Origin of the sequence: Acuticoccus kalidii (assembly GCF_021556395.1) — a bacterium.
Lineage (GTDB): Bacteria > Pseudomonadota > Alphaproteobacteria > Rhizobiales > Amorphaceae > Acuticoccus > Acuticoccus kalidii.
Window position 1 is genome coordinate 566,839 of sequence record NZ_JAKGCS010000036.1, and the last position, 449,237, is coordinate 1,016,075.

General features: G+C 66.6%; 374 protein-coding genes, 6 tRNA genes, 1 other RNA gene and 1 pseudogene (1 of these 382 running past the window's edge). 236 read left to right on the plus strand and 146 right to left on the minus strand.

The features are described from left to right. Positions 1–190: the beginning of an acetate--CoA ligase gene (acs, locus tag L1787_RS23650; protein ID WP_235711567.1), read on the minus strand. 1,763 nt of this gene lie to the left of the window's left edge; 190 of the gene's 1,953 nt are visible here — the first part of the coding sequence; its start codon is at positions 188–190; the stop codon falls past the left edge of the window. Positions 191–482: 292 nt separating this feature from the next. Between acs and L1787_RS23655 the strand changes: the two genes are divergently transcribed. The 4 genes from L1787_RS23655 to L1787_RS23670 all read left to right on the plus strand — a co-directional run bounded on the left by L1787_RS23655 (position 483) and on the right by L1787_RS23670 (position 5,898). Beyond that, the gene (locus tag L1787_RS23655; RefSeq protein ID WP_235711568.1) at positions 483–1,487 is read left to right on the plus strand and encodes a TAXI family TRAP transporter solute-binding subunit; all 1,005 of its coding nucleotides are present in this window, start codon (positions 483–485) and stop codon (positions 1,485–1,487) included. Between the two features lie 181 nt (positions 1,488–1,668). Then, positions 1,669–3,954, plus strand: coding sequence for a TRAP transporter permease (locus tag L1787_RS23660; RefSeq protein WP_235711569.1), 2,286 nt, complete (start codon positions 1,669–1,671; stop codon positions 3,952–3,954). 139 nt (positions 3,955–4,093) lie between these two features. Further along, positions 4,094–5,269, plus strand: coding sequence for a M20 aminoacylase family protein (locus L1787_RS23665; protein WP_235711570.1), 1,176 nt, complete (start codon positions 4,094–4,096; stop codon positions 5,267–5,269). After that, entirely contained in the window at positions 5,266–5,898 is a 633-nt protein-coding gene (locus L1787_RS23670; protein WP_235711571.1) for an HD domain-containing protein, read from the plus strand. The genes L1787_RS23665 and L1787_RS23670 overlap by 4 nt, the downstream gene beginning before the upstream one ends. A 124-nt stretch (positions 5,899–6,022) precedes the next feature. On the opposite strand, the gene L1787_RS23675 is transcribed toward L1787_RS23670, so the two are convergent. Together L1787_RS23675 and L1787_RS23680 are read right to left on the minus strand one after the other, a co-directional pair. Continuing rightward, on the minus strand, positions 6,023–6,505 hold the full coding sequence (locus L1787_RS23675) for a universal stress protein (protein ID WP_235711572.1): 483 nt from the start codon (positions 6,503–6,505) through the stop codon (positions 6,023–6,025). 4 nt (positions 6,506–6,509) lie between these two features. Then, entirely contained in the window at positions 6,510–7,130 is a 621-nt protein-coding gene (locus L1787_RS23680) for an outer-membrane lipoprotein carrier protein LolA (RefSeq protein ID WP_235711573.1), read from the minus strand. Positions 7,131–7,632: 502 nt separating this feature from the next. On the opposite strand from L1787_RS23680, the gene L1787_RS23685 reads away from it, so the two are divergent. From L1787_RS23685 to L1787_RS23695, 3 genes are all read left to right on the plus strand, one after another. After that, positions 7,633–8,364, plus strand: a complete 732-nt coding sequence (locus tag L1787_RS23685; protein WP_235711574.1) for a hypothetical protein — start codon at positions 7,633–7,635, stop codon at positions 8,362–8,364. A 113-nt stretch (positions 8,365–8,477) separates the two neighbouring features. Then, the gene (locus tag L1787_RS23690) at positions 8,478–9,401 is read left to right on the plus strand and encodes a hypothetical protein (RefSeq protein WP_235711575.1); all 924 of its coding nucleotides are present in this window, start codon (positions 8,478–8,480) and stop codon (positions 9,399–9,401) included. Then, positions 9,398–10,555: a hypothetical protein gene (locus L1787_RS23695; protein WP_235711576.1), complete on the plus strand. Its 1,158-nt coding sequence runs from the start codon at positions 9,398–9,400 to the stop codon at positions 10,553–10,555. Before L1787_RS23690 ends, L1787_RS23695 begins: the two co-directional genes overlap by 4 nt. A gap of 3 nt (positions 10,556–10,558) precedes the next feature. Here L1787_RS23695 and L1787_RS23700 read toward each other — a convergent pair whose 3' ends face one another. The 5 genes from L1787_RS23700 to L1787_RS23720 all read right to left on the minus strand — a co-directional run bounded on the left by L1787_RS23700 (position 10,559) and on the right by L1787_RS23720 (position 17,462). Further along, complete coding sequence (locus L1787_RS23700; RefSeq protein ID WP_235711577.1) at positions 10,559–11,224, minus strand: hypothetical protein; 666 nt, start codon at positions 11,222–11,224, stop codon at positions 10,559–10,561. A gap of 256 nt (positions 11,225–11,480) precedes the next feature. After that, on the minus strand, positions 11,481–12,086 hold the full coding sequence (locus L1787_RS23705; RefSeq protein WP_235711578.1) for a LysE family translocator: 606 nt from the start codon (positions 12,084–12,086) through the stop codon (positions 11,481–11,483). 166 nt (positions 12,087–12,252) lie between these two features. Then, positions 12,253–15,336: a DNA translocase FtsK 4TM domain-containing protein gene (locus L1787_RS23710; RefSeq protein WP_255720780.1), complete on the minus strand. Its 3,084-nt coding sequence runs from the start codon at positions 15,334–15,336 to the stop codon at positions 12,253–12,255. A gap of 314 nt (positions 15,337–15,650) precedes the next feature. Further along, a complete protein-coding gene (locus L1787_RS23715; protein WP_235711580.1) occupies positions 15,651–16,832 on the minus strand; it encodes an aminotransferase class I/II-fold pyridoxal phosphate-dependent enzyme in 1,182 nt (393 codons plus the stop codon). A 24-nt stretch (positions 16,833–16,856) separates the two neighbouring features. After that, a complete protein-coding gene (locus L1787_RS23720; protein WP_235711581.1) occupies positions 16,857–17,462 on the minus strand; it encodes a LysE family translocator in 606 nt (201 codons plus the stop codon). 336 nt (positions 17,463–17,798) lie between these two features. Here L1787_RS23720 and L1787_RS23725 point away from each other — a divergent pair, with 336 nt between their 5' ends. Continuing rightward, positions 17,799–18,446, plus strand: coding sequence for a LysE family translocator (locus L1787_RS23725; RefSeq protein WP_235711582.1), 648 nt, complete (start codon positions 17,799–17,801; stop codon positions 18,444–18,446). Positions 18,447–18,479: 33 nt separating this feature from the next. Here the strand turns inward: L1787_RS23725 and htpG are convergent, their stop codons facing one another. After that, the gene (gene htpG / locus L1787_RS23730) at positions 18,480–20,429 is read right to left on the minus strand and encodes a molecular chaperone HtpG (RefSeq protein ID WP_235711583.1); all 1,950 of its coding nucleotides are present in this window, start codon (positions 20,427–20,429) and stop codon (positions 18,480–18,482) included. 128 nt (positions 20,430–20,557) lie between these two features. Here htpG and L1787_RS23735 point away from each other — a divergent pair, with 128 nt between their 5' ends. Beyond that, positions 20,558–20,962: a DUF2794 domain-containing protein gene (locus tag L1787_RS23735; RefSeq protein ID WP_235711584.1), complete on the plus strand. Its 405-nt coding sequence runs from the start codon at positions 20,558–20,560 to the stop codon at positions 20,960–20,962. A 26-nt stretch (positions 20,963–20,988) separates the two neighbouring features. Next, positions 20,989–22,098 carry an endonuclease/exonuclease/phosphatase family protein gene (locus L1787_RS23740; RefSeq protein WP_235711585.1) on the plus strand — a complete coding sequence of 370 codons (1,110 nt, stop codon included), beginning with the start codon at positions 20,989–20,991 and terminating at the stop codon, positions 22,096–22,098. 30 nt (positions 22,099–22,128) lie between these two features. Here L1787_RS23740 and L1787_RS23745 read toward each other — a convergent pair whose 3' ends face one another. Beyond that, positions 22,129–22,497, minus strand: a complete 369-nt coding sequence (locus L1787_RS23745) for a DUF427 domain-containing protein (RefSeq protein ID WP_235711586.1) — start codon at positions 22,495–22,497, stop codon at positions 22,129–22,131. A gap of 161 nt (positions 22,498–22,658) precedes the next feature. On the opposite strand from L1787_RS23745, the gene L1787_RS23750 reads away from it, so the two are divergent. From L1787_RS23750 to L1787_RS23805, 12 genes are all read left to right on the plus strand, one after another. Then, positions 22,659–23,225, plus strand: a complete 567-nt coding sequence (locus L1787_RS23750) for a NifU family protein (RefSeq protein WP_235711587.1) — start codon at positions 22,659–22,661, stop codon at positions 23,223–23,225. Further along, a complete protein-coding gene (gene tsaB / locus L1787_RS23755; protein ID WP_235711588.1) occupies positions 23,225–23,884 on the plus strand; it encodes a tRNA (adenosine(37)-N6)-threonylcarbamoyltransferase complex dimerization subunit type 1 TsaB in 660 nt (219 codons plus the stop codon). Before L1787_RS23750 ends, tsaB begins: the two co-directional genes overlap by 1 nt. A 44-nt stretch (positions 23,885–23,928) precedes the next feature. Continuing rightward, positions 23,929–24,438, plus strand: a complete 510-nt coding sequence (locus L1787_RS23760; protein ID WP_235711589.1) for a GNAT family N-acetyltransferase — start codon at positions 23,929–23,931, stop codon at positions 24,436–24,438. A gap of 61 nt (positions 24,439–24,499) precedes the next feature. Beyond that, the gene (gene olsA / locus L1787_RS23765) at positions 24,500–25,327 is read left to right on the plus strand and encodes a lyso-ornithine lipid O-acyltransferase (RefSeq protein ID WP_235711590.1); all 828 of its coding nucleotides are present in this window, start codon (positions 24,500–24,502) and stop codon (positions 25,325–25,327) included. 11 nt (positions 25,328–25,338) lie between these two features. Further along, positions 25,339–26,706 carry a tRNA (N6-isopentenyl adenosine(37)-C2)-methylthiotransferase MiaB gene (miaB, locus tag L1787_RS23770; RefSeq protein WP_235711591.1) on the plus strand — a complete coding sequence of 456 codons (1,368 nt, stop codon included), beginning with the start codon at positions 25,339–25,341 and terminating at the stop codon, positions 26,704–26,706. Continuing rightward, complete coding sequence (locus L1787_RS23775) at positions 26,703–27,701, plus strand: PhoH family protein (RefSeq protein WP_235711592.1); 999 nt, start codon at positions 26,703–26,705, stop codon at positions 27,699–27,701. Before miaB ends, L1787_RS23775 begins: the two co-directional genes overlap by 4 nt. Then, positions 27,698–28,207 carry an rRNA maturation RNase YbeY gene (ybeY, locus tag L1787_RS23780; RefSeq protein WP_235711593.1) on the plus strand — a complete coding sequence of 170 codons (510 nt, stop codon included), beginning with the start codon at positions 27,698–27,700 and terminating at the stop codon, positions 28,205–28,207. Before L1787_RS23775 ends, ybeY begins: the two co-directional genes overlap by 4 nt. 35 nt (positions 28,208–28,242) lie before the next feature. Next, positions 28,243–29,229, plus strand: a complete 987-nt coding sequence (locus L1787_RS23785) for a hemolysin family protein (RefSeq protein ID WP_235711594.1) — start codon at positions 28,243–28,245, stop codon at positions 29,227–29,229. Positions 29,230–29,239: 10 nt separating this feature from the next. Then, positions 29,240–30,994 (plus strand): apolipoprotein N-acyltransferase, encoded by a 1,755-nt coding sequence (lnt, locus tag L1787_RS23790; RefSeq protein WP_235711595.1) that lies wholly within the window; start codon positions 29,240–29,242, stop codon positions 30,992–30,994. A 194-nt stretch (positions 30,995–31,188) separates the two neighbouring features. Then, positions 31,189–31,629 carry a helix-turn-helix domain-containing protein gene (locus L1787_RS23795; RefSeq protein ID WP_235711596.1) on the plus strand — a complete coding sequence of 147 codons (441 nt, stop codon included), beginning with the start codon at positions 31,189–31,191 and terminating at the stop codon, positions 31,627–31,629. A 376-nt stretch (positions 31,630–32,005) separates the two neighbouring features. After that, complete coding sequence (gene metK / locus L1787_RS23800) at positions 32,006–33,175, plus strand: methionine adenosyltransferase (RefSeq protein WP_235711597.1); 1,170 nt, start codon at positions 32,006–32,008, stop codon at positions 33,173–33,175. Between the two features lie 55 nt (positions 33,176–33,230). Then, the gene (locus tag L1787_RS23805; protein WP_235711598.1) at positions 33,231–34,292 is read left to right on the plus strand and encodes a GNAT family N-acetyltransferase; all 1,062 of its coding nucleotides are present in this window, start codon (positions 33,231–33,233) and stop codon (positions 34,290–34,292) included. A gap of 337 nt (positions 34,293–34,629) precedes the next feature. Here L1787_RS23805 and L1787_RS23810 read toward each other — a convergent pair whose 3' ends face one another. After that, complete coding sequence (locus tag L1787_RS23810; protein WP_235711599.1) at positions 34,630–36,906, minus strand: NADP-dependent malic enzyme; 2,277 nt, start codon at positions 36,904–36,906, stop codon at positions 34,630–34,632. Between the two features lie 246 nt (positions 36,907–37,152). Here L1787_RS23810 and mutS point away from each other — a divergent pair, with 246 nt between their 5' ends. From mutS to dapB, 3 genes are read left to right on the plus strand one after another with little or no spacing between them, the layout of a single operon-like run. Then, complete coding sequence (gene mutS, locus L1787_RS23815) at positions 37,153–39,813, plus strand: DNA mismatch repair protein MutS (protein ID WP_235711600.1); 2,661 nt, start codon at positions 37,153–37,155, stop codon at positions 39,811–39,813. Beyond that, on the plus strand, positions 39,813–40,121 hold the full coding sequence (locus L1787_RS23820; protein ID WP_235711601.1) for a DUF1330 domain-containing protein: 309 nt from the start codon (positions 39,813–39,815) through the stop codon (positions 40,119–40,121). The genes mutS and L1787_RS23820 overlap by 1 nt, the downstream gene beginning before the upstream one ends. Continuing rightward, positions 40,121–40,921 carry a 4-hydroxy-tetrahydrodipicolinate reductase gene (dapB, locus tag L1787_RS23825; RefSeq protein ID WP_235711602.1) on the plus strand — a complete coding sequence of 267 codons (801 nt, stop codon included), beginning with the start codon at positions 40,121–40,123 and terminating at the stop codon, positions 40,919–40,921. Before L1787_RS23820 ends, dapB begins: the two co-directional genes overlap by 1 nt. Before the next feature lie 81 nt (positions 40,922–41,002). On the opposite strand, the gene L1787_RS23830 is transcribed toward dapB, so the two are convergent. After that, a complete protein-coding gene (locus L1787_RS23830) occupies positions 41,003–41,653 on the minus strand; it encodes a 2,3-bisphosphoglycerate-dependent phosphoglycerate mutase (RefSeq protein ID WP_235711603.1) in 651 nt (216 codons plus the stop codon). A 199-nt stretch (positions 41,654–41,852) separates the two neighbouring features. Here L1787_RS23830 and L1787_RS23835 point away from each other — a divergent pair, with 199 nt between their 5' ends. Further along, on the plus strand, positions 41,853–42,239 hold the full coding sequence (locus tag L1787_RS23835) for a hypothetical protein (RefSeq protein ID WP_235711604.1): 387 nt from the start codon (positions 41,853–41,855) through the stop codon (positions 42,237–42,239). A gap of 57 nt (positions 42,240–42,296) precedes the next feature. Continuing rightward, entirely contained in the window at positions 42,297–43,439 is a 1,143-nt protein-coding gene (locus tag L1787_RS23840; protein WP_235711605.1) for a glycerate kinase, read from the plus strand. Positions 43,440–43,485: 46 nt separating this feature from the next. Here the strand turns inward: L1787_RS23840 and L1787_RS23845 are convergent, their stop codons facing one another. From L1787_RS23845 to L1787_RS23855, 3 genes are all read right to left on the minus strand, one after another. Next, a complete protein-coding gene (locus tag L1787_RS23845; RefSeq protein WP_235711606.1) occupies positions 43,486–44,229 on the minus strand; it encodes a TIGR02186 family protein in 744 nt (247 codons plus the stop codon). Further along, positions 44,226–45,161, minus strand: a complete 936-nt coding sequence (locus L1787_RS23850) for a sulfite exporter TauE/SafE family protein (RefSeq protein ID WP_235711607.1) — start codon at positions 45,159–45,161, stop codon at positions 44,226–44,228. Before L1787_RS23850 ends, L1787_RS23845 begins: the two co-directional genes overlap by 4 nt. A 111-nt stretch (positions 45,162–45,272) precedes the next feature. Continuing rightward, positions 45,273–46,427 carry a hypothetical protein gene (locus L1787_RS23855; RefSeq protein WP_235711608.1) on the minus strand — a complete coding sequence of 385 codons (1,155 nt, stop codon included), beginning with the start codon at positions 46,425–46,427 and terminating at the stop codon, positions 45,273–45,275. 220 nt (positions 46,428–46,647) lie between these two features. On the opposite strand from L1787_RS23855, the gene L1787_RS23860 reads away from it, so the two are divergent. The 22 genes from L1787_RS23860 (at position 46,648) to ligA (ending at position 73,247) form a co-directional block, all read left to right on the plus strand. Beyond that, positions 46,648–47,826 carry a pyridoxal phosphate-dependent aminotransferase gene (locus tag L1787_RS23860; RefSeq protein ID WP_235711609.1) on the plus strand — a complete coding sequence of 393 codons (1,179 nt, stop codon included), beginning with the start codon at positions 46,648–46,650 and terminating at the stop codon, positions 47,824–47,826. Positions 47,827–48,122: 296 nt separating this feature from the next. Further along, an RNA gene (rnpB, locus tag L1787_RS23865) (RNase P RNA component class A) lies at positions 48,123–48,501 on the plus strand. Between the two features lie 744 nt (positions 48,502–49,245). Further along, positions 49,246–49,713, plus strand: coding sequence for a division/cell wall cluster transcriptional repressor MraZ (locus tag L1787_RS23870; RefSeq protein WP_235711944.1), 468 nt, complete (start codon positions 49,246–49,248; stop codon positions 49,711–49,713). Beyond that, positions 49,710–50,696, plus strand: coding sequence for a 16S rRNA (cytosine(1402)-N(4))-methyltransferase RsmH (gene rsmH, locus L1787_RS23875; RefSeq protein WP_369415133.1), 987 nt, complete (start codon positions 49,710–49,712; stop codon positions 50,694–50,696). The genes L1787_RS23870 and rsmH overlap by 4 nt, the downstream gene beginning before the upstream one ends. After that, entirely contained in the window at positions 50,690–51,025 is a 336-nt protein-coding gene (gene ftsL / locus L1787_RS23880; protein ID WP_235711610.1) for a cell division protein FtsL, read from the plus strand. Before rsmH ends, ftsL begins: the two co-directional genes overlap by 7 nt. After that, complete coding sequence (locus L1787_RS23885; protein WP_235711611.1) at positions 51,022–52,698, plus strand: peptidoglycan D,D-transpeptidase FtsI family protein; 1,677 nt, start codon at positions 51,022–51,024, stop codon at positions 52,696–52,698. The genes ftsL and L1787_RS23885 overlap by 4 nt, the downstream gene beginning before the upstream one ends. 6 nt (positions 52,699–52,704) lie before the next feature. Next, positions 52,705–54,120 (plus strand): UDP-N-acetylmuramoyl-L-alanyl-D-glutamate--2,6-diaminopimelate ligase, encoded by a 1,416-nt coding sequence (locus tag L1787_RS23890; RefSeq protein ID WP_235711612.1) that lies wholly within the window; start codon positions 52,705–52,707, stop codon positions 54,118–54,120. Continuing rightward, positions 54,117–55,499: a UDP-N-acetylmuramoyl-tripeptide--D-alanyl-D-alanine ligase gene (murF, locus tag L1787_RS23895; RefSeq protein WP_235711613.1), complete on the plus strand. Its 1,383-nt coding sequence runs from the start codon at positions 54,117–54,119 to the stop codon at positions 55,497–55,499. Before L1787_RS23890 ends, murF begins: the two co-directional genes overlap by 4 nt. After that, positions 55,492–56,577, plus strand: coding sequence for a phospho-N-acetylmuramoyl-pentapeptide-transferase (gene mraY / locus L1787_RS23900; protein ID WP_235711614.1), 1,086 nt, complete (start codon positions 55,492–55,494; stop codon positions 56,575–56,577). Before murF ends, mraY begins: the two co-directional genes overlap by 8 nt. Continuing rightward, positions 56,574–57,971 carry a UDP-N-acetylmuramoyl-L-alanine--D-glutamate ligase gene (murD, locus tag L1787_RS23905; protein ID WP_235711615.1) on the plus strand — a complete coding sequence of 466 codons (1,398 nt, stop codon included), beginning with the start codon at positions 56,574–56,576 and terminating at the stop codon, positions 57,969–57,971. Before mraY ends, murD begins: the two co-directional genes overlap by 4 nt. Beyond that, complete coding sequence (locus tag L1787_RS23910) at positions 57,971–59,119, plus strand: FtsW/RodA/SpoVE family cell cycle protein (RefSeq protein WP_235711616.1); 1,149 nt, start codon at positions 57,971–57,973, stop codon at positions 59,117–59,119. Before murD ends, L1787_RS23910 begins: the two co-directional genes overlap by 1 nt. Further along, a complete protein-coding gene (gene murG / locus L1787_RS23915) occupies positions 59,116–60,201 on the plus strand; it encodes an undecaprenyldiphospho-muramoylpentapeptide beta-N-acetylglucosaminyltransferase (protein ID WP_235711617.1) in 1,086 nt (361 codons plus the stop codon). The genes L1787_RS23910 and murG overlap by 4 nt, the downstream gene beginning before the upstream one ends. Next, positions 60,198–61,604 (plus strand): UDP-N-acetylmuramate--L-alanine ligase, encoded by a 1,407-nt coding sequence (gene murC, locus L1787_RS23920; RefSeq protein WP_235711618.1) that lies wholly within the window; start codon positions 60,198–60,200, stop codon positions 61,602–61,604. The genes murG and murC overlap by 4 nt, the downstream gene beginning before the upstream one ends. Next, positions 61,601–62,551, plus strand: coding sequence for a UDP-N-acetylmuramate dehydrogenase (gene murB, locus L1787_RS23925; protein ID WP_235711619.1), 951 nt, complete (start codon positions 61,601–61,603; stop codon positions 62,549–62,551). The genes murC and murB overlap by 4 nt, the downstream gene beginning before the upstream one ends. Then, a complete protein-coding gene (locus L1787_RS23930; protein WP_235711620.1) occupies positions 62,548–63,459 on the plus strand; it encodes a D-alanine--D-alanine ligase in 912 nt (303 codons plus the stop codon). The genes murB and L1787_RS23930 overlap by 4 nt, the downstream gene beginning before the upstream one ends. Beyond that, positions 63,456–64,313: a cell division protein FtsQ/DivIB gene (locus L1787_RS23935; protein WP_235711946.1), complete on the plus strand. Its 858-nt coding sequence runs from the start codon at positions 63,456–63,458 to the stop codon at positions 64,311–64,313. Before L1787_RS23930 ends, L1787_RS23935 begins: the two co-directional genes overlap by 4 nt. After that, positions 64,310–65,620: a cell division protein FtsA gene (gene ftsA / locus L1787_RS23940; protein WP_235711621.1), complete on the plus strand. Its 1,311-nt coding sequence runs from the start codon at positions 64,310–64,312 to the stop codon at positions 65,618–65,620. The genes L1787_RS23935 and ftsA overlap by 4 nt, the downstream gene beginning before the upstream one ends. Before the next feature lie 77 nt (positions 65,621–65,697). Continuing rightward, the gene (gene ftsZ, locus L1787_RS23945; RefSeq protein ID WP_235711622.1) at positions 65,698–67,356 is read left to right on the plus strand and encodes a cell division protein FtsZ; all 1,659 of its coding nucleotides are present in this window, start codon (positions 65,698–65,700) and stop codon (positions 67,354–67,356) included. Next, entirely contained in the window at positions 67,356–68,186 is an 831-nt protein-coding gene (gene lpxC / locus L1787_RS23950; protein ID WP_369415137.1) for a UDP-3-O-acyl-N-acetylglucosamine deacetylase, read from the plus strand. Before ftsZ ends, lpxC begins: the two co-directional genes overlap by 1 nt. Before the next feature lie 113 nt (positions 68,187–68,299). Continuing rightward, complete coding sequence (locus tag L1787_RS23955) at positions 68,300–69,118, plus strand: outer membrane protein assembly factor BamD (RefSeq protein WP_235711623.1); 819 nt, start codon at positions 68,300–68,302, stop codon at positions 69,116–69,118. Positions 69,119–69,233: 115 nt separating this feature from the next. After that, positions 69,234–70,889, plus strand: a complete 1,656-nt coding sequence (gene recN / locus L1787_RS23960; protein WP_235711624.1) for a DNA repair protein RecN — start codon at positions 69,234–69,236, stop codon at positions 70,887–70,889. A gap of 189 nt (positions 70,890–71,078) precedes the next feature. Then, positions 71,079–73,247, plus strand: a complete 2,169-nt coding sequence (gene ligA / locus L1787_RS23965; protein WP_235711625.1) for an NAD-dependent DNA ligase LigA — start codon at positions 71,079–71,081, stop codon at positions 73,245–73,247. A gap of 48 nt (positions 73,248–73,295) precedes the next feature. Here the strand turns inward: ligA and L1787_RS23970 are convergent, their stop codons facing one another. After that, on the minus strand, positions 73,296–73,973 hold the full coding sequence (locus L1787_RS23970) for a hypothetical protein (protein WP_235711626.1): 678 nt from the start codon (positions 73,971–73,973) through the stop codon (positions 73,296–73,298). A 376-nt stretch (positions 73,974–74,349) separates the two neighbouring features. Here L1787_RS23970 and L1787_RS23975 point away from each other — a divergent pair. The 4 genes from L1787_RS23975 to L1787_RS23990 all read left to right on the plus strand — a co-directional run bounded on the left by L1787_RS23975 (position 74,350) and on the right by L1787_RS23990 (position 78,083). Further along, positions 74,350–74,425: transfer RNA gene (locus L1787_RS23975), tRNA-Ala, on the plus strand. 71 nt (positions 74,426–74,496) lie between these two features. After that, on the plus strand, positions 74,497–75,441 hold the full coding sequence (gene fcl, locus L1787_RS23980) for a GDP-L-fucose synthase (RefSeq protein ID WP_369415138.1): 945 nt from the start codon (positions 74,497–74,499) through the stop codon (positions 75,439–75,441). A gap of 22 nt (positions 75,442–75,463) precedes the next feature. After that, positions 75,464–77,002 (plus strand): glycosyltransferase, encoded by a 1,539-nt coding sequence (locus L1787_RS23985; RefSeq protein ID WP_235711628.1) that lies wholly within the window; start codon positions 75,464–75,466, stop codon positions 77,000–77,002. A gap of 37 nt (positions 77,003–77,039) precedes the next feature. Continuing rightward, positions 77,040–78,083 carry a glycosyltransferase gene (locus tag L1787_RS23990; protein WP_235711629.1) on the plus strand — a complete coding sequence of 348 codons (1,044 nt, stop codon included), beginning with the start codon at positions 77,040–77,042 and terminating at the stop codon, positions 78,081–78,083. A 36-nt stretch (positions 78,084–78,119) separates the two neighbouring features. Here the strand turns inward: L1787_RS23990 and L1787_RS23995 are convergent, their stop codons facing one another. Continuing rightward, entirely contained in the window at positions 78,120–79,271 is a 1,152-nt protein-coding gene (locus tag L1787_RS23995) for a hypothetical protein (RefSeq protein WP_235711630.1), read from the minus strand. A gap of 226 nt (positions 79,272–79,497) precedes the next feature. Further along, positions 79,498–80,712, minus strand: coding sequence for an NADP-dependent isocitrate dehydrogenase (locus L1787_RS24000; protein ID WP_235711631.1), 1,215 nt, complete (start codon positions 80,710–80,712; stop codon positions 79,498–79,500). A gap of 93 nt (positions 80,713–80,805) precedes the next feature. On the opposite strand from L1787_RS24000, the gene L1787_RS24005 reads away from it, so the two are divergent. Then, positions 80,806–81,573: an RNA methyltransferase gene (locus L1787_RS24005; protein ID WP_235711632.1), complete on the plus strand. Its 768-nt coding sequence runs from the start codon at positions 80,806–80,808 to the stop codon at positions 81,571–81,573. 221 nt (positions 81,574–81,794) lie between these two features. Here L1787_RS24005 and L1787_RS24010 read toward each other — a convergent pair whose 3' ends face one another. Further along, the gene (locus L1787_RS24010) at positions 81,795–82,529 is read right to left on the minus strand and encodes a hypothetical protein (RefSeq protein WP_235711633.1); all 735 of its coding nucleotides are present in this window, start codon (positions 82,527–82,529) and stop codon (positions 81,795–81,797) included. A 29-nt stretch (positions 82,530–82,558) separates the two neighbouring features. Here L1787_RS24010 and L1787_RS24015 point away from each other — a divergent pair, with 29 nt between their 5' ends. Further along, positions 82,559–82,966: a DUF6915 family protein gene (locus tag L1787_RS24015; RefSeq protein WP_235711634.1), complete on the plus strand. Its 408-nt coding sequence runs from the start codon at positions 82,559–82,561 to the stop codon at positions 82,964–82,966. Here the strand turns inward: L1787_RS24015 and L1787_RS24020 are convergent. From L1787_RS24020 to L1787_RS24050, 7 genes are all read right to left on the minus strand, one after another. Beyond that, complete coding sequence (locus tag L1787_RS24020; RefSeq protein WP_235711635.1) at positions 82,963–83,484, minus strand: redoxin domain-containing protein; 522 nt, start codon at positions 83,482–83,484, stop codon at positions 82,963–82,965. The genes L1787_RS24015 and L1787_RS24020 overlap by 4 nt on opposite strands. Then, positions 83,481–84,239, minus strand: a complete 759-nt coding sequence (locus L1787_RS24025) for a 2-keto-4-pentenoate hydratase (protein WP_235711636.1) — start codon at positions 84,237–84,239, stop codon at positions 83,481–83,483. The genes L1787_RS24020 and L1787_RS24025 overlap by 4 nt, the downstream gene beginning before the upstream one ends. A gap of 5 nt (positions 84,240–84,244) precedes the next feature. Continuing rightward, positions 84,245–85,684, minus strand: coding sequence for an aldehyde dehydrogenase family protein (locus L1787_RS24030; RefSeq protein ID WP_235711637.1), 1,440 nt, complete (start codon positions 85,682–85,684; stop codon positions 84,245–84,247). A 230-nt stretch (positions 85,685–85,914) separates the two neighbouring features. After that, positions 85,915–86,886, minus strand: coding sequence for an aldose epimerase family protein (locus L1787_RS24035; protein ID WP_235711638.1), 972 nt, complete (start codon positions 86,884–86,886; stop codon positions 85,915–85,917). 19 nt (positions 86,887–86,905) lie between these two features. After that, a complete protein-coding gene (locus tag L1787_RS24040) occupies positions 86,906–87,526 on the minus strand; it encodes a LysE family translocator (protein ID WP_235711639.1) in 621 nt (206 codons plus the stop codon). Between the two features lie 28 nt (positions 87,527–87,554). Beyond that, positions 87,555–88,388, minus strand: coding sequence for an NAD-dependent epimerase/dehydratase family protein (locus L1787_RS24045; protein ID WP_235711640.1), 834 nt, complete (start codon positions 88,386–88,388; stop codon positions 87,555–87,557). Between the two features lie 173 nt (positions 88,389–88,561). Continuing rightward, positions 88,562–88,636 (minus strand) — tRNA-Glu (locus tag L1787_RS24050). Positions 88,637–88,777: 141 nt separating this feature from the next. Here L1787_RS24050 and L1787_RS24055 point away from each other — a divergent pair. Both L1787_RS24055 and L1787_RS24060 read left to right on the plus strand, forming a co-directional pair. Further along, a complete protein-coding gene (locus L1787_RS24055; RefSeq protein WP_235711641.1) occupies positions 88,778–89,149 on the plus strand; it encodes a DUF6152 family protein in 372 nt (123 codons plus the stop codon). Positions 89,150–89,155: 6 nt separating this feature from the next. Beyond that, entirely contained in the window at positions 89,156–89,620 is a 465-nt protein-coding gene (locus L1787_RS24060) for a DUF2214 domain-containing protein (RefSeq protein ID WP_235711642.1), read from the plus strand. A gap of 14 nt (positions 89,621–89,634) precedes the next feature. Here L1787_RS24060 and L1787_RS24065 read toward each other — a convergent pair whose 3' ends face one another. The 3 genes from L1787_RS24065 to L1787_RS24075 form a co-directional block, all read right to left on the minus strand. Then, positions 89,635–91,116, minus strand: coding sequence for a lipopolysaccharide biosynthesis protein (locus L1787_RS24065; protein WP_235711643.1), 1,482 nt, complete (start codon positions 91,114–91,116; stop codon positions 89,635–89,637). Between the two features lie 6 nt (positions 91,117–91,122). Continuing rightward, a complete protein-coding gene (locus tag L1787_RS24070) occupies positions 91,123–92,403 on the minus strand; it encodes a polysaccharide pyruvyl transferase family protein (protein ID WP_235711644.1) in 1,281 nt (426 codons plus the stop codon). Positions 92,404–92,677: 274 nt separating this feature from the next. Continuing rightward, a tRNA-Glu gene (locus tag L1787_RS24075) sits at positions 92,678–92,752 on the minus strand. Between the two features lie 226 nt (positions 92,753–92,978). Between L1787_RS24075 and L1787_RS24080 the strand changes: the two genes are divergently transcribed. Continuing rightward, positions 92,979–94,067, plus strand: a complete 1,089-nt coding sequence (locus tag L1787_RS24080) for an ABC transporter ATP-binding protein (RefSeq protein WP_235711645.1) — start codon at positions 92,979–92,981, stop codon at positions 94,065–94,067. 46 nt (positions 94,068–94,113) lie between these two features. On the opposite strand, the gene L1787_RS24085 is transcribed toward L1787_RS24080, so the two are convergent. After that, the gene (locus L1787_RS24085) at positions 94,114–95,736 is read right to left on the minus strand and encodes an ABC transporter permease (protein WP_235711646.1); all 1,623 of its coding nucleotides are present in this window, start codon (positions 95,734–95,736) and stop codon (positions 94,114–94,116) included. 85 nt (positions 95,737–95,821) lie between these two features. Then, complete coding sequence (locus L1787_RS24090; RefSeq protein ID WP_235711647.1) at positions 95,822–96,796, minus strand: ABC transporter substrate-binding protein; 975 nt, start codon at positions 96,794–96,796, stop codon at positions 95,822–95,824. A 508-nt stretch (positions 96,797–97,304) separates the two neighbouring features. Between L1787_RS24090 and rpsD the strand changes: the two genes are divergently transcribed. After that, positions 97,305–97,922 (plus strand): 30S ribosomal protein S4, encoded by a 618-nt coding sequence (gene rpsD / locus L1787_RS24095; RefSeq protein ID WP_235711648.1) that lies wholly within the window; start codon positions 97,305–97,307, stop codon positions 97,920–97,922. 118 nt (positions 97,923–98,040) lie between these two features. Here rpsD and L1787_RS24100 read toward each other — a convergent pair whose 3' ends face one another. Beyond that, a complete protein-coding gene (locus L1787_RS24100) occupies positions 98,041–98,607 on the minus strand; it encodes a hypothetical protein (protein ID WP_235711649.1) in 567 nt (188 codons plus the stop codon). Positions 98,608–98,897: 290 nt separating this feature from the next. Between L1787_RS24100 and gatB the strand changes: the two genes are divergently transcribed. Further along, positions 98,898–100,385, plus strand: a complete 1,488-nt coding sequence (gene gatB, locus L1787_RS24105; RefSeq protein WP_235711650.1) for an Asp-tRNA(Asn)/Glu-tRNA(Gln) amidotransferase subunit GatB — start codon at positions 98,898–98,900, stop codon at positions 100,383–100,385. A gap of 80 nt (positions 100,386–100,465) precedes the next feature. Here gatB and L1787_RS24110 read toward each other — a convergent pair whose 3' ends face one another. Continuing rightward, positions 100,466–101,248, minus strand: coding sequence for a hypothetical protein (locus L1787_RS24110; protein ID WP_235711651.1), 783 nt, complete (start codon positions 101,246–101,248; stop codon positions 100,466–100,468). Between the two features lie 185 nt (positions 101,249–101,433). Then, complete coding sequence (locus tag L1787_RS24115) at positions 101,434–102,492, minus strand: GSCFA domain-containing protein (protein WP_235711652.1); 1,059 nt, start codon at positions 102,490–102,492, stop codon at positions 101,434–101,436. Between the two features lie 330 nt (positions 102,493–102,822). On the opposite strand from L1787_RS24115, the gene L1787_RS24120 reads away from it, so the two are divergent. Together L1787_RS24120 and L1787_RS24125 are read left to right on the plus strand one after the other, a co-directional pair. After that, positions 102,823–103,992, plus strand: a complete 1,170-nt coding sequence (locus tag L1787_RS24120) for an isovaleryl-CoA dehydrogenase (RefSeq protein WP_235711653.1) — start codon at positions 102,823–102,825, stop codon at positions 103,990–103,992. 7 nt (positions 103,993–103,999) lie between these two features. Then, positions 104,000–104,524 carry an AAA family ATPase gene (locus L1787_RS24125; protein ID WP_235711654.1) on the plus strand — a complete coding sequence of 175 codons (525 nt, stop codon included), beginning with the start codon at positions 104,000–104,002 and terminating at the stop codon, positions 104,522–104,524. Here L1787_RS24125 and L1787_RS24130 read toward each other — a convergent pair. Next, on the minus strand, positions 104,502–105,461 hold the full coding sequence (locus L1787_RS24130; RefSeq protein WP_235711655.1) for a glycosyltransferase family protein: 960 nt from the start codon (positions 105,459–105,461) through the stop codon (positions 104,502–104,504). The genes L1787_RS24125 and L1787_RS24130 overlap by 23 nt on opposite strands. Next, positions 105,440–106,417 (minus strand): LysR family transcriptional regulator, encoded by a 978-nt coding sequence (locus L1787_RS24135; RefSeq protein WP_235711656.1) that lies wholly within the window; start codon positions 106,415–106,417, stop codon positions 105,440–105,442. Before L1787_RS24135 ends, L1787_RS24130 begins: the two co-directional genes overlap by 22 nt. A 465-nt stretch (positions 106,418–106,882) precedes the next feature. On the opposite strand from L1787_RS24135, the gene L1787_RS24140 reads away from it, so the two are divergent. Beyond that, positions 106,883–107,266 (plus strand): VOC family protein, encoded by a 384-nt coding sequence (locus tag L1787_RS24140; RefSeq protein ID WP_235711657.1) that lies wholly within the window; start codon positions 106,883–106,885, stop codon positions 107,264–107,266. 24 nt (positions 107,267–107,290) lie between these two features. Here the strand turns inward: L1787_RS24140 and mgtE are convergent, their stop codons facing one another. Next, complete coding sequence (gene mgtE / locus L1787_RS24145) at positions 107,291–108,661, minus strand: magnesium transporter (protein ID WP_235711658.1); 1,371 nt, start codon at positions 108,659–108,661, stop codon at positions 107,291–107,293. A gap of 264 nt (positions 108,662–108,925) precedes the next feature. Further along, a tRNA-Leu gene (locus tag L1787_RS24150) sits at positions 108,926–109,010 on the minus strand. Between the two features lie 60 nt (positions 109,011–109,070). On the opposite strand from L1787_RS24150, the gene lipB reads away from it, so the two are divergent. After that, a complete protein-coding gene (gene lipB, locus L1787_RS24155) occupies positions 109,071–109,826 on the plus strand; it encodes a lipoyl(octanoyl) transferase LipB (RefSeq protein WP_369415134.1) in 756 nt (251 codons plus the stop codon). An 80-nt stretch (positions 109,827–109,906) separates the two neighbouring features. Here lipB and L1787_RS24160 read toward each other — a convergent pair whose 3' ends face one another. Continuing rightward, positions 109,907–110,182, minus strand: a complete 276-nt coding sequence (locus tag L1787_RS24160) for an acylphosphatase (protein ID WP_235711660.1) — start codon at positions 110,180–110,182, stop codon at positions 109,907–109,909. Then, positions 110,179–112,161: an acetyl-CoA carboxylase biotin carboxylase subunit gene (locus L1787_RS24165; protein WP_235711661.1), complete on the minus strand. Its 1,983-nt coding sequence runs from the start codon at positions 112,159–112,161 to the stop codon at positions 110,179–110,181. Before L1787_RS24165 ends, L1787_RS24160 begins: the two co-directional genes overlap by 4 nt. Before the next feature lie 78 nt (positions 112,162–112,239). On the opposite strand from L1787_RS24165, the gene L1787_RS24170 reads away from it, so the two are divergent. Beyond that, the gene (locus L1787_RS24170) at positions 112,240–112,572 is read left to right on the plus strand and encodes a CidA/LrgA family protein (RefSeq protein WP_235711662.1); all 333 of its coding nucleotides are present in this window, start codon (positions 112,240–112,242) and stop codon (positions 112,570–112,572) included. A 3-nt stretch (positions 112,573–112,575) separates the two neighbouring features. Then, complete coding sequence (locus L1787_RS24175) at positions 112,576–113,292, plus strand: LrgB family protein (protein ID WP_235711663.1); 717 nt, start codon at positions 112,576–112,578, stop codon at positions 113,290–113,292. A gap of 3 nt (positions 113,293–113,295) precedes the next feature. On the opposite strand, the gene L1787_RS24180 is transcribed toward L1787_RS24175, so the two are convergent. Next, positions 113,296–114,375, minus strand: coding sequence for a hypothetical protein (locus tag L1787_RS24180; protein ID WP_235711664.1), 1,080 nt, complete (start codon positions 114,373–114,375; stop codon positions 113,296–113,298). Between the two features lie 166 nt (positions 114,376–114,541). Between L1787_RS24180 and L1787_RS24185 the strand changes: the two genes are divergently transcribed. The 7 genes from L1787_RS24185 (at position 114,542) to L1787_RS24215 (ending at position 119,026) form a co-directional block, all read left to right on the plus strand. Continuing rightward, on the plus strand, positions 114,542–115,507 hold the full coding sequence (locus L1787_RS24185; protein WP_235711665.1) for a YihY/virulence factor BrkB family protein: 966 nt from the start codon (positions 114,542–114,544) through the stop codon (positions 115,505–115,507). Between the two features lie 130 nt (positions 115,508–115,637). Beyond that, complete coding sequence (locus L1787_RS24190; protein ID WP_235711666.1) at positions 115,638–115,901, plus strand: usg protein; 264 nt, start codon at positions 115,638–115,640, stop codon at positions 115,899–115,901. 192 nt (positions 115,902–116,093) lie between these two features. Continuing rightward, a complete protein-coding gene (locus L1787_RS24195) occupies positions 116,094–116,468 on the plus strand; it encodes a PH domain-containing protein (protein ID WP_235711667.1) in 375 nt (124 codons plus the stop codon). 31 nt (positions 116,469–116,499) lie between these two features. Beyond that, positions 116,500–116,880 (plus strand): PH domain-containing protein, encoded by a 381-nt coding sequence (locus L1787_RS24200; protein WP_235711668.1) that lies wholly within the window; start codon positions 116,500–116,502, stop codon positions 116,878–116,880. An 8-nt stretch (positions 116,881–116,888) separates the two neighbouring features. Beyond that, complete coding sequence (locus L1787_RS24205) at positions 116,889–117,407, plus strand: class I SAM-dependent methyltransferase (RefSeq protein WP_235711669.1); 519 nt, start codon at positions 116,889–116,891, stop codon at positions 117,405–117,407. A gap of 31 nt (positions 117,408–117,438) precedes the next feature. Next, the gene (locus L1787_RS24210) at positions 117,439–117,930 is read left to right on the plus strand and encodes a class I SAM-dependent methyltransferase (RefSeq protein ID WP_235711670.1); all 492 of its coding nucleotides are present in this window, start codon (positions 117,439–117,441) and stop codon (positions 117,928–117,930) included. Positions 117,931–118,171: 241 nt separating this feature from the next. Continuing rightward, entirely contained in the window at positions 118,172–119,026 is an 855-nt protein-coding gene (locus L1787_RS24215) for a hypothetical protein (RefSeq protein WP_235711671.1), read from the plus strand. Positions 119,027–119,129: 103 nt separating this feature from the next. Here the strand turns inward: L1787_RS24215 and L1787_RS24220 are convergent, their stop codons facing one another. Together L1787_RS24220 and L1787_RS24225 are read right to left on the minus strand one after the other, a co-directional pair. Then, the gene (locus tag L1787_RS24220; protein WP_235711672.1) at positions 119,130–120,389 is read right to left on the minus strand and encodes a hypothetical protein; all 1,260 of its coding nucleotides are present in this window, start codon (positions 120,387–120,389) and stop codon (positions 119,130–119,132) included. 168 nt (positions 120,390–120,557) lie between these two features. Then, positions 120,558–121,499 carry a 2-hydroxyacid dehydrogenase gene (locus L1787_RS24225; RefSeq protein ID WP_235711673.1) on the minus strand — a complete coding sequence of 314 codons (942 nt, stop codon included), beginning with the start codon at positions 121,497–121,499 and terminating at the stop codon, positions 120,558–120,560. Positions 121,500–121,694: 195 nt separating this feature from the next. Between L1787_RS24225 and def the strand changes: the two genes are divergently transcribed. The 5 genes from def to L1787_RS24250 all read left to right on the plus strand — a co-directional run bounded on the left by def (position 121,695) and on the right by L1787_RS24250 (position 125,471). Then, positions 121,695–122,213, plus strand: coding sequence for a peptide deformylase (gene def / locus L1787_RS24230; RefSeq protein WP_235711674.1), 519 nt, complete (start codon positions 121,695–121,697; stop codon positions 122,211–122,213). 160 nt (positions 122,214–122,373) lie between these two features. Next, positions 122,374–123,306 (plus strand): methionyl-tRNA formyltransferase, encoded by a 933-nt coding sequence (gene fmt / locus L1787_RS24235; RefSeq protein WP_235711948.1) that lies wholly within the window; start codon positions 122,374–122,376, stop codon positions 123,304–123,306. Next, entirely contained in the window at positions 123,307–124,050 is a 744-nt protein-coding gene (gene truA, locus L1787_RS24240) for a tRNA pseudouridine(38-40) synthase TruA (protein WP_235711675.1), read from the plus strand. Next, entirely contained in the window at positions 124,050–124,922 is an 873-nt protein-coding gene (locus L1787_RS24245; protein ID WP_235711676.1) for an S-methyl-5'-thioadenosine phosphorylase, read from the plus strand. Before truA ends, L1787_RS24245 begins: the two co-directional genes overlap by 1 nt. A gap of 3 nt (positions 124,923–124,925) precedes the next feature. Continuing rightward, entirely contained in the window at positions 124,926–125,471 is a 546-nt protein-coding gene (locus tag L1787_RS24250) for an adenine phosphoribosyltransferase (protein WP_235711677.1), read from the plus strand. Positions 125,472–125,477: 6 nt separating this feature from the next. On the opposite strand, the gene L1787_RS24255 is transcribed toward L1787_RS24250, so the two are convergent. The 3 genes from L1787_RS24255 to L1787_RS24265 are packed head-to-tail and all read right to left on the minus strand — an operon-like array spanning position 125,478 to position 128,457. After that, on the minus strand, positions 125,478–125,846 hold the full coding sequence (locus tag L1787_RS24255) for an SH3 domain-containing protein (protein ID WP_235711678.1): 369 nt from the start codon (positions 125,844–125,846) through the stop codon (positions 125,478–125,480). Next, on the minus strand, positions 125,843–126,649 hold the full coding sequence (locus L1787_RS26175) for a TrmH family RNA methyltransferase (protein ID WP_235711679.1): 807 nt from the start codon (positions 126,647–126,649) through the stop codon (positions 125,843–125,845). The genes L1787_RS24255 and L1787_RS26175 overlap by 4 nt, the downstream gene beginning before the upstream one ends. Then, positions 126,646–128,457 carry an ATP-binding cassette domain-containing protein gene (locus tag L1787_RS24265; protein WP_235711680.1) on the minus strand — a complete coding sequence of 604 codons (1,812 nt, stop codon included), beginning with the start codon at positions 128,455–128,457 and terminating at the stop codon, positions 126,646–126,648. Before L1787_RS24265 ends, L1787_RS26175 begins: the two co-directional genes overlap by 4 nt. 221 nt (positions 128,458–128,678) lie before the next feature. Here L1787_RS24265 and L1787_RS24270 point away from each other — a divergent pair, with 221 nt between their 5' ends. Continuing rightward, positions 128,679–129,014, plus strand: a complete 336-nt coding sequence (locus tag L1787_RS24270) for a hypothetical protein (RefSeq protein ID WP_235711681.1) — start codon at positions 128,679–128,681, stop codon at positions 129,012–129,014. Between the two features lie 8 nt (positions 129,015–129,022). On the opposite strand, the gene L1787_RS24275 is transcribed toward L1787_RS24270, so the two are convergent. The 4 genes from L1787_RS24275 to L1787_RS24290 form a co-directional block, all read right to left on the minus strand. After that, positions 129,023–129,835 (minus strand): EAL domain-containing protein, encoded by an 813-nt coding sequence (locus L1787_RS24275; RefSeq protein WP_235711682.1) that lies wholly within the window; start codon positions 129,833–129,835, stop codon positions 129,023–129,025. Between the two features lie 151 nt (positions 129,836–129,986). Next, positions 129,987–130,958 carry an ABC transporter permease gene (locus L1787_RS24280; protein ID WP_235711683.1) on the minus strand — a complete coding sequence of 324 codons (972 nt, stop codon included), beginning with the start codon at positions 130,956–130,958 and terminating at the stop codon, positions 129,987–129,989. Beyond that, on the minus strand, positions 130,955–133,423 hold the full coding sequence (locus tag L1787_RS24285; RefSeq protein WP_235711684.1) for an ATP-binding cassette domain-containing protein: 2,469 nt from the start codon (positions 133,421–133,423) through the stop codon (positions 130,955–130,957). Before L1787_RS24285 ends, L1787_RS24280 begins: the two co-directional genes overlap by 4 nt. A gap of 22 nt (positions 133,424–133,445) precedes the next feature. After that, a complete protein-coding gene (locus L1787_RS24290; protein WP_235711685.1) occupies positions 133,446–134,483 on the minus strand; it encodes an ABC transporter substrate-binding protein in 1,038 nt (345 codons plus the stop codon). A 156-nt stretch (positions 134,484–134,639) separates the two neighbouring features. Here L1787_RS24290 and nanR point away from each other — a divergent pair, with 156 nt between their 5' ends. From nanR to L1787_RS24345, 11 genes are all read left to right on the plus strand, one after another. Then, positions 134,640–135,359, plus strand: a complete 720-nt coding sequence (nanR, locus tag L1787_RS24295; protein WP_235711686.1) for a transcriptional regulator NanR — start codon at positions 134,640–134,642, stop codon at positions 135,357–135,359. A 95-nt stretch (positions 135,360–135,454) separates the two neighbouring features. Then, a complete protein-coding gene (locus L1787_RS24300) occupies positions 135,455–137,338 on the plus strand; it encodes a D-apionate lactonase family protein (protein ID WP_235711687.1) in 1,884 nt (627 codons plus the stop codon). After that, positions 137,335–138,384, plus strand: a complete 1,050-nt coding sequence (locus L1787_RS24305; RefSeq protein WP_369415135.1) for a Gfo/Idh/MocA family protein — start codon at positions 137,335–137,337, stop codon at positions 138,382–138,384. The genes L1787_RS24300 and L1787_RS24305 overlap by 4 nt, the downstream gene beginning before the upstream one ends. Further along, positions 138,381–139,628, plus strand: a complete 1,248-nt coding sequence (locus L1787_RS24310; RefSeq protein WP_235711688.1) for a ribulose-bisphosphate carboxylase large subunit family protein — start codon at positions 138,381–138,383, stop codon at positions 139,626–139,628. Before L1787_RS24305 ends, L1787_RS24310 begins: the two co-directional genes overlap by 4 nt. After that, on the plus strand, positions 139,625–140,992 hold the full coding sequence (locus L1787_RS24315; RefSeq protein ID WP_235711689.1) for a four-carbon acid sugar kinase family protein: 1,368 nt from the start codon (positions 139,625–139,627) through the stop codon (positions 140,990–140,992). The genes L1787_RS24310 and L1787_RS24315 overlap by 4 nt, the downstream gene beginning before the upstream one ends. Further along, complete coding sequence (locus L1787_RS24320) at positions 140,989–141,837, plus strand: phosphogluconate dehydrogenase C-terminal domain-containing protein (RefSeq protein WP_235711690.1); 849 nt, start codon at positions 140,989–140,991, stop codon at positions 141,835–141,837. The genes L1787_RS24315 and L1787_RS24320 overlap by 4 nt, the downstream gene beginning before the upstream one ends. Before the next feature lie 38 nt (positions 141,838–141,875). Then, entirely contained in the window at positions 141,876–142,883 is a 1,008-nt protein-coding gene (locus tag L1787_RS24325; RefSeq protein ID WP_235711691.1) for a sugar ABC transporter substrate-binding protein, read from the plus strand. Next, complete coding sequence (locus L1787_RS24330; RefSeq protein WP_235711692.1) at positions 142,880–144,130, plus strand: ABC transporter permease; 1,251 nt, start codon at positions 142,880–142,882, stop codon at positions 144,128–144,130. Before L1787_RS24325 ends, L1787_RS24330 begins: the two co-directional genes overlap by 4 nt. Next, on the plus strand, positions 144,127–145,623 hold the full coding sequence (locus tag L1787_RS24335) for a sugar ABC transporter ATP-binding protein (RefSeq protein WP_235711693.1): 1,497 nt from the start codon (positions 144,127–144,129) through the stop codon (positions 145,621–145,623). The genes L1787_RS24330 and L1787_RS24335 overlap by 4 nt, the downstream gene beginning before the upstream one ends. Before the next feature lie 8 nt (positions 145,624–145,631). Continuing rightward, positions 145,632–146,609 (plus strand): ABC transporter permease, encoded by a 978-nt coding sequence (locus L1787_RS24340; RefSeq protein WP_235711694.1) that lies wholly within the window; start codon positions 145,632–145,634, stop codon positions 146,607–146,609. Between the two features lie 121 nt (positions 146,610–146,730). Next, positions 146,731–147,525, plus strand: coding sequence for an SDR family NAD(P)-dependent oxidoreductase (locus tag L1787_RS24345; RefSeq protein WP_439648325.1), 795 nt, complete (start codon positions 146,731–146,733; stop codon positions 147,523–147,525). 75 nt (positions 147,526–147,600) lie between these two features. Here L1787_RS24345 and L1787_RS24350 read toward each other — a convergent pair whose 3' ends face one another. From L1787_RS24350 to L1787_RS24360, 3 genes are all read right to left on the minus strand, one after another. Continuing rightward, a complete protein-coding gene (locus L1787_RS24350) occupies positions 147,601–148,905 on the minus strand; it encodes a TRAP transporter large permease (RefSeq protein ID WP_235711696.1) in 1,305 nt (434 codons plus the stop codon). After that, a complete protein-coding gene (locus L1787_RS24355) occupies positions 148,892–149,386 on the minus strand; it encodes a TRAP transporter small permease (RefSeq protein WP_235711697.1) in 495 nt (164 codons plus the stop codon). The genes L1787_RS24350 and L1787_RS24355 overlap by 14 nt, the downstream gene beginning before the upstream one ends. An 87-nt stretch (positions 149,387–149,473) precedes the next feature. Continuing rightward, entirely contained in the window at positions 149,474–150,466 is a 993-nt protein-coding gene (locus tag L1787_RS24360) for a TRAP transporter substrate-binding protein (protein ID WP_235711698.1), read from the minus strand. Positions 150,467–150,950: 484 nt separating this feature from the next. On the opposite strand from L1787_RS24360, the gene L1787_RS24365 reads away from it, so the two are divergent. Then, positions 150,951–151,865: an SMP-30/gluconolactonase/LRE family protein gene (locus L1787_RS24365; protein ID WP_235711699.1), complete on the plus strand. Its 915-nt coding sequence runs from the start codon at positions 150,951–150,953 to the stop codon at positions 151,863–151,865. 78 nt (positions 151,866–151,943) lie between these two features. Here L1787_RS24365 and purQ read toward each other — a convergent pair whose 3' ends face one another. The 3 genes from purQ to purC are packed head-to-tail and all read right to left on the minus strand — an operon-like array spanning position 151,944 to position 153,654. Further along, positions 151,944–152,603 (minus strand): phosphoribosylformylglycinamidine synthase subunit PurQ, encoded by a 660-nt coding sequence (purQ, locus tag L1787_RS24370; protein ID WP_235711700.1) that lies wholly within the window; start codon positions 152,601–152,603, stop codon positions 151,944–151,946. Further along, complete coding sequence (purS, locus tag L1787_RS24375) at positions 152,603–152,845, minus strand: phosphoribosylformylglycinamidine synthase subunit PurS (RefSeq protein ID WP_235711701.1); 243 nt, start codon at positions 152,843–152,845, stop codon at positions 152,603–152,605. Before purS ends, purQ begins: the two co-directional genes overlap by 1 nt. Next, on the minus strand, positions 152,842–153,654 hold the full coding sequence (purC, locus tag L1787_RS24380) for a phosphoribosylaminoimidazolesuccinocarboxamide synthase (RefSeq protein ID WP_304523992.1): 813 nt from the start codon (positions 153,652–153,654) through the stop codon (positions 152,842–152,844). The genes purS and purC overlap by 4 nt, the downstream gene beginning before the upstream one ends. A 201-nt stretch (positions 153,655–153,855) precedes the next feature. Here purC and L1787_RS24385 point away from each other — a divergent pair, with 201 nt between their 5' ends. Continuing rightward, positions 153,856–154,179, plus strand: a complete 324-nt coding sequence (locus L1787_RS24385; protein WP_235711703.1) for a DUF1476 domain-containing protein — start codon at positions 153,856–153,858, stop codon at positions 154,177–154,179. Positions 154,180–154,262: 83 nt separating this feature from the next. Here the strand turns inward: L1787_RS24385 and L1787_RS24390 are convergent, their stop codons facing one another. Then, entirely contained in the window at positions 154,263–154,736 is a 474-nt protein-coding gene (locus L1787_RS24390) for a hypothetical protein (protein ID WP_235711704.1), read from the minus strand. Positions 154,737–154,967: 231 nt separating this feature from the next. Between L1787_RS24390 and L1787_RS24395 the strand changes: the two genes are divergently transcribed. Next, entirely contained in the window at positions 154,968–155,756 is a 789-nt protein-coding gene (locus tag L1787_RS24395) for a MipA/OmpV family protein (protein WP_235711705.1), read from the plus strand. An 81-nt stretch (positions 155,757–155,837) separates the two neighbouring features. On the opposite strand, the gene L1787_RS24400 is transcribed toward L1787_RS24395, so the two are convergent. After that, positions 155,838–156,998, minus strand: coding sequence for an NAD-dependent epimerase/dehydratase family protein (locus tag L1787_RS24400; RefSeq protein WP_235711706.1), 1,161 nt, complete (start codon positions 156,996–156,998; stop codon positions 155,838–155,840). A 353-nt stretch (positions 156,999–157,351) separates the two neighbouring features. Here L1787_RS24400 and L1787_RS24405 point away from each other — a divergent pair, with 353 nt between their 5' ends. After that, entirely contained in the window at positions 157,352–158,764 is a 1,413-nt protein-coding gene (locus tag L1787_RS24405) for a mannose-1-phosphate guanylyltransferase/mannose-6-phosphate isomerase (protein ID WP_235711707.1), read from the plus strand. A gap of 27 nt (positions 158,765–158,791) precedes the next feature. Here the strand turns inward: L1787_RS24405 and L1787_RS24410 are convergent, their stop codons facing one another. Beyond that, positions 158,792–160,135, minus strand: a complete 1,344-nt coding sequence (locus L1787_RS24410; RefSeq protein ID WP_235711708.1) for a glycosyltransferase family protein — start codon at positions 160,133–160,135, stop codon at positions 158,792–158,794. A 268-nt stretch (positions 160,136–160,403) separates the two neighbouring features. On the opposite strand from L1787_RS24410, the gene L1787_RS24415 reads away from it, so the two are divergent. Continuing rightward, a complete protein-coding gene (locus tag L1787_RS24415; RefSeq protein WP_235711709.1) occupies positions 160,404–164,456 on the plus strand; it encodes a hypothetical protein in 4,053 nt (1,350 codons plus the stop codon). A 34-nt stretch (positions 164,457–164,490) separates the two neighbouring features. On the opposite strand, the gene L1787_RS24420 is transcribed toward L1787_RS24415, so the two are convergent. After that, a complete protein-coding gene (locus tag L1787_RS24420; RefSeq protein ID WP_235711710.1) occupies positions 164,491–165,213 on the minus strand; it encodes a metallophosphoesterase family protein in 723 nt (240 codons plus the stop codon). Between the two features lie 168 nt (positions 165,214–165,381). Between L1787_RS24420 and L1787_RS24425 the strand changes: the two genes are divergently transcribed. Together L1787_RS24425 and L1787_RS24430 are read left to right on the plus strand one after the other, a co-directional pair. Beyond that, complete coding sequence (locus L1787_RS24425; RefSeq protein ID WP_235711711.1) at positions 165,382–166,191, plus strand: sulfite exporter TauE/SafE family protein; 810 nt, start codon at positions 165,382–165,384, stop codon at positions 166,189–166,191. A 120-nt stretch (positions 166,192–166,311) separates the two neighbouring features. Further along, a complete protein-coding gene (locus tag L1787_RS24430; RefSeq protein ID WP_235711712.1) occupies positions 166,312–168,144 on the plus strand; it encodes an ABC transporter permease in 1,833 nt (610 codons plus the stop codon). Between the two features lie 176 nt (positions 168,145–168,320). On the opposite strand, the gene L1787_RS24435 is transcribed toward L1787_RS24430, so the two are convergent. The 4 genes from L1787_RS24435 to L1787_RS24450 all read right to left on the minus strand — a co-directional run bounded on the left by L1787_RS24435 (position 168,321) and on the right by L1787_RS24450 (position 172,936). Further along, positions 168,321–169,070 (minus strand): amino acid ABC transporter ATP-binding protein, encoded by a 750-nt coding sequence (locus L1787_RS24435; protein ID WP_235711950.1) that lies wholly within the window; start codon positions 169,068–169,070, stop codon positions 168,321–168,323. 60 nt (positions 169,071–169,130) lie between these two features. Continuing rightward, the gene (locus L1787_RS24440; RefSeq protein WP_235711713.1) at positions 169,131–170,441 is read right to left on the minus strand and encodes an amino acid ABC transporter permease; all 1,311 of its coding nucleotides are present in this window, start codon (positions 170,439–170,441) and stop codon (positions 169,131–169,133) included. 1 nt (position 170,442) lies between these two features. After that, a complete protein-coding gene (locus tag L1787_RS24445) occupies positions 170,443–171,834 on the minus strand; it encodes an amino acid ABC transporter permease (protein ID WP_235711714.1) in 1,392 nt (463 codons plus the stop codon). 79 nt (positions 171,835–171,913) lie between these two features. Further along, entirely contained in the window at positions 171,914–172,936 is a 1,023-nt protein-coding gene (locus L1787_RS24450) for an amino acid ABC transporter substrate-binding protein (protein ID WP_235711715.1), read from the minus strand. A gap of 165 nt (positions 172,937–173,101) precedes the next feature. On the opposite strand from L1787_RS24450, the gene metC reads away from it, so the two are divergent. Next, positions 173,102–174,277, plus strand: coding sequence for a cystathionine beta-lyase (metC, locus tag L1787_RS24455; protein WP_235711716.1), 1,176 nt, complete (start codon positions 173,102–173,104; stop codon positions 174,275–174,277). A 4-nt stretch (positions 174,278–174,281) separates the two neighbouring features. On the opposite strand, the gene L1787_RS24460 is transcribed toward metC, so the two are convergent. From L1787_RS24460 to L1787_RS24470, 3 genes are all read right to left on the minus strand, one after another. After that, positions 174,282–174,614 carry a lipid-A-disaccharide synthase N-terminal domain-containing protein gene (locus L1787_RS24460; protein WP_235711717.1) on the minus strand — a complete coding sequence of 111 codons (333 nt, stop codon included), beginning with the start codon at positions 174,612–174,614 and terminating at the stop codon, positions 174,282–174,284. Next, positions 174,607–175,356 carry a glycosyltransferase family 2 protein gene (locus tag L1787_RS24465; protein ID WP_235711718.1) on the minus strand — a complete coding sequence of 250 codons (750 nt, stop codon included), beginning with the start codon at positions 175,354–175,356 and terminating at the stop codon, positions 174,607–174,609. Before L1787_RS24465 ends, L1787_RS24460 begins: the two co-directional genes overlap by 8 nt. A 140-nt stretch (positions 175,357–175,496) precedes the next feature. Next, positions 175,497–177,164, minus strand: coding sequence for an ArnT family glycosyltransferase (locus tag L1787_RS24470; RefSeq protein ID WP_235711719.1), 1,668 nt, complete (start codon positions 177,162–177,164; stop codon positions 175,497–175,499). Between the two features lie 55 nt (positions 177,165–177,219). On the opposite strand from L1787_RS24470, the gene L1787_RS24475 reads away from it, so the two are divergent. Both L1787_RS24475 and L1787_RS24480 read left to right on the plus strand, forming a co-directional pair. Further along, positions 177,220–178,107, plus strand: coding sequence for a phosphodiesterase (locus L1787_RS24475; protein ID WP_235711720.1), 888 nt, complete (start codon positions 177,220–177,222; stop codon positions 178,105–178,107). Next, a complete protein-coding gene (locus L1787_RS24480) occupies positions 178,104–179,114 on the plus strand; it encodes a threonine ammonia-lyase (protein ID WP_235711721.1) in 1,011 nt (336 codons plus the stop codon). Before L1787_RS24475 ends, L1787_RS24480 begins: the two co-directional genes overlap by 4 nt. Before the next feature lie 81 nt (positions 179,115–179,195). On the opposite strand, the gene L1787_RS24485 is transcribed toward L1787_RS24480, so the two are convergent. Both L1787_RS24485 and L1787_RS24490 read right to left on the minus strand, forming a co-directional pair. Next, complete coding sequence (locus tag L1787_RS24485; protein ID WP_439648314.1) at positions 179,196–180,311, minus strand: site-specific DNA-methyltransferase; 1,116 nt, start codon at positions 180,309–180,311, stop codon at positions 179,196–179,198. Between the two features lie 119 nt (positions 180,312–180,430). Beyond that, entirely contained in the window at positions 180,431–185,281 is a 4,851-nt protein-coding gene (locus L1787_RS24490; protein WP_235711723.1) for an NAD-glutamate dehydrogenase, read from the minus strand. A gap of 85 nt (positions 185,282–185,366) precedes the next feature. Here L1787_RS24490 and L1787_RS24495 point away from each other — a divergent pair, with 85 nt between their 5' ends. From L1787_RS24495 to leuD, 3 genes are all read left to right on the plus strand, one after another. Continuing rightward, on the plus strand, positions 185,367–185,942 hold the full coding sequence (locus tag L1787_RS24495; protein WP_235711724.1) for a peroxidase-related enzyme: 576 nt from the start codon (positions 185,367–185,369) through the stop codon (positions 185,940–185,942). 132 nt (positions 185,943–186,074) lie between these two features. Next, complete coding sequence (locus tag L1787_RS24500) at positions 186,075–186,575, plus strand: hypothetical protein (protein ID WP_235711725.1); 501 nt, start codon at positions 186,075–186,077, stop codon at positions 186,573–186,575. A gap of 13 nt (positions 186,576–186,588) precedes the next feature. Further along, positions 186,589–187,194 (plus strand): 3-isopropylmalate dehydratase small subunit, encoded by a 606-nt coding sequence (gene leuD / locus L1787_RS24505; RefSeq protein ID WP_235711726.1) that lies wholly within the window; start codon positions 186,589–186,591, stop codon positions 187,192–187,194. Positions 187,195–187,284: 90 nt separating this feature from the next. Here the strand turns inward: leuD and tkt are convergent, their stop codons facing one another. Next, the gene (gene tkt / locus L1787_RS24510) at positions 187,285–189,297 is read right to left on the minus strand and encodes a transketolase (protein ID WP_235711727.1); all 2,013 of its coding nucleotides are present in this window, start codon (positions 189,295–189,297) and stop codon (positions 187,285–187,287) included. A gap of 97 nt (positions 189,298–189,394) precedes the next feature. Between tkt and L1787_RS24515 the strand changes: the two genes are divergently transcribed. Both L1787_RS24515 and L1787_RS24520 read left to right on the plus strand, forming a co-directional pair. Continuing rightward, positions 189,395–189,694, plus strand: coding sequence for a DUF4164 family protein (locus tag L1787_RS24515; RefSeq protein ID WP_369415139.1), 300 nt, complete (start codon positions 189,395–189,397; stop codon positions 189,692–189,694). 17 nt (positions 189,695–189,711) lie between these two features. Continuing rightward, on the plus strand, positions 189,712–190,392 hold the full coding sequence (locus L1787_RS24520; RefSeq protein ID WP_369415140.1) for a cell division protein ZapA: 681 nt from the start codon (positions 189,712–189,714) through the stop codon (positions 190,390–190,392). Between the two features lie 123 nt (positions 190,393–190,515). On the opposite strand, the gene ettA is transcribed toward L1787_RS24520, so the two are convergent. The 4 genes from ettA to L1787_RS24540 form a co-directional block, all read right to left on the minus strand. Beyond that, on the minus strand, positions 190,516–192,168 hold the full coding sequence (ettA, locus tag L1787_RS24525) for an energy-dependent translational throttle protein EttA (protein ID WP_235711729.1): 1,653 nt from the start codon (positions 192,166–192,168) through the stop codon (positions 190,516–190,518). Positions 192,169–192,490: 322 nt separating this feature from the next. After that, positions 192,491–192,964 (minus strand): transcription elongation factor GreA, encoded by a 474-nt coding sequence (gene greA / locus L1787_RS24530; protein WP_235711730.1) that lies wholly within the window; start codon positions 192,962–192,964, stop codon positions 192,491–192,493. Between the two features lie 82 nt (positions 192,965–193,046). Next, positions 193,047–196,373, minus strand: a complete 3,327-nt coding sequence (gene carB, locus L1787_RS24535) for a carbamoyl-phosphate synthase large subunit (protein WP_235711731.1) — start codon at positions 196,371–196,373, stop codon at positions 193,047–193,049. 95 nt (positions 196,374–196,468) lie between these two features. Further along, entirely contained in the window at positions 196,469–196,735 is a 267-nt protein-coding gene (locus tag L1787_RS24540; protein ID WP_235711732.1) for a helix-turn-helix domain-containing protein, read from the minus strand. 388 nt (positions 196,736–197,123) lie between these two features. Between L1787_RS24540 and ypfJ the strand changes: the two genes are divergently transcribed. Next, entirely contained in the window at positions 197,124–198,044 is a 921-nt protein-coding gene (gene ypfJ / locus L1787_RS24545; protein ID WP_235711733.1) for a KPN_02809 family neutral zinc metallopeptidase, read from the plus strand. Positions 198,045–198,115: 71 nt separating this feature from the next. Here ypfJ and L1787_RS24550 read toward each other — a convergent pair whose 3' ends face one another. Together L1787_RS24550 and carA are read right to left on the minus strand one after the other, a co-directional pair. Next, positions 198,116–198,652 carry a GNAT family N-acetyltransferase gene (locus L1787_RS24550; protein ID WP_235711734.1) on the minus strand — a complete coding sequence of 179 codons (537 nt, stop codon included), beginning with the start codon at positions 198,650–198,652 and terminating at the stop codon, positions 198,116–198,118. Next, on the minus strand, positions 198,649–199,839 hold the full coding sequence (gene carA / locus L1787_RS24555) for a glutamine-hydrolyzing carbamoyl-phosphate synthase small subunit (RefSeq protein WP_235711735.1): 1,191 nt from the start codon (positions 199,837–199,839) through the stop codon (positions 198,649–198,651). The genes L1787_RS24550 and carA overlap by 4 nt, the downstream gene beginning before the upstream one ends. 317 nt (positions 199,840–200,156) lie before the next feature. On the opposite strand from carA, the gene L1787_RS24560 reads away from it, so the two are divergent. The 4 genes from L1787_RS24560 to L1787_RS26180 all read left to right on the plus strand — a co-directional run bounded on the left by L1787_RS24560 (position 200,157) and on the right by L1787_RS26180 (position 206,581). Continuing rightward, the gene (locus L1787_RS24560) at positions 200,157–200,612 is read left to right on the plus strand and encodes a GatB/YqeY domain-containing protein (RefSeq protein ID WP_235711736.1); all 456 of its coding nucleotides are present in this window, start codon (positions 200,157–200,159) and stop codon (positions 200,610–200,612) included. Positions 200,613–200,710: 98 nt separating this feature from the next. Further along, positions 200,711–202,606: a DNA primase gene (gene dnaG / locus L1787_RS24565; protein WP_235711737.1), complete on the plus strand. Its 1,896-nt coding sequence runs from the start codon at positions 200,711–200,713 to the stop codon at positions 202,604–202,606. Between the two features lie 195 nt (positions 202,607–202,801). Next, positions 202,802–204,865: an RNA polymerase sigma factor RpoD gene (gene rpoD / locus L1787_RS24570; RefSeq protein ID WP_235711738.1), complete on the plus strand. Its 2,064-nt coding sequence runs from the start codon at positions 202,802–202,804 to the stop codon at positions 204,863–204,865. Positions 204,866–205,297: 432 nt separating this feature from the next. Then, a complete protein-coding gene (locus L1787_RS26180; RefSeq protein WP_235711739.1) occupies positions 205,298–206,581 on the plus strand; it encodes an adenylate/guanylate cyclase domain-containing protein in 1,284 nt (427 codons plus the stop codon). A gap of 5 nt (positions 206,582–206,586) precedes the next feature. On the opposite strand, the gene L1787_RS24580 is transcribed toward L1787_RS26180, so the two are convergent. Continuing rightward, the gene (locus L1787_RS24580) at positions 206,587–208,260 is read right to left on the minus strand and encodes a M10 family metallopeptidase (RefSeq protein ID WP_235711740.1); all 1,674 of its coding nucleotides are present in this window, start codon (positions 208,258–208,260) and stop codon (positions 206,587–206,589) included. Between the two features lie 432 nt (positions 208,261–208,692). On the opposite strand from L1787_RS24580, the gene L1787_RS24585 reads away from it, so the two are divergent. Then, on the plus strand, positions 208,693–208,983 hold the full coding sequence (locus L1787_RS24585) for a cupin domain-containing protein (RefSeq protein WP_235711741.1): 291 nt from the start codon (positions 208,693–208,695) through the stop codon (positions 208,981–208,983). A gap of 16 nt (positions 208,984–208,999) precedes the next feature. Here the strand turns inward: L1787_RS24585 and L1787_RS24590 are convergent, their stop codons facing one another. Next, positions 209,000–209,809, minus strand: a complete 810-nt coding sequence (locus L1787_RS24590; RefSeq protein WP_235711742.1) for a glucose 1-dehydrogenase — start codon at positions 209,807–209,809, stop codon at positions 209,000–209,002. Between the two features lie 163 nt (positions 209,810–209,972). Here L1787_RS24590 and L1787_RS24595 point away from each other — a divergent pair, with 163 nt between their 5' ends. The 13 genes from L1787_RS24595 to nikE all read left to right on the plus strand — a co-directional run bounded on the left by L1787_RS24595 (position 209,973) and on the right by nikE (position 233,467). Beyond that, positions 209,973–210,464 (plus strand): hypothetical protein, encoded by a 492-nt coding sequence (locus L1787_RS24595; RefSeq protein WP_235711743.1) that lies wholly within the window; start codon positions 209,973–209,975, stop codon positions 210,462–210,464. 247 nt (positions 210,465–210,711) lie between these two features. After that, on the plus strand, positions 210,712–212,769 hold the full coding sequence (locus tag L1787_RS24600) for an alpha-1,4-glucan--maltose-1-phosphate maltosyltransferase (RefSeq protein ID WP_235711744.1): 2,058 nt from the start codon (positions 210,712–210,714) through the stop codon (positions 212,767–212,769). Beyond that, positions 212,769–216,158 carry a maltose alpha-D-glucosyltransferase gene (treS, locus tag L1787_RS24605; protein WP_235711745.1) on the plus strand — a complete coding sequence of 1,130 codons (3,390 nt, stop codon included), beginning with the start codon at positions 212,769–212,771 and terminating at the stop codon, positions 216,156–216,158. Before L1787_RS24600 ends, treS begins: the two co-directional genes overlap by 1 nt. After that, on the plus strand, positions 216,158–218,356 hold the full coding sequence (gene glgB, locus L1787_RS24610; RefSeq protein WP_235711746.1) for a 1,4-alpha-glucan branching protein GlgB: 2,199 nt from the start codon (positions 216,158–216,160) through the stop codon (positions 218,354–218,356). The genes treS and glgB overlap by 1 nt, the downstream gene beginning before the upstream one ends. A 7-nt stretch (positions 218,357–218,363) precedes the next feature. Then, the gene (gene glgX / locus L1787_RS24615) at positions 218,364–220,442 is read left to right on the plus strand and encodes a glycogen debranching protein GlgX (RefSeq protein WP_235711747.1); all 2,079 of its coding nucleotides are present in this window, start codon (positions 218,364–218,366) and stop codon (positions 220,440–220,442) included. A gap of 350 nt (positions 220,443–220,792) precedes the next feature. After that, positions 220,793–222,589 (plus strand): malto-oligosyltrehalose trehalohydrolase, encoded by a 1,797-nt coding sequence (treZ, locus tag L1787_RS24620; RefSeq protein WP_235711748.1) that lies wholly within the window; start codon positions 220,793–220,795, stop codon positions 222,587–222,589. Beyond that, positions 222,586–224,358, plus strand: a complete 1,773-nt coding sequence (gene malQ / locus L1787_RS24625; RefSeq protein WP_235711749.1) for a 4-alpha-glucanotransferase — start codon at positions 222,586–222,588, stop codon at positions 224,356–224,358. The genes treZ and malQ overlap by 4 nt, the downstream gene beginning before the upstream one ends. Beyond that, on the plus strand, positions 224,355–226,739 hold the full coding sequence (treY, locus tag L1787_RS24630; RefSeq protein WP_235711750.1) for a malto-oligosyltrehalose synthase: 2,385 nt from the start codon (positions 224,355–224,357) through the stop codon (positions 226,737–226,739). Before malQ ends, treY begins: the two co-directional genes overlap by 4 nt. A gap of 430 nt (positions 226,740–227,169) precedes the next feature. Beyond that, positions 227,170–228,351, plus strand: coding sequence for a porin (locus tag L1787_RS24635; protein ID WP_235711751.1), 1,182 nt, complete (start codon positions 227,170–227,172; stop codon positions 228,349–228,351). Positions 228,352–228,709: 358 nt separating this feature from the next. Further along, positions 228,710–230,188, plus strand: coding sequence for an ABC transporter substrate-binding protein (locus tag L1787_RS24640; RefSeq protein WP_439648315.1), 1,479 nt, complete (start codon positions 228,710–228,712; stop codon positions 230,186–230,188). After that, positions 230,185–231,132 (plus strand): ABC transporter permease, encoded by a 948-nt coding sequence (locus L1787_RS24645; RefSeq protein ID WP_235711753.1) that lies wholly within the window; start codon positions 230,185–230,187, stop codon positions 231,130–231,132. Before L1787_RS24640 ends, L1787_RS24645 begins: the two co-directional genes overlap by 4 nt. Beyond that, complete coding sequence (locus L1787_RS24650; protein WP_235711754.1) at positions 231,129–231,938, plus strand: ABC transporter permease; 810 nt, start codon at positions 231,129–231,131, stop codon at positions 231,936–231,938. Before L1787_RS24645 ends, L1787_RS24650 begins: the two co-directional genes overlap by 4 nt. Next, the gene (gene nikE / locus L1787_RS24655) at positions 231,938–233,467 is read left to right on the plus strand and encodes a nickel ABC transporter ATP-binding protein NikE (protein ID WP_235711755.1); all 1,530 of its coding nucleotides are present in this window, start codon (positions 231,938–231,940) and stop codon (positions 233,465–233,467) included. Before L1787_RS24650 ends, nikE begins: the two co-directional genes overlap by 1 nt. A gap of 33 nt (positions 233,468–233,500) precedes the next feature. Here the strand turns inward: nikE and L1787_RS24660 are convergent, their stop codons facing one another. Beyond that, entirely contained in the window at positions 233,501–234,808 is a 1,308-nt protein-coding gene (locus tag L1787_RS24660; protein ID WP_235711756.1) for a TAXI family TRAP transporter solute-binding subunit, read from the minus strand. A 184-nt stretch (positions 234,809–234,992) separates the two neighbouring features. On the opposite strand from L1787_RS24660, the gene L1787_RS24665 reads away from it, so the two are divergent. Both L1787_RS24665 and L1787_RS24670 read left to right on the plus strand, forming a co-directional pair. Beyond that, positions 234,993–235,316 carry a DUF2853 family protein gene (locus L1787_RS24665; RefSeq protein WP_235711757.1) on the plus strand — a complete coding sequence of 108 codons (324 nt, stop codon included), beginning with the start codon at positions 234,993–234,995 and terminating at the stop codon, positions 235,314–235,316. A gap of 15 nt (positions 235,317–235,331) precedes the next feature. Further along, positions 235,332–236,261: a carbohydrate kinase family protein gene (locus L1787_RS24670; protein WP_235711758.1), complete on the plus strand. Its 930-nt coding sequence runs from the start codon at positions 235,332–235,334 to the stop codon at positions 236,259–236,261. Positions 236,262–236,306: 45 nt separating this feature from the next. On the opposite strand, the gene L1787_RS24675 is transcribed toward L1787_RS24670, so the two are convergent. Then, positions 236,307–237,110, minus strand: coding sequence for an alpha/beta fold hydrolase (locus tag L1787_RS24675; protein WP_235711759.1), 804 nt, complete (start codon positions 237,108–237,110; stop codon positions 236,307–236,309). Between the two features lie 98 nt (positions 237,111–237,208). On the opposite strand from L1787_RS24675, the gene L1787_RS24680 reads away from it, so the two are divergent. After that, positions 237,209–237,283 (plus strand) — tRNA-Gln (locus L1787_RS24680). A gap of 363 nt (positions 237,284–237,646) precedes the next feature. Here L1787_RS24680 and L1787_RS24685 read toward each other — a convergent pair. The 3 genes from L1787_RS24685 to L1787_RS24695 form a co-directional block, all read right to left on the minus strand. Beyond that, on the minus strand, positions 237,647–244,312 hold the full coding sequence (locus tag L1787_RS24685; RefSeq protein WP_235711760.1) for an autotransporter outer membrane beta-barrel domain-containing protein: 6,666 nt from the start codon (positions 244,310–244,312) through the stop codon (positions 237,647–237,649). A gap of 354 nt (positions 244,313–244,666) precedes the next feature. After that, entirely contained in the window at positions 244,667–245,095 is a 429-nt protein-coding gene (locus tag L1787_RS24690; protein WP_235711761.1) for a MerR family transcriptional regulator, read from the minus strand. Positions 245,096–245,118: 23 nt separating this feature from the next. Then, on the minus strand, positions 245,119–247,509 hold the full coding sequence (locus L1787_RS24695) for a heavy metal translocating P-type ATPase (RefSeq protein WP_235711762.1): 2,391 nt from the start codon (positions 247,507–247,509) through the stop codon (positions 245,119–245,121). 253 nt (positions 247,510–247,762) lie between these two features. Between L1787_RS24695 and poxB the strand changes: the two are divergent. The 8 genes and pseudogenes from poxB (at position 247,763) to L1787_RS24735 (ending at position 259,590) form a co-directional block, all read left to right on the plus strand. Continuing rightward, positions 247,763–249,495 (plus strand): annotated as a pseudogene (poxB, locus tag L1787_RS24700) (ubiquinone-dependent pyruvate dehydrogenase). 60 nt (positions 249,496–249,555) lie between these two features. Further along, positions 249,556–250,572, plus strand: coding sequence for a formylglycine-generating enzyme family protein (locus tag L1787_RS24705; RefSeq protein WP_235711763.1), 1,017 nt, complete (start codon positions 249,556–249,558; stop codon positions 250,570–250,572). Then, entirely contained in the window at positions 250,573–251,043 is a 471-nt protein-coding gene (locus L1787_RS24710; RefSeq protein ID WP_235711764.1) for a pyridoxamine 5'-phosphate oxidase family protein, read from the plus strand. Between the two features lie 133 nt (positions 251,044–251,176). Further along, positions 251,177–254,521 carry a transglutaminase family protein gene (locus L1787_RS24715; RefSeq protein ID WP_235711765.1) on the plus strand — a complete coding sequence of 1,115 codons (3,345 nt, stop codon included), beginning with the start codon at positions 251,177–251,179 and terminating at the stop codon, positions 254,519–254,521. A 93-nt stretch (positions 254,522–254,614) separates the two neighbouring features. After that, positions 254,615–257,032 (plus strand): circularly permuted type 2 ATP-grasp protein, encoded by a 2,418-nt coding sequence (locus L1787_RS24720; protein WP_235711766.1) that lies wholly within the window; start codon positions 254,615–254,617, stop codon positions 257,030–257,032. Then, positions 257,032–257,928 (plus strand): transglutaminase family protein, encoded by an 897-nt coding sequence (locus tag L1787_RS24725; protein WP_235711767.1) that lies wholly within the window; start codon positions 257,032–257,034, stop codon positions 257,926–257,928. Before L1787_RS24720 ends, L1787_RS24725 begins: the two co-directional genes overlap by 1 nt. A 52-nt stretch (positions 257,929–257,980) precedes the next feature. Further along, positions 257,981–259,096, plus strand: coding sequence for a serine hydrolase domain-containing protein (locus L1787_RS24730; RefSeq protein ID WP_235711768.1), 1,116 nt, complete (start codon positions 257,981–257,983; stop codon positions 259,094–259,096). A gap of 131 nt (positions 259,097–259,227) precedes the next feature. After that, complete coding sequence (locus L1787_RS24735; protein WP_369415136.1) at positions 259,228–259,590, plus strand: DMT family protein; 363 nt, start codon at positions 259,228–259,230, stop codon at positions 259,588–259,590. Between the two features lie 76 nt (positions 259,591–259,666). Here the strand turns inward: L1787_RS24735 and L1787_RS24740 are convergent, their stop codons facing one another. Continuing rightward, positions 259,667–261,016, minus strand: coding sequence for an MFS transporter (locus L1787_RS24740; RefSeq protein WP_439648316.1), 1,350 nt, complete (start codon positions 261,014–261,016; stop codon positions 259,667–259,669). Between the two features lie 392 nt (positions 261,017–261,408). On the opposite strand from L1787_RS24740, the gene cyoA reads away from it, so the two are divergent. From cyoA to L1787_RS24775, 7 genes are read left to right on the plus strand one after another with little or no spacing between them, the layout of a single operon-like run. After that, a complete protein-coding gene (gene cyoA, locus L1787_RS24745; RefSeq protein WP_235711769.1) occupies positions 261,409–262,515 on the plus strand; it encodes a ubiquinol oxidase subunit II in 1,107 nt (368 codons plus the stop codon). Positions 262,516–262,527: 12 nt separating this feature from the next. After that, on the plus strand, positions 262,528–264,525 hold the full coding sequence (cyoB, locus tag L1787_RS24750) for a cytochrome o ubiquinol oxidase subunit I (RefSeq protein ID WP_235711770.1): 1,998 nt from the start codon (positions 262,528–262,530) through the stop codon (positions 264,523–264,525). A gap of 2 nt (positions 264,526–264,527) precedes the next feature. Further along, positions 264,528–265,172: a cytochrome o ubiquinol oxidase subunit III gene (gene cyoC / locus L1787_RS24755; protein WP_235711771.1), complete on the plus strand. Its 645-nt coding sequence runs from the start codon at positions 264,528–264,530 to the stop codon at positions 265,170–265,172. Continuing rightward, positions 265,172–265,546, plus strand: a complete 375-nt coding sequence (gene cyoD, locus L1787_RS24760) for a cytochrome o ubiquinol oxidase subunit IV (protein ID WP_235711772.1) — start codon at positions 265,172–265,174, stop codon at positions 265,544–265,546. Before cyoC ends, cyoD begins: the two co-directional genes overlap by 1 nt. Positions 265,547–265,558: 12 nt before the next feature. Further along, complete coding sequence (locus L1787_RS24765; protein ID WP_235711773.1) at positions 265,559–266,323, plus strand: SURF1 family protein; 765 nt, start codon at positions 265,559–265,561, stop codon at positions 266,321–266,323. Further along, positions 266,320–267,672 (plus strand): ATP-binding protein, encoded by a 1,353-nt coding sequence (locus L1787_RS24770; protein WP_235711774.1) that lies wholly within the window; start codon positions 266,320–266,322, stop codon positions 267,670–267,672. Before L1787_RS24765 ends, L1787_RS24770 begins: the two co-directional genes overlap by 4 nt. Next, positions 267,665–268,195, plus strand: a complete 531-nt coding sequence (locus tag L1787_RS24775) for a response regulator transcription factor (RefSeq protein ID WP_235711775.1) — start codon at positions 267,665–267,667, stop codon at positions 268,193–268,195. The genes L1787_RS24770 and L1787_RS24775 overlap by 8 nt, the downstream gene beginning before the upstream one ends. Positions 268,196–268,207: 12 nt before the next feature. On the opposite strand, the gene argE is transcribed toward L1787_RS24775, so the two are convergent. Further along, a complete protein-coding gene (argE, locus tag L1787_RS24780) occupies positions 268,208–269,374 on the minus strand; it encodes an acetylornithine deacetylase (protein ID WP_235711776.1) in 1,167 nt (388 codons plus the stop codon). A 25-nt stretch (positions 269,375–269,399) separates the two neighbouring features. Further along, on the minus strand, positions 269,400–270,347 hold the full coding sequence (locus L1787_RS24785; RefSeq protein ID WP_235711777.1) for a LysR substrate-binding domain-containing protein: 948 nt from the start codon (positions 270,345–270,347) through the stop codon (positions 269,400–269,402). Positions 270,348–270,514: 167 nt separating this feature from the next. On the opposite strand from L1787_RS24785, the gene L1787_RS24790 reads away from it, so the two are divergent. From L1787_RS24790 to L1787_RS24820, 7 genes are all read left to right on the plus strand, one after another. Then, complete coding sequence (locus L1787_RS24790) at positions 270,515–272,125, plus strand: ABC transporter substrate-binding protein (protein ID WP_235711778.1); 1,611 nt, start codon at positions 270,515–270,517, stop codon at positions 272,123–272,125. 166 nt (positions 272,126–272,291) lie between these two features. Beyond that, on the plus strand, positions 272,292–273,269 hold the full coding sequence (locus L1787_RS24795; protein ID WP_235711779.1) for an ABC transporter permease: 978 nt from the start codon (positions 272,292–272,294) through the stop codon (positions 273,267–273,269). Beyond that, a complete protein-coding gene (locus L1787_RS24800; RefSeq protein ID WP_235711780.1) occupies positions 273,266–274,201 on the plus strand; it encodes an ABC transporter permease in 936 nt (311 codons plus the stop codon). Before L1787_RS24795 ends, L1787_RS24800 begins: the two co-directional genes overlap by 4 nt. Further along, positions 274,198–275,184, plus strand: coding sequence for an ABC transporter ATP-binding protein (locus tag L1787_RS24805; protein WP_235711781.1), 987 nt, complete (start codon positions 274,198–274,200; stop codon positions 275,182–275,184). Before L1787_RS24800 ends, L1787_RS24805 begins: the two co-directional genes overlap by 4 nt. After that, on the plus strand, positions 275,181–276,194 hold the full coding sequence (locus L1787_RS24810) for an ABC transporter ATP-binding protein (RefSeq protein ID WP_439648317.1): 1,014 nt from the start codon (positions 275,181–275,183) through the stop codon (positions 276,192–276,194). Before L1787_RS24805 ends, L1787_RS24810 begins: the two co-directional genes overlap by 4 nt. A gap of 24 nt (positions 276,195–276,218) precedes the next feature. Continuing rightward, entirely contained in the window at positions 276,219–277,646 is a 1,428-nt protein-coding gene (locus L1787_RS24815) for a M20 family metallopeptidase (protein ID WP_235711782.1), read from the plus strand. A gap of 7 nt (positions 277,647–277,653) precedes the next feature. Beyond that, on the plus strand, positions 277,654–278,865 hold the full coding sequence (locus tag L1787_RS24820) for a M20/M25/M40 family metallo-hydrolase (RefSeq protein WP_235711783.1): 1,212 nt from the start codon (positions 277,654–277,656) through the stop codon (positions 278,863–278,865). A gap of 108 nt (positions 278,866–278,973) precedes the next feature. Here L1787_RS24820 and L1787_RS24825 read toward each other — a convergent pair whose 3' ends face one another. Genes L1787_RS24825 through phnG form a run of 7 tightly spaced genes read right to left on the minus strand, consistent with a single transcriptional unit; the run spans position 278,974 to position 284,753 of the window. After that, complete coding sequence (locus L1787_RS24825; protein ID WP_235711784.1) at positions 278,974–280,161, minus strand: alpha-D-ribose 1-methylphosphonate 5-triphosphate diphosphatase; 1,188 nt, start codon at positions 280,159–280,161, stop codon at positions 278,974–278,976. Beyond that, on the minus strand, positions 280,148–280,915 hold the full coding sequence (locus L1787_RS24830) for a phosphonate C-P lyase system protein PhnL (RefSeq protein ID WP_235711785.1): 768 nt from the start codon (positions 280,913–280,915) through the stop codon (positions 280,148–280,150). The genes L1787_RS24825 and L1787_RS24830 overlap by 14 nt, the downstream gene beginning before the upstream one ends. Then, positions 280,912–281,715, minus strand: coding sequence for an ATP-binding cassette domain-containing protein (locus L1787_RS24835; protein ID WP_235711786.1), 804 nt, complete (start codon positions 281,713–281,715; stop codon positions 280,912–280,914). Before L1787_RS24835 ends, L1787_RS24830 begins: the two co-directional genes overlap by 4 nt. Before the next feature lie 11 nt (positions 281,716–281,726). Continuing rightward, the gene (locus L1787_RS24840; RefSeq protein WP_235711787.1) at positions 281,727–282,641 is read right to left on the minus strand and encodes an alpha-D-ribose 1-methylphosphonate 5-phosphate C-P-lyase PhnJ; all 915 of its coding nucleotides are present in this window, start codon (positions 282,639–282,641) and stop codon (positions 281,727–281,729) included. Continuing rightward, complete coding sequence (locus L1787_RS24845; protein ID WP_235711788.1) at positions 282,638–283,741, minus strand: carbon-phosphorus lyase complex subunit PhnI; 1,104 nt, start codon at positions 283,739–283,741, stop codon at positions 282,638–282,640. Before L1787_RS24845 ends, L1787_RS24840 begins: the two co-directional genes overlap by 4 nt. Further along, positions 283,741–284,280 (minus strand): phosphonate C-P lyase system protein PhnH, encoded by a 540-nt coding sequence (gene phnH, locus L1787_RS24850; RefSeq protein WP_235711789.1) that lies wholly within the window; start codon positions 284,278–284,280, stop codon positions 283,741–283,743. The genes L1787_RS24845 and phnH overlap by 1 nt, the downstream gene beginning before the upstream one ends. Continuing rightward, positions 284,280–284,753: a phosphonate C-P lyase system protein PhnG gene (gene phnG / locus L1787_RS24855; protein ID WP_235711790.1), complete on the minus strand. Its 474-nt coding sequence runs from the start codon at positions 284,751–284,753 to the stop codon at positions 284,280–284,282. Before phnG ends, phnH begins: the two co-directional genes overlap by 1 nt. A gap of 196 nt (positions 284,754–284,949) precedes the next feature. Between phnG and L1787_RS24860 the strand changes: the two genes are divergently transcribed. Then, a complete protein-coding gene (locus L1787_RS24860) occupies positions 284,950–285,477 on the plus strand; it encodes a hypothetical protein (RefSeq protein WP_235711791.1) in 528 nt (175 codons plus the stop codon). 38 nt (positions 285,478–285,515) lie between these two features. Here the strand turns inward: L1787_RS24860 and dapA are convergent, their stop codons facing one another. Beyond that, on the minus strand, positions 285,516–286,394 hold the full coding sequence (gene dapA, locus L1787_RS24865; RefSeq protein WP_235711792.1) for a 4-hydroxy-tetrahydrodipicolinate synthase: 879 nt from the start codon (positions 286,392–286,394) through the stop codon (positions 285,516–285,518). A 173-nt stretch (positions 286,395–286,567) separates the two neighbouring features. Between dapA and L1787_RS24870 the strand changes: the two genes are divergently transcribed. The 4 genes from L1787_RS24870 to L1787_RS24885 all read left to right on the plus strand — a co-directional run bounded on the left by L1787_RS24870 (position 286,568) and on the right by L1787_RS24885 (position 292,643). Next, complete coding sequence (locus tag L1787_RS24870) at positions 286,568–288,922, plus strand: lytic transglycosylase domain-containing protein (RefSeq protein WP_235711793.1); 2,355 nt, start codon at positions 286,568–286,570, stop codon at positions 288,920–288,922. Between the two features lie 2 nt (positions 288,923–288,924). Further along, positions 288,925–289,779, plus strand: a complete 855-nt coding sequence (locus L1787_RS24875; protein WP_235711794.1) for an alpha/beta fold hydrolase — start codon at positions 288,925–288,927, stop codon at positions 289,777–289,779. Further along, entirely contained in the window at positions 289,776–290,606 is an 831-nt protein-coding gene (locus L1787_RS24880) for an SAM-dependent methyltransferase (protein ID WP_235711795.1), read from the plus strand. The genes L1787_RS24875 and L1787_RS24880 overlap by 4 nt, the downstream gene beginning before the upstream one ends. Before the next feature lie 303 nt (positions 290,607–290,909). Then, positions 290,910–292,643 carry a DUF4153 domain-containing protein gene (locus L1787_RS24885; protein WP_235711796.1) on the plus strand — a complete coding sequence of 578 codons (1,734 nt, stop codon included), beginning with the start codon at positions 290,910–290,912 and terminating at the stop codon, positions 292,641–292,643. A 106-nt stretch (positions 292,644–292,749) separates the two neighbouring features. On the opposite strand, the gene L1787_RS24890 is transcribed toward L1787_RS24885, so the two are convergent. Both L1787_RS24890 and trmFO read right to left on the minus strand, forming a co-directional pair. Next, positions 292,750–293,970: a sensor histidine kinase gene (locus tag L1787_RS24890; RefSeq protein WP_235711797.1), complete on the minus strand. Its 1,221-nt coding sequence runs from the start codon at positions 293,968–293,970 to the stop codon at positions 292,750–292,752. Positions 293,971–294,144: 174 nt separating this feature from the next. Next, positions 294,145–295,542, minus strand: coding sequence for a methylenetetrahydrofolate--tRNA-(uracil(54)-C(5))-methyltransferase (FADH(2)-oxidizing) TrmFO (gene trmFO, locus L1787_RS24895; RefSeq protein ID WP_235711955.1), 1,398 nt, complete (start codon positions 295,540–295,542; stop codon positions 294,145–294,147). Between the two features lie 310 nt (positions 295,543–295,852). On the opposite strand from trmFO, the gene L1787_RS24900 reads away from it, so the two are divergent. Next, the gene (locus L1787_RS24900; RefSeq protein WP_235711798.1) at positions 295,853–296,266 is read left to right on the plus strand and encodes a hypothetical protein; all 414 of its coding nucleotides are present in this window, start codon (positions 295,853–295,855) and stop codon (positions 296,264–296,266) included. Positions 296,267–296,533: 267 nt separating this feature from the next. Here L1787_RS24900 and L1787_RS24905 read toward each other — a convergent pair whose 3' ends face one another. Next, positions 296,534–296,686 (minus strand): DUF1127 domain-containing protein, encoded by a 153-nt coding sequence (locus tag L1787_RS24905; RefSeq protein WP_235711799.1) that lies wholly within the window; start codon positions 296,684–296,686, stop codon positions 296,534–296,536. Positions 296,687–296,837: 151 nt separating this feature from the next. After that, positions 296,838–299,717 (minus strand): excinuclease ABC subunit UvrA, encoded by a 2,880-nt coding sequence (gene uvrA / locus L1787_RS24910; protein WP_235711800.1) that lies wholly within the window; start codon positions 299,715–299,717, stop codon positions 296,838–296,840. Positions 299,718–299,840: 123 nt separating this feature from the next. Between uvrA and L1787_RS24915 the strand changes: the two genes are divergently transcribed. The 4 genes from L1787_RS24915 to gyrA all read left to right on the plus strand — a co-directional run bounded on the left by L1787_RS24915 (position 299,841) and on the right by gyrA (position 305,495). Further along, complete coding sequence (locus L1787_RS24915; protein ID WP_235711801.1) at positions 299,841–300,983, plus strand: hypothetical protein; 1,143 nt, start codon at positions 299,841–299,843, stop codon at positions 300,981–300,983. A 180-nt stretch (positions 300,984–301,163) separates the two neighbouring features. Continuing rightward, positions 301,164–301,670, plus strand: a complete 507-nt coding sequence (locus L1787_RS24920) for a single-stranded DNA-binding protein (RefSeq protein WP_235711802.1) — start codon at positions 301,164–301,166, stop codon at positions 301,668–301,670. Between the two features lie 144 nt (positions 301,671–301,814). Further along, positions 301,815–302,486, plus strand: coding sequence for a YceI family protein (locus L1787_RS24925; RefSeq protein ID WP_235711803.1), 672 nt, complete (start codon positions 301,815–301,817; stop codon positions 302,484–302,486). A 273-nt stretch (positions 302,487–302,759) separates the two neighbouring features. Next, positions 302,760–305,495, plus strand: coding sequence for a DNA gyrase subunit A (gene gyrA, locus L1787_RS24930; RefSeq protein ID WP_235711956.1), 2,736 nt, complete (start codon positions 302,760–302,762; stop codon positions 305,493–305,495). A 194-nt stretch (positions 305,496–305,689) separates the two neighbouring features. Here gyrA and L1787_RS24935 read toward each other — a convergent pair whose 3' ends face one another. Then, a complete protein-coding gene (locus tag L1787_RS24935) occupies positions 305,690–305,950 on the minus strand; it encodes a hypothetical protein (RefSeq protein ID WP_235711804.1) in 261 nt (86 codons plus the stop codon). Between the two features lie 117 nt (positions 305,951–306,067). After that, positions 306,068–306,376 carry a hypothetical protein gene (locus L1787_RS24940; RefSeq protein WP_235711805.1) on the minus strand — a complete coding sequence of 103 codons (309 nt, stop codon included), beginning with the start codon at positions 306,374–306,376 and terminating at the stop codon, positions 306,068–306,070. Positions 306,377–306,724: 348 nt separating this feature from the next. On the opposite strand from L1787_RS24940, the gene coaD reads away from it, so the two are divergent. From coaD to tgt, 4 genes are all read left to right on the plus strand, one after another. After that, positions 306,725–307,219 carry a pantetheine-phosphate adenylyltransferase gene (gene coaD / locus L1787_RS24945; protein WP_235711806.1) on the plus strand — a complete coding sequence of 165 codons (495 nt, stop codon included), beginning with the start codon at positions 306,725–306,727 and terminating at the stop codon, positions 307,217–307,219. Between the two features lie 76 nt (positions 307,220–307,295). Beyond that, a complete protein-coding gene (locus L1787_RS24950; RefSeq protein ID WP_235711807.1) occupies positions 307,296–307,844 on the plus strand; it encodes a peptidylprolyl isomerase in 549 nt (182 codons plus the stop codon). Further along, entirely contained in the window at positions 307,844–308,911 is a 1,068-nt protein-coding gene (gene queA / locus L1787_RS24955) for a tRNA preQ1(34) S-adenosylmethionine ribosyltransferase-isomerase QueA (protein ID WP_235711957.1), read from the plus strand. The genes L1787_RS24950 and queA overlap by 1 nt, the downstream gene beginning before the upstream one ends. Then, positions 308,908–310,011 (plus strand): tRNA guanosine(34) transglycosylase Tgt, encoded by a 1,104-nt coding sequence (gene tgt / locus L1787_RS24960; RefSeq protein ID WP_235711808.1) that lies wholly within the window; start codon positions 308,908–308,910, stop codon positions 310,009–310,011. Before queA ends, tgt begins: the two co-directional genes overlap by 4 nt. Before the next feature lie 21 nt (positions 310,012–310,032). Here the strand turns inward: tgt and L1787_RS24965 are convergent, their stop codons facing one another. The 3 genes from L1787_RS24965 to L1787_RS26185 form a co-directional block, all read right to left on the minus strand. Further along, a complete protein-coding gene (locus L1787_RS24965) occupies positions 310,033–312,258 on the minus strand; it encodes a calcium-binding protein (protein WP_235711809.1) in 2,226 nt (741 codons plus the stop codon). 106 nt (positions 312,259–312,364) lie between these two features. Further along, on the minus strand, positions 312,365–313,636 hold the full coding sequence (eno, locus tag L1787_RS24970) for a phosphopyruvate hydratase (RefSeq protein WP_235711810.1): 1,272 nt from the start codon (positions 313,634–313,636) through the stop codon (positions 312,365–312,367). 133 nt (positions 313,637–313,769) lie between these two features. Next, positions 313,770–315,083: a glycosyltransferase family 4 protein gene (locus L1787_RS26185; RefSeq protein ID WP_235711811.1), complete on the minus strand. Its 1,314-nt coding sequence runs from the start codon at positions 315,081–315,083 to the stop codon at positions 313,770–313,772. Positions 315,084–315,295: 212 nt separating this feature from the next. Between L1787_RS26185 and rfbC the strand changes: the two genes are divergently transcribed. The 6 genes from rfbC to L1787_RS25005 all read left to right on the plus strand — a co-directional run bounded on the left by rfbC (position 315,296) and on the right by L1787_RS25005 (position 320,241). Then, the gene (gene rfbC / locus L1787_RS24980) at positions 315,296–315,847 is read left to right on the plus strand and encodes a dTDP-4-dehydrorhamnose 3,5-epimerase (RefSeq protein WP_235711812.1); all 552 of its coding nucleotides are present in this window, start codon (positions 315,296–315,298) and stop codon (positions 315,845–315,847) included. Continuing rightward, a complete protein-coding gene (locus L1787_RS24985) occupies positions 315,831–317,645 on the plus strand; it encodes a glycosyltransferase family 2 protein (RefSeq protein WP_235711813.1) in 1,815 nt (604 codons plus the stop codon). Before rfbC ends, L1787_RS24985 begins: the two co-directional genes overlap by 17 nt. Before the next feature lie 86 nt (positions 317,646–317,731). Further along, on the plus strand, positions 317,732–318,523 hold the full coding sequence (locus L1787_RS24990; protein WP_235711814.1) for an ABC transporter permease: 792 nt from the start codon (positions 317,732–317,734) through the stop codon (positions 318,521–318,523). A 45-nt stretch (positions 318,524–318,568) separates the two neighbouring features. Further along, positions 318,569–319,435, plus strand: coding sequence for a UTP--glucose-1-phosphate uridylyltransferase GalU (galU, locus tag L1787_RS24995; protein WP_235711815.1), 867 nt, complete (start codon positions 318,569–318,571; stop codon positions 319,433–319,435). 247 nt (positions 319,436–319,682) lie between these two features. Then, positions 319,683–320,096, plus strand: a complete 414-nt coding sequence (locus L1787_RS25000) for a DUF4864 domain-containing protein (RefSeq protein ID WP_235711816.1) — start codon at positions 319,683–319,685, stop codon at positions 320,094–320,096. A 69-nt stretch (positions 320,097–320,165) separates the two neighbouring features. After that, a tRNA-Lys gene (locus L1787_RS25005) sits at positions 320,166–320,241 on the plus strand. Positions 320,242–321,844: 1,603 nt separating this feature from the next. On the opposite strand, the gene L1787_RS25010 is transcribed toward L1787_RS25005, so the two are convergent. Further along, positions 321,845–322,756, minus strand: coding sequence for a LysR family transcriptional regulator (locus L1787_RS25010; RefSeq protein ID WP_235711817.1), 912 nt, complete (start codon positions 322,754–322,756; stop codon positions 321,845–321,847). 99 nt (positions 322,757–322,855) lie between these two features. Between L1787_RS25010 and L1787_RS25015 the strand changes: the two genes are divergently transcribed. Then, positions 322,856–323,626, plus strand: a complete 771-nt coding sequence (locus L1787_RS25015) for an alpha/beta fold hydrolase (RefSeq protein WP_235711818.1) — start codon at positions 322,856–322,858, stop codon at positions 323,624–323,626. A 440-nt stretch (positions 323,627–324,066) separates the two neighbouring features. Here the strand turns inward: L1787_RS25015 and L1787_RS25020 are convergent, their stop codons facing one another. The 3 genes from L1787_RS25020 to L1787_RS25030 form a co-directional block, all read right to left on the minus strand. After that, positions 324,067–325,338 carry a glycosyltransferase gene (locus L1787_RS25020; protein ID WP_235711819.1) on the minus strand — a complete coding sequence of 424 codons (1,272 nt, stop codon included), beginning with the start codon at positions 325,336–325,338 and terminating at the stop codon, positions 324,067–324,069. Further along, positions 325,338–325,751 (minus strand): LbetaH domain-containing protein, encoded by a 414-nt coding sequence (locus tag L1787_RS25025; protein ID WP_235711820.1) that lies wholly within the window; start codon positions 325,749–325,751, stop codon positions 325,338–325,340. The genes L1787_RS25020 and L1787_RS25025 overlap by 1 nt, the downstream gene beginning before the upstream one ends. 422 nt (positions 325,752–326,173) lie before the next feature. Beyond that, positions 326,174–327,634, minus strand: coding sequence for a sialate O-acetylesterase (locus tag L1787_RS25030; RefSeq protein WP_235711821.1), 1,461 nt, complete (start codon positions 327,632–327,634; stop codon positions 326,174–326,176). A gap of 520 nt (positions 327,635–328,154) precedes the next feature. On the opposite strand from L1787_RS25030, the gene L1787_RS25035 reads away from it, so the two are divergent. The 4 genes from L1787_RS25035 to L1787_RS25055 all read left to right on the plus strand — a co-directional run bounded on the left by L1787_RS25035 (position 328,155) and on the right by L1787_RS25055 (position 334,405). Continuing rightward, positions 328,155–329,099: a glycosyltransferase gene (locus tag L1787_RS25035; RefSeq protein ID WP_235711822.1), complete on the plus strand. Its 945-nt coding sequence runs from the start codon at positions 328,155–328,157 to the stop codon at positions 329,097–329,099. 167 nt (positions 329,100–329,266) lie between these two features. Beyond that, positions 329,267–330,244, plus strand: a complete 978-nt coding sequence (locus L1787_RS25040; RefSeq protein WP_235711823.1) for a glycosyltransferase family 4 protein — start codon at positions 329,267–329,269, stop codon at positions 330,242–330,244. Beyond that, positions 330,241–333,093: a glycosyltransferase family protein gene (locus L1787_RS26245; RefSeq protein WP_439648318.1), complete on the plus strand. Its 2,853-nt coding sequence runs from the start codon at positions 330,241–330,243 to the stop codon at positions 333,091–333,093. The genes L1787_RS25040 and L1787_RS26245 overlap by 4 nt, the downstream gene beginning before the upstream one ends. A 73-nt stretch (positions 333,094–333,166) precedes the next feature. Beyond that, positions 333,167–334,405 (plus strand): oligosaccharide flippase family protein, encoded by a 1,239-nt coding sequence (locus L1787_RS25055; RefSeq protein ID WP_235711824.1) that lies wholly within the window; start codon positions 333,167–333,169, stop codon positions 334,403–334,405. 31 nt (positions 334,406–334,436) lie between these two features. Here L1787_RS25055 and L1787_RS25060 read toward each other — a convergent pair whose 3' ends face one another. Next, positions 334,437–335,291 carry a glycosyltransferase family 2 protein gene (locus tag L1787_RS25060; RefSeq protein ID WP_235711825.1) on the minus strand — a complete coding sequence of 285 codons (855 nt, stop codon included), beginning with the start codon at positions 335,289–335,291 and terminating at the stop codon, positions 334,437–334,439. Beyond that, positions 335,288–336,370 (minus strand): DUF8712 domain-containing protein, encoded by a 1,083-nt coding sequence (locus tag L1787_RS25065; protein WP_235711826.1) that lies wholly within the window; start codon positions 336,368–336,370, stop codon positions 335,288–335,290. The genes L1787_RS25060 and L1787_RS25065 overlap by 4 nt, the downstream gene beginning before the upstream one ends. A gap of 488 nt (positions 336,371–336,858) precedes the next feature. On the opposite strand from L1787_RS25065, the gene L1787_RS25070 reads away from it, so the two are divergent. The 3 genes from L1787_RS25070 to L1787_RS25080 all read left to right on the plus strand — a co-directional run bounded on the left by L1787_RS25070 (position 336,859) and on the right by L1787_RS25080 (position 340,279). Then, positions 336,859–337,665 carry a sulfotransferase domain-containing protein gene (locus tag L1787_RS25070; RefSeq protein WP_235711959.1) on the plus strand — a complete coding sequence of 269 codons (807 nt, stop codon included), beginning with the start codon at positions 336,859–336,861 and terminating at the stop codon, positions 337,663–337,665. A gap of 448 nt (positions 337,666–338,113) precedes the next feature. After that, complete coding sequence (locus L1787_RS25075) at positions 338,114–339,289, plus strand: glycosyltransferase (RefSeq protein ID WP_235711827.1); 1,176 nt, start codon at positions 338,114–338,116, stop codon at positions 339,287–339,289. A gap of 381 nt (positions 339,290–339,670) precedes the next feature. After that, positions 339,671–340,279: an acyltransferase gene (locus tag L1787_RS25080; protein WP_235711828.1), complete on the plus strand. Its 609-nt coding sequence runs from the start codon at positions 339,671–339,673 to the stop codon at positions 340,277–340,279. Between the two features lie 515 nt (positions 340,280–340,794). On the opposite strand, the gene L1787_RS25085 is transcribed toward L1787_RS25080, so the two are convergent. Next, positions 340,795–341,181 (minus strand): DUF4168 domain-containing protein, encoded by a 387-nt coding sequence (locus tag L1787_RS25085; RefSeq protein ID WP_235711829.1) that lies wholly within the window; start codon positions 341,179–341,181, stop codon positions 340,795–340,797. 247 nt (positions 341,182–341,428) lie between these two features. Here L1787_RS25085 and L1787_RS25090 point away from each other — a divergent pair, with 247 nt between their 5' ends. Both L1787_RS25090 and L1787_RS25095 read left to right on the plus strand, forming a co-directional pair. Then, complete coding sequence (locus L1787_RS25090; RefSeq protein WP_235711830.1) at positions 341,429–341,944, plus strand: sigma-70 family RNA polymerase sigma factor; 516 nt, start codon at positions 341,429–341,431, stop codon at positions 341,942–341,944. Continuing rightward, positions 341,941–342,831 (plus strand): anti-sigma factor family protein, encoded by an 891-nt coding sequence (locus L1787_RS25095; RefSeq protein ID WP_235711831.1) that lies wholly within the window; start codon positions 341,941–341,943, stop codon positions 342,829–342,831. Before L1787_RS25090 ends, L1787_RS25095 begins: the two co-directional genes overlap by 4 nt. Positions 342,832–342,834: 3 nt before the next feature. Here the strand turns inward: L1787_RS25095 and L1787_RS25100 are convergent, their stop codons facing one another. The 5 genes from L1787_RS25100 to L1787_RS25120 all read right to left on the minus strand — a co-directional run bounded on the left by L1787_RS25100 (position 342,835) and on the right by L1787_RS25120 (position 350,024). Beyond that, positions 342,835–344,334 carry a TolC family protein gene (locus L1787_RS25100; RefSeq protein WP_235711832.1) on the minus strand — a complete coding sequence of 500 codons (1,500 nt, stop codon included), beginning with the start codon at positions 344,332–344,334 and terminating at the stop codon, positions 342,835–342,837. 471 nt (positions 344,335–344,805) lie between these two features. Then, the gene (locus L1787_RS25105; RefSeq protein WP_235711833.1) at positions 344,806–346,011 is read right to left on the minus strand and encodes an enolase C-terminal domain-like protein; all 1,206 of its coding nucleotides are present in this window, start codon (positions 346,009–346,011) and stop codon (positions 344,806–344,808) included. Beyond that, a complete protein-coding gene (locus L1787_RS25110) occupies positions 346,008–347,162 on the minus strand; it encodes a mandelate racemase/muconate lactonizing enzyme family protein (protein WP_235711834.1) in 1,155 nt (384 codons plus the stop codon). The genes L1787_RS25105 and L1787_RS25110 overlap by 4 nt, the downstream gene beginning before the upstream one ends. 1 nt (position 347,163) lies before the next feature. After that, complete coding sequence (locus L1787_RS25115) at positions 347,164–348,549, minus strand: hypothetical protein (protein ID WP_235711835.1); 1,386 nt, start codon at positions 348,547–348,549, stop codon at positions 347,164–347,166. Continuing rightward, a complete protein-coding gene (locus tag L1787_RS25120) occupies positions 348,549–350,024 on the minus strand; it encodes a sulfatase-like hydrolase/transferase (RefSeq protein ID WP_235711836.1) in 1,476 nt (491 codons plus the stop codon). Before L1787_RS25120 ends, L1787_RS25115 begins: the two co-directional genes overlap by 1 nt. A 701-nt stretch (positions 350,025–350,725) precedes the next feature. Between L1787_RS25120 and L1787_RS25125 the strand changes: the two genes are divergently transcribed. Genes L1787_RS25125 through L1787_RS25150 form a run of 6 tightly spaced genes read left to right on the plus strand, consistent with a single transcriptional unit; the run spans position 350,726 to position 356,664 of the window. Further along, positions 350,726–351,706, plus strand: coding sequence for a Bug family tripartite tricarboxylate transporter substrate binding protein (locus tag L1787_RS25125; RefSeq protein WP_235711837.1), 981 nt, complete (start codon positions 350,726–350,728; stop codon positions 351,704–351,706). 45 nt (positions 351,707–351,751) lie between these two features. Next, on the plus strand, positions 351,752–352,219 hold the full coding sequence (locus L1787_RS25130) for a tripartite tricarboxylate transporter TctB family protein (protein WP_235711838.1): 468 nt from the start codon (positions 351,752–351,754) through the stop codon (positions 352,217–352,219). Between the two features lie 24 nt (positions 352,220–352,243). Continuing rightward, positions 352,244–353,767: a tripartite tricarboxylate transporter permease gene (locus L1787_RS25135; RefSeq protein WP_235711839.1), complete on the plus strand. Its 1,524-nt coding sequence runs from the start codon at positions 352,244–352,246 to the stop codon at positions 353,765–353,767. After that, complete coding sequence (locus L1787_RS25140) at positions 353,764–354,918, plus strand: UxaA family hydrolase (RefSeq protein WP_235711840.1); 1,155 nt, start codon at positions 353,764–353,766, stop codon at positions 354,916–354,918. Before L1787_RS25135 ends, L1787_RS25140 begins: the two co-directional genes overlap by 4 nt. Next, on the plus strand, positions 354,915–355,217 hold the full coding sequence (locus L1787_RS25145; protein WP_235711841.1) for a UxaA family hydrolase: 303 nt from the start codon (positions 354,915–354,917) through the stop codon (positions 355,215–355,217). The genes L1787_RS25140 and L1787_RS25145 overlap by 4 nt, the downstream gene beginning before the upstream one ends. Continuing rightward, positions 355,210–356,664: a sulfatase-like hydrolase/transferase gene (locus L1787_RS25150; protein WP_235711842.1), complete on the plus strand. Its 1,455-nt coding sequence runs from the start codon at positions 355,210–355,212 to the stop codon at positions 356,662–356,664. The genes L1787_RS25145 and L1787_RS25150 overlap by 8 nt, the downstream gene beginning before the upstream one ends. Before the next feature lie 12 nt (positions 356,665–356,676). On the opposite strand, the gene L1787_RS25155 is transcribed toward L1787_RS25150, so the two are convergent. Continuing rightward, a complete protein-coding gene (locus L1787_RS25155; RefSeq protein WP_235711843.1) occupies positions 356,677–357,606 on the minus strand; it encodes a LysR family transcriptional regulator in 930 nt (309 codons plus the stop codon). A 104-nt stretch (positions 357,607–357,710) separates the two neighbouring features. On the opposite strand from L1787_RS25155, the gene L1787_RS25160 reads away from it, so the two are divergent. The 4 genes from L1787_RS25160 to L1787_RS25175 are packed head-to-tail and all read left to right on the plus strand — an operon-like array spanning position 357,711 to position 362,154. Next, a complete protein-coding gene (locus L1787_RS25160; RefSeq protein WP_235711844.1) occupies positions 357,711–358,670 on the plus strand; it encodes a tripartite tricarboxylate transporter substrate binding protein in 960 nt (319 codons plus the stop codon). A 35-nt stretch (positions 358,671–358,705) separates the two neighbouring features. Further along, the gene (locus tag L1787_RS25165) at positions 358,706–359,191 is read left to right on the plus strand and encodes a tripartite tricarboxylate transporter TctB family protein (protein WP_235711845.1); all 486 of its coding nucleotides are present in this window, start codon (positions 358,706–358,708) and stop codon (positions 359,189–359,191) included. 6 nt (positions 359,192–359,197) lie between these two features. Beyond that, positions 359,198–360,706: a tripartite tricarboxylate transporter permease gene (locus L1787_RS25170; RefSeq protein WP_235711846.1), complete on the plus strand. Its 1,509-nt coding sequence runs from the start codon at positions 359,198–359,200 to the stop codon at positions 360,704–360,706. Next, positions 360,703–362,154, plus strand: a complete 1,452-nt coding sequence (locus tag L1787_RS25175; RefSeq protein WP_235711847.1) for a sulfatase family protein — start codon at positions 360,703–360,705, stop codon at positions 362,152–362,154. The genes L1787_RS25170 and L1787_RS25175 overlap by 4 nt, the downstream gene beginning before the upstream one ends. A gap of 57 nt (positions 362,155–362,211) precedes the next feature. On the opposite strand, the gene L1787_RS25180 is transcribed toward L1787_RS25175, so the two are convergent. The 4 genes from L1787_RS25180 to L1787_RS25195 form a co-directional block, all read right to left on the minus strand. Next, a complete protein-coding gene (locus L1787_RS25180; protein WP_235711848.1) occupies positions 362,212–363,345 on the minus strand; it encodes a glycosyltransferase in 1,134 nt (377 codons plus the stop codon). Positions 363,346–363,684: 339 nt separating this feature from the next. After that, positions 363,685–365,019, minus strand: a complete 1,335-nt coding sequence (locus L1787_RS25185; protein WP_235711849.1) for a TRAP transporter large permease — start codon at positions 365,017–365,019, stop codon at positions 363,685–363,687. Then, entirely contained in the window at positions 365,012–365,494 is a 483-nt protein-coding gene (locus L1787_RS25190; RefSeq protein ID WP_235711850.1) for a TRAP transporter small permease, read from the minus strand. Before L1787_RS25190 ends, L1787_RS25185 begins: the two co-directional genes overlap by 8 nt. 66 nt (positions 365,495–365,560) lie before the next feature. Next, positions 365,561–366,565: a DctP family TRAP transporter solute-binding subunit gene (locus tag L1787_RS25195; protein WP_235711851.1), complete on the minus strand. Its 1,005-nt coding sequence runs from the start codon at positions 366,563–366,565 to the stop codon at positions 365,561–365,563. Between the two features lie 195 nt (positions 366,566–366,760). Here L1787_RS25195 and L1787_RS25200 point away from each other — a divergent pair, with 195 nt between their 5' ends. Genes L1787_RS25200 through L1787_RS25210 form a run of 3 tightly spaced genes read left to right on the plus strand, consistent with a single transcriptional unit; the run spans position 366,761 to position 369,639 of the window. After that, positions 366,761–367,216 carry a hypothetical protein gene (locus L1787_RS25200; protein ID WP_235711852.1) on the plus strand — a complete coding sequence of 152 codons (456 nt, stop codon included), beginning with the start codon at positions 366,761–366,763 and terminating at the stop codon, positions 367,214–367,216. Positions 367,217–367,253: 37 nt separating this feature from the next. Then, complete coding sequence (locus L1787_RS25205; protein WP_235711853.1) at positions 367,254–368,864, plus strand: acyl-CoA synthetase; 1,611 nt, start codon at positions 367,254–367,256, stop codon at positions 368,862–368,864. A gap of 10 nt (positions 368,865–368,874) precedes the next feature. Beyond that, positions 368,875–369,639 carry an SDR family NAD(P)-dependent oxidoreductase gene (locus tag L1787_RS25210; protein WP_235711960.1) on the plus strand — a complete coding sequence of 255 codons (765 nt, stop codon included), beginning with the start codon at positions 368,875–368,877 and terminating at the stop codon, positions 369,637–369,639. A 74-nt stretch (positions 369,640–369,713) separates the two neighbouring features. Here the strand turns inward: L1787_RS25210 and L1787_RS25215 are convergent, their stop codons facing one another. Then, positions 369,714–370,151 (minus strand): PPC domain-containing DNA-binding protein, encoded by a 438-nt coding sequence (locus L1787_RS25215; RefSeq protein WP_235711854.1) that lies wholly within the window; start codon positions 370,149–370,151, stop codon positions 369,714–369,716. Between the two features lie 64 nt (positions 370,152–370,215). On the opposite strand from L1787_RS25215, the gene L1787_RS25220 reads away from it, so the two are divergent. From L1787_RS25220 to L1787_RS25235, 4 genes are all read left to right on the plus strand, one after another. Continuing rightward, a complete protein-coding gene (locus L1787_RS25220; RefSeq protein ID WP_235711855.1) occupies positions 370,216–370,440 on the plus strand; it encodes a hypothetical protein in 225 nt (74 codons plus the stop codon). Positions 370,441–370,479: 39 nt separating this feature from the next. Beyond that, complete coding sequence (locus L1787_RS25225; protein ID WP_235711856.1) at positions 370,480–371,475, plus strand: amidoligase family protein; 996 nt, start codon at positions 370,480–370,482, stop codon at positions 371,473–371,475. A 14-nt stretch (positions 371,476–371,489) separates the two neighbouring features. After that, complete coding sequence (locus tag L1787_RS25230; RefSeq protein ID WP_235711857.1) at positions 371,490–372,794, plus strand: NAD(P)/FAD-dependent oxidoreductase; 1,305 nt, start codon at positions 371,490–371,492, stop codon at positions 372,792–372,794. Positions 372,795–372,901: 107 nt separating this feature from the next. Beyond that, the gene (locus L1787_RS25235) at positions 372,902–373,600 is read left to right on the plus strand and encodes a CBS domain-containing protein (RefSeq protein WP_235711858.1); all 699 of its coding nucleotides are present in this window, start codon (positions 372,902–372,904) and stop codon (positions 373,598–373,600) included. A gap of 3 nt (positions 373,601–373,603) precedes the next feature. Here the strand turns inward: L1787_RS25235 and L1787_RS25240 are convergent, their stop codons facing one another. Next, a complete protein-coding gene (locus L1787_RS25240; RefSeq protein WP_235711859.1) occupies positions 373,604–374,083 on the minus strand; it encodes an Lrp/AsnC family transcriptional regulator in 480 nt (159 codons plus the stop codon). Positions 374,084–374,243: 160 nt separating this feature from the next. Here L1787_RS25240 and L1787_RS25245 point away from each other — a divergent pair, with 160 nt between their 5' ends. The 8 genes from L1787_RS25245 (at position 374,244) to L1787_RS25280 (ending at position 381,788) form a co-directional block, all read left to right on the plus strand. Further along, the gene (locus L1787_RS25245) at positions 374,244–374,975 is read left to right on the plus strand and encodes an aspartate/glutamate racemase family protein (protein WP_235711860.1); all 732 of its coding nucleotides are present in this window, start codon (positions 374,244–374,246) and stop codon (positions 374,973–374,975) included. Between the two features lie 241 nt (positions 374,976–375,216). Further along, entirely contained in the window at positions 375,217–376,563 is a 1,347-nt protein-coding gene (locus L1787_RS25250) for an NAD(P)/FAD-dependent oxidoreductase (protein ID WP_235711861.1), read from the plus strand. Positions 376,564–376,705: 142 nt separating this feature from the next. Then, entirely contained in the window at positions 376,706–377,815 is a 1,110-nt protein-coding gene (locus L1787_RS25255; protein ID WP_235711862.1) for an ABC transporter substrate-binding protein, read from the plus strand. 12 nt (positions 377,816–377,827) lie between these two features. Continuing rightward, positions 377,828–378,793: a branched-chain amino acid ABC transporter permease gene (locus tag L1787_RS25260; protein WP_235711863.1), complete on the plus strand. Its 966-nt coding sequence runs from the start codon at positions 377,828–377,830 to the stop codon at positions 378,791–378,793. Then, complete coding sequence (locus L1787_RS25265) at positions 378,786–379,826, plus strand: branched-chain amino acid ABC transporter permease (protein WP_235711864.1); 1,041 nt, start codon at positions 378,786–378,788, stop codon at positions 379,824–379,826. The genes L1787_RS25260 and L1787_RS25265 overlap by 8 nt, the downstream gene beginning before the upstream one ends. Then, the gene (locus tag L1787_RS25270; protein WP_235711865.1) at positions 379,823–380,578 is read left to right on the plus strand and encodes an ABC transporter ATP-binding protein; all 756 of its coding nucleotides are present in this window, start codon (positions 379,823–379,825) and stop codon (positions 380,576–380,578) included. Before L1787_RS25265 ends, L1787_RS25270 begins: the two co-directional genes overlap by 4 nt. Continuing rightward, on the plus strand, positions 380,575–381,279 hold the full coding sequence (locus L1787_RS25275) for an ABC transporter ATP-binding protein (RefSeq protein WP_235711866.1): 705 nt from the start codon (positions 380,575–380,577) through the stop codon (positions 381,277–381,279). The genes L1787_RS25270 and L1787_RS25275 overlap by 4 nt, the downstream gene beginning before the upstream one ends. Continuing rightward, entirely contained in the window at positions 381,276–381,788 is a 513-nt protein-coding gene (locus L1787_RS25280; protein ID WP_235711867.1) for an L-2-amino-thiazoline-4-carboxylic acid hydrolase, read from the plus strand. The genes L1787_RS25275 and L1787_RS25280 overlap by 4 nt, the downstream gene beginning before the upstream one ends. Positions 381,789–381,881: 93 nt before the next feature. Here L1787_RS25280 and L1787_RS25285 read toward each other — a convergent pair whose 3' ends face one another. Further along, positions 381,882–384,623 carry a cellulase family glycosylhydrolase gene (locus L1787_RS25285; protein ID WP_235711868.1) on the minus strand — a complete coding sequence of 914 codons (2,742 nt, stop codon included), beginning with the start codon at positions 384,621–384,623 and terminating at the stop codon, positions 381,882–381,884. Between the two features lie 722 nt (positions 384,624–385,345). On the opposite strand from L1787_RS25285, the gene L1787_RS25290 reads away from it, so the two are divergent. Continuing rightward, on the plus strand, positions 385,346–386,539 hold the full coding sequence (locus L1787_RS25290; protein WP_235711869.1) for a glycosyltransferase family 4 protein: 1,194 nt from the start codon (positions 385,346–385,348) through the stop codon (positions 386,537–386,539). Positions 386,540–388,503: 1,964 nt separating this feature from the next. On the opposite strand, the gene L1787_RS25295 is transcribed toward L1787_RS25290, so the two are convergent. After that, positions 388,504–389,433, minus strand: a complete 930-nt coding sequence (locus L1787_RS25295; RefSeq protein WP_235711870.1) for a LysR family transcriptional regulator — start codon at positions 389,431–389,433, stop codon at positions 388,504–388,506. Between the two features lie 98 nt (positions 389,434–389,531). Here L1787_RS25295 and L1787_RS25300 point away from each other — a divergent pair, with 98 nt between their 5' ends. From L1787_RS25300 to L1787_RS25335, 8 genes are all read left to right on the plus strand, one after another. After that, positions 389,532–391,748 carry a xanthine dehydrogenase family protein molybdopterin-binding subunit gene (locus L1787_RS25300; RefSeq protein WP_235711871.1) on the plus strand — a complete coding sequence of 739 codons (2,217 nt, stop codon included), beginning with the start codon at positions 389,532–389,534 and terminating at the stop codon, positions 391,746–391,748. A 67-nt stretch (positions 391,749–391,815) separates the two neighbouring features. Continuing rightward, complete coding sequence (locus L1787_RS25305) at positions 391,816–392,364, plus strand: 3-hydroxyanthranilate 3,4-dioxygenase (RefSeq protein WP_235711872.1); 549 nt, start codon at positions 391,816–391,818, stop codon at positions 392,362–392,364. 112 nt (positions 392,365–392,476) lie between these two features. Next, on the plus strand, positions 392,477–393,649 hold the full coding sequence (locus L1787_RS25310) for an ABC transporter substrate-binding protein (RefSeq protein WP_235711873.1): 1,173 nt from the start codon (positions 392,477–392,479) through the stop codon (positions 393,647–393,649). 139 nt (positions 393,650–393,788) lie between these two features. Further along, positions 393,789–394,703 (plus strand): branched-chain amino acid ABC transporter permease, encoded by a 915-nt coding sequence (locus L1787_RS25315; RefSeq protein WP_235711874.1) that lies wholly within the window; start codon positions 393,789–393,791, stop codon positions 394,701–394,703. Between the two features lie 2 nt (positions 394,704–394,705). After that, positions 394,706–395,692: a branched-chain amino acid ABC transporter permease gene (locus tag L1787_RS25320; RefSeq protein ID WP_235711875.1), complete on the plus strand. Its 987-nt coding sequence runs from the start codon at positions 394,706–394,708 to the stop codon at positions 395,690–395,692. Then, positions 395,689–396,441: an ABC transporter ATP-binding protein gene (locus L1787_RS25325; protein ID WP_235711876.1), complete on the plus strand. Its 753-nt coding sequence runs from the start codon at positions 395,689–395,691 to the stop codon at positions 396,439–396,441. The genes L1787_RS25320 and L1787_RS25325 overlap by 4 nt, the downstream gene beginning before the upstream one ends. Next, complete coding sequence (locus L1787_RS25330) at positions 396,441–397,142, plus strand: ABC transporter ATP-binding protein (RefSeq protein ID WP_235711877.1); 702 nt, start codon at positions 396,441–396,443, stop codon at positions 397,140–397,142. The genes L1787_RS25325 and L1787_RS25330 overlap by 1 nt, the downstream gene beginning before the upstream one ends. A 362-nt stretch (positions 397,143–397,504) precedes the next feature. Beyond that, a complete protein-coding gene (locus L1787_RS25335) occupies positions 397,505–398,329 on the plus strand; it encodes a hypothetical protein (protein WP_235711878.1) in 825 nt (274 codons plus the stop codon). Between the two features lie 168 nt (positions 398,330–398,497). Here the strand turns inward: L1787_RS25335 and L1787_RS25340 are convergent, their stop codons facing one another. Continuing rightward, on the minus strand, positions 398,498–399,856 hold the full coding sequence (locus L1787_RS25340; RefSeq protein WP_235711879.1) for an AmpG family muropeptide MFS transporter: 1,359 nt from the start codon (positions 399,854–399,856) through the stop codon (positions 398,498–398,500). Positions 399,857–400,344: 488 nt separating this feature from the next. Here L1787_RS25340 and L1787_RS25345 point away from each other — a divergent pair, with 488 nt between their 5' ends. Genes L1787_RS25345 through fabI form a run of 4 tightly spaced genes read left to right on the plus strand, consistent with a single transcriptional unit; the run spans position 400,345 to position 405,499 of the window. After that, the gene (locus L1787_RS25345) at positions 400,345–402,138 is read left to right on the plus strand and encodes a PHA/PHB synthase family protein (RefSeq protein WP_439648319.1); all 1,794 of its coding nucleotides are present in this window, start codon (positions 400,345–400,347) and stop codon (positions 402,136–402,138) included. A gap of 7 nt (positions 402,139–402,145) precedes the next feature. Then, complete coding sequence (locus tag L1787_RS25350; RefSeq protein ID WP_235711880.1) at positions 402,146–403,540, plus strand: bifunctional enoyl-CoA hydratase/phosphate acetyltransferase; 1,395 nt, start codon at positions 402,146–402,148, stop codon at positions 403,538–403,540. 2 nt (positions 403,541–403,542) lie between these two features. Next, positions 403,543–404,721 (plus strand): acetate/propionate family kinase, encoded by a 1,179-nt coding sequence (locus L1787_RS25355; RefSeq protein ID WP_235711881.1) that lies wholly within the window; start codon positions 403,543–403,545, stop codon positions 404,719–404,721. Between the two features lie 4 nt (positions 404,722–404,725). Next, positions 404,726–405,499, plus strand: a complete 774-nt coding sequence (gene fabI, locus L1787_RS25360) for an enoyl-ACP reductase FabI (protein WP_235711882.1) — start codon at positions 404,726–404,728, stop codon at positions 405,497–405,499. 40 nt (positions 405,500–405,539) lie between these two features. Here the strand turns inward: fabI and L1787_RS25365 are convergent, their stop codons facing one another. After that, complete coding sequence (locus L1787_RS25365) at positions 405,540–406,100, minus strand: DUF4334 domain-containing protein (RefSeq protein WP_235711883.1); 561 nt, start codon at positions 406,098–406,100, stop codon at positions 405,540–405,542. 146 nt (positions 406,101–406,246) lie between these two features. Between L1787_RS25365 and L1787_RS25370 the strand changes: the two genes are divergently transcribed. After that, a complete protein-coding gene (locus L1787_RS25370) occupies positions 406,247–407,464 on the plus strand; it encodes an MFS transporter (RefSeq protein ID WP_235711884.1) in 1,218 nt (405 codons plus the stop codon). A gap of 261 nt (positions 407,465–407,725) precedes the next feature. Next, on the plus strand, positions 407,726–408,835 hold the full coding sequence (locus L1787_RS25375) for an isocitrate/isopropylmalate dehydrogenase family protein (RefSeq protein WP_235711885.1): 1,110 nt from the start codon (positions 407,726–407,728) through the stop codon (positions 408,833–408,835). Positions 408,836–408,945: 110 nt separating this feature from the next. Here L1787_RS25375 and L1787_RS25380 read toward each other — a convergent pair whose 3' ends face one another. The 4 genes from L1787_RS25380 to L1787_RS25395 all read right to left on the minus strand — a co-directional run bounded on the left by L1787_RS25380 (position 408,946) and on the right by L1787_RS25395 (position 412,931). Next, positions 408,946–409,986, minus strand: a complete 1,041-nt coding sequence (locus L1787_RS25380) for a LacI family DNA-binding transcriptional regulator (protein WP_235711886.1) — start codon at positions 409,984–409,986, stop codon at positions 408,946–408,948. Between the two features lie 137 nt (positions 409,987–410,123). Then, on the minus strand, positions 410,124–410,855 hold the full coding sequence (locus L1787_RS25385; RefSeq protein WP_235711887.1) for a GntR family transcriptional regulator: 732 nt from the start codon (positions 410,853–410,855) through the stop codon (positions 410,124–410,126). Continuing rightward, a complete protein-coding gene (locus L1787_RS25390; protein WP_235711888.1) occupies positions 410,848–411,897 on the minus strand; it encodes a Gfo/Idh/MocA family protein in 1,050 nt (349 codons plus the stop codon). Before L1787_RS25390 ends, L1787_RS25385 begins: the two co-directional genes overlap by 8 nt. An 8-nt stretch (positions 411,898–411,905) precedes the next feature. Next, on the minus strand, positions 411,906–412,931 hold the full coding sequence (locus tag L1787_RS25395) for an SMP-30/gluconolactonase/LRE family protein (protein ID WP_235711889.1): 1,026 nt from the start codon (positions 412,929–412,931) through the stop codon (positions 411,906–411,908). A gap of 151 nt (positions 412,932–413,082) precedes the next feature. Between L1787_RS25395 and L1787_RS25400 the strand changes: the two genes are divergently transcribed. From L1787_RS25400 to L1787_RS25410, 3 genes are all read left to right on the plus strand, one after another. Next, positions 413,083–414,102, plus strand: coding sequence for a tripartite tricarboxylate transporter substrate binding protein (locus L1787_RS25400; protein WP_235711890.1), 1,020 nt, complete (start codon positions 413,083–413,085; stop codon positions 414,100–414,102). Positions 414,103–414,204: 102 nt separating this feature from the next. Beyond that, positions 414,205–415,008, plus strand: coding sequence for a tripartite tricarboxylate transporter TctB family protein (locus tag L1787_RS25405; protein ID WP_235711891.1), 804 nt, complete (start codon positions 414,205–414,207; stop codon positions 415,006–415,008). A gap of 1 nt (position 415,009) precedes the next feature. Beyond that, positions 415,010–416,536 carry a tripartite tricarboxylate transporter permease gene (locus tag L1787_RS25410; protein WP_235711892.1) on the plus strand — a complete coding sequence of 509 codons (1,527 nt, stop codon included), beginning with the start codon at positions 415,010–415,012 and terminating at the stop codon, positions 416,534–416,536. A 54-nt stretch (positions 416,537–416,590) separates the two neighbouring features. Here L1787_RS25410 and L1787_RS25415 read toward each other — a convergent pair whose 3' ends face one another. Beyond that, entirely contained in the window at positions 416,591–417,670 is a 1,080-nt protein-coding gene (locus tag L1787_RS25415; RefSeq protein ID WP_235711893.1) for a LacI family DNA-binding transcriptional regulator, read from the minus strand. Between the two features lie 662 nt (positions 417,671–418,332). Between L1787_RS25415 and L1787_RS25420 the strand changes: the two genes are divergently transcribed. From L1787_RS25420 to L1787_RS25460, 9 genes are all read left to right on the plus strand, one after another. Continuing rightward, positions 418,333–419,376 carry a sugar ABC transporter substrate-binding protein gene (locus L1787_RS25420; RefSeq protein WP_235711894.1) on the plus strand — a complete coding sequence of 348 codons (1,044 nt, stop codon included), beginning with the start codon at positions 418,333–418,335 and terminating at the stop codon, positions 419,374–419,376. Between the two features lie 92 nt (positions 419,377–419,468). After that, the gene (locus L1787_RS25425) at positions 419,469–420,530 is read left to right on the plus strand and encodes an ABC transporter permease (protein WP_235711895.1); all 1,062 of its coding nucleotides are present in this window, start codon (positions 419,469–419,471) and stop codon (positions 420,528–420,530) included. Beyond that, on the plus strand, positions 420,506–421,372 hold the full coding sequence (locus L1787_RS25430; protein ID WP_439648320.1) for an ATP-binding cassette domain-containing protein: 867 nt from the start codon (positions 420,506–420,508) through the stop codon (positions 421,370–421,372). The genes L1787_RS25425 and L1787_RS25430 overlap by 25 nt, the downstream gene beginning before the upstream one ends. Then, positions 421,369–422,400: a carbohydrate kinase family protein gene (locus tag L1787_RS25435; RefSeq protein WP_235711897.1), complete on the plus strand. Its 1,032-nt coding sequence runs from the start codon at positions 421,369–421,371 to the stop codon at positions 422,398–422,400. The genes L1787_RS25430 and L1787_RS25435 overlap by 4 nt, the downstream gene beginning before the upstream one ends. A 47-nt stretch (positions 422,401–422,447) precedes the next feature. Beyond that, complete coding sequence (locus L1787_RS25440) at positions 422,448–423,434, plus strand: hypothetical protein (protein WP_235711898.1); 987 nt, start codon at positions 422,448–422,450, stop codon at positions 423,432–423,434. A gap of 170 nt (positions 423,435–423,604) precedes the next feature. Beyond that, positions 423,605–424,645 (plus strand): polyamine ABC transporter substrate-binding protein, encoded by a 1,041-nt coding sequence (locus L1787_RS25445; RefSeq protein WP_235711962.1) that lies wholly within the window; start codon positions 423,605–423,607, stop codon positions 424,643–424,645. 93 nt (positions 424,646–424,738) lie between these two features. Next, entirely contained in the window at positions 424,739–425,902 is a 1,164-nt protein-coding gene (locus tag L1787_RS25450; protein WP_439648321.1) for an ABC transporter ATP-binding protein, read from the plus strand. After that, positions 425,880–426,815 carry an ABC transporter permease subunit gene (locus L1787_RS25455; RefSeq protein ID WP_235711899.1) on the plus strand — a complete coding sequence of 312 codons (936 nt, stop codon included), beginning with the start codon at positions 425,880–425,882 and terminating at the stop codon, positions 426,813–426,815. The genes L1787_RS25450 and L1787_RS25455 overlap by 23 nt, the downstream gene beginning before the upstream one ends. After that, a complete protein-coding gene (locus tag L1787_RS25460) occupies positions 426,812–427,609 on the plus strand; it encodes an ABC transporter permease (protein ID WP_235711900.1) in 798 nt (265 codons plus the stop codon). The genes L1787_RS25455 and L1787_RS25460 overlap by 4 nt, the downstream gene beginning before the upstream one ends. On the opposite strand, the gene L1787_RS25465 is transcribed toward L1787_RS25460, so the two are convergent. Next, positions 427,603–428,913: a type I glutamate--ammonia ligase gene (locus tag L1787_RS25465; protein WP_235711901.1), complete on the minus strand. Its 1,311-nt coding sequence runs from the start codon at positions 428,911–428,913 to the stop codon at positions 427,603–427,605. The genes L1787_RS25460 and L1787_RS25465 overlap by 7 nt on opposite strands. A 95-nt stretch (positions 428,914–429,008) precedes the next feature. Here L1787_RS25465 and L1787_RS25470 point away from each other — a divergent pair, with 95 nt between their 5' ends. Then, entirely contained in the window at positions 429,009–429,665 is a 657-nt protein-coding gene (locus L1787_RS25470) for a cysteine hydrolase family protein (protein WP_235711902.1), read from the plus strand. A 12-nt stretch (positions 429,666–429,677) separates the two neighbouring features. Here L1787_RS25470 and L1787_RS25475 read toward each other — a convergent pair whose 3' ends face one another. After that, positions 429,678–430,175 carry a GNAT family N-acetyltransferase gene (locus L1787_RS25475; protein WP_235711903.1) on the minus strand — a complete coding sequence of 166 codons (498 nt, stop codon included), beginning with the start codon at positions 430,173–430,175 and terminating at the stop codon, positions 429,678–429,680. Positions 430,176–430,300: 125 nt separating this feature from the next. Between L1787_RS25475 and L1787_RS25480 the strand changes: the two genes are divergently transcribed. Further along, positions 430,301–431,311 (plus strand): LLM class flavin-dependent oxidoreductase, encoded by a 1,011-nt coding sequence (locus L1787_RS25480; protein ID WP_235711904.1) that lies wholly within the window; start codon positions 430,301–430,303, stop codon positions 431,309–431,311. A 3-nt stretch (positions 431,312–431,314) separates the two neighbouring features. Here the strand turns inward: L1787_RS25480 and L1787_RS25485 are convergent, their stop codons facing one another. The 13 genes from L1787_RS25485 to L1787_RS25545 form a co-directional block, all read right to left on the minus strand. Beyond that, positions 431,315–432,946, minus strand: coding sequence for an ABC transporter ATP-binding protein (locus L1787_RS25485; protein ID WP_235711905.1), 1,632 nt, complete (start codon positions 432,944–432,946; stop codon positions 431,315–431,317). Further along, the gene (locus tag L1787_RS25490; RefSeq protein ID WP_235711906.1) at positions 432,943–434,067 is read right to left on the minus strand and encodes an ABC transporter permease; all 1,125 of its coding nucleotides are present in this window, start codon (positions 434,065–434,067) and stop codon (positions 432,943–432,945) included. Before L1787_RS25490 ends, L1787_RS25485 begins: the two co-directional genes overlap by 4 nt. After that, positions 434,060–434,983, minus strand: a complete 924-nt coding sequence (gene oppB, locus L1787_RS25495) for an oligopeptide ABC transporter permease OppB (protein WP_235711907.1) — start codon at positions 434,981–434,983, stop codon at positions 434,060–434,062. The genes L1787_RS25490 and oppB overlap by 8 nt, the downstream gene beginning before the upstream one ends. 43 nt (positions 434,984–435,026) lie before the next feature. Continuing rightward, positions 435,027–436,616 (minus strand): peptide ABC transporter substrate-binding protein, encoded by a 1,590-nt coding sequence (locus L1787_RS25500; protein ID WP_439648326.1) that lies wholly within the window; start codon positions 436,614–436,616, stop codon positions 435,027–435,029. A 237-nt stretch (positions 436,617–436,853) separates the two neighbouring features. After that, positions 436,854–438,353: an EAL domain-containing protein gene (locus tag L1787_RS25505; protein ID WP_235711909.1), complete on the minus strand. Its 1,500-nt coding sequence runs from the start codon at positions 438,351–438,353 to the stop codon at positions 436,854–436,856. A gap of 432 nt (positions 438,354–438,785) precedes the next feature. Then, the gene (folD, locus tag L1787_RS25510) at positions 438,786–439,688 is read right to left on the minus strand and encodes a bifunctional methylenetetrahydrofolate dehydrogenase/methenyltetrahydrofolate cyclohydrolase FolD (RefSeq protein ID WP_439648327.1); all 903 of its coding nucleotides are present in this window, start codon (positions 439,686–439,688) and stop codon (positions 438,786–438,788) included. Beyond that, positions 439,666–440,514, minus strand: coding sequence for a formyltetrahydrofolate deformylase (gene purU / locus L1787_RS25515; RefSeq protein WP_235711910.1), 849 nt, complete (start codon positions 440,512–440,514; stop codon positions 439,666–439,668). Before purU ends, folD begins: the two co-directional genes overlap by 23 nt. Before the next feature lie 142 nt (positions 440,515–440,656). After that, a complete protein-coding gene (locus L1787_RS25520; protein ID WP_235711911.1) occupies positions 440,657–441,502 on the minus strand; it encodes an ABC transporter permease in 846 nt (281 codons plus the stop codon). Beyond that, positions 441,492–442,262 carry an ABC transporter ATP-binding protein gene (locus tag L1787_RS25525; protein WP_235711912.1) on the minus strand — a complete coding sequence of 257 codons (771 nt, stop codon included), beginning with the start codon at positions 442,260–442,262 and terminating at the stop codon, positions 441,492–441,494. The genes L1787_RS25520 and L1787_RS25525 overlap by 11 nt, the downstream gene beginning before the upstream one ends. A 4-nt stretch (positions 442,263–442,266) precedes the next feature. Next, complete coding sequence (locus L1787_RS25530) at positions 442,267–443,301, minus strand: ABC transporter substrate-binding protein (protein ID WP_235711913.1); 1,035 nt, start codon at positions 443,299–443,301, stop codon at positions 442,267–442,269. Positions 443,302–443,554: 253 nt separating this feature from the next. Next, entirely contained in the window at positions 443,555–444,589 is a 1,035-nt protein-coding gene (locus L1787_RS25535) for a trans-3-hydroxy-L-proline dehydratase (protein ID WP_235711914.1), read from the minus strand. A gap of 90 nt (positions 444,590–444,679) precedes the next feature. Beyond that, the gene (locus tag L1787_RS25540) at positions 444,680–445,150 is read right to left on the minus strand and encodes a GNAT family N-acetyltransferase (RefSeq protein ID WP_235711915.1); all 471 of its coding nucleotides are present in this window, start codon (positions 445,148–445,150) and stop codon (positions 444,680–444,682) included. Positions 445,151–445,269: 119 nt separating this feature from the next. Continuing rightward, positions 445,270–446,184 (minus strand): aminotransferase class IV, encoded by a 915-nt coding sequence (locus L1787_RS25545; protein ID WP_235711916.1) that lies wholly within the window; start codon positions 446,182–446,184, stop codon positions 445,270–445,272. 189 nt (positions 446,185–446,373) lie between these two features. Here L1787_RS25545 and L1787_RS25550 point away from each other — a divergent pair, with 189 nt between their 5' ends. The 3 genes from L1787_RS25550 (at position 446,374) to L1787_RS25560 (ending at position 449,221) form a co-directional block, all read left to right on the plus strand. Then, positions 446,374–447,624, plus strand: a complete 1,251-nt coding sequence (locus L1787_RS25550) for an NAD(P)/FAD-dependent oxidoreductase (RefSeq protein WP_235711917.1) — start codon at positions 446,374–446,376, stop codon at positions 447,622–447,624. A gap of 3 nt (positions 447,625–447,627) precedes the next feature. Continuing rightward, a complete protein-coding gene (locus L1787_RS25555) occupies positions 447,628–448,203 on the plus strand; it encodes a DUF1697 domain-containing protein (protein WP_235711918.1) in 576 nt (191 codons plus the stop codon). Positions 448,204–448,277: 74 nt separating this feature from the next. Next, positions 448,278–449,221, plus strand: a protein-coding gene (locus L1787_RS25560) for an IS630 family transposase (protein ID WP_235708155.1) whose coding sequence is annotated in 2 segments (ribosomal slippage) — positions 448,278–448,620 and positions 448,620–449,221 — 945 coding nt in all. Because the reading frame shifts where the segments join, the coding sequence is not laid out codon by codon here. The last annotated feature ends 16 nt before the right edge of the window (positions 449,222–449,237 follow it).

The following is a 449,237-nucleotide window of genomic DNA, read 5'->3' on the forward strand; positions in this document are numbered from 1 at the left end:
CGACGTTCGGATAATCGAACGACGTGTTCTTCACCCTCGTATAGGGCTTGATCCAATCGATCCGCTTGCCTTCCTCACCCCAGAACGCGTCGGGATCCGCTACGGAGGCGGCATATTTCCGCTCGTAGGTCTCCGCGTTGATGTGAGCGGCCGATGCGATGTTCGAGGGGACCGCGAATATGTCGGTCATAGCGTGTCCTCGCCGTTTCGTCGTGGTTCGCCTTATCAAACTCTTGCCGCCCGAGGCGGCCGGGACGTGCGGCTGACGGTGTCCACGACCATGTTTTCGCCACGCCGTTCCGTGGAGGCCGCTCGCACGGCCGTCCTTGCAAATAGCGATATCGGGTCATGGCAGGCGCGTCCATAAGTCCGCGCGTCGCCGAAGAATTGCGTCAATCGCTTCTCAGGGACGTTAGATTGCGGTTAAAGATTAACGACGAAAGGTCGGATTCAACGACCGAACAGAACATGAGGGAGATCGCATGAAGCTCTTCACATCAGTCTGCGCATTGGCGCTCGGCGCCGCCGTTCTCGCGGCGCCCTCCGACGTCCGCGCGGAGGACTATCTCCTCGCGACCGCGTCGACCGGCGGCACCTATTATCCGGTCGGCGTCGCCATCGCGACCGTGGTCAAGGTGAAGCTCCAGCCAAGCGACAACATCAACATGAGCGCGATCAACTCGGCCGGGTCGGGCGAGAATGTCGCGCTGATCCGCAACGGCGAAGCGCAATTCGGCATTCTCCAGGGGCTTTACGGCGCCTATGCCGCCACCGGCACCGGGCCGTATGAGAGCCAGGGGCCGCAGGAAAATCTGCGCTCGGTGACGATGCTCTGGCCCAATGTCGAGCATTTCGTCGTCCGCTCCAATTTCGTCGACACCGGCTCGATCGCCGACATGGCGAATCTGAAGGGCAAGACCGTGTCGATGGGCGCGCAGAATTCGGGAACGCTCGGCTCGAACCGGACGATCCTGAACAATCTCGGCATGAACATGGATGAGGATTTCGACCTCGCTTATATGGGCTACGGCCCGTCCGCCGACGCGCTCCAGAACGGCCAGATCGACGGCATGTCGACGCCCGCCGGCGCGCCCGTCTCCGCCGTCTCCTCCGCCTTCGCCAACATGGGCGACCAGATCACGCTCCTCGCCTTCGACGACGAGCAGATTCAAAAGGCGAACGGCGAGTTCGACGAGCTGTGGACCGCCTACACCGTCCCGGCCGGCATGTATCCGAGCCTCGACAAGGACGTCGTGACGATCGCGCAGCCGAACTTCCTTGCGGTCGACGCCTCCGTCTCCGAGGACGACGTCTACAAGATCACGAAGACGATGTTCGAGAACCTGCCCTTCCTGCAGTCGATCCATCCGGCGACGAAGGCGATGAGCCTCGAGACGGCGATCGCGGGTCTGCCGCTCAAGCTGCATCCCGGCGCGCTGCGCTATTTCGAGGAAGCCGGCGTCAACATTCCCGATCGGCTGAAGTAAGCGCGAACCCCGCGCACGATGGAGGCGGGCCGCCTTCACCGGCACGCATCGGCCGAATGGCCGGGCATTATGGGCGCGATGACCTTTCGGCGTTTCCCAAGGGGACGCCGGGGCCTCGCGCCCATTTCTCATTTCCCGATAACGACGAGATCCATGAGGCGCCGATGATCGGAGCGAAGCTGTGACGGATGCGAACCGCGAGGCGGAAGAACGAGCCGCCGACATCTCCGGCGAGGGCGTCGATCCGCCCGGCGTCAGGCGTTTCACACCCGGCGGCGGGCTCGATTGGGCGTTCTATGCCTTCGCGGTCCTCGTCTCGCTCTTCCACATCCTCGCCAATGCGCTCGGCACACCCTTGGAACGCGGCCTCGTCGCCGTCGGCGAGGATCTGCCGGTTCTCGGCGACAGCCTCATCGCGCTCGGACGCTGGTTCGGCGATCTCGCGACGCTGTCGACGTTGACCCTGTGCTCCGTCCACTTCGCGGGCTTCGCCGTTCTCTGTGCGCTCCGCTTTCCCTTCATTCAGACGAAGACGGCGCGCGGGGCAAAGTTCGTCCTCGTCGGCGATATCGTGTTTGGCCTTCTCGTCGCCGCCTCGGCGCTGGCGCTCGTTGCGAGCGAGAACGCGATCTATGATCGCGGCGTCACGCTCGCTCTGCACGAATGGGTGATGGCCGGCCTCGTCATCATCGGCGCGCTCGAACTGACGCGGCGCACGACCGGCTGGATCATCCCGATCCTCATCGTCATCGCGCTCAGCTATCCGACGTTTTGGGGCAGCGAGATTCCCGGCGTCTTCCGCTTCGCCGGCCTCTCGGTCGAGACGGTGACGTTCCGGTCGATCTTCTCCGACGAGGGCATGTTCGGCACGATCGGTCAGATCTCGGCGACTTATGTCTTCATGTTCATTCTCTTCGGCGCCTTCCTCCTGCGCTCGGGGGCCGGGGACTTCATCGTCGATCTCGCGCGCGCGGCGGCCGGCCGCTTCACCGGCGGGCCGGGCTTCGTCGCCGTCCTCGCCTCGGGCCTCACGGGGACGATCTCCGGCTCGGCGATCGCCAACACCGTGTCGACCGGCGTCATCACCATCCCCTTGATGAAGCGCTCCGGCTTTCCGCCGAAATTCGCCGCCGGCGTGGAGGCGGCCGCCTCGACCGGCGGGCAGCTGATGCCGCCGATCATGGGGGCGGGCGCCTTCGTGATGGCGAGCTACACGCAGATCTCCTATCTCGACATCGTTGCCGTCGCGCTCCTTCCGGCCATCGTCTATTTCGCCTCGGTGGCGATGTTCGTGCGCATCGAGGCGAAGCGCTCCGGCGTCGTCGGCGGGACCGAGAGCGAACGCGTCTGGGAGGTGATGAAGCGGGGCGGGCCGTCCTTCCTCATCCCGATCGTCGTCCTCGTCGGCCTTCTGGTCTATGGATTCACGCCCACTTATGCGGCGGGCTACGCGATTCTCGCGGTGATCGTCTCATCATGGATCACGCCGAACCGGATGGGGCTGCGCGGCATCTTCGAGGCCATGGTGCTCGGCGCCTCGAACATGATCACGACGGCGGTGCTCCTCATCACCGTCGGCCTCATCGTCAACGTGATCGCGATGACCGGGATCGGCAACACCTTCTCGCTGATGATCTCGGAGTGGGCCGGGGGCAATCTCCTGATCGCCGTCGTCCTCATCGCGCTCGCCTCGCTGGTGCTCGGCATGGGGCTTCCGGTGACGGCGGCCTATATCGTCCTCGCGACGCTGTCGGCCCCGGCGCTCCAGCAGCTCATCCTGGCGAACGCGATGCCCGCCGCGGCGATCGACGCGGCGACCATCGCCTCGATGGTGGCCGGTACGGTCGACGAGGCGATCCGGCCGTTCTTCCTGCTCGCCGATCCATCGTCTCTGATGGCGCTCTCCGCGCCGATGAGCGAACCCGACGCGGCGACCCTCTACGCCAAGTTGCCGCCCGAGATCCTCGACCAGATCTATCAAGCGGCCCGGGGCGAGCTCGATCCGGCGCTGATCACCGGCGCGCTCCTGTCGGCGCACATGATCATCTTCTGGCTCAGTCAGGACAGCAACGTGACGCCGCCGGTCTGTCTCACCGCCTTCGCGGCGGCGGCGATCGCGAAGACGCCGCCAATGTCGACCGGCCTCGTCGCCTGGCGTCTGTCGAAGGGGCTCTATCTGATGCCGGTGATGTTCGCCTACACGCCGTTCCTCACCGGGACGCCGTTGGAGGTCGGTCTGCTCTTCATCGTCGCACTTCTCGGGGTCGCGGCGCTCGGCACGGCGATCGACGGGGCGTTCGAGGCGCCGTTGCCGATCTACGCCCGCGCCGGCCTCGCGGCGGGCGGTGTCGCGCTGATCTATCCGGGCGCGTGGCTGCTCAACCTGGCGGCGGCGCTGTTCGTCGTCGCCATTCTCGCGCTCAACGCGATCTGGTCGCGGCGGGCCGAACCGGCCGTCACGACATGAGGGGAGTGTTGCGCTAGATCGTCAGTTTTTTCGACGTCTTCCAAGTAGGATCTGAGGATTGAACCGGCTGGACCAGAAAAGTGGTCTAGCCGGGACCACAATCTTATGATTGAACAATCCCAGTCCTTTGGAGACAGCGATGCCGATCGTTAACCGCTTTCACGATCTCGCCGAGGAAATCACCTCCTGGCGGCGTGATCTGCACGAGAACCCGGAGCTTCTCTACGACGTCAATCGCACGGCGGGTGTCGTCGCCGACAAGCTCACCGGCTTCGGTCTCGACGAGGTCGTGACCGGGCTCGGCAAGACCGGCGTCGTCGGCGTCATCAAGGGGCGCGACACCGGGTCGGGCAAGGTCATCGCGCTGCGGGCCGACATGGACGCGCTACCGATCCTCGAGAAGACCGGCAAGCCCTGGGCCTCCAAGGCACCCGGCAAGATGCACGCCTGCGGCCATGACGGCCATACGGCGATGCTCCTCGGCGCGAGCCAGTATCTCGCCGAGACCCGCAATTTCGACGGCACGGTGATCGTCGTCTTCCAACCGGCCGAAGAGGGCGGGGCGGGCGCCAAGGCGATGATCGATGACGGGCTTCTCACCCGGTTCGGCATTCAGCGGGTCTTTGGGATGCACAACATGCCGGGCCTTCCGGTCGGCATGTTCGCGCTCCGGCCGGGCTCGCTGATGGCGGCGGCGGACCGCTTCACCGTTTCGATCGAGGGGCTCGGCGGTCACGCCGCGCGCCCGCACGTCTCGCACGATCCGATCGTCGCGGGCTCGGCGATCGTTGCGGCAGCGCAGACCGTCGTCTCCCGCAATGCCGACCCGCTCGAAGCCGCCGTCCTCTCGGTGACGATGTTCCATGCCGGCACCGCCGACAACATCATCCCCGAGACGGCGGAGCTGCGCGGCACGGTGCGCACCTTGTCGGACGAGATGCGCGATCTCGTCGAGGAGCGGTTCTCGGCCATCGTATCGCAGGTGGGCGCCGCCTATGGCGTCAAGGCGAGCCTGAAATATAGCCGCGACTATCCGGTGACCGCCAACGACGAGGCCGAGGCGGCGTTCGCCGGCGACATCGCCGCCAAGGTGGTGGGCGAGGCCAATGTCGACAGGGACGTCGTGCCGACGATGGGCGGCGAGGATTTCTCGTTCATGCTGAACGAACGGCCCGGCGCGTTCATTTTCGCGGGTGTCGGTGAGGATGTCGCGAACCTCCACAACGACGCCTATGATTTCAACGACGAGCTGATCCCGGTGGGATGCTCCTATTGGACAACGCTGGTCGAGACCGCGTTGCCGCGAACAACATGAGTGATATCGTCAAGTTCACGCGTATGGTCGATGGCGACCGCGACGACTACATGATCCTCGAACAGCACGAGCGCGATGTCGCCCGTGCTGTCGGCTCCCGCCTTCTCGACGCGCTGCACGCGCTCGATACGGTGGATTCGGCCTACAAGGTCTCCCGCTACGAGCACTCGGTCCAATCGGCGACGCGCGCTTGGCGGGACGGGGCGGATCTCGATTGGGTGGTCGCCGCGCTCCTCCACGATGTCGGCGACCTCTATGCGCCCTATAATCACGACGAGTTCGCCGCAGCGATCCTGCGGCCTTATCTGCGCGATCAATGCACCTGGGTGGTGGCCAATCACGGCCTCTTTCAGCGCTATTATTATGCGCACCATTTCGGCGGCAATCGCGAGGTGCATCGCCGTCACGAAGGCCATCCCTTCTTCGACGACGCGGTCCAGTTCTGCGAGCGCTGGGACCAGGCGAGTTTCGACCCCGACTATCAGAGCCTGCCGGTCGACTTCTTTCGCCCGATGGTCGACGAGGTGTTCAGTCGCGAGCCCTATCAGCAGCAGGTGATCGCGCTCGGCGTGCGCCGGCCGCTGCTCGACCGCTCCGTCGCCGAACGCCGCGCGAGCGAGCCGGCATAACATTGCCGCGTTCTGGGCGGCGCGGCGACCTTCGCGCCGTGACGTCGCCGGACCGCGCCGGCGCCCGCCCCATTCGGGACGGGGCGCAAGACGCGCGCCGAACGCGGACGGGCCGTCGGGGCCGTTAGGAGATCGCGTCGATCTCTTCGTCGGTGAGTTCGCCGGGAACGATGGTGATCGGGATCGGGTAGGCGCCCGCCTGACCGCCGGCGATGGCGCTGACCAGCGGGCCGGGCCCTTCGGTCCCCGAGGCGGCGGCGAGGACCAGGATCACGATGGACGGGTCGTCCGCGATCACCTGACGGATCCCGTCGACGCGGTTGCCGATCACGATGCGCCGTTCCGGCTCGCACGGAAGCTGGTTGGCGAGCCTGCCGAGGGCGCGATCGAGCATCTCCTCGGCCTCCTGCTCGGCCTCTTCGCGCATCAGATTTTCCACCCCGAGCCAGTGCTGGAACTCGCTCGTCGCCGCGACGCAGAGCGCCACGACGCCCGCGCCGGTGTTCGTCGCGCGTTTGGCGGCGTAGAGGAGCGCGCGCTCACACTCCGGCGTGTCGTCGACGACGACGAGGAATTTGCGCTGGGTCGGGCGAATGTCTCGGATCACGTCGCTACTCGAGGATGCGGGTGTAGTCGATGTCGAACAGATCCTGATCGACGGACACGCCGGTCGCGACATTGTAGATCGAAACGCTCGTCTCCTGTCCCTTTCCGTCGACCACATTCCACTGCTTCAACTCCTTGCTGCCGGCGTCGAAGAGGAGGGTGAGGGAGCCGTCGCCGAACGCAGTCGATTCTTCGATGGTGATCGAGATGATGTCCGGCTGCACGTCGACATTCGTCACCTTCGCGTCGGAGGTGAGGTCGATCGTGTTGTCGAGGAGGAAGCGCAGCGGCGTGCGCTGAAGGGGCCAGATGTCCTGTGTGGCGAGCTTGCGATCGCGCACGGCGACGGACTTGCCGTCGGCGATGATGTCGAGCGTCGACGGGGCGTCGTAGAAGAAGCGGACTTTGCCGGGACGCGAGATCGCGAAACGGCCTTGGGTGCGCTGTCCGTCGGGCCCGAACTGGACGAACTCGCCCCGCATCGTCTTGATCGAGTTGAAATACTGGTTGATTTCCGCAAGCGCCGTATCGGTGGCCGCAATGGCGGGGGTCGTCGTCGTCGCGATCCAGGTCACGGGGGCGGCTGCGATGGCCACCGCGAGCATGGTACGGGCGAAAAGGGTCATGGCTGTCCTCCAGGTTGGGTCGGGCGACCCTTTGAGGGGTTTGGCCTGTCTGCCTCATGAATGATCATAGTCGGCATGGCGGAAGCAACCAATTCTTCCGCGCCTTGGCCGCTTGTCACCCGCCCCAGGGCTGCATCGGAACACTTGGTCCCTCGCGCGCGCCTGCCAAGAGGATGCGGCGTTTATAGCGGGCGAGGACGCGATCGCGCGGCCATCTCGGCGGCGTCATCCCCATGCTCGGACAAGATTTCGCAATGGACCGTCGACCATCGGAGGCGCCGCCGGCTGGCCCAACGCCAAGCGAGCGGGGCGAAGGTGGTGCCGCGGCGCCGCCGGTGCGCCTCTCGAAAGGTGCCTCGACGAACGCGCACACGAGGCTGGGCCGTGGAGGGTGATCGGCACCTCTCACGATGCGGCCCGGCGGCATGTCGACGAGGCGACAGTGCTGGGATCTGAGCGAAAGCGTGTTATATTCGGACATTCCACGGTCGGAGATATTGCGATGCGGTGGGTTATTTTGTTTCTTGGATTGCTGAGCGCTTCGCCTCTGGCGGCGCAGACGGTGGTGATCGCCGAGGCGACACGCGTCGGAAATTTGGTGGAGAGCTATGATCCGGCCGCTGATGTGGCCGCGGGTTCTCCCCTCGTCGGCCTCCGTCTGGGGGGCGCCGCGGGCACGCTGCAGCTCGATCATGTCTTGCTCATCCGCCCGCCTTCGTTCGACGAATGGATCTGCCTGGAAACGACCACACAGGATGGCCGCTATAACGGCCACGCCCGGTACGAGGTGACGGGGAGCAACCCCGATGCCGCGCTCGTTCAGGTGCGGCCGATCACCGAGCTACAGGGAACGATGCGGCAGCAGCTGGAGCAATATGATCCAGCCACCTATGCCGTGCGCGCGTTTGCCACCCGAGACGAGACGTGCTCGCCGAGCGGGGCGGTCCACCTGCCTTCGGTCGCTGAGCCCGGCGCGGTGGGCGGCAATCTGGTCGTCACCGTCAACGGGCGCGCGATGTCGGGATCAGCCGAGCTGCGCGGGATCGCTGGCGGCGAACCGATTGCCAGCGCCGAATGCGACCGCGCCGGCGGCGGGTCGCTGATCGCCTTCGATCTCACGTGCGAGTTGCCGCTGGACGGCGCGCCGGACGGTCTCGGCGCAGCCGACCTTGCTTTGATTTTCGACGATGGGTTTGGCGAAACGACGTACACTTACAAGGTTTTTTTGCCCTGACACCGCGCTTCGATGGCAGCGGGAACAGCTGAGATCCGGCAATGAGACAGTGGTCACGTTTCTGGCTCGCGTGCACTCTTTCGCTCATCAGTATCGCCCTGATGATCGCAGGCATGATCTGGGTTCAGACGCGGGGCATCAAAGCACTGGTCGTGCTCGACGTGACCGCGCATCTGGTGAAACAGGCCGTTGTCCGCAATGGGGCCGCGGCGATCCCGCTCAATGCCGCCCGGATGCGGGGCAACGGCGCATGCGGCGAGGCGGCGAGGGATGGGGACCGCATCACCGGCGTCCTCGATGTCCCGACCGGCTCGATCCTCGTTTATCGATGGAGGTCGGACCGGATTTCGGTCACCGTCGAGCCGAAGCCGGCCGCGGGACCGACGGGCGAAGCGAGTGGAACTGGCGAAGTGCGCCTGATCTGGTTCGATGCTGAGAGGAACGAACACACCTGCGTTCTGCCCGCGCGGAGCGCCTTCGAGATGGAGCGTTCCAGTCTGTCCGTGGCGCAGCCGCTTCCGATTGCAGGGCCGACCGAGGTCGGCCTCGAGATCGGCGTTCCGATCGCGCAAAGTGCAGACGGGGCGCCGCAAGCGTCGCTCCTTCTGCGCGGCGAGGTATCGGTCTTCGGACGGGCGACGCTCAGCAGCAGCGCGATTTTTCCCATCACGGGCGAGCCGATCATGATCCCGAGCGGCAGCCGGATCACCTCGACCGTCGACGGGAGCCTCGAGGGCGGGGCGCCTTGGTATGGCGTCGTCTTCGTCGAAGATGACGGGTTCAGGATCTCCGCGACGACCGACACGTCGGACCTTTACATCTTCCGGCCCGGGCAGAGTGAGCGGCAGTATGAGCACCTCGAAATCGGGCTGTTCCGATGGCTGTTCAGCGACCCGAGCCTCGCCTGGATCTCCACCGGGCTTCTGATCATGGTGCTCACGATCCAGACCGTGGGCACTGGACTGGCGTTGTTGCCGACGGACGAAGACCGCAAACGCAATGGATGCAGGCCCGGCCCGAAGAGGGGACCGTCATGAGGTTTGTTCTCGTCCTTCTCATCCTCGTCGGCACGCTCGGGCGCGCAGCCGCAGAACCCGTGTTCGTGAGGGCGGGGGAGGCGGTTGGGCACGGGTGGCTGTTCGGCTCGCCGCGCGCCGGAGGTCAGTGCTGGATTGCGTTGCCGGAACACGTTGCCGGTTCAGAAAAGAGCTTCGTGTACTTTGCCGACGGGATCGGCGGCGAAGCCGGGCCGGCGATTGCCGTCGAGGACGTTCCCGGTGCTGTGGCGGCAGCCGGCGGCACCAGCGATCTCGCCTTCGCTCCGGTGGCCGGTGAAGGGCGGTCGGGGACCGGTCGGTGTCTGTCCCGCCTCGGTCCGCCTTCTTCTGCCTGGGGGGCGATGATGCGCTCGGCCAGGGACGACCTCGTCGTGAATTCGTTTGTCGAGACCCACTTCCGCCCCATCCAGCTTCGCATCGAGGGGGCCGGAATCCAGCGGCCGATTGAAATCGAGAATATCGCGGCCGTCGATGGGGCATCCACCACGCGAGTGAAGGCAAAGGGATTGGTGAATTTGAGCGCAGCCGATCCCGAGGACGCCGAACGCTATTTCTTAAAAGGGTTGAGTGGCTCGGTGGTGCAAGTGAAAGCGTCGATCGGCAGCGGGCCGGCCAGCCTTGAGCCATTCGCGATGGTGCTCCAGGTGCCGAAGGTCAAAAGCTACGTGATTGCGCTGCGATTCGACTTCATCCGCAGCGCGTTCGAGTTGGTCGAAGCGTACGAGATCACCCATGCGGCACGACCGGTGGCGTTTCAAGTCGCAGGCTTCGACGGCATGGTCCTCGCCCCGGTGGTCGGGCCGAGCTCGCTCGATGACCCCGACACGTGCTGGCGACTGGCGCCGCGGGGCGGTGAGCGGTCGGTGTCGCTCTACCTCGCGCTCGAAGCGGGGAACGCGGCTCGGGATCTCACCGTAGAGCAAGCGCCAGGTTGCGGGGAGGCTCCGTTGCCGTTCGTCGTTGAGCAGAGGGCCCGGCCGAGCGACAATTGGTCGGTGCATCGGGATTGTGAGACCGTGGCGACGCTGCCCGAACAGGCCGGCTGCGCCCTCGACCTCAGAGGACCACGGCAGATTCGTGTTCGCATCAGCGGGCGCAGCGTGATCGGGTTGAGCCGGCTCAGACTGCGTTGAACCTCAAAGGAGCTGGGCGGTGACGGGGAACGGCTCGGCGGTGCCGCACTTGATCGTTCCCGTGAGCTGCGCATCGCCCTCGGCGATCCTAAGGGGCATGATACATGCGCCGATCGAGTAGACGTCGCCCACCCAGGTAATGTTATCGCCGACGATCGTGGCTTCCCCCTTGATGCCGGCATGGGGCTCGGTGAGGCCGACGAGCGGGAACCAAGTCGAGGTGCCACGGGTCACGTCCGCCTGATCCACGACGAAGACGATCCCTTTCTCGAAGGCGTTCCACATCTTCATTTCTGGGGTTCGCGTGACATCCTTCAAGGCATCGCGCTCGCGCTCGGACCGCGCCAACGGATCTTTCAGTTTCGCGCTCGGCTCCACGATAAAGAGCAGACGATCGACGGCCGTGAGACTAGCCCGCAGGCCGAGGTTACGGATATCGGCGTCCGTGCTCTCCAGAGAACTGCGGATGCAGATTCGGGCAATCGCAACGTCATTTGTCGCGAGCGCCTCCTCGATGTAGGCCTGACGCAGATCACCGTCGGAATCGCTGCATTGCTCGCGCCAGATCTTTAATTCTTCGGCCCGGCTTCGGATATCCTGCGCCATAACCGGGCTGACCAGCACGAGAAGGGCGATGGCCGCCTGATATAATTTCTTTTGCAATATCACGGCGTGTAATTCCCCGTGTCATGAAAATATGTGGCGTGAATATACGAAAATTTGTTCGTCGTGTGAAGTAATCGCTGCGGAAGACTGTCGTGGAATGCCAACGGTTCGAGTTGCCCCGCGGCGATGGGCCAATCGGCCCGGCACGCGATCGGGGCGCGAATAAAATCAATGCGGTAGACGATGCCGAGAGCAAAAGCCGGCGGGCGGAGGCCGCGATTTACGGCGAGGGGAGGGCGCCCGCCCGAGAGTGCGCCTGTTAGCGCGCGCTCTCTCCGGCGAGCTTCAGCCCCAGCCCGGCAAACGATGCGGCGAACAGGCGACGCAGCCACCGCATCATGGTCTCGCTCGCGAGGAGGCGCTGACGCCCGGTCGCGGCGAGGGCGGCATAGCCCACGAAGACGAGGAAGGTCGTCGCCGTGAAGGCGAGGCCGAGCTCGGCGAGCCTTGCCGCTCCACTGCCGGCGGGGGTGAATTGCGGGATGAACGCCACGAAGAAGAGGGGCAGCTTGGGGTTCAGGATGTTGAGGAGTATGCCGCGGCGAATGAGACGCGGCGCGGGTTCCGGCTCGCGCGCCTTCGCAAAGAGACCGCCGCGATCCTTGAGGACCGCCCAGGCCATCCACACGAGATAGGCGACGCCGGCGAATTTGATCGCCTGGAAGAGGACGGCGCTCGTGTGGAGGATCGCCGCCAGCCCGGCGAGGGCGACGAGCATGTGCAGGAAGGTTGCGATCGTACAGCCGGTGGCGGCCCAGAAGCCGGCGCGAAAACCGCCCCCCATCGTCGCGGAGAGGGTGTAGACGACGCCAATTCCGGGCGCGAGGCAGACGATCAGCGCCGTCAGCAGATAGTCGAGGCTCATGCGGGTATCCTGTCTCGGCCGCTCTCGTCCGAAGCGGTCGGCACAGCATGGCCTCGAACGCGCCGCTTGTCATGGCCGTCCGTCCTTCCGGGAGCCGATCGGCCCAAAAGAAAAGGGGAGACCGGACGGTCCCCCCTTCGCGCTTGCGGCCTCTGGTGCGGGACGGTCAGGCGACCTCGTCCTCGGCCGGCACCAGGATGTCGCGCTTGCCGGCATGGTTTGCCGGGCTCACCACGCCTTCATTCTCCATCCGCTCGATGAGCGTCGCGGCGCGGTTGTAGCCGATCGACAGGCGGCGCTGGATGTAACTTGTCGAGGCCTTGCGGTCGCGCAGGACGAGCGCGACGGCGCGGTCATAAAGGTCGTCACTCTCGGAGAGGGCGTCGATGCCGGAGGACGAGCCGCCGCCCTGCTCCTCTTCATCGTCGTCCTCGAGGACGGCGCCGAGATATTCCGGCACGCCCTGGAGCTTGAGGTGGGAGACGACGTCCTCGACCTCCTCGTCGGCCACGAACGGGCCGTGGACGCGCTGAATGCGGCCGCCGCCGGCCATGTAGAGCATGTCGCCCATGCCGAGGAGCTGCTCGGCACCCATCTCGCCGAGGATCGTGCGGGAGTCGATCTTTGAGGTGACGGCGAAGGAGATGCGCGTCGGGAAGTTCGCCTTGATCGTACCGGTGATGACGTCGACCGACGGACGCTGCGTCGCGAGAATGACGTGAATGCCGGCGGCGCGCGCCATCTGGGCGAGACGCTGGATCGCGCCTTCGATGTCCTTGCCGGCGACCATCATGAGATCGGCCATCTCGTCGACGATGACGACGATATAAGGCATCGGCTCCAGATCGAGGACCTCCTCCTCGAAGATCGCCTCGCCGGTGGACTTGTCGAAGCCGGTCTGGACGATGCGCATCAAGGGCTCGCCATTGCGGTTCGCTTCCTTGAGGCGGCTGTTATAGCCGTCAATATTGCGCACGCCGAGCTTGGCCATCTTGCGATAGCGGTCTTCCATCTCCCGGACCGCCCAACGCAGCGCCGTCACCGCCTTCTTCGGATCGGTCACGACCGGGGTCAGGAGGTGGGGAATGCCGTCATAGACGGACAGCTCGAGCATTTTCGGGTCGATCAGAATGATCCGGCATTGCTCCGGCTTGTGCCAATAAAGGAGCGACAGGATCATCGTGTTGATCGACACCGACTTGCCCGAGCCGGTGGTGCCGGCGACAAGCAGATGCGGCATCCGCGCAAGGTCGGCGATCACGGCCTCGCCGCCGATCGTCTTGCCGAGGCACATCGGCAATTTCGCCTTGGTGCGCTCAAACTCCTGGCTCGCGAGGAGCTCGCGCAGGAACACCGTGACGCGGCTGTTGTTCGGCAATTCGATACCGATGGCGTTCTTGCCGGGGATGACGGCGACGCGGGCCGAGATCGCGCTCATCGAGCGGGCGATATCGTCGGCGAGGCCGATGACGCGGGACGACTTGATACCGGGCGCCGGCTCCAGCTCGTAGAGCGTCACGACGGGGCCGGGCCGAACGTGGATGATCGAGCCCTTGACGCCGAAATCCTCGAGGACGCCTTCGAGAACGCGGGCGTTCGCTTCGAGCGCGTCGGGCGTCAACTCGGTCTCGCTGCGGTCCGCCGGCGGGGCGGAGAGGAGGGCGAGCGGGGGGAACTCGTAGTCGCTCTGATTGAGGAAGTTCGGCTGCGCCTCCTTCACGACGCGCCGGCCGGGCTTCATCGTTCCGGCTGCGGGCACGACGCGGGTGGCGGGCTCGGCCGGCCGCTGCGGCACGCGGGGCTTTTGCGGCGGCGCGGCGCGAGGGGCCTCGCGCGGCGGCGCACCTCGGGTCGGCGTCGCATGGCGGGCGGCTTCGGCGGCGTAGGGGTCGTCCTCGTAATCGTCGTAGCCGTCATCGTCGTCATAGCCGTCGTCATAGGCATAGCGGTCGTCCGCGGCGCCGGCACTGGCGGCGGCTTCGTCGGCATAGGTGCCCTCGTCGGCCTCGTCTTCCCATTGGCCGCCATCATAGTCGGCGCTCTCGTCGTAGATCTCGGCCTCGTCGATCGGTTCGAGCTCGTCGGCCTCGAAGATCTCGCCGGTTTCCTTGTTGACGAAGCTCTGCCGGCTGAGCCGTGCGGCGGGGCCGCGGGAGGGAAGCTGGAAGGAGATGGCGGACCGTTCCACCTCTTCCGCGCTCTGACGCTGCGCGCGGGCGCGGGGGCGCGGGGCGTCCATTTCCTCCGGCTCGGGGCGGACGGGCGCAGCTTGCCGCTCGCGGCGGCGCGGCGCCTCGTAGACGACGGCCTCGTCCTCGAAGTCGTCGTCATAGTCGGCGACGTCGTCCTCATAGGGCTGGGGCGGCTCGATCGGGGCGTAAGGATCCTCGGCAAGGGGCGGCTCGCCGCGGCGGCGCGAGCGGTAGACGTCATGGCCGTTGTCGATCGGCGCGCCGGTTTCGGCGAGGGCGGTCCGCAGCGACGGCGTTTCGGCGGGACGGCGCTTGCGGCGAGGTTCGCCCGAGCGCAGCTTCGCCCGTGCCGTCAGCGCCATATGGGCGAGCGCGCCCCTGAAGGCGGCGAAGCGGGTCGTCTCGCTCTCATAGGTGTCGGTCTCGTCGAGGCCGTATTCGTCTTCGACGGGGGCAGCCTGGCGACGGATCTGGAAGCCGAGATCGGTGAGCTGCTGGCGGCGGCGCGGCGCGGCGACGGCGTGGAGCAGGCAGGCGATCGCCGCGATCCCGAGAAGACCGCCGATGAAGCCGCGGACGATGCCCGATGTCAGGCCGAAAATATCCACGAACACATAGTCGTAGACACTGCCGACGACGCCGCCGAGGCCGAGCGGAAGGGGCCATGCATCGGTGACGGGAAAGACGTTCAGGAAGCCGGGTGCCAGGAAGAGGGCGCCGAGCCCCGCCGCGAGCTTGCTCGGCTGCAGGCCGAGCGGACGGCCCGCGATCAGGCGGACACCCCAGAGCGGCAACGGCACGATGAGGAGCGGTGCGGCGAGGCCGAAGATCTGCATGATCGGATCGGACCAGCTCGCCCCGGTCGTCCCCATCCAGTTCTGCACCGTGGCGGACGTCGCGTGCGTGAAGCTCGGATCGGAGACGTTCCAGGTGGCAAGCGCGACGCCCAGACAGGCGGCGAGCGCGATGAGCAGAATCCCAGCCAACGTGGATGTCGCCCGACGGGCGAACATCACCGACGGGTCGTCGAAGAGCTGCTCCAACGCTCTCATACGCATGACACTCACGGTAAACCTCTCGATCGTTCACGGACTGACGCGGCGGTGCGTCTCCCGTGTCACGGCGGCGTCCGCGACGAGCGCGAGACGAAGAGGCCCCGTCGCCTTCGGTTTGGCGCGAATGGCGTTAAAGCGAGGTAACTTTTGCCGAAGGGATCGGCACCAATTTTATCGGTCGCCCCACATTCCGGGGCGATCGGCGCACGAGGACGCGAGCGCTAAGCCTTTAGTGTGGCAAGGATATCGCGCTTTTGCCCGTTATGGGTGCGTGATTTTGGTTTTTGCAATCTGAGGGGGAGCGCGCCGCGGCGCCGTCAGGCGGCCGGAGCGCGCGCGAACATTTCGGCGATCCGCGCGAGGGCGGTCCGCGTCACCGCCGCGTCGGCGACGAGGGCGAGGCGAAGCCGGCCCTTGCCGGGATTGACGCCACCCTTCGGCGTCGCCGCGAGATAGGAGCCCGGCACGCATCGCACGCCCGCCTCGCGCCACAGCCGGAGGGCGGCCGCCTCGTCGTCTTCCTCGACGTCGAGCCAGAGGAAGAAGCCGCCCTGCGGGGTGACCGAGCCGAACCGCGGGGCGAGCAGCCGCTCGGCGTCGGCGAATTTCTCGTCATAAAGGGCGCGGTTGGCGACGACATGGTCCTCGTCGTCATAGACCGCGGCGGCGACCTCCTGCAGCGGCGTCGGAACCTGCGGGCCGGCCTGATTGCGGAACTCACGGATGGCGGCCACCGTCGCCGTCGCCCCGGCGAGATAGCCGACCCGCATGCCGGCAAGGTTCGAGCGCTTGGACAACGAGTTGAAGACGACGATGCGGGGGAGGGTCTCCGGCCGCTCGCGTGCCGCTTCGAGGACGCCGGTGGGGGCCGGGCGGTCCGCGCGATAGATCTCCGAATAGCATTCGTCCGCGAAGATCAGAAAGTCATGCCGCTCGGCCCGGTCGAACACGGCGTGCCAGTCCTCCCGTGTCGCGGCGTGGCCTTCGGGGTTCGAGGGCGAGCCGAAATAATAGGCGATCGCCCGGTCGAGCGCGCCGGCTGGCACGCTGTCCCAATCGGGAAGAATGCCGCCGGACGTCGCCATCGGCACCGGCTCGGCCCCGATCCCGTGCGCGCCGGCGATATAGGTCTGATAAAATGGGTTGGCGAACAGGATCGTCGGGGCGGTTTTTTGCAGGAGATCCCGCGCCGATACGGCGGCGAGGAACAGCCCCTCGCGGCTGCCGTTCAGCGGGACGAGGGCCCCGGTCTCACGGAACCAACCGTCGAGCCGATAGCGGCGGTCGATGAAATCGTGCACGGCGCGCTGGAAATTCGCCGTTCCCCCGATCGGCGGATAGGGGCCGAACCCGGCGATATTGCGGGCGATAACCTCACCCACGAAGGCGGGTTGCGGATGCTGAGGATTGCCGACGGCGAGGTCGGCCGGTTTGGCGCCGGGCGCCACGTCCGCAAGGAGTGCGCGCAGGCGCTCGAAAGGGGATTGGGCGAAGAACATGGGGTCCAGTCGTGATGCCGTCGATCAGCCGCCTATCACAAGCCACAGAGCGGATAGCGCAAGCAAGAGGGCCATCGTCGCGTTAAACGCGACGAGACGCCAGCCCCGCCCGAGAAGCGCCGCGAGACTGGCGCCCGCGGCGGCCCAAGTCGTCGTCGAGGTGAGGCCGACCAGCAGGAAGATCACGGCGATCGTCGCCGCGTCCATCGTCGGATGCTGGCCGGAGACGTAGGTCGCGGCGGCGGCGGTCGTCATCACCCAGGCTTTCGGGTTGACCCACTGGAAGGCCGCGGCGCTCCAAAAGGAGAGCGGTCGCGCGGCGGCTTTGGCCGGACGGGCCGACTGGGTGCCGATGCGGTAGGCGAGGTAGAGCATCACCGCAAAGCCGGTCCAGGAGATCACGATGCGCAGCGCCGGTTCGTTGCGAAACACTTCGCCGAGGCCGAGCGCGATCGCGAACACCATCAGGGAAAAGCCGATCGTGACGCCGAAAATGTGAGGCCACGTTCGGGAAAGGCCGAAGGTCGCGCCGGAGGAGGCGAGCATCACGTTGTTCGGACCGGGCGTCCAGGACGCGGCCGCGGCGAAGATGATGATCGCGCCCAGCGTCTCGAAGGATGGCATCGGCATCAAGTCCTCCCGTCCGCATCCCGTGCGCCGAGCGGCCGGCGATCCGGTGGCGGCCCGCCGCGTCGCCTCCGGGATCGCGGCGGCATGGCGGGACGTGAACGGCCTTAGCCGAGACTTGCGAAATGCTCAATTGACCCGTGGGCCGGGCCTGCTATGCAGCGGTAAGAGCTGGTTCGGCTTGACCTGTCGTAAAATAGGGTTAGTCGCCGTTTCGCCGACTTGAATTGATTAAATTTTCTTGGCCGATGCGAAAATTTTGTCGAAGCGGTCAAGTAAACGCGCAGCGACACCGGGCGCCGCCCGGTCCGCTTGGTCCGCTCTGAAAGGGGATCGTCGATGGACGCCTATCTGCCCGCGCTGCCGGTGCTCCTCACCTACGCCGCCGCCGTCGTCGCGCTGACGCTGACGCCGGGGCCGGACATGACGCTCTATCTGTCGAAGACGATCAGCCACTCCCGCCTCGCGGGCTTCGCCGCGTTCGCGGGCGCGTCGACCGGCGGGCTGATCCATTCGATGCTGGTCGCGATCGGCCTTTCGGCCCTCCTCGTCGCCTCGGCGACGGCGTTCATGGTGCTCAAGGTGGTCGGCGCGCTCTATCTCATGTGGCTCGCGATCGACGCGATCCGCAACGGCTCGTCCTTCCAGCTCGCGCCGGGCGAGAAGGGGCGGCGCGAAACGATCCGCTCGGTCTATCTGAAGGGCATTCTGATCAACCTTTTGAACCCGAAGGTGATCGTCTTCTTCCTGACCTTCCTGCCGCAATTCGTGTCGCCGAGCGATCCCGAGGCGGGGACGAAGCTCTTCATTCTCGGCCTGCTCTTCATCGCGATTTCGGTGCCGATCAACGCCCTCTTCATCCTGTCGGCCGGGCATATCGCCCGCTTCCTGAAGACCTCGAAGCGGGCGACGCGGGCGGTCGACTATCTCTTCGCGACCGTTCTCGGCGGCTTTGCGGTGAAGCTCCTCGTCGCGCGCGGGACGTGAGGCGGCGCGCCGCGAGGGCGCGCCGCGCGAACGTCAGCCGTCGGCGTCGCCGCCGGCGCTGTCGCCGACGGACATGTGGTCGGCATGGTCGCTCGGGCCGGGGACGGCGAACATCGTCCCCATCACCGAGATGAGGCGCTGATTGAAGGCGGCGGGATCGGACGGCGTCTCACCGTCGAGGATCTCGGCCGAGCCGAGCAGCAGCCAGGCGGCATCGGCGATCCGGTCGGACGCTCCGCCCTCGGAGGCGCGCGACGACAGGGTGCGGATCAGCGGGTGCGAGGGGTTGAGCTCCAGGATGGGCTTGGCGCCGAACCCACCTTGGCCGTGGCGCGAGACGATCTTCTCCATCTGCCGATCGTAACCACCCTCGGGCGCGACGAGGCACGCCGCGCTGGTCGCGAGGCGGGCTGAGGCGCGCACGTCGGACACCCGTTCGCCCAGCGTTTGCTTGACGAGGGCGGCGAGGGTCGCGACGTCGGAGGCCTTCGCCTCCTCGGGGACGTGGTGATCGTCGTGCTTGGCTTTGGCGATCGCGTCGAGGTCGGCCGATCCCTGCGTCACCGACTTGAAGGGCTTGCCCTCGAAGCCGAGCGCGGTGCGCACCCAGAAGGCGTCCACCGGGTCGGAGAGGAGCAGCACCTCGACATCGCGCGCGGCGAAGCCTTCGAGATGCGGAGAGGCGGCGACCCGCTCCGGGTTCTCGCCGACGGCATAGAAGATCGCCGTCTGGTTCTCTTTCATCGCGGCGACATAGTCGGCGAGGGTGCGGCCGCCCTCCCGGTGCTTGGTCGTCGCGAAGCGGGTGAGGGCGAAGAGCTCGTCGCGCCGTTCGGCGTCTTCGTAGAGGCCTTCCTTCAGAACCGGGCCGAAGCTGTCCCAGACCTTTTGATAGGTCTCGGGTTTGTTGTCGGCGAGCTTCTTCAATTCGGTGAGCAGCCGCTTCGTCGTCGCCGTGCGGATCTGCGCGAGCATCGGGTTCGTCTGCAGCATCTCGCGCGAGAGGTTGAGCGGCAGATCCTCTGAATCGACGAGGCCGCGCACGAAGCGCAGATAGCCGGGCAGGATCGGCGCATCATCGGTGATGAAGATGCGGCGCACATAAAGCTTCACCCGACCCTTGCGCTCCGGGTCGAAGAGATCGAACGGCGCCATCTCCGGCACGAAGAGCAGCGTCGTATATTCCTGCCGCCCTTCCGCACGGGTGTGGAGGGTGAGGGCGGGGGTGTCGAACGCGCCGGCGGTGAAGCGGTAGAACTCGGTATATTCTTCCTCGGTGATCTCCGACTTGGGCTTGGCCCAGAGCGCCGTGCCGTCGACGAGCTCGCGATCGTCGCTCTCGCCCGCCTTCCGAATCAGAATCGGGACGGGAACGTGCGCCGAGTGGTGGCGGATGAGGCGCTCGATCGTCGCCTCTTCGGCATAGTCCTTGTGGTCCTCACGCAGGAGGAGGGTGACGCGGGTGCCGCGCGCGGGGGCGTCCTCGGCCGGCTCGATCTGAAATTCGCCGGAGCCGTCCGAGCGCCAGCGCCAGGCGCTCTCATGGTCGGCGGCGTGGCTGTCGACGATCACCTCGTTCGCCACCATGAAGGCGGAATAAAAGCCGACGCCGAATTGGCCGATCAGCGCCTTGCCGGCGTCCTTCTCCTCGAGCGCCTGGCGGAACTTCTCCGTGCCGGAGCGCGCCATCGTCCCCAGATTTTCGATCAGCTCCTCGCGCGACATGCCGATGCCGTTGTCCTCGATGACGAGGCGCTGGGCGTCGGGATCGACGGTGATGGTGATCTTCAGCGTGGGATCGTCGGCGAGAAGGGCAGGCTCGACGAGGGCCGACTGGCGCAGTTTCTCGCACGCATCGGCCGCATTCGAGACCAATTCGCGCAAGAAGACGTCGGGGGTGGAATAGACCGAGTGCACCATCAAATGGAGAAGGCGGGCAACGTCGGCTTCGAAGGCGCGGGTTTCTGCGTGTTCGGTGGTCATCGTCCGTCAGGTTTGTTGCGGTTCCAATGTGCGTCAGATGCGCAGGTCAGCCGCTCCGATCAAGAGAGCATTGCACCTCGCCGCCGATCGCGTCAGGGTTCGCAGGTGAACAAGAGAAGGGGCGGCTGATGGCCGATGGTGAGGAAATAAGTCGTGTGGTTCCGCTTCACCCTCGCTCTGGCGGAACCGCGACGCAACCCGTATCGACGGCGAACAAGCCTGCACCGCCGATCGTGGCGTTTCACCGAACCGAACTCTCCCAAATCCTGAGGGTCTATGGCCGCATGGTCGCGGCCGGCGAATGGCGAGACTATGCGCTCGACCATGGCCGCGAGCAGGCGGTCTTCTCGATCTATCGCCGCATGGGCGAAGTCCCGATGTTCAGGGTGACGAAAACGCCGAAGCTCGCCCGCCGCCAGGGCGCCTATGCGGTGGTCTCCGCCCAAGGGCTGATCCTGAAGCGCGGGCACGACCTCGAAACGGTGCTGCGTGTCTTCGACAAGAAGCGGCATTTGTCGGTGGTGGGCGACTGAGGCGGTCCATCGATGGAGCGTGATCGATGCGGATCATCCGGGCGATCGCGCTTCTCGCGGCGATGAGCATCGCGGCCGGCGTGCGGGCCGATCCCGTCGATCGGGCCGGCGTGCCCGATCCTGCCAAGGCGCCGGGCGCGATTCGCTTTGCGACCTTCAACACCGCGCTCAGCGACGATGTGCCGGGCGGCCTTGTCGCGCGCCTGTCGACGCCGGACGATCCGCAGGCCCGGCTGGTCGCCGAGACCATTCAGAACGTGCGGCCCGACGTCCTCGTCCTCCAGGAAATCGACCGCGATCGGGAGGGGGCGACGCTCGACCTCTTCGCGCGCCATTATCTCGCGATCGGGCAGCGCGGCGCGGCGCCGATCGATTATCCGCACCGGCTGTTTCCGCCCACCAATAGCGGCGTCCTCTCCGGCGTCGATCTCGACGGGGACGGGCGCGTGGAACGGCCCGGCGACGCCAAAGGGTTCGGCCGCCATGACGGCCATTATGGTTTCGCGATCCTCTCGCGCCATCCGTTCGGGCCGGCGCGGACCTATGCCGATTTCCTCTGGTCGGATCTGCCGGGCGGCCTCTTCCCGGCGGCTGCCTATCCCGCGGGAGCCGCAGAGGCGCTGCCGCTCTCCTCAAAGACGCATATCGTCGTCCCGGTGTCGGCGGGCGGGCGGACGATCCACCTCCTCGCCGCCCATCCGACCCCTCCGGTGTTCGACGAGCCGACCGTCGACCGCAACGGACGGCGCAATTTCGACGAGATCCGCCTCCTCGCCGACCTTCTCGACGACGCCGCTCATCTCGTTGACGATGACGGTGTGGCCGGCGGCGTGCCGCCCAAGGCGGACGTGGTGGTGGCCGGCGACTTCAACGCCGATCCGGCGCGCGGCGAGGCGCGGCCCGGCGCGATCGCGCAGCTCCTCACCCACCCGAGGCTCCGCCTGATCGCGCCGCGCTCGGCAATGGGCGAGGCGACGGCGGATTTCGGCGGCGGGCTGCGCGTCGATTATGTGCTGCCGGGCACCTCGCTCACCGTGACGGGGGCGGGGGTGTTCTGGCCCTTGACCGGCCCGGCGGCGCGGTTGGTGGCGGCGTCGGACCATCGGTTGGTGTTCGTGGATGTTACGGGCGACTGACGCCGGACCCCGGCAAGCGTAATGCGCTGATCACCCCACCGCGATCTCGAACCGGTCGTCGAACGCCACGCAGCCGCGGATGCCTTCCATCTCGTCGAATGGTGCGTCGTAGCTCCAGGCGGCGTTTTCGAGGACACGGTCGCCCACCGTTACCGAATAATAGGTCGTGTCGCCTTTGAAGGGGCAGTGGGTGGTCTTCGCCGTCGGGGTGAGGCCGGCCATGATGTCGGCGGGCGGGATGTAGGCGCGCGCGGGGTAGCCGTCTTCGCGCAGGACCACGGCCATCGTCGTCGCCGCCACGAGGGTGCCGTCCAGCGTGATCGTCACCGGGTCGGGGCCCGTGTCGATGAGGATCTTGTGGTTCGGGTGGCTCTTGAAGCCGGGTGCGGGGTTGGCCATCGAAGCCTCCTCGTTGATCGTCAAGGCTGATTTCGTGTCTCGCGCGCGATCGTCCAGTCACAAATGCGCGCAGCGAGCCGAGTTGCTGGCGCGCGGATCATCGCCTATTTGGAAAGGATCAAACCTTCGCGGCGGCTTTGAACCGCCTGGGGAGAATTGGAATGTTCATCCAGACCGAAGCGACGCCCAACCCCGAAACCCTGAAGTTCCTGCCGGGACAGACGGTGATGGAAAGCGGTGTCGCAGACTATCGTTCGGCCGACGAGGCCGACAATTCGCCGCTCGCGCGGCGCCTGTTCGCCGTCGACGGTGTGACCGGCGTGTTCCTCGGCAACGACTTCGTGTCGGTGTCCAAGGATGCAACGCCCTGGCCGCATCTGAAGCCTGCCATTCTCGGCGCCATCATGGAGCATTACCTCTCCGGTGAGGCGGTGATCGAGGGTGAGGGCGGCGACGAAGCGGAAATGACCGCCGAGGAGAGCTTCGCCGAAGAGGACGCGGCGACCGTCGCGATGATCAAGGAGCTGCTCGACGAGCGCGTGCGCCCTGCCGTCGCCGGCGATGGCGGCGATATCATCTTCCGTGCTTACAAAGACGGTGTGGTCCACCTCTCGATGCGCGGCGCGTGCGCCGGCTGCCCGTCCTCCACGATGACGCTGCAAATGGGGATCCAGAATCTCCTCAGGCACTTCATTCCGGAGGTGCGGGAGGTCCGTCCCGTCACCTGATGCGCGTTCTCGCGCTCGACACGGCGCTCGACCACGTCCAGGCCGCCTTGATCTCGCTTCCCGATGTGGACACCGCGGACGCGGCGATCCTCGGCGTTTCGCGCGCTGCGGCGAAGGGGGATGCCGAGGCGATCGTCGACCATGCGAACGCCGCACTCGCGATGGCGGGCGCCGCCTATGGCGACATCGATCACATTGCGGTGACGGTGGGTCCGGGCTCCTTCACCGGCGTTCGCGTCGGGATCGCGTTCGCGAAGGGGATCGCCTTCGCGCGCGCCGTTCCGGCGTCCGGCGTGCCGACGCTCGAGGTGCTGGCGCGTGAGGCGCGCGCCGCGGGGCCGGGCTCGGTGCTGGCGGTGGTCGACGCCCGTCATGATGCCGTCTTCGCCGCACTTTATGTGGAGGGATCGGACGAAGCTTCGCTGATGGCGCGCATTCCGGTCGCCGAGGCGCGGGTGACGGCCCATGCGGCGCGGGCCCGGATCGTCGGCCCCGCGAGCGGGGTCGCCGCGATGGGGGAGGGGGAAGTCATCGACGCGCTCGATCTCGTCGCGCTTGCCGAGGCCGGCGTTGCACGCAAGGCACGCCCCGTCTCGGCACTCTATTTGGCTCCCGTCGACGCGGCGCCCCAGCGGCACAAATCGCTGGCGCGCGCATGACGGTTGTGGCCAACTACGGGGACGATGCAAACGATGGAGACCGCGTGATCGGTTGGCTCTCTCCCCTGCGAACCGTGGATGCCGTCCAACCGGCCGACTACGACACATTGGAGGAGATTCACGCCGCCTCGTTCGACGCCCCCTGGTCGGCGGATGAGCAGGCTGCGCTGAACGACAAGCCCAATGTGGCGACCTTCGTGGCGCGGCGCGGCAGCGCCACGTCGAGCCGGCGGCCGATCGGGTTCATCACCGTCCGCCACGCGGCGGACGAGGGCGAGGTGTTGACGATGGCGGTGCATCCGCGCCAACGGCGCGCGGGTGTCGGCCGTCTGCTTCTCAACGCCGCCCTCCGCCATCTCTATGCCGAGCGCGTGAACGAGGTGTTTCTGGAGGTCGACCCGCAGAACGAGCCCGCTTTGAACCTTTATAAGCGCACAGGCTTCGTTCCCGTCGGCGAGCGGCCGGATTATTATCGGGACGCGAACGGAGCCCACAAAGCGTTGACGATGCGGCTTGAAATGAACCAGCCCGAGATGCTGGCGCGGTGCGGATGACGACAATGGACGAGCGCGCGGCCGGGGCCTGTCGCGGGCGCACGGGCGCGGAGTGTTGCGCGTGACGACGCTGAGGGCGATCGTCGTGATCCTAATGCTCGCGGCGATTTCGGTGGTGCTGATCCCGCTCCAGCTCATCGCGATGGGGCTGAAGCTGAGGGGCGCGCAACGGCGTCTGCCGTTCCTGTGGCACAAGTTGGCAACGCGCGCGCTCGGGATCCGCGTCCACATCCATGGCGTTGCGGCAAAGGACCGGCCGCTCCTCCTCGTCTCCAATCATGTCTCGTGGCTCGACATCACGGTGCTCGGCTCGGTGATGGAGCTGTCCTTCATCTCGAAGTCGGAGGTGGCGGATTGGCCGATCTTCGGCCTCTTCGCGAAGCTGCAGCGCTCGGTCTTCGTCGAGCGGGAGCGGCGCAGCAAGACGAGCGCCGTCGCGACCGAGATCGCGACGCGGCTGAAGGATGGCGACGTCCTCGTCCTGTTCGCGGAGGGAACGTCGTCCAACGGGATCCATGTCCTGCCGTTCCGCACGGCTCTCGTCGGCGGGGCGGTGCGGGCGGCCGAGGCGGCGGGCGATCAGGTGACCATCCAGCCGCTCGCGATCAACTACACCCAGCTCCATGGTCTGCCGATTGGCAGGTTCCATAAGCCCCGTGTCGCGTGGTACGGCGACATGGATATGGCACCACATCTGTGGTGGGTCTTGAAACACGGTGAGATCGACGTGGACGTCGCGTTCGGCGACCCGATGCCGCTCGGCGAAGGGACGAACCGCAAAGACGCCGCGCGGGACGCCGAAGCGGTCGTGCGCCACCTGGTGGGCGAGGCGACCGCCGGACGGCTGACACGCGGTGCGTCGATCGCGACCGAGACGCGCGTCGCGTAGGAAAGGGCGAAATGGAAAAGCGGGCCTTCATCAAGAGCTACGGCTGCCAGATGAACGTCTACGACGCGACGCGGATGGCCGACCAGCTTCGTGCGGAAGGCTATACGATCGTCGACGAGGCGGATGGGGCCGATCTCGTCCTCCTCAACACCTGCCACATCCGCGAGAAGGCGGCCGAAAAGGTCTATTCCGAGCTCGGGCGGCTGAAGAATGCGCGCGGCGCCTCGGGCGAGCCGACGGTGATCGGCGTCGCGGGCTGCGTCGCGCAGGCGGAGGGCGAAGAGATCATTCGCCGCCAACCGCGCGTCGATTTCGTGGTCGGGCCGCAGTCCTATCATCGGTTGCCGGCGCTCCTCGCGGGCGCCTCGCGCGGCGAGAAGCCCGTCGACACGGACTTTCCGGCCGAGGACAAGTTCCACCATCTCGCGCAGCCGACGCGCCGGGCGATCACCGCGCGCGGCGTGACCTCCTTCCTGACGGTGCAGGAAGGGTGCGACAAGTTCTGCGCCTTCTGCGTGGTTCCCTATACGCGCGGGGCGGAGGTTTCGCGGCCGGTCGCCGAGATCGTCGACGAGGCGCAGCGCCTTGCCGAGGCGGGCGTGCGCGAGGTGACGCTGCTCGGCCAGAACGTGAATGCTTATCATGGCGCGAACGGGCGCGGCGGGCACGCGAGCCTTGCCGATCTCATCGGCCGCCTCGCCGAGATCGACGGTCTCGCCCGGCTTCGCTTCACGACGAGCCATCCGAACGACATGGGCGAAGATCTCATCGCCGCGCACCGCGACGAGGCGAAGTTGATGCCCTATCTGCACCTTCCTGTTCAGGCGGGGTCGGATACGGTGCTGAAGGCGATGAACCGCAAACACACGGCGGCGGACTATGTCGCGCTGATCGAGCGGATCCGTGCCGCCCGGCCCGATCTCGCACTGTCGGGCGACTTCATCGTCGGCTTCCCCGGTGAGAGCGACGCCGATTTCGAGGCGACGATGGAGATCGTCGAAGCGGTCGGCTACGCGGCGGCCTATTCGTTCAAATATAGCACGCGGCCGGGCACGCCCGCAGCCGGGCGGACCGATCAGATCGACGAGGCGGTGAAGTCGGAACGCCTGCAACGGCTGCAAGCGTTGTTGGCAGATCAACAGAGGGCCTTCAACAGGGCTTGCGTTGGACGCCGACTCTCGGTTCTCATCGAAAAGAAGGGACGGCGCGAAGGCCAATGGGTCGGCCGATCGCCCTACCTGCAACCGGTTCACATTCCAGCCGATGCGGGTGCCATCGGCGATCTCGTGGAGGTCGATATAACCGCGGCAGAAGGCAATAGCCTTTTCGGCAGAGCGACGGGCGCTTCGGCGAACCCGTCTCGGAGCGAGGCGGCTTGAGCGTCTCGTCGGCGGAGGGCGAGACGGTCGCGCTCGCGTTCGACGACAACCGGCTGGCGAGCGAGCTCTTCGGCCAATTCGATCAACACCTCGCCATTTTGGAATCGAAGCTCGACGTGCAGGCGAGCGCGCGCGGCAACGAGGTGACGATCCGCGGGAGCGAGGAAGCGTGCGCACAGGCGCGCCTCGCCCTTCATCACCTCTATCAACGTCTCAAGAAGGGCCACCGGATCGAGCGGGCGGACGTCGACGGCGCGGTCCGCATGGCCCGCCTCAAGGATCGCCAGCTATCGCTGCCGACGATCGAGCGGCCCCAATCGGTCGCCCAGATCGCGACGCGCAAGCGCCAGGTCGAGGCCCGTTCGCCGATGCAGAACGCCTATATCCGGGCGCTCGAGGCGAACGAGATGGTGTTCGGCGTCGGTCCGGCGGGCACCGGCAAGACCTTCCTCGCCGTCGCCTTCGCCGCGCAATGCCTTGAACGCGGCATCGTCGAACGCATCATCCTGTCGCGTCCCGCGGTGGAGGCGGGCGAGCGGCTCGGCTTCCTCCCCGGCGACATGAAAGAGAAGGTCGACCCCTATCTCAGGCCGCTCTACGACGCGCTCTATGAGATGATGCCGGCGGACAAGGTCGATCGGGGCCTGCAGACCGGCGTGATCGAGGTCGCGCCGCTCGCCTTCATGCGCGGGCGCACGCTGAACAACGCCGTCGCGATCCTCGATGAGGCGCAGAACACGACGGCGATGCAGATGAAGATGTTTCTGACCCGTCTCGGCGAGAATGCGCGCATGGTCGTGACCGGCGATCCGTCACAGATCGATCTTCCGAACGGCGTGCCGTCGGGCCTCAAGGAGGCGCTTCGGATTCTGCGGGGCGTGGAGGGGATCGCGCAGATCCGTTTCCGCGGCGAAGATGTCGTGCGGCACGAGCTTGTGGCGCGGATCGTCGCCGCTTATGATGAAGATGCGAAGAAGCAGGAAGATGGGGAATGACCCCGACCCTCGATGAGGATGTGACGGCCGGGCCAGCATCGCTGCCGGCGTCCGTTCGCGTGGACGACGAGCGATGGTCGACGTCCGATCCGATCGGGCTGGCCGATGTCGTCCTGACCGCGCTCTCCGCTTCGTCCGTCGCGCCGGCTTTTCCGGCGTCGGCCGATATTCTCTTCACCAGCAATGACGTGATGGCGGATCTCAACGCCCGTTATCGCGGCAAAGACGGGCCGACCAACGTGTTGGCCTTCCCCTCGGGCGAGGCGCCGATGGCCGGTGTTCCGCTGTCATTGGGGGGCATCGCCCTCGGTTTTGAAAGGGCGGAGCAGGAAGCGCGTGAGCGGGCCATTCCATTGACCCACCATGCGACCCATTTGACGCTGCACGGTATGCTGCATCTGCTCGGGTTCGACCATGAGGACGAGGCCGAGAGAGTCGAGATGGAGCGTGTCGAAATCAACATTTTAGGGGGGCTCGGAATCCCGAACCCTTACGAAGGGAGCTGAAAGAGCGCCCGTAACTGGAGCGCTTGAAAGGACAGATGGCCGACGCAGATAGTCCCCGCGCGGCTGTCCCTAACGGGACGGCCGCCGCAAATAAGCCCGATGGTGAGGAAGGTTGGTTCGACCGCGTCCTGACCGTCTTCGGCCTTCGACCGACCGAAGGCCTGCGCGAGAATCTCGCCCAAGCGCTCGCCGACGACGCGGGAGAAGATTCGATCTTCTCCACCGAAGAGCGACGCCTTCTTCAGAACATCCTATCGTTGCGAGACGTGCGGATTCTCGATGTCATGGTCCCGCGGGCCGACATCGACGCCGTCACGGAGGCGATCTCGCTCGCCGATCTGATGAAGATGTTTCGCGAGGCGGGCCATTCGCGCCTGCCGGTCTATCGCGAGACGCTCGACGATCCGGTCGGCTTCGTCCACGCGAAGGACGTGATGATCCACGTCGCCGAGGAGGCGATGGCGGAAGAGGGCCTCAATTTCGGTGCCGTCGACCTCTCGCGTCCGCTGGTCGACCTCGATATCATTCGCCCGGTTTTGTTCGTGCCCCCCTCGATGCCGGCGATGGACCTTATGGTTCGGATGCAGGCGAACCGCACCCAGCTCGCCCTCGTCGTCGACGAATATGGCGGGACGGACGGTCTCGTCTCGCTCGAAGACCTCATCGAAGAGGTCGTCGGCGACATCGAGGATGAGTATGACTGGCCGGACGAGCCGACCATGACGGCGGTCGACGAGAGGGTCTGGTATGCGGACGCGCGGGTCGCAGTGGACGATTTCGCCGAGGAGGCCGGTATCGCCTTCCCGGACAAAGAGCTGCTCGAGGAGGTCGATACGCTCGGTGGCATCGTCTTCGCCATTCTCGGCCGCGTTCCCGTCCGCGGAGAGCTCGTCTCGTCGCCTGACCTTCCGGGCTTCGAGTTCGAGGTGCTCGACGCCGACCCGCGTCGCATCAAGCGCGTCAAGGTAACGTGCCCTGACGATGCGGTTCTTCCCAAGGAGCAATACGACAGCGGCAAGTGACGCAGACGCGATGACCGCCTCCGCACGCACGCCGGGCGCGATGTGGTCCGATGATCGGCGCCCGGGCACTGCGGTGCCCGCGGCGGCGCTCGGGGCCTCGACATCGGACTCCGCCACCGGCGGGGTCGGCGCCACATCGGCGGCCGAGACCGGCGCCGAGGTCAATGCGCGCGTGCGCGCCGACGCCACGTCGGGCGGCGAGTCGATCGCCGGAGATCTCGGTCGATATCTGCGCCGTCGGCGGATACGGCTCCTGTTGGCATTCCTCGCGGGCGTTCTCCTCGCCTTCGGGCTGCCGCCTTACGATATTCTGCCGGCGATCTTCGCCTATAGCCTCTTCATCCCCGTTCTCGTGATCGGGGACGCGTGGGCGAAGCGCCCGCTACTGGAACGCGCCCTTCTCGGGGCGGCGTTCGGCTTCGGCTATCATCTCATGGGACTATGGTGGGTCGGCGCGGCCTTCCTGGTGGACGCCGATACGTTCGGGGTGTTGCTGCCGTTCGGCGTCATTGGGCTGCCGCTGCTGCTGTGTCCCTTCTACGCGCTCGCGGCGGCTCTCACGGGTCTGGCGCCGCCCTCGATCGCGTGGCGCACCGTGGCGTTCGCGATCGCGCTCTCCTTCACGGACTATCTGCGCGGCATCCTCTTCACGGGCTTTCCCTGGAACACGGCGGGGTTCGGGCTGTCGAACGCGACGATTCTCGCCCAGAGCGCAGCGGTGGTCGGCGTCAACGGCCTCGCGATCGCGGCCGTCCTGTTCGGCGCGACGCCGGCGATCCTTCTCTTCAAGACGAGCCGCTGGCTGCTCGTCCCGACGGCGGCGATCTTCGGGGTCATGCTCCTGTTCGGTCTCGACCGGCTCAGCAACGCGCCGGTGGCGGCGGCGGATACGCAGCGGGTGAGGGTGGTCCAGCCATCGATCCCGCAGGACCAGAAGTGGCAGACCGGGCGCCGTGACGAGATCTGGCAGACGCTCCTCGACCTTTCAAAGTCCGATGGCGGCAGGCCGCCCGACGTCGTCGTCTGGCCGGAAACGTCGATCCCCTTCCTCTATCGTTCGCCGAGCCTGGAAGCGACGGAGGTCGCAGAGGCGCTGCAATGGACCGCGACTCTCGTCACCGGCGCTGTCGAGCTTGCCGAGGGAAGCGACCGGCAAAAGGTGACGAACAGCATCCTCGTGGTGGGCCCCGACGGCGAGGTGAAGCAGCGCTATGACAAGGTGCACCTCGTTCCGTTCGGCGAATATGTGCCGTTCGCCGGACTTCTCGAGCAGGTGGGGTTTCGCGGCTTCGTCGAGCAGGCGGGCGACTTCGAGGCGGGGGAGCAGCGCGAGTCGCTGATCGTGCCGGGCCTTCCGAAGGCGCTGCCCTTGATCTGCTATGAGGTGATCTTTCCCAGCCTTCGGCCCGGACGCGATGTCGCGTGGATCGTGAACGTCACCAACGACGCCTGGTTCGGCGACACGCCCGGCCCGCGCCAGCATCTGCGTCAGGCGCAGCTGCGCGCGATCGAAGAGGGGCTTCCGGTGGTCCGCGCCGCCAATAACGGCATTTCGGCGGTGATCGACACCGAAGGGCGCACCGTCGCCGAGTTGCCGCTCAACGCACGCGCTGCGATCGATGCGCAGCTTCCGCGCGTGCGCAGTGCACTTTATCCTGCGCTGGGCGACCGTCCACTTTTCGTGGTATGGTTGCTCGCAATCGTGGCAGCGGGCGCATGGCGCCTCCGGCGAGGCGCGCAGCGCGAGAAAAAGTCCGCATCCTGAGCGGTTGTCTCAACCTTCGCGTTTTTGCGTATAAAACACTTTTTACTTGTTCGTCTGCAACCGAATGGGGTATAAGCCCATTTGTCTCGCGCAATCCGAATGGAGCTGCACCAGCGGTCAACGGCCTTCCGGCGACCCCGCAGCGTCCGCACCCTTTTGTTGAGTGAGGCATGGCGATGGAACAGTGTGTGGCGATGGCGCCCAGGAAACAGCCCAACCCGATCGACATCCATGTCGGGAGCCGTCTGAAGTTGCGGCGCACCCTGATGGGGATGACGCAGGAAAAGCTCGGCGACCAGCTCGGCGTGACCTTCCAGCAGGTCCAGAAATACGAGAAGGGCGCGAACCGTATCGGGGCGAGCCGCCTGCAGGAAATTTCGCAGATCCTGGAAGTCCCGGTCTCCTTCTTCTTCGAGGACGCCTCACACGTCACGGGTGAAGCCGCGGCGCCGAACCGGGTGGCCGAATTCGGTTTCGCCGAGGACCACGCCACCCCGTTCGAGATCTCCCGTGGCAGCACGAGCGAGGCTCATGCGCTCGCCCGCGCCTTCAGCCAGATCCAGGACGCGCGAATCCGCCGCCGCATCATCGACCTCGTCGAGACGCTCGCCGACTCGCATTCTCACCGGATCTGAGCCACCGCGGCGGGTGCGGGAATCAGGCCGGCCTCCATTCGGATCCTGCACCCGTAAATCGCGTGGCGCCGATTATTCCATCTACACGTGTCGTCTCGCGCCGCGTCGCCGCGAAGTATCGCGAAGCGTGGCGCTCCGCCTAAATCGCGCGGAACACGGACGAATCGGCCGCCAGGCGTGGCCGTTTCGGAGCGCCGCCGGGGCGCACTCGTCCGAGCCGTTGTTGACCAACACGGGCGCATTTGGTTGAACAGGGCTCGCCCGGTGCCGTTCATTGTTGCGGTGCCGGGCGATTTTCGTCTCAGGGCTGCGGTCAGCCCGTCCACTTACCCTCCGGTGGCGACGACCGGTCCGCCCCGGCAAGAAAGTTATCAATTTGGCCCGGAAATCCTATCTGTTCTCCAGCGAGTCGGTCTCCGAAGGCCATCCGGACAAGGTCTGTGACCGAATTTCCGACGCGGTCGTCGACGCATTTCTGGCCGAGATGCCGGAAGCGCGCGTGGCGTGCGAGACCCTCGCCACCACCAACCGTGTCGTGATCGCGGGTGAAACGCGCGGTCCCGATTCCATCACCGCCGACCGTATCGAGCAGCTTGCGCGCGACGCCATTCGCGACATCGGCTACGAGCAGGACGGCTTCCACTGGAAGACGGCCGACGTCGCCGTTCATCTGCACGCGCAGTCCGCCCACATCGCTCAGGGCGTCGACGCAGCGGGCAATAAAGACGAAGGCGCCGGCGATCAGGGCATCATGTTCGGGTATGCCTGCACCGAGACGCCGGTCCTCATGCCGGCTCCAATCCACTACAGCCACGCGATCCTGAAGCGCATGGCCGAGGCCCGCAAGTCCGGCGAAGCGCCGAAGCTCGGCCCGGACGCCAAGAGCCAGGTGACGCTGCGCTACGAGAACCGCGTTCCGGTCGCCTGCACGTCGGTCGTCGTGTCGACCCAGCACACCGACGAATCCATGACGTCCGACGACGTGCGCGCCGTCGTGGAGCCCTATGTGCGTGAAGTGATGCCCGCCGAATGGCTCACCAACGAGACGGTCTGGTACGTGAACCCGACCGGCAAGTTCGTGATCGGCGGTCCGGACGGCGATTGCGGCCTCACCGGGCGCAAGATCATCGTGGACACCTATGGCGGTGCAGCCCCGCATGGCGGCGGCGCGTTCTCCGGCAAGGATCCCACGAAGGTTGACCGTTCCGCGGCATACGCGGCGCGCTATCTCGCGAAGAATGTCGTCGCGGCCGGCCTCGCCGACCGTTGCTGCATCCAGCTCGCTTACGCCATCGGCGTCTCCCAGCCTTTGTCGGTCTATGTCGACACCTACGGGACGGGGAAAGTCGAGGAAGAGGCGATCGAGGCGGCCATTCAGCGCTCGATGGATCTCTCCCCGCGTGGTATCCGCACCGCGTTGCAGCTCAACCGCCCGATCTATGAGCGTTCCGCGGCATACGGCCATTTCGGCCGCGAGCCGGAAGCCGATGGCGGTTTTTCGTGGGAGAAGACGGATCTCGCCGACACACTCGCGCGCGGAGTCTGATCGTCTGAGATTCCGCGAGGCGTCGCAGGACGACCTCGCGGATCTCGCCGACATCGTGGAGGCGGCCTTCGGCGTCTATGTCGAGGTGATCGGACGCCGCCCCCAACCCATGGACAAGGACTTCGCCGCCGCTCTCGCGACGCAGTCCATCCTCGTCTGCGAAATGGCGGGTGAGGATCGTCCATGCGGCTGCATCCTGTTCGAGCGGCTCGACGACGGAAACGGCTTCATCGACACCGTCGCCGTTCGCCCGGATGCGCAAGGGAAAGGGATCGGTCCCGCCCTGATCGCCGCCGCCGAAGACCATGTCCGCCGGCAAGGCGCGACGATGATGACCCTCTACACCAACGCCAAGATGGCGCGGAATCTGACCCTTTATCCGAGCCTCGGCTATCGCGAGGTCGGCCGGGGGTGGGATCGCGGCTATGAGCGCGTGCGATACGAAAAGCCGCTCGCGCCCCCGATCGCGGTGAAACGCACCGTCGAAGGCCTGCACGGCCGCCGCCGCGTTCACGGCCACAAGGCCGATCCGACCTATGACCGCTTCGCCATCGACCCCGAAACGCCGTTCGACGCGGCGGCTCTTTTCGCGCGTCCGATGTCGGCGCTGCGGATGGAGATCGGCTTCGGCGGGGGCGAGCACCTCCTCCACCATGCGAGCATCGCGCCCGATATCGGCCTCATCGGGATCGAACCCTTCGAGAGCGGGATGATGAAGGCGATCCGCGCGATCGACCGAGAGGGGGCCGACAATGTCCGCCTTTATATGGGCGACGCGCGCCGCATCCTCGAATGGCTGCCGCAGGCCGCCCTCGACCGGGTAGATATCCTCTATCCGGACCCCTGGCCGAAGCGTAAGCACTGGAAGCGGCGGTTCATCTCGATCGACGGGCTCGACCGTCTCGCCCGCGCCGTTCGCCCCGGCGGCACGGTCCGCTTCGCCTCCGACATTCCGTCTTATGTGACGTGGACGCGCGCCCATGTCGCCGCCCATCCCGATTTCGACCTCGAGCGCGACAGCGTTGACGCGTACCCGGATTGGCCGGGGACGCGCTACGAGGCAAAGGCCTTCCGGGAAGGGCGGACGCCGCGATATTTGGTGCTTGCGCGGCGCTGAGGCCGGGCGCGTCGATGGGGCGCCGGGTGTGGCGCCGCCGCGGGGCTCCGACTCCACCCAGAAACAGGTCCGACGCCTGTTCCTCGAAGCCAGCCATCGCTGAATGAAGCCCTGAGCCGGATGGCGCGGCAGGGCAAGGGACGCTGCGCTCTTCGCCCTTGCCCTGCCACGCCATCCGGCTCTTAACGGGCTTCAGCGATGGCTGGCTCCGAGGAACAGGCTAGGGGAGGCCCGTCCGTTTTCTTCTCTTTTGCGCCGCCGTGCCGGATGAGGCCTCGCGACGAAAAAAGCCGGCGCGGGAGGGCGCCGGCTTTTGGGATCCTGAGGCGAGGGCGGGTCAGTTGACGCCGAAGCTCGCGATCGCCGCCATGTTGACGAGGTCGGCATCGCGGGCGCCGAACGGGACGATCTGCACCGGCTTGTCGAGGCCGACGAGGATCGGTCCGAGAACCATCGAGCCGCCGAGCTCCTGCACGAGCTTGGTCGAGATCGCCGCCGAATCGAGGCCGGGCATCAACAGGACATTGGCCGGGCCGGACAGGCGGCAGAACGGATAGGCGCTCATCAGGTTGGAGTTGAGCGCGACGTCGGCCCCCATCTCACCGTCGAACTCGAAATCGACGCGGCGCTTGTTGAGGATCCGCACCGCCTCCTGGACGCGGCTCGCCCGTTCGCCCGGCGGGTTGCCGAAATTGGCGTAGGCGAGCATCGCGATGCGCGGCTCGTAGCCGAGCCGGCGGGCGACGCGCGCCGCCTCCTCGGCGGTGTCGGCGAGATCCTCCGCAGACGGGTCGTCGTTCACCGCCGTGTCGGCGACGAGGACGGCACGGCCGCGGGTGTGGACCAGCGAGACGCCGATGATCTTGTGGCCGGGTTTGGTGGAGATCACCTGCCGCACGACGTCGAGCGCGACGGCATAGTTGCGGGTGACGCCGGTCACGAGTGCGTCCGCGTCGCCGAGCGCGACCATCGTAGCGCCGAAATAATTTCGGTCCTGATTGATCATGCGCTGGCAGTCACGGAAGAGGTGGCCACGCCGCTGGAGCTTGGAATAGAGGAACTGGGCGTAGTCCATCGTGCGGGCGGAAAGCCGCGCATTGGCGATCTCGAGGCCGGGGCGGATCTCGATGCCGGCCTGGAAGGCGTTCTCGCGAACCACCTCCTCGCGGCCGATGAGGATCGCGGTGCCGAGCTCCTGGTTGACGAAGGACGCGGCCGCGCGGATCACCGCCTCCTCCTCGCCCTCGGCGAAGACGACGCGCTTGGGGGCCTGGCGAACCTTCGTAAAGATGCGCGACAGGGAGCCCGCGACCGGGTCGCGCCGGGCGGAGAGCTCCTCGACATAGCGGCCCATGTCGGCGATCGGCCGGCGGGCGACGCCGGTCTGCATCGCGGCCTTGGCGACGGCGGGCGGCACGGTCGAGATGAGGCGCGGGTCGAACGGCACGGGAATGATATATTCCTTGCCGAAACGGGGGCGCTGGCCCTGATAGGCGGCGGCGACTTCGTCCGGCACGTCCTCGCGGGCGAGGGCGGCGAGGGCTTCGGCCGCGGCGACCTTCATGTCCTCGTTGATCGCGGTCGCCCGCACGTCGAGCGCGCCGCGGAAGATATAGGGAAAGCCGAGGACGTTGTTGACCTGGTTCGGATAATCCGACCGGCCGGTCGCGACGATGGCGTCGTCGCGGATTTCGGCGACCTCTTCGGGGGTGACCTCCGGATCGGGGTTCGCCATCGCGAAGATGATCGGGTTCGGCGCCATCGAGCGGACCATGTCGGGCGTCATCGCGCCCTTCACCGAGACGCCGAAAAAGACATCCGCGCCGTCGAGCGCTTCGGCGAGGGAGCGGGCGTCGGTGTCGGTCGCATGGGCCGACTTCCACTGGTTCATCCCCTCTTCGCGGCCGCGATAGATCGGCCCCTTGGTGTCGCACAGGACGACATTGTTGTGCGGCACGCCCATCGCCTTGACGAGCTCGACGCAGGCGATGCCCGCCGCGCCCGCCCCGTTGCAGACGATCTTGGTGTTGGTGAGATCGCGGCCGGTGAGGTGGAGGGAGTTGATGAGGCCCGCCGCCGCGATGATCGCGGTGCCGTGCTGGTCGTCGTGGAAGACGGGAATGTCCATCATCTCGCGCAGCGCGCTCTCGATGAGGAAGCAGTCCGGGGCCTTGATGTCTTCGAGGTTGATGCCGCCGAAGGAGGGGCCGAGATAACGCACCGAGTTGATGAAGGCCTCGACGTCCTGGGTGTCGACCTCGATGTCGATCCCGTCGATGTCGGCGAAGCGCTTGAAGAGGACGGCTTTGCCCTCCATCACCGGCTTGGAGGCGAGGGCGCCGAGATTGCCGAGCCCCAGAATGGCCGAGCCGTTCGAGATGACGGCGACCACATTGCCGCGCGTCGTATAGTCGAAGGCCCGGTCGGGGTCTTCGGCGATGGCACGCACCGGCACCGCGACGCCGGGCGAATAGGCGAGCGACAGGTCGCGCTGCGTCGCCATGGGTTTGGTCGGCGTGACCTCCAGCTTGCCCGGACGGCCACGCTGGTGGAATTCGAGGGCCTCGCCGTCGGTGATGGCGGCTCGCCCGCGCCGGGTGGTCTCCGCGTCCAAAGCGTCTCTCCCTTCAACTCTTTGAATTAAGAGGTAAGCGGTTTCGCGCCTCGGCGTCCATACGAAGATTATGCCTTTTCCTGGCGATAATGCGGCAAATCAACTTGGGGGCGGTGTGATGGGGGGCGCTCCGGTTGTGGAAGGCGGCATTTGCCCTGTGAAGTGTCGGCCCGCGCCGCTTGCGCCGGCATGACCGCCTCGGCAGGCTTGCGCCGTCAGAGGAGGGGCGGCGACCATATGGAGGCGATGAGCGAGCGGATCGAGGATCGCGCCGGCGAGGCGACGAGCGCCGAGATCGCCCAGGCCACGCCGATGATGGCGCAATATCTTTCCATCAAGACGGCGAACCCCGATGGGCTTCTCTTCTATCGGATGGGCGATTTTTACGAGCTCTTCTTCGAAGATGCCGAGATCGCCGCGAAGGCTCTGTCGATCCATTGCACCACCCGCGGCACCCATATGGGCGAGCCGATCAAGATGGCGGGCGTGCCGGTCCATGCCGCGGAGGAGTATCTCGCGCGTTTGATCGCGCAGAATTTCCGCGTGGTGATCGCCGAGCAGATCGAGGATCCGGCCGAGGCGAAGAAGCGCGGGGCGAAGTCGGTCGTGGCGCGCGCCGTCGTGCGGATCGTGACGCCCGGCACGCTGACCGAGGAACGGCTGCTCGATCCGGGCCGCGCCTCGCGGCTCGTCGCGGTGGCGTGCCGGAAGGGGCGCTATGGGATCGCGGCGGCGGATGTCGCCTCGGGGCGCTTTCATCTGTCGGAGACGGGCGAGGAGGGGCTTCTTGGCGAGCTCGCGCGGATCGATCCGGTCGAGGTGATCGCGCCTGAGGGGCTCGAGCTGCCGCATCTGCCGAAGCGGGTGACGGTGGGGCGGCGCGCGCCGTCCGAGTTCCGTTCGCCCGATGCCGGCACGCGCCTCGCCCAGGCGTTCGGTGTCGCCGATCTCGCGGCCTTCGGCGCCTTTACGGACATCGAGGCGGCGGCCGGTCTCGCGCTCGTCAATTATCTCGCCGAGACCCAGTTCGACAATGCGCCGCCGCTCGATCCGCCCGCCAAGGATGCGCCGGGCGACGTGATGGCGATCGATGCGGCGACCCGCGCGAGCCTCGAGATCACCCGCCCCTCGCGCCCGGACGGGCCGACTTTGTTGTCGGCGATCGACCGGACGGTGTCGGGCATCGGCACGCAACGGCTCGGCGAGCGGCTCGCGAGCCCGTCCACCCGGCGCGAGATCATTCTCGATTGGCAGGCCGCGGTGGCGACCTTCGCCGACGACCCTGCGGCGCGGGCCGCGGTGCGCACGGCGTTGCGCGGTGTGCCGGATCTCATGCGGGCGGTCGGGCGGCTCGCGGCAGGGCGCGGCCAGCCGCGCGATGCGCTCGCCGTCGGGCGGGCGCTGGCGGCGGCGGGGGCGGCCTTCGAAGGGCTTCCGGCCGAGCGGGACGGGATCATCGCGGCGATTGGGGACGTGCTCGGCGGGGCGCCGGGCGCGCTCGGCGAGCGGATCGTCGCGACGCTGGAGCCGCGCGCGGCGGCGGCCAACCAATCCGACGGTTATGTCGCCCACGGCCTCGACACGGCGCTCGACGAGGCGCGCACGCTGCGCGATGAGAGCCGCCGGTTCGTCGCCGCGCTTCAGGCCGATTATCAGTCGAACACGGGCGTCAAGTCGCTCAAGATCAAGCACAATGCGGTGCTCGGCTGGTTCATCGAGGTGCCGGCGGGGCATGCCGATACGCTGCGGGCCGATCCCGTCTTCTCGCATCGCCAGAGCCTTGCGAGCCAAGTCCGCTTCACGACCGAGCCGCTGCGCGATCTCGAAAGCCGCATCCTCGCCGCGTCGGACGATGCGCGGGCGCGCGAGCAGGCGATCTTTGCCGACCTCGTCGCCGCGATCGTCGCCGAGCGGCCCTTCCTCGCCCGCGTTGCGGACGAGATGGCGGAGCTCGATGTCGCCGCCTCGCTCGCCGAGATCGCGTTGGAGCGGCGCTGGGTTCGGCCGCATGTCGAGGACGGGCTCGCCTTCGAGGTAAGCGACGGCCGGCATCCGGTGGTGGAGGACGCGTTGTCCGATGCCTCGCGTTTCGTGCCGAATGGCTGCGATCTGACGCCGTCCGAGGGGGAGGCGAAGGCGCGCGCCATCATCCTCACCGGCCCCAATATGGGCGGTAAATCCACCTATCTGCGCCAGAATGCGCTGATCGCGATCCTCGCCCAGATCGGCGCCTATGTGCCGGCGAGCGCGGCGCGGATCGGGATCGTCGACCGTCTCTTCAGCCGCATCGGCGCGTCGGACGATCTCGCCGCCGGGCGCTCGACCTTCATGGTCGAGATGGTCGAGCTCGCGGCGATCCTCAATCAGGCGGGGCCGGGCGCGCTCGTCATTTTGGACGAGATCGGGCGCGGCACGGCGACGTTCGACGGGCTTTCGATCGCTTGGGCGGCGCTCGAGCGGCTCAACGAAATCGGCTGCCGGACGCTGTTCGCGACGCACTATCACGAGCTGACGGCGTTGTCGGAGAGGCGGCCGCGGATCTCGAACGCCACGATGCGGGTCAAGGAGTGGCGCGGCGACATCGTTTTCCTCCATCAGGTGGAGCCGGGCGCGGCGGACCGCTCCTATGGCGTGCAGGTCGCACGGCTCGCGGGCCTGCCGGCGCCGGTGGTGCGGCGGGCGCGCGATGTTCTCGGCCGGCTCGAAGAGACCGATCGCGGCGCGGCGCGCGTCGCGCTGATGGCCGATCTTCCGCTGTTCGCGGCGATGGAAACGCCGGCGAGCGCCACGTCGAAGACGCTCGAAATGCTGGACGGCATCGATCCAGACGCACTATCCCCGAGGGAAGCGCTCGATCTGCTCTATGAGCTGAAAGCCGCGCGCCACACCGAAGAGGGAGGGGAATGATGCCCAAAGGCTATTGGATCGCTCACATGGATGTCGCCGACGAGGAGGGTTACAAGGAATATATCGCCCTCAACGCCGAGCCGATCGCCGCCCATGGCGGCCGGTTTCTGGTGCGTGGCGGTACGTTTCAGTCCGTCGAGGGTACCAAACGGCAGCGCAATGTCGTGATCGAGTTTCCGTCCTATCAGGCGGCGCTCGACTGCTGGAATTCGGACGGCTACCAGGCCGCGGTCGCGGTGCGGCGTAAATATTCACAGGGCGACTTCATCGTGATCGAGGGTTACGACGGGCCGCAGCCGGGGGAATGATGAAGATCGGAGTCGTTGGGGCCGCGGGCCGCATGGGTCGCGCGCTGATCCGCGCGGTCGACGAGGACGAGCGCACGACGCTCGCCGCGGCGGTCGAGCGGCCGGGCGCGGCGGAGATCGGCCTCGATGCCGGCACGCTCGCCGGATGCGGCACGCTCGGCGTCGCGGTGGGTGACGATATCGCCGGCTTCGAGGGCTGCGAGGCGGTTCTCGACTTCACCGTGCCGGCGGTGAGCACGGCGCTCGCCGCCCGTCTCGCGGCGATGGGCGTCAACCACGTCATCGGGACGACGGGCTGCTCGCCGGAGGAGGACGCGGCGATCGCGGCCTCGGCGGGATCGGTCGTCATCGTGAAGTCGGGCAACATGTCGCTCGGCGTCAATCTTCTCGCCGCGCTGGTGCGGCGGGCGGCGCGGGCGCTGCCGCAGGCCGACCTCGAAGTTCTCGAAATGCACCATCGCCACAAGGTCGACGCGCCGTCCGGCACGGCGCTTCTGCTCGGCGAGGCGGCAGCCGAGGGGCGCGGGGTCGATCTGCGGGAGAAGGCGGTTTACGCCCGCGAGGGCCATACCGGGCCGCGCGAGGCGGGCACCATCGGCTTTGCGACCCTGCGCGGTGGGACCGTGATCGGCGAGCACGAGGTGATCCTCGCGCTCAACAGCGAGCGGGTCTATCTCGGCCATATCGCGGAGGAGCGGAGCGTCTTTGCGAACGGCGCCGTCGCCGCCGCGCTCTGGACCAAGGGGCAGGCGCCGGGCTTTTACGGGATGGACGACGTTCTCGGCCTCACCGGCGAATAAAGCGAACCGGGTCCGACAAAACGAAAAAGCCTGCCGCATCGGAATGCGGCAGGCTTTTTCTTTGGGCGTTCGTCCGACCGATCAGGCGAATTCGGCGATCGACGGGGTCGCGCTCTCATAGTCGATGCGCTTGATGGGGCTGCCGTCCTCGGCCAGCTCGTAGACCATCGGAACGCCGGTCGCGAGCTCGCGCTTGATGATCTCGTCCGGGCCGAGCCCTTCGAGCTGCATGATCAATGCGCGCAGCGAGTTGCCATGCGCGGAGACGAGGACGCGCTCGCCCTTCAGGACGCGCGGCTCGATGCTGCTGCGATAATAAGGAAGGACGCGTTCGGCCGTCATTTTGAGGCTTTCGCCGCCGGGCGGGGCGACGTCGAACGAGCGGCGCCAGATATGGACCTGCTCCTCGCCCCATTTGGCGCGCGCGTCGTCCTTGTTGAGGCCGGACAGGTCGCCATAATCGCGCTCGTTGAGCGCCTGGTCGGCGATCGTCTCGAGGCCGGTCTGGTGCAGCTCCTTCAGCATCAGTTCGAGAGTGTGTTGTGCACGCCGCAAAACTGATGTGAACGCGATATCGAATTGGTAACCAGCCTCAGCCAGCATCGTCCCAGCGCGAATCGCTTCCTCGATCCCTTTCCGGGTCAGGTCGGGGTCGCGCCACCCTGTAAATAAGTTCTTGTCATTCCACTCACTTTGGCCATGGCGAACAAGTGCGAGAATGCGGCTGGGCATCGGCGTCTTCCTGTCGGTCGGTGCGTAGAGCGATGGTCTCAAGACCATATCGCAAGGCAGAAGCAAAGTTCTCCACAGCCTGTGTATAGCTTGGACAAGATAAGAGGGAACTTGTTCCGCGTTCGTTCGGACTTTCACCTTGCGGTAAGGTCAACGGTGTCAAGTACGCTTATCGCGTGAGTTGGCAATGGGAGGCTCCATGCTCATCAACGATCACACATCGGCGGACGCCGGCAATACGCCGGACTTTGTGCCGCTCTTCTGGTGGCAGGGATGGAGCACCCGCTGGTATCTCACGTCTGTATTCAATCTCAAAGGATTTTCATGCCGCGAAGCTGGCCTTTTTGTGGTGGTGCGGCGTGAAGGCGACGGGCAGTGCACGCCGCTAATGGTCGGTATGGCTGACAGTGTTAGCGACGATCTTTATGGCCAATTTGGGGACGCCCTTCTCCGCGCGATCAAGGCGGGCGCCACCGAAGTTCATGTCCATCTCGCCGAGGCCGACACGATGAAGCGCGAGGCCGCAATGGAAGACATTGCCGCCGGGTGGCAAATGCCGATGATGCGCCCGGTCGTCTACGCCTGACCGCCTCCTCAGACATACGCGAACGGATCCTCCTTTTCCGTTCGCCGGACTTTCCCAGTGCACATTCTCATCGCTTGCGACAAGTTCAGAGGCAGCCTCACCGCCGCTGAAGCCAATGCCGCCATCGCCGAAGGCCTCGAGGCGAGCCATCTGCGCGCCACGACGAAGCTGATCGCCATCGGCGACGGTGGTGAAGGCACGCTCGACGCGCTTTCCGGCGGCGCCGCCAAACGGCGGACCACGCAAATCAAAAGCCCCTATGGCGAACCCTATGAAGGGGCGTGGCTCTACGATCCCGTGAGCCGCCGCGCCGTGATCGAGCTCGCCCTCGTGGCAGGGCACGCGGCGGCGGCCGATCGGGGCTATGACCCCGACCGGGCGAGCAGTTTCGGCGTCGGCGAGCTGATCCGCGCCGCGCTCGACGAAGGGGCGCAATGCGTCGTCGTCGCGCTCGGCGGCAGCATCACCGTCGACGGCGGGGCGGGGGCGCTCGAAGCGCTCGGCGCCCGCTATCGGGACGCCGCCGGCCGGCCGATCGAGCGCCCGGCGGGCCGCACGCTCGCCCAGATCGCCGAGGTGGATCTTTCGGGCCTTGATCCGCGCGTCGCCGGTCTTCGGATCGTGCTCGCGGCCGATGTCGACAATCCGCTCGTCGGCGAGAACGGCGCGGCACACGTGTTCGGCCCGCAAAAAGGCGTCGCCGCCAACGATATCGGCGCGTTCGACGCCGCGCTCGGCCATTTCGATAAGGTCGTGGCCGCCGCCGGGGGCGAGCGGCTCGCCGACACGCCGTTCGCCGGGGCGGCCGGCGGCATGATGGTCGGCCTGTCCGCCATCGCGCCGACGAGCGCGCGCGACGGCTTTGCGATCGTCGCCGAGCATCACGGCCTCGAGCGGGCGGTCGCTGCCGCGCAGCTCGTGGTGACGGGCGAGGGGTCACTCGACAAGCAGTCCCTCGGCGGCAAGGGCCCAGTCGCCATCGCGCGCATGGCGGAGGCGGCCGGCGTGCCGGCGATCGCCTTCGCCGGCCGTCTCGCCGTCGACCCGGCGACGCTCGGGCGGCACGGCATCCGCGCCGCCTTCTCGATCAGCGCCGGTCCGGCAAAGCTCGAAGAGGCGCTCGCCGGTGGCCGCGACGCGCTGACGGCGACGGCGACGCACGCCTTCAACCTGATCGCCGTCGGCGAGGGGCTGCGCTGACGCGCGCCGCTTCGGCAAGCCGGCGCGATCGGCGCCGGTCCGGCCCTCAGTTTCGCCGGAACACGACGCCGCCGACATAACCCGTCACGAGGGCGAGCGTGACGGCGACGAGGCCATAAATGAGCGGCTGATGACGGGAGAGGTCGAAGAGGCTCTGCTCGTAACCCGTCTTTGCGATGAAGAACGACAATTCTTCGGTGTCGAGCACCACGCCGTCGGCGAAAAGGCGGATCGTGACGGTATAGGTGCCGTCCGAGACGACGCTCGGCAGTGGGATCGAGGTGCGGAAGAAGTTCGGCGTCAGCATCCTCACCGCGTCGAGTTCCTCGACATAAAGGCCGAGGCGGGCGCGCTGGCTCGCCAACGCGGCACGTAGCTCCTCGCGCGTGCCGTCGTCGGCGCCGAGCTTGGCGAGCGACAGACCGCGCGCCGGGCCGTCCTCCTCCTCGACGAGATGGCGCGAATCCTCCGAGGCGAGGATCGCATAATATGACGGCATCGCCGGAAAGCGCTCGCCGGCGCCGTTCATCCAGATGCCGAAGCGGCGCTCGGTCTTTTGGACGAGAACGTCCTGCGGCGGCCCCGTCACCACGACCACCACCTGATAGCGGCTCGCGCGGGAGACGGTCTGCGCGTCACGTTCGATCACGCCGAACAGGGAGACGCTCGCCCCCGCGAAATTCGAGCTGATGGCGATGATGCCGGTCGACAGGTCCGCGACGACGCGCTCCGCCTTCGCGGGGAGGGCGAGGGCGAGGATGGCCGCGAGGGGGGCGAGGAGGCGGATCATGGCGTCAGCACGGTGACGGAGAAGAGGTTCTCCGGCGGGACGACGAGATTGAACGCGAAGCGGATCCCCACCGCGAGGACGAGGAGGCCGAGGAGGGCGCGAAGCTGTTCGCCGCGCATCGCCTGGCCCATCGAGGCGCCGACCTGCGCGCCGATCACGCCGCCGATCATCAGGATGAAGGCGAGGATGATGTCGACCGTCTGCGAGGCGACCGAGTGCATCACGGTCGCAATGCCCATCACGCCGATGATCTGAACGAGGGACGTGCCGACGACCACGGAGGTCGGCACCTTGAGGAGGTAGATGAGGGCCGGCACCATGATGAAGCCGCCGCCGATGCCGAGAAGGGTGCCGAGAAAAGAGATCGAAAGGCCGAGCCCGATCACCGGCAGGATGGAGATATAAAGCCGCGAGCGGCGGAAGCGCACCTTGAGTGGCAGACGGTGGATCCAGCCGTGCATCCCCGCGCGGCGGGCCGGCAACGGCGCCTCGCCCCGCTTGCGCGCAGCACGCGAGCGGATCATCGCGCGCACCGCCTCGTTGAGGGTGAGGCCGCCGATCGTGGCGAGGAAGGCGGTGTAGGACAGGGCGATCACGAGGGTGAGCTGGCCCTCTCGGCCGAGGCGGGCGAAGAGTTCCGCCCCGGCGAGCGCGCCGACCGCGCCCGACGCGATCAGGCAGAAAGCGAGCTTGAAGTCGACCTGTTTGCGCCGCGAATAAGAGAGGGCTCCGGAGGTGGAGCTCGCGACGATCTGCGGTGTCACCGAGGCGACGGCGACCGCGGGCGGGATGCCCGAGAAGATGAGGAGCGGTGTCATGAGGAAGCCGCCGCCGACGCCGAACAGACCGCTGATCAGCCCGACCGCCCCGCCCATCGCAAGAACCATCAGGACGCTCACCGGCATCTCGGCGATCGGGAGGTAGATGCTCATCTGGGTCCGCCTTGCTCGGCTGCGGCGTCGTCGGCCGCTGTCATCTTGTGCCGGACTTCATTGCCATCCGGTTCAAATCGCCGTTCGAGTGCCTATGAATTTGAGCGCGTGTCACGTCATTCTGGGTTCGGGGCCGCGCAATCGCCGATGACGGTGGGAGCGGCGGACCGGCATGTCCGCCCGAGTGGCCCGCGTCTGGCGCGTCGGGCGCGGCTGGCGGACGGCCGGCAGCAGGAAAAGCCCGAACGCGCCACGCACCAGGCGCAGATTGAGCCGCAACGCGCCCTTCACGAACCGCAGCGCGACGAGCCCGGCGATCCAGGCGACGAGGCTCCACAAAAAGGCGACCAACAGGCGAAAGCCCTTTAGCGCGGCGCGGAAGCCGCGCATCGAGGTCTTGCCCGTCAGCTCGACTACGGCGCGGGTGCGGCGACCGAACCGGCTCGACATCGTCGCGAGCTCGCGGGCGTCGTCGGAGGTCTTCACTGTGCGCATCAGGCGAACGGCATCGGCGGCCCCGGCATTGGCCGCCATGGTGTTGACCGAGGTGACGATCGCGCCGAGCTCGGCACGGGCCGCGGCGCGGGTGATGTCGACCGCGCCGTCACCACCGCGCGCGAGGCCGGCGGCGGGCGCTGCGGGCCGTGCCGAGGCGCGGGCGAGGTGGACGAGGCGCCGGGTGAGGTCGGCGGTCATGTTCCCAGTCCGCTTCGCGACCTTGAGCACCGACACCCCCGCCTTCACGACGAGCGAGGATCCGCCGGTCGCGATCGTAACACCTTCGGCGGCGAGGCCGATCGCGGCGAGGGCGAGGAGAAACTCCGAATACTCCTCTCCGACCGCCGCCTTGCCACCTTCGGAGACGATATCGCGCACGTCGCCGACGACCGTGAGGTCGGAGATGATCGCGCCGGCGAGGCCGGCGGCGGAATCGGCATGGCCGGTGACATAGGCACCGGCAAAGTCGCCGGTGTTGCGCATGATGGTGGCGAACGTGCCTTGCGCCTCGACGAGCGAGGCGGCGGTCTCCGGCGCAATCGGCTTGCCGAGCTCCTTGGAGAGCGCCTCATATTGGAGCGCGCCGTCGATATCGCCCTCATCCACGGCGGCGCGGACGCGCTCGTCCAGCGTGTCGCCGGGGGTGGCCTCCTGAAGGGAGCGGCGAACCTCGTACTCGTCATAGCCGGTGGTGAGGCGCGGAACGGCGAGCGCCAGAAACGACACCGTACCGATCGAAAGGACGGTCGCGGCCGTCAAAATGCGCATCGCTCGCCTGTTCCCCGTGTGAGGACCTGACCCAAAAACCGCACGATGGGAGGATGGTTCATCCCGGACGGTCTTTTTTCTCACAGCGACGGCTTCGGTTCCAGCCCGCCCGTCGCGGTGACGGGGGGTCGGGTCGTCCGCGCCGGAGCGAAAGGGCGTTTGACCGGCATCCGGCCGCGTGCCACTCCGCTCCGATACGGCATTGGTTGAGGAATGGACGATGGACGATCTTGTGGCGGGCTTGCAGGCCGGTGCGCGCAACGCGCCGCCGAGCGGGATCATCGGCGCGGTTCGCTATGGGCGCGACAAAGAGGGGCTCATTCCGCTCTGGGCGGGCGAGGGTGATCTGCCGACCCCGCGAATCATCTGCGAGGCGGCGGCCCGCTCCCTCTATGACGGCGAAACGTTCTATACGCACGAACGCGGCATCCCGGAGCTGCGCGAGGCGCTCGCCGCTTATTATGAGGGCCTTTATGGCCGTCCTTTCGACCCGGACACCTTCTTCGTCACCGGCTCGGGCATGCAGGCGATCCAGATCTGTCTCGCGCTGGTGCTCGGGGAAGGGGACGAGATCCTGGTGCCGACCCCGGCCTGGCCGAACGTGTCCGGCGCGGCAACGGTGCGCGGCGGCAAGGCGGTCCCGGTTCCGATGCGGGAGGAGGGCGGACGCTGGTCGCTGTCGGCGGACGATCTCGCCGCTGCGATGACGCCGCGCACGCGGGCGATCTTCATCAACTCGCCCGCCAACCCGACCGGCTGGACCGCCGACATCGAGACCCTGCGCGATATCCTCGCTCTCGCGCGCGAACGCGGGGTCTATATCGTCGCCGACGAGATCTATACCCGCTTCGTGTGGACCGGGGCCGATCGCTCCGCCTCCTTCCTCGATATCGCCGAGCCGGACGATCCGATCCTCTACGTCAACACCTTTTCGAAGAACTGGGCGATGACGGGATGGCGCGTCGGGTGGATCCATGCGCCGGCCGCGCTGCGCCAGGCGCTCGAAAGTCTGATCCAATATTCGACCTCGGGCGTGTCGGTGCCCTATCAACGGGCCGGGATCGCGGCGTTGACCCACGGTGAACCGTTCGTCGCGGCGAACATCGCGCGCGCCCGGCGCGGGCGTGAGATCGTCGCCGCCGCGTTCGAGGGCAACAACCGAATCACCTACGCCTCGCCGGACGGCGCGTTCTATGCCTTCTTCAAGGTCGAGGGGCTCGGCTCCTCGCGGGAGGCGGCCTTCCGTCTGATCGACGATGCGCGTGTCGGCACGGCGCCCGGCACCGCCTTCGGCGATACGGGCGAAGGGTTCGTGCGCGTCTGCTTCGTCCGCAGCGCCGACAGTCTCACCGAGGCGATGCGCCGGATGGTGCGTTTTCTCGAGAGCGGGGCAGGCTGAAAAGGCGGATGCACCCGTGCGGCCTCGCACCGAGCCCGCACGGAGGGCTGTGGACGGATTTCTCCAGGCTGGCCCGGATGTTGCATGAGAATTGTGTGAAACTTGTCGCAGCGTAGGATTGTTCGGATCGGGTTATCCCCTCGGCAATGGAATCGTGCGAATATCTGTTTGCTCCTCCCTCAACTGGGGTCTGGCGGTTGCGTCGGGCCCCTTTTTCATTTCCAGTCGCCGGTTTTTCGAATCGGGGCGATGAGCGCCGTTTGCGTTTCGTCTCATGTCGGGGCATGTACCGCCTGCCAGCCGGTCGGACGGCCGCTCCTACAGGTGCCGAAAGGCCGTAGGGGAGGAAAGTCCGGGCTCCACGGAAACACGGCGCCGGGTAACACCCGGCGGGGGCGACCCCAGGGAAAGTGCCACAGAAAACAAACCGCCGTCCGGTGACGGGCGGTAAGGGTGAAACGGTGGGGTAAGAGCCCACCGCGGGGCCGGTAACGGTCCCGGCACGGCAAACCCCGCCGGGAGCAAGACCGCATAGGGGTGGTGGCCCGTTTCCGGCCGCGACGCCACCCGGGTAGGTCGCGAGAGGCGCTCGGCGACGAGCGTCCCAGATGAATGGTCGTCACGCGAGGCTTCGGCCTCGCCATACAGAACCCGGCTTATAGACCGGCTGGCACACTTCCCACCGAAGACCCACCCCGCGCCCCGCCGCGTTCCGATGACGGCGGGCCGCCCGGCGGCCGGCGTCGGCCGCACGGCATGGGCGATCATGGGCATGGGTTCGCATGGGCGTCGTCATGGGCCGGCATGGGACGGCCCGGATATCATGGGATCACATGGGTGGGATGGGATCGCTTGGGCCGGGTGGGACCGCTTGGGCGGACGGCTCGCCGCTGGCGCGGCATCGCGCGGGGGCGCTGGCCGCTGACGCGGCGGCGCCAGAAGGGGCCGAGGGGCCCCGGCGTCATCATGCTGCGAGCGTGGCGCGGCGGCCGGAACGCGTCAACGGCTCCGCCGTCCTCCACTGCGTTCCGGCCCTTCGGTGACACGTTCCGACCGCCGCGCCGTGGCGAACGCATGACGGCTCCGGAGGAACATGACAGGGCCCGACTCTCCAAAGGAACGGGGAAGGGGAGCGTGTGGCGGGCGTCGTCCATGTCTGGGCGCCGATCGGGAGGCGGCGTCTTTTCGGGGCTTGTGGATGGGCGGCCGTGGGCGGGCAGGAATGGGCGCGGAAATGCTGAAAAATCGACCGCGAAAAAGGGGTGTGGGCGAGCGATCACAGGGCGCGATTTATGCCCCGTTAAGGTAGACGGTTCGTTGACGCCCATACAGACCCATGATATCCCAAATCATCCCGTAACCGAGCGGTGCGGGACCTGACGGCGAGGTGGTGGCGTGCCACCAGCGCGGGGGCTGGCGGTGCACGGGTTCGTCTCGCACTACACGAACAAACTCGACGCCAAAGGGCGCGTCTCCATACCTGCGTCCTTTCGCTCGGTGTTGGTCCGTGACGGGTTCGAGGGGCTCTACTGCTTTCCCTCTCCCCATGCCGACACGGTAGATGCGGGGGGCAACCAGTTGCTTAATGAAATCTCGTCGCGTCTCGGTGGTCTCGATACGCTGACGGCCGATCACGACATGATCTCGACGGCCCTGTTCGGCATCTCCGAGCTGTTGAAGCTCGACGGCGAAGGGCGCGTCATGCTCACCGATACCTTGCGCGAGCACACCGGCATCACGAACACCGCGACGTTCGTGGGGCTCGGCTACAAATTCCAGATCTGGGACCCGGATCGCTTCAAGGCCCATCGCGCCGAGGCGATGAAGCGGGCCTTCGGTCTGTTCGGCTCGTCCGCCGCCACTGGCGCGAGCGGAGGGACGGCGTGAGCGGGGGCGCGAATGCGCCGGGCCACGCGCCCGTCATGCTCGAAGAGGTTCTGGCTCATCTCGCCCCATCCCCGGGGGAGGTGATCGTCGACGGCACCTTCGGCGGCGGTGGCTACACACGCGCGATCCTGGAGGCCGGCGCCAACGTGGTCGCGATCGATCGCGATCCGGCGGCCGTCGCCCGCGGGCGCGCTTTGTCGGAGACGATGCCGCGCCTTCAGATGGTGGAGGGCACCTTCGGCATGCTCGACGCCCATGCCGAGGCCGCCGGCCACGACAAGGTCGACGGGGTCGTCCTCGATGTCGGCGTGTCGAGCTATCAGCTCGACGAGGCCGAGCGCGGCTTCTCCTTCCGCTTCGACGGACCGCTCGACATGCGCATGGGCGGGGATGGGCCGAGCGCGGCCGATATCTGCAACCGCGCCGATGTCAGCGATCTCGCCCATCTTCTGCGCACCTTCGGCGAGGAGCGGCGCGCCGGCGCGGTGGCGCGTGCCATCGTCGAGGCGCGGCCCATCGCGCGCACCGGCGAGCTCTCGGCGATCTGCGAGCGCGCGGTGCGGGCCTCCAAAGACGGCATTCATCCGGCGACCCGTACCTTTCAGGCGCTGCGCATCGCGGTGAACGACGAGCTCGGCGAACTCGCGCGGGCGCTCACCGCCGCCGAGCGGATCCTCTCCGAGGGCGGGCGTCTCGTGGTGGTCGCCTTTCACAGCCTCGAGGACCGGATCGTGAAGCGTTTTCTCACCGAGCGGACGGGGACGGGTGGCGGCTCGCGCCATCTGCCGCCGCAGGCCGTCAGCGCGCCGACATTCTCCTTGATCGCCCGCAAGCCCGTTCTGCCCGGCGCGGCCGAGACCGCGCTCAACCCGCGCGCCCGGTCCGCCAAATTGCGCGCCGCCCGCCGCACCGATGCGCCGGCGCGGCCCGTCGATATCGCCGATCTTGTTCCGCACGTTCGTTTGAAGGGGGTCTCATGGTGAAGCATCCCGCCCGTCTCGCGGTGGTCCTGATCACGGTCCTCGCCGCGACATCCAGCGCGACGGCCGTTTTCATGATGAAGAAGGATGCCGAGCGCGACGCCAAAGCAATCGGTGAACTTCAGCGAAAGATTTCGGCGGAGCGGCAAAGAATCAGCGAGCTTGAAGCCGAGTGGAGTGCACTCGATCATCCGGCGCGATTGCAGGCCCTGGTCGATCGACACAACGACGTTCTGCGGCTCGAAAATATCACTGCGGAACAAATCGCGACGGTGATCGAGGTGGCGTCGGCCGCCCGGCGCGAGAGCGAGAAGAGGGGGGCGTCGCAATGAGGCGTGGCAAGCGCAACGACCAGGGCGCGCGCGGGCGCATCGCGCTCGTGATTCTCGCCTGTGTCGGGATCTATGCGGTGATCGGCGCACGGCTCGTGACGCTCGGCATGGCGCCCGCCGAGGCGCATGACGGATTGCTCTTCTCCCCGCAGGACGACGTCCAGGCGGCGCGCCCCGATATCGTCGACCGCAATGGCGAGGTGCTCGCGACCGATCTTGCGACCGCGTCGCTGTTCGCCGAGCCGCGCAACATCATCGACGTCGACGAGGCGGTCGAGAAGCTTACCTCGGTCCTGCCCGAACTCGACATCGAATCGCTCCGCGCGAGCCTGTCGACCGATCGCGGCTTCATCTGGCTGAAGCGTGAGATCAGCGCGCTGAAGCGCGAGCAGGTGCACAATCTCGGCCTGCCGGGCATCGGCTTCCTGTCGGAGACGAAGCGCTTTTATCCGGGTGGGCGCGCGGTCGGACACATTGTCGGCCACGTCAATGTCGACAATGCCGGCATCGCCGGGCTCGAGAAGGCGGTCGATGGGAGCGGGCTGATGGCGCTCCAGGCGGCGGGCCTCGCCCGCAAGGGGCGGGCGCTCGCCCCGGTGCGCGTCTCGGTGGATCTGCGCGCCCAGCACGCGGTGCGCGACGAGCTTTCGCGGGCGATGGAACGGTACCGCTCCATCGCGGCGGTCGGCATCGTCCTCAATGCCCGCACGCTCGAAGTCGTGGCGATGAGCTCGTTGCCGGATTACGACCCGAACCACCCTGCCGAAGCGCTCGAGAAGCCGCGGATGAACCGTGCGCTTGCGGGCGTCTTCGAGCTCGGCTCCGTGTTCAAGACCTTCACGATGGCGATGGGGCTCGACGCGGGGGTCATCAATCTCAATTCCACGATGGACGCGCGTTATCCGCTGCGTCTCGGCCGCTTCACGATCAAGGACTTTCACGCCAAGTCGCGTGTCCTGACGATCCCGGAGGTGTTCAAGTATTCCTCCAATATCGGCACCGCGAAGGTGGCGCTGATGCTGGGGGCGGAACGGCAGAAGGCGTATCTCAAGGCGTTCGGGATGTTCGACCGGCTGGAGACGGAGTTGCCGGAGGCGGCGCGCCCGCTGGTGCCCTCGCGCTGGCCGGACGTGACGGCCGCGACGGTCTCCTTCGGGCACGGTCTCGCGGTGACGCCGATGCATGCGGCGGCGGCGGCGGCGGCGATGGTGAATGGCGGGATCTTCGCCGCTCCGACCTTCTATCCCCGCTCCGAAGCGGAGACGATGCAGATCGGCCGTCGCGTGATCAGCGCCGAGGCCTCCGACAAGATGCGCCGTCTTTTGAAACTCAATGCCGAAGAGGGCTCCGGCCGCCGCGCGCAGGTGCCGGGCTTCGATGTCGGCGGCAAGACCGGGACGGCGGAAAAGGCCGTCGCGGGCGGCTATGCGAGCGACCGGCGGCTCAACTCCTTCCTCGCGGCCTTCCCGATCGACGATCCGCAATATGTGGTCCTCGTCGTTCTCGACGAGCCGAAGCCGGAAGAGGGGCAGTATGCGGCGACCGCCGGCCTCAACGCCGCGCCGACCGTCGCGAACATCATCAGCCGCATCGGACCGATGCTGAACGTCACGCCGCGCTTCAACGACAATGACGATGTCGCGCGCGCGATGACCGTCGCCTACCAGGACTGACGCACCATGCGCCTCGGCGAACTCGTTCCCGATCTCGACGTGCCGGACCCGGCACTCGACGTCACCGGCGTGACGGCGGACAGCCGCCGCGCCGGGCCGGGGATGGTGTTCGCCGCGCTGAAGGGGACGAAGACCGACGGAACGGCATTCGTGGCGGAGGCGCTCGCGAAGGGCGCCGTCGCGATCTTGCATGACGGATCGGTCGCGGTGGACGCGCCGGTCGTGCTCGTCGACCCGGACCCGAGACGGCGTCTCGCGTTGATGGCCGCGCGGCTCGCCGGGCCGCAGCCGGAGACGATCGTCGCGGTGACGGGAACCGCCGGAAAGACCTCCGTCGCCGAGTTCACGCGGCAGATCTTCACCGCGGCGGGGCACCGGGCGGTGAGTGTCGGAACGCTCGGCATCCATGGCGCGGTGACGGTGAAAGGCGGCCTCACGACCCCCGATCCGGTGGCCCTTCACGAGCGGCTCGCCGCGCTCGCGGCCGAAGGCGTCACCCATGTCGCGATGGAGGCCTCGAGCCACGGGATCGAGCAGCGCCGCCTCGACGGCGTGCGCCTCGCCGCGGCCGGTTTTACCAATATCGGGCGCGACCATCTCGATTATCATGCGACGCCCGAGGCCTATCTCGCGGCGAAACTGCGCCTGTTCGAGGTGTTGCAACCGAACGGGGCGCAGACCGTGGTCGATCCGGATCAGCCGGGGGCCGACGCGGTTCTGCGGGTGGCGCCGGAGGCCTTCACCGTCGGCCGTCACGGGACGGGGCTTCGCCTCGTCGCGGAGACGCCGAGCGAGGAGGGCGCGCGGCTCGTCATCGAGGCGAACGGGGTATCGCACAATATTCATTTGCCGCTGATCGGGGCCTTCCAGGTCGAGAACGCGTTGGTGGCGGCCGGGCTCGCGATCGCGGCCGGCGTGCCGGAGGGCGAAGCGATCGCAGCGCTTGCCGGCCTTCAGGGCGCACCGGGGCGGCTCGAGCTCGTCGGGCGTGCGGACGGTGCACCGATCTTCGTCGACTATGCCCATAAGCCGGACGCGGTGACGGCGGCGCTCACGGCGCTGCGGCCGCGTGTGTCGGGGCGTCTCGTCGTCGTCATCGGCGCGGGCGGGGACCGCGATCCGGGCAAGCGGCCGCTGATGGGGGCGGCCGCCCACGCGATCGCCGACATCGTGATCGTGACGGACGACAATCCGCGCTCGGAGGATCCGGCGACGATCCGCGCGGCGGTGCTCGCCGGCGCGCCGGGCGCGATCGAGATCGGCGACAGGGCGGCGGCGATCCGTGAGGCGATCGCCATGCTGCGCGCGGGCGATGCGCTCGTCGTCGCCGGCAAGGGACATGAAGAAGGGCAGATCGTGGGCGACACGGTTCTGCCCTTCAGCGACCATTCAGCCGTCATCGCGGCGTTGGAGGGGCGATGACAGGCTCAATTTGGACACTCGGCGAAATCGCCGACATCACCGGCGGGGCGCTCAGCGGCGTCGCGCCGGAAGACGCGGTCGGCGGCATCTCGATCGACACGCGTACGCTGGAGAGCGGTGACGCGTTCTTCGCCATTCAGGGCGTTTCGATGGACGCGCATCGCTTCGTTCCGGCAGCGCTCGAGAAGGGCGCCGCCGCGGCGGTGATCAGCGCTGGCGAGGCGGATCGCGCGATCCGCGTGCCCGACGTTCTTGAGGCGCTCGTCGCGCTCGGGCGGGCGGCGCGCGGACGGATCGGCGCCGAGGTGCCGGTGGTCGCGGTGACGGGCTCGGTCGGAAAGACCGGCACCAAGGAGATGCTGCGTCTCGCCTTCGGCGCCGGCGGTGCGGTGCACGCCTCGGCGGCCTCGTATAACAATCATTGGGGCGTGCCCTTGTCGCTCGCGCGGATGCCTGCCGACTCTGAGGCCGGGATCTTCGAGATCGGCATGAACCATGCCGGCGAGATCCTGCCGCTGACGGCGATGGTGCGCCCGACGATCGCGATCATCACGACGGTCGAGGCCGTTCATCTCGAATTCTTCGAGAGCGTTGCGGGTATCGCCGACGCGAAGGCCGAGATCTTCACCGGCCTCGTCCCGGGCGGCACCGCGATCGTGCCGGCCGGCAGTCCCCACGCGGCGCGTCTGATCGCGGCGGCTGAGGCGTGCGGCGCGCGGGTCGTGACCTTCGGCGCGGAGGGCGCGGACGTCTCTCTCGTGGAGGTGGACGAAGAGGGTGTGATCGCCGACGTGTTCGGCACCCGCATCGCCTACGAATTGGCGCCGGGGGCGCACATCGCACACAACTCGCTCGCCGTTCTCGCGGCCCTCTCGGTCGCCGGCCGCGATGTCTTCGAGGGGGCGGCCGCGCTCTCCGCCTGGTCGGCGCCGAAGGGGCGGGGGCGGCGTGTGCGGCTGCGCCCGGCCGGCGGCGACGCCGTTCTCCTCGATGATGCGTTCAACGCCAATCCGGCCGCGATGGCCGCTGCGATCGCCGCGCTCGGACGGGTTCCGGCCAAGCGCCGGATCGCCATCCTGGGGGACATGCTGGAGCTCGGCCCGAGCGCCGACGATCTCCACCGTGGACTGGCGCCGCTGCTCGTCGATGCGGACACGAGAATCGTGCACACCGTTGGAACCATGACGAAGCACCTGCGCGATGCGCTTCCTTTCGATCTCCGCGGTATCCACGCCGACAACGCGGCCGACCTCATCGCCCGGCTCGATCCGATCGAGGCGGGTGACGCCGTTCTCGTGAAAGCCTCGAAGGCCACCGGCCTCTCCGTCATCGTCGACGCGCTGGAATCGCGCTACGGGATGGAGCGGCGCGATGTTTGAGTTCCTCTCCTCCTTCGCGACGGAATTCCCGCCGCTCAACGTCTTCCGCTACATCACCTTCCGCACCGGCGGGGCGATGATGACCGCGCTGTTCGTGACCTTCTTGTTCGGTCCGCGCATCATCCGCTCGCTGCGCGTGCGGCAGGGCAAGGGGCAGCCGATCCGCGAGGACGGACCCGCGAGCCACCTCCTCACGAAGCGCGGCACGCCGACGATGGGCGGCCTGATGATCCTCGCCGGGCTCATCATCGCGACGCTCCTCTGGGCCGATCTCGGAAACGCCTATGTCTGGCTGATCCTGTTCGTGACGCTCGGTTTCGGCGCGATCGGCTTTTACGACGACTATCTGAAGGTCAAACGGGCAACGCATGGCGGCTTCTCGGGCCGGATGCGGCTTCTGATCGAGGCGGTGATCGCGCTGATCGCGATCATCGGCTTCATGCGTCTCAACTCCGATACGCTGTCGACCTCGCTCGCCTTTCCCTTCTTCAAGGATCTCCTCTTCAATCTGGGGCTCTTCTTCCCGATTTTCGGCCTGTTCGTCATCGTCGGCGCGGGCAACGCGGTGAACCTCACCGACGGGCTCGACGGGCTCGCCATCGTCCCGGTGATGATCGCGGCGGGCTCGTTCGGGTTGATCGCCTATCTGTCGGGCAACGTCGTGTTCGCCGACTATCTCCAGATCCACAACGTGCCGGGGACGGGTGAGATCGCGGTGATCTGCGGCGCGGTGATCGGCGCGGGGCTCGGCTTCCTGTGGTTCAACGCGCCACCGGCGGCGATCTTCATGGGCGATACGGGCTCGCTCTCGCTCGGTGGGATGATCGGGGCGATCGCGGTCGCGACGAAGCACGAGATCGTGCTCGCGATCATCGGTGGCCTCTTCGTGCTCGAGGCGGTCTCCGTCATCATTCAGGTCGGCTCGTACAAGCTGACCGGCAAGCGCGTCTTCAAGATGGCGCCGATCCACCACCATTTCGAACAACTCGGCTGGACCGAGCCGCAGGTCGTGATCCGCTTTTGGATCATCGCCTTCGTGCTCGCGCTCGTCGGCCTGTCGACGCTGAAGCTCAGATGATCGAGGTCACGCGCTATTCCGACAAGACGGTCGCCGTCTTCGGCCTCGCCGGCTCGGGGCTCGCCTCCGCGCGTGCGCTGGCGGCCGGCGGCGCGAAGGTCGTCGCGTTCGACGATAGCGCGGAGCGCGTGGCGGCTGCGACCGAAGCGGGGATCGCGACCGGCGATCTCCATGATCTCGACTTTCACGGCGTCGATGCGCTGCTCCTGTCGCCGGGCGTGCCGCTGACCCATCCGAAGCCGCATTGGTCGGCGGAGCGGGCGCACGCGGCAGGGGTGCCGATCGTCGGCGATGTCGGCCTTTTCGACGAGGAGCGGCGGGCGCGCCTTCCGGGCCTCGCGCTGGTCGCGATCACCGGCACCAACGGCAAGTCGACGACGACGGCGCTTCTCGGCCATCTCCTCACGGTCCTCGGTGACGCGGCGCAGGTGGGCGGCAATATCGGCCGGCCGGTGCTCGATCTCGACCCGGTGCCGGGCGTCGCGGTCGTCGAGTGCTCGTCCTATCAGATCGACCTTGCGACCACGTTGGCGCCCGATGTCGGCGCGCTCCTCAACCTGTCGCCGGACCATATCGACCGGCACGGGACGTACGAGAATTACGCCGCGATCAAGGAACGCCTCGTCGCGGCGAGCGATGCCGTGGTGATCGGCGTCGACGATGCCGACACCGCCGCCGTGGCGGATCGGATGGAGCGGGCGGGCAAGACCGTACTGCGCATCGGCACCTTCGACAGTGTCGACGCGATCGCGCTCGGCCGGTCGGGCGTCGGCGCTGTCGGCGAGACGCTCTATCGCGTGACGGACGGTGTGGCGCGCGAGATCGCGAGCCTCGCCGGGATCGGCTCGCTGCGGGGCCGGCACAATGCACAGAACGCGTCGGCTGCCGTGGCGCTCGCGATCGCGCTCGGTCACACCGCCGAAGACGCGGTGAGGGGGCTTGCGACCTTCCCCGGCCTCGTCCACCGGATGGAGGAGGTGGGGCGCGCGGACGCGGTCCTCTTCGTCAACGATTCCAAAGCGACGAACGCGCAATCGACGCGCCAGGCGCTCGCGAGCTTCGAAGACGTCTACTGGATCGCCGGCGGGGTGCCGAAGGCGGGCGGGATCACCGAGCTCGCCGATCTCTTCGGCCGGGTGAAACGGGCCTACCTCATAGGCGAGGCGGCGCAAGCGTTTGCGAAGACGCTCACCGGCCGCGTCAATTTCGTCCTGTCCGGCACGCTCGAAGCCGCGCTCGACGCCGCCGCGTCGGATGCCGAGGCTGCGGGGAGCGGCGTGGTGCTGTTGTCGCCCGCCTGTGCCTCTTTCGATCAATTCCGCTCCTTCGAGGCGCGCGGCGATCGGTTCCGCACGCTCGTCGGTGAGCGCCTTCATTCCGGGGAGAACGCCTGATGGTCAGCCGCGCCGATGAACGCGCCTTCGCTCGCTGGTGGTGGACGGTCGACCGCGTTCTCCTCGGCGCGCTGCTCGCATTGATGGCGCTCGGGCTGCTCCTGTCGCTCGCCGCCTCGCCGCCGGTGGCCGAGAAGCTCGGCGTCGGGACGTATCACTTCACGCTGCGCCACGCGATGTTCCTCATCCCGGCGGTGATCGCGCTGATTTCGTTCTCCTTCCTCTCTCCGCGCCAGGTGCGCCGCGTCGCGCTGGTGATGTTCGTGGTGGCCCTCGCCGGGATCATCCTCACTTTGTTCATCGGGACCGAGGTGAAGGGCTCGCGGCGCTGGCTGTCGATCATCGGCTTCACGATCCAGCCGGCCGAGTTCATCAAGCCGGCCTTCGTGATCCTGACGGCCTTCCTGTTCGCCGAGGGGTCCGAGCGGCAGGATCTGCCGGGCCGGCTCCTCGCCGTCTTCCTGCTCGCCATGGTGATCGCACCGTTGATCGCGCAGCCGGACTTCGGTCAGGCGATGCTGATCGCGATCGTGTGGAGCGCGATGATCTTCCTCGCCGGGCTCCAATGGCGCTGGGTGTTCGCGCTCGGGATCGCCGGCTTCGGCGGCATCGCCTCGGCCTATTTCTACCTTCCGCACGTGACGGCGCGCTTTAATTCGTTCCTCGATCCGTCGGCGGAGGGGAACTATCAGGTGAACCGCTCGATCGAATCCTTCGAGCGGGGCGGCTGGTTTGGTGAGGGGCCGGGCGAGGGCATCGTGAAGCGCCGTCTGCCGGACAGTCACACCGACTTCGTGTTCGCGGTGACCGCCGAGGAGTTCGGCATCATCGTGTGCGGCATCATCGTGATGCTCTTCGCCGTCGTCGTGCTGCGCGGGCTGATGCACGCCTTCAAGGAGACGGACGCCTTCGTGCGCCTCGCCCTTTCGGGCCTCATCCTGCTCTTCGGCGGGCAGGCGTTCATCAACATGGCGGTGAACCTCCAGCTCATGCCCGCGAAGGGGATGACGTTGCCCTTCATCTCCTATGGCGGCTCGTCGATGATCGCGGTCGCGATGGGGATGGGCCTCGCGCTTGCCCTCGCACGGCGCCGCCCGCATCCGGTCCGCTTCACCGAGTATCGCGTCGCGCGGGAGGCGTTTGCGTGAAGGTGCTTCTGGCAGCAGGCGGCACCGGCGGGCATCTCTTTCCCGCACAGGCGCTGGCGAGCGCGCTCGTCCGGCGGGGTCACACCGTGATCCTCGCGACCGACGCGCGCGCCAAGACCCTGCTTGCCGACTTTCCCGCCGAAGAGGCGCATTTCCTCGCGGCCGCGACCTTGAAGGGGTGCGATCCGGTGTCGTTCCTCAAGATGGGACTCACCAATGCCGCCGGGCTCTTCGGCTCGATGCGGATCATCCGCGCGAAGCGGCCGGCGATCGCCGTCGGCTTCGGCGGTTATCCGACGCTGCCGCCGCTCACCGCGGCTCGGCTGATGCGCGTTCCGGCGATCGTCCACGAAGCGAATGCGGTGATCGGGCGGGCCAATCGCAGCCTCGCCCGGCACGCCCACGTCGCGACGAGCTTTCCCGAGGTGAAGGGCCTCACCGGCGCGCTCTCCGTCACCCATGTCGGGATTCCGGTGCGCGATCAGGTGCGCGAGGCGGCCTCGCATTATGTGCCCGCGAGCGACCGCTTTCGTCTTCTCGTCTTCGGTGGGAGCCAGGGGGCGCGCGCGATGTCGGACCTTTTGCCGCCCGCGGTGGAGCGCCTTTCGCCGGCCGAGCGCGCGCGGCTCGACATCGTGCAGCAATGCCGGCCGGAAGATATGGATCGCACGCGCGCCGCCTACGAAGCGCTCGGGATGAGCCCTGAACTCGCCCCATTCTTTTCCGATCTTCCGCAACGAATCGCTTCGGCGCACCTGGTGGTCGCGCGCTCCGGCGCTTCGACGGTCGCCGAGCTTTCGATCATCGGCCGGCCGTCGTTGCTGGTGCCGCTTCCGGGCGCGATCGATCAGGACCAGGCCGCGAATGCGAGCGCGCTCGAGGCGCTCGGCGGGGCCAAGCGTCTCGACCAGGCCGACCTCACGCCCGAGCGCCTCGCCGAGGAGCTCGCCAGCGCCATGAACGAACCGGAGCGCCTCGCGAAAGCGGCAGACGATGCGCGCCGCCTTGCCAAGCCCGACGCCGCCGAGCGCCTCGCCGATCTGTGCGAGCGCCTCGCCGCCCCCCAAGGAGACACCCGATGATCGCCCCCCTCAAGATGACGACGGCCATCGGCCCGGTGCACTTTGTCGGGATCGGCGGCATCGGCATGTCGGGCATCGCCGAGGTGCTGCACAATCTCGGTTACACGGTCCAAGGCTCCGACATCGCAGAGAACGCCAACGTTCAGCGCCTGCGCGAAAAGGGCATCAAGGTTCTGATCGGCCACAAGGCCGAGAACATCGCGGGGGCGACGGTCCTCGTCGTCTCGTCGGCGGTGAAGCGCGACAATCCCGAGCTGATGGCCGCGCGCGCCCGCCTCCTGCCGGTGGTGCGCCGCGCCGAGATGCTCGCCGAGCTGATGCGCCTCAAGCAGGCGATCGCCGTCGGCGGCACGCACGGCAAGACGACGACGACCTCCCTCGTCGCGACGCTGCTCGAAGCCGGCGGGCTCGACCCGACGGTCATCAATGGCGGCATCATCAACGCCTATGGGACGAACGCGCGCCTCGGGGAGGGCGACTGGCTCGTCGCCGAGGCGGACGAGAGCGACGGCACCTTCGTCAAGCTCCCGGCCGATATCGCGATCGTCACCAATATCGATCCCGAGCATCTCGACCATTATGGCACCTTCGACGGTGTCCGCGCCGCCTTCCGCCAGTTCGTCGAGAACATCCCGTTCTACGGCTTCGCGGTGATGTGCCTCGACCATCCCGAGGTGCAGGCGATGGTCGGCCGGATCGAGGATCGCCGCATCATCACCTACGGCGCGAACCCGCAGGCCGACGTCCGCTTCATCGACGTCGATTATGGTCCGCGCACGACCTTCGCCGTCGACATCACCGACCGCGTGACGGGCGAGCACCGCACGATCCGTAACCTCTCGCTGCCGATGCCGGGCGTTCACAACGTCTCGAACGCGACGGCCGCGGTGGCGGTCGCCGATCGTCTCGGCATCGACGGCGATGCGATCCGGCGCGGCTTCGAGGCGTTCCGCGGGGTCAAGCGGCGCTTCACCCATGTCGGCGACTGGAACGGGGTCGCGATCTTCGACGATTATGGCCACCACCCGGTCGAGATCCGCGCGGTTCTCGCCGCGGCGCGTCAGGCGACGAAGGGCAAGGTGATCGCCGTCGTCCAGCCGCACCGTTATTCGCGCCTCCAGAGCCTCTTCGACGATTTCTGTCTCTGCTTCAACGACGCCGATCTCGTCATCGTCACCGACGTCTATGCGGCGGGGGAGAGCCCCATTCCGGGCGCCGATCGCGATGCGCTCGTCGCCGGTCTTTCGGTGCGTGGTCACCGCGACTCGATCGCGCTCGAAAACCGCGAGGCGCTCGCCCCGTTGATCAAGGCGCGTGCTGCGCCGGGGGATATCGTGGTCTGTCTCGGGGCCGGCTCGATCACCCAGTGGGCCGCGACTTTGCCGGACGAGCTCGCCGCATGAGCCAGTCCGACCTCCTCACCCACCTTTCCGGGATCGGCCTCGAAGGACGGCTCGAACCGAACCAGCGTCTCGCGGACATCACCTGGTTCCGCGTCGGTGGTCCGGCCGAGATCCTCTTCACGCCGCGCAGCGAGGCGGACCTGTCTCGTTTCCTGGAGGCGTTGCCGGAGGAGGTGCCGGTCACGGTGATCGGGCTCGGCTCCAACACGCTGGTGCGCGATGGGGGCGTGAAGGGCGTCGTCATCCGCCTTTCCCCGCGCGGCTTCGGCCATGCCGCGGTCGAAGGGATGCGCCTCACCGTGGGGACGGCCTTGCCGGATGTGAAGGCGGCGCGCGCCGCGGCCGATGCGGGGATCGCCGGTCTCGCTTTCTATCGCGGCATTCCCGGTGCGATCGGCGGTGCGCTTCGCATGAACGCGGGCGCCTATGGGACCGAGACGAAGGACCGCCTGGTGTCGGCCCGCGCGGTCGACCGCAAGGGCGCGGTGCATGTCCTCTCGGCGGCCGATTTCGGCTTTTCCTATCGCCATTCCGAGGCGCCGGCCGACTTCATTTTCACCGAGGCGACCTATGAGGGTGAGCCCGGCGATCGCGATGCGATCCTCGCGGAGATGAACGACATCACCGAGCGGCGCGAAGAGACGCAGCCGATCAAGGCGCGCACCGGCGGATCGACCTTCAAGAACCCGCCGGGCGAGAAGGCGTGGCAGCTCATCGACGCAGCCGGCTGCCGGGGGCTGACCATCGGCGGTGCGCAGATGTCCGAGCTGCACTGCAATTTCATGCTCAATCTCGGCGAGGCGACGGCGGACGATCTCGAGCGTCTCGGCGAGACCGTGCGCGGCCGCGTGCGCGAGACGAGCGGCCTGTCGCTCGATTGGGAGATCAAGCGGGTCGGTGAACCCGCAGGCGAGCCAGTACCCGCGTTCATGGGAGCCGCGAAATGACGCACGTTGTTGTTCTTTATGGCGGTCTGTCGGCCGAGCGCCCCGTGAGCCTCGCATCCGGCGAGGCGTGCGCGAGCGGTCTCGAACGGTCCGGCTACGAGGTTACGCGGCTCGATGTCGGCTACGATCTTGTGGAAAAGTTGAAATCGTTGAAGCCCGATGTCGCCTTCAACGCGCTCCACGGACCGTTCGGCGAAGATGGATCCGTGCAAGGCGTTTTGGAGTTTCTTCAGATTCCTTACACGCACTCGGGCATCCTCGCCTCGGCTCTCGCGATGAACAAGGACCTCGCGAAGGCGGTCCTCGCGCGGGCGGGCGTGCCGGTCGCCGAGCACCTCACCTGCAACCGTTTCGAGGCCGCCGAGCGGCACGTGATGGAGCCGCCTTACGTCGTCAAACCGGTCGGGGAAGGCTCGTCTTTCGGGGTTCTGTTCGTCCGCGACGGGGCCAATTCTCCGCCCCGCGAACTCGCCGCCGACGACTGGAAGTTCGGCGACACGGTGATGGCCGAGCGCTATGTCGACGGGCTCGAGCTGACGTGCGCCGCGTTCGGCGAAGCGGTGTGGGACGTGATCAACATCGTGCCCGTGTCGGAGAGCTTTTACGGCTACGACGCGAAGTACAAGCCGGGCGGCTCGCAGCACCTCCTGCCGGCCCCGCTTAAACCAAATATTTACCAGAATATCCAAAAGTTCACATTGGTCGCGCACCACGCGCTGGGATGTCGTGGGGTCTCGCGCGCAGACTTTCGCTACGATCCCGTGAAAGACGAACTCGTGTGTCTCGAAGTCAATACTCAGCCGGGCATGACAGAAACGTCGCTGGTGCCAGAAATGGCAGCCCACGCGGGGATGAACTTCGACGCGCTGGTGAGCGCTCTTGTGGAGGACGCAAGTTGTCGTCGGTGACACAGGGGCGAAATCGACGTGGTCTCGACGCGAAGCTCTCCGGCGCTATGCCGGCGCGGCTTCTCGCCGCCGTCGTGCTCCTGGGGAGCTGCGGCGCGGGGCTCGCCTACACCGAGGATCCGATGGAAGTGGTCGACAAGGTCGGCCGCGCGTCGGGTTTTCAGGTCCGTTACGTCAAACTGACGGGGCAGAAAGAGACCTCCGACAGCGCGATCGTCGCGTCCGTGTCGCTCGATCCCGACGCGTCGATCTTCTCGGTCGACGTCGACGCGACGCGGGACCGGCTGGAGTCGCTCCCGTGGGTGAGAAGCGCGACGGTGCGCAAGATCTTCCCCGGTACGCTCGATGTTTCGATCGACGAGGCCGCCGCCTATTCGCGCTGGCGCATGGACAATGACGAGGTCCTGATCTCCGAAGATGGGACGATCCTCGCTTACGAGGTGCCGGCCCGGTTCCGGTCGCTGCCCCTCGTCGCAGGGCGGCGGGCGAACGAGAAGGTCCGCGAGATCAACGATCTCCTCAACGACTTTCCCGGCTTCAAGGAGCGGACGATGGCCGCGCTCTATGTCAACGAGCGGCGCTGGGATCTGAAGCTCGATTCGGGGGCGACCATTCGCCTGCCGGAGGACGAGCCGAACGAGGCCCTGATGCGGCTGATCGACATGGAGACGCAGGCGTCTCTTCTCGCGGTCGGCCCGATCGTGATCGACATGCGGCTTCATGACCGCACGTCGGTGCAGCTCGTTCCGCCCTCCAAGGAAGAGATGGAAACCAACAAGCCGCTCAATGGGCGGCCCGATGCACTGCCGCCGCTGGATCCTCTGGCGGCTGCGATCGCGGAGGCGCAGTTTTGAGTATCATCCACCTGCCTCGACGCGTCGACCAAGGGCGTTGCCATGTGGCGCCGGGCCGATCGGCCACGGTGTGCGTGCTCGATGTGGGCTCGACCAAGATCGCGTGCCTGATCGCGCGCTTGCGTCCGGCCTCCGAGGCGGAGCTTCTTGCCGGCCGCACGCACGCGATCGAGGTGATCGGTTACGGCTATCAGCAATCGCGCGGCGTGAAGTCCGGCACGGTGATCGATCTCGACAAGGCCGAGGGGGCCATTCGTCGAGCAGTGGACGCAGCCGAGCAAATGGCTGGCGTAACCATCGAATCACTTATTGTGACTCAGACGGCTGGTCGCCTCGCTTCGGAAGCCTTCGGCGCCAAGGTCGATCTCGACACCGGTGCGGTGCGCGAGGCGGACATCCGTAGGGTGCTCGCCGCCTCGGGCCGACACCAGATCAAGGACGGGCGGACAGCGTTGCACGCGCTCCCTATCGGCTACACCCTCGACGGTCAGGACGGCATTCGCGACCCGCGCGGGATGGTGGGGGACGTGCTCGGCGTCGACGTCAATCTCGTGACGTCCGATCGCTCGGCGCAGGACAATCTCGCCCTCGCCATCAACCGCTGCCATCTCGACGTCGACGGCGTCGTCGCGACCCCCTACGCCTCGGGGCTCGCCTCGCTGGTCGATGACGAAGGCGAACTCGGCGCGGTGTGCGTCGATATCGGCGGCGGAACATCGTCGATCGCGATCTTCGCGGACGGCAATCTCGTCCACGTCGATGCCATCGCGATCGGTGGCCATCACGTCACGATGGACATCGCTCACTGCCTGTCGATCCGCGTCGACGAGGCCGAGCGGCTGAAGACGCTGCAAGGCTCGGCCGTCGCCGCGGCGCGGGACGAGCGGGACACGATCACCATCCACCCCGTCGGGGAAGAGGATGGGACGGCCCCGCAGACGATCCCGCGGCTGACGCTGAACACGATCATCCGTCCCCGCGTGGACGAGATCCTGGAGCTGATCCGCGACCGGCTCGTCGCATCGGGTTTCTCCGGGCGCATCGGACGGCGCGTGGTGATGACCGGCGGCGGCAGCCAGCTGACGGGGCTGACCGATGTGGCGCGGCACGTGTTCGGGCGGCCCGTCCGTCTCGGACGGCCGCTCGGGGTCAAAGGTTTGCCGATCGCGGCGCGTGGCGCGGCGTTCTCGGCGGTTATCGGTCTGCTGATCTATCCGCAGCTCGCCCCTGCCAGCCTCTTCGAGGCGCAGGGCAACTCCACCGGCTACTTCGCCCGCATGGGGCGTTGGCTGCGCGAGAGTTTTTGAAGATTCGACCCGGCCCTCAAGGGGCCGGCACTGAAAGCGCCCGGTTCGGGCATTGGGACGAGACACGGGAGACAATCATGTCGTCCATTAACTTGAAGACGCCCGACCTGACTGAGTTGAAGCCGCGTATCATGGTGTTCGGCGTCGGCGGGGCGGGGTGCAACGCGGTCAACAACATGATCGAGGCCGGGCTCGCCGGCTGCGACTTTGTCGTGGCCAACACCGACGCTCAGTCGCTCAACCTCTCCAAGTCGGAGCGGGTCATCCAGATGGGCATCGCCGTGACCGAAGGTCTCGGCGCAGGCTCGCAGCCGGATGTCGGCCGTGCCGCCGCCGAGGAGGTGATCGACGAGATCGCCGACCATCTGTCCGGCTCGCACATGGTGTTCATCACCGCCGGTATGGGCGGTGGCACCGGCACCGGCTCGGCCCCCGTCGTGGCGCGGGTGGCGCGCGACCAGGGTATACTAACGGTCGGTGTCGTGACGCGTCCCTTCCAGTTTGAAGGCGCGCGTCGGGCCAAGCTCGCCGATGCCGGCATCGAAGAGCTCGCCCAGCACGTCGACACGCTGATCGTGATCCCGAACCAGAACCTGTTCCGGATCGCGAACGCGCAGACCACCTTCGCCGACGCCTTCGCGATGGCGGACCAGGTGCTCTATTCGGGCGTTGCCTGCATCACCGACCTGATGGTCAAGGAAGGTCTCATCAACCTCGACTTCGCCGACGTGCGCTCCGTGATGCGCAACATGGGCAAGGCGATGATGGGCACGGGCGAAGCGTCCGGCGAGGGCCGCGCCCTCCAGGCCGCCGAGGCCGCCATCTCCAACCCGCTCCTCGACGAGACCTCGATGAAGGGCGCCCGCGGCCTTCTCGTCTCCGTCGTCGGCGGCAAGGACCTCACCCTCTTCGAGGTGGACGAGGCGACGACCCGCATCCGCGAGGAAGTCGACGACGACGCCAACATCATCTTCGGCGCGACGTTCGACGATTCGCTCGAGGGCGTGATCCGCGTCTCCGTCGTCGCGACGGGCATCGATCAGGACCCGGCGGGCATCGAGTCGGAGCCGGAAGACACCCGCGTCGTCTCCTTCGCCGATCGCACCGCGAAGAAGACCGAGGCGGCACCGGGCACGGCCGTCGCGCTGGCCGATCCGGGTGAAGCGGCGATTGCCGCGGTCGCGGCCGGTCTCGAAGACTTCGAGGCCGATCTCGAGCCGGTCGAGCAGGCCGAGGTCTACGACGACGAGGACCTCATCGCCGCCGAGCTGCCGGAGGATGACGACCTCCACGACGCACCGCCGATCGCGGCCGAGGCGCCCGTCGCCCGTCCGCGTCAGCCCGACGCCTACGACTATCACGAGGCCGACGGCCGTCGTCCGATGGGTCTCCTGCGCCGGATCGCGAGCGGTCTGTCCCGCCGCGACGAGGAGGAGGAGGAAGAGTTCGAGCAGGTCGAGCCGCGCGCCGCGCGTCGTCGCGCTGCCCAGGGCCGTCTCCCGGCGCCGCAGCGTGAAGAGCGTCGCCGTCTTCCCGCACCGAGCGACGAGCGTTACATGGACGAAGCGTCCGACGAGGCCCCCGCGCCCCGCCGCGCCCGTCCGAAACCGGAAGTCGCCCAGCGTCGTCCGCGTCAGGGTGAGGGCGAGCCCGCCTCGCGCACCCGTCCCGCGGCCCGGCAGCTCGACGACGATCAGCTGGAGATCCCGGCATTCCTGCGTCGTCAGGCAAACTGATCGAAGCCCATAGGCTTCGCGAGCCGATCGAGCTCAAAGGCGTCGGCGTCCATTCGGGCGCCGGCGTTTCGCTTGTTGTGGGTCCTGGCGAGGACGGTATCGTCTTCCGCCGGGCCGACACCGGCGGCACCGTTCGCGCCGACTGGCGCAACGTCGCGGCAACCCGGCTGCAGACCGTCGTGCAGGAGAACGGCGCGGCGGTGAAGACGATCGAACATCTGATGTCGGCGCTCGCGGCGTTCGGCGTGCGCGATGCGACGGTGTCGATCGACGGGCCCGAAGTTCCCATCATGGACGGCAGCGCCGCGCCCTTTGTCGAGGCGATCCGCCCGGCGATCGAGCCGGCCCCGGCGGGCGAGGCGATCCGCGTGATGCGGCCGGTCGCGGTGCGCTCGCGCGATGCGTTCGCCGCCTTCCTTCCCTTCGACGGTCGCCGGTTCGATGTCTGCATCGACTTTCCGGACGCGATCATCGGCGTCCAGCGCCTCGCGTTCGATCTCACGGCCGAGGGGTTCGCGCGGGAGATCGCGCCGGCGCGCACCTTCGGCCGGCTGCGCGATGTCGAGATGCTTCACCGCAAGGGATTTGCGAAGGGCGCCTCGCTCGAGAATGCCGTCGCGGTCGACGGGGCGACGGTCGCCAATCCCGAGGGGCTGCGCTTCCCGGACGAGTTCGTGCGTCACAAGCTGCTCGACGCGATCGGCGACACGGCGCTCGCGGGAAAACCGATCCTCGGCCTTTATCGGAGCCACAAAGGCGGACACCGCTTGAACTACGAGCTGTTACGCGCTTTGTTCGCCGACGCGGAAAACGTTCAAATTGTTGCTTAATTGAAACAGTTTTGACTGCGACTTATTGACGACAATCCGGAAGGCCCGCCCTCCGTTGGCGCTGGCTTCGCACGCTGGTATGAGGTTGGGCTGTAAGAGTTGGAGTTGGTCCTATGCTGAAGCGGTATGCTCGGCCGATTGCGGTCGTCGCCTTGCTGGCCCTTGGCGCCTGCGGCAACAAGATTGTCGAGGTGGAATTCGAGGATACGCCGGCCGATCAGCTCTACAATGAAGGCCTCGTTCTCATGAACGCGGGCGACTATCGCACCGCGATGGTGAAGTTCGAGGAGGTGGACCGGCTCCACCCGCACACCGATTTCGGTCGCAAGAGCCAGGTGATGCTCGCCTTCGCGAGCTACTCGCGCGGCAACTATCAGGACGCGATCAACGCGGGGCAGCGCTTCCTCTCGCTCTACCCGAACCACCCGGACGCGGCTTACGCCCAGTACATCATCGCGAACTCCTATTATAAGCAAGTTCCGGATGTGACGCGCGATCAGGATCAGACGGAGCGGGCGCTCAACGCGTACAAGACGCTGATCGAGAAGTATCCCGATTCCGAGTATGCCGAAGACGCACGCAACAAGATCCAAGCGACGACGGATCAGCTTGCGGGCAAGGAAATGGAAGTCGGCCGCTACTATCTGGAGCGGAACGACAATCTCGCCGCCATCAACCGCTTCCGTGTCGTGGTCGAGAAATACCAGACGACGCGCCACGTCGAAGAGGCTCTGTTCCGGCTCACCGAATCCTATTATGCGATGGGCCTGACGCAGGAGGCGCAGACGGCGGCGGCGGTGCTGGGGCACAACTTCCCGCAAAGCCGTTGGTATCGCGACGCCTATTCGCTGTTGCAGTCGGGCGGGTACGAGCCGAGCGAGACGACGACGAGCTGGATCAGCAAGGCGTTCAAGGGCTTCGATCTGCTCTAGGCGGCGACTCGACTTGGCGGGCGAGCCCGCGATGGCTGTGCCACTGCATCATGGATGAACGAAGGGCAGGCCCGCTTGCGTGCGACGCAGGCGGTGCCGGAAGGATCAGGCGCGCGTGCTCTCACGGCTTTCTGTCCGCAATATCGTACTGATCGACGCGCTCGATCTCTCCTTCGAGACCGGCTTCACCGTGCTCACCGGCGAGACCGGTGCGGGCAAATCCATCCTTCTCGACGCCCTGTCCCTCGCGCTCGGCGCGAAGGCGGACGGCAATCTCGTCCGCACGGGCGAGGCGTCGGGCTCGATCGCCGCGACGTTCAATGTCGCACCGAACCATCCGGCCTTCGCCATTCTCGATGAAGCGGGCATCGCGCGCGACGACGCGCTGATCGTCCGCCGGGTGCAGAACGCCGACGGCAAGGCGCGCGCGTTCGTCAACGACCAGCCGGTGAGCGTCGGACTGTTGCGTCAGCTCGGTGCGCTGCTCGTCGAGGTGCACGGCCAACATGCCGACCGCAGTCTCGTCCAGGCATCGCACCATCGCCGATTGCTCGATGCCTTTGGCGGGCTCGCCGGCGAGGCGAGCCATGTCGCGCGCCTCTGGCAAAATCTCAAGGACGCCGAGGAGGCCCTCGCGGCGCACGAGGAAAAGCTCGCCGCCGCCCGCGAGGAGGCCGACTTCCTGCGCGCCGCCGTCGAGGAGCTCGAAGCGCTCGACCCCGAGCCCGGCGAGGAGGAGCGCCTCACCGCAGGACGTCAGTCGATGGCGGCGGCGGAGAAGGTCGCCGGCGATCTCAACGAGGCGGCCGGAAGCCTCGAGGGCTCGCGTTCGCCGATCCCCACCCTTGCCGGCGTTCTGCGCAAATTGGAGCGCAAGCGGGAAGGGGCGGAGGAGCAGCTCAACCCGGTGATGGACGCGCTATCGGTCGCGCTCGACGCGCTCGAAGAGGCGCGCAGCACGATCGCCGAGGCGCAGCGCTCGCTCGATTTCGATCCCCAACAGCTGGAAGGCCTCGAGGAGCGCCTCTTCGCCCTCCGCGCCGCTTCGCGCAAATTCAAGACACCGGTCGACGATCTCGCCGACCTCGCCGCCCGCATGGCCGACGAACTCACCGACCTCGACGCCGGCGAGGCACGGCGCGATCTCCTCGCCGGGGAGGTCGCGAAGACCGAGCGGGCCTATCGCGAGGCGGCCGCGGCGCTGTCGGAGCGGCGTCAGGCGACGGCGGGCACTCTCGAGGCGGCGGTCGCGGCCGAACTCGGCCCGCTGAAGCTCGACAAGGCGACCTTCATGGTGCGCCACGAAACCGCGGCGCCCGGCCCCGAAGGGGTCGATCAGATCGCCTTCTGGGTTCAGACCAATCCGGGCTCGCCGCCGGGTCCGATCATGAAGGTGGCGTCGGGCGGCGAGCTGTCGCGTTTCCTTCTCGCCCTCAAGGTTTGCCTCGCCGACAAAGGCTCGGCCTCGACGCTGATCTTCGACGAGATCGACACCGGCGTCGGCGGCGCGGTCTCGGATGCGATCGGCGTGCGCATGGCCCGTCTCGCCGACGCGGTCCAGGTGGTGTCGATCACCCACGCCCCGCAGGTCGCCGCGCGGGCCAACCAACACCTCCTCATCGCCAAGACCCACACCAACGGCTCGACCACATCGACCAGCGTGCGGCCGCTCGAAGGCAAGGAGCGCCGGGAGGAAATCGCCCGGATGCTCGCCGGCGCGACGATCACCGACGAGGCGCGCGCGGCGGCCGACAAACTGATCGGCGCATAAGCCGCCTTCGCCCCTTGCCGAGGGGAAAAATCGCGTATGGTCTCCCCCGATATGGCGGGCCTCGTGCCGATGTGGACGCATCGCGTTCGGCGCTCGCGCCCGAATGCGTAATTTCAGGCACGGGCATCTGACCGACACCGGCGATCGGATCGCCGTCGTGGAAACCGAGGGCTGAGGGGGAGGGACACCGTGGCCGACAAGAAGGCGTCCGATCGTCATGCCGCCCTCGCGGCCGAGATCGCCGAGCACGACAAGCGCTATTTCCAGGACGACAATCCGACGATCTCCGACGCGGACTATGACGCGCTCCGCCGCGAGCTCGAAGACCTCGAGTCCGACTTTCCCGAGCTCGCCGACGGTTCCATCACCTCCGGCATCGGCGCCGCGCCGTCGGGCGCCTTCGCGACGGTGGAGCATCCGGTGCCGATGCTCTCCCTCAACAAGGCGCTGACGGAGGAGGAGGTCGCCGATTTCATCACGCGTGTGCGCCGCTTCCTGCGCCTTGCCGCCGACGCGCCGCTGACCTTCACCGCCGAACCGAAGATCGACGGTCTGTCGATCAGCCTGCGGTACGAGAACCGCAAATTGGCCGTCGCCGCGACGCGGGGCGACGGGGCGACGGGCGAGAACGTCACCGCCAATGTCGCCTATGTCGCCGCGATCCCGCAGACGCTCGGCGAGGACGCGCCCGATCTCTTCGAGGTCCGCGGCGAGGTCTACATGACCCACGCCGATTTCGAGGCGCTGAATACCCGCCTTGTGGAAGAGGACAAGCGCCCCGTCGCGAACCCGCGCAATGCCGCCGCGGGTTCTCTGCGCCAGGTCGATGCGGCGAAGACCGGCGACCGGCCGCTCCAATTCTTCGCCTATGGTTGGGGCGAAGTGAGCGTTCTGCCGGCCGACACGCAGGAGGGGATGATCGCGGCGCTGAAGCGCTTCGGCCTCCCCGTCAATCCACTGACGCGCCATTGCGAGAGCCTCGAGGAGCTGATCGCCGCCTATCAGGCGATCGCGGCGGAGCGGGCCGGGCTCGCCTACGATATCGACGGCATGGTCTATAAAGTCGACCGGCTCGACCTTCAGGCCCGGCTCGGCGAGCGCGAGCGGCGTCCGCGTTGGGCGATCGCGCATAAATTTCCGGCCGAGCGGGCGATCACCGAGCTCGAGGCGATCGAGATCCAGGTCGGCCGCACCGGCGCGTTGACGCCGGTCGCGCGGCTCGTTCCGATCACCGTCGGCGGCGTCGTCGTGCGCAACGCGACGCTGCACAATGCCGACGAGATCGCCCGTCTCGACGTGCGGCCCGGCGATACGGTGGAGATCCAGCGCGCCGGCGACGTGATCCCGCAGGTGGTCAGCGTCCTCAAGGACAAGCGGCCGGAGGGCACCGAGCCGTACGTCTTCCCCGACAAATGCCCCGTGTGCGGCAGCCAGGTCGTCGCCGAGATGAACCCGCGTACCGGCCGGCCGGACGTGGTGCGTCGTTGCACCGGCGGTCTCGTCTGCGAGGCGCAGCAGGTGGAGCGGCTGAAGCACTTCGTGAGCCGCGCCGCGTTCGATATCGAGGGCCTCGGCGCCAAGCAGATCGCCGCTTTCCACGCGGCCGGCCTCATCAAGACGCCGGCCGATATCTTCACCCTCGCGCAGCGCGATGCGGCACGGCCGCAGGGCGAACGGCTCGTCAACCGCGAAGGCTATGGCGAGACGAGCGTTCAGAATCTCTTCAACTCGATCGAGAGCCGGCGCACGATTTCGCTGCGACGGGTCATCTACGCCCTCGGGATCCGGCGGGTGGGGGAGATCTCCTCGCGCGTTCTCGCGCTCCACTTCAAGACCTGGGACGCCTTCCGCGAGGCGATGCGCCTCCTCGCCATCGCGGCCGATGAGCGATCGACGCGAAACGAGGGGGTGGCGGCCGGAACGCCGCTCGACGACCTCCCCTCATGGAGCAAGGACGCCGAGGAGGGGCAGGGCGTGCGCGCCGAGCTCGCCGCGATCGACGGGCTCGGCGACGTGGTCGCCGACGCCTTGGAGGCGTTCTTCGGCGAACATCATAATGTTCAGGTGATCGACGATCTGTCGGCGGAAATCACCGTCGAGGACGAGGTCGCCCGCGCGGTCGATTCGCCGATCTCCGGCAAGTCGATCGTCTTCACCGGCTCACTCGAACAGATGACGCGCGACGAGGCGAAGGCGCGTGCCGAATCGCTCGGCGCGCGCGTGGTGGGGTCGATCTCGAAGAAGACGGATATCGTCGTCGCCGGTCCGGGCGCCGGCTCGAAGCTCGCCAAGGCGCAGTCGCTCGGCCTTGAAATCTGGGACGAGGAGACCTGGATGGAGCGCGCCAAGCACGCCTGACCGGCCGCGCCTCGGCGTGGCCGCCGCCGCGCGGATGCGCCGCTTTCGCTAGGCCGCGACGCCGGTGCGCAGCATCTTCGCCTCGCCCTGGAGTTCGGCGATGGCGTGGAGGAGGCTCATATCCTGCCCGTTCGCCTCGGAGACCACCTTGCGCACGTCCGGCGCGATGCGCGGCAGTCGGCCGAGACGGAAGGCGCGCGGGTCGATCGTCCCCCGCGCGAGGCCGAGTTGTTTGCCGAGCGCGTCCGCGAAGACGCGCGGGTGCGAGGGATGGCCGATCAGGAACGGCATCGTGCGCAGCGCTTCCATCGCATGGCCGGCGGACGGCGGCTTGTTCGCCGGGGTCAGCGTGCGGGTGAGGCCGTTGCACAGCATATGGCGGAACGGGTGATCTTCCTCGATCGCCTCGCGCAGGGTCAGCGTGTGCGGTACCTCGTGAAACGGGTGATCGGGGGTGCGGGCGGCATTTTCCCAGATGTGGACGGTGCGCGCGACCGGATCCGACAGCACCGTCATGAAGAGGCGGACGCCCTTGAGCCCGTCGGCCGCTGCGAGGCCGAACGGACCGCCGACGATCTTCGGCGAGCGGCCCGGCAGGCCCTCCCGCAGTTCCGCGAGGCGGATCGATCGACCGACCCAGGCGATGTCCGCCGCCGGCATCGCCGCGGTGAGCATGTCGAATAGGGAGCTGCCGGGGCCCATCGGGGCTTGCAGGAATACGATCACGCGGTGCTCTTCATTACAGCGTCTTCCAGGAAGGGCCGTCCAGCGACGAACCCGCCGTCGCACGCTGGACGCCGGATGGTGCATAGCGCGTGTGACAGGGCGACGGAAGCGACACGACCCCGCATTCGCCATTCGCGCCACGCGGGGCGATGGGCGATGCGCCTCGCGCGGCCGCTCGGTATGGGGTTTTCAACAGGTCGCGCCGACGCCCGAATCGCGCGGGAACAGGCCCGGCGTGCCTGGTATTTTCGCCGTGGCGAGGGGAGCCGGCCACGGCGAATATCGGGGAGGCCGGCCCGTGACCCGTGCGTGCCACGAAAGACATGCAATCTTCGTGTTGACTTTGGCGGCGCGTCACCACATACCCCGGAGCCACGGGGCCGTAGCTCAGTTGGGAGAGCGCTGCAATCGCACTGCAGAGGTCAGGGGTTCGAATCCCCTCGGCTCCACCAGCTAGCTGACAGCGGGGCGTCCTTCCCGTAGAGTTCGCGCCTGACCATCGGTGTGGGGAAGAATGCGCGAAATCTTCGATCTCAATGGCAAGCGCGTCTGGGTGGCCGGTCATCGTGGGATGGTTGGGCAGGGTATTTTACGCGCGCTCCAGAAGGAGGGCTGCGCGGACGTCTTGACGGTGCCGCGTACGGAACTCGACCTTCGCGACCGGGCTGCGGTCAAAGCCTGGATCGAGGCCAACAAACCCGACATCATTTTCGTGGCGGCGGCGCGCGTCGGCGGCATCCTCGCGAACGACACCTATCCGTCCGAATTCCTGTTCGACAATATCGAGATCGAAACCGCGATCATCCGCGGCGCGTTCGAGGCGGGCGTCGAACGGCTCGTCTTCCTCGGTTCGTCGTGCATCTATCCGAAGCACGCACCCCAGCCGATGCACGAGGACGCGCTGCTGACCGGCCCGCTCGAGCCGACGAACGAGTGGTATGCGATCGCCAAGATCGCCGGGATCAAGATGTGCCAGGCGCTGAAGAAGCAGTATGGCGCGCGTTATATCTCGGTGATGCCCACCAATCTCTACGGCCCCGGTGACAATTTCGATCTCCAGTCGAGCCACGTCATTCCGGCGCTGATGCGCAAGGCGCACGAGGCCAAGCTCACCGGCGCCGACCACATGATGCTCTGGGGCAGCGGCACGCCGCGCCGCGAGTTCATGCACGTCGACGATTGCGCCTCCGGCATCCTCTATGCCGCGAAATATTACGACGAGTTCGAGCATCTCAATATCGGTGTCGGCGAGGACGTGACCATCCGCGAGGTGGCCGAGATCGTCATGGACGTCGTCGGTTATGAAGGCCGTCTGGAGCTCGATTCGTCGAAGCCGGACGGGACACCGCGCAAGCTGATGGACGCCTCACGTCTGATGGCCCTCGGCTGGCGGCCGCAAATTGGTCTTCGCGACGGGCTCAAATCCACGTATGAGTGGTTTGTCGAGCACCATACGGCTGTCGCCTGATTCCATCGGATCTCTTTCATCTATGAGCATTACTGTCGCGACGGTCGCCCTCAACGCCGCTGACGACCTGCCGTTGACCTTGGAAAGTGTCATCGCGCAGGACCATGACGATCTCGAACTTCTCGTCGTCGACGGCAGCAGTTGGGACGAGTCTCACGAGATCCTCGAACTCTATCGCGATGATATCGACCGGCTTGAGATCATCGAAGACGCCGGCATCTTCGATGCGATGAACCGCGCGGCGGCGTTCGCTTCGAAAGAGTACATCCTCTTCCTCAATGCCGGCGATCGCTTCTACACCGAGCGCGCGCTGTCGAAGCTGTGGGAACGCCGTCGCGCGAGCGCCGACATCATCTACGGCAACCACATCTACCGCGACCGCGGCGTCGATCGGTTCGAGGCCTCGACCGATTTCCGGGAGCAGATGAAGATCCTGCGCAAAGGGAACATCTCGGGCAAATGGCTCTCCCGATTCCCCGCGCACCAGGCGACGATGACGCGCGTCTCGCTGCTCCTCAAAAAGCGCTACGACACCGCGCTGCGCATCTGCGCCGATCATGACTTTCTCTTGCGCGCGGTCCATGACGGAGCTGAGCCGCAATATATCGACGAGATCGTGTCCCATTATATGGGCGGCGGCTTCTCCGCCCAGCAGGGCGATCTGTGCCGGCTCGAATGGAACAATGTCTATCGGCGCTATTCGGAGCGGCCGGACCTCGTCGACCGCTTCTTCTACCGGAGCAATTCGCCGTTCGAGGGTCAGCGCTCGCTGATGTCCGGCGAGATCATCATGGGCCTGCAGCCCTCGAAGTCGGGGACCGAGCTGCCCGAGCTCGACGAGCCGTTCAAGTGGGTGACGGGCAGCGGCCTCCGCGTCGTCAGTCCCGAGCATCGGGGCGCCACGGCACTCCACGTCAGCGGCTTCAACCACATCGCGTCGCAGACGATCGAAGTCGTCGCCGACGGCAAGACGCTGGCGCGCGAGCGTGTGCCGACCGGCGCGTTCTCGATCGAGATCCGGTTCGATCGTCATATCGAGCCGTCGACCGCGATCGATCTCATTCCGACCGATTCGATCCGCCATCCCGAGTCGGCGATCATCGTCGCCTTCGCGTTGACCGAGCTTCGTTTCGAGTTCGAGGCGGAGATCACCCCGCGCCCGGTCGGGGATCCGATCTTCTTCAACGCGTCGACGGCGCACGAAACGGAGTCCTATCTCCTCGCCGGGTGGTGGTCGCCGGAGGGCACGCACATCTGGTCGAAGGGCGATGTGAGCGAGCTGCGCCTTTCCTCACTCGACACGGTGACGCGCCTCAACGTGCGCGCCCGCACCAACCCGGCCGTTCCGGGTCAGACATTGCAGATCACCGTGAACGGGACGGTGGTCGCGGAGAGCGGGCCAACTGCCGGCAACGAGTATCTGATCAGCGCGCCGGTGGGCGAGGTCTGGCGCGGCGGGGCCTACGCCAACCGCATCACGCTCCGCCCGTCGCGCGCGTCGAATGTCGGGGCGGATCACCGGGTTCTTGGCGTGTCCCTCGTGAGTGTGGAGCTCGGCTAATGGCATTCGTCCTCGTCGCCGACCAGGGAGCGGCCCGGTGAAGATCTGTTTCGTGGGCCACACTTTCCATGGCCGCACCAAGTCGAGCGCCTTCATGCAGGATGTCCTGCGCGACCTCGGCGACCTCACGGTGCTCGATTCCTCGCCCGAGGATGCCGGCATCTCCGACGATGCGATCATCGAGCACTATCGCAGCCACAGCTATGACCTGTGGGTGTTCTGGCAGACCGAATACGTCGCCGAACGATTGCTGCCGCTCGGCCTGCGCAACGCCGTCATCGCGCCGATGTATGACGGGGCGTGGGCGCGGCCGGACGCGTTCTTCCAGCAGTTCGTCGGCTGCCGTTTCGCGTCCTTCTCGCGCGAGCTGCACAAGCGCCTCTTGCAGCTCGATTGCCGTTCGGTGTGCTTCGAATATTGGCCGGAGGCCGGCGAGGCGATCGACCGGCCGTTCGCGCGCTCGACCTGGTCGGCCTTCTTCTGGGAGCGCCGGCCGCGCGAGATCCCGAACGCGCGTTCGGTGATCCAGCAGTGCCGCGCGCTGAGCATCGGCAAGCTGCACCTCCACGCCGCGCCCGACTTTGCGGACGAGGGCAAGGGCGCGCACGGCTACCGCTTCCGCGACAAGGTGAACGGTGTGTCCGTCTCGACGTCGAAGTGGTTCGACAACGCGGCCGACTATCACGCCGTGAGCACGACGCCGCTCTTCTACTTCGCGCCGCGCCTCACCGAGGGCATCGGCATGGCGACGCTCGAGGCGATGGCGCGCGGGCAGATCGTCGTCGCGCCGGACCGGCCGACGGCGAACCAGTATATCGGCCACATGTCGAGTGGCCTCCTCTATGATCCGGATCGCCCTTACGCGCTTCCGATGCTCGGCGAGGCGCAGGTCGAAGACTTGTCGCGCGCGGCGCGGCTGCGGGTAAAACGCGGACGCGAAGAGTGGGACCTCGACCGCGAACGATTGATCTCTTTTCTGACAGAAGATGGTCGTCGTTGGGCAACGACCGATATTTCTGCCCATTTCGGAAACAAGTTAAGACGAGCCGTTCGCGAAAGGCGCTTAAATCGTCGCAGATAACAATTTGGACACATCCTTCTCTGAAGTGTAGGCTAGTCACCAAAGGCCGAATCTATCATCTTGATCGGTGAAAGGTGCAGGCCTGCGCCATCCTTGCGCCTTCGAGCGGAGGATCCATGACATGAGCAATGCCGGCAAAGACGATGGTGTGACGCGTAAGCGCACCTCTGCCGCGAAGGCGACGAGTCCGATGACCACGAGCCCGAAGACGACGAGTTCCAAGACGTCGGCCGCCAAGACGTCCGGCGCGAAAGCGGCGAGCGCGAAAGCGCCGGCGAAGTCGAGCGCCAAGCCGGCCGCCACCGCGAAGACGCCCGCGAAGAAGAGCCCGGCCGAGAAGCCGGCCAAGGCAGCGCCCGCGAAGAGCGCAGCCGCGAAACCGGCGGCGACGAAGACGGCGACGGCCAAACCCGCCCCCTCCAAGCCCGCTACTTCGAAGTCCGCCCCAGCGAAGTCCGCTCCCGCGAAGTCGAAGCCGACGCCGAAGGCGAGCGCCGCCAAGGCCGAGCCCGCGACGGAGACGGCGGCCTCCGCGAAGCCCGCAGCGAAATCCGCTCCCGCGAAAGCGGCCGGCGCGAAGGCGGCGACGGCCTCGAAGGCCCCGGCCAAGAAAGCCCCCGCCAAGAGCACGAGCACCGCCAAGAAGGCGGCCGCATCGTCGACGGCGACAAAATCCCCCGCCAAGACGACACCCGCATCGACGGCGGCGACCAAGCCCACGGCCGAAAAGGCGGAACCCGCGAAGGCGCCGGCCAAGAAAGCGGCCGCGTCGAAGCCCGCCGCGAAGGCGCCGGCAAAGCAGGCGGCCGCGTCGACGACCGCCACGAAGTCTCCGGCGAAGAAGACGCCCGCGAAGACCACCAAGGCGCCCGCGAAAGCGGCGACCCCGGCGAAGGCCGAAACGACGTCCGCTCCGGCAAAGCCTGCCGCGAAGGCTCCGGCGAAGAAGGCGGCAGCGACGGCCGCGTCGGCGAGCGCGCCGGCCGAGGCCGCCGAACCCGCCAAGGCCGCGAAGCCGAAGGCGCCGGCGAAGAAGGCCGCCACCAGCAAGGCCGCATCGGCGCCGGCGAAAGCCGCCGCCAAGTCAGAGACCGCGACGGCCGAGGCGAAGGCGCCCGCGAAGACCGCGGCGAAAAAGGCGCCGGCGAAGTCCGCCGCCAAGCCGAAGACGGCCGCCAAATCCTCCAAGCCGAAATCGAGCTGATCGCCCTCAACGCCGGCACGTGATCGTGTCGGCGTTATGGCATGCGTTCGGCGTTTCGCCTGAACGCATGGGGGCGGACCGATTCGCGACGCGGTCGGTCTGAAGCTGGAACCCACTCACCGCCGGAACAGAAAAAAGCCTGCCGCATCGGATGACGCGGCAGGCTTTTTCCGTGAAGGAGAGACGCCCGAGGCGTCTCCGAGAGGCTGGTTAGGCCGCCATCTCTTTTTCGAGGCGCGCGGCGACGGAATCGAGGAAGCCCGTCGTCGATTCCCACGCCTGATCGGCGCCGACGAGGAGGGCGAGATCCTTTGTCATGTGGCCCGACTCGATCGCGCCGACCGTCGCCGTCTCGAGCGTTGCGGCGAACGCCTTGAGGTCGGCATTGTCGTCGAGCTTGGCGCGGTGGGCGAGGCCACGCGACCAGGCGAAGATCGAGGCGGTGGAGTTGGTGGAGGTCTCCTCGCCCTTCTGGTGCTGGCGGTAGTGGCGCGTCACCGTGCCGTGCGCGGCCTCGGCCTCGACGGTCTGTCCGTCCGGCGTCATCAGCACGGAGGTCATGAGGCCGAGCGAGCCGAAGCCCTGCGCGACGGTGTCGGACTGGACGTCGCCGTCATAGTTCTTACAGGCCCAGACATAGCCGCCGGACCACTTCATCGCGGAGGCGACCATGTCGTCGATCAGGCGGTGCTCGTAGACGAGGCCCTTCTTCTCGAAGTCGGCCTTGAACTCGGCTTCGTAGACCGCCTGGAAGATGTCCTTGAAGCGGCCGTCATAGGCCTTCAGGATCGTGTTCTTCGTGGACATGTAGACCGGGTAGCCGCGCATCAGGCCGTAGTTCATGGAGGCGCGGGCGAAGTCCTTGATCGACTCGTCGATATTGTACATCGACATCGCGACGCCCGGACCCTTGAACTCATAGACCTCGTGGGCCTCGGGCGAGCCGCCGTCCGGCGTGAAGGTGAGGGTCAGCTTGCCCGGGCCGGGAACCACGAAATCGGTGGCGCGGTACTGATCGCCGAAGGCGTGGCGGCCAATGATGATCGGCTGCGTCCAGCCCGGCACGAGGCGGGGGACGTTCTTGCAGATGATCGGCTCGCGGAAGATCACACCGCCGAGAATGTTGCGGATCGTTCCGTTGGGGGAACGCCACATTTTCTTCAGCTTGAACTCTTCGACGCGGGCCTCATCCGGCGTAATGGTGGCGCACTTGACGCCGACGCCGTGCTTCTTGATGGCGTTGGCGGCGTCGACGGTCACCTGATCGTCGGTGGCGTCGCGATGCTCGACGCCGAGATCGTAATATTCGAGCTGAATGTCGAGATAGGGGTGGATGAGCTTGTCTTTGATGTATGCCCAAATGATGCGGGTCATTTCATCCCCGTCCAATTCAACGACGGGATTCGCCACCTTGATCTTCGCCATTCCGGAACCTTGCGCGTGTTATGGATGGAAGTGCCGCGCCGGGCGCGGCGTCAGGAATTGCCGCGCTGAGCGCAGCTTGGTTGGCCGTTTAGCATGACGGACCTATCGGGGGAAGTTGCCGCGGTGCCGCCGGCCATCGTTCTCGTCGCCCCGCAGCTCGGCGAGAATATCGGCACGGCCGCGCGCGCGATGGCGAATTTCGGCGTCACCGATCTGCGCCTCGTCGCGCCGCGCGATGGTTGGCCGAACGAGAAGGCGCGGTCGGCCTCGTCCGGCGCGATCCACGTGATCGAGAATGCACGGGTGTTTGGAACGCTCGACGAGGCGATCGCCGATCTATCCTTCGTGATCGCGACGACGCGCCGCCCCCGCGACATGACGAAACGTGTGGAGGGGCCCGCCGAGGGACTCGCCGAGCTCGCCGCGACGGCGCGCACGGGGGCGGGGACGGGCATCCTCTTCGGCCGCGAGCGCTGGGGGCTCGAGAATGACGAGATCGCGCGGGCGAACATCATCGTGTCGTTCCCGGTCGACCCGACCTTCGCCTCGCTGAACATCGCCCAGTCGGTGCTCCTGATGTCCTATGAGTGGCGCCGCGTCGCCCATGCCGCGCCGACGATGCCGGAGCCGAAGAACCCGCCGGCGACACGCGAGGATGTGACGGCGCTGTGGGAGCACCTGAACCGCGTCCTCACCCCGGCCGGTTATTTCCGCCCGCCCGACATGGCCGAGAAGATGGCGCGAAACCTGTTGCTGATCCTGTCGGACGCAGGGTGGGACCGCCAGCAGGTGCGAACCTTGCGCGGTGTTCTGGGGCATTTGGAGAGGCCGCGCGGGGAGGGGGATGATCGGGAAGGGTGATGGTTCGAGGGGCGCCTCGATGTCCGCCTTCACCGTCCATCGAGGTGCCTTTCTGAAGCAGAAACGGCCCGTTCGCGCGTCCGATCAGGGGGCGACCCGGATCGCGAGATCGTTGCCGGCAAGTGCGCGTTCACCGGCAACGCGGCGCTTCGCTTCGGCCACGGGTGCGGCACGAAGCCGCCATTTTGGCTAACGCCTCAGATACTCCGAGCGCGCGGTCCTCACATGGGTGGGGGGCCGATATCCATCTCGTCCCGGATCGTGAATGCGACGAGGTCGACACGGATCGCGCCGTATGTGGTCGGCTGGGATGTGCCGTAATAGGGGAGCATGAGGCACCAGACGAACAAAAGTGCAATCGTGCTCTCGAACGCGTAATAGGCGGGATCCTTCGAGAACTGAATCGGATCTGCGGTTTGGCCAAGTTCGGCGAGCTTTTCTCTCGCGTTCGTGTCGAGGACCGAGTCGAAAAATGTCCGGGGATCCAACTGACGCGTGTCGGCGAAACGCAGCCACTCCATCCTCGCAAAGCCTTCATCACCGCCGCCATTATAGAGGCACCGCAATTCGACGACGCCGACATCCCGCGCGAGTTCGGTGAAAAACTGCAGCAATCGGAGCTGGGCCTCAGTTCTTTCAACGCCGTTGAAGTTCGCCGGGATCAGCGACGGTTTGAGCCTACCAGTTGCCTCGTCGCCAAATGACAATGGCGTGGGGTTGCCGCCGAGTTCGGTTGGTGTCACATATTCCGGATCAGTATAAATTGGTGGCGGGAGTTGTTGAAGGAGCTCAATTAAATTGAACTTCTGGTTTTTTTCGTCCGCTTCCACCATCAATTGCTCTAACGCTTCTTCGCGTTCTTCGTCATTTGTCTCTTCATGAGTATAAGGCAAATTATTCTCCCAATCATCGACAGAAGGCGTGGATGGTTTCGTTTCGGGCTGGGGTCTGTCCATCGAAGCGATCCTGCCCAAAGGAGACAGTTGTGGCCCATCCCTATCAACATGCCGTCCGCTCGAGCCGGCTGTTTGGTGGCGCTCCCGAGGACTACCTCGCGATCCATGCCTGGTTTGATGAAAGCAAAGCGCATTTTGCCGATTTACGCCACCGCGCATTGCGGCATCACAGCGAAGGCATTTTCCTGGTCGAGGCGACGTTCGGCGTCACCGTGACGAACAGCGACGGGAAGGTCGTGCCTGTTCGCACGATCGGGGAGCAGCACGTGCTCGACGATCTTGGATGGATCCCGAGTGTGAAGGACTGGCTCCAGCACATTCAGTTGCAGCCTTGGATGGGCCGAACGCCATTCCGTCCAAGCAGCGAACAGGCTGCGGCCGAAAAGGCTGACGAGGCGCAAAAGCCGGGAGAGGCGAGCCGGACGCAGCCGGCCTAACCGATCCCCCGCATGCCGCGGATCGGAAGCCCCTTGTCCTGGATGCCGACGATACCGTCGAGCACAACGTCGAGGTCTGGGCGGCAGGAGGCGGCGTTCGAGATGCCGAGGACGTGGATCAGCCCGTTGGGGTTCACCACGAAGAGGCCGGGCTCGGCGAAAGGGCGGTCGGTTTCCTCCGTCGACACCGGGTCGGAGACATAGAGCCCCAGCGCGTTCATGTCGGCGAGTGACAAAGAATGGCCGAGGGCGAAGCGCCAGCCGTGCTCGGCGAGATCGGCCGCGGCGCGCTCTTTCGGATCGGCCGACGTCGCGACCACCGCGACACGGCGCTCGGCGAAGGCACCGAGAAGGCCGTCGAGCTTGCGGAGATAGGATTTGCAGCGCGGGCAGTGGCGGCCGCGGTAGACGACCAGCATCGACCAGCCCGGAAAGTCGAGCCCGAAATGGCGAACCGAACCGTCCACCAGCGGAATGCTGATGGACGGTATCGGATTGCCGGGTCGGGCCGGTGTCACGACCAGTGCTCGGCGAGGCGGGTCGAGACGTGCCCGATCCCCTCGAAGGTCGCGACCACGAGGCCCGGCGCCGTGAGGGTCGGCGCCGTGTGCGTGCCGGTCGTGATGATGAGACCGGCCGGCAGCGTGTGCCCGCGCTCGGAGACGAAGCGCGACAGAAACGCGATGACGTTGAGCGGATCGGGGCGACCTTCGGGCGGGAGCGCCTCGACGATCGTTCCGTCACCGAGCTTCGTCGTCACGTTCGCCGCGACCGCCTTGTCGAGAAGGTCGAGCGGCATCAGCTCGCCGACCACGAGGAGGCCGCACGAGTTCATGTCGGCGATGTTGGAGGCGATGCCCGCCGCCTTCTTGTCGACATAGCGCGTGTCGGCGATCTCGATCGCGAGGCGGATGCCCTTGGCGGCCGCACGGACCTCCTCGGCGCTGACCGGCCCCTCGATCGGCTTGGCAAGCTCGATCGCGATCTCGGCCTCCGCCTCGGGCTTGTAGAAGCGCCGGGGCGGGAAGGCGGTGTCGGTGTCGACGATCATGTCCTCGAGGAGAGGGGCGACCGTCGGCGCGTCGATGCCGGCGGCGGCCTGAGCGCCCTTCGTCGTTTGGGCGAGCTTCCAGCCGATGATCTTGCCGCCGATCTCGGCGCGGACCTTGTCTTGCAGGTCGTAGCCTTCGGCGACAGTGGCGGGGCGATGATCGAGCCCGGCGAGGGGCCCCTCACCGCGGAACGCCGCGGCGAGGTTTTTGGCGTCGGACATGGGCGTCAGGGCAGCTGGTAGGCGGTCTTGACGGTCGTGTAGAACTCGGCCGCATAACGACCTTGCTCACGCGGACCATAGGACGAGCCCTTGCGGCCACCGAACGGCACGTGCGGATCGACGCCCGCCGTCGGCAGGTTCACCATCACCATGCCCGCCTCGGCGTTCCGCTTGAAGTCGGACGCGTATTTGAGGCTCGTGGTGCAGATGCCCGACGAAAGGCCGAACGGCGTGTCGTTCGCGACCGCGAGCGCCTCGTCATAGTCCTTCACGCGGATCACCGTCGCGACGGGACCGAAGATCTCCTCGCGGTTGATGCGCATGTCGTTCGTGGTCTCGGTGAAGAGGGCGGGCTGGAGGTAGAAGCCCGGCGTGCCGCGGTTGAGGCGCTCACCGCCCCATGCGAGCTTCGCGTTGTCCTCGTTCCGGCCGATGTCGATATAGTTCATGTCGACGTCGAGCTGCTTCTGGTCGACGACCGGGCCGATATGCGTGCCGTCCTTGCGCGCATCGTCGACGACGAGCGACTTCAGCTTGGCGATCGTGGCGTCGACGAACTTGTCGTGGATGCCGTCCTGGACGATGAGGCGCGAGGACGCCGTGCAGCGCTGGCCGGTGGAGAAGAACGCACCGTTCACCGCGCAATCGACCGCGATGTCGAGATTGGCGTCGTCGAGCACGATGAGGGGGTTCTTGCCGCCCATCTCGAGCTGCACCTTGCGCATGTGCTCGGCGCACTTCATCGCGACGTGCTTGCCGGTGCCGACCGAGCCGGTGAAGGAGACGGCATCGATGTCCTTGGAATCGAGGATCGCCTCGCCGACGATCGAGCCGCGGCCCATGACGAGGTTGAAGACGCCGTCGGGAAGACCGGCGCGCTTCAGAATGTCGGCGATCGCCCAGGCGCAGCCCGGGACGAGGTCGGCCGGCTTCATGACGACGGTGTTGCCGTAGCAGAGCGCCGGCGCGATCTTCCAGGCCGGGATCGCGATCGGGAAGTTCCACGGCGTGATGAGGCCGATGACGCCCATCGGCTCACGGGTGATCTCGATCTCGACGCCCGGACGAATCGAGGGGAGCTTCTCGCCCGCAAGGCGCAGCGCCTCACCGGCGAAGAAGGAGAAGATCTGCGCCGCGCGGCCGGCTTCGCCGACGCCTTCGGCGAGCGTCTTGCCCTCTTCGCGGGCGAGGAGGTCGCCGAGTTCCTTGGAGCGGGCCATGATCTCGTTGGCGGCCGCCTGCAGGATGTTGTGGCGCTGCATCGGGTTGGAGCGCGCCCACGAATACGAGGCGGCCTTGGCTGCGGCGATGGCCTGACGCGTCTGCTCGGCGTCCGCGCGGGCGTAGCGGCCGACAACGTCATCCGTGTTCGACGGATTGATGTTGTCGGAGGCGTCAGGACCGTTCGTCCATTCGCCGCCGATGAGATTCTGGTGAAGGTCCATGGCGTCGTCCTATTCGGCTGAGATCCGGGGTGGGAGGTTGGCGGACACGTCGCGCCCGTCAAGGCTCGGCACCGTCCTCGTCCCGGATCGAGGGGAGGGCGATCGTCCGGCCCAACGCGACACGCCGACCGATCTCCCACTTATTGATTTTGATTCCGCGTAGCCGACGCCGGGGAGAGGCGCAAGGTGCGCGCGCTTTCGTCGCCCGCCACGTGGAAGCGCTGATCGGATCAGCGCGGCGTGATCGTGACCCGCGTCGTCTGACGATAAGGATCGTCAGGCGTATGGATCACGCTCGGAAATGTGGGGTTGTTGACCGCGTCCGGCCAGTCCTGGGCCTCGATGGCGATGCCGGCGAACGTCCCATATCGGGCGCCACCGAGACCGGGGACGGGGACCGGCGGCATGTCGTATCCGTCATAAACCTGGACGCCGGGGCGGTCGGTGGAGAGCGCGAGCGCCATCGTCTCGCCGGTGAGCGTCAGCGCCGGGTCGCCGTGGGTGAGGCAGAAATTGACGTCGATCTCGGCGTCTCCGATCGCGCGCGGGCTGCGGAAATCGAACATCGTCCCGTCGACCGGGGGGACGGCGCCGGTGGGAAGTTTGCCCGCGCCGGTCTCGGTATAGCGGTCGGCGTTCACCACCATGGTGTGTGCGGCGATGGGTCCGCCGAGCGCATAATAAGAGTGCTGGGCGAGCGAGATCGGCGTCGGCCGGTCGGGGACCGCCGTCATGTCGAAGACGAGGGTGTTGCCGGTGAGGCGGAACTCGACCGTGACGTCGACCTTGCCGGGAAAGCCCATGTCCCCGTCGGCGCTCTCGAGGCGCAGGCGCGCGGCGCTCCCGTCGGCCTCGATCTCCCAAAGGCGCCTGCCGAAGCCGCGCTTGCCGCCATGGAGCTGGTTGGCGCCTTCGTTCGGTTCGAGTTGATGGACCTTGCCGTCCAAGGTGAAGCGGGCATCGCGGATGCGGTTCGCGACGCGGCCGGCGATGATGCCGAATGACCGGCTGTGGAGCGGATAAGGCTCGAACGTGTCGAAGCCGAGCGTCACCGTCTGCGGCACGTCGGACCGATCCGGCACGCGCCAGTCGCGCACGACCGCGCCATAGTTCAACACCCGCACCTCGACGCCGGCGCTCGAGGTGAGGCGGGCTTCGTAGACGGGCGCATCCTCGAATGTGCCGAATTGGGTGATCGTCATCTTGCCCTCTTGTGCCGGGTCAGGTGGCGCGGTGCGATGTTGCGAGGAGGCCGGCGGCACCGATCAGCATCCCGCCGGTGAGGCGATTGATGGTGCGCACCCGCGGCGGCGTCATCGTGAAGGCGCGCAGCGTCGCACCCATGAGGGCGTAGCCGCTCGCCATGACGAACTCGATGACGATATAGAGCGCGCCGAGAAGGATGAGTTGCGGCGCGGCGGGTCCGCTCGTGTTGACGAATTGCGGGATGAAGGCGGTGAAGAGCAGCATCGCCTTCGGGTTCGTCATCGCGACGAGGAACTCCTTGCGCGCCAAAGCGAGGCCGCGGGGCGCCTCGCTCGATCCGTCGACCGACAGCGTGGTCGATCGGAATGTCCTGATGCCGAGATATGCGAGATAGGCAACGCCCACCCATTTCACGATGCCGAATGCGATCTCGGAGGCCGTGAGCAGTGCGCCGAGGCCGGCCGCTGCGAGTGTGATGAGGATGGCGAAGGCCACCATCCGCCCGAGGACGCCGACGAGCGTCAAGAGAAAGCCGGCGCGCGCTCCGTTCCCGAGGGACAGGAGATTGTTCGCCCCCGGTCCCGCCGCGACGAGTGCGGCGGCGGGAATGAAGAAAGCGAGAGTCGTCGGGCTCACCGGCATCGTCGCGTCCGGGCGCCGCGTCTCAGCGGATCTGACGCGCCTTCAGCGTGCGGTCGAGATCGCCGCTGAAGCCGTCGGAACAGAAGGTGCCGCCCTGGAAGCGGTCGCCGATGTTGTCGGCCGGGGTTTTCGCCTGGCCGGCCTCCGCGGCGGCGGCATGATCCTCGCCATGATGCTTCGGCTCGTAGCCGAGGGCGAAGGCGGTCGCATTGTCCCACCAGGCGCGCTCATTGTGGGACGCGCCATAGACGATCGCATGGTGGATGTCGGGATGCTCGAGGCCGATCTGGATCATCTGCATCAGATCGTCCGGGTGCATCCAGATCGACAGGCGGCGATGGTCGAGCGGCTCGTAGCCGATATTGCCGATGCGGATCGACATGACGCGCAGGCCATGCTTGTCGGCGTACAGCGAGCCCATGGCTTCGCCGAAGGCTTTGGAGAGGCCATAGATCCCGTCCGGCCGGACCGGCTCGTAGACCCCGATCTTGCGAACGCGCGGATAAAAGCCGACCGCATGGTTCGACGAGGCGAAGATCACCCGCTCGACCCCGGCCTCGCGGCACGCCTCGAAGACGTTCCAGAGCCCTTCGATATTGGGCGCGTGCACCCTTTCCCAGTCCGCTTCGACCGACTGGCCGCCGAGATGGACGAGGCCGTATGCGCCTTCGAGCAGCGCGCCGACGGCAGCGCGATCGGTGAGGTCGGCCTTGACCCAGGTCTCACCCGCGACGAGGTCGCCCGGCGCGTCCGTGATGTCCGACAGGACGACGTCATAGTGCTGGACGAGGAGGGGCCGTAGCATCTTCGCAACGCCGCCTCCGGCGCCGGTCATTACAATTTTACGCTTCGTCATCACTGCCTCTCCCTGTCGGTCGGGTGAGGTAAGACATCGCGAGACACGATGACAATGCCAAATGCAATTCAAGCGCGATAATCGTGCCGAAATGAGAGGCAGGCGCGGACACTGGACGCCAGCGAGAGCGCGGTGTTTGAACGGGAGGGATGGGGGTCACACGCGCGGGACGTTGGCACGCCCTAGGGGAATCGAACCCCTCTTTCCAGAATGAGAATCTGGCGTCCTAACCGATAGACGAAGGGCGCGTTTGAGAGCGCGGACATAAGCGGTTTCGCGGCGCTCGCCAAGAGGGAAAATCGAAAAATATGGGTGCGACCCCATATTCCAGTCGTCACATGGTTAAGCTGCACCAAGTTCTGGGGACCGCAACCGGGGAGACGATCGCCATGATGGCACTCTCACGACGCATGGCCGGCGGCTTCGTGCTCGCCGCGATGTTTTCCACCGCCGCGCTCGCTCACCATGGCTGGGCATGGACGACGGGCGGCAATATCGAGGTGACGGGCGTGATCACCTCCGCTGAGCTTGGCAATCCGCACGGCGTCCTCAAGGTCGATGCGGACGGGGAGACGTGGACGATCGAGGTCGGCCAGCCTTGGCGCAACGCGCGCGCGGGCCTCAAGGACGGGGACTTCGCCGTGGGTGTGGAAATCACCGCGGAGGGAGAACCCTCGGCCAATCCCGACGATCGCCTCCTGAAGGCCGAGCGCATTACCATCGCCGGCACCGTCTACGAGCTATATCCCGGACGGAGCTGACGCCCGTTGGAGGCGCTGCTTGCGTGGATCGAGGCGAGCGCGGTCGGGAGCTGGGCGCGGACGTCCCGCTGGGGCTATGCCGGCGTCAGCGCGGCGCACATTCTGGGGCTCGCCATGCTCGTCGGGGCGATGATCCCGCTCAACCTCGCACGGCTCGGATGGATCGCGCGTGATGTCGGCGGGGCCGGCCGGCTTCTCGTCCCGTTCGCGGGGGCGGGCCTCGCGCTCGCGGTCCTCACCGGTCTCGTCCTCTTCTCGGCGCGGGCGGGGGAATATGCCGGGCTCGGATTCTTTCAGGCCAAGATCGGCCTCATCGTCGCCGGCACGGTCACGGCGCTCGTCCTCCACCGCCATTATGGGCTTTACATGGAGCGCGCGACGCCGGCGCGCCGGGCATTTCACGCGGGTCTGTCGCTCGCCTTGTGGCCCGTCGTCCTTCTCCTCGGCCGCCTTATCGCTTTCGCCGGGTGAGAGGCGTCGGCGCCTCAGCGGGCGGGCGCGGTTTTGGGAAAGACGCTGTCCTTCAGCCGGCCCGCCGTCCCGAGGAGCACGCGCCGCGAGGGGGGATAGAGCGCGGCGAGGATCAGCGCGGTCGCATAGTTCAGTAGCCCCGAGACGAGGACCGTCACGAGGCTCTGATAGCCCGCCACCGTCGGCACCGCGACGGGAAGCAGGGCATAGGCGAGGAGCGCCGCCACCCCGAACAGAGCCACGACCGAAACGAATTCCGTCCCACGCACCGGCCCCACACGGTCGATCACGAGAGCGAGCACCGGCAGACGCAGCAGGAAGGCGCTCGCGCTATAGGCCGCCGCGACGCCCACCGCCCCCCACGGCAGCCCGACCGCGAAGGAGGCCACCGTCACCACCGAGGTGTAGAGGCCGAGATGGAAGAGCGTTCGCGTCTTACCCTGGCAGATGAAGATCCACCCGTTGGTGTTGGTGACGACCTGGGCAAAGCCCGCGACCCCGAGCCAGGCGAAGATCGGCGCGACCCCCAGCCACCGCTCGCCGAAGAGCAGGCGCACGACGTCCTCGGAGGTCATCGTCAGCGCGGCGATCGGCGGCATCATCACGAGGCCGAGCGACCATGCGATGCGCATATAGACGTCGCGAAAGCGGGCTTTGTCCTCCTGGATGCGGCTGAGAAGAGGGATCATCAGCCGGGACAGCGGCTGCGTGACGTTCTGGATCGGGAAGAGGAGGAGCTTATAGGCCCGGTCATAATAGCCGAGCGCGCTCATGCCGGCGAACCGGCCGATCAGGACATTGTCGCCGTTGCGGGCGAAGAAGTTGACGAGATTGAAGCCGGTCAGGTTGACGCCGAAGGAGAGAAGATCGGCGTCGGCCCGCAGCGTCGGCCGTTTGGGCCGCCAGGGTGCGGCGGTCCAGGCCATCGCCGTGCCGCAGACACCGGCCGCCACCGGCGCGATGAGGAGCGACCAGTAACCGAGCCCCGAGAGTGCGGCGATCACCGCCGCGGTGAAGCCGGCGACCGAGAGGACGATCTCGTAAACCGCGAGCGGGCCGTAACGCAGATTGCGGTTGAGAAGCGACAGCGGCACCGAGGCGAGGCTGCCGAGGATCACCGGCAGCGCGGCAAGGATCATCAGCCCGCGGATCCGTTCATCGCCATAGAAGCTGGCGACGAGGGGCGCCGCGGCGACGATGATCACGGCGGCGAGGATGCCGACCAGTGCGCTGATCCAAAAGGTCTGGTTGAGGTGACGGTCCTCGATCTCCGGCCGCTGCACGATCGCCTGTTGAAGGCCGAGATTTTGAAAGAGTCCGACGAACGCGATCACCGGCGCGATCGAAGCGGCGAGACCGAAATCGTCCGGCGCGAGAAGCCGCGCGAGCACCACCACAGAGAGTGTGCTGACGCCCACCTTCACGATCTGCGCGCCGCCGGTGAGAAGGCCGCCTTTGAGCGCGATCCGTCCGATCTGGAGGGGAGGGTCGGCCATGGCGCCTCAGTTCGCGGGGGCGGAGAGGGAGCCGTCGGCCGCGCTCGCGCTGCGGTGCGCCGGTGCGCTCTCGTGATGCGGGCCCCCGGTCGGCGCGCCGAAATTGGCGAGCGACATTTCCCGCACGCGCGGCAGGTTCGCATCGAGCGTCGCCGCGTGGACCTTTGCGTCCGCGAAGCCGGCGCGGATCTTCGCGAGAATGGTCTCGTAGCGCGGGGCGATGTCGGCCGGGTTCTCGAGGAGGGCGTCCACCGGCAGGCCGAGGAGCTGATAAAGCCCCTCGAACTTTCCCTGATAGCCGAAGCTGAAAGCCGGAACGCCCGCCCCCATCCCGAGGATCGCGACATGCATCCGTCCGGTGACGATGAAGTCGGCGAGGCCGAGGACCGCCTTGACGCTGCGCGGATCGTTCGGCTCGCAAAGGCGGATGCGGTCGGCGTCCTCTGCGAGCCCGGCCATGATCTCCTCCGCGATCACGACGTCGGAGCGATCCGAGCGTGTGTCGTGCGGGACGAAGATCAGCGAGGCGCCCTCGGCGAGCAGCGTTCTCGCGATCTCGATGTGCTTTGCGGTATAATCCGGCACCTTCACGTCGTTGTGGCAACTCGCGTTGATCGCGACGATCCGGTCCCCCGCCGCGCGGCGCCGTCCGCACCAGGCCGCGAAATCGCGCGCCTGCTCGCTCGTGGGGTCGGCCTCGGTGAGGAAGGCGACGTCGGCGACGAGCGTGACCGGGCGGCGCAGAAAACGCTCCATCCGTTCTTTGGACACCGGATCGCGGGCGTTGATGACGGCGTTTTTCGGCAGCGCCTTCAGCGTCTCGATGCAGAGCGCGCTCGGGGCCTCGGTGAACGAGGAGCCGAGGATGGTCGCGCGTTTTCCCTGCGCGGCGAACCAGTGGAGGATCTTGAGGCGGCGCGAGATCGAGGGCGGATTATATGTGCCGTCGAGGACGTCGGCACCGACGAAATAGGCTGCGTCGAAATCGCGGATGCGCCAGAGGAGGCGGGCGAGGGCCCGATCGTCGCCGTCATAGAAATAGTCGTCCGCCCAGACGATCCGATCGAACACCCCATAGCGGGCCCATCCTTCGGCGCCGAGAAGCGCGACCGCGTCAAAGCCTTGGCGCTTCAGCGTCTCACAGGCGGCGATCAGCATCGCCGCGTCGCCGAGACTGCCGATATCGGCCGGCGCGATCACCAGCGCGGTCTTCGTCCGGCGACGCCGCAACGGCGCCGCGAGGCCCAGCGCGAGAGCGGACGTGCGGATGAGATCCAACGGAGCCATGCCAATTTCCTCGCTCGGGCGGTTCGTGGCGCGTGGTCGGCCTCCTCGCACGACGACCCGCCATTCGACGGGCCTCGCCGGCGCGCACGACACGTCGCCGGCACGAGGCGACGACAGGGGCGACAAACCACGCATACGCCAGTGCAGCATGTTTTCGCTGCACTGCATTATCATTTGCGGGTCGAGACGAGGAGTCCGAGCTGAACGAACACCACCGGGCGAGGGGCGAGATGTGCGGGGGAAGAGAGGAAAATGCACCGGCCGGGGCGGCGTTTGGCACGCCCTACGGGAGTCGAACCCGTCTTTCCAGATTGAAAATCTGGCGTCCTAACCGATAGACGAAGGGCGCATGAGTGGGGGGATTAAACGGTTTCGATCGGCTCGCCAAGAGGGAAATGGGCCCAACCTTGTCCGAGCCGGTGGAAAATTTTGACGCGGGGGCCAGCGAGCCGAAACGAGCGCCGTCCGCCTCCGCCGGGCATCCGTCTCGAAACGCACGCGGCCATGCGCTATGGGACGAACGGCTTCGCCGGGCCGATGCCCGGCCGGCGCTGCGGAATGGAAAGGATCATCGTGTGAGCGTACGCGTTGCCAATGCACCGCAAGAGCGGCAATCGGCGGAGACGTCCGGGATCGCGCTGACCGGCGTCACCAAGCGGTTCGGCCGCAATGTGGCTGTGGACAACGTCACTCTCGAGATCGCGCCGGGTGATTTCTTCGCCGTCGTCGGCCCGTCGGGATGCGGCAAGAGCACGCTTTTGCGCCTCGTCGCCGGCCTCGAGCCGGTCGATGCGGGAACGATCGCGATCGGCGGGCAATCGGTCGCCGGCCCCGGGCACCATGTCGCACCGGAGCGACGCAGCGTGGCGGTGGTCTTCCAGTCCTATGCGCTGTGGCCGCATATGAGCGTCGCGCAGAATGTCGCCTTTCCGGTCGAATCGTCGGGCCTATCGCGCCAGGACGCGAAGACGGTGGTCTCCGACGCGCTCGAGACCGTGGCGCTGACGCCGTTTTCCGAGCGCAAGCCCGCCGCGCTCTCCGGCGGCCAGCAACAGCGTGTCGCGCTCGCCCGTTGCCTCGCCTCACGCGCCGCAACGGTGCTGATGGACGAGCCGCTCGCCAATCTCGACCCGCATCTGCGCCACACGATGGAGGCCGAGCTGATCCGCGTGCACGCCGCATCGGGCGCCACGACGCTCTACATCACCCACGATCAACGCGAGGCGATGGCGCTCGCGACGCGCATTGCCGTCATGGAGGCGGGGCGCTTCCTCCAGGTCGACACGCCGGAGACCGTCTATGAACGGCCGGTGTCGGAGGCGGTGGCGAACTTCATCGGCCGCAGCACGATCATCGACGCGATCGTCGAGAGCGTCGCCGGCGAGACGGCCCGCGTGCGGGTCGGAGCGGCGGTGTTCGAGGCGGCGGCCGCGCCGGGGACGGTGCCGGGCCCCGTGCGGCTCGTCGTCCGTCCGCATCAGGTGCGATGGACCGAGGACGGACCGTTCGCGGCGCGCGTCGCCAACGAGGTCTATCGCGGCGGCATCTGGGATATCACGCTCGACGTGCCGGGCCTGCCGCCGGTCGCGGCCGAGGCACGGCGGCCGCTACGCGCCCCGACGGCGCATTTCGCGATCGACGGCGGATGGATTTTGCCGAACTGACGCGGCACGCGGGCGAGAAGGCGCCGGCGCCCGATCGCGCGCCGGATCAGTCGCGCCAGGGGACGGTGCCGGCCGGCAGGCGGCGGCCCATGCGGTCGAGGAGCATCATCAAGATCACCGTGACGCCGACCGTCACCGCCGACATCGCTGCGGCGAGCGTCGTGTAGCCGCCGTCTTCATAGTTGAAGATCGTCGTGCCGATCGTCTCGTTGCCGGGCGACCAGAGAAGGGCGGAGACGGTGATCTCGTTATAGGCGGTGAGGAAGACGAGGATCGCCCCGGAGGCCGCCGCCGGCGCGACCAGAGGGGCGAAGATCCGCCGCATCCGCCGCCCATAGCTCGCCCCGGCGACGCGGGCCGCATCGTCGAGCGAGGGGTCGAGCTGGGCGAAAGCCGCCGCGACCGGCTTCAGCGCGATCGCGAGGAAGGCGGTGACGTAGGCGAGGGCGATGAGGCCGAGCGTGTTGTAGAGGGAAACCCCGAGAATCGGCAGCGGGCGGATGAAGGTGAGGATGAAGGCGATCGACAGGACGATCCCCGGCACCGCATAGGTGACATCGCCGGAAAGCTCCACCGCGCGGCCGACGAGGCGGCTCACCCAACTGTTCCCGTTCATCGCGTGGCTGACGAGGATCGCCACCATGCCGAGCGTCGCGGCGGCGAGGCCGGCGGCGAGCGAGGAGTTCGCGAACGCGCGCAGCGTCACCTGCTGCCGCACGAGGATCTCGGCGAAATTGTCGAGCGTGATCGTGTCGAGCGTGAGGGGGAGGCCATAGGTCCTGACGAGCGCTGTCGCGAGAAGCGACGCGAGCGGGAGGACGAGGACGGCGGCGATGAAGAGCCACAGCCCGGTCTCGACGACCGGCCGCATCCGGCCGAGACGGATCGCGAGCGGCGGTCGGGGCGGGCCGATCAGCGCCGTCCGTCCGAGGCGCTGAAGAAGGTTGAGGAGCACCACGGCGACGACCGCGACGGCCGCCATCAGCATGGCGATCATCGCCACGGTGGAGAGCATGCCGACCCCGAAGCTCGCCATGCGCTGCCAGATGAGCACCGGCAGCGTCGTGTAGCGGCCCGGAATGCCGAGAAGGGCGGGGATGCCGAAATTGCCGAGCGCCGACACGAAGGTCAGCGCGAAGGCGGCGACGATCGCCGGCACCAGCAACGGCAGGACGACGCGCCACATGACGCGGAAGGCGGAGGCGCCGGAGATGCGCGCCGCGTCCGACAATTCGCGCGGCTGCGCCCGCAGCGCGGCACGGACCACGAGAAAGGCGAGCGGGGTGTGCTGCAGCGACAGGAGGAGGATCACGCCCTCGCGCGAATAGAGTGGGTGGGTGGAGCCGACTTCGGGCGCGATGCCGAGCGAGCGCAGGAGCGGGCTCGACGGGCCGAGCGCCTGGATCCACGAGATCGCCGTCACGTGCGGCGGGATCATCATCGGGATGAGGATCAAAAAGACGAGGGTCGCCTTCGCGCGGACATCGGTGAGGCCGATCACCAGCGCGAGGAGCGTGCCGAGGAGCGTCGCGGCGAAGGCGGAGAGAAGCCCCGATTCGAGGCTGTTCCAGAGCGCGGCCTTCGTCGAGCGGCTGCCGAGCGTGTCGAGCAGCGGTTCGAGCGCAAAGCCGCCCTCCGGCGCGACCCCGATCGCGAAGAGACGCGACAAGGGCAGCGCGAAGAGGCCGACAGCGAAGAGGAGGAGGGCGGCGAGGACGAGCCGTTCGCCGCCCGGTCGGGCGAGCGTGCGAATGTTAGCCGCCGAAGAGCTCGGTGAACTGGAGCTTCATCTCCTGATCGTCGGCGAGCGCCTTCTTCGGATCGAACTGCATCAGCTTGATTTCGCTGCGCGGCGGGAAGCCGTCGGGGGCGGCGACGTCGGGATGGGCCGGCAGGTAGCCTTGGCGGGCGGCGAGGGCTTGGCCGTCTTCGGAGAGGAGGAAGTCGACGAAGGCTTTGGCGGCCTCGGGATTGGCGGCGGTCTTCAGGATCGCGACCGGCTCGGTGACGTAGGAGACACCCTCGACCGGGAAGACGAAGTCGACCGGCGCGCCCTCTTCGCGGCTGCGGATCGCGAGATAGTCGACGAGGAAGCCGTAGAGCTTTTCGCCGCCGGCGACGGCCTTATAGACGCCGCCATTGCCGCCTTGGGCGAGCGTGCCCTGGTCGGCGAGGCCTTCATAGAAATCCCAGCCGAGGTTCGGATCGCCGGTGAGCGTCGCCATCGTGATCGTCGCCGCGCCGGAGGTCAGCGGGGAGGGGATCGCGATCTTGTCCTTCGCTTCGGGCTTCAGGAGATCCTTGTAGGAGGTCGGGGCCATCCCGGCTTCGGTGTTGTAGACGATGCCGGTGGTGATGAGCTTGGTGGAGAAATAGTGGCCTTCGGGGTCCATCAGACCGGCCTCGTAGGCGGCGGTATCGGCCTCCGGGTAGGCGAGCAGGCGGTCCTCGGCGACGAGGCCTTCCATCGTCACCGTGTCGGCGATGAGGAGGACGTCCGGCTGCGGGCTGTCGGCGGCGAACTCGCTTTCGAGCTTGGCCATCACCTTGGTGGTGCCGTCGCGGAAGAACGCGACCTCGACGTTCGGATAGGCGGCCTCGAAGGCGTCGATCGTCGCCTGCGCATCGGCGTTCGGCTGCGAGGTGTAGAGCATCAATTTGCCCGACGGCTCGGCGGCCGCGGATCCCGCGACCAGCGTCGCGGCGGCGGCGATGATGAGGAGACGCATGGATAACTCCCTTGAAGCGGCGGTCGGCTCTCTCTGACGCGCCTTTGTGACAGTCACATAACAGCCCACTGAAAGAGCCAGCCCGGTCGCCCGCGCGTGCCCTCCTGGTTCCCGTCCGGTCGCGGCGCGTCGGGCGCGCCGTCTCGTCGTTGAATTCGGCGATTAGCGTGTGACGGCCCGGCTCGGCAACGCGTCATGGTGCGATCGGGCGCCGCAAGACGGCTTTTCCTCGGGGGCGATGCGTCACGGCGACAAGTGTCGGCGCAAAGTGGCGGGCGGCGGAGGCAGGCCGGCGATTGACGCGGGCGCCGCGCCTCGCTATGTGACCGGTTCTGCCCAACAGCAGGATTACGCACCCGTGGACACGGTGGTCGCTTGCCGCCGCGGTCCTGTCAGTGTTCAGCCATGCGATCGCGTGTGGCGAGGGCACAGAGGAGGGGCGTCTTCAGCCGGTCCGCCGGCATCACCCGCGTCCGGGATCCGCCCGGCGCACATTGAAAGACGTGAGATGACGAAGCGCCATAGCCAGAAGTACAAAATCGACCGCCGGATGGGCGAAAACATCTGGGGTCGTCCGAAGAGCCCGATCAACAAGCGCGAATACGGCCCCGGCCAGCACGGCCAGCGCCGCAAGGGCAAGATGAGCGATTTCGGCCTGCAGCTCCGCGCCAAGCAGAAGCTGAAGGGCTATTATGGCTCGATCTCCGAGAAGCAGTTCCGCGGGATCTATGACGAGGCGACCCGCCGCCGCGGCGACACCTCGGAGAACCTGATCGGCCTCCTCGAGAGCCGCCTCGACGCGATCATCTATCGCGCGAAGTTCGTGCCGACCGTGTTCGCCGCCCGCCAGTTCGTGAGCCACGGCCACATGAAGGTGAACGGCAAGCGCGTGAACGTGCCGAGCTACCGCTGCAAGCCGGGCGACGTGATCGAGATCCGCGAGAAGTCGAAGAATCTCCTCTCCGTTCTCGAGGCGATCGGCCTCGCCGAGCGCGACGTTCCGGATTATCTCGACGTCGACCACTCGAAGATGACCGCGACGTTTGTGCGGATGCCGTCCCTCGGCGACGTGCCGTATGCGGCGACGATGGAACCGAACCTCGTCATCGAGTTCTATTCGCGCTGATTTGTGATCCCGCCCGGCTCGGCCGGGCGGACCGAAAAAGAGCGGCGGCCCCACCGGGCGCGCCGCTCTTTTTTTGTCTTGTGACGGGAAAGCGCCGGCCGAAGCCGGCGCCATCAGGTCAGCGCTGTTCGATGTCGATCGCGTCGAAATAGGTGAGCTCGAAGAGCGAGCCCTTTTCGACGTCGAGCGCCCGCAGCGTGTCGGGATCGGCATAGAGGCCGCGACGCTCGTCGCCCGAGGGGGCGAGGAAGGTCACGTAGCCGGTTTCCATGTCGACGGACTTGATCGTCGTCGTCACCGTGAGCTGACGCACGAGCACGTTGTCGGGAATGCCGTCGAAGTCGGACGTGTCGTCCACGAGCACGTAGGTATAGCCGGGGTCGGCGGCCTCGGTGTCCGTCACCTCGATGATGAGGCCCTGCGTGATCGACACGGTCACGAGCTCGTTCTCGCGCCAGATCGACAGGTCCGCGCCCTCCCCGACGGGAACGGCATACTGGTTGTTGTTCGGCATCTTCACGAGCACCTCGGAGCGAGCCGGATAGGTGCCCGCCACCTGTGCGTCGATCGAAATCGTTTCGGAATCGGCGAAGACGGTGTCGTATTCATACGTCGCCGCCGAAGCGCTGGTGACGATAAGCGTGCCGGCCAGGGCCATCGCGCCGAAGAGACCTTTATGAAGCATTCTCTTGTTCCTGTGTGAAACGCAAAGGATCGCGTTCTCATCACACGTATCGCATTCGCGGCCAAAGTCGACCGCCGTTTGGGGGCATGTTTCGCCGATCGCGGCGCGCGATTGTCGCGCCTGGGGCCGCAGGCGTATGCATAAAGGCTGGATGGAATTGTCGCGATGAATGGGGCTGCGTGCCGGCCGCGCGCACCCGCGGCGCTTGATTTCGCACAAGGGGCACGCTTCCTGTTGCGGCGGACCCGCCCTTGGCACTAGTTGATCTGGCGATGAGTAGGAGCCGAGCGATGAACGAACATGTGCGCGAGCCTAAGCCCGCCAAGCTCATAAAGGGCGCGGTGGACGATTGGGAAGTCGTGATCGGCATGGAGATCCACGCTCAGGTCCAATCGAACGCCAAGCTGTTTTCCGGCGCCTCCACCGCGTTCGGTGGTGAACCGAACGATCATGTGAGCCTCGTCGACGCGGCGATGCCCGGTATGCTGCCCGTCATCAACGAGGCGTGCGTCGAGCAGGCGATCCGCACCGGGCTCGGCCTCAAGGCGCAGATCAACCTCACCTCGCGGTTCGATCGCAAGAACTACTTCTATCCCGATCTGCCGCAGGGCTATCAGATCTCCCAGTTCGCGCATCCGATCGTGGGCGAGGGCGAGGTGATCGTCGACATGCTCGACGGGGAGCGCATCGTCGTCGGCATCGAGCGGCTCCATCTGGAGCAGGACGCCGGCAAGTCGCTGCACGACCAGCATGCGACGAAGAGCTATGTCGACCTCAACCGCTCCGGCGTCGCGCTGATGGAGATCGTGTCGAAGCCGGACCTGCGCTCGTCGGACGAGGCGCGCGCCTATCTCACCAAGATGCGCACGATCCTGCGCTATCTCGGCACGTCGGATGCCGACATGGACAAGGGCAATCTGCGCGCCGACATCAACGTTTCGGTCCGCCGCCCCGGCGAGCCGCTCGGCACGCGATGCGAGATCAAGAACGTCAACTCGATCCGCTTCGCCGGTCAGGCGATCGAATACGAGGCGCGGCGCCAGATCGGCATCCTCGAAGACGGCGGCTCGATCGTGCAGGAAACCCGCCTGTTCGACGCCGGCAAAGGCGAGACGCGCTCGATGCGCTCCAAGGAGGAGGCGCACGATTACCGCTATTTCCCCGATCCCGACCTTCTGCCCCTCGTCGTCGAGCAGGCGCTCGTCGACCGCATCCGAGAGACCCTGCCGGAGCTCCCGGACGAGAAGCGCGCGCGCTATGTCGAGAGCCTCGGCCTGTCGCCCTATGACGCGAGCGTCCTGGTGGTCGATGCCGACGCGGCCGATTATTTCGAGAAGGTCGCCGAGGGGCGCGACGCGAAGGCGGCGGCCAACTGGGTGATCAACGAGCTGTTCGGCCGCCTCAACAAGGAAGGGCTCGACATCACCGAGAGCCCGATCTCGGCCGATCAGCTCGGCGGTATCCTCGACCTCCTCGCCGAGAAGGTCATCTCCGGCAAGATCGCCAAGGACGTGTTCGAGATCGTCTGGTCCGAAGGCGGCGACCCGGCGGCGGTCGTTGAAGCGCGCGGCATGAAGCAGGTGACCGACACCGGCGCGATCGAAGCGGCGGTCGAAGAGGTCATCGCGGCGAACCCCGACAAGGCCGAGCAGGCGAAGGCGAAGCCGAACCTCGCGGGCTGGTTCGTCGGTCAGGTGATGAAGGCGACCGGCGGCAAGGCGAACCCGCAGGCGGTGCAGCAGATCGTTCGCGCCAAGCTCGGCATCGAGGACGCCTGACGGGCTGGCGGCATCGCGGGGCGTTTGCGCTGCGATGCCGACCGAGACGAGCGCGGCCGAGGATCAGGCCGCGGCTCCGTTCAGGCCGAGGTGAGGCGCGGCGCGCCGGTTTCGGCCTGTTGAGCGCCCGCGGCGGCGAGAATATCGGGCAGGACGAGTTTGCCGAAGGCGGCGTTCATGTGCGCCCGCTCTTCGTCCTCGTGCTCGACGCCGGCGAGCGTCTGTGAGGCGCGGGCGTAGATCTCCTTCGTCGAAGAGGCGTCGAGCACCGTCTCGTCCGGCTGAAAGACCGTCGTGAGGCCGCGGGCGTGGAAGCCCTTCTCGATCGCGGCTTTCGTCTCCCGATAGGCCTCGTCCATCGCCGCTTGGTCGCCGACATCCACCGCGATGGCGGTGAGCGGCGCGGCGAGCGTCACGACGGGCTTGCCGCTCGCCTGATGGATCGCCTGGCCGAGGTTCACGCCGGGATCGCGCTTGATCAGCATCTCGACGCCCGCCTCGATATAGGCGCGGGAGAAATGCCCCGTCGTCCGCCATTCGTAGAACGCTTTGAGGATGTGCGAGGTGCGCAGCGTGCCGACCACGACGAAGCTGTCGAAGGCATCATAGGCGATCGCATCCGTCAGCGGATCCCACATCGGACGCAGGTGTCGCGGGCTGAGAAGCAGCTTCTCGTAGTCGACGAAAATGCCGTCCGCGTCGGCCTCGATCGCCGCGAACTCGCGGCCCGCAAGGCCCTGGAAGTGCACGAAGAGGCGCGGATCGATCGTCGTCTCGTCGGCGGCGAGCTTGTAGGCCACCATGTGGCTCGACCCGATGACGCAGATCCGGTGCCGTCCATCGGCGGCCGGGGTCGCAAGCATTGTCTTTGCCGGGCGGGACGCCTTCTTGGCGTTTGCCTGGGCCCGCCGGGCTTCACGGGCGGCACGGGCTTCTTTGGCATCCGGCGTCGCGTCGCGCTTGCCTTTGGCTGGCGCTGTGGGGGGCGACTTGCGGGAGAAAAGGCGCAGCCAATTGCGCGCCTTTCCGCCACGGCCTCGTTCGGAACTCATCGAGCGGCGGCACCTTCCAACATGACTTCTTCACACACGAGATCGTCGTTCTCGGCCTCGGTGACGGTGCGGCGGCGCGGCGCGTCGTCTCCGTCCGTTTCGTCCGCGGCGCCGTGCGCCTTGAAGAAATGGGACATCACGAACGCGACCCCTTCCTTCGTCACCGTGCGCAGGTTCCCATCATAGAACATCGCCTTGAAGGGCGGTTGAATGATGAACTCGAAGCTCGGAAAATAATCCACGAAGTCGTGCTCTTCGCTGAGCGTCGCGGCGAGGGTCCGCAGGAGCGACTTCGAGCGCGTGTTCGCGGTGAGGACGTGCTCGCCCGTCGCGGTCGCGGTCAGCGGGACTGGGGAGACGGTGAAGAGGATCTTCATCGCCGGGTTGAAGCTGCGCAGGATCTCGACCGCCTCGGTCATGTCCCGGTGACATTCGAGGAAGGTGTAGTTGCGGAAAACGTGCTTGTCCGGATCGAAGGTGCCGCCGGCGGTGCCGGGACACATCGGATAGACGACGCCGCTTTCCTTGTTCTCCCAGGCCTCGGTGAGGCCGAAGGTGAAAATGAAGAGATCGATCGACGGCAGCGATTCGCGCATGCGGGCGATCATGCCGTTGCGCGAGGCGAGCATCTCCTCATCGCTCGCGAAGCCGTCCGGCTCGATCGCGGGGCGGAACGGGTCGACGCTCCCCTCGCGATTCGTCCACGCTTCGTCCGGCGCCTCGTCGCGCCCGCAGGCCCAGCGCAGCCATTGGAGAAGGAGGCGGGGCGTATAGATGTTGCCCGTGCGGAACGAGAAGACGCCATAATTGTAGGCGCGGCTCAATTGCGCGGGGAAATGGGTGAAGGGCGTTTCGGCCTCGAACCATTGATAGCCGCGGGTCACGAACTGGCGCCCGATATGCTGCGAAAAGCAGGATCCTTGCGTCACGACGCGCATCGACTTGTCGACCGGGAATTTCGGCCGATAGACGTCGCTGATCGCAGTGGGCTCCACCTCGGAGACGGATGGACGCCAAAATGCCCGCTCGGGCAGGCTCTGATAGGGGTTCTTCAAGGCTTCATCCCTGCTGTGTCTCAGGATGATCGAATGCGACTCGCGCCGCGACGACGCAACATTATCCGATATACGAGGACCATACGCGACAAAAACCCCGTGAGGGGCAACGCTGGTTCCGTCTCTCGTTCCATGGTGGCGCGCGGACTTCGCAACGTCGCTCGATCGTGTCGAATTTGACGCGTCGGCCGGTTGCGGTGAAGCCTACACCCCATGGGGCGGGTGAGCCACAGCTTAGCATGGAGCGACGCGCCCCGGCGTCTATAGTTCGGCAGAAACGAAGCCGGCGCCGCGACGCGCCCGGCATTGAGCGGCGAGGAGGAAGGGCGGATGCGCAACGATATCGGTGGGTTCGATTTCGGCCTCGGCGAGGATCTCGACATGTTGCGCGACCAGGTGCGCGCCTTCTCGGCCGACCGCATCGCCCCGATCGCCGAGGAGACCGATCGCGAAAACCGCTTTCCCCGCCATCTCTGGCCCGAGATGGGGGCGCTCGGCCTTCACGGGATCACCGTGCCGGAGGAACATGGCGGCGCGGGGCTCGGCTATCTCGCCCATTGCGTGGCGATGGAGGAGGTCTCGCGCGCGTCCGCCTCGGTGGGGCTGTCTTATGGCGCGCACTCCAACCTTTGCATCAACCAGATCTCGCGCAACGGCAACGAGGCGCAGAAGGCGCGCTATCTGCCGAAGCTGATCTCCGGCGAGCATGTCGGCGCGCTCGCGATGAGCGAGCCGGGCTCGGGCTCGGATGTCGTCTCGATGCGCACGCGCGCCGACAAGAAAGGCGACCGCTACGTTCTCAACGGAACGAAATTCTGGATCACCAACGGGCCCGAGGCGGAAACTCTCGTCGTCTACGCGAAGACGGACCCGGACGCGGGGCCGCGCGGCATCACCGCCTTCCTGATCGAGAAGGGGATGCCGGGATTTTCCACCGCGCAGAAGCTCGACAAGCTCGGGATGCGGGGGTCGGACACCTGCGAATTGATCTTCGAGGATTGCGAGGTGCCGGAGGAGAACGTCCTCGGCACGGTGGGGCGGGGCGTCAACGTGTTGATGTCGGGTCTCGATTATGAGCGGGTGGTGCTTGCGGCGGGGCCGCTCGGCATCATGCAGGCCGCGCTCGACGTGGTGCTGCCCTATGTCCATGAGCGCAAGCAGTTCGGCCAGCCGATCGGCTCCTTCCAGCTCATGCAGGGCAAGGTCGCCGACATGTATGTCACGATGAACGCCTGCAAGGCTTACGTCTATTCCGTGGCGCGCGCCTGCGATGACGGGCGCACGACGCGCGAGGACGCGGCCGGCGCGATCCTTTATGCCGCCGAGAAGGCGACGGCGGTGGCGCTCGACGCGATCCAGGCGCTCGGCGGCAACGGCTATATCAACGACTATCCGACCGGCCGCCTCCTGCGCGACGCGAAGCTCTACGAGATCGGGGCCGGAACGAGCGAAATCCGGCGGATGCTGATCGGACGTGAGTTGTTCGAGAAGAGCGCCTGAGCGCTCGATGCGGCGGATCGTGATTTCCGGCGCGTCCGGGGGCGGCAAGTCGACCCTGCTCGCCGAGCTTTCGCGCCGCGGCTATGGCGTGATGGAGGAGCCCGGCCGCGCCGTGGTGCGCGAGGAGACGGCGCGCGGCGGGACGGGGCTGCCGACGGTGGACCTTCCCCGTTTCGCCGAGCTTGCGGGCCTGCGCGCGCTGGCGCTCCATAAAGCGGCGGGCGAGGGTGTGACCTTTTTCGACCGCTCGGTGGTGGACGCGGTCGCGGTGTTCTTGCGTCTCGGTCTGCCGCTGCCCGAGGGGCTGACGGGGGCGCTCGACCGGGTGCGGTATGACCCTCTCGTCTTCATGACGCCGCCTTGGAAGGCGATCTATCGCACCGATGCGGAGCGGCTTCATGGCTTCGAGGCCGCGCGGGCGGAGTATGAGCACCTTCTCGCGCTCTACCCCGAAGCCGGGTACGCGGTGCGCCTCTTGCCGATGGTGGATGTCGCGGCGCGGGCCGATTTCATCGAGGCGGCGATCCGTTGACGGGGCGCACGCCCATCGCGGTGAGCGCCTTGCGCCAGCGTTGCACGAAGACGGGCCTCAGATAACGCTGCGCCGTCCGCCGGCCCGCCGCGGCGATCGTCTCGGCACGGGCCGGGGAGGCGAGGAGGGTGAGGGCGGTCTCGGCGATATCCGCGACGGGGCCATAGCGCGTCACCATCGCGTTGCGGCCGGGCCGCATATAGTCCCGCCCGGCGATGCCATCGAGACCGCACACGGCGGTGCCCGCACCCATCGCCTCGAGCGGGGTGAGGCCGAAGCCTTCCGCCGGAACGAGGCTCAACAGCGTGCGCGCCGAGCCGATCCGGGCGAGGAGCGCGGCGTGGGAGGTCTTCTCGCCGGTGCCGAGCGGTTCGAGCCGCGCGGACGGGTGGCGCGCGGTGATGATCGCGCGGACCTCCTCGGCGAGTGTCTGGGAGAGCTTGTCCCGGCCCTTCACGTGGACGAGGATCCGGTCGGGATCACGCTCGCGCCAAGGCGGTGTCGGCGCCTCCGGCAGCGAGACATAGGCGGGAATGACCCCGGTCTTGAGGCCGTAGGTGCGCTTCAGGAAGTCGCGAACCACGGTCGACACGCTGACATAATGGTCGAAATAGAGGTCGAGCAGGCTGAACGTCTTGAAGTCCTGCACGTACATGATCTTGCGGCCTGGAAAGCGCAGCCCGAACCCGTTGTTGGAGAAAGACGGGTTGCACAAGAGAATATCGTCCGCCTCGGCAACCCCGAGCATCTCGTCGATCCCGATCGAGGGGAAGGGGTCGGGATAATGGAAAATGCCGTTGTCGGGCCCATGATCGCCCGTCGCCACGGCCACGGGGGAATAACCGAAATCGTGATGCAGAATGCGGCCCACATCGTAGGCCATCAGCGTTCCGCCGTTCGGGATATAGGCGCCGACTATGAAGGCTCTTCGCGCCATGCCGTCGCTTCCGCCCGTCCGGGGGCCTCGCGTCCTGTCGGAATGGGGCTGACGCCGGGCCCGTCGAGTGCCTTGCGCGCGGCCGATATGATTTGCCCGACATCCTGATAGCGCTCGCGCCCCGCCCGCACGACGAGCTGGAGCTGGCGGCCTTCATCGCGCGGTTCGAGCGTTGCGACGGATAGGTCGGTGAGCATCGGTCCGCTGCGGCGCACGAACGGTTCGGGCAGGATCGTGTCACCATGCCCGCCGCGCACGAGGCTGATGAGGGTCGCGAAGGAGGACGGGCCGATCCGCGTCGGCACCTGCGAGCCGGACCGGGCGTTCGAGCGGCGGATCGCGTCGGAGACCACCTCGCGAAAACAATGGCCTTCCTGCATGAGGAGGATCGGCCGGTCGAGCTCGTCGATGCTGATTTTCGCGGGCAGCGCGCTCGCGCTCGCGACCATCAGATGCTCGTCGACGAGGGGGATCGCGGTGAGGGAGGTGACGCGCGGCAGCGTCGCGGTGATCGCAAAATCGAGCCCGTCGGCGTTGACGCCGGCTTCGAGAGCGTCGCTCCGGTCTTCCACGAAGGTGACGTCGGCGCCGCCATTGAGCGGCGCGAGGCCGTTCAGAAAGCGGGCGGCGAAATAGGGGGCGATGGTCGGCAGGACGCCGAAGCGGATCGGGCGGCCGAGGAGCACGCCGTCGCCACGGGTGGTGCGCTGGACGCGGTAGAAGGAATCCATGATCTCGCGCGCGGTGGCGAGGACTTCGGCGCCTTCGGCCGTCACGGTCACGGAACCGTGGCGCCGCTCGATCAGCGTCAGTCCCAACAATTCCTCCATGCGTCGCACTTGGGCCGACAGTGTGGGCTGGCTGATGCCGCACGCTTCGGCGGCGCGGGAAAACGACCCATGTTCCGCGATCGCGATAAAGTATTCAAGGTCTCTGAAGCGCAAAAGTCGCATCATCGTAGGAGTGACTCCCCTTTTGTAAAATATTATTTCGTTAAATTACAATTTTTACATTCAAGGGCTGTGTTGAAGGTCGATGCCTTTCATCTGTTTGTGGAAGCAAGTGTTTGCATTGCTGGCGCATATGAAATAATTCTAATTTACTTATCGTTTCGAGTGCATCGCCATTCGCTCATTCTGTAAGCGTGGTGTCGATCCGCATTCGTATGTACTTCCTAATATGCTTTGGTTCGCAAACTTGCGCAATCTCGCTCTGTGGCCGGAGTCTCTATTGGTGCAATCTTCCTCGGCGCGCGTGATCCTTTGCGCGGCGAGGGCCCGTGTTTCGGGCGGGGGCCGCCGATCGCCTGGAACACATGCATGCAATGCAGCGGCGGGCCGGCCGGGTCGGGCGCCATCGGCTACCCGGCCGTTTCGCGCCGGTGTATGATCGGGGCCGTTGAGGCTCGCCGGGAGGACCCCATGGAGCAAGGCACGGTCTGTTGGTCGGAACTCGCCACGCGCGATGTCGAGGCGGCGAAAGCGCACTATGCGGCCCTCGTGGGGTGGACCTACGAAGCCGCTCCAATGGACGGGGGCACCTACTGGATCGCCTCCCGTTCGGGACGGCCGACGGCGGGCATCATGGACGTCGCCGCGATCCCGCACGAGGTGCCGCCCCACTGGCTCACATACATCGCCGTCGATGACATGGACGCTGCGGTCGCCACCGTGTCGGAGACCGGCGGCCACGTCATTCGCGAGCCCTTCGCGGTCCCGAATGTCGGCCGCATCGCGATCGTCAGCGAGCCGGGTGGCGGCGGCTATGGGCTCCTCGAGCCGGAAAAGCCGGCCGCGGCGACCTGATCGCGGCGCGGCACCCGTCCCGGTTCAGGGGAACGCGAACCACCACTGGGCAAGACCCAGGAAGACGAAGAAGCCGATCACGTCCGTCAGCGTCGTCAGGAACACCGACGAGGCGACGGCGGGATCGACTCCGAGCCGGTTGAGCAGCATCGGCATCGTCGCGCCGAAAAAGCCGGCGCAGAAGATGTTGAAAACGATCGCCGCGGCGATCAGGCAGCCGAGTTCGGGGCTCCCGAACCAGATCCCGGCGACGAGCCCCACCGAAGCCGCGACCGTGCCGCCATTGATCAGCGCGACCAGAATCTCGCGGCCGATCACCCGCAGGACGTTGCGCTTGGTGATCTGGCGCTGCGAGATCGCTCGGACCGTCACCGTCATCGCCTGAATGCCGGCATTGCCGCCGAGCGCGGTGACCACCGGCATCAGGATCGCGAGCGCGACCATCGCGGCGATCGTGTCGTCGAAGAGGGCGATCACCCCCGAGGCGAGGAAGGCGGTGACCATGTTGATCATCAGCCACGGGATGCGCGTGCGCGCGACATAAAGCGGCGTGTCGGACAGTTCCGCGTCACCGGCACCAGCGAGGGCGCGGATATCCTCGTCCGCCTCCGCCTCGATGACGTCGACGATATCGTCAATCGTGAGGATGCCGACGAGCCTGTCGCCGTCATCGACCACAGCGGCCGACAGGAGGTCGTAGCGTTGGAAGAGGCGGGCGGCCTCCTCCTGGTCCTCGTCGGCCCGGATCGTGATGGGCTCCTCGTCCATGATCTCGGTGATCTTCACCGGACGGCGGGTGCGGAGGAGCCGGTCGAGCGCCACCGTGCCGAGAAGGCGGAAGGCGGCATCGACCACATAGATTTCGGTAAACTCGTCCGGGAGGTCTTCCTCTTCGCGCAGCGTGTCGATCACCTGGCCGACGGTCCAGAAGGGCGGCATCGCGACGAAGTCGGTCTGCATCCGACGGCCGGCGCTCTCCTCCGGAAAGTCGAGCGAGCGCTTGAGCCGATGGCGCATCGCGAAGGGGAGCTGGGCGAGGATCGCCTCGGACTGCGCGTCGTCGAGATCCTCGAGGATGTAGACCGCGTCATCCGAATCGAGATCGGCGAGACCGTCGGCGACGGCCTTCGGTTCGAGCTCCGACAGGATCTGCAGGCGGACCGGCTCTTCGAGCTCGGTGAGCGCAGTGAAGTCGAACGCGTCGCCGAGAAGGCGGACGAGTTCGACCCGGTTTTCCGGATCGAGCCGGGACAGAAGCTCGGCGACGTCGCTCTCGTGCAGCGGCTCGAGGAGCACGACGAGGCGTTCGCGGTCGCCCTCCTTCACGAGCGCGACGACGTCTTCGATAAGGTCTTCCGTGACGGTCGCTTCGTCTTCCGTCGAGATGTCAGCCATTCCGTTTCCCTGGTTTGGCTGAAGAAGGCGCACCGCCCGCTTCGCGTCGTCCGATCTCGGTGAGGTGGATAGCACGCCCGCCGCCGCCGCGCAGGATCGCGTGAAGGCTTCGCGTGCGACGAGTCCCCGCGCGATGAGCGATTGCAGCCGAATGCGGCATCCCCGTCACGCCCGGGAGGCGGGCATGAAAAAGCCCTCGGGTGCAAAGCACGCCGAGGGCTTTTTCAGTTCCATTCCCTCCGGTCAGAGACCTTTGAGGAGGGATGGTGCGGTCGAGAAGACTCGAACTTCCACGGGTTGCCCCACAGCGACCTCAACGCTGCGCGTCTACCAATTCCGCCACGACCGCGGTGAGCCGGGGAAGTAGCATCGACCTTCCGACCTTTCAAGCGTCCTTTTGGCCGTCTACATGAGGTTTTCGACAAGGCCAGGGAAAAGAGCGCGAAAACTGCGCGCTCCCGGCGAAAAGGACGCTGCGATGCAACCGGTGGATTGGGCGATTTCCGAAACGCTCGTGGATTATCAACAGGCTGTGGCCGAAATGGAGGCGCGCGCGGCCGCGATCGCCGAGGGGAGCGCCAGCGAGCTCGTCTGGCTTTTGGAGCATCCGCCGCTCTATACGGCCGGCACCAGCGCCAACCCCGAGGATCTCGTCGCCCCCGACCGCTTTCCGGTGATCAAGACCGGCCGGGGCGGGCAATACACCTATCACGGCCCCGGCCAGCGGGTGGCTTATGCGATGATGGATCTGCGCGGGCGCGGGCGCGACGTGCGCTGCTATGTCCACAATCTCGAAGGCTGGTTGATCGACACGCTGAAGGCCTTCGGGGTCGACGGCGAGCGGCGCGAGGGGCGCGTCGGCGTCTGGGTGCGTCGGCCGGACGGCTCGGGCGAGGACAAGATTGCCGCGATCGGCGTCCGCGTGCGGCGCTGGGCGACGCTTCACGGCGTCTCGCTCAATGTCGAGCCGGACCTTGAGCATTTCACAGGGATCGTTCCCTGCGGCGTTCGCGCGCACGGCGTGACGAGCCTCGTCGATCTCGGCCGCATCGTGTCGATGGAGGAGGTCGACGCCGCGCTCGAGGAGGCGTTCCGCGCACGCTTCGGGCCGACGCGGCGCGCCGTGCCGCCACAGGCGTCGATCGCCCGCGAGAGCGCGGCCTGACGCGCTTTGCGGCCACACGGCGCGCCGCGCTTGCGACGGGAACGACGAGAGAGGCGCCGCATGGCGCCAGCGGTCTAGCCCTAGCCGCTCGGCAGGATCACAAAGCCGTCGACCGCCTTCATGTCGACCGGGTCGAGGCCGATCGAGACGACTTCGGCGGCGGGCGGGCCTTTGCGGCAGCGGGTGAGCATGGCGTCCACCGCCGCGCTGTCGCCGATGAAGACCGCCTCCACCGTGCCGTCGGGCAGGTTGCGAACCGTCCCTGAGAGGCCGAGCGATTCGGCCTCGCGCCGGCACCATTCGCGGTAGCCGACGCCCTGCACGCGCCCCGATATGATGAAGCGGGTCGCGTTCATTCGAATTCGAGCATCACCGTGTCGACCGCAAGGCTCGCCCCTTCGGCGACGTGAACGGCCTTGACCGTCCCGGCGCGATCGGCACGGATGACGTTCTCCATCTTCATCGCCTCGATGACGGCGAGCGCTTGCCCGTCATCGACCTTGTCCCCGGCCTTCACGTTGAGCGAGACGACGAGGCCCGGCATCGGGCAGAGCACCTTCTTGCCGCCGTCGGCGAGGGCGACCTCTGGCATATAGGCGGTGAGGTCGGCGATGCGCGGGCGGCGCACCTTCAGCTTGGCACGCATCCCGCGCCAGGTGAGGCTCGTCGCATGCGAGGCGCGATGGAAACTGAGCGAGACCGCCCGCCCGCCGACATGGCCGGACCACACGCCGCGCCCGCCGCCGCCGTCGGAGGCCACCTCGATCGACCCGTCGCCGATCGCGATCACCCAGCCTTTGCCGTTCTTCGTCACGGTCCCGTCGACCCGCGTGTCGTCCTCGAAGATCGCGGAGAGGGCGCCGGGCATCGGCGTCGGATGCTGACCGAAACCGGCGCGGCGGACGGCGTCACGCGCCTCCTCGGCGAAGGCGACCGCGGCCATCACGATGCGCCCGTCATCGTCCAGCGGACGGGTCGCCTGCTCGGGAAACTCCTCGGCGATGAAGCCCGTCGACAGGTGGCCGGAGCGCCAGCGCGGGTGCGCCATCAGCGCCGACAGGAAGACCCCATTGTGGCGGATGCCCTCGATCGAGACGCGGTCGAGCGCGTCGCTCATCGCGTCGATCGCCGCGTTCCTGTTCGGCCCGTGGGTGATCACCTTGGCGATCATCGGATCGTAGAAGCGCGAGATCTCGGAGCCCTCCACGACGCCGGTATCGACGCGCGTCGTGGTGTGGCCGCTGTGCGCCTCGGGCATTGCGAGGCGCCGCAAGCGGCCGATCGAGGGAAGGAAATTGCGGTCCGGGTCCTCGGCATAGAGGCGGCTCTCGATCGCCCAGCCGTTCGCCACGATGTCGCTCTGCCGGTGGCGCAGCGTCTCCCCCGCCGCAACGCGAATCATCTCCTCGACGAGATCGAGCCCGGTGATGAGCTCCGTCACCGGGTGCTCCACCTGAAGGCGGGTGTTCATTTCGAGGAAATAGAAATTCGCGTCCTGGTCGGCGACGAACTCCACCGTGCCGGCCGAATCGTAGTTCACCGCCTTGGCGAGCGCGACGGCCTGCGCGCCCATCGCCTCCCGCGTCGCCTCGTCGAGCAGCGGGGAGGGGGCCTCCTCGATGACCTTCTGATTGCGTCGCTGGATCGAGCATTCGCGTTCGAGAAGGTGGATGACGTTGCCGTGCTTGTCGCCGAGCACCTGGATCTCGATGTGGCGCGGGTCGACGATGAATTTCTCCACGAAGACGCGCTCGTCACCGAAGGACGAGGCGGCCTCGGAGCGGGCGCGGTCGAAGCCCTCCTGCACTTCGGCGGCGGAGTGGGCGATGCGCATGCCCTTGCCGCCACCGCCGGCCGAGGCCTTGATCATGACCGGAAAGCCGATCTCCGACGCGATCTTCGCCGCTTCCTCGGCCGTTTCGATCGCACCGGCGCCGCCCGGAACGGTCGAAACGCCGGCCGCCTCGGCGCGGCGCTTCGATTCGATCTTGTCGCCCATCGCTTCGATCGCGCCCGGATTGGGGCCGATGAACACGATCCCGGCCGCGGCGAGCGCCTGCGGGAAGGCTGCGCGCTCCGACAGGAAGCCGTAACCCGGATGGACCGCCTCGGCGCCGGTCTTGCGGCAGGCCTCGATGATGGCGTCGATATCGAGATAGGATTGTGCGGCGGGCGGCGGGCCGATGCGCACCGCTTCGTCCGCCATTTCGACATGCGGCGCATGGCGGTCCGCATCGGAATAGACGGCGACGGTGGCGATGTTCAGCCGGCGGCACGTCTTGATGACGCGGCATGCGATCTCGCCACGGTTCGCCACCAGGATCTTCTCGAACATATCCCGCCCTTCGTCGAACTCTAGCCTATGCTTTTAGGGGAGCGTCCGCGTCGAAGTCCAACCGAAAGAGGAACGGTCGTGATCAATGCACTCGTGGTCCTGTTGGGACTGCAATTGATGGGGGAGGTCGTCGTCAATCTGTTCGGCTTGCCGATTCCGGGGCCGGTTCTGGGCGGCGGCGCGCTTGCCGTCATCCTCCTCGCCCGGGGGCGGGTCGGGGCGGAGCTGTCCTCGACGGCGCACGTCATCTTGCGCAACCTGTCGCTCCTGTTCGTCCCGGCGGCGGTCGGCGTGATCGAATATCGCGACATGTTCGTCGCCTACGGCTTGCCGCTCTTCGTGACGGTTCTCGGCTCCACGATGCTCGCGATGGCCGCGGCGGCGCTGGTTTTCCGCTGGGTCGGGCGCTGAGCGATGGGGGACGATGTCTCGCTCTTGTGGGTCTATCTGTCGGAACGTCCGCTCACCTGGCTGACGGCGACGGTGACGGCCTATGCGATCGCCGACCGGATCGCGCTGTCGGTCGGCCGGCACCCGCTCTTCAACCCGGTGGTGCTCGCCGCAATCATCGTGATCGCCGTCCTCACGCTCACCGGCACGCCCTTTCCGGTCTATTTCGAGGGCGCCCAGTTCGTGCACTTCATGCTCGGACCGGCGACGGTGGCGCTCGCCATCCCGCTTGTGGAGAACTGGGGAACGGTGAAGCGCGCGGCGCGGCCGATTGCGGCGGCGCTCGTCGCTGCGGCGCTGACGGCGGTCGGCTCGGCGCTGGCGCTCGGCTGGGCGTTCGGCCTGCCGCGCGACGTCCTCGTCTCGCTCGCGCCGAAATCGGTGACGACGCCGATCGCGATGGGCATCTCCGCCTCGCTCGGCGGGATCCCCGCGCTGACCGCGATCCTCGTCATAATGACGGGGGTGTGCGGGGCGATGACCGTGACGCCGCTGATGAACGCGCTCAAGATGCGCGACATGGCGGCCCGAGGCTTCGCCGCCGGCGTCGCCGCGCACGGGATCGGCACGGCGCGCGCCTTTCAGGTGGATCCGCTCGCGGGCGCCTTTGCCGGCATCGGCATGGCGCTCAACGGCGCCTTCACCGCGCTTCTCGTGCCGCTCCTCCTCGGCCTGTTCTGAGGCTCAGAAGGCGAGGCGGAGGGTTTCGAGGACGTGGAGGTGGAACGCCTCCAGCGGACCCGGCCGGACGACATCGTGCCCGTCCACCGCGTCGGAGAGGGAGAGGCCGGCGACGTTCGCATAGTGGCGCTGCTGGAGGATGCGGTCGACGACATTGGCCGCATTGAAGGCGCTGCCGAGCGTCGTCGTGGTGTCCTGCCGCTCGGCGAGGAGGGTGCGGCAGGTCGCGGCAAGCTCCGGCGGGCACTCTGCGAGCGCGCGTTCCAGCGAGGCGTTGCGCTCCGCCTCGCCATATTCGTGCACGTTCTCCGGCCCCTCTTCGGGCAGGAAGGCGTGCTCGGCATGATGGACGAGGCCGAGAAGGACCGCGGGCCAGATCGGCTCATTGCGCCAGCGCTGGATGATCCCGGCGATGACGGCGGTGGTCCAGGAATGCTCGCTCTGCCGCTCCTCGGCCTCGAAGGGATCGGCGAGATCCTCCATCGCGTCGAAGGCCGGCGCTTCGCCGACATGGTCGTCGAAGAGGCCGTCGACCTCGGGGTCGAAGGCGCGGGGCGGCGGGGGCGGGCGTTTCACCGGCTTCGGCGGTCCGACACGCTGTTGGCTCGACAGGCGGGTGACGAATTCGGGCACCGGGACGGGGGCGGTGAAGCCGTCCGCGAGGCTTTCGATCGCATCGTCGAAGGGCGGCTCCAGGGGGCCGAGCGCGCGCTCGGCGGCGCGGTGATAGATCACCCGCCGATCCTCGGCGGAGACGCCGGCCTCGGTCAGCGTCGTCCCGTCGACATTGCCGAAGGAGACATGTGCGCCCGCGACCGCGAGCTCCGTGAAGGCGACGCGTTGGGGCGAGGCCCCGGCGACGAGCGCCGCCCAGGCCCGGCGGAAGCGCGCATCGGCAAGGCTCCGGCCTTCCCACAGATCCGATCCGACCCGCTTCAGCTCCGCGACCTCGGCGAAGAACGGGGCGAGATCGGTCGGAAAGGCGGCGGCGAGATCGCCCGTTTCGTGGCGGTCGACGAGGTAGGAGCGCGCATCCCGCTCGCTCGTGCGGGCGGGGCTCTCGAAGCCGGCATCGTCAGTCATCGCGGAGCGCCCTCCCGATCGGTGTGGTCGATCACTGGACATATCACTCCATCGGCGCGAGTTCATGCCTCGCGTCGGGTTCGGTCCGGTTCATCAACGATGCATCGCATCGTTTTGGAACGTTCACCGCGACGATCGCTTTGATGCGTGGTGGAGGAGGATGACTATGGCCCGCGACGTCAGCTTGGACGATGATGAACATGGCCGCTACGCGGAGAATGTGTTCCACATTCCTTTGCAGGGCTGGAAGGAGATCATCAAGCGCACCATCAAGGCGATCTCGGAGGACAATCTCTCGCTGATCGCCGGCGGGGTGACGTTCTTCCTCCTCCTCGCGATTTTTCCGGCGCTCGCCGCCTTCGTCGCCCTCTATGGCCTTGTTTCGGACGTGTCGACGGTGCAGCAGCACCTCAACCTTCTCGCCGGCTTCGTGCCGTCCGACGGGGTGGAGCTCATCGGCGGGGAGTTGACGCGTCTTGCCTCACGCTCCAACGGGACGTTGGGATTCGGCTTCATTCTCGGTCTTCTGGTGGCGCTCTGGAGCGCCAATGCCGGCGTGAAAGCGCTCTTCGCCGCGCTCAATATCGTCTACGACGAGCGGGAAAAACGCGGCTTCATCGAGCTGACCTTGAAGTCGTTCGCGTTCACGTTGGCGGCGATCGTCGGCGCGGGCATCCTCCTCATCGTGGTCGTCGCCGCGCCGGCCTTCATGGGCCGGCTGGGCCTCAGTGTTCAGACCGAGCTTTGGGTCTCGATCCTCAGATGGCCGATCCTGTTGTTTGCCGTGTTCGGCGGCATCGGCCTCCTCTTCAAGTTCGGTGCCTCGCGCCAGCCGCCCCGCTGGCGTTGGATCTCGTGGGGAACGCTGTTGACGGCGGTGCTGTGGGTCGGCGTGTCGGCCGGATTCTCGTTCTACCTCTCAAATTTCGCCAATTATGATGCCACATACGGAACGTTGGGTGCCGTCATCGGCTTCATGATGTGGCTCTATATTTCGCTGTTCGTGATGCTTGCGGGTGCGGAGCTCAATGCGGAGATCGAGCACCAGGTCGCGATCGACACGACGTCGGGGCCGTACAAGCCGATGGGGATGCGCGACGCGATCAAGGCAGATTATCTGCCCGAACAATAAGGTAATGTTAGCACTCGTCTTGAGTGGCTGCTACAACATCTGAAGGAAACGGTGGGGCGATATCCGATTTTGGCTTGTCTCTTGCATATTGAGTGGCACACTTCACAGGATTGCTTTGTGGAGATTGGGTATGGTCACTGCGCTCGAACGTCAGCTCGCCGGATTCAGCCTCACCACGGCGGAGATCTTCTATCGCCTGCCGGATCATCCGGCGATCCTTCAGTCCTATGTCTGGCAGGACTATGATCAAGCGCCGGACTTCCCCGTCCTCGAATCATTCCTCGACTTCTGGAACCGCGAGATCGAAGGGCCGTTGCATTCGGTCAACGTCTCCTGTCGCCGGCTCATCTCTCCCGGTTACTATCGGACCGTGCGATACGAGCACTTCCACTAGGACGCGCCGAGCCATCGGCGCCGCGCCGGGACGGTCCGTCCGGCTCTCGCGGGCGGACCGCCACCGGGCTGCGTCCATGTTGCGCGCGAGACTGGCGCCTTGTCGGACCTTACGTTATCCGAGCCGGGCCGATGTCTGCCGAGGTGTGGACGCGGGCCGGCGCGTCTGTCTGTCTTCAGCGAAAGGCCATCCATGAATCCGCTGTATCGAGAGCACCCGACCATGTTCGCCGACGAGCCGGGGCGCTTCATCCTCGCGTGCCTGCTCGTTCCCGTCGGCATCGGCATCGTCTGGCTCATCGCCTGGTACATCACCAACCGGTCGACCTTGGTGACGGTCGACGAGGAGCGCGTCACCTTGCGCCGCGGCATCTTCAGCAAAGAGAGCATCGAGGTGCAGATGCCGTCGATCCGAACGGTTCGCGTCGATCAGACGTTCGTTGATCGAATCTTCAATTGCGGCATTTTGAAAATCTACACCGCCGGCGACGACCCGGACCTCGTCCAGGGTGGTCTGCCGGATCCCGACCGCCTGCGTGCCGCCTTGCGCTCCGCACGAGCCGAGTGATCGCTCGCTCGTTCAAAGAGGCCAGAATTTCATGACCGACGTCCCTTCGATCAAGCCCCGCTACCAGGAACATCCCCGCATGTTCGCCGACGAGCCGGGGCGGTTTCTGCTCGCTTGCCTGCTGATCCCCGTCGGCATCGGAATCGTGTGGCTCATCGTCTGGTACATCAAGACGCGGTGCACGCTGCTCACCGTCGGCGACGAGCGCGTGCTCCTATCGCGCGGCGTGTTCAACAAGGAGCGGCTCGAGATCGAGCTGGAATCGATCCGCACCGTTCAGATCGATCAGACGTTCGTCGACCGCATTTTCAATTGCGGCATTCTCAAGATCTTTACGGCTGGTGACAAACCGGAGCTCATGCAAAAAGGAATGCCGGATCCAGAACGGCTCCGCAGCGCACTGAGGACCTGACCCACGCCATGAACGCCAACGAGATGGGCCGACGCGCCAGCCGGCTCGACATCTTCATCGCCCGTATGGAAGCGCAAAAAGCCTTCATCGAAATGGTCGCGGGCATGATCGACGGCGTTGAGGGACCGATCTTCGAGCTGGGGCTCGGCAATGGGCGAACCTTCGACCATCTGCGCGAGATCCTTCCGGGCCGGGAGATCTTCGTGTTCGACCGGTCGGTGACGGCGCATCCCGCCTCGATCCCGGACGGCGATCACATGATCATCGGCGAAATCCGCGATACGTTGGCGTTCTGCGCGCCGCGGGTCGGGTGCAAGGCGGCGCTCATCCATTGCGATCTCGGCACCGGCGATCCGACGGCGGACCTTGCGAAGGCCGCCTGGCTCGCCCCGCTGATCAAGGAGCATGTCGCGCCCGGCGGTTATGTCGCGACCGGGATCGCGCTCGATATGGACGGGTTCGAGGAGATCCCACGGTCGGAAGCGGCCGAGCTCGGCCGTTACTGGCTCTACCACAAGCCCAAATGACGACGCCCGCTTGTCCGGCGGAGCACGCCAGGTGAGCCGTCTCGACAGCTTCATTCGCCGCATGAAGGCGCAGCGCCTGCTCCTCGATGCGGCGGCCGAGCGGATCGAGACGCTCGACGGGCCGATCGTCGACCTTGGGCTCGGCGCCGGGCGCACCTATGATCATCTGCGCACACGCTTTCCGGCGCGTGAGGTCTTCGCGTTCGACAATTTCGTGCAGGCGGCCGTCGGATATCTGCCGGACGCCGAGCACATGGTCATCGGCGAGATCCGCGAGACGCTTCCGGTGTCGCTGCCGCGCCTCAAGGCGCGCGCGGCGCTGGTGCACAACGATCTCGGTTCGGCCGATGCGGTCGGCAACAATGCGATCGCCCACTGGCTCGCCCCGGCGATCGAGGCGATCGCACGGCCGGACGCGATCATTATCACGAGCTTCCCGCTGCCGTTTGCAAAACAGGTCGCTTTGCCACTCCCCACGGGAATTAATCCTGGCCGATACCATATCCTTCAGCTTACGGTTTGACGGTGGGGCCCGCGCGTGGCAAACGCCGCGCGTCCATTGAGAGGGGACCCGATTGGCTTCACGTGCCTTCTTCCGTTGCCGAGACTGCGGCGAACCGGTTGTGGCCGGTGCATATCGTTGCCCGGTCTGCGGCATTGATTTCCCGACGGGAACCCCCGGTGCGCCCCACGCCCCGGACTCGCCGGCTGCCATCGATCCAACCGCCCCGCGCGCCCGTGAGCGCAAGGCGGAGGGCGAGGCGGTGGAGCCGCGGGTCGAGGATCTCGCCGCCCAGCTCGGCAGCGCGCTCGACGATGAGCTGCGCGTCGTCCCCCGTCAGGAGGACGAGCCCCGCACGCTGGAGCCCCGCGCGCCGGAGCCCCGCGCGCCCGAGCCGCGTACGCCTGAGGTCCGGCGAGAGCCCGCCTTCGGCGCCCCGCAGGACGAAACGCCGGCCGACGAGGCCGACGCGACCGACGAGGCTGAGGCGGCCGAGGACGAGCCGCACGAGACCGACGAGGGCACCGCGGCCGACGAGGCTACGCTCGGCGCGCCGAGCCCGCGTGTCGGCGGCCGTCGCCGCCACAACAAGGGTGAGGTGGGCAATGGCGATCTCGCCGTCGCGCCGGGACGGGAGCGGGCCGGCCCCGCCCGCGAAACGGCGACCCCGCCGCGCGGTCGCCGCGTGGTGGTGGCGGAACGGCGAGAGACCTCCTCGTCGCGCGAGCTGACCACCCGGCCGCGTCGATCCAAGGCGAAGAGCCTCACGAGCACGGCAATCTTCGCGCTGATCCTCATCGTCGTGGTGGGGGGCGTCGCTTGGTGGCTCGACCGGACGGGAGTGGCCAATTTCGGCCTCCGCGAACGGATCGCCAGCACCGTCGGCGGCGGCCAGTCGCGGCTCGAGGTCCTCGCGGGCGACGGCTGGGTGAACGTGCCGCAGAGCACCGGCACGGTGGTGGTGAGCGCCGATGGCCCTTACCGCGTCCGCCTCAACGGGGAGGTCTTCTCCCTCGGCAGCGGCGAGGCGCTCCAGGTGCCGATGGGCGAAACGACGCAGCTCTCGGTCCGCGCCGTTCGTGCGCCGACAGTGGCGCGCGTCGCCCCGCTGCCCTGAGCTACGGCGCGCGCTCCGTTCACACGGGCGCGCGTATCGCTTCCATTCATCGGGAAAGATCGCCCGCGCTCGGTGAGTGCGGGCTTTTGTTTGCGCCGGACGATCAGTCCGGCGTCACGCACAGGCCGTTGCCCGAACCGTCGCAGGTGGGCAGCGTCTCGGAGCGGTCGAGCGCATCGTTGAGGCGCGCGATCAGCGCATCGGACGAGATCGGCAGCGCGAAGCGCTCGTCACGTGCGAAATCGTCGACCGCCGCCTGCACCGTCGCTTCGTTGGTCGTCTCGCTCGAGGCGAGATAATCGAGATCGCGGAGCGCGTTGACGATGGTGTCGTTGCCGGCGAAGGCGTCCTCGGCATCATCCTCGCGTTCGCCGACGACACGCGCGGTTTCGCTTTGCGACGGCGAGGCCGGCGGCGTCGAGGGGGTCAGCGTGGTGACGTCGTCCTCCGCCTCGTCGGCCTCCGCCGCGGCCGTGGACGGATCGACGAGCGTCACGCCCGGCGTCGGCGGCACCGTGCGTTCGGCGGGGGCCGGCGGCGTGGTGCTGTCTTCGGCCGGCTGTTCGCCGACGGCGAGCACGCGGCGCACCCCGTCGAGGTTGGCCGGTCGCGATTCGGTCGGCGCGGGCTCGCTGTTCGCCGTCGGGGCCGGCTCCCGTTCTTGTTCCGAAGGGAGGGCGCCGATCGTGGTGCCGGTCACGCCGTCTGCGACATTCTCGCCGCGCGTCGTGTCGGACGGTGAAGTGCCAGACGGCGAAGTGCCGGTCGGTGCCGACGGGGCACCGGACGCGATGTCGCTGCGCGGGGCGGGGCGGGGGATCGGCGGTGGGCCGGACGCCTCGGGGCCTTGTTCCGGCTCGTCGGCATAGAGTGGCTGGTCGGTATATTCGCGCGTCGTCGGCTGCGGGTCGACCTGGATATAGCCGCCATCAGGCGTCGCCACGGCGTTGGGCGGACGCTGGTTATTGTTGTTGTTGCCGAGGCCGCGAAGGTCGAGCGGTTCGCCTTGGGCGAGGACGATTTCCGGTTCGACGATCACCCAGGCCTGACCGTTGCCCCGGCGGCAGCGATACCCGTCGACCGCCGTGGAGCCGCGCGAGCCGGCGACATCGATGCGATAGCCTCGACAGGGCTGGCCGCCTTGGCGCACGACGGGCCGGTAGGTCCGCACCATCACCTGCCGTCCGGTGGGCAGCGAAAAGCGGCTGATTTCGTTCGGAGCGGCATAGTCGAGAATGGTGGACAGCCGGGCCTCGATGGCCCGGCGTTCGGCCGGACTGACGGGAAGGGCGCTCTGATAGCTCTGGGCGTAGCCCGTGCCGGCGCAAAGGCTGGCTGCGACGATCAGCGCAACGCGCTTCATGGGATCCTCCGAACTCGGCGGCGGGGGAGGCGACGCGCCTCACCCAACACCGCCCTATCGACGCGGACGCGCATCGCGTCATCTCGATCGAATCTAATCGGCAAAGATGAGCGAGCGCTGAACCCATCGAGATTACCCCCTTTAGGCTGGGGATTCGAGCGCCGCGGCTCAATAGCCGCGGCCGCGCTCCACGACATTGCGAAGCGCTTCGCCCCGCTCGAACGCTTCGATCTGTCCGAGAACGTAGGCCGCCGTCGCGTTCACCTCGCTGATCGCCGCGACATGCGGCGTGATGACGAGGTTCGGCGCGGACCAGATCGGGTCGTCCTTCGGCAGCGGTTCGGTGTTGAAGACGTCGAGGCTCGCGCCCTTCAGCGTGCCGTCTTTCAGCGCGGCGAGGATGTCGGCCTCCGTCTGCAGCCCGCCGCGGCCGGCATTGACGAGGATCGGCCCGCCGAGCGCCCCGTCCTGCGCGAGACCGGCGATCAACTCGGCGTCGAGGATGCCGGTGGTCTCCGCCGTCAGCGGGATGAGGGCGACGAGAATGTCGGTGACGCCGAGAAAGGCGGCGAGATTGTCCTTGCCGGCGTAAAGCGGCACGTCGGCCGCCTTGTCCGAGCGCGACCAGGCGTGGATCGAAAAGCCGAGTGAAGACAGGATTTTCGCCGCGTGCTGGGCGAGAACGCCATAGCCCATCATCCCGACGCGCACATCGCTGGCGATCGGCTGAGGGCGTTCGCGCCATTCGCCGCGGCGCTGCTGCTCCAGATATTGCAGGGTCTGGCGGTGATGGAGGAGGACCTGGAGCGTCACCCATTCGGCCATCCGCTCGGTCATGTCGTCCTCGACGAGGCGCACGACCGGAACATCGGGAAGGGAGGGGCTCTTCAGGATGCCGTCGACACCGGCGCCGAGATTGAACACCACTTCGAGGTTCGGCAGCCCGGCGAACGCCTCACCCGGCGGATTCCAAGCGATGACATAGCGGATATCGGCGGGATCGAACGCGTCTTCGCCGAAAATGTGAAAGGTCCGCTCGGGTGCTGCAGCGCGGAATTTCGTGGACCACTTGTCCACGCTCCGGGCCTGCGTCGCGATAAGGGCCGCCATCGATGCTCCACCAAATTTCATGATTCACGGGCGAACCTAAAGCGCCGATCCCCGAGAGGGAAGGCGCTGCGAGGGGCCTTGCGCGCCCCTTATTGTTGTATTTTCGTGGTGATGGTGCCGCGGCGCAGCATCGGAGCGTCGACGCGGCGATGATCGGCGTTGACCGGACCCCGCGCAGATCATATTTCGCTTCCTATGGCGACACGTCCCATTCTCATTCTTCCCGAACCGATCTTGCGCAAGGTGGCGGTGCCCATCGCCACGATCGACGAGCGTGTCAAAACGCTCGCCAAGGACATGCTCGAGACGATGTACGACGCCCCCGGCGTCGGCCTCGCCGCGCCCCAGATCGGGGTCGGCGAGCGGATCATCGTCGTCGATCCGGTGACGGAGGATGAGGAGGAGCCGCGCCCGATGGTCCTCGTCAATCCCGAGGTGATCGCCGCGTCTGAGGAGACGAAAGTCTGGGAAGAGGGCTGCCTGTCGATCCCGGACTATACTGAGGACGTGATCCGTCCCGCGTGCGTCACCGTCGCCTATCTCGATCTCGACGGGAATCGGCGGGAGGTGGAGGCCGACGGGCTTCTCGCCGTCGTTCTCCAGCACGAGATCGACCACCTCAACGGCGTCCTCTTCATCGACTATCTGTCCCGCCTGAAGCGTGAGCGGGTGACGAAGCGCTTCACCAAGCAGGCCCGTCAGGCGACCGTCTAAGGCGCTTCGCATCGCGGCCCCGGTTCAAACGACGACGATGATGCGCTAGACGACGTCCCTGTGCGGGCCGTTGCTCCCGCTCCGTCGCCGAACCGAACCGCCAGAGGATACGCCACGTGGCCCGCTCGCCGAGACCCGTTTTTCGCGGTGACGCGCAATGATGCGCGTCGTCTTCATGGGGACGCCGCCCTTCGCCGTGCCGACGCTGATGGAGATCGTCGGCCAGGCGCACGAGGTGGTGGCCGTCTACACCCAGCCGCCGCGGCCCGCCGGTCGCGGCATGGGGGACAAGAAGTCCGCCGTGCACGAGGCGGCCGAGGCGCTCGGCCTTCCGGTCTTCCATCCGACCTCGCTGAAGGGACGCGCCGACGAGATCGCCGCGCTCGAGGCCGACGTCGCGGTGGTGGTGGCCTACGGGCTTCTCCTGCCGCAGGACGTTCTCGACGCACCGGAGCTCGGTTGCTTCAATCTCCACGCCTCGCTGCTCCCGCGCTGGCGCGGCGCCGCGCCGATCGCCCGCGCCATCATGGCGGGTGACGCCGAGACGGGCGTCGCCGTCATGAAGATGGAGGCGGGTCTCGATACCGGCCCCGTCGCGATGGTGGAGCGCACCCCGATCACGGCGGACGAGACGGCCGGCACGCTGACCGATCGCCTCTCGCGTCTCGGCGCCGATCTCATGGTGCGCGCACTCGGCGGTCTCGAACGCGGCGCGCTCGACCTTCAGGCGCAGCCCGAGGCGGGGGTCACCTACGCCAAAAAGATCGACAAGGCCGAGGCACGGATCGACTTCACGGCGAGCGCCGAGGCGGTGCGCAACCACATTCATGGCCTCAACCCGATGCCGGGTGCTTATGCCGAACTGTCGATCGGCGGCAAAATGGAGCGCCTCAAGGTGCTTCAGGCCGTCGTGGTGCCGCGCGAGGGGGAGGCCGCCCCCGGCACGATCCTCGATGAGGCGCTCACCGTGGCGTGCGGGACCGGCGCGGTGCGGCTTCTGCGCGTCCAGCGGGCCGGCAAGGGTCCCGTCGAGGCCGACGCCTTTGTGCGCGGCGCGCGGATCGGCGCCGGCGACCGGTTCGAGGCGGCCTGATTGCAGCGCTATAAGCTCGTCATCGAATATGACGGCCGCCCCTTCGTGGGCTGGCAGCGGCAGACGAACGGCCGTTCGGTGCAAGAAGCGCTGGAGGACGCGGCGGAGCGGCTGTGCGGGGCCCCGACGCGCGTTTATGGCGCGGGGCGGACCGATACGGGTGTCCACGCGAGCGGCCAGGTGGCGCATCTCGACTTCGAGCGCGATTGGAAGGCCGACACGGTGCGCGACGCGATGAACGCGCACATGCGGCCCGAACCCGTCGCGATCCTCTCGGCAAGCCCGGTCGGGCCCGAGTTCGACGCGCGTCACTCGGCCCGCAAGCGGCACTATCTCTACCGTATCGTGAACCGCCGGCCGCCGCTGGCGCTCGACACGATCGCCTGGCAGGTCGCCGTCCCGCTCGACCACGAGGCGATGGACGAGGCCGCGAAACGCCTTCTCGGCAAGCACGACTTCACGACCTTCCGCGCCTCTCAGTGTCAGGCGCTGAGCCCGGTGCGCACGCTTGACCGGCTCGACGTGCGCCGGATCGGCGAGATTGTGACGATCGAAGCCTCCGCCCGATCTTTCCTTCACAATCAGGTTCGGTCCATGGTGGGCTCTTTGGTGGAGGTGGGGCTCGGTCGCTGGACGGCGGACGATATGACCGCCGCCCTCGTGGCGCGTTCGCGTCCGGCCTGCGGACCGGTCGCACCGGCGACGGGACTGATTTTGACGCAAGTGGACTACGAGGACGGTTGATGGACGTGACGTTGGGGATCATCGGTGGCTCCGGGCTCTACGAATTGCCCGGCCTGCGCGGTGAATGGGAGACCATCGAAAGCCCGTGGGGCGAGCCGTCCGACCAGGTGCTGCGTGGCACGCTGGGGCCGACGCGGATCGTGTTCCTGCCGCGGCACGGGCGGGGCCACCGGGTCGACCCGACCAACATCAACTATCGCGCCAATATCGACATCATGAAGCGGGCGGGCGTCACCGACCTCGTGTCGCTGTCGGCCTGCGGCTCGCTGCGCGAGGATCTGCCGCCCGGAACGTTCGTCATCGTCGATCAGTTCATCGATCGGACCTTTGCGCGGGATAAGACCTTTTTCGGCCCCGGCTGTGTCGCGCACGTGTCGATGGCGCATCCGGTGAGCCGCGATCTCGGCGATCGGATCGAGGCGGTGGCGAAGGTGATGGGTCTGCCGCACCGCCGCGGCGGCACCTACCTCGCGATGGAGGGGCCGCAATTCTCCTCCCTCGCCGAATCGCATCTCTACCGCGCATGGGGCGCCGATGTGATCGGGATGACCAACATGCCCGAGGCCAAACTCGCGCGCGAGGCCGAGATCTCCTATGCGACGGTCGCGATGGTGACGGATTTCGATTCCTGGCACCCCGACCATGGCGAGGTCGACATCTCGCAGATCATCGAGACGATGAGCGCCAATGGCGAGGCGGCCCGCAATCTCGTCGCGACGCTCGCCGAAGGGATGCCGGCAACGCGTGAGCCGTGCTCGCGCGGGTCCGACACGGCGCTCGAATTCGCCATCATCACCGCGCCCGACAAGCGCGATCCCGCCCTCATTGCCAAACTCGATGCGGTCGCCGGCCGCGTCCTGTCGCGGAGCTGATCGATGAACGATCTCGTCCGAAACGATCTCGCCCAATATGTGCGGGCGATCCCGGACTATCCCCGCAAGGGCATCATCTTTCGCGATGTGACGACGCTGTTCTGCAACGCCAGCGGCTTCCGCCGCACGGTCGAGGCGATGGCCGGCGCGTTTCGCGAGCGCGGCATCGACATGGTCGCAGGGATCGACGCGCGCGGCTTCATCCTCGGCGGCGCGATCGCGGTGGAGCTCGGCAAGGGCTTCGTCGCGGTGCGCAAACGCGGCAAGCTGCCGGCGGAGGTCTACCGCGAGGAATATTCCCTCGAATACGGGGTCGACGAGGTCGAGATCCATGTCGACGCCGTTCCGGCCGGCTCGCGCGTCCTCCTCGTCGACGACCTGATCGCGACGGGGGGGACGGCGATGGCGGCGGTCAAGCTGATCGAGCGGGCCGGCGGCACCGTGCCCGCCGCCGCGTTCGCGATCGATCTTCCCGATCTCGGCGGCGCGAAGGGGCTGCGCGACAAGGGCGTCGACGTCTTCAGTGTGCTGTCCTTCGAGGGCGACTGAGACGCCTCAGTCGGGCGTCGCCTCACCGGGCGTCGCCTCTCGGGCCGCCGTGTCGTCTTCGACATAGATCGACGGCGCGATCTGGTCGGCATTCACCCAGCCCAGGACGCCATTATACCGCACGCGGCACCAGTCGGCCGCGTCGATCTCGGGGCTGATATCGCATCGGTCGACGGGCACGTGGCGCGCGTCGTGCGGAAGCGTGCCGAGGATCGCCCCGTCGGCCGCCGGCGCGTCGCGGATCGCGACGGTCTCGCCATCCGCCACCTCGAAGACGTCGACGATCGTGTCGACCACGAACACGCGCGCCGTCGCCGGCAGCGGCGCGGTGGGGAGAAGGATTGCGATCGCGATCACGAATGCGGCGCGGTTCATAGGCCGTGCTCCAGCATGTGGGTGTGAAGCGCGAGCGCGCTCGTCGCCGCGACATTGAGGCTGTCGAAGCCCGGCGCGATGCGGACCGCGAGCGGCTCGGCGAGCGCGATCAACTCATCCGGCAAGCCGTCCCCTTCGGTGCCGAGGAGAAAGGCGGCACGCGGCGCGAGCGGCGTTTCGCCGAGGATCTTCGTCCCCCGCGGCGTGAGGGCGTAGGGGGTGACGTTTCGCGCCGCGAGGTCGGCGAGGAGCGCCCTCGTGCTGGCCGCGCGGATCGTCGGGACGATGAGCGGCGCGCCGACGCCGACACGGATCGCCTTGCGATAGAAGGGATCGGCGGTATGGGGGTCGATCGCCACCGCCGCCGCGCCGAAGGCGGCCGCGTTGCGGTAGATCCCGCCGACATTGTCGTGGTTCGAGAGCGTGACGAGGACGGGAAGGCGGACCGGCCCCGTTTCCGGCAACAGCGCGAGGTCGGCCGACGCCGGAACATCCGCCGCGGCGAGAATGCCGCGATGGAGGTGGAAGCCGGCGATCGCGTCGAGAACCGCTTGTGGCGCGACATAAAGCGGTGTCGCCCCGCGTTCTTCCAGCACCGGCAGGCGGGCGGCGCGGCTCTCCTCCACGAGGATCGAGCGGACGGTGAGCGCCGAGCGGAGGAGGACGTTCAGCACCGAAAGCCCCTCGGCGATGAAGATGCCCTCGCGGCCGACGAGATCGCGCTCGCGCACCTCGCGAAAGACCGCGATCTCCGGCGCGTCGTGGTCGGTGATGCGGATCGGCGGGGCAGGCGGAAGCCTCACCCCGCGAGCTCCTCGCGCTTCATCTCAAGCTCCAACCAGCGTTCCTCCGCCGCCTCGCGCTCGGTCTGCTTCTCGGTGATCGCCGTCGTCAGCGCATCGAACCGCTTCGGATCCTTGGCGTAGAGGTTCGGATCGGCGAGACGCTCCGACATCTCGGCGATCTCCTTCTCGAGGGCTTCGATTTTGGCGGGAAGCGTTTCGAGATCGTGCTTCTCACGGAAGGAGAGTTTCACCTTCTTTTGCTGTGCCGGGCGTGGCGCGGCGTCCTTTTTCGGTGCCTTCTCGCGCTTTTCGTTGCCGACGGGCTCGGTCGGCGCGGCACCGCGCTGGTCGAGCATATCGCTATAGCCGCCCGGATATTCGCTCCATTTGCCGCCGCCTTCCGCGACGAGGGTCGTCGTCACGGTGCGATCCAGAAAGTCGCGATCGTGGCTGACGAGGAGGACGGTGCCGTCATAGTCGGCGATCACCTCGGCGAGGAGGTCCAGCGTTTCGAGGTCGAGATCGTTGGTCGGCTCGTCGAGAACGAGGATGTTCGATTCCATCGCGAACGCGCGGCCGAGGAGCACCCGCGCCCGCTCGCCGCCGGACAGTGCGCCGACGGGAGTGTTGAACTGCTCGGGCGTGAACAGGAAATCCTTGAGATAGCCCGCGACGTGCTTCGTCGTCTGGCCGACCGTGATCTGGTCGCTGCCCGACGGGCTGATCGCCTTGCGCAGCGACATGGTGGGATCGAGCCCCTCGCGCCGCTGGTCGAGGAGGATGGGCTTGAGGTCGACGCCGAAGCGCACCGTCCCCGCGTCCGGCTGAAGGCGGCCGAGAAGGATGTTGATGAGCGTCGTCTTGCCGACACCGTTGGGGCCGACGAAGCCGATCCGGTCGCCCCGCATCACGGTGAGCGAAAGATCCTTGACGATCGGCTTGCCGCCGAACGCCTTTTCGAGCCCCTCGGCGATGATGAGCCGCTTGCCGGACCGCTCGGCCGCGCCGATCTGCATGTCGGCGAGGCCGGTCTGCTTGCGCTGGTCTCGCCGCTCCTGGCGCAGGGCCTGGAGATTGCGCAGGCGCCCCATATTGCGCTTGCGCCGCGCCGTCACGCCATAGCGCAGCCATTCCTGTTCCTGCTCGATCTTCTTGTCGAGCCGGCGCCGCTCTTCCTCCTCGGCGGCGATGATGCCGTCGCGCCAATCCTCGAACTCGGCGAAGCCGCGCTCCATGCGCTGGGTGTGCCCGCGGTCGAGCCAGACGACGGCGGTCGACAGCGTTTCGAGAAAGCGCCGATCGTGGCTGATGAGGACGAGCGCCTTGCGCCGTTCCTCGAGGAGATTTTCAAGCCAGGCGATCGCCGCGATGTCGAGATGGTTGGTCGGCTCGTCGAGGAGGAGAACGTCGGGATCGGGGGCGAGAGCGTGCGCGAGGGCGGCGCGGCGTGTCTCACCGCCGGAGAGCTTGGTGGTCGGCGCGTCGGGGTCGAGGCCGAGGCCTTCGAGGATGATGCGGCCGGCGTGCGGATCGTCGCCGGGGCCGAGGCCGGTCTGCACGAAGGCTTCGATCGAGGCGTAGGCCGACAGGTCCGGCTCCTGGGCGAGATAGCGCACGGTCGCGCCGGGCTGCATGAAGCGCCGGCCCGAATCGGGCGCGACGATGCCCGCCGCGATCTTGAGAAGCGTCGACTTGCCCGAGCCGTTGCGGCCGACGAGCGCGATCCGCTCGCCCGCTCCGACTTGCAGCGACGCATCCTCAAGGAGGGGCGTGCCGCCGAAGGTGAGGGCGATGTCTTGCAGAGTGAGAAGTGGGGGCCTTGCCATGCCCACCGCATAGCGCGCTTTCCGGCGGCGGGGAATCACCCCTCGGCGAAGAAATTCACCATGCCGGAACGTGTGCCCGATGCCCGCGCGATCCCGGAACGCCATGGCACGCGCGCCGATGGTGTCATTTGCGAGGCGGAAAAGTGATCGATCGCCTTTGTCTTTATCGTGTTGTTAACCATGCCTCTTCACCATCCGGGATAGCGAAGAGGAGCGACGATATGGCGATCCACGGGGTGTTCATCTCACCGAAGAACAAGAACGGCGCTGCGATCGACATGATGCTGCGTCAGCGTTTCAGCGACGTTTATCGCGTCGGGGTGGAGTTCTGGCTGGTCGACACGGCGCGCGACGCCGATCAGGTCGGCGCCGTCATCCGTCCGGGCCTCGGCGAGGCGGACAAAATGTTCATCGCCGGCCTCACGCGCGACACGTTCTCGACCCTGTCGGCGGCCGCGCGCGCATGGCTCACCGCGCCGGAACGCGGCTGGCGGGAGCGGAAAGACGGCCTCGGAGCGCAGGATGCCGAGGGCACGCCGTTCGCGATCGCGGCCTGACCGCGCCGTCAATTGATGGCGTGGCTCGCAGCCACCACTGGCTTGGGTCGCGGCATTTTTATGGCCATCGGGAGGGCGCAAAAGTCGACATGCGGCAACGCGCCGAATCTCGGCCGGGCGATATAGTAGCCTTGCACGAGATCGACGCCGGCACCGATGAGATAGGCGAGCTCGTCGGCCGTCTCGACGCCTTCTCCGACGACGCGGACTCGCAACGCCTTCGCGATCATCATGATGCCGGAGAGGATGGCTTGGCGCTGGGGCGAGGTGTCGATATCGCGGACCAGTTCGCGGTCGAGCTTGATGAGATCCGGCACGAAGGCCACGAGCGTGCTGAGGCCTGAAAAGCCAGCGCCGAAATCGTCGACGGCGCTCGTGAATCCGAGCCGGCGATAATGATCGATGATGCTGCGAAGTCGGTCGAGATTGTCGATCTTCTCGTGCTCGGTGATTTCGAAGATGAGCCGGTGGATCGGGAAGCCATGCGTTTGGGCCGCGGCGAACGTGGACACGAGGCTCTCAGCGGGGGACCCGATCGAGTTCGGGTCGACATTGATCGACAGGCGCGTGTCACTGTCGCGGAATAGACGACTGGCAAGAGCGATGGCCTTGGCACGGGTCGCCTGGTCGAAGTCGCGCCGATTGTGGGGGACGAGCCGGGAAAGGATGGTGTGCGCCGGCTCCCCGTCCAAGCCCCGCACGAGGGCCTCGTAGGCGAAAATGGATCGGTTCCGTAGATCGACGATGGGTTGAAATGCAAATCCGAACCCGAATCCTAGCGCGCGCCTTTCGCCGACACTGAGATCGTTCGTGTAGGTCATGACCTATCTCGGTTGAACTATGAATTTCCAAACATGTTTGTATCCTTCGTATAAGTCTCAAAGTGGCCGCTTCGTTCCGACTTTTATCGCCGCTCTCGGGGCGAGCATCATATTTGTGCAATGAATGCGGCCGATTTCGCTCTTGCCGACGTTAAGTTCGACGCGGGGCGCTGCGTCGCTTGGCGCCGATCCCGCCGGCAAAGGCGAGGACGGCGATGATGACGATCCCCTGGACGACGTCCTGCGCGCCGGCGGGCAACCCCCAAATCTGCATCGTGGTGACGATGAGGACGAGGAGGAGTGCGCCGAACAGCGTGCCGAGCGCGGTCGAGAACCCGCCGAAGATCAGTGAGCCGCCGAGCACCACCGCGCCGACCGACTGGAGAAGATAAGGCGTTCCCATGTCGAGAAAGGCGCCGCCGACATTGGCCGAGAGGAGCGCCCCGGCGAACGCTGCCGAGACGCCGGAGATCACGAACGAGATCGTGACCGTGCGGCCGGTGCGAACGCCGGCGAGTTCGGCGGCGCGGATATTCTGGCCCGTCGCGGAGAGGGATTGGCCATAGGCGGTGGCGTTGAGAAGAAAGGCGGCGAGCGCGGCGGCGAGGATTGCGACGAGCGCGATCACCGGCAGGTCGCCGATCCGGCCCGAGGCGAGCCATTCGAGCGCCGGTGCCGTCTCGAAGCCGCGTACCTGGCGGTTCACCATCAGCGTCGCAGTGGCGAGGATATAGCCCATCGCGAGGGTCGCGATCATCGCCGCGATCTTGAGGCGAACCACCATGAACGCGTTGATGAGGCCGACCACGAGGCCGGTGAGGAGCGCCGCGCCGAGCGCGATCGGCAAATGGAGGTTCGAGCCATCGGCGAGCGTCACGGTGACGAAGGCGCTGAGCGTCACGATCCCGGCGACCGAAAGGTCGATATTACCGCGTCCGGTGGCGATCACGAACATCTGGCCGAGCGCGACGAGGGCGAGGAAAGAGGCCGAGCGCGCGACGCCGCTGATCGAATGGAGGCTGAACCGCTCCGTCGCGATCGACAGCGCGACCCAGAGGACGAGAACGCCGAGCGCCGCCCAGATCCAGCGGTGGCGCTTCGGCAAGGACAGGATACGGTTCATGTGTCCTCCCGTTCGACGAGGGCACGCAGGCCGAGAACGCTGATCATGAGAAGGCCCTGGACGGCCGCGTTGAAGTCGGTCGAAACGCCGAGCGCGCCGAGAAGGGCGCCGATGAGGGACAGCGTCACCGCGCCCGCCGCGACCCCGACCGGCGAGATGAACCCGCCCAGAAGCCGGCACCCGCCGAGGACGACCGCGGCGACCGCGAGGAGCGTGTAGCCGGAGCCGGCATTGATGTCGCTTGCCCCGTTCATCGCGGTGATGACGAGGCCGCCCGCGCCGGCGAAGGCGCCGGCGATCACATAGCGGATGATGCTGTAACGCAGCGGCGACCAGCCGGAGCGTTCGAGCGCGAGCGGGCTCGAGCCGAACCCGCGCAGCACCGTTCCGAGCCGCGAGCGGTGGAGGAGGCTCGCGATCAGCGTGAAGACGAGAATGAGGACGAGGGGCGTCGGCACTCCGGTGATCGACCATTGGGTGATCGCGCGGAGCCATTCAGGCGCCGCGCCGCCGGGCGAGGGCTGGAGCGAATAGCCGAGCCCGTACCACACGAACGAGGCGCCGAGCGTGACGACGATCGCCGGCACGGCGCGCAGGCGAATTATCCCCGCCATCAACCCATACCCGGCGAGTCCCGCGAGGAGCGCGCCGACGCCGAGAACGGGCGAGGAGACGAGGAGCGTCGCGGAGAGGACATTGACGAGGCTCGCGAACGCGCCGACGCCGAGATCGATCTCGCTCCCGCCGACGATGAACATCTGCGCGAAGGCGATCAGCGTGAGGGCGACGGCCGGACCGAGAAGAAGCTCGATGCCGAAGGCGCTCGCCACCATCGGGTTGAGCCACACGAGTGCGGCGCAGACGATGACGAGACCGACGAGCGCCGCATTGCGCAGCGCGAGCCGTGCGAGGGCGAGGCTGAGATTCCCGCGCTGGGCGCCGGCCGCGTCGCCCGCCGCCTCCCGCCCGGCGAAGGCGGTGGCGAGGACGCGTTCCTCGCTGATCTCCTCACCCGTGAGCTCGGCGGTGATGCGGCCCGCCGCCATGACGAGAACGCGGTCGCATTCGGCGAACTCCGCATCCTCCGTCGAATGCCAGATGACGAGCTTGCCGCGCCGCGCCGCCTCGCGCGCGACCTCGTAGAAGGCGCGCTTGGTGCCGATATCGACGCCCCGTGTGGGGTCTTCGAGGATGAGGATGTCGGCTTCGCTGGCGAGCGCGCGTGCGGCGAGCGCCTTTTGCTGATTGCCGCCAGACAGCTCCAGGATGTTGGAGGAAAAGCGGCTCCGGTCGAGGTCGAGCCGTTCGGCGAAGGGTTCGGCCGCCTGCCGCTCTTTGCGGGCCGACACGCGGGAGAGCGGGGCGCGCTCGGCGATCCGTCCGATCGCGATGTTGGCCGAGACCGGCCAGAGCGGGAAGACGCCTTCCCGCGCCCGGTCGCCTGATACGTAGGCGACGCGGGCGTTCCGGGTGACGTCCCGGTCATGGGCGCGGGCTCTGAAAAGGCGTTCGAGAAGCGGCTTCTGCCCGTCCCCCTCGAGGCCGGCGACGCCGACGATCTCGCCGGCATGGAGCGTGATGTCGCCGCCGAGCGGGGCGGTGAGGGCGCCGCCGATATGAGCGAGCGCTTCGCCGCGCGTTGCCGGCGGGCGGGCCGTCGCCGACACCGCGTCCTTGCCGCCCATCGCTTCGACGAGACGGGTCGGCGTCACCTCCACGGCCGGCGCGTCCATCACCGCGCGTCCGTTGCGCATCACGAAGACGCGGCTTGCGATATCGAGAACCTCGCCGAGCTTGTGGCTGATGAAGATGACCGCGAGCCCTTCGGCGGAGCGGGCGCGCACGAAGTCGCGGAGCTGACGGCTGCGCACGGCATCGAGCGAGGAGGTCGGCTCGTCGAGGATGAGGAGAGAGAGGCCGGGGGCCGTCGCGGCGCGGGCGATCTCGACCATCTGGCGCTGCCCGATCGGCAAATCGCCGACCGCGCGGTCGACGCCGATCTCGGCGCCTGGAAACACCGCATCGAGGCTTTCGCGCGCGAGGCGGCGGAAGGGCCGGCGCCAGCCGAGGGCGCTCGCGCCGACATCGGGCCGCTCGACGAACATATTCTCCGCCACGGTGAGATTGGCGCAGAGCGACAGCTCCTGCCACACGATGCGCACGCCCCTCACGTGCGCCTCGCTCGGCCCGTATCGGTCGAAGTCGACGGGCGCGTCGGCGACCGACAGCGTTCCCGTCTCCGGCGTCGCCGCGCCGCACAGGACGCGCATCAGCGTCGACTTGCCGGCGCCGTTCGCGCCGACGAGACCGATCACCTCACCCGGCCGGATGACGAGGGAGAGCCCGTCGACGGCGACCGTCGGCCCATAGGTCACCCGCGCATCGCTCAGCGAGACGACGGCGGGCTTTGGCGATTGCGCGGCGGCCGGTTCGGCCTGCCGCGACATGTTGAGGACTTCACCCATGGCGGCGTCGAGCGCGGCGCGGTCAGTCGGCCGGGGCGTCGAGGAGCTTCTCGTTCACCCATTCCTGCGTGTAGGTCGGGCTCACGATGCGGCCTTGGGGCATGTCGGCATATTCGTCGAGATTGGCCTCTTCGACGACGGCGACGGGCATCGTCATCTCCTTCGGCACCTCTTTGCCGTCGGCGAGGGCGAGGGCGACCCAGAAGGCGGCGCCGCCGATGCCGGGCGTCGTGTTCATCGAGGTCGTCGTGTAGCCGTGCGCCTTGTGCTGGGCGGCCCACCAGCGGATGAAGTCGGCGCTGCCGCCGCCCTCGATCACCGGCATATGGCCTTCATATTCGCCGCCATATTGCTCGAACGCCTGGGCGATCCCGTAATCGTCGCTGCCGCCTTGGCCGAGAACGGCGTCGATCTTCGGAAGGCTCGGCAGGACGTTGGCGATCGCGGCCTGGGCGACGGGCGCCGTCGCCTGGCCATAGACGGTGGCGGCGATATTGACGTCGGGATGCTGCTTGAGAACGGCCATCTGCGCGGCGTTCATCTGTTCGTCCGGCCCGGAGCCTTTGACGCCGCGCACGACGATCACATTGCCCTTGTCGCCGATGAGCTTCAGCGTCGCTTCGGCCTGCTCGGTTTTGTAGGCGGTGAAGTCGAAGCCGAGCGTGTGGGCGCAGTCGGCGGTGAGGAGGCTGTCGAACGCGATCACCGCGATCCCGGCCGAGCACGCCTTCGAGATGATGTCGTTGAGCGCGGTCTCCGAGGCGGCGTTGATCGCGATGGCGTCGACGCCGCGCAGGATGAGATCGGCAATCTGGCTCTGCTGCTGCGGGACGCTGCCGTCGCCATTCAGCACCACGAAGTTGGAGATCAGCCCTTCGGACTTCGCCTGTTCGGCCGCCGCGGTGAAGGAATCCACCATCTGGCGGCGCCAGTCATTGCCATAGAAGGAGTTGCTGAGGGCGATCACCGGCGCGTCCGCCGCAAGGGCGGGAAGGGCGGTCGGTCCGGCGAGAGCGGTCGTCGCCACGAGGGCAGCCAGCACGGTGCGTGCGCAGTTCATAAAATTCCTCCCAATGAAATATCGTCTTTTTTCGCGGGTAACTTCGGCGCTCCCGCGTTTTGCCCAGTCGACCTGGGTCGAGCTAATGATTATACCAGTGTAACAGGCCGGTCAATTTCGACATCTGGTTTTGGAGGCGGCGTGAAGGAGCGCGCGATGATGGAAGGCACGCCCATCCAACGGCGAAAGCTGTCGGACGACGTATTCGATCGTGTCCTCGACATGATCAAGGACGGGACATTGAAACCGGGGGATTCGCTGCCCTCGGAGCGGAGCTTGATGGAAAGTCTCGGGGTCGGGCGGCCCGCGGTCCGCGAGGCGCTGCAGGCGCTCGCGCGGATGGGGCTGATCGAGATCAAGCACGGCGAACGGGCGCGGGTGAGCGAGCCGTCCTTCGGCCACATGGTCGAGCAGATCGGCGAGACGATGCGCCATCTCCTCGTGCATTCGCCCGCCGATCTCGAGCATCTCAAGGAGGCGCGGGCGACGCTCGAACGCGAGATCGCCAGAATTGCGGCGCGCAAGCGCACTGAATCCGACATGCGCCGGCTGTGGTCGCTGATCGATCAACAAGAGAGCGCCTCGCGCGAGCCGGCGCGCTTTCGTGCGCTCGACGGGCTGTTCCACCGCGAGATCGCCTCGATCAGCGGCAATCCGATCTGGCCGGCCGTGTCGGAGGCGGTGTTCGGCTGGCTCAACCATTTCCACGTCGATCTCGTCGCCGTTCCGGGCCTCGAACAACTCACCATCGCCGAGCACCGTCAGATCGCCGACGCGATCGAGCGGCGCGACCCGGAGGCGGCGGGGCAGGCGATGGCCGACCATCTCAACCGCGCCAACGAGCTCTACCGCAGGGCGCATCTGCCCCAAGGCTGACCCTGCAACTTGCGTGATAGGGTCGGCTGGTATAATGAGTAGATCACAATAAAAATGCGTGGGCCGCTGGTCCGCCACGGAGGGGAGGCGGTCGCATGGTGTCGACCGAAAGCGCCGCGCGAGCGCCAAGCGCGATCGCGCGCTATGGGACCGCATCGGGTCCCGAACCCGCGCGGACGATTGCATCAGGCAATCTCAGTTTCGTCGTCGAGAATGGCGCCGTCCGGTGGATCAAAGTCGGCGGCGTCGAGCTCGTGCGCGGGCTCGATTATCCGGTTCGCGATGCGGACTGGGGCACGTTGGCGACGCGGACGATCGAGGAGAGCGTCGAGGACGACGGGCGCGCACGCTATCGCCGCACGTTCAGTGCCGGCGATGCGTTCGACGGCGTCTTCACCATCACCGCCGAAGACGGTCTGCGCATCGAGGCGAGCCTCGTCCTCACGGCGCGCGCGGACGTTGTCGTCAATCGCGCGGGTTTCGTCGTCCTCCATCCGCTGAACGGCCTTGTCGGCGCACCGATGCGTGTGCGCCGCCCCGATGGCGGGGCGGACGCGCTCACCTTTCCCGAACGCGTATCGCCCGGACAGCCGGTCTTCGACCTTGCGGGGATCGCCTATGCGATCGGCGGCGTCGGCGTCGACATGACGTTCGCCGGCGAGGTCTTCGAGATGGAAGACCAGCGCAATTGGACCGATGCGTCCTTCAAAACCTACTGCCGCCCCCTCGGCCGGCCGCGTCCCTTCACCATCGCGGCGGGCGAGACCGTGACCCAGTCGATCACGATGGTCTTCGAGGCGGGCGAGGCGCGCGCCGCGACCCGCGCCCGGCCGGCCGCGAGCGGCGTGATGCCCGACATCACCGTCGCGCTCGACGAGGCGCGGGCGCCGCTGAGCGACGCGGCGTCCACGATCCTCTCCCGCATCCCCTTCGCCGGGGCACAGGTGCGCCTTCAGCCGAACGAGGCCGGCACGGCCTTCGCGCGCGCCGCGCGGCTCGCGCTGCCGGTCGCGCTGGAGATCGAACTTCCCGCCGGCGAGGACATCGCGGCGGGCCTTGCCCACGTCGCCCGATCGGCGCGGGAGGCGGGGATCGCGCCGACCGACGTCCTCGCTCTGCCGGCCGAATATCTCGCGAGCATCCAACCCGAGGGGCCGTGGCCGGAGCGCACCCTCGCGGACGCGGCGCGGCTCGCACGGGCGGCCTTTCCGGGCGCCGATATCGCCGGCGGCGTCCTCACCAATTTCACCGAATTCAATCGCTGCCCGCCGGCGTTCGAGAGCGACAGCGTGTCCTTCTCGACGACCGCCATCGTGCACGCCGCGGACGATGCGTCCGTCCTCGAAACGCTGGAGGCGCTGCCGAGCGTCTTTGCGAGCGCGCGCGCCCATGCCGGCGCGCGCCCCATTCGTCTCGGCCTGATGGCGGTCGGGATGCGCACCAATCCTTATGGCGCGGCCGTCGCCGGCAATCCCGATCAGGTGCGCAGGCCCATGGCGTTCGCCGATCCGCGCCAGCGCGGCCTGTTCGCGGCGGCCTTTCTCGTCGGTGCCGCGGCCGCCGCGGCGGAGGCGGGGATTGCGAGCGTCTCGCCCGCGATGGGCGAAGGCCCGCTCGGACTCGTCCACCGCGCCGCGGATTTTCCGCAGCCGGACTATGGCCCGGACGCGGTCGTCCATCCGGTGTTCCACGTCGTGGCGGCGCTCGCCGCGCTCGCCGGGCGCGCCGTGTCGATCGAGGGCGCGAGCGGCGGCCTCGTCACCATTCGCGCGGAGGAGGGCGGCGGGATCGTCGGCCTTGCGGCCAATCTCGGCCCGGTGCCGGCGCGGGTCGAGGGACACGCCGCGCATTTGTCGGCGGCAACCTTTGCGGCGGCGATCACGGATCCGGCGTGGCTCGAAGGGACGATGCTCGTCGAACATCCGGTGCTCGAGCCGCTCGACGTGGCGATTTTGTTCGGTGAGGGAGAGAGCGAGTGAGCGAACCATTCCGCGGCGTGCTGATCGGGTGCGGGTTCTTCGCGAAGAACCACATGCACGGCTGGGCGGACGCCGATGGGGCGGAGATCGTGGCGGTCTGCGATCTCGACGAGGCGAAGGCGAAGGCGATGGCCGCCGAATTCGGCATCGCGCGGACCTACACCGACGCGGCGGCGATGTTCGCGGCGGAAAAGCCGGACTTCGCCGACGTCGCGACGACGGTCGAATCCCACCGACCGCTCGTCGAGCTGTCGCTCGCGAATGGTGCGGCGACGATTTGCCAGAAGCCCTTCGCCGAGACCTTCGCCGACGCCAAGGCGATGGTCGACGCGGCGGCGCGTGCGGGCAAGCCGCTGTTCGTGCATGAGAATTTCCGCTGGCAATTGCCGCTGATCGCGCTGCGCGACGCGCTGGCCTCGGGGGCGATCGGGCGGCCGACTTATGCGCGCCTCTCCTTCCGCCACGGCTATGACGTCTATGCCAATCAGCCTTATCTCGCGAAGACGCCGCGGTTCGCGTTGATGGATGTCGGCATCCACCTTTACGACACCGTCCGCTTTCTCCTCGGCGATGCGGCGGACATCCATTGCCGCACGCAAAGCCTGAAGCCGGGCATCGCGGGGGAGGACGCCTTCGTCGCCACGCTGCGGCACGATAGTGGCGTGGTCTCGACGATCGAGTGCTCCTTCTTCTCCAAGATCGTGCCCGACCCGTTCCCCCAGACGCTCGCCTGGATCGAGGGCGATGCGGGGACGCTGGAGCTCACCGGCGACTATCGTCTGCGCCTCCACAAAGACGGGACGGTGACGGAGACCGACGTCGAGCCGGAGATCCCCGCGTGGGGCGACCGGCCCTGGCACGCGGTGCAGGACTCGGTCGCGGCCTTCGAGCGCCATGTCGTCGACGTTCTGCGCGGCAATGCCGAGCCGCAGCCGTCGGGCGCGCACAATCTCGAGACGCTGGCGATGGGGCTCGCCTCCTACCAGTCGGCCGAGACGGGCAGTACGGTCGATCTCGATCGATACATGGAAGAAAGCGCACGATGAGCGAACGATTTGAAGCCGACTATCTGATCGAGACGGCCTATCCTCTGGATGCGGCGGCCGAGGCGATGGCCGGCGAGCAATCCTCCGGCACCTTCGTCCCGGTGCCGGGCGAAACGCCGGAATTGAAGGCCCGCGCCGCCGCGAATGTGGTGGCTCTCGACGATCTCGGTCCGGTGGAGGCGCCGTCCCTTCCCGGTGCGGGAAAGGCGGGCGAGCCGCACCGCCGGGCGAAGGTCACGCTGTCCTGGCCGCTCGCCAATATCGGCCCCTCGCTTCCCAATCTGTTGGCGACGGTCGCCGGCAACCTCTTCGAGCTGAAGCAGTTCTCCGGCCTCAAGCTCACCGACCTCCGCCTGCCGCGCGCGTTCGCGGACGCCTATCAGGGCCCCGCTTTCGGCGTCGAGGGAACGCGGCGTCTCGCCGGGGTCGAGGGGCGGCCGCTGATCGGCACGATCATCAAGCCGAGCATCGGCTTCACCGCCGACGAGACGGCGGTGTTGACGAAAACCCTGTGCGAGGCCGGCGTCGACTTCATCAAGGACGACGAGCTGCAATCCGACGGTCCCGGCTGCCCGTTTGCGGACCGGGCCCGCGCGGTGATGGATGTCGTCAACGCCCACGCCGACCGGACCGGAAAGAAGGTGATGTTCGCCTTTAACCTCACCGGCGAACTCGACGAGATGCGCGCCCGGCACGACCTTCTCGTGGAACTCGGCGCGACCTGCGCGATGGTCAGCCTCAATTCGGTCGGTCTCGTCGGCCTCACGGCCTATCGCCGTCATTCGGCTTTGCCGATCCATGCCCATCGCAACGGGTGGGGCGTGTTCGACCGGCATCCGCTGCTCGGCTTCTCCTATGTCGCCTGGCAGAAGATGTGGCGGCTGATCGGGGCCGACCACATGCACGTCAACGGCATCGCCAACAAATTCTGCGAAGCCGATGAGAGTGTCATCGCCTCCGCGCGGGCGTGCCTCACGCCGCTTTACGAGGACAAGCCGTGCATCGCGATGCCGGTCTTCTCCTCCGGCCAATCGGCCAAGCAGGCGCCGCCGACGTATGAGGCGCTCGGCTCGCCGGACCTCATCTTCGCCGCGGGCGGGGGGATCATGGCCCATCCGCAAGGGCCGGCGGCCGGCGTCGCGAGCCTCAGAGAGGCGTGGGCGGCGGCGATCGAGGGTGTCCGTCTCGACGAGGCGGCGAAGTCCCATCCGGCGCTCGCCGCCGCCCTCGGGGCCTACGCATGAGCCTTCCGGAGGGCCCCCTCGTCGCCTGGTATGGCGACGATTTTACCGGCGCCTCCGCCGTGATGGAGGTGCTGACCTTCGCGGGCTTTCCGTCGGTCCTCTTCTTCGAGACGCCGAGCGCCGAGCGGCTCGCCCGCTTCGGCGATTTGCGCGGCATCGGGATCGCCGGTGAGGCGCGCTCCAAGAGCCCGGCCTGGATGGCGGCGAACCTTCCGCCCGTCTACGAGGCGCTGCGGGCGACGGGCGCGCCGCTCCTTCATTACAAAGTGTGCTCGACCTTCGATTCGGCCCCGCATGTCGGCTCGATCGGCAAGGCGGCGGATCTTGCGATGGGGCCGGACGACTGGGCGCCCCTCTTGATCGGCGCGCCCGAGATCGGCCGCTGGCAGGCGTTCGGCACGCTGTTCGCGGCGGCCGGCGGAGACGTCTACCGGATCGACCGCCATCCGACGATGTCCGTCCATCCGGTGACGCCGATGGACGAGGCGGATGTGCGCCGCCACCTCGAACGCCAGACCGAGAAGACCGTCGGCCTCGTCGACCTGCGGGCGCTCAAGACCGGCCGCGGTGCCACGGCCCTTGCCGAAGCGCGGGAGGCCGGACACCGGATCGTCGCGCTCGACGTCATCGACGCGGAAACGCTCGCCGCCGCCGGCGCGCTGATTTGGGACGAGGCAGTGAAGGGGCAACTCTTCGCGCTCGGCTCGCAAGGCGTGGAATATGCCCTCGTCGCGGCATGGCGCGCCGCCGGTCTCGCCCCCGAGATCGAGACGGGGGCGGCAGGCGGTCCCGCCGCGCGCGTCGCCGTCGTCTCCGGTTCATGCTCGCCGATCACCGCCGAGCAGATCGCCCGCGCCGGAAGCGACGGATATGCGCTGATCCCCCTCGACGCCACCGCCGCGCTCGATGCGGAGGCGTGGACGGCGGAGAAGGCGCGCGTCGTCGCCGCCTCGCTCGCCGCGATCGGGGAGGGGCGCGATCCGCTCGTCCATTCCGCGCGCGGGCCGGGCGATCCGGCCGTCGCCGCCCTTCGCGAGGCGGTCGCGCGGGCGGGCGCCAAGGCGGACGAGGTCAACGACCGGATCGGCGAAGGTCTCGGCGCGATCCTCGACGCCGTGGTGCGCGAAGCGCGCCTCACCCGCGCTGCCATCGCCGGCGGTGACACGTCGAGCGCTGCCGCACGCGCCCTCGGTGTCTACGCGGTGACGGCCGAAGCGCCGCTCGCGCCGGGCGTCGCGCTCCTCAAGGGACATGGCGACGATCCGGCGACCGACGGCCTCCAGATCGCGCTGAAAGGCGGACAGATGGGGCCGCCGAACTTCTTCGAACAACTGAGGGCCGGTGGCCCGGGAGGACGATCATGACGAAAATTGCGCTGCTCGGCGCGGGTGGAAAGATGGGTGTCCGCCTCGCGACGAATCTCAAGGGATCGAATTTCGACGTCGCCCATGTCGAAATTTCCACCGAGGGCCGGGAGCGGCTGAAGGCCGCCACGGGCTATGATTGTGTCGACCAGGCGGCCGCGCTCGCCGATGCCGACGTCATCGTGATGGCGACGCCGGATCGGCTGATCGGCAAGATCGCGCACCAGATCATCGGCGACGTGAAGCCCGGCGCCGCGATCATCATGCTCGACGCCGCCGCCCCCCATGCGGGCGAGCTGCCGGAGCGGGCCGACGTCACCTATTTCGTGACCCACCCCTGCCACCCGCCGATCTTCAACGACGAGGACAACGAAAAGCGCCTCGACTTCTTCGGCGGCGTGAAGGCGAAGCAGCACATCGTCTGCGCGCTGATGCAGGGGCCGGAAGAGCATTATGCGCTCTGCGAGGAGGTCGCCCGCACGATCTACAAGCCCGTCATGCGCTCCCACCGCATCACGGTGGAGCAGATGGCGATCCTCGAGCCGGCGCTGTCGGAAACGGTCGGTGCGACCTTCGCCCTCAATCTCAAGAAGGCGACCGACGAGGCCGTCCGCCGCGGTGTTCCCGAGCAGGCGGCGATCGACTTCATGCTCGGCCACCTCAATATCGAGCTCGCCATCGCCTTCGGCATTTTCCCCGAGGGCCGCTTCTCCGATGGCGCGCTCCACGCGATCCGCGAGGCGGAGCCGCAGATCTTCCGGGAAGACTGGCTCCAGCGGATCTTCGCGCCCGAGGCGGTGCTCGCCTCGGTGAAGGACATCTGCGAACCCGGCGAAGCGGCCTGAAGAAAGCCGCACGCCCATATTTTCAGGGAGGACTTTCTATGAAGAGATTGACCACCTTCGGCGTCGGCGCCGCCCTTGCGACGATGGGGGCGGCCATCGCCGCTCCCGCCTCGGCCGCCACCATCTGTTTCGCGTTCCAGGACCTCGAAACGGAATTCTGGGTGGCCGGGCACGCCGCGATCATCAAGACGCTCGAGGATGAGGGCCACCAGGTCATCGAGCGCAACGCCAACGAGGACGCCAACCGCCAGCTCGAACAGGTGCGGGACTGCATTGCCCAGGGCGTCGACGGGATCATCATCATCCCGCAGGACGGCGAGAGCGCCGTCACCATCGTGAAGGAGGCGCAGGAGAACGACGTTCCGATCGCCGTCTTCAACCGCCCGCCGTCGGACCTGTCGCGCGGTATCGTCGTCGTTGCCGACAACGCCTCGATCGCGGGTCAGGCGGTCGACTTCCTCGCCGAGCAGGCGCTCGCGGCGGCCGGCGAGGGGGAAAAGCTCCAGCCGCTGATCCTCGTCGGCGATCTCGGCGACCCGAACGCCGTCGGCCGCAAGGAAGGCTTCTACAACGCGATCAACGCCCACAAGGACCGCTTCGAGACCCCGATCGAGGTCGCGACGGAGTGGGACGCGGCGACCGCGCTCGCCAATCTCGAAGCCGCGGTGACGGCCAATCCCGAGATCGACCTCATCTTCACCTCGTCCGACTTCCTGTTTCCGACGATCCGCTCGGTGCTCGAACCGCGCGGCATGTGGAAGAAGCGGGGCGAGGAGGGGCACGTCATTCTCGGCGGCCTCGACGGCGACGCGACGGCCTGCAAGCTGATCAAGGACGGCTTCGTCGACGCGACCGGCGTGCAGGATCTCTATTTCGAGGCCGACGAGGCGCTGAAGGCGATCCTCACCGCGATCGACGCCGGCGAATATGCGCCCAACGAGGTGATCGAGGATCCGGGCTTCGCGCTCACCTCGGCCAATATCGGCGAGCGTGAGATGGATATGTGGGGCTGCGTGCTCCTCTCCGAAGGCTTCCTCGACAAGTGAGCGAGCCCGCTCGTTCCGTTCCGCGTCCCCTACCGGTCGCTGGACCGGGAGGGGCAGGGGCGCGGTCCGCACCGCCCGGCATCGGGCGGGCGGACGGCGCGCGGGCCCACGGCATTGCGGCCGGGGCCCGGCACGGCATCCTTGCCCGCCTTTCGAGGCGGGCGGGGGATCTCCTCCTCTCGGACTATTTCGTCCTCTATCTGTCGCTCGCTTACGTCCTCGTCCTGTTGCCGTTTCTGCCGACGCTGTCGAACCCGGCGAACCTGTCCAATGTCCTATCCAATATGTGGCCGCTTTTGGTGGTCGCGGTGGGGCAGACCTTCGTCCTGACGATCGCCGGGATCGACCTCAGCCAAGGCTCGGTCATCGGGCTCGCAAGCGTCGTCGGCGGGGCGTTGCTCGCGGTTGGCGGGTCGGGCGCGGTGCTGGAGAATGCGCCGCTCTGGGGAACCGTTCTCACCGAAGAGGGCGGGCCGCTCGCCGGCGTGCCCTACGGACTTCTCGTCGGCATCGTCGCGATGCTCGTGACCGGGGCGATCATCGGTCTCATCAACGGCGTCTCCGTCGCCTATCTCAACATGCCGCCCTTCATGGTGACGCTCGTCGGCCTCATCGGCATCGGCGCCTTCGCGATCTGGCTCACCCAATCGGAGAATATCAGGCCGCTGCCCGACAGTTTCGTCGAACTCGGCAAGGGCGATCTCGTCTCCGTCTATCTCGGCGCGCAGGACGAGCCGCGCATCCCACGCCGGCAGATCTATTCCTTCGTGACCTATCCGATGGTGATCGCTCTCCTGATCGCGATCGGCGCGCATCTTTTGCTCTCGCGCACGGTGTTCGGCCGCTATGTCTACGCGATCGGGGCGAACCGGCGCGCGGCGGAGATTTCCGGGGTCCCGGTCAAGCGCATCATCGTCGCCGTTTTCATCATTTCGGCGGTGTGCGCGGCGGCGGGGTCGATCCTCTATTCGGCACGGCTCGAGGCGGGCCGGCCGACGCTCGGCGAGGGCGCCTTCCTGCTCGATGTCGTCGGCGCGGTGGTGATCGGCGGGACGAGCCTCTTCGGCGGCAAGGGGAAGATCATCTGGACGGTGTGGGGCGTCCTCTTCTTCGTCCTCCTCTCCAACACGCTCAACCTTATGAACCTGTCGTCCTTCCACATCGACATGGTGAAGGGCGGGGTGATCCTCGCCGCGGCGATGCTCGACGTTCTGCGAACGCGATTGATGCGGGAGAGGGCGATATGACGGCGCTTTTGCGGTTCGACGATCTGTCGAAATCCTTCTTCGGCGTCAGCGCCGTCGACGGCGTCACGCTCGACGTGCCGGAATACGGGGTGCTCGGGCTCATCGGCGAGAACGGGGCCGGAAAGTCGACGCTGATGAATATGGTCGGCGGCGTCGTCGAACCGTCCGGCGGGCGGATGTTGTGGCGGGGCGAGCCATATGCGCCGCGCGATGCGGCCGAGGCGAGCGCGCGGGGCGTCGCCTTTATCCATCAGGAGCTCAATCTCTTCTTCAACCTCACGGTCGCGGAGAATCTCTTCGTCGACGGGTTTCCGAAGCGCTTCGGCCTCATCGATCGCGGCGCGATCCGGCGCCGGGCCGCCGAGTTGATGGAGGCGCTCGACCTCGACGTGTCGCCCGATGCGCTCATCGAGGATCTGTCGGCGGGCGAGCGGCAACTCGTGGAGATCGCGAAGGCGCTGCACCGCGATGCCGATCTCATCATCTTCGACGAGCCGACGACCTCGCTCACCCCGCGTGAGACGGTGCGGCTTTTCGAGGTGATCGGCCGCCTCAAGGCGCAGGGGAAGACGATCATCTATATCAGCCACGTGCTCGGCGACGTCGCCGCGCTCTGCACCCATATCGCGGTGCTGCGCGACGGAACGCTCGTCGAGGCGGCGCCGGCCGAGGCCTTCACCATCCCTCGCATGATCCACGCGATGATCGGGCGCGAACTCTCCGGCCTTTTTCCGGCGCGCACCGCACGGCCCGCAGAGGAGACGGTGTTTTCGGTCGCCGCCCTCTCGCAGCCCGGCGTCATCGAGGACGTCTCTTTCGAGATCAAAGGCGGCGAAATCCTCGGCCTTTTCGGGTTGATGGGGTCCGGCCGCAGCGAACTCGCGCGCATTCTGTTCGGCCTCGATTCCCATCAGGGCGGCGCCATCGCGATCGACGGCCGGCCGCTGTCGGGCGGCGCGCGCGAGCGGATCGCCGCGGGCCTCGCCTTCGTCACCGAAGACCGACGCGCGGAGGGGCTGATGATGGATGCGCCGATCGCCGACAATCTCTCGCTCGTCTCGATCGCCCGCTTCGGCCGCACGCCGTTCGCGATGATCGACACGGAGGCGGTCGAGGCGGACACGGCGGCGATCGCCGATCAGGTTCGCCTCAAGGCCGGCAATATCCGCCGCCAGCCGGCCAAATCGCTGTCGGGCGGCAATCAGCAGAAGGTCGTCATCGGCAAGTGGCTGATGCAGAACCCGCGCGTCTTCATCCTCGACGAGCCGACCCGTGGTGTCGATGTCGGCGCGAAATACGAGATCTACGTCCTCGCCGACCGGCTCGCGGCGGCGGGTGGGGCGGTGCTCTTCATATCGTCCGAGATCGAGGAGTTGATGGGCGTGTGCGACCGCATCCTCGTGATGAGCCAGGGCGAGATCGTCGGCGGGTTCGACGCACCGCCCTTCGAGCAATCGGCCATCCTCTCGATGGCCTTCCGGCAAGCGGCATGAGGGGCACCATGGGCGATCTCCTCGCACGGCTCCTGCTGAAGAACGCGACGGCGCTGATTTTCGCCGGCGTCGTCCTCCTCTTTTACGCGCAGGCCCCGCATTTCCTGTCGGTCGAAAACTTCGCCAATATCGTCAAACAATCCTCCTTTATCGGGATTTCGGCGGTCGGCATTTCCTTCGTGCTCCTCACGCGCGGGATCGACCTGTCGGTCGGCTCCGTGATGTATCTCGGGCCGCTGATCGCCGGCTTCGCGATGCGCGATCTCGGCATCGGCGTGGCGGGCGGGCTCGTGACGGCGGCGATCGCGGGGATCGCGATGGGGGCGCTCAACGCGCTCTTCATCGTCCGCTTCAATATCGCGCCCTTCATCGTCACCCTGGCGACGCTCTTCTTCTTTCGCGGGGCGGGCACCTGGATGACGAGTTCGCGCCAGTTCGACTTCGACCGGTCGCTCCTCGATTTCGGCCTCTCCTCAGTCGCGGGCGTTCCGGTGCCGGTGGTGTTCTTCGTGGTGTTCGTGGTGCTTGCCCACATCGTGCTCTCGCGCACCACGTTCGGGCGGCAGATCTATGCCGTGGGCGCCGACCCTGAGGTGGCGCGCAAGGCCGGCGTCCGCGTCGAGTTCGTGAAGGCGCGGGTCTATATGATCTCGTCCGGCTGTGCGGCGGTGGCCGGGTTCGTCCTGATCGCGCAGATCGGCCGGCTCGATGTCGCCTTCGGTGAGGGCCGCGAGTTCGACGTGATCGCGGCCGCGGTTCTCGGCGGCGTCAGCCTCTTCGGCGGGATCGGCTCGGCGCTCGGCGCTGCGGTGGGGGCGCTCCTCATCCAGACGGTGAAGACCGGGCTCGTCTTCACGACGGTCAATCTCTACCTCCAACCGATCGTGCTCGCGGGGGTGATCTTCGCCGCGGTGCTCATCGATTCGTTGCGCGTCATCCGGCTGCGCGCCACGCGCAAACGGTCGATCCGGCCGCTGACGCGCTGACGGGTCCCCGCCGGGGTGGTGGCGCGCTGCCGCTCCCTCCGGCGGACGGCCGCGATCTTGCACGCCGAAAAGCGATTGCACGGCGGGGTTGATTTCCGCTCGGACGGATTCGCGCTATCGCCTGCCTCAAATGTCGCAGATAGGGAGGAAGATCGTGTTCGACGATCTCAAAGGAAAACGCGTCCTCATCACCGGCGCGAGCACGGGCATCGGCGCCGACGTCGCGATCGCCTTCGGGGCGGCCGGGGCCAAGGTCGGCGTCGTCGCCAACCGCAATGTCGCGGCGGGCGAGGCCGTCGTGAAGGCCGCGCGCGAGGCGGGCGGCGAGGCCGAGCTGTTCACCGCCGACGTCTCGAAGACCGAGGCGTGCCGCGGCCTCGTCGAGGCGTTTGTCGCGCGTTTCGGCGGGATCGACGTGCTCGTCAACAATGCGGGCGCGTTGCTTCACCGGGTCGGCACAGAGGCGGTGACGGACGAGACCTACGATGCGGTGCTCGATCTCAATATCCGCTCGGTGGTCATGATGTGCCGCTTCGCGATCCCGCACATGAAGGCGGCGGGCGGCGGTTCGATCATCTCGACCGGCTCGATCGCCGGGCGTGACGGGGGCGGCATCGGCTCGATGCTCTATGGCGGCTCGAAGGCGTTCGTGCACGACTGTATGCGCAATATGGCGAAGGAATTCGCCGCGGACGGCATTCGCGCCAACACGGTGGCGCCCGGTTATATCGAGACGCCGTTCCACGCCGAGACGCCCGTCGCGCGCAAGGAAGCGATGGTGAACGCGGTGCCGATGAAGCGCCCGGGAACGCCTGCCGAGTGCGTGCCGATCTATCTCTTCTTCGCCTCGAATGCCTGCAGCGGCTACATCACCGGCCAGATCATGGACGTGAACGGCGGGCAGATCATGCCCTGAGGCGCTCGAAGCGCCCAAAAAGAAACGCCGGGGCAGCGATGCCCCGGCGTTTTGCGTTGCGATGGTGCGCCCGTCTCAGCCCACGAACTGGGGCATGAAGAGACGGGGCAGGAAGAGGATCACGCTCGGCAGGAGGATGATCGCGAGGAGCACCAGGAGCATCGGCACGAGCAGCACTAAGACGTCCTTTAATGTGTCGACGAGACGGATCTTGCCGATCGAGGCCGCGATCAGCAGGCAAAGCCCGTAAGGCGGCGTGATCAGGCCGAAGGACAGGCTCACGACACCGATGATCGCGAAGTGGATCGGATTCATGCCGACATGCTCCGTCACCGGCATCAACACGGTCCCGAGAATGATGATCGCGGGGATCGCGTCGATGAACATGCCGATGATCAGGAAGGCGAGCGCCACCATGATGCCGGTGCCGATCAGCCCGAGACCGAGCATTTCGATCTGCGAGACGAGGGCGGCCGGGATCTTGAAGTAGGCGAGGCACCAGCCGAACGCCGACGCCGTGCCGATGCAGAACAGCGAGATCGCGGCGAAGCGGGCGCTGTCATAAAGGATCGACGGGAGGCGGCGGATCGGCACCGTCCGATAGAGGAGGACGCCGAGCACGAGCGAGTAGAGCACCGCCACGACGGACGCTTCGGTCGGCGTGAAGAAGCCGCCGACGATGCCGCCGATGATGATGAGCGGCGTCACGAGCGCGAGCGATGCGCCGGTGACGGCGGAGATCAGTTCGCGCAGGTTGGAGCGCACCGACACCGGATAATTCCGCCGCTTGGCGTAGATATAGACCGTCAGCATCTGCGAGCCGGCGATCAACAGGCCCGGAATGACGCCGGCGAGGAACAGTCCGCCGATCGAGACCGACATCAGCCCGCCCCAGACGACCATGAGGATCGACGGCGGAATGACGACGCCCATCACGCTCGAGCACGCCGTGATCGCGACCGAGAAGGAGGTGTCGTAGCCCTCTTTCTTCATTTGCGGGATGAGGAGGGAGCCGATACCCGCCGCATCCGCCGTCGACGAGCCGGAGATGCCGGCAAACAGCATCGACACGACGACGTTGACGTGGCCGAGACCGCCCGGAAGGTGGCCGACGAGCGCCTGCGAGAGCCGGATCAGCCGGTCGGTGATGCCGGCTCCGTTCATGAGGTTCGCCGCGAGCAGGAAGAACGGCACCGCGAGGAGCACGAACGCGTTGTAGCTCTTGAACATCTCCCGCATCAGAAGCAGGGGCGTCAGCCGCGGCTCGATGAAGAAGACGGGCGTGACCGCGAGCGCCAGGGCGAAGGCCACCGGCACGCGCAGAATGATCAATAAGGCGAAGCCACCAAACAGGATCGCCGCGACTTCACCCGGTCCCACTGCGCTTTTCCAATCTATAGGTTGAGAACACTTCACCGATCTTCTCGGCGATGAACAGGAGCCAGATCACCCCGGCGAGCGGCCATGCGCCGTAAATATAGAGCATCGGCAGCCCCGAGATTTCCGAGCGCTGGCGCATCCCGAGTTTGGCGAAATCGATCCCGAAATAGACGAAGGTGATTCCGGCGAGGCCGACGGCGGCGATGGGGATGAGCTGGAGGGTGAGAGCGAATTTCGGATTTTCCGGCCGGGGCAGGAGGTCGACCTCGAAGTGGGTCCAGTCCCGCACCGCGATCATCGCGCCGACCATGATGATCCACACGAAACAAAGCCGGGCAATCTCTTCCGTCCAGATATAGCGCGGGACGTACCCGGAATATCGGCTCAAGATCTGCATCGTCACGGGAACGATGAGCAACGCCATCAGCAAGGTCAGGACGACCCTGAGGAGGCGATAAAGGCCTTCACAAAGTAAATGCATCGACCGCTTTCATGTCTGAGGAGACGGTGAATACACAAGCGGCGGGCACCCGAGAGCACCCGCCGCCAGAGACTAAAGCCGCTCGCCTCAGTTGGACGGGGCTTCGACGGCCTGGATCTTCTCCAGCACGTCGAGGGCACCGAGCTCCTCGGCGTAGGCGCGCTGCACCGGCTCGGCGAGCTCGAGGAGCTTGTCGCGCTCGGTGAACTCGTGCGTCGTCAGGAGGCCGTCGGCTTCCATCTTGGCGAGCTTCTCGGCGTCCTGCGTGCTTTCGATCTCACGGCCGAGCTTGCCGCCTTCCTTGCCCGCCTTGAGGACGCATTCCTGCTCCTCGGGCGTCAGGCGCTCGAAGGTGGCGTTGGAGAACGCGATCGGACGGACCGTGATGGCGTGCTGGGTCTTCGCAATGTGCGGGCCGACTTCGTAGAACTTCATCTGCTCGAGGCCCGCCGCCTCGTTCTCGGCCGCGTCGATCACGCCGGTCTGGATGGCGTTATAGACCTCGGAATAGGCGATCACCGACGGCGCGGCCTGGACGGCCTCGAAGATGCGCGTCTGGATCGGGGCGCCCATCACGCGCATCGGAAGATCCTTCAGCTCTTCCATGTTGGTGATCGGACGGTTGACGATGAGGTTGCGGGTGCCGCCGCCGGCATAGCCGATGAGCAGGACGTCGGCCTGCTGAAGCACGTCCTCGGCGAGCGGATCGAGCGCGCCGGCATCGATCGCCGCGTTCCAGTGATTGATGTCACGGAACAGGAACGGCATGTCCATCAGCGGGGCCTTCTGGGAGAAGGTCGACATGTGCGAGGGGCTGACGACCGCATAGTCGATCGCGATGCCCTGGCTCATGTTTTCGAAATAGTCCTTCTCGAGGCCGAGCTCGGAGTTGAGGTGAAGCTCGAACGTCAGCGAGCCACCGGAGCACTCGGACGCGACTTCCTCGAATTTGCGGAGCGCCTTGGTGAAGGCGTGGTCTTCGTTGAACTGGACGGCGCCGACGAGTTCGGTGGCCACGGCCGGGGCGGCCATAAAGGCGCCGAGCGCGCACGCGCAGGCAACCGTAGTGAAACGGTTCATAGCTTCCTCCCAATATACGTTCGTTGCCGAACTGTGTTGTTGGGGGAGTGTTTTCGATTGGAGGCGACCTGTCAATCGATCTAGTAGCCCGATTGTTGAACAAATTGGCGACAAGGATGGCCAGGCAAACCGGCCAACTGACACCCTGTTTGGGCAAATCGACAACCCGAAACCAAACGGGCTCCCGCGCGTCCTTTGACGTTTCGCCATCTTCTGATCGCTTTATGTGCACATTGTACGATCACCGGACCACAGGTTTCGCGCACCCCGACCTTGTGGATGGTCTCCGCCTCCGGCGAGCAAGGGCGACGGGCGCGTCGCGCGGCATCGATGCAGGAAAGCATTGCGCTGCCGACACCTCTTCTGGCAGGCGAGAAACGGGCCTATCGTCGTGATCGGCCCGCCCGACAAGGGCCGATCCATGATGAGCGACGGTCGGTCGGCCGCCTCGCTTTGCCAAGAAACGAAATGAGAGAGGGGCGCCATGTACGCCGAACACGTCGACGTTATCGACCGGTCGTTCACGAAGCTCGCGCAGGGCAACGTCTATATGGAGAAGCTGTGGACCGGGGCGCGCTGGACCGAAGGTCCGGCCTATTTCGCCGCCGGCCGCTATCTCGTCTTCTCCGACATCCCGAACAATCGCATGATGCGATATGACGAGACGGACGGCAGCGTCTCGGTCTTCCGCTCCCCCTCCAACAACACCAACGGCAACACGCGCGACGCCGAGGGCCGCCTTGTGAGCTGCGAGCATCTCGGCCGCCGGGTCACGCGGACCGAGCATGACGGAACGATCACGGTGATCGCCGATCGGTTCGAGGGCAAGCGCCTCAACTCGCCGAACGACGTCGTCGTCCATATCGACGGCAGCATCTGGTTCACCGATCCGACCTACGGCATCGATATCGACTATGAAGGCGCCCGCGCGGAGAGCGAGATCGGCGCCTCCAACGTCTACCGCGTCGATCCGGGCACCGGCGCGGTGGAGGCGGTCGCGACGGATTTCGTGAAGCCGAACGGGCTCGCCTTCACGCCCGATTATTCGCGTCTCTTCATCGCCGACACCGGGGCGAGCCATGTCGAGAACGGGCCGCGCCATATTCGCGAGTTCGCGGTTGACGGGAAGCGGCTGTCGGGCGGGGCGCTGTTCGCCGAATGCAGCTACGGCATGTTCGACGGTTTTCGTTTCGACGTGTTCGGGAATCTGTGGACGAGCGCGGGGGACGGCGTCCACTGCTACAATCCGAGCGGCGATCTCGTCGGCAAATTGCGCGTGCCGGAGGTCGTGGCGAACGTGTCGTGGGGCGGGCCGCGTCTCAACCGCCTTTATATTTGCGGCACGTCCTCGCTCTACGCGACCTACCTGCGCACGAACGGCATGCCGTATCCGAGCTGAGCGCGCCGCGCGCATACCGGAATGGAAAAGGGGGCTGCGCGCCCCCTTTTTGTCGTCTGGAAGATGGGCGGCGCGGTCTCAGGCGCAGGCGGCGACGATGCTCTTGAAGAGCGGCATCCCGTCTTCGCTCGCATGGAGCGGCTCGACCGCGTTTTCCGGGTGCGGCATCAGGCCGAGAACGTTGCCGGCTTCGTTGGCGATTCCGGCGATGTCGTTCACCGAGCCGTTCAGCGCCTCGCGATAGCGGAAAATCACCCGACCTTCGCCTTCGAGACGCTTCACAGTCTCCTCGTCGGCGCGGAAATTGCCGTCATGATGGGCGACGGGGAAGGTGACTTCGGCGCCGGTCTCGTAAGCGCCGGTGAACGGGCCGCTCTGCTCCACCGCGAGATGAACCGGGCGGCAGATGAAGGTGAGGCCAGCATTGCGCATCAGCGCGCCCGGCAGAAGGCGCGCCTCGGTCAGAACCTGAAACCCGTTGCAGACGCCGAGCACGTAGCCGCCGCGTGCCGCATGGTCGGCGACGGCACGCATCACCGGCGAGCGGGCCGCGATCGCCCCGGCGCGCAGATAGTCGCCGTGTGCGAAGCCGCCGGGGACCATCACGAGGTCGACGGCGGGCAACGACGTTTCCGTGTGCCAGACGAGGTGGGTCTCGGTGCCGCCGGCGAGCGTGATCGCCCGCTCGGCGTCACGCTCGCGATTGGAGCCCGGAAAGACGATGACAGCGGCGCGCATCAGCTCACAATGGCAATGTCGTAGCGCTCGACGACCGTGTTCGCGAGGAGGTCTTCGCACATCTTGTGCACCTCGGCGCGGGCGGCCTCTTCGTCGCTCGATTGAAGTTCCAGGTCGATGATCTTGCCCTGCCGCGCCGAGACGACGCCGGAAAAGCCGAGATCGGACAAGGCGCCTTCGATCGCCTTGCCCTGCGGGTCGAGCACGCCGGATTTCAGCGTGATGGTGACGCGCGCTTTCACGACTGCACCAGCGTCGGCCCGGAGACGATGGGCCGCTCCTGCTCGGGCATGATTCCGAGGCGACGGGCGACCTCCTGATAGGCTTCGAGAAGCCCACCGAGATCGCGGCGGAAGCGGTCCTTGTCGAGAACCTTGGCTTCCTTGTCGTCGGTCTTGATGTCCCAGAGACGGGCCGAATCGGGGCTGATCTCGTCGGCGACGACGACGCGCATCAGGTCGTTCTCCCAAAGGCGGCCGCATTCCATCTTGAAGTCGACGAGACGGATCCCGACGCCGAGAAAGAGGCCGGCCAGGAAGTCGTTCACACGCACGGCAAGGGCCATGATGTCGTCGAGTTCCTGGGGCGTCGCCCAACCGAAGGCGGTGATATGCTCTTCGGTGACGAGCGGATCCTCGAGCTCGTCATTCTTGTAATAGAACTCGATGATCGAGCGGGGGAGCTGCGTGCCCTCCTCGAGCCCGAGACGCTTCGCGAGCGAGCCTGCGGCGACATTGCGCACCACGACCTCGAGCGGGATGATCTCGACCTCGCGGATGAGCTGCTCGCGCATGTTCAGCCGGCGGATGAAATGCGTCGGAATGCCCATCTCGTTGAGATGGTTGAAGATGTGTTCCGAGATCCGGTTGTTCAGAACGCCCTTGCCGTCGATGACGTCTTTCTTGCGGGCGTTATAGGCGGTAGCATCATCCTTGAAGTGCTGAATGAGCGTGCCGGGTTCCGGGCCCTCGTACAGGATTTTTGCTTTGCCTTCGTAGATGCGGCGGCGACGGCTCATGGGGATGTACCGACTCAGGTTAGGCTGTTGCATTGGATAAGCGCCAACACGTCGATCGAGGCGGGCCAAACCGCGTTGGTTCGTCCCACCCCGGCAAACGGCAGCGCCGCGACCCTAAAGATAATGTCCGATTGACGCTATCCCATACCGGCGTCGGTCTCAATGGTGTCGGATCGCGCGTTGACTCGCCGGGCGGCATCAAATCATAGACGCGCGACAGGATGGAGGCGGACGATGAGCCAATTCGAAGAACGGGAACGCGCATTCGAAGCGCGCTTTGCGCACGATGAGGAGCTGCGGTTCAAGGCGATCGCGCGGCGCAACCGGCTTCTCGGGCTGTGGGCAGCCGAGAAACTCGGTCGCGAGGGCGCCGCGGCCGAGGCCTATGCGCGCGAGGTCGTGCGCTCCGATTTCGACGAGCCGGGTGACGAAGATGTGTTTCGCAAGGTGCAGGGCGATCTGACCGCCGCGGGCGTTGCGCTCGAAGACGAAGAATTGCGGGTCAAGATGCGGGAGCTTCTCGTCGTCGCGGCCGAGGAAGTGTCGAGCACCTCCTGACGAGCGGGGCCCGGTTCGCCGGGCGCGTTGCCGATAGAGGACGACCGCGGCGCATGCGCCGCGGTCGTTTTGCGTTTTGCGCCTTACTGCGCGGTTGCCGGGGCCGGCGTCTCGGTCTCCTGCGCATTGTCGTTCGCAGCCGGGGCGGTATCGGTCGCCGCAGGGGCGGTGCCGGTTGCCGCCGGAGCGTCGTCGTTCGCCGCCGGAGCGGTCTCCTCAGCCGCCGGCGCGACGGCTTCGGCCGGCGAAGAAACGGCCGGGTCGGTCGCCGTCGTGTCGCCGGCGGTCGATTCGCTCTGCGTCGCGGTCGCGCCGGTCGCCTCCGAGCCGGTATCGTTCGCCGGCTGGTTGGTGACGGATTCGCTCGCCGGCGCCGGTCCGCTCTCTTCGAGGGCAGGGGTGGGGGTGGCGATATCCGCGTCGTCGCCGGAGAAGGAATAGAAGTAGGCACCGATCGCGAGAATCACCGCGATCGTCGTGCTGATGGTCAAGATCATCAGCGTGTGCGTGCCGAACGCACCTTGCCGGGCTTCGGTCGTCGAGCGTTGTTCCACCATGTATCACCCTTCCGTCTCGCCAGTGGGCCGCACGGCACCAACCGGCGGGTTACTAAACTCAAGCCTAAAACGGATGGGTCGGGGCGGGGGTTCCCCGTCCAGCCTGCGGTGTGTTGCCCGGGTGTCACGCGCCGCGGGCGACAGCGGGCTTTCAGGCAATCGAGATACGGAATCGGCTTCCTTATCGGGCCGGAGGGCGTCACCTTCGCCGGAACTGTCCAGGAGTGCCCCGTGCGTATCCTTTCCGGCGCTGCCCTTTTCCTCGCGATGACGTTTTCGGCCCAGGCCGCCGATCCCTACGCGCCGCCTCCTCCGGAAGTGCCGGACGCGGTCGAAGCGCGCGACATCATCTTCGATCTCGGGTTCGGGGCGCAGCTTCAGCCGCAATTCCCGTCCAGCCAGAAATACATGACGACCCCCTGGCCGATCGCCGGGCTCCATTTCCTGCGCGTGCCGATGATCGGCGACGTGGTGGACGGCAAGCCGCGCGTGTTCTCGATCTATCCGGCCTACGATTTCACCGGCGAGCGCAAAGAGAGCGACGCGGCCTATCTCGCCGGCACAGGCAAGGTCGACTGGTCGGTGGAACTTGGCCCGGGCGTCGCCTTCCGCAAGGGCCCGATCCGCGCCTTCGCCGAAATCCGCTACGGCCTCAGCGGGCATAACGGGTTCGTCGGCGAGGCGGGTGTCGATTTCATCGCCAACCAGTTCGCCCGTTTCGAGGTGCGCGGTGGCCCGCGCGTCTCCCTCGCGACCGACGATTATATGAAGACCTATTTCGGCGTTCCGGTCTCCGCGGCGGTGCTCGATCCTTATGAGCCGAGCGGCGGCTTCAAGGATGTCGGCATCGAGATGCAGGCCCTTTATCGGATCACCGACAAATTGTCCCTGCGCGGCAAAGCGTCATGGCGCCATTATGTGGGCGACGCGGCCGACAGCCCGATCGTGAAGGCCGGCAATCAGGACGAATTCGTCGTCGGCATCGGCCTCAGTTATCTGTTCGGCCTCGATCTCTACTGATCCGGCGGCCCGTCACCGTCGACCATAAAAAAAAACGCCTCGGATGTCCGAGGCGTTTTTCGTTTCGCGAGAGCGTCCGGCTCAGCGCCAGAGCGACACGCACGGGATCTTCGAGCGGTCGCACCGGTCGGCATAGCGCTTGGCGATCTCGGTGACTTCGCGCATCAGACCGGCTTCCAGCGTGATCGGCTTGAGGCCGAGATGCAGGAAGCGATCATGCTCCACATGCAGCTCGTTCTCCGCCGCTTCGTTGCGCGGGTTGTCGAGATAGGCGATGTCGACGCCCGTCAGATCGGCGATCATCTTGGCGAGATCGCGGATCCGGTGGGTCTCCGTCATCTGGTTCAGGATGTTGACGCGCTCGCCGGCCTGGGGCGGGTTCTCGATCGCCAGCTCCACGCAGCGGCACGTGTCCTTGATGTGGATGAAGGCGCGCGTCTGCCCGCCGGTGCCATGCACGGTGAGCGGATACTCGACCGCCGCCTGCATCAGGAATCGGTTGAGAACCGTCCCATAGTCGCCGTCATAGTCGAAGCGGTTGATGAGCCGCTCGTCCTTCGACGTCTGATCGGTTTGCGTGCCCCAGACGATGCCCTGGTGAAGATCGGTGATCTTCACGCCATCGTTCTTGTTGTAATAGAAGAAGAAGAGCTGATCCTGCGTCTTCGTCATGTGGTAGATCGAGCCGGGATTGGCCGGATACAGGATCTCCTGATCCGTCAAACCGTTCTCGGTGTCGACTTTGACGCGCAGATACCCTTCCGGGATCTTCATCCCGGCGGTGCCGTACCCGTACACGCCCATCGTGCCGAGGTGCACGAGATGCACGTCGAGCCCCGACTCCACGATCGCACACAGGACGTCGTGCGTCGCGGTGAGGTTGTTGCGCACCGTGTACCGCTTGTGCATCGGGCTCTTCATCGAATAGGGCGCGGCGCGCTGCTCGGCGAAATGCACGATCGCGTCCGGCTTCTCGTCGATGATGAGCGAGAGAAGGCGGTGATAATTTTCACCGACGGTGAAGTTGACGTGACGGATCGTCTGTCCGCTCACCTCCTTCCAGGCGGCGAGGCGCTCGGACAGGTGTCGGATCGGGGTGAGCGATTCGACCTCCAACTCCACATCAATCTTACGACGCGACAAGTTGTCGACGATGATGACCTCATGGCCTCGGTTCGACAGGTGCAGACTGGTCGGCCAGCCGCAAAAGCCATCGCCACCGAGCACGATGATCTTCGCCATGGAATGTTGCTCCGATCGTAGGTCTGAAGACGACCATTGGGGAGAATATCGCGGGACAGTCCGGTCGATGGACGAACGGTGGCCAACGATGAGGTGCACCGCTTACACGCAAATTGCCGCCAGATGAAAGAGGCGAGGATGCAAACCATCCTCCCACGTGAGCGGGGGGCTGATGGGCGACCAAACATTTGCGCGGGAGGAGGCGAGGATTTCCCCTCAAAGTGCTAGACTGCCCTTGCGTGGCGCGCCGCTTCTCGCCGGGCGTCGCCGGTAACCGATTGCCTTGCCGGCAGCACTGGCGAACCCATGATGCGGATGCTAGGCGTCTGGGCGTCGAGTGGATGGACGAGCTGATGAGCATTTACCCCGTCATTCTGGCCGGAGGTCGCGGGACCCGGCTTTGGCCCCTGTCGCGCGCGGACAAGCCCAAGCAATTCTTGCCGATGCACGGCGAGCACAGCCTTTTTCAAAAGACGATCGAGCGCCATGCGACGGTCGACGGGTTGAGCGCGCCTTGGGTGGTCTGCGGCCTGTCGGACCGCTTCCAGGTCGATGACGGCCTCACCGGCATCGGCATCAACGACGCGACCGTCGTTCTCGAACCGGCGAGCCGCAACACCGCCCCGGCGATCGCCGCCGTAGCCGAGGCACTCGTCCGCACCGACCCGGACGCGATTCTCTTCGTCCTTCCCTCCGACCACCTCATCACCCCGGACGCGGCCTATTTCGCGACGCTCGAGGCCGCCTTCGCCGCTGCGAAAGACGGCAAGATGGTCACGTTCGGCGTCGTCCCGACGCACCCGGAAACCGGCTACGGCTACATCAAGGCCGCCTCCGGCGACGGCGCGGTCCGTCCCGTCGAGCGCTTCGTGGAAAAGCCGCCGATGGCGGATGCGGCCGAAATGGTCGCCGAGGGCAGCTATTTCTGGAATGCCGGCTTCTTTGCCTTTGGCGCCCGCGCCCTGCTCGACGAATTGTCGCGCACCGCGCCCGATGTCGTCGAGGTCGCGATGGCGGCGGTCGATGCGGCGGAGCGGGACAACGGCTCGATCACGCTGCCGGAGAGCGCCTATAGCCAGGCCCCCGACATTTCGATCGACTATGCGCTCTTCGAGCGCACCGACAAGGCGATCGTCGCCCCGATTTCGTGCCGTTGGTCCGATGTCGGTTCCTGGCGCGCCTATTGGGAGACGCTCGACAAGGACGATCACGGCAACGCCGTGCGCGGCAAGGGCATCTCCGTCGGCTCGAAGAATTCGCTGATCGTCTCCAATCGCGCCGACGTCGTGGCGCTCGGGGTCGAGGATATGGCGATCATCGCCGTCGAGGACGCGATCCTCGTGTGCCCGCTCGACCGAGCGCAGGATGTGAAGAACGTCGTCGCCACCCTGAAAGAGGGCAAGCGGCACGAGCTTCTCGACGTGTCGCCGACAGTCAATCGTCCCTGGGGCGGCTATTCCTCGATCATGAACGGGCCGCGCTTCCAGGTGAAGCACCTCTTCGTGTCGCCCGGAAAGCGCCTGTCGCTCCAAAAGCACCATCACCGGGCCGAGCATTGGGTGGTCGTCCGCGGCACCGCCGAGGTGACGATCGACGACGAAGTGCAGACGCTGAGCGAGAATCAGTCGACCTACATTCCGCTCGGCGCCGTTCACCGCCTCGCCAATCCGGGCCGCATCCTCCTCGAAGTGATCGAAGTGCAGACCGGCAGCTATCTCGGCGAGGATGACATCGTCCGCCTGCAGGACGAGTGGGGCCGCACCTGACGGCACCGGGCTGAGCGGGGCGGCGGCTCAGAGCGCCTCGACCCCGCTCGCATTGTTGATGATCAGCGGGCCGTACAAAAGCTCGGCGAAGAGCCGCGAGGGCCGCAGCGTCGCCCAATATGAGGACTTCGCCGCCGCCGCATCCTTGCGCGCCGAGGCCATGTCCGCCGCAAGGTCGGAGACGATCTCGCCGAGCACGCGATCGTCCGCCGCGCGCAGAATCCGCGAGCGCGGCGCACCGGCGATCTGGATCCCGTCATAGGTGATGATCGGCTTGCCGGCGGCCATCGCGTGCAGCGCCGTCGTCGAATGATATTCGACGCTTTCGTCGGCGGTGTAGGGCAGGAGCAGTGCGTCGATCCGCTTCAGCGCCGCGAGGTAGAGCGGGCGCGGCATATAATCTTCGATCAGCGACACGTTGCGTTCGGGCATCGCCATCAGCTCGGCGCGGTGGGTCTGCACGTCGGCCGGGAGGGGGCGGCCGGCCGGATCGGGGCGGACCTGGATCACGAAGCGGGTGCGCTGCGGATTGGTCGCCGACTGGTTGGCGGCCCGCACGATGGCGGCGAGGCGATCGAACCCGCGTCCGGGCCCTGTCGAGGAGAGAAAGCCGACGGTGAAACGGTCGGACGGGGCTTCGCCGGCCCCTTCGAGCGACAGCTCGGGCGGGGTGTCGAGCGGTTGGACGGGCACGCCGATCTGATAACGCAGCCGCTGCGCGAGCGCCCGCGACCACGCATAAAGGAAAATCGACGGCCGCACGCTGTTCAGATGATCGATCCGGCTGCCGAGGCTGTGCAGGCCGCCGAGCCGGGCCGCATGGGGCATCTCCGCCTCCTCCCACCAGGTGGCGAGGTGGATGAACGGCCGCGCCTTGGGCGCCATCTCGGCCGCGAGATCGAGGACCATGTGGAGGAGCGCGGCGTCGAAGGCCGGAATGAAGACATGCCGCCGTGTCGAGAAGCGGGAGGAGGCGAGCACGTCGCGAAGCCGGTCTCTCAACGCGTCTTCGGCATGGTCCTTGGCGCGTCCGGTCAGCCCGTCGAGCTCGTAGGTCGAGACCGGAAAGCCGCCATTGCCGAAATGGGCACTCGCTTCATGCCCGATGACCACGAGCGGGATGCGCAAGCGTCCGGCACAGGCGCCGATGCGCATCGCGAGATCCTCGTGCGCCGGGGTTCGCGCCGACGCCGCCGGGTCGACGAGCACGAACTCGTGCGCGAGCCCGTTCTCCCGCGCGAGTTCGGGAAACGCCGCATTGCGCAGGAGGGCGACTTCGATGTCGGCGATCGGCGGTTCGGCCCAAACCGGGTCGAGCGACAGCTTCTTCGACCCGATCGGCAGCCGTGAAACTCCAGAAAAATTGGCCATACGTGTCAGTGTTATTCAAATAAAGCGGCATCGCGGGGCGAGATCGTGATCGAGGCCCGACGGCCGAAGCTACAGCCTCCGCACGATACGCCGTTCGCGGCCTGATGTCTCCGATTAACCACGACAAGCGGGGTGGTTCATGGTCGCCGGTTCGCCGACAGAACCGTCCCGTCGGAGAGCGGGCGCAATGGATATTTAAGGTTAACGTTGCATTCTAGCCGCCACGGCAGAGCGATACGGAATTTCGGGGGCAGTGGTGGCGATCGTCTTGAGCCCACCTCAACGGACATTGGAAGGCTTTGCCGATCTCGCGGTTCGGGTCGCCTGGTGGTTGGGCCCCGGCGTTCCGGCCGCGCCGGTGACGCCTGTCGCGATCCCGCGCCTCGCGCCGATGCCTGATCTCATGCGGATCGAACCGCCCGGCACGGTGGATCCCCGCATCGCCTGGCGCCTTGCGCGGGTGGACGCGCTGTCGATGTCGGTCGCGTCGGAGGAGGCGGACCGACGCCGTGTCCTCGATGGCGGCGCCACTGGCGACACGATTCTCGCGACCGAGCGAAGGGGCACCACGGATCGCGAGATTGACGCGCTTCGCGATCGCGGGGCGATCCTCGACGGCGATCCGGCGGCCAACCCGGAAGAGGCGCTTGTCTGGCTGAAGGCCGGGGCCATTCTCGGGCGCGGCGCGGATCGGGGGCCGCAGCGGGCCGCCTGGTCGGCATTGCGACGGGCGAGCGCGGGTTGCCGGCGCATCGTGGTCGTCGGGCCCGATATCGCGCAGGAGGACTGGGCGGGCCTTTCGGACGAGGTGCTGGCGCTCGATCCGGTCCTTGCCTCCGGTGTCGGTCTCGCGGTGGGGGCGGGGCCGGTTCTCGTCACGCTCGACGATCCGGTGCGTCATCTGGGGCCCTCACGCAGCGCGGCCGATCTGCGCGATCACGTGATCGACATGGTCGAGGCGAACGCCAACGCCTTTCTGTGCGTGCCGGCGGCGGCCGGGCCGCTGATGCGCTCGCGTCTGCCGCGCATGGTCTGGGATCGGCTGATCATCGACGATGTCGAGGCACGGCTCGATCCGGGACCGGCGACGCTTTTGTCCGTCGCCGCCTCGCTCGCCGACACGGTCGACGTGATCGGCTATGGCGGGACGCCCGCGCCGCTCGCCGACGATGCGGCGGCCCTCCACCCGGCCTATGCGGCGAGCGCCCAGAGGGCGGCCGATGTCAGCGATATCGTCGCCGCCGCCGAGGCGGTGGGGGTGCGTGTCGCCGCGCTCGGCCGAACACGGCACGACGGTCTTGCCGGATGCGATCGCGGTCGCGCGCCGAGCCATCTCGCCGACGATGCGCAGGCGTTCGGCGACGCAGGCGCGCCGGGCTTTTCACGCGATGCTGCGAGCGCGCGCCGCCTCCGCCTGTCGCGGCATCCGGGGTCGGGGGATCTCACGCTTTGGCGCCTGGGCGGTCATCCCGGCGAGGCGGGGCGGCCGCTGGCGGTCTTTACGACCAATGGGAGCGTGGCGCGCGGCGCAGAGCCGATCGCCCCGCGCCATCCCTGGCCCGACGATCCGCACCGCGCGGCCGACCTCGTCCTCGACATTGCCGATGCGGCCGAGCCGGCCCTCATCCTCACCCCCGTGCCTGACGAGCGGGGCCGGGAGGAAGAGACCACCGTCGCAGGTTTGCGCGGTGGGCTCGAGGCGGGGGAGGGGCCGGACGGCCCGTTCGCCGACGAGGCGGATGAACGGCGCGCCCTCGTCACCTATCATCGCCTGAAATATCGCGACCTCGATCGGCTCGACGCGCCGCGCTTCAAGGCGCTCGCGAACGCGCTCGATGGCGGGCGCACGTTCGTCTTCGCCGGCTTCGAGTGGGACGCGATCAACACGGAGCGCCTCGGCGGCGAGACGGTCGCGGTGGTCGACACGCCCTTTGGCGCGATCCCGCAGCGGGTGCGCGAGGAGGCGGGGCGCATCCTCATCGTCGCGACGAACGCCGCGGCCCGCTTGGCCGACACCGAGGACGCCCCGTCCGTGGTGCGCCTCACGGCGCTGTCGGCTGCCCATCGCGGGAGCGACGCGGACATCGTGTTCGACCCCGCGGATCTCGTCTGGCCGGACGAGGGGGCGGGCGCGGTTCCCCTCGCAGTGCGCCTTCTGGCGACGCTGGGCGTCGATCCGATCGTCGTCGTCGGCGCGGAGATCGCGGACCGGGTCGCAGAGCCGCGCGTTGTCGGCCTTCATGATTCGGAGCACGGGGTCAGCGTTGCGGCCCATTTCCACGACATTTTCCGCGCCGACGACATGCGGACGGCGCCCCGCATTCTCCTCTGCGCAGGGCCGGAGACGCCGCTCGACCTGATGGAGCGCGTCTTCGCGGGGCTCGGCGACCGGCTCGCGATGGCCGTCTATCGCGACGGCGCGGTAAGGCTGGTGCGCGGCGAGCAGCTCGTGTCCGGCGCGAAGGTCGCTCTGCCGGCCTACGACCCGGGCGATGCCGGCCTCGTGGTCGCGATCGACCGATTCGCGCCGCATGTGATGCTTCTCGCGGAGGGAGGGAACCGGCCGGACCTTCCGGGCGTTCCCGTGCTCGCACTCGGCCGTGCGTCCGCCGCGCGGCCCGTCGCCGGCCGGATCGACGCGCCGAGCCTTGCCGAAGCGCGGATGGCCGAGGCGGCGGCCGATCGCCTGCGGCTCGCGATCATGGCGGCATCGGCACGGGCCCGCACGCTCGCCGTCCGCCGGCCGTTGCCCGAGCGCGTGGTGGACGAGGCGGCGCAACGGGCGGGGGCCGTCAAAGAGCCGCCACAGTGGCTCGAAACACTTCGCCGTTCCCGGCCGGCGTTGTCCCGGGCGGCGGTTCACTTTAAGCCAAAGAATGTCACCCACGGTAAGAAGAGGCGTGCTCCAATGTCCGACACTGTGACGCGACGGCGTACCGGTCTTGCAGCGCTCTGGCCCTGGCCGGGAAATATCTTCCTGGTCTTCCTTGCCGCCTGGCTCTTTTATATGGGCCGGATCGCCGATATCGGGGACGTGCAGAACGCCTTTTTCGGCCTCTCCGGCGTGACGGCTTTCGTGCTTCTGTTCGGCCTGCGCGCCGCGCTCGTCCGCCGCCGTCATGGCGAGGTCGAGGAGAGCTATCAAGAATTCGGCCGCGTGCCTTACCGCCGCTCGGTGATTCCCGACGAGGTGGAGGCGACACCCGCGCCGGTTCCCGCCACCGAGCCGGCGGACGACGATGCGAACGTCTCGGCCGACGAGGCGCGGGCGCAGCTTCTCGCCCGCGCGCGCGCCAGGGCGAACGAATCGGTGAGCGGCGGCGCGGCGACGCCGGCCGAGGAGACGAGCGCCACGATCACCGTTCCCGCGCCCGAGCCGGCGATCGCGACGCGGATCGAGCCCGTCATCGAGACTCCGATCACCTCCGGCGAGGTTCACTCGACCGAAAAGCGGCTCGAAGATTATAAGATCGCGCTCGATCAGCTCGAAGCGTGGATCAACCGCGAGAAGGCCGAGCGCGGCGCCCAGCTCGTCAAGCTCGAAAACGCGATCGGCGACCGGATCGACGCGCTCGCGACCCGCCTCGAAAGCGGCGTGCCGGCCCAGACGCAGCGCGAGGAGGTCCGCGCGATCGTCGAGGAGACGATGGGAACGGCCGCCGATCCGGTGCCAGATCCGCAACTCGCCGCACTCGGTGAGCGCCTGTCCGCCATGCGGACCGATATCGAGGCGAGCTTGTCGGCGGGTGAGGCCGATCGCGCGGCGATCCGCAACGAACTGCGTGCGGTGCGCGAGGTCGCCGAAAAGGCGATGCACCGGGCGGCGGAGGCGGGCGCCGATTCGAATATCGAGAACGCGATCGCCACGCTGAAGAGCGAGCAGGCGGTCGACCGGCGGGAGCTCGCTTCGTTCCGCGCCGCGCTCGTCTCGACCGGCGAGGGTGTCGCGATCGACGAGGACGCCGCCACCCAGCTCGCCGCGATCACCGCGCGGGTCGAAGCGGTCGAGAAGGAGGCCGAGGCGCGCCTGGCCGAGGCCGATCAGATCCTGTCGGAGATGCGCACCAGCCTTGCCGCCTTCGGCGATCACGTCACGAAGGTGGAGGGCACCTTCGGCGAGCTGATGGCCTGGGTCGGCCGTTTCGAGGACGATGGCGGCGAGCGGCCGAGCGAACAGAGCGTCCAGGCCGAAGTCGAGGCGCTCCGCGACGCGCTGACGACGATCATCGAGCAGAACCGCGAGATCCGCGCCAAGCAGGATATCCTGTCGGCCCGTTTCGACGCGCCGACCCGCATCGAGGTCGACACGCGCGAGGACTGACCGGCGCCCCAATCCTCCGCTTGCGGGGCGCGTGTCAGCGCCCCGTGCCGCCGTTCGAGGGGATGGAGAGGAACTCGACGCCGTCCCCTTCGATCACCGCGGCCGTGAGAGCGCCGCCATAGACCGCACCCGTATCGATGTTGGTGCGATAGGTGCGGTGGTCGGGATAATCCACCGGGGTGTGGCCGTGGACGACATGGACCGGAAGCGGTTCGCGCGAACGCAGGAAATCGTCGCGAATCCAGATCATGTCTTCGCGGCGCTGCTGGTCGATCGGAATGCCCGGCCGGATCCCCGCATGGACGAAGAAGACGTCGCCGATCTGATGGTGGACGGGAAGTCCCCGCAGGAAGGCGAGATGATCGGCGGGGAGCGCCGCTCTGAAGGCGGCCTGAAGCGCCGGCGGATCGTCCCGGAAGTCACCCGGCTCGACCCCATAGGAGCGAATGGTCGCCGACGCGCCATAAGAGAGCCAGCGCGACAGCGCTTCGGTGTCCTCAAGGCTCGCGAGGAGGGCGTCCTCGTGGTTTCCGGTGAGGCAGATGCGCTCGCGCCCGGACGGCTGCGGGCCGGACAGAAATGCGATGACCTCGTTGGACGCCTCCCCACGGTCGACATAGTCGCCGAGGAAAATCTCGGTCACTCGCCCGACCGGATTCTCGGCGATATCGACGGCGATCGCCTGCTGCATCTTGTGGAGGAGGTCGAGCCGCCCATGGATATCTCCGATAGCGTAAACGCGGTGATCTTCAGGCAAACGGACAGTCATTTCGCCTTCATCGGTTGACGGATGGCCCCACGGGCCGCCATTGCGGTGGATGATCGATGAGACGGCAGGAGTCCCGAGCGGTGTGGCGCCGGGTCGACCGTGTGACAGCGCGTCGGCCGTCGCTGCAGGAGATCAATCGTGATCGACATGGGACCTATGGTCGTTGAATTTCTCTCGTTCGGGGTCGTGCTGGCCATCGCAGGCGCGGCGGCCGGCCTCATTGCCGGCCTTCTCGGGGTTGGCGGCGGGATCGTCATCGTCCCCGTCCTGTTCTATCTCCTCCCCGCGGCCGGTGTCGGCGAAGAGCATCGGATGCACGTGGCGGTCGCGACCTCGCTCGCGACGATCATCGCGACATCCATCGTCTCGGCGCGGTCGCATTATAAGCGGGGCGGGGTCGACGTGCCCCTGTTGAAGAGTGTCGTGCCCTCGATCGCGATCGGCGTGATTATCGGTGTCGTCATCGGCGGGCGTGCGAGTGGTGCGATGTTGACGGCGGTGTTCGCCGTCGTCGCCCTGATCGTGTCGATCCATATGGCCTTTTTCAAGGGGCGGCAGCTCCGCGAGACGTTTCCCGGCCAGCCGTGGCGCTCCTTTATCGGCCTCTTCATCGGCGGCTTCTCGGTGGTGATGGGCATTGGCGGCGGCACGCTGTCGGTGCCGATCCTGACGCTCTGCAACATTCCGATCCGCCGCGCCGTCGGCACCGCCGCCGCGATCGGCCTGTTCATCGCCGTGCCGGGCGCGATCGGTTTCGCGTTGGCCGGGTGGGGCGAGCCGGGACTTCCGCCGGGGAGCCTCGGCTATGTGAACCTGATCGGCTTTGCGCTGATCGCGCCTTTGTCGATGGCGCTCGCCCCCTATGGCGCGAAGCTCGCCCACACCATTCCCAACGAGTGGCTGAGCCGCGCCTTCGCGATCTTCCTCGCCGCGACCAGCATCCGCATGGGCATGAGCCTCATGTAAGCGATCGAAGCGTGTGGGCGATCGCGTCGGGCGCGCCCGCGACGTTTGATCCGCGCGCCACGGGATCATCCGGCTGTCGTGTCGCTTGGCAGCCGGGGTCCGACCAAGTAATGCTGCTAAATGAAGCGGCAGAGTTTTAAAGTTCTTCCAGATCAAAAGTCGGCGGGCATCCGGGCGCACGATGCGTCGCGTTCGCTCGGCGGCGGCTCATGGCTGACCGGCTTCGCGCTCGTCCTGTGCGCGTTGACGCTGCTTCCCCTCGGCGCGCTCATCGTCACCGCCTTCCACCAGTCCGATGCCGGGGCCTTCGGCCACTATGCGAGCACGGTGCTGCCGCGCTATGTCGCGAACACGCTCGCCCTCACCATCACGGTCGGCGTCGCGGTGACGCTGATGGGCGTCTCGAGCGCCTGGCTCGTCACGATGTGCCGCTTTCCGGGCCGCTGGCTGTTCTCCTGGGCGCTCGTCCTGCCGCTCGCCGTGCCCGGCTATGTGAGTGCCTACGCCTACACCTATCTCTTGCAGCATCCCGGCCCGGTGCAGACGGCCCTGCGCGACATCACCGGATGGGGCCCGCGGGATTATTGGTTTCCCGACATTCGCAGCCTCGAGGGCGCGGCGTTCGTGCTCGCCATGGTGCTCTACCCTTACGTCTACCTCCTCGCGCGCACGGCCTTTCTCCAGCAGTCGGCCACCGCCTTCGAGGCAAGCCGCACGCTCGGCCGCTCGCCGTGGCGCGCCTTTATCGGCGTCGCCGTTCCCCTTGCGCGCCCGGCGATCGTTGCGGGGCTCGTCCTTGCGATGATGGAGACGCTCGCCGATTACGGCACCGTCTTCCAGTTCGGCGTCGAGACCTTCACCACCGCGATTTACCGCACGTGGTTCTCGATGGGCGACCGGATCGCGGCGGTGCAGCTCGCGCTGATTCTCGTCTCCTTCATCCTTCTCCTGATCGCGATGGAGAAAATCGGCCGGCGCGGGCAGCGCTTTTCCGACACGCGGGCGAGCCGGCCGATGCCGGCCCTGGTGCTGACGGGATGGCGGGCCGGGCTCGCGACGCTCGCGTGCGCGCTGCCGATCGCGTTCGGCTTCCTGATACCGGCGGTCACCCTGTTCGGTGTCGGCCTCTCGCTCGACGTGCCCTGGTTCGATCCGCGCACCACGCGGCTCGTCTCGAACACGGTGATCCTCGCGAGCGTCGGCGCGGTCGTCACCGTCGCGGTGGCGATGGTGATCGCCTATGCGCGGCGTATCTCGCGCGGGCGGATCACCCAGGCGCTCGGCCATCTCGCCGGGTTCGGCTATGCCGTGCCGGGGGCGGTGATCGCGGTCGGCCTCCTCATCCCGTTCGGCGCGTTCGATCAGTGGATCAACCGCGTGACCGTCGCCCTCTTCGGGGTGCAGGTGGGTCTTCTCCTGACCGGGACGATCGCGGCGCTCGTCTTCGCCTATGTGGTCCGCTTCCTCGCGGTTTCGCTGAACGGAGTGGAAGCGGGGCTGACGCGGATCCCGCCCTCGCTCGACGGCGCGGCGCGGACGCTGGGTTCCGGTCCGACGGGCACGTTCCTGCGCATCCACGCCCCGCTTCTGCGTGGTGGCCTCCTCACCGCCTTCCTGATCACCTTCGTCGACATCATGAAGGAGCTGCCGGCGACGCTGATCCTGCGGCCCTTCAATTTCGACACGCTGGCGATCCGCGCGAGCCGTCTCGCCTCCGACGAGAGGCTCGCGGAAGCGGCCGTCCCGTCCCTGATGATCGTTCTCGTAGGGCTGTTGCCGGTGATCCTGCTCTCGCGCCAGATCGCCCGCTCGCAGCAAAAACGGCCGGCCGGGCGTCGCCTCTTCGCGCTCGCCTCCTTCCGGGAGGAGGAGGCCGCTTCCGTCACCGACGACGAGGATGGTGATGGGACCGGTGCGGCCGGCGATCGTCTGCAGAAAGCCGCCATCGCCTGAGGGCACCGCCGGGCCGCGCCCGGCCGCCTTCGTGGCGGCGGTCGTGCGGACATTCGCCCGGCGGGCATGAAAAAGGGCGCCAGCGGCGCCCTTTTTCGTCTTCGTCGTGTGTTCGGCATGGATCCCGTGCCGCCGCTTCACTGTGGTGGGCCGGGCGGCGGCTCGGCCGCGCCGGTCTAGTGGGCGAGGATCTGGCTGAGGAACAGCTTCGTGCGCTCGTGCTGCGGGTTGGTGAAGAACGGTTCCGGCGCGTTGCTCTCCACGATCTGCCCCTGATCCATGAAGACGACGCGGTTCGCCACCTGACGGGCGAAGCCCATCTCGTGCGTCACGCAGATCATGGTCATGCCGGTCTGCGCGAGGTCGACCATCACGTCGAGCACTTCCTTGATCATCTCCGGGTCGAGCGCGGAGGTCGGCTCGTCGAACAGCATCACATTGGGGCTCATGCAGAGCGCCCGCGCGATGGCGACGCGCTGTTGCTGACCGCCGGAGAGCTGCCCCGGATATTTGTTCGCCTGCTCCGGGATCTTCACGCGCGACAGGTAGGTCATCGCGATCTCGTTGGCTTCCTTCTTGGGCATCTTCTTCACCCAGATCGGCGCCAGCGTGCAGTTCTCGAGGATCGTGAGGTGCGGGAACAGGTTGAAGTGCTGGAACACCATTCCGACATCGCGGCGAATCTCGTCGATCTTCTTGAGATCGGAGGTCAGCTCGATCCCGTCGACGACGATCTTGCCCTTCTGGTGCTTCTCGAGCGCGTTGATGCACCGGATCAGCGTCGACTTGCCCGAGCCCGACGGGCCGCACACGACGATCCGCTCGCCCTTATAGACCGTGAGGTCGATATTCTTGAGGACGTGGAAATCGCCGTACCACTTGTTCATACCGGAAATGTCGATCGCGATCTCGTCGGAAACCTCCATCACGGCCGGCGGTACGGAGGCTTCGGAATGGGCGACATTTGCCATGTTTGGTGTGTCTCCTTAGCGGCGGTCTGAGGCTCTGAGGCGCTTTTCGAGGAGCATCGAATAGCGCGACATGGACCAGCAGCAGATGAAAAACAGAAGGGCGATGAACCCGTAGAGTTCCCAAACGATACCGTTCCAATTGGCGTCGGAGCGGATCGGATTGGTGAGACCCAGCGGGTCGAGCAGGCCGATGACGGCCACCAGCGTGGTGTCCTTGAAGAGGCCGATGAAGGTGTTGACGATACCGGGGATCGAGATCTTCAGCGCCTGCGGAAGAATGATCAGCCGCATGCCCTGCCAATAGGTGAGGCCGAGCGTGTCGGCCGCCTCATACTGTCCCCGCGGCAGCGCCGCGAGACCGCCGCGGACGACCTCCGCCATATAGGCCGAGGCGAACAGCGTCACCATGATGAGAACGCGCAGGATGAGGTCGAAGTTGGTGCCCGGCGGCAGGAAATAATTGAGGAGGGTTGAGGCGACGAACAGGAGCGTGATCAGCGGCACGCCGCGGATGAACTCGATGAACGTGACGCAGACCATCTTCAGAACCGGCAGGCGCGACTGGCGGCCGAGCGCCAACAGGATGCCGATCGGAAGCGAGCCGGCGATGCCGGTGACGCCGATGATCATCGTGAGAAGGAAGCCGCCGAACAGCGAGGACCGCACCGGCTCGAAGATCAGCCCGCCCCACAGGAGGAAATAGGCGATGAGGGGATAGGCTAAGGTGAAATAGAGCCACTTCGATTTCACCGCCTCACTGCCGAACACGAAGGCGAGGCCGCCGACGACGAGGGCGACGAACGTCGTCGGGGAAAGGAGGAAGTCCATCCCGTCATCGCCCATCAGCGTCCACGCGATCGCGAACACCACCTTGACGGCGATGAGGCCCGCCATCGCGTAGACCAAGGGCCGCATCGTGCGGAAGAGAATGGGCACGAGGGCGACGACGAGGAGAAGCGCCGCCGTGTCGGGCCGCCAGCGCAGATCGGCGGGATAGAAGCCGTAAAGGAGTTGGCCGAACCGTTCGTTGATGACGGCCCAGCATGCGCCGTGCGCCCCTTCACCGAAGCGCGTCGCGATGATCTCGCGGCATTCGCTGAGGCTCTTGGCGTTCCAGACGGATTGGAAGACCGCCCATTCGAGGATCGCCGGGACGATCCAGGCGATCAGTGCAATGCAGAGGATGGTGAGGCCGGCATTCGTCCAGGACGAGAAGAGGCTCTCCCGCATCCAGGCGATCGGCCCGGTCGAGGAGGAGGGCGCCGGCTCCGGGTCATATTGGGTGTCGGCGACATAGGCGACCGTTTCTGCGTGGGTTCCGCTCATGTCAGCGCTCCACCAGTCGCACGTGGGAATTGTAGATGTTCATCACCAGCGAGATCAGCAGCGACAGAACGAGATAGAACCCCATCAAGAGGAGGATGCACTCCATTTCGCGCCCGGTCTGATTGAGCGTGATGCCGCCCAACGTGCCGGTGGCGTCCATATAGCCGACGGCGATCGCGAGCGAGGAGTTCTTGGTGAGGTTCAGGAACTGACTGATCAATGGCGGGACGATGACGCGCAGCGCCTGAGGCAGAATGACGAGCTTCATCGTCCGGTTCGGACGCAGCCCGAGCGCGAACGCCGCCTCACTCTGTCCGTGGCTCACCGAGAGGATACCCGCCCGCACGATCTCGGCAATGAACGCGCCGGTATAGAGCGACAATGCGAGCCAGAGCGCGATGAGGCTGTCACGAAGCTGGATGCCGCCTTGGAAGTTGAAGCCCTGAAGGGTGGGATATTCCAAGGTGATCGGCCGGCCGAGGAGGAAATAGAAGACGACCGTCGGCACCACGAGGATGATGATCATCAAACCCGCGACTTGCGCGTTCGCCGCCCAGCGCACCACGGCGAGGGCGAGGACCAGCGAGGCGGCCGAACCGAGCGCCACAATGATCGTGTTGCCCTCTTCGAGGGGCGTGAAGGAGAGGAGCGTGAAGAGGACGTTGGCGATCACGACGCCGGAGATCAGGCCGACCGTGCCGGCGATGATCCAGCGCACCGCGTTGCCGAGTTCGGGAAGCTGAGAGCCGGTCGCCTCCTGATGCCGCTTGGTGTAGCGCGAGAAGAGCACCGCGCCGGCGATCGACAGCGCCGCGATGATGAGGAGGACGAGCCACCCGCTCTCGAACAGCGGACGGGGAATGTAGATGCCCCGGTTGGTGGCGACGACCGCGCCCGTCTCGAGATCGCGGAAGGCACGCGGGGCGGGGAGGGATTCGTTGACGACGGTGGCCGTCAGCAGGATCCACAGCAGGACCGGGACGTTGCGGAAGCCTTCCACGTAGACGGTCATCAACTTCGCGATGAGCCAGTTCTTGGAGAGGCGGGCGACGCCGGCGATGATGCCGAGGACGGTGGCGGTGATGCAGCCGAGGCCGGCGACGACCAACGTGTTGATGATGCCGACGAGCGCGGCACGCGCATTCGAGTCGGTGCTCCGATAGGGGATGAGTTGCTGGTTGATATCGTAGCCGGCAGGCTGCCAGAGGAAGCTGAAATTGAAGTCCTTGCCGAGGGCGGCGAGGTTTTGAACGGTGTTGTTCACCAGCCACGCGACCACGAGCATCAGGATGATCATGGTGATGGCTTGGATAAAACCAGAGCGATAACGCTCGTCCCGCCAGAGCATATCGAGGCGGAAGGTGGGGGCGTCGGGATTGGTTACGACGCTCATATCGATTGACGGCTCATAATGCGGTCTCCGGATACGAAACGGGGCGCGGATCTTGCGATCCACGCCCCGAAAAAGGCGCTTAGCGGAACGGCGGTGCGTAGAGGATACCGCCGTCGGTGTAGAGGGCGTTCAGCCCTCGCTCGAGACCCACCGGAGTGTTGGGACCGAGATACTCGTCGAAGAGTTCGCCATAGTTGCCCACGGACGAGATCACCTTCACGGCCCAATCGGCGGGCAGGTTGATCATCGCGCCGTATTCGCCCTCGGTGCCGAGAAGGCGGTTCACCTCGGGCTTGTCGCCCGCGGCGGACGCCATCTCTTCCACGTTGTCCTTCGTCACGCCGTATTCCTCGGCGACGATGAGGGAGTTGAGCACCCAGCGCACGACATCGCCCCAGTCGTCATCACCCTGGCGCACGGCCGGGCCAAGCGGCTCCTTGGAGATGATCTCCGGGAGGATCACGTAGTCCGTCGGGGTCGGGTAGGACGAGCGGGAGGCGGCAAGGCCCGACGCGTCGGTGGTGTAGGCGTCGCAGGCGTTCGCGAGGAACTTCTGCTTGGCTTCGGATTCCGTTTCGATCGGAACCGGCTCGTAGCTCATGTTGTTGGCGCGGAAATAGTCGGCGAGGTTGAGCTCGGTCGTGGTGCCGGTCTGAATGCAGATCGTGGCGCCGTCGAGTTCGAGGGCCGAGGTGACGCCGAGCGCCTTCGGCACGATGAAGCCCTGGCCGTCATAATAGTTGACGCCGACGAACTCGAGCTTGAGGTCGGTGTCGCGCGAGAAGGTCCAGGTGCTGTTGCGGGACAGGACGTCGACTTCGCCCGAAGACAGGGCGCTGAAGCGCGTCTTGCCGGTGAGCGGCTTGTACTCGACCTTGCTCGCATCACCGAAGATCGCGGCGGCGACGGCCTTGCAGACCGCGACGTCGAAGCCCTGCCAGTTGCCTTCAGCGTCCGTGAAGGCGAAGCCGACGAGGCCGGTGTTGATTCCGCAGATAAGGTTGCCGCGATCCTTCACTTGTTGGAGGGTCTGTGCCTGTGCACCGGTGGCGGCAACCATCCCGGCGACGGCCGTGGCGGTGGCCAGTGTCAAGAGTTTCATCGGTTCGCTCTCTCCGTATGGCGACGGTTCTGGTCTCTGTCGCTGGTGGCCCAGCAAGCAAAATGCGTGCCGGGAACAGTCAACGCTGCCAGCTTGGATTGCATGGCTGGCAGGGAGAATAAGCAGACAAACCTAACGTCGCCAAGTTTTTGAAGGGACTTTCGTATGAAGGATGTCAGCGGCGCGGCTTCCGGCCGCTACCGCAGGGCGACTACCGTGGCTCGGGCCGGCAACGACCCGTACGAGTTTCACGGCTTCGTCAATCCACCCGTCGTGCACGCCTCCACCGTCCTCTTCCCGGACGTGGAAACCAGCGTGAATCGGACCCAACGCTATCAATATGGTCGCCGCGGAACTCCCACGACTGACGCTTTATGCAATGTGATGAACGCGCTTGAAGGCTCGGATGCGACCTTCCTGGTGCCGACGGGACTGGCCGCCTGCACGGTGCCGCTCGCGTCGGCGACGAAAGCGGGAGATCGCGTTCTCGTTGTGGATAACGCTTATGCACCCACGCGTAAATTCTGCAACGGCTTTCTGACGCGCTTCGGCGTCGAGGTGGTCTACTTCGATCCGCTGGACATCGAGACCTATGATCGGCTGCTCGAAAAGCCGACCGCCGTCGTTTTCCTCGAGGCGCCGGGGTCACTGACCTTCGAGGTGCCGGACGTCCCGCTTCTCGCCCAAAAGGCCAAGGCCGTGGGCGCGACCGTGATGCTCGACAACACCTGGGCATCGCCCCTTTATTTCCGGCCGCTCGACCATGGCTGTGATATCTCGATGCACGCTGCGACAAAGTATCTCGGCGGGCATTCCGACCTTTTGTTGGGCACCATCTCCGGCAACGGCGAGGCGATCGAGAAGGTCCGCGAGACGTGGGACGAGTGGGGCGAGCACGTCGCGCCCGACGACGTCTATCTCACGTTGCGCGGGATCAAGACGCTCGACGTCCGCCTCGAACGGCATGCGCGCAATGCGATGATCGTCGCCGAGTGGCTGGCCGCCGATCCGCGCGTCGACCGCGTTCTGTATCCCGCTCTGCCGGGCGCGCCGGGGCACGAGATCTGGAAGCGCGACTTCACCGGTGCGACCGGCCTGTTCGGCTTCACCCTGAAGGGCACGCGCGAGGCGGCCGCCCGTGTCGTCGATACGCTCGAGATCTTCGGGATTGGCTTTTCGTGGGGTGGCTTTGAGAGCCTCGCGACGCTGCCGAACGTCCAGGCCGTCCGCTCGGCCACCGCATGGCCGGAGGACGAGCAGGTCATCCGCATCCATATCGGGCTCGAAGATCCTCAGGATCTCATCGAGGATCTCGAAAAGGGGCTGGCGACGCTCGGTTGAGCCGTCAGGCCGTTTCCGCGAGCGCCGAGCGGCGCTCGCGGAAAATTAGCCAGAGATTGCGCGCGTAGATCAGGATGCCGGCACCCTGACCGGCGATGAACACGGGGTCCTGCCGATAGAGCGCGTAGACGAACAGGATCGCCCCGCCGGCGATCGAGAAGAACCAGAACGCCACCGGCACGACCGACCGTCCGGCCTTCTCCGACGCCAGCCATTGAATGATGAACCGGGCGGAAAACATCGCCTGCGCGAAGAAGCCGATCGCGATCCACACGTCGAACTGCTCGACGAAAACCGCGTGGAACCAGTTCGCGACGTCCGCCACGAGGTTACTCATTCACTCTCTCCAGAATGACTTCGGTCGCCTCGGGCCGGCGCGCAGCGCGGCGGCGCAGCCACCACACACCGAGAAGATCGGGCAGTCCGACCAGGGCGCGATCGAGGACGCCATATTTGGACGCGCCGGTCGTGCGGGGCCGATCGGCGACGTCGACGTGCGCAATGCCCCAACCCTCACGCATGAACAGCGCCGGATAGAAGCGGTGATTGTTGTCGAAAAACGGAAGCGTCAAATACGGATCGCGGCGCATCGCCTTGAGGCCGCAGGCCGTGTCGCGCGTGTCGTCGGCGAGGAGGGCGCGGCGCATGCGATTCGCGATCTTCGAGACGAGCTTCTTGCGCCAGCCGTCATGGCGGCGCAGCCGCTGCCCGGCGACGATGCCGACCGTGGGATCGGCGAAGAGTGGGGCGACGAGATCGGCGAGATAGCGCGGATCGTTCTGTCCGTCCCCGTCCATCGTGACGAGGATGTCACCGGAGGCGACACGGGCGCCGGCGCGGATCGCCCGCGACTTTCCGCCGGAAAAGGGGTGCGTGACGAGGCGGACATTGGCCAGGCCGGCCGCTCTCACGGCGCCGGCCGTGCCGTCGGTCGAGCCGTCGTCCACGACGACGATCTCGAACGGCTCGGTGAGCGGTCCGGCGTTGATTTCCTCGAGTAGGTCCGCGATCGAGCCCGCTTCGTCCTTTGCGGGAATGATGATCGAGATCGCGGGACGCTGGGGCGTGCGGGCTTCCATGGGCCTTTCCGGGATCGGGCCACGGTGCACTGCACGACAGGCCGTAGCGAACCCGATACAACTGTTGGGATGTCTTCAGCAAGCGCGCCGGCTGGTCCGACGCGTCGATCGGAGGGTTTTCCCCTCAAGGAGGCTTCGTTTCAAGGGCGAAGAGGTCGAAAAAGGCTCAATTCGACCGGATCGCCCTTCGAAATGTTGAAGCCCTCGACGACACCGACTCGCTCGAGCCGCACACCCTGACGCGCGGCCTCGGCCTCCACCTCCGGCACGGACCGGGCGCGCGAGGCGATGATGGCGCAGCCGTCGCCGACCTCCTTCACCGCCTCTTCGGGGGACAGAAGGCCGGTGTCGGTCCCGGCGAGGAAGATCATGCTCGGCTCGTTGAAGCCGATCGAGATCAGCCGGGCGTTCTCGCATCCCGCCGCGGCGCGCGCCGTCTCGACGAGGCGCGGGCTGACCCATACCGGCGCGAGATGCGGCAGGGCGATCCCCCAGACGGCGCTCTGCGCGATGATCGCCGCGGCGAGCGCCGGTGCGAGGACGCGCGGCGACAGGAGCGGAACACCGCGCCAGATCGCCATTGCCGCGAGGACCGCCGCGATGGCAGCGACCAGCGCGAGCGCGATCGCCGCATAGGGCAGGGGCGCATCGAAGGAGAGATAGCCGGCGGGAATGACGACCACGAGGGCGACCGGAATGACCGCCAGAAGGAAAGCCGAGACGCGGCGCAGGGCGAGAGGCGGCAACGCGAGCGCCAGCGCCGCGACGGTCGCGAGCGCGATCCCTGGCACGACCGGCAGCGTGTAGTGAGGCAGCTTGGTCGGCACGATCTCGAACACGATCCAGGACGGGACGACCCAGGCGAACGCGAAGAGGAAGACCGGCTCGCGCCGCTTCCAGATCTTCCAGACCGCCGACAGCGCGAACGGGGCGAGCGGCCAGGCGACGGCAAAGAAGAGAGCGAGATGGGTGAGCGGCGGCGCGCCGTGCCCTTCCTGCCCCGTCGCCGCCTTGCCGAGAAAGTCCCGACCGAGCGCCGCGGCGAAGAAGGCGCCATCGGTCGCCATATAGATCGCGACGAACCAGGGAAGCACGATCGCAAGCAGGATCGGGACGCCGATCAGCGGCCGGAGGCGGGCGAGAAGGCTGCGGTCGGAGACGATCGAGAGGGTGAGGATGGTGAGCACCGCCACCATCGGCGCGATCGGTCCCTTCACCAGCACCCCGAGCGCCAGCGCCACCCAGAAGAGAACCGGCATCGCCCAGGTTTTCGCTTTGTGGAGCCAGACCCGCGCCAGCGCCCCCTGCATCGCAAGCACCGTCGCGAGGAGAACGGCATCCGTCTTCGCCAGGCGCGCCTCGACCCCCATGATGATCGTCGCGCCGAGGAAGGCGCCGACCGTGAGGGCGGGACCGAGCGGCAGGAACGCGCGCGCCACCCATGCCGCAAGGAGCATCGCGGCGATGGCCCCGACCAGCGAGGGCAGACGATAGACCCACAGCGGCGCTGCGGCGCCATCGCCGCTCGCCGCGACGGCTCCCGCCTGCAGCCAGTGGATGCCGATCGGCTTCTTGTGCCGTGGCGCCTCCTGGAAGCGGATGCGGACATAATCGCCGGTCTCGATCATCTGCTTCGTCGCCTGCGTGTAACGCGGCTCGTCGCGGTCGATCGGCGGCACCGTCGCAAGGCCCGGCACATAGGCGAGCGCGATCGACACGAGGAACAGGATCGCGGCGGCGACGAAGAGGCCGTGCGCTTGGCGGCCGGCGCCGTTGTCGGGGCCGGAGGAGGTGGGGGCGGCTTGCATAGCGCGCGCATCTACTCCCGCAAACGGACCGATGTCCATCGGCCTTGATGCACGAATGCGTCAGCCGGGTCGCGCTCATATGGCGCAGGCGCGCAACCCCTGCTATCTCGCCGCCATGCCCGTGTTTGCCCAACTCACCGACTTCCACCTTCGCCCGCCCGGCACGCTCACGCTGGGCGAGGTCGACACCGACCGCCTGGTCTCCGCCGCGATCGATCGCGTCAACGCCGAGCATCCCGAGATCGAAGCCGTCCTCGTGACCGGCGATCTCACCGATCTCGGCGAGGAGGAGGCCTATAATCGTGCCGCGATGCTTCTCGCCCGCTTCGCCGTTCCGGTCCTCGTGATCCCCGGCAATCATGACCGCGCGGACGTGATGCGCGACGCATTCGCCGCCTTCCCGGGCGTCGCCACGGCTGCGGTCGACGGCAAGATCTGCCACGCCACCGAGATCGGCGGGGTGACGGTCGTCTCTCTCGACACGCTCGTCGCGAATGCGCCGCACGGCACGGTCGGCGTCGAGCAGCTCGACTGGCTCGACGCGACGCTCGCCGCCGCGACCGGGCCGGCGCTCGTTGCGATGCATCATCCGCCCTTCGCCGTGGGGATCGGCTTCATGGACCGGGTTTCGCTGACCGATTCGGCAGCGCTCGCGGCCGTCCTCACGCGCCATCCGAACGTGATGCGCGTCGTCTGCGGTCATGTTCATCGCACGATCGTCGGCGCCGTCGGCCGCGTGCCGGCGATCGCCGTGCCGGGCGTGGCGCACCAGGTGCACCTTTCCCTCTCGCCCGAAGCGGGGCCGGCGCTGGTGATGGAGCCCCCCGCCTACGGCATCCATATCGTGCGCGACGGGGAGACGATTTCTCACGTCGCATATGTCGACGATTACGGCCCGCCGATCCCAGTGGCGCGGGGCCAGACTGTGGAGGCGGTCCAATGAGTGTAGCCGAGCAACGGGCGTCGAGCCCCCTTCCTCTGACGATCGAGGACGTGGAGGCGGCCGCCGCGCGCATCGCGCCGATGGCGGTCCGTACCCCGCTTTTGTCGAGCGTGGCGCTCGACATGGCGACGGGGGCCGAGGTCTTCGTCAAGGCGGAGTGCTTGCAGCGCACCGGCTCGTTCAAGTTCCGCGGCGCCTATAACCGCCTCGCGATGATCCCGGACGCGGACCGCGCGCGGGGCGTCGTCGCCTGCTCGTCGGGCAACCACGCGCAAGGCGTCGCCGAGGCGGCCCGCCTCTTCGGCGTTCCGGCGACGATCGTGATGCCGAACGACGCGCCGGTCATCAAGCGGGCGCGCACCGAGCGTTCCGGCGCGGTGGTGGTCCCCTATGACCGCGTGACGGAGGACCGTCTCGCCATCGCCCACGAGATCGCCGAGCGGACGGGCGCGACCTTCATCCATCCCTATGACGATCCGGGCGTGATGGCCGGGCAGGGGACGATCGGCCTCGAAATCGCCGAGGATCTCGCCGCGAAGGGCATCGTCGCCAACCGCGTGATCGCGCCGGTGAGCGGGGGCGGGCTGATCGCGGGCATCGCGACCGCGATGAGCGAGCGGATGCCGGGCATCATTTGCCAGCCCGCCGAGCCGGCGGGATTCGACGATCTGACGCGCTCGCTGGAGGCCGGGGAACGGGTCGCCAACACGGCGCGGTCGGGCTCGATCGCGGACGCGCTCCTCGCCGATATGCCGGGAGTGAACACCTTCGCCGTCCATCAGCGCCTGTTGCGGCCGGGCTTTGCGATCCCGGATGAGGCGATGTTGCGGGCGATGGGGTTCGCGATCAACGAGCTCAAGGTCGTCGGCGAGCCGGGCGGCTCCGTCGCGCTCGCCGCCCTCCTCGAAGGGCTGGTCGACGTGAAGGGGGAGACGGTGGTCGTCGTCCTCTCCGGCGGCAATGCCGATCCCGCCCACATCAAGGCCGCGCTCGACGCGGCCGCCTGAACGAGCGACGCGCCGGATCCCCTGAAACGGGGCCGGCGCGGCGTCGTCGATAGAGCGATCGGCCCGCGTGCGGGACCGATCCTAAGCGTGCATTGCCCGGCGCATCGTCTCGCGCAGCGCGTCGATCGGCACGAGCGCGCCGTCTTCGGCTTCGATGTGCCAGTAGGTCCACCCGTTGCAGGCCTGCTGATTGCGCACGGCCGCACCGACCTTGTGGATCGAGCCTTCATATTCGCCGGCGCGGATCGAGCCGTCGACGCGGACCTTCGCCCGCACCCCGTCCCGCCCGCCGACGAGCTCGTCGCCCACCTTGACGTGTCCGGCCTCCACGAGGGCGCCGAAGGGGATGCGCTTCGGCCGGCCTTCGCTGCCGATCTGGGTGACGTCCCGCAGGGGAACGACGTCCGAGATCCGTTTGCGGGCGATCGCCGCGTAGCTCGCGTCCCGCTCGATGCCGATGAAGCCGCGGCCGAGACGCTTGGCGACGGCGCCGGTGGTGCCCGAGCCGAAGAACGGATCGAGGACCGTGTCGCCGGGCCGCGTCGCGGCAAGGAGGATGCGATTCAGCAAGGCCTCCGGCTTCTGCGTCGGATGCTGCTTCGCGCCCTGATCGTCCCGCAGGCGCTCCGGGCCGGAGCAGATCGGGATCGTCCAGTCCGAGCGGTGCTGAAGGTCGTCATTGAAGACCTTCATGGACTTGTAATTGAACGTGTAGTCCGTCCGATTGCGGTCCGCGACGGCCCAGATCAACGTCTCGTGCGCATTGGTGAAGCGACGGCCGCGGAAGTTCGGCATCGGATTGGTCTTCACCCAAACGACGTCGTTCAGGATCCAATAGCCGACATCCTGCACGGCCGTGCCGACGCGGAAGATGTTGTGATAGGAGCCGATCACCCACAACGTGCCGTTCGGCTTCAAGGCTCGGCGCACCAGCGCCAGCCATTTGCGGGTGAAATCGTCATACTCGGCAAAGCTCGCAAACCGATCCCACGCATCGTCGACGCCGTCGACGCGCGACTGGTTGGGACGGAATAGCTCGCCCTCGAGCTGGAGATTGTACGGCGGATCCGCGAACGCGGCATCCACCGAGCCGGGTTCGAGCTCGGCCAACCGGTCGAGCGCATCTCCGACGAGAATCTCTTGGTTCAGAAAGGTGGGCCGGGACACGCCCCGTGCCCCGGCCATGTGATCGCTCATTGCGACGCAATACCCTCACGCAAATCGCAAGGGTTAAGGTAAGGCGAGTAAGTGAAGAGGTGGTTAAAGCCTTTCAGAGATTTCAGTTTACCATCGTTAACGTAGAGTGAACGGTTTTCTTAGGCCTGTTCTTCCGCTTCCTTCGCGAGGTCTGAAAGTAAGCCCGAAGCAACCGCGAGTCGACTGATGGTCACCGTCTCGTTGTCGACAATATCGGCAATCGCTTTGCGAATCCGTGGGGCGGTGCGACCTTGGCCGGCGAGCCACGTTTCGATCCGTTCATGGCCCGCTCCACTCGACGTATCCCGCAACACATCGACGGCGAGGTGGCGGTGGGCGTCGGCAAGACTCCGCCGGGCCCGATCGAGGGCGAGCCCGTCATAGTAGTCCTCGACGGAGATTTCCCGCGCGATCTGGTCGAGCGTTGCAATTTGGAAGGTGTCGTTAACCGCGAACCACACCTTGCCGGCCTCGATGAGGCTGACGCCGCAGGTCGAGGCCACCACCACGATGTCGAGCGCGGCCGAAGCCAACGGCAGCCGGGAGAAGAGCTGCGCGGTCTCCTCCGGGACACCCGCCGCCATGAACGTCTCTACTTCGCCCTGAAGGGCGGCGGCATCGGGCTCCGGCAGGATCTCGTTGAAATTGTCCCGCAGGACACCGATGGCGGCCTGGAAGCGGTCGACCACGGCGGCGAGGCCGTCGGCGAACGTCTCGTTGCGGACGAACCAAACCGTCGCGTCGAGAAGCAGCGCGCGCGCGTTGGCGTAGAGCGCGAGCTGGATGTCGCCGGGGACGACATTGTCGAGCGCGTCGGCGAGGGCGTTGATCTCCTCGAGGCGGTAGGAATCGCGCGCCGCCGCAAAGGCCCGCGCGATCTCGGAGACCATCGCCCCGGTCTGATCGCCGATCCTGACGACGAAGGTCGGCCCGCCGCGGTTGATCATCGAGTTGGCGAGCATCGTCGAGATGATCTCACGGCGCAGACGGTGACGCTGGATCTCGTCCTTGTAGGTCTCCGTCATCTCCGGCGGGAAATAGCGGATGATCTCACGGCCGAGATACTCGTCGTCCGGGACGTCGGACTGGAGGATGTCGTCGTAGAGGACGATTTTCGAGTAGGCGAGAAGGACGCCGATCTCGGGGCGCGTGAGACCCTCGCCGCCGGCCGCCCGCGCGTCGAGCTGGGCGTTGGTCGGCAGATCCTCGATCTCGCGGTCGAGCCCGCGCGGCTCCAACACCTCCATCAGCCGGCGCTGATAGCCGACCGCCTCGGTGTTCTGCCGCTTGGACAGCGAAATCGCGAGGGTCTGAAGATAGTTGTTGCGCAGGACGAGCTCGCCGACCTCCTCGGTCATGCTGCGCAGGAGGTCATTGCGGTCCTCACGGGTGAGCTTGCCGGTGCGCATCGCGTCGGCGAGGGCGATCTTGATGTTCACCTCGACGTCGGAGGTGTTCACGCCGGCCGAGTTGTCGATCGCGTCGGAGTTGATGCGCCCGCCGAGCAGCGCATAGGCGATGCGGCCCTTGTGGCTGACGCCGAGATTGGCGCCTTCGCCGACGACCTTGGCCCGCAGCTCCTGCGCGTCGACGCGGATCGCATCGTTCGAGCGGTCGCCGATCTCGAGATTGGACTCCGCGGCGGACTTCACATAGGTGCCGATGCCGCCGAACCAGAGAAGGTCGGCCTTCGCCTTCAAGATCGCGCGCAGCACGTCGATCGGCGTCAGCGCGCCGGCGCCCACATCGAGCGCGACGCGCGCCTCGGGCGACAGATCGATCGACTTCGCCGCCCGCGAGTAAATCCCGCCGCCCGCGGACAGGAGGCTGCGGTCATAGTCCTGCCAGGACGAGCGGGGGAGCGCGAACAGGCGCTGGCGCTCGGCAAAGCTCTTTTCCGGATCGGGATTCGGATCGATGAAGATGTCGCGGTGATCGAAGGCGGCGATCAGCTTCGTCTGATGCGACAGCAGCATCCCGTTGCCGAACACGTCGCCCGACATGTCGCCGACGCCGACGACGGTGAAAGGCGAGGTCTGGATGTCGTGATCGAGCTCGCGGAAATGCCGCTTCACGGCCTCCCACGCGCCGCGGGCGGTGATGCCCATCGCCTTGTGGTCGTAGCCGGCCGAGCCGCCCGAGGCGAAGGCATCGTCGAGCCAGAAGCCGTGCGCCTGGCTGATGGCGTTCGCCGTGTCGGAGAAGGTCGCCGTGCCCTTGTCGGCGGCGACGACAAGGTAGGGGTCGTCCTCGTCGTGACGCACGACGTCGACGGGCGGCTTCACCGTGTCGCCATCGAGATCGTCGGTGATGTCGAGAAGGGTGTCGATGAAGACCTTATAGGCCTCGCGCCCCTCTTCGGCGAACGCCTCGCGGTTCGAGCGATCGGGCAGTTTCTTGGGAAAGAACCCGCCCTTCGCCCCGACCGGAACGATGACGGCGTTCTTGACCTGCTGCGCCTTCACGAGGCCGAGCACCTCGGTGCGGAAATCCTGCGGCCGGTCGGACCAGCGGATGCCGCCGCGCGCCACCGCGCCGAAGCGCAGATGCACACCCTCGACACGGGGCGAATAGACCCAGATCTCGCGGAACGGTGCCGGACGCGGCAGCGCCATGATCGCGTGCGGATCGAGCTTGAAGGCGAACGTGCGCACCGGAAAACCGTCCTCCGTCTGGAAGACGTTGGTGCGCAGGATCGCTTCGATGAGGTTCTGGAAGCGGTGGACGATGGTGTCGTCCGCAAGGCTCGTCACGTCGTTGCAGAGATCGTTGATCTCCTCGACGAGTGCGGCGATCGCCTCCTCGCGCAAGCCGTCGTGCCGCTCCGGGTCGAGACGGGCGTTGAAAAGGTCGACGAGGGCGCGGGCGATGGCCGGATAGCGGTTCAGCGTCTCGGCCATCAGATCCTGGCCGTAGGGGATCGCCGTCTGACGCAGATAGCGCGACAGCGCCCGAAGGATCGCGATATCGCGCCAGCCGAGCCCGGCATTGAGGAGGAGAGCGTTGAACTCGTCGCTCTCCGCCGCCCCCTCCCAGACTGCGATGAACAGGGATTGCAGCTTCTCGGCGTTCCCCGCGACGTCGATCTCCTCGCCGGAAGCGACGGCGAGCGTCATGTCGTGGATATAGACGCCGTTATTGTCCTCGCCGGGCGTCGTCACGCAGAAGGTGCGCTCGTTGACGACGATGAAGCCCATATTCTCGAGGATCGGCACGCGCGCCGACAGGAGGATCGGCTCGTCCTTGTGGTAGATCTTGAGCGAGCAGCGATCCGGCCCGTCGCTCTCGCGGCGGAAAAAGAGGATCGCGGTCGGCGTCTCCTCGCTGATGCGCTCCAGGATCGTGATGTCGCGCACCGCGCGCTCGGCCGAGTAGGTGCCGCGATAGCTTTCGGGGAAGGAATCCGACCAGGCGGCGATCTTGAAGCGGTCGAGCCCGAGCTTGGGCGCGGCGAGTGAGGCGCGCAAGAGCTCGTCGGACCAGGTGCGGATGATCGCGGAGATCTTGTCTTCGAGTTCGCGCGTGTTGGGGCGCGGCGTCTCGCCGGTGCGGCGGCCGATGATGAGGTGGAGGCGGTTGAGGACACCTTCCGGCATCGCGAGATAGCGCGCCGAGACGTGACCGTCATAGGCCTTCGCCATCATCGCCTCGATGGCCTCGCGCACCTGTGTCGTGAAGCGGTCGCGCGGGACGTAGATGAGCAGCGACACGAACCGGTCGAACGGATCGATCCGGGGCAGCACGCGCACCCGCGGCCGCTCGGAGAGCTGCAGGATCGCGAGCGTGTAGCGGGTGAGGAGCGCCTCGTCGATCTGGAAGAGTTCGTCGCGCGGGTAGGTCTCGAGGATGTTGGCGACGGCGTTGCCGGAGTGGCTCTCGGGATCGAAGCCGAGATTTTCCATCACCCGCGCCACCTTGCGGCGCAGCATCGGGATCTCGCGCACCGACTTCGTGTAGGCCTCGGAGGTGAACAGGCCGACGATGCGCAGTTCGCCTGCGAGCACGCCGCCTTCGAAGCGCTTGACGCCGATATAATCGAGATGGGCGCGGCGATGGATGCGGCTCTGGACGTTCGCCTTGGCGATGAAGACCGGATCGCCGTGCTTCAGGAAGGAGCGCACCTCCGGCGTCATCGTGACGAGCTCGCTGCCGCGGCGCAGGACTTTGATGTTCGGATCGCGCAGGATGCCGAGGCCGGCATCGTCGGGCGCGACGAGTTCGCCGTCATCGGGCGAGCCGTCGAGCGTATATTCCCGCATCCCGGTCAGGATGAAGGCGCGCTGCTCGATCGTCTCGAGGAAGTCGATCGCCTCCTCGAGGACGTCGCGCGGGACGGGCGGTGGCTGATGCCGGTAACGCTCGATCGCCTCGCGGAGGAGCCCGCGCATTTTCGGCCAGTCGGCGACGGCGGCGTCGACATCGCGATTGATCTGCATGAGCGTGGCGCTCAGCGCCTCCCGCTCGTCCGGCTCGTCGAGCGGGTCGACGTGGATATGCACGAAGCTTTCGTGACGGTAGCCGTCACCGGCGCGGGCCTCGCCGTGGAAGCCGACGAGCTTGCCGTTGGGGTCGCGCTCGACCGCGAGGATCGGATGGACGACGAGATGGAGGTCGAGATTCTGAGCGTGAAGCTCGTTCTTCAGCGAGCCGAAGAGGAACGGCTTGTCGTCGTTGAGCGCCTCGACGACCGAAATCGTGTGACCGCTCTCCGCCTCGGTGATGCCGACCTCTTCCGGCGCCATCACGACGACGCGGGGGGCGCCCGTGCGACGATGCTGCAAGGCGGTCCACGCCGCATGGGCAAGACGCATGAGATCGGCAACGCTATAGCGCGCGAGATCCTCGGCGGCGGCATGGCGGAACAGAAGCTCGGTGAATGTGGCAAAGCCGACGTCGCTGTGCTCGTCTCTGACGGCATCGGCGAGGGAGCTGAGCTTGGCGTCCTTGGTCTCTTCGAAATCTTCGAGCATTTTGCTCCTCCGACGGGCTGGCCGAGGCCCACCCATTCATATCGCGTCCAAATGGATGCCCGATAAGACCGCGAGGGGTCTACCCATGGAACGTGAAGAAGCGGTGATATCGCTCGATCTCCCCCGGGCCGAGTTGTCCGAGGAGACGCAAGCGTACTTTGAAAAATGCCAGGAGAAGCTCGGTCTCGTTCCGAATGTTCTGCTGGCCTACGCCTTCGATGAAACGAAACTGCGTTGTTTCACCGAACTCTATAACGACCTCATGCTGTCCGAGTCGGATCTATCCAAACTCGAACGGGAAATGATCGCCGTGGTCGTCTCCAGCGCGAATCACTGCCATTATTGTCTGGTTGCCCATGGTGCGGCGGTGCGGGCGCTGTCCGGCGATCCGGCCTTCGGGGACACGTTGGTCGCAAATTATCGTGCCGCCGAGCTGTCGGATCGTCATCGGGCGATGCTCGATTATGCCTGGTCGCTCACCGTGCGCCCGGCGGAGACGACCGCCGAGGACCAGCGGCCCCTGCACGATGCCGGTTTTTCGGATCGGGCGATCTGGGACATCGCGTCCGTGGTGGGATTCTTCAACATGACGAACCGCGTCGCGAGCGCGACGAAGATGCGCCCCAATCGCGAATATTATGGCATGGCGCGCACCACATGACGAAACGCAACGGTCCGTTCAAGGGGCCGGGTCATCATCGCCGAGACACGAACGGCGGGACAAAGAGAGGGGACTGCGATGGATATCCATGAGCTCATCGCCAATGTCCAATATGACGATTTGCGGTGGCTGTTGCCGGTGCTCGCCGGCGTGGTCATCATTCTCGGCGCACTGCTGATCGGCATCTTTCGGGGGATGTCGGGCGGTGTCATCGTCGCTATCTTGTTGGGCGGGCTGATGGCCTCCTCGCCCGTAATCCTCGATACGCTCCAACGGCAGGAGCGCGCCGCGACAACGCCGGACGCGACCCTGACGGCGACCGCCGTGGTCGCGCGCGGGGCCGCGGAACTGGCGGAGGTGAACAACCAGGCGATCCTCGACCTGTCGCGGATCGTGGCGACGATGCGCAACACGTTGCAAGGGCTCGGCCCGAGACTCGCGGCCGCCGGTGACGATGCCGACGCGGACGGCTCGACGCTCGCGGACCGTTTCGACCGGAGCCTTTCCGATATAGAGGAACGGCTCGATTCTGCTATTGCGTCCCTGTCGCGCGCCAATGAGGTGCGTGCGCGGCTCGATCGCGATATCGAGACGCTGGATGCGCAGATAAACGACGCGCCCGGATCGCGTTGAGGAGGAGAGAGGAATGCAAGCGTTCACCACGCTGACGGCGGTGGCAGCGCCTTTGCGGATGAACAATGTCGACACCGACATGATCATCCCGAAGGATTATCTGAAGACGATCAAGCGGACCGGCCTCGGCCGCGGCCTCTTCGCCGAGGTCTCACGCAAGGCCGACGGCACGCCCGATCCGAATTTTCCGCTCAACCAGCCGGCCTATCAGAAGGCCGAGATCCTGGTGGCGGGGGACAATTTCGGTTGTGGCTCGTCGCGGGAGCACGCTCCCTGGGCGCTTCTCGATCGCGGGATCCGCTGCGTGATCTCCACCTCGTTCGCCGATATCTTCTATCAGAACTGCTTCAAGAACGGCGTTCTGCCGGTGAAGGTGACGCCGGAGGAGCTGGAGCGGCTGATGAATCACGCCGATCGCGGCGCCAATGCGACGCTGACGGTGGACCTTCCGAACCAGACCATCGACGGCCCCGATGGCGATCCGATCCATTTCGACATCGACGCCGGCCTCAAGCACTGCCTCGTGAACGGTCTCGACGAGATCGCCCTCACCCTGCAGAAGGGCGTCGCCGTCGAACAGCACGAGCGGCACCTTGCCGAGGCGCGCCCCTGGGTCTGACGCCCGCCGATCCATCGAGACGAAAAAAGCCCCGGATGGCGAAACCATCCGGGGCTTTTTCGTGTGTCCCGATGTGGGGTGCGGTCGACCTCAGCGGCCGAGACGCTCGCGCACGGCGTGCACGACATGATCGGCGGTGATGCCGAAATGCTCATAGAGCTGCTTATAGGGCCCGGACGCGCCATAGCCCTTCATCCCGACGAAGATGCCGTCGCGGCCGATGATCGAATCCCAGCCCTGACGCACCGCCGCCTCGATGGCGACCTTCACCGGCGCGTCGCCGATGACGGCATTGCGGTAATCCTCGTCCGCCTCGTCGAACAGCTCCATGCACGGCACCGACACGACGCAGGTCGGAATGTCGAGATTGCTGAGCGTCTGCGCGGCGGCGACGGCGATTTCGACCTCCGAGCCGGTCGCGAAGATGGTCGCGATCGGATCGTCGTTCGCTTCGACGAGGGTATAGGCACCGCGGCGCATGCGGTTGTCCTTGGTGCCCGGCGCGGCGAGCACCGGGAGATTTTGGCGGGTGAGCGCCATGACCGACGGACGGTTCTCTTCGAGCGCGATTTCCCAGGCCTCCGCCGTCTCGACCGCGTCGGCCGGACGGAAGACGAGGAGGTTCGGCATCGCGCGCAGCGCGGCGAGGTGCTCGACCGGCTGGTGGGTCGGCCCGTCCTCGCCGAGGCCGATCGAATCGTGCGTCATCACGTAGACGACACGCAGACCCATCAGCGCCGACAGACGCATCGCCGGACGGCAATAGTCCGAGAAGGTGAGGAAGGTGCCGCCATAGGGGATGAGACCGCCCGCGAGCGCCATCCCATTCATCGCCGCGGCCATGCCGTGCTCGCGGATCCCGTAATGGATATAGCGGCCGTGATAGTCGTCAGCGCTGACCGGGGCGAGCTGGTCGGTCTTGGTGTTGTTCGAGCCGGTGAGATCGGCCGACCCGCCGATCGTCTCGGGAAGCACGGCGTTGATGGTGCCGAGCACGCGCTCGGACGCCTTGCGGGTCGCGAGAGAGGGGCGCTCCTCGAGAAGCTCGTTGCGCAGCGCGGCCATCGCGGGGGCGAACTCGCTCGGCAACTCGCCGCGGAGCCGGCGGTCGAACTGGGCGCGGCTCTCCGCCTCCATCGCGTCATAACGCTGGCGCCAGCCCTGATGAGCCTGGGCGGAGCGAAGGCCGGCGATCCGCCATGCGTCGCGAATGTCCTCCGGGACCTCGAACGGCTCGGCCTTCCAGCCGAGGGCGTTGCGGGTCGCGGTCGCCTCGGCGGCGCCGAGCGGCGAGCCGTGGACGCCGGACGTGTTCGCCTTGTTGGGCGAGCCGAAGCCGATCGTCGTCTTCGCGGCGATGAGGGTGGGGCGGTCGCTCGCCGCCGCCCGCTTCAACGCGGCGTCGATCGCGATGGGGTCGTGCCCGTCGATCCGCTCGGCGGCCCAGCCGGCGGCCTGGAAGCGCATCACGACGTCTCCCGATTCCGACAGAGAGGTCGGCCCGTCGATCGAAATGCCGTTGTCGTCGAAGATCACCGTGAGCTTGTTGAGCTTCAGGTGACCGGCGAGCGAAATCGCCTCGTGGCTGAGCCCTTCCATGAGGTCGCCGTCGGAGGCGAGCACGAAGGTGCGATAGTTGACGATCCCGTCACCGAACTCGGCGTTCATGATCCGCTCGCCGAGCGCCATGCCGACCGACGTCGCGATCCCCTGGCCGAGCGGGCCGGTGGTGATCTCGACGCCGCGCCCGTGCATCGCGCCTTCGATGCCGGTCGCGTGCATGTATTCGGGGTGGCCGGGCGTCTTCGAGTTGAGCTGGCGGAAGCGCTTCAACTCGTCGATGGTGAAATCCTCGTAGCCGAGGAGGTGATAGAGAGAATAAAGCAGCATCGAGCCGTGACCGGCCGACAGCACGAAGCGGTCGCGATTCGGCCACTCTGGGTGTGCCGGATCCACGTTGATATGATGGACGAACAACGTCGTCACCAAGTCGGCTGCACCCATCGGAAGACCGGGATGGCCGGACTTCGCCGCCTCCACTGCATCGACCGACAGCATCCTGATGGCGTTCGCCATCGGTTTTAGCTTGTCCACATCCACCATCTGAGACACTCGAAGGGCTTGGTATTTATCGTTTACGGGCGTCACATAACGCACGTGTCGGGGAACACGCAAAGCGCTGCGTGCAAGGAGAAGTCAAATCGCTGGTCATAGAACGCTCCAGGCTGTTGCGCGGCTCGAAGCGGCTCTGCACCGTCTCGAGGCTGCGGTCGCCGTCAATGGCGAGTCGTCCCAGTCCGTCGAAGCGCTGCGGGACGACCGCGTGCGGCTCGAACGCGACCGGGCCGAACTTGCCGCCAAGCTCGATGCGGCCGAGGCGCGGGCGCAGCGTTTGCGTGAGGCGAACCAGGAGGTCGCGCACCGCCTGGTCGCGGTGATGGAGCGCGTGCGGCGGATGGATCCCGCCGCCGCCGAAGGCAAAGGGGAGGGACTGCCCTGAACCAGGTTCGCGTCACGATCGATGGTCACGCCTACCGGATGGCCTGCGAGGAGGGCGACGAGGATCGCGTCACCTCGCTGGCGACGGAACTCGACACGACCATCCGTCAATTGAAGGCGAAAACGGGCGAGATCGGTGATCGGCGCATCTCCGTGATGGCCGGTCTCGTCGTTCTCGACCGCCTGCGGGCGGCTGAGGAGAAGAATGCCGAACTCGCCGCTCATATCGCAGCGCTCGAAAGGGCGCGGGAGGCGGCGGCGCTCGCCTCCGAGGGGGAAGACGAGCCGCTGATCGAACGGCTCGACGCGGCGACCGACGCCGTGGAGCGCATGACGCGGATGCTCAATGACCAGATCCACGCCGCGAGCGAGGAGGTGAGCCATGCCGGGCATGTCAGCGCCACCTTCGGCCGGGCGCCGGAGGGCGCGACGGACACCGCCGCGTTCGGCGAGCGCCGTGTGGAACGGCGGGCAGAGCGCCAGGAACCGCGTCTGTCGGAGCCGCCCCGCGTCGCGACGTCCACCGTCGCGGCGACGGCCGCCATGGAGGCCGGCGATGCGCCATCCCCACCCGTCGGCGCGCACCCGTCCGCGGCCGACGACGGCACGAGCCGCATCGAGCCCCATTTCGGCGGGCATGAGGACGACGATGACGATGATGGCGGGGACATGATCCCTTCCTTCATGCAGCCCACCTGACGCGGGCGGCGTTTCGCGCTCCACCCGTGCGGGCGAAAGCGACTGGCGACGTTGCGCCCGCCGGACGACGGCACGGCGCTATCGGCGGCCGGCCCACGCGAGGGGGCCGCCCGCCGTCATGCCTCAACGGGTGAGGCGCTTATACTTCACGCGGCGCGGGACGATCGCGTCCGGGCCGAGGCGACGCTTCTTGTCTTCCTCGTAGGCCTGGAAGTTGCCCTCGAACCATTCGACGTGGCTGTCGCCTTCGAACGAGAGGATGTGAGTCGCGAGACGGTCGAGGAAGAAGCGATCGTGGCTGATGACCACGGCGCAGCCGGCGAAATCCTCCAGTGCGTCCTCGAGCGCGGCGAGCGTCTCGGTGTCGAGATCGTTCGTCGGTTCGTCGAGGAGGAGGACGTTCGCGCCCGATTTCAGCATCTTGGCGAGATGGACGCGGTTGCGCTGTCCGCCGGAGAGATTGCCGACCTTCTGCTGCTGATCGGCGCCCTTGAAGTTGAACGAGCCGACATAGGCGCGGCTGTTCACTTCCCGCTTGCCGAGCTCCACGACGTCGTTGCCGCCGGAGATTTCCTCCCAGACGGTCTTCGAGCCGTCGAGCGAATCGCGCGACTGGTCGACATAGCCGAGGACGACGGTGTCGCCGACGGAGATCGAGCCGCCGTCCGGCGCTTCCTTGCCGGTGATCATGTTGAAAAGCGTCGTCTTACCGGCGCCGTTCGGGCCGATCACGCCGACGATGCCGCCCGGCGGCAGCGCGAAGGTCAGATCGTCGATCAGGACGCGGTCGCCGAAGCCCTTCTTGAGGTGCTCGGCGTCGATGACGTTGCCACCGAGGCGCGGCCCCGCGGGGATGACGATCTGCGCCTCACCCGCGCGCGTGCGCTCCTCGTTGCGCTGCAGCAGCTCGTCATAGGCCTGGATACGCGCCTTCGATTTCGTCTGCCGTGCGCGGGGGGAGGACTGGATCCACTCCCGCTCGCGCGTCAGCGCCCGCTGCTCGGCTGCCGCCTCGCGGCCTTCCTGCTGAAGGCGCTTCGCCTTCTTTTCGAGATAGGCGGAATAGTTGCCCTCATAGGGAATGCCGCGGCCGCGATCGAGCTCCAGGATCCAGCCGGTGACATTGTCGAGGAAGTAACGATCGTGGGTAACGATCAGGATCGCGCCCGGATACTCGCGCAGATGGTTCTCGAGCCAGGCGACTGTCTCGGCGTCGAGATGGTTGGTCGGCTCGTCGAGGAGGATGAGTTCGGGCTGCTCGAGGAGCAACCGGCAGAGCGCGACGCGGCGCTTTTCACCGCCTGAGAGGTTCTCGACATTGGCGTCGTCCGGCGGGCAGCGCAGCGCGTCCATCGCCTGATCGATCTGGCTGTCGAGGTCCCACAGATTCTGGGCGTCGATCTCGTCCTGCAGTTGGGCCATCTCGTCGGCCGTCTCGTCGGAATAGTCCATCGCGAGCTCGTTATAGCGGTCGAGCTTGGCCTTCTTCGCGGCGACGCCGTCCATGACGTTTTCGCGCACGGTCTTGTTCGGATCGAGTTCCGGCTCCTGCGGCAGGTAGCCGACTTTGGCGCCCTCGGCGACCCAGGCCTCGCCGTTGAACTCCTTGTCCCGCCCGGCCATGATCTTGAGCAGCGTCGACTTACCCGAGCCGTTGGGGCCGAGCACGCCGATCTTGGCGTCGGGATAGAATTGCAGGTGGACGTTATCGAGGACCTTCTTCGATCCGTAGGTCTTCGATAGACCCTGCATGTGGTAGATGAATTGACGTGCCATGACGGGACGGTCCTTCGATAGAGCGTCGACGCGCGCACCGGCGGCGTGTGGCTGACCCAGCCGCTCGGCGGATGCGCGTTAAGAATGAGTGGCGCGGCAAAGCCGCCGATCCGGCGCTCGCCCCGCATTCCGTTCGGTTCCAACCACACTTCGCGTCGCGGCGATAGTCCCGTCGGCGACGGAACGACCGAACGCCGCGCGAGTGGAGGCCTGACCTCGGACGTGTCCTGAACCAAATCGACGCCGCGCCTCGCCGGATCACGAGGAGGCACGACGCCGTGATGGTCGTTCAGGGCGCGCCCGTGCGCGCGGGAGCGCGTTTTTAGTTGAACCGCACCTCGGTGATTTCGTAGGCGCGGGCGCCACCGGGTGCGGACACCTCGACCGAGTCGCCGACCGACTTGCCGATCAAGGCGCGCGCGATGGGGGAGGAGATCGAGATGCGCCCGGCCTTCACGTCGGCTTCGACGTCGCCGACGATCTGATACTTGCGCTCCTGGTCCGTATCCTCGTCCACCAAGGTGACGTGGGCGCCGAACTTCACCGTGTCGCCGGAAAGCTTTTTCACGTCGATCACTTCGGCGCGGGACAGCATGTCCTCCAATTCGGCGATCCGGCCCTCGTTGTGGCTCTGCGCCTCTTTGGCGGCGTGGTATTCAGCGTTCTCCGACAGGTCGCCATGGGCGCGCGCCTCGGAGATCGCCGCGATGATTTTCGGGCGTTCCTCCGCGGTCCGGCGCTTCAGCTCACTTTCCAACGACGCATACCCCTGCGCCGTCATCGGGATCTTTTCCATGGTCCGAACTTTCTTAAACACCACTCGAGCGAGCGATTTTCGCTAGTCTCCACCAAGCCGTGATGGAAATGCAAGCATTCGCTCAGCGCGTTGGCAACGACGTTACGTAAGACTGCATGGGCCGCACCTCAAGCTCCTGCGAGTCTTGTAGTGCAATTCCTTCGACAGCCGCCAAAGCGCCCGCCAAAGTGGTATAATACGGCACTTTATGGAAAAGCGCCGCCCGTCGCATGTCTCGAGAGTCGGTGAGGGATTGCGGCCCTTCGGCCGTGTTGAGCACGAGCTGAACTGCCCCGTTCTTGATCGCGTCGACGATGTGAGGCCGGCCTTCGGAGACCTTGTTAACGCGCTTGCACGGGATTCCGTTCGCTTCGAGATCGCGCTGGGTGCCCGAGGTCGCGAGCAGCGAAAATCCCTGCTCGACGAGATCGGCCGCAACCTTGCGGATCGTCGGCTTGTCCGCATCGCGAACCGACACGAAGACGGTGCCCGATTTGGGCAAACCGTTCCCCGCCGCCATCTGCGACTTGGTGAACGCCATCGCGAAGGAGCGGTCGATGCCCATCACCTCGCCGGTCGACTTCATCTCCGGGCCGAGCACGGTGTCGACGTCCGGGAAGCGCGCGAAGGGGAAGACGGCTTCCTTCACCGACACATGGTCGAGCGGCTGGGCGCTGAGATTGAACGTCTTCAACCGCTCGCCGGCCATGAGACGCGCGGCGATCTTGGCGATCGGCACGCCGATGGTCTTCGCGACGAAGGGCACCGTGCGCGACGCGCGCGGGTTCACCTCGAGGATGTAGATCGTCCCGTTCTTGACTGCGAACTGCACGTTCATCAGCCCGACCACGCCGAGCGCCAGCGCGAGCGCCGAGGTCTGGGCGCGAAGCTGCTCGACGATGTCGGCCGACAGCGTGCGCGGGGGCAGCGAGCAGGCGGAATCGCCGGAGTGGATGCCGGCTTCCTCGATGTGCTCCATCACGCCGCAGACGAAGACGTCCGTCCCGTCCGAGAGCGCGTCGACGTCGACCTCGACCGCGTTGTCGAGATAGCGGTCGAAGAGGAGCGGGTTCTTGCCGAGCAGCATGTTGATCTGCCCGGTCTTGTCGTTCGGATATTTCGACCGGATGTGCGGCGGGATGAGGTTCTGCAGCGAGCCGAAGAGATAGCGGTCGAGCCCATCCTCGGTGCGGATCACCTCCATCGCGCGGCCACCGAGCACGTAGGACGGCCGCACCACGAGCGGCATGCCGACATCGCCGGTGATGATCCGCGCCTGCTCGACCGAGTAGGCGATGCCGTTCTCGGGCTGCTTGAGGTGCAGCTTGGTGAGGAGCTTCTGGAAGCGGTCGCGGTCCTCGGCGAGGTCGATCGCGTCGACCGAGGTGCCGAGGATCGTATAGCCGCCGTCGACGAGATGCTCGGCGAGGCCGAGCGGGGTCTGTCCGCCGAACTGCACGATGCAGCCCATCAGGCGGCCGGTGGATTTCTCGACCCGCAGGATCTCGAGGACGTCCTCTTGGCTGAGCGGCTCGAAATAGAGGCGGTCAGAGGTGTCGAAATCGGTCGACACCGTCTCCGGGTTGCAGTTGACCATGATGGTCTCGATGCCGGCCTCTTTGAGCGCATAGGCGGCATGACAGCAGCAATAGTCGAACTCGATGCCTTGGCCGATCCGGTTCGGACCGCCGCCGAGGATCACCACCTTGTTGCGGTTCGACGGCGCGGCCTCGTTCTGGCCCTTGCCGCTGACGTCCGATTCGTAGGTGGAATACATGTAGGCGGTGGGCGCCGCGAACTCGGCGGCGCACGTGTCGATCCGCTTGAAGACCGGATGCACGTCCAGCGCCTCGCGCAGGGCGAGAACCTCATTGGCGCTGTCGAGGCCGGCGAGGGAGGCGAGACGCTGATCGGAAAAGCCGTTCGCCTTCAGCATCCGCAGATTGGCGCGATCCTGCGGCAGGCCGTACTCGCGCACCCGCTTCTCGAGCTCGATGATCCCCATGATCTCGGTGAGGAACCACTTGTCGATCTGGCACTGGGCATAGATCGCGTCGACCGAGAAGCCGCGCCGCATCGCTTCGGCGACCTTAAGGATCCGGTCGGGCCGCGGCACGGTGATCGCGGAGCGGATCGCCTGATTGTCCTCGCCCATGCCGAGACCTTCGATCTCGACATCGTCGAACCCGGTGAGCCCGGTTTCGAGACCGCGCAGCGCCTTCTGCATCGCTTCGGGGAAGGTGCGGCCGATCGCCATCACCTCGCCGACGGAGCGCATCGAGGTCGTCAGCGTGGTGTCCGCGCCGGGGAACTTCTCGAAGGTGAAGCGCGGCATCTTCACGACGATATAATCGATCGTCGGCTCGAAGGAGGCGGGCATCGCCCCCTTGGTGATGTCGTTCTCGAGCTCGTCGAGCGTGTAGCCGACGGCGAGCTTGGCCGCGACGCGCGCGATCGGGAAACCGGTCGCCTTCGAGGCCAGCGCCGAGGAGCGCGACACGCGCGGGTTCATCTCGATGACGACCATGCGGCCGTCTTCGGGATTGACCGCGAATTGGACGTTGGAGCCGCCGGTCTCGACGCCGATCTTGCGCAGCACCGCGATCGAGGCCGACCGCATCCGCTGATATTCCTTGTCGGTCAGCGTGAGGGCGGGGGCGACGGTGATCGAATCGCCCGTGTGGACGCCCATCGGATCGATATTCTCGATCGAGCAGATGATGATGGCATTGTCCGCGCGGTCGCGGACCACCTCCATCTCGAACTCCTTCCAGCCGAGCACCGATTCCTCGATCAGCACCTCGGTCGTCGGGGAGGCATCGAGACCGCCTTCGACGATGTTGAGGAACTCCTCGCGGTTATAGGCGATGCCGCCGCCGGTGCCGGCGAGGGTGAAGGAGGGCCGGATGATCGCCGGCAGGCCGATCGTGTCGAGCGCGGCGAGCGCCTCGGACAGCGAATGCGCGATCTCCGAGCGCGGCGATTCGAGGCCGATCTCGTTCATCGCCACCTTGAAGCGGTCCCGATCCTCGGCCGTCGCGATCGCCTCGGCGTTGGCGCCGATCATCTCGACGCCATGCTCGGTCAGGAAACCGCTTTCGAAGAGGGCGAGGGCGCAGTTCAGCGCCGTCTGGCCACCCATCGTCGGCAAAAGCGCGTCCGGTCGCTCTTTCAGAATGATCTTCTGAACGATCTCGGGCGTGATCGGCTCGATATAGGTCGCGTCAGCGAGCTCCGGGTCCGTCATGATCGTCGCCGGGTTCGAATTGACCAGGACGACGCGGTACCCTTCCTCTTTGAGCGCTTTGACGGCTTGCGTGCCCGAATAGTCGAACTCGCATGCCTGACCGATGATGATCGGTCCGGCGCCAATGATGAGGATCGTCGATATGTCGGTGCGTTTCGGCATGAAGGACCGTTTGGGGGGACCCTTGTGAGAATTCTAAGTGCGGGATGGGAGAACCCCGCCCGCTATATAGGGTCAGAGGCGCAACGCAAAGCCGCTCAATCGTCGTCGTCCTCGTCGACCGATTTCACGTCCGGTTCGGTCGGAGAGGACCATTGCACGGTGCGCCCGTCGAATTCCTCGACGCCGCAGGCAATCGCATAGCACGCGAGGCGCACCGTTCGCGGAATTTCGACGGTTTTCCCGTCCCGATCACCGCGCTCATAATATTGGATCATTCGCCGCTTCAGGCCGAGCCTGTCGGCGAGTTCCCGCTGTTTCCATCCGTTCGCTTTCCGCCAGGCTCGGAATTGCTCGGGTGTCATCGTGCCAAGTTCCAGAAAAAATTGTGCGCAATAAATGCGCCTTACCCCTTTAAAAGGCGCACGAGTTGCGCATATAAGGGGTGAGAGGCGCACTTATTGCGGTAGAGGTAGCGATGTTTCATTGCAAACGCCAGCCGTTTCGCGCCGCGCCATTTCGTTTCACACGCGCTGAGGAATGATCGTCATGCTGAGCCATCTCGTTCTCGGACAGAGCCTGATCCGCATCTCTCACGATGATGCGAACCGCAATGCGCCCCAATCGCGGCCGATTTCGCCCGCGAGCGTCGCGGTCGGGCATATCGTCGACGCTTTCCGGAACCAACTTCGTCGATAGTGCGCTATTCTGCTGGGCGGACGGGCGGCGTCCGCGCATAGCAGGGATGTGACAATGCGTTGGGAAGGTCGGCGGCGTAGCGACAATATCGAGGACCGCAGAGGTCAGTCCTTCCCGAGGCAAGCCCGCTTTCCATTCCCGTCCGGCCGCGGTCGGACGGGTGGCCGCATCGGCGGCACCTCGCTCGTCCTGATCGCGATCGTCGCGTTGGGGCTGTGGGTGTTCGCCGGCATCAACCCCCTGCAATTTCTCGACATGATGACGGGCGATGATCGCGGCGTGGTGGTGGATAACCGAGCGCCCGAGGGGCAGCGCGGCGCGAACAATGCGATCGACGATCAGCAGGAGGCGTTCATCAGCGTCGTCCTCGCCGAGACGGAGGATTCGTGGAGCGAGATCTTCGCCGCCAACGACCTCACTTACGAGGATCCGATCCTCGTCCTCTTTACCGATAGGGTGGGATCGGCCTGCGGTCTGTCGAGCGCAGCCGTCGGCCCGTTCTACTGCCCGAACGATCGCAAGCTCTATCTCGACATGTCCTTCTTCGACACGCTGTCGAGCCGCTTCGGCGCGCCGGGCGACTTCGCCGAGGCCTATGTCCTCGCGCATGAGGTCGGCCATCATGTTCAGAATCTGACCGGCGTTCTCGGCCGTTATCATCGCGACCGTCAGTCGATGAGCGAGCAGGAGGCCAACGCCGAGAGCATCAAGGTCGAGCTTCAAGCCGATTGTTATGCCGGCGTCTGGGCACACCGGGCGGACCGCAGCGGCATCGTCGAAGAGGGCGATATCGACGAGGCGCTCGGCGCGGCCGCTGCCGTGGGGGACGACATTCTGCAGCGGCGCACGCAGGGTTATGTGGTGCCGGAAAGCTTCAATCACGGCACGGCCGAGCAGCGCACGCGCTGGTTCCGCACGGGCTTTCGGTCCGGCAACCCGGCCGATTGCGACACCTTCAGCGCCGCGAATCTCTAACCGTTATCGGCCGGAGGGCGGCGCGCGCTCATTCCGCTCCACGCGGGGCGCGCGTCGGCGTCAATCGGCGGCTAGGCGCGCTCGTCTCGATCGGCGGGGGCGAGTTCGCGCACCATCATCGCGACCACCTTGCCGTTCTCGTCATTCAGTCGCTCGTGGATCGGCGCGAAGCCGAGACGGTCGTGGAAGGCCATCGATTCGGGATTGGGCGGGCTGACATTCACCTCGCTCAAGATTCGCGGCCGGCCGCCCTCGAGGGCGAGCGCGATGGCGTCCTCGTAAAGCGCGCGGCCGATGCCGGACCCACGGGCGAGCGGCGACACGACGATCCGGTCGACATAGAGAAAGTCGTCATACCGATCGCTGAACCAGCGATAATTCGGGCTCTCATAGGCCGCGCCGGGCGGCATCAGCACGATGAGCCCTGCGACCGGCGCCTCCGGCGTCGCGGAGAGGACGACGCGCACGCGCCCCTCCGCCGCCAGTGCATCGAGATCGGCGCGATCGAGCGCGTTGACGGCGGGTTCGGCCGCATTGTTGATCGCGAGAATCGCCTCGCCGTGCCGGGCGAGATCGGCGTCCTCGACCGGCAATGTCAGTTCACTCATGGGGCGGTGGCGGCTTTTTGTTCCATCACCAGAGCGAGGAAGCGGTCGAACAGGTTGTGGCTGTCGTGCGGACCGGGCGAGGCCTCGGGGTGATATTGCACCGAGAAGGCCGGCCGGTCGGTGAGCGCGAGGCCGCAATTGCTGCCGTCGAAGAGTGAGCGGTGCGTCTCGCGGGCGTTCGCCGGCAGCGTTTCCCCATCCACGGTGAAGCCGTGATTCATCGAGACGATCGAGACCGTTCCGGTGTCGACATCGAGAACGGGGTGATTCGCGCCGTGATGGCCTTGGCGCATCTTCTTGGTCCGCGCGCCGATGGCGAGGCCCAGAAGCTGGTGGCCGAGGCAGATGCCGAAGGTCGGCAGGCCACGATCGAGGAGGGCGCGCAGCGTGTCGCCGACGACGAGGCTCGTCGCGCCCGGATCACCCGGCCCGTTGGAGAGGAAGAGCCCGTCGGGCTCGACGGCGAGCACCTCTTCGACGCTGGCGTTCGCGGGCAACACCGTGATCTGCGCGCCGCGCGAGGCGAGAAGGCGCAGGATGTTGCCCTTGATGCCGTAATCGAGCGCGACGATGCGCGGGCCCGCGCCGCCTTTGAAATCCTCAAAGCCGGTGCCCCATTCCCAGACGCCGCTGTCCCAGGGCAGGGCGGCGCGGCCCGAAACGGTGGTGGCGAGTTCGGCGCCGGCCATGTCGGGCGCGGCCTTCGCAAGCTCCAGAAGAGCCTGCACGTCGAACACGCCGTCGGGATTGTGGGCGATGGCGCAATTCACCATCCCGCCATCGCGGATGCGGGAGGTGATGGCGCGCGTGTCGACGCCGGTGATGGCGACGATGCCCCGCTCGGCGAGCCACGTTCCGAAGTCTTCCTTCGCGCGCCAGCTCTGCGGCGCGGTGATCGGCGCGCGCAGCACACAGCCGAGCGCGGCCCGCTCGGCCTCATGAGCGACGGTTTCGACATCGTCGGGATTGGCGCCGACATTGCCGATATGGGGGAAGGTGAACGTCACGATCTGGCCGGCATAGGACGGATCGGTGAGGATCTCCTGATAGCCGGTCATGGCGGTGTTGAAGCAGAGCTCGCCGACGGCGGTTCCCGTCGCTCCGGCGCCGTCACCCATTAGAACCAAACCGTCCGCAAGCACGAGACAAGCAGTGGGTTTGGGCTCGGCCCAGGGGGCGACGGTCATCTTGGATCCTGTGATTTAAGTGGTTGTGCTTTAAATTTAGACATGCTCGAAGGCGTTGAACACCCCGTGCGAGCTTGTGGGTGGCCAGCCATGCAATCGGCGTGGGACTGGACCCCACTTGTGACGGGCTTTAAGTTCAACTGAAATTTGCCATGTGTAGCGTCTCCAATCGAACCCGACGGCATGATACTGCATTGAGGACACTCAATGCTCGCCTTTCATGGCGATTGGAGTGGAAAGCCAGCTCAGCGGTTGGCGTTGGTGTTCGATAGTGTTAATCGCGCCCACTGCGTGAAAGCTGTCAGCCAGGTGTGATCATGACTGTACGAGAGCAACTGCAAACTGCGATCCGTGAAGCCACCGAGCGTGACGATCGCCGCCGTTTGTGTACCCTGCGTCTCATTCAGACCGCGATCCGGGATCGCGATCAGGCCCACTGTATCGGGAACGGCGAGAAGATTTCTCAGAATGAAATCGCCTCCCTGCTGCAGAAAATGATCAAGCAGCGCGAAGAGCAGATCGCTGCGGATCGTGAAACGGGGAATGCGGAAAGCGTGGTACGGACACAGCGCGAGGTCGTTACGATCCGCGAATTCATGCCGCCCCTCATGGACGACACGTCCATGCAGACCGCCTGCGCCCAGGTGGTGAAAGAGATCGGCGCGGCTGGCCTGCGCGACGTGGGACGCACGATCACGGCCCTCAAGAAGCGATATCCGGGTCAGCTCGACCTCGGCCGCGCGAGCGGCGTCGTGAAGGGAATGCTGCGGTAATCGAGATTCCCCTGTGGAAACGGACGTTTTCCACAATTTGTTAACATCTTATTAAATGTGAGTGGCCTCACTGTCTCCAGCTCATCGGAGACTCATCGGTGCGCTTCTCGAAAGACTTCCTCGCTTCCCTCCGTGAGCGGGTCCCCCTGTCCGAGCTGATTGGACGGGTCGTCAGCTGGGACCGACGGAAATCGCAGCCTGCGCGCGGCGATCTGTGGGGATGCTGCCCCTTCCACGAAGAAAAGACGCCGTCGTTCCACGTCGACGACCGGAAGGGCTTCTATCACTGCTTCGGCTGCCACGCATCGGGCGACCATCTCGGCTTTCTGACCGAGCATGACGGGCTCGATTTCGTCGACGCGGTCAAGAAACTCGCCGATCTCGCCGGTGTCGCCTTGCCCGAGGCGGGCGACGAGCGCGAATCGCACGCCGCCCGTCAGCGCCGCACCGAGCGCGGCGCGCTGGAGGCGGCAGCCTCTTTCTACGAATCGACACTGTGGGGAACGGGTGGCGCCGCCGCGCGCCGCTATGCGGGCGATCGCGGGTTTTCCGAGGAGACGCTGCGGACGTTCGGCTTCGGCCTCGCGCCGAACACGCAGGCCTTCCTCAGCCGCCACCTAGTCAAAGAAGGTCTCACCGAGCGCGACCTGGAACGAACCGGCCTCGCCGTGCGCACCGATCAGGGCACGCTGCGCGATCGCTTCCGCGGCCGGCTCATGGTGCCGATCCACGACCCGCGCGGCCGGGTGGTCGGTTTCGGCGGTCGCACGCTCGACGGGCGCGAGCCGAAATATCTGAACTCGCCCGAGACGGAGCACTTCGACAAATCGAGCCTCCTTTATAATGCCCATCGCGCGCGCGGCGCCTCGCACCGCAGCGGGCGTCTTTATATCGTGGAGGGCTATCTCGACGCCGTGGCGCTCGCGCAGGCCGGGATCGAGGAGGTCGTCGCGAGCCTCGGGACGGCGCTCACCGAGGCGCAGATCAAGCTTGCCTGGCAATATGCCGACGAGCCGGTCCTGTGCTTCGACGGCGACAAAGCGGGCCGCGCCGCCGCGCACCGGGCGATGGACCGGATCGTGCCGCTTTTGTCGGGTGGTCAGTCTTTCCAATTCCTCGCAATGCCGGAGGGGCAGGATCCCGACGATCTCGTCCGTTCGGGGGGACGCGCGGCGTTCGATTCGCTCGCCGCGCAAGCGACGCCGCTCGTCGACGCGCTTTTCGCCCGCGAGGCGGAGAAGGGGACCGACACGCCCGAGCGCCTCGCCGCGCTCGAGACGCGCCTCGACGCGATCGCCGCGACCATCACCGACGAACGGCTTGGCCGGCTCTATCGCAACGCGTTTCGCGACCGGATCTTCGCGCTGCGCCGCTCGAAGCCGAAGATCCCGATGCCGCCGAAGCCGAAGGCCGCGAGCCCGATCGCGGCACCTGCTTCGCTCGATCGCTCGCTCCTCGACCTCGAACGGTTGGCGCTCGGTCTTCTCATTCTGCGACCGTACTTCATCGAGCGTTTCGGCGAGCGTCTCACCGGCGAGACGTTCCTCAGCGAGGCGCATGCGGGCTTCGCGGCGCTCCTCGTCGAAACTTATGGACAAGTGTTGCCCGAAAGCCCCGCTGCGCTGACATCCGCATTGCCGGCGAGCGCACGCATGTGCCTCGGTGAGGTGTGGGGCGAGGGCGAGCACGAGATCGGGCCGCGGCTTGCGCAGCGGTTTTCGATTCTCGCCTGCGATCCGGACGAGGATTTCCTCACCCGGTGCATTGAGCTATTTCTTAATCGTTTGAATCTAAGAGCGGAAATGGCGGAACTGGCTGAGGAGCCAAAACGATTGGCCGCAGGGGGTGGTGATGGCGAAGCCCGTCTCCTATCTCTGTCGGTGGCGGTGCAGGAACACAGCAATGCGCTGCAGGACGCGGAGCGGGAGCTGGCCGACGAGGCGGCCACACTGCGACGAAAAAGAGCGATGCCAGTCAAACCAAAAGCCGAGTGAGTCGGTTTAATGGTCGAGCATCCTTGCGCCCGTCGTCGTGCGCGTTATCTAGTTTCGGATAGCAAGACCTACCGTTGGCTCGACGACCGTCCGTCGCCGTAGCCATGGGCGATCCTTTGGCATCGCCGGCGCGGCGGGTCCGCCGGTATGCATCAAATGCGCACACAGCGCTCTCAAGCATGTGTTGGAGGCTCGATGGCGACGAAGGCAAACGCGGCGGAAGACAAGGACACAACGACCGAAACGTCCGATGGTCCGCTCCTTGATCTGAACGACGCGGCTGTCAAAAAGCTCATCAAGACCGCGAAGCGTCGCGGCTATGTTACCCACGATGAGCTGAACGAGGTTCTCCCGTCCGAGGAGGTGACGTCCGAGCAGATCGAGGACACGATGGCGATGCTCAACGATATGGGCATCAACGTCGTCGAGCACGAAGAGCAGGACGAAGCCGAGGGAGACGATTCGGAGGCGCGCGACCTCACCGAATCGAGTGGCAGCAAGGCCGTCGCGAAGACGACCACGCGTGAACCCACCGAACGCACCGACGATCCGGTTCGCATGTATCTGCGCGAGATGGGCTCGGTCGAGCTCCTGTCGCGTGAAGGCGAAATCGCGATCGCAAAGCGGATCGAGGCCGGCCGCAATTTCATGATTGCGGGCCTGTGCGAGAGCCCGCTGACGTTCCAGGCCATCATCATCTGGCGTGACGAGCTGCTCGAAGGAAAGGTGCTGCTGCGCGAGATCATCGATCTCGAAGCGACCTATGCCGATCCCGAGGGCAAGGGCCATCTGTCGGAGGGTGACGAGGGCGAAGGGGACGGCGAGTCCGAAGGCGGCGAGGCCAATCCCGACGCGCCGAGCAACGTCATCAATCTCGCGAGCGGGCGCGCCCCGAATGCCGGCGGCCAGCAGGCCAACGGCGCGAACGGCGCCGCGCAGCCGAACGGCGAGAGCGAGGAGGAGTCCGACGAGGACGACTTCGAAAGCTCGATGTCGCTCGCCGCGATGGAAGCGGAGCTGAAGCCCAAGGTCCTCGAAACGTTCGAGGCGATCGCCGACAATTATAAGAAGCTGCGCAAGCTGCAGGAACAGGTCGTCGAGCAGCACCTCACCGACGAGGGGCCGCTGACGCCGCAACAGCAGAAGCGGTACGCCAAGCTGCGCGAGGATATCGTCGCGTCGGTGAAGAGCCTCCTGCTCAACCCGCAGCGCATCGAAAGCCTCGTCGAACAGCTTTACGACATCAACAAGCGCCTGATCGGCTGCGAGGGCCGTATCATGCGGCTCGCCGATTCGTATGGCGTCGATCGCTCCGACTTCCTGAAGCATTATCAGGGGTATGAGCTTGACCCGAACTGGCTCGGCCGCGTCGGCGGTCTTCCGGGGCGGGGCTGGAACGAGTTCATCAAGCACGAGGACGCGACGCTCGCCGAACTCCGCCAGGAGATCCAGGATCTTGCGACGCAGACCGGGCTCGAGATCACCGAGTTCCGCACCCTCGTTCAGAAGGTGCAGAAGGGTGAGCGCGAGGCGCGGCGCGCCAAGAAGGAGATGGTCGAGGCGAACCTGCGTCTCGTGATCTCCATCGCGAAGAAGTACACGAACCGCGGCCTTCAGTTCCTGGATCTCATCCAGGAGGGCAATATCGGCCTGATGAAGGCGGTCGATAAGTTCGAGTACCGCCGCGGCTACAAGTTCTCGACGTACGCGACCTGGTGGATTCGCCAGGCGATCACGCGCTCGATCGCGGACCAGGCGCGCACCATCCGCATCCCGGTCCACATGATCGAGACGATCAACAAGATCGTCCGCACGAGCCGTCAGATGCTCCACGAGATCGGCCGTGAGCCGACCCCGGAGGAGCTCGCCGAGAAGCTCGCGATGCCGCTCGAGAAGGTTCGCAAGGTCCTCAAGATCGCGAAGGAGCCGATCTCCCTCGAAACGCCGATCGGCGACGAGGAGGATTCGCACCTCGGCGACTTCATCGAGGACAAGAACGCGGTCCTGCCGATCGACGCTGCGATCCAGTCCAACCTGCGCGAGACGACGACGCGGGTGCTGGCCTCGCTGACGCCGCGTGAGGAGCGGGTGCTCCGCATGCGCTTCGGCATCGGCATGAACACCGATCACACGCTGGAGGAAGTCGGCCAGCAATTCTCGGTGACGCGCGAACGCATTCGTCAGATCGAGGCGAAGGCGCTGCGCAAGCTCAAGCATCCCTCGCGCTCGCGCAAGCTGCGCTCCTTCCTGGATAGCTGACAGAAAACGGGCGCCCCTTCGCGGGGCGTCCGCGTTTTTCCGGCCCCGTTGCGGTATCTCGCCGTGCCTACCCAGTCCGACGCGAACGCGCGCCGTGGTGTCGGCCGGCCGACGGCCGCGCCTCTGGTGACGATCCCTGCTGCAAAACCGCACGGCCTATCGTCACGTATGATTGTACGATCCATTTGTCGGATGTCCGAACGCAACACGTTCACGTAGAGTCTCGGACACCAAGTGATCCTTGCGGGCGTCGGACGCCCGTTCGTAACGCATATCATTCACTGCGACGGGTACAGCGCTCGTCAGGATTCCGCCGGAAAGGACGGTATTTCGTGTGAACGGCGATTGCATCCTTACCCTCAGCGAAGGACGCGGCGTTCCATCGTCCCGCTGCGGTTCATTCGCGATTTGGCGGGGCGTTTGGTGAGCGTGGTGACGGTCGAACCCGGCGGGAGCGAATCCCCGGTGCAGTCTCCGGTCCGACGGGCCGGGACCCCGCAACAGCGCCTGACGACTTGGCTGCTCACCGAGGCCGTGAAAATGGAGCTCGGGTCGATCATCGAAGGGCTCGGGCATCGCCTCTCGGCCTTCGGCGTTCCGCTCGATCGCTTCACGGTCTCGTTCAGTCTCCTCAACCCCTCGCTGCTGGGTGGCGGCATCATCTGGCGCCCCGGTCGGCCGCCCGAATTCGCGCGATATGACTATGCCAATCGCGATGCCGGCATTTTCGAGAAGAGCCCGTTCAAGGCCGTGCTCGACACCGGCAAGCCGGTCGTGATCGATGTGCAGAACACTCCCGACGAGGCATTCGGCATCGTGGCGGAGCTGCGCGAGGAGGGTCTCGCCCACTATATCGCGATGCAGCTTCCGAGCTCCGACGGAACGCATTTCTGGCTGACGATGGCGACGAAATCCGCCGCCGGCTTTACCGACGAACAGCGCCGCATCGTGCGCGAGATCCAGCCGGCGCTGTCGGCCGCCACCGAGATCAAGACGCTCCAGGCGACCTTCCGCGAGGTGCTGTCCGCCTATGTCGGCCGCGCCCCCGCGCGCGAGATCATGCAGGGAACGGTCCATCGCGGTCAGGTCACGAAGGTGCGCGCGGCGATCTTCGTGTCCGATCTGCGGGGCTTCACGCATCTTTCGACGCAGCTTCCGGCGCACACCACAGCCGACGTGATCAACCGCTATTACGACATCGTCGTCCCGGCGATCGAGCATCATGGCGGCGAGGTGCTGAAGTTCATCGGGGATGCGGTGCTCGCGATCTTCCCGGTTGCCGAGCGCGGCGAGACCCACGCGACGCTCGCCGCCCTCGACGCCGCGCGTGAGGCGCTCGACACGGTGATCGAGCCCTTCGAGATCGACGGGCAGGAGATCGACATCAAGTTCGGCATCGCGCTCCATCTCGGGAGCGCGGCGTACGGCAATGTCGGCTCGGGCGATCGGCTCGACTTCACTGTCATCGGGCGGGACGTGAACATCGCGGCGCGGCTCGCTTCGCTGTGCAGCCGGCTCGGCCGGAATTATCTCGTCTCGAAGACGATCGCCGAGGTCGGCCGCGCCAACGGTCGGACGATGTCCGATGCCGGTTCGCACGAGGTGCGGGGGATCGATCAGCCGTTGCCGGTCTTCGTGCCCGATGCGCAAACCCTCTCGCCCGAGGAGGGGGATGACGGCGTGTCCCAGGGGATCGTGTTCATCTCGCCGGTCTGACTGGCTTATGCGAAATCGTCCGGCGATAGCGCGCCGGGCGAGATGCCGAGAAGGCGCACGCTGTCGCCCGTTCCGCTGACATAGACGATCGTGTCGGCCCCGGCGGCGAATGCGCTCGCGAACGCGGCCGCCGGATCGGCCACGTCGAGGCGGTCGGCGCCGGGGGCGAAGTCGGTGATCGTGTCGGCGCCGGTGTGGCCGGTGAAGCGGAAAAGGTCGGGACCGGGGCCGCCCGTCATCGTGTCGTCTCCGAAGCCGCCCAGCAGCGTATCGGCATCGCTGCCACCGAAGAGGCGATCGGCGCCTTGCTCTCCGAACAGGGCGTCGCCGCCCGGCCCGCCGTCGATGGTGTCATCTCCGTCGCCGCCGAAGAGCCGGTCGGCTCCGGCATTGCCGGCAAGGCGATCGGCGCCGGTTCCGCCATCGAGGCTGTCGGCGCCCTGTCCGCCGAACAGACGATCCCCGTTCGGACCGCCGAGGAGCCTGTCCGGCCCTTGTCCACCATTGAGAACATCGGCCCCGCTCGCCCCGTCGAGGGTGTCCGCGCCGGCATCGCCCATGAGCGTGTCCGCACCCTGTCGACCGTGGAGCCTGTCGTGACCGCCTTCGCCGCGGAGATCGTCGCGGCCGGTGCCGCCGTCCAGCGTGTCGCGACCCTCGCCGCCGAACAGCGTGTCGTCACCCGAACGGCCGATGAGACTGTTGGCGAGGCGATTGCCGGTGATCGTGTCGTCTTCACGGCCGCCGATGGCGTTTTCGATCGCCGACCGCCATTTGCCGCGATAGAGGAACGCGTTGTGGATCGCACCGCCTGCGCGGATCGTCTCGGTCTCGAAGGTCGGCGTTTCGGAGCGGTTGAGGTGCGCCTCCTGGCCGGTGGTCGACGCGTGGCCGGGGCGCAGATCGATCTCAAGCGGATTGATGAAGCGGGAGAAGTCGTACGTGTCGATCCCGCCGCCGTCCCATATCGTTCGTTGCACGACGCGGTCGGTCGGGTCGAACACATACCGATCGTCAGCGGTGTCGCGATAATTCGCGCCGTAGAGATATTGAAGCGCGGCGATGTCGTAGGTCATGTAAGTCTCGGCGTAGCCGCCGGGTTCGATGCCGAGGCCGTCGGCGGGCGAGGCGCCCGGATAGGCACGGGTGCTCATCACCGAATATTCGGCGCCGTCGAGGCTCGCCGGCAACCGCGCGTAGCCGGGATCGTCGGGATGCTTGAGGCCGAGAGCATGGGCGAACTCGTGGAGCACGACCCGGTAGGCATAGCTCCCCGGTAGGGCGCCGCGCGCGATGTCGCCACCGATCCAGACATCGCCGGCCGCCGCCCCACCGCCCGGCATGATCGTGTAGGCGCCGAGGCGGATCGTCTCCATGCCGTCCGCCGTGCGGAGCTCGAGCGTGTCGGACTGGAAGATGCGAATGTCGGCCATGGCGCCGCCGTGCGGACCGACCGCGTTGAGGTCGAGGCGGGTGAAACTCTCGATCTGCCGCACCGCGTCGTGGAGTGCATCGTGCAGGATGGGGGAGGGGCGCGTCGGGAAATTCTCGCCATAGACGCCGCCATGCGGCGCCGTCGGCGCGAGCGCCCAGGTCGGGTCGCCGCTCCAGGCGTTGGGGCCGATGAGGCTGTTGACGACGAGCGAACTCGTCGCCGCGATTGCGCGCGTGCGGGCCAAGGATTTTCCATCGTGACATCGATCGGATCAGCGCTCGCACGTGCCCGAACGAGCCGCTCCGCCTATCGGCGTATCGCCGTCGACGAACCGGCATCCGGCTGGGGCATTCGGCCCACTGCGCGCGTCAGGCTAGGCGAGGCGCAAGGCGGCCTCCGCCGACGATCGGTCCGACGCGACGACACATGCGACGCGGGGAGAACCTAGGCGAGCGAGGTTGCACGAGGCTCTGTGATTTTAAGCTTGCGGTTTGGAAAGCCGGCTTTCGTTTCGGCGCGGGTAAGGTTGGCAGAGGCGGGGCGATCGGCCTTATGATGGGCGGATCCATCGGTGCGGCCAGCGGGACGAGACCGCCGCCGCGCCGGAGGGAATTGGTACGAAACGAGGCGTGTCGCGGGGGTGCCGCTCCTGCGATTTCCTCGGGTTGGAGGTTGAATGGCCCGTCCCCAAGCAAGCCACACCGTGCAGGTCGACGAGCCGCACGTGCGCGTCACCGAGTGGCGTTTCGCACCAGGCGAGGCAACCGGTTACCACAAGCACGCCCATGATTATGTCGTCGTGCCCACCGTGCCCGGCGTCCTCACCATCGTCGGCGCCGACGGTGGTGAGACACGCAACGAACTCAAGCTCGGGCAAAGCTACGCGCGGCCCGCCGGAGTGGAGCACGACGTCGTCAACGCGACCGACGCGCAGATCGTGTTCGTCGAGATCGAGATGAAGCGCTAGTCGGCGGGGCTGCCGATCAGCCGTTGTCGCGGAACTCGGGATAAAGCTCCATGCCGCCATCGACGACCAGCGTGTGGCCGTTGACATAATCGGAGGCGTCGGACGCGAGCCAGACGACCGCCGCCGCGATCTCCCGCGGCTGTCCGATCCGGGCATAGGGAATGAGCGCGTTGAGCGCCTCCGCCTTTTGCGGATCGGACCAGACGTCCTTGTTGATCGCCGTCGCGATCGCCCCCGGTGAGACGGCGTTGACGCGGATTCGCTCCGAGGCGAGTTCCTGCGCGGCGGTCTTCATGAGCATCGAGACGCCGCCTTTGGCGGTGGCGTAGTTGACGTGCCCGGCCCACGGGATCACGTCGTGCACGCTGCTCATCGCGATGATCTTGCCGAGTGCGCGCGACTGGCGCATGCCTTGCGCCCGGAACTGGCGAACGGCGGCCTGCATCACCAGAAACTGGCCGGTGAGGTTGACGCCGATCACGCGGTCCCAGTCGGCTTTGGTGAGGTCGGTGAAGGCGGCGTCCTTCTGGATGCCGGCGTTTGCGACCGCGATGTCGATCGCGCCGAAATGGTCGATGGCGTCGGCGAAGAGGGCGGCGACGTCCTCTTCCTTGGACACGTCGCCCGCGAGGCTGATCGCCTTGACGCCGTGCTCGAGGCACGCGTCGACGGTCTCCTGCGCACCATCGGGGCTGCCATAATAATTCACGGCGACGTTCGCGCCGCATTCGGCGAGGGCGATGGCGCAGGCCTGTCCGATTCCCGAACTCGCTCCGGTGACGATTGCGGATTGCCCGGTGAGGTCGGGGAGAATCGGTTCGGTCATCAGGTGTCTCCTAAACTTGGGGTCGGCGCGCCATCACGGCGAGGACATCAAACAAGAACGCGAATGTTACTGGTATGTGTTTCGGCCGGACCAGAAATGTCCGTGAGTGCTCGGCGGTCCCGGCAAAGGTGTCGGACGATCGCCGGAGCGAGCGGAGGAACGAATGGCACTGTCTGTCACACACCCCAGATTTCCCGTGACGAGCCTATCCGGCACCATCGTGATGCTCGCCGGCGGCCTCCTCGCCACGATCGTCTTCGACCTGTTCGGTCAGTGGCTCACACCGACGCTGGGCTTTGCAAGGCTCGCGCCTGTTCCTTTGGCAACGCAATCGCTGCAGGCCTTGTTCGGTCCCTTCGATAGCGCGACCCTTGCCGGGACCGTCGTGCACTGGCTGACGGGGATCCTTTTTTACCCGATCGGCTATGCGTTCATCGCGTTGCCGATCGCCCGATCGGTCGTCCCCTCGATCCATTGGTCGGTCGTCGCCATCGTCTACGGCATCGTGCTGTGGGTCTTCGCCCTTTATATGATGGCCCATCTCATCGCCGGAAACCCGCCTTTTCTCGGCTTCACCGGGATCACGTATGTCGCCTTGATCGGGCATGTGATCTACGCCCTGGTTCTCGGCGCCGCGCTCTCTTACCGGAATTGATCCGGGCTGCCGGTAACCGGGCAAGGGTTGCCGGCGACGCTCTGTCCCATAAGTCATTGGATAGGGTTGGTCCTATCAGCGGGTGAGTGAGCGGTTGGTTCGCGTGGATCGGCACGGCATAGTGCTGCAACTTCGCCGGTTTCTCTCGAGGAAACCGCGCGGCAACGTGAACCGGCTCGTCGGCGGCGCGTTTACGCCGTTGACCGCGCGTGACCAAGCCGGTCCGATGAACGGAACCGAGAGCGTCATGATCGAAGATAGCCTTGCGACTTCAGACGCGGACGTGGCGGACGATGAGATCGTCACCATCGCGCCGGACGGCGGCGACGCTTACATGATGGAGCTCGCCGCAAATCGCGTTGCCATCGAGGCCGTCGCGCCGGAGATCGACGGCGGGCGCTTCCCGGCCAAAACGGTCGTCGACCAGCCCTTCGTCGTCGAGGTCGACGTGTTCGGGGATGGGCACGACCATGTCGCCTGCGCCATCCTGTGGCGCGCGCGCGGTGTCGACAACTGGGAAGAGGCGCCGCTGTCCTATGTGATCAACGATCATTGGCGCGGGCATTTCACACCGGTCGACAACGTTCCGCACGAATATACGGTGATCGCCTGGCGCGACACGTTCGAGAGCTGGCGCGCCGAGATCGCCAAAAAGTACAATGCCGGCGTGCCGATCGCGTTGGAACTCGAAGAGGGGGCTCGGCTCGTCGCCGCCTCGGTGGGCTCCGGCCGCGGTTCGCACGAGGATCAGAAGCGCCTCGCCCAGCTCGCCAAGGCGATGAAGTCGGCGAGCGAGAATGATCGCTTCGCCGCGCTGATGACCGACGATACCGCCGCGCTGATGCAGCGCGCCGGCCACCGGGCGAATCTGTCCCATTATGATCGGATCCTGCCGCTGACGGTCGACCGCAAGGCCGCCGCCTTCTCGGCCTGGTATGAGGTGATGCCCCGCTCGCAATCCGGCGACCCCCACCGGCACGGCACGTTCGACGACGTGATCGACCGCCTTCCCTATGTCGAGGGGCTCGGCTTCGACGTCCTCTATTTCACGCCGATCCATCCGATCGGGACGACCAACCGCAAGGGGCGCAACAATTCGCTGGTCGCCGAGCCGAGCGATCCGGGGAGCCCCTACGCGATCGGCTCCGAGGAGGGGGGGCATGACGCGCTCCACCCCGAACTCGGCACGTTCGAGGATTTCGCCCGCCTCGTCGCCGCCGCGAAAGAGCACGGGCTCGAGATCGCGCTCGATTATGCGATCCAGTGCTCGCCCGATCATCCCTGGATCAAGGCGCACCACAATTGGTTCGACTGGCGGCCCGACGGGTCGATCAAATTCGCCGAGAACCCGCCCAAGAAGTACGAGGACATCGTCAATGTCCGCTTCTATGATGGGGACGAGCCGATCCCGGACCTGTGGCGCGCGCAGCGGGACGTCGTCCTGTTCTGGGTCCATCATGGGGTGAAGATCTTCCGGGTCGACAACCCGCACACCAAGGCGTTCCCGTTCTGGGAGTGGATGATCGCCGAGGTCCAGCGCGATCATCCCGACGTGATCTTCCTCGCCGAGGCGTTCACGCGGCCGAAGGTGATGCACCGGCTCGCCAAGATCGGCTTCACGCAGTCTTATTCGTACTTCACCTGGCGCAATCACAAGGCCGAGCTGATCGAGTACATGACCGAGCTCACCACCACGGTGAAGCAGCACACGATGCGGGTGAATTTCTTCGTCAACACGCCCGACATCAACCCGGTCTACTTGCAGACCTCGGGGCGGCCCGGCTTTCAGGCCCGGCTCGTGCTCGCCGCGTCGATGGCCGGCAATTATGGCGTCTATAACGGCTTCGAGCTGTGCGAGGGAGCGGCGATCCCCGGCAAGGAGGAGTATCTCAACTCCGAGAAGTACGAGCTTCGCGCCTGGGATTGGGATCGGCCCGGCCACATTCGCGAAGACGTCGCGCTGATGAACCGCTTGCGGCGGACGCATCCGGCCTTGCAGGACTTCGCCAATATTGAGTTCTACAACATGTGGAACGACAATATCATCTATTACGGCAAGCGCACGGCGGACCTGTCGTCGTTCCTCCTCTTTGCGATCAACCTCGATCCGCACCATGGTCAGGGCGCCCACTTCGAGGTGCCGCTGTGGGAGTTCGGCTTGCCGGACGACGCATCGATCGATGTCGAGGATCTCGTGGCGGATTATAGCTTTACCTGGCAAGGCAAGGTTCAGCACGTGTATATCGATCCGCACCAACGTCCCTATTTCATCTGGCGTCTCGTTTCGCCATCAGGGCTGCGCTAATGGATACTGCTGTTGCTCCCGTCACCGACACCGAGCAGGACGCCCCGGGCGCCGACGGTGCGATCGATCGGTCCGTCACGGACTGGTACAAAGATGCGATCATCTACCAGCTGCACGTCAAGGCGTTCATGGATGCCGACAACAACGGTATGGGTGATTTCGCCGGCCTGATGCAAAAGCTGGACTATGTCCAGGCGCTCGGCGTCACGGCCATTTGGCTCTTGCCGTTCTATCCCTCGCCCTTGCGCGATGATGGGTACGATATCGCCGATTATACGACGGTGAATCCGCAATATGGCGATGTCGAAACCTTCGCGACATTTGTGAAGGAGGCGCACCGGCGCGGTCTGCGGGTGATCACCGAGCTCGTCATCAACCACACCTCGGACCAACATCCCTGGTTCCAGACCGCGCGGCAGGCGCCGAAGGATTCGCCCGAGCGCGATTATTATGTCTGGTCCGACACGGACGAGAAATATGAGCTGACGCGCATCATCTTCCTCGACACCGAGAAGTCGAATTGGACGTGGGATCCGGTCGCCGAGCAATATTTCTGGCACCGTTTCTATTCGCATCAGCCCGACCTCAACTTCGACAACCCCAAGGTTCTCGAAGAGGTGCTGACGGTGATGAATCAGTGGCTCGATATGGGGGTCGACGGGCTGCGGCTCGACGCGATTCCCTATCTCGTCGAGCGCGACGGCACCAACAACGAGAACCTGCCCGAGACGCACGATGTTCTGAAGAAGATCCGCACCGCGCTCGACACCCGCTATTCGGACCGGATGCTGCTCGCCGAGGCGAACCAATGGCCGGAGGATACGCGCCCTTATTTCGGTGAGGGGGACGAGTGCCATATGGGGTTCCACTTCCCCCTGATGCCGCGCATGTACATGGCGCTCGCGCAGGAGGACCGGCACCCGATCACCGACATCATCCGCCAGACGCCCGAGATCCCGGACCAGTGCCAGTGGGCGATCTTCCTGCGCAACCACGACGAGCTGACGCTCGAAATGGTGACGGAGGAGGAGCGGGACTATCTGTGGCGGACCTACGCCGCCGACAGCCGCGCCCGCATCAATCTCGGGATCCGCCGCCGCCTCGCGCCGCTGATGCAGAACGACCGGCGGAAGATCGAGTTGATGAACGCCTTCCTGCTGTCGATGCCGGGGACGCCCGTCCTCTATTATGGCGACGAGATCGGGATGGGCGACAATTACTATCTCGGCGATCGGGACGGCGTGCGCACGCCGATGCAATGGTCGACGGACCGCAATGGCGGCTTCAGCCGGGCCAACCCGCAGCAGCTCTTCCTGCCGCCGATCATGGATCCGGTCTACGGCTATCAGGCGATCAACGTCGAGGCGCAGGACAGCGACCCGTCCTCGCTCCTCAACTGGATGCGGCGCATCATCCTGGTGCGCAAGCAGCATCCCGCCTTCGGCCGCGGCACGATGCAGTTCATCTATCCGCGCAACCGTAAGATCATCGCCTATATCCGTGAGCACGAGGGCGAGGCGATCCTGTGCGTCGCGAACCTCTCGCGCTCGGCGCAGGCGGTCGAGCTCGACCTGTCGGCTCACCGCACGCGCGTGCCGATCGAGTTGACGGGGCGCACGCCGTTCCCGCCGATCGGCGAGCTGCCTTATATGCTGACGCTGCCGGCCTACGGTTTCTTCTGGTTCGTTCTCGCGGGGCCGGAGGAGGCGCCTTTGTGGCACGAGCCGGCGCCGGAGCCGCTGCCGGACTTCATCACCCTGACGGCGCGCAATGGCCGGATCGACGGTGCGCTCGGCGGGCGGGAGCGCAGCCAGCTCGAAGCGAACACTTTGCCGCAATTCCTGCCGCTGCAACGGTGGTTCGCCGCGAAGGACGAGACGATCCGCAAGGTCTCGCTCGAACCGCTCGCGATGCTCGACGAGGCGGGCCTTTACGCGCTCGCGACGCTCGAGGTCACGCTGCCGTCCGGCACCCAGCGCTATCTCGCGCCGCTTTCGGTGCGGTGGGGCGAGGAGAATCTGCGCCCCGGCGCGCAGAAGCTCTCTTATACGCTGGCGAAGGTCCGCTCCGGCCCGCGCATCGGCGCGCTGACCGACGGCACCTATGACGAGACGCTCGCCGCCGAATTGATTGCCCTCATGCGGGGCGACGAGAACCGGACGCTCGGCGCGCACACGGTCTCGTTCCGCAGCTCCGAGGCGTTGAAGGCGATCGAGGAGCTCGCGCCGCCGCGGCCGCTCGGCGTCGAGCAGTCGAACGTGTCGATCGTGTTCGGCGAACAGATCATCTTGAAGATCTATCGCCGCCTGCGCGAAGGGGAGCAGCCGGACGTCGAGATCGCCCGCCATCTCACCGACGTCGCGCATTATGCGCACACGCCGTCCCTCGTCGGAACGATCGAACTGCACGATGACGGCGGCGAGCCTTCCGTCCTTGCCGCCGCCTTCGCCTTCGTTCCGAACCAGGGCGATGCCTGGCAGGCGGTGCTCGACGCACTCGAGCGCTATCTCGAAAAGGCCGACCTGATCGACGGTGACGCCAGCACGCCGGGGGCGGAGGGCGAGGAGGTCCAGCATTCCTTCCCGCTCGATATCGGCACCCTCGCCGGGACGCGGACGGCGGAGTTGCATCTCGCCCTCGCGGCGGACGAGACGAGCCCGGCCTTCCGGCCCGAGCCGATCACCGCGGACGATCTCGCGAAGTGGGCCGACGATGCGACCGCCGAGGCGGACGCTCTGTTTGCGCGCCTCGATGCGCACATGGCGCACCTGCCCGAAGACGCGGCGGAGGACGCCCGCGCGCTGATCGAGCAGCGCGAGGCCGTCAAGGCGCGGTTCGACGAGGTGCGCACTGCCGCCCCGTCCGGCCACAAGTCCCGCATCCATGGCGATTATCACCTCGGTCAGGTGCTCGTCGCGCAGGACGATCTCGTGGTCATCGACTTCGAGGGCGAACCGACCCGCTCGCTCGACGAGCGCCGCGCCAAGTCCTCGCCGCTGCGCGACGTCGCCGGTATGCTCCGCTCGTTCGACTATGCGGCCGCGATGGCGCTGTCGCGCTGGCGGGACACGCACGAGGTCAATGCGGAGGAGGCCCGCGTCAAAGCGCTCGCCTGGCGCGACGCCAGCCGGCGCGACTTCCTCGCCGCCTATCTCGACACGCTCGGCGACGCGGCTCCGGCCGACGAACTGACCGCCGCGCTCCTCGATCTCTTCACGCTGCAGAAGGCAATTTACGAGATCGGCTATGAACTCTCGAACCGCCCGGCATGGGTGCGCATTCCTCTAGCGGGTGTGATGGATGTTCTCGCCGACGAGCGCGGCGTATCCGCCTGGCTCACCGTCGAAGACGGCGGGGCCGATGATGAAACCGACACGGGAGAGACCTGATGAGCGAGACGCGCCAGTGCGACGATCTTCAGCCGGGTGCGGCCGAGGCGATCGTCACCGGCCGTCACTCCGATCCTTTCGCTGTGCTCGGCATGCACGGCGCCGGGGACGGTCGGCATCTCGTCGTGCGGACGTTTGCGCCGCACGCCGAATCCGTGGCCCTCACCGACGCTGCCGGAAAGGTGGTCGCGCCGATGGAGCGCATCCACCCCGACGGGCTCTATTCGGTGTCGTTGAAGGGCAAGCCGTTCGACTATCGCTTCAGCCTGTGTGCTGGCGAACACAAATGGATCGAGGACGACCCCTATCGCTTCCCGCCGATCCTCGGCGAACTCGACGTCTATCTCGTCGCGGAGGGGCGACACCGCAAACTCTATGAGAAACTCGGCGCGCATCCGCATGTAATGGAGGGCGTCGAGGGGGTCGCCTTCGTCGTCTGGGCGCCGAACGCGCGGCGCGTCTCCCTTGTCGGCGACTTCAACGGCTGGGATGGGCGGCGCCATGTGATGCGCAAGCGCGTCGAAGCGGGGGTGTGGGAGATCTTCGTGCCCGGCCTCGGGCGCGGGCTCTATTACAAGTTCGAGATCGTCGGCCCGCACGGCAACGTGCTGCCCCTCAAGATGGACCCGCTCGCCTTCGCGACCGAGCAGCCGCCCGACACCTCTTCGGTAGTGCACGGTCTCGTCGAGCACGAGTGGACCGACGAAAGCTGGATGGCCGCGCGCGGGGCGAAGAACGACCGCGCGGCGCCGATTTCCATCTATGAAGTGCATCTCGGCTCCTGGCGCCGCGGCGACGGGAATGTGATGCTCGACTACGACACGCTCGCCGACGAGCTGATCCCGTACGTCAAGGATCTCGGCTTCACCCATCTCGAGCTGCTGCCGATCTCGGAGCATCCCTTCTCGGGCTCGTGGGGCTATCAGCCGATCGGCCTCTTCGCGCCGACGAGCCGGTTCGGGTCGCCCGAAGGCTTCGCGCGGTTCGTGGAGCGGGCCCACCATGAGGGGCTCGGCGTCATCATCGACTGGGTTCCGGCGCATTTTCCGACGGACGCGCACGGTCTCGCCGAGTTCGACGGGACGCCGCTCTATGAGCACGCCGACCCGCGCGAGGGCTTCCACAAGGACTGGAACACCCTCATCTACAATCTCGGCCGCAACGAGGTCGCGAATTTCCTGGAATCCAACGCGCTGTTCTGGATCGACCGCTATCATGTCGACGGTCTGCGCGTGGATGCCGTCGCCTCGATGCTCTACCGGGACTATTCGCGCTCCCACAATGAGTGGGTGCCGAACGTCCATGGCGGGCGCGAGAATCTCGAAGCGATCGCCTTCCTGCGCTCGATGAACGAGCGGATGCTCGAAGACGGGGAAGGGGCGATGACGGCGGCAGAGGAATCGACGGCCTTTCCGTCTGTCTCACGTCCGGTGAAGGATGGCGGGCTCGGCTTCGATTTCAAATGGAACATGGGCTGGATGCACGACACGCTCCAGTACATCCAGCGCGACCCGATCTATCGCCGGCACCATCAGGACAACATCACCTTCGGCCTGCATTACGCCTTCTCGGAGAACTTCATCCTCCCCCTCAGCCACGACGAGGTGGTGCACGGAAAGGGCTCGATGCTCGGCAAGATGCCGGGCGACCGTTGGCAGAAGTTCGCCAATCTGCGCGCCTATTATGCCTTCATGTGGACGCATCCGGGCAAGAAGCTGCTGTTCATGGGGGGCGAGTTCGGTCAGGGGCGTGAGTGGAATCACGATCAGAGCCTCGATTGGCACCTCCTCGCCGATCCCTTCCATGGCGGGGTGCAATCCCTGATCCGCGATCTCAACACGCTCTATCGCGACGAGGCGGCGCTTCATGAGCGCGATTGCGAGCCGGACGGGTTCGAGTGGATCGATGCGTCGGATTCGCAGTCGTCGATCTTCGTCTATGCGCGTTATTCGGCGGACCGTCGCCCGGCGATCGTGGTCGTCAACTTCACCCCGGTGGTGCGCACCGGCTACCGGATCGGCTTTCCCGAGCCCGGCCGGTGGAAGGAAGCTCTCAATACCGACGCCGGTGTCTATGGCGGAACCAATGTCGGCAATCAGGGGCGCATCATGACCGAGGCCGTGCCATATCACGGGCGCGCCCACTCGGCCGAGATCACGTTGCCGCCGCTCGGGGCTCTCGTCTTCGTTCCACAATAAGGCTCATATGCACATTGAACCCGGTTCGCCGAGCCCACTCGGCGCAAGTTGGGACGGATCCGGCACAAATTTCGCGATCTTCTCGGCCAATGCCACGAAGATCGAATTGTGCCTTTACGACGCCTCGGGGCGGCGGGAGACGGATCGCATTCCGCTTCCCGAGCACACGCACGATGTCTGGCACGGTTATTTTCCCGACATCTGGCCCGGTCAGAAATACGGCTACCGGGTCCATGGCCCGTACGAGCCGGAAGCGGGCCATCGCTTCAATCCGAACAAGTTGCTGATCGATCCTTACGCGCGGGCGCTCAGCGGCGAGCTGCGCTGGCACGATTCGATGTTCGGCTACCGCCTCGGCTCGAGCCGCGAGGATCTGTCATTCGATCGCCGCGACTCGGGGCCGGCGATGCCGAAATGCATCGTCGTCGACGAGGCGACGAGCTGGGGCAATCACGTCCGCCCGTCGGTCCCCTGGGCCGACACGGTGATCTACGAGGCGCACGTCAAGGGCGCGACGGCGATGCACCCCGACGTTCCCGAGCATCGGCGCGGCACCTTCGCCGGGCTCGCCGATCAGAAGGTGCTCGATCATTTCGTCAAGCTCGGCGTCACCACGATCGAGCTGATGCCGATCCACTATTTCGTCGACGACCGGCATCTTCTGCAAAAGAATTTGCGGAATTATTGGGGCTACAACACGCTGAATTTCTTCGCCCCGGCGGCGCGCTATCTGTCGTACGGGCCGAACCATCACGAGTTCAAACATCTCGTCCGACGGCTGCACGAAGCCGGGATCGAGGTGATCCTCGATGTCGTCTACAACCACACCGCGGAGGGCAACCAGCTCGGCCCGACACTGTCGTTCCGCGGCATCGACAATGCGAGCTACTACGTCCTCGCCGACGACAAGCGCTATTATCACGACACCACGGGCACCGGGAACACGGTGAACGTCGCCCATCCGCGGGTGATGCAGCTCGTCATGGATTCGCTGCGCTATTGGGTCGAGGTCTGCCGCGTCGACGGGTTCCGCTTCGATCTCGCGCCGTCGATGTCGCGCGAAGGCAACGGCTTCGACCCTTCGTCCGCCTGGCTCGACGCCGTGTTGCAGGATCCGGTTCTCAACAAGGTGAAGCTCGTCGCCGAGCCGTGGGATCTCGGTCAGGACGGGTATCAGGTCGGCCGCTTTCCGCCGGGCTGGGCGGAGTGGAATGGGCGCTATCGCGACGACACGCGCTCGTTCTGGCGCGGTGATCCGGGTTTTCTGCCGGCGCTCGGCCACAACCTCCTCGCCTCGGCCGACATCTTCGACCATGCGGGGCGCAAACCTTGGGCCTCGGTGAACTTCATTACCGCTCATGACGGTTTCACGCTCACCGATCTCGTCAGCTATAACGACAAGCACAACGAGGCGAACGGCGAGGAAAACCGCGACGGGCACGGGGACAACCGCTCCTCCAACTGGGGCGCAGAGGGCGAGACCGACGATCCGGGGATCCTCGATCTGCGTGACCGGATGCGGCGCAATCTGATGGCGACGCTGCTCGTCTCGCAGGGCACGCCGATGCTCCTGATGGGCGATGAGATCGGACGCACCCAGTTCGGCAACAACAACGCCTATTGCCAGGACACGGAGATGAGCTGGCTGAGCTGGGGCGATCACGATGAGCGCGACTGGACCTTCCAGCGCTTCGTCGCCGGTGTCCTCAAAGCGCGGCGTGATCTGCCGCTTCTCCACCAGCAGCGCTTCCTGCACGGCGATCCGCTCGCGCCCGATGGGCCGAAGGACGTGTGCTGGCTGCGGCCCGATGCCGTCGAGATGAACCCCGAGGATTGGCTGAACGGCGATCCGAAGGCGGTGGCGATGGTTCTCGCCGACGAGACGAGCCGCATCATCGTCGCCTTCAACGGCTCGACGGAGGACCTCGAATTCCACCTGTCCGAAGAGCTCTCCGGGCGACCTTGGCACATCCTGTTCAACACCGCCGATGGCCAGATGGAGACGGCGTTCGAAGCCCCGGAGATCGGGACGCCGCTCGCGGTCGCGAACCGCTCGATGCTCGCGATCGTCTCGCGCAAGGACTGAGCAGGGCAGGGCCGCATTTTCGCGGCGGCGCGGCCCTTGCGCTTGCCGGCAGGCAAGGCTTCACTCGTCCATGAGAGGTGGGTCGGAGGGGGCAGGCCGTGCGCCAAGCTTCGAGGGATCGAAGCGTGGTTCCGATCTGCCCTCGCAACGGCGCGCCGGTCGCGCCCGGCGCGGCGAGACAGTGTGAGACCTTGCGTAACTTCCGGGGCGAGTGACACCACTCGAGTCGGACCACCGGATGGACCCCATCCTCGGCGCGCCGGCGGCCGGGGCCGTCTGATCATGTGAAATCGAGCAACGGGTTCCGGCCGGCGAGCGCCTGCCGGAATGGCTCTAGGCCGAGAGATCCTGTGACGAAATCCGCATTTCCCACCACCTGGGGCGCGAACGTCCTCGCCGACGGCAACGCCTGCTTCCGCCTCTGGGCTCCTGACGAAACCACGCTGAAGCTGCGCACCGAGGCCGGTGATCTGCCGATGCAACGGGTCGGCGGCGGCTGGTACGAACTCGTCACCGATCGCGTGCCGGTCGGCGGTGCCTATTCCTATGTGCTCGACAACGGCCAAGTGGTGCCCGATCCCGCCGCTCGCGCGCAGATGGACGACGTGCACGGCGCCTCGCGCCTCGTCGATCCCGCCGCCTATCGCTGGACGACGGCGTGGGCGGGGCGGCCTTGGGAAGAGGCCGTGATCTACGAATTGCATGTCGGCACCTTCACCAGCGAAGGCACCTTCGAGGCGGCGATCGCAAAGCTCGACCATCTCGTCGCGCTCGGGATCACGGTGGTCGAGGTGATGCCGCTCGCCCAGTTCGGCGGGTCGCGGGGCTGGGGCTATGACGGCGTTCTCCTCTACGCCCCGCACACCGCCTATGGCGGGCCGGAGGGGTTCAAGGCCTTCGTCGACGCCGCCCATGCCCGCGGCCTGATGGTGTTTCTCGACGTCGTCTACAATCACTTCGGGCCGGACGGGAATTATCTCGGCCTCTATGCGTCGGGCTTCTTCCACGCCGATCGGCACACGCCCTGGGGCGCGGCAATCGCGTTCGACGAGCCGGCCGTTCGTTCCTATTTCGTCGAGAACCCGCTCTACTGGCTCACCGAATACAATCTCGACGGTCTGCGGTTCGACGCGATCGACCATGTGCGCGACCCGTCGGACGTGCCGATCCTCGAGGAGATGGCCCGGCGCATCCGCGAGACGTTCGATCGTCCGGTGCATCTGTGCACCGAGGACGAGCGCAACATCGTCAGCCTGCATCCCTACGAGAACGGTGCCCCGGCGCTTTTCACCGCCGAGTGGAACGACGACTATCACAACGTCGTTCATCCGATCGCGACGGGGGACAACGAAGGCTATTACATGGATTTCGTCACCGACCATTGGCGCAAGCTCGGTCGGTCGCTCGCGGAGGGCTTCATCTTCCAGGGCGAGACCTCGAAGATTCATGGCAACACGCCCCGTGGCGAGTTGACCTCGAACCAGCCGCTGACCGCCTTCGTGATCTTCAACCAGAACCACGACCAGGTCGGCAATCGCGCCTTCGGCGAACGGCTGATCGACCTGTCGGAGCACGATGTGGTCGTGGCGCTGACGGCGGTCCTTCTCCTCACGCCGCAGATCCCGCTTTTGTGGATGGGGGAGGAGTGGGGCGAGACGCATCCGTTCTGCTTCTTCACCGACTTTGACGGAGAGCTCGCGGCCGCCGTTCGCAAAGGGCGGCGCAACGAGTTTTCGAAATTCGACGCTTTCATCGATCCCGACACCCGCGAGGACATTCCCGACCCCAACGCGCTGTCGACGTTCGAATCCTCCCGCATCGACTGGAACAAGCCGGCGACCGAGGCCGGCGCCGCATGGCTCGACCTCTATAAGACGCTGATCAAGGCCCGGATGGAGACGATCGTGCCGCGCCTGTCCGGCAGCAAGCCGGGGCAGGGGACGGTGTTGCGTGCCGAGGACGGCGTCATCGACGTTGCCTGGACGCTCGCCGACGGGGCGCGGCTCACGATGGCGATCAACCTGTCGACCGAGGATGCCGGCGCGCGGCCGGAGGGAACGCTGGTCGCCGCGGTCGCCGGCGGAGCGCTCGCCGATCCGGCGACGCGGGCGCCTCATTCGGTGATCGTCACCATGGTGCCGGCTTGACCGAGTCGGCGCTCGACCGGGCGGCGCGGGCCGCGGGGATCATCCTCGATCGGCCCGGTGAACACGCGCCCCCGGTTCCCGACTTCACCAAGCACGCCCTCACCGAAATGCTCGGCCCGGCCCCTGCGCCGCCGCCGAGCGACGAGCGGCCCGCCTTCGTCCCCCATTGGCTCGATGCAACGCGCACATTTGGCATCGCGCTTCAGCTCTACCAGCTTCGATCGGCCCGCAATCTCGGCGTCGGCGACCTTGCCGATCTGATGGCGCTGCTGCCGTGCTTTGCCGAAGCGGGGGCGGACTTTGTCGGCCTCAATCCGCTCCATGCGCTGTTCACGGCGGATCCGGAGCGCGCCTCGCCCTTTTCGCCTTCGGATCGGCGCTTTCTCAATCCGCTGATCATCGCGGTCGAGCTCGTGCCGGGCTATCGGCCCCAGATGCGCGACGCGGTGACGGTGCCCACCGCCGACACGGTGGTCGACTATACGGGCGCGACCGCCGCCAAGCTCGCGATCCTGAAGGCGATCCATCGGCGCTGGCGCGCAGGTGAGGCCGACATTTCCGACGCAGCGCGCGCCGCGGCCGCCTCCCACGCCGAGGATGGCGGGGAGACGCTCGCCGATTTCGCCCTGTTCGAGGCGCTTTCCCATGCGATGCGCGCCGAAGGGCGGACGGCCGGTTGGCTCGAATGGCCGGAGCCGTTTCGCGACCGGTCGAGCGACACCGTCCACGCCTTCGCGGCGGCTCACGCTGAGGAGGTGGACTTCCATCGCTGGCTCCAATTCCTCGCCGACGATCAGCTTCGCACCACGCAAGAGGCCGCGCTCGCTGCCGGAATGCGGGTCGGCCTTTATCTCGATCTCGCGGTGGGCACCGCGCCCGACGGGGCCGCGACATGGAGCGATCCGAGCCTCACGATGCGGGGCGTCCGCGTCGGCGCACCGCCCGACCTCTTTTCGCTCGACGGCCAGGATTGGGGCCTCGCCCCGTTCTCCCCGACCGAGCTGATTGCACGGAACTTTGCCCCCTACCGGGCGGTTATGTCCGCAGTGATGCGCCATGCGGGAGCCGTGCGGATCGACCATGCCATGGGGCTCGAACGGCTGTTCCTCATCCCCGACGGGGCGATCGCGGCGGACGGGGCCTATGTGCGCCAGCCCGGCCTCACCGATCAGGTCGTCGACGCGACGCACCTTCATCGGGCGATCGCGATCGGCGAGGATCTCGGCGTCGTCCCGCCCGGCTTTCGCGAGCGGATGGCGAAGCGGCGCATCTTCTCGACCCGCATTCTGTCGTTCGAGCGCGGCCCGGCCGGCATGATCGCACCGTCCCGTTATCCGAAGGACTCGCTCGCTTGCATTTCGACGCATGACATGGCTCCGCTCGCCGCCTGGTGGCTCGGCGACGAGATCGGCTTGCGCCTCGATCTCGGCCGGATCGACGATGCCGTCGCCCGCCATGAGCGCGCTTGGCGGCACGGCGAGAAGCAGGCGATTCTCGCGCTCGCCGGCCTGCCGCCGCGCCGGGCCGAGGATCCGCTCGACGACGATATCGTCGTCGCCGTCCATCGCGTCGCCGCGCGCACCGCGTCCCGCCTTCTCGCTGTGCGGCTCGAAGATGTCGTCGGCGGGCGTCGTCTCGTGAACCTTCCGGGCACCGACCGAGAGCATCCCAACTGGCGCCATACGTTGCCGCTCGATGTCGAGGCGATCGCCCGGTCCGAGCGTCTCGCCCGAACGCTTCGCGCCGTCCATCGAGAGCGTGGCCCATGACCGCCAGTATCGGCGCAACCTACCGCCTACAATTCCGCGACGGCGTCGGCTTCGAGGAGGCCCGCGCCATCGTCCCCCATCTCGCACGGGCAGGAATCACCCATCTCTACGCCTCGCCCTTGTTTGCGGCGACCTCAGGCTCCTCCCACGGCTACGACGTCACCGACCATCGCGTGCTCGACCCGGTGCTCGGCGAGGCGGCGGCCTTCGACCGGCTCGCCGCGAGCCTCGCCGAACACGGTATCGGGCTACTTCTCGATATCGTGCCCAACCACATGGCCGCCTCGACCGAGAATCCGTGGTGGCGGGACGTGGTTCAGCATGGCGCCGAATCGCAATACGCGAATCACTTCGATATCGACTGGACGGCCGACAAACTGATCTTGCCGATTCTCGGAAAACCTTATGGCGACGCCCTCGCCGACGGGGACATCGTGCGCCGCGACCATCCCGACTGGGGGCCGGTCCTCGCCGTTCCGGGGCACGATTTGCCGCTCCGTCCCGGCACCGAGTCGATCGAAGACGTTCACGCATGCCACGAGGCCCAGCCTTATCGGCTCGCCCATTGGCGCATCGGCCGAGACGGGATCAGCTTCCGCCGCTTTTTCGAGGTGACGGGCCTCGTCGGCGTCCGCGTCGAGGACGAGAGGGTGTTCGACGACGTCCACCGCCTTCTCGAGCGCCTCGTCGAGGAGGGGACGGTGACGGCGGTCCGTGTCGACCATGTCGACGGGCTTGCGGCGCCGGGCGCCTATCTCGACAGGCTCGCCGCGCGGCTCGGCGTTCCGATCCTCGTCGAAAAGATCCTCGAATCGGACGAAGCGCTGCGGCCTTGGCCTGTCGTCGGCACCACCGGCTACGAGTTCATGGCGGCGATGGCCTCGCTCTTCGTCGACGGTGACGGTCTCGAACGGCTCGCCGCCGACTATGCGGCGATCGCGGACGACGATGTCGCCGGGCTCACCCGCCGCGCCAAACGCGAGATCATCAACCGGAACCTGGCCGGCGAGCTCGAGCGTCTGTCCGGTCTTGCCCGTCTCCTCCTCGCGCGGGACTTGTCGACACGCGATTTCGGTCCGGTCACGATTCGCGAGGGGCTCGCCGCCCTCGCCGAGGGCATGCCCGTCTACCGGACCTATATCGACGGCGCGGCGAACGCGGCTGACCGCAAGGTGCTCGCGACGGCGCGCACGGTCGGGGCGAAGGCCGAGCGGCTCGAAGACCCGGCGATCCTCGATGCCCTGATCGGTCTCCTCATCGCGCCGGCCGACGACGATTTCGCCAGGGAGTTCGTGGGCCGCTTCCAGCAGGTCACAGGGCCGCTGATGGCGAAGGCGGTGGAAGACACGCTGTTCTTTCGCCACCACCGGCTGATCGCGCTCAACGAGGTGGGCGGCGATCTCGCCCCGCATCTCGGCTCGGAGCGTTATCTGCGCGTCGCCGATACGCCCGGTCTCGCCGCGACCCAGACCCACGACACCAAACGCGGCGAGGATGCGCGGGCGCGCCTCTATGCCCTGTCCGATCCGGTCGCCGTGTCGCTCTGGGAGGTCGTCTGGCCGCAATTGCCGCAGGACGTTTCGATGCGTTGGCGGTGGGCGTTCGGACAGATGCTGTTCGGCTCCGCGCCGCTCGGCGACGACCCCGCCTTTCCTGACCGATTCGCCGCGGCGGCGCTGAAGACCGTGCGCGAGGCGATGGAGGAGACGAGCTGGACACGGACCGACGCCGCGTTCGAGGCGCGGGTCGAGGCGGTGGCCCGTCAGATGGCCGAATCGCATGGCGAGCTTCTCGCCCCCCTGTCGGAGGTGACGCGCGCGGGGGCCGTGCTCGGTCTCTCCCAAGCCCTCCTCAAGGCGACCGCGCGTCCGGCGCCCGACATCTACCAGGGCACGTTCGATTGGGATTTCTCGATGGTCGACCCGGACAATCGTCGTCCGGTCGATTTCACCGCCGAGGCGGCTTTGTGCGAGGCCGCAAGGACCGCCGACACTCGATCGTTGACGACGGATTGGACCGACGGCCGCATCAAAGCGCGGGTTCTCCTCGAAGCGCTCGCGGCGCGGGCCGAACGGCCGGACCTTTTCGCCGGCGGGCGAATTGAGGCCGTTCCGTTCGTCGGCGGGGAGGGAGGCAATCCGCTGCTCGCCTTTGCGCGTGTGCACGAGAGGGATGTCGCGCTGATGGTCGTTCCCGCGCGGCCCTTCCAGCAGCTCGGCTCCGGAGCCCTCACCTTGCGTGAGGAGACGATCGCCCATCTCGCCCTCGACATCGGTATGCCGCTGCGCAACCGGATCACCGGCGAGGCGATCGACGCGGGGCCGCTGGCGCTCGGCCCGCACCTTTCGGCGTTTCCGGTTCTTTTTGCGACGAGTTGGTGACGGCGCGGGCGCTCGGTCCCGACTCGCCGGGAATCACGGGCCTCTCGACACCCCGAATCCGCGTTTCCTCCCGAGGCACGGGGGCAATTTTATCCACATGCCCCGACTACTAGCCCCGCGGATATCCTAACGACTCCTTGCCCAAACGGGCGGTTTTCTCCCGGTCACGGCCGAAAACGTGTTGTCCATGCAACATCGCAGACGGAGTGCGGGCCTTTAGGGGGGTGGCTTGCACGCTTTCCGTTGCCGCGGGCGGGGTCGGTGCGCAATGTCACCTCACGAACGGGGCGGAGACAAACCGATCGCAGGTTTGGGCGGGCCGCAGCGGCTTCTCAAATCGAGTTAGAGATCCGGCGACTTTCGGCCCGAGGGTCACCGCCGGAATGAAAGTCGAAGGATTTCTGTTGTGAACCTTTTTGGAGATCGAGACATGAACATCAAGCGTCTTGTCCTCGGCACGGCTGCGGGTGCTCTCGCGGTGACCGGGGCGCAGGCGGCGGACCTTCCGGTCGTCGTCGAGCCTGTCGACTATGTGCGGATCTGCGACGCTTTCGGAACGGGCTTCTACTACATCCCGGGCACCGAAACCTGCCTTCGCGTTGCCGGCCGTATTCGCGCTGACTACAACGCATTCTTCAACACCGACGATTCCGACTTCAAGATCCTCGGTAATGCCTACGACGTTCGCGGCGGCAACGGTTACCGCTTCCGCGCTCGTGCCTACATCTACCTGGATAGCCGCACGAACACCGAGTTCGGTCTGCTCCGTACCTTCACCGAAGTGTACTTCACCAGCGAGTACGGCGGTGGCCTGAGCACGACCCTCAACCGTGCGTTCATCCAGTTCGGTGGCCTGACCTTCGGTCGGACGCAGTCCTTCTACGACTTCCTGGACGCGTCCTACACGCCGGCTCAGTTCTTCAACGCCGACCTCTCGGACGTCACGACCAACGTGTTGGCTTACACCTTCGCGTTCGGCAACGGCTTCTCCGCGTCGGTCTCGCTTGAAGACTCGCTGTCGCGCCGTTCGGGCATCTTCAACGGCATCTACCAGGGCTCCCGTGTTCCGGACATCGTGGGTAACATCCGCGTCGACCAGGGCTGGGGTTCGGCTCAGCTTATGGCTGCCGGTCACTACGTCGAAGAGCTCCGCTCGGGTGACGAAGAGTATGGCTTCGCCGTCAGCGCTGGCGTGAACGTCAACGTTCCGTTCGGTACGGGCACGCAGGTCGGTATCCAGGGTGGTTACACCCACGGTGCTCTCCAGTACGTCGGCACCACGATCATTGGCCCGGCTGCTACGGACGGTGTCGTGACCGGTGCGGGCGACCTCGAGCTCGTCGAAGCCTTCAACGTGTCGGGTGGTTTCTCGACCTCCTTCACGCCGACGATCTCGCTCGCCGGTCAGGTTGGTTACGTGTGGGTCGACCAGCATGAGGTCCTGAAGACCAGCTACGACTTCTCGAACCTCGACGTTCAGGGCTTCCTCGGCTACTCGCCGGTGTCCGGCTTCGTCATGGGTGTTGGCGCCGAGTTCAAGTACGTCGACACCGACGACTTCGGCGAAGGTTCGGCTCTGTCCACCTTCTTCCGCGCCCAGCGCACCTTCTAATCCATCCACTCTCTCGGATGGAGAGCCCGGCGGTCCAACCGCCGGGCTTTTTCTTTGAAACGCCGTCCCGGTCCGCCGGGGCGGCGTTTCTGCGTCTGGTCCGGTGTCCTCACCCGATCGAGCAACCCAAGAGTGCGAGACTGACATTTCTGTCAGGAAAGACCCCCGTCCGCCCCCTCGGGGTGCTGGTCGAAGCCGTTCATTCACGCTAAAGCAGGGCACGGACGGTCCTTCAGCGAAGTGTGCCGTCGAAATTCGCTCGTTTGTTTGGCTGGCGAGCAAGAATGTTCAAGGTGAACCGAACGGCTCTCCTTGCGCTTTTGCTCCGACGCCTGGGCTCCGACCATCGGCAGAACTCATGGCTCTTCGCGTCCTCTTCACGTTTTTTCTCTCAATCGCGGCAATCGTCTCGGCACAGGCTCAGACTGTTGATCGACCGCTGGTGATCGGCATGGGGCTCGAACCGCCGCACCTTGATCCGACGGCCGGCGCCGCCGCAGCGATCGACGAGATCCTCTACGCCAATGTCCTCGAAGGGCTCACGCGCATCACCGAAGATGGCAGCGTCGCCCCGGCACTCGCGACCGATTGGGACATCTCGGACGACGGGTTGACCGTCGTCTTCCACCTGCGCGAGGGCGTCACCTTCCATGACGGCGCCCCGTTCGACGCGGAGGTCGCGAAATTCGCGCTCGATCGGGCGCGGGCGGAGGGGGCGGAAAACGCTCAGCCGCAACTCTTCACCGCCATCGACACCGTCGAGGCGACCGACCCGACCACCTTGACCCTCACGCTCAAGGAGCCGGATGGCGATCTCGTCTATTCGCTCGGCTGGGGCGATGCGGTGATGGTCCATCCCGATAGCGCCGAGGCCAACAAACAGACGCCGATCGGCACCGGCCCCTTCCGCTTCGAGCGCTGGCGCCGTGGCGACCGCGTGGTTCTCGTCCGCAATGACGATTATTGGGGCGAGCCCGCGAAACTTCCGCGGGTCGAGTTCGCCTTCATCACCGACCCCGCGGTGGCCCTCGCGTCACTCCTCGCTGGCGACGTCCAGGCCTATCCGAGCTTCCCGGCGCCCGAATCGCTGCCCGTTCTGGAGGCCGACCAACGCTTCACTGTCGCGATCGGTACGACGGAAGGCGAGACGATCATGGCGATCAACGCCGCCCGGCCGCCGTTCGACGATGTTCGCGTCCGCCGCGCGCTGTCGAACGCGATCGACCGCAACGCCCTCGTCGAAGGCGCGATGTACGGGACCGCGACGCCGATCGGCTCGCATTTTCCGCCGCACGCCAAGGCCTATGTCGATCTGACCGACGTCTATCCGTACGACCCGGACAAGGCGCGCGCGCTCCTCGAGGAGGCCGGCGTTTCCGATCTCAAGACGACGCTGACGCTGCCGCCCACCCAATATGCCCGCCGCTCGGGCGAGATCATCGCCGCGCAGCTCCGCGCCGTCGGCATCGAGGCCGAACTCATCCCAGTCGAATGGGCCGAGTGGCTCTCCCGCGTCTTCCGCGGCAAGGACTACGATCTCACGATCGTCGCCCACACCGAGCCGAACGACATCAACATCTATGCCCGGCCGGACTACTATTTCCACGTCGAGAATGCGCGCCTCGACGAGATCATCGCCTCGCTCGCGGTCGAGGCCGATCCGGACAAGCGCACGCCGCTTCTCGAAGAAGCCCAGCGGCTGATCACCGAGGACGCCGTCAACGTCTTCCTCTTCCAGCTTCCGAAAAACGGGGTCTGGGACAAGCGCCTCCACGGTCTGTGGACGAACTCGCCGATCCAGGCCAACGACGTCACGGGCGTCTACTGGACGGAATGAACGCGCTCAGGCGCCTTCTGCAACTCGCCGCGACACTGTTCGCGGCGAGCCTCTTGATCTTCCTTGCGATGCAGGTTCTCCCCGGCGATCCGGCCGAGGTGCTCCTGGGCATGAACGCCGATCCGGTCGCGATCGCGGCGCTGCGCACTGAAATGGGGCTCGATAGGCCGCTGCCGGTGCAGTTTGCAAGTTGGCTGGGGGGTGTGCTGACGGGCGATTTCGGGCTCAGCGCCACCTATGACGTGCCGGTCACTGATCTCATGCTGGAGCGCGCCGTGGTGACGGTGCCGCTCGCGATCATGGGCGTCGCCCTCTCGCTGGGCATTGCCTTGCCGGTCGGGCTGATCGCCGCGATTCGCCGCGGAAAAGGTGCCGATCGTGCCGCGATGGGGCTCGCCCTTTTCGGCCTGTCCGTCCCCAATATGTGGCTCGGACTGATGCTGATCTATGTGTTCGCCGTCGTCCTCGGGCTTGCCCCGGCCGGCGGGTTTCCCGGCTGGGATTCGGGGGTGGGGCGGGCATTCGGCGCGCTCATCATGCCGGCGATCGCGCTCGCGGTGCCGCAGGCGGCGATTCTCACCCGTATCGTGCGCACCAGCGTCGTCGAGGCGATGGACGAGGATTATGTGACGCTCGCCCGCGCGAAAGGGCGGCGACTCGGACCGGCGGTCCTCTATCACGCGCTGCCCAATGCATGGGCGCCGATCCTCACCATCGTCGGGCTTCAGTTCGGATTTTTGGTCTCCGGGGCGGTGGTGATCGAGACGGTGTTCTCGCTGCCGGGGCTCGGGCGGCTCCTCTTCCAGGCGGTCAATCAGCGCGATCTGATGGTCGTCGCGGGCGTCGTCCTCGTGCTCGTCGCGACCGTCGTGATCGTCAACGCGCTCTGCGATGGGCTCGCCGCGTGGATCAATCCGCGTCAACGGACGGCCGCGACGGCATGAGAACGGCGCTCGCGCTTTCGGTTCTGTGCGTCTTCGCGGTGGGGGCGATCCTCGCGATCTGGTGGACGCCTTATCCGGTCGACACGATGGCGATCGCGAATCGCTTCGCCGGTCCCTCGCTCGCCCATCCCCTCGGGACCGACCAATATGGCCGCGATCTCCTGTCGATGTTGATGGTCGGGGCGCGCACCTCGCTCGGCGTCGCGGCGGCGGCGATCGCCATCGGCGTCGCGTTCGGTGCCCCGCTCGGCCTCCTCGCCGCGGCGTCCGACGGGATCGCCGGCGCGCTGGTGATGCGGGTGAACGACATTATCTTCGCCTTTCCCGCCCTCATCGTCGCCGTCATTCTGACGACCTCGTTCGGGCCGGGCGCGATGAACGCAGTGTTCGCGATCGGCGTCTTCAATATCCCGGTCTTCGCGCGCCTCACCGCATCGAGCGCAAGGCGCATTCTGGCGCTCGACTTCATCGACGCGGCGCGGCTGTCGGGGAAGGGCAAGGTGCGAATCGCGCTCGAGCATGTTGCGCCGAACATTGCGCCGATCATCCTCACCCAGGCGACGACCCAGTTCGCGATCGCGATCCTCGCCGAGGCCGGGCTCAGCTATGTCGGCCTCGGGGCGCAGCCGCCGTCGGTCTCGTGGGGGCGGATGCTCAACGAAGCGCAGACGCTGGTCGCCCTCGCGCCGCAACTGGCGGTCTGGCCGGGCCTTGCGATCGCCGTCGCGGTGCTCACCGTCACGACGCTCGGCGAAGCGCTTCGCCGCCGTCTCGATCCGCGCTTTCAGCGCGTCAGGGTCGCGTGATGCTGACGGTCGATGCCCTCACCGCCCATGCCGGGCGAACGCCGCTTCTTTCCGGCGTCTCATTGAGGCTCGGCGCGGGCGAGCGTCTCGCGATCGTGGGCGCGTCCGGCTCCGGCAAGTCCTTGACGGCGCGGGCGAGTCTCGCGCTGCCGCCTGCTGGTCTCACCTATGGGGGCCGCGTTGCCCTCGATGGCCGCGATCTCCTGACGATGTCGGAGGCGGACCTCGCGCCATTGCGCGGCCGCGATATCGCGATGATTTTCCAGGAGCCCGCGACGGCGCTCAATCCGGCGATGCGCATCGGCACCCAGATCGAGGAACCGCTGCGGATTCACACCGACCTCAACCGCACCGCGCGGCGGGAGAGGGTGGCGGCGCTCCTCGAACGGACCGGACTTCGCGCGGTCGGTGTCGGACCGGAGCGTTTCCCGCACCAGCTCTCCGGCGGCCAGCGCCAGCGTGTCGCGGTTGCGATCGCGCTTGCTTTGTCGCCCCGTCTCGTCATCGCCGACGAGCCGACGAGCGCGCTCGATTCCGTCTCCGCCGCCGTCGTTCTCGACCTTCTCGTCCGCCTCACCGCGGAGGAGGGGGCGGGGCTCATCCTCATCACGCATGATCTCGCCGTCGCCCGCCGCGCCGAACGCATCGCCGTGATGGACGCCGGGCGCGTGGTGGAGGAGGGGGCGACCGCCGCGTTCTTAAAGGCGCCGAAGAGCGAGGCCGGCCAACGCCTCGTCGCCGCCGCGCGCCTCGTCCTTCCGCCGCATCCCGAGGTCCGTGCGGACGCGGCGCCGCACGTCCTGTCGGCCGAAGGGGTCACGGTCATGCGGGGCGCGCGCGCCACGGTCCGCGACGCCTCGATCGCGATCGCGGCGGGGGAACGGCTCGCGCTCGTCGGCGGATCGGGCTCGGGCAAGACCACGTTGATGCGCGCCGTTCTCGGTCTTCTTCCGCGGACCGGCACCGTATCCGTCCACGGCACCCCGGTCGTCCGGCCGGACGAGCCGCGCTTGCGGCAGACCGCACGCTTGGTGTTCCAGGACCCGGCGACGAGCTTCAACCCCCGCCACTCGGTCCGGCGGATCGTGACCGAACCGCTTTACCGCTCGGGCCTTTCCCGCCGCGAAAAGACCCGGCGCGCCACTGCCGCGCTCGCTGCGGTGGGGCTCGGCGAAGACGCTCTCTGGCGCAAGCCGCACGCATTTTCCGGCGGCCAGCGCCAGCGAATCGCCATCGCCCGCGCGCTGATCGCCGAACCGGAGATCCTGGTCGCCGACGAGGCGGTCTCCGCCCTCGATGCCGCGATCAAGGCCGATATCGTGCGGCTGCTCGATCGACTGACGCGCGAATCGGGCATCGGCCTCGTCTTCATCGCGCATGATCTCGGTCTCGTCCGTCTCCTCGCCGACCGTATCGTCGTGATGGACGACGGGGCGATCGTGGAGGAGGGCGACGTGGCACAGATTTTCGGCTCGCCCCGTCATCCGGCGACGCGTGCTCTCGTCGCCGAGGCGGAGGCGCTCGCCTGAAAAAGGGCGCGGCGTCGGTTGTCGATGCGGGCTTCAGGCTGTGCCGGGCGGCGGCTTTCGATCGGGGCCGCCGGTCGCGACGAGCTGGCGATGGTTGAGCGTCGAGGCCGCGACCTGCCAGGCGAAGGAGAAGGAGAGGAGTGACTTTTCCTCGATCCGGTCGTTGTCGAGATCGACGATCACCTTCTTGAAGATTTCGAAGAGCTGACGGCGGATCGACTCGAACTCCTCGTGCGTGGCCGCGAGCTCGAGGCGGCCGAGAATGTCGACGATTTCGAGATTGTAGTGGTCGGCGCGGTTCTTACGCGCGTTGGAGAGCCAGATCCGCGCCTGCCAAAGGCCCGACAAAAGCAGCGCGAGCGCCGTCACGCCGAGCGCCATGGGCTCGGCATATTCGACGATGAAGAGCGGGTCGTCCTGCCGATAATAGAGCTCGGCGCCGGGGTGGATGCCGAAGGCGAGCCGGTCCTGGTCGGTCGGCGCGTCGAAGAAGGCGGCTTGCGGCAGGAGGCGCACCATCGCCTGCCGATTTTCAAAGAGCGCCCGCGTCAGGGCCTCCACCGTCGCGTCCGAAACGTCCCGGCGCACGGCGAGGAGGCTCTGCACCGTGACGATCGAGATCGGCGTCGACGGCACGGGTCGCTCGCCGGAATAGGCGCCGACCGGCACGACGCTCGCGCTGAGGGCGGGGTCGAACATCGCCATCGCCTCGGCCTGTTCGATCGGAACGAGCTGGGTCGGGGTCGACTTGATGATGTCTTCCATCGTCGTGTTGCCGAGGGCGACCACCATGAAGAAGGCGTCGATCGACCCGTCGCGGATCGCTTGCGCCTGGGTTTTCAGGTCGCCATGGGTGATGGTCACCTCGTCCGGGTCGATTTCATGATGTTGGAGGAGACGATCGAACAGGGCGTTCGATCCCGCGCCTTCGGGAAGGAGACCGATCGTGCGCCCGCGCAGATCGTTGACCGATTCGATGCCCGAATCGATCCGCGCGATCAGGTGAAACGCCTCCGGGAAAAGCCGCGCCACGATCAGCGTGTCGGTGGCGACGGACGTGTCGCTCTGGATGAGGCCGAGCTCGACCTCTCCGGCGGCCAGACGCTCCGCGTTTTCGCTCGCCCCGGCGGAGGATCGCGGCTCGATCTTGATGACGTTGCCGCGCCCCACCGTCTCCCGCAAGGCGGCCGCGAAAGCGTCATACGTGCCGCCCGGCGTTCCCGCGCTGATGCGCAGGGTCGCGTTGCCGACCGAGGCCATCTGCCAGATCGCGACCGCGGTGACGGCGATGATGGCGATGGCGGCGATCGTGGCGATGAGCACTTGGCGTGCGGACGACATTCCGGCTCCCGGGGGCATAGAGCGACGACGTGAGGGACGAGACTGACCGCATCGCGAACCGATCAGCAAGTCATTCAGAGACGATGTCGGCCGGTGTGGCGTAATTTTGTTGCGTTGTGGTGGTCGCGGTTGTCGGTCCGCCTTAAGTTGTCGTGGTGTCCACGACCATAGGGAGAAACGCTCAATGAGCACGGATTACGCGCAAGACGTTCGCAAATACACGTCCAACTGTGATGAGGCATGCGTCGCCGGGCTCGTGCGGCACCTCGGTATTGCGTTGCAGAATCGCGATTCGGCGTTGGTTTCCTGCTCCGACGAGGGAGAGCGCAACCGCGTTCGGGACAGCTTCCTCAAAAAGAAGCTCGGCCGCACCGAGGACGATACGACGCTCGACCACGCCGTGATGGAGGTCTGCGAGGCGATGAAGGACACGCGCCAGAAAAGCCGCGTGACGTTCTACTATCTCCTTGCCGAGAAATACGGCCAGCTCGATCAGTTCCGCGGCTGAGGCGACGATGACACGATGACGATTCTCGTCTGCGGCGAAGCGCTCTATGATGTGTTTGTGGGTGAAGAGTCGCCCGGCGGTTTCGCACTCGATGGGCGGATCGGTGGATCCGCCTTCAACGTCGCAGTCGGGATCGCCCGGCTCGATCGGCCGGTCGGTCTCCTCACCGGCATCTCCACCGACGCCCTGGGTGACAAGCTCGTCCGATCGCTGCAGCGCGAGGGCGTCGTCACCGATTACCTGAAGCGGCCCGATGCGCCGACGACACTCGCCCTCGTCGCGCTCGACGAGGCGGGGGGCGCGCGCTACCAGTTCTACGGCGAGGGTGCGGCCGACCGGCAGGTGACGCCGGCCGATCTTCCCGCGCTCCACGGGATCGACGCGCTCGTCTTCGGCTGCTTCTCGCTTCTCACGAAGCCGACCGGGAACAGTTTCCTCACCCTGGCCGCCGAGGCGGAGGGCGGGCCCCTCGTCGTGCTCGATCCCAATGTGCGGCCGACGGTCGAACCCGATATGCGGGTCTGGCGCGAGCGGGTCGAAGCCTTCGCCGCCCATGCCGACATCATCAAGGCCAGCAGCGACGACATGAGCGACGTCTATGCCGAGCCGGCGCTCGACGTCGCCGCCCGCTGGATTGCCGCCGGCACGCGGATGGTGGTGCTCACCGAGGGCGGCCGCGGGGCGCGCCTCGTCCTGCCGTCCGGCGACCACCATGTCCCCGCCCATGCCACCGATCTCGTCGATACGGTCGGCGCGGGCGACAGTTTCCTCGCCGCGCTTCTGACCGGCCTTGCCGAGCGCGGTCTCCTCACCCGCGCGGCGCTCGGCGCGATGGCGCCCGAGCACGGCCTCGCCGTGATGCATTTTGCGAGTGCGGCGGCCGCCATCACGTGCAGCCGGCGCGGCGCCGATCTGCCCCGGCGGGCGGAGGTGATGACGGGATGAACCGCCGATCACGCGCCGGCGTGGCGGTCCGGCCGGCTCGCGGGGTCAGCCTTCGATCTCGGCGAGGAAGGCGAGCACCACGCGATTGAACGCCTCGGGCGCTTCGATATTGGACAAATGCCCGGCGTCTTCGATAATCGCGAGCTTCGCGCCGGCGATCCGCGCGACGATCGCCTCCGCGAGGCTCGGCGGCGTCACCCTGTCGAGCGCGCCCGCGAGCACGAGGGTCGGCACCGCGACGCCCTCGACGAGCGGATCGAGATCCTCCTCCGTCGAGGCTCGGATCGCGGCGAGATAGGGCGCGGTCCGCAAGGCCTCCATCGAGGCGACCAGTTTGGCGAGGGCTTCCGTGTGCGCCGGATCGCCGATCAGCGTGCGGGCGAGGCGCGGGGCGATATCGGCGGGTGTCTTACCGGCGAGAAGCGGCTCGGCGCGTTTGGCGATGAACTTCGCCCGATCCTCGGCCGAAAGATGCCGGAACCCCAGATGCGTATCGCACAACGTGAGCGAGGCAACGCGCTCCGGCGCGGCGGCGTGAAAGGCGAGCGCGATCCGCCCGCCCATCGACAGCCCGACGAGATGGGCGCGTTCGGCGCCGAAATGATCGAGCACCCGAAACAGATCGTCCCGATAGTCGGTGAAGGCGACGGGGCCGGCGGGATCCTCGCTTCCCCCATAGCCCCGCGCATCCCAGGCGACGGCGTGGAAGTACGCGGCGAAGGCGGGCAGATTATCGTGCCAATTGCTCCGATTTCCGCCGACGCCGTGGAGAAAGACGACGAGTGGTCCGCGCCCCATCTCGTCGAGCGCGAGGGCGGGGGAGGGGCCGATCCGGGTCGTTGTCCACATGAAGGATTGCCTTTCGCGCGCATCCGCGCATCGAGTGTCGCGACACGCGGCGAGACGGTTGCCGTCGCCGCCCGAACCGGCTAGATCACCCTCCAGATTGGGGCGTAGCCAAGTGGTAAGGCAGCGGTTTTTGGTACCGCCATGCGCTGGTTCGAATCCAGCCGCCCCAGCCACCCGGCAAGTGCGCGGCTCATTCACGGGCGCGCCGAACGCCCCTTCGCCTCTTTAGCAGCCGCCGTCACGCGATCAATGCCCCGCCCAAGCCCTCCGTGGCCGTGGCTCGGCATGATCGAGACGATCGCCGGTGCCGGGTTGACGCATGAGGCGACGACCCGGCCCAGACAGGCGGATCGTTGGAATGGGCCCCGTGTCGCGCGCGATCCGTCTGCGAAAGGCGACGGACGTCACCCCCAGGATTGGCGCGCCATACCGGGCGGCACGCGCGATCGGCCCCGGCATCGACCGCCGCGGCGGCTCGACGCGTGGACCGCGCCGGAGCGCGGTCCGTGGTGTGAGGGTCCCGAGGCCGGCCGGCGTCAGAACCGATAGCCGAGGCGCAGCGAACCGCCGTGCGACTGAACGTCGTCCGAGAAGGCGCCGTCATATTGGAGCTTCATCTCGAAACCCTCGGTCGGGGCGATATCGATGCCGACGCCCAACCGCGCGAACGTGTCGCCGAGCGACGTCTTCGTCTTGAAGGCGTCCATCGTGGGCACACCCTCGAAGCGGGCGTGCGAGGTGAAGGTGTCGTTGCTGAGGAAGGTCACGCCGGCATTTGCGAAGAGGCGTGCCGGAAGGGCCTCGGTGATGTTCACCTTCGCACCGAGCTCGAGCGAAGGGGTGAAGGCGAACAGCGTCTGGTTCTGCCCGTCGACCATGAGATTGAGCGCGCCGGCGCCGGTCTCGTTGTAGTCCTTCTGGTCGATGTTGATGATGTCGAGGTCCATCGCGGGGCGGAGATAACCCCAGTCGGAGAAGGCGTAGGTGTAGGCGCCGCGGACCCGCCCGAAGACGTAGCTCGAATCGGGATTGCCATCGACGCGATAGGCCGAGGTGCCGTGCAGCACGGTGCGCTGGCCGTCACCCCAGGTGTAGCCGCCGCCGACCGCCGCGCCGAAGAGGAAGGAGCCGATCTCCTTCTTGACCGAGACGGCCGCGAAGCCCGTGTCGGTGTCGAGCGATTGGCCGGTTCCGTGGCCGCGATAGTCGCCGCGTTCGTAGCCGATCGTGCCGCCGACGAACCAGGAGTCGGCGAGCGCGACCTGCGCACCGGCCTGGAAGCCGTAGGTGTCGACGGTGAAGCCGGGGTCGGTGCGCTGGAAACCGCCATGCTCCGCGGTGGCGCCGGTGCCCGCCATCCAGGCGCACTCGCCCTCGCCGATGAACGCGCCCTCGGTGAAGCCCTCGCAGGTCATCAGCCGCGTCGCCGTCGCGACCGCGCTCATCGGTGCGCGCGCGACGCCGCCGAGCGCGGTGTGCGAAGCGAACGAGGAGAGCATGTCTTCGAACGTCTCGTCGGTCGCCTGGTGGAAATGGGCGAAAACCTCACCGATCAGCGGGCCGCCATCGGCGGGCCGGGTGATGATCGGCGGCGCGGACGACCCGACGCCGCCGGTCTTCGTCCCGCCGCGCTGCGCCAGCGCGTCCCACGCATTCTGAAGGCCGTTCGCGACCTCCCGGTGATTGTGCAGGAATGTGTTTCCCGACTCGGCAAAGTTCGCGGATGAGACCGACGAATAGAGCCAGCCGTATTGGTCTTGTTGGACCGGCGCCATGGTGAAGACCTTGGACGACTGCACCGTTACCGACGCTCCGTCCGCCATCGTGGCCGGCTTGATGATGTCGAAATTATAGTTCGGCGCCAGGTACATCGCGTTGATGCCGACCGACCAGTCGCCCGAGAGGGTGCCGTTGAGGATGATGCTGTCCGTCCCGCCCAACCCGAGCGCGACGTCGAAATTCGCGATCATCGCGGCATAGGTGCCGTTACTGGACTGGGCGGTGAGATCGCCGTCGATCTCAGTCTGAAAGATGTTGCCCTTTCCGCCGACATCGATCGAGCCGGAGCCCGCGGCGCTCGCCATCACGGTGAGGGTGGCGACGTCGACATCGCCGGTGATGAACGTGCCGCCTTCGTTGACGGTGACGGTGCCGCTCTTGGCGATCACGTTGCCGGAGAGGGTGCCCGAAACGCCGATCGTGGTCGATCCGTTGGCCTTGCCGGTGGCCGCATAGATCGCGCCGCCATAGCCGGCCCCGACCGAGCCGCTCACGGTGCCGGTCGAGCCGATCGTGATCGTCGAGGTGGTGTTTTGCACCTGGGTCCAGACCGCCCAGCTCGACGCCGACTTGGTCTCGACCGATCCGTCGACGGTGACGTTGACGGCCGCCTCGTTGTTGGGCCCGTTGCGGTGGAGAGAGCCGGCATAGGTCGTACCGTTTTTCTCGAAGATGCCGCCGCTGCCGGCGACCGACTGAGCGATGATGCCGTGGGCGTATCGGCCCGAGGTCGAGATCGAGCTCTTGGCGTCGACCGACACCGTGACGACGCCGGAATGCCGCCCGTCGCCGCCGCTATATTTATAGTTCGCCTCATAGTCCGCATAATAGGCGTTGAGCTTCTGGGCGAGGTCCGCGGCGAAGCCGCCGCCGCCGCCGATCGACTGGGCGATCACGCCCGCCGCCCCGTCGCCAGAGGTGACGATCGAGCCCGAGGTGAGGCTCACGTTGACATCATAACCCGCGCCGCGCTGCTGATCGGAGACGAACGACACGTTGTCGATGTTTGCGGCGGTGGCCGAGATGAAGCCGCCGCCGCCGGCGATCGACTGCGCGACGATGCCCATCGAGCGGCTGGCGTTGGTGGCGATCGCCCCGCTGTGCGTCACCGTCACGTCGCCGCCATCGAGATCGTGGAGCGCCTTCTGGTCCGAATTGGAGCCGAGCGTGATGTCGATGACGTCGGACGCCTGATCGTTGTTGGTCGCCTTCGCGGCGCCGAGCGCGACGATGCCGAGGCCGCCGCCGGCGCCGATCGACTGGGCGAGCACACCGTGCGCATCGCCGCCATGGGTCGTCAGTGTCTGATCGCTCGCGATGGTGACGTTGACGGCTCCACCTGTCGCCCCGCCGGAACTCACGCTCTTGGAGCCGAGCGAGAGCTTCACCTTCGGCACCGCGAAGCCGGAGGAAAGGCCCGTTCCGCCGCCGCCGCCGATCGACTGGGCGACGATCGCGGTGGAGGCGAAGCCATATGTGGTGGTCGTACCGCCATAGACGGTGACGGTGCCGCCCGTGCCGCCGTCGCCGCCATTGGCGCCGATCGTCAGGGCGACGTCGGGCGTGTCATCGTCGCTGGAATCCGAGGAGCTGTCGCTGGATGACTTCGACACCGCGCCGGTGCCGCCGCCGCCGCCGATCGATTGGGCGTGGACGCCATGGGAGAAGGCGCCCTTCGTGGTGATGGTGCCGAGCGGGATGGTCGCGCCACTCGCGTCGGTGCCGACATAGATATTGCCGCCATTGCCGCCCGAGCCGCCGGCGCCATTGCCGATGGTGATCGTGTGGCTGGTGGTGTCGTCGTCGTCATCATCGTCGCTGGCGAGAACGCGCGCGCGCGCCGCCTCGTCGACATTGTCGTCAGCGTCGTTGTCGTCGTCGTCGTCCTTCTCCGACTGAAAGACGACGGACGACTTGCCGAGGCCCGCGGCGCCGCCGCCGCCACCGATCGACTGGATGAGAATGCCGTCGGAGAAATCGCCCGAGGTGGCGATCGTGCCGGAGTTCCAGGCATAGGCGTTCCCGCCGGTGCCGCCGCCGCCGCCATCGCCGCCGAGGCCGACGGTGACGTCCCAGTCGGCCGAATCGTTCCCCGTGCCGCCGCCACCGGAGCCGCCGCCACCGCCGATCGACTGCACCATCAGCCCGCGTGAGCCATGGCCGGAGGTGACGATCGAGCCGGTGCTGCTGACGCCGCCTCGCGCCAGCCCGCCATCGCCGGCGACACCGCCTTTCGCGCCGACATTGAGGTTGAGGCCCACCGATACGGCGTTCTTCGCGGTGCTCGACGAACCGGTGCCCGCGCCGCCGGCGCCGCCGCCGCCGCCGATCGACTGGACGAGGAGGCCGTCGGCGAGATCGCCCTTCGTCGTGACGGCGCCCTCGATATGACCGTAGGCTTCGCCGCCGTTGCCGCCCTTGCCGGATTGGCCACCGAAGGAGAGGGTGACGTTCAGGCTGTAATTCTTGGTCTCGTCGTCACCATCGGTGGCTTTGTCGTCATCGTCGTTGTCGTCATCGTCGTCGCCGAAAAGGTCGGACAGCGCCTTGGTGGCGGCCGTCGCCGTCGCGTCGCCGCCGGCGCCGCCGCCGCCGCCGACCGACTGGACGAGGACGCCGGTCGCGCCGTCCCCTTCGGTCGTCAGCGCGGCGTTCTGGTCGACGAGGCTTTCTGCCAGAGCGCCATCGCCGCCCGAGCCGCCATTGCCGCCGTGGGCGATCGAGACGTTGATCGCGACGGTGTCGGTGCCCTCTTCGTTGACCGGGAGGCCCTCGGACACAGCTTTCGCGGTCGCCGCACCGCCCGCACCACCGCCGCCGCCGATCGACTGGGTGAGGATGCCGATCGCGTCGTTGCCGGCGGTGGTGAGGGTGCCTTCGAGCGTCGCGCTCGCGGTGCCGCCTTGGCCGCCCGAACCGCCTGTGCCGCCGGTCGCGATGGCGATGGAAAAGCCGAGCCCGTCGCTGCTCGACTTCGAGGCGCCGCCCGTGCCGCCGCCGCCGCCGATCGACTGGACGTGCATGCCGAAGCCGTGGTCGCCCTTCGTGCTGATCGTGGCCGACGAGCCGCCCGTGACATAGGTCGACCCGCCGTTGCCGCCCGCACCACCGGCGCCGCCGACGCTCGTCGCGACGAACAGGCCCCACGCGCTCGCTTTGCCGCCGACGCCGCCACCACCGCCGATCGATTGGGCGATGATGCCGGCGGCATAGTTGCCCGAGGTGGCGATCGAACCGTTCGTCGTGATCGCGATGGCGCCGCCCGTGCCGCCGGGCCCGCCGGAGCCGCCGACCGCGTGAAAGAGACCCTTGGCGTTGCGGCCCGCACCGCCGCCGCCGCCGATCGATTGGCCGACAATGCCGTGCCCTTCGTCGCCATAGGTGGTGAGCGTCGCGTAGTTGTTGACGGTGACCTTGCCGCCGATGCTGCCCGAACCGGATCCGCCGAGCCCGCCGACAGAGCCTTGGCCCATGCTCGTCCCGCCGCCGCCGCCGATGGACTGGGCGAGAATGGCGATGCCGCCGCCGAGCGAATCGTCGCCGGAGCCGCTTGCCGAAGCGCCGGCGCCCGTCGGGGTCTTTCCGGTCGTCGTGATGGCGCCGTGATTCGTCACCGTCACGGCGTCGCCGTTCGCCGTCGCAAGGCCGCCGATGCTCTGCGCCGCGCTCGTATCGACGAGGCCGAGTGAGTTGGTGCTCAGCGCGTCCGAATTGGTGAGGATGCCGCCGCCGCCGCCGATCGATTGGGCGACGATGCCGTGCGCATCGGTCCCGGACACGTTGATCGTCCCGGTGTTGGTCACCGTGACGCTGCTGCTGCCCGTCGCCGTGTCGTTGGTGTCGCCCCAGACGATCGCGCTGTCACCGGCATTGTCGTAGACGGCCGTCGCCAGCGACGCGGCCGCCGACTGGGCGACGATGCCGTGCGCATAATCGCCGGTATTGGTGATGTTGAAATCACTCGTGACGTAGACGGTCCCGCCCTTGCCGGCAGAGCCGTAGGCTTGGACGTAGATGTCGTCGTTTCGTCCGGCGCCGCCGAGGGATTGGGCTAGGATGCCGATCGAGCGCGTGCCGGCGCTTTCGATCGAGCCACCGCCGGACATCGTGACCGTCGCGGTGCCCGCATCGCCCCCGGACAGGCCTTGGTCGTTGTATGAGGCGACCTGTGCCGCGCCGCCGACGGATTGGGCGAGGACGACCGACGAATCGTCGCCCGTCGTCTTGAGGAGGGTATCGGAGGAGCCGTAGGCGAGCACCGCCGCCTTGCCGCCGGCCCCGCCGCTGGCGATCCACGTGCCGACATAGACGCCCGTGCCGCCGACGCTGACGGCGGCGACCGCGGCCCCGGTCTTCCGGATCACCTGTTGCGGTCCGACATTCGTGCCGACGCCGGCGGTGGAGATCGTCCCCGTCATTGCCGCCGTTTTGGAGCCGAGATAAACGGTCGCGTCGCCGCCTTTGCCGCCTTCGCCGCCATAGACATATTGGCCGAAGGTGTTCGCCTGATAGAGCGCGTTGCCGCCATAGGACGCGGCGAACACGGCCGGTCCCGTCGACGTCGCCGAGACGTTGGCCGAGCCCGTTATCGTGATCGAGGTCGTCCCGCCATTGCCGGCTCTTTCCTTGCCGCCATTGGGGTACTGGATCGTCGACATGCCGCCGCGGCTCACCGCGAGGATGCCGCCCTTGGCGCCGGAGACGTCGCCGCTCGTCGTGATGGTGACGGCGCCGCCGACGCCGTTCTTGCCGCCGTCGACCTGGAGGCCGCCGCTCGACAGGGCATAGATTCCGGCGCCGATGCTGCTCGACACCGACGCGGTGTTGGTGATCGTGATCGCCCCGCCGGATCCCGCCGGGTTGGGGAGATAACCGCCCTCGCTCTGGCTGTACGCCTCATTGGAGCCGAGAGCCATCGAGCCGCGCGAGTAGACGGAGAGCGCGTTATATTGGGTCGATTTCTGGAACAGGAGGTCGTCAGAATGCGAGTTGTTCTGAATGATCGACGTCGTTGATGCGCTGGATCCCACCTGGATCTCAGCGTTGTTCGTGATCGTGACGTTGAGCCCGTTCCAGCCGAAGAATGACCCTTTCTTGGAGGGGGTATAGTTGCCGTCGTTGAGATAGAGGTCTTCCGTCGGCAGGTTCTGATAGTACGCATACGCGCCGCCATAGGCGTATTGCGGCGCGTCGATCGTGCCTGACGACTCGATGGTGCAGGTGAAGGTCTGCTTCGACGCCGTCCGCATCGAGTCGATATCGGCCGCGTCGAAGTCTTGCGAGCCATCGATGGTGTAACTCGTCACCGACGGGCTGCACGAGGCTTGCGCGTACGCGCGGGAATAGACCGGCAAGCCCGCGAGGGCTCCGGCAAGCGCGGTCGATTGGAAGAGCAACGACGAGGCGACCCGCCGGACCGTCACCCGACGCTGGCGCTTCGAGACCTCGCTTGGCGCTGGGGCGTCGCCTCCGTTTTGTCGCTTTTTTGCAGAATTTGCGACGGAAAAAGAACGGAGCTTTCGCGCCATGCGGAGTGTCTCCAACATCCGGCCGATCGCCTCGGCCCATGGTCATCGGGAAGGGAAGACACGCGCAAAGAACACGATCGTCCACAGACGATCTGAGGCGATCGGCGGCAAGAGGGTCAATCCCCAAACGATAGGCCGCGCCACATGATCGCCCTATTTGAGCGCCGTCGCGATGTTTGGGCAACAACGTTTACCGGAGGTCGGAAAACGGCGCTGATCGAGGATGAATATCGATCCGGCAGTTCGCGCTCAGGCGCCGATATCATCGTGCCGGGTGAGGCATTCAGAGTGGTCGCGCAGCACCTCGAGGACGCGGCAATCGGCGGCGTGGCCCCCGCTGCACTCCTCGATCATCCGATGCAGCTCGGTCTTCAGCGCGTTGAGGCGGGCGATCCGCTGCTCGACCTGCTTGAGCTGGCGGCGCGCGATCGCGTCCGCCTCGTGGCACGATTGGTCCGGGTGATCGGAGAGGCTGAGGAGCTCGCGGATCGCCTCGAGGGGGAAGCCGAGCTGACGCGCATGCCGGATGAAGGACAGCCGGTCGAAATCGGCGTCGCTATAGCGGCGCTGGCCGCCTTCCGTCCGCTCCGCCTCGGGCATCAGCCCGATCTCTTCATAATAGCGGATCGTCTGAACGCGCGTTCCGGTCTTCTGACCGAGCTTGCCGATCGTCAACATCGAGCCGTCCTCCTCGCCCGAGCCTAGGCCGGGGCGCTCTTCGCCACATGGGGGCTCGCCGCCTCAGCGTCCACTGTCGGGAGGAACGGCGCATCTTTCGCGCCGAGCAACCGGAGCGCGTTCGCGACGACCAGCAACGAAACGCCCACATCGGCGGCGATCGCGCCCCACATCGAGGCCATGCCGAAGGTGGTGAGGGCCACGAACGCGGCTTTCGTCACGAGTGAGATCGCAATGTTCTGGTGGATGATCCCCATCGTCCGGCGCGAATGGCGGATGAGCCAGGGGATCCGAGCGATATCGTCGGAGATGAGGGCGATATCGGCGGTTTCGATCGCCGCGTCCGAGCCGATCGCCCCCATCGCGATGCCATAATGTGCCCGCGCCATCGCCGGGGCGTCGTTCACCCCGTCGCCGATCATGGCGACGACCTCGTGGGTCGCGACCAGCTCTTCGATCGCCGTCACCTTGTCCTCGGGGAGGAGGCCGGCGCGCACCTCGTCGATGCCGACCTCTTCGGCGACGGCGCGCGCCGTCCGGGCATTGTCTCCCGTCAGCATGACGACCGTCCCGACGCCGAGGTCGTGGAGGGCGCTGACCAGGGCCTTCGCATCGGGCCGCACCTTGTCGCGCAATTCGAGGACGCCGAGAACGCCCGCTTCGTCGCCGATCGCGACGAGGGTGCCGCCGGCCGTCTCGATGCTGTCGCGCAGCTCCTGCGGGATCGCGTCCGCAAACCCCTTCTCGGCGGCGAAGCGATCCGAGCCGAGCCAGACGGCCTTGCCGCCGACCCGGCCCTCGACGCCGCGCCCCGGCACGGTGCGCGTCTCCTGTGCGGTTTCGATGGCGACCGCTTCCCGGTCGGCGTGGGTGAGGATGGCGCGCGCGAGGGGATGGGAGGAGCGCGTTTCGAGCGCGGCGGCGAGGGCGAGGACGGCGGAGCGATCGCCGCCGCCGAGGGCGTGGACGGTGGCGATTTCGGGCTCGCCCATCGTGATCGTGCCGGTTTTGTCGAGCGCGACGGCGCGCGTGCGCCCCGGCACCTCGACATAGACGCCGCCTTTGACGAGGACGCCCGCCCGCGCCGACGACGCGAGCGCGGCCACGATCGACACCGGCGTCGAGATGACGAGCGCACAGGGGCACGCGATGACGAGGAGGACGAGGGCGTTATAGAACCAGAAGCCCCAATCGCCCCCCGCCACCAGCGGCGGCAACAAAGCGAGCGCCACAGCGAGCGCCATCACGGCGGGGGTGTAGACCCGGGCGAATTTCTCCACCCATTGCTCCACCGGCGCGCGGCGCACCTGGGCGTCGTCGACCATACGGATGATCTTGGCGAGCACCGTGTCGGTCGCCGCTTTGGTCGCCCGGACGACGAGCGTTCCCTCGCCGTTGATCGTGCCGGCATAGACCTCGTCGCCGGCCTCCTTGGCAACGAGCGTGCTTTCGCCCGTGATCGGTGCCTGGTCGACCGCGCCCGCGCCCTCCATCACCTCGCCGTCGAGCGGAATACGGTCGCCGCCCCGCACCACGAAGCGGTCGCCGACGGCGATCTCCTCGGCGCGCACCGTCGCCTCGGTGCCGTCCGGGCGCATCAGGCGGGCGGTCGGCGGCGCGAGATCGAGGAGGGCGGACACGGCGGTCTTCGCGCGGCCGACGCTCCAGCTTTCGAGCGTCAATGAGAGCGAGAAGAGGAACGCGACGGTCGCCGCCTCGAACATATCGCCGAGGCCCAGCGCGCCGGCGATGGCGACGACCATCAAGAGGTTCATGTCAGGCGAAAGGCGCCGCGCCGACGCCCACGCCTTCGGCGCCACGAGGAACACGCCGAAGCCGATCGCGAGGGCGAACAGCAGCGCCTCGCCGGGCGGCACCGGGGTCGATCCGTGCCCGGCGAAGAGGTTGAGGGCATCGCCGAGTCCCGTCTCGACGACATGCCAGACGAGTCCCGCCGCCCAGAATACGCCGCTGAGAACGGTGAGACGCTTTTGCTTTGCGAAATGCTTCGACCGGCTCGAGGCGGCGGTCGCCTCGTTCCACGGCTCGGCCTTCATCCCGGTTTCGGCGACGAGGCGGGCAATGTCCGCGTCCGAGATCGCGTCGGCGGTATCGAGGACGATCATCCGGCCGTTGATGACGTCGAAGGCGAGATGATCGGAGCCGCCGACCGAGGGGCCGACGGCCCGGTTGAGGATCGCGACCTCTTCGGCGCAATCGAGCCCGTCGACCCGGAAGCTGCGACCCGTGCCCGCCGGCGGCACCGCGGGAATGGGTGCGTCCGCGCTGCATCCATGGTTCGCGTGCTCATGGTGCGCGTGGGCGGGCGTCTCGTCATGATCGTGCGGCGCGCAGCATGCGTTCGCGTGGGCGACGGTGCGATCCTGATGGCGCTCGATGCGGTCGGTGGGCATTTCCGATACCTCGGCTTTCCGGCAATGCACCCGAGGTAGTTGCTACAGCCACTGTAGCTTCAAGGGGGTATGGAGGATTTCTTTAAAGGCGAGCCACACCCGCCGGCGGGGCCGAACGAAGCCGGCGCACGTCGCCCGTGACGTCACGCGCTCTTGTGTGGTTTGATCGCGTCGGGCAGCCAGAACATGCGCCACGCGCAGCGCATTTCGGCTATCGAATGCAGTCGTGAGCGATGAACAGCCGGGGGATGGAATGGCGAAACTGGTTGCCGACATGGTCGTCGAACTCCTCGAACGGGCCGAGGTGGAACGGATCTGGGGTGTCGTCGGCGACAGCCTCAACGGCTTGACGGAGGCGCTCCGACAGCGCGGCACGATCGAATGGATGCACGTCCGCCACGAGGAGGCCGCGGCCTTCGCCGCCGCCGGCGAATCCCAAGTGACCGGCCGCCTCGCGGTGTGCGCGGGCTCGTGCGGTCCGGGCAATCTTCATCTGGTGAACGGCCTTTTCGACGCCCAACGCACGCGCACCCCCGTCCTCGCGATCGCCGCGCAGATCCCGTCCCAGGAGATTGGCGGGGCCTATTTCCAGGAGACGCACCGCAAAACCTCTTCCAAGAGTGCAGCGTCTATTGCGAGATGGTCTCAAACCCTGAGCAGATGCCCTATGTGCTCGCGAATGCGATCCGCGCGGCGATCGGCGAGCGGGGCGTCGCGGTCGTGGTCCTGCCGGGCGATGTCGCGCTCCGCGAGGCGTCGTCGCGCCCGCTACCGCCTCGCGCCGGCCTCATTCCCCCGGTGCCGCGCGTGCTCCCGGCGGAGCCGGAACTCGATCGCTTCGCCGAGATGCTGAACGGGGCGAAGAAGGTGACGCTGTTCTGCGGCCGCGGCTGTGCCGGGGCACACGCCGAGCTGATGGCCTTCGCCGAGGCGATGAAGAGCCCCATCGTCCACACCCTCGGCGGCAAGGAATTCGTCGAGCACGACAACCCGTTCGACGTCGGCATGACCGGGCTGATCGGCTTTTCCTCCGGCTACGAGGCGATCGCGGCGTGCGACCTTCTCGTCATGCTGGGGACCGACTTTCCCTATAAGCAGTTCATCCCCGAGACGAAGCCGGTCATCCAGGTCGACATCCGGCCCGAGCATCTCGGCCGGCGGGCGAAGATCGAGCTCGGCATTGTCGGCGATGTCGGCGCGACGCTCGCGGCGGTGACGCCGAAGCTCGAGGCGCGGACCGACAGCGCCCACCTCGACGACAGCAAGGCCCGCTATGTCCGCGCCCGCGAGGGGCTCGACGATCTTGCCAAGGGCACCCCGGGTCGCAAGCCGATCCACCCGCAATATCTCGCCAAGCTCGTCAGCGAGGCGGCGGACGAGGACGCCGCCTTCACCTTCGATGTCGGCACGCCGACGATATGGGCCGCGCGCTATGTCACGATGAACGGCAAGCGCCGGCTGATCGGTTCGCTCAATCACGGCTCGATGGCGAACGCGATGCCGCAGGCGATGGGCATCCAGGCGGCCTTCCCGGAACGTCAGGTCGTCTCGTTGTCCGGCGATGGCGGTTTCACGATGATGATGGGCGACATCATCTCGATGACCCAGCTCAAGTTGCCGGTGAAGATCGTCATCTTCAACAATGGCGTCTTGGGGTTCGTCGCGCTCGAAATGAAGGCGGCGGGCTTCGTCGAGATCGGAACGGATCTCGAAAACCCCGATTTCGCGGCGATGGCCCGTGCGGTCGGGATCCACGCGATCCGCGTCGAGGATCCTGGCGACCTTCCGGGCGCGGTCAAGGACATCTTCGCCCATGACGGGCCGGCGCTGCTCGATGTCGTCACGGCGACGAACGAGTTGTCCATGCCGCCGACGATCGAGGCGAAGGAGGTGAAGGGCTTCAGCCTCTGGCTCTTGCGGGCGGTGATGAGCGGGCGCGGCGACGCCGTCCTCGACCTCGCGCGCACCAACCTCCTGCCGCGCTGAAGGCGAGGCGGGGGACGCGAAAAACGCCGCGGCGTGACGACCGCCATAGAGGAGGCGCCGATGGCCTTGCCGCTCGATGAAGACGCACCGCCGGGGAAGGGATGCTGTGTCCCCGCCGCCGAACGGGCTTCGGCGTCGGCCGCTCTTCAGGAGCAAGGCTCGGCCGCCGTGCGGGACGGTTCGGCGCGGGCCGACGCGTCGACGCGCGCCGCGCTCATCCAAGGTGCGGTTCCGATCGGAGGCGGCCTCGTCGCCGTCGGCACCAAGGCACCGAAGATCGAGCTCGACGGGGAGGGGCCGCCGCGCAAGGTGCGCATCGCGCCGTTTCTCATGGCCCGCCACACCGTCACCAATGCCGAGTTCGCCGCCTTTTGCGCCGCGACCGGCCACGTCACCGACGCCGAGCGCTATGGGTGGTCCTTCGTGTTTGTCGGGCTCCTCGCGGGTGGCGCGGCGGCGGGGCGGCGCAACCCCGATGCGCCATGGTGGATTGCCGTCGACGGCGCCACCTGGGATCACCCCGAAGGCCCCGCGACGACCCTCGATCGGCGCGAGGCGCACCCCGTCACGCACGTCTCCTGGAACGACGCTGCCGCCTATGCGGCATGGGCCGGAGCGCGCCTTCCGAGTGAAGCCGAATGGGAGCACGCGGCGCGCGGCGGCCTCGCCGATCCGCGCTATCCTTGGGGCGACCAGGATCCGGGCGACGCCGGCTTCCTGCCCTGCAATATCTGGCAAGGCCGCTTTCCCGATCACGACACCGCCGCCGACGGCTATCGCGGCACGGCGCCCGTCGGCAGCTTTCCCGGCAACGGCTACGGTCTTCACGAGATGTCCGGCAATGTGTGGGAGTGGTCGGCCGATCCGTTCCGGGTGCGCTCCCTCAAGAAGGCGGCCCGCCAGCGCGCCCGCGACATGGCGGCGAGCGACGCGAAGCTCCTGAAGGGCGGTTCGTTCCTCTGTCATGTCTCGTATTGCTGGCGCTACCGGATCGCCGCCCGCACCGGCAACGCGCCCGACAACACGGCAAGCCACACCGGCTTTCGCATCGCCTTCGACGCACCCGCCGCGGCTTGAATGGGAACGCCGTTCGATCCCGAAATCGTCCTTTCCCGCCCGCTGATGGCGAACATCGCCACCGTTGCGGCGGACGGCGCGCCGCGCAACGCGCCGGTCTGGTTCATCTGGGAGGACGGCGCGCTCTGGATACCCGGCAACCGGAACGGCAGCACCGTGACGCGGCTTTTGCGCGATCCGCGCTGTGCGGTCGAGATCGTCGACTACGAGAACGCGGCGGGTGTTCTTCTCCATCTCGGCCTGCGCGGCCGGGCGACGGTCGAGGCGATGGACGGCGCCCGCTTTCGCCGCCTCCTCGCCAACTATCTCGGCGCGGAGGAGACCTGGAACGCCTGGTTCGTGGGCGAGATCGCGGCGATCGACGACCCGGACGGGCGACTGGTCCGCCTTGCGCCGGAGAGCGTCTTCACCAACAACGTGTCCTTCTTCCGCACCGGCCCCGCGCTCGCCTGGCCGCCAAGGGCGCCCTGAGCGCCGATCCGACCCACGTCGCGACGCTCGTCTTCAACCGCGCCGCGTGTTCGGCGGTGGCCGAGTGGCAGGGATTGTGCAATGAGCCAATTCGCTAAGATGCCAACGACGTTCTGAGGGCGGTCGCGCGACGATGTCTATCAAAGCTGCCATCTACCACCTCACGCATTATCAATATGACCGTCCGGTCACGCTGGGGCCGCAGGTCATCCGCCTTCGGCCGTCCCCGCACAGCCGGACGCGGGTGATCTCGCACTCCCTCAAGGTGAGCCCCGCGAATCATTTCGTGAATCACCAGCAGGACCCGTACGGCAACTGGCTCGCCCGCTTCGTCTTCCCCGAGCCGGTGCGCGAGTTGAAGATCGAAGTCGATCTCGTCGCCGACATGACGGTCTATAATCCGTTCGACTTCTTCGTCGAGGACACCGCCGAGACATGGCCCTTCGCCTACGCGGAGGAGATCGCCGACGATCTCGCGATCTACCGCGTCACGGAGCCGGTGGGGCCGCTCTTCGAGGCGTTCCTGTCCTCGATCGACCGCACGCCGCACCGCACCGTCGACATGATCGTCGCTCTCAACGCGCGCCTTGCGAGCGAGATCGGCTATGTCATCCGAATGGAGCCGGGCGTTCAGTCGCCGGAAGAGACGCTGACGGTGAAGACCGGCTCTTGCCGGGACACGTCGTGGCTCCTTGTCCAGACCCTGCGCCATCTCGGCTTCGCGGCCCGGTTCACCTCCGGCTATCTCATCCAGTTGAAGCCCGATCTCGTCGCGCTCGACGGGCCGGCCGGGACCGACCACGACTTCACCGACCTGCACGCCTGGGCGGAGGTCTATTTGCCGGGCGCGGGCTGGATCGGTCTTGATCCCACCTCCGGCCTTCTCACCGGCGAAAGTCACATCCCGCTCGCCGCGACGCCGCATTATCGCAACGCCGCCCCGATCCACGGCCTCGCGAGCGCCGCCAACGTCGATTTCGCCTTCGAGATGGACGTGAAGCGCGTCGCCGAGCATCCGCGCATCACCAAGCCGTTCTCGGAGGAGGCGTGGCAGGCGTTGAACCGGCTCGGCGAGGAGGTCGACGTTTCGCTCGCCGCCGGCGATGTGCGACTCACGATGGGCGGCGAACCGACCTTCGTCTCGGTCGACGATTTCGAAGCCGGTGAGTGGAACACCGACGCCGTCGGCCCCACCAAGCGCGAGCGGGCCGATATCCTCATCCGCAAGCTGCGTGAGCGCTTCGCCCCCGGCGGCTTCCTCCATTATGGCCAGGGCAAGTGGTATCCGGGCGAGACGCTGCCGCGGTGGACCTTCTCGCTCTATTGGCGGCGTGACGCGACGCCCGTCTGGTCGAACGCGGACCTCGTCGCCCCCGAAGGCGTCGCGACGGACGCAAGGCCGGAGGATGCGGGCCGGCTGATGGGCTCGATCGCCGACGCGCTCGGCATTCCGGGCGACTATGTGGCGCCCGCTTTTGAGGATCCGGCCGAATGGATCCTGCGGGAATCGCAGCTCCCGGAGAACGTGACGCCTCAGGATTCCAAGCTCGAGGACGCCGAGGCCCGCGCGCGCATCGCGACGGTCTTTTCGCGCGGTCTTTCCGAGCCGGCGGGTTATGTCCTGCCGGTCCAGCGTTGGCAGGCGAGGAGCCAGGGGCAGCGTTGGGTCTCGGAGAAATGGCGGACCCGGCGCGGCCACCTCCTCCTGGTGCCGGGCGACAGTCCGGTCGGCTATCGCCTGCCGCTCGCCTCGCTCAACCATATTCCGCCGTCCCAATATCCCTACGTCAACACCGCCGATCCGACGGTGGAGCGCCCGCCGCTGCCCGATTTCCGCACCGAGGACGCGATCGCGGCCGAGATGGGCGGCGACCGCCCGCAACCAGTCGCCCAGTTCACCGCCGCGACGGCCACCCAGGCGCGGGTCGAGCAGACCCTCGGCGACGAGATCGAAGGGCAGGTGCGCACCGCGATGTCGGCCGAGCTGCGCGACGGGCGGCTTTGCGTCTTCGTTCCACCGGTCGAGAGCGTGGAGGACTATCTCGAAATTCTCGCCGCGATCGAGGCGGCGGCGGAGCGCGTCGGTCTGCCGGTCCATATCGAGGGGTATGCCCCGCCGACCGATCCGCGCCTCAACGTGATCCGCGTCGCGCCCGATCCGGGTGTCATCGAGGTGAACATCCACCCCGCCGCGAACTGGCAGGAGTGCGTCGCGACGACGGAAGGCGTCTACGAGGCGGCGCGTGAATCCCGCCTCGGCGCGGACAAGTTCATGATCGACGGCAAGCACACCGGCACCGGCGGCGGCAATCACGTCGTCGTCGGCGGCGCGACGCCGATGGATTCGCCGTTCCTGCGCCGGCCGGACCTCCTCAAGAGCCTGATCCTTTATTGGCAGCGTCGCCCGAGCCTTTCCTACCTCTTTTCCGGTCTCTTTATCGGGCCGACGAGCCAGGCCCCGCGGATCGACGAGGGACGACACGACGCGCTCTACGAGCTCGAGATCGCGCTCGCCCAGATTCCGCGGCCGGGGGAGGGGACGGCGCCGCTTCCGTGGCTCACCGATCGGCTCCTGCGCAATATCCTCGTCGACGTCACCGGCAACACGCATCGGGCGGAGATCTGCATCGACAAGCTCTATTCGCCCGATGGTCCGACCGGGCGGCTCGGCCTCGTCGAGTTTCGCGGCTTCGAAATGCCGCCCGACCCGCGCATGAGCCTTGCCCAGCAGGTGCTCTTGCGCGCCATCATCGCCCGCCTCTGGCACCATCCCCTCAGCGGCGAGCCGACACGCTGGGGAACGCGCCTTCATGACCGCTTCATGCTGCCGCAAGTCCTGTGGGAGGATTTCCTGGAGGTGCTCGACGATCTCGGCGAGCACGGCTTCCCGTTCCGCTCGGACTGGTATGAGGCGCAGGCCGAATTCCGCTTTCCCTTCTGCGGCGAGATCGAGGTCGAAGGGGTGCGCCTCGAGCTGCGGCAGGCGCTGGAGCCGTGGCACGTTCTCGGCGAGGTCGGCGCGATCGGTGGCACGGTGCGCTATACCGATTCCTCCACCGAGCGCCTTCAGGTGAAGCTCACCACCACCAATCCCGAGCGCTACCGGGTGACGGCGAACCGGCGCGTCGTGCCGATGACGGCGACCCGGACGGGCGGCGCCAGCGTCGGCGGCGTGCGCTATAAAGCCTGGCAGCCGGCGATGGCGCTCCATCCGGTGGTGCCGGTCGACGCGCCCTTGGTGTTCGACATTTTCGACACCTGGTCGGGCCGCGCCATCGGGGGCTGCGTCTATCATGTCGCCCATCCCGGTGGGCGGAGCTACGACACATTTCCTGTCAACAGCAACGAAGCCGAGGCGCGCCGCCTTGCGCGCTTCGAGCCGCACGGTCACACTCCCGGCCTTTATATGCCCGCTCCAGAGCGGGGCCATCCGGAGTTCCCGATGACGCTCGATTTGAGACGTGGGCCCGGCGTCTAGGGCGCGGGCGACCCGCGGCGTCGCGATCGGCGGGGAGCCGCGTCCGGCGCCATGCCGGCGTTGCCGCGCGTCGCGGACGGGAGCGGGAGAGCGATGACGGAGCGCGCCCTTCCGTCGAAGGCGGCGGCACGCGAGGCGCGGATCGCACGGCTTCTCGCGCATTACCGCCCTCTCGACGGGGTCGCGGACGAGCTTCTGACCGCCGACGGTGCGATCCGCCCGGTCTGGGCCGAGTTCGTCGCCGCGCTCGCCGATATGGACGCCGAGGAGATCGCGCTGCGGCGCGCGCGGGGCGATCAGTATCTGAGCGACGCGGGCGTCTATTATCGCCGATATGGCGCGGAGGGCGTGGCGGAGCGCGGCTGGCCGCTCAGCCACGTTCCGATCCTCATCGATGAAACAGAGTGGGAGGCGATCGGCGCCGGTCTCGTCCAGCGGGCGGATCTCCTCGAGGCTGTCGTTGCCGATATCTATGGCGAGAACCGTCTCGTCGCGCGGGGGGATCTTCCGGCGGCGCTTGTCGCCGGCAATCCGGAGTGGCTGCGTCCCCTCGTCGGCGTCACGCCGCGGGGCGGGCATTTCCTGCACTTTCTCGCCTTCGATATCGGGCGCGGGCCGCAGGGCCAATGGTGGGTGCTCGGCGATCGCGCGCAGGCCCCGTCCGGCGCCGGCTTCGCGCTCGAGAACCGCATCGCGACGACGCGCATCTATCCCGACCATCTCGCCCGCGCGAACGTCCACCGCCTCGCCGGTTTCTTCCGCACCTTCCGCGACTCGCTCCTGGCGCTTCGCGGGACGGAGCGGAGCCGCGTCGGCGTCCTGACGCCGGGGCCGATGAACGACACCTATTTCGAGCACGCTTACATCGCGCGCTATCTCGGCTTCACCCTCCTCGAAGGCGAGGATCTGAGGGTGCGGGACGGACGGCTGATGGTGCGCACCGTCGCCGGCCTCAACCCGGTCAGCGTCCTCTGGCGCCGGCTCGACGGGGCCTATGCCGATCCCTTGGAACTCGCCGAGACGTCGGCGCTCGGCACGCCCGGCCTCGTCGGCGCGGTGCGGGCGGGCAACGTCACCCTCGTCAACGCCCTCGGCTCCGGCATCGTCGAGACAAGGGCGCTCCTCGCCTTCCTGCCGCGCATCTGCGAGGCGCTGACCGGCGCGCCGCTCGCCATCCCCAATATCGCCACCTGGTGGTGCGGTGAGCGAGGCGCGCGCGAGGCGGTGAAGGCGAACGCGACGCGCATGTCGATCGGCAGCGCCTATTCCTCCGGCATCCTCTTCGACGCGAACGAGCCGCACGCCGTGGCGGGCGTCTTCAACCGCGATGTCGGCCGCTCCCTCCCTGACTGGATCGACGAGAAAGGCGGCGATCTCGTCGGCCAGGAGGTCGTGACCTTGTCGACGACGCCGGCCTTTGCGGGCGGTGGTCTCGTCCCGCGGCCGATGAGCCTGCGCGTCTTCCTGGTGCGCACGGCGGACGGGTGGCGGGTGATGCCGGGCGGTTTTGCCCGGATCGGCCACGACGAGGGATCCTCCGCGCTCGCGCTGCAACATGGCGGAAGCGCGGCCGACGTCTGGGTCGTCGCCGATCATCCGGTGCCGGACGAGACGATGCTCGCCGCGCCCTCCGCGCCCTTCGTGCGGCCGCAGCCGATGGTGCTGCCGAGCCGGGCGGCCGACAATCTCTTCTGGCTCGGCCGCTATATGGAGCGGACCGAGCACACCGTGCGCCTCTTGCGCGCCCACAATATCCGCATCGCCGAGGCCGCCTCCGACGACACGCCCGTGCTCGCTCACTCGCGCGCCTATCTCGCCGGGCTGGGCGTCGATGCGGCCGAGGGGATGCCCGACGCGCTCGTCCAGACGGTCGAGGCGGCGGCCGCCGCGGCGGCGAAGATCCGCGATCGCTTCTCGGTCGACGGGTGGAATGCGCTGAGCGATCTCTCGCAAACGATCCAGAGCCTGTCCGGCCGGATCACACCCGGCGATGACGGGGCGCGGGCGATGGGGCTCCTGCTGCGCAAGATGTCGAGCTTTTCCGGGCTCGTCCACGAGAACATGTACCGCCTCACCGGCTGGCGCTTCATGAGCATCGGCCGGGCGATCGAGCGGGCCTCCTCGATGACGAAGCTCCTCGCCGCCTTCGCCGATCCCGCCGCGCCGGAAGGCTCGCTCGACTATGCGGTCGAGGTCGCCGACAGCGAGATGTCGCATCGGCGGCGCTATGCGGTGGCGACCAACCGGTCCACCGTCGTCGACCTCCTGGCGCTCGACCCGCTCAATCCGCGCGCCGTGATCCACCAGCTCAACGATATCGACCGGCATGTCGAGGCCTTGCCCGGCTCCGAGGAGCACCGGCAGTTGACGCCGATGCAGCGCATCACTTTGAAGGCCCGCGCCGCCTTCGCCGTCGAAACACCGGAAACGCTCGACACGGCGATGCTCCTTGCGCTCGACGCGGAGATTCTCGCGATGTCCGACATCCTCGCCGCGTCCTATCTCGACTGATGCTCTACGACGTCTCCATACGCGTGAAATATCGCTATGACGCGAACGTGTCGGCGAGCCGCGATCTCGTGATGCTGACCCCGCTCGACGTCGCGAACGCGCAGCGCGTCATCCTGAGCGCGCTCACCGTCGACCCGAAGCCCGACGAATGGAACGGCCGGCGGGACTTTTTCGGCAACAACGTCGTCGAGATCGCGTTTCACGAGCCCCATCGCGACGTGACCTTCGCGCTGAAGGCGCGTGTCGAGCGGATGGCGAGCGGGCCGAGCCTCGACCTCTCGCCGCGCCTTGCCGATCTCGCGGGCGAGATCGCGAGCCATCGAAGCCTTGCCGGCCGCGCGCCGCATCATTTCGTGGGCGCCTCGCCCCGCATCCCTCTCGCGGCGGAGACGACGCGTTATGCGCGGGCGGTCGCGGGCCGCGCGCCGAGCGTTCTTGCGGCGGTGGTCGCGGTCGGGGAGGCGCTGCATCGCGATATCGCCTATCGGCCGGGGGTGACCACCGTGTCGACGCCGCTCCTCGATGCGTTCCGGGCCCGCCACGGGGTGTGCCAGGACTTCACCCACATCATGATCGCGTGCCTGCGCGGGCTCGCCATTCCGGCGGGATATGTGAGCGGATGTCTGCGCACGCTTCCGCCGCCGGGAGAGGCGCGGCTCGAGGGAGCGGATGCGACGCACGCCTGGGTCTCGGCCTGGTGCGGGGCCGAACTCGGCTGGGTCGAATACGATCCCACCAACGCCTGCCTCGCCGGTGCGGACCACATCGTGATCGCTTATGGCCGCGACTATGGCGATGTCGCGCCGGTGCGCGGCGTCACCCGCACCGCGGGCGGCCATTCGAGCGATCAGGCCGTCGACGTCATTCCGGTCGAAAGCGCCGTCGCGACCGGATAGCATGAGGGGCCGGCCCGCAATGGCCGGCACAATGATGCTTGACGGAGGTGGCATGACCCGACGATCGATCCGCGGCGCGATGGCAGGCGCCGTTCTCGCCCTCGCCCAGTTCAATCCGGCGGCGGCCGACGAGACGGTGAGCGCTGCCGCGCGGCAGATGATCGAGGATCGGCTCGAAACGATCCGCGCGGAGGAGGGGGTGACGGCGGTGATCGTCGGCCTCGTCGAAGGCGATGGGGAGCCCACGATCGCCGCCGTCGGCACGTCGATGACGAACGTCCTCGCGCAGCCCTCGATGCACTTTCGCACCGGCGCGGTGGCGATCGGCGCGCAGACCACGATCCTCCTTCAGCTCGTCGACGAGGGGATCGTGGCGCTCGACGATACGATCGACACCTGGCTTCCCGACTATCCTGAGGCGGACAAGGTCACGCTGCGCATGCTCGCCGACTGCACGTCCGGCTATGCGGACTATGTGACCGATCCGGGCTTCGTGGCGGCGTTCGAGGCGGACGTCTTCCGCGACTGGACGACCGAGGAGCTTCTCGACGTCGCCTTCGCCCGCGGCATGGTGTTCGAGCCGGGGACGGGCTTTCAGTACGCCCACACCAACTATCTCGTCCTCGGCGAGGCGCTCGCGAAGGCGACCGACACGACCTATCGCTCACTCCTGCAGAAGCGGATCATCGAGCCGCTCAATCTCGGCCAGACCGAGATCTGGGACAGCCCGTCGATCCTCGAGCCGGCGCTTCACGCCTATACGACCGAGCGCGGCGTCTTCGAGGACTCCACCTTCTGGAACCCGTCCTGGACCGCCGACACCGGCCCGATGAACGCCGATATGGCCGATACGATGACCCTCATCCGCGCGCTCGCGGCGGGCGAGACGATTTCGCCGGAAAGCCTCGAGACGATGCGCGCGGCGAAAACGCTCGGCCTCGGCGGCAACGCGCCGGACCGGCATTTCAGCCTCGGGATGGAGTTCGTTGGCCCGTGGATCCAGAAGACGTTCAGCTTCGGCGGCTATGGCGGGCTGGCGGCCTATCGCCCGGACATGGACGTGACGCTGGTCGTGGTCGCGACGCTCGGACCGGCCTCCGATCCCGACATCAATCCGGCGGCCGCGATCTTCGGCGCGATCGCGCAGACGCTGGCGCCGAAGGAGTAGCCGGCGCGGCGTCGGCGGAGCTCGGGGATCCGGGCGCCGCCTGCGCCGATCGTGTGGATAATGTCGATTTCGCGCTGGCGGACGCGCCGCGCTGAGCCATGAGCTTATGCCGCAATGGAGGGCGGCCTCGGGTGTTCAGTTCGTCGTTGTGGCCGGCGCTCGCGCCGATCGTGTTGCTGCTTGCCTCGAACATTTTCATGACGGTCGCCTGGTACGGGCACCTCCGGTTTCACGGTGCGCCGTTGTGGCTCGTCATCGTCGCGAGCTGGGGGATCGCCTTCTTCGAGTATTGTCTCGCGGTGCCCGCCAACCGGATCGGTTACACGGTCTGGTCGGCGGCGGAGCTGAAGACGATGCAGGAGGTGATCACCCTCGTCGTCTTCTCCGGGTTCGCGACCATCTATCTCGGCGAGCAGCTCACCTGGAACCACGCGGTGGGCTTCGCTTTCATCGCGTTCGGTGCGTTCTTCGTGTTCGCGAAGCCGCTCGGCTAGGCGTCGCCGCGCCGAGCCGAGCCGATGATCGCGAAGGGGGCACGGCCTCGCGGACGGCCGTGCCCGGTTCCGCGCTTCAGTCGACGACCGACTCCTCGCGCACTTCGAGGCGGCGATTGATGAGAAGCACCAGGAGCGTGCACACCGCGCCCGACAGGAGATAGGCGCCCGCCGAGATGAGCCCGAAATTGCTCGCGAGGAGGAGGGCGGCGAGGGGGGCGAAGCCCGCGCCGAACAGCCAGGCGAGGTCGGAGGTGATCGCCGCCCCTGTATAGCGGAAGGTCTGCGAGAAGTTGGAGGCGACCGCGCCCGAGCTCTGGCCGAAAGAGAGGCCGAGCAGGATAAAGCCGAGGATCATGAAGGTCGCCTCGCCGACGCTGCCGGCATCGAGGAGTTGCGGCGCGAAGCCGGAGAAGATCGCGATCGCGAGGGCGCAGGCCGCAAGCAGCGTGCGCCGGCCGAACCGATCGGCGAGGATGCCCGAGGCGATCACGGAGAACACGCCGACGATGGCGCCGATCGTCTCGAACACCAGGAAGCGGGCCGGCAATTCGTTGGTGTAGAGGAAGATCCAGGAGAGCGGGAACACCGTCACCATGTGGAAGAGCGCGAAGCTCGCCAACGGGACGAAGGCGCCAATCGCGACGAAGCGGCCTTCGGTCCGCAGGGTGCGAAGGACGGGCTCGGGCTGCAATTCGCGGTTTTCGAAGAGGCGTTGGAATTCTGGCGTCACGACGATGCGAAGCCGCGCGAAGAGGGCGACGACGTTGATCGCGAAGGCGACGAAGAACGGATAGCGCCAGCCCCAGGCGAAGAAGTCGTCGGCGGAGAGATTGTGCAGGAAATAGGCGAAGAGGGCGCTCGCCACGATGAGCCCGAGCGGTGCGCCGAGCTGCGGGATCATCGCGTACCAGCCCTTGCGGTTCTTCGGGGCGTTCATCGACAGGAGCGAGGCGAGCCCGTCCCACGAGCCGCCGAGCGCGAGGCCCTGCAGGATCCGGCAGATCGCGAGGACGATGATCGAATAGACCCCGATACTGTCATAGCCGGGCAGGAAGGCGATCGCGACGGTCGAGCTGCCGAGCATGAAGAGGGCGATGATCAGCTTCGCCCCGCGGCCCTGATTGCGGTCGATCGAGATGAAGATCAGCGAGCCGATCGGCCGGGCGATGAAGGCGAGGGCGAAGAGGCCGAAGGAGTAGAGCGTTCCCGTCAGCGGATCGACGAAGGGGAAGACCAGCGCCGGGAACACCACGACGGAGGCGATGGCGTAGACGAAGAAGTCGAAGAACTCCGACGTGCGGCCGATGATGACGCCGACGGCGATCTCGGCCGGGCGGACCGGACCGCCATGGGCATGGAGCCGTGCGGCATCCTGCGCGAGGGTGCTTTGGGGCGACACTGTAGATGCGGCGGGCGAACTCACGGGCGCTGTCGATCCTCGAACGTTGCGGGTGGCGGGCGGACATCGATCACGGTCGATCGGGTCGCGTGTGATCGTCGACGTTCGTGCCGATCACGCCATCCCGCAGATTGTGCATCTGCGGCATTGGACAAAGTGTCCAAGGCCATTTCGTGCTGCGATGCAATATCAACCTTCGGCGATCGCCGCGCCAGCGCTGGGCCTTGGACAAAGTGTCCAATGACCCGCGTGCTGCGCTGCAGCTAAAGCGATCGTCGTCGCCTTGACGGGCGTCGTCGCATTGTCTGCCGACCGAACGGGTTGGGCAAGGGATTGGGTCCCGCCGTCATGGGGCCGTCCGCCGGCCGGTTTCGTCGATCGCGCCCCTCTCGGCCGCCGACCTGATAGGATTTGCCTTGCGCCGTTTTCAGTTCCTTCTCCTCCTTCCGCTGCTTGCGGGGCTCGGAGGGTGCAACTTCGTCGTTCTCGATCCGTCCGGTCACATCGCGGCCGAACAGCGGGATCTCCTCATTTTCGCGACGGGCCTGATGCTCCTCATCATCCTGCCGGTGATGGGGCTGACGGTGTACTTTGCCTGGCGCTATCGCCACACCAACACCGAGGCCGAATATGACCCCGAGTGGCACCATTCGACGGTGCTGGAGCTCGTCGTCTGGGCGGCGCCGCTCGCGATCATCATCTGTCTCGGCGCGGTGACCTATCTCGGCACCCACCTTCTCGATCCCTACCGCCCGCTGACCCAGGTCGACCGGGACCGCCCCCTCCCCGAGGGCACCGAGCCGCTGCAGGTCGAGGTCGTCTCCCTCGATTGGAAATGGCTCTTCTTCTATCCGCAATACGGGATCGCCACCGTCAACGAGCTTGCGGCGCCGGTCGATCGGCCGATCCACTTCAAGATCACCTCGTCGGGCGTGATGAACGCCTTCTACATCCCCGCGCTCGCCGGCATGATCTACTCGATGGCCGGGATGGAGACCCAGCTCCACGCCGTCATCAACGCCGAAGGCGACTATGAAGGCTTCTCCTCCAATTATAGCGGCGCCGGCTTCTCCGGCATGCGTTTCGTCTTCAAGGGGCTCGACCAGGCGGGCTTCGAGGAGTGGATCGACGCGGGCCGGAACGCCGACGAGGCGCTGACCGCGGCGCGCTATGTCGAGCTCGAGAAGCCGAGCGAGAACGTCCCGGTGATGCGCTTCTCGTCCGTCGAGGACGGGCTCTATAACCGCATCCTCGAAATGTGCGTCGATCCCGGCACGCGCTGCATGAGCGAGACGATGGCGCTCGATGCGCAGACCGCCGCCGGCGGACGAGAGGTCGCGCTTGCCCTCTGCCGCAGCCCGTTCGCCATCTTCAACAACGATGAAGCGGTCGTCGGCCGGGCCAAGATGACGCCGATCCCCGCCACCGCGGAGACCCGACTGCGCGGCTTCAGCCTCGCGACGCCCTCGTCCGACGTGCGCCTGACCGACGCCCGCACCGACGACGATATCAGCAACTTCTGACCGGATCCGGCAATGTTATCGCAAGTTTGGGCCTTTCTGTTCGGCCGTCTCTCGTTCGAATCCCTTCCGTTCCACGAGCCGATCCTCGTCGTCACCTTCATCGTCGTCGCGCTCGGTGGGATCGGGCTCGTGGCGGCGCTCACTTATTACCGCCTGTGGTCCTATCTCTGGCATGAGTGGCTCACCACGGTGGACCACAAGCGCATCGGCATCATGTACATGGTGCTCGGCATCATCATGCTGCTGCGGGGCTTTGCCGACGCGATCATGATGCGCTCGCAGCAGGCGATCGCCTTCGGCGGCAGCGAGGGCTACCTGCCGGCGCACCATTACGACCAGATCTTCACCGCGCACGGCGTCATCATGATCTTCTTCGTCGCGATGCCGTTCGTGACGGGGCTGATGAACTACGTCGTTCCGCTGCAGATCGGTGCGCGGGACGTCGCCTTTCCGTTCCTCAACAATTTCTCGTTCTGGATGACGGTGTCGGGCGTCGTCCTCGTGATGGCCTCGCTCTTCATCGGCGAGTTCGCGAAGACCGGTTGGCTCGCTTATCCGCCGCTGTCGGGCCTCGACGCCAGTCCCGATGTCGGCGTCGATTATTACATATGGGCGTTACAGATCGCGGGCGTCGGCACGCTCCTATCGGGCGTCAATCTGGTCGCGACGATCGTGAAGATGCGCGCGCCCGGCATGAGCATGATGAAGATGCCGATCTTCACCTGGACGGCGCTCTGCACGAACATCCTGATCGTCGCCGCCTTCCCGGTGTTGACGGCGGTTCTCGCGCTCCTCGCCGCCGACCGCTATCTCGGCATGAACTTCTTTACCAACGATCTCGGCGGCAACGCCATGATGTACATCAACCTCGTGTGGATCTGGGGTCACCCGGAGGTGTACATTCTCATTCTGCCGGCGTTCGGCGTGTTCTCCGAAGTCGTGTCGACCTTCTCCGGCAAGCGTCTCTTCGGCTATGCCTCCATGGTCTACGCGACGGTGGTCATCACCGTTCTCGCCTACCTCGTGTGGCTCCACCATTTCTTCACGATGGGGTCGGGCGCGAGCGTCAATTCCTTCTTCGGCATCACGACGATGATCATCTCGATCCCGACCGGGGCGAAGATGTTCAACTGGCTGTTCACGATGTATCACGGCCGTATTCGGTTCGAGTTGCCGATGCTGTGGTCCCTCGCGTTCATGTTGACCTTCGTCATCGGCGGGATGACCGGCGTGATGCTCGCCGTTCCCCCGGCGGATTTCGTGCTGCACAACTCGCTGTTCCTCGTCGCCCACTTCCACAATGTGATCATCGGCGGCGTTCTGTTCGGCATGTTCGCCGGCATCAATTTCTGGTTCCCGAAGGCGTTCGGCTTCAAGCTGGACCGGTTCTGGGGGCTCGTGAGCTTCTGGTTCTGGGTGGTCGGCTTCTATGCCGCCTTCATGCCGCTCTACGTGCTCGGCCTCATGGGCGTCACGCGGCGGCTGCGCGTCTTCGAGGATCCGTCATTGCAGATCTGGTTCGTGATCGCCGCTGGCGGCGCCGCGCTGATCGCGATCGGCATTCTCGCCTTCCTGATCCAGCTCTTTGTCTCGATCAAGAACCGGGAGAAGCTGCGCGACACGACCGGCGATCCGTGGAACGCCCGCACGCTCGAATGGTCGACCTCCTCGCCGCCGCCGGAGTATAATTTCGCCTTCACGCCGGTGATCTACGACAGCGATGCGTGGTGGGACATGAAAGCCCGCGGCTACCAGCGTCCGCTCGACGGCTACCGGCCGATCCACATGCCGAAGAACACCGGGGCAGGGGTGATCCTCGCCGGGCTCGCCTTCCTGACCGGCTTCGGCCTCGTCTGGTACATCTGGTGGCTCGCTCTCGTCTCCTTCGTCGCCCTTATCGGCTACGCGATCGCGCACACCTTCAATTACGATCGCGATTTCACCATCCCGGCCGAAGAGGTGGCCGAAACCGAACACGGGCGCACCGCGCTCCTCGGCGCGGGGGCTTGATCATGGCGAGCACTCACGTCGCGAGCAGCGAGGCCATCGCCGCCGACAACAGCGTGCCGGTCTTCTATCTGACCGAGGAGCACGCCCATGCGCCGGGCGGCGCGACGGCGTTCGGCTTCTGGATCTACCTCATGAGCGACTGCCTGGTGTTCGCCTCGCTGTTCGCCGTCTACGGGGTGATCGGCGGCAACTTCGCCGGCGGTCCCGGCCCGCACGAACTCTTCGAGCTGCCGCTCGTCGCCGTGAACACGGCGATGCTGCTCTTCTCCTCGATCACCTACGGCTTTGCGATGTTGGCGATGGAGAAGCGCAACATCGCCCATGTCCAGGGCTGGCTCGCGATCACGGGCCTCTTCGGCGCGGCCTTTATCGGCATCGAGCTCTACGAGTTCGGCACGCTGATCGCCGAAGGGGCGACACCGCAGAGTTCGGGCTTCCTGTCCGCCTTCTTCCTGCTCGTCGGAACGCACGGGCTGCACGTCACGATCGGCATCATCTGGCTCGTGACGCTGATGGTGCAGGTCCGCCGGATGGGTCTCGTCGCCGCGAACCGCCGCCGCCTGATGTGCCTTTCGATGTTCTGGCACTTCCTCGACGTCATCTGGATCGGCGTCTTCACCTTCGTCTATCTCATGGGGATGCTGTGATGAACGCGCACACCGATACGCACGACGAGGACCACGAAGACGGCCACGCCGGCGGCACGCTCGGGAGCTATGTCAGCGGCTTCATCCTGTCCGTCGTCCTCACCGCCGTGCCGTTCTGGCTGGTGATGACCGGCGCCCTCGACGACCGAACGCTGACGGCGATCATCATCATGGCCTTCGCGGTGGTGCAGATCGTCGTGCACATGGTCTTCTTCCTCCACATGAACACGACGTCGGAAGGCGGCTGGAACATGATGGCGCTGATCTTCACCCTTGTGATCGTGGCGATCGCGCTGATCGGCTCGTTGTGGGTCATGTTCCATCTCAACGTGAACATGATGCCGCCGATGCAGCCGATGGGACCGGCGACATGACGGCGAACCGCGATGGCTAGAACGCGTCGCCGCCTCGTCGCGATCCTCCTCCTCACCGCCTTCGGGGCGGTGCTGTTCTCCGGCCTCGGCGTGTGGCAGGTGGAGCGGCGGGCCTGGAAGCTCGATCTCATCGCGCATGTCTCCGCGCGGCTCGCCGCCGATCCGGTCGCCGCACCGGGGCCGGCCGACTGGCCGCGGGTCGAGGCGGCCGAGGACGCCTATCGCAAGGTGCGCGTCTCCGGCGTGTTCGGACCGGAAGAGACCTTCGTTCAGGCCGTCACCGAACTGGGGGGCGGCTTCTGGGTGATGGCGCCGTTCGTGACCGACGAGGGCTTCACGATTCTCGTCAATCGCGGCTTCATCTCGCCCGATTTGCGCGATCCGGTGACGCGGCCCCTTCCTGAGGGGCATCGCACCGTCACCGGGTTGATGCGGATGAGCGAACCCGGCGGCGGCTTCCTGCGCGCCAACGTTCCGGCGGAAAATCGCTGGTACTCGCGGGACGTCGAGGCGATCGCCGCGGCCGCCAATATCGGCGCCGTCGCGCCCTATTTCATCGACGCGAGCGAGCCGACCGGGGCGGGCCCCGTCGCCGGCCTCACGGTGGTGACGTTCCGCAACAGCCATCTCGTCTACGCGATCACCTGGTTCGCGCTTGCCGCGATGTGCATCGGCGCGGCGATCATCGCGATCCGGCATGAGCGCGGACGGTCGCCGGCGAAGGGGACGGCGGGCCGGCGCGAGAGGCCGCAACGGGGCCTTCCGAGCCTCGGGTGAAAGAGACGAACGTGCCGGCATTGCGACATTTCGGCGGACGCTCCGCCGTATCGACGAGCATCGGGGCGAATGGCCCGGCCGTGACGGCGGACCTCAGCGGGCGCAAGAATATGCTCCTGCTGATCGCGCTGCGGTGGGTGGCGGTGGTCGGCCAGATCCTCACCATCGCCGTCGTCGGCATCGCCTTCGACGTGGCGCTGCCGTTCACCGCGATGGCCTTCGTGCTCCTCGCGCAGGTGATGCTGAACCTCGTCAGCCTCCACTGGCTCGCGCGGCGGGACGAGGTGCCGGGCGCAGCGATCCTCTTCAGCCTGATCTTCGACGTCGCGGCGCTCACCGCGCAGCTCTTCATGTCGGGGGGAGCGAGCAACCCGTTCGCCGCGCTCTACCTCCTGCAGGTCACGCTGGCGGCCGTGCTCCTCAAATGGCGCGCGGCGGCGTTTCTCGTGATCCTCACCACCGCCTGTTATGTCGGCCTGTCGATCGACAACGAGCCGCTCGCGGTGCCGGGCCATTCGGACGCGGACCTTTTCCGCCTCCACACACTCGGCCTTCTGACCTGTTTCGCGCTCGTCGCGACGCTTCTCGTGATCCTGATCTCGCGGATCAACAAGAACCTGCGCGAGCGCGATGAGCGCATCGCTGCCTTGCGCCAACGCGCAGCCGAGGAGAACCATATTGTGCGCATGGGGCTCTTGGCATCGGGGGCGGCGCACGAACTTGGAACGCCGCTTGCCTCGCTCTCGGTGATCTTGAACGACTGGCAGCATGTGCCGGCCCTCGCGAACGACACGGATCTGGCCCAAGAGATCGCGGAAATGCAGACGGCCGTCGGACGGTGCAAGGCGATATTGACGCGGATCCTCCTCTCCGCCGGCGAGGCGCGCGGGGAATCGCCGGAGGTGACGACGGTCAACGGCTTCCTCAACGATGTCGTCGGCACCTGGCATGGCGGGGCGGGGCTCGTCCTGCGCAACCATTTCGGCCCCGACATGCCGATCGTGTCCGACGCGGCGCTGAAGCAGGTGATCCAGAACGTGCTCGACAACGCGCTCGATACCGGCGCCCCGTCGATCGAATTGCGGGTGGAGCGCGACGCGGAGGAGATCGTGCTTCACATCATCGACAATGGACCGGGATTCGCGCCGCAGACCCTTGCAAATTTCGGTCGGCCGTATAATACAACCAAAAATAGAGAAGGGGGCGGGCTAGGCCTCTTCCTCGTCGTCAATGTCGTGCGTAAACTCGGTGGACGGGTCGAAGCGCACAACCGTCCGACCGGCGGGGCGATCGTCACCCTTCGATTGCCGCTCGCCGCGCTCGCGTTCGAACAGGTGGGCCATGCCTGAACGACGTCTGTTGATCCTGGAGGATGACGCCTCCTTCGCACGAACCCTGAAGCGCTCCTTCGAGCGGCGCGGCTACGAGGTCGTGACCGCCTCCCACCCCGACGAGCTGGATGAGGTCCTGAGGGACAGCGCCCCCAACTTCGCGGTGGTGGACCTCAAGCTCGCCAATGCATCCGGCCTGCCGTGTGTCGAAGTGCTCCACCAGCACGACCCGTCGATGATGATCGTGGTGCTGACCGGCTATGCGAGCATCGCGACCGCGGTCGAGGCGATCAAGCTCGGCGCGTGTCACTATCTCGCCAAACCCGCCAACACGGACGATATCGAGGCCGCCTTCGGCAAGGGAAACGGTGATGCCAATGTCGCGCTGACGGCGCGCAGCACCTCGATCAAGACGCTCGAGTGGGAGCGCATCCACGAGACCCTCGCCGAGACCGACTTCAACATCTCCGAGACCGCGCGCCGGCTCGGAATGCACCGGCGCACTTTGGCGCGCAAACTCGAAAAGCGGCAGGTGAAATAGGCCGCCGCCGGATCAGCCGGGCGCCCGTGCCCAGTCGACGACGCGGCCGAGAAAGGTATCGCAGCGGGTGAGCTGATCGCGGGCGACGAACTCGTCCGGCTTGTGCGCCTGCTCGATCGAGCCCGGCCCGCAGACGATCGTGGGCACGCCGAGCGTTTCGGAAAACCGCCCGCCCTCCGTGCCGAACGCCACTTTACCGTCACCGTTCGAGCCGGCGAAGCGGCGCACCAGCGTCGTCACCTCCGCGTCGGGCGGGGTGTCGAGGGCGGGGAAGCCGGCGAACACGTCGATGTCGATCCCCGTATCCTGCGAAATCGCGTGCATTTGCGGCTCGAGCTCGTTCTTCGCATAGCCGACGAACTCCTCGACGAGGCGGTCCGCGTCGACACCGGGCAGGACGCGGAACTCGCAGTCGAGCCGGGCAAGGTCGGGCACGATATTGAGCGCGGTGCCGCCGATCAGGACGCCGGTATGGGCGGTGGAATGCGGCACGTCATAGGCCGCGTCGAACGGCCCTTCCGCAGCGAGGCGCGCACCGATCTCGCGCAGCTTGACCGCCATCATCGCCGCATAGTCGACGGCGTTCACCCCGTGCGGGGCGAGCGAGGAATGACAGCTGAGGCCCCGCACCGTCACATGCATCGACCGCTTGCCCTTGTGGCCGATCACGACCTCCATGAGGGTCGGCTCGCCGACGATGCAATAAGCCGGCGTCGCTGCCTCCTTCTGGAGCCAGTCGATCAGCCGCGCGACGCCGAGACAGCCGACTTCCTCGTCATAGGAGAACGCGATGTGGATCGGCCGGGCGAGCGATGCGCCGGCCATCGCGGGGACAGCGGCGAGGGTGGAGGCGAGGAAGCCCTTCATGTCGCACGCGCCGCGCCCGTAGAGCTGGCCGTCGCGCTCGGTGAGGGTGAACGGATCGCTCGCCCAGGTCTGCCCGTCGACCGGCACGACATCGGTGTGACCGGACAGGATGATTCCGCCCGGTCCGTCGGGACCGATGGTGGCCCAAAGGTTGGCCTTGGTGCCGGTCTCGTCCATCACCCGGCGGCTTTCGATGCCGTAGCCGGCGAGATAGTCCTCCACGAAGTCGATGAGGGGGAGGTTCGACAGCCGGCTCGTCGTGTCGAACGAGACGAGCCGCGCCAGAAGCTCGGGGCTGGTCGGTGCCTGCATCTTCACTCCTCGAAGCTGCCGCCGCTCAGCGGTCGGCGGAGGGATAGGGGGATGGGTCCAGCGAGGCGCGCACCATCGACATGAAGGCCATCGCCGCCGCCGAGGGCGGTCGCCCCGATGGTAGGATGAACGAGGCCCGATAGGGAACGACCGGCAAAAAGGGCCGCACCTCGATATCCCGGCCGAGCTGGTGGATGATCGGGAAGGGGTTCATCAACGCGACACCGAGCCCCTCGCGCACGAACTCCGCCGTCGCGACCGTCGTCGAGCTCTCGATGACGAATTTGGGGCGCGCGCCGGCGCGTTCCAGGACGCGGTCGATCGCGGCGCGGCTCGAATGGCGGCGCGTTGCGGCGATGAAAGGTTCGCCATCGAGGTCCTGGGCACGGATCACCGCCTTGTCGGCAAGATGATGGCCGCGGGGAAGGGCGCAGATCGCCTCCGTCGCGAGGAGCGGCTCGAGGCGGACGCCCTCGTGCGCGGGCACGGTGTCGATGACGCCGAGATCGTAATTCTCCTCGGCGATCGCACTGATGAGAATGTCCGAGGCGATCACGTCGAAGAGGACTTCGAGTTCCGGGTTCTCGCGCGTGAAGCGGGCGACGCGGCGCGGCATGAAGCGGTGCGCGATGGTCGGCGGAGCGACGACGCGCAAAGCGCCCGAATGGGACGTCGGCGCATGGTTGGCGCGTGTCTCGATCCGCTGCAGGGCGGTGAAGACGGGGCCGAGCTCTTCGGCGATGGCGAGCGCCTCCTCGTTCGGGAGGAGGCGGCCGCCTTCACGGGTGAAGAGTTGCCGGCCGAGCTGCGCCTCGAGCTGGCCGAGACTTCGGCTGACCGCAGGTTGCGAAAGCCCGAGACGTTGCGCTGCGGTCGTGGTTTTGCCAGTCTCAACCAGCGCGCGCAGAACTTCGAGCTCGCGAAGCGTGAAACCGATCCTTCGCTCATGGGGTGGCGAGACGGGCTTGTGCATGACCTATGAGCAAACTGCATACTATTTCAATGTTGACATTCGCATAGCGCATAATAGCGTGACTGCCAACAGGCCACCACGCGACCGGAGAGGTCCACCGGCGCGCTTTCGGAGACAGGGCTGCAGCGCCTTTCTCGGGGCTGCATCCGCAGGGAGAGGCAGCATCAATGAGACGGACATACGCGACCCTCATGGCGGGCTTGATCGCAGGGACGGCCTTGACCGCACCGGCGATGGCCGAAGAGCTGACCATCGGCCTCAAGTCCGAGGCGACGTCGATGGACCCGCAATTCCACAATCTTGCGACGAACACGCAAGTCCTCTCCAACATTTTCGAGGGCTTGACCGAGCAGGATCCGGTCCAGAAGGTCGAGCCGTCGCTCGCCACGGAGTGGACCGCCGTCGATGATACGACATGGCGCTTCACGCTGCGTGAGGGCGTGAAATTCCACAATGGCAGCGATTTCACCGCGCGCGACGTGATCTACACCTATTGCCGCGTGCCGCTGGTGGAGAATTCGCCCTCGTCCTACACGATCTTCACCGGCACGATGGCCGACGTGACGGCGGAGGACGATTACACGGTCATCATCAAGACCGAGGGTCCGAACCCGCTTCTGCCGACCGAGATCTCGAACCTTCCGATCGTTTCGGCCGACGCCGGCGGGGCGGAGGAAACGATCACGTTCGGCACGGATGGCTGTGAGGGAATGGGCACCGTTCCCCAGGCCGGCGACTTCAATTCGCCCGACGTCGCGGTCGGCACCGGACCCTATAAGCTGCAGGAATTCACCCGCGGCAACCAGCTCGTCCTCTCCCGCTTCGAAGATTATTGGGGCGAGAAGCCGGACTGGGAAACGGTCATGATGCGGCCGATCTCGAGCAACGGCCCCCGCGTCGCCGCCCTTCTCGCGGGCGATGTGATGATGATCGAATCCCCGCCGATCCAGGACATCCCGCGCATCGAGCAGGGTGGCTACAAGATCATCGACGCGCTCTCGAACCGCATCATCTACCTCCACATGCGCCAGGATACGGCCGACGCGCCGTCGATCTCGGGCACCGACGGGAAGAACCCGCTGCAGGACGTGAACGTGCGCAAGGCGATCTCGCTCGCGATCAATCGCGAGGCGATCAAAGAGCGCATCATGGGCGGCTTTGCCGTGCCCGCGGGCGAGCTTTTGCCGCCGCCGATGTTCGGCACCTCCGGCCGCGAGGCGGACCCCTATGACCCGGAACAGGCGAAGGCGCTCCTCGCCGATGCCGGCTATCCCGACGGGTTCGAGATCACCCTCGGCACCCCGAACGACCGCTATATCAACGACGAGCAGGTCGCCCAGGCGATCGCCCAGATGCTGACCCGTATCGGCATCAAGACCAATGTCGACGCCTCGACCGCGAGCCAGTTCTTCTCGCGCCGCAACGCGCTCGACTTCCCGATCTACATGGCTGGCTGGGGCGCCTCGTCCGGCGAGATGTCCTCCCCGCTGAAGTCGCTCGTCACCACCTTCGACAAGGAGGCCGGGCGCGGCGTCACCAATGCCGGCCGCTACTCCAACGCGGAGATGGACGCCGTCCTCGAAGAGGCGATGACCACGATCGACGACGCCAAGCGCGACGCGCTTCTCCAAAAGGCCGAAACGATGGTGCTCGACGATTATGGGATCATTCCGATCCACTACGAGCAGACCGTGTGGGCGCTCGATCCGAGCCTCGATTACGAGCCGCGCGTCGACCAGTACACGATCGCCTTCCAAGTGAAGAAGGCGGCGGATTGATCCGCACCGCGGCGGGCGGGCCTGTTCCGCCCCCACGATCTCGCCCGCGCTCCCCGCGCGGGCATCCCGCCACGGACCTCCTCCATGGCGGGGCGAGGCCGACACCGCCGGCGATGATGCCGGCGGCTCCCGGCCCAGCGACGGGCCGCCCGGTCTGGAGAAGAGGATGATCGTCTACCTCGTCCGCCGTTTCGGCCAGAGCCTCCTCGCGATCGCGGCGATGGCGGTTCTCGTCTTCGTCGGCGTCTACGCGATCGGCAATCCGGTCGATATCCTGATCAACCCGGAGGCCAACCAGGCCGAGATCGAGGCGACCGTCGCCCGGCTCGGGCTCGACAAGCCGCTTTGGGAGCAATTTCTGCTCTTCGTCTGGAATGCGCTGCACGGCGATCTCGGCGACTCGTTCGTCTATGGCCGCCCGGCGGTCGAAATCATCCTCGAGCGTTTGCCGGCGACGATGGAGCTCGCTTTCGTCGCGCTCATCCTGTCGGTCGGGATCGGCGTTCCGCTCGGCGTGCTGGCGGGGCTGAAGCCCGACTCGATCGCCGGCCGCTCCATCATGGCCGGCTCGATCCTCGGCTTCTCCTTGCCGAATTTCTGGCAAGGGATGCTCCTCATTCTCGTCTTCGCCGTTCTCCTCGGCTGGCTGCCGGCCGGCGGGCGAGGGGAGACGGTCGACGTTCTCGGTATGCAGCTCTCATTCCTCACGCTCGACGGGTTGCGCCATCTCATTTTGCCGGCGGTGAACCTCGCCCTCTTCAAAATGAGCCTCATCATCCGCCTCACCCGCGCCAACACGCGGGAGGCCAATCTTCAGGATTATGTGAAGTTCGCGCGCGCCAAGGGCCTGTCCTCCCGGCGCGTCGTGCTCGTCCACATCCTCAAGAACATCATGATCCCGGTCGTCACCATCATCGGTCTCGAACTCGGCTCGATGGTCGCCTTCGCGATCGTGACGGAGACGGTGTTCGCCTGGCCGGGCATGGGCAAATTGCTGATCGATTCCATCAACCTGCTCGATCGCCCGCTGATCGTCGCTTACCTGATGCTGACCGTCTTCATCATCGTGACGATCAATCTCGTGGTCGACGTCCTCTATTCGGTGCTCGACCCGCGGGTGCGGCTCTCGGAGGTGAAGGGATGAGCGACGACGCCTTCATCGCAGGCCTCGAGCGGGTCGACGATGTCCGCCCGCCGAAGGTCGACAGCCCGCTCAAACGGATCGCGCTCGCCTTCATCGAGGACAAGCTCGCGATCGTCGGTCTCGTCCTCTTTCTGTGCGTCGCCACGGTCGCGATCCTCGCGCCGTGGATCACCCCGCAAAATCCCTACGATCTCGCCCAGCTCGACATCATGGACGGCGGCCTGCCGCCCGGCGAGACGAGCTTTGCGACCGGCGGCACCTATTGGCTCGGCACCGACCTTCAGGGCCGGGACATGCTGTCGGCGATCGCTTACGGCCTGCGCATCAGCCTCGTCGTCGCGGGGATCTCGCTCGGCTTTGCGATCACCATCGGAGTGATGCTCGGCGTGGCGGCGGCTTATTTCGGCGGGCGGGTCGATTCGTTCATCATGCGGATCGTCGACCTTCAGCTTTCCTTCCCGGCGATCCTGATCGCGCTCATCCTCCTCGCGCTCCTCGGGCGCGGGGTCGACAAGGTGATCCTCGCCCTCGTGATCGTGCAATGGGCCTATTATGCGCGCACCGTGCGCTCCTCGGCGATCGTGGAGCGGCGGAAGGACTATATCGAGGCCGCGCGCTGTCTCGGCCTGTCGCATCGGCGGATCATGTTCCGCCACCTTCTGCCGAATTGCGTGCCGCCGCTCATCGTCGTCGCGACGGTGCAGGTCGCCCAGGCGATCGCCCTCGAGGCGACGCTCTCCTTTCTCGGCGTCGGCGTTCCGATCACCGAGCCCTCGCTCGGTCTCCTGATCGCGAACGGGTACGATTATCTCCTGTCCGGCCGTTACTGGATCAGCCTCTTTCCGGGCATCGCCCTCGTCCTCACCATCATCGCGATAAATCTCGTGGGCGACCGGCTGCGTGACGTCCTCAACCCACGGCTCCAGAAATGACGCTGCTCGACGTCCGCGATCTCAAGACGCATTTCTTCACCCGTGACGGGGTGGCGAAGGCCGTCGACGGAGTGACCTTCTCGCTGGAGCGGGGCGAGATTCTCGGCATCGTCGGGGAATCGGGGTCGGGCAAGTCGGTGACCGGCTTTTCGATCCTCGGTCTCGTCGATCCGCCGGGAAAGGTCGTCTCCGGTCAGATCATCTTCGACGGGACGGACCTCGTCGCCGCCGGGGAGAAGACCATCAAGGGCCTTCGCGGCAAGCGCATCGCGATGATCTTCCAGGATCCGATGATGACGCTGAATCCCGTCCTCAGGATCGACACGCAGATGGTCGAGACCGTGCTCGCCCACGAGAAAGTGAGCCGGGCCGAAGCGCTCGCCCGCGCTCGCGAGACGCTCACCATGGTCGGCATCTCCGCGCCGGACGAGCGGCTGCGTTCCTATCCGCACCAGTTCTCAGGCGGTATGCGCCAGCGCGTCGCGATCGCCATCGCGCTCCTCCACAAGCCCGACCTCATCATCGCCGACGAGCCGACGACCGCGCTCGACGTGACGATCCAGGCGCAAATTCTCGCCGAAGTGCAGCGCCTGTGCGCCCAGTCGAACACCGCGCTGATCTGGATCACCCACGATCTCGCCGTCGTCTCCGGCCTCGCCGACCGGCTCGCCGTGATGTACGCCGGCCGTATCGTGGAGGAGGGGCGGACCGCCGACATCATCGGCCAGCCGCTCCACCCTTATACGCGGGGCCTCATCGGATCGGTGCCGCAGGGCAAACCGCACGGTGCGATGCTCACCCAGATTAACGGCATGGCGCCCTCGCTTCTCAATCTTCCCGAGGGCTGCCGCTTCCGCCCGCGTTGCCCGCGCGCCGACGAGGCGTGCCTCGTCGATCCGCCTTTGTCGGAACCGATCCGGGGCCGCGGCGTGCGCTGCGTCCACCCCCATCTCGAGACGCGTGACGAGGTGCTCGCATCGTGACCCCTTTGATCGAGATCGACGCCGTCTCCAAGCGCTTCACCAAGGAGCTCGACATCGCCGAGCGAACCGCGCGGATGCTCGGATCGGCGGTGAAGCCGGTCACCGTGCACGCTGTCGACGAGGTGAATCTGTCGATCGGGAAGGGCGAAGTCCTCGGCCTCGTCGGGGAATCGGGCTGCGGCAAGTCCACGCTCGGCCGCATGGTGGCCGGGCTGATGAACCCGAGCGAGGGCGCGATCCGCTTTCGCGGCAAGGACGTCGCGAGCCTCAAGGGCGCGGAGGCGCGCGAGGCTGCGCTCAAGGTCCAGATGGTGTTTCAGGACCCGATGTCCTCGCTCAATCCGCGCCTCAGGGTGGGCGAGCTGATCGGCGAGGCGCCGCGCGTCCACAAGGTCCGCCCGCGCCGGGAGATCGCGGACTATGTCGGCGACCTTCTCGACCGGGTGGGCCTCGATCCGGCGATGCGAAAGCGCTATCCGCACCAATTCTCCGGCGGCCAGAGGGCGCGTATCGGGATCGCCCGCGCGCTCGCGGTGGAGCCGGACTTTATCGTTTGCGACGAATCGGTCGCCGCGCTCGACGTGTCGATCCAGGCGCAGATCCTCAACCTCTTCATGAAGCTGCGCGCCGATCTCGACCTCACTTATCTCTTCATCAGCCACGATCTCGGCGTGGTGGAGCACATCTCGGACCGGATCGCGGTGATGTATCTCGGCCGCCTGGTGGAGCTCGGCCGGAGCGAAGACGTCCTCTCCGCGCCCAACCATCCTTACACCCAGGCGCTCGTCGCCGAGATCCCGACCTTGCAGACCTCCAAGAAGGTCTATTCCGTGATCAAGGGCGAGATCCCGTCCCCGCTCGATCCGCCGAGCGGCTGTCACTTCCACCCGCGCTGTCCGCACGCTTTCGCCCGCTGCCGTGAGGAGCGGCCGCTGTTGAAGAGCGTCGCCTCGGGGCGGTTTTCTGCCTGCCACCTGAACGATGAGGCCGGAACGCGCAACGCCGCGTGACGATCCCGGCCGGAGGAGCGATCCATGGGGAATTCGGAACGGATTTGGGATCACGTCGATGCCCGGCGTGAGGCCTACGAGGATTTGAGCGACCGCGTCTGGGGTATGCCCGAGATCGCCTATACCGAGTTCCGCTCCTCGGCCGAGCATAAGGCGATGCTTGAGGCGGAGGGCTTCTGCGTCACCGAGGAGGTCGCCGGCATCCCGACCGCCGTGATGGGCGAAGCGGGCGAAGGTGGGCCGATCATCGCCTTTCTCGGCGAGTATGATGCGCTCCCCGGTCTCAGCCAGGAGGCGGGGATCGCCGTGCCGAAGCCGCTCCCCGGCAACGGTTACGGCCATGGCTGCGGCCACAATATGCTGGGATCGGCCGCGCTCCTCGCGGCGACGGCGCTGAAGAACTTTCTCGCCGAGACCGGACAGCCAGGCCGCGTGCGCTATTATGGCTGCCCGGCCGAGGAGGGCGGGGCGGCGAAGGCCTTCATGGTGCGGGCCGGCGCGTTCGACGGTGTCGACGCGGCGATCACCTGGCATCCGGCCTCGCTCACCCGTGTCGACGAGGCGCTCTCCCTCGCGAACACCCGCCTCGATTTCACCTTCACCGGCCGCGCCTCGCACGCCGCCGCAGCGCCCCATCTCGGCCGCAGCGCGCTCGATGCCGTCGAGCTGATGAATGTCGGCGTCAATTATATGCGCGAGCACATGCCGTCGTCGGCGCGCATCCATTATGCGATGATCGATGCCGGCGGCGTCGCGCCGAACGTGGTGCAGGGCCGTGCGGTGGTGCGTTATGCGGTGCGCGCGCTCGATGTACACGGGATGCGCGCCCTCAATGAGCGCGTCATCAAGATCGCCAAGGGCGCGGCGATGATGACGGAGACCGAGGTCTCGGTGCGCACGCTCTCGGCGGTGTCGAACCTTCTCGGCAACACCCCGATGGAGGCGGCGATGCACGCCAATATGGAGCGCCTCGGCCCCGTCCCCTTCGACAATACGGATCGAGCCTATGCCGCCGAGATCCAGGCGACGCTCTCGGAGGAGGACATCATCTCCGACTATCGCCGGGTCGGAATGCAGCCGGCCGAGTTCCACCCGCTGTGCGATTTCATCGTGCCGCTCGATCAGGTGGGCGAGCCGATGATCGGCTCCACCGATGTCGGGGACGTCTCCTGGGCGGTGCCGACGGTTCAGGCGCGCGTCGCCACCCATGCCATCGGCACGCCCGGCCACTCCTGGCAGATCACCGCCCAAGGCAAGGCCGGTCCCGCTCACAAGGGCATGGTGTGGGCCGCGAAGACCATGGCGGGCACGGCGGTCGACCTTCTCGCCGATCCCGATCTTCTCGCCCGCGCGAAGGCGGACCATCAGGGGCGGATCACCAAGAAGCCTTATATCTGCCCGATCCCGGCGGACGTCGATCCGCCGATCCAGCCGCGCCCGGCCGACCTTTGAGCGCCTTATGAGCGATATTGAGACAATCCTCGCCGCCCCCGCCTTCAAGGCGGCGACGGACGATCTGAAGCGCCACCATGATCGCTTCGTCGACGACATCATCCGCCTCACCGAGATTCCGGCCCCGCCCTTCAAGGAGGAAAAGCGGGCCGAGGCGGTCCGCGCGATGATGGAGGCGGCGGGACTGGAGGAGGTGGGGCTCGACGGGATCGGCAACGTCACCGGCCTTCGCCGCGGGCGAGGAAACGGCCACATCGTGGTTGTCGCGGCCCATCTCGACACGGTGTTTCCCGAGGGAACCGACGTCACAGTGCGGCGCGAGGGGACGAAGCTCTTCGCCCCCGGCGTCGGCGACGACACGCGCGGGCTCGCAACGCTCCTCGCCTTCGTCCGCGCGCTCAACGCGGCCGGGGTCGAGACGGTCGACGATCTCCTCTTTGTCGCCGATGTGGGCGAAGAGGGGAAAGGGGACCTGCGCGGCATCCGCCATCTCTTCGCCGAAGGGGCTTACCGGGAGCGGATCAAGGCCTTCTTCACGATGGACAGCCCCGACATGGAGGAGGTCGTCGTCACCGCCGTCGGCTCCAAGCGTTATCATGTCGTCTTTCGTGGTCCCGGCGGGCACAGCCTGATGGCGTTCGGAACGGTGAACCCCGGATATGCGATGGCCGCCGTCGTGTCGGGCCTTGCGGCGATCGAGGTGCCGAAGGAGCCGCGCACGGCCTATTGCGCCAGCGTCTTCGGCGGCGGAACCTCGATCAACGCGATCCCGGAAGAGGTGTGGGTCGACGTCGACCTCCGCTCCACCGCGCCCGACGAGCTCGCCCGGCTCGACGGCGCGCTCCACGCGCTGATCGAGACGGCGGTCGCGGCGGAGAATGCGCGCGGCTCGACCGACAACGGGTCGATCACCGCCGAGGCGGTGTTGATCGGCGACCGGCCGGCCGGCGGCACGGCGAAGTCCGCGCCGATCGTGACCGCCGCGACGGCGGCGCTGAAGGCCTATGGCTATGATGTCGTCTATAGCGCGTCCTCGACGGATGCGAACATTCCGATGAGCCTCGGCATTCCGGCCATCCGCCTCGGCACCGGCGGGCGGGGCGGCCGGGCTCACACGGTCGAGGAATGGATCGACGTCGAGCCGGAGGAAAGCCTCAAGGGCCTCTCGGCCGGCCTCGCGACGGTCCTCGCCGTCGCCCGGCTCGCGGACGCGGGTTAGGCGCGCCCCGAACGAGTGGCGCGCGAGCGGCTGGGACGCTCGCGCCTCGTCGCCCCATGCCGGCGGCCGACCGGAGCGGGACCGACCGCCGCCGCCGGTGCTCGCCCTTCAGCTCGCAAGGGTCGGCACCGCCTGACGTTCCGGGACGAGCGTGCCGTCGCCATAGACCATGCGGCCGGCCGAGAAGGTCGCGCGCAGGCGCGGCCGCGGCGACGGCTCGGCCACCACGAGATCGGCGCGTTGGCCGACGGCGATCGCCCCGCGATCGTCGAGCCCCGCCGCCCGCGCCGGATTGAGGCTCGCGAGAGAAGCCGCGACCGGAAGCCCGCCACGGATCTCCGCCATCAGAAACACCGACGGGAGGAAGGCGGCGGGATGATAGTCCGCCGCCAGGATGTCGAGCATGCCGAGCGCGTGGAGCTCGCGCGCCGACAGGTTGCCGGAATAAGACAGGCCGCGCAGGGCGTTGGGGGCACCCATCGCGGTCCACATTCCGGCCCGCTTCGCCTCCCGCGCCGCCTCCAGCGTCACCGGAAACTCGCTGATGGTGGCGCCGAAATCGCGCATCAGGGCGACCTTTTGCGCCGTGTCGTCGTCGTGCGAGGCGATGGCGATGCCGTGCTCGGCCGCCGTCGCGGTGAGCGCGGCGATCGTCGCGGTGGTCGCGCCGGCGGCAGCGGCGCCGTCGTCCATGCGGCGGCGAAGGTCCGCGTGAGCCTCCTCCATCGAAATGCCGCGGGCGTTGGCGATATAGGCGGCGTAGGTCTCGATGTCGCGATATTGGCCCTGGCCCGGCGTATGGTCCATCAGCGACACGAGGTCGACGGCGCCGCGGCGCATCAGATCCGCGACCACGGCGCTCGCCTGGGCGAACGTCACCTCGAACCGCGTGTGGATCCGGTGGTCGATCAACAGCTCCGCCCGCATGGCGACGATCGTCTCGATGAGCTGCCGCGCCATCTCCTCGGAGCGTAATTTGCCGGTGGTCGGTGAGGCGGGGTTGAAGGAAAGCGAGGCGTAGGCGGTGGTGACGCCGGCGGCGGCGAGCTTCTTGTCATGCTCCAGGATCGACAGGTCGAGCGGCATCCTGACGCCCGGCCGCGGCTCCACCTCGCGCTCCACCATGTCCCCGTGAATGTCGACGAAACCCGGCATCAGGAGGCGTCCGCCGCCCCGATAGGTCGCCGCCTCGACGGGGCGCTCGCGCACCTCGACAATGCGCCCGGCCTCGATGCGCACCGCACCGTTCGGAGCGGTCCTGTCCGGCAGGACGAGGGTGAAATCACTCAGCCACATCGGCGTTCTCGCGGATTTTCTGACGCGTCAGGTGGACGTCGCGGTCGACCAGTGCAGCGACGTCCTCGGGATGGTGGAAGACACCGATCATCGCGACGCCGGCGGCTTTCATCCGGGCGAGGCGGTCGACGAGCGCCGCGCGGGCGGTGCGGTCGAGCGAAGCGGTCGGCTCGTCGAGAAGGAGGAGGCGGGGCGGGCGGATCAGCGCCCGCGCGAGGTTGACCTTCTGCTGCTCGCCGCCGGAGAAGGTGGACGGGTAGGCCGGAAAGAGCGCCGGCTGCAGGCCGAACGCGCCGAGCAGCCGCCGCGCCTCTTCGCGCGCCGCCTCGAACGGCCGGCCGGCGAGGACGAGCGGCTCGGCGACGAGATCCTCCGCCGACACGCGCGGCCGGGCGTTCAGGAACTGCGTCACGAAGCCGATCTCGCCCTTGCGCAGCTGCACGATGTCGATATCGGCCGCGCGGGCGAGGTCGATCGTCCCGCCATCGCTCATGTGGAAGAGCGCCGTTCCGCGGTTCGGCACATAGGTGCGGAAGAGGGTGCGCAGGAGCGTCGACTTGCCGGCCCCGTTCTCCCCGGAGAGGAGCAAAAACTCGCCTTCTGCGAGGGTGAAGCTCACATCGTCGAAGCCGGGGAGGCGCCGGTCGAGATGGTACATCATGAACGTCTTGGTGAGGCCATCGACCGCGAGCACCCGCGCGGCCGGCTTCGCCGACCCGGCCGCGGCCCGGTCGAGTGTCGTGTCGAGGGTCATAGCTTCGCGTGCACCAGTTGCTGCGTGTAGGGATGTTGCGGATCCTGGAAGACCTGATCGGCAAGGCCCTCCTCCACGACCGCGCCGTGCCGCATCACCATCACCCGGTCCGCCATCGTGCGGATCACGCCGAGATCGTGGCTGACGAGCACCATGGTGATCTGCCGCTCGCGTTGCAGGCGCTTTAGCGTGTCGAGCACGAGCGCCTGGACGCTGACATCGAGGCCGGTGGTGGGCTCGTCGAGGAGGAGGAGCGTCGGCTCGAGCGCGATCGCCTTCGCGAGCTGCACACGCTGCTGCATCCCGCCCGACAGCTCGACGGGCGGCCGGTCCATCCGCGCGATCGGAAAGTCCGACGCGATCAGCGCGTCTTTCGCCCGCCGCCGCAGCTCGCCGAAGCGCCGTTCGCCGGAGACGACGAGCCGCTCGGCGACGTTGCCGCTCGAGGAATGCCGCATCCTGAGGCCGGCGTGGGGGTTCTGGTAGACGATGCCGATCTCGCGCACGCGCAGCATCCGCCGCTGATAGCGGTCGAGCGCGAAGAGGTCTTTCTCGCGATAGGCCGGAATGTCGAGGGTGTAGCGGCCGGCGTCCGGGACCTCTTCAAGGTTCATCGCCCGCAACAGGGTCGACTTGCCGGATCCCGATTCGCCGACGATGCCGAGCACCTCGCCGGGTTGAACCGTCACGTCGACGCCCTTCAGTGCCGCGACATCGCCATAGCGTTTGGCGACGCCGCGCATCGAGAGGAGAGGGGCCGCGGTCGCGAGCTGCGGCGCGAGGCGGGGCAGTACGGTCATCGGGCGGGCCGTCATCGGGAAAGGCTCCCGTTCACATAATAGGTGTCGGCGAAGGTCACCGCCTCGCCCTCGCGCTTTTGAATGTGTTTCGTCGCGAAGTGGCTGTCGGACATCTCGTGGATCGACGGTCCGCCCGCTTGCGGCAGCTCGTTGAGGAAATAGCCCTTCACCCCGCTTCGCTGGCAGGTGATCTGTGCATGGTCTTCCACCCGGAAGGCGATGTCGTCGAACACCAAAGGGGCAACGTCGGTGTGGGGCGGCACCGCATAGATGCGCTTTTCCCGGCCGGCCGAGAGGATTGTGAGGTTGTCGGCCTGGTGGAGCTTCGGCACGTCCCAGCGGGGGATCGGCGAGGGGCTGATGACGTGACGCGCGTTGACGAGGCTCGGATAGCTCGCCCCCTCCATGATCCGGCCGGAGCGCACGATCTGCTCGTAGAGCTTCAGCCAGAGGAGGCCGTAATCGGCGTCGGCGTGCATATGGCGCGCCTCGGAGATGTCCGGCTCGACGGCGCGCAAGGGCTCGGGGTCCGGCACCTGGAGGACGAGGATCTGGTCGTCCCGCAACCGCTCCTCCGGGATCCGGTGGCGCGACTGGATCAGCGTCGCCGCGGTGGTGTCGAGCGTTTCGTCCGCCGCGCCGACGCGGCGCAGGAATTTGCGGATCGAGGCGGCGTTGACGGAATCGTCCGCTCCCTGGTCGATCACCTTGACGACCGAGCTCGGCTTCAACAGCGTCAGCGTCACCTGAAGGCCGCCGGTCCCCCAGCCGCGCGCCATCGGCACCTCGCGGCTCGCATAGGGAACCTGGCTGCCAGGAACGGCGATCGCCTTCAGCGTTTTGCGCCGGATCTCGCGCTTCGCCGATTCATCCAGAAAGCCGTAATTGAACGCCCGCCACGGGGCGGTGAGTGCGGAAAGGCTCACGACACGATCTCCTCGACCGCCTTTGCGGGATCCGGCGCGGCGTCGCCCGCGCGCCCCTTGGCCGGGCGGTCGGTGTTCGCCCCCCGCAGCGCATCGAGGCTCGATTGGAACGTTACATAATGGGGCATCTTGAAGTGGATGCAGAAGCCCGAGGCTTCGGTGGGCTCGGTGTGATAGAGGACGAATTCCTCCGAGGCGGCCGGATAGTCGCTCTCGAAGTGCATCGAAAGGTCGAGCGTCGCCCCGGCGATCGTCTTCACCTCGTTCCAGCCGAAGGTGGCGCAGAAGCCGAGTTCCAGCGTGCCGCCGCTGGCCGCCTTCGACACCATCTCCGCCTCGCTCACGCGCACGCGCCCGGCGCTGAACACCGTCCCGCGTGGATGGCGCAGGCGAACCTCCGCCTCGCCGAGGCGCAGGTCGTTGACCGTCGGGTGTGTCGGCCCATAGCCGCGCATATTGGCGTAGCCGAGGGCGAGCATGCCGCCGGTGTCGCCGCGGGCGAGGGTCTGGAGGCGGTGGGCGCGCGGGGCGGGGAAGAGAAGCCCGTCGCGGGTGACGTCCGGGATCTCGTCGAGCGGCACGCTCTCGGCGCGCGTGTCCGCGACGAGGCCGTGCTCGCGTTGCCAATCGACGAGGGCGGGCTGGGTCGGCGGTGCCGGCACCGGGCGCGGGGTGACGGGATCCGCCGCCTCGGTCTCGCCGGAGAGGACGCCGACCTTGAGGAGACGGTGCGAATAATCGAGCGTCGGGCCGAGAATCTGGCCACCCGGAATGTCCTTGAAGGCGGCCGAAATCCGCCGCACGGTGAAGATATCCGAATGACGGACAGCCTCGGCCGTCCACAGACGCGGCTGCGTCGTGCGGTAGGCGCGCAAAAGGAGCACCGCTTCGTAAAGGTCGCCGCCCGCCTGGGCGATGGCGAGGGCGGCAAGATCGGGCTCATAGAGCGAGGCCTCGCCCATCGCCCGATCCACCAGATAAGGAAGCGTCCGCCGCACCATCGCGACGCGCTCGGCCGTCAGCGAGGGAAGGTCTTCGCGGAAGAGGCGTTCGGCCTCGCCGATCGCCGCCTCGCCGCCTCGGGTTGCCGCATAGGCCATCAGATCACCTCGACCAAAGTGGAGCGGGGAATGCCGACGACCTCAGCCTCGCCGACGAGGAAGAGATCCCAGCCGAGCGGATAGGCGGCGCGGGCGCGCAGCGGCCAGAACGCGGGGTCGACGCCGCCGACGGCGAGCTGCGCGGTGCCGGCGATGCCGGGGCCGGAGAGGCGGAGCGCCGGGCCGGCGCCGATCCGGGCGGGGGCGAAGATCGTCGCCGCGTGTTCGGGATAGAACGGATCGCCGATGGAGACGGCGGCGATCCGGGCAAGGTCCGCCGCGTCGGCGAGGGGGGCGAACACGTAGTCCGCGCTCTCCACCGGCGCAGGGCGCGCACCGGTCGCGGCGAGTGCTGCGCCGAAGGCCGCATCGGCGGCGAAGACGGTGGTCTCCCGGTCGACGAGGCATTCGGCGAGGGGGAGAAGGCCGGGCTCGGCGAGCGGCTGCGGCACGCCGGGGCGTGTCAGCGCCCACATCAGCGCCTCGAACGCCTCACTCATTCGGATGTCGTCCCGTGTGGGGGTGACGAGCGTTTCCATCAGAAGGCCTCCATCTCGACGCGGGTCGCCTCGACCTTGGCCAGGCGGGTCGCATCGTCGGCCGCCTGCCGCTCCGCTTCCGCCGCGAGGAAGGCGAAGACCGTCTCCGGCGCGCGGTCGGCGGCGATCGCGGCGTCGATCACGGCCATCGCCATCGCCCGTTCGAGATCGCGGCCGACAATGGCGCCATAACCCTCGACGCCGCCGGCGACGCGGATATGCGCCTCTGCGATGAGCACTTCGCCGAGATGGAAGAGGGTTCCGGTCACGCTGTCCTCGCGCGGCACCATGGCAAGACCCGTGCGGCTCGACAGGACGTCGACCGCGCCGAGATCGTCCAACAAGGACTCGGCGAGGCTCTTCAGCCCGTCCGGTTCGGCGCGGGCGAGAATGTCGAGCTTGCGGGGCTCGGATAGATTGCGGCCGGCGACGGCGCGCTCGCTCGTGGTCGCCGCGCGGTCTTCACCTTTCACGATCGGTCACCTTCGCTACCGGCGCATCTTCGATGCGGATGCCGTCGGTCATTCTTCTAACTTATTCGAATGACATATACCAGAGGCGGACGACAAGAATGTGACAGGCGTGGGCCGTTCAAATGGCGCCGATGCGGGTAAGGGGGATTTAACCATCCTCGGCGAGGATTTCTTAGCCACGGTGAGGGAGCGGGACATGATGCGGCGCGCGGGAATGCTCGTTTTGGTCGGGGGGCTGGTGGCGGCCGGCCTCTTCGGCGCACGCTGGGTCGAGCGGCCGGTCGCGCAGCTCGACCTGTTCACGAACGGCCCGGCCGCGGCGCCCTCGCTGCGCGAGCCCGGTGTCCATCGGGAAGTGACCGAGGTTCTCGACCGGCTCGGACCCGACCGGGTGGCGGCGATGCTGCGCCCGGCGCGCGGCACGGCGACGGCCGGCGAAGCGCCGACGGTCAAGGTCTTGCGGGCGGTGGAGGTGACGTCGGTCGCGGCGGACCGGATCCGCATCCGCGTCGGCGTCAGCGATCTCGATGCGGGGCACGCGGTGGCCGCCGGTGTCGGCGCGGCCTTCCTCGCCGGCGGGCTTCAGGAACGCCTTCGGCTTCGCAGTGAAACGACCGGCGGTCGCGCGCTTTTGATGCTCAACCTGCTCGCTGTCGTGGGCGCGGGGATCGGGCTTTGGAAGGCCGGGCGGATCTTCGCCCGGCGTCGGCGCGTCGCGTTCTGACGCGGCGAGGGGGCCTTGGGAGAGGCCCGCATGTCACCTCAGTTGACGAGACCGGCGTGCGCCATCGCCTTGTCGATGATGGCCGCGGTCCGCCCGCTCACCGGCAGGATCGGCTCGCGCAGCTCGTTGGCGATGCGGCCGAGGCGGGAAAGGGCATATTTCGCCCCGCCGGGGCTCGGCTCGAGGAACATCGCGTCGTGCAGCGGCATCAGCCGGTCCTGATAGGCGAGGGCGGTCTTGAAATCGCCCGCGGCGCAGGCCGCCTGAAACTCCGCGCATTCCTTCGGTGCGACGTTCGCCGTCACCGAAATGCAGCCGACACCGCCATGGGCGTTGAAGGCGAGCGCGGTCGCGTCCTCACCGGAAAGCTGAGTGAAGGTCGGCCCGCACGCCGCGCGCTGGCGGCTGACACGGGCGAGATTGGCCGTCGCGTCCTTCACGCCGACGATGTTGACGTGCTTGGCCGCGAGCTCGGCCATCGTCTCGACCGTCATGTCGATCACCGAACGGGGCGGGATATTGTAGATGATGATCGGCAGGCTCGTTGCCTTCGCGACCGCCGAGAAGTGCGCCTTGAGGCCGTCCTGATTCGGCTTGTTATAATAGGGCGTGACGACGAGAACGCCGGTCGCCCCAGCCGCTTCGGCGTGCTCGGCGAGCGCCACGGCCTCGCGGGTCGAATTGGACCCGGCGCCCGCGATCACCGGAACGCGCCCCTTGCTCGCCTCGACGCACAGCTCGACGACGCGGCGATGCTCCTCGTGGCTCAAGGTGGGGGATTCGCCCGTGGTGCCGACCGGCACGAGCCCGTCGGTGCCCGAATCAATCTGCCATTCGACAAAGGAGACGAACGCCTGTTCGTCGACGGCTCCGTCACGGAACGGTGTCACAAGCGCCGTAAGGGATCCTTTGAACACGGCTCAGCCTCCGTTATTGGTGTTTTTCTGGCTTCTTTGGCAGGGAGCCGTTCAGTTCGACCCAAGTCACCCGATTCGGTTACCGAATTGGAAAGCCAAAGAGGTTACCCCTTAACAATGCACGCAGCGGGATGGGGGAAGCAATGCGGTTGTGCGTAACGAGTGGACTTGCCGTGCTCACCTTGGTCGCCGTCACAGGTGCGGCCGAAAGCCGGCCGCCGAGGGCGCCTTATATCGCGCCGGCGCAATTCGTCCATCCCGTCATCATGGTCGTCCCCCCGCAAAAGCCGGCCGATGACGGTGTCGTCACCGTCGCCGACGACGGGGCGGGCGCAAACCGTGCCGCGAACGTGCCGATTCCCGCGCCCCGCCCGGGCCGCGCCCGCGTGATCGGCCGGGTCGAAGATGGACGCGTCGTTCCGCTCTCGCCAACGGCCTTCGCCGAGCGTGCGCATGTCGACCCGGTGGCGTCGATCTACGCCGCGGCCGAGGCCGCGGAGACGCCGTCGGTCCCGGCCGGCGCCAAGCCTGTCGCCGGCGCCGTCGCGACGACGGCGGCCGTCTCGCAGGGCACGCTCCTCGGAAGCCATTCGCGCGCCTCCGCCGTCAAGACCGACGAGGCGGCCTTCCGTCGCCACGGCCAGCAGTCGAGCAACCTCAAGGCGGCGCTCGATGCCTTGCGGGCCGACCGCTATGAAGAGACCATCAAGCGGCGCAACGGTCTGTCCGATCCGCTCGACCGCAAGATCGTCGACTATTTCCTCGTCCGCTCGCCGTCCCACACCGTGACCTCGGCGATGATCGCCGACTTTTCGGTGCGCGCGCCGGGGTGGATGAGCGCGGAAAGCCTTCGCGCCCGCGCCGAAGAGGCGCTTTCGCGCGAGCGGCCCGGCGCCGATGCGGTGTTGCGTTCGATGAACGGCGCCGCCCAGTCGCCCGCCGGCGTGCGCCTCCTCGCCAACGCCTATCTCGCCAAGGGGGACCGCAACCGGGCGCGCGCCCTCGTGACCGACATCTGGTTCTCCCGCGCCATGGGGACCGACCTTCAGACGTCCTACACCAAGGATTTCGGTTCGATCCTGACCGCGAACGATCACCTCGCCCGTGTCGACAAGCTCATTGCGCTCGGCCGCTTCAGCGAGGCGCGCGCGCTGAAATCGCGCCTCGGCTCCGATCCGCGCGCCTATGTCGATGCGCGCATCGCGGCGGCGGAAGGGGCGAGCAACGCGAAGGCGCTCCTCGGCCGCGTGCCGTCGGATCTGCGCCGGCGTCCGGGTTACCGCCTCGCCGAGGTCGAGTATCTGCGCCGCCAGAAAGAGATCGAGAAGGCCGCCCGCATCATCCAGTCGGTCCCGCGCCGCGATATCGTCGACGGGGACGCTTGGTGGGTTGAGACGCGGATCGTCGCGCGGATGCTCCAGGAAAAGGGCGACCTTCGGACCGCCTACAAGCTCGTCTCGATGGGCTTTGCCGAGGGCCGTCAGGAAAAGGCCGACGAAGCCTTCCACGCCGGCTGGTTCGCCTATCAGCTCAATGACGGCCGGTCCGCCGACCGCCATTTTTCCGAGCTCGAACGCATCGCGACGACGCCGATCTCGCTGTCGCGCGCCTATTATTGGAACGGTCGGGCGGCGAAGCTGCGGCGCGACTCGAACGCCGCGCGCCGCCATTTCCAGGACGCCTCGCGCTTCGGCTTCACTTATTATGGCCAGCTCGCCCGCACCGAGCTCGGCCTTTCCGGCACAGGCGTTTCGCGGGCCCCGTCCCCCTCGGCGGGTGACCGCGCCGCGATGCGCGACAACGACCTCGCCGAGGCCGTCCGCCGCCTCATCGCCGCGGGCCACGAGCACCGGATCTATCCGCTTCTCGACCAGCTCGCCGAAACGGTTCCGACCGCCGGTCAAGTCGTCTTGACGGCGGAGATCGCCCAGAAGGCCGGCTATCCGCACCTTGCGCTGATGGTCGCCAAGGAAGGGCAGCGCCGCGGGCTCGATGTCGGCCAGCTCGCCTTCCCGACGAGCGAGATCCCGCGTGACGCGACGATCCCGTCCGGCCTCGACCGGGCGCTCGTCTACTCGATCGCGCGGCAGGAATCGCTGTTCAACACCGGCGCGGTCAGTCCCGTCGGCGCGCGCGGGCTGATGCAGGTGATGCCGAACACCGCCACCGCTTTGGCGCGTGAACTCGGCCTCTCCCATTCGGTGAGCCGCCTCACCAACGATCCCGGCTATAACGCCTCGCTCGGCGCGGCCTATCTCCACAAGCGTCTCAGCCAGTATGACGGCTCGTTCATCCTGACCTTCGCCGCCTATAATGCCGGGGCGGGACGCGTCTCGGAATGGTTGGTGCGGTTCGGCGATCCGCGTGATCCGCGCGTCGACCCGATCACCTGGGTCGAGAACATCCCGTATCCGGAAACGCGCAATTATGTGCAGCGCGTGATGGAGAATATCCAAGTCTATCGTGAAGCGCTCGGGACGGGACGCCTTGCCATCGGTCTCGACCTGGAGCGGGGGAGATCGAGCTGACGATGCCTTTGACGTGCGAGACCGCCGACGGGATTTGCCTCCACGCCGACGATTTCGGCCCGGCCGACGATGTGCCGCCCGTCGTCTGCCTTCCTGGGCTCACCCGCAATGCGCGTGATTTTGCCCACCTCGCGAAAGCCCTGTCGCGCGACGACCGGGTCGGGCGCGGCCGCCGCGTCGTGGTGCTCGAATCGCGGGGGCGCGGGCGGTCCGGCCGTGCCCCGGCCGAGACCTACACCCTCGTCCAGGAACTTGCCGACCTCACCGCCGCGCTCGATGAATGGGGGATCGAGAAGGCCGATTTCGTCGGCACTTCGCGCGGCGGGCTTCTCATCATGCTGCTCGCCGCGACGGCGCCGATCCGGATCGACCGCGCCGTCCTCAACGATATCGGGCCGACGATCGAGCGGTCGGGCCTTGGCCGCATCGCCGCCACCGTCGGCGCCCGCATGTCCTATCCGTCGATGGCCGAGCTCGCGGCGAGCCTGAAGCGCGCTTCGTGCGAGCAGTTTCCGCGGCTTACCGACAATCAGTGGATCCGCTACGCCGAGCAACTCGCCTCGCTTGGGCCCGATGGCAGCGTCCACCTCGATTATGACGCCGCCCTCGCGGACGGGTTCACGGACTTTTCGGCGAGCGACGCCACGCCGGATTTCTGGCCCGCTTTCGCCGCGCTCCTCGATCATCCGGTACTCGTCGTGCGCGGGGCGAACTCCGACATCCTCTCGGCGGCGACCGTCGAAGGGATGCGCCGGCGGCATCACAATCTGTCGGCCATCGTCGTGTCGGACGAAGGGCACGCTCCCCTGCTGTGGGACCGCTTCAGCGTCGAGACGATCAAGGCCTTCCTGCAGTGACGGACGAGACGCGGGCGACGGCCGCCTATTATGACGCCCCGGAGGTCGGGCGTTATTTCTCCGCGCTCTGGGGCGGGGAAGACGCCCATATCGGCCTTTACGAGGGCGCGGCGACCATCGCCCAGGCCGCGAACGCGATCATCGACAAGATGGCGACGATGGTGCCCGGTCTCGCCAAAGGCGGCCGGGTGCTCGATCTCGGCGCGGGTTATGGCGGTGCGATGCGCCGCCTCGTGCAGCGGTTCCCGATCGAGGCGGTGTGCCTCAACCTCTCCGCCGTGCAGAACCGCGAGAATGTCGCGCGGACGGTCGAGGCGGGGCTGGCTGACCGGCTTCATGTCGTGGGCGGCTCCTTCGAGGCGGTGCCGCTCCGAAACGAGGCGGTCGATGTCGTCTGGAGCGAGGACGCGCTCCTTCACGCCCACGATTATGACGCCGTCGCACGCGAGATGATGCGCGTCCTGAAGCCGGGCGGTCACGTGATGTTGACCGATATTCTGGCCGAGGAGGGCGCCGACGCCGGCGCGCTCGCCCCGATCGGCCTCCGTCTCAATGTGCCGCGCTTCCGTACGGTGTCCGAGATCGAGGCGGCATTGACGGCCGCCGGCCTCGAAATGGGACCGTTCGTGCCGCTCGGCGAGCATCTCGAGATCCACTTCCGCCGCGTGGCGGCGGCCCTCGAAGCGATGCGGGACCGTCTCGTCGCGGACGGCACGCCGCAGGAGGCGATCGACCGGATCGCCGCGGGCGCGAACGACTGGATCGCTGCCGCGAGCGACGGGCATCTCGCCTGGGGGATCGTGCGGGCGCACAAACCGGGCCATTAGCGCCTGTCCGCGACATCCACTCCGCGCCTTCGACGCAGCGGCCCGAGCGGGTGTCTGAAGGCGGCCGTCGGGGCGAGTGACGCATCACGGACTTTTGGCAGCGCCGGGGGAGGTGGGGCGCGACCGGCGTTTGCGCCCGGACCTCCTCGCCGAACCGATGCGGGCGGCGTGATCGGAGCGCGCCGCGCCGGTCGCGATGCGAGCGGCGCGCGGCCGCCCAACCTTTCGCCGACGGATCACAAGCCCTAAGTGGCGGGGATGGGCCGCCGCGCTGTTTCGTTCGGGTGGCGCGAAGGGAGCACGATGCGTCATTTGTGGAAGCTGCCGGTCACGGAGGCCGTGCGGCGCACCCCCGCTCCGGTGATCGCGGCGCTGATTCTGTCCGCTGTCCTTCTCGCCGCAGCCAACGACCTCGTCTCCGACCCGCTCCAGACGCGCCTCATCTACGCGGCGGCGGGCCTCTTTTTCGGCGCGGTGATCGGCGAGACGGTCCGCGGGACGCTGCTTGCGATCCTTCTCGGCATGCTCGCGGCGGCGGCGCTCGGTTTCGCCGATCGGCTTTTCGTCGCGCCGGTGCTTCTCTTCGGCGCGCTCGCCGTGGGTGTTCTCGTCGCCCCGGTGCTGGGGCCGAAGATGGATGCGGTGGAAGCCTGGCGGCGCCTCTCCCGGACCACCTCGGCCGCCGGCCTCGCGCTGTTCGGGGCCGGGCTCGTCGTGGCCGGGGTCTATTCGCTGGAGCTCAGCGCCGAGGCGCTGCTCGGGCTCGATTCGAACGATCTGACGCGCAATCTCGCGAGCCCGCTCGCCGTCGGCCTCCTCGCGCCGATCGTCTTCCTGACCCTATCGGCACGGCAGGCGGAGGGGGAGGACGACCGGATCGCCGAGGTTCTCGGCCTCGTCGCCCAGACCTTCGCCCGTCTCGTTCTGACGCCGCTCCTTGCGATCTATGCGGTGGTGCTTGCGATCTATGTCGTGCGGATCATCGTGATGTGGGAATTGCCGAGCAATGAGATCGGCTGGATCGTGCCCCTGTTCGGTGTCACGGGCGCGCTCACCTACCTCGCCACCGCCGCGATCGCGACGAAGGGGCGACTCTCGCGCATATTCCTGTCGGTCTGGTTTCCGCTCACCCTCGTGCCGGTGGCGCTGTTCATTCTCGCGCTGTGGATCCGTATCGACGCCCACGGCGTGACGGCTGACCGCTATTACGCGATCCTCGTCGCCGCCTGGCTCGGAATGAACGCGCTCGCCTTCACCGCGACGGGCGGACGGGCGGACGTGCGCCTGCTGCCGGTGACGCTTCTCCTGGTGCTCGCATTGGGGGCGGTCGGACCTTGGAGCCTGCGGCCCGTGGTGGTCCACAGTCAGACCGCTCGCGTCCTCGCGCTGCTGCCGGAGGGCGATCTCGGCGACCGTCTCCGCGACATGTCGGCCGAAGCGCGCCGGCCGCTGTGCTCCGCCGTCGAGGCGGTGACCTCGGCGGGAGGCTTGCCCGCCCTCGAGGCGCGGCTCGGCGAAGAGGAACCGGGGATCGGCACGCTCTGCCGCTCGCCGTTCGCGCCGCGGCGGGAGGATGTGATGATCAACTTCTCGACCGGCCGCAATGTCGTGACGGTCGACGGGCCGTCGACCATCTGGGGTCCTGTGAACCTTTTTGCGCGGACGGACGCAGCCGATTCAGAGGCGGGACTCGCCCTGACGGTCGAGGATGGCGTGGTGCGGGTGACGACGCCGCTCGGCGCGGAAGAGTTCGATCTCGTCCCGGCGCTCGAAGCGTGGGCGGCGGAGAACGAGGCGGCGGTGGAGCGGCCCACTCTGCGGCCGCTGCGGCGCAGCGCCCGGCCCGCGAGCGGGGCGCCGATCGTCCTTGAGGCGAACGGGATCGCGCTCTGGATCATGAGCGTCGACCTTCTGGTCGAGACGGACCGCGCGCGGGTGCGCGGTGGGACCGTCTATGTCGTGTTGGCGGAGGAGGTGAACGCGCCCGCCGCTCCCGAGGCGCCTCTTGAAGCGCCCAATGAGATGAGGCGAAACTGAGGCTCAAGCGCCCCGATGCGAGGCGCACACGAAAAAGCGCCGGTGTGAGCCGGCGCTGATCGGAGCGGTTTGCGATAAGCGGGCGGACGGTCCGCCGGCCGGCCCATCAGGACGATTCGGGCTTTGCCGTGATGCCGGCGATCGAGGATGACCGGCCCTCATTGCGCGCCGTGGTCAAGGTCGGCTTGACGTGGGCCGGGCCGATTGCCTTCGGCTTCGCCTTCAGCATCGATTCCTCGGCGTTGAAGGTGCCCGACGATGCAACTTCGTTCTGTTCGTCGACGTGCGGGATCTTCAGGAAGCACGTCGTCCCTTGCGGGCCGCTATCGCGGTCGATCGTGCCGCCGAGCGATTCCAGATACATATCGACGAGGCGCATACCGAGCCCGGTCGATTTCGGATCGACCTGCGTCTTGTCGAAGCCGGAGCCGTTGTCGGCGACGGTGATGTGGATCTCATTGCCCCGGTCGACGCATAGGACGCGGATCGAGCCGATATCCTGGCGGCCGTTGAAGGCATACTTGGCCGCGTTGGCGACGAGCTCGTTCACCACGGCGCCGATCGAGATCGCCTCGTCTACGCTGACGAGCACGGCGTCGCCTTTGACGTCGATCGTCCAGCCGAACTGGTTCGCTCCGCCCACCTGCTCGATCGAGCGGCAAACGCGCTCGAAATAAGGAAGGAGGGGGACGAGACCGCTGTTCTCGCTGACGGCGAGAAGCTCGTAGAGGGAGCCCATCGATTCGACGCGCAAAGCGACGCGGTCGAGTACGTCCTTCGCGATCTCGTCATCGAGCGCGCGGGCTTCGATGCGCAGCATCGACAGGATCGAGGCGATGTTGTTCTTCACGCGGTGATGGACTTCCGTCATCATCGCGTTGATTTTCTGGATCGTCTCCTCGGCGGCGCGCGAGGCCTTCTCGGCGTTGGTCACGTCCTCGACGCCGATGAGGACCTGATCGGTCCCCGCGCCGTTGCGCACCACGCGGTGCGCAGTGAGATTGAGGATGCGCGCGCCGATGACCGGAAAGGTCTGCTCGATCAGATAGCCCTTGATCGCGACGTCGTGCGGAAGCACGGCCTCGAGGAGCCAGCGGATCTCCGCGTCGTTCCAGATGCCGCTTTGGAGGTCGAAGATCGGTTGCCCGAGCGTGTCGTCCTCACTCCCGCCGAAGAGCTGATAGTAAGCCAGATTGGCGTATTGGACGATCAGATTGCCGTCCAGAACCATCATGGCGGTCGGCAACGAGTTGACGATATCGCGATAGTGGACCGAGGGATCAGTCACAGCTGTGCGCACGAGTTCCCCCACAATGGTGTCACGCATGGTGATCACCGGGTCTGCCGGCCCAAAATCGGGATAACGGCGATAGGTATTTATTCGGAGTGTCGGTGGAGGCACAACAACAATTTGCGCCAACTCGATCAATATTCCGTCGATTTACCCGCATTCCAATAAAATGCCAGTCAATTGCGTCAATGATGCGGCCGATTGAGTCAATCATGCGGCTTCGGACCGGGTGTTGTCGAGACGCCACGCGGCAAAATCGATGCGTGCGCGTTCGGTATAAGCCGTCTTCCGCCTTGCTTTTTTCTCGCCCCGACGGGCGCGTCCCTGGCCGCGAACCGGCTCGACGGGCGGAAACAGGCCGAAATTCACATTCATCGGCTGATAGGAACGTGGGCTCCCCGCATCCTCGGCGCTCAGATGGCCGCCGGTGATGTGTCCAAGTAGCGCACCCATAGCCGTCGTGGCCGGCGGGGGCGCGAGCGTCCGCCCGTCGAGCTCGGCCGCCGCGAAGAGGCCGGCGAGGAGGCCGGTCGAGGCCGCCTCGACATAGCCTTCGCAGCCGGTCACCTGGCCGGCGAAGCGCAGATTCGGCGAGGCCTTCAAGCGCAGCGTCGAATCGAGGAGGCGCGGGCTGTCGATATAGGTGTTGCGGTGGAGCCCGCCGAGGCGGGCAAACTCGGCCTCGCCGAGCCCGGGGATGAGGCGGAAGACGTCCGCCTGCGCGCCATAGCGCAGCTTGGTCTGGAAGCCGACCATGTTGAAGAGGGTGCCGAACGCATTGTCCTGGCGGAGCTGGACGACGGCATAGGGCTTCTCGTCGGGCTTGTGGGCGTTGGTGAGGCCCATCGGCTTCATCGGGCCGTGGCGGAGCGTCTCGCGGCCGCGCTCGGCCATCACCTCGATCGGCAGGCACCCGTCGAAATAAGGGGTGTCCTCGAACGCCTTGAAGGCGACCCGCTCGGCGGCGAGGAGCGCGTCGATGAAGGCCTCATATTCGGCCTTGTTCATCGGGCAATTGAGATAATCCGCCCCGGTGCCGCCGGGCCCCGCTTTGTCGTAGCGGGATTGGAACCAGCAAACGTCCATGTCGACGGTCTCGCGATAGACGATCGGGGCGATCGCGTCGAAGAAGGCGAGACGGTCGGCGCCCGTGAGGGTGGTGATCTCGGCCGCCAGCGTGTCGCTCGTGAGGGGGCCGGTCGCCACGATGGCGGGCGTCTGCGGCAGGCGCTCGATCTCGCCGCGGACGATCGTGATATTCGGGTGGGCGGTGAGCGTCGCGGTGACCGCGGCGGAAAAGCCGTCCCGATCGACGGCGAGGGCGCCTCCGGCGGGCACCTGATGCCGATCCGCCTCGCGCATGATCAGCGAGGAAAGATCCCGCAACTCGGCATGGAGGAGGCCGACGGCGTTGCTGACCGCATCGTCGGAGCGAAAGGAATTCGAGCAGACGAGTTCCGCCAGCCCGTCGGTCTGGTGGGCCGCGGTGGTTCGGGTCGGGCGCATCTCATGGAGGCGGACCTGGTGCCCAGCCTCCGCCAGCTGCCACGCCGCTTCCGACCCGGCGAGACCGCCACCAATCACATCTATGTCTGCCATCACACGAATGTGGCCGACCACGGGGCCTCGATCAACCCGGAGCGGGTGGATAACCGAATGCTTCAACGCGACATTTCGACGGCGACGCGGTAAAGGGATACAGGTGGGGGAGGACGGCTTGTTGCGTTTTTTCGGAGTGCTCGGTCTCGTTTGCGTGGGCTTGGCCGGGTGCATGTCGCAGTATCGCGGCGAGCCGATGGCCTGGTATGCCATGCGTGATGCGGTTCCGCCGCAGGACAATAACCGCGTTTCGGTGTGTCACGGATTCGGGTGCCATCTCAAAACCTCGGTCGGGTTCTCGCAGGCGGATATCCGGGCGATGGCGAAGATCTTCGGCCGGCCCAAATCCGCGAGCGACGAGCGTGCGGCGATCGCCAATTATATCGCCTGGGCCGAAAAGCGCGTCGCGCCGGAGGTCGGCTCTGAAAACGATGTCGGCGGTCTCGATATCGTGAATGCCGGCCAGCGCGGGCAGATGGACTGCATCGACGAAGCGACCAACACCACGAGTTATCTGATCATCGCGAAGAATAACGGGTTTTTGCGCTTCCATACGCTCGGCAGCCCGGTCGCGCGCGGCTTCTTCCTCGATGGTCGCTATCCCCACGCGACCGCCGTCGTCGTCGACAAGACCGGGACGCCATGGGCCATCGATTCCTGGCCGCATCCCAATGGGGCAAAGCCGGACGTCATGCCGCTGACGACATGGTTCGAGCGGTCTGGGGCGAGCTGAGCCAGCGCATCGCGCCGCTTTATCGGCCAGGCCGCTTCGCCCCGCCGCCTCGCCAATCTGGCGAACGGGCGGCGCGGGCGTCACGAGCGGCTCGTGGGAGCCAGGCCCCGACATGCGATTTCGATATTTTGAAGAGGTTGCGGGCCGACATCGGCGCGGCGGTCGCCGCTGGCGTCGATGTCGGCTCCGGTGTGCGTCGCTGATGCGACGCGGACGGCCCGGCATCGCCGGCGTCCTTACCCTTCGCCCGTGGGCGAAAGGCGGGAGTTAGTGCGTGCGGATCTGACGGAGGACGAAGGGGATCTCGCCACGGGTCAGACCGATATCGCGAAGCTGCTCGTCGGACAGACGGGCCAGTTGTTCGGCAGTCTCGGCAGATGCACGCCAATTGTGCAGGGCGCGCGTGATGCGTTGCAGCATGGGATAAACTCCTAGGTATCGCTGGTCGCTTTCGTTGCCAACGATCTAGGCGGCCGTGCTGAGGATGTAATCATCCGTAAAAGCATGGCTGGTCCGACCGCGGCTTGCTGCATAGCAGCAATCCGCATCCGCGCCGCGGCCGATTAACCCGTTATTCAGCGGCCTGTTTCGAGCCTGGGCGGCGGTCGAGAAGCTCGGCGAGGAACTGGCCCGTATAGCTGCGCTTTTCCTTCACGATCGCCTCGGGCTTGCCGATCGCGACGATCTCGCCGCCACCATCGCCGCCTTCGGGGCCGAGATCGATGATCCAATCGGCGGTCTTGATGACCTCCAGATTGTGCTCGATGACGACGACGGTGTTGCCGGTGTCGACGAGCTGGTGGAGCACCTCGAGCAGTTTGGCGACGTCGTGGAAGTGAAGGCCGGTCGTCGGCTCGTCGAGGATATAGAGCGTGCGGCCGGTCGCCCGCTTCGACAATTCCTTGGCGAGCTTGATGCGCTGCGCCTCGCCGCCCGACAGCGTCGTCGCCTGCTGGCCGATGCGGATATAACCGAGCCCGACCTCGCGCAGCGTCACGAGCTTGTCGCGGACGGCGGGGACGGCGGCGAAGAACTCGCACCCTTCCTCCACCGTCATCTCGAGGACGTCGGAGATCGATTTGCCCTTGAACTCGATTTCCAGCGTCTCGCGATTATAGCGCCTGCCCTTGCACACGTCGCAGGTGACGTAGACGTCCGGCAGGAAGTGCATCTCGATCTTGATGACGCCGTCGCCCTGGCACGCCTCGCAGCGCCCACCCTTCACGTTGAACGAGAAGCGCCCCGGCCCATAGCCGCGCGCCTTCGCCTCCGGTAGCCCCGCGAACCATTCGCGGATCGGGGTGAACGCGCCGGTATAGGTGGCGGGATTGGAGCGCGGGGTGCGGCCGATCGGCGACTGGTCGATGTCGATGATCTTGTCGAGATTCTGAAGGCCGGTGATCGTCTCGTGCGGGGCAGGTTGCTCGCGGCTCTTGTTCAACTTGCGGGAGACGGCGCGGAACAGCGTCTCGATCACGAAAGTCGACTTGCCGGAGCCGGAGACGCCGGTGATCGCGGTGAAGAGGCCGAGGGGGATCTCGGCGGAGACGCCCTTGAGGTTGTTGCCCGTGGCGTTCACGACCTCGATCGAGCGGCCCTTTTTCTTCGCGCGGCGCTTGTCCGGCAACGGGATCTCGATGCCGCCGGACAGATACTGGCCGGTCAGCGATTTCGGATTGGCGATCACCTCGCCCGGCGTGCCCTCGGCGACGATCTCGCCGCCGTGGACGCCGGCGCCGGGGCCGATATCGAGGACATAATCGGCGGCGAGGATCGCGTCCTCGTCATGCTCGACGACGATGACGGTGTTGCCGAGATCGCGGAGCCGCTTCAGCGTCTCGATCAGGCGCGCATTGTCGCGCTGGTGAAGGCCGATGGACGGCTCGTCGAGGACGTAGAGGACGCCGGTGAGGCCCGATCCGATCTGCGAGGCGAGGCGGATGCGCTGGCTTTCGCCGCCCGAGAGCGTCCGCGAGCCGCGCGAGAGCTGCAGATAGTCGAGCCCGACATCGACGAGGAAGCGCAGCCGGTCCTGGATCTCCTTGAGGATCGCGCGGGCGATCTCGCGTTGCTGATCGGACAAATGGGCGTCGAGCGTTTCGAACCAGGGCGCGGCGTCGCGGATCGCGAGTTGCGTCACCTCGCCGATATGGCGGCTGGCGATCTTCACGGCGAGCGCTTCCTCGCGCAGGCGATAGCCGTGGCAGGTCGGGCAGGGCGCATCGGACTGGTAGCGGGACAGCTCGTCGCGCACCCATTGGGAATCGGTCTCGTTCCAGCGCCGCTCGATGTTGGTGATCACACCCTCGAAAGTCTTCTTCGTGGTGTAGGAGCGCAGGCCGTCATCATAGGTGAAGGCGATCTTCTCGCGCTTCGAGCCGTAGAGGATGACGTCGCGCACAGTCTGGGGGAGGTCGTCCCACGGGGTCGTCATGTCGGCGCCGAAATGGGCGCAGATCGATTGGAGGGTCTGCGTATAATATGGGCTCGTGTTGCCCGTCCGCGCCCAGGGAAGGACCGCGCCGCCGGCGAGCGTCAGGTTCGTGTCGGGAACGACGAGGTTGGGCTCGAAGCTCAACGTCGTGCCGAGACCGTCGCAGGTCGGGCAGGCGCCGGTCGGGGCGTTGAACGAGAAGAGCCGCGGCTCGATTTCGGCGATGGTGAAGCCGGAGACCGGGCAGGCGAACTTTTCCGAAAAGACGATGCGGCGCGGCTCCTCGCCCTCCGTCTCGTCGGCGAACTCGGCGATCGCGATGCCGTCGGCGAGGCGAAGCGCGGTCTCGATGGAATCGGCGAGGCGGGTCGCAAGGTCGGGCCGCGTCGACACTCGGTCGACGACGACGTCGATATCGTGCTTGTACTTCTTGTCGAGGGCGGGAGCGTCCTCGATCTCGTAGAAGGTGCCGTCGATCTTGACGCGCTGAAAGCCCTTCTTCTGCAGCTCGGCGAGCTCCTTGCGATACTCGCCCTTGCGGTCGCGGACGATCGGCGCGAGGAGATAGAGCCGCGTCTTCTCCGGCAGAGCGAGCACCTTGTCGACCATCTGGCTGACGGTCTGGCTCTCGATCGGAAGGCCGGTCGCGGGCGAGTAGGGGATGCCGACGCGCGCCCACAAAAGGCGCATATAGTCGTAGATCTCGGTGACGGTGCCGACGGTGGAGCGCGGATTGCGCGATGTCGTCTTCTGTTCGATCGAGATGGCGGGGGACAGGCCGTCGATCTGGTCGACGTCCGGTTTCTGCATCATCTCGAGGAATTGTCGGGCATAGGCCGACAGGCTCTCGACATAGCGACGCTGGCCTTCGGCATAGATGGTGTCGAAGGCGAGCGACGATTTGCCGGAGCCGGAGAGGCCGGTGAACACGATCAAGCTGTCACGCGGCAGCTCGACATCCACGTTCTTGAGATTGTGTTCCCGCGCACCGCGGACGACGAGCTTGCGCTCTGACATGGCATATCGCATGGAAATGTGGGACCGGAGAGGCAACGTGGAGCCGCGGGACGTCGCGGTCAATGCCTGGGAGCGAGATTCGTTCTCTTTTTGGTCTCTGCTCCCCGTTCTTGGAGTCACTGTGTGATCGACGAGTTGACGTTACATATCGGCCACCCAAAAACCGGGACGACCTCGCTTCAGGCGACCTTCTATGAAAGCGCCTCCGTGCTCGCGCGGCATGGCGTTTTCTACGACACGCGCAATCGGACGCATCACCGTTTCGCCCGGATCGCCCAGGGGTATGCCGACGATCTGACGAAGTGCAAGCCGTTGAGAGAGCTGACGGACGATATCGCCGCGAGCAAGCTCCCGCGCGCCTTTATCGGGTCGGAGGCGTTCGTGCGATGTACACGGGCGCAGGCTCAGGCGTTCGTGGAGCACCTGAGGCGGTTCGCGCGGCGGGTGAAGGTGCTTCTTTATGTACGCCATCCGGTGACCTATGCGGCGAGCGCAGCCCATCAGGGGGCCCGGATCGGCCGGCCGCTCGCCGCGATCGTCGCCGAGCCGCGGATCCTCGACCTGACCGATCTCATCGCGACCTGGCGCAAGGCCGTCGGCGCCGACAATCTCATCGTCCGCCCGTTCGCGCGCCCGCTATTAACGAATGGCGATGTCATCGACGACGTGCTCGGCGTGATGGGCGCCCTCGATGCGGCGCCCGACATGACACGGGTTCAGGTGAACGAGGGGCTTTCCGTCCTCGGCATCCATCTGATCGACGCGGCGAACAGGCTCGTCGACGATCCGCCCGTGCCCCAGCGCCTCATTCGGATTTTCGAGGCGATCGAGGGGCCCCGCTACGTCATACCGGAGCCCGCGCTCGCGATGGCGGCGGTCCAGGCGGAGCCCCATCTTGCGATGCTGGAGCGCGATTTCGGCATCCGTCTGCCCGCGCCGACGGAGACGCCGTCCGATCCGGTCGGACTTTCCCCGGCCGAACTCGAGTCGCTCGCCAAGGTGATGCTGACCGCGGCGGATTATATCGACGCCTGGGATCGCGCGCCCGCCTCGCGGATCGTCGGCCTCACCTCGCCGTTCGCGCGGGTGATCGACCGACCGCCGCAGAATGTCGCGTCCGCGCTGGGGCGACTCGGTCTCGGTGGATGGCTCGGGCCGCGCGAGGCGTCGACCATCGAGCGAAAGATCTCGGAGGCGGACGACCGGGAAGAGGCGCGCGAGCGCATCCGCGACCAGCGCCGGGCCGGACGCGAAAGGCTGGTGTGATCGGCGACGGCCGCCAGCGCAATGCGATGTGGACTGTCGGCGATTCCGGCACGGATTCGGGCTGAAGTGCGGACCGTGGCGCGATAGACGGATGGACCGCGAGAGGTTTTTAGCGTCCCTTGATGTGCGCGCGCTTTGTGCGTCGTCGGGACGAAGCAGGCAATCGGACTGGAGGGGACTATGGCTGGCAGCGTCAACAAGGTGATCTTGATCGGCAATCTGGGTGCCGACCCGGAAATTCGCCGCACGCAGGATGGCCGTCCGATCGCCAACCTGCGGCTTGCGACGTCGGAATCGTGGCGCGACCGCAATTCGGGTGAGCGCCGCGAGCGCACCGAATGGCATCGTGTCGTGGTGTTTTCCGAAGGGCTGTGCCGGGTCGTCGAGCAGTATCTGCGCAAGGGCTCGAAAATCTACGTCGAGGGTCAGCTCCAGACCCGCGAGTGGGAGGATCAGCAGGGCCAGAAGCGCTACACCACCGAGGTGGCGGTTCAGGGCTTCGGCGGCGTGATCCAGATGCTCGATGGGCGCAATGGCGGCGGCGGCGAGTTCGATCGCGGTTCGGGTGGCGGCGGCGACCGGGGCGGTTATGGCGGCGGCGGCGCTGGCGGCGGCGGTGCGGGTGGTGGCGGTAATTCGCGCCCGATGCCGGCCGACGAGCCGTTCGACGACGACATCCCGTTCTGACGCGGCGGAACGGTCCGCCGTTCCGCCGAGCGATCCGATCGGCCCGACGAATTGTCAGGAGGCCGCTGCCGGTCCAGTCTCCGTTCCGCTGAGGTTCAGGCAAGCCGCGTGAGGTTTGCCCATCATTGGAATAGGACGCGTATCATGTCTGGTCTCGAAGCCTCATACCTCCAAAGCGTGGCGCCGGCGCTGCGCCACGCGCCCTATATCGGCGCGGTGCACGCATCGGCGCGCCGCGCCTTCACCGTGTTCCTCGCCGTCGTCCTCCTGGTGCCGCTCTTCGCCGTGACGGCGATGGCCGATGTGACGCCCGGCGTCTATCGCTTCGTGCCCGACCGCGCCCAGGTCCGCTTCGTCGTCTCTCAAGACAGTCGCAGGACCGGCGCTCAGATGAGCTTCGCCGACGGCGAGATCACCTTCGGCAGCGGCGGCGTCGTGACCGGAGGGCAGGCCAGCATCGACGCGCGCTCGGTCTCCTCCAAAAGCAGCGGAACGGTGTCGACGCTGAAGGGCCGCTTCGGTTTCGACGTCGCGAAGTATCCGAGCATCCGCTTCCGGGCGACCGGCGGCAGCATCAAGGGCGACCGCGCGATGCTGAGCGGGATCCTGACGATCAAGGGCGTCTCGCACCCGGTGGAGTTCACCGGCGAGGTGTTGCGCAACCAGCCGCGCCGCCTCGCGATCCGCCTCGAGGGGACTGTGGACCGCACCAAATTCGGGATCACGGCGGGCCGGCCGCTCTACGGCAAGGACGCCAAGATCATCTTGCGGGTCATTGCGGTGCGCGACCGGAACGGCAACACGCGGGCCGGCTGATCTTCGGGTTTCGGTCGCCGTCACGGCGAGCATGACGGCCCGCGCGATCCGTTCGATCGGGCGGGCTGGTGCTCTAGCGTTGGACTGTGAGTCGCGACGGGTGGCAAATGCCGGGCAAATCGCCTAGCTAAGAGGAACTCCCATCAGACAGGCAGACGTTTTGTGAGCGACGATAGTTCCGCAGACGCAGGCACCGGCGGACCGCAGGATCCCGGTGGTACGCCTCCGGCTTCCGGTGGCGACGGCATCTCCGGGATCTCCATCACCCAGGAGATGGAGAAGTCGTTCCTCGGCTACGCGATGTCCGTCATCGTCAGCCGTGCGCTTCCCGATGCGCGCGACGGTCTCAAGCCCGTGCACCGGCGCATCCTCTACACGATGCACGAGAACGGGTACGAGTGGAATCGGCCCTATAAGAAGTCGTCCCGCGTCGTCGGCGACGTCATGGGTAAATATCACCCGCACGGCGATCAGGCGATCTACGACGCTCTCGTGCGCATGGCGCAACCGTTCTCGATGCGCGTTCCGCTCGTCGACGGGCAGGGCAATTTCGGCTCGATCGACGGCGATTCCCCGGCGGCCATGCGTTACACGGAGGTGCGCCTCGAGCGCGTTTCCGGCTCGCTCCTCGAGGACATCGACAAGGACACCGTCAATTTCCAGGACAACTATGACGGCTCGGAGCGCGAGCCCATGGTCCTGCCGGCGCGGTTTCCGAACCTTCTCGTTAACGGCGCGGGCGGCATCGCCGTCGGCATGGCGACGAACATTCCGCCCCACAATCTCGGCGAAATCATCGACGCGACGGTCGCACTGATCGACGAACCGGCGATGACGATTTCCGAACTCACGCAGATCGTGCCGGGCCCGGACTTTCCGACGGGTGGCATCATCATGGGGCGCGGCGGTATCCGCTCCTCCTATGAGACCGGGCGCGGCTCGGTGCTGATGCGCGGCAAGGTCCGTGTCGAGCAGATGGGGCGCGACCGCGAAGCCCTCATCATCGACGAAATTCCCTACCAGGTGAACAAGTCCACCATGGTCGAGAAGATCGCCGATCTCGTGCGCGACAAGCGCGTCGAGGGCATCTCAGACCTGCGCGACGAATCCGACCGCGACGGTATGCGCGTCGTCATCGAGCTGAAGCGCGATGCGAACGCCGATGTCGTGCTCAACCAGCTTTATCGCTTCTCCCCGCTGCAGACCTCGTTCGGCTGCAACATGGTGGCGCTGAACGGCGGGCGGCCGGAGCAGCTCAACCTCAAGGATCTCCTCTCGGCCTTTATCGGCTTCCGCGAGGAGGTGATCGCCCGCCGCACGAAGTATCTTCTCGGCAAGGCCCGTGATCGGGCGCACGTCTTGGTCGGTCTTGCCGTCGCCGTCGCCAATATCGACGAGGTGATCCGCCTCATCCGAACCTCGCCCGATCCCGCGACGGCGCGCGCCGCCTTGATGGAGCGCGACTGGCCGGCGCACGATATGGGCCCGCTGATCGCCCTCATCGACGATCCGCGCCACCGCCTCGCCGATGATGGAACGATCCGCCTTTCAGAGGAGCAGGCGCGCGCGATCCTCGAGCTTCGTCTCCAGCGCCTCACCGCGCTCGGTCGCGACGAGATCGGCGACGAGCTCAAGAAGCTCGCCGAGGAAATCGCCGATTATCTCGACATCCTGCGTTCGCGCAGCCGCGTTCAGCAGATCATCAAGGACGAGCTCGGCGCCGTCCGCGAGCAGTTCGCGACCGACCGCAAGACCGAGATCATGGAAGGCGGGCCGGACCTCGAGGACGAGGACTTCATCAACCGCGAGGACATGGTTGTCACCGTGTCCCATGCGGGCTACGTGAAGCGCGTGCCGCTCGACACCTACCGCGCCCAACGGCGCGGCGGTAAGGGCCGCTCGGCGATGTCGACCCGCGATCAAGACTTCGTGACGCGCGTCTTCGTCGCCAACACGCACACGCCGGTCCTGTTCTTCTCCTCGCGTGGCATCGTCTACAAAGAGAAGGTCTGGCGCCTGCCGATGGCGGCGCCGCAAGCGCGCGGTAAGGCCCTCGTCAACATTCTCCCGCTGCAGGAGGGGGAGTTCATCACCTCGATCCTGCCGCTTGTCGAGGACGAGAGCTCGTGGGGCGATTATGACGTCCTCTTCGCCACCCGCAACGGCAACACGCGTCGCAACAAGCTCTCCGATTTCACCAATGTGAACCGGGCCGGCAAGATCGCGATGAAGCTCGATGACGGGGACGGCATTGTCGGCGTGCAGATCGCGACGCCGGCCGAGGACGTTCTCCTCGCAACGAAGCTCGGCCAGGCGATCCGCTTCCCGGTCTCCTCGCTGCGCGTCTTCGCCGGCCGCACGTCGACCGGCGTGCGCGGCATCGCGCTCGGCAAAGGCGATCAGGTGATCTCCATGTCGATCCTGCGCCATTTCGACACCACGCCGGAGGAGCGGGGCGCCTATCTCAAGCGTCGCCGCGCCGTTGCGGGCGAGGTCGTGGATGCGGCGGAGATCAATGGGGACGAGCCGGCGGACGACAGCTTCGATCTCGGGCTCGAGCGTTATGCCGAGATGAGCGCCGCCGAGGAGCACATCATCACCGTTTCGGAAAACGGTTATGGCAAGCGCTCCTCGTCCTTCGAGTTCCGCGTCACCTCGCGCGGCGGCAAGGGCATCGCGGCGATGGTCGTGAACGACCGGAACGGCCCGCTCATCGCGGGCTTCCCGGTCGACGAGAGCGATCAGATCATGCTCGTCACCAATGCGGGCCAGCTCATCCGCGTTCCGGTTGACGGGGTGCGCATCGCCGGCCGCAACACGCAGGGCGTCATCGTGTTCAACACGGCGGCGGACGAGCGCGTCGTTTCCGTCGAGCGGATCACCGAGGAAGCCGAAGCCGAGGATGGAGAGGACGGCGCTGCCGACCTGCCCACCGGCGAGGCCGGAAATGGCGATGACGCGGCTGGCGGCACGGATGCCGACGACGGGGAGACCGGCGGCGAGGAATAGGCCGCTTCACGGCACGGGGAGGATGCTTCCCGTGCCGCAGGGCGGGCGCTTCGCCCGGCTCGTCTTGTGGATGACCCGACGATCCGAGGCTGCGCCGTCCCGTTGATGGCGCACACCAATCCCACAAGACCGCACGGCGACCCGAGCCTAGAGAGCGGGCGCGCGCAAAGCGGGTGTGGTGCTGCCGATTTCGATCAGTTGGATGGGACGCGCGAGCGCATCAGCGTGGTGACGCCGTTCGCCTGGTCGGTTTCCATCGTGGTGATGAAGCGGGACGGTTCGTCCTTCTCGCAATCCCAGGTCGGGCAGGCCGAACGTTGCAGCGGATAGAGTCGGTCCGTCTTGCCGCTTTTCGCGTCAGGAATAGAGAGCGTGCTTGCGCTCAGCGCGGCAATCACAATGCTCGCACCGAACGCCGCCGCCAAGACAGAGCTTTTGACCAACATGCCGCGCATGTCGCACCTGTAAAACCGCCCGTTCCGAAATTGGAGTGATCGCCATGTAGGCTTTTGTGGGCCTGACGCAACGTCTCTTGATGGAAATCAAGCGAACTTTTGCGTCATCCAGGTCGCTTAGTTCGTCGCCGTGACGTCACGGACACGGGCGAGGGTCGTCGTCCCGTTGTCGCGATCGGAATTGGCCATCGTCACAAAGCGCACATGTTGCACCCCGGTTTCGCCCTGCGACCAGGCGAGGCATTCGGAGGTGAGGTTCGGCCAAGCCTGACCGGCGCACAGATTGTCGCCCATCACTTTGAAGCGATCACCCTTCTGAGCGGGAGTGTCTGCTGCGAAGGTGCCGCCCAAGGTTGCTGCTGCCACGACGAAGCCAGCGGCGACGGTTGCGGTAATGGGGCTCAGAATGCGACGATCAGCGTTCATTTTTCCCTCCAACACGGGTCGTGTGACACGCTAGAGATTTAAACTCGTACGCGCCTCGCCTAAGTGATGCGCGTCACAATTTGCTCGGTTCGCCCTCGAACGGTCACCGTACTCGTTGCGCCCCTCGCGACCGTGATTTCGGTGGTCTGGCGGGTGAGGCGTCGGTGCGTCCAAGCGGCTCGTGCTAGAACAACGTACAAATAATAAACCGGTTCCATGATTCCAGATGCTAAATCCTTATTTATTGTTTACCCTATTTGGGGCCGGCTATCATCGCCTCTTACGGGCTCCGTTAAGGTTTCGGCGCGGCGGCAAAAGTTAACAAGATCGATGCAATTGGACTGAAATATGCGCGTGGCGTTCTATGCTGGCTCCTTCGACCCCGTCACCAACGGGCACCTAGACGTTGTCTTGCGAGCGTTTGCCGTCGCCGACCGGGTGGTGGTCGGAATCGGGGTGCATCCGGGAAAGACCCCGATTTTTTCTTTCGATGACCGCGTGGCGATGCTGCGCGCCGCCGTGGCGGCCGCCGATGCGGACAAAGAGGGCCGGCTGGACGTCGTCGCCTTCCAAGGTCTCGCGACCGAGGCGGCGGCCGAGGCGGGGGCGAGCCTCCTGATCCGAGGGCTGCGCGATGCCACGGACTTCGACTACGAAATGCAGATGGCCGGCATGAACCGCTCGCTCCGGCCGGAGATCTCGACCGTCTTTCTTCCCGCTTCGCCGCAGGTTCGCCATATCACGGGAACACTCGTGCGGCAGATCGCCAAGCTCGGCGGAAATGTCGCCGATTTCGTGCCGTCGGCTGTGGCCGAGCGGCTCAGGGCGCGCTACGCCGAATAGGCGGGCCACATCGCGCCGAGGACGACGCGTCGGAGCCGGATCGATGATGGCCTGCTCCATAATAAGGAAACCACCCATGATTTCACGACTTCTCGCCGCCGCCGCGATGGCGCTTTGCACCAGCGCTCATGCGGCGTCGCTGGACCCGGAGAACACGCTCGTTCTCGAGCTGGAGGACGGGCAGGTCGTCATCGAGCTTCTGCCGGACCTCGCGCCCGAACACGTCGAGCGCATCAAGACCCTCGCGCGCCAGGGCTTTTATGACGGCGTGCCGTTTCACCGGGTGATTCCGGGCTTCATGGCCCAGACGGGTGATCCGACGGGCACCGGCGCCGGCGGCTCCGATCTTCCGGACCTCAATGCCGAGTTCAACCGCGAACCGCACGTGCGCGGGATCGTGTCGATGGCCCGCACCAGCGATCCGAACAGCGCCAACTCGCAGTTCTTCATCATGTTCGCGCCGGCGCCGAGCCTTGACGGCCAGTACACGGTCTTCGGCCGCGTCGTCGACGGTATGGACCATGTCGACGCGCTCAACGCCGGCACGATCCAGAACAACGGCGCCGTCCGCAACCCGGACAAGATCCTGAAGGCGCGGGTCGCGGCCGACGGTCAGGCCGGTTGATTCCGGGCGAGGACCTCGCCGCCCCCACGGGGGAGGGCGAGGCGCTCTCGGACTATGACTATGTGCTCCCGGACGCGGCGATTGCGCTGCGCCCGGCGGTGCCGCGCGATGCGGCGCGGCTTCTCGTCTCCGAGGGCGGCCGGATCACCGACGCGCACGTGCGCGATCTCGCCGCCTTTCTGCGCGAGGGGGACCGGCTCGTCGTCAATGACAGCCGGGTGATCCCGGCGCGCTTGACGGGCGAGCGGGTGCGCGAGGGCGGAACCGCGCGGGTCGAGCTGACGCTTCTCGCCGAGGAGGAGCCGGGCCTGTGGCAGGCGTTCGCGAAGCCCGCCAAGCGGGTCGGTCCCGGCGATCGCGTCCGCTTCGGAGCCGACGGGCGGGTGACGGGCACCGTCCTCACCCGCGACGGGCCGACGGTCCGCATCCGTTTCGCGGCCGATCCGCTGCCGACCGGCGCGATGCCGCTGCCGCCTTATATCGCGGCCAAGCGCACCCCGGACGCGCAGGATCTCGCCGACTATCAGACCGTCTATGCCAACTTGCCTGGATCGGTCGCGGCGCCCACCGCAGGCCTTCATTTTACCGACGCCCTTCTCGACCGCCTCGCCGCGCACGGGGTCGGCCTCTCACGCGTGACGCTTCATGTCGGGGCGGGCACCTTCCTGCCGGTCAAGGTGGAGCGGATCGACGCGCATGAGATGCACGCCGAAACCGGCGAGATCGCGCCCGAAACGGTGGACGAGATCCTCGCCACCAAGGCGGCGGGCGGGCGCGTCATCGCCGTCGGCACGACCGCGCTGCGGCTCCTCGAAAGCGCCGCCGCGGATGGCCGTCTCGCGCCCTTCAAGGGCGAGACGCGGATCTTCATCCGCCCCGGCTATCGCTTCCAGGCGATCGACGGGTTGATGACGAACTTCCATCTGCCGCGCTCAACGCTCCTGATGCTGGTCGCGGCGCTGATCGGCCTGCCGCAGATGCGCGCGGTCTACGACCATGCGCTCCGCAACGACTACCGCTTCTATTCCTACGGCGACGCCTCGCTTCTGATTCCGGACCATCCATGAGCTTCACACTGCTGTCGACCGACGGAGGCGCCCGGCGCGGCCGGGTCGCGACCCCGCACGGCACCGTCGAGACCCCCACCTTCATGCCCGTCGGAACCCAGGCGACGGTGAAGGCGATGCAGATGCGCGACGTCCTCACGACGGGCGCGGAAGTCGTCCTCGGCAACACCTATCATCTGATGTTGCGGCCGGGGGCGGAGCGGGTGGCCGCGCTCGGCGGCCTTCACCAGTTCATGCGCTGGCCGAAGACGATCCTCACCGACTCGGGCGGCTTTCAGGTGATGTCGTTGTCGGCCCTGCGGCGCATCGACGACGACGGGGTGACGTTCAAGAGCCATGTCGACGGGTCGATGCACCGCCTCACGCCGGAGGGCGCGGTCGATATCCAGTTGAAGCTCGGCTCCGACATCCAGATGCAGCTCGACGAGTGCGTCCGCCTTCCGGCGAGCGAGGAGGCGGTGCGCCGGTCGGTGACGCTGAGCCTCGACTGGGCGGCCCGCGCACGGCGCGCCTTCGAGGCGGCGGCACCGGATGGGCGGCTTCAGTTCGGCATCGTCCAGGGGGGCACGGATCCGGCCGAGCGGGCGCGCTCGGCGGGCGGGCTCACCACCATCGGCTTCGAGGGGTATGCCGTCGGCGGCCTCGCGGTGGGCGAGCCGCAGGCGGAGATGTTCTCGACCGTCGAGGCGGTCTCGGTCCATCTTCCGACCCATGCGCCGCGTTATCTCATGGGGGTCGGGACGCCGGGCGACATCATCGGCGCCGTCGCGCGCGGCATCGACATGTTCGATTGCGTGATGCCGACGCGCGCCGGGCGGCATGGCGTCGCCTACACCAGTGAGGGCCGCTTCAACCTCAAGAATGCGCGCTTCGCCGACGATCCCACCCCACTCGACCCGACGCTCGATTGCCCGGCCGCGCAGGATTATTCGCGCGCCTATCTCCATCACCTCGTGCGGGTCGGCGAGCCGCTGGCGGCGACGCTGCTCTCCTGGAACAACATCGCCTATTATCAGCGTCTGATGCGCGAACTGCGTCAGGCGATCGAGGAGCGCACCTTCGCGGCGGTGACGGGCCGCCTGCTCGAGATCTGGGGCTGAGGCTGCTGCAACGGCTCCGGCCTAGAGGAGAATGTCGTCGATCACGGCGCTGAGGCGGATATTCTCGAGGGTGATTGAGTGACCGTTGCCGAACGAGATCACGAGCTGCGAGCCTTGCTGTGACGCGGCGTCGATGAGGTCGGCGCGCGAGAAGCCGAAGGCGGTGATGTCGAGCTTGTCGATTTTGGGTTGAAAGTCGAGAATCGTGTCGGGCCCGTGGCGGGGGAGGTAGGCGAACGTGTCCCGCCCGCCTTCGCCGCTCAGCCAGTCCCGCCCGCGACCGCCGACCAGACGGTCGTTCCCCGCGCCGCCGAACAGTTTGTCGTTGCCGTCCTCGCCGAAGAGGCGGTCGTTGCCGCCGCCACCGTCGAGCACATCATTGCCACGGCCGCCGAAGAGGTTGTCGTTGCCGATAAAGGCGGTCAGATCGTCATTGCCCGCACCGCCGAGCATGGTGTCGTTGCCGGCGCCGCCGGACAGCGTGTCGCTGTTGTTGCCACCGTTCAGATAGTTGTCCTCCTTGGTGCCGATCAGAAGGTCGCTGCCGCCTTCGCCGAACAGTCGATCCGCTCCGACGCCGCCGCGAATCATGTCGTTGCCGACGCCGCCGCGAATGACGTCGCGACCGGCCTCGCCATTGAGATCGTCGTTCCCGTCGCCGCCGATGATGAGATCGTTGTCGGGGCCGCCGCGGATCGTGTCGTCGCCGCGTTCGCCGTGCAGCGTGTCGTTGCCGATATTGCCGAACAGGATGTCGGAATCGTTGCCGCCTTCGATGACGTCGTGCCCGCCGCCGCCATCGAGCGAGTCGCGGTCATTCTCGCCGTCGAGCGTGTCGTTTCCGGCGGCGCCGAGGAGCGTATCGTTGCCCTCGCCGCCGAGAAGGGCGTCGTTGCCGGAGGAGCCGTCGAGCCGGTCGGCGCCGTTGCGGCCGAGGAGGCGGTCGTTCCCGGCGCCGCCGATCAAGGTGTCGTTGCCGTCGTCGCCGAAGAGGATGTCGTTGCTTTCCTGGCCATGCAGGAAATCGTTGTCGGGGCCGCCATAGAGCGTGTCGACACCGTCGCCGCCATAAAGGGAGTCGCGATCCGTCTCGCCAAAGAGCTCGTCGTTGCCTCCCTCGCCGAACAGGCGGTCCACGCCGGGGCCACCGAGGAGCCGGTCACCGGCGACGCCGCCATAGACGAAATCGTTGTCGAAGCCGGCGAGGATGGTGTCGGACCCGCCGCCGCCTATGATCGTGTCGGAGCCGGCATTGCCGCTGAGACGATCGTTGCCGCCATCGCCGACGATGCGGTCATTCCCGTCATCGCCGTTCAGCGTATCGTCGCGATCGGCGCCGGTCAGCGTGTCGTTCCCACCGCCGCCATTGACGGTGCCGGTGACGCGTCCGCCGCCTTGGAAGGTGAAGACATCGTTGCCGCCATTGAGGGCGACATCACCGCGGATGATCCCGCTATTGGTGACGATCTCACGCCCGTCGCCGCCGCGAATCGCTTCGCCGCCATCGCTCGCGGCATCGATCACGCCGTGATTGATGATCGTCGCGACATCGGTCGAGAGGGCGATGGTGGCGCCGGTCTCGGTGGTCAGCGTGCCGGTGTTGGTGAAGGTGAGATTTTGGCCGGTCGTGGTCTCGACGGCGCCATAACGGCCGTGGATCGAGCCGCTATTGGTGAGCGTGAGGTCGTCCCCCGCGACGCGGACGCCGACCTCGCCGGCCTCGATGCTCCCGCGATTGTCGAACACGTTCCTGACGCCGTTGACGAAGATCGCGGAAAGGCCGCTGACGAGGTTGCCGGCATTCGTCCCGTTATTGTTGTTTCCGCCGAGAAAAAGCGCGTTGGTCAGCCCCTCGATCTCGCCGTGATTGGCGAAGCTATTGCCGTTGCCGGTGAGGCTGACGGCATTGGCGCGCTCGGAGAGGATGCGCCCGTCATTCTCGATCGTATTACGGTTGCCGGAGACCGCGAGCGCGACGCTCGCCGAAAAGACGCTCGCGCCTTGTTTCACCTTGACGGTGTTCTGTCCCCCGCCCGCGAGGTTGACCCCTGACGCGCCGGTCGACGTGACCGTGCCGCTGATCTCGAGAATGGTGCGGGTGTGGTTGTCGGCGGCGACACCGTCCGCAAAAGCGCTGACGAAGGCGTTGCCGAGAAAGACATAGCGCGTGTCGCTCGCCGCGATGGTGTAGCCGGGGCGCGTGGTGCCTTGCGCCTGCTGCGTCCCGGAAATCGTAATGGTGTCCATGAGCCGCCTCGCACGTCACGTGGTGGAGGGGCGCGGACGACAGCGCGACCCCGCCCATCGCTCGCGAGGATGGGCGGGTCACAACTCTGAGTAAAGGTGTTACCCGTTAAACGGGCAAGCCTCGCGCAGCGTAGCGGGCCGACGGGCCGAGTGCTTCTTCGATGCGCAACAACTGGTTGTATTTTGATGTCCGGTCAGATCGGGCGAGCGATCCGGTCTTGATCTGGCCGCAACCGGTCGCCACCGCGAGGTCGGCGATCGTCACGTCCTCGGTCTCGCCGGAGCGGTGGCTCATCACGGCGCGGTAGCCGTTGCGCTGGGCGAGATCCACGGTGTCGAGCGTCTCGGTGAGGGTGCCGATCTGGTTGACCTTCACGAGGATCGCGTTCGCGACATTCTTCGCGATGCCCTCGGCGAGGCGGGCCTCGTTGGTGACGAACAGATCATCGCCGACGAGCTGGCACTTGCTGCCGACGCGTTCGGTGAGCATCGCCCAGCCTTCCCAATCGTCCTCGCCCATGCCGTCCTCGATGGAGACGATCGGGTAGGAATCGACGAGCTCGGCGAGATAGTCGACCATCTTGGCCGGCTGCAGCGTACGCTGCTCGCCTTCGAGGCGATATTGACCGTCGGCGACGAACTCGGTCGCCGCGCAATCGAGGGCGAGGAACACGTCCTTGCCCATCGCGGCGCCGGCGTCGTTCGCGGCTTCCATGATGATGTCGAGCGCGGCGCGCGCCGACGGAATGTTGGGCGCGAAGCCGCCTTCGTCGCCGACATTGGTGTTGTGCCCGGATTTCTTGAGGCGCGACTTCAGCGCGTGGAAGATTTCCGCGCCCGCGCGCAAGGCCTCGGCGAACGAGCCGTAGCCGATCGGCATCACCATGAATTCCTGGAAGTCGATCGGGTTATCCGCGTGGGCCCCGCCGTTCAGGATGTTCATCATCGGGACGGGGAGGATCGAGGCGTTCGCGCCGCCGATATAGCGGTAGAGCGGCTGCCCGCTCGCGTCGGCCGCGGCCTTGGCGACGGCGAGCGAGACGCCGAGAATGGCGTTCGCGCCGAGCCTGGCCTTGTTGGGCGTCCCGTCGAGGGAAATCATCAGGCTGTCGATATGGCGCTGGCGCTCGGCGTCGAGGCCGCACAGCGTGTCGAAGATCTCGCCGTTGACGGCAGCGACGGCCTCGCGGACGCCCTTGCCGGCATAGCGCTCGCCGCCATCGCGCTTTTCGACGGCCTCGTGGGCGCCGGTGGAGGCGCCGGAGGGGACCGCGGCACGACCGAGCGTTCCGTCCTCGAGGAGGACGTCCACCTCGACGGTCGGGTTGCCGCGACTGTCGAGGATCTCACGGCCAACGATATCAATAATTGCGGTCAAGGGAATCTCCCATCGGTCTTGCCGCTAGTCGGCTAGCGACGGTCGCGCGCTGATGGCGCACGCTGGCGCCACGTTCCTAAAGCCCGAATGCAGGGTGCGTGGCAACCACCCCGAGGGGGCGGTCGCACGATGGTCAGAGTTTTTGTGGGGCAGGGGAGACGTCGGCGCCATCGAGCGCGACGTGCCCGAGCGCGCGCCGGGCCCGCTCGGTGAAGGAGGGGGCGGGTTCGCCGATGACTTGTTCCAGGAAGGCGTGAACGGAATCGAAATAGGCGTCCCAGGTGGGCGGGGTGTAGGCTTTCGCCCGCGCGAGCGCGGCGGCGCGGCGAGGGGAGTCCGGCGCCGCATAATCGAGGATCGCCTCGCGCCAGGCCGGCCCGTCGAGCGGGTCGATCAGCTCCGCCGCGCTTCCCGCCGTCTCGCGGAAGACGGGGATGTCGGATGCAATGACGGGGGTGTCGACTGCGAGCGCCTCGGCGACCGGCATTCCGAAACCCTCGACGAAGGACGGCATCAGGACGGCGGTCGCGTTGCGGCGCAGAAGGTCGAGCGCGTTGTCGGGAACGGCGCCGGCTTCGTAGACCGCGTTCGAGATCTGATCGCCCCGGTCGAGCATCGCGATCGGCGTCTGGGCTTCCCAGCCGCGCTTGCCGGCGATGATGAGCTTCGGCGCGTCGGGCCCGATATCGTCGACGAGGCGGCGCCACAGATTGAGGAGGAGAAGGTGGTTCTTGCGCGCCTCGATCGTCGAGATGACGAGGAAATACGGCGCTTCGACGAGGTCGGGCAGCTCGGTCGTCGGGGCGGGCGGGGTGTCCATCCCGATATGGGCGACGAGGACTTTCGGACGGTGCGGCTGAAGGTGGGGGGCGAGGCGGTGGGCGCTATAGCGGGAGGAGACGATGATGCCGTCGGCGTGGCGGGCCATCGTCTCGACCCGCGCCGCACAGAGTTTCGCGGCGTTCGGACGCACGAATTCGGGGAAATCGAGCGGGATGATGTCGTGACAGAGTGTCACCATCTTCACGCCCGCGAAGGCCTTGATGCGTTCGATCGACGCCGGGCGCTCCATCCGGTCGAGCGAAGCGCGCAGGTAGATCACCGGCCGGCGGCGCGCCCATTTCTGAAGGAGCGGGGCGAGGGGCTCGCGCGCCCAGTTCGCCGCCATCTGCTGCGCCCAGCTCGCGAAGGGGCGGGGCTTCTTGTCGGCCGCCGGGCCGCTCGTCTCGCGTCGTTGAAGGCGCTCCTCGCGGGACAGGTAGCCGAGGCGCGGGGCGGGCGGGCCGCCCGATCCCTTGAGGAAGTGGTTGACGTTCGTGATCGCGCGCTGAGCGGAAAAACCGCGCGCGCCGCGGGCCCATGTGCGGGCCTGCTTGTCCAAAAAGGCGGGGACTTCGCTGTCGGCGACGAGCCGCACGGAGCTGTTCATGGTAACGACGAAGCGCACATGAACGCTCTTCAGCGACAGAAGCCAGCGCGCATAGGCATATTCGACCCGCTCAATCCCGGTGGGAGCGGACCGACCCGATGCACTGAGAAGACGAGTCAAATCAAAAAGGATGAGCGGCCGAGACACGCGCCGACACTCCACTTTACCTCACAGTAGCGTCCGTCATACACGCTTATGGCAAAAGGCCAAATGCCGATAGGAGTCATCGCGTGGAGATCACCCCGCTCGAATTGCCTGATGTGCTTTTGATCACACCGCGTCGTTTTCATGATGGTCGTGGTTGGTTCGAGGAGACTTGGAGCCAGCGCCGGATGGACGACGCTGGGCTGCGGTTGGAATTCGTACAGGACAATCAGAGCCTTTCGGGCCCCGCGGGGACGGTCCGTGGTCTGCATTTTCAGGCGCCGCCTTACGCGCAGGCCAAGCTCGTGCGCTGCGTGGCGGGCGCGATCCTCGACGTCGCGGTCGACATCCGGCGCAATTCGCCGACCTATGGCCGCTGGGTCTCGGCCGAGCTCACCGCCGAAAACGGCGCCCAGCTTCTCGTTCCACACGGTTTCGCCCACGGCTTCGTCACGCTGAAGCCCGACACCTCCGTCTGCTACAAGGTCGACGGATATTACGACAAAGACAGCGAAGGCGGTATCCGCTTCGACGACCCCGATGTCGCGATCGATTGGGGCATCGCGAACGAGGATGCGATCCTTTCCGACAAGGACCGCATTCTGCCGCCCTTCAGCGAACTTGCCTCCGTCTTCTGATCGATCGGCGCTCGCGGCCTTTGTCGGCGAGGCCGGCACGGTCGGCACCGACGAGGGGATCACGCTCGACGCCGCGCGCCTCGTCTTCCCCCCGCGCGCGGCGTGGGTGACGGTCGAATTGGAGCGTCCGGCCGGCGTCTACGCGATCGAGATCGAGTGCGACACCCCGGCCGCCCTCCGTCTCGAGGTCGTCACCCGCGTCGGAATGCTGCCGCTTCCCGTCACGCGCACCGGCACGCGGCACACGAGCCGCTTTGCGATCGACAATCCGCTCGTCGCCCTTCGGTTCATGCCGATCGAGGCCGGCGCGATCGCGGTGCGCGGCTTCGCTTGCCGCAAGGTTTCCCCCTGGCGCTCCGTCCTTCCCGATTGGCAGATCGGGCCGCTGCGCCTGCCGCCGCGCAGCGCCGAGCGGTTCGCGCCGACGGCCGTCCCGCGCCCGGCATCGTGGGACGAGCGAATCGCGATCGCCGCGGAGGCGGTGGCGGTGGAGGGCGAGCGCTTCGAGGTCGGGGAGGCGGGCGTGCTGCGCCTGGCCTTCGACCCGCCGCTCGCGCCCGGCCGCTATCGCGTCGCCGGTGCCTTCTATGACGAGACGGGCGGCGCCGCCCTCGTCGAGCCGCGGCTTCTCGATCCCGTTACGGCGCGATCGCCGCTCGATACGATCCGCATCCTGCGTCCCGTCGGCGGCGGCGCGCGCCATGCCGGCACGATCCGCGTCGAACGGGAGACGGCGGCGCTTCTCCTGCGCCCGCGTGAGCAGCGGGGCAGCGTGCGGATCGCCGATTTTTCAGTTCGTCGGATCGGCCCGGCCGGTGCGGCGGCGGCCTGGCTTCCCCTCGCATCGCGGACGGTGCGCGCGGCCGTGAGCGAGGCCATGGGCCGTGCGGTGTCCGCAAAGCCGCGCAGCCGGGCGGTGTCCGGCGCGGCGGTCGCGGGGCCTCGCGTCTCGATCGTGACGGCGACGCGCGATGCGCCGGAACATCTCGCCCGCTTCCTCGAAAGCCTTGACCGCACCCAATATGCACCGCGCGAGTTGATCCTCCTCGACAACGCGACGCAGGATCCCGCCGCCCTCGCGCTCCTCGAAGGCGCGGCCGCGCGGCCCGGGATCCGCGTCATCCGGGACGATCGTCCCTTCAATTTCGCCGCGCTTTCCAATCGCGGGGCCGCGCTCGCGGGCGGCGAGGTCCTCGTCTTCGCCAACAATGATCTCGAGTTCGTCGATCCCGATTGGCTCGCGGCCCTCGTCGCCGAGGCGACGCGGGAGGAGGTCGGCATCGCCGGCGCGCGGCTCCTCTACCCGGACGGACGCGTCCAACATGCCGGCCTCGTCCTCGCGGGGGAGGCGCGGGTGCGGCATCTGGAGCGCTTCTTGCCGGGGCGGGCGGCCGGCCATGGGGGCCGCCAGCGTCACACGACGACGGTGTCGGGCGTCACCGGGGCGCTGATGGCGGTGCGGCGCGGCCTCTTCGAGGCGCTCGGCGGGTTCGACGCGGCGCGCTATGGCGTTCTCTATAACGATATCGATCTGTGCCTGAAGGCGCATGCGCGCGGCTTGTCCAATCGCCTCGTTCCGGCCGCGATGGCGGTCCATCACGAATCCGTCTCGATCGGCCAGCGGCCGACGGATGCGCTCTTTGCGCGGGGCGGGCCGATCTGGCGCTGGGCCCGCGCTGTCGAGGCGGACCGGTTCCGCCAGGATTGGGCTGGATACCTCGATGCCGATCCGTGCTATCCGAAGGCGTGTGATCCGCTCGCGGCCGATTTCACGCCACGGGTCGGCGCTAATGTGTAATCCGTGCGTCGGTTCCTTCGCGGCCGGCGCATCGGTCGTGTCACGGCGACGCGCGCATTGCGCGCCGGCGTAGAAGGGGGTGTTTGATGGGGACGATCGGTCGTTCCATCGGATCTCAAGCGCGTATTTTCTATACGATCGCCTCGCGCGACATGCAGCTCAAGCATCGCGAGTCGCCGATCGGCGTGCTCTCCGGCGTTCTCGAGCCGCTCTGTCAGATTTTGCTGATGACGCTCGTCTTCTCCACCGTCCGCTTGCGCACGGCGGATATGGGCGACTTCGTCCTCCTTTTCCTGATGACCGGCATTTTGCCCCTCGCCTGCTTTCGCGGCACGGTGACGGGGTCGCAAATGGCGTTCAACAAGATGCGCAAGGCGCTCGCCTTTCCGCAGCTTCGCCCGCTCGACCTCATGTTCGGCGGCGCGTTCGCCCACACGGCGATCATCATCACGCTGTTCGTTTTGATCACGCTCTTTTTCAAGGTCGTCTATCAAACGACGACGCCGCAAAACCTCACGTTCGCTTTGATCCCGCTGGTCTGCAACATGATCATCGGGGTCGGCATCTGCAGCGTGAATATGACGATCAAGACGTGGTTCCCGTTCTGGGGAACTATTTTCACGATCGTGACGGCGCCGCTCTCGATTCTGTCAGGTATGTTTTACACCGCCGACACATTGCCGACACAAATTCAAAGAGTGTTGTGGTGGAACCCGTTCTTCCATTCCACCGAGCTTTGCCGGACATTTTATTTCCAAGAGTATACCAGCACGTTCTTCAGCCCCTATTATTACAGCGCATGGGTGATCGGGTCGCTCGCCATTGGGATGCTCTGCGAACGCACCTTCCGTTATCGCCTGTTAAGCAGTAAGCGTTGAGGCCCGCCGCATCGCGCGGCACAGAGAAAGACCGAAAGCGATTTGATGCAGCCTGTCCGAAAAGCCGTACTCCCCGTAGCCGGTCTTGGGACTCGTTTCTTGCCCGCGACCAAGGCCATGCCGAAGGAGATGCTGACGGTCGTCGACCGTCCGGTGCTCCAATATGTGGTCGATGAGGCGATCGAGGCCGGAATCGATCAGTTCATCTTCGTCACCGGGCGAAATAAAGGCGTCATCGAAGATCATTTCGACATCGCCTTCGAGCTGGAACAGACACTGCGCGAGCGGGGGAAGACCGCGCAGCTCGAACAGCTCCAGGCCGAGCTGCCGCCCGCCGGCAACGTCTCCTTCACCCGTCAACAGGCACCGCTCGGTCTCGGCCATGCCGTCTGGTGCGCGCGCCATCTCGTCGGCGACGAGCCGTTCGCGCTGCTCCTGCCGGACGTGCTCATCAAGTCCGACCGCGGCTGCATGGCCCAGATGATGGACGTCTACAACGCGCACGGCACCAACGTCATCGCGGTCGAGGAGGTCGATCCGGACCGGACCGATCAATACGGCGTCGTCGAGATCGACGGGTCCGGCGACGTCTTCTCCGTGACCGGCATGGTCGAGAAGCCGCCGAAGGGAACGGCGCCGTCGAACCTTATCATCACCGGGCGCTATATCCTGAAGCCACGGATCTTCGATCTCCTCGCCACGCAGGAAAAGGGCGCGGGGGGCGAGATCCAGATCACCGATTCGATGCTCACCCTCATGCGGGAGGACGGCTTCAAGGGGCTGCGCTTCAAGGGGACGACCTACGACTGCGGCTCCAAGATCGGCTTTCTCGGCGCCAATCTCGCTTATGGTCTCGATCGTGAGGATCTCGGTCCGCTCTTGCGCGACACCGCGCGCGGGCTCCTCGGCTGACCGGTCCGAACCGCTGAGGCCGGACGCGGGGTTTTGCGCCGCGTCCCGGTCGCTTCCGCCGCCCGCCGCCCGCCGCTCGTTGATGCGGCGGTCCGGCCGTCCGGCCCTGCCCGTATTGGCCATCACTGAAGCGGCCGGCCTGTTGCGCCGATGCCGCGCCGTCCGGCCACGGTGCGCGATCTCTGGTTTTCGACTTCCGGTTGGTACGCGCTTTGCTATCCTCTCCGACCAAGCAAGGAGAGTGGACATGAAGCATCGTGTCGTGCCCGTCTTTCTCGTGGCTTATATGGCGTTGATCGGAGCCGCGCACGCGGATCCCCTCGCCGTGAGACAGACGATCGAGGCTCAACTCAACGCCTTCCGCGCCGGCGATTTCGACGGCGCCTATGCCCTCGCCGCACCCAAGCTGAAGCAGATGTTTCCGACATCGGAGCGTTTCATCCGCATGGTGCGCCGTGGCTATGCGCCGGTGATGGATGCGACGTCGCCGGTTTTCCTGCGTTCCAAGGCGATCGACGAGCGATCCTTCGCGCAGGAGGTCGGCTTCACTGACGCGTCCGGCCAGGCATGGACCGCGCTCTATACGCTCGCGCGTCAACCGAGCGGAGAGTGGCGCATCACCGGGTGCTATCTGCGCAAGGCCGACGGGCAAAATGCATGACCCACAAGAAGGATCGGTCGGGCGGTTGACGCCCGGCGGATCCTCGCCTATGTCGTCCTTCCCAAGCGGGGGCGCATAGCTCAGTTGGTAGAGCAGCTGACTCTTAATCAGCGGGTCCCAGGTTCGAGCCCTGGTGCGCCTACCATCCTTTTCAAGGGGTTAGCCCTTGAGCCGATCCAACCTCACAACGCATTTTACAGCGTCTTTTACAGTTGGGCCTAAAGGGTGGATTCCCGTCGCTCCGAAGTGAGGGGCTCCGTCATCCCACCAGCCTTTTCGTGATGCGCGCCGGTCGCATTCGCGTCCTCCGATCCCCGAAATCCGACCGCTCTAACGAATTTGGCGCAGGAAATGCTCGGTTCTCGATCCGCTTTCTGCCGCCGGCATGAACGCGCTGGGCACTCGATGCCGTGCGCTGTCGAACGGCTTCGTGCCGAGAGGTCGACGGTGCGCCGACAGTGCACCGCATGTCGTGGACACCGCCCGAGAGCGGCGATGACCGATCGGACACTTGGGAGCGTCGCAAGAGGGCGCGGCTCGCGAAGTGCCCACCCCTCGTGGACGATCCCGAGGATAGCTCCGCGCAACGCGGCCTCACCAGTCTGTAGGCACCGGCGCGGGATGCCGGCGCGGCGGCGTCCGTGACGGTGCGATCGACCACATTGGCCTCGGCCGAGGGGCGGCGAAGGTCTCTCACCTTACCGCCCGGTTCGGTATGTGGCCGTTCAAACGATTTGAGAGCGGGCGGTGCGCATGACGTGGCGCCCGCGCCATCTGGAAGAACCACGAAGCGCCGCGCGGGATGTCGGCGTTGGGCCGTTCGAGCCGCGCTTCGTCGGACGGCTTCGCGCCGACAGTGCACCGGATGTCGTGAACATCGCTCGAGAGCGGGGATCACCGATCGGGTTTTTGAAAAAGCATCCCAAAAGGACGCGACTGGCATAGTGCCCACTCCTCGTGGACGATCGCGAGGATAGCTCCGCGCAACGCGGCCTCACCAGTCTGCGGGCATGGGCGCGGAATGCCGGTGCGGCGGCGTCCGTCGGGGTGCGATCGACCATATTGGCCTCGGCCGGGGGGCGGCGGGGGTCTCTCACCTCACGCCCGGTTCGGTAAGTGGCCTGTTCAAACGATTTGAGAGCGGGCGGTGCGCATGACGTGGCGCCCACGCCATCCGGAAGAACCGCGAAGCGCCGCGCGGGATGTCGGCGTTGGGCCGTTCGAGCCGCGCGTCGTCGGACGGCTTCGCGCCGACAGTGCACCGGATGTCGTGAACATCGCTCGAGAGCGGGGATCACCGATCGGGTTTTTGAAAAAGCATCCCAAAAGGACGCGACTGACATAGTGCCCACCCCTCGTGGACAATCGCGAGGATAGCTCCGCGCAACGCGGCCTCACCAGTCTGCGGGCATGGGCGCGGAATGCGGGTGCGGCGGCGTCCGTCACCGTGCAATCAACCGCATTGGCCTCGGCCGAGGGGCGGCGCGGCGCGCGACCTGGTCGAACGGTTCGAGAGCGGCCGCGCGGATAGCGCGGCGTCGTGCCAACTGGAAAACCGCGAAGCGCCGCGCGAGATGTCCGTGCTGGGCCTTCGCGCCGCGGATGGTGGCGATGCGCGCCGCCGACGGGCGAAACCGCCGAGATGCCGGAGCCGTGCGGCGTCCTCGCGACAATCCGCTGAAGTGCTCCGATTTCGCCTTCGCGCTGCGTGCCGAAGATTTACGTCCAATCGAGGCGCCGACGCAGGCTCAACGATCGGGTGCCTCCTCCATGCGGCCACGCAGCGCCCGCGCCTGCATGATGAAGGCGTGCGCGGTCGGGGGGAGGGAGCCACGCAGGACCGCGGCCGCGATATCGGCCGTCGCGCCTTTAGCAAGGGTCTTGTAGGCGATGTTCTCGATCGCGAGCTGACGGGTCGAGGCGGGGACCAGCGAAAAGCCGAGCTCGGCGGAGACCAGCGACAGGATCGAGGCGATCTGCGGCGCGGGTTGGCCGAGGACAGGCTCGAAACCCGCCGCGCGGCAGGCGGCGACGGCGAGGTCGTGAAGGCTCGCCCCGGTCGCGCGCGGGGTGAGGATGAGCGGCTCTTCGCTGAGCGCGGCAAGGTCGATCGTATCGGCCTCGGGTGCGGCGTCGAGCGATTTCGGTATGGCGGCGACGAGGGGTTCGACCGCCAGCGTGTAGGCGATGATCGAGGCGGGGTCGCCGTCGTTCGGACGCAGGATCGCGGCGTCGAGCCGGCCTTCGAGGAGGGCGTCGCGAAGGGCGACGGAGTTGGCCTCGACAAGCCGCAGGGCGACATCGGGACGCTCACGGCGAAAGGTCCGGATGAGGCGCGGGACGATCGGATTGAGCGCCGCGGTGCTAGTGAAGCCGAGATTGAGTTCGCCGATCTCGCCGCGGGCGGCGCGGCGGGCCGCCTCCATCGCGTCCGCGGCGAGTTCGGGCAACGGGGCGACACGCTCGCGAAACGCAAGGCCGGCATCGGTGAGCTCCGCACCATGCGGCACCCGGTGGAAGAGCTGTGCGCCGACCTCACGTTCGAGATCGCGGATCTGCTGGCTGAGCGGCGGTTGTCCGATCCCAAGGCGCGCGGCGGCGCGGGTGAAATTGCCTTCGTCGGCCACGGCGAGAAAGTAACGGATGTGCCGGAGTTCCACGGTATCTGTTTTTCATATGAAGGATGCCACTTTCATATATTAGATAAATCACGTGGGGCGCGCTATCTCTTGATCGTCATCAGTTCGAGGATGTTTGCCGTGCCCCCCGCCATCGCTGCACCCGACGTGCTCGCGCCGGTTCCCATTCCCCCGCAAGCCGAAGCCGAAAGCCCGGCGACGACCGAAATCGTCTTCGTGCCCGGCCTTCTGAACGATGCCGAATTGTGGCGCGACCAGATTGAGGCGCTCGACGGGGTTGATCCCGTCGTCGCCGACATCACGCGCGGGAAGACCTTGCGCGAGCTCGCCGAGGCGGTGCTCGATGCCGGTGGTGATCGCTTCGCGTTGGCCGGGTTCTCGCTGGGGGGCATCGTGGCGCAGGAGGTGATGCGGCTTCAGCCCGAGCGCGTCTCCCATCTTGCCCTCATCGACACGACCATGCGGCCCGATACCCCGGAGCGCGCGAAGGACCGTGCCGCGCTGGTCTCGCTCGCCGAACGTTCGGGCCGGTTTCACGGTTTCGGCGAGGCGTTGCTCTCGACCTATTTCGCGCCCACCCATGTGGGGAATGCGGCAATGGCTGATCGGGTGAGGGGGATGACGGCCCGTCTCGGCGCGGATGTCTTCGTGCGGCAGAGCCGGATCGAGCGCCCGCATGGCGAGGCGACACTCGCGAAGATCGAGATTCCGACCCTCGTGATGTGCGGTGCGCACGATCGGCTGACCCCACCCGAAATCCACCGCGAGATGGCCCGCCTCATCCCGAACGCGCGCCTCCTGATCGTCAAGGATGCCGGCCATATGACGCCGATCGAGGCCCCGGAGATCGTCAGCGGGGCGCTGAAGCGCCTCTTGAAACGGCGCGTCTGAACGCGGCGCCGTACGCCGCATACCTGTGAGCGGGTGGCCCGCTGGCCGCAGCGTGCGGCGACAGCCACAGGGCTGCCGGGACGGAGCATACTTGCGCCAGGCATGAAGAGACTTGCCGCACGCCCGAGCGCGAATGCGTGTGGCGCGCACGCACGCGTTGGGCGGGACCCTTGCAGAGGTCGCCGCCATCGCCTGATCGCGGCGCAATCCCCGAGAGGGCGAAGAGCGCAGCGAGGCAAGCCACGACCTGCGCACGACATCGTCGCCGAACCTTGTCGCAGACCGAGGCCGCCCGCGTTCCGTCCACGGCCATACGCCCGCTGCAGACGTGCGAACGGGGGTGTGTTGGCGGCTGCCGTGCGTCAGTCCGGCGTCCAAAATCGGCTGCCACGTGCCGGTCTCTTCTGACCCAGCGAGGATGAACGCCACGGCCGACCGTGTCATGAGACGGTGTCGGCCGGTAAGACGGCGCCTCGCGAGGGACGCCGCACAGCTCTCAATAAGCGCGCTCGCCCTCGCAGGGGCCGCTCGCCGCGGGTCGTACTTATCGTGTCATTGTCGGAAACGGCCTCGCCCCGCGCCGCACAGCGTGACGTGAGCGCCCGTCTCGCCGCCCGTTCCTGCGCGGCTTCATAGATCATCGTGAGACCGTCTGCGATCCGGGCCCAATCGTAACCGGCCGCGACGAGATCGCGACCTTTGCGCCCCATCTCGGCGCGGCGTTCAGGGGCGGCCTCGATCGCGAGGCGCAGGCCATCCACGACACCGTCCAAGGTGGGGGGGACCCACCAGCCACAATCCTTGTCGCGAAGGATCGACCACGGGGCGCCGGTCGTCGTCAGGACGGGAAGCGCGTGGGCGAGCGCCTCGGCGACGGTGAGGCCGAAATTTTCCGAATGGGTCGGCAGGACGAAGAGGTCGGCCTCAGCGAATAGGCGCGATTTCGCTTCACCATAAAGCGGGCCGGCGAACGTGATCGTCGCGCCCAGTCCGACATTGTCGACATGTCGCGCGACGGCTTCCCGATGGCCAGCCGAATCGGGACCCGCGATGATGAGGCGCCATCCGTCCGGCCGCAGCCGGTCGAACGCGTCGACCAACATGACGAGACCCTTTTTCGGATGCAGCCGGCCCAGAAAGAGCATCGTCCGCGACGCCCGAGTGAGGCCAGGGGAAGCGCGCTTTGATGGAAGATCGACGCCATTGGGCGCGATCATAATCGGAACGGAAAGGGCAAGACGCGCGAGATTTTCGGCTTCGGCTTCGGCCGTCGCATGCAATATATCGGCGCGAGCGAGGTCGCCGCGTTGATAGGCGAGCAGCGCGAGGCGTTTCTGGACGCCCTTCTGCCCGACCGCCCACGGCTCCAGCATTCCCCTGGGGCTCACCACGCGGGCGATCCGGCGCGCGCGGCAGATGCGTGCGATGGCGTGATTGTGCGCCCGCCATATGCCGTTATCGTGGACGATGTCGAGCGGGGGGGCGAGCGCGCGTTTCAAGGAACCGCCAAGGCGGCGAAGCGGCGCATCCGCCGAAAGACCTGCGCGCCGCATCATTCCGGCGACGACGGGCGAGGTGGGAGCCGATCCATCGGAGGACCACAGTGTCACCTCGTGGCCGGCAGCGGCGAGTGCCGTGCCGAGCCGCGAGACCGAGCGCGCCGGGCCGCCATATTCGGGCCGGAAACTCGCCGCCGCGAGGAAAATGCGCATCAGACGAGCGCGCGGCGTTGAAGGCGCCGTTCAGAGGGGCGGTCAGCGGCGGCGATGACGACCGCCCGCATGGGCACGTCGTGCGTCACCACGGAGCTGCGCGTGACGACGGCGTCGCGCCCGATTCGGACGCCGGGCGCGAGAACGACGCACGCGGCGACCCTCGCGCCGTCCTCGATCAGAATAGGGCGCTCGAAGGCGCCGGGCACCGACCCGGCTTCGACCGCACCGGTGGTCGCGAGGCAAGTGCCGTTCGCCCCGATCGTCACCCCGACAGAGTTGTCGATCCGGACGCCTTCGCCGATCCAAGAGTGGTGACCGATCGACAGCAACCACGGACATCCGATCCGCACCGCGGGCTTGATGACGACGCCCTCACCGATGCGGGCGCCGAACAGGCGCAAAAGAACCACACGGTAACGCGATCCCGGCAGAGGAGATGCGACGAGGAGAGCGGAAACGGCCCACCAGATGGCTCGCCGCAGAAATATCGCTTTTTTGTCGATGCCGCAGACGAATTCGGCGAGAGCTCGAGTTGCGGAATGTTCGAGCCGATGCGGTCGCATTGGAGCCACCTCGAATAGCAATTTAAGGTAGCATATCGCGTGTGGGCACGCGAAGCAAGTCGCCGGTCAGTGGCTTCATAATTCGTTCTTTCCGTGTGCTATACTGGAACCTCTCCCGCATGGCGGCCCACTTGAGAGCAATCTTTAATTGTAGACTGCGTTACAGCTTCATTCGATCACCGCAATTGGTGACCTCCTCGACCGCGAGATCTGTTTTGGCGGACGAGAAGGCCGTTCTCCATGATGTTCGGAAAGGTGTCAGACCTCACTCAGGCATAGGCCGCAGCATAAAAGGCGTTGCCGAGCGCGAGCTGGCCGTCGGCATCGAGATGGTCGACGCTCGCCATGCTGAACGGATCCGTATCAACGACTACATCGATCACGCCGCCGGCGCCGCCGACGACCTGCGCCGCTCGAACGGTGGCGAACGCGGCCGGATCGGTCGGGGAAAGCCGATCGGAGATGCGCGCGACCACGATTTTCAGCGTGGGCGAGCCGATCGCAACGCGCAGAGTGTCGACCAGTTTCTCGAACTCGTTTGCCCAAAGGTCCGCGGTCGCGGGGCCCTCCGTGTCAGCGTCGCCCTGCATCCATAGTAGCGCCTTGACCTCGAGTCCGATCCCGAGATCGAGGCCCTGGGCAATGTGGCGCAACAGATGCGGCAGTGCATCCCTCCAAACACCGGCGGCCGAGAATGTTTCCTCGATGCTCCAGCTCTTGCCGACCGGAACGTCTGCTGACGTCGGCGCCATGTAGGTGCCACCCTCGGCGCATTTGGAAAGATAAAGATCCCGCCCGGCGGCGGCTGCGACGTGGGCTCGCGCGATACCGAGCTCGGGGCCGAAATAGAGTGCCGGATTCGTCGCTTGCTGGTTCGTCCCGATGTCGAGGTCAGCCATCGCGGGCCCTTCGTCGAACATGCCGCCAAAGCCGTCCGCACCGATCTTGACCGTACTGAAACTCGTCTCACCGCTCGCGATGTCCCCGACCAGGGCGCGACCATCGATGTTCGACTGCCCCCACATGATCAACGCGTCGGCCGAGGCGGGACAGTCGCGCACATCGATATAAAACCCACGCGACTGCGCCACCTGTCGCATCGACCCGTAAATCGCGGCCCGTTCGGCGTCGTTCAGCACGTCGTCATAGATGCCGATCCAGGCGACCTCGTAGTCGGGACAGCGGCTCGATGTCGAATTCTGCCGACCGCCGAACGCGAACGCCGAATTGGTCGGCCCCCCGAGCTCGCGAAACCCGACACGCCAACCGCCCGTCTGCAACGGATAGACCGACGAACCGCCCGAACGCACCACGAGCTTCGTGACGCCGCGCCCTTGTCCGATCCAATGCTCCTCGAAGTCGCGCACGGTAGTCCCGTACCACCCATCGGACGAGCTCGATCCACCCGATACGACGTGGCCCGCATTTTGGAGGGCGTTGTCGCGGTAGAGAAAAACGATCGTGCGGGCGCCGGTGATCGTCGGCGTTTCGAGCTTGCCGGCTTCTGTCCGCACACCGCGACCGGTCCAGGTCAGGTTGGGGTTTTTCGCTGTGTCGGTCAGGTCGATATCGTGACCGCCGGCTCGATCCGTAACGGTGGTGCCCGAACCTTCGTCGAGCCGATATTCCGCGAGGAGGCCAGCGGTGTGAAGCTGGGCATAGGGGTCCGCCTGGCCCCCTGTCTGGGGCCCTTGCGGGCTCCACCAATTGCCGATTCCGAATGCCGCCATGTCGCTCTCCCGCATTGCCTTGGATGGAGCGATGCTATCGAGGCGTGCGGGGTCGGGTACAATTTTAAATAGTTATCATAAATGTGACGGAGATACCCCGACTTTGCTCTGATTCCGGCGGGGATAACGGAGTTCTCTGACATTCTCGCGTCTCCCACATTTCGATGTTCCGAACCGACGCTTTTGGGTATGAGGCACTTGACGAAGAATATCAAGTTAAGATTGTATCTCTAGGGGAACCAATCCGAGGGTCGTCGTGTCTCGCGATTCAGTTGAAATGGTGTGGTGCGGAGCGCGGCGGCCGTCGGCGGCATTGCTGGTGTCACCGCGCCCGGTGGACCTTTATCCGCCGGTCCAGAACCAAGCCTTGCTTCTCGCAAAGAGTGGCTTCGAGGTTCATGTGCTGACCGCACCACGTCGTGGCGCGCGGCACGTCGATTTCGCGCAGAACGGTGTACGTGTTCACGCCTTTCCGGCCGCAAGTCGCACCCATGCGGTCCGACGTTTCGCTCTCTTCGCAATGATGGTTTGCCTCGCATTCCTGCGCCTTCGCCATTCGAACGCGCTCGAGATCGACTATGATCCGGTCGGCGTATCGATCGGTGCATGGGCGCCCGGCCGCGCCGCCAAGCTCATTCATCACCACCACGAGATCCTGTTCGCGGACGACGCGAGCCGCTTCGAGCGACCGGCGCGTCGCGCGCTGCCTCGTGCCGATCTCGTCATCGTCGCCGATGAAGGGCGACGCGGCCTGATGATGCGCGAAAAGCCGGGTCCGCGCTCCATCGCAACGGTTCGCAACCTTCCCCGTCTGTCCGACGCGCTCCGCCCCTTACCGCGGCGAGATGATCGATTCAGCGTGGTCTATTTCGGAGCGATGGGCCGCGATCAGTGCCTTGATACGATCCTCGCTTCGGTGCGCGAGTGGCCCCCGGGTGTGCGGCTTCACCTCTACGGCCGGCCGCCGCGCGACGATTTTTCTGTGCTCTCGCGTTTGGCGGCGGAGAACGGTGTCGCCGATCGTCTCGTGTTCGAGGGGTGGATCGCGTTCGACCGGTTGATCGACACCGTCGCGCGGCACCATGTGGGCCTGTCGCTTCTCCGGCCGAGCAACAACAATTGGCGCTTCAGTGCGGGCGCGAGCAACAAGCGTTACCTCTTGATGGCCGCCGGCGTGCCGCAGATCTCCGACCAGGCGTGCGGTGTCGCCGAACTCGTGGCTGGCAATGGCGTCGGTACATGCGTTCCCTATCACGATCCGCAGGCGATCGCAGCCGCGGTTCACGCTTATGCGGCCGACCCAGCCCGTGTTGCAGCGGAGGGGGAGGCGGGCCGCGCCCTCATTCGCCAGCGTCTCAATTACGAACGCGAATTTCGGCACGTGATGGCGTTCGCGCTTTGCGGCAGTTCGCGTGAGGCGCAAGCGGCCGCGTTCGATCCGTCGCCCGGGCGGGTGGTCCGATGAGGGTGAATTTCGTCACGACGCATCGAAAAGATGATGCAGGAGGCGGTTGGGATGGTCTCGGCGCAGCGGCTTGCCGGGCGCTTGAGGCGCGCTGTTCGGTCCATTTCGTGGGGCCGATCGCGCCCGCGATGCCGTTGGGCGCGAAGCTTGCGAGCAAGGCGCGTCGCATGGCCGGCTTTCCCGGTAGCGTCACAGCGTTCGATCCCGATCGCCTCGAACGAGCGGCGACCGAGTACGTGATCCGCCGCGACCCAAACGCCGATTTCGACGAATTCCACGGCGCGACACCATGGACGCGGTGCTATCCGCCGGGACCGTACGGCGTCTTCATCGACGCGACCTTTGCCCAGTATCTCGACGTTTATACGGATCGAAGCTGTTTCGACGCTGGAGATATCGCGAGGATCGAAGCCGAGGAAGGCGCGTTCTTGCGCGATGCCGACATGGTCTTCTTCGCGAGCGATTGGGCGCGGGGCGATGCGTTGGCCCGGTACGGGCTCGCGGCCGACCGGTGCCGTGTCGTTTATGCCGGCGGCAATATCGTCCGGCCCGAGGCCGACACCTTTTCGGGCGGCAACCGCTTCCTTTTCGTTTCTCTGGATTTCGAAGCGAAGGGCGGGCGTCTCGCCGCCGGAGCGTTGCAGCGGCTGCGGCACCGCGTTCCCGATGCCGAATTGCAGGTGATCGGCGATCGCCCTCCCGATGACATCATGAGGCTGCCCGGGGTCGTTTATATCGGTAGGTTGCGCAAGAGCGTACCGGAGGAATGTCAGCGACTTTCGGCGCATTTCGCCAGCGCACGCGCGCTCGTTCATCCGACGGCGCGTGACACGGTCGGGCTCGTGTTGATCGAGGCGGCCTATCATGGTTGCCCCGCCGTGACGACGCGGCGCTTCGGGGTTCCGGAATTCGTTCGCGATGGAGAGACCGGCTATCTCCTCGATCCACCGATCGGTGAGGAGGCGATCACTGCCGCGCTTGCGGCATTGTGTGACGATGGGGCGGACTATCGCGCGATGCGCGCCCGGACGTTCGCGAATGCTCATAGAAATCTTACCTTCGACGCGTTCGGCAACCGCATGATCGACGCGATAGACGCCGTGCTCCTGCGCGAGCGTGGGTGCCGCTTGGAGCCACGCTCGTGATCCCGTCATCGATCGGCGGGCCGCTCCTTTATGTCGGTCATCTGGCGGAGGGGCAGACTTCGATGATGCGCGCCGAGGCCATGTCCCGCCTCGGGATCGAGGTCCACCGGTTCGATGCGCGCCGCTTTCTCGGCTCTCGCACGTTTTTGGAGCGGCGTATCGGCGGCATCGTCGAAACAAGCCCGGCAATTATCAGGATGAACCGGTCGCTCCTCGCCCTCGCCGAGGTGGTTCGTCCGCGGGTGGTGTGGCTCGATAAGCAAGAGTTCTTGTTGCCCGACACGTTGGCAAGTCTCAAAGCGCGCGGGGCGTTTCTCGTCTTCTATACGCCGGACCCCGCCTTCCAGCGTCGATGGCGCGGAACGCGAACGATGCGGGCCGGCTTCCCCGCGATCGATCTGTTCGTCACGACGAAGCGCTATGAACTCGACGATTATGCTCGTCTTGGGCCGGTGATCTGGATGCCGCACGGATATTGCGAGCGGCTTCACCGGCCGTTCCGGGTTCCCGAGAGCGAGATTGTCGATGTCGCCTTTGCCGGCTCCTGGGAGCCGCGTCGTGAGGCTTACATGGAGCAGGCGGTCGCGGAGGACCTGTCGGTCCGCATCTGGGGTTATGGCTGGGACCATCTGATCGATGGGAGAGGCGGTCTACGTCGCAGGGCGCGCCTCCGTCGCCTCGCGAATGGCGCACCTTATCGGTTACGGCGGTCGTCCCATCTCGCGCACGCAATTCACCCCGGCGAAATCTACGCCGACGGATATGCTCGCGCTCTTTCCACGGGTCGCATCGGTGCCGGATTTCTCCGCAAGACCCTTTATCCGGACGAACACACCACACGGACCTTCGAGATACCCGCCTGCGGTGCGATGCTCCTCGCCGAACGCAGTGCGGACCATAGCGAATTTTTCGATGAAGATCGCGAAGCGGTTTTCTTCGATGGCGTCGACGAATTCGTCGATAAAGCGCGTTTTTACATCCGAAATCCTTCGATTCGTCAAAAAATTGCGACGGCTGGCCGGAGACGCTGCGAAACCGCCGGCTACACCTACACCGACCGACTTCGCCCGGTCATGAGCGAGCTCGCCGCGCGCCTGCCGCTCCGTGTCACCGGTGGAGGCGGACACCGTTCGACGCACGCATTCGCGATTGCTCAAGAGGCTTACGCAATCCAAGGATCGGGCAGCCTTGCGGGCCATGGCGCGAGGCTCGGTCGCGTGCAGCGGTCCCTCGGTCCGCTCGCGCGAAGGCAATGCGCGGCGGGAGCGATGAGCGGACCGGTGCCGAACGATCTTCCGACGCATGTGCAAAGCGAATTTCTCTCGACGATGGCCGAACAGAAAGCGGCTCTCGGTCGCTCTGCCGAGATGTTCCGATTCTTGGCGATGATCCGTTCGGTCGTTCGTCGGTACGCGGTCATCTCTGGTTTTGGACTTCGTGGTCATTCCTCCGATCGACACCGTCGCATCGAGGCGCCCCACCATCATGGCATCCGATCCGCCGAAGCCGTTGCTTCGCGTTCCTTCGGTGATCGGCGACGAGGCGAGGGAACTGGCAATGCGTCCCCCCGCCTCGTTCTTTTTGGTCGAAAGCCGTTTCGCGGGCAGCATTCGATCGAGGGTTCGTTCGCGCAGATCGCCGAAGCCTTGCGTGCCGTCGGTGCCAATGTCGACGAATGTCGAGCTCCTTTCCGCAGCAAAGGATTCTTCGCGCGTATCCTGATTCTGGTGGCGGCTCGGCGCAGTGAGGGGGCGATCTTCCATCTCACCGGCGACATCCATTTCGCCATCCTGACTGCACCGCGCCCGGCCGTTCTGACAATCCATGACCTCGAAATGCTGGGACGTCACACAGGCTGGCGGCGGCGCCTCTTCAAAGCGATATGGTTCACGCTTCCCTGCCGCCGTGCCGACGCGATCATTGTCGTCAGCGAAGCGACCCGGCGACGCCTTCTCGGCGAGCTTCCCTCGCTTCGAGGGAGCAAGGTCCACGTTGTCCCGAGCGTTGTTGCCGACCGGGTCTTCTCAGGGCCGATACCCACCACGCTTAGAACCACGGCCGCCGCTCCAGAAGCGGAGAGGGCAATGCGAAACCATGGAGCCGTCCCGCATACGTGCACCGGGCCGCCGCGCGCGCGGATCCTTGCCGTCGGTGCAAAGCCAAACAAGAATCTCACGCGTCTCCTTGCCGCGATGAAGGGGCTCGAGGTGATGCTCGTTCTTCTCGCTCCGATCGGGCGGGCCGACGCGGCGATGCTCGCGCAAAGTGGGGTTCCCTTCGAGACGCATTCGGACCTCAGCGCGGACGAGGTCGGCTGGCTTTATGCGACTTGCGATTTACTGGCGATGGTCTCGACGGAGGAAGGTTTTGGCATGCCGATCGTCGAGGCGCAGCAGATGGGATGCCCGGTCCTCACATCCAACCTGTCATCAATGCCCGAGATCGCCGGGGCCGGCGCTCTTCTCGTCGACCCATACGATGTCGACGCCATCCGCAACGGTCTTCTCGCCATTCTGACGGACGCAACTTTGCGAGACCGCCTGGTGATTGCTGGTCGGCGTAACGCCCGCCGCTTTGAGCCCGCGGCAGTCGCAGAACGTCTTATCGCGATCTACGCTGCGGTATGTCCCACCTGGCCCGATGGTTTGAAACAGGTTGGAGCGGCTCGACGGCTCGCTCACCCGGCGATCAAGCCACCGCGCAAACGACGACGGTCAACGACTGGCCCGGACAGCTTTCTTCGGATCTTCGATGTGCCGCTTCGACCGATGCGACACATACCAAGTCGTGCCCGAACGGACCTCGTCACGTCATTTCACGCTTCGTCGCTCGATGTTCATCAGAGATGAGAACCTGTGGGCCAGGACGCGCAGATTTGCCCGAGCGGTTCATCGCTCGCGCTTTGTTCAAGGTGTCGCCGCCTTGTCCAGCGGCCAGGTGGTCGCCGCGCTTGCGCCATTGGCGGCGGGGCCCGTTGTTGGTCGCCTCTATCCGCCCACCGACTATGCTGCGCTTGCACTCTACATGGCGTTGGCCGGTCTTCTCGGTACGGTCTCAGTGTTGCGCTACGACAAGGCGATCCTCGCTGAGCGATCCGAACGCGCTGCAACCTCTCTCATTCGGCTTTGCGCCTGGCTCGCGCTTGCTACGGCCGCGGTCTCGGTCCCGATTTCAGCCACGATCGTCGTGGCGATGGGCGAGAGTGCAACATATGGTGCGACGCGGTGGTGGCTTCTGACGCTTCCAATCCTCGTTTTGTCCACCGGCCTCAGCGGTGCGATGAGCGAATTCCTGCTTCGCCATGGTGCATTCGGCATGCTCGGCAGGCTGCGGGCCGTGAGTTCGCTCCTCGCGGTGTCGGGTTCGATCACCTTCGGTCTCCTCGGGTTCGGCGCCCACGGATTGATCGCAAATTATACTTTGGCCAGCCTTGCGACGACGCTGCTCATCCATCGACAATTTCGCCGCATCGGCACCGGCGGGGGAGCGCCCCTTCGCGAGGGCCACGCGCGAGTCCTGCTCAGGCGCCACAAACCGTTCGCGTTTTATACAATGCCGACCGAATTGATCGGAATGGCATTCCACAATCTTCCGGTTTTTGCGCTCAGTGTCGTTGGGGCGCTGCCACTGCTCGGAACATTCGTTCGCGCGCGTCAACTTGTATTCTTGCCAATTCAATTGGTGGGGAGTGCAATTCTGAACGTATTTCGAGCTTCCGCGATGGAGGACTTGCGCGCCGGGCGGTCATTTCTACCACGCTATGACAAAACACTCCTTAGCCTCTTGGCGATCGGCTTGCCGAGTATGATGATCCTCTGGTTGATCGCGCCGACAGTTGTCGTGGTCTATCTGGGCCCAGCCTGGGTCGAAGCGGGGGACATCGCGCGGTGGCTCACGCCGCTGTTGCTCTTGCGAATTCTCGCGATGCCGGCCGGCGCAGTGTTCCAAGTCGGCGGCTGGCAAAAGGCCGGTTTCCGGCTGCATTCATGCGCATGCGCATGCGGCGCACTGATGATTGCGATTGCGGTGATTGCCGATATGCCGGCTCACTCCATCGTCGCGATCTACGTCATCATCTACGCGGTTCTTTGCGTGATGAGCCTCGCACGCGCGCGTTGCCTCTCGGCGTTCAACGCAAAATCTATCCCTGAACATTGTTAACCACTGATGGGGTCATCTTCGTTTCCGCCGCTCAGGTGGTAGCGAAAAGGCCGATCGCGCGCGCGGCAGCCGGAAAATCAAAACGCCGGAGTTGAGAGAAAACGCGTCTTGCCTGCCCACGCTTCAATCGCCGATAGATTGCGCGCGATTCAGGCGCCGAAAACACTTTGCGCCCCGAAGCTTCCTTGTAGATGGCCATCATGTCGCTCAGATCGCGTGCGGATCGATTATAAGCGCGGCTCAATTGACCATCGTGCAGGCGGATCCGAGTGAACGTGTCGAAGACGTAGCAGATCGGTGCCTCCGCCAAGGTCTTGACCAGCAATTCAAAGTCCGCAGCGTGCCGCAAATCAGAGCGGAATGGGAGCCGCTTCAAGTGAGCCGTCCGGCTGAACGATCCCGAAATCGTCCAGTAGCATCCACGATCAAACGCCCGGCGCACTGCGGCGCAAGACGGCTGTGTCACATGAATACGATCCCCCCTCAGGCCACGTCGGACCAACGAACCGTTCTGGTCGACAAGGTCGATATCAGCCCAAAACATAACGGACTGGGGATGAACTGTCGCAATCTCGGCGAAGTTCTCCATATGGTGAGACAGGAGAACATCATCCTGCATCAATATAATAGTAAACGGTGTGACAATTTCGGCGATAGTTCGCTCTAAAGATGCATAGAGTCCGATATTGGAATCGTTTCTCCTAACCTCGATCCGAGGATCTGTTTCTGCAATCGCTTCAGCGAGATCGACCGTTTCATCCTGGCTCGCGTCATCAATGACGAGGAGACGCCAATCTGCGAACGATTGGATACAAACGCTATTGATGGCATCCATGACGTAAAGAGCCCCGTTATACGTGGGGATGACAACCGTGATCGAAGTCATTGCGATTTATCCGAGTATCGTCCTGCTCTCCTAGGAGGGTCGACGAAACTGATCATTGTTTCGGAGAAACCGTGAGGTTTTTGTAGGCGGCCAGCATGGCGCGTAAGAAAGATATTCAAAGCGCCATAAATTGCCCAAGTCGCCAGTGTGGTGTTGACCAGAAAAAAGACCTCCGACAATGGCCGTGCCAGCGCAATTCCCGTTGCAAACCAGGCCGCGGCCGTAAGAAGGTCGCCGCGTCGCAGGGCGATCCCGGCCCGCCGATCAACGATGGAAACGACGACACCCAACGTGAAGAAACCCAAAATCACACCTGCGGCGCCGAAGTTCACGTAGAAATCGACAACCTGCCCAGCGCCGAATGTGGCGTGATCTGAAAAATTGTAATCCGTATTGGCGGTTAGCATTTCGCTTCCGCCAAGCGCCGGTTTGTTGGGCCACAGGAACCGCGGAATCCACGCGAACGCGGAGAGCAGAAGGCCGGAGCCAAAGAGTCGCAATTCGGGATATATTTCATGATATTCAATGACTTTCCCAACGAGCATGCCTTGGTTCAAGCGTGTCATGAGGGCATCGAGATCATCAAAGTTCCATGGGTTGAACAGGCGCAGTGAGCTTAGAAGGTGAGCCACTGCATCGAGCCGATCGCTGAAATCTGTAGTCGACCAGAGCACGGCTCTCAATTCGTATCTAATCGCCATATATGAAACGAAAAGCGATAGAATTATATAAGTCGCTGCCGACATATATATTATATATATTGTCAACGTCGGAGGTGATCGGCGAAGCATAGCCACATAGAATATAGACAGTGTGATAATTTCTTGGAATCCGTAAGACATGAAACCAGCAAACGAAAAATAGAAAATCGGTATTCCAGCGGCTGCGATAAACCAAGGCCACAAAGGTTTTTTATTTATGGAAGATGCACTCACAAAGGCGCCAATCGCGATCCATACGATGATCGAGTTCTGACCAACCTGTTGGATCGCGCCGCGGAGTGGGAACTGGATATCGAGTTGGGATAAGAAAAGCCCGATAAACCCGAGCGCGCCAATTGAAGTTAGAGTGTTCGACATGCATGGCCTTGCTGCAGACCTCTTGGAAGAAGGAGGGGGCTGGTTTGCGATGCGTTGTTGTGCATAGGCACCAAAACTGAACGCGGAAAGCCCTATTAGTGCCAAGCTCAGGCCACGCCATACGGTATCCTCTGTAAAATTATAAGCTGCAAGGTATCGCGAATTGGTGCCAACTGCACGGAATGGGTCGTATTCTGAAATTAGGTATGAAAATCCGCCGAAATACTCAAATGTTGTCAAAGTTATAAATATATGTATCAAACCAATGCCTTCATACCGCCTACCTAATAAGTTGCAAGAAGATAGAAAAATGATAAGAATCCATAATAATAATATTGTCATAAAAATTATATTGACAGATTTCGGTGCAGGTGGAGGTTGAGGTATTGTACTTAATAGAGTTGCAATGTAAAGGTGTGATCGTTGAGTGTCTCGTCACGATATGTAAGTGTTCCGGAATAGAATTGATATTCGAGGTCTGATTGATTGTGCCGAATTTGCCGAATTTAATCGTGGCGGGGGCCATGAAATGCGGCACCACGAGTTTGCACGCATATTTGGATCTTCATCCGGATGTGGCGATGTCGCGGCCGAAAGAGTTAAATTTTTTCGCGGGTTGCAATCAAGGGCGCGGGCTGGATTGGTACTCTTCGTATTTCGATTCTTTAACTCGTGTGCGTGGCGAGTCGTCGCAAAATTACACCAAGCGACATCATCCGAAATTTAATCTTGCTGCGCAAAGAATGTTCCAGGTCGTTCCAAAGGCGAAAATTGTCTATCTGGTTCGGGATCCGATTGATCGATATATTTCGCATATGAAATTTAATAATTATAACGAAATCGATGATTTCGATCGCGGTCGAATTTTAAAGTGGCATTATATCAAGACGGGGATGTATTATTTTCAATTGCTGGAGCTCCTTCGGTTTTTCGACGAGAGAAATCTTCTGGTTGTCGATTTGGACGAAATGTTTGCGAGTCGGTGTGCGACCATGAATCGGGTTTTTGCGTTTCTCGGACTGGATCCGCTTCCCGCCGATGATCGCTTTCGGTTTGAGGTGAATCGTGGGTCGGAACTGCGGATTCCGCGGGGTTTTCGCGCCAATCCAATAGTCCGCAGTGCGGGTGCCGTCGCTCCGGAAATGACTGAAAGGGCGCTTCGGTGGATCGCGCGGCGACGGGGGGCGGAAGCGCTTACGCGGGGCGAGGCCGATCAGTTGCGTGAAATCTATGCGCGGGATGTCGCGCAACTTCGGGCTCTGACCGGGCAACGATTTGCGGGTTGGTCACTGTGAAGTCGTATGCGTAGAGATGGCAAGCGTTGAAGACATGAGGTGAGATTAATTCGAGCGTCTCGCCGATCTTCGATGGTTTTTATGGTCGTTTCGACGGAAAGGGTAGGGAGTATTCGCCCAGGAAAGACGGCAAGTGGCGATCCAGAACGAATGCTGCCCACCGATGCGTTGGAAGAGGCTTCGGGTTTGAGGGGAGGGGCGTCGGACGTGCGCAGGTCGGCAATGTGGTGACGGGTGGTTTCGTCACTCGGTCGTGGGTGTTTTCGTGTGGGTGGATTGCGGTTTCCATTCGGGTGGTGTCGGCGGCGGCTCAGTAGCGTTTGGCGACCTTTGGATAACCTGATCGGTGCGAGTGGGCCGGCGTTCCGGGTGGTTCACGATTGTCGTGTCGGGATCGAGGCGACGGGGGCGTTGATGCGGCGTGATGCGTTCATGGGAGTGGCAAAACGTGTTGGAGCGACCTCGAACGATTTATCTGATTTCGCCGCAGAAATGGTGCCATCCGAAGGTGTCGAAGCATCACTATGCGTTGACGCTCGCGGGGCTCGGGCACCGGGTCTATTTTATTGAGCCGCCTCATCCTGAAAATTCTCGACGCCCCGTTGTATTGGATGATGAATCCGGGGTTAGGGTCGTGAAATATCGGGCATATTTTCCGTATTGGACGAAATTTCATGCTCCAAAGATGTTTGACCTTTTGATGAGGGTACAAGCCAAATATCTGATCGATGCGATCGGCGAATCTCCCGAGATTGTTTGGGATTTTGACAATGCATGTCAGTTCGTCGACCTCAGGGTGTTCGGTCGATCATTGAAGATCTTTCACCCGGTCGACGATGTTGCGCGGCGTGGATGCCCGGGAAAACGCGCCGATATGGTGCTTTCGACCTCACGGCGCCATCTGGAAGGCGTCCCGAGCGGCGCGATCACTGCCCTGGTGGGCCATGGGCTTTCTGAGCCCTTTGCCGAGTGCGCGCGGGCGGTGGTGGGCGACCCTGCGGCGGCGGGGCCGAGAGGGCGGTATGATCGTCCGGTGATCGGCTATGTCGGCAATCTCGATCTTCACGGCATTGATTGGGATGTCATTCTGCAGATTGCTCGGCAACTTCCGCATGTGACGATATGGTTGATAGGGCCGGGCGAGCGCGGTGATGTCGACGGAGCGCGGCGTGCCGTCCACGACGCGGCGAATGTCAGATTTCTCGGGCGGAAAGACGCGAATGAGATACTAAGTCTTGCCAACGAAATCAATCTGTGGTTGATGGCTTATGATGGATATCGCGATCCGAACGGTGCCACAAATCCTCATAAGCTTCTTGAGTATCTCGCCACGGGAAAGCCAATCGTGTCCAATCGAACCGAAGCCCATTGTGACACTGGACTGATCGCGATGCCGCCGGATCTTTCGAATGAGACGATCCCTGAACTGGTCTCTGCGACGCTCGCCGAGTTGGACTTTTGCGACAGTGACGACATGCGGCGCCGGCGTGCGGCTTACGCGTTGACATTCGGCTACGAGCACCATCTCGCGCAGATCGATCTGATGATGGATTCTGTTGTTGCGGAAACGCGGAAAGGTTGGATGGCGAAGTCGCGTGATGTAACCGTTTCAGGCAATTTTTAATGATTATCTAGAATGAATTTCATTCCAGTATAGTTGGAAAATAAAGCTGAAATTCGAGAATCGATGAAGGTTTTGTCGGATTTTTTATCGCTGCGGGACGAGTAGCGTGACCGAGTGTCCATTTTGATCGACCGTCGGGGTGGGCTCGGTTCGCGCGGTTCTACTGGTCGACCACCTCTCGGAAATTGAAGTTGGCCGGTTCTCGGAGAATTAACGGAGCGGAACGTCATGATCCCGGCGGGTTTGGAGCTTGATAGAAGCCGGTCCTCGTCGACGGGCCGTCCTCCAGCGGCGGAGGGGCGAACGCGGCAGTCAGACGTCGGGATCGATCGGCGCTGGGTGAGAAATTGGCGGCGGGTGAGGCGGCTTCCGGTCAACCTGATGAGCCGTGCGGTCGAACCGCTTTCGTATTTCTCGTTTATCCGGGAGACGGCGCACAACGCTCATCCCATTACATTTCAGCACTGGTATCAGCAGTTTGTTCGTGGTGTAAATTGCGGTCCGTATTGGCCGGTCGATGCGACCAGTAAAGTGTTCAATTGGCGCAATGTCTATGTCGGAGTGGACAGTGCACCAGGTTATAACCGAGGGTGTTATGTCCAGGCATTCGGCCCGGTGTCGATTGGGGACTATACGAATATTGCACAAAATGTCGGTTTGATCAGCGCCAACCACGACGTGTTCGATGGACGGGTGCATCGGGTCGGGTCGATCGACATTGGACGCTATTGCTGGATCGGGATGGGCGCGATCGTGCTGCCCGGGGTCGAACTCGGCGATTTTACGACGGTGGGGGCCGGCGCCGTCGTCACACGCTCTGTGCCGGAGGGACATGCGATGATCGCGGGGAACCCCGCGCGGGTGATCCGTCGTCTCGATCCGGATGCTTGCGTTCGGTACGAGGTGGAGCACAAGTATCACGGATATATCAAAGAGATGGACTTCGCGGCGTTTCGTGAGCGTGCCTTGAACCCGCGATGCGACCGATGATGACCGCGGCGTCGTCATGTCGTGCTCGGCAAATCGTGGGATCGACGGAGGCTCGGATCTGAAGCGGGCTGGCGTGTTCGTTATGTTTCGCCGGTCCGTATGAGCAAGGTGGCGCCGTCAGATGGCAACAGCTGCTGACGACTACAGAGGGAGGGTGCCGAACACTCTGCGCGGGTGAGACCGTGACCTGCGCCACCGCGTCCCCGCCGCCCATGTCCGCGAGCTGGCGCGCGCCGATGCGTGGCCGCTCTGGCGGCAACATCACCCATCGATCAACGAAACACGTCAGAGGCGTGTCTGATTCCGTCGCGATTTGGCAGAAGCGCCGATCGATCGAGCGCGCGTCTCCATCCAAGAGGGCGCGCCGCAAGCGCCGGATGGGCGCAGGAACGGCGAAAACGCCGCGAGGGCGCGCTGGCCCGATGGTGGGCCGCTCGGACCGCGTCGACCCGAGCGGCTTTGGGTTCAGAGCAGGATGCGCCCGGCGCGAATCTTACTCGAGCTCGCCGCGAACCCTATTCGAGCTCGCCGCGCTCGCGCTCGATCGCCTGGGCGAGCTCGGGATTGTTCTGCGCGGCGCGATAGATCTGCGAGTACGTCTGCACCTCGAGGCCGCTATCCTGAATGGCCTGGGCCATTTCCTGCGCGGCGCCGGTGCGGATCTGCTCGGCTTCCTGCTGGCTCTCCGCTGCCTGGATCTGCGGATTATACCGCTCGGCCACGTCCTGAACGGCGAGCGAGGCCACGGCGAACGCCTTGATCTGGCCGGCATCCACGCTCGGGCTTTCGGTGGCGCTCGGCGGCGTAACGCTTTGCTGAGCGGTGGCGGCAACCGGCGCGGCGATCGTGCCGATCGCGAGAGCCGACGCTGCGATGAGGGCCGAAAGCGTGTTCTTACGCATGAAACATCCAATCTTGGCTCGGCGGTGAAGCACCGCCGGTTACGATCCGTCTGCCGCAAAACGGCGACATGGAACTGACGGATCGGGTCGCCGATCGGTTCCCGACCGCCGGTTGGTCCATTCTGACGCAGCCGTCACACGCCGCCGCGTCACCTGGCCGGGACGGAATGGAACTTTCCGCGCCCGCGTCCCGTCTGTTGTCGTGAACCCGGCCGTCGGCCGCGGTGCGAGGAAAGCGGACGGCGCAATGAACGACGACGTGAAATGGATGGTCGAACGGCAGATCCCGCATCTGCGGCGCTATGCGCTCGCGTTGACGCGCAATCTCGATCAGGCCGACGACCTCGTTCAGGACACGTTGGAGCGCGCGCTGAAGAAGCGTCACCTCTGGCGGCGGACCGGGTCGCTGCGATCCTGGCTCTTCCGGATCCTCTATCGCACCTATGTCGACAATCGTCGCCGTTGGCGGCCGGAGCGGATGGCGGCGGATCCTGCATTGATCGACGCCTTCGCGAGCCAGCCGCCCGACCAGGAGCACCGGGTCGAGTACACCAACATCGCGCACGCGCTCGATCAATTGCCGGACGAGCAGCGCGAGATCGTGCTCCTCACCGCCGTCGAGGGCATGGCCTATGACGAGATCGCCGACGTCTTGTCGATCCCGATCGGGACGGTGCGCTCGCGCCTGTCGCGCGGGCGGGAGGCGTTACGCCGGTTTCGATCGCATACGGAGGGCGCCGCACCGTTGCGGCGGGTGAAATGACCGAAAATCGCGACTCCATCGCCGAGATCGATCTTCTCGCCTACGCCGACGGGCGTCTCGCCGGGGATCCGGTGCGCCGCGCGGCGGTCGAGCGCCATCTGGCGCGCGATCGGGAGGCGGCGCGCCTCGTCGCCGATATCGAGGCGCAGAATGCGCAGATCCGCGCGCTTTATGATCGCGTGCTCGACGCGCCCATTCCCGAGCGCCACCGCGATGCCTTGTGGGGCAACGCCGAGCGCGGCGGCGGCGCTTGGATGCGCCTTGCGGCGTCGGTCGCCCTCTTCGCCCTCGCGGCGGCCGGCGGCGCGGCGGTCGGCTATCATGCCCGCGACGGGATCGACGTGCCGTCCTCGCTGATCGAGCGCGCGGCGACGATCACGCCGGCTGAGGCGGGTGACGCGACGTTCGCACTCGCCTCGACCGGGCGGGAGAGGGTCGCCGGCGAGACGGTCAATCTCAGCTTCGCGATGCCCGATCTGTCAGCCTTCGGCTATCGCCTCGTCGCCCGCGGGCACCCCGATCCGGGCGCGCCGAACCTCGTGCGCTTTCTCTATCGCGGCGTCGAGGGGAAGGAGGTCAGCCTCTTCATGCGGCCGCGCATGGACCCGGGCGAAGAACGGGTGTCGACCCGCACGGTCGGCGATGTCGCGGTGAGCTATTGGTCGGCCGGACCGGTGGCGGTCGCCATGCGGACCGACGATCCGCAGATGGACGGCATCGCCGTCGCGAAAGTCCTCAAGCATGCGGTGGATTTCGCCCGCGTCAGCGTGCCGGGCCCCCTCGACGAGGCGGCGCCGCTCGACGGCACCGGCGCGCAGATGGCCGTCGAGGCGGAGGCCGGCACGATGCTCACCGACATTCATGCCGGCCCCTCGCAGCTCCAATGAGCGTCAGCGCGCGGGAATGCGCGTCGCCGCCTCGCGCGAGGTCATCGCCCCGAGCGCGAAGGCGAGGCTCGACGCTGCGACGAGGGATGCGGCGTGCGCGTCGGCCTGGGCTTGGCGGGCGTCGAGGAGGCCGCTGTCGGCCACCGTCGCGTCGGTGATCGGAGTGAGGCCGTTTCTGTAGGATTCGAGCGCCGCGTCATAGGTGATGGAGGCGGCGCGGGTGAGTTCGCTCGCGGCGTGATAGGAGGCGAGGGCGGTGCGCAGCGTGTCGGCGGCGATCACGATTTCGCGCACCGCGGTATCCTGCGTTTGTTGATAGGTGGTGGCGGCCGATCGGCTCAGAGTTCGGGCCTGTTCGAGCTGCGCCGCGCGGATGCCGCCCGAATAGATCGGGATCGTCACGCCGACGAGAACGCCGGCGGTGGTCGCCTCCTGGCCGATGCCGGGCAGGCCACCGGCCGAAAAGCTCGCATTGTTGCCGGCCGCGATCGCGCTCAGATAGACCTTCGGACGGAACTCGGCCTCGGCCGCCCGGATCCCCGCCTCGCTCGCCTTCATCCGCGAATAGGCGGCGAGAACGTCGGGCCGCTGGGACAGGGCGTTGGCGATCATCGCTTCGGTCGGTTCGCCGATCGCGCGGGGGAGGCGGCGCCCGCTCACGTCGCCGACTTTCATCCGGGTCATCGGCGAGATGCCCATCGCACCGAGAAGGCCTTGATAGGAATCGCGCAGGACGCCTTCGGCCTCGACGACGCGCAGGTTCGACTGGGCGACCTGCTGGCGGGCCTGCGCCACCTCCACGCTGGTGCCGAGCCCCCGCGCCATGCGCGCGTCGGCGGCGTCCGCGATGCGGCGCGAGTTGGCGAGCGTCTGCCGCGCGGCCTTCAGCCGGCTCTCAGCCGCGCCATAACGATAATATGCGATCGCGACATCGTAGATCACCTGCTGGTGCATCCCGTTGAATTCGATGTTCGCGGCGAACGCGTTGTGATTGGCGACGTCGCGCGCGGCGCGGCGTTGGCCGAAATCGAAGATCAGCCATTCGAGGGCGAGCGCGGGGACGATCGCCTCCGTGGTGGTCGTGAAGGAATCCTTGCCGTTGATGCCGACCGGGAGCGGCTGGTTCCAGACCTGCGCCCCGCCGATGACGTTGGCGCTGATCGATGGCAGGAAGGTCGCCTCCGCGAGGCCGACCGCGAGGGCGGCTTGGCGCGCATTGTCCCAGGCAAGGCGCGTCGCGGGATTGTTGCGTGCCGCCATGTCGATGAGCTCGGGAAGCTCATAGACCTCGCCGGACTTGATTTGCGGCGGCGGGGTGATGAGAGAGGCGGCTTGATCGCCCGGCACGCCGAAATTCTGCCGTTCGCCTTCGGCCTTGTCGGACGGATCGCCGGGGAGCAGAGCCGAGCTCGCATCGTCGTTCGGTGCCCAGGCCTCGGACGGCGATCCCGAGGTGAGTTTCACCGCGTTCGCCGCGCAACCGCCGAGGAGGGCGGCCGCCACGAGAATGAGCGTGGCGCGCCAGGGCGTTCCCCTGCGTGTGGCATGACGTCCCGGCATCATCGGGCTGGGTTGGCCGGGCGATCGAGCGTTGCGGCGATCTCGGAAGGCCGGCGGACGAGCATCGATTCGCGGACAAAGGGGTGCCGCTCAACTCTCATCGACCGCGCGCGTGCCGGGCAAACGGCGCCGGCCGGCTTGAACTTCGTACTCATCGCAACACTGTCACCTTGCAGGATCGACGCCTGTGAGGCGGCCCCCTACCGATACCGAGCTCGTCGTCTCTTGGAATCCGTGACGGCTCGTTCGCGCGAATGCAAGGACGACAGTGCCGATCCGCGTCGCGAAGGAGGCAATTCCCGGCGCGGATCAGCATCAGGGCAACAGGTTGGCGCGCGGCTTCGCTGTGCACGCGGCGGAGTTGCGCTCTCCCCCGTGCCGGGTGTCTCCGTCTGCGCGGAGCGGGCCGCCGGCCTAGGCGTCCGGGCCGGCGCCGCCGAGGCCGGCGAATCGGTCGGCAACGGCGAGCGGTGTCTTCGCGGCCTCCGCCAGCGTCACCCGGTCCGGCGTGAAGCCGAGCCCCGCGCCGTCATCGAGCGCGATCACGCCGTCGGCGAGCGATGGCGCCCCGCCGCGCAGCCGGTCATAAAGCGGGCTTTCGCCGACCTGCCGCTCCAGGATGAGGCAGGAGGAGAGCGCCGACGCCACGTGCCGCGACAGCGCGTCGAGCACTGGCCCCGCCGGATTGTGAAGGCTCGCCTGCACCCCGTTCTGAACGCAGAGCTCGAGGATCGCGATGCCTTGGCGGATGCCGGTTTCGCGCAGATCCGGCAGGACGACATCGTGCCCATTGTCGGCGAGAAGACGCGTCGCGTCCGCGATCGTCGCGATATGCTCGCCGCCGGCGATCATCGTGCCCGACCGATGGGCCGCAGTGCGGACGGCGCGTTGATCGTCGACCTGACTCCGGCGCAGGTCGATCGGATCTTCCACCCAGAAGAGGCCGAACGGCGCCGCCTCGACGAGAACGTCGAGCGCCATTGCCCGGTTCAGCCGGCCATGACAGTCGACGAGGACGTCGATATCAGGCCCGACACGTTCGCGCACCGCGCCGATGCGTGCGAGCCCGTCTTCGAGCCGGGCGCGCATCGGGCCCGCATCGCCGGTCCAGCGCAATCCGTCGAATGGGGCGATCTTGATCGCGCGATAACCGAGGGCGACGACCTCTGCCGCACGATCGGCAAAGCCGTCGGCAGAGCGGTCGGCGATCCCGCGATTGATGTTGGCATAGCAGGCGATGCCGCTGCGATAGGGGCCGCCCAGAAGCGTCGTGAGGGGAACGCCGCCCCGCCGCGCGAGCGCGTCGAAGAGGGCGCCTTCGAGGCCGGTGCGCAACACGCCGCGGGCCGGCGACATCTGGACCTGGTCGAGGAGGGCAAGGGCCGGCGCGACGGTCCCCGCGCCGGTGTCGCCGAGGGCCGTGTTCAAGGCCGCGACCTCCCCGAGGACGGCGGCCTCCTGGCCAAACAAGGAGGCTTCCCCGAACCCGCTGATGCCGTCCGCGAGGACCGCCTCGATGATGATCCATGCGGTCTTGACCGACACCGGCACGGTGTGGGCGACCACCCTCGACAGGCGGCCGCCTTTGTCGGCGGGTGGGCGATTGAACTGTGCGTTCATGGCATCGATCCCCGTATTTCGGTCTCCCGCGCGATCCATGGCGTGACGGCGGCGCGGTCCGGCTCACGGCCGAGACCGGGCCCGCTCGGAAGCGGCCAGCGGCCGTTTTGCAGCGGCGGCAGATCGCCGACGAGCGCGGTGCGGAGCGGATTGTCGTTGGAATCGGTTTCGAGGAGCCCGTCGCCACCGGCAGCGGCGAGAAGGTGGGCGGCGTGGAGGAGCCCGATCGCCCCGGCGAGATGATGCGGGCAGAAGCGGCGCCCGGCCGAAAGCGCGCGCCGCGCGACCGCGAGCCCGCCGGAGATGCCGCCCCATTTGCCGGCGTCCGGCTGCGCGACGGAGAGCCATTCCGCATCGAGTGCGTCCTCGAACGCGCCGAGCCCGCGCATATTCTCCCCGGCCGCGATCGGAATGCCGATGTCGGCGACCGCGCTCCAATCCGCGCGCGACGCGTCGGCGGGAAGCGGCTCCTCCAACCATTGCGGGCCGAGAGGGAGAAGGGCGGCGGCCATCGCGCACGCCTCCTCGCGTTGCCAGCCCTGGTTTGCGTCCACCATGAAGGTTTCGCCCGGCTGCAATGCCGCGGCGACCTCTTCGGCGTTCGCAAGATCCCGTTCGCGGCCGAAGCCGAGCTTGAGCTTGAAGGCGCGGAAACCCTCCGCTTGCGCGCGGCGGACCGTGTCGCCCGGGCGCGTCGGATTGATGCCGCTCGCATAGGCGGGGACGTCGTCGGTGGTCGAGCCGAGGAGGCGGTGGAGCGGGACGCCGGCGCGCCCGGCCGCGAGATCCCAGAGCGCCATGTCGATCCCGCCGATGACTTGGGCGAGTGGGCCGAATTCGCCGGTCTGGAGGGCAAGCGTCGCAAGGCGCGTTTCGAGCCCCGCGGCCGCCTCGCCTGGTACGACGGGCGTGCCGAGAAGAAGCGGGCCGACGATGCGCTCGGCGAGTTGGGCGCGGTGCTCGCCGCCGAAGGTCGGAAAGTTGCACCAGATCTCGCCCCAGCCGAACGCGCCGTCTCGGTCTTCTAGGCGGACGAGGAGCGTCGCCCGCGCATCCATCAACCCGAACGCCGTCGGCATCGGGTGATCGAGCGGCATCCTGAGGACCATCGTCGTGAGCCGGGCGATGGTCACGGGCTCTGCCGTCATCATCTCAGCGCCCTTTCACGATCGCCCCGAGCGCGGCGAGCTTTTCGTCGGAGAGGTAGCCGTAGCGGTTCATCCACATACGCCCGTCCGCCGCCTCGAACGCGGCGCGGGCGCGGCGCGCGACGTCGTCCACGGGGCCATAGCCGTGTGAGAAGGCGGCGATCGGATAGTCGCGGCCCGTGGCGGCGCGCGCGGTTTCGATCTTGCGCACGATGGCCGCTTCGGTCGCCGGATGGGGCGCGTCGGGCTCGGGATAAATGAGAGCGGACAGGTCGGCCGGCGCGTCGCCGGTGTCGGTGATCGCGACGAGCGCCTTCGCGAGCGCCGCCGTGTCGACCGCATTGTCGCCCATCGCATCGCCCCAGTTCCGCAGCATCATGGGCCAGTGCATCGTGTAGAGCTTCACCCCGATTTCGGAGACGACCGACGAGGCGGCGGCGAAGTCGAAGCCGGAGAGATCGGTAAAGGGCGGCGGAAACGCTTGCGCAATCAGCGCGATCTCCTTCGGCAGCGCCGCCCGCCACGTCTCGAGCAGCTCGACCGACATGCGCCGCTTGACGGCGAAGAGGTCGGCGACGCCCGGCAGCGCCGTCTGAAGCCGTTCCAGCCAATGCTCCGCCGACGGCTCGGCGACGATCTTGGCGAGATAATCGTCGGTGAGGCCGGTGGTGAGGAGGGCGTGGAGCGCCATCGTGTCCCGCCGCATTCGCTCCCCGTCGATGCTCATCGTTTCGGCGACGACGATGGCGTGGGCGGAAAAGTCGAAGAAGATCGCATCGAAGGCGTAGGGCGGCACCTCGGGCCAGTCGATCCGCAGGGCGTCGATCTGCGGGTAGGTCTCGGCGAGGTCGCGCGCGAGGGCCTGGGCGTAAGCGAGGATCTGCGGCGCGGCGAGGCTCGCATTGAGGTCGACGCGGCCCGGCACCGGCCGATCGTCCGGCCCGAGCGGCTGATCCTCCTCGCGCGGGCCACCGAATTGCACCCGGTAGCCGGGCGGGATCACGGATTGCACCTGAAGGTGCACCGTCATCCCGCGCCGTTTCGCGGCGGCGATGAAGTCGGCGACGATGTGGCCGTCCCGCGCCGTAAGGTCGTCCGGCTCAGGCGGTTGATAGGCAAGGCCCTCATAGAGCGCCCGGTTGGGCTCGAAGCTCGGCGCGGTGCGCACCCAAAGATCGCGCTTGCCCCAGAGCGGGCGGTCGAGCAGGCGGACCTTGCCGGCCCCGCCGTCCGCCGGCGGCTCGCGCGAGCCGGTGCCCTCTTCGGCCGGTTCCATCACATAGGGGCTCGTCGCGATGGCGGTCGCGCCGGCGGCTTGCAGATTGTCGAGGACACGCTCGATGCCTTCCGCCTGCGCCCATTCCGGCAGGACGGTAATGCCGAACATCATCAGGAAGCACCTACAACGTTGGAGGGATCGTCGAGCGGCGGCTGCGGATAGTGGAGGCCCCGCTGGCCGGAAAGTCCGCGATTGGGGGAAGGGGTGAAATCGGGCGCGGGAGTGCCAACGAGCCGGCTCCCGTCATGATGGGCCTCGTCCTCGCCATAGAGCTCGGCGATCAGGCGGGCCGTCAGGTCGGCCTCGATCGCCGCATAGGCCGGATCACCGGCGCGATCGTCGCGTTCGGTCGGATCCGTTTCGAGGTCGAAGAGCTGGACGACATTGCCGGCGGGATACCAGATCAGCTTGTGGCGGCCATCATGGATCATCCGCGTCGCTTTCGGCCCGTCGAGCGCCTCGCAATAGAGCGTCTCGCGGCGCGCGTCGCCCACCATCGACAGCCCCTCGCAACCCGCAGGCACGTCGATCCCCGCCATGGCGAGGAGCGTCGGCATGATGTCCTGGAGGCCGACAAGACGAGGGTCGACCGTGCCCGCGCGGGCGCTGTCGCGCGCGGCCGGGACGAGGATCATCGGCACGTTCGCCGATCCCTCGTACATCAGCCGTTTCGCATAGAGGCCATAGTCGCCGAGCATGTCGCCATGGTCCGAGCAGAAGAGAATGATCGTGTCGTCGAGAATGTTCTCCTCGCGCAGGGTTCCGATGACGAGACGCAATTGCGCGTCGATATGGGTGCAGAGCGCATAGAAGGCGCGGCGCACATCGGCGAGGCGCTCCGGTGGGAGCTGCTCCCAGAAGCCGCGCGCCGAGGCGAGGGCATAGGGAACGTTCTCGGCCCATGGCGCGGTGAGCGCGGCGGGAATCTCGCGCCGCGCATAGCGCTCGAAATACGCCGCCAGCGGCACGATCGGCGGATGGGGCTGGGTGTAACTGAGGTGCCAGAACGCGGGGCGCGTCGGATCGCGCCGCTTGATCGTGCGGCACATCGCGAAGGTCGACCAGTTGGTGACGTGGCAATCCTCCGGCAGGTGCCAGGTGCGCCAGCCATAGTCATTGTTCGACATGCCGTGCATGAACTGCCGGCCCGGATAGCCGCGATCGGCGAGATAGAGATCGTAATCGTCGACGGTGCCGAGCTGCGGCCGGCCCTCTTCGGCGATCAACGCCTCCTCGAAACCGATCCGATCCCGTTGCGGATAGACGTGGAGCTTGCCGATGGCGGCGCTCTGATAACCGGCGTCCGTGAAGGTCCCGGCGAGCGTCGGACGGTCCGGCATTCTGAGCGCCGGCTCGAAGACGCGGTCGCCATGGGTGCGCGGCGCGGTGCCGGTCATCATCGTCCGTCGCGCGGGAATGCAGATCGGGCATTCGGAATAGGCACGCGGGTAGAGGATGCCGTTGCGCGCCAGTTGGTCGATTGTCGGCGTTTCGACGGTGGGATGACCGCGATGGCCGAAAAGCCGCCCCGGCCACTGGTCGACCGAGATGAACAGGACGTTCGGCCGCGCCGATCCCGTATTCATGCAATTCCCCCCGGATGCCGTTCGATTTCGCCCCGTTGCGCCGAGGCTTGTCCGCCTCTGCTCGAGGCAAATATATTGGCAAGGTCTAACCAACGAGACGGAAGGCGTCCACCGAAACCCTGGCGGCGCATGGCATCGCGCGACGCAGGACGGAGCGCGATGGCCGGTTCGTCCCCGATGCGCGCTTCACTCACCCGCGTCATCCGCCCGATGCGTGCGGACGCGGCGCGGACCGCCCTCCGGGTGGAGGCGGACACGGCATTTTTCCCCAATTGATCCACTTTCCCCAATCGATGTTCCGGGCGGCGCCGCCCCGCGATACCAGGCGTCTATCGCCGACGCCGCGATCGCGCACTAATATCCTTAAATACGATCTAACAGATCGGGTTTGTTGACAATGCCATCGAGACAGGAAATTCTAAGCGGCAGACGGCGCATCGCCTTCGAGTGGATCGAGGGAGTTTGCGCCGCATTCGCGGTGACGCCCGGCGCCCTCCGGCGACATGAAAGACAACGGATCGATCTCGACGAAACCAACAGCAAATCCCCGATCGACCTTAGGGAGATTCGTCGATGCTCGGTTGTTTGACTCGATGGTAAGGATAGATGATAGCGTGCCATTTCCTAGAAGAAACGTCGCCCTACACTGCCGCCGTGCTTGGCGGGGCAACAATCGGCAACAGCCGTCGGGAGGAAAATCGATGATCAAGCAGTTCGCCGTGGCCGGGCTCGCGGCCGCTTTATCGATGGGCATGGCCTCGTCCGCCTTGGCCGAATGGCCGGAAAAGCCCATCAAGGTGATCGTGCCGTTCAAGGCCGGCGGAACGTCGGACCAGGTGACGCGCGCGTTCCAGGTGGCGATCCAAGAGAGTGAGATCCTGCCCCAGCCGCTCACCGTCGTGAATGTCGGCGGGCATTTCTCGATCGGGGCGCGGCAGGTGATGGAAGCCAATCCCGACGGCTACACCTTCCTGACGCTGCATATCGCGCTGATGGGCGGTGAGGCGGCGGGGCTCTTCCCGTTCGGCTATCGCGATTTCACGCCGGTCGCCACGACGGGCGAATTCTGCGTGCTGCCGGTCGTGCGGAAGGATTCGGGCATCGATTCGGTCGAGCAGCTCCTCGAAAAGGCGAAGGACGAGCCCGACACGCTGATTTTCGGCGCCAATCTCGGCGCGATCAATCACATGGGCGGCATCCAGCTCGAGAACCTCGTCGACGGCGCGAAATTCCGCTTCGTCCAGATCGGCGGCGGCACGGCGAACTTCACCGCGCTGATGGGCGGGCAGACCGACGCCTCCGTCCTCTCCGCCGCCGAGGTCGCGAACTTCACGCTCAATCCGGACGGTACCGAGCTCTCCGACGCGCAGATCAAGCCGCTCGCTTATACCGGCCCGGAACGCCTCGAGAGTCTGCCCGACGTGCCGACCCTCCAAGAGCTCGGCTATGACATGAACTACTGCATCCAAAGCTGGTGGTTCGCGCCGAAAGGCACGCCGCAAGAGGCGATCGACGGCCTCGCCCAGGCGCTCGAGGACGCCTCCGGGACCGATCGCGTGGCGAAGTTCTACAAGGACAAGATGTTCGGCTCGGTCTTCCTCAAGGGGGACGAGATGGCCGCATCGCTGGACGAGACCTGGGACCGGATCGAGCCGGTCGCCAAGCAAGCCGCGCAGAAATAATCGAGCGATGCGCGGCGTCTCGATGATCGGACGACGGGGACGAGGATGACCAAAACCGCCCGCTGGGCGCTCGGCGTCAGCGTCTTCTTCGTTCTCGTGTGTCTCGCGGTCCTTTGGGAAACGCGAGACATCCCGCCCGGAACGTTCGAGCCGCTCGGCTCGGCGCCGGTGCCGCAGGGGACGGCGCTGCTCGTCCTCGCCCTTTCCGTCGTGATCGGCCTGTCGGCCTGGCGTTCGCGCGGCGAGGATCCGCCGATCGATCCGTCCGAACGGCCCCATGTCGTCGATGCGGCGGCAACGGCGATCCTCACGGTCGCCTATGTCGCCGCCCTCCAGGCGCGGCTTCTCGACTTCGCCCCGATGACGACGCTCTACCTCTTCGCGACCATCGGCTTTCTCACGCGCTTTCGTCTGCGCGCGCTAATCGTCGCCGCCATCGTCTCCGCGGCGATGGGGTGGGGCGCCGCCTTCATCTTCACCCGCTTTTTCGTCGTCGATCTGCCGGGCCTTTGATGCCCGCGTCCCCTGGAGTTTGAGATGATCGAGGGCCTCTTCGGCGCCTTGGCGCATCTGATGACGCCGCTGCCGTTTCTCTATGTCCTGATCGGCACGGTTTCGGGCATCATCGTCGGCGCGATCCCCGGCCTTTCGGGCGCCATGCTGATCGCGCTCACCCTGCCGCTGACATTCTACATGCAACCCGTCAACGCGGTGATCCTCTTGATCGGCATGTATGTCGGCTCGATCACCGGCGGCCTCATCACCGCGACGCTTCTCAGAATGCCGGGGACGCCGTCCAATGTGGTGACCACCTTCGACGGGCATCCGATGGCGATGGCCGGCAAGCCCGGTCGCGCGCTCGGCCTTGGGATCGCGGCCTCCTTCATCGGTGGTCTCGTCTCCTGGGTGGTGCTCCTCTTCCTCGCCAAGCCGCTGTCGATCTGGGCGACGCGGTTCGGTCCGTTCGAATATTTCACCCTCATCCTGATGGCGATGGTGCTGATCGCGTCGGTGACGCAAGGCTCGATGGTCAAGGGGCTCGTCTCGGGCTTTCTCGGGATGCTCGTGTCGATGCCGGGGGTCGACCCGTCCTCCGGTCAGCCGCGCCTCACCTGGGACTGGTACGTCCTCAATGGCGGGCTGAAGCTCCTGCCCGTGCTGATCGGCATCTTCGCGGTCAGCCAGGTGATCGGCGATATCGTTACCATCGGCAAACGGATGGAGCGGATCGAGACACGTGTTTCGGGCATGCTGATGTCGTTCAAGGACTGGCGCGACCAGGCCTTCAACATGCTGCGCTCCTCGCTGATCGGCACCTGGGTCGGCATCCTGCCGGGCATCGGCGCCTCGATCGGCTCGATCATGGCCTACACCGCCGCCCGCAATATGAGCCGCAAGCCCGAGGAATATGGGAAAGGCTCGGAAGAGGGGATCGTCGCGTCCGAAGCGGCCAACAACGCCACCATCGGCGGCGCGCTCATTCCGCTGATCGCGATGGGCATTCCGGGCTCGGTGATCGACGCGATCCTGATCGGTGCGCTGATGATCCACTCGATCACGCCGGGGCCGACGCTCTTCATCACCAACGGCGATGTCGTCTGGGCGATGATCGCGACGGCGCTCGTCGCCAATGTCGTGATGTTCCTTGCGATGATGGGTTCGGTCCGTCTCGTCGCGCGCATCATGTACGTGCCGCGGACCTTCCTTCTGCCGGTGATCCTCGTCTTCTGCATCATCGGCACGTTCGCGCTCGACAACACGATGTTCGATGTGTGGGTGATGCTGATCTTCGGCGTCGTCGGCTATGCGATGGAACGGGCCGGCTTCCCGCTCGGCCCCTTCGTCATCGGCTTCGTGCTCGCGCCGCTGATGGAGGAGAAACTGCGCTCCGGGCTGATGATGACGGCCGGCTCGATCGAGCCGATCTTCACCCGGCCCTTGTCGCTGACCTTCCTGATCATCGCGATCCTTCTCCTCCTCACCCCCTTCTTCCGCGTCTGGCGGGAGGGACGGGCGCGGCGGCGCGCGGCGACGGCGGCGGCGGCGGCGGACGAAGCATGATGACCTTCCTCGGCTATCGGCGCGCCGATGGGCGCGTCGGCACGCGAAACCACGTCCTCGTCCTGTCGGTCACGGGCCTCACCGGCCCGTCCGCGCGGCGGATCGCGGCGAGCGTCAAGGGCGCCGTCTTCGCCGGGACGCCCTATGGCAGCGGCCTCCTCGGTGAAGACCGGGCGATCCACGAGCGCGCCCTTGCGGGATTGGCCGCGCATCCGAACGCCGGCGCCGTCCTGGTGATCGGCGCGGACGAGCCGCTCGTCGAGAGTGTCGCGGCGGCGGTGCCGGAGGGCATCCCGGTCGAGGCGCTCGCCTTCGACCGATGCGGCCACGACGCGCTGCGTCTCGTCGATACGGGCGTGCGCCATGCCGCGCGGATGGCGTGGCGCCTGTCGCGTGCCAGGCGGGAGGAGGCGCCGTTGTCGAGCCTCGTGCTCGGGCTCGAATGCGGGCGCTCCGATCCCTCTTCGGGCCTCGTCGCCAATCCGACGATCGGCCGCGTCGCCGACCGTGTCGTCGCGGCCGGCGGCACCGCGATCCTGGGCGAAACGGTGGAATGGCTCGGTGCCGAGGACCGGATCGCGGCGCGTGCGGCCGATCCGGCGCTCGGCGAGGCGCTGGTCGCGGCGGTGCTGCGACGCGAGGCGGCGGCGGTCGCCGCCGGCATTGACCTCACCGGCACCAATCCGAGCCGCACCAACATCGATGGCGGTCTCACGACGATCGAGGAAAAGTCCCTCGGTGCGGTCGCAAAGTCCGGCCAGAGCCCGATCGCCGGTCTCGTCGGCTATGGCGAGCCGCCGCGCGCGTCGGGGCTCCATTTGATGGACGCGCCGGCCTATGCGCCGGAATCGTTGACGGGCTTCGTCGCCGCCGGCGCGAACCTCATCCTCTTTGCGACCGGCGTCGGTAATTCCTACGGCGCGCCGCTCGCCCCGACACTCAAGGTGACGGGCAACCCCGACACCGCCGCCCGCCTCACCGAGCAGATCGACGTCGACCTCTCCCCCGCCTTCGAGGGCAAGGAGACGCCCGAGGACGCGGCGGACCGGCTCCTCGCCGCCGCCATCGCGACCGCGTCGGGCGCGGCGACCTTCGCCGAGATTTTCGGCGATGGCGATGAGGTGATCAGCCGCTTCGGAGCCGCCTTATGACGGTCGAGACCTCCGCGATCGTCCTCCATGAGACGGACGATGTCGCGACCGCGCTCGTTCCGGTCTCCGCCGGAGACGTTCTCACCATCGCAACACCTGCCGGGCCGTTGGAAATTACGGCGGAGCGGGCGGTGCCTCGCTGCCACAAGATCGCCGTGAGGGCGGTCGAGGCCGGCGCGCCGGTGCGCAAATACGGCGCGGTGATCGGCGTCGCGACACGGGCGATCGCACCGGGCGAGCATGTCCATGAGCACAATCTCGTAAGCCGCAGGGCGCGGCCGGGCGGACCGAATGGCTGACGCGAAGAACCTCCTTTTCATCTTTTCCGACCAGCACACGCGCGCGATCGCCGGTCCCTATGGCGACACGGTGGTCGAGACCCCGGCGCTCGACCGGCTCGCCGCCGAAGGCGTCACCTTCGACGCCGCCTATTGCCCGTCGCCGATCTGCGTGCCGAGCCGCATGTCGATGCTGACGGCGCGCTGGCCGCATCGCCAGGATTGCTGGACGAACGACGATATCCTCCCGTCCGGCCATCCGACATGGCTTCACGCGATGGGGGCGGGCGGGCATCGCCCCGTCCTCATCGGCCGCCTCCATGCGCTCGGGCCGGACCAGCGGCACGGCTATGCCGAGCGCCTCGTGGGGGAGCATTCGCCGAATTATCCCGGCCCGCCGCGCCACGATCTCGGCCCGCTCGCCGGTGCCAACGATCCCGATCCGCGATCCCTCGCGGCGGTCGGTGCCGGGCGCAGCGCCTATCAGGCGAAGGACGAGGCGGTGGTCGAGACCGCCGTCGATTGGCTGAAGGCGAACGGCCGCGAGCCCTTCTGTCTCACTGTCGGGTTGATGCTGCCGCACCCGCCTTATGTCGCGGACGAGGCGGCCTATCGCCATTATGAGGGCCGCGTTCCGCCGCCGACACGCGGCGTGCCGGAGGACGAGCCGCCGTTCTACGCCTGGTGGCGCCGCGACAGGGGCATTGAGACCCCGCCGCCGGAGGCGATCGAACGGGCACGCACCGCTTATTATGGCCTCGTCCACCGCACCGACGAGATGATCGGCCGACTGATCGCGACGCTCGAGGAGCTCGGCGTTCTCGACGACACGCTCGTCGTCTACGCCTCCGATCATGGCGACCATATCGGCGAGCGAGGCCTCTTCTGGAAGCACACGTTCTACGAGGAATCGGCCGGTATTCCGCTGCTGATGCGGCTTCCGGGCGTCCTTCCGGCGGGCGAGCGGCGCGGCAACGTGGTCAATCTCGTCGACCTGTCCCAGACGATGCTCGACGCGCTCGGCGCGCCGACGCTGCCGAACGCCGACGGCACCAGCTTCTGGCCCCTCGCCAAGGACGGCGCGAGCCCGTGGGCCGACGAGACGTTCTGCGAATATTGCACCGACACCGTACCCTATTGGACCGGTGGCCGCGCCGTGCGGCAGCGGATGGTTCGCGCCGGCCGCTATAAGCTCGTCGTCTTCGACGAGGAGGCGCCACTGCTCTTCGACCTTGCGGCCGATCCGGGCGAGACGCGCAATCTCGCCGAGGAGCCGGGCCACGCCGCGATCCGCCGCCAGCTCGAGCGGCGGGTGCGGGAGGGCTGGGACCCGGTGGCGATCGGCGCGCGCATGGAACGGGCGCGGCGGGACAAGAACATCCTCGCCGATTGGGCGCGGACGGTCCGGCCGGAGAGCGAACACGTGTGGGACTTCGATCCCGCGATCAACACCCTCGCGGACGGCTGAGGCCCTCGCGGCTCAGACGAGCGGATCGGCATCGCGGCAGATCCGCTCGATCTCCGCGATCAACGCCTCGGCCGCCGGGTTCGGCGCCGCCCCGCGACGCATGATGAGGCCGGCCGATCGCCGCCAGCGGGCCGCGGGCACGTCGAGCGGCACGATCATGCCGGGTTCGCTCTCGCGAAGCTGCCCGATCGCGTGGAAGCTCAGATAGTCGCCCCCCTCCATCAGCGAGATCTTGAGGGCGGAAATGTCTGTCTCGATGATCGCATCGGGCGGCGGCAGGCCGTGCGCCTGGAAGATCGCGGCGAGACGCAAGACGAGTTGAGCCCCGCGTCCAGCGAGGATCCACGGATAGGCGAGGAGCGTCGCGAGCTCGATCGGCCCGGTGTCGGCGAGCGGATGGCCGGCGCGGGCGATGATGCCATATTCGTCGTCGATCAGCGGGCGGCCGGCAAAATCCGGCTCGACCGGGGTCGGCGCCGGCATCGCCGCCAGCACGAGATCGAGCTCGCCCGCCCGCAACCGCGCCTTGAGCTGATCGTCCATCCCGCCGAAGATTTCGAGATGCACCAGCGGCCAATCCTCGCGAAAGGCCGCGATCGCCTCCGGCAGCACCGAGCGCTGCCATGATGGCCCGGCGCCCACTTTCACGCGGCCGAGAAGGCCCTGTTTCAAGGCGGCGACCTCGTCGCGCGCCTCGCGCTGGCTCGCGCGCACGAGGCGCGCATGACGCAGCAGCACGCGCCCATAAACCGTGAGCGTGACCCCGCGGGGGCGGCGATCGAAGAGGGCGGCGCCGACTTCGTCCTCGAGCCGGCGCACGGCCTTGGTCAGTGCCGGTTGGCTGACGCCGAGCCGATCGGCCGCGGCGCGAAAACTGCCGAACTCTTCGATAGCGACCAAGTAGTCGGCGATCCGATCGTCCATCGCCGAATGATAACCCAAGGTTATCGCGTGCTCAACAGATGATGCTTGTCGCTGCGTCCGGGCTGATGTCAACTCGATTGATAAAAATCACAAGGCCGACTGGCCAAAGGGAGGATCGCACCATGGTCCGCACGTTCACGCGTCGCTCCGCGCTCGCCTGCGCGCTCGCGCTTGCCCTGCCGCTTCCGGCGTTCGCCTTTCCCGATCAACCGATCAAGGTGGTCGTCCCGACCGATCCCGGCGGCGCGATCGACGGTATCGCCCGCGTCTTCCAGAAAGCGTTCGAGACGAACGATTTTCTCCCGAGCAGCGTCGTCGTCCTCAACATGGCCGGCGCCGGTGGCACGATCGGCACCCGCGCGATCAAGGACGCCGAGCCCGACGGCTACACGATCGGCCTCTGGCACGACGGCATCGTGACCTCGAAGGCGATGGGCGTCGCCGATTTCGACCAGACCGATTTCGAGATCATCGGCGCGACGGGATTTGCCGATCTCGGCCTCGCGGTCTCGCAAAAGAGCGATTTCGCCTCCTTCGAGGACATGCTCGCTTTTGCGAAGGAGAATCCGAAAACGGTGAAGGTCGCCGCCAATATCGGCCTGCCGGTCCATTTCGTCCCGATGCGTGTCGCGACCGAGGCGGGCGCCGATCTTCGCTATGTCCAGGTCGGTGGTGGGGCGAAGCGCTATCAGTCGCTGCTGGGCGGTCACACCGACACCGCGCTTTTCTCCACCCAGGAGCTCGTGCAGTTTCAGGAATCCGGTCTGAGGCCGATCCTGATGTTGACCGAAGAGCGCGTCGCCGACCTTCCCGACGTTCCGACCGCCAAGGAGCTCGGCATCGAGGTCGTCGCGCCGTCGCCGCGCATCTGGCTCGCGCCGAAGGGCACCCCGGCCGACCGGCTCGAGATCCTGCGCAACGCCTTTCGTGACGCGATGAACGACGAGACCGTCGCCCAGCAGCTCCGCGATTTCGGCCTCAATCCGACCTTCGTGGAGGCGGACGCCGTGCGCAATCAGCTCCAGGTGGCGCTCGACGAGACATTGCCCTTGGTGCCGCAGGCGCGCCAGGTCGAGAAATAGCGCGCGCGCCGGAGGGCCTGACGATGGCGTCGCGATTGACCGAACTTTTCGGCGCGAGCCGGACCCCGCGCGGCGACGTCGCCCTGTCGCTCGCGGTGCTCGCCTTGGCGGGGATCATGTGGTGGCAGGCGCTCAAGATCCCGCCGCCTTTCTTCGATCCGCTCGGCTCGGCCGTCGTGCCGAAAAGCGTCGCGATCGCCCTCGCGCTGTTCGCCGCGATCATGCTCCTGCGCGCCCTCAACGCCCGGCCATGGCCCGCGCGAGAGCGGGAGACCGGCTACCGGCCGCGGCCGGACATCGCGGCCGGCATCTTCCTCCTCGCGGCGGCCTATGTCGGTGCGATGGCGCTCGGCCTCCTCTCCTTCGAGATCGCGACGATCCTCTTCCTCGCGGCCGGAACGGCGCTGCTCGCCCGGTTCGAGCGGCGCACCGTCCTTCTCGGCGCCGCGATCGCGCTCCTTCTCGGGATCGGGGGGACGCTCCTCTTCACCCATGTCTTCTACATCGACTTGCCGCGGTGAGTGATGGTGACTGATCTGTTCGGTGCGCTCGCCTACATTGCGAGCCCGGTTCCCTTCTTCTGGGTCCTGCTCGGGACGACGCTCGGCATCTTCGTCGGCGCGGTTCCCGGCCTCACCGGGGGTATGCTGATCGCGCTCAGCATTCCCTTGACCTTCACGATGAACTCCACCCACGCCCTCATCCTGATGGTGGCGATGTATGTGGGTTCGGTCTCGGGCGGCCTCATCAGCGCGACGCTCCTCAAGATGCCGGGCACGCCGTCCTCCGTGATGACGACCTTCGACGGCTATCCGATGGCCGCGCGCGGTGAGGCGGGGCGGGCGCTCGGCCTGTCGATCGGCGCCTCGCTCGTCGGCGGCCTCGTCGCCGGTGTCTTCATCGTGGTGCTGTCGGTGCCGCTCTCGCGCTGGGCGACGACGTTCGGCCCGTTCGAATATTTCGCGATGGTGCTGATGGCGCTGGTGCTGATCGCCTCGATCAGCCAAGGCTCGATGGTGAAGGGCCTTCTCGCCGGCGCGCTCGGCATCGCCTTCGCGCTGCCCGGCCTCAATCCGTCGGACGGTCAGCTCCGCCTCACCTTCGGCTGGCACGAACTCGACGCGGGGTTCGATCTCCTCCCGGTCCTTCTCGGCGTGTTCGTGATGAGCCAGATCATCATCGACGCCCTCGAGATCGAGAAGAAGGGGCAGCCCATCTCGGTCGGCGGGGCGAAGGTGCTCCTGTCGCTCTCCACCTGGCGGCGGCACTGGGGCAACCTCCTACGCTCCTCGGTGATCGGAACGTGGATCGGCATCCTGCCCGGCGTCGGCGCGTCGATCTCCTCGATGGTCGCCTATGCGACGGCGCGGTCGGTCTCGAAAGAGCCGGAGGCGTTCGGAACCGGCTCGGAGGAGGGCATCGTCGCCTCCGAGGCGGCGAACAACGCCAATGTCGGCGGCGCGCTCATTCCGCTGATCACGATGGGCATTCCGGGGAGCCCGATCGACGCGATCCTTCTCGGTGCGCTGATCCTTCACAACATCCAGCCGGGGCCGCTGCTCTTCGTCAACAATGCCGATTTCGTCTGGGCCCTGATCGCGGCCTATCTCGTCGCCAACATCCTGATGTTTGCGATCATGACGCTGTGCGTGAAGTGGATCGCGCGCCTCATGGTGGTCGACCGAGCGCTGCTCCTGCCGGTGATCTTCGTCGCCTGCGTCGTCGGGTGCTACGCGCTCCACAATCGCATGTTCGACGTTTGGGTCATGGTCTTTTTCGGCCTCGTCGGCTTCGCGATGGCGCGGTGCAAGGTGCCGCTCGGCCCGTTCGTCATCGGCTTCGTCCTCGCCGGGATCCTGGAGGAGGATCTGCGCTCCGGCATGCAGCTCTCCGATGCCGGCTTCTGGGGGATCCTCGATCGTCCCATCGCGCTCGGCTTCATCGCCGTTTCCGTTCTCACCCTCATTTGGCCGTTCGCCCAATCGGCCCTTGCACGAAGGGCGCGTGACCGGCGCGCCAAGGAGACCACTACGTGACGAATGTCCTCTTCATCATGTCGGACGAGCATTCCAAGCGCGTCGCGGGATGCTACGGCAACGATGTCGTCAAGACGCCGAACATCGACCGGCTCGCGGCCTCGGGCACGACCTTCGATGCGGCCTATACGAATTGCCCGATCTGCGTGCCGGCGCGGGCCTCCTTCGCGACGGGCCGGCATGTCTACGAGATCGGCAACTGGGACAACGCCTTTCCCTATGACGGCACGCCGCCGGGCTGGGGGCACCGGCTACAGGCGGCAGGCCATCGCACCGATTCCATCGGGAAGCTCCATTATCGCAGCGTCGAGGACGAGGCGGGGTTCGACGAGGAGATCCTCCCGCTCCACGTTCTGAACGGCGAGGGCGACGTCCAGGGCATGATCCGCCGGCCGCCGCCCAAGCGCCCGTCGACCGCTTCGCTCGCCGGGGACGCGGGGCCGGGCGAATCGACCTATGTCGCCTATGATCGCAAGATCCGGGACGCTGCCTGCGCGTGGCTGGAGCGCGCCGCCGCCGACCCGTCGCAGAAGGGGTGGACGTGTTTCGTCTCGTTCGTCTGCCCGCATTTCCCATTGGTCGCGCCGCAGGAATTCTTCGACCTCTATCCGCTCGATTCGCTGCCGATGCCGGGCCTCAGAGGCCCCGACGATTTCCCGGATCATCCGGTCCTTAGGACGCTGCGCGAGGTGCAGTCCTACGAGGATTATTTCCGCGACGAGACCCATGTCAGGACGGCGATCGCCGCCTATTACGGCATGGTCTCCTTCCTCGACGACAATATCGGCCGCATCATGCGCACCTTGCGCGAGACCGGCCTCGCCGAGGATACGCTCGTCGTCTACACCTCCGACCATGGCGACAATCTCGGCACGCGCACCTTCTGGGGTAAATCGAATATGTACGAGGAATCAGCCGGGATTCCGCTGATCATGTCCGGTCCCGGCGTGCCGGCCGGCCAGCGCGTCGCGACGCCGGTCTCGCTGGTCGATGCGCACCCGACGATCCTCGAGGCGGTGGGCCTCGAGCCCCATCCGGACGACAGCGATCTTCCCGGCCGCTCGCTCCAGTCGATCATCGGCGGCGCGGACCCCGATCGCACGGTGCTCAGCGAGTATCACGCCGTGGCGTCGATCACGGGGATCTTCATGGTCCGCTTCGGACGCTACAAATACGTCCATTATGTCGGCCATCGGCCGCAGCTCTTCGACCTCGAGGCCGATCCGCTCGAGACCCAGGATCTCGCCGTCGATCCGTCGAGCGCGGCGCTGCTCGCCGAAGGGGAACGGCGGCTGCGCGAAATCTGCGACCCCGATGCCGTGAACGCGCGCGCGTTCGCCGATCAGGAGGCGCGGATCGAACGGCTGGGCGGTCTCGAAAAGGTGCGCAGCGCCGGCACCTTTCCCTATACGCCGGCCCCAGGCGAGACGCCGCGCGTCTCGGGCTGACGCCACGTCCGCGCTGCCGCTCGGTGGGCCGCCGGCCCGCGCGAGCGGCCTCCGCGCCTAGTGCCGGGGTGCGGCGAACGGGGCGAGGTCGTCGCGGGCGACGGGGGCGCCGAGGAGCGTGCGGTAGAGATCGCGATAGCCGCGCGTCATCGCGCTCAACGAATATTCGACGGCGCGCTCGCGGGCGATCTCCCCGGCCCGCGCACATGCCGCGGGATCGTCGAGAAGGGTGTCGATCGCGGTCGCGATCGCCGGAGCGTCGTCGGGATCGACGAACGAGGCCGCGCCGTCCCAGAGCTCGCGCATCGTCGGGATGTCGCCGAGGATGAGCGCCATCTTGGCCCGCGCGGCTTCGAGGACGCCGAGCCCGAACGGCTCGTAGCGGGCCGGCGCGACGAAGACCGAGGCCGCGAGGGCGCTGTGCTCGAGGGCCGGCGCATCGATCCGCCCGAACGTCGTGAGGCCGCGCGGTGTCGGCACGCCGCCATCGCCTTCGGAGGGCAGCGCCGTCGTCGGAACGTGCTCGCGCGTCAGCTCGCCGACGAGGGCGATGGGGTATTTGACGAGCGGGGCCGCATCGCGCAGGCGCGTCAAATTCTTCGCTTCGTCCCAGAAGCGCCCGGCGGCGAGCGCAAAGGGTGCCTTCGGCGGCAACACCCCGAGACATTCCGAGCGGCCATGATGGATGACGTGCGCCTTGCGCATTGCGCCATATTCCGCCTCGACCGCGGCGAGATGGGAGGCCGTCGGGGCGACGACCGCGTCGGCCGCCTGAATGCCGCGCTTCACGCGCTGGCGATATTCGTTCCACTCGAAGGGAGAGGGGGCGCCGTTCACCGCGCGCCAGCGGGTCGGAATGCAGGAATGGGCGACACTGACGACCGGCGCGGCAAAGTCCGCCGCCGCGTTCGCATAGCCGTTGACGTGGACGATATCGGGGCGGATCTCGGCTTCGAGATCCCGCAGGATCGCGTTGGTCTCGGCGAGATCGGCCTCCGGGTCGTCCATCCATTCGAGCTTCAACTCGCTCCGCACGAGGCGCAGATTGGGCCGATGCCCCGCCTCGACCATCCGCTCGAGGCTGAGCGGACCACCGGAGACGAACAAGGTGACTTCGACATCGACCGTGGCGAGACCGCTGACGAGGTCCATCGCGTAGGTCCACACGCCGCCCGTGCACTCAGTCGTCATCAGGACGCGCTTCATGCCGAAGCCCACCGCGCGGGGATGCGTTTGATGGGAAAACCGGTCGAGCCGAGCGGCGCGAGGAGCGGGCGTTCGCAGATCACTGGTTGGCCGCCCGACAGGCCGTTCCGTCCGTTATGGATGCCATCCCGGCGTGCGTTGTGCGTGCAATGAGGCACGTACATCCTTTCCGAAGCAGTTGCCGACACGAAGATCGCTGTTCGCGCCGCCTGGGTAACGACGCGAGCGGCGCGAGATCGTTCCACGCGCATTCAAGATGGTCGCCAAAAGCCGGTCAGGCGTTCGGGAAAGATCCTGAACTCGTATGGCAAGTTCTTCTCAACGCTATCGCAGAAGGTCGACGAGCATCAAGGACAGACGCGGCCATGCCGCGACGATCGCGAGACCGACGAGGCTCGTGAGGAGAAACGGCACGGCGCCTGCGGATATGCGGTGGAGCGGCAGGCGCGTGATGAAGGCTGCGACAAAAAGGTTGATGCCGACCGGCGGCGTGAAGAGGCCGATCGCGAGCCCGATCATCATGGTGACGCCGAACCAGGTGAGGTTCCAATCGAGCTCGCGCGCGACGGGCAGGAAAATCGGCAGCGCGATGAACATGATGGTGATCGCGTCCATGAACATCCCCGCGATCAGCACCACGACGAGGACGACGATGAGGATCACCGCCTGGTTGGAGCTGATCGAGAGGAGGCCCGCCGAATATTGGCCGACGACGTCGTCGACGGTGATCACCCAGCCGAAGAGACTCGCATAAGCGACCACGAGCATCACGACGGCTGAGGCGGCGGAGGATTCCACCAGCGCATCGAAGAGCCGCGAAAAGGTCAGCGTGCGGTAGATGAAGATACCGACAAAGAGGGCGTAGACGGCCGCGACGATCGCCGCTTCCGTGGGCGTGAAGGCGCCCGAATAGATCCCGCCGAGGATCACGACCGGGGTGAGGAGGCCCCAGAAGGATTCGACGAAGGCGGTGGCGAGGCGCTTGCCGTAAGGCGCGGCCGCCTCGTCCGGCGGCACCAGCGCGCCGATTGCGGCGTTGGTGTGGGCAAGGCCGCGCCCGTCGCGCACGGTATGGGCGAAAGGCAGGGCCGCGAGCATCAGCGCCCCGCAGACGAGCCCCGGTATGATCGCCGCGATGAAGAGCTCCGAGATCGAGGTCTCGGCGATCACGCCATAGATCACGAGGCCGATCGAGGGCGGGATGACGATCGAGAGCGCCGCCCCCGTGCAGACGAGGCCGGCGGCGAAGGCGCGGCTATAGCCGTCCTCCTCCATGCCCTTGATGATCAGCGGGCCGATCGCCGCGACCGAAGCCGGACCCGAACCCGACACCGCCCCCCAGAAAAGGCAGACGACCGTGCCGACGACCCCCATGCCGCCGGGCAAGCCCCCGACGAGGATGCGGAAGAAGCGGATCAGCCGTTCCGCGATCCCGACCGTTCCCATGAGGTTGCCGGCGAGGATGAAGAAGGGGATCGCGAGGAGCGTATATTTCGCGATCCCCGTCGAGATGAGGTCGCCGACGAGATCGAGCCCGAATCCGAGCTGCCACATCGCGAACATCGCCGACAGGCCGAGCGCGAAGGCCACCGGCACCTGAAGCGCGAGGAGCACGAAGAAGAGCACGATCATTTGCGTGCCGGCGCTCATATCAAGCATCGGCGGCGATCTCCTGCGCGAGTTCGCGGTGGATGCGCCAAGCGTGTTCCAGATAGCGCACGAGAACGAGGAGGAAGCCGAACGGCAAGCCGATCGTATACCACCAGGCCGGCACCAGGAGCGCGTAGGAAACGGTGCCCGACTGGATCTGATGGGAGACGAGCTGCCAGGAGAACCAGGCCGACAGGAAGAGGAGCATGGCCGCCAGAACCGTCGTCACGTGGAGCGCGAGGATGCGGACCCGGACCGGCAACAGGTCGAAGACGAGCGTGACGGCGAGATGTTCGCCCCGCCGCGCGGCGATCGCCGCGCCGAGGATCGTCAGCAACAGGAAGCCGTTGACGAGGATCTCCTCCGTCGCCGCGAAGGAACGGTCAGTCAGATAGCGCACGACGACATTGGCGAATCCGATCCCCGTCATCGCGGCGAGGATGACGGCGCATAGGATCTTCTCGGCGTTCGCCAGAAGCCTCATTCGCAAAGCCTTGTCGTCGGGAGGAAAAGGGAAGGGCCGCAACGCGTGCGGCCCCGTGGGTCAGTTTCAGTCGGCCTTGCCGGAGATCGTGTCCTGGAAGGTGGCGACGAGATCGGGGCCGACCTTCGTGGCCCAGGTGTCGAACGCGGGCTTGGTCGCGGCACGGAAGGCGGCGATGTCGTCCTCCGTGGGCTCATAGACCTCCATGCCCTGCTCCTTCAGATAGTCGAGGCCGCTCGCGGTGTCCTCGCGGCTCACCTCGATCTGGTAGGCCATCGCCTCGGTCGCGGCCTTCTGGACGGCGGCCTGCTTGTCGGCGTCCCAGCTATCCCAGAGCTTCTGGCTGACGCCCAGGAAGAGCGGATCATAGGAGTAGTGCCAGGGGGTGATGTACTTCTGCACCTCATAGACCCGCTGCGGGATGATCACCGCGCCGATCGGGTTTTCCTGCCCGTCGACCACGCCCTGTTGCAGCGCGGAGAAGGTCTCGGCCCACTGCATCTGCTGCGGGTTGGCGCCGAGCGCGTTCATCACGTCGATATACATCGGGCCGGCAACGCGCATCTTGAGGCCCTTGAGGTCGTCGGGCGTCTTGATCGGGTGCTTGGAGTTCGTCACCTCGCGGAAGCCGTTCTCGCCCCAGGCGAGCACCTTGATGCCGTGCTCACCGAGGATCTCGGCCATCTTCTCGCCGGGCGCGCCCTGGGTGGTGGCGTCGACCTCGTCATAATTGGCGTAGAGATAAGGCAGCGAGAAGACTGCCATTTCGGGCACCAGCGGCGTCACGTTGATCGCCGAGGTGAGCACGAAGTCGAGCGCGCCGCGGCCGACCATTTCCGACTGCTTCATCTGATCGCCGCCGGTGAGCTGGGCGTTCGGGAAGATGCGGATGGTCGTGTCGCCGCCCGTGCCTTCGTCGACGAGTTCGGCGAAGCGCTGGGCGCCCTTTTGCCAGGTCGTCGTGTCGCTGGTGTTGTGCGTGAGACGAAGCGTTTCGGCCGATGCGCTACCGCCGGCCGTGAGCGCGGCAATCGAGATCGCGGCCGCCAGCGCCTTGAGCGAGAGTGTCATTCGTTTCCTCCATTCTGTGCCGACCCGCTCGGGTTCGGCGGCCCGTTTTCGAGCCGTTTGGTCCACGATGATGGATCGGTCGGATCCGGCGGACGGTCGACCGTTCTCATATCGGACGCATTGTTGCAAGTGTACTGGGACGCCTCTACTATTCGTCCAACAATAGAAAGTCCATAAGATGGATCACCTGGGGGGATGACGGTCGATCTCGCGCGCCCGGTCCTGGATTTCGCGGCCGATGGCGCGCAAAGCGCCCGCCGCGCCTTGCGTCTGACGCCGCCGCTCGGACGGCCTTGCGATCGCGGCGTCGCCGACGCGCGGAGCTTCGACGTGCCCACCGTCCGCCGCCTTTTGATGGCGTTGCCGCCCGCCCGCCTCGTCGGGCCGGATGCGGCCAGGCCGCGTCAATCCTCCAGCGATAGCGTGGATTTGATCGCAAAATGGGCAAGGCAGAGAGACGACCGTGTCCCGCGCGGCGACCGCGCCCCGCCCATGGCGACCCAGATTGCGGGGATCGCCGGCGTCCACCGCTGCCTGCCGGATCGGGCAGGGAACATCGCGGCGGAAATTGCAAGAATGCTTCCTGGCGCAACCGCGCACCGACGCGGGCGGCCAGATTTCGACGAGACCGGCGAGGGGAAGGCAGCATGAGACAGGCCGCGACCGAGACGACGCGCCGAGGCCGGGCATGACCGGGGCGCCGCGCGGCGGCATCGCCCGCCGCTCGAACCGCGTGATGAACCTATCCCATGTGCTGACGCAGAATGCCCGGCGCTTTGGCGGCGAGATCGGGTTCGTCGCGGGCGAGACCACCTGGACCTGGGGCGAGATCGAGGCGCGTGTCGATGCGATGTGCGCCGCGCTCGCAGCCCGCGGCATCGAGAAGGGCGACCGCATCCTCGTCCAGTCGAAGAACTGCCTCGAACTTTTCGAGACGATGTTCGTCGCCTTCCGCCTCGGCGCGGTGTGGGTGCCGACCAATTTCCGCCAGACGCCTGACGAAGTGGCCTATCTCGCGGTGGCGAGCGGCGCGCGGGCGATGATCTGCCATGCCGACTTTCCGGCCCACGCCGCCGCGGTGAAGGCCGCCGCGCCGACCATCGCGCCGACGATCGCGATCGGCCGCGCCGATTTCGGCGAGGCCTATGACGACCTCCTCGCCGCCCATCGGGGCGACAAGGAAGCGGTCGCCGCCGTCGAGCACGACGATCCGTGCTGGTTCTTCTTCACCTCCGGCACCACGGGGCGGCCGAAGGCCGGTGTCCTCACCCATGGGCAGATGGCGTTCGTCATCACCAACCATCTTTGCGACCTGATGCCGGGGACGACGCACGAGGACGCCTCGCTGGTCGTCGCGCCGCTGTCGCACGGGGCGGGTGTCCATCAGCTCGCGCAGACCGCGCGCGGGGCGAAAACCGTGCTCCCCGGCTCGGATCGCTTCGATGTCGCCGAGGCGTGGCGGCTCGTCGAGCGCTGGTCGATCACCAACATGTTCACCGTGCCGACGATCGTGAAGATGCTCGTCGAGCATCCCTCGGTGGACGAATACGACCACACCTCGTTGCGCTATGTGATCTATGCCGGCGCGCCGATGTACCGGGAGGACCAGAAGCGCGCGTTCGCCGCGCTCGGCCCGGTGCTCGTCCAATATTTCGGCCTCGGGGAGGTGACGGGAAACATCACCGTTCTCGTCCCGGCGCTCCATTCGGCCGACGATACGGTGATGAAAGTCGGCACCTGCGGATGGGAGCGGACCGGCATGGAGGTCTCGATCCAGGATCCGGAGGGCCGGCCGCTCGGTCCCGGCGAGACCGGCGAGATCGCCGTGTGCGGCCCGGCGGTCTTCGCCGGCTACTACGACAATGAGGAGGCGAACCGGAAGGCGTTCCGCGACGGTTGGTTCCTCACCGGCGATCTCGGCCATCTGGACGAAGAGGGCTTCCTCTACATCACCGGCCGCGCCTCAGACATGTACATTTCGGGCGGCTCCAACGTCTATCCGCGCGAGATCGAGGAAAAGCTCCTCGCCCATCCGGCGATCGGCGAGGTGGCGATCGTTGGCGTGCCGGACCCGCGATGGGGGGAGGTCGGTGTCGCGGTATGCGTGTTGCGCGACGGGGCCGTCGTCGGGGAGGCCGAGCTTCTCGAATTCCTCGCCCCGAAGGTCTCCCGCTACAAAATTCCCAAACGCGTCTTCTTCTGGGAGGCGCTGCCGAAATCGGGCTACGGCAAGATCACCAAGAAGGCGGTGCGCGAGGAACTCGAAGCGCGCGGGGCTCTCCCGCTCGAGCCCGCCTGAGGCCGTGATGATGAAGAACGGTGTCATCCTCGTCACCGGCGGCGCATCGGGCATCGGGCTTGCCGTCGCGCGCACACTCCTTACCCGCGGCCATCGCGTCGCCATCGCCGACCGCGAGGCGGGGGCTCTCACGACTGCCGAAGCCGACCTTGCGGCCGGCGAGGCCGCGCGCTTCCTGGAACTCGACGTCGCCGACGAGCCGGCGATCGTCGCCGCCATCGCGGAACTGTCGCGGGAGGGGCCGATCGCCGGCCTCGTCAATTCGGCCGGCATTGCGCGGGAAATTCCCGCTCTCGAGACGAGCCTGTCCGTCTTCCGCGATATCCTGGAGGTCAACCTGATCGGCGCCTTCGCCGTGTCGCGGGAGGTGGCGAAAGCGATGGTCGCCGAAAAGGCGGGCGGGTCGATCGTCAACATCGCCTCTGTTTCGGGGGAGGTCGGCAACGAGGGCCGCGTCGCCTATGGCGCGTCGAAAGGCGGCGTCATCACCATGACGAAGGTGATGGCGGTGGAGCTCGCCGAGCACGGCATCCGCGTCAATGCCGTCGCGCCCGGCCCGATCGAGACGCCGCTCGCCGCGCGCGTCCACACGCCGGCGATCCGCGAGCGCTGGCACCGCGTCGTCCCGCAACGGCGCTATGGCGCGCCGGAGGATGTGGCGAACGCGATCGCCTTCCTCCTCGACGGCGACCAATCGGGCTACATCACCGGCCAGACGCTCGACGTCGATGGCGGCTTCACCATCGCCGGGATCTTCGGCACGATGGGTCATTGAGGCCCGCCCTCCCGGCGACCGGACGCGAAACCGCCAGGCCGTCGGGTTCGGCCGGGATGGCGAAAGCCGGCCGATCAGGCCGACAGGTCGATGAGGGGCAGCCCCGTCGCCGCGTCGGTCCGGCGGCGGATGTAAGCGGGCGATTCCGTGACCACCACCTCGAGCGTCGGCCGCACGTGCGCCGTCATCAGATGGCCGCCATGGGCCGTCCCATCCCGTTTCGAGACGACGATGTGCGGGTGCAGCTTCGCCTTGCCGTCCTTGCGGGCGAAATTGCCGGTGAAGGAGACGACTTCGACCTGCTCGTCGATCGGGATGCGATGATAGGACTTCGTGTCGATCTCGAAGAAGCCGAGCTCCACGTCGCTGAGCGCCCCGATGCCGGAGAACTCCGCGCCGTCGATGCCGTTCTCCTCGGCAAATCGGGTCAATCCTTCGACGACTTCCTCGCCCGGATCGAACACCACGACGAAGGTCTTTTGCGGGCCGTCATAAAGGGTCTTGGTCTTCATCGTCGTACCTCCTCGCCGGACGCGCCGGTTGCGATGAAAGCGCGGCGGCCCGGCCGGATGTTCCATGGATGAGAGGTCGCAGGGGCGGAACGGTGCGGATGAAGGCGGGTTTTCCGAGAAGACTGATGGAGGTTTACCGATGGACCCGAAGCCCCCTGTCTACGACGCCGACGATGCCCGGCAGGGCGAGGTCATTTTAAAGAGCCGTGGCCGGCGCTCAGTCTTCATCGCCGGCATGATCGGGATCGCCCTGATTGCGCTCATCATCATCATCGTTTCGCTCCGCTGATTGAAACCCGATGCGTGGGGGCGCGTTACCGGATGAGTGATGGACGTGAATCCCGCAATGCTGAAGACCAGAAGCTATGACATGCCGCCGCGGCGGACGAACGGCGCCGGCGCGATACGCGGCGTGGGTGTCGAGGTGGAGTTTTCGAGCCTCGGCGTCGAGGCCGCAGCGCTCGCACTTCACCGCGCGCTCGGCGGCGATCTCGCCCAAGAGGACGCCTTCGCCTTCAAGCTGAAGGGCACCCGGATCGGAGACCTCGACGTCAAGCTCGACAGCCGCTTTGCCCATAAGGAGAAAGAGGCGCGTTCCGAGGAGAGCCTGCTCGATGTCGTGGGTGGGCGGATCGGCGAATGGTTCGCCTCGATCGCCGAGCCCATCATTCCGTGCGAGCTCGTTACCGGTCCGATCCCGCTCGACGATCTCGCCATGATCGACGAGGCGGTCGACGCGCTGCGCAATGCCGGGGCCGAGGGCGCGGTGAAGGACGGCATGACGCCGCTCGCCCTCCACCTCAATCCCGAGATCCCGGACACCTCGCCCGAAACGGTGGCGGCGCTGATCAAGGCGTTCGCGCTGATGGACGCGTGGCTGCGTCATGAGCACGACCCCGATCGGCTGCGCAAATTGATGGCCTACTTCCAGCCCTATCCCGAGGCCTATGTGGAGATGGTCAGCGATCCGGCATACTGGCCGCCGATGGGCCGGCTGATCGACGATTATCTCGAGGCCAATCCGAGCCGCGACCGCGATCTCGACATGCTGCCATTGCTGCGCTTCATCGACGAGGAGCGCGTCGTCAACGCGCTGCCCGACGAGAAGATCGGCCGCCGACCCACCTCGCATTATCGCTTGCCGGATTCGCGTGTCGGCGATCCCGACTGGTCGGTCGCGAACGTGTGGAACAGGTGGGTCGCCGTGGAGCGCCTCGCGGATGATCGGGCGACACTCGATGCGCTCGGCATGGCCTATCGTGACGGTTCCTCGCGCGAGGATTGGGTGGCGACGGTCGAGCGCCTCGTTCTCGGGCGCCGGTGAGCGTGATGGATGGCATGAGCGAGGCCGCCGGCGAGAGCTTCTGGGCCGCGACCGCGACGGGGCACGCACCGACCGAGCGCCTCGAAGGTCATCTCGACACGGATATCGCCGTCATCGGGGGCGGCGTGACCGGCCTCTGCGCCGCACTCCATCTCGCCGAAGCCGGACGCGAGGTCGTCGTGATCGACGCCGAGGCGCCGGGCTGGGGCGCGAGTGGACGCGCCGGCGGCGAGGTCCTGCCCGGCCTCAAAATCGATCCTGAGACGATGGTGTCCCGCTTCGGCGAAATGGAGGGCGAGCGGCTCGCCGAGTGGGCCGGCGGGATCACCGATCTCGTCTTCTCGCTTGTCGAGCGTCACGGGATCGACTGTCATGCGCGGCGGACCGGCTGGGTGCAGGCCGCCTATACCAAGGGCGAGATGAAGACGCTCGAAGCGCGCTGCCGCCAATGGCAGGCGCGCGGCGCGCCGGTCAAGCTTCTCGACCGGGAGGAGACCGCGCGCTGTCTCGGAACGCCGCCCGAACTCTATCTCGGCGCCTGGCTCGACGGGCGCGGCGGCGCCATTCACCCGCTCGATTATACGCTCGGCCTCGCCGCCGCCGCCGCGCGTCATGGCGCAAGGCTCTTCCGCAAGGCTCCGGCGCGGACGCTGACCCATGAGGGGAGCGCGTGGCGCATCACCACGGACAATGGCGGGTCGATCAAGGTGCGCCATGTCGTCGTCGCGACCAATGCCTATACCGGCGATCTCGTCCCCGGCCTCAGCCGGTCGATCGTGCCGATGCGTGCCTCGCAGGCCGTGTCCGCCCCACTCGATGCGGCGCAGCGGGAGGCGATCCTTCCGGCCGGCCATGTCGCCTCCGATCGGCGCCGCGTCCTCATCTCGTTTCGTCTGTCGCACGATGGCCGTCTGATCCTCGGCGGGCCGGGCGGCACGGGGCAGGCGAAGGGCGAGGCGCTTTTCGCGAAGGCGTCCGAGACGGCCGTGGAGCTCTTCGGCGCGGCGGGAGAGGGCGTCCGCTGGGCCTATGGCTGGTCGGGGCAGATCGCGTTGACGCGCGATTTCCTGCCCCACCTCCACGAACCCGAGACGGGGCTTCATGTGGCGCTCGGCTATAATGGCCGCGGCCTCGCCCTCGCGAGCGCCCTCGGCAAGGAGGTCGCCGACCGGATCGCCGGTGGTTCGCCCGAAGCGCTCGCCTTTCCGGTGTCGCGCCTCAAACCGATCCCGCTTCATGCGGCGAGCGAGCCGGCTCTCGCCGTCGGCCAGCGCGTGATGGGCCTCCTCGACCAAATGGAGCGGCGGCTCGGAATTTGACGGCGATCAAGGCGATCTCCGGCTGATGGCGTGATATCGTTAAAACGGCCGGATCAGGCCGATCTGTGCTGCCTCGGAAGACGACACGATAAAAAGGGGAGGACACGATGCAGGCCAAGGACATCATGAACACGGCGGTGATCACCGTCACCGCGGACACGCCGATCACCGATGCCGCGCGGCGTCTGATGGAGCACCATATCAGCGCGCTTCCTGTGGTCGATGCGTCGGGCAAGCTCGTCGGCCTCGTCAGCGAGGGCGATTTCATGCGCCGTCTGGAGGACGGGGACGACGGCCATCGCCGGGCGTGGTGGCTCCTGCCGCTCGCCGATCCCGCCATCGAGGCCTCGCACTATGTGAAGGCGCACGGGCACACCGTCGGCGACGTGATGACGAAACAGGTGATCACGGTGAACCCGTCGACGCCGGTGGGCGAGATTGCGCACATCCTCGAGACGAAGCGGATCAAGCGCGTTCCGGTGGTGGACGGGCACACCCTCGTCGGCATCGTGAGCCGCGCCGATCTCCTGCGCGCCGTGGCGGCCCGCGGCTCCGCCGCCATCGTGCCCGCCTCGGCGGACGACGAGACGATCCGCGAGGCAGTCCTCACCAAGCTCCGGTCGATGTCCTGGGCGCCGCTCACCCGGCTCAATGTCGTCGTCAATGATGGCGTGGTCAGCTTCTGGGGCTTCGTCGACGATAAGGAGCTGACGCGGGCGATGAAGGTCGCGGCGGAGGAGGTGCCGGGCGTTCGGGGAGTCGAGATGAACGTCTCCGAGACGCCGGCCTTCGGCTGGGCCGTCTGAGCCTCACCGCTCGACGAGATATTTCGTCGGCACCGCGGTGGTGTACTTCATCTCCTCCATCGCGATCGAGGAGGAGATTCCGGCGAAGTCGATCTTCGAGATGAGGAGATTGTAGACCTCGTCGAGCTTGGCGACGTCGGGCACCACGATGCGCAACATATAGTCGATCTCGCCGGTGAGGCGGTAGGCTTCCACCACCTCCGGAATGTCGGCGATGACGTTGCGGAAGGCGACGAGCCAATCGCGCGAATGCTGCGCGCGGATCGCCATGAAGACGGTGAGGGCGACATTCGCCTGCGCCCGGTCGAGAAGCGCGACGCGGCGGCGGATCAGGCCGTCCCGCTCCATCCGCCGCACGCGCCGCCAGCACGGGGAGGGGGACAGGCCCACCCGCTCGGCGATCTCGTTCATCTGAAGCGTCGCGTCCTCCTGGAGGAGGTCGAGAATGCGCCGGTCGATCTGGTCGAGGCGAGGATCGGTCATGTGATTCGCGGGGTTCGTGGGCTGACGCAATCTGATTGCGCAGAACCCTATATCGGCGCAACCAGATTGCCGAGTTTGCGTGAAAGGCGCCGAACTTTGCAAGCCGGCTTCGCCGCGTTGCTCTTATCCTCCGCCCATTCAAAATCGGAGGACAGTCGACATGCGTTGTATCGGGTTGCTGGGCGGAATGAGCTGGGAAAGCACCGCGGTCTATTATCGCCGGCTCAACGAGGTGGTCCGCGATCGCTTTGGCGGGCTCCACTCGGCCGAGATCCTGATGCGCTCCGTCGATTTCGCCGAGATCGTCGCGCTGCAAAAGGCCGGCGCGTGGGATGCGGCGGGCCGCCGTCTCGCCGACGAGGCGCGCAAGCTCGAGGCCGCCGGGGCGGACTGCGTTCTCATCTGCACCAACACGATGCACATTCTCGCCGAGCCGGTGCAGGCCGCGATCTCGATCCCGCTCCTTCATATCGCCGACACCACGGGCGAGGCGCTGAAGGCGGCGAACGTCACGCGGCCGCTGCTCCTCGCGACGCGTTACACCATGGAGCAGGCCTTCTATCGCGACCGGCTGAAAGAGCGGTACGGCATCGAGGCGGTGGTTCCTGGGGACGATGATCGCGGCACCATCCATGACGTGATCTTCGAGGAGCTGTGCTGCGGCGTCGTCAAGGACACTTCGCGCGCGGCCTATCAGGCGATCATCGAGCGGGCGGGCGACGAGATCGACGCGGTGATCCTCGGCTGCACCGAGATCGGCCTCCTCCTCGACAAGACGTGCGTGCCGCTTCCGGTGTTCGACACGACGCTCCTCCACGCCGACGCCGCAGTGGATTTCGCCACGGACGGGGCGGCCGTTTCGGCGAAGACGGTGATGGAGAACGCCGCCTGAGGCGGTCAAGGCGTCCTCGTTTAACGCCTATGTGGCGTCATGGGGATGCCCGCCACAAATCGCACCTCATGCGCTTCCCTCCGAAGGGGACAGGCACTAGCGTCCCGCTGGCATTGCGGGTGGCGCGCGCGTCCTCCGCGTCGCGCACGGTGATGAAACTCCCCGACAGGTGGGCACACCACTTGCTGTACCGCGGGAGGCGTTCGATCCGTGGCGCCCGTTGGTCGAAGCTGGTGAAGGCATGAACGGTCCGATCGATCCGAAGCTCGTCGCCGCCCCGAAGCCGGGGCGTGCGGCGCCCTCATTGTGGGCCGATACGGCGGTGGCGGCGCCGCCGTCGCCGACGCTGGACGGCGCGGAGCGGGCCGATGTGGCGATCATCGGCGCGGGCTTTACCGGCCTTTCCACCGCGATCCATCTTGCCGAAGCGGGTGTCGACGTCGCGGTCATCGAGGCGGAAAGCGTCGGTTATGGCGCGTCGGGCCGCAACAATGGCCAAGTCATCCCGACCTTGTCGCGCCTTGATCCGGCCGCCATGGCGGCGCGCTATCCGGCGCGGGGGGCCGACGGCATCGCCGCGGGTGAGCGCCTGGCCGCTTTGGTGCGCGACAGCGCCGGGATCGTCTTCGATCTCGTCCGCCGGCTCGGCCTCGACGCCGAAGCGGAGCAGACCGGCTGGCTCCAGCCCGTCCACACCCCCGGCCGGATGCGCCTTGCCGAGACGCGTTGGCGCGAATGGCAGGCGATCGGCGCCGATATCGCACTCCTCGACCGCGAGGCGATGGCGAAGGCGCTCGGCAGCCCCAATTATTTCGGCGGCATCCGCATGGCGAGCGGCGGGCACATCAACCCGTTGTCGCTCGCCCGTGAGATGGCCCGCGCGCTGCAAGGTCTCGGCGGTCGCGTGTTCGTCCAATCTCCGGCGCGCGGCCTCACCCATGGGGCGGACGGCTGGCGCATCGAGGCAGGGCGGGGGAGCCTCACCGCCAAGCATCTCATCGTCGCCACCAACGCCTATACGCACGACATCGCCGAGCCGCTCCGCCGCTCGGTCGTCCCCGTCGCGTCCTGGCAGATGTCGACCACGCCGCTCGATCCGCAGATCGCGGCCACGATCATCCCCGGCCGCGAGGCGGCGTCCGACACGCGCGGCGATCTGCGCTTCTTCCGCCACACGGCCAATGGCCGTCTCGTCGCCGGCGGGGCGCTCATCGTTCCGGCCGACGGTGTCGGCAAGCTGAAGGCGATGATCGCGGACCGCCTCGTCGAGACCTTTCCGCAGATCGGCGAGGTCTCGTTCGATCATGTCTGGAACGGCTATATCGGGATGACGCCGGATTTCTCCCCGCGCCTCCTGGAGCTCGGGCCGGATGCGTATGGCTGGACGGGCTGCAATGGACGGGGCGTCGCGCTGTCGATCGCACTCGGGCGCGAGTTCGCCGCCCTGTTGCGGGGCGAGCCGCGCGACCGCCTCGCGCTGCCCTTCGAGCCGGCGGCGCCGATCCCCCTGCACGCGATTGCGAAGACGGTCGCCCCGCTGATGCTCGCGCGCTTCCGCTTCAAGGACAGCCGCGAGGTCGCCGGATGAGGCGAATCCGACCGGCTCCCCGGCCCGCGACCGACGCGGGGCTTGCCGGATGCGCCGGACTGGCACACACGAGATACGACGTCCTTCACGCGAAGGGACGAGCCATACGAAACGAACGAGACGAGGACAGGAGATTCTATCGATGACGAGATTGAAGACGACGGCCCTCATCGGTGCGCTCGCGGCGCTGGTCGCGACCGGCGCGCACGCGCAGGATCCGATCAAGATCGGCTATCAGCTCCCGCTCACCGGCGACACCGCCCAGTACGGCCAGGGCTTCCGTAACGCCGCGCAGATGCAGCTCGAAAAGTTCAACGCTTCCGGCAAGATCCCGGTCCCGGTCGAGATCGTTTACGAAGACAGCCGCTCCGACGCCAAAGAAGGCGTCACGATCGCGCGCAAATTCGTCGACGATCCCGCGATCGTCGCCGTCCTCGGCGACTTCACGTCGACGGTGTCGATGGCGGCGGCGCAGGTCTACCGCCAGGCCGGGATGCCCCAGCTCTCGCAGACCGCGTCCCACCCGGACTACACCAAAATCTCCGAGTACCAGTTCCGCAACATCACGACCCAGGACCAGGAAGGCCCCTACAACGCCGACTGGTTCACCGAGCTCGGCTACAAGAAGGTCGCCGTGATCGCGGAGCAGACCGACTGGGGTCAGTCGGTGGTCGACGGCTTCAGCGAGCGCTTCAAGGAAGACGGCGGGGAGATCGTGTTCTCCGAGTTCTTCAATCGCGGCCTGAAGGACTTCCGTTCGGTCATCACCAAGATCGAGCGCGCCCAGCCGGACGCGATCTATACGGGCTTCTTCTACGAGGACGGCGCGAACTTCCTGCGCCAGGCGCGGCAGCTCGGCGTGGAGACCCCCATCTTCTCGACCTCCGCCGCGTACAACCCCGCGCTGATCGACCTCGCCGGCGAGGCCGCCAACGGCATGAAGCTCACCGTCACCTTCCTGCCGACGAGCGATGATCCGAACGTGAAGGCGTTCGTCGACGAGTACACCGAGCGTTATGGCGAGGCCCCCGGCCAGTTCCCGGCCCAGGCCTATGACGCGGTCGGCATCATGCTCGACGCCGTCGCGAAGACCTATCCCGATACGACGCGGGAGACGATGCGCGACGCGCTCGCCGAGACGAAGGACTATCCGGGCGTCACCGGCGTCACGACGTTCGACGAGAACCGCGAGCCGGCGAAGGAACTCGCCAAGGCCGAGGTGAAGGACGGCGAGTTCGTCGCTCTTCCCTGATATGACCGGCGGGTGCCGCGCGCACCCGCCATCCCACCGGGCCCCTCACGCGAAAGCCAGGCGATGATCGACCCTTATTATCTGCAGCAGCTCGTCATCGGCCTGTCCCTTGGCATGACGTATGCGCTGATGGCGATCGGCTTCACGCTGATCTTCGGCGTTCTCAACGTGGTGAACTTCGCCCATGGCGAGGTCTACACGATCGGCGCCTTCGCCAGTCTCGTGCTCATCACGGCCGTCGCGCCGCCGTTCGTTGCGGTGGTGGTGTTCGCGCTCGCGATCGGCGCGCTCGCGGGATTCTCGCTGGAGCGCATCGCGTTCAAGCCGTTCCGCCGATTCACCGACGAGGCCTCGCTGAAATCGCGCGCCATGCGCGAGGCGACGCTTCTGTCCTCGCTCGCCGTCTCCATCATCGCCCGTGAGGCGATCGAGCTGCTCTTCGGCTCGCAGCAGCAGGCGGTGCCGTTCGAGTATCTGATCAACCAGCCGATCCACCTCGGCCCGGTGATCATCGTCACCGGCGATCTGATCATTTTCGGCATCTCCGCCCTGATGCTGATCGGCCTGCAATTCCTCCTCACCCGCACCCATGTCGGCCTGTCGATCCGCGCGGTCTCCAACAATCCGCTCGGCGCGCGTTATGTCGGCATCAACGTCGACCGCACGATTATCATGACCTTCGTCATCGGCGGTATGATGGGCGCGGCGGCGGGCATCCTCGTCGGCCTCTATTATGGCGTGATCTTCCCCGCCATGGGCTTCATTCCCGGCGTGAAGGCCTTCGTCGCGATGGTGATGGGCGGGCTCTCCTCGATCCCGGGCGCGGTGATCTGCGCGATCATTCTCGGCCTGTCGGAATCGGTCGCGGTGACGTTCATTTCGTCCGGCTGGGCCGACATGGTCGCCTACGGCTTCCTGATCGTCACGCTGATCTTCTTCCCGCAGGGGCTTTTCGGTGCGAGGCGCGAACGTGTCTGATCTCGCCAATCCGCCCACCGCGGCGCCGCCCAGCACCTTGCGCAATCTCGTGCTGCCGATCCTGATCGCGATCGTGATCTTCGCGGTCGTGCCCGCGGTCCTCACCTCGTTCGGCCGGGGCTATTTCTGGCAGATCGCGAACATCGCGCTGATCTTCGTCCTCCTCGCCGCCTCGCTTCACGTGGTGACGGGCGTCGCCGGGCTCCTCCATCTCGGTCACGCCGCCTTTTATGGTGTCGGCGCCTACACCGCGGGCCTTCTTGCGAGCGAGCAGGGGATGCCGTTCCTCGTGACGATCCCCGCGGCGGCGATCGTCACGGCGGCGATCGCCTTCCTCGTCGCTTTGCCGACGATGCGGCTGGTGTCGATCTATTTCGCGGTCGCGACGCTCGCGATCGGGCAGATGATCTATCTCGTCCTCCTCAACTGGGTGAGCTTCACCCACGGGCCGAACGGCGTTCTCATCTTCTCCGGCCTCGAGGTGTTCGGCATCGACCTCTCGTCGCCGATCGCGACCTATTTCCTCGTCGCGGTGATCGTGTCGGCCTCGATCGTCCTCATCCACCGGATCAGCCACTCCTATTACGGCAACGCGCTACGCAGCCTCAGGGAGGACGATCAGTGCGCCGATGCGATGGGCGTGCGCACCGCGCGGCTCAAGATGGAGGCGTTCGTGATCTCCGCAGCCTTCGCGGGGATCGCCGGCGCGCTCTGGGCGCACACCACGGGCTATATCTCGCCGAGCGATTTCGACTTTGCCGAATCGATCCTCATCCTCGCGATGGTGGTGGTCGGCGGGCTCGGCTCGCTGCCAGGCGCGGTGATCGGTGCGCTCCTCCTCATCCTTCTGCCGGAGGTGCTGCGTGATGTCGGCGACGTGCGCAACATCATGGTCGGTATCGTCATGTTCCTGTCGATCCTCCTTCTCCCGAAGGGCCTGTTCGGCGAGGTCTCGGCACTGTCGATGATCCGGCGCCAATTCGGCGACGCCTGGCGGCGCGACGAGAACGGCAAGGGGATCGGCTGGCGATGAGCGATTTCCTGACGATCCAGAACGCGACGCGCCGCTTCGGCGGCCTCGTCGCGGTGGACGATGTGACGACGCGCGTCGACCACGGCCAGCTCGTCGGCCTCATCGGGCCGAACGGGGCGGGCAAGACGACGCTCTTCAACCTCATTTCCGGGTTCACGCCGCTGTCCTCCGGTGACGTGCACTTCAAGGGGACGCGGCTCAACGGCATGAAGCCGAACCGCATCGCCCGTCTCGGCATCGGCCGCACCTTCCAGAATCTGCGCGTGTTTCCGAACATGACGGTGTTCGACAATGTCTCGGTCGGCGCCTTCGGCACGCACCCGCAATCGGCGCTCGACGCGCTGCGGTCGGGCTCCAAGCGGGCGGAGACGATCTCCGAGCGGGTCTGGCAGGCGCTGGAGCGCACCGAGCTCGCCTATGTCGCGACCGACCTTGCGGCGAACCTGTCCTATGGCAAGCGCAAATATCTCGAGATCGCGCGGGCGCTCGCGATGCAGCCGGACTTCCTCATCCTCGACGAGCCGGCCGCGGGCCTCAACGATTCGGAGACGCTGGAGCTTGCGAACTTCATCCGCTCGCTTCACGCGGACGGGCTCACCATCATGCTGGTGGAGCACGATATGGGCCTCGTGATGAGCGTGTGCGAACGCATCGTCGTGCTCGCGTCCGGCAAGAAGATCGCCGATGCGGATCCCGACACCGTGCGGGCCGATCCCGCCGTCCTCGAGGCCTATCTGGGGACCGACGAATGAGCCTGGCCGAGATCAAGAATCTGTCGGTGAAGATGGGGATCCAGGAGATCCTCCACGGCGTCAGCCTCGACGTGCCGAAGGGCTCGATCGTTGCCGTGCTCGGCGCCAACGGTGTCGGCAAGACGACATTGATGCGCGCCATCTCCGGCGTCTATCGCGTCACCTCGGGTGAGATCCTCATCGAGGGCCAGCCGATCACCAACATGGCGAGCCACAAGATCGTGGAGCGCGGCGTCTGTCAGGCGCCGGAGGGGCGGCAGATCTTCTCCAACATGTCGGTGCGGGAAAATCTCGTGCTGGGCGGTGGCTCGCACGGGCTCGCCGAGCTCGACAAGGTGCTCGCGCTCTTCCCCCTTCTGAAGGAGCGGATGGGGCAGGGGGCGGGATCGCTCTCCGGTGGCGAGCAGCAGATGCTGTGCATCGCCCGCGCGCTGATGGCAAAGCCCAAGCTCCTCCTTCTCGACGAGCCGTCGCTCGGTCTCGCGCCGAAGCTCGTGGCGCTCATCTTCCAGCTCGTCGCGCGCATTCGCGAGGAGGGCGTCTCGATCCTCATCGTGGAGCAGAACGCCCGCGCAGCCCTCAAGGTCGCGGACCACGCGCACGTGATCGACGACGGACGTATCGTCTTGTCGGGTCCGTCGGCGGAGCTGCAGACGGATCCGCGTATCGTCGAAGCCTATCTCGGAGGACACGTCGCATGAGCGAGACGACACGAACCGAAGAGGATGCCGCGGCCGAGGCCATCGCCGCCCTTCCGATGCTCGCCCGTCGCCGCATCGAGGCGGAGATCATCCGCCCGGTCTATGAAGAGCTCGTCGAGCGGCTCGGCCGCGCCGAGGCCGATCAACTCCTGACCCGCGTCATCCGCAAGAGCGCGATTGCGCAAGGCGAGGCGATGGCTGAGGCGCAAGGCGGTGACAAGGGGATCGAAGGGTTCGCCGCCCTCCTGCCGCGCTGGACGGCCGGTGGCGCGCTCGAGATCGACGAGAAGGTGTCGACGCCGGACCATTTGGAGTTCGACGTCGTCCGGTGCCGCTATGCTGAGATGTATCGCGAGATGGGGCTCGGCCATATCGGCCACATCCTGTCCTGCAATCGCGACGGCACCTTCTGCGAAGGCTATGACGAGCGGATCGAGTTCCACCGCTCGCAGACCATCATGGGCGGCGCGAGCCACTGCGATTTCCGTTACCAGATGCGCAAAGGCTGACACGCGCGCCTGACGGAAAGGCCGCCCGGACGGCGGCCACGCGCGAGATGGGCGGCGGCGCCGCGGCGGCCGCCGTCTTATCGGATCATCCGTTCAAAGGATGATGTCGCCAAACTCGATCCCGGCGACCGAGCCGTCGGCGCGAAAACCCCAATCGGTCGAGCCGCCGGCGCCGACGAACGGATTATAGCCGACATTGCCGATCACGTATGTGTTGCCGGAATGGCTGAGGATCTGGGCGTTCCAGATGTTGGCGATCGACGCGTCCGTCGTGATCTCCAGTGACCAGCCATTGATGGCGCTGGCGCTGTCATTCACGATCGACGAGTCGATGACGAACCCGCCCGACCAGCTCTCACGCACGCCATATTCGGGATAGATGCCATCGCCGTTGAAATCGGGCCCTTCGCCCGTGGGCTGTGTGCCGTCGTCTTCATCTTCATCATTGTCGACGATCGTCACCGTCGCGCTGCCTGAACCGATGACGGCGTCGGAGGAGGTGAGGGCGAGCTCGATCGTCTCGTCGTCCTCCACGTCGGCATCGTCGGCGATTGTGATTGCGAGGGTGGCTTCTGTCTCGCCGGGCGCGAAGGTGAGCGTGCCGTCCGCGATCGTGAAGTCGGAGGCGTCCGCCGTGCCGCCGACCGCGGCGACTTCCACGATGACGGCCTCTGCCGACGGTGCGTCGAGCCTCACCGTCACTTCGGCGGTGCCGACATCCTCGCCGACGGTGAGGTCTTCGATCGAGGCGACGGGGACGGGTGGCGGCGCGCCCGCGTCGTCGTCGTGGATGGTGACGACCATCGACTGGTTGGCGAAGACGCCGCCGTCCTGGTCGGTGAGATCGATGCGGAAGGTCTTCTCGGCCGCCTCCTCGATGGTGTCGGCGAGGATGGTGACGGCGATCGTCTTCACCGTCTCGCCGGGGGCGAAGGTCACCTCACCGCTCGCCGCCTCGTAATCGAGGCCGGCGGTCGCCGTCTCGTCGGCGGTTTCCCAGGCGACGGTGACGGGCGCGCCGGCCGGCCCGGACAAGGCGACCTCGACTTCGATGGTCCAGGTCGGGTCCGGCTCGCCGGTGCCGGAGCCGGACAGGTCACCGCCGAGCGCGGGGGTGAGATAGTCCATCTTCGCGTCGATGACCGTCGACCAATCGCTCTCGACGATGCCGCCAGTGTCGCCGGAATTTGGGTTCCAGGACCAGAAGGTCCAGCTCAGTCCGTTCTCGACGAGATAGGGGATGAAGGTGTCGAACCAGGCGACGTCCTTCGGATCTTCGAGCTTGGAGCCGAACTCGCCGACGAGGACCGGCGCGATCCCTTCGTCGATGATGTAACCCCAGTTGGCGTCCCACACCCCCGGCAGGTTGTTCGGATAGTCGGGATCGGAGAACCAGGGCTGATTGTAGATCGAGTTCGGATAGGCGTGCGGGGAGTAGACGAGCTTGTCGGACTGATCGAGGCGGATCGGGAAATCGCCGACGCCGGTGAGATCGCCGCCCCACCAATAGGATCCGCCGATCCCCTCGACGAGCACGAGCACCTCGGGGTTGATCGCGTGGATGGCGTCGATCGCGTCCTCGGCGGCGAGGCGCCAGTCGGTCGCGGCGTTGCCGTCGCCCCAAGAGGCGGCGTGCGGCTCGTTCGAGAGGTCGAAGCCGACGACGGTCGGATTGTCCTGATAGCGTTCGGCGAGCATCTCCCAGTCGGCGACCCACTCTTCGTGCGTGTAGCCCTCGCCGTACCAAAGGCCGTTTGACGACGCGCCGTTTCCAGCCGCGTTGCGGTGATTGTCGAGGATGATGCGCAGGCCGATTTCGCCGGCATACGCGACGACGGCGTCGATGACCTCGAGCGCGGTCAGGCCTTCGAGCTCGGGATTGATCGCGTAGTTGATGTCGTTGGGCATCGCGCCGTCTTGGAGCGCGTCGTTGGAGAAGGGCAGACGGATCGTGTTGAAGCCGAGCTCGGCCATCTGATCCATCATGTCTTTGTAATTGCGCGTATAAAGCCCGTCCGGCCCCATCCGCACCGTCTCGCCGCCGAACCAGTTGACGCCCGTCAGCTTCACGACATTGCCGGCGCTGTCGACGATGTCGGTGCCCTGGGTCGAGAACCAGCCGGCCGCCGCGCCGACGACCGGGTCGCCCTCGTCGATCGCCAGGCTCTCACCGATCGAGATGGTGGGGGGCGGGGGGAGATCGTCACTGATGATGGTGACGCTCGCCTCGCCGTCCATGATCCGCGCGCCGTCGGCCGTGAGGATTGAGACGGTGAAGCTCTCCTCGTCCTCCACGTCCGCATCATCGGTGATCGGGATCGCGATGTCGGCGCTCGTCGCGCCGGCGGGGATGGTGAGGGTCGTCGACACGGCGGTGAAATCGCCCGCGCCGGCACTGCCGGCCGTTGTCTCGATCGTGAGGGTGACGGGCGTTTCGGAGGGAGAGTCGAGTTCGATGCGGACGGTGGCCTCGCCGGCATTCTCGGCGACGACAGTGTCGAGGATCGACACGCCCGGCAGCGGGTCGCCGCCGACTGGGTCACCGTTGACTTCGATGTCGGTGAACACGGCGTTGGGGCCGCTCGGATTGGCGATGAAGCCGAAGCGAGCTGTTTGCCCCGGATTAAGGGAGGCGTTCCAGGACAGATTTTCGATGACGTACGCGTCACCGACATGGGAAACGATTCGGGCGCCCCAGATCTGGGTAATATTGACCGGAGTGTTAAATGCAATCACCCAGCCCGTCTGGGTTGTGGTTCCGACATTTTCGAGGGTGAATTCACCTTGGAAACCAGCACTCCAACTGTTGATTTCCGCATAGGTTGCATCGATCATTCGCCCACTCCGTGCATTTCTTACGTGAGACTAGTGCAGAACGAAACGAACTTGCAATCGATTCATCGATCCGAATTGGGACGCGCCCGCGTGCTGCCATTTTTGTATAAATAAAATGCCAAAATTCTAGCTAATGTGGCTGAATTAAACTCACTGGATGTTGCAAGTGTCACATTAGGCAAGTGCTGAGCGTCTGCTGTTTGATCTAAACCTTAAATTACAAATTGGCAATAACTTGGTTGTTTTGGATCGAAGTATAGAACCAATGATTGAAATATCAATTATGGGTTGTAATTTTTCGGGGTTGTGTTAGGGGTGAATGGCGCGTGATGATGGCGCTGTCGAAGGCCCTCGCCACGCTGCCGGCACGGCAGAAATGCGGCCGAGGGCGATCGCTAAAATCGGCGCCCGGCGTCTTGGGGCGTGTGTGTTGTGGAAAGTGGTCGTCGCCTCGCATGTGTCATCCCGTTGTCAGGAACGGGGAGCATGGGAGCTGACTTTATAAGCAGCGCTTTCAGCCGGCGGCGCGCCGTGCCGATTGCGTCCAACGGGAAGAAGCGCCGGGCGTAAGCGCCGACCAAGCCGGTCGGTCGAGGATGCGTCATCGTGGGGTTCGTGCCGGTCTTTGAAGGCCGGATATGAACGTCCACCGGCGAACAGGGGCTTCGTGGGCTGGCGGTCGCGTCCGAAGCGCGTCGCGGCCCCAAACGCGGGATAGCACCATGTCGACCACTCGCCTCCGCATCCTCTGGGTCACCGATACCGAGAGCGCGCTCTTCCCCGCCGCGCGCGCTCTTTGCGCCGAGGCGCGCGTCGCTGGATGCGAAGCGCGCATCCTCCTTCAACGTCCGACTCAGGATGCGGCGGGCGGTGCCTGCGCCGTCCAGGTCGAGACGCTGCCGCCCGGCGCCAGCCGGAGCGACACCGCACAGCGCTTCCTCGCCTGGTTGCGCGACAATCCGCAGGATATCGTGGTTCTTGCCGGGGCTGACGCGCTGGCCGCCACCGTCAGCGCGATCCCGCCGCAGATCCGCGTCGTCTCGCTGGTCGCCGAGGATGCGCCTCGCGCCCTCGCGACCACGCTCGAAGCCGCCCCCCATCTCGACGGCATCATCGCGAGCTCGGAGCTCGTCGCCGCGCGTCTGCGCCGCCAGCTCACCGATCCCTCCCGCGTCTTCGTCGCCGAATACGGGATCGACTTTCCCCTTCCGCTCGACGTGTTGAAGCACAGCCCTCGGGCCGACGACGTGGTGTTCGTCGGCGGCGACAATGTGATGAAGGGCGCGCTCGACGTGATCGCTCTCTGGCCGCACCTTCTCCGCGGCGGCTTCCGCGGCCGGCTGATGTGGTTCGGCGACGTCGCGCCCCCGGTCCGGGCTCAGATCGCCGCGCTCGACGGCGCGGAGAGAATCACGCTGCGCGGCCGGGTCGACCGCGAGTCCCTCGTGAAGGTGGAGGGGGCTGCCAAAGTGCTCCTCGCCCCGGTCCGTTCGGGTGGTGCTGGTGTCGCCGCGCTCGAGGCCATGGGGATGGGCTGCCACGTCGCCGGCTGGGATCTCGAGACCGGATCGCGTGAGGTGACGCGCCGTATGGGCGGCGGCCAGTTCGCCCCTCCGGGCGACAACGCGGCCCTCGCCGCTGCCGTCCAGACGAGCCTTTCGGTCGACGAGGATACTCGCAACCAGCTCGCCTCGGAGGTGCGCGAGGTGTTCGGCGAACGCGCCGCCTGGGAACGCCACGCCGCCCATCTCGCGACGATCATGGAACAGCCCCACGCCGAGCGCCCGATGGCGGTCAACCGCACCAGCCTCCTCGGAGAGGCCGAGCGTTCCTTGCGCGCCATGCCGGCGAGCCTCGCCGCAGCCCTCCGCGCAATTTCCCGCCCCGCAGGCTCCGCCCGCGCCCCGGCCGACTAATTCGGGACTCAGACCTCGGCCATTCGGCCCGACCGTTCTGCCCGGCTTACGCCTCGGCCATCGGTCGGGCTCGCCACTCGGCCACTCGGTCCGGCTTGCGTTTCGGCCGTTCGGCCCGGCGTGCACCTCGGCCATTCAGCCCGGCTTGCGCCTCGGCCATTCAGCCCGGCTTGCGCCTCGGCCGTTCTGCCCGGCGTGCGCCTCGGCCGTTCTGCCCGGCGTGTGCCTCGGCCGTTCGTCCCGGCGTGCACCTCGGCCATTCAGCCCGGCGTGCGCCTCGGCCTTTCTGCCCGGTGTGCGCCTCGGCCATCGATCGGGCTCGCTACTCGGCGACTCGGTCCGGCTTGCACCTCGGCCATTCGGCCCGGTGCGCGCCTCGGCCGTTCGGACCGGCGTGCGCCTCGGCAGTCTGCCCGGTGTGCGCCTGGGCCATCGGTCGGGCTCGCCCACTCGGTCCGGCTTGCGCCTCGGCCATTCGGTCCGGTTGCGCTTCGGCTGTTTGGCCCGACTTGCACTTCGACCATTCGGCCCGGCTGACACCCCGGCCATTCGGCCGGCCTGTGTCTCGCACATTCGGCACAGTCCGCGCGCCGGGAGTTTCACTTGGCGTGCGCTTGGCCTGCTGGCCCGGGTTGTCCCTCGGCGGGCCGACCCGGTGCGTTTTTCGGCGGACTCGCCCGACGGGCTGCGCGGAATTCAACGATTCGGCGTTTCGCCAAATGAGTTGACCATTGCTCGTCCCGCTGAACCTTTCGCCCACCGTAGTCGACTGATGCCGCTCGCGCCTCGGCGCGCTCAACAGGCGCGGCGGCGGTGGCGATGCTCCGACTGGACTGGCCGCCTGTGGGGAACAATTCGACAAGGGGAAGGGCCGCGGACTTCCCGCTGGTGCTGTTCGACAATGCCGTCGGGCGCAAAGGGCTGCTCGTCATCGTTCATGCATTGCCGTGCTCCAGAACGTGTCTCCACGTGGAACGGGAGGATGGGTCGCTCGCTCTGGAAATGTCGGGGCCGGTGAAGTCGCGCGCGTTGAGACTTTGCGGCGCGACGAGCCGTTGCGGACGGGCTGCAGCCATTCATTCCCACTCATCGGACGTCCTTCTCGCGGTCCAACCCGCCCGCTCGTGCAACGTGATGAGTGCCAAACGCGCCGCCGTCCGCCCGGCTCCTCGGAGACGTCCCGCGTCGGCGTCTTGGACGTGTCCGCGCCGCCACGCATTCAGCACATCGGAGACATCGCACGCCGGCAAGTTGGATGTCCTGCGGCACCGTCCACCCGGCGCGCCGGAGATGCCACGCGCGGGCATCTTGAGGGGCCGTTGCCGTCCCCCCGGCGCGTCGGAGACGCCGCCCGGTACCGTGCGGCGCCGCGCCGTCGTTCACCCGGCCCGTCGGAGACGTCGCCAGCCGGTATCTCGAGGTGCCCGCGGCGCCGTTCACCCGGCCCGTCGGAGACGTCGCGAGCCGGCAACTTGAGGTGCCCGCGGCGCCGTTCACCCGGCCCGTCGGAGACGTCGCGAGCCGGCATCTTGAGGTGCCCGCGCCGCCGTTTACCCGGCGTGTCGGGGCCGCCGCGCGCCGGCATCCTGAGGGGCCGCGCCGCCGTCCGCCCAGCTCGTCGGAGGCGCCGCGCGCCTACATCTTGAGGGGCCGAGCCGCCATTCACTCAGCGCATCGGGGACGCTGCGCGCCCGCATCTTGAGGGTGCCCGTCGCGCCGTCCGCCTGCCGCGTTGGAGACGCCGCCGGTCGGCGAAGGGCCGCTACGCCGTCCACCCGGGTCCGCGGAGACGTCCCGCGGGGGCATCTTGGGGGCGCTCCGCCGTCCACCTGGGTCCTCGGAGACGTCCGCGTCGGCATCTTGGGGCCGCTCCACTGTCCACCCTGGTCCTCGGCGACGTCCTGCGCCGGCATCTTGGACCCGCTCCGCCGCCCACCCAGCCCCCTCGGAGGCGTCCCGCCCCATCATCCTGGAGCCGCCCGCGCCCCGGGGGAGGCGGTGCGGCGCAGCACCTCGCGCACGAGCTCGCCGAAGGCTTGCGCCGCGGGGCTGAGGATGCGGCCCTCGGCCGTGATCTGGACCACGTCGCGGCTGATCTCCGGGCGGATCAGCGCGCAATGTCCGACCGTTCGGGCATTTGCCGACAGGAGCGCGTAACGCGGCAGCACGGCGAGGCCGAGACCCGCCTCGACCATCGCGATGGCGGTCAGGATCTGGTGCACCTCGAAGGCGGGGCGGAATGGAAGGCCGGCCTCCTCGAAGCCGCGTTCGACGAGACGGCGAATGCCGCTTTCCTTGCGCAGCGTGATCAGCGGATAGGCGGCGAGCGCGGTCCAGTCGGTCGGTTGCTCCGCCGCGAGGGGAACGCCGGCCGGATGGAGGGCGACGAGATGGTCGCGCATGATATGCGCCGTCTGGATGCCGTCGGTCTGGGGAAAGGTGCCGATACCGAGATCGGCCTCGCCGCTGCGCACATGGGCGACGATCTGGTCGCTCCCGATATCGGCGACGTCGACGGTGAGGCCCGGCCGCTCACGCTGGAAGCGCTCGATCACCGCGGGCAGCACTGAGGCGGCGAGGAGCGGCGGCAGCGCGACCCGCACCCGCCCTCGCCGCAACAAAGCGAGATCGCGCACGCTCTCCATCGATCGCTCCAGATCGGCAAGGATGCGCGCGGCGTCGGCGCTGAATTCGTGCCCCGCCGCGGTCGGCTCCACCCGGCGCGTGGTGCGGCTGAAGAGGGGGACGCCGAGCTCGGCCTCGAGGTCTTTGATCGCCTGCGACAAGCTCGGCTGAGACACACCACAGCGCGCCGCGGCGCGGGTGAAATTCCCGGTCTCGATCACCGCCATGAAGGCCTGAAGCTGGCGGATGGTGAGGTTGCGCAAAGCCATTAATCGGGAATTCCGAATAATTTATACGTTAAACCCTGATTATCATATCAAAAACCTCTGCTCTACTTCTGCGCACGGTCATCGTGGAGGGAGCCTGGTTGGACGCGAAGACGTGGCGCGGATGGATCGGACGGCCGCTCACCCGGCGTGAGGATGATCGCCTCGTGCGCGGCAACGGGTGTTTCGTCGCCGACATCGTGCCGCCCGGCTGTCTCCATCTGGCATTCGTCCGCAGCCCCGTCGCGGGTGTGCTCTTCGATCTCGATCTGTCGGCGGCGCAGGCGATGGCGGAGATCGTCGCGATCTTCACCGCCGAGGATGTGCCGATCGCGGACCGTGCGGCGGTCAATGCGCTCCTGCCCGATTTCGAGGCCAATCCGGGCGCAATCCTCGCCGAGGGGCGCGCCGATCATGTCGGCCAGCCGCTCGCCGCGATCGTTGCCCGTACCCCGATGGCGGCGCGCGATGCGGCGGACGCGGTGCGCGTCGAGCCGGGCGCGCCCGTGCCGCCGCCTGGCGGCCGTGTCCATCATCTGTGGCGAAGGGGCGATGCGGATGCCGCCTTCGCTGCCGCCGTGCACCGCGTCGCCGCCCGTGTCGATCATGCCCTCGTCGCCCCCGCGCCGCTCGAGCCGCGCGCCGCGCTCGCCGAATGGCGCGACGGTCGCCTCATCGTCTCGTTGTCGACGCAGACGCCCAACAGGTGCCGCGATGATATCGCCCGCGTCCTCGGATTGCCGCGTGAGGCGGTCCGCGTCGTGGCGCCCGATGTCGGCGGCGCGTTCGGTGGCAAGGCGTCGATCTTCCCGGAGGATCTGATGGTCGCGGCCGCCGCCCGCGCCCTCGAAGCGCCGGTGCGCTGGGTCGCCGAACGCGGCGAGGATATGATGGCGGCGACCCTCGGGCGCGGCGGCAGGACGTCCGCTGAGATGGCGCTCGATGCCGACGGCCGGATCCTCGCCCTCCGCGCCTCGCTCGATTTCCCCCTCGGCGCGCGCACGCCCTATAGCGCCCTTGCGCCGGGGCGGAATGCCGCGCGCGTCCTTCCCGGCCCCTACCTGGTCCCGACGGTGCATATCGCCCTCGACGGGGCGGGCGCGAACACGGCGCCCGTCGGGATCTATCGCGGCGCCGGACGGCCGGAGGCCGCCCTCTTGATGGAGCGGCTGATGGACAAGGCGGCGCGGCAATCGGGGCTCGATCCGTTCGAAATTCGCCGGCGCAATCTCATCCCATCGTCGGCCTTTCCCCATGCGACCGCGACGGGCGAGACCTATGACAGCGCCGATCTCGAGGGCCTTCTGGCCGAGGCGGAGAGGGCGGCCGCCGCGCGCGATCTCACCGCCCGCCGCGATCGGCTCGCCGCGCAAGGGTTGGCCGCGGGGGTCGGCCTCTGCCTCTATATCGAGCCGTGCGGGGCGGGATGGGAGACGGCGAGCCTCGCTCTCACGCGCAAAGGACGGTTTCGCGCCGCGACGGGGTCGAGCACACAGGGGCAGGGGCGTGAGACGATGATGGCCCAGATCATCGCCGACGCGCTCACCATTGCGCCGGACCGGATCGATGTGGTGAGCGGCGACACCGACCATGTGGCCGACGGTATCGGCGCGCTCGCCAGCCGGTCGACGGCGATCGGCGGCAGCGCCATGTGGCGGGCGGCCGAGGCGATGGGCGCCGCGATCAAGGACGCCGCCGCGCCGCTGATGCAATGCGCGCCGGAGGCGGTGTCTTTCTCTGAGGCGGGTGTTTCGGCAGCCGGCGGGGCGGCGCTCTCTTGGTCGGGGTTCGCGGCGATGCTCGGCGGGGAGGGGGACGGGCTCACCGTCACGGAGCGGTTTACGACGCCGGGGGAGACCTGGGCAAGCGGGGCCGCCCTCGCGCTCGTCGCGATCGACCCGGACACGGGCGCACCGTCCGTCGAAGACCTCGTCTGGATCGACGATGCGGGGCGGATCGTGAACCCGCTCCTCGCCGAGGGGCAGCTCGTCGGCGGGATGGCCCAGGCGATCGGCACGCTCTTCATGGAGCGGATCGTCTACGACGAAGACGGCCAGCTCCTCACCGGCTCTTTCATGGACTACGCGATGCCGCGCGCGGACGACGTGCCGGCGCTCACCATCGCAAAACGCGAGACATGGGCGACGACCAATCCGCTCGGCGCGAAGGGGGTCGGCGAGGCCGGTTGCATCGCGATTCCGCCCGCGATCCTCAACGCGGTCCACGACGCGATCGGCGGCGAGGCCGATCTTTCGCTTCCGCTCACCAACGAAACATTGTGGCGCGCGCTCCGCACTGTGGAGACACGTGCACGATGACCACCAACCTCACTGGACGCGATGCCGTTCTTCGCGCCAGTCTCGGTGACAACAGGAGGAGGAGACCATGAAGACCGGCCGACTGAATGCGTTCAACTTCAAGGCGTGGATCGACGAGCACGCCCATCTGCTGAAACCCCCCGTCGGCAATCAGCAGGTCTGGGAGGACGCCGACATGATGGTGACGGTCGTCGGCGGCCCGAACTCGCGCACCGACTATCATGACGATCCGGTCGAGGAGTTCTTCTATCAGCTGAAGGGCGACATGGTGCTCAAGGTCGTGGATGACGGCGAATTCTACGACGTGCCGATCCGCGAGGGGGAGATCTTCCTGTTGCCGCCGCACGTGCGTCATTCGCCGCAGCGGCCGCAGGAGGGGTCGATCGGTCTCGTGATCGAGCCGAAGCGGCAGCCCGATCAGCTCGACGCCTTCGAATGGTATTGCTTCGAGTGCAACGGCCTCGTCCATCGCGTCGAGGTCTCGCTGAAGAGCATCGTGCGGGATCTGCCCCCCCTCTACAAAGCCTTTTACGACGACGAGGAGGCGCGCACCTGCCCCGAATGTGGCACGATCCATCCCGGCAAGACAGCGCCGGCGGGATGGGTCGACCTGTGACGTCGGATCGTCCCGGCAAGGGCCGCTGCCCTTTCCGGGGCGCCGCACGCGTCATGCACGCACTGACGGTTATGCACCGAACGAAATCGAAAACGCAGCAAGGGACGCATCGATGAACGCTAGATCACTTCTTCTCGCGGGGCTTCTCGCCTCCGCCTGCGCCATTCCGGGCGCGCAGGCGCAGGATCCGGTCAAGATCGGCATGGTGACGACCCTGTCCGGTCCGGCGGGCTATCTCGGTCAGGACGTGCGCGACGGCTTCAACCTCGCGGTCGAGCTCGGCGAGGGCAAGCTCGGCGGCGTTCCCGTCGAGGTCGTCGTCGAGGACGACAACCGCAACCCCGGCCAGGCGCGCCAGATCGCCGAAGGCATGGTCTTCGATGAAGACATCAAGATCATGACCGGCATCATCTTCTCCAACATCCTGAACGCCGTCGCGCCGGACGTTCTCGATGCCGATGCGTTCTATATCAGCCCCAACGCCGCGCCTTCGAACCTTGCCGGCGCGGAATGCGACCAGAACTTCTTCTCCGTCGCCTGGCAGAACGATGCGCTGCACGAGGCGGCCGGCTTCGTCGCCGAGAACGAGGGTTACGGCTCCGCCTTCCTGCTCGCCGCCAATTATCAGGCCGGCAAGGACGCGCTGACCGGCTTCAAGCGCCGCTTCTCCGGCGAGGTCGTCGGCGAGATCTACACGCCGATCGAGCAGAACGAGTTCTCCGCCGAACTCGCCCAGATCCGGGCGGCGAATCCGGAAGTCGTCTACCAGTTCTTCCCCGGCGGCGCGGGCATCGCCTTCCTGCGTCAGTATCAGCAGGCCGGCCTTCTCGGCGAGATCCCGCTGGTCCTCGGCGAGCCGACGGGCGATGCCGTGATCCTCAACGCCGTGGGCGATGCCGCGCTCGGCCTGCGCGTCGGCTCCCACTGGAACGAGGATTTCGACAACGAAGCGAGCCAGACCTTCGTCGCCGCCTGGAGGGAGAGATATGGCGACCGCCCGATCACCACGTATGCGAGCCAGGGCTACGACACGGCGCATGTGATCGGCGCCGGTCTTGCGGCCAATGGCGGCGATATGGACGATGCGGACACGTTCCGCGAGGGCGTTCGGAGCGCCGATTTCGAGAGCGTCCGCGGCGACTTCGCCTTCGACAAGAACCACCAGCCGATCCAGAACTGGTACGCGATGACGGTGGTCGAGGGCGAAAATGGTCCGAAATTGCGGACCGACGGGATCGTCGCCGAGCATGTCAGCGACGTCTATGTCGACGAGTGCAAGATGTAACATGACGACGGGTGCGGGGCGGCGTCCGGCCGCTCCGCACGTCGTGGCGGGATGTGGCGTCCTCCGCGCGGCGGACGGCCTCCCGCGGGCTTCGGACGGGGCGAGCAGCTAGACTGCTCAGGACAAAAGATCGGACGCCGTGCTCCTCATCTTCGAACAGATTCTGAACGGTGTGCAGTATGGCGTCATGCTGTTCCTGCTCGCGGCCGGCCTCACCCTGATCTTCGGGATCATGCAGGTGATCAACCTCGCCCACGGCTCGCTCTACATGGTGGGCGCCTATGCCGGGACGTGGTTCGCGCAGGAGACCGGCTCCTTCTGGCTCGGCCTGCCGGCCGGCCTCCTCGCCGCTGCGCTGACCGGAGTCCTCATCGAGGTGATTGTCGTCCGCCGCCTCTATGACCGGGACCACCTCGAACAGGTGCTCGCGACCTTCGCGCTGATTTTGATCTTCAACCAGCTCGTCATCATGATCTTCGGCCGCCAGCCTTTCTTCGTCGCGATGCCGGAGGGGCTGCAGGAATCGATCCAGCTTCTGCCGGGCCTTCAATATCCGCCCTATCGGCTCCTCATCATCGCCGCGGGCCTCGGCGTCGCGGTCGGGCTCTATTTCCTCATCACCAAGACGCGGATCGGAATGCTCGTGCGCGCCGGCGCCACCGATCGGGAGATGGTGCGCGCGCTCGGCGTCAATGTGCGCCTTCTCTATACGGTGATCTTCGGCTTCGGCGCGCTGCTCGCCGGGCTCGCGGGCTATCTCGCGGGGCCGATCTTCGCGGTGCAGGTCGGGATGGGCGAGCAGATCCTTCTCACCACCTTCGTCGTCGTGGTGATCGGCGGGGTGGGCTCGATCCGCGGCGCGTTCGTCGCCGGCCTCATTCTCGGCGTCCTCGATACGTGCCTGCGCGCCTTCCTGCCGGGCATCCTGCGGCTCGTGATGGCGGGGCCCGATGCCGATGCGCTCGGCGCGGGCATCGCCGCGATGGGCATCTATCTTCTGATGGCGATCGTCCTTCTCATCCGCCCCCAGGGCCTCTTTCCGGCGGCGCACTGACCATGGACCGATCGAACGCTTTGAAGACGCTCGCGGCCGTCATCGGCCTTCTCGCCCTCGTCGCCGTTCCCATCATCGCGGACGCGGCCGGCAGCACAGCCTGGATCTCGATGGCGACGCGCATCCTCATCTACGGCATGGCGGCGGCGAGCCTCAATTTCGCGCTCGGCTATGGCGGGCTCGTCAGCTTCGGCCACGCCGCCTTTTTCGGCCTCGGCGGCTATGTCGTCGGCATCCTCTATCAGACCTACGCGGACGAGACGCTGCTCTTCGGCTTCATTCCGGGGACCAATCAGCTCCTCGTCACGCTGCCGGCGACGATCCTCGTCACCGGCATCGCGGCGGCGGCGATCGGAGCGCTGTCGCTGCGGACCGGCGGCGTGCAATTCATCATGATCACGCTCGCCTTCGCGCAGATGCTGTTCTTCTTCTTCTCCGGCCTCTCGGCCTATGGCGGGGAGGACGGGCTCATCATCCGCCGCACCAACGAGCTCTTCGGCCTCAATATGCGCGACCGGGCGACGCTCTATTGGGTCACGCTCGCGATCACGGCGCTCTTCTTCGTCATCTATCGCCGCCTCACGATGTCCTCCTTCGGCACCATCGTCAGCGGGTTGCGGCAGAACGAGCGGCGGATGGCGGCGCTCGGCATCGAGGCCTATCGCTATCGGCTGATCGCGTTCATCCTCTCCGGCATCGGAACCGGGATCGCGGGGGCGATGCTCGCCAACGTGATGCGCTTCACGAGCCCCGACCTTCTCGCCTGGCACACGTCGGGCCAGCTCATGATCATGGTGATCCTCGGCGGTGTCGGCACCGTGACGGGGCCGTTCCTCGGCGCCGCCGTTCTTCTCATTCTGGAGGACGTGTTGAACGCCTGGACGGAGAACTGGCCGCTGATCCTCGGCCTCGTCCTCCTCGTCGTGGTGTTGCAGGCGCGGGGCGGGCTGATGGCGATCGTCAATCTCGTGCGGGGGAACCGCTCATGAGCGCGCCGGTCCTCAAGGTGGAGGGGCTCGTCAAGCGCTTTGGCGGCCTCACCGCGACCGACCATGTCGATTTCGACCTCGCGGACGGCGAGATCCACGCGCTGATCGGGCCGAACGGGGCGGGCAAGTCGACGCTCATCAACCAGATCTGCGGCGAGATGCGCCAGGACGAGGGCCGTATTCTGCTCGACGGGCTCGATATCAGCGGCCACTCGGCCCCGCAGCGGGCCAAGATGGGTCTCGCCCGAGCCTTCCAGGTGCCCTCCCTCCTCAACGACGTGACCGTCCTCGACAATGTCACCGTCGCCGTCCAGATCCGCCATCATCGGACCTATCGGATCTCAGATTCGCCGCGCGGGCGGAGGGACCTTTTTGCGGAGGCGGAGGGCTTCCTCGCCGGGACGGGGCTCGCCCATCGCGGCGATATCGTCGTGTCCGACCTGTCGCACGGGGAGCGCAAGCAGCTCGAACTCGTCGTCGCGCGGGCGACGAAGCCGCGCCTCCTCCTTCTCGACGAGCCGATGGCCGGTCTCGGCGCCAGTGAAAGCCAGGAGATGATCGAGACGCTGTCGACCCTTCGCGAGGCCCACGGAATCCTCCTCGTCGAGCACGACATGGACGCCGTCTTCAATCTCGCGGACCGGATCTCCGTGCTCGTCTATGGCCGGATCATCGCGCACGGGACGGTGGACGAGATCCGCGCCGATCCTGAGGTGCAACGCGCCTATCTCGGCGAGGAAGACGCCTGATGCTGATCGTCACCGGCCTCGAGGCGGGTTACGGCAAGAGCCGCGTCCTCTTCGATATCAACCTCTCCGTCGCCGAAGGCGAGCTCGTCACGCTGATGGGCCGCAACGGCATGGGCAAGACGACGACGGTGCGCTCGATCATGGGCCTCGTGCGGCCGACCGGCGGCACGGTGCGCTTCGACGGGGACGAGATCACCCGCGCAGCGCCCGAAAAGGTCGCGCGGCTCGGCATCGGCCTCGTGCCGGAAGGCCGGCGCGTCTTCCGCACGCTGACGGTGCGGGAAAACCTCGTGGCAACGTCCGCGAACCGGCTCGGCCGGTCCGATCCGTGGACGCTCGATCGGGTCGCCGCCTTGTTCCCCCGCCTCGGGGAGCGGTTCCATCAGCGGGCGGGCACGCTTTCGGGCGGCGAGCAGCAAATGCTCGCGATCGGCCGCGCCTTGATGACGAACCCGCGCCTTCTCATCCTCGACGAGGCGACGGAGGGTCTCGCCCCGCTGATCCGCGCCGAGATCTGGGCGTGCATCGAGCGGCTCAAGGCGGAGGGGCAGTCGATTTTGCTGATCGACAAGAATCTCAGCGCGGTAAAATCGCTGGCGAGCGCCCATTTCATCATCGAGAAGGGCCGCACGGTCTGGACCGGGACGAGCGCCGAGCTCGACGCCGATCACGAGCGTACGAGCCGCTATATCGGCCTTTGAGCCGTGCGGGGAGGGCACGGCCATCCGTGCCCCGGCATGGACACCCCCGCATGTCGCGGCGCCACAATTTCCGCTTGCGTCACCCGCCGTCGCCGCCGCCCTGTCCCAGGCGGTTGAAGCGGGGGCGACCGTCGAGACCGTCCGGCCGGGACCCACGCCGGCCGCCGACCGCACTCCCGTGAGTGGCTCGAAGTAGGCGCTATTTCCGGGTCTTTTCGCCCTCTCAGAGTGGATGAAGAGGCAGCCCGTTTTCTGCTGCGCACTGTCGATCCCGCGCTCCGATATACACCGTTGCGATGTGCAATTTATAGGTGTATACGGGTCGAGATACGGGATCTTCGATTGCAAATTCGGGGGACGGGATGTGGCGTGATCTGGGCCGGCGGGATCTTGATGGAGCCCGCTCCATCCGTTTGTTGACGGATGGGACGTCGTACACGGGACTCGTCGTTCGCGACGGCGAGGAGGTCGCTCGCCTCTACGGGACGGATCGCGAGGTGATCTGGCGTCAGCTAATCGACGAAGCGGCCCGCCATGCCGGCCCGATCACGGGCTGGGACGGGATGCGGGCAACGCTGCGGCGCAAGCTCCCCGGTGGCTTCGCAGGTCCATATTATCAAGCGGTCGGGCGCGATACCAAGCTGCGGGCGAAGGCGCGTCTCGAACTCGTCGCCCCCCTTCGCCAGGCGGTCGATGCGCGGGGCCTGGCGCCATCGGCGTTCAACGCCTTCACCGCGACGAACCTTCTCGCGACGGAGGAGCTCACCGCAGTCGGCGCCCTTCTGCGCGGCCCGCGGGGGGACGAATTCCTTCGCGCCGCGGCCCGCTTCACCGTCGATCCCGGCATTCCGACGCTCCATCGCCTCGCCGAAAGCCTCAAGGGGGAGGGATGCGCGACATGGAGCGTCGCGACCTATCTTCCGTTCCTCTGGGCGCCGGATTTCCATATTTTCCTGAAGCCCGCCGTCGAGGTGGATTTCGCCTCACGCGTCGGCCACCCGTTCGCGGAGGCCTACGATCCGGCCTTCTTCCCTTCGGTCTACAACGCTCTTCTCGACCTCGTGATCGTCACCCGTTCCGCGCTGGTCGACGATCCGCCGGCCGACAATTTCGACATCCTGAGCCTGTTCTGGATCGTCAGCGAAGACAATGTGAGTCTTGAGGGAACGGCCGAGGCCGCCGAGTAGGGACGTTCGGCGGATCGGGACGGGGTGGCGCGGCGCTCCAGTTGTAATCGCCGCGCCGGTCGCGACCGGTTCTGAGGCCTCGTGGGTTCATCGGGTCCGCATCCCCACCGGGGCCGGTGGCACCGCCTCGCGGCTCGCCGGGGTGGCCACGTCTCCACCGGGCCGGCGTCAGGGCCTCGCGGGTTGCTGGGTGGTGGCCACGTCCCCTCCGGTGTCGGGTTCGCCTTCATCGGGATCGCGGTCGGCGCGGCCGGCTTCGGGATAGAGCCGGTAGACGAACCAGAGGAGGAGGAGGGCCGGGACTGCGAGGAAGGTCGTCGCCACGAAGAAAGTCGGCCAGCCGAGCGACTGGGCGAACCAGCCGGAGGAGGCGGCGAGCATTGTCCGGCCGAACGCCATCAATGACGACAAGAGCGCATATTGCGTCGCCGTGAAAGCGAGATTGCACAACGAGGAGAGGTAGGCGACGAAGGCGGCCGATCCGAGCCCGCCGGTGAAGCTGTCGGTCCCGACGGCGATGGTGAGCGCGCCGAGATCGTGCCCACGCGTCGCAAGCCAGGCGAAGGTGAGGTTGGTGACCGCCTGAAGGACGCCGCCCACCGCGAGCGCGCGCAAAATGCCGATCCGCGCGACCAGCGCACCGCCGACGAAGACGCCGATCATCGTCATCACCACGCCGAAAATATTCGTGACGCTCGCGATCTCGACCCCGGAAAAGCCGAGATCGACGAAGAACGGATTGGACATCGCCCCGGCCAGCGCGTCGCCGTATTTATAGAGAAGCACGAAGGCGAGGATCAGGACCCAGCCGCGCCGCCCGGCGAAATCCTTCAACGGGTCGAGCGTCGCGTGGGCGAGCCAGGCGAGCGGCTTTTCGGGCGGGGCGGGCCGGTGGTTTTCCGGCTCGTCGGCGATGAAGGTCGCGATCATGCCGACCGAGACGAACCCCGCCATGATGAGATAGACCGTCCCCCATCCGATGAAATCGGCGAGGGCGAGGGCGCCGGCACCCGAAATCAGCATGCCGATCCGGTAGCCGGCCTGCGTCATCGCCGCACCCGCCCCTTGCTCGCGCTCGCTGAGGATCTCGATGCGATAGGCGTCGATCACGATGTCCTGCGTCGCCGACAGGAACGCCATGACGAGCGCGGCGAGGGCGAGGAGGCCGAGCGACGTCACCGGATCGGCTTGCCCCACCGCCGCGATCGACACCACGAGAAGGACCTGGATCGCGAGAAGCCAGCCGCGCCGCAGTCCGAGCCAGCGCGTGAGGAACGGCAGGCGCACATGATCGAGGATCGGCGCCCATAAGAATTTGAGACTGTACGGCGTCGACACGGTGAGGAGCCCGCCGATCGCGGCGAGCCCGATATCAGCCTCGCGCAGCCAGAAGGACAGCGTCGAGAAGCCGAGAAGGAGCGGCAGACCGCTCGAAAAGCCCATCATGAAGATGACGAGCTGGCGCCGCGTCAGATAGACGGCGAGCGCCGCGCGCCACGGGTGGGCGCTTGCGGAGGACGGGGCCAAAACGAATGCGACTCCTTCGCGATCGAACCGGCCAGTCATGCGCAAGATCGCCGGCTTTGGCCAGAGGTGATCGGCGGACCGCCGAGCGCCCTCATGGTGGCGGCGCCATGTGCCAGGAAAAAGCGAGAATTTTGCGGCCGGAGGCGGGTGATGCGGCGGCGTTGCGCGGGCCGCCGTCTTGCGATCGGGGATGCGGCGATGCACATTGTTTGTGTGCGCTGCGGCAATTGAGTGAGGCACTTCCCGTGATCGTCGTCGGACCCGCTCGCGCGCGTGGCGCGCCCCGCGCGAAGGCGCGGCGCCGGGCCGCTCGGATGCGGCCTTTGCAGGTCGGGGCCGCTCGGATGCGGCCAATGAAGGCCGTGCCCCGTCAGGATCCACGCGGCGCGAGCGCCGTCTTCCTCCGTGTTGATCGATGCCATGGCCGACCGCGCGGCCCATCGCGTATGCGGACAGAGCCGGGCGTTCGACCGAGCAGGGGCTGAAGCATGGATGCAAGGACACCACCGAAGGGCGAGGCGCCACGTCCGCCGTTGAATGTCGACCCGGACGAGGGCGGAGGCGAGGCCTATCGCGCCATCGACCGCATGCGCGAGGCGCTGAGCGCACAGGTGACGGGCGGCCTCTCCCCGGCCGCGCTCGCGCTCGCCTTCTATGACTGGTCGCTCCATCTCGCGATGGCGCCCGGCAAGCGCCTCGAGCTGGCGCACAAGGCGGCGCGCAAATCGGCAAGGCTGCTCACTTACACCGCGTCGGCGATGGCCCAGCACGATACGCCCCCATGCATCGAGCCGCTGCCGGGGGACCGCCGTTTCTCCGGCGACATGTGGGCCGCACAACCGTTCGCGCTATGGTCGCAGGCCTTTCTCCTCAATCAGCAATGGTGGCACGGGGTCACGCACAAGGTTCCGGGTGTCGCACCGCACCATGAGGACGTCGTGTCGTTCACGATGCGGCAGCTCCTCGACGTCTTCGCCCCCTCCAACAACCCGTTCACCAACCCGGAGGTGATCGCGAAGACGATCGAGACCGGCGGCCAGAATTTCGTCAACGGGTTCAAGAACTGGTGCGACGACGTCACCCGCCACATGACCGGCCGGCCGGAGGCGGGGACGGAGCGCTTCAAGCCCGGCGAGGCGGTCGCGCTCACCGAGGGCAGGGTCGTCTACCGCAACCACCTTATCGAGCTGATCCAATATAGCCCGACGACCGAGACGGTTTGCGCCGAGCCCGTCCTCATCGTGCCGGCCTGGATCATGAAATATTATATCCTCGACCTGTCGCCCGAGAATTCGCTCGTGCGCTATCTCGTCGGCGAGGGGCACACGGTCTTCTGCATCTCCTGGCGCAATCCGACCGCGGCCGACCACGACCTCACGCTCGAAGATTACCGCCGCATGGGGGTGATGGACGCGCTCGACGCGGTGTCGGCCATCGTCCCGGACACCAAGGTCCACGCCGCCGGCTATTGTCTCGGCGGCACGCTCCTGTCGATCGCCGCGGGGGCGATGGCGCGCGCCGGGGATCACCGCTTCGCGAGCGTCACGCTGCTCGCCGCGCAGACCGACTTTTCCGAGCCCGGCGAGCTCGCCCTCTTCATCGATCCCAGCCAGATGCACTATCTGGAAAGCATGATGTGGAACCGGGGCTATCTGTCCGCCGATCAGATGGCGGGCGCCTTTCAGCTCCTGCGCTCCAACGACCTCGTCTGGTCCCGCCTCGTCCACGATTACATGATGGGCGAGCGGACACCGATGATCGACCTCATGGCGTGGAACGCCGATTCCACGCGCATGCCCTACCGGATGCACGCCGAATATCTCCAGCGCCTCTATCTCGACAATGATCTCGCGGCCGGGCGGCTCGTGATCGACGGGCGGCCGGTCGCCCTCCAGAACATCAAGGCCCCGATGTTCGTCGTCGGCACCGAGCGCGACCACGTCGCGCCGTGGCATTCGGTCTACAAGATCCACTATCTGACCGACACGGACGTGACCTTCGTCCTCACCAGCGGTGGGCACAATGCGGGGATCGTCTCCGAGCCCGGCCACCGGCATCGCCATTATCGCAAGGCGTTCAAGGCCTTCACCGATCCGTGTCTCGGCGCGGACGAGTGGAGGGCGTCGGCGCCGCTCCATGAGGGGTCATGGTGGCTGGAGTGGAGCGCGTGGCTGCGCGAACACTCCTCCGCCGAGCCGGTCGCACCGCCGTCGATGGGGGCGCGCGAGAAGGTCTATCCCCCGCTCGAGGCCGCGCCGGGCACCTACGTCTTCCAACGCTGAGGCTCCGATGACGACGCTTTTGAAGAACCGCACCTTCGCCGAACTCGCGGTCGGCGACAGCGCCTCCATCGTGCGGATCGTCGGACGGGACGATATCGACCTCTTCGCGACCGTCACCGGCGACGTCAATCCCGCCCATCTCGACGCCGCCTTCGCCGCCACCGACATGTTCGGCCACGTCATCGCACACGGGATGTGGACGGCGGCGCTGATCTCGGCCGTTCTCGGCACCAAGCTCCCCGGGCCCGGCACGATCTATCTCGGCCAGGATTTGCGCTTTAGGAAGCCCGTTTCGCCCGGCGATACGATCGAGGCGAAGGTCACCGTCAAGGAGAAGAAGGACGACAAGCGCATCGTCCTCCTCGACACCGTCTGTTCCAACCAGCGGGGCGAGGAGGTTCTCGTCGGCACCGCGACGGTGATCGCGCCGGAGAAAACGATCGAGTGGCCGCAGACGACGCTGCCCGACGTGTCCGTCCGCCGCCACGATCGCTATGAGGCGTTCGTCAAGGAGGCGCAGAGCCGGCCGCCGATGAAGGCGGCCGTCGTCCATCCGTGTTCGGCGGCGGCGATCCTCGGCGCCGTCGAGGTTCAGAATGAGGGGCTGCTGGAGCCGATCCTCGTCGGGCCGAAGGCGAAGATCGAGGCGGCGGCGGAGGCCGCGAAGGTGTCGATCGCGGGCTTCACCCTCGTCGACGTGCCACACAGCCATGCCGCCGCCGAGCGCGGTGTCGAGATGGCGGTCGCGGGCGAGGTTGCGGCCCTCGTCAAAGGCAGTCTCCACACCGACGAACTTCTCGCGGCGGTGATCGCGCCGGGCTCCGGCCTCAGGACCGAGCGACGCATCAGCCATGTCTACGCGATGGACGTTCCGGCCTATGCCAAGCCGATCATCATCACCGACGCGGCGATCAACATCCAGCCGACACTGGAGCACAAGCGTGACATCTGCCAGAACGCCGTCGACCTCCTGCACACGCTCGGCATCGAAAAGCCGCTCGTCGCGGTGCTCGCGGCGGTCGAGACGGTGAACCCCAAGATGCCCGCGACGCTGGACGCCGCGGCGCTCACGGTGATGTCGTCGCGTGGGCAGATCTCGGGCGCGATCGTCGACGGGCCGCTCGCCTTCGACAATGCGATCAGCGCCGACGCCGCGCGCACCAAGGGGATCGTCTCGCCGGTGGCGGGGAAGGCGGATATCCTGCTCGTGCCGGATCTCGAGGCGGGCAACATGTTGGCCAAGCAGCTCATTTATTTCGCGGGGGCGACCGCGGCGGGTCTCGTTCTCGGCGCGCGCGTGCCGATCATCCTGACGAGCCGGTCCGATCCGTTGACGGCGCGCATCGGCTCGGCCGCCCTCGCCAAGCTGTCCGCCGCGCCGAAGCCGATCGCCGGAATCTGACGATGGCGGGCGATCTCCTCCTCACCTTCAACGCCGGATCCTCCACGGTGAAGATCGGCCTCTTCGAGACCCGCCGGGGCCACGCGAGGCGCATCGCGAAGGGCGTTCTCGATTTTCGGGCGAAGCCGATCGGCTTTCATGTCGTCGAGGGGCCGGCGGTGTTCGACGTCCATCTCGAGGCCGAAGCCGGAAGCGACCTCGCCGCGGTGATGGACGAGACGTTCGGCTGGCTCGCCAAGCATATCGATATGGGACGGGTTGCCGCCGCCGGCCACCGCGTCGTTCATGGCGGCGACGCGTTCCACGGTCCGGTCCGCCTCGACGGCGCGACGATCGATGCGATCGACGCGCTGACGCCGCTCGCGCCGCTGCACCAGCCGGGAAGCGTGCGCCTCATTCGGGCCGTCACCGGGCTCCGGCCGGATCTTCTGCAGACGGCATCCTTCGACACCGCCTTTCATCGGACCAACCCCGATATCGTCCGCCGCTTCGCGCTGCCGCGCGCGCTGTGGGACGAGGGGGTGAAGCGGTACGGCTTTCACGGCCTCTCCTACAAATATATCGCCGGCGCGCTCGACGAGCGGGAGGGGGAGACCGGCAAGGTGGTCGCCGCCCATCTCGGCAGCGGGGCGAGCGTGTGTGCGATGGACGGGGGAAAGAGTGTCGATTCCAGCATGGGCTTTTCGACGCTCGACGGCATTCCGATGGCGACGCGGTGCGGCGCGCTCGATCCCGGCGTCCTCCTCCATATGATGGGGGCGATGGGATATGCGCGTGAGACGGTCGAGGACATTCTCTACCACAAATCCGGCCTTCTCGGCGTCTCCGGCATCAGCGCCGACAGCCGTGTCCTCCTCGAAAGCGACGCACCGGAGGCGAAGGAGGCGATCGCGATCTTCACGCTTCGCATCGCGGGCGAGATCGCGCGCCTCGCGACGACGATCGGCGGGCTCGACGCGCTCGTCTTCACCGCGGGCATCGGGGAGAATCAGCCGGCCGTGCGCGCCGCCGTGTGCGAGCGTCTCGCCTTCTCGGGGCTCGCGCTCGACCAGGCGGCGAACGCGGCGAACGCACCCTTGATCAGCACGGCCGACAGCCGCGTCCGCGTCCACGTCCTCGCGACCGATGAGGAGCAGGTGATCGCTGACGAGGCGATGGCCGTTCTCGACCAGAAAGGCTGAACGCATGGCGGGTATCATCGACCTCAACGGCAAGCGCGGCCTCGTAGTCGGGATCGCGAACAGGCACAGCATTGCGGCGGGCTGCGCCGAGGCCTTCCACCAGGCCGGCGCCGAGCTCGCCGTGACGTATCTCAACGAGAAGGCCGAGCCCTTCGTGCGGCCGGTCGCGGAGGCGAACGGGGCGTCCCTCGTCGTGCCGTGCGATGTGCGGGTGCCGGGCTCGCTCGAAGCGGTGTTCGAGCGGATCGAGAGCGAATGGGGCAAGCTCGACTTCCTCCTCCACTCGATCGCCTTCGCGCCGCGGGAGGATCTGCAGACGAGCGTCGTCAATTGTTCCGCCGACGGGTTCGCCCTCGCGATGGACGTCTCGTGCCATTCCTTCATCCGCATGGCCCGTCTTGCGGCACCGCTGATGACGGATGGCGGCTGCCTGATGACGGTGAGCTTTTACGGCGCCGACCGGGTGGTCGAGAATTATAATCTGATGGGGCCGGTGAAGGCCGCGCTTGAATCGACCGTGCGCTATATCGCGGCCGATCTCGCCCCCCACCGCATCCGCGCGCACGCGATCTCCGCCGGGCCGGTGAAGACTCGCGCCGCCTCCGGGATCGGCCGTTTCGACGAGATGATGGACGAAGTGCGCAAGCGCACGCCCGCCGGCCAGCTCGTCACGATCGAGGAGATCGGCCGGATCGCCGCCTTCCTCGCGAGCGGGGCGGGCGGGCCGATGACGGGCTCGGTGGTCTATGCCGATAACGGCTTCCACGTCATCGCATAAAAAGCGGGGCGGTGGGGCGGAGGACCGACGGCCGGCCGCGTCACTCCCGCGTCAGGACGAACATATAGGCGCCCTTGTCGCCGCGCATGTCCATGAGGCCGAGCACGGTGTCGTCGTCGATGCGGCGGAAGATGTCGATGATCGGAAGCGCGTCGTAGATCATCGCCGCGGTGAGGACACCGCGATGCTCGATGCGGCGCAGGCGCGCCTTCGGCTTCGTCGTCGCCGTCAGCGGGGCGACGGTGCGCACGATCTTCGGCACGCGCGGGCGGCTCGCGATTTTCGGGAAATCGCGCAGCGCCGCGAACGGCGCCGAAGCGGGGGTGACGCTATAGAGCGTGCCGTCCGGCCGCTCGAAGACGAGCGGATGCACCGCCTCGGCGCTCTCGAAACGCTTGCCGTGCCAGCCGAAGCGCGGCAGCAGCCCGTCGAAGGGGTGGCCGGTATGAAGGTCGCGCCCGCGCCAGGCGCCGATCATCGCCTCGACCGACACCGGCGGAAGGCTGTCGAAGAAAGCGAGCGCCTCGGCGCCCGTGGTGCCGGCCTCGAGTGCGGCGAGGCGGGCGTGGGCATCGGCATCGGATCCCGTCATGTCGTTCATCGCTGGCCTCCCTTTGGCGCAACAAGGCGCAATGACGCCTTCGCGTTCCCGCTGCGCGTGTCCGTGCGGCGACGTGGTCGCCATGCGGCTTGCGGACGCACCCGTCTCGTGCGACAGCGTTCGCGTACAAACACTGCGGCGATCCGATGAGCACGACTTCCCTCAATCCGACCACGCCGGTCGGCAACCAGACGGCCCTCGCGGTCCTGGTTTCGCTCAGCCTCTGCCATTTTCTGAACGATACCATTCAATCGCTTCTCCCGGCGATCTATCCGGTTCTGCAAGAAAACTACGCGCTGACCTTCACGCAAATTGGCATCATCCACTTCGTTTTTCAGGTGACGGCCTCGCTGTTGCAGCCTGCTGTCGGGATTTACACCGACAAGCGGCCGCTCTTCCGCCTCTCGTCGTTCGGCATGGGCGCGAGCCTCGCCGGCCTCGTGATCCTCGCCTTCGCGACGCATTATTGGGCGCTTCTCGTGGCCGCGATGGCGATCGGCATCGGCTCGTCGATCTTCCATCCCGATTCCGCGCGCGTTGCGCGAGCGGCGTCCGGGGGGCGGTTCGGTTTCGCGCAGTCGCTCTTCCAGGTCGGCGGCAATGTGGGGTCGGCGGTCGGTCCGCTGCTCGCCGCGGCGATCGTTCTGCCGTTCGGTCAATCGAGCATCGCGTGGTTCTCCGCGCTCGCCCTCGTCGGCATCGTGGTGCTGTGGAATGTCGGGACGTGGGCGCGCGCCAATCACCTTGCCCGGACCAAGGCGGCGGCCCAAGCGCCGCTGACGGAGGTCTCGGGACCGAAGCGGCGCACGGTGATCAAGATCGTCGCCGTTCTCGCGATGCTGATCTTCTCGAAATATATCTATCTCTCGAGCCTCACGAGCTACTACACCTTCTATCTGATCGAAACGTTCGACCTCACCGTCGCGCAATCCCAGCTCATGCTCTTCCTGTTTCTCGCGGCCGTCGCCGGGGGCACGTTCTTCGGCGGGCCGGTGGGCGATCGGTTCGGGCGGCGGGTGGTGATCTGGGTGTCGATCCTCGGGGCGCTGCCTTTCACGCTGGCGCTGCCTTACGCGAACCTCTTCTGGACCGGCGTTCTCACGGTCATCATCGGCCTCATCATCGCCTCGGCTTTCTCCGCGATCCTCGTCTATGCGCAGGGTCTGGTGCCGGGGCGGGTCGGCATGATCTCGGGCCTCTTTTTCGGCTTCGCCTTCGGGCTCGGCGGCATCGGCGCGGCGGTGCTCGGCATGGTGGCGGACTGGCAGGGGATCGCCTTCGTCTATCACGTGTGCTCGTTTTTGCCGGTGCTGGGGCTCCTCACGGTCTTCCTCCCGCCCGAAGCGCGCCTTCGCCACGCTTGACCGGCCGGGCGGGGCGGCAATCGCCGTCTCGTCCGCGCCTCCGGCCTGCCGGCACCCTCCCGCCGAAACGTGTGTGAGCTTTCCCGCCATCGTCGGCCGGTCGCGGTGTAGGGTCGAACGCGGTTTAGGCCTTTCTCAAGTCGCTCCAATTGATGTACGCTAACATGGACATCCGAAGTCCGGCGCACCGCTGCATGGCGCGCCGCCTTCGCACCGACATTGGACGGCCGGCCTGACGTTCGGCCCAAAAGGAGAGACGACGTGGCCAACGCACTGCGCATCGCGACGCTAAAGGGCGACGGTATCGGGGTCGATGTGACCGACGCGATGATCGCGGTCCTGGCGGCCGTCGAGGATCGGATCGGCGGCTTTCACCTCGAGTTCGAGGAGTTTGCCTGCGGTGCCGGATATTATCAGGAGACCGGCAAGGACATCTCGCCGGAGGCCGACAAGGCGGTCGGCGAGCTCGATGCGATCTATGTCGGCGCGATCGGGTTGCCGGCGGTGCGCCATCCCGACGGGACGGAGATCGCACCGCATCTGCGGCTGCGCGAGCGCTTTCAGCTCTATGCCGGGGTCCGCCCGGTGAAGGCGTATCCGAACACGCCGTGCCGGCTCGCCGATCCGCGCGCGGCCAAGATCGACCTCATCGTCCTGCGCGAATCCACCGAGGGGCTGTTCTTCTCCGCCGCCACCCATAACCGGCCGGGCGTCCGCACCGACGAGGTGGTGCAGGATATCCTGCAGATCACCCGCCCGACGTCCGAGAAACTGCACGATTTTGCCTTCAACCTGGCGCGCAGGCGCAAGGAGCGCGGCGGTTTGGGCAAGGTGACGTGCGTCGACAAGGCGAACGTCTTCCACTCGATGGCGTTCTTCCGCAAAATCTTCTTCGAGCGTGCCCAAAATTTCGGCGATATCGACGCGGCGACGAACTATATCGACGCCCAGGCGCTTGATCTCATCCGCAAGCCGTGGGAATTCGACGTTCTGGTCACGGAAAATATGTTCGGCGACATTCTGTCGGATCTCGCCGGCGGCCTCGTCGGCGGGATGGGCATGGCGGCCTGCGCGGAGATCGGTGACGCGCATGGTCTCTTCCAGCCCGCGCACGGCACCGCGCCTGACATCATGGGCCAGGACAAGGCGAACCCGCTCGCCGCGATCCTCTCCGGCGGCCTGATGCTCGATTATCTCGCCGACAAGAGCGGCTCGGACGCCTTGCGCGATGGTGCGCGCCTCGTCGAGGACGCCATCGAGGCGGGCTTTACCAGCGGCCGTCTGCGGCCGATGGAATTCGGCGGCGACATGGGCACGAAGGCCGTGACCAAGGAGCTGATCGACATCATCCGCGTGCCCGCCGTCCATTGAGGCGCGGCGCCCAAAAGGCGCGCCGCTCCCCCTTCACGGATCGAAACCTTCGCTCGGCCGGGTCCGGCCGGGCGGGACAACGCCGCGCCGGCCGAGGGCGGCGGCTCCCCTCAGGCGCTCCCGCGCTCGATCAGCTTGAACCCCAGATCGACGACCTTGTCGGCCGCGAGCCCCTCGATCCGCTTCATGATCAATTCGCCGCCAACGCGCCCGATCTCGTAACGCGGCACGCGGATCGTGGTGATGCCGGGCTCCGTCTCGGAGGCGAGCTCCTGGTCGTTGAAGCCGGTGATCGCGATATCGTCCGGCACCTTGATGCCGCGACGGGCGCATTCCGACACCATCCCGTAGGCCCAAAGGTCCGATGCGCAGAAAACGGCGTCCGGCGGCTCAGGCCGGTCGAGGAGATAAGCGAGTGCCTCGCGTCCCTCCGGAATGCCGTAACGGGTGTGGAAGACGAGCTCCGGGAAGAAGGCGAGGTCCATCTCCTCAAGCGCGAGCTTGAAGCCGCGCAAGCGCTCGTTCGCGCGGTCGTTCTCGGCCGGCGGCACGCTGACGAAGGCGATCCGCCGCCGGCCGCGGAGCGCGAGAAAGCGCGTCATGGTGCGCGCCGCCTCATGGTTCGAATAACCGACCGCCATGTCGATCGGGCGCGCTGGGAGCGTTCCCATCTCGACGACCGGAACCGCCGCGTTCTGCAGGATGCGCCGCGTCGCCTCGGTGTGGTTCGCGCCCTGGACGAGGACGCCGGCGGGCCGGTGGCCGAGGAGGTTGCGCACGATGGTCTCCTCACGCTGAGGCGAGCCGCCACTGTTGCCGAGGAGCACGGAAAAGCCGGTATCGTCGAACGCATCGGACGCGCCCTGGATCGCGTCGGCGAAGACGCCATGCGTGACGTAGGGCACGATCATCGAGACGATGCGGGTGTTGGTGCTCGCGAGGCCGCCGGCGAGGAGGTTCGGCACATAGCCGAGCTCGGCGATCGCCGCGTCGATCGCGGCCCGCGTGCGCTCGCTCACCCGGTCCGGGTGATGCAGCGCGCGCGACACCGTGATCGCCGACACGCCCGCGCGCTCGGCGACGTCCGCCATGCTGACCTGGCGTGCGCCGGGACGGGGGCGGCGGGGCGGTGTTTCGGTGGGCTCGCTCATGTCGATCGGCTTCGCATGGGGGTTGGCGCCATGCAACGGAAAGGTGTCGCGCCGCGATCATGCCGCGCGCGCCGCGACGCGCCGGATGGTGTGGCGGCGGCTCGAGAGACGGCGAGCGGGCCGGGTCCGGTCATGGGCTAAAGTTGCGTGAGGTTGTGCTCGGCGAGGATGCGGACCAGCATCGCCCCCGCCTCCTGGCGATGGGCACGGTGGAGCGCGCGGGCCAGGTCGGGCTTGCGCGCTTCCATCGCCTTCACGAGCTTGATGTGCTCCTCGGTCGATTCGAACGGCTTCGGGCGCAGCTTGAGCGTCAGCATCCTCACCCTGTGGCTCTGATCCCAGAATTGAAGCACCACCTGTCGCTGCCGGCGGTTCGCGCTCATCATGATGAGATCGCGGTGAAAGGCGGCGTCGGCGCGCGCCCAGCGGACGAGATCGTCCTCCTCGAGCGCCAGCGTCATCTCGTTGGTGGCGTACCAGAGGGCGGCGGCCTCCGCGTCGGTGAGGCCGCGCGTTGCGATCTCGGCGGCGACTTCGGCTTCGAGGATCGTCAGGATCGCGTAGATCTCGCGCATATCGTCGGGCGAGACGGGCAGGACCCGCATTCCGTGACGCGGGCGGATCTCGACGAAACCGTCGTGCGCGAGGCGGATCAACGCCTCGCGCACCGGGGTCCGGCTCATTTCGAGAAGGTCGGCGAGTTCCTGCTCGAGGACATAGGTGCCGGCGGGAAAGGCGTTCTCGAGAACGCGGTGTTTGATCGCCTCATAGGCGGTTTCCGCGCGCGTGCGGGCGGTTTCGTGCCGATCCGGCGCGGGCCGTGAGACGCCCGCCGGCGTCTCGATGCCGGGGGCGCGGGCGCTAGCCACTGCGCGCGCCCGCGAGGTCGACCCGAACACCGTCCTGGCTCGACCGGTAGATCGCGTCCTCGACCGCAAGGTTCGTCAGATAATCGGCGGCGCTGTTGTGGAGCGGCGCGCCGTCGAGGATGTGGGCGACGATGTGCGCCTCGGTCGCATAGACCGCGTCGCCGGCAAATCCGGTCTCCTGCCAGTCATAGGCATGGGGCAGCCACTCGTTGGTGCCGAACGGGCGCAGGAAGAGGTTGCCGTACCCGTCGAGCCAGAGTGCGCATTGGGAGCCGTCGAGGAAGAGCTCTCCCATCGTGAGGCGGCGGTTGGTGGCCGGATGGTCGGACAGGCGGTTGCCGTCGAAGAGCGCGCGCACCCCGTTGCCGTGATCGAGGATGAAGATCCCGGCGTCCTCGCCGGCGATCTGCGGGTTGAGGCGGCGAAGATCGGCGTAGACGGAGGCCGGTTCGCCGAGGAGATAACGAAAGGTGTCGATGAAGTGGATCGCCGTCTCGTGGACGAGAAAGCGGTCCATCGTCTGAAAATATGGCTGCCGGTCGAGATAGGCGCGCGCCCCCTGACCGTCGCCGGGCCGAAGGCGAAAGGAGAGGCCGAAGATCTCGCCGAACGTGCCGTCCTCGATCAGCCGCTTGATCTCGACGAACCAGGGCGAGAAACGGAAATTCTCGTGGACGACGAGAAGGATGCCCGCGTCTTCGGCGATCTTCACCGCCTCCCGCGCCTCGTCGAGTGAGCGGCAGAACGCCTTTTGGCAGACGGTCGCGATCCCGGCCGCCGCCGTCATTTCGATCAGCGCCTTGTGGGTCGCTGGCGGGGTGATGATGTCGACGAGATCGGGCTTTTCGGCCGCGATCATCGCCGCCGGGTCGGTATAGACGCGCGGCACGCCGAATTCCGCGGCATAGGCCTCGGCCTTGGTGCGATCCTGGTCGCAGACGGCGGCGAGGTCGACGCGCGGCATCCGCGCCCAGGCCTCGTGGTGAAAGCGGCTGAAATAGCCGGCCCCGATGGTGACGACTTTGAGGGGAGCGGTGGGCATGGCGACCTTCAGGCAGCGTCGGCGGGCAGGACGCCCGCCTCTTGGAGTGGGGTGAGATCGGCGCGCCAATGAGCGGGCTCGGCGCCGACGACCGGAGCCTCGAAGCTCGCGATCCGGTCCCCGAGGAGGCAGCCGAGATAGGCGGTGCGGCGGTCCGGCCCGCCAAAGGCGAGGCTCGAGATATTCTTCAGCGGTCCGTCGTGCGGAAGGTCGAGCTCGGTGCGTGTCAGGGCGTTCGCCTGATAGGCGCGCTCGACGGCCTCGACGCGGTCGGGATCGGCGTCGTCGAGGATCGTCGTGAGGGTGCCGTCGGGATCGAGGCGGATCACCGAATTGGAGACGATCGAGGTGATCCAGAGCGCGCCGTCGGTGTCGAAGACGAGGCCGTCGGGAAACACACCGCGCCCATAGCGGGCGACGACCTCGCGCCGGCCGAGCGTGCCATCGGCACGAACCGGAAAGCGGCTCGTCTCCCGGCCGAAAGTCTCGTTCACGTAGAGGAACGCGCCGGCGGCGTCGAACACGCATTCGTTGGTGTAGCCGAGCCCGTCGGCGACGATCTGCGGCGCGCCGCCGGGCGGGGCCATCAGGATGAAGCCGTCTTTGATGTCGGCGCGCGAGGCGAGGTGGCGGGGAATGTGGCGGGTGCTCACCGTCACATAGAGCCGGCCCTCAGCGTCCTTCGCGGCGAAATTCGACGGGGGGAGGGGGCGGCCGTCCATCTCGGTGAGGACCGGGGTATGGCGGCCGTCGGCGGTGAGGCGGAAGACCCCGCCCGTCGTCTCGCCGAGATCGGTGAGGAGGAAGCTGCCATCGTCGTCGAGGAGGACGCCGTTGGGCTTCAAGCCCGCGTCGGGCGCCGCGAGGAGGCGCGTGACGGCCCCGCTCTCGGGCGCGAGGATCGAGACGCCGCCGCCTCCCGTCCAGTCCGCGGTGAAGAGGAGGCCCGACTGGTGCGCGAGGACGCATTCGGGCCGTTTGAGGCCGCCGCCGTGGAACCGGAGCGCGGAGAGTTCGATCGAAGGGCGTTTCATGACTTTACGTATACACTAAAACATACGATAATGTTAGCGGCAATCATTTGCCGTTGAACCGCAAACGCGCCGGCATAACCGCCCCCGTCAGAGGGGATCGTCGCCGCCCCAAGCGGACACGGCAACAACAAAATCGAGGGAGGAAGACGTGATGACTCACAATCTCAAAACGCTTCTCGGACCGTTCGCCGCCGCGGCGCTTCTCGCCGCGAGCCCGGCGATCGCCCAGGACGATTATCCGAGCCGTCCGATCACCAACGTCGTCGTGTGGAGCGCCGGCGGCGGCACCGACACGGTGAACCGTCTCATCATGGCCGAGATGGAAAAGGCGTTCGACGGCGCGACGATCAACACCGTCAACCGCACCGGCGGCGTCGGCGGCTCCAACGGAATGTCCTACGTCTTCGGCCAGCCGTCCGACGGGTACACCCTTGTCGGCCTGTCCGAATCGGTCGTCACCGCGGCGGTCCAGGGCGGCTGGGATCAGCGGATCGACGTCTGGGACATCTTCATCGTCGGCGGCTCGCCCGACCTCATCTCGGTCACGGCGAACTCCGAATACGAGACGCTCGATGACCTCATCACCGCGGCGAAGGACAATCCGGGTTCGATCCGGGCCGGCGCGAGCGCGGCGGGCTCGATCCACCACCTCAACCTCCTCGCCCTCGAAAACGGCGCGGACGTCGAGTTCAACTATATCCCCTATGACGGCTCCGCCCCCGCCCAGAACGCGGCCGTCGCCGGCGAAGTGCAGCTCGTCGTCACCTCGCTCGCCGAGCAGCAGCAGCTCATCCAGGCCGGACGCCTTCGCCCGCTCGCGATGCTGACGCCGGACGGCTTCACCCTCGACGGCATCGGTGACATTCCCTCCGCCTTCGACAGCTTCCCCGACCTTGCCGAATATCTGCCGATCAGCCAGGCCATCGGCTTCGGCGTGAAGGCCGATGCGCCGGACGAGGTGAAGGCGGCGCTGACGGAGGCCTTCGAGGTCGCGATGGATTCCGACGCGATCAAGGAGTTCGGCCGGAACAATTATTACACGCTCTCCGGCGCGACGGGCGAGGAATCGAAGAAGATCTTCAACAACCTCGAAGCCCTCTTCGCCTGGACGCTGTGGGATCTCGACGCGGCGACCGTCAATCCCGAAGATCTCGGCATCCCGAAGCCGTAACGGGCCCTTGAGGCGCCCATCGCGGCGCCTCGTTCGCTCGTCGATCGGGCCGGGCCGCGTCCGCGCGATCCGGCCGCATTCAGCCTCTTGATGCGAAGTCCCATGGCCACCACCAACGCGCCCACCGCAGCACCCGAGCCACCGGCCGCCGACGGTCCCGAGGACAAGAGGGCCCTTCGCAAGGCCGACGTGTGGACGGGCGGGATCCTCGCCATCGTCGCCGTCTTCATGATCGCGAAGGCGACCACCTTTCCGCTCGAAGGCAATTATGCCGGTGTGAAGAACGCCTGGTACGTCTCGCCGGCGCTGTTCCCGCTCATCGTGGGCGGCATTCTCCTCATTTTGTCGATCGCGCTCATCCTGAAGGGGCGGGCGGATTATCGCCGTCTCGCCGGGACCGACCTGTTCGCCGTACCCTGGGGCGAGACATGGCGCAGCGGCCAGGACGTGGTGATCGTCTCGGCGCTGCTCGCGGGCTATATCGTCGGCCTCATTCCGCGGGTCGACTTCGTCGCGGCGACGGCGTTCTTCCTTGTCGTCTTCATGCTCATTTATATCGTCACCGTGCCGTCGGCGCGGAGGCTCCTCCTCGGCGGCTTTCTGGCGCTGTCCGGCGGGGCGTTCCTCGTCGCGCTGGTGGCCTGGCCGGCGCCGCGTTCGGGCGGCCAGAACACGGTCGACCTTCTCATCTGGGCCGCCGCCGGGATCGCCGCCATCGTCGGCATCATGGGAAGCGCCGCGCCGGCGCGGCGGCGCGCGGTTCAGGCCGTCATCACCAGTCTCGTCACCGCGATCATTCTGGCGGCGGCGTTCAAATATTTCCTCCTCGTCCCCCTTCCGACGGAAGGGTGGACCGTCGGGCTGATGGACGGGCTGCGCGCCGTCCTTCTCGCGAAGGGGCGTTGAGATGGGCACCTTCGACCAACTCGGCGCCTTCGGCGGCGCGATCGTCTCGATGCTTCTCGATCCGTGGTCGGTCGCGATCGTCCTCGGGGCGAGCTTTCTCGGCATCGTCTTCGGCGCGCTGCCGGGGCTGACGGCGACGCTCGGCGTCGGCCTTCTTGCCACGCTGACTTACGGCTTCGGCTATCAGACGGCGCTGCTCGCCCTCATCGCGATGTATGTCGGCGCGATCTATGGCGGCTCCTATCCGTCGATCCTTCTCAACATTCCCGGTACGGCCGCCTCCGCCGCCTCGGCGATGGACGGCTATCCGATGGCCGCCCGCGGCGAGGGCGGTCGCGCGCTCGGCCTCACCACCACGGCGTCCTTCATCGGCACGCTCCTCGGCATGGTGGCACTCGTCGTCCTTTCGCCGCTGATCGTGGAAGTGGCGCTCGGCTTCACCAGCTACGAGTTCTGCCTTCTCGCCATTTTCGGCATCATCATCTCCGGGACGTTGCAGAGCCCGGATCTCGTCATCAAGGGGTGGATCGCGGGCTTTATCGGCCTCGCTTTGTCGGTGATCGGGCGTGATCCGCTGATGTTCTATCCGCGCTACACGTTCGGCCTTCCGGCGCTCGATTCGGGGCTCGAAGTCGTTCCGGTCCTCATCGGCGCGTTCGCGATCCCGCAGATCATCACGACGATCCGCACCGGCGCGCCGCTCGCGAGCCGTCAGGCGATGGGGCGGATCGTGCCCGAGATCGGCACGATCTTCCGCAATCTCAAGCACATCGTCCGCTCCGCCTTCATCGGTGTCGGCATCGGCGCGGTGCCGGGCGTCGGGGAGGATATCGCGGGCTGGGTCTCTTATGGCGCGGCGAAGAGCACCTCGCGCCACCCGGAAAAATTCGGGACCGGCGAGCCGGCCGGGCTCATCTCGGCGGAGACCGCGAACAATGCCTGCATCGGCGGGGCTCTGATCCCGCTCGTCACGCTCGGCATTCCGGGGAGCCCGCCGGCGGTGATGCTCCTCGGCGCGCTGATGCTGCACGGTCTGACGCCGGGGCCGATGCTGTCGATCTCGCGGCCGACCTTCCTCGCCGAGCTCGCGGCGGTGATGGTGCTCGCGTCCGCCGCCATGTGCATCAACGGGCTCGTCCTCGCCCGTCAGGTCGTGAAGGTGCTGCGCGTGCCGAGCCCGATCTTCCTGCCCATCGTCGCGGTGTTGTCAGTGCTCGGCTCCTACGCGCTGGGGCTCAACATCGCGAACCTTTATTTGATGCTGATCGTCGGCGTCGCCGCCTATCTCCTGACGGCGATGCGCTATCCGATCGCGCCTTTGGTGATCGGCGTCATTCTCGGCCCGATGGCGGACGAGAATCTGCGCCGCGCGCTGATGGTGGGGCAGGGGGATCTCACGGGATTCTACACGCGCCCGGTGAGTCTCATCCTCATCGCCGCGATCGCGCTCACGGTCTTCTCGCAGATGCCGGTCATCCGGCGGGGCCTCGCGCGCCTCGTGACGCGGGGCGCCGCGAAGAGCGCATAGACGCGCTGAGCTGCGCCCGCCTCCCAAGGGGGGCGGGCCGTCGGACCGGCCGCCTCAGGCGCGGGCGACCGGCCCGGTCGATTCGCGCGTGATGACGCCATCGGGGCGAAGCACGACGGGCTTCGGCTCGAAATTGCGTCCCTCGATAAGGTCGATCAGCGTCGTCGCCGCGCTCCACCCGAGCCGGAAGAGCGGCAAATGCACCGCCGTGATCGACGGGGTCATCATGTCGGCTGCCCGTGTATCGTTCAGCGAGATCACCGACACGTCCTGCGGAACCTTGAGGTTCAGCCGGTTCGCGGCGCGGATGATGCCGGCCGCGATCGGCAGGTTCCAGGCGATGAAGGCGGTGACGGGGTTCGGCCCGGTCAAAATCTCGAGCGTGACGGCCTCCGCGTCGTGGGCGGAAGGCGGGATGTCGCGAATCGTCTGCACGGTGTCGTCGAGCGCGGCCTCGGACAGGCCGGCGAGGAAGCCGGAGCGGCGTCGATCGGCGAGATCACCGGTAACGTGTGCGGACAGATAGGCGATCCGGCGGTGTCCGAGCGCGGCGAGGTGCGCGACGGCGAGCGCCGTCCCGGCCTCGTTGTCGACGACGACGCTGTGGCCTTTGTCCGCCGCGAGCTCACGGTCGACCATGACGACGCGGGCACCCAGCGAGGCGAGATCGCCGACGAGCTTGGCATCCTGCACGGTGCCGAGGAGCACGCCGTCGACACGGCTTCCGACGACGATCCGCCGACCGAAATCGTGCGGGGCCTTGCCGTCTTCGACCTGGGCGATGAGCATCGAATAATTATGCTCGACGGCGGCGCGGTGGGCCCCTTCGATGATCTGGCCGAAATCGGGGTCATCGAGCTCGGACACGACGAAGGCGAGCGTCCACGAGCGGGATAGACGCAGGCTCCGCGCGTTCGGGTTCGGCATATACGAGAGCTCGGCCGCGGCGGCTTTGATGCGCAGCCGTGTCTCCTCGCGAATATTCAGATTGGGGTCGTTGCTAAGGGCGCGCGAAACCGTCGATTTCGCGACTTCGGCGCGTCTTGCGACATCGGCCAGCGTGGCGGGGCTGTTGATGGAATGGGGTTTCGATTGAAGCGTCTTTTCGTCTTGCTGATGACACTGATCATGCATTCAGGCAATGTCCCATTTTGTATAATAACGCCTGGGGTTAAAATAGTTTGTCCCCAACGGTATCTTATCATTATCGCGCGTTTTGGTGAGCCTATATTGTGAATTCTCGTGTCAGCGGCGTATCCCTTCGGCGAAGTCTTCCAAGCGCGGAGCCGCTCGCGAGATCCTCGAAAGGGGCGTGAGGCAGGCGCGCAATCGGTTCAGGGCCGTCACGGTGGCCGTCTTCCGCGCATTACCTTGATCGTTCACCAATTGGACCAATTGGAAATCTGCAGCAGATCGATGCTCACATCCATACATTCGTGCACATTCGGCCACATATTGCACCAAAAGGTTAACCGTGGTGGCCGATTAATGTCGTCTATGTGGCCAGTTTGCGGATGTGTCCAGAGCGGTCTGTGTAATTTATTGCATGGGTGAAGTAAGACTTCAACGAAATCGATCAGTGTCTGTGGCGTTTTCAGGGTAGATCCGTCGTCGCCGAGTGTTCGCGATGCGGTCGACTGTTTCGCATCGCGGCGCCGCGTGAGCATCGTTGACAAGCCCCGGAGCGAGCGGTCTTATTCCACTAAGGTTGCGGCGATCGGGTTTTGCTATCGCCGAGACGACCAGAGAACCCGGCAAAAGACCGGGTCATCAAATCCTGTTCTGGGAGGAACGGAATGGTCAGACTCCACAAAGGCTTTTTCGGCCTGATGGCCGGTGGTGCGATCGCATGCGCGATGACGGCCGGCGCAGCGATGGCGCAGGACGACATCCTCGTCGGCCTCATCACCAAGACCGACAGCAATCCCTTCTTCGTGAAGATGCGCGAAGGCGCCTCGCAAAAGGCCGGCGAACTCGGCGTGACGCTGCAAAGCTTCGCCGGCAAGTTCGACGGTGACAACGACACCCAGGTGACCGCCGTCGAGAACCTGATCTCCGCCGGCGCCAAGGGCATCCTCATCACCCCGAACGATACGGTGGGCATCGTCCCCGCCATCCAGAAGGCGCGCGATGCCGGGATCCTCGTGATCGCGCTCGACACCCCGCTCGACCCGACCGACGCCGCCGACGCCACCTTCGCGACCGACAATTTCAAGGCCGGCCAGCTAATCGGCGAGTGGGCCGCCAAGACGCTGGGTGAAGAGGGCGCCGCAAACGCCAAGATCGCCTTTCTCGATGCGCACGAGGCCCAGCCCACCGTCGACGTCGCCCGCGACCAGGGCTTCATGGACGGTTTCGGCATCGATATCGGCGATCCGAAGCGCTACCTCGACGAGGACGACGCGCGGATCGTCGGTCACTATTGGGCCGGCGGTGCCGAGGATGGCGGCCGCACCGGCATGGAGACCCTTCTTCAGAAGGACTTCGACACCAACGTCGTCTACACGATCAACGAGCCGACCGCGGCGGGCGCCTACGAGGCGCTGAAGGCGGCGGGCATGGACGGCGCCGGCGTCCTCATCGTGTCGGTCGATGGCGGCTGCCCGGGCGTCAAGAACGTCGCCGAGGGCATCATCGGCGCGACGGCGCAGCAATATCCGCTCAAGATGGCCTCGCTCGGCGTCGAGGCGGTGGTGGCGTTCGTCAAAGACGGCCAGAAGCCGGAGACGACCCCCGGTCTCGATTTCTTCGACACCGGCGTCGCGCTCGTCACCGACAAGCCGGTCGAGGGGCTCGATTCCATCTCGTCCGACGAGGCGATGAAGCTCTGCTGGGGCTGATCCCTGTTCTGCCCGGCCGGCCCATCCGTGGCCGCGCCGGGTCCGCCCCCCGCTAGGGTTCGTTGTTCCCGGTCATCAAACGAGTACCGCCCATGGCGACTGATTCCGACGTCGAGAGCGTCTTCGCTGGACGGGAAGAGCGTTCGCCGCTCAAGAAGGTGCAATATTTCCTGCACCTTTATCCGACGACCATCCCCTTTCTCGTTCTTCTGATCGGCATCGTGGTGTTCGGCGTCGTCGTCGGCGACCGCTTCTTCCATCCGTTCAACCTCTCGCTCGTCCTGCAACAGGTGACGGTGATCGCGCTCCTTGCGGTCGGTCAGACGATGGTGATCCTCGTCGCCGGCATCGACCTTTCGGTCGGTGCGATCATGGTGCTGTCCTCGGTGGTGATGGGCCGCTTCGCCGTCGTCATGGGCTGGCCGCCCGAGCTCGCTTTGATGGCGGGCCTCGCGGTGGGCGCGGCGTGCGGCTTCCTCAATGGCCTCCTCATCACGTCGCTGCGCCTGCCGCCCTTCATCGTGACGCTCGGCACGTGGAGCATCTTCGAGAGCATCAACTTCCTCTATTCCAAGAACGAGACGCTGCGGCAGCAGGATGTCGAGGCGGTCGCACCGCTTCTTCAGTTCACCGGCCACTCGATCCGCCTCACCGACATCATCCCGCTCGATTTCCTGCGCGGCGGGGTCCTGACCTTCGGCTCGGTGCTGATGATCTTCGTCGCGATCGTGGTGTCTTATGTGCTGACGCGCACGATGTTCGGCCGCCACGTCTACGCCTCGGGCGACGATCCGGAGGCGGCGCGCCTCGTCGGCATCAATGTCCGCTTCACCCTCCTCAAGGTGTACACCTGTGCCGGTCTCATCTGCGGCTTCGCCGGGTGGGTGCTGATCGGCCGGATCGGCGCGGTCAGTCCGAATGCCGGCTACAACGCCAATCTCGATTCCATCACCGCGGTGGTGATCGGGGGGACGAGCCTCTTCGGCGGGCGCGGGGCGATCATCGGAACGCTCTTCGGGGCGCTGATCGTCGGCATTTTCCGCAACGGGCTCGCCCTCGCGGGGCTCCAGAACAACTGGCAGAACCTCACCGTCGGCGCGCTCATCATCGTCGCGGTGGCGCTCGACCAGTGGATCAGGCGGGTGTCGGTGTGAGCCCGCTCGCCACGATCCGCACGCCCTTGCCCGTGCTTCAGGCGCGCGGGCTCGTGAAGCGCTTCGGCCGTGTCGTCGCGATCGACGAGGCCGATTTCGACCTGATGCCCGGCGAAGTCCTCGCCGTCATCGGCGACAACGGGGCCGGCAAGACCACGATGATCAAGGCCCTCGTCGGCGCGATCGAGCCCGATGCGGGCGAAATCGTGATGGACGGCGCGCCGGTCCATTTCCGCTCGCCGATCGAGGCGCGCTCGGCGGGGATCGAGACGGTCTATCAGAATCTGGCCCTGTCGCCGGCGCTCTCGGTCGCGGAAAACATGTTCCTCGGCCGCGAGCGGCGGATCCCGGGCTGGCGCGGCCGGTTTTTGCGCACGCTCGACCGGGGCGGGATGCGGCGCGAGGCGCGGCAGCGATTGTCCGATCTCGGCATCCTCACGGTGCAGAATGTCGATCTTCCGGTCGAGGCGCTGTCGGGCGGGCAACGCCAGGGCGTCGCCGTCGCGCGGGCGACCGCGTTCGGCACGCGCGTCGTCGTGATGGACGAGCCGACCGCCGCACTCGGCGTCAAGGAATCGCGCCGCGTGCTGGAGCTCATCCTCGATGTGAAGGCGCGGGGCATGTCGATCATCCTCATCAGCCACAACATGCCGCACGTCTTCGAGGTCGCCGACCGGATCCACATCCACCGGCTCGGCCGCCGCGTCGCGGTGATCCGCCCGGAAGACCACGAAATGTCCGATGCGGTCGCGATCATGACCGGCGCGATGGAGCCGCCCAAGACCGACCCCATCCCCTTCGTGCGCACCGATCGCCCCCGTCAGGAGGGCCAGACGTCATGACGCGACGCGGCATTCTCACCGCCGGCACCTGGTGCCTCGACCGCAACATCCTGGTGGTGACGTGGCCGAAGGAGAATGGCCGCGCCGACATCCTCGACAACATCCCGTGCGGGGGCGGCTCCGGCTACAATATGGCCGCAAACGTCAAGCTCCTCGATCCCGCGATGCCGGTCGCGACCATCGCCCTCGTCGGCGACGATGCCGACGGCGCCTTCCTCGTCGGCGAGGCGGAGGCCTATGGGATCGAGCATTCGCGGATGCAAAGGACGAAAGCCGCCGCGACCGACTACACCTTCGCCTTCGCCTCGGCCGACAAGGGTCTGCGCACCCATATGAGCCATTTCGGCGTCGCGAACCTCCTGACGCCCGACCATTTCGACTTCGCGGGCCTTACCCACAAGCTCCTCCATCTCGGCCTTCCGGGCATCCACGCGATCATGGACGCGCCGTGGCAGGGCTATCCGAACGGCTGGGTCGCGGTGCTCGAGCGGGCCCGTGCGGCGGGGCTCAAGACCAACATGGAACTCACCTCCATCGAGCCGGCGCGGATCAACGCGCTAATGGAGCCGTGCCTTCCCCATCTCGATCTTCTCATCGTCAACGATCACGAGATCGGCGGCATCGCCGGGATCGGCACCGTGGGCGAGGAGGGGACGGACATCGATGCCGTCATCGAAGCCGCCCACATCGCCATCGGGCGGGGGGCGATGGAGCTCGTCGCGGTGCATTTCCCGCTCGGCGGCGTCGTCGTCACGCGCGGCGGGGATGTGACGGTGCACCCCTCGATCGACGTTCCGCAGACGGCGATCAAGGGCGCCAACGGGGCGGGCGACGCCTTCGCCGCCGGCTTCATCTATGGCTGGCACGAGGGCTGGCCCACGGTGGATGCGCTCCGCCTCGCGCACGCGACGGCCGTCGCCTCCCTCCGCGACATCACCACCACGGGGTCGATCGTGCCCTATCGCGAGGCGCTCGACCTCGCCGAACGCTGGGGCTGGCGCAAGGACATCGCCGCGACCGTCGCCTGAAACCGCCACAATCACCCATCCTCACGGGGTAACGAAAGGGACCGAAGATGCTTGCTCTGGACCGGAAGCTCGCCAACATTCAGGCTGGCCGGTACACCCCCTCCGATTTCATCATCGCCGATGCGAAGGATGGTGATATCGGCTTCGGCCGCGCCGCTCCCGTCGCCGACCCCGCAAAGCCCGGCCATCACACCCCGCGCGCCACGCACCTCGACGCGATCCGCGAGATGACCCGATCCGGCCTCGTCGACATCATGCTGGTCTCCGCCTCCACCGGAGAGAGGCTGTCAAAGGAGGGGCTCTTCGCCGGATCCGACGTGACCCTTGCGATGCGCCTCAACGACACGACGGACATCTGGTCGGCCCGGGGCGGACGCTATCGCGAGGAGCCCTCGCGCCATCATCGCACCGCGCGGCTCGACCAGGTGGCGGCGCACACCGATCTCGGCCTCTATTCGATCACCTTCTCGAACCAGCGCGACATCGACGCGATCAACGCCGAGGCCTATAGCGCCTTTCGCCAGGACGCCGGGCGGCACGGCATGCGGCACTTCCTCGAAGTCTTCAATCCCGCCTTCGATATCGGCTTGGCGGACGGGGCCGATATCGGCTCGTTCATCAACGACAATATCGTGCGCACCCTCGCGGGGGTGATGGAGATCGATTTTCCGAAATTCCTGAAGCTCCAATATAACGGCCCGGCCGCGATGGAAGAGCTCGCCTCTTACGACCCGACGCACCTGATCGTCGGCATTCTCGGCGGTTCGGCCGGCACGACGCGCGACACGTTCGAGCTGCTCGCCCAGGCCGAACGCTATGGCGCGCGGGTCGCCCTGTTCGGGCGCAAGATCCACCTCGCCGAGTCGCCGATCGACATCGTTCGCCTCATGCGCGAGGTGGTCTCACGCAATCTGACGCCGAGCGAGGCGGTGAAGGCCTATCACGGCGCGCTGAGCGAGCACGGCATCAAGGCGCGGCGCGACCTCGCGGACGACAACGCCGTGACCGAGGAGGCGTTGAAAGCGGCGCTGTGACGCGGGTTCCGACTTGACTTTGTTGCCCTTCTCGCCGCGCAAGAACAGCGGCATGTATTATGCAAGCCATGCCGAAGAAGGTGACGTGCAAATTGGAGGGGGCAATTTTGGGCACACCGCGCTTTGCCAAGGGCTGGACGACGATCGCAGCGCTCGCGGCGTTCGCCGCCATGGCGCCGGCGAACGCCGAAGAGGTCGTCAACGTCTATAACTGGTCGGACTATATCGACGAGGAAGTCCTCGCCGATTTCACGGCGGAGACGGGCATCCGCGTCCAATATGACGTGTTCGACTCCAACGAGTTCCTGGAGGCGAAGCTGCTCGCCGGCCAGAGCGGTTATGACGTCGTCGTCCCGACCGCCTACTTCCTCTCCCGGCAGATCAAGGCGGGGCTCTTCGCGCCGCTCGACAAGGCGAAGTTGCCGCATATGGGCAACCTTTGGGACATGATCTTGAAGGAAACGGCGACCTACGATCCGGGTGCGGAATACGCGGTCACCTATATGTGGGGCACCACCGGCATCGGTTATGTCGAAGAAAAGATCGCCGAGCGGATGGCCGACGCGCCGGTCGATTCCTGGGACATCATCTTCAAGCCCGAGATCCTCGAGAAATTCGCCGATTGCGGCGTCCACCTTCTCGACGCGCCGTCGGACATGTTCCCGATCGCGATGAACTATCTCGGCCTCGACCCGAACTCGAAGGACCCGGACGATATCCGCAAAGGGGCCGAGCTCCTCGGCACGATCCGTCCCTATATCCAGAAATTCCACTCGTCCGAATATATCAGCGGCCTCGCCAACGGCGACATCTGCCTCGCGGTCGGCTGGTCGGGTGACATCCTTCAGGCGCGCGACCGGGCCGAGGACGCCGACAACGGCGTCACCGTCGCCTATTCGATCCCGAAGGAGGGCGCGCCGATGTGGTTCGACATGATGGCGATCCCGGCGGACGCCGCCAACAAGGACAACGCGCACGCCTTTATCGACTATCTGATGCGGCCCGAGGTGATCGCGAAGGCGACGAATTACGTCAATTACGCCAACGCCAACGCCGCCGCGATGGACTTTGTCGACGAGGCGGTGCTCGACGATCCGGCCGTCTATCCGCCGGCCGCCGTGCAGGAGACCCTGTTCACGACGACGGAGCTTCCGCCGCAGGTGCAGCGGATCGCAACGCGGGAGTGGACGCGCCTCAAAACCGGGCGCTGACCACCCGACAGCCCGCGGCGGATGGTTCGGTCGTCCGCCGCTCGTGCGTCACAGGAGCCGTTCGATGACCCCGCCGCACCGGACCCGCGAGAGATGAGCGCCTTGGCCTCGCCCGCCATGACGGGCGCGCCGCTCGGCGACAGCGCGGCCGAGCCGATCGCAAAACGCGCGGCCGAGCCGCTGATCCGCTTCGATCATGTGCGCAAGACCTTCGGCGGCGTCGTCGCCGTCGCGGATCTGTCGCTCGATATCGAAGAGGGGGAGTTTTTCGCGCTGCTCGGCCCATCGGGCTGCGGGAAGACGACGCTAATGCGGATGCTCGCCGGCTTCGAGACGCCGACCTCGGGCGACATCCGCCTCGCCGGCAAGAGCCTCGCCGGCGTTCCGGCCCACAAGCGGCCGACCAACATGATGTTCCAGTCCTACGCGCTGTTCCCGCATTTGTCGGTGTGGGACAACATCGCCTTCGGCCTGCGCCGTGAAGGGCTCAACGCGGCGGCGATCCGGGCGCGGGTGGACGACATGCTGTCCCTTGTCCAGCTCACCGCGCAGGCGCGGCGCAAGCCGCATCAGCTCTCAGGCGGCCAGCGCCAGCGCGTCGCGCTCGCCCGCTCCCTCGCCAAGGAGCCCCGCGTCCTCCTCCTCGACGAGCCGCTCGCCGCGCTCGACAAGAAACTGCGCGGAGAGACGCAGTTCGAGCTGACCGCCATTCAACGCCGGCTCGGCATCACCTTCGTCATCGTCACCCATGACCAGGACGAGGCGATGGTGCTCGCCGACCGCATCGCGGTGATGCGCGAGGGGGGGATCGAGCAGGTCGGCACGCCCGCCGAGATCTACGAAGCGCCGGTGAGCCGCGCCGTCGCGAGCTTCATCGGCGAGATCAACCTCATCGAGGGCACGGTCGCCCACGCCGATGCGCGCGAGACCGCGCTCGACGCGCCGGCGCTCGGAACACGGGTCGTCGCCTCGCCCGCCGGCGCGGCGCGGGCGGGGGAGGCCGGGTGCCTCGCGATCCGGCCGGAGAAGGTCGCCATGCGGCGGGTGAACGGGCACAGCGACGGCCCCAACACGTTGACCGGAACGGTCTCCGACGCCGCCTTCATGGGCGAGGACACGCTCTACCGGGTGCGCCTCGAGACGGGCCATCTCATCAAGACGCGGCGCTCGAACACCCGCGACGGCGGGACGATCCGCCTCGGTGATCGGGTGGTTCTGAATTGGGATCCGGCCGATGCCGTCTTCCTCGAACGCTGAAGCGCGCGCGGGGCGCGGTGGCCGCCGGGTCCTCAATGCGAGCTTCGTCGGGCTTCTGCCTTATGTCTGGCTGCTCGTCTTCTTTCTGATCCCGTTCCTCATCGTCCTCAAAATCTCGCTGTCGACCGCGTTTTACGGCCAGCCGCCTTACGAGCCCGTCCTCGACCTCGCCGAAGGGGTCGGCGCGACGTGGGAGAAGGTGAAGACGCTCTCGCTTGGCAACTACACCTTCCTTGCGAGCGATTCCCTCTATGTCGAGGCCTATCTCTCGTCGCTGAAGATCGCCGCCATCGCGACGGTGCTGACGCTTTTGTGCGGCTTTCCGATCGCCCACGCGATGGCGCGGGCGCCGCGAGGCTGGCGGCCGCTGCTCATCGCGCTCGTCATCATGCCGTTCTGGACCTCGTTTCTGATCCGGGTCTATGCCTGGGTCGGCATCCTGAAGCGGGAGGGACTGCTCAACGCCGTCCTCCTCGAACTCGGCGCCATCGGTGAGCCGCTCACGATCCTCAACACGAATTTCGCGGTGATCGTCGGCATCGTCTACGCCTATCTGCCGTTCATGATCCTGCCGCTCTATGCGGCGCTCGAACGGCAGGATCCGGCGCTTCTCGAAGCCGCGTCCGATCTCGGCAGCCCGCCATGGCTCGCGTTCTGGCAGGTGACGGTGCGCCTTTCCGTGCCCGGCATCGTCGCCGGCTCGCTCCTCGTCTTCATCCCGGCGGTCGGCGAGTTCGTCATTCCCAATCTGCTCGGCGGATCGAACACCTTGATGATCGGCCAGACGCTGTGGAACGAGTTCTTTCTCAACCATGATTGGCCGCTTTCGAGCGCGGTCGCCGTGGTGCTTCTCGTGATCCTGGTGGTGCCGATCACGCTCTTCCAACGCTATCAGGCGCGTGAAGTCGAATGACGCGCTTTGGCTGGCTGAACGCGGTCTCGCTCACCTTCGGATTCGCATTCCTTTATCTGCCGATCCTGATCCTCGTGATCTACTCCTTCAACGCCTCGAAGCTGGTGACGGTGTGGGGTGGGTTCTCGACGAAATGGTACGTCGCGCTCTTCCAGAATGCGCAGCTTCTGGCGGCGGCGAAGATGTCCCTTCTCGTTGCCGTCGTCACCGCGACATTGGCGACGGTGCTCGGCACCCTCGCGGCGATCGCGTTGACGCGCGCGCGGCGTCTGCCCGCCCGCACGCTCTTTCAGGGGATGACCTACGCCCCGCTCGTGATGCCGGAGGTGATCACGGGGCTGTCGCTCCTCCTTCTCTTCGTCGCGCTCGGCATCGACCGGGGCTTTTGGACGATCACCATCGCGCACACGACATTCGCGCTCTGCTTCGTCGCGGTGGTCGTCCAATCGCGTCTCACCGCGTTCGACATGAGCCTCGAGGAGGCTGCGCGCGATCTCGGCGCCTCGCCGGTCAAGGCGTTCTGCCTCGTCACGCTGCCGTTGATTGCGCCGGCGGTGGCGGCGGGCTGGCTCCTCGCCTTCACCCTGTCGCTCGACGATCTCGTGATCGCGAGCTTTACGAGCGGACCGGGCTCGACGACGCTGCCGATGCGGATCTTCTCGGCCGTCCGCCTCGGCGTCTCGCCGGAGATCAACGCGGCGAGCACCATCCTCATCGCGGCGGTGGCGATCGGGGTGATGACGGCGACACTCGCCGCCAAATGGGGCGCTCGGCGGGAGACGCGGTCTCAGTAGGCGGCGCGATAGGCGGCGAGGCGCTCGTCGATGTCCTTGCCCTCGAGGGCACCGAGCTCGCCCCGCTTGTGGTCGAGATAGATCGCGCCGAACCGGCCGGGGAAAGCCGCCAGGAGCGCGGTGTCGGCTTCGAGCGCGAGGAGCGCCTCGTCTAGGCTCGCCGGCAGCCGCGCGAGCGACTTCGCGGCGAGCGCCTCGGCCGACAGGAGCGTGAGATCGCCGACCGTCGGCTCCGGCGCGGGGCGGGCCTGCCGGATGCCGTCGAGCCCTGCGAAGATCATCGCCGCGAGCGACAGATGCGGTGTCGCTGCGGCATCGGTCGCGCGAAACTCGATATTATATTGCCGCGCCCGCTTGCCGGCGTCCGCCCCGAAGGTCGGGCAGATGCGCACCGCCGCCTCGCGATCCTGAACGCCGAGATTGTTGAACGCCGCGCTCCAGCGGTGCGGCGTGAGGCGCATATGCGACAGCGCGCTCGGCGCGGTGATCGCGGTGAGGGCGGGCAGGTGGTCGAGAATGCCGGCGATGAACCGGCCCGCGACCTCCGACAGGCCGTGCGGGCGCTTGCCGTCAAGGGTCTTCGGGTGGCCGTTCTCGTCCCAGAAGCTGAAATGGATGTGGACGCCGTTGCCGACGCCGGTCTCCGTCACCAGCGGTGAGAATGTGACGGGCGCGGCGAAATCCTCGGCGACGGCGTAGGTGAGCTGGCGCAGGGCAACCGCCTCGTCCGCCGCGCGCAGCGCCGGTTGCGGGGGAAGGGTGATCTCGAACTGGCGCGGGCCGAACTCACGCAGGAAGCTGTCCGGCGGAAGGCCCGCATCGCGCAGCACGCCGCACAGCGTCTCCCCGAAGACGCGCCGCCCCCGGAGACCGCGCAGCGAGTAGGCGCTTCCGGGCTCCGGTCCGTCGCCATCGCGGAAGGTGAACTCGTGTTCGAAGCTCGCCCGCAGCTCGAGCCCCGTCTCCGCCTTCAGCGCCGCGAGCGCGGTTTTGAGGATGGTGCGCAGGCAGCATTCCCACGGCGCCCCGTCCCCCTCGACGACATCGCAGAGCACGAAGCGCTCCGTCGCGCCGGCGGGAAGGGCGACTTCCACCATCGCCTCGCGCGCCGGGATCATGCGCACGTCGCCGGTCGGCCCCCACGGGCTTTTCGCGGCGACGTCGAAACAGGTGATCTGCACGTTCGCCGGCGTCCAGCCGGTGCCGTTCTCCCAGACGGCATCGAAGCCGGCGAGGGGAATGGCCTTGCCACGCACATGGCCTGCGATATCGGGGACGACGGTGGCGATCAGCGGTTCGGTCATCCGCACACTTTTTCAAGCCGGAGTGGATCGGGCAAGCCTTGCGTTCGCCCGCTACGGGTCGCGATAACACCCATCAGCCGAGACCGGAGCCGCCGATGTCGCCCTTCCTCTCCACCACCACGCGCGAGGTGCCGATCCAGCCGGACCGGGCCGCGCTCCTCTTCATCGACGTGCAGAATTATTGCTGCCACCCGGACGGGACGGAGGTGCGAACCTGCGCGCCGGAAAAGCGCGCCACCGTCTACGAGCCCTTCATCGCCCATCTGCGGCGGCACGTCGTGCCGAACATGCAGGCGATCCAGGCGGCGGCGCGCGCGGCGAACGTGGAGGTGATGTACACCAACATCGAAAGCCTCACCCTCGACGGGCGCGACCGCAGTCTCGACTACAAGATCACCGGCTTCAACGTCCCGCGTGGCGCCTGGGACGCCAAGACGATCGACGAGCTCGCCCCCGCGGGGGACGAGATGATCTTCCCGAAGACGTCGGCGAACGTCTTCGTCTCGACGGCGATCGATTATGTGTTGCGGCAGATGGGGATCGCGCAGCTCATCGTCTCGGGTGTGCTGACGGATCAGTGCGTCGACGCGACGGTGAAGAGCGCCTGCGATCTCGGCTATCTCGTGACGGTGGTGACGGACGCCTGCGCCGCCTACACGGTGGAGCGGCACGAGAATGCGCTCTTCGCCTTCAACGGCTTCTGCCGCGAGGTCGACACCGCGACGCTGGTGCGCGAATTGTCCGGCCGCTGAGCGCCGCGCCGCTCAGTTCGCCCCGAGCGGGCGCTCATAATAGTCCCGCTCCATCTCGGGAACGTAGCGGACGACGCGGAAGCCCACCTTTTCGAGGACGCGGCGCGAGGCGGCGTTGTCGCGCTTGGCGAAGGCGGCGACCTTCGGCAGGCCGAGCATCTCGTCGGCATGGCGCATCGTCGCCCTTGCGAGCTCGCTGCCATAACCCGCGCCCCAACTCGAGGGGTGGAAGAAATAAGCGAGCTCGACGCCCCAACCGGGATCGAACGGGTCGTCATAGAGGCCGCCCCAGCCGATGATCTCGCCCGTGTCGCGTCGCCGCACCGTCCACGGGGCGTACCCGTCGCGTCGGCGGCGGCGTTCGTGGACGGCGATCCGCCGGCGGCAGGCGGCGAGGCTCGTGTCGGCGTGCGTGTGGGCCATCGCCGCCGGATCGCCGAGAAAGGCGTAAAGCGCCGGCACATCGGCGAGCGTCGGGGTGGTGAGGGTGAGGCGTTCGGTCTCAATCATCGCGGGCTCTTCCTGAACGGACTATCTTGGCAGGTGTTGGCCCATCACGCACGCCCCTCTCGCATGTGCGGTCAGGTGGACTATGTGTTATGGCAAGCAATTCCGCGTCCGCAGGAGTCCGGTCCATGATCCCTTATTCCCTCCTAGATCTTTCGCCGATTGCGGAAGGATCGAGCCCGGCCGATGCGCTGCGCAATTCACTCGATCTCGCCCAACACGCCGAACGCTGGGGCTATAACCGCTATTGGCTCGCCGAGCATCACAACATGTCCGGCATCGCGAGCGCCGCGACCTCGGTGCTCATCGGCCATATCGCCGGCGGCACGTCCACGATGCGGGTCGGCTCGGGCGGCATCATGTTGCCCAACCACGCCCCTTTGGTGATCGCCGAGCAGTTCGGAACGCTCGCGACGCTCTATCCGGGGCGGATCGATCTCGGCGTCGGCCGCGCGCCCGGCACCGATCAGACGACCGCACGGGCGCTGCGCCGCAGCCTCGAGAACTCCGACAATTTCCCGCAGGACGTGATGGAGCTCCTCTTCTATCTCGGCCCCGACGCGGGGGACGGGCCGATCCGGGCGATCCCCGGCATGGGGACGGAGGTGCCGGTCTGGATGCTCGGGTCGAGCACGTTCGGCGCCCAGCTCGCGGCCCATCTCGGTCTGCCCTACGCCTTTGCCTCCCACTTCGCCCCCGCCTCCCTCGGCGAGGCGCTGCAGCTCTATCGCCAGCATTTCAAGCCGTCTCAATGGGGTGAGGCGCCGTATTTCATGCTGGCGATCAACGTCTTCGCCGCCGACAGCGACGAGGAGGGGCACTATCTGCGCACCACGATGCAGCAGGCCTTCGTGAACCTTCGCACCGGCAAAGCCGGCCCGTTGCCGCGCCCGGTGCGCGACCTGTCGAGCGTCGTCGATCCGGCTTACATGCCGCAGGTCAACGCGGCGCTCTCGGTCACCGCCGTCGGCTCGCCCGATTCGGTGCGCGAGCAGCTCAACGCCTTGATCGCGCGCTACCAGCCCGACGAGGTGATCCTCACCGGCCAGATCCACGACCACACAGCCCGGCTGCACTCCTTCGAGATCGCCGCGTCGATCCTGTCGGACGCCAATGTGGCGCGGTCGGCGGCCGAGTGAGGCTCAGGCCGGCTCCGCCGCGCCCGTCAGCACCGATCCGAGGTCGAACGCGGCCGCGATGAGGCGCCGGGTGTAGGCGGTCTTCGGCGCGCCGTAGATCGCTTCGGTCGGCCCGGCCTCCACGACCTCGCCGGCCTTCATCACCATCACCGTGTCGGCGAGCGCGCGCACGACCGCGAGATCGTGGCTGATGAAGACATAAGCGAGCTGATGCTCGGCCTGGACGGCTCGCAGGAGCGCGATGATCTGCTTCTGCACCGAGCTGTCGAGCGCGGAGGTCGGCTCGTCGAGCACGATGATCTCCGGCTTCAGGATGAGGGCGCGGGCGATCGCGATGCGCTGGCGTTGTCCGCCGGAAAATTCGTGCGGAAAGCGGTTCTTGATCCGCGCTTCGAGCCCGACTTCGGCGAGCGCCTCGTCCGCTCGCCGGCCACGCTCGCGGGCCGACAGGCCCCGTTCGTGCACGAGGAGGCCCTCGGTCACGATCTCCCCCACGGTCATGCGCGGGCTGAGCGAGCCGTAGGGATCCTGGAAGACCATCTGAAGATCGCGGCGGAAGGGACGAAGGGCGCGCGGCGAGAGCGCGTTGATCGTCGCGCCGCGAAAGCGGATCGCGCCATCGGCGTGGCCGAGCCCGACGAGGGCGCGCCCGAGGGTCGACTTTCCCGATCCCGATTCGCCGACGATGCCGAGCGTCTGGCCGCGCTTCAGGTCGAGATCGACCGACTTCACCGCCTCGATCGTGTGCGCGGATCGGCCGAGAAGGCCGCCGCCCGAGCGATAGGTCACGCCGACATCGCGGGCGGTGAGGAGCGTTTCGGCCTCCGCCGGCGGCGGGGCCTTGGTGCCGGTCGGCTCGGCGGCGAGGAGCATCCGCGTATAGTCGGCGCGCGGGCTGGCGAAGATCCTCTGGGTGGGGCCGGCCTCCACCACAGCGCCGGCGCGCATCACCACGACACGATCGGCGATCGCCTCGACGATCTTGAGGTCGTGGGTGATGAAGAGGATCGCCATCCCGAGCCGGGCCTTCAGGCGGGCGAGAAGGGCGAGGATCTCGGCCTGGATCGTGACGTCGAGCGCGGTGGTGGGCTCGTCGGCGATCAGGATGTCGGGCTCGTTGGCAAGCGCCATCGCGATCATCACACGCTGGCGCTGTCCGCCGGAGAGTTCGTGCGGATAGGCGCCGAGCCGGCGCGCGGCGTCGGGAAGCTGGACGAGGTCGAGAAGCTCCAGCACCCGCTTGCGGGCGGCACGCGGGGAGAGGCGCGAATGCACCATCAACGGCTCGGCGATCTGGCGGCCGATCGGATAGAGCGGGTCGAGAGAGGTCATCGGCTCCTGGAAGATCATCGCGATCTTCGCCCCGCGGATCCGGTTGAGGGCGCGCGGGGCCATTCCGAGAAGCTCCGTCCCGCGATAGCGCACCGATCCCGTGGCGCGGCCATTGACGGCGAGGAGGCCCATCGCCGCCATCATGATCTGGCTCTTGCCGGACCCCGATTCACCGACGACGGCGACATTCTCGTTCGCGAAGACGTCGAGATCGACGCCCGTCACGGCCTCGACGTCGCCGTCGGGCGTGTCGAAGGTGATGGCGAGATCGCGCAAGGTGAGGATGGGGCCGGGTCCGGTCATCGGTCTTTCGGGTCGAGCGCGTCGCGCAGGCCGTCGCCGAGGAAGTTGAGAGCGAACAGCAGGATCGTCAGCGCGAGCGAGGGGAAGATGAGCATCGAGGGCGCATTGCGCATGTTGCGCGCGCCTTCGGAGATGAGGACGCCGAGGCTCGTCAGCGGTTCCTGCACGCCGAGGCCGAGAAAGGAGAGGAAGCTCTCGAGGAGGATTACCTTCGGCACCAGGAGCGTCATGAAGATGATCACCGGGCCGAGCACGTTGGGGATGATGTGGCGGCGCAGGATCGCCGCCGGCCCGACGCCGAGCCCCTCGGCCGCGCGCACGAACTCGCGCCGTCTGAGGGAGAGCGTCTGCCCCCGCACGATGCGCGCCATGTCGAGCCACTCGACCGCCCCCACTGCGATGAACATCAGCACGACATTGCGGCCGAAAAAGACGACGAGCAGAATGACGAAAAAGATGAAGGGCAACGAATAGAGCACGTCGACGATGCGCATCATCACCCCGTCGATGCGGCCGCCGAGAAAGCCCGCCGTCGCCCCGTAAAGGACGCCGATGATAAGGGCGACGCCCGTCGCGAGCGCTCCGATCATCAGCGAGATGCGAATCGAGACGAGGATGCGCGCGGCGAGATCGCGCCCATTGGAATCGGTGCCGAAAACGAAGGTGAGGCGCGCGATGTCGGCCTCCATCACGGCGCTGCGGCCATCGTCGCCGGTCTCGACGATCCGGGCGTTCGAGAAGAGGTCGGAACGGTCGAGATAGCGGGTGATGCGCGGGTCGATCTCGCGCGAGGCGGTGAGGCCGAGGGTCACGGTCTCGCCCGCGACGTCCACGGTGTCGACCTCGACGCGGGCCCGCGCGAGCGCCCGCTCCGCACCCGGCACGATGGTGTTGGCGCGCGGATAGGGGGTGAGGCTCGCGGGAACCTTCACATAGTTCGAGTAGACGGTCGCATAGTCGTGCGGCCAGACCATCGGACCGACGATGCCGGCGAGCGTGTAGAGGGCGAGGACGACGAGGCTCACCATCGCGGCACGGTTGCGCATCAACCGGCGGAGCGCCGTCGCCCAGAGCGAGCGGCCCGCGACGGCGGGTGCGGTGGGGAGTGCCGCGTCAGTCATAGCGCACCCGCGGGTCGATCGCCGCATAGAGGAGGTCGACGGCGAGATTGAAGAGGACGACGAACACCGCGACGATCACCACCGTCCCCATCACGAGCGTATAGTCGCGATTGAGGGCGCCCTGGACGAAATAGCGGCCGATGCCGGGAATGCCGAAGATCGTTTCCACCACCACCGAGCCGGTGAGAAGGGCGGCGGCGGCCGGGCCGAGATAAGAGATCACCGGCAGCGCGGCCCCCCTCAGCGAGTGGACGATCACCACGAGGCGCGCCGGGAGCCCGTAGGCGCGGGCGGTGCGGACATGATCGGACCGCAGCGCCTCCAGCATCGCGCCGCGAATGAGGCGGGCGACGATCGCGATCTGCGGCAGCGCCAGCGTGATGACCGGCAGGAGCATATAGGCCGGGTGCGCCCCCTCCCATCCGCCCGCCGGCAGGATGCCGAGCCAGACGCCGAAGACGAGCGAGAGCACCGGCGCGACCACGAAGTTCGGCACCGTGATGCCGAAGGTCGCGACCGCGATGACGAGATAGTCGACCGTCGAATTCTGCTTCAGCGCCGCGATGATGCCGAGCGTTCCGCCGACGAGGAGCGCGAGAAGGAGCGCGCAGGCGCCGAGCAGCATCGAGATCGGCAGACCCGCGCCGAGGAGTTCGCCGACCGAGAAGTCGCGATAGACGAAGCTCGGGCCGAGATCGCCGCGCAGGAGATTGCCGAGATAGACGGCGTACTGTTCGTAAAGCGGCCGGTCGAGGTGGAAGGCCTTGTTGAGGTTGGCCATCACCGTCGGCTCGAGGGTCCGCTCCTGATCGAACGGGCCGCCCGGCGCCACGCGCATCAGGAAGAAGGCGAGGGTGATGATGACGAAGAGGGTCGGAATCGCGCCGAGAAGGCGCCGCACGGCATAACGCAGCATCAGAAAAACGCGGCCATGGGGAGGCCCATGACCGCCTTCATTCTTATTCGCTGAGGCTCAGAAAGCGCGTCGGATGGACGTGCCGCACATTGTCGACCCATCCCTCCACCTTCGGGGAGACGAGGGAGGTCGAAGAATAGAAGAGGAGCGGCACTTGCGGCAGATCGCGCAGGAAGAGCGCCTCGGCCTCGGCGAGAAGGGTCGCCCGCTTGTCGAGATCGCCTTCGGAGGCGGCCTCGTCCATCAAGGCGTCATATTCCGGATTGTCGTACTGGCCGTAATTGAAGCCGTCATTGTCGGAGATGTTGAGGAAAAGGAAGTTCTGCGGATCGGAATAGTCGCCGATCCAGCCGGCGCGGGCGACGTCGAAGTTTTTCTCGTCGCGCAGCATCGCATAGTGGGCGGGCAGATCGCGCGCGTTGAAGGTCACGTTGACGCCGAGCGGGGCCCACATATCGGCGATCGCGGTCGCCGCGTTCCGGTGGTTCTCGGAGTTGTTGTAGGCGAGTTCGAGCGTGATCGGGTTGTCGGGACCATAGCCGGCCTCGGTCATCATCGCGATCGCCTCGTCCTCGCGGTCGAGCATCGAGGTGTTTGCGTAAGGGAGCTGCGGACCGTCCTCGACATAGTTCGAGATGCCTGGCGGGACGAGGGCGTAGGCGGGGAGCATCGTGCCCGAAAAGATCTCCTCGGCAAGGAAATCGCGGTCGATCGCCATCGACAGGGCCTGGCGCACATTGACGTCGCCGAGCGCGCCGCGCGTCGGGTTCAGCGCGTAATAATAGGTGCCGAGATAGGGCGCGATGTGGAGCTGATCGCCGAGGCGTTCGCGCAAGGAGGCGATCTGCTCGCTCGGCAGGTCGTGGCAGGAATGGACCTCGCCGGCCTCGAAACGGCGCACGCACGTTGCCCGGTCCTCGATCGGCAGGAAGACGACGCGGTCGATTTTCACGCTGTCGGCGTCGTGGAAGGTCTCGCTCTTCTCGGCGACCAGCCGGTCATTCGGGGCGAAGGAGACGAGGCGGAACGGGCCGTTGGTGACGATATGCTCCGGCGAGACGAAATCGGCGCCGAACTCCTCGACCGCGGGCGGATAGACCGGAAGGGCGGTCTGGTGCGTCAGAAGCTCGAGTAAATAGGGGGTCGGCGAGGCGAGCGTGATCTCCAGCGTCTTGTCGTCGACCGCTTTGACGCCGAGCTCCTCCGGCGCGGTCTCGCCGGTGTTTACGGCCTCGGCGTTCAGGATCGGGTAGAGGATGTTGGCGTATTTCGCCCCGGTGGCCGGCGTCATGATGCGGCGGAGCGAATAGACGAAATCATCCGCCGTCACGGGTTCCCCGTTCGACCATTGCGCGTCCTCACGCAAGGTGAAGGTGTAGACGGTGCCGTCGTCCGAGACGGTCCAGCTCTCGGCGACGCCGGGGGTGACCTTCGCGCTCGCATCGTCGATCACGAGACCCTCGTAAAGGTCGCGCAGGATGCGGGCCTCCACGACGGTGGACGTCTTGTGCTGATCGAGCGTCTCGGGATCGCCGTCATTGCCGCGGACATAGGTCGTCTGCGCGGCGGCGCCGGCGGACCATGCGAGCAAGAGGGCCCCGGCGAGGGCGCTCGCCCGCGTGCCAAACATCATCCGTCTGTGGGACATCGCCATTCTCTCACACCTCGTTCTCAAGGGACGACGGGCACCAATTCAACCTATTGATATAAAATGGCGTTCGCCGTTCTGCAAAAAAGCACGGCACGCATCGTCCTTAGGCAATTGGGGGCATATTTCCCGCGGTCCGTCAACGCCTAGTGGTGGTGGTGACGGGCGTCACAACTGCGTGAGCGCGGCGGGGCGAGGCTCATGGCGCGGAGAGCGGCGCCGTTAGCTGTCGGTCAGGATGAAGGCGTCCTGTGTCGGCCGTTCCCGTGAGGAGCCTTTTCCCCAGTCGGACGTTGCGAGCCAGGTCTTGAGATCGGCCGCCGGCATGGCTTCGGCGAAGACCCAGCCCTGGCCATACTCGGCGCCATAGCGGACGACATAGGCGATCTGCTGCTCGGTCTCGAGCCCCTCGACGATCACCTCAAGCTCCAGAACCTTCGCCAGATCGATGATCTGGGTGATGATGGCGCTGCGCACGGAGCGCGTGCCGATCGTCTCGGTGAAGCTCTTGTCGATCTTGAGATAGTCGACCGGGTGGTCGCGCAAATAGCCGAGATTGGAATAGCCGATCCCGAAATCGTCGATCGCGACCTTGTGGCCGGCCTCACGCGCGCGGCGCAGGGAGCGGGTGAGGGCGGGGTTGTCGCCGGCGGTGCGCTCGGTCAACTCGATCGTGATGCTCCGAGGCGCGATCCCATGCGGGCGGAGCATGTCGTGAAGGTCGTCGAGGAACGTCTCGCGGGCGAGATCGGCGGCGGCGAAGTTGATCGACACGGTGAACGATTCGCGTTCGTGGAGGACGTCGGCGATATCGTCCATCACATGCCGCACGACGAGATGCGTGAGCTCGGTGATGAAGCCGTTCTCCTCGGCCGCCGCCACGAAATCGGGTGGGCTCTGGGCAACGCCCCGGTCATTCCACCGCAACAGCGCCTCGCAGCCGATGACCGTCCCGTTCACGAAATTGACCTGCGGCTGATAGCACACGAAGAGCTGATCCTTGCGGATCGCACGGCGCAACCGAACCTCGAGCCGCCGGCTGCGCGCGTCATAAGCGACGAAGAGCCCGCCGCCGATGGTCGCCCCGAGCAGTGCGAAGACGACGAGGAAGGGCTCTCCTTCCCGCAGCAGAAGCTCACCAGGCGCAGCATGAATGATGCAGATGACGGATGCGGGATCGCACGCCTTGGCGAGGAACCAATTGTCGATCCGAAGGCGCGAGGCGGATTGCGCGAGTGCCGGCTCCAGAACCGCCTTGTCGAACGGCAGACGCGGATTGTCGATGTAGAAGATTTCGCCGGACTTCTTGGAGACGAACAACAGACTGGTGAGATGGCCGGGACTGTCCGGAACCATGAAGAGCGAAAGATCGAGGATGACGCTCGCGCGCGCCGTGCTGAGGATCAGAGCGTTCGACCGATTGGAGATCGAGAGCTCTTCGTTGACATACCATTGAATGCCGTTGTCATCGACGTGATCGGGCTCGGCGACCGACACGGTCGTCGGCAATCGGCCCGGTAAGGTCGCGCAGAGAAGTTCCCCGTCTTCCCTGCGCCCGATACTTTTGACGACGGGGAAATCGTAAATCAGCCGCCGCAAATAGGCGAGGTCCTCGTCGGAACACGTCGGAAAGGGCGAGTTCATCGACAGGGACAGCGTATTGAGGCCGCGCCCGACACGGGAAAAGACTTGGGCTGCCGTCCGCTGCAGCGTGCCCTGCAACGTCCGATGAGCCCCTTGCATAATGAGATGGTTGACGGCCTGGTGCGCGATCAATCCACCGGCGAGGGCACAGACCAATAAGAGGACCGGATGGAATGTGCGAGAACGCCTGAGGAATTTTCCGAGTTTCATCGCACGTCTGCAATTGGAGGGACTCGGTTACAATCGCGATGAGAGGCCACCGTCGCTACAACGCCAAATGGATCGACACCTGACAACATATATATCAAATTTTGTGACGAATAAATCCAGGCGTCGGAACAGCCAAAAAATATGTCGCGAAAGTGCATTTTTCCGACTCGGACATCATCTCTGATGTGCAGATTGTTTCAAATAACGTAGCGATGAGGCCGCAGCGGCCCTGCCGCTCGATCCGGCAATCGATCGGCTGAGGCGGCGGCGCGCACTTGTCGCGCCTCATTCGGCTGGCATTTAGCCTTGTCCCCTCGCGCGGCGCTCCGCTGCATCGAGCGTGTTGCGCATGAGCATTGCGATCGTCATCGGTCCGACGCCGCCGGGCACCGGCGTGATCGCATGGGCCGCATGCGCTTGCGAGAATGCAACGTCGCCGACCAGCCGGTAACCCGATTTCTTCGTCTCGTCTTCAACGCGGTTGATGCCGACATCGATCACCGTCGCGCCCGGCTTGATGGCGGCCTCGCCGATCATCTCGGCCCGGCCGACCGCCGCGACAAGAATGTCCGCGCGACGGCAGACCGCGTCGAGATTCTTGGTGCGGCTGTGGGCGATCGTCACGGTGGCGTTGGCGCGCATCAGCAACAGCGCGAGCGGCAGACCGACAAGGCGCGAACGGCCGACCACCACCGCCTCGCGCCCCGCGAGATCGGAGCCGAGAACGGCGCTGATGAGGTGCATCGAGCCGAGCGGCGTGCACGGCACGATCGCGTCGGGATCACCCACCGTGAGGCGCCCGGCATTGGTGACGTGGAGCCCGTCGACGTCCTTGTCCGGGTCGATCGCGGCGATGACGGCCGCCGAATCGAGATGACCGGGCAGGGGAAGCTGGACGAGGATACCGTGGACCGCGTCGTCACGATTGAGCGTCTCGATCAGCGCGAGCAAGGTGTCCATCGTGGTATCGGCCGGCAGCGTGTGCTGGACCGAGTGGAAGCCGCAACGCTCCGCCGTGCGCGACTTGTTGCGCACATAGACGGCGCTCGCCGGATCGTCCCCCACGAGCACGACCGCAAGACCGGGGACGACGGAGATCGCCGCGACACGATCGGCGATCTCCGCCGTGATCATCGCGGCCTCGGCCTTCCCGTCGATGATGATGGGTCCGTCGTCGCGCTCACTTGAAGACAATTGTGCGATCTCCGTTCAAAAGAATGCGCCGCTCGAGGTGATAGCGAACGGCGCGGGCGAGGACGCGGCTTTCGATGTCGCGTCCCGCGGCGGCGAGGTCGTCCGCCGTCATCGTATGGTCCACCCGCTCGGTGTCCTGCTCGATGATCGGCCCCTCGTCGAGGTCGGGCGTCACATAATGCGCCGTCGCGCCGATCAGCTTCACGCCGCGCGCGTGCGCCTGATGGTAGGGGCGCGCACCCTTAAAGCTCGGCAGGAAGGAATGGTGGATGTTGATGACGCGCCCTTCGAGCCGTCGCGACAGGGCGTCGGACAGAACCTGCATATAGCGGGCGAGCACGATGAGCTCGACGCCCTCGCGTTCCACGATGTCGAGAAGGGCGCTTTCCTGCTCGGCCTTCGTCTCCGCGCTGATCGGCAGGTGGTGAAAGGGGATCCCTTCGCCCTCCACCCGCGCACGCCAATCCTCATGGTTGGAGGCGACGCCGACGAGATCCATCGGAAGCTGCCCGATCCGCCAGCGATAGAGCAGATCGTTGAGGCAATGCCCGGTCTTCGACACCATCACGAGGACACGCGGGCGCCCGGCGAGATCGGTGATCTCGGCGTCCATGTCGTAGGCGAGGAGGGTGGGGCGGAAGGCCTCGCGAAAGCCGTCCGGCGTCATCCCGGTGGGCGCGTCGAAGCGCACGCGCATGAAGAAGCGGCCCGACGCGCGGTCGAAATATTGCGCGCTTTCGAGGATGTTGCACTCGCGGGCCGCCATCGAGGAGCCGACCGCGCCGACGATACCCCTGCGGTCGATGCAGGAGAGGGTAAGGACGAGCTCGGGCAATGGATGTCTTCCGTCTCACGGGGCGGCGCGCCGAATGGGGATCGGGTCGCCCGACCCCGCGATTCCCGACGGACCTGCCTCTAGCGCGCTTTCCCGCGATGGGAAACACCTCGCCGCAAAGATCTTGGCGATCGCACGCCCGTCACAGACGCCAGTCGAGGAGCTTGCGCTCCGCCCGCCCGATCAGCCACGCGACGATGAGCCCGATGATCGACAGCATCGCGACCCCGGCGATCAACTGATCGAGCGCGAACAGCGATCCGGCCATCAGGATATAGGCGCCGAGCCCGTATTCCGCGCCGATCATCTCCGCCGCGATGAGGAGGATGATGGCGATCGAGGCGGAGATGCGCGCGCCCGACAGGATCGCCGGCAGCGCGCCGGGGAGAATGATCTTCGTCACGATCGAGCGCCATTTGAGGCCGAAGGACTGGCCCATGCGGATGAGGTTCCGATCCACCCCATCGACACCGCTATAGGTCGCGATCACCGTCGGAAAGAAGGTGCCGAAGACGAGCGTCGCGACCTTCGATCCCTCGCCGATCCCGAACCAGATGATGAAGAGCGGCAACAGCGCGATCTTCGGAATCGGAAAGAACGCCGAGACCAACGGCGACAGCGCCGACCGCGCGACGGCGAACAGTCCGATCGCGAGACCGACTAGAATGCCGAGGCAGGTGCCGATCGACCAGCCGAGCGCAAGCCGCGACAGGCTCGCCGACAGATGACGCCAGAGCATTCCCGTCTCGACGAGATCGCCGAGCGCGCCGAGCGCCTCCGACGGGGCGGGCAGGGCGATCGGACTGATGACGCCCGACCGCGAGCCGAGTTCCCACAGAAGGAGGAGCCCGGCAAAGACGACCGGCCCGACATACCACATCGGCCGGTGGCGGAAGCCGCCGCCGCGAAACGGCACCTCGCGGCGGCCCGCGAGGTCCGTCGCCGGCTCCGCGTGCTGGGCGGCGGGGGAGGCAAGGTCAGTCGACATGCAAAAGCTCGCGGTCGGCTTCGCGCGCCTCGTCGCGCATCAGTTGCCACAGATGGCGCTGCGTCACCTCGAGTTCGGCCATGCGCGTCGCCCGCTCCGACAAGGGCACGTCGATGTCGACGACCTCCCGGATCCGGCCGGGCCGCCGCGACAGGACGACGATGCGGTGGCCGAGCCGCACGGCCTCGGCGAGATTGTGTGTGACGTAACAGGCCGAAAAGCGCTCGCGCCCCCAAAGCTCGACGAGGTCGTCCATCAGAAGCTCGCGCGTCTGGCTGTCGAGCGCGGAAAGGGGCTCGTCCATCAGCATCACCGCCGGGCGCACCGCGAGCGCACGGGCGATCGCGACGCGCTGCTTCATGCCACCGGAGAGCTGACGCGGCCAGGCGCTGCGAAACTCGCTGAGCTTGGTGCGGGCGAGCACGTCATCGACGATCTCATCGGTATGGGATGCGCTCAGCCGGTGATCGTCGAGGACGAGGCGCACATTGCCCTCGACGGTGCGCCAGGGAAGAAGGGCGAAGTCCTGGAAGACGTATGTCAGCGGATTGAGCGAGCCGTCCGGTGCGGCGCCTTCGATGAAGACCTTGCCGGAGGTCGGCCGCTCGAGCCCGCCCAGAAAGCGCAGCAAGGTGGACTTGCCGCAGCCCGACGGCCCGATCACGGTGACGATCTCGCCCGAGCCGATGGTGAACGAGATGTCCGCCATCACCTCGGTGGCACCATATTGGTGCGAGACCGCCTCCACGATGAGTTCCATGGCGTCAGTCGGTCTCCACGAAGCTCGTGTCGACGAGCTCGTCGATCGTGGCGTCGGCGGGCACGAGCTTTTCCGACTGGAACCAGGCGAGTTGATCCTCGACGCTCTCGAGGTTGAGGCGAGCGCCCGGGTTGATGCGCATCGCGCCGGCGCGAATGCGCGGATCGGCCTTTTCGAGCGGCTGATCATTGTAGATGTATTCGTGGACCATCTTCACGAGGGCGGCGGTGTCCGCCTCGGACATCGTCTTGTCGACGAGGGCGGCGTTATAATCGTCGATGCCCTTGGCGAGGGCGGCGAGGAAGCGTTCGACGAGCTCGCGATTGTTCTCGATATTGCGGGTGGAGGTGAAGACCGTCGTCACCTGATAGCCCGGAATATAGTCGGCGACCTTGCCGATCTCGACGACCTCGGGCCCGGCCGTCAGCGCGTCGGCGATATTGGGGACGATCGACCAGGCGTCGATCTGGCCGGATTTCAGCGCGGCGATCACCGCGGGCACCTTCTGCAGCGGCACGATGCGCAGGTCCGCGCGGTCGAAGCCCGCCCCGTCGGCGATCTTGTGGGCCATGTAGTGGAAGGAGGAGCCGGCGGTGGTGACGCCGAAGCGCTGTCCGGCGAGGTCGGCGGGGGTCGTGACGCCGCCATCATGCGCCGCCTTCGAGACGAGGATCTTCTGCCCCTCGACGTCGGGCGTTTCCATCAGCGCGCCGCCGATCACCTTGACGGCGCCCTTCTGGGCGAGGCTCACGAGGCCGCCGGAAATCGCGGTCATGCCGAAATCGATGTCGCCGGAGGCGATGGCGACCGCCATCGGCTGGGCCGCCTGGAAGGGGACGAACTCGACCTCGATGCCTTCGTCGGCGAAATAGCCGTTGCCGGCCGCGATGATCGAAGGGGAATGCGAGGTAAGGCGCAACAGGCCGACTTTGACGGTGTCGGCAGCGAGCGCGCCCGCGCCCGATCCGGCGGTGATCGTCAGCGCGATGGCGCCGGCGATGACGCCCTTCAGCATCGCCCGCTTGGAGCTTGCGATCATGGTGTCCTCCCGGTTTCGGATGGTGCCGTTTCGGCGGCCATTTTCCTCGGTTCTAGTGCAGCTCGCGCCTTATTGAAATGAAGAGAGCGAGAAAACGCTGCTCGATCTCGCCGGATCGGACCATCCCGCCGCGCCAATCATCGGAGCGCTAGCGGGATGACATGCCGTCCCGGCGGCGAGAGTGGGCCGAGACGCCGGCACCACCACCCTCGCGGCATGATGGACCCGATTGCCGCCGGCACCCGCGCACGGCCTAGACGAGACCCACAGGCCAGGTGTCGCTGAGGCGGTAGCCGCCCGGCCATGGGTCGGCCGGGTCGAGGTGGAGCTGGTGCGTGCCCGTCACCCAGCCGCGTCCCGAGACCGACGGCCGGATCGCCGGACGGCCCGCGACCTCGGTCACCGCCTCGATGCGCCCCTCGAAGGTCGAGCCGATGATCGAGGTCGTCGTCAGCCGGTCGCCGAGCGCCATCTCGCCGCGGGCGTGAAGGCGGGCCATGTGGGCCGAAAGGGCCGTGCCGGTCGGCGAACGGTCGATCTTACCGGGCCGGATCGCGATCGCGTTCTTGAGGTGGAGGCCGTCGGTGTCGCGCCGCATCGGGCCGGTGAAGGCGCAAAAGGAGATGTGGTCCCATCCGGTGTTCTCGGGATGGGAAAAGCCGATCTGCTCGTTCGCCGCCTTGGTGATGCGCACGCCGAGCCGGGCGAGATCGAACGCCTCGTCCTCCTCGAGGCCGAAGCCGAGACCGGCCGCGTCGACGAAGACGAAGCTGTCGCCGCCATAGGCGGTGTCGACCGTCAAGGTGCCGTGTCCCTCGATCTCCAGCGGAGCGGAGAGCGTGCCCGCGAAGGAGGGCACGTTGGTGAGTTTGATGCGTTCGGCCTTGCCGTCGCGGCAGGTGGCGACGATCTCGACGAGCCCGCCCGGCGCTTCGAGGACGAGGCGCGTCTCCGGCTCCGTCATCGGCAAGATGCCGGTGTCGAGAAGGACGGTCGCGACGCAGATCGTGTTGGAGCCCGACATCGGCGGCGTGTCGGCCGGCTCCATGATGATGAAGCCCATCGCCGCCCGTGGATCCTTCGGCGGAACGAGAAGATTGACGTGGCGGAAGACGCCGCCGCGCGGCTCGTTCAGAACGAAATTGCGCAGCGTCTCGTCGCTCTCGATGAAATTGCGCTGCGCCCAGACGGTGTCGCCGGGCGGCGGGGCGACGCCGCCGACGATGACGTCGCCGACTTCGCCCTCGGCATGACAGCTGACGACGTGGATGGTCTTCTTGGAGCGCATGATGGTAGCCGTTCGGAAAAGAAGGATGGACGCGCCGGCGGGACGCCGCGCGGCGACATCCTGCATCGTTCGCGCAAAGTGTCGATACCGTTAAGCGTCGAGATCCTTCGCCATCGGATAACCGACGAGATCGCCGTCGGACGTTTCGGGCTGTCCCTCGTCATGCCAGCCCGCGGCCGAATAGAAGCGGTGGGCGGTGATCGTGCTGGTGAGGCGCGCGCAGGTCGTCCCCTTCTGGCGCAGGATCTCCTCCATCCGGCGCAGGAGCGCCTTGGAGTGGCCCTCGAAGCGGTGCTCCGGCGCGACATAATTGAGAAGGATGCGCCCTTCGCCGCAGGCCCCGACGGCGGCGATTTCAGAGCCGGCGCGCGAGACGAGGACGATCGTCTTCGGATCCTGGATCCAGGCGATCGCCTGCTCGTGGGTCTTGTTGCCGGACCAACGCTCGATGAGATCGCGCCGATTCTCGTGGTCGGCGTCGCACAGCGCGGCGATCGAGGCGCGCAGGACGCGCGCGACCGCCGAGGCGTCGGCGAAAGTGGCCTCTTCTACCCTTGGCATGGCGCGCTCCCCGGCATCCGGCTCTTCGTGGTCGGCTCACCGTCATCATAGCAATTCGGCAGCGCCGTCACGAGTTGCCGCCGTGCGTCTCTTGCGCGCGACGGCGCCGCGGTGCAACCTCAGGCCGTGCCGCAATGACGGGCGATGAGGTCGCGATAGAGCCCGCCGAGGCGCTCGGTCATCGGTCCGGGCGCGGCGGGCATCGGCCGCTGATCGATCGAGCCGACCGGGGTGAGGCCGCCGAACGAGCCCGTCATGAACGCCTCGTCCGCGCCATAGGTGTCGACGAGGGAATAGTTGCGCTCGAACACCGGAATGTCGTTCTCGCGGCAGAGGTCGATCACGTGGCCGCGGGTGATCCCGTTCATGCAATAGTCGCCGGTGGAGGTCCACACGGCGCCCTTGCGCACGATGAAGAAGTTGCACGAATTCGTGGTGTTCACGAAGCCGAACGGGTCGAACATCAAGGCTTCGTCGGCGCCGGCCTTTTCGGCGGCGATGCAGGCGAGGATGCAGTTGAGCTTGGAATGGGAGTTGAGCTTCGCGTCCTGTGTCAGCGGCAGGCCCCGATGGTGGGCAACGCTCGCGAGGCGGATCGGGCGGGGAATCGCCGGCTTGGAGTGCTCGACGATGATCGCGATCGTCGGCCCGGAGCGGGAGAGGGAGGGGTGCTGAAAGGGTTTCGCCTTCACCCCGCGCGTCACCATCAGGCGGGCATGGCAGTCGCTCACCATGTCGTTCGCGGCGGCGGTCGCGTCGAGCGCGGCCTTCAATTCGTCTCGCGTCATCCCGATATCGAGATCGAGGGCGAGGGCGGCTTCGTAGAGGCGGTCGAGATGGGCCTCGACGAAGGCCCAGACGCCGTTATGAAGCCGCAGGCCTTCCCAGATACCGTCGCCGAGCATGAAGCCCGAATCGTAGATCGAGACGACCGCCTCCGCCTTCGGGACGATCCGCCCGTCGACATAGAGTTTGAGGTCCGCGTTGCGCGCATCTTCCGCCGCCTGGTGGGCGTTGACCGCTTTGTCGGTCATGGCGTCGGCCGCTGATATTGGGGGGAAAGGTCGAGATCGCGCATGGCCACTCCGTCGGCGAATTGCCCGACTGTGGCGTGATCGCGCACGCCGATGCAAGACACTGCGAAAGTCCACAAATTGGGCATGGCCGACAATGAGGCAGTCGCTAAGATTGACGCCATGGCCGACAAAGGCTTTGGATTCGACATGACCGACGTTGATGTGATCGTTTTGGGAGCCGGGATGGTGGGCATCGCCACCGCGCTCCATCTTCTGGACCGGGGCAAGACCGTCGCCCTGATCGACCGCCGCGAACCGGCCGAGGAGACCTCCTTCGGCAATGCCGGGCTCATCCAGTCCGAGGCGGTGATTCCCTACGCCTTCCCGCACGATCCGGCCGCGATCCTCGCGGTGCTGACCGGTCAGAGCACGGCGGCGAGCCTTCAATGGAAGGCGCTTCCGGCGATCGCGCCATGGCTGATGGCGTACGCCCGGCAATCCTCCAAATCGGCGATCGCGAAGACGGCGGCGGCCAACGTGCCGCTGGTGCGCCGCGCCTTTCCCGAGCATCACGCGCTGATGGAGCGGGCGGACGCGCTGAAATTTTTGCACGAAGGCGGATATCTTCGCCTCTATCGGACGGATGCCGAACTTGAGCGGTCGCTGAAGCTCGACGAGGTTGTGCGCGAGCGTTACGGCGTCGCCTTCGAGGTGTGGGACAAAGCGCGCCTGCGCGCTGAAGAACCCTTCCTGAGCGACACGATCGCCGGCGCGATCCACATGCCGGAGCCGAAGAGCGTCGACGATCCGTCCGATGTCGGCAAAGCCTATGCCGCGCTCTTCCAGCGCGAGGGCGGCCGCTTCATCAAAGGCGACGCGACGACGCTGCGGCGCGAGGGCGCCGGATGGCAGGTCACCGGCGAAGACGGTCCGGTCCGCGCCAAGGACGTCGTCGTCGCGCTCGGCCCCTGGTCGGGCGACCTTTTGAAGGCGAACGGGGTCGATGTGCCGCTCGGCGTGAAGCGCGGCTATCACATGCATTATGCCGCCGAGGGCGACGCGGTCCTCAATCATCCCTTCGTCGACGAGGCGAACGGGTTCGTGGTCGGCCCCAACAAGCGCGGCTATCGGCTGACGACCGGGGCGGAGTTTTCGAACCGGGACGCGCCGCCGAGCCCGGTCCAGCTCGACCATGCCGAGCCGAAGGCCCGCGCGCTCTTCCCCCTCGGCAAGCGCCTGCAAGACAAGCCCTGGCTCGGCTCACGCCCCTCGCTGCCGGATCTTTTGCCGATGATCGGCCCGGTGCCTGGCGTTCCGGGGATGTGGGCGAATTTCGGTCATCATCATCTCGGCTTCACGCTCGGACCGGCGACGGGGCGGCTTCTCGCCGAGATGATCACCGGCGAGGCGCCCTTCACCGACCCCGCCCCCTATGCGGTGGACCGCGTTATCGGGTGAGGCATGGCGACCTATGTCGGCCTCCTGCGCGGCATCAATGTCGGTGGCCACCGGCCCTTGCCGATGGCCGCGCTCCGCGCGCTTCTCGGCGCGCGGGGGCACGAGGCGGTGGCGACCTATATCCAGAGCGGCAACGCCGTCTTCCGCACCAATCGTGACGATGTCGACGCCATGGCCGACGAGATCGCCGGCGACATCGAAGCCGCGCACGGCTTTCGGCCGGAGGTGATCGTCCGTCCGCTCGCCGATCTCGCGGCGGCGATCGACGGATCGCCGTTCGCCGGGGCCGATCCGGGGCGGGTCTATTGCTACATCCTCGCGGGCGCACCGGAGCGGCCCGATCTCGCCGCGCTCGATGCGGCCGCGGCGAACGGCGAGGCGTTCCATCTCGGGGCCGGCGAGGGCGTCTTCTATCTTCATGCCCCGGCCGGAATCGGGCGATCGAAACTCGCGGCGATGGTGGAGCGGCGCCTCGGCGTCGTCACCACAACGCGCTCGCTGAAGTCGGTTGCGGCGATTGTCGCGCTCGGCCGCAAGGTCGCGGCGTCGGGCCAGCCTGCGGGGGCGCGGCTGGACTAGAGCACTTTCGGCTTGCGGAGAATCGGGCAAATCAGATTCTGAGATGGTCGTGATCGCGTTCGGGAGTTCGCACGATGGCGCCGCTGTCCCATGATTTGAGGGTTCGTCTCGCAAGAGCCGTCGATGCCGGCGGCTCGGCTCGCCAGGTGGCGGCCCGCTTCGATGTGAGCCCGTCGACCGTCGTCAAGCTGATGCAGCGAGTGCGGGCGACCGGCAGCGTCGAGCCGGCCCGGATCGGCGGGTATCGCAAGCCGCTGCTGGCCGCTCACGAGGCAACGATCCGGGAGCTGGTGGCGGCAAACGGGAGCATCACGCTCGTCGAGCTGAGGGCGGCCATCATCGCGCGCGGCGGCCCGGCGGTGTCGCTGTGGGCGGTCTGGTCGATGCTGCAACGGCTCGGGCTCAGGCACAAAAAAAGTCGCTGAAGGCGGCAGAGCAGAACCGCCCCGACGTCGCGAAGGCGCGCCGGCGCTGGCGCGGTTTCCAGGGTTTCATGGATCCGGACCGCTTCGTCTTTCTCGACGAGACCGGAGCCTCAACCAACATGGTCCGCCGCACGGGCTGGGCCCCGAAGTCCGAGCGGCTCGTCGACCACACCCCGCACGGACACTGGCACACGACGACGTTCGTCGCTGGCCTCCGGGCGTCTGGGATCGTCGCGCCGCTCGTGCTGACCGGGCCGATGAACGGGCGGACCTTCCTCGCCTATGCCGAGCAGTTCCTCGCGCCAGCACTCTCGCCGGGCGACGTCGTGGTGATGGACAACCTCGCGGCGCACAAGGTCGCCGGGGTGCGCGAGGCGATCGCCGCGGCCGGCGCCAGCATCCTCTACCTGCCGCCCTACAGCCCCGACCTCAACCCGATCGAGATGGCCTTCGCCAAGCTGAAGGCGCTCCTGCGAAAGGCGGCCGCACGAACCCGCGACGAACTGTGGGATACGATTGGCGCACTCCTCGCCCGCTTCGATCCCGACGAATGTCGCCGCTACATCCGCCACTGCGGCTATGAGTACGACTGAGCCGAAAGTGCTCTAA

Coding starts and splice junctions, on each gene's coding strand:
- L1787_RS23655 (WP_235711568.1), top strand. CDS start 483: ATGAAGCTCTTCACATCAGTCTGCGCATTGGCGCTCGGCGCCGCCGTT.
- L1787_RS23665 (WP_235711570.1), top strand. CDS start 4,094: ATGCCGATCGTTAACCGCTTTCACGATCTCGCCGAGGAAATCACCTCC.
- L1787_RS23670 (WP_235711571.1), top strand. CDS start 5,266: ATGAGTGATATCGTCAAGTTCACGCGTATGGTCGATGGCGACCGCGAC.
- L1787_RS23680 (WP_235711573.1), bottom strand. CDS start 7,130: ATGACCCTTTTCGCCCGTACCATGCTCGCGGTGGCCATCGCAGCCGCC.
- L1787_RS23685 (WP_235711574.1), top strand. CDS start 7,633: ATGCGGTGGGTTATTTTGTTTCTTGGATTGCTGAGCGCTTCGCCTCTG.
- L1787_RS23690 (WP_235711575.1), top strand. CDS start 8,478: ATGATCTGGGTTCAGACGCGGGGCATCAAAGCACTGGTCGTGCTCGAC.
- L1787_RS23695 (WP_235711576.1), top strand. CDS start 9,398: ATGAGGTTTGTTCTCGTCCTTCTCATCCTCGTCGGCACGCTCGGGCGC.
- L1787_RS23705 (WP_235711578.1), bottom strand. CDS start 12,086: ATGAGCCTCGACTATCTGCTGACGGCGCTGATCGTCTGCCTCGCGCCC.
- L1787_RS23710 (WP_255720780.1), bottom strand. CDS start 15,336: ATGCGTATGAGAGCGTTGGAGCAGCTCTTCGACGACCCGTCGGTGATG.
- L1787_RS23715 (WP_235711580.1), bottom strand. CDS start 16,832: ATGTTCTTCGCCCAATCCCCTTTCGAGCGCCTGCGCGCACTCCTTGCG.
- L1787_RS23720 (WP_235711581.1), bottom strand. CDS start 17,462: ATGCCGATGCCATCCTTCGAGACGCTGGGCGCGATCATCATCTTCGCC.
- L1787_RS23725 (WP_235711582.1), top strand. CDS start 17,799: ATGGACGCCTATCTGCCCGCGCTGCCGGTGCTCCTCACCTACGCCGCC.
- htpG (WP_235711583.1), bottom strand. CDS start 20,429: ATGACCACCGAACACGCAGAAACCCGCGCCTTCGAAGCCGACGTTGCC.
- L1787_RS23735 (WP_235711584.1), top strand. CDS start 20,558: ATGGCCGATGGTGAGGAAATAAGTCGTGTGGTTCCGCTTCACCCTCGC.
- L1787_RS23740 (WP_235711585.1), top strand. CDS start 20,989: ATGCGGATCATCCGGGCGATCGCGCTTCTCGCGGCGATGAGCATCGCG.
- L1787_RS23745 (WP_235711586.1), bottom strand. CDS start 22,497: ATGGCCAACCCCGCACCCGGCTTCAAGAGCCACCCGAACCACAAGATC.
- L1787_RS23750 (WP_235711587.1), top strand. CDS start 22,659: ATGTTCATCCAGACCGAAGCGACGCCCAACCCCGAAACCCTGAAGTTC.
- tsaB (WP_235711588.1), top strand. CDS start 23,225: ATGCGCGTTCTCGCGCTCGACACGGCGCTCGACCACGTCCAGGCCGCC.
- miaB (WP_235711591.1), top strand. CDS start 25,339: ATGGAAAAGCGGGCCTTCATCAAGAGCTACGGCTGCCAGATGAACGTC.
- ybeY (WP_235711593.1), top strand. CDS start 27,698: ATGACCCCGACCCTCGATGAGGATGTGACGGCCGGGCCAGCATCGCTG.
- L1787_RS23785 (WP_235711594.1), top strand. CDS start 28,243: ATGGCCGACGCAGATAGTCCCCGCGCGGCTGTCCCTAACGGGACGGCC.
- lnt (WP_235711595.1), top strand. CDS start 29,240: ATGACCGCCTCCGCACGCACGCCGGGCGCGATGTGGTCCGATGATCGG.
- L1787_RS23795 (WP_235711596.1), top strand. CDS start 31,189: ATGGCGCCCAGGAAACAGCCCAACCCGATCGACATCCATGTCGGGAGC.
- mutS (WP_235711600.1), top strand. CDS start 37,153: ATGAGCGAGCGGATCGAGGATCGCGCCGGCGAGGCGACGAGCGCCGAG.
- L1787_RS23820 (WP_235711601.1), top strand. CDS start 39,813: ATGCCCAAAGGCTATTGGATCGCTCACATGGATGTCGCCGACGAGGAG.
- dapB (WP_235711602.1), top strand. CDS start 40,121: ATGAAGATCGGAGTCGTTGGGGCCGCGGGCCGCATGGGTCGCGCGCTG.
- L1787_RS23830 (WP_235711603.1), bottom strand. CDS start 41,653: ATGCCCAGCCGCATTCTCGCACTTGTTCGCCATGGCCAAAGTGAGTGG.
- L1787_RS23835 (WP_235711604.1), top strand. CDS start 41,853: ATGCTCATCAACGATCACACATCGGCGGACGCCGGCAATACGCCGGAC.
- L1787_RS23845 (WP_235711606.1), bottom strand. CDS start 44,229: ATGATCCGCCTCCTCGCCCCCCTCGCGGCCATCCTCGCCCTCGCCCTC.
- L1787_RS23850 (WP_235711607.1), bottom strand. CDS start 45,161: ATGAGCATCTACCTCCCGATCGCCGAGATGCCGGTGAGCGTCCTGATG.
- L1787_RS23855 (WP_235711608.1), bottom strand. CDS start 46,427: ATGCGCATTTTGACGGCCGCGACCGTCCTTTCGATCGGTACGGTGTCG.
- L1787_RS23860 (WP_235711609.1), top strand. CDS start 46,648: ATGGACGATCTTGTGGCGGGCTTGCAGGCCGGTGCGCGCAACGCGCCG.
- ftsL (WP_235711610.1), top strand. CDS start 50,690: ATGGTGAAGCATCCCGCCCGTCTCGCGGTGGTCCTGATCACGGTCCTC.
- L1787_RS23885 (WP_235711611.1), top strand. CDS start 51,022: ATGAGGCGTGGCAAGCGCAACGACCAGGGCGCGCGCGGGCGCATCGCG.
- L1787_RS23890 (WP_235711612.1), top strand. CDS start 52,705: ATGCGCCTCGGCGAACTCGTTCCCGATCTCGACGTGCCGGACCCGGCA.
- murF (WP_235711613.1), top strand. CDS start 54,117: ATGACAGGCTCAATTTGGACACTCGGCGAAATCGCCGACATCACCGGC.
- mraY (WP_235711614.1), top strand. CDS start 55,492: ATGTTTGAGTTCCTCTCCTCCTTCGCGACGGAATTCCCGCCGCTCAAC.
- murD (WP_235711615.1), top strand. CDS start 56,574: ATGATCGAGGTCACGCGCTATTCCGACAAGACGGTCGCCGTCTTCGGC.
- L1787_RS23910 (WP_235711616.1), top strand. CDS start 57,971: ATGGTCAGCCGCGCCGATGAACGCGCCTTCGCTCGCTGGTGGTGGACG.
- murC (WP_235711618.1), top strand. CDS start 60,198: ATGATCGCCCCCCTCAAGATGACGACGGCCATCGGCCCGGTGCACTTT.
- murB (WP_235711619.1), top strand. CDS start 61,601: ATGAGCCAGTCCGACCTCCTCACCCACCTTTCCGGGATCGGCCTCGAA.
- L1787_RS23930 (WP_235711620.1), top strand. CDS start 62,548: ATGACGCACGTTGTTGTTCTTTATGGCGGTCTGTCGGCCGAGCGCCCC.
- ftsZ (WP_235711622.1), top strand. CDS start 65,698: ATGTCGTCCATTAACTTGAAGACGCCCGACCTGACTGAGTTGAAGCCG.
- L1787_RS23955 (WP_235711623.1), top strand. CDS start 68,300: ATGCTGAAGCGGTATGCTCGGCCGATTGCGGTCGTCGCCTTGCTGGCC.
- L1787_RS23985 (WP_235711628.1), top strand. CDS start 75,464: ATGAGCATTACTGTCGCGACGGTCGCCCTCAACGCCGCTGACGACCTG.
- L1787_RS24000 (WP_235711631.1), bottom strand. CDS start 80,712: ATGGCGAAGATCAAGGTGGCGAATCCCGTCGTTGAATTGGACGGGGAT.
- L1787_RS24005 (WP_235711632.1), top strand. CDS start 80,806: ATGACGGACCTATCGGGGGAAGTTGCCGCGGTGCCGCCGGCCATCGTT.
- L1787_RS24010 (WP_235711633.1), bottom strand. CDS start 82,529: ATGGACAGACCCCAGCCCGAAACGAAACCATCCACGCCTTCTGTCGAT.
- L1787_RS24025 (WP_235711636.1), bottom strand. CDS start 84,239: ATGTCCGACGCCAAAAACCTCGCCGCGGCGTTCCGCGGTGAGGGGCCC.
- L1787_RS24030 (WP_235711637.1), bottom strand. CDS start 85,684: ATGGACCTTCACCAGAATCTCATCGGCGGCGAATGGACGAACGGTCCT.
- L1787_RS24035 (WP_235711638.1), bottom strand. CDS start 86,886: ATGACGATCACCCAATTCGGCACATTCGAGGATGCGCCCGTCTACGAA.
- L1787_RS24045 (WP_235711640.1), bottom strand. CDS start 88,388: ATGACGAAGCGTAAAATTGTAATGACCGGCGCCGGAGGCGGCGTTGCG.
- L1787_RS24055 (WP_235711641.1), top strand. CDS start 88,778: ATGATGGCACTCTCACGACGCATGGCCGGCGGCTTCGTGCTCGCCGCG.
- L1787_RS24065 (WP_235711643.1), bottom strand. CDS start 91,116: ATGGCCGACCCTCCCCTCCAGATCGGACGGATCGCGCTCAAAGGCGGC.
- L1787_RS24070 (WP_235711644.1), bottom strand. CDS start 92,403: ATGGCTCCGTTGGATCTCATCCGCACGTCCGCTCTCGCGCTGGGCCTC.
- L1787_RS24090 (WP_235711647.1), bottom strand. CDS start 96,796: ATGCGTCTCCTCATCATCGCCGCCGCCGCGACGCTGGTCGCGGGATCC.
- rpsD (WP_235711648.1), top strand. CDS start 97,305: ATGACGAAGCGCCATAGCCAGAAGTACAAAATCGACCGCCGGATGGGC.
- L1787_RS24100 (WP_235711649.1), bottom strand. CDS start 98,607: ATGCTTCATAAAGGTCTCTTCGGCGCGATGGCCCTGGCCGGCACGCTT.
- gatB (WP_235711650.1), top strand. CDS start 98,898: ATGAACGAACATGTGCGCGAGCCTAAGCCCGCCAAGCTCATAAAGGGC.
- L1787_RS24110 (WP_235711651.1), bottom strand. CDS start 101,248: ATGCTTGCGACCCCGGCCGCCGATGGACGGCACCGGATCTGCGTCATC.
- L1787_RS24120 (WP_235711653.1), top strand. CDS start 102,823: ATGCGCAACGATATCGGTGGGTTCGATTTCGGCCTCGGCGAGGATCTC.
- L1787_RS24125 (WP_235711654.1), top strand. CDS start 104,000: ATGCGGCGGATCGTGATTTCCGGCGCGTCCGGGGGCGGCAAGTCGACC.
- L1787_RS24130 (WP_235711655.1), bottom strand. CDS start 105,461: ATGGCGCGAAGAGCCTTCATAGTCGGCGCCTATATCCCGAACGGCGGA.
- L1787_RS24135 (WP_235711656.1), bottom strand. CDS start 106,417: ATGATGCGACTTTTGCGCTTCAGAGACCTTGAATACTTTATCGCGATC.
- L1787_RS24140 (WP_235711657.1), top strand. CDS start 106,883: ATGGAGCAAGGCACGGTCTGTTGGTCGGAACTCGCCACGCGCGATGTC.
- mgtE (WP_235711658.1), bottom strand. CDS start 108,661: ATGGCTGACATCTCGACGGAAGACGAAGCGACCGTCACGGAAGACCTT.
- lipB (WP_369415134.1), top strand. CDS start 109,071: ATGAGGTTTTCGACAAGGCCAGGGAAAAGAGCGCGAAAACTGCGCGCT.
- L1787_RS24160 (WP_235711660.1), bottom strand. CDS start 110,182: ATGAACGCGACCCGCTTCATCATATCGGGGCGCGTGCAGGGCGTCGGC.
- L1787_RS24165 (WP_235711661.1), bottom strand. CDS start 112,161: ATGTTCGAGAAGATCCTGGTGGCGAACCGTGGCGAGATCGCATGCCGC.
- L1787_RS24175 (WP_235711663.1), top strand. CDS start 112,576: ATGGGGGACGATGTCTCGCTCTTGTGGGTCTATCTGTCGGAACGTCCG.
- L1787_RS24180 (WP_235711664.1), bottom strand. CDS start 114,375: ATGACTGACGATGCCGGCTTCGAGAGCCCCGCCCGCACGAGCGAGCGG.
- L1787_RS24185 (WP_235711665.1), top strand. CDS start 114,542: ATGGCCCGCGACGTCAGCTTGGACGATGATGAACATGGCCGCTACGCG.
- L1787_RS24190 (WP_235711666.1), top strand. CDS start 115,638: ATGGTCACTGCGCTCGAACGTCAGCTCGCCGGATTCAGCCTCACCACG.
- L1787_RS24195 (WP_235711667.1), top strand. CDS start 116,094: ATGAATCCGCTGTATCGAGAGCACCCGACCATGTTCGCCGACGAGCCG.
- L1787_RS24200 (WP_235711668.1), top strand. CDS start 116,500: ATGACCGACGTCCCTTCGATCAAGCCCCGCTACCAGGAACATCCCCGC.
- L1787_RS24205 (WP_235711669.1), top strand. CDS start 116,889: ATGAACGCCAACGAGATGGGCCGACGCGCCAGCCGGCTCGACATCTTC.
- L1787_RS24220 (WP_235711672.1), bottom strand. CDS start 120,389: ATGAAGCGCGTTGCGCTGATCGTCGCAGCCAGCCTTTGCGCCGGCACG.
- L1787_RS24225 (WP_235711673.1), bottom strand. CDS start 121,499: ATGGCGGCCCTTATCGCGACGCAGGCCCGGAGCGTGGACAAGTGGTCC.
- def (WP_235711674.1), top strand. CDS start 121,695: ATGGCGACACGTCCCATTCTCATTCTTCCCGAACCGATCTTGCGCAAG.
- fmt (WP_235711948.1), top strand. CDS start 122,374: ATGCGCGTCGTCTTCATGGGGACGCCGCCCTTCGCCGTGCCGACGCTG.
- L1787_RS24245 (WP_235711676.1), top strand. CDS start 124,050: ATGGACGTGACGTTGGGGATCATCGGTGGCTCCGGGCTCTACGAATTG.
- L1787_RS24250 (WP_235711677.1), top strand. CDS start 124,926: ATGAACGATCTCGTCCGAAACGATCTCGCCCAATATGTGCGGGCGATC.
- L1787_RS24255 (WP_235711678.1), bottom strand. CDS start 125,846: ATGAACCGCGCCGCATTCGTGATCGCGATCGCAATCCTTCTCCCCACC.
- L1787_RS24265 (WP_235711680.1), bottom strand. CDS start 128,457: ATGGCAAGGCCCCCACTTCTCACTCTGCAAGACATCGCCCTCACCTTC.
- L1787_RS24270 (WP_235711681.1), top strand. CDS start 128,679: ATGGCGATCCACGGGGTGTTCATCTCACCGAAGAACAAGAACGGCGCT.
- L1787_RS24275 (WP_235711682.1), bottom strand. CDS start 129,835: ATGACCTACACGAACGATCTCAGTGTCGGCGAAAGGCGCGCGCTAGGA.
- L1787_RS24280 (WP_235711683.1), bottom strand. CDS start 130,958: ATGAACCGTATCCTGTCCTTGCCGAAGCGCCACCGCTGGATCTGGGCG.
- L1787_RS24285 (WP_235711684.1), bottom strand. CDS start 133,423: ATGGGTGAAGTCCTCAACATGTCGCGGCAGGCCGAACCGGCCGCCGCG.
- L1787_RS24290 (WP_235711685.1), bottom strand. CDS start 134,483: ATGAACTGCGCACGCACCGTGCTGGCTGCCCTCGTGGCGACGACCGCT.
- nanR (WP_235711686.1), top strand. CDS start 134,640: ATGATGGAAGGCACGCCCATCCAACGGCGAAAGCTGTCGGACGACGTA.
- L1787_RS24300 (WP_235711687.1), top strand. CDS start 135,455: ATGGTGTCGACCGAAAGCGCCGCGCGAGCGCCAAGCGCGATCGCGCGC.
- L1787_RS24310 (WP_235711688.1), top strand. CDS start 138,381: ATGAGCGAACGATTTGAAGCCGACTATCTGATCGAGACGGCCTATCCT.
- L1787_RS24315 (WP_235711689.1), top strand. CDS start 139,625: ATGAGCCTTCCGGAGGGCCCCCTCGTCGCCTGGTATGGCGACGATTTT.
- L1787_RS24320 (WP_235711690.1), top strand. CDS start 140,989: ATGACGAAAATTGCGCTGCTCGGCGCGGGTGGAAAGATGGGTGTCCGC.
- L1787_RS24325 (WP_235711691.1), top strand. CDS start 141,876: ATGAAGAGATTGACCACCTTCGGCGTCGGCGCCGCCCTTGCGACGATG.
- L1787_RS24335 (WP_235711693.1), top strand. CDS start 144,127: ATGACGGCGCTTTTGCGGTTCGACGATCTGTCGAAATCCTTCTTCGGC.
- L1787_RS24340 (WP_235711694.1), top strand. CDS start 145,632: ATGGGCGATCTCCTCGCACGGCTCCTGCTGAAGAACGCGACGGCGCTG.
- L1787_RS24355 (WP_235711697.1), bottom strand. CDS start 149,386: ATGCATTTACTTTGTGAAGGCCTTTATCGCCTCCTCAGGGTCGTCCTG.
- L1787_RS24360 (WP_235711698.1), bottom strand. CDS start 150,466: ATGAACCGTTTCACTACGGTTGCCTGCGCGTGCGCGCTCGGCGCCTTT.
- L1787_RS24365 (WP_235711699.1), top strand. CDS start 150,951: ATGTACGCCGAACACGTCGACGTTATCGACCGGTCGTTCACGAAGCTC.
- purQ (WP_235711700.1), bottom strand. CDS start 152,603: ATGCGCGCCGCTGTCATCGTCTTTCCGGGCTCCAATCGCGAGCGTGAC.
- purC (WP_304523992.1), bottom strand. CDS start 153,654: ATGCAACAGCCTAACCTGAGTCGGTACATCCCCATGAGCCGTCGCCGC.
- L1787_RS24385 (WP_235711703.1), top strand. CDS start 153,856: ATGAGCCAATTCGAAGAACGGGAACGCGCATTCGAAGCGCGCTTTGCG.
- L1787_RS24390 (WP_235711704.1), bottom strand. CDS start 154,736: ATGGTGGAACAACGCTCGACGACCGAAGCCCGGCAAGGTGCGTTCGGC.
- L1787_RS24400 (WP_235711706.1), bottom strand. CDS start 156,998: ATGGCGAAGATCATCGTGCTCGGTGGCGATGGCTTTTGCGGCTGGCCG.
- L1787_RS24405 (WP_235711707.1), top strand. CDS start 157,352: ATGAGCATTTACCCCGTCATTCTGGCCGGAGGTCGCGGGACCCGGCTT.
- L1787_RS24410 (WP_235711708.1), bottom strand. CDS start 160,135: ATGGCCAATTTTTCTGGAGTTTCACGGCTGCCGATCGGGTCGAAGAAG.
- L1787_RS24425 (WP_235711711.1), top strand. CDS start 165,382: ATGGTCGTTGAATTTCTCTCGTTCGGGGTCGTGCTGGCCATCGCAGGC.
- L1787_RS24430 (WP_235711712.1), top strand. CDS start 166,312: ATGAAGCGGCAGAGTTTTAAAGTTCTTCCAGATCAAAAGTCGGCGGGC.
- L1787_RS24435 (WP_235711950.1), bottom strand. CDS start 169,070: ATGGAGGTTTCCGACGAGATCGCGATCGACATTTCCGGTATGAACAAG.
- L1787_RS24440 (WP_235711713.1), bottom strand. CDS start 170,441: ATGAGCGGAACCCACGCAGAAACGGTCGCCTATGTCGCCGACACCCAA.
- L1787_RS24445 (WP_235711714.1), bottom strand. CDS start 171,834: ATGAGCGTCGTAACCAATCCCGACGCCCCCACCTTCCGCCTCGATATG.
- L1787_RS24450 (WP_235711715.1), bottom strand. CDS start 172,936: ATGAAACTCTTGACACTGGCCACCGCCACGGCCGTCGCCGGGATGGTT.
- metC (WP_235711716.1), top strand. CDS start 173,102: ATGAAGGATGTCAGCGGCGCGGCTTCCGGCCGCTACCGCAGGGCGACT.
- L1787_RS24460 (WP_235711717.1), bottom strand. CDS start 174,614: ATGAGTAACCTCGTGGCGGACGTCGCGAACTGGTTCCACGCGGTTTTC.
- L1787_RS24465 (WP_235711718.1), bottom strand. CDS start 175,356: ATGGAAGCCCGCACGCCCCAGCGTCCCGCGATCTCGATCATCATTCCC.
- L1787_RS24470 (WP_235711719.1), bottom strand. CDS start 177,164: ATGCAAGCCGCCCCCACCTCCTCCGGCCCCGACAACGGCGCCGGCCGC.
- L1787_RS24475 (WP_235711720.1), top strand. CDS start 177,220: ATGCGTCAGCCGGGTCGCGCTCATATGGCGCAGGCGCGCAACCCCTGC.
- L1787_RS24480 (WP_235711721.1), top strand. CDS start 178,104: ATGAGTGTAGCCGAGCAACGGGCGTCGAGCCCCCTTCCTCTGACGATC.
- L1787_RS24485 (WP_439648314.1), bottom strand. CDS start 180,311: ATGAGCGATCACATGGCCGGGGCACGGGGCGTGTCCCGGCCCACCTTT.
- L1787_RS24490 (WP_235711723.1), bottom strand. CDS start 185,281: ATGCTCGAAGATTTCGAAGAGACCAAGGACGCCAAGCTCAGCTCCCTC.
- L1787_RS24495 (WP_235711724.1), top strand. CDS start 185,367: ATGGAACGTGAAGAAGCGGTGATATCGCTCGATCTCCCCCGGGCCGAG.
- leuD (WP_235711726.1), top strand. CDS start 186,589: ATGCAAGCGTTCACCACGCTGACGGCGGTGGCAGCGCCTTTGCGGATG.
- tkt (WP_235711727.1), bottom strand. CDS start 189,297: ATGGTGGATGTGGACAAGCTAAAACCGATGGCGAACGCCATCAGGATG.
- ettA (WP_235711729.1), bottom strand. CDS start 192,168: ATGGCACGTCAATTCATCTACCACATGCAGGGTCTATCGAAGACCTAC.
- greA (WP_235711730.1), bottom strand. CDS start 192,964: ATGGAAAAGATCCCGATGACGGCGCAGGGGTATGCGTCGTTGGAAAGT.
- carB (WP_235711731.1), bottom strand. CDS start 196,373: ATGCCGAAACGCACCGACATATCGACGATCCTCATCATTGGCGCCGGA.
- L1787_RS24540 (WP_235711732.1), bottom strand. CDS start 196,735: ATGACACCCGAGCAATTCCGAGCCTGGCGGAAAGCGAACGGATGGAAA.
- ypfJ (WP_235711733.1), top strand. CDS start 197,124: ATGCGTTGGGAAGGTCGGCGGCGTAGCGACAATATCGAGGACCGCAGA.
- L1787_RS24550 (WP_235711734.1), bottom strand. CDS start 198,652: ATGAGTGAACTGACATTGCCGGTCGAGGACGCCGATCTCGCCCGGCAC.
- carA (WP_235711735.1), bottom strand. CDS start 199,839: ATGACCGTCGCCCCCTGGGCCGAGCCCAAACCCACTGCTTGTCTCGTG.
- L1787_RS24560 (WP_235711736.1), top strand. CDS start 200,157: ATGACTGTACGAGAGCAACTGCAAACTGCGATCCGTGAAGCCACCGAG.
- rpoD (WP_235711738.1), top strand. CDS start 202,802: ATGGCGACGAAGGCAAACGCGGCGGAAGACAAGGACACAACGACCGAA.
- L1787_RS24585 (WP_235711741.1), top strand. CDS start 208,693: ATGGCCCGTCCCCAAGCAAGCCACACCGTGCAGGTCGACGAGCCGCAC.
- L1787_RS24590 (WP_235711742.1), bottom strand. CDS start 209,809: ATGACCGAACCGATTCTCCCCGACCTCACCGGGCAATCCGCAATCGTC.
- L1787_RS24595 (WP_235711743.1), top strand. CDS start 209,973: ATGGCACTGTCTGTCACACACCCCAGATTTCCCGTGACGAGCCTATCC.
- L1787_RS24600 (WP_235711744.1), top strand. CDS start 210,712: ATGATCGAAGATAGCCTTGCGACTTCAGACGCGGACGTGGCGGACGAT.
- treS (WP_235711745.1), top strand. CDS start 212,769: ATGGATACTGCTGTTGCTCCCGTCACCGACACCGAGCAGGACGCCCCG.
- glgB (WP_235711746.1), top strand. CDS start 216,158: ATGAGCGAGACGCGCCAGTGCGACGATCTTCAGCCGGGTGCGGCCGAG.
- glgX (WP_235711747.1), top strand. CDS start 218,364: ATGCACATTGAACCCGGTTCGCCGAGCCCACTCGGCGCAAGTTGGGAC.
- treY (WP_235711750.1), top strand. CDS start 224,355: ATGACCGCCAGTATCGGCGCAACCTACCGCCTACAATTCCGCGACGGC.
- L1787_RS24635 (WP_235711751.1), top strand. CDS start 227,170: ATGAACATCAAGCGTCTTGTCCTCGGCACGGCTGCGGGTGCTCTCGCG.
- L1787_RS24640 (WP_439648315.1), top strand. CDS start 228,710: ATGGCTCTTCGCGTCCTCTTCACGTTTTTTCTCTCAATCGCGGCAATC.
- L1787_RS24645 (WP_235711753.1), top strand. CDS start 230,185: ATGAACGCGCTCAGGCGCCTTCTGCAACTCGCCGCGACACTGTTCGCG.
- L1787_RS24650 (WP_235711754.1), top strand. CDS start 231,129: ATGAGAACGGCGCTCGCGCTTTCGGTTCTGTGCGTCTTCGCGGTGGGG.
- nikE (WP_235711755.1), top strand. CDS start 231,938: ATGCTGACGGTCGATGCCCTCACCGCCCATGCCGGGCGAACGCCGCTT.
- L1787_RS24660 (WP_235711756.1), bottom strand. CDS start 234,808: ATGTCGTCCGCACGCCAAGTGCTCATCGCCACGATCGCCGCCATCGCC.
- L1787_RS24665 (WP_235711757.1), top strand. CDS start 234,993: ATGAGCACGGATTACGCGCAAGACGTTCGCAAATACACGTCCAACTGT.
- L1787_RS24670 (WP_235711758.1), top strand. CDS start 235,332: ATGACGATTCTCGTCTGCGGCGAAGCGCTCTATGATGTGTTTGTGGGT.
- L1787_RS24675 (WP_235711759.1), bottom strand. CDS start 237,110: ATGTGGACAACGACCCGGATCGGCCCCTCCCCCGCCCTCGCGCTCGAC.
- L1787_RS24690 (WP_235711761.1), bottom strand. CDS start 245,095: ATGTTGACGATCGGCAAGCTCGGTCAGAAGACCGGAACGCGCGTTCAG.
- L1787_RS24695 (WP_235711762.1), bottom strand. CDS start 247,509: ATGCCCACCGACCGCATCGAGCGCCATCAGGATCGCACCGTCGCCCAC.
- L1787_RS24705 (WP_235711763.1), top strand. CDS start 249,556: ATGGCCTTGCCGCTCGATGAAGACGCACCGCCGGGGAAGGGATGCTGT.
- L1787_RS24710 (WP_235711764.1), top strand. CDS start 250,573: ATGGGAACGCCGTTCGATCCCGAAATCGTCCTTTCCCGCCCGCTGATG.
- L1787_RS24715 (WP_235711765.1), top strand. CDS start 251,177: ATGTCTATCAAAGCTGCCATCTACCACCTCACGCATTATCAATATGAC.
- L1787_RS24720 (WP_235711766.1), top strand. CDS start 254,615: ATGACGGAGCGCGCCCTTCCGTCGAAGGCGGCGGCACGCGAGGCGCGG.
- L1787_RS24725 (WP_235711767.1), top strand. CDS start 257,032: ATGCTCTACGACGTCTCCATACGCGTGAAATATCGCTATGACGCGAAC.
- L1787_RS24730 (WP_235711768.1), top strand. CDS start 257,981: ATGACCCGACGATCGATCCGCGGCGCGATGGCAGGCGCCGTTCTCGCC.
- cyoB (WP_235711770.1), top strand. CDS start 262,528: ATGTTATCGCAAGTTTGGGCCTTTCTGTTCGGCCGTCTCTCGTTCGAA.
- cyoC (WP_235711771.1), top strand. CDS start 264,528: ATGGCGAGCACTCACGTCGCGAGCAGCGAGGCCATCGCCGCCGACAAC.
- cyoD (WP_235711772.1), top strand. CDS start 265,172: ATGAACGCGCACACCGATACGCACGACGAGGACCACGAAGACGGCCAC.
- L1787_RS24765 (WP_235711773.1), top strand. CDS start 265,559: ATGGCTAGAACGCGTCGCCGCCTCGTCGCGATCCTCCTCCTCACCGCC.
- L1787_RS24775 (WP_235711775.1), top strand. CDS start 267,665: ATGCCTGAACGACGTCTGTTGATCCTGGAGGATGACGCCTCCTTCGCA.
- argE (WP_235711776.1), bottom strand. CDS start 269,374: ATGCAGGCACCGACCAGCCCCGAGCTTCTGGCGCGGCTCGTCTCGTTC.
- L1787_RS24785 (WP_235711777.1), bottom strand. CDS start 270,347: ATGCACAAGCCCGTCTCGCCACCCCATGAGCGAAGGATCGGTTTCACG.
- L1787_RS24790 (WP_235711778.1), top strand. CDS start 270,515: ATGAGACGGACATACGCGACCCTCATGGCGGGCTTGATCGCAGGGACG.
- L1787_RS24795 (WP_235711779.1), top strand. CDS start 272,292: ATGATCGTCTACCTCGTCCGCCGTTTCGGCCAGAGCCTCCTCGCGATC.
- L1787_RS24800 (WP_235711780.1), top strand. CDS start 273,266: ATGAGCGACGACGCCTTCATCGCAGGCCTCGAGCGGGTCGACGATGTC.
- L1787_RS24805 (WP_235711781.1), top strand. CDS start 274,198: ATGACGCTGCTCGACGTCCGCGATCTCAAGACGCATTTCTTCACCCGT.
- L1787_RS24815 (WP_235711782.1), top strand. CDS start 276,219: ATGGGGAATTCGGAACGGATTTGGGATCACGTCGATGCCCGGCGTGAG.
- L1787_RS24820 (WP_235711783.1), top strand. CDS start 277,654: ATGAGCGATATTGAGACAATCCTCGCCGCCCCCGCCTTCAAGGCGGCG.
- L1787_RS24825 (WP_235711784.1), bottom strand. CDS start 280,161: ATGTGGCTGAGTGATTTCACCCTCGTCCTGCCGGACAGGACCGCTCCG.
- L1787_RS24830 (WP_235711785.1), bottom strand. CDS start 280,915: ATGACCCTCGACACGACACTCGACCGGGCCGCGGCCGGGTCGGCGAAG.
- L1787_RS24835 (WP_235711786.1), bottom strand. CDS start 281,715: ATGACCGTACTGCCCCGCCTCGCGCCGCAGCTCGCGACCGCGGCCCCT.
- L1787_RS24845 (WP_235711788.1), bottom strand. CDS start 283,741: ATGGCCTATGCGGCAACCCGAGGCGGCGAGGCGGCGATCGGCGAGGCC.
- phnH (WP_235711789.1), bottom strand. CDS start 284,280: ATGGAAACGCTCGTCACCCCCACACGGGACGACATCCGAATGAGTGAG.
- L1787_RS24860 (WP_235711791.1), top strand. CDS start 284,950: ATGATGCGGCGCGCGGGAATGCTCGTTTTGGTCGGGGGGCTGGTGGCG.
- L1787_RS24875 (WP_235711794.1), top strand. CDS start 288,925: ATGCCTTTGACGTGCGAGACCGCCGACGGGATTTGCCTCCACGCCGAC.
- L1787_RS24885 (WP_235711796.1), top strand. CDS start 290,910: ATGCGTCATTTGTGGAAGCTGCCGGTCACGGAGGCCGTGCGGCGCACC.
- L1787_RS24890 (WP_235711797.1), bottom strand. CDS start 293,970: ATGCGTGACACCATTGTGGGGGAACTCGTGCGCACAGCTGTGACTGAT.
- L1787_RS24900 (WP_235711798.1), top strand. CDS start 295,853: ATGGCGAAGATCTTCGGCCGGCCCAAATCCGCGAGCGACGAGCGTGCG.
- L1787_RS24905 (WP_235711799.1), bottom strand. CDS start 296,686: ATGCTGCAACGCATCACGCGCGCCCTGCACAATTGGCGTGCATCTGCC.
- uvrA (WP_235711800.1), bottom strand. CDS start 299,717: ATGTCAGAGCGCAAGCTCGTCGTCCGCGGTGCGCGGGAACACAATCTC.
- L1787_RS24920 (WP_235711802.1), top strand. CDS start 301,164: ATGGCTGGCAGCGTCAACAAGGTGATCTTGATCGGCAATCTGGGTGCC.
- L1787_RS24925 (WP_235711803.1), top strand. CDS start 301,815: ATGTCTGGTCTCGAAGCCTCATACCTCCAAAGCGTGGCGCCGGCGCTG.
- gyrA (WP_235711956.1), top strand. CDS start 302,760: ATGGAGAAGTCGTTCCTCGGCTACGCGATGTCCGTCATCGTCAGCCGT.
- L1787_RS24935 (WP_235711804.1), bottom strand. CDS start 305,950: ATGCGCGGCATGTTGGTCAAAAGCTCTGTCTTGGCGGCGGCGTTCGGT.
- L1787_RS24940 (WP_235711805.1), bottom strand. CDS start 306,376: ATGAACGCTGATCGTCGCATTCTGAGCCCCATTACCGCAACCGTCGCC.
- coaD (WP_235711806.1), top strand. CDS start 306,725: ATGCGCGTGGCGTTCTATGCTGGCTCCTTCGACCCCGTCACCAACGGG.
- L1787_RS24950 (WP_235711807.1), top strand. CDS start 307,296: ATGATTTCACGACTTCTCGCCGCCGCCGCGATGGCGCTTTGCACCAGC.
- tgt (WP_235711808.1), top strand. CDS start 308,908: ATGAGCTTCACACTGCTGTCGACCGACGGAGGCGCCCGGCGCGGCCGG.
- L1787_RS24965 (WP_235711809.1), bottom strand. CDS start 312,258: ATGGACACCATTACGATTTCCGGGACGCAGCAGGCGCAAGGCACCACG.
- L1787_RS24990 (WP_235711814.1), top strand. CDS start 317,732: ATGGGGACGATCGGTCGTTCCATCGGATCTCAAGCGCGTATTTTCTAT.
- galU (WP_235711815.1), top strand. CDS start 318,569: ATGCAGCCTGTCCGAAAAGCCGTACTCCCCGTAGCCGGTCTTGGGACT.
- L1787_RS25000 (WP_235711816.1), top strand. CDS start 319,683: ATGAAGCATCGTGTCGTGCCCGTCTTTCTCGTGGCTTATATGGCGTTG.
- L1787_RS25020 (WP_235711819.1), bottom strand. CDS start 325,338: ATGCGCATTTTCCTCGCGGCGGCGAGTTTCCGGCCCGAATATGGCGGC.
- L1787_RS25030 (WP_235711821.1), bottom strand. CDS start 327,634: ATGGCGGCATTCGGAATCGGCAATTGGTGGAGCCCGCAAGGGCCCCAG.
- L1787_RS25035 (WP_235711822.1), top strand. CDS start 328,155: ATGATGGTTTGCCTCGCATTCCTGCGCCTTCGCCATTCGAACGCGCTC.
- L1787_RS25040 (WP_235711823.1), top strand. CDS start 329,267: ATGGCCGGCTTTCCCGGTAGCGTCACAGCGTTCGATCCCGATCGCCTC.
- L1787_RS25060 (WP_235711825.1), bottom strand. CDS start 335,291: ATGACTTCGATCACGGTTGTCATCCCCACGTATAACGGGGCTCTTTAC.
- L1787_RS25065 (WP_235711826.1), bottom strand. CDS start 336,370: ATGTCGAACACTCTAACTTCAATTGGCGCGCTCGGGTTTATCGGGCTT.
- L1787_RS25080 (WP_235711828.1), top strand. CDS start 339,671: ATGAGCCGTGCGGTCGAACCGCTTTCGTATTTCTCGTTTATCCGGGAG.
- L1787_RS25085 (WP_235711829.1), bottom strand. CDS start 341,181: ATGCGTAAGAACACGCTTTCGGCCCTCATCGCAGCGTCGGCTCTCGCG.
- L1787_RS25090 (WP_235711830.1), top strand. CDS start 341,429: ATGAACGACGACGTGAAATGGATGGTCGAACGGCAGATCCCGCATCTG.
- L1787_RS25095 (WP_235711831.1), top strand. CDS start 341,941: ATGACCGAAAATCGCGACTCCATCGCCGAGATCGATCTTCTCGCCTAC.
- L1787_RS25105 (WP_235711833.1), bottom strand. CDS start 346,011: ATGAACGCACAGTTCAATCGCCCACCCGCCGACAAAGGCGGCCGCCTG.
- L1787_RS25110 (WP_235711834.1), bottom strand. CDS start 347,162: ATGATGACGGCAGAGCCCGTGACCATCGCCCGGCTCACGACGATGGTC.
- L1787_RS25115 (WP_235711835.1), bottom strand. CDS start 348,549: ATGATGTTCGGCATTACCGTCCTGCCGGAATGGGCGCAGGCGGAAGGC.
- L1787_RS25120 (WP_235711836.1), bottom strand. CDS start 350,024: ATGAATACGGGATCGGCGCGGCCGAACGTCCTGTTCATCTCGGTCGAC.
- L1787_RS25125 (WP_235711837.1), top strand. CDS start 350,726: ATGATCAAGCAGTTCGCCGTGGCCGGGCTCGCGGCCGCTTTATCGATG.
- L1787_RS25130 (WP_235711838.1), top strand. CDS start 351,752: ATGACCAAAACCGCCCGCTGGGCGCTCGGCGTCAGCGTCTTCTTCGTT.
- L1787_RS25135 (WP_235711839.1), top strand. CDS start 352,244: ATGATCGAGGGCCTCTTCGGCGCCTTGGCGCATCTGATGACGCCGCTG.
- L1787_RS25140 (WP_235711840.1), top strand. CDS start 353,764: ATGATGACCTTCCTCGGCTATCGGCGCGCCGATGGGCGCGTCGGCACG.
- L1787_RS25145 (WP_235711841.1), top strand. CDS start 354,915: ATGACGGTCGAGACCTCCGCGATCGTCCTCCATGAGACGGACGATGTC.
- L1787_RS25150 (WP_235711842.1), top strand. CDS start 355,210: ATGGCTGACGCGAAGAACCTCCTTTTCATCTTTTCCGACCAGCACACG.
- L1787_RS25160 (WP_235711844.1), top strand. CDS start 357,711: ATGGTCCGCACGTTCACGCGTCGCTCCGCGCTCGCCTGCGCGCTCGCG.
- L1787_RS25180 (WP_235711848.1), bottom strand. CDS start 363,345: ATGACGACTGAGTGCACGGGCGGCGTGTGGACCTACGCGATGGACCTC.
- L1787_RS25185 (WP_235711849.1), bottom strand. CDS start 365,019: ATGCTTGATATGAGCGCCGGCACGCAAATGATCGTGCTCTTCTTCGTG.
- L1787_RS25190 (WP_235711850.1), bottom strand. CDS start 365,494: ATGAGGCTTCTGGCGAACGCCGAGAAGATCCTATGCGCCGTCATCCTC.
- L1787_RS25195 (WP_235711851.1), bottom strand. CDS start 366,565: ATGACACTCTCGCTCAAGGCGCTGGCGGCCGCGATCTCGATTGCCGCG.
- L1787_RS25200 (WP_235711852.1), top strand. CDS start 366,761: ATGACGGTCGATCTCGCGCGCCCGGTCCTGGATTTCGCGGCCGATGGC.
- L1787_RS25205 (WP_235711853.1), top strand. CDS start 367,254: ATGACCGGGGCGCCGCGCGGCGGCATCGCCCGCCGCTCGAACCGCGTG.
- L1787_RS25210 (WP_235711960.1), top strand. CDS start 368,875: ATGAAGAACGGTGTCATCCTCGTCACCGGCGGCGCATCGGGCATCGGG.
- L1787_RS25215 (WP_235711854.1), bottom strand. CDS start 370,151: ATGAAGACCAAGACCCTTTATGACGGCCCGCAAAAGACCTTCGTCGTG.
- L1787_RS25220 (WP_235711855.1), top strand. CDS start 370,216: ATGGATGAGAGGTCGCAGGGGCGGAACGGTGCGGATGAAGGCGGGTTT.
- L1787_RS25225 (WP_235711856.1), top strand. CDS start 370,480: ATGGACGTGAATCCCGCAATGCTGAAGACCAGAAGCTATGACATGCCG.
- L1787_RS25230 (WP_235711857.1), top strand. CDS start 371,490: ATGAGCGAGGCCGCCGGCGAGAGCTTCTGGGCCGCGACCGCGACGGGG.
- L1787_RS25235 (WP_235711858.1), top strand. CDS start 372,902: ATGCAGGCCAAGGACATCATGAACACGGCGGTGATCACCGTCACCGCG.
- L1787_RS25240 (WP_235711859.1), bottom strand. CDS start 374,083: ATGACCGATCCTCGCCTCGACCAGATCGACCGGCGCATTCTCGACCTC.
- L1787_RS25245 (WP_235711860.1), top strand. CDS start 374,244: ATGCGTTGTATCGGGTTGCTGGGCGGAATGAGCTGGGAAAGCACCGCG.
- L1787_RS25250 (WP_235711861.1), top strand. CDS start 375,217: ATGAACGGTCCGATCGATCCGAAGCTCGTCGCCGCCCCGAAGCCGGGG.
- L1787_RS25255 (WP_235711862.1), top strand. CDS start 376,706: ATGACGAGATTGAAGACGACGGCCCTCATCGGTGCGCTCGCGGCGCTG.
- L1787_RS25270 (WP_235711865.1), top strand. CDS start 379,823: ATGAGCGATTTCCTGACGATCCAGAACGCGACGCGCCGCTTCGGCGGC.
- L1787_RS25275 (WP_235711866.1), top strand. CDS start 380,575: ATGAGCCTGGCCGAGATCAAGAATCTGTCGGTGAAGATGGGGATCCAG.
- L1787_RS25280 (WP_235711867.1), top strand. CDS start 381,276: ATGAGCGAGACGACACGAACCGAAGAGGATGCCGCGGCCGAGGCCATC.
- L1787_RS25285 (WP_235711868.1), bottom strand. CDS start 384,623: ATGATCGATGCAACCTATGCGGAAATCAACAGTTGGAGTGCTGGTTTC.
- L1787_RS25290 (WP_235711869.1), top strand. CDS start 385,346: ATGTCGACCACTCGCCTCCGCATCCTCTGGGTCACCGATACCGAGAGC.
- L1787_RS25295 (WP_235711870.1), bottom strand. CDS start 389,433: ATGGCTTTGCGCAACCTCACCATCCGCCAGCTTCAGGCCTTCATGGCG.
- L1787_RS25305 (WP_235711872.1), top strand. CDS start 391,816: ATGAAGACCGGCCGACTGAATGCGTTCAACTTCAAGGCGTGGATCGAC.
- L1787_RS25310 (WP_235711873.1), top strand. CDS start 392,477: ATGAACGCTAGATCACTTCTTCTCGCGGGGCTTCTCGCCTCCGCCTGC.
- L1787_RS25320 (WP_235711875.1), top strand. CDS start 394,706: ATGGACCGATCGAACGCTTTGAAGACGCTCGCGGCCGTCATCGGCCTT.
- L1787_RS25325 (WP_235711876.1), top strand. CDS start 395,689: ATGAGCGCGCCGGTCCTCAAGGTGGAGGGGCTCGTCAAGCGCTTTGGC.
- L1787_RS25330 (WP_235711877.1), top strand. CDS start 396,441: ATGCTGATCGTCACCGGCCTCGAGGCGGGTTACGGCAAGAGCCGCGTC.
- L1787_RS25335 (WP_235711878.1), top strand. CDS start 397,505: ATGTGGCGTGATCTGGGCCGGCGGGATCTTGATGGAGCCCGCTCCATC.
- L1787_RS25345 (WP_439648319.1), top strand. CDS start 400,345: ATGGATGCAAGGACACCACCGAAGGGCGAGGCGCCACGTCCGCCGTTG.
- L1787_RS25350 (WP_235711880.1), top strand. CDS start 402,146: ATGACGACGCTTTTGAAGAACCGCACCTTCGCCGAACTCGCGGTCGGC.
- L1787_RS25355 (WP_235711881.1), top strand. CDS start 403,543: ATGGCGGGCGATCTCCTCCTCACCTTCAACGCCGGATCCTCCACGGTG.
- fabI (WP_235711882.1), top strand. CDS start 404,726: ATGGCGGGTATCATCGACCTCAACGGCAAGCGCGGCCTCGTAGTCGGG.
- L1787_RS25365 (WP_235711883.1), bottom strand. CDS start 406,100: ATGAACGACATGACGGGATCCGATGCCGATGCCCACGCCCGCCTCGCC.
- L1787_RS25370 (WP_235711884.1), top strand. CDS start 406,247: ATGAGCACGACTTCCCTCAATCCGACCACGCCGGTCGGCAACCAGACG.
- L1787_RS25380 (WP_235711886.1), bottom strand. CDS start 409,986: ATGAGCGAGCCCACCGAAACACCGCCCCGCCGCCCCCGTCCCGGCGCA.
- L1787_RS25390 (WP_235711888.1), bottom strand. CDS start 411,897: ATGCCCACCGCTCCCCTCAAAGTCGTCACCATCGGGGCCGGCTATTTC.
- L1787_RS25395 (WP_235711889.1), bottom strand. CDS start 412,931: ATGAAACGCCCTTCGATCGAACTCTCCGCGCTCCGGTTCCACGGCGGC.
- L1787_RS25400 (WP_235711890.1), top strand. CDS start 413,083: ATGACTCACAATCTCAAAACGCTTCTCGGACCGTTCGCCGCCGCGGCG.
- L1787_RS25405 (WP_235711891.1), top strand. CDS start 414,205: ATGGCCACCACCAACGCGCCCACCGCAGCACCCGAGCCACCGGCCGCC.
- L1787_RS25410 (WP_235711892.1), top strand. CDS start 415,010: ATGGGCACCTTCGACCAACTCGGCGCCTTCGGCGGCGCGATCGTCTCG.
- L1787_RS25415 (WP_235711893.1), bottom strand. CDS start 417,670: ATGCATGATCAGTGTCATCAGCAAGACGAAAAGACGCTTCAATCGAAA.
- L1787_RS25420 (WP_235711894.1), top strand. CDS start 418,333: ATGGTCAGACTCCACAAAGGCTTTTTCGGCCTGATGGCCGGTGGTGCG.
- L1787_RS25425 (WP_235711895.1), top strand. CDS start 419,469: ATGGCGACTGATTCCGACGTCGAGAGCGTCTTCGCTGGACGGGAAGAG.
- L1787_RS25435 (WP_235711897.1), top strand. CDS start 421,369: ATGACGCGACGCGGCATTCTCACCGCCGGCACCTGGTGCCTCGACCGC.
- L1787_RS25440 (WP_235711898.1), top strand. CDS start 422,448: ATGCTTGCTCTGGACCGGAAGCTCGCCAACATTCAGGCTGGCCGGTAC.
- L1787_RS25445 (WP_235711962.1), top strand. CDS start 423,605: ATGGCGCCGGCGAACGCCGAAGAGGTCGTCAACGTCTATAACTGGTCG.
- L1787_RS25450 (WP_439648321.1), top strand. CDS start 424,739: ATGAGCGCCTTGGCCTCGCCCGCCATGACGGGCGCGCCGCTCGGCGAC.
- L1787_RS25455 (WP_235711899.1), top strand. CDS start 425,880: ATGCCGTCTTCCTCGAACGCTGAAGCGCGCGCGGGGCGCGGTGGCCGC.
- L1787_RS25460 (WP_235711900.1), top strand. CDS start 426,812: ATGACGCGCTTTGGCTGGCTGAACGCGGTCTCGCTCACCTTCGGATTC.
- L1787_RS25465 (WP_235711901.1), bottom strand. CDS start 428,913: ATGACCGAACCGCTGATCGCCACCGTCGTCCCCGATATCGCAGGCCAT.
- L1787_RS25470 (WP_235711902.1), top strand. CDS start 429,009: ATGTCGCCCTTCCTCTCCACCACCACGCGCGAGGTGCCGATCCAGCCG.
- L1787_RS25475 (WP_235711903.1), bottom strand. CDS start 430,175: ATGATTGAGACCGAACGCCTCACCCTCACCACCCCGACGCTCGCCGAT.
- L1787_RS25480 (WP_235711904.1), top strand. CDS start 430,301: ATGATCCCTTATTCCCTCCTAGATCTTTCGCCGATTGCGGAAGGATCG.
- L1787_RS25485 (WP_235711905.1), bottom strand. CDS start 432,946: ATGACCGGACCCGGCCCCATCCTCACCTTGCGCGATCTCGCCATCACC.
- L1787_RS25490 (WP_235711906.1), bottom strand. CDS start 434,067: ATGACTGACGCGGCACTCCCCACCGCACCCGCCGTCGCGGGCCGCTCG.
- oppB (WP_235711907.1), bottom strand. CDS start 434,983: ATGCTGCGTTATGCCGTGCGGCGCCTTCTCGGCGCGATTCCGACCCTC.
- L1787_RS25500 (WP_439648326.1), bottom strand. CDS start 436,616: ATGATGTTTGGCACGCGGGCGAGCGCCCTCGCCGGGGCCCTCTTGCTC.
- L1787_RS25520 (WP_235711911.1), bottom strand. CDS start 441,502: ATGTCGACTGACCTTGCCTCCCCCGCCGCCCAGCACGCGGAGCCGGCG.
- L1787_RS25525 (WP_235711912.1), bottom strand. CDS start 442,262: ATGGAACTCATCGTGGAGGCGGTCTCGCACCAATATGGTGCCACCGAG.
- L1787_RS25530 (WP_235711913.1), bottom strand. CDS start 443,301: ATGATCGCAAGCTCCAAGCGGGCGATGCTGAAGGGCGTCATCGCCGGC.
- L1787_RS25535 (WP_235711914.1), bottom strand. CDS start 444,589: ATGCGCTCCAAGAAGACCATCCACGTCGTCAGCTGTCATGCCGAGGGC.
- L1787_RS25540 (WP_235711915.1), bottom strand. CDS start 445,150: ATGCCAAGGGTAGAAGAGGCCACTTTCGCCGACGCCTCGGCGGTCGCG.
- L1787_RS25545 (WP_235711916.1), bottom strand. CDS start 446,184: ATGACCGACAAAGCGGTCAACGCCCACCAGGCGGCGGAAGATGCGCGC.
- L1787_RS25550 (WP_235711917.1), top strand. CDS start 446,374: ATGACCGACGTTGATGTGATCGTTTTGGGAGCCGGGATGGTGGGCATC.
- L1787_RS25555 (WP_235711918.1), top strand. CDS start 447,628: ATGGCGACCTATGTCGGCCTCCTGCGCGGCATCAATGTCGGTGGCCAC.